At 44.4% G+C, this 461,373-nt stretch carries 472 protein-coding genes, 4 tRNA genes, 21 pseudogenes, 4 riboswitches and 3 other annotated features (2 of these 504 only partly in view); of the genes and pseudogenes, 339 read left to right on the top strand and 158 right to left on the bottom strand.

All coding sequences use genetic code 11. The features are described from left to right. The 11 genes from G4P54_RS21050 to G4P54_RS21000 form a co-directional block, all read left to right on the top strand. Window positions 1–569, top strand: the 3' portion of a protein-coding gene (locus G4P54_RS21050) for a YkvI family membrane protein (RefSeq protein WP_032681643.1). 448 nt of this gene lie to the left of the window's left edge; the window shows 569 of its 1,017 coding nt (coding positions 449–1,017); its start codon lies beyond the left edge, outside the window; its stop codon occupies window positions 567–569. 93 nt (window positions 570–662) lie between these two features. Beyond that, complete coding sequence (locus G4P54_RS21045) at window positions 663–869, top strand: DUF951 domain-containing protein (RefSeq protein WP_024713381.1); 207 nt, start codon at window positions 663–665, stop codon at window positions 867–869. Window positions 870–919: 50 nt separating this feature from the next. Further along, complete coding sequence (locus tag G4P54_RS21040; protein WP_167873783.1) at window positions 920–2,923, top strand: molybdopterin-dependent oxidoreductase; 2,004 nt, start codon at window positions 920–922, stop codon at window positions 2,921–2,923. A 126-nt stretch (window positions 2,924–3,049) separates the two neighbouring features. Further along, window positions 3,050–4,150, top strand: a complete 1,101-nt coding sequence (gene ychF, locus G4P54_RS21035; RefSeq protein WP_167873782.1) for a redox-regulated ATPase YchF — start codon at window positions 3,050–3,052, stop codon at window positions 4,148–4,150. A 110-nt stretch (window positions 4,151–4,260) separates the two neighbouring features. Then, entirely contained in the window at window positions 4,261–4,548 is a 288-nt protein-coding gene (gene rpsF / locus G4P54_RS21030) for a 30S ribosomal protein S6 (protein ID WP_014115888.1), read from the top strand. Between the two features lie 39 nt (window positions 4,549–4,587). Then, window positions 4,588–5,106: a single-stranded DNA-binding protein SsbA gene (ssbA, locus tag G4P54_RS21025; protein WP_014115887.1), complete on the top strand. Its 519-nt coding sequence runs from the start codon at window positions 4,588–4,590 to the stop codon at window positions 5,104–5,106. 43 nt (window positions 5,107–5,149) lie between these two features. Beyond that, window positions 5,150–5,389 carry a 30S ribosomal protein S18 gene (gene rpsR, locus G4P54_RS21020; protein ID WP_024713378.1) on the top strand — a complete coding sequence of 80 codons (240 nt, stop codon included), beginning with the start codon at window positions 5,150–5,152 and terminating at the stop codon, window positions 5,387–5,389. 60 nt (window positions 5,390–5,449) lie between these two features. Continuing rightward, window positions 5,450–6,208, top strand: coding sequence for an exodeoxyribonuclease III (gene xth / locus G4P54_RS21015; RefSeq protein ID WP_167873781.1), 759 nt, complete (start codon window positions 5,450–5,452; stop codon window positions 6,206–6,208). A gap of 58 nt (window positions 6,209–6,266) precedes the next feature. Beyond that, window positions 6,267–7,202, top strand: coding sequence for a transcriptional regulator CcpB (gene ccpB, locus G4P54_RS21010; protein ID WP_167873780.1), 936 nt, complete (start codon window positions 6,267–6,269; stop codon window positions 7,200–7,202). A 49-nt stretch (window positions 7,203–7,251) separates the two neighbouring features. Continuing rightward, on the top strand, window positions 7,252–7,632 hold the full coding sequence (locus tag G4P54_RS21005) for a VOC family protein (protein WP_167873779.1): 381 nt from the start codon (window positions 7,252–7,254) through the stop codon (window positions 7,630–7,632). A gap of 16 nt (window positions 7,633–7,648) precedes the next feature. Continuing rightward, entirely contained in the window at window positions 7,649–8,203 is a 555-nt protein-coding gene (locus G4P54_RS21000) for a sugar O-acetyltransferase (protein WP_167873778.1), read from the top strand. Between the two features lie 33 nt (window positions 8,204–8,236). Here the strand turns inward: G4P54_RS21000 and G4P54_RS20995 are convergent, their stop codons facing one another. Continuing rightward, complete coding sequence (locus G4P54_RS20995; protein ID WP_167873777.1) at window positions 8,237–9,592, bottom strand: MFS transporter; 1,356 nt, start codon at window positions 9,590–9,592, stop codon at window positions 8,237–8,239. Window positions 9,593–9,819: 227 nt separating this feature from the next. Between G4P54_RS20995 and G4P54_RS20990 the strand changes: the two genes are divergently transcribed. Continuing rightward, window positions 9,820–10,719, top strand: a complete 900-nt coding sequence (locus G4P54_RS20990) for a CPBP family intramembrane glutamic endopeptidase (protein ID WP_167873776.1) — start codon at window positions 9,820–9,822, stop codon at window positions 10,717–10,719. Here G4P54_RS20990 and G4P54_RS20985 read toward each other — a convergent pair. Together G4P54_RS20985 and G4P54_RS21515 are read right to left on the bottom strand one after the other, a co-directional pair. Then, complete coding sequence (locus G4P54_RS20985; protein WP_167873775.1) at window positions 10,716–12,605, bottom strand: thioredoxin domain-containing protein; 1,890 nt, start codon at window positions 12,603–12,605, stop codon at window positions 10,716–10,718. The two genes, G4P54_RS20990 and G4P54_RS20985, sit on opposite strands and share 4 nt — an antisense overlap. 38 nt (window positions 12,606–12,643) lie before the next feature. Then, window positions 12,644–12,805, bottom strand: a complete 162-nt coding sequence (locus tag G4P54_RS21515; protein WP_081719754.1) for a DUF255 domain-containing protein — start codon at window positions 12,803–12,805, stop codon at window positions 12,644–12,646. Window positions 12,806–13,229: 424 nt separating this feature from the next. Here G4P54_RS21515 and G4P54_RS20975 point away from each other — a divergent pair, with 424 nt between their 5' ends. The 4 genes from G4P54_RS20975 to G4P54_RS20960 all read left to right on the top strand — a co-directional run bounded on the left by G4P54_RS20975 (window position 13,230) and on the right by G4P54_RS20960 (window position 16,335). Continuing rightward, window positions 13,230–13,820: a class I SAM-dependent methyltransferase gene (locus G4P54_RS20975; protein WP_167873774.1), complete on the top strand. Its 591-nt coding sequence runs from the start codon at window positions 13,230–13,232 to the stop codon at window positions 13,818–13,820. Further along, the gene (locus tag G4P54_RS20970; RefSeq protein ID WP_167873773.1) at window positions 13,810–14,496 is read left to right on the top strand and encodes a response regulator transcription factor; all 687 of its coding nucleotides are present in this window, start codon (window positions 13,810–13,812) and stop codon (window positions 14,494–14,496) included. The genes G4P54_RS20975 and G4P54_RS20970 overlap by 11 nt, the downstream gene beginning before the upstream one ends. Next, a complete protein-coding gene (locus tag G4P54_RS20965) occupies window positions 14,493–15,569 on the top strand; it encodes a sensor histidine kinase (RefSeq protein WP_167873772.1) in 1,077 nt (358 codons plus the stop codon). Before G4P54_RS20970 ends, G4P54_RS20965 begins: the two co-directional genes overlap by 4 nt. A gap of 133 nt (window positions 15,570–15,702) precedes the next feature. Beyond that, the gene (locus G4P54_RS20960) at window positions 15,703–16,335 is read left to right on the top strand and encodes a TVP38/TMEM64 family protein (RefSeq protein WP_024713368.1); all 633 of its coding nucleotides are present in this window, start codon (window positions 15,703–15,705) and stop codon (window positions 16,333–16,335) included. Between the two features lie 139 nt (window positions 16,336–16,474). Here the strand turns inward: G4P54_RS20960 and G4P54_RS20955 are convergent. Further along, window positions 16,475–16,642 (bottom strand): annotated as a pseudogene (locus G4P54_RS20955) (DUF255 domain-containing protein); the annotation flags it as partial. 127 nt (window positions 16,643–16,769) lie between these two features. Here G4P54_RS20955 and G4P54_RS20950 point away from each other — a divergent pair. From G4P54_RS20950 to G4P54_RS20935, 4 genes and pseudogenes are all read left to right on the top strand, one after another. Continuing rightward, the gene (locus G4P54_RS20950) at window positions 16,770–17,336 is read left to right on the top strand and encodes a hypothetical protein (protein WP_167873770.1); all 567 of its coding nucleotides are present in this window, start codon (window positions 16,770–16,772) and stop codon (window positions 17,334–17,336) included. 228 nt (window positions 17,337–17,564) lie between these two features. Further along, a complete protein-coding gene (locus tag G4P54_RS20945) occupies window positions 17,565–17,729 on the top strand; it encodes a response regulator aspartate phosphatase (RefSeq protein ID WP_240939707.1) in 165 nt (54 codons plus the stop codon). Window positions 17,730–17,783: 54 nt separating this feature from the next. Then, window positions 17,784–18,071 (top strand): annotated as a pseudogene (locus G4P54_RS21760) (DUF4944 domain-containing protein); the annotation flags it as partial. Window positions 18,072–18,328: 257 nt separating this feature from the next. Further along, complete coding sequence (locus G4P54_RS20935; RefSeq protein ID WP_024713367.1) at window positions 18,329–18,529, top strand: hypothetical protein; 201 nt, start codon at window positions 18,329–18,331, stop codon at window positions 18,527–18,529. 1,150 nt (window positions 18,530–19,679) lie between these two features. On the opposite strand, the gene G4P54_RS20930 is transcribed toward G4P54_RS20935, so the two are convergent. The 3 genes and pseudogenes from G4P54_RS20930 to fabF all read right to left on the bottom strand — a co-directional run bounded on the left by G4P54_RS20930 (window position 19,680) and on the right by fabF (window position 23,047). Further along, a complete protein-coding gene (locus tag G4P54_RS20930) occupies window positions 19,680–21,104 on the bottom strand; it encodes a serine hydrolase domain-containing protein (RefSeq protein ID WP_167873769.1) in 1,425 nt (474 codons plus the stop codon). A 361-nt stretch (window positions 21,105–21,465) separates the two neighbouring features. Beyond that, window positions 21,466–21,647, bottom strand: a pseudogene (locus G4P54_RS20925) (DUF255 domain-containing protein). A 167-nt stretch (window positions 21,648–21,814) separates the two neighbouring features. Next, window positions 21,815–23,047: a beta-ketoacyl-ACP synthase II gene (gene fabF, locus G4P54_RS20920; protein ID WP_167873768.1), complete on the bottom strand. Its 1,233-nt coding sequence runs from the start codon at window positions 23,045–23,047 to the stop codon at window positions 21,815–21,817. 104 nt (window positions 23,048–23,151) lie between these two features. Here fabF and G4P54_RS20915 point away from each other — a divergent pair, with 104 nt between their 5' ends. After that, on the top strand, window positions 23,152–23,988 hold the full coding sequence (locus G4P54_RS20915) for a helix-turn-helix transcriptional regulator (RefSeq protein ID WP_167873767.1): 837 nt from the start codon (window positions 23,152–23,154) through the stop codon (window positions 23,986–23,988). Between the two features lie 218 nt (window positions 23,989–24,206). On the opposite strand, the pseudogene G4P54_RS20910 reads toward G4P54_RS20915, so the two are convergent. Then, window positions 24,207–24,283, bottom strand: a pseudogene (locus tag G4P54_RS20910) (hypothetical protein); the annotation flags it as partial. Between the two features lie 75 nt (window positions 24,284–24,358). On the opposite strand from G4P54_RS20910, the gene G4P54_RS21755 reads away from it, so the two are divergent. Both G4P54_RS21755 and tet read left to right on the top strand, forming a co-directional pair. Further along, window positions 24,359–24,439, top strand: a complete 81-nt coding sequence (locus G4P54_RS21755) for a tetracycline resistance efflux system leader peptide (RefSeq protein ID WP_420809533.1) — start codon at window positions 24,359–24,361, stop codon at window positions 24,437–24,439. Between the two features lie 33 nt (window positions 24,440–24,472). Beyond that, window positions 24,473–25,849, top strand: a complete 1,377-nt coding sequence (gene tet / locus G4P54_RS20900) for a Tet(L)/Tet(K)/Tet(45) family tetracycline efflux MFS transporter (RefSeq protein WP_167873765.1) — start codon at window positions 24,473–24,475, stop codon at window positions 25,847–25,849. Window positions 25,850–25,909: 60 nt separating this feature from the next. Here the strand turns inward: tet and G4P54_RS20895 are convergent, their stop codons facing one another. Beyond that, complete coding sequence (locus G4P54_RS20895) at window positions 25,910–26,500, bottom strand: YczE/YyaS/YitT family protein (RefSeq protein WP_167873934.1); 591 nt, start codon at window positions 26,498–26,500, stop codon at window positions 25,910–25,912. Window positions 26,501–26,511: 11 nt separating this feature from the next. Beyond that, the gene (locus tag G4P54_RS20890; protein ID WP_167873933.1) at window positions 26,512–26,940 is read right to left on the bottom strand and encodes a GNAT family N-acetyltransferase; all 429 of its coding nucleotides are present in this window, start codon (window positions 26,938–26,940) and stop codon (window positions 26,512–26,514) included. Between the two features lie 120 nt (window positions 26,941–27,060). On the opposite strand from G4P54_RS20890, the gene G4P54_RS20885 reads away from it, so the two are divergent. Further along, window positions 27,061–27,513 (top strand): MarR family transcriptional regulator, encoded by a 453-nt coding sequence (locus G4P54_RS20885; protein ID WP_024713360.1) that lies wholly within the window; start codon window positions 27,061–27,063, stop codon window positions 27,511–27,513. A 190-nt stretch (window positions 27,514–27,703) separates the two neighbouring features. Then, a complete protein-coding gene (locus G4P54_RS20880) occupies window positions 27,704–28,369 on the top strand; it encodes an MBL fold metallo-hydrolase (RefSeq protein ID WP_167873764.1) in 666 nt (221 codons plus the stop codon). Window positions 28,370–28,478: 109 nt separating this feature from the next. Here G4P54_RS20880 and G4P54_RS20875 read toward each other — a convergent pair whose 3' ends face one another. Next, entirely contained in the window at window positions 28,479–28,916 is a 438-nt protein-coding gene (locus G4P54_RS20875) for a GNAT family N-acetyltransferase (RefSeq protein ID WP_167873763.1), read from the bottom strand. Window positions 28,917–28,930: 14 nt separating this feature from the next. Then, window positions 28,931–29,809 (bottom strand): LysR family transcriptional regulator, encoded by an 879-nt coding sequence (locus G4P54_RS20870; protein WP_167873762.1) that lies wholly within the window; start codon window positions 29,807–29,809, stop codon window positions 28,931–28,933. Window positions 29,810–29,996: 187 nt separating this feature from the next. Here G4P54_RS20870 and G4P54_RS20865 point away from each other — a divergent pair. After that, window positions 29,997–31,213: pseudogene (locus tag G4P54_RS20865) on the top strand (MFS transporter). Between the two features lie 34 nt (window positions 31,214–31,247). On the opposite strand, the gene G4P54_RS20860 reads toward G4P54_RS20865, so the two are convergent. Further along, a complete protein-coding gene (locus G4P54_RS20860) occupies window positions 31,248–32,087 on the bottom strand; it encodes a pentapeptide repeat-containing protein (RefSeq protein WP_024713355.1) in 840 nt (279 codons plus the stop codon). Window positions 32,088–32,232: 145 nt separating this feature from the next. Here G4P54_RS20860 and G4P54_RS20855 point away from each other — a divergent pair, with 145 nt between their 5' ends. The 7 genes from G4P54_RS20855 (at window position 32,233) to G4P54_RS20825 (ending at window position 34,873) form a co-directional block, all read left to right on the top strand. Continuing rightward, on the top strand, window positions 32,233–32,622 hold the full coding sequence (locus G4P54_RS20855) for a YybH family protein (RefSeq protein ID WP_167873761.1): 390 nt from the start codon (window positions 32,233–32,235) through the stop codon (window positions 32,620–32,622). Window positions 32,623–32,736: 114 nt separating this feature from the next. Next, a complete protein-coding gene (locus tag G4P54_RS20850) occupies window positions 32,737–33,207 on the top strand; it encodes a hypothetical protein (RefSeq protein ID WP_142675256.1) in 471 nt (156 codons plus the stop codon). Window positions 33,208–33,242: 35 nt separating this feature from the next. Next, complete coding sequence (locus G4P54_RS20845) at window positions 33,243–33,488, top strand: hypothetical protein (protein WP_024713352.1); 246 nt, start codon at window positions 33,243–33,245, stop codon at window positions 33,486–33,488. Window positions 33,489–33,586: 98 nt separating this feature from the next. After that, window positions 33,587–33,982, top strand: a complete 396-nt coding sequence (locus tag G4P54_RS20840) for an Hsp20/alpha crystallin family protein (protein WP_024713351.1) — start codon at window positions 33,587–33,589, stop codon at window positions 33,980–33,982. Further along, the gene (locus tag G4P54_RS20835; protein WP_024713350.1) at window positions 33,979–34,164 is read left to right on the top strand and encodes a hypothetical protein; all 186 of its coding nucleotides are present in this window, start codon (window positions 33,979–33,981) and stop codon (window positions 34,162–34,164) included. The genes G4P54_RS20840 and G4P54_RS20835 overlap by 4 nt, the downstream gene beginning before the upstream one ends. A 15-nt stretch (window positions 34,165–34,179) precedes the next feature. Beyond that, window positions 34,180–34,524: a hypothetical protein gene (locus G4P54_RS20830; RefSeq protein ID WP_167873760.1), complete on the top strand. Its 345-nt coding sequence runs from the start codon at window positions 34,180–34,182 to the stop codon at window positions 34,522–34,524. Window position 34,525: 1 nt separating this feature from the next. Further along, the gene (locus G4P54_RS20825) at window positions 34,526–34,873 is read left to right on the top strand and encodes a hypothetical protein (protein WP_240939705.1); all 348 of its coding nucleotides are present in this window, start codon (window positions 34,526–34,528) and stop codon (window positions 34,871–34,873) included. Between the two features lie 36 nt (window positions 34,874–34,909). On the opposite strand, the gene G4P54_RS20820 is transcribed toward G4P54_RS20825, so the two are convergent. Continuing rightward, the gene (locus G4P54_RS20820; RefSeq protein ID WP_167873759.1) at window positions 34,910–36,217 is read right to left on the bottom strand and encodes an MFS transporter; all 1,308 of its coding nucleotides are present in this window, start codon (window positions 36,215–36,217) and stop codon (window positions 34,910–34,912) included. A 283-nt stretch (window positions 36,218–36,500) separates the two neighbouring features. On the opposite strand from G4P54_RS20820, the pseudogene G4P54_RS21750 reads away from it, so the two are divergent. Then, a pseudogene (locus G4P54_RS21750) lies at window positions 36,501–36,599 on the top strand (DUF6376 family protein); the annotation flags it as partial. Between the two features lie 31 nt (window positions 36,600–36,630). Here the strand turns inward: G4P54_RS21750 and G4P54_RS20815 are convergent. Then, a complete protein-coding gene (locus G4P54_RS20815) occupies window positions 36,631–37,560 on the bottom strand; it encodes a manganese-dependent inorganic pyrophosphatase (RefSeq protein ID WP_024713346.1) in 930 nt (309 codons plus the stop codon). 204 nt (window positions 37,561–37,764) lie between these two features. On the opposite strand from G4P54_RS20815, the gene hypR reads away from it, so the two are divergent. After that, window positions 37,765–38,142, top strand: coding sequence for a transcriptional regulator HypR (gene hypR, locus G4P54_RS20810; RefSeq protein ID WP_024713345.1), 378 nt, complete (start codon window positions 37,765–37,767; stop codon window positions 38,140–38,142). Window positions 38,143–38,171: 29 nt separating this feature from the next. Here the strand turns inward: hypR and G4P54_RS20805 are convergent, their stop codons facing one another. Next, window positions 38,172–38,654: a spore coat protein gene (locus G4P54_RS20805; RefSeq protein WP_167873758.1), complete on the bottom strand. Its 483-nt coding sequence runs from the start codon at window positions 38,652–38,654 to the stop codon at window positions 38,172–38,174. A gap of 145 nt (window positions 38,655–38,799) precedes the next feature. Between G4P54_RS20805 and G4P54_RS20800 the strand changes: the two genes are divergently transcribed. The 4 genes from G4P54_RS20800 to rplI all read left to right on the top strand — a co-directional run bounded on the left by G4P54_RS20800 (window position 38,800) and on the right by rplI (window position 42,567). Further along, complete coding sequence (locus tag G4P54_RS20800; protein ID WP_024713343.1) at window positions 38,800–38,949, top strand: hypothetical protein; 150 nt, start codon at window positions 38,800–38,802, stop codon at window positions 38,947–38,949. Between the two features lie 225 nt (window positions 38,950–39,174). Further along, the gene (locus tag G4P54_RS20795; protein ID WP_024713342.1) at window positions 39,175–40,104 is read left to right on the top strand and encodes a YybS family protein; all 930 of its coding nucleotides are present in this window, start codon (window positions 39,175–39,177) and stop codon (window positions 40,102–40,104) included. Window positions 40,105–40,141: 37 nt separating this feature from the next. Further along, complete coding sequence (gdpP, locus tag G4P54_RS20790; protein WP_167873757.1) at window positions 40,142–42,121, top strand: cyclic-di-AMP phosphodiesterase GdpP; 1,980 nt, start codon at window positions 40,142–40,144, stop codon at window positions 42,119–42,121. Continuing rightward, entirely contained in the window at window positions 42,118–42,567 is a 450-nt protein-coding gene (gene rplI / locus G4P54_RS20785; RefSeq protein WP_024713340.1) for a 50S ribosomal protein L9, read from the top strand. Before gdpP ends, rplI begins: the two co-directional genes overlap by 4 nt. Window positions 42,568–42,625: 58 nt before the next feature. Here rplI and G4P54_RS20780 read toward each other — a convergent pair whose 3' ends face one another. Together G4P54_RS20780 and G4P54_RS20775 are read right to left on the bottom strand one after the other, a co-directional pair. Then, window positions 42,626–43,828 (bottom strand): CynX/NimT family MFS transporter, encoded by a 1,203-nt coding sequence (locus tag G4P54_RS20780; RefSeq protein ID WP_167873756.1) that lies wholly within the window; start codon window positions 43,826–43,828, stop codon window positions 42,626–42,628. 72 nt (window positions 43,829–43,900) lie between these two features. Beyond that, window positions 43,901–44,044 carry a YycC family protein gene (locus tag G4P54_RS20775; protein ID WP_032681630.1) on the bottom strand — a complete coding sequence of 48 codons (144 nt, stop codon included), beginning with the start codon at window positions 44,042–44,044 and terminating at the stop codon, window positions 43,901–43,903. A 120-nt stretch (window positions 44,045–44,164) separates the two neighbouring features. Here G4P54_RS20775 and G4P54_RS20770 point away from each other — a divergent pair, with 120 nt between their 5' ends. Beyond that, window positions 44,165–44,368: a hypothetical protein gene (locus tag G4P54_RS20770; protein WP_024713338.1), complete on the top strand. Its 204-nt coding sequence runs from the start codon at window positions 44,165–44,167 to the stop codon at window positions 44,366–44,368. Between the two features lie 45 nt (window positions 44,369–44,413). Here G4P54_RS20770 and G4P54_RS20765 read toward each other — a convergent pair whose 3' ends face one another. Then, complete coding sequence (locus G4P54_RS20765) at window positions 44,414–44,614, bottom strand: DUF2188 domain-containing protein (protein ID WP_024713337.1); 201 nt, start codon at window positions 44,612–44,614, stop codon at window positions 44,414–44,416. A 169-nt stretch (window positions 44,615–44,783) separates the two neighbouring features. On the opposite strand from G4P54_RS20765, the gene dnaB reads away from it, so the two are divergent. The 13 genes from dnaB to htrC all read left to right on the top strand — a co-directional run bounded on the left by dnaB (window position 44,784) and on the right by htrC (window position 56,043). Beyond that, complete coding sequence (dnaB, locus tag G4P54_RS20760) at window positions 44,784–46,148, top strand: replicative DNA helicase (protein WP_003226923.1); 1,365 nt, start codon at window positions 44,784–44,786, stop codon at window positions 46,146–46,148. Window positions 46,149–46,265: 117 nt separating this feature from the next. Continuing rightward, window positions 46,266–46,685: a VOC family protein gene (locus G4P54_RS20755; RefSeq protein ID WP_167873755.1), complete on the top strand. Its 420-nt coding sequence runs from the start codon at window positions 46,266–46,268 to the stop codon at window positions 46,683–46,685. A 205-nt stretch (window positions 46,686–46,890) separates the two neighbouring features. Beyond that, window positions 46,891–48,183 (top strand): adenylosuccinate synthase, encoded by a 1,293-nt coding sequence (gene purA, locus G4P54_RS20750; RefSeq protein WP_167873754.1) that lies wholly within the window; start codon window positions 46,891–46,893, stop codon window positions 48,181–48,183. A 222-nt stretch (window positions 48,184–48,405) separates the two neighbouring features. Next, a tRNA-Lys gene (locus G4P54_RS20745) sits at window positions 48,406–48,481 on the top strand. A 9-nt stretch (window positions 48,482–48,490) separates the two neighbouring features. After that, window positions 48,491–48,562, top strand: a tRNA-Glu gene (locus tag G4P54_RS20740). 82 nt (window positions 48,563–48,644) lie between these two features. Then, window positions 48,645–48,721: transfer RNA gene (locus tag G4P54_RS20735), tRNA-Asp, on the top strand. Between the two features lie 35 nt (window positions 48,722–48,756). Next, window positions 48,757–48,829 (top strand) — tRNA-Phe (locus tag G4P54_RS20730). Between the two features lie 385 nt (window positions 48,830–49,214). Beyond that, window positions 49,215–49,922: a cell wall metabolism DNA-binding response regulator WalR gene (gene walR / locus G4P54_RS20725; RefSeq protein WP_024713334.1), complete on the top strand. Its 708-nt coding sequence runs from the start codon at window positions 49,215–49,217 to the stop codon at window positions 49,920–49,922. Between the two features lie 7 nt (window positions 49,923–49,929). After that, on the top strand, window positions 49,930–51,765 hold the full coding sequence (gene walK / locus G4P54_RS20720) for a cell wall metabolism sensor histidine kinase WalK (RefSeq protein ID WP_167873753.1): 1,836 nt from the start codon (window positions 49,930–49,932) through the stop codon (window positions 51,763–51,765). Then, the gene (gene walH / locus G4P54_RS20715) at window positions 51,755–53,119 is read left to right on the top strand and encodes a WalRK two-component regulatory system regulator WalH (protein WP_167873752.1); all 1,365 of its coding nucleotides are present in this window, start codon (window positions 51,755–51,757) and stop codon (window positions 53,117–53,119) included. The genes walK and walH overlap by 11 nt, the downstream gene beginning before the upstream one ends. After that, complete coding sequence (gene walI, locus G4P54_RS20710; RefSeq protein WP_024713331.1) at window positions 53,106–53,948, top strand: WalRK two-component regulatory system regulator WalI; 843 nt, start codon at window positions 53,106–53,108, stop codon at window positions 53,946–53,948. The genes walH and walI overlap by 14 nt, the downstream gene beginning before the upstream one ends. Before the next feature lie 19 nt (window positions 53,949–53,967). Beyond that, entirely contained in the window at window positions 53,968–54,762 is a 795-nt protein-coding gene (locus G4P54_RS20705) for an MBL fold metallo-hydrolase (protein WP_167873751.1), read from the top strand. Window positions 54,763–54,843: 81 nt separating this feature from the next. Continuing rightward, on the top strand, window positions 54,844–56,043 hold the full coding sequence (gene htrC / locus G4P54_RS20700; RefSeq protein WP_167873750.1) for a serine protease HtrC: 1,200 nt from the start codon (window positions 54,844–54,846) through the stop codon (window positions 56,041–56,043). A 465-nt stretch (window positions 56,044–56,508) separates the two neighbouring features. Here the strand turns inward: htrC and rocR are convergent, their stop codons facing one another. Next, window positions 56,509–57,894, bottom strand: a complete 1,386-nt coding sequence (gene rocR, locus G4P54_RS20690) for an arginine utilization regulatory protein RocR (RefSeq protein ID WP_167873749.1) — start codon at window positions 57,892–57,894, stop codon at window positions 56,509–56,511. Between the two features lie 241 nt (window positions 57,895–58,135). Here rocR and rocD point away from each other — a divergent pair, with 241 nt between their 5' ends. The 3 genes from rocD (at window position 58,136) to rocF (ending at window position 61,932) form a co-directional block, all read left to right on the top strand. Next, complete coding sequence (gene rocD / locus G4P54_RS20685) at window positions 58,136–59,341, top strand: ornithine aminotransferase (protein ID WP_167873748.1); 1,206 nt, start codon at window positions 58,136–58,138, stop codon at window positions 59,339–59,341. A 223-nt stretch (window positions 59,342–59,564) separates the two neighbouring features. Then, window positions 59,565–60,968 carry an amino acid permease gene (locus G4P54_RS20680; RefSeq protein ID WP_167873747.1) on the top strand — a complete coding sequence of 468 codons (1,404 nt, stop codon included), beginning with the start codon at window positions 59,565–59,567 and terminating at the stop codon, window positions 60,966–60,968. Between the two features lie 73 nt (window positions 60,969–61,041). Beyond that, window positions 61,042–61,932: an arginase gene (rocF, locus tag G4P54_RS20675; RefSeq protein ID WP_167873746.1), complete on the top strand. Its 891-nt coding sequence runs from the start codon at window positions 61,042–61,044 to the stop codon at window positions 61,930–61,932. A gap of 36 nt (window positions 61,933–61,968) precedes the next feature. Here rocF and G4P54_RS20670 read toward each other — a convergent pair whose 3' ends face one another. Together G4P54_RS20670 and rapG are read right to left on the bottom strand one after the other, a co-directional pair. Then, window positions 61,969–62,085 (bottom strand): Phr family secreted Rap phosphatase inhibitor, encoded by a 117-nt coding sequence (locus G4P54_RS20670; protein ID WP_024713324.1) that lies wholly within the window; start codon window positions 62,083–62,085, stop codon window positions 61,969–61,971. Further along, entirely contained in the window at window positions 62,086–63,183 is a 1,098-nt protein-coding gene (rapG, locus tag G4P54_RS20665; RefSeq protein ID WP_167873745.1) for a response regulator aspartate phosphatase RapG, read from the bottom strand. 110 nt (window positions 63,184–63,293) lie between these two features. Between rapG and G4P54_RS20660 the strand changes: the two genes are divergently transcribed. The 3 genes from G4P54_RS20660 to G4P54_RS20650 all read left to right on the top strand — a co-directional run bounded on the left by G4P54_RS20660 (window position 63,294) and on the right by G4P54_RS20650 (window position 65,813). Then, window positions 63,294–63,764, top strand: a complete 471-nt coding sequence (locus G4P54_RS20660) for a GNAT family N-acetyltransferase (protein WP_167873744.1) — start codon at window positions 63,294–63,296, stop codon at window positions 63,762–63,764. Window positions 63,765–63,901: 137 nt separating this feature from the next. Beyond that, on the top strand, window positions 63,902–64,639 hold the full coding sequence (locus G4P54_RS20655; protein ID WP_167873743.1) for a YiiX/YebB-like N1pC/P60 family cysteine hydrolase: 738 nt from the start codon (window positions 63,902–63,904) through the stop codon (window positions 64,637–64,639). A gap of 10 nt (window positions 64,640–64,649) precedes the next feature. After that, entirely contained in the window at window positions 64,650–65,813 is a 1,164-nt protein-coding gene (locus tag G4P54_RS20650; RefSeq protein ID WP_167873742.1) for a YycP family beta-propeller protein, read from the top strand. A 73-nt stretch (window positions 65,814–65,886) separates the two neighbouring features. Here the strand turns inward: G4P54_RS20650 and G4P54_RS20645 are convergent, their stop codons facing one another. Next, window positions 65,887–66,183: a hypothetical protein gene (locus G4P54_RS20645; RefSeq protein WP_167873741.1), complete on the bottom strand. Its 297-nt coding sequence runs from the start codon at window positions 66,181–66,183 to the stop codon at window positions 65,887–65,889. A 147-nt stretch (window positions 66,184–66,330) separates the two neighbouring features. Here G4P54_RS20645 and G4P54_RS20640 point away from each other — a divergent pair, with 147 nt between their 5' ends. Together G4P54_RS20640 and fdhA are read left to right on the top strand one after the other, a co-directional pair. Beyond that, the gene (locus G4P54_RS20640; protein WP_167873740.1) at window positions 66,331–66,501 is read left to right on the top strand and encodes a hypothetical protein; all 171 of its coding nucleotides are present in this window, start codon (window positions 66,331–66,333) and stop codon (window positions 66,499–66,501) included. A gap of 62 nt (window positions 66,502–66,563) precedes the next feature. Continuing rightward, the gene (gene fdhA / locus G4P54_RS20635) at window positions 66,564–67,790 is read left to right on the top strand and encodes a formaldehyde dehydrogenase, glutathione-independent (RefSeq protein ID WP_167873739.1); all 1,227 of its coding nucleotides are present in this window, start codon (window positions 66,564–66,566) and stop codon (window positions 67,788–67,790) included. 34 nt (window positions 67,791–67,824) lie between these two features. Here fdhA and G4P54_RS20630 read toward each other — a convergent pair whose 3' ends face one another. Next, window positions 67,825–68,235, bottom strand: a complete 411-nt coding sequence (locus tag G4P54_RS20630) for a hypothetical protein (protein WP_167873738.1) — start codon at window positions 68,233–68,235, stop codon at window positions 67,825–67,827. Window positions 68,236–68,419: 184 nt separating this feature from the next. Here G4P54_RS20630 and G4P54_RS20625 point away from each other — a divergent pair, with 184 nt between their 5' ends. The 3 genes from G4P54_RS20625 to G4P54_RS20615 all read left to right on the top strand — a co-directional run bounded on the left by G4P54_RS20625 (window position 68,420) and on the right by G4P54_RS20615 (window position 70,893). After that, window positions 68,420–68,590, top strand: coding sequence for a CxxH/CxxC protein (locus tag G4P54_RS20625; RefSeq protein WP_081719750.1), 171 nt, complete (start codon window positions 68,420–68,422; stop codon window positions 68,588–68,590). Window positions 68,591–68,670: 80 nt separating this feature from the next. Then, window positions 68,671–69,150, top strand: a complete 480-nt coding sequence (gene rlmH, locus G4P54_RS20620) for a 23S rRNA (pseudouridine(1915)-N(3))-methyltransferase RlmH (protein ID WP_167873737.1) — start codon at window positions 68,671–68,673, stop codon at window positions 69,148–69,150. A 636-nt stretch (window positions 69,151–69,786) separates the two neighbouring features. After that, complete coding sequence (locus tag G4P54_RS20615) at window positions 69,787–70,893, top strand: hypothetical protein (RefSeq protein WP_167873736.1); 1,107 nt, start codon at window positions 69,787–69,789, stop codon at window positions 70,891–70,893. Window positions 70,894–71,605: 712 nt separating this feature from the next. Here G4P54_RS20615 and fbp read toward each other — a convergent pair. The 9 genes and pseudogenes from fbp to G4P54_RS20575 form a co-directional block, all read right to left on the bottom strand. Continuing rightward, window positions 71,606–73,531 (bottom strand): fructose-1,6-bisphosphatase, encoded by a 1,926-nt coding sequence (fbp, locus tag G4P54_RS20610; RefSeq protein ID WP_167873735.1) that lies wholly within the window; start codon window positions 73,529–73,531, stop codon window positions 71,606–71,608. Window positions 73,532–73,779: 248 nt separating this feature from the next. Then, on the bottom strand, window positions 73,780–73,941 hold the full coding sequence (locus tag G4P54_RS20605) for a hypothetical protein (RefSeq protein ID WP_167873734.1): 162 nt from the start codon (window positions 73,939–73,941) through the stop codon (window positions 73,780–73,782). 40 nt (window positions 73,942–73,981) lie between these two features. Continuing rightward, window positions 73,982–74,375 (bottom strand): annotated as a pseudogene (locus G4P54_RS21745) (Pathogenicity island protein). A 386-nt stretch (window positions 74,376–74,761) separates the two neighbouring features. Continuing rightward, on the bottom strand, window positions 74,762–76,291 hold the full coding sequence (ahpF, locus tag G4P54_RS20600; protein ID WP_024713306.1) for an alkyl hydroperoxide reductase subunit F: 1,530 nt from the start codon (window positions 76,289–76,291) through the stop codon (window positions 74,762–74,764). A 13-nt stretch (window positions 76,292–76,304) separates the two neighbouring features. Next, window positions 76,305–76,868 (bottom strand): alkyl hydroperoxide reductase subunit C, encoded by a 564-nt coding sequence (gene ahpC, locus G4P54_RS20595; RefSeq protein ID WP_024713305.1) that lies wholly within the window; start codon window positions 76,866–76,868, stop codon window positions 76,305–76,307. 452 nt (window positions 76,869–77,320) lie between these two features. Continuing rightward, window positions 77,321–78,727: a decarboxylating NADP(+)-dependent phosphogluconate dehydrogenase gene (gene gnd / locus G4P54_RS20590; RefSeq protein ID WP_167873733.1), complete on the bottom strand. Its 1,407-nt coding sequence runs from the start codon at window positions 78,725–78,727 to the stop codon at window positions 77,321–77,323. A 23-nt stretch (window positions 78,728–78,750) separates the two neighbouring features. Continuing rightward, entirely contained in the window at window positions 78,751–80,097 is a 1,347-nt protein-coding gene (gene gntP / locus G4P54_RS20585; RefSeq protein WP_024713303.1) for a gluconate permease GntP, read from the bottom strand. 28 nt (window positions 80,098–80,125) lie between these two features. Beyond that, window positions 80,126–81,667, bottom strand: coding sequence for a gluconokinase (gene gntK / locus G4P54_RS20580; protein WP_167873732.1), 1,542 nt, complete (start codon window positions 81,665–81,667; stop codon window positions 80,126–80,128). Next, entirely contained in the window at window positions 81,660–82,391 is a 732-nt protein-coding gene (locus G4P54_RS20575; protein ID WP_024713301.1) for a GntR family transcriptional regulator, read from the bottom strand. The genes gntK and G4P54_RS20575 overlap by 8 nt, the downstream gene beginning before the upstream one ends. 194 nt (window positions 82,392–82,585) lie before the next feature. Here G4P54_RS20575 and G4P54_RS20570 point away from each other — a divergent pair, with 194 nt between their 5' ends. Then, the gene (locus tag G4P54_RS20570; RefSeq protein ID WP_167873731.1) at window positions 82,586–83,734 is read left to right on the top strand and encodes a glycerate kinase; all 1,149 of its coding nucleotides are present in this window, start codon (window positions 82,586–82,588) and stop codon (window positions 83,732–83,734) included. A 93-nt stretch (window positions 83,735–83,827) separates the two neighbouring features. Continuing rightward, a complete protein-coding gene (locus G4P54_RS20565) occupies window positions 83,828–84,859 on the top strand; it encodes a polysaccharide pyruvyl transferase family protein (protein ID WP_024713299.1) in 1,032 nt (343 codons plus the stop codon). A gap of 44 nt (window positions 84,860–84,903) precedes the next feature. On the opposite strand, the gene G4P54_RS20560 is transcribed toward G4P54_RS20565, so the two are convergent. Together G4P54_RS20560 and G4P54_RS20555 are read right to left on the bottom strand one after the other, a co-directional pair. Continuing rightward, the gene (locus G4P54_RS20560) at window positions 84,904–85,314 is read right to left on the bottom strand and encodes a hypothetical protein (protein WP_167873730.1); all 411 of its coding nucleotides are present in this window, start codon (window positions 85,312–85,314) and stop codon (window positions 84,904–84,906) included. 14 nt (window positions 85,315–85,328) lie between these two features. Beyond that, window positions 85,329–86,795: a DUF2974 domain-containing protein gene (locus G4P54_RS20555; RefSeq protein ID WP_167873729.1), complete on the bottom strand. Its 1,467-nt coding sequence runs from the start codon at window positions 86,793–86,795 to the stop codon at window positions 85,329–85,331. A gap of 60 nt (window positions 86,796–86,855) precedes the next feature. Between G4P54_RS20555 and G4P54_RS20550 the strand changes: the two genes are divergently transcribed. Beyond that, window positions 86,856–87,368 carry a DUF1433 domain-containing protein gene (locus G4P54_RS20550; RefSeq protein ID WP_167873728.1) on the top strand — a complete coding sequence of 171 codons (513 nt, stop codon included), beginning with the start codon at window positions 86,856–86,858 and terminating at the stop codon, window positions 87,366–87,368. Between the two features lie 16 nt (window positions 87,369–87,384). Beyond that, window positions 87,385–87,855 carry a DUF1433 domain-containing protein gene (locus G4P54_RS20545; protein ID WP_167873932.1) on the top strand — a complete coding sequence of 157 codons (471 nt, stop codon included), beginning with the start codon at window positions 87,385–87,387 and terminating at the stop codon, window positions 87,853–87,855. Window positions 87,856–87,920: 65 nt separating this feature from the next. Here G4P54_RS20545 and G4P54_RS20540 read toward each other — a convergent pair whose 3' ends face one another. After that, a complete protein-coding gene (locus tag G4P54_RS20540; protein WP_024713294.1) occupies window positions 87,921–88,613 on the bottom strand; it encodes an LrgB family protein in 693 nt (230 codons plus the stop codon). Continuing rightward, window positions 88,589–88,987 (bottom strand): CidA/LrgA family holin-like protein, encoded by a 399-nt coding sequence (locus G4P54_RS20535; RefSeq protein WP_167873727.1) that lies wholly within the window; start codon window positions 88,985–88,987, stop codon window positions 88,589–88,591. The genes G4P54_RS20540 and G4P54_RS20535 overlap by 25 nt, the downstream gene beginning before the upstream one ends. A 223-nt stretch (window positions 88,988–89,210) precedes the next feature. On the opposite strand from G4P54_RS20535, the gene G4P54_RS20530 reads away from it, so the two are divergent. Further along, window positions 89,211–89,642: a MarR family winged helix-turn-helix transcriptional regulator gene (locus G4P54_RS20530; RefSeq protein WP_167873726.1), complete on the top strand. Its 432-nt coding sequence runs from the start codon at window positions 89,211–89,213 to the stop codon at window positions 89,640–89,642. A 54-nt stretch (window positions 89,643–89,696) separates the two neighbouring features. Here the strand turns inward: G4P54_RS20530 and G4P54_RS20525 are convergent, their stop codons facing one another. After that, window positions 89,697–90,767, bottom strand: coding sequence for an SDR family oxidoreductase (locus G4P54_RS20525; RefSeq protein WP_167873725.1), 1,071 nt, complete (start codon window positions 90,765–90,767; stop codon window positions 89,697–89,699). Between the two features lie 130 nt (window positions 90,768–90,897). Between G4P54_RS20525 and G4P54_RS21740 the strand changes: the two are divergent. Then, window positions 90,898–90,982, top strand: a pseudogene (locus G4P54_RS21740) (TetR/AcrR family transcriptional regulator); the annotation flags it as partial. A 131-nt stretch (window positions 90,983–91,113) separates the two neighbouring features. After that, window positions 91,114–92,322: a DUF418 domain-containing protein gene (locus G4P54_RS20520; protein WP_167873724.1), complete on the top strand. Its 1,209-nt coding sequence runs from the start codon at window positions 91,114–91,116 to the stop codon at window positions 92,320–92,322. A gap of 28 nt (window positions 92,323–92,350) precedes the next feature. Here G4P54_RS20520 and G4P54_RS20515 read toward each other — a convergent pair whose 3' ends face one another. Continuing rightward, window positions 92,351–92,806, bottom strand: coding sequence for an RDD family protein (locus G4P54_RS20515; RefSeq protein ID WP_167873723.1), 456 nt, complete (start codon window positions 92,804–92,806; stop codon window positions 92,351–92,353). A 254-nt stretch (window positions 92,807–93,060) separates the two neighbouring features. On the opposite strand from G4P54_RS20515, the gene G4P54_RS20510 reads away from it, so the two are divergent. Together G4P54_RS20510 and G4P54_RS20505 are read left to right on the top strand one after the other, a co-directional pair. Beyond that, window positions 93,061–93,486, top strand: a complete 426-nt coding sequence (locus G4P54_RS20510) for a DUF5391 family protein (protein ID WP_167873722.1) — start codon at window positions 93,061–93,063, stop codon at window positions 93,484–93,486. Between the two features lie 99 nt (window positions 93,487–93,585). Continuing rightward, window positions 93,586–94,818 carry an outer membrane protein assembly factor BamB family protein gene (locus G4P54_RS20505; RefSeq protein ID WP_167873931.1) on the top strand — a complete coding sequence of 411 codons (1,233 nt, stop codon included), beginning with the start codon at window positions 93,586–93,588 and terminating at the stop codon, window positions 94,816–94,818. A gap of 40 nt (window positions 94,819–94,858) precedes the next feature. Here G4P54_RS20505 and G4P54_RS20500 read toward each other — a convergent pair whose 3' ends face one another. Together G4P54_RS20500 and G4P54_RS20495 are read right to left on the bottom strand one after the other, a co-directional pair. Beyond that, window positions 94,859–95,326 (bottom strand): RDD family protein, encoded by a 468-nt coding sequence (locus tag G4P54_RS20500; RefSeq protein WP_087961415.1) that lies wholly within the window; start codon window positions 95,324–95,326, stop codon window positions 94,859–94,861. Between the two features lie 203 nt (window positions 95,327–95,529). Beyond that, on the bottom strand, window positions 95,530–96,867 hold the full coding sequence (locus G4P54_RS20495; protein WP_167873721.1) for an aldehyde dehydrogenase family protein: 1,338 nt from the start codon (window positions 96,865–96,867) through the stop codon (window positions 95,530–95,532). Between the two features lie 140 nt (window positions 96,868–97,007). On the opposite strand from G4P54_RS20495, the gene G4P54_RS20490 reads away from it, so the two are divergent. After that, the gene (locus G4P54_RS20490) at window positions 97,008–98,150 is read left to right on the top strand and encodes a TetR/AcrR family transcriptional regulator (protein WP_167873720.1); all 1,143 of its coding nucleotides are present in this window, start codon (window positions 97,008–97,010) and stop codon (window positions 98,148–98,150) included. A gap of 686 nt (window positions 98,151–98,836) precedes the next feature. Here the strand turns inward: G4P54_RS20490 and G4P54_RS20485 are convergent. Next, on the bottom strand, window positions 98,837–99,658 hold the full coding sequence (locus tag G4P54_RS20485; protein WP_167873719.1) for an SDR family oxidoreductase: 822 nt from the start codon (window positions 99,656–99,658) through the stop codon (window positions 98,837–98,839). Between the two features lie 115 nt (window positions 99,659–99,773). Here G4P54_RS20485 and G4P54_RS20480 point away from each other — a divergent pair, with 115 nt between their 5' ends. Next, a complete protein-coding gene (locus tag G4P54_RS20480) occupies window positions 99,774–100,025 on the top strand; it encodes a hypothetical protein (protein ID WP_167873718.1) in 252 nt (83 codons plus the stop codon). A gap of 168 nt (window positions 100,026–100,193) precedes the next feature. Then, a complete protein-coding gene (gene htpG, locus G4P54_RS20475) occupies window positions 100,194–102,074 on the top strand; it encodes a molecular chaperone HtpG (protein WP_167873717.1) in 1,881 nt (626 codons plus the stop codon). Window positions 102,075–102,111: 37 nt separating this feature from the next. Here htpG and G4P54_RS20470 read toward each other — a convergent pair whose 3' ends face one another. The 7 genes from G4P54_RS20470 to iolR all read right to left on the bottom strand — a co-directional run bounded on the left by G4P54_RS20470 (window position 102,112) and on the right by iolR (window position 107,953). Then, a complete protein-coding gene (locus tag G4P54_RS20470; protein WP_024713281.1) occupies window positions 102,112–103,497 on the bottom strand; it encodes a sugar porter family MFS transporter in 1,386 nt (461 codons plus the stop codon). Window positions 103,498–103,606: 109 nt separating this feature from the next. Beyond that, window positions 103,607–104,119: an HPP family protein gene (locus tag G4P54_RS20465; RefSeq protein ID WP_167873716.1), complete on the bottom strand. Its 513-nt coding sequence runs from the start codon at window positions 104,117–104,119 to the stop codon at window positions 103,607–103,609. A gap of 111 nt (window positions 104,120–104,230) precedes the next feature. Continuing rightward, entirely contained in the window at window positions 104,231–104,797 is a 567-nt protein-coding gene (locus G4P54_RS20460; protein WP_240939701.1) for a CGNR zinc finger domain-containing protein, read from the bottom strand. A gap of 147 nt (window positions 104,798–104,944) precedes the next feature. Further along, window positions 104,945–105,250, bottom strand: coding sequence for a DUF2653 family protein (locus tag G4P54_RS20455; protein WP_024713278.1), 306 nt, complete (start codon window positions 105,248–105,250; stop codon window positions 104,945–104,947). A gap of 3 nt (window positions 105,251–105,253) precedes the next feature. After that, window positions 105,254–105,904, bottom strand: coding sequence for a hypothetical protein (locus G4P54_RS20450; protein ID WP_167873715.1), 651 nt, complete (start codon window positions 105,902–105,904; stop codon window positions 105,254–105,256). 307 nt (window positions 105,905–106,211) lie between these two features. Further along, entirely contained in the window at window positions 106,212–107,144 is a 933-nt protein-coding gene (locus G4P54_RS20445; RefSeq protein WP_024713276.1) for an aldo/keto reductase, read from the bottom strand. 53 nt (window positions 107,145–107,197) lie between these two features. Next, a complete protein-coding gene (iolR, locus tag G4P54_RS20440; protein ID WP_167873714.1) occupies window positions 107,198–107,953 on the bottom strand; it encodes a myo-inositol utilization transcriptional regulator IolR in 756 nt (251 codons plus the stop codon). Between the two features lie 378 nt (window positions 107,954–108,331). On the opposite strand from iolR, the gene iolA reads away from it, so the two are divergent. Both iolA and G4P54_RS20430 read left to right on the top strand, forming a co-directional pair. Further along, window positions 108,332–109,795: a methylmalonate-semialdehyde dehydrogenase gene (iolA, locus tag G4P54_RS20435; protein ID WP_167873713.1), complete on the top strand. Its 1,464-nt coding sequence runs from the start codon at window positions 108,332–108,334 to the stop codon at window positions 109,793–109,795. Between the two features lie 23 nt (window positions 109,796–109,818). Then, window positions 109,819–109,983, top strand: a pseudogene (locus tag G4P54_RS20430) (YxeA family protein); the annotation flags it as partial. A gap of 33 nt (window positions 109,984–110,016) precedes the next feature. Here G4P54_RS20430 and G4P54_RS20425 read toward each other — a convergent pair. Continuing rightward, window positions 110,017–110,982 carry an iron-hydroxamate ABC transporter substrate-binding protein gene (locus G4P54_RS20425; protein ID WP_167873712.1) on the bottom strand — a complete coding sequence of 322 codons (966 nt, stop codon included), beginning with the start codon at window positions 110,980–110,982 and terminating at the stop codon, window positions 110,017–110,019. Window positions 110,983–111,158: 176 nt separating this feature from the next. Here G4P54_RS20425 and G4P54_RS20420 point away from each other — a divergent pair, with 176 nt between their 5' ends. After that, on the top strand, window positions 111,159–111,557 hold the full coding sequence (locus G4P54_RS20420) for a hypothetical protein (RefSeq protein ID WP_167873711.1): 399 nt from the start codon (window positions 111,159–111,161) through the stop codon (window positions 111,555–111,557). Window positions 111,558–111,599: 42 nt separating this feature from the next. On the opposite strand, the gene G4P54_RS20415 is transcribed toward G4P54_RS20420, so the two are convergent. Together G4P54_RS20415 and cotNE are read right to left on the bottom strand one after the other, a co-directional pair. After that, on the bottom strand, window positions 111,600–111,953 hold the full coding sequence (locus G4P54_RS20415; RefSeq protein WP_167873710.1) for a hypothetical protein: 354 nt from the start codon (window positions 111,951–111,953) through the stop codon (window positions 111,600–111,602). A gap of 248 nt (window positions 111,954–112,201) precedes the next feature. Continuing rightward, entirely contained in the window at window positions 112,202–112,570 is a 369-nt protein-coding gene (gene cotNE, locus G4P54_RS20410) for an inner spore coat protein CotNE (RefSeq protein ID WP_167873709.1), read from the bottom strand. A 100-nt stretch (window positions 112,571–112,670) separates the two neighbouring features. Between cotNE and G4P54_RS20405 the strand changes: the two genes are divergently transcribed. The 27 genes and pseudogenes from G4P54_RS20405 (at window position 112,671) to G4P54_RS20270 (ending at window position 137,738) form a co-directional block, all read left to right on the top strand. Then, complete coding sequence (locus G4P54_RS20405; protein WP_167873708.1) at window positions 112,671–113,108, top strand: DUF3255 family protein; 438 nt, start codon at window positions 112,671–112,673, stop codon at window positions 113,106–113,108. After that, window positions 113,089–113,649, top strand: coding sequence for a hypothetical protein (locus G4P54_RS20400; protein WP_167873707.1), 561 nt, complete (start codon window positions 113,089–113,091; stop codon window positions 113,647–113,649). Before G4P54_RS20405 ends, G4P54_RS20400 begins: the two co-directional genes overlap by 20 nt. 39 nt (window positions 113,650–113,688) lie before the next feature. After that, window positions 113,689–114,501, top strand: a complete 813-nt coding sequence (gene yidA, locus G4P54_RS20395) for a sugar-phosphatase (RefSeq protein WP_167873706.1) — start codon at window positions 113,689–113,691, stop codon at window positions 114,499–114,501. A 203-nt stretch (window positions 114,502–114,704) separates the two neighbouring features. Further along, a complete protein-coding gene (locus G4P54_RS20390) occupies window positions 114,705–116,030 on the top strand; it encodes an LLM class flavin-dependent oxidoreductase (RefSeq protein WP_167873705.1) in 1,326 nt (441 codons plus the stop codon). Window positions 116,031–116,043: 13 nt separating this feature from the next. Beyond that, entirely contained in the window at window positions 116,044–116,541 is a 498-nt protein-coding gene (locus tag G4P54_RS20385; protein WP_167873704.1) for a GNAT family N-acetyltransferase, read from the top strand. Between the two features lie 25 nt (window positions 116,542–116,566). Next, entirely contained in the window at window positions 116,567–117,361 is a 795-nt protein-coding gene (locus tag G4P54_RS20380) for an amino acid ABC transporter substrate-binding protein (RefSeq protein ID WP_167873703.1), read from the top strand. Between the two features lie 22 nt (window positions 117,362–117,383). Next, window positions 117,384–118,058, top strand: coding sequence for an amino acid ABC transporter permease (locus G4P54_RS20375; protein WP_024713263.1), 675 nt, complete (start codon window positions 117,384–117,386; stop codon window positions 118,056–118,058). A gap of 12 nt (window positions 118,059–118,070) precedes the next feature. Then, window positions 118,071–118,820: an amino acid ABC transporter ATP-binding protein gene (locus G4P54_RS20370; protein ID WP_024713262.1), complete on the top strand. Its 750-nt coding sequence runs from the start codon at window positions 118,071–118,073 to the stop codon at window positions 118,818–118,820. Between the two features lie 16 nt (window positions 118,821–118,836). Beyond that, window positions 118,837–119,979 carry an N-acetyl-sulfur-metabolite deacetylase SndB gene (gene sndB / locus G4P54_RS20365; protein WP_024713261.1) on the top strand — a complete coding sequence of 381 codons (1,143 nt, stop codon included), beginning with the start codon at window positions 118,837–118,839 and terminating at the stop codon, window positions 119,977–119,979. Then, complete coding sequence (locus G4P54_RS20360; protein ID WP_167873702.1) at window positions 119,976–121,313, top strand: MmgE/PrpD family protein; 1,338 nt, start codon at window positions 119,976–119,978, stop codon at window positions 121,311–121,313. Before sndB ends, G4P54_RS20360 begins: the two co-directional genes overlap by 4 nt. Before the next feature lie 232 nt (window positions 121,314–121,545). Then, a complete protein-coding gene (locus tag G4P54_RS20355; RefSeq protein WP_167873701.1) occupies window positions 121,546–122,373 on the top strand; it encodes a DUF1206 domain-containing protein in 828 nt (275 codons plus the stop codon). Between the two features lie 136 nt (window positions 122,374–122,509). Further along, window positions 122,510–123,451 (top strand): DNA-binding transcriptional repressor DeoR, encoded by a 942-nt coding sequence (gene deoR, locus G4P54_RS20350; RefSeq protein ID WP_167873700.1) that lies wholly within the window; start codon window positions 122,510–122,512, stop codon window positions 123,449–123,451. Window positions 123,452–123,556: 105 nt separating this feature from the next. Continuing rightward, window positions 123,557–124,228, top strand: coding sequence for a deoxyribose-phosphate aldolase (deoC, locus tag G4P54_RS20345; RefSeq protein WP_167873699.1), 672 nt, complete (start codon window positions 123,557–123,559; stop codon window positions 124,226–124,228). 80 nt (window positions 124,229–124,308) lie between these two features. After that, window positions 124,309–125,490 carry a nucleoside permease NupC gene (nupC, locus tag G4P54_RS20340; protein ID WP_167873698.1) on the top strand — a complete coding sequence of 394 codons (1,182 nt, stop codon included), beginning with the start codon at window positions 124,309–124,311 and terminating at the stop codon, window positions 125,488–125,490. 29 nt (window positions 125,491–125,519) lie between these two features. After that, complete coding sequence (locus G4P54_RS20335) at window positions 125,520–126,821, top strand: pyrimidine-nucleoside phosphorylase (protein ID WP_167873697.1); 1,302 nt, start codon at window positions 125,520–125,522, stop codon at window positions 126,819–126,821. A gap of 37 nt (window positions 126,822–126,858) precedes the next feature. Continuing rightward, window positions 126,859–127,059 (top strand): hypothetical protein, encoded by a 201-nt coding sequence (locus G4P54_RS20330; RefSeq protein ID WP_167873696.1) that lies wholly within the window; start codon window positions 126,859–126,861, stop codon window positions 127,057–127,059. Between the two features lie 20 nt (window positions 127,060–127,079). Further along, the gene (locus G4P54_RS20325; protein ID WP_167873695.1) at window positions 127,080–127,328 is read left to right on the top strand and encodes a hypothetical protein; all 249 of its coding nucleotides are present in this window, start codon (window positions 127,080–127,082) and stop codon (window positions 127,326–127,328) included. 513 nt (window positions 127,329–127,841) lie between these two features. Continuing rightward, window positions 127,842–128,018, top strand: a complete 177-nt coding sequence (locus G4P54_RS20320; protein WP_167873694.1) for a hypothetical protein — start codon at window positions 127,842–127,844, stop codon at window positions 128,016–128,018. Between the two features lie 106 nt (window positions 128,019–128,124). Then, window positions 128,125–129,453: a tetratricopeptide repeat protein gene (locus tag G4P54_RS20315; RefSeq protein ID WP_167873693.1), complete on the top strand. Its 1,329-nt coding sequence runs from the start codon at window positions 128,125–128,127 to the stop codon at window positions 129,451–129,453. A gap of 272 nt (window positions 129,454–129,725) precedes the next feature. Next, window positions 129,726–130,808: a serine hydrolase gene (locus tag G4P54_RS20310; protein ID WP_167873692.1), complete on the top strand. Its 1,083-nt coding sequence runs from the start codon at window positions 129,726–129,728 to the stop codon at window positions 130,806–130,808. Between the two features lie 365 nt (window positions 130,809–131,173). Further along, on the top strand, window positions 131,174–131,830 hold the full coding sequence (locus G4P54_RS20305; protein WP_167873691.1) for a DUF5819 family protein: 657 nt from the start codon (window positions 131,174–131,176) through the stop codon (window positions 131,828–131,830). Window positions 131,831–131,843: 13 nt separating this feature from the next. Beyond that, on the top strand, window positions 131,844–133,211 hold the full coding sequence (locus G4P54_RS20300; RefSeq protein WP_167873690.1) for a DCC1-like thiol-disulfide oxidoreductase family protein: 1,368 nt from the start codon (window positions 131,844–131,846) through the stop codon (window positions 133,209–133,211). Window positions 133,212–133,225: 14 nt separating this feature from the next. Continuing rightward, window positions 133,226–133,513, top strand: coding sequence for a hypothetical protein (locus tag G4P54_RS20295; protein WP_167873689.1), 288 nt, complete (start codon window positions 133,226–133,228; stop codon window positions 133,511–133,513). A gap of 61 nt (window positions 133,514–133,574) precedes the next feature. Further along, window positions 133,575–134,645, top strand: a complete 1,071-nt coding sequence (locus G4P54_RS20290; protein ID WP_167873688.1) for a serine hydrolase — start codon at window positions 133,575–133,577, stop codon at window positions 134,643–134,645. Between the two features lie 119 nt (window positions 134,646–134,764). Continuing rightward, window positions 134,765–135,088, top strand: coding sequence for a hypothetical protein (locus G4P54_RS20285; RefSeq protein ID WP_167873687.1), 324 nt, complete (start codon window positions 134,765–134,767; stop codon window positions 135,086–135,088). Window positions 135,089–135,897: 809 nt separating this feature from the next. Further along, a pseudogene (locus G4P54_RS21775) lies at window positions 135,898–137,239 on the top strand (glycoside hydrolase family 43 protein). 109 nt (window positions 137,240–137,348) lie between these two features. Next, the gene (locus G4P54_RS20270) at window positions 137,349–137,738 is read left to right on the top strand and encodes a (deoxy)nucleoside triphosphate pyrophosphohydrolase (RefSeq protein ID WP_167873686.1); all 390 of its coding nucleotides are present in this window, start codon (window positions 137,349–137,351) and stop codon (window positions 137,736–137,738) included. Here G4P54_RS20270 and G4P54_RS20265 read toward each other — a convergent pair. Continuing rightward, complete coding sequence (locus G4P54_RS20265; protein WP_167873685.1) at window positions 137,727–140,861, bottom strand: DUF3427 domain-containing protein; 3,135 nt, start codon at window positions 140,859–140,861, stop codon at window positions 137,727–137,729. The two genes, G4P54_RS20270 and G4P54_RS20265, sit on opposite strands and share 12 nt — an antisense overlap. 307 nt (window positions 140,862–141,168) lie before the next feature. Between G4P54_RS20265 and G4P54_RS20260 the strand changes: the two genes are divergently transcribed. From G4P54_RS20260 to G4P54_RS20230, 7 genes are all read left to right on the top strand, one after another. After that, entirely contained in the window at window positions 141,169–141,534 is a 366-nt protein-coding gene (locus G4P54_RS20260; RefSeq protein WP_024713251.1) for a YwqH-like family protein, read from the top strand. A gap of 11 nt (window positions 141,535–141,545) precedes the next feature. After that, entirely contained in the window at window positions 141,546–141,815 is a 270-nt protein-coding gene (locus G4P54_RS20255; protein WP_167873684.1) for a YwqI/YxiC family protein, read from the top strand. Between the two features lie 19 nt (window positions 141,816–141,834). After that, window positions 141,835–143,451 (top strand): T7SS effector LXG polymorphic toxin, encoded by a 1,617-nt coding sequence (locus G4P54_RS20250; RefSeq protein ID WP_167873683.1) that lies wholly within the window; start codon window positions 141,835–141,837, stop codon window positions 143,449–143,451. A 16-nt stretch (window positions 143,452–143,467) separates the two neighbouring features. Then, window positions 143,468–143,800: a hypothetical protein gene (locus G4P54_RS20245; RefSeq protein WP_167873682.1), complete on the top strand. Its 333-nt coding sequence runs from the start codon at window positions 143,468–143,470 to the stop codon at window positions 143,798–143,800. A gap of 415 nt (window positions 143,801–144,215) precedes the next feature. Continuing rightward, window positions 144,216–146,045: a PTS beta-glucoside transporter subunit IIABC gene (gene bglP / locus G4P54_RS20240; RefSeq protein WP_167873681.1), complete on the top strand. Its 1,830-nt coding sequence runs from the start codon at window positions 144,216–144,218 to the stop codon at window positions 146,043–146,045. A 22-nt stretch (window positions 146,046–146,067) separates the two neighbouring features. Beyond that, window positions 146,068–147,477: an aryl-phospho-beta-d-glucosidase gene (gene bglH / locus G4P54_RS20235; protein WP_167873680.1), complete on the top strand. Its 1,410-nt coding sequence runs from the start codon at window positions 146,068–146,070 to the stop codon at window positions 147,475–147,477. A gap of 102 nt (window positions 147,478–147,579) precedes the next feature. Next, window positions 147,580–148,026 (top strand): universal stress protein, encoded by a 447-nt coding sequence (locus G4P54_RS20230; protein WP_167873679.1) that lies wholly within the window; start codon window positions 147,580–147,582, stop codon window positions 148,024–148,026. Window positions 148,027–148,061: 35 nt separating this feature from the next. On the opposite strand, the gene G4P54_RS20225 is transcribed toward G4P54_RS20230, so the two are convergent. After that, a complete protein-coding gene (locus G4P54_RS20225; protein ID WP_167873678.1) occupies window positions 148,062–148,793 on the bottom strand; it encodes a 2OG-Fe dioxygenase family protein in 732 nt (243 codons plus the stop codon). Window positions 148,794–148,961: 168 nt separating this feature from the next. On the opposite strand from G4P54_RS20225, the gene G4P54_RS21445 reads away from it, so the two are divergent. The 10 genes and pseudogenes from G4P54_RS21445 to G4P54_RS21435 form a co-directional block, all read left to right on the top strand. Then, window positions 148,962–149,705: an SDR family NAD(P)-dependent oxidoreductase gene (locus G4P54_RS21445; RefSeq protein WP_240939699.1), complete on the top strand. Its 744-nt coding sequence runs from the start codon at window positions 148,962–148,964 to the stop codon at window positions 149,703–149,705. Window positions 149,706–149,774: 69 nt separating this feature from the next. After that, the gene (locus G4P54_RS21440; RefSeq protein WP_240939794.1) at window positions 149,775–150,710 is read left to right on the top strand and encodes a DMT family transporter; all 936 of its coding nucleotides are present in this window, start codon (window positions 149,775–149,777) and stop codon (window positions 150,708–150,710) included. Window positions 150,711–150,888: 178 nt separating this feature from the next. After that, on the top strand, window positions 150,889–157,884 hold the full coding sequence (wapA, locus tag G4P54_RS20215) for a tRNA nuclease WapA (protein ID WP_167873677.1): 6,996 nt from the start codon (window positions 150,889–150,891) through the stop codon (window positions 157,882–157,884). A 17-nt stretch (window positions 157,885–157,901) separates the two neighbouring features. Next, entirely contained in the window at window positions 157,902–158,657 is a 756-nt protein-coding gene (locus G4P54_RS20210; RefSeq protein ID WP_167873676.1) for a hypothetical protein, read from the top strand. A gap of 216 nt (window positions 158,658–158,873) precedes the next feature. After that, window positions 158,874–159,110, top strand: coding sequence for a hypothetical protein (locus G4P54_RS20205; protein ID WP_240939698.1), 237 nt, complete (start codon window positions 158,874–158,876; stop codon window positions 159,108–159,110). A 28-nt stretch (window positions 159,111–159,138) separates the two neighbouring features. Further along, window positions 159,139–159,549: a hypothetical protein gene (locus tag G4P54_RS20200; protein WP_240939697.1), complete on the top strand. Its 411-nt coding sequence runs from the start codon at window positions 159,139–159,141 to the stop codon at window positions 159,547–159,549. A 100-nt stretch (window positions 159,550–159,649) separates the two neighbouring features. Continuing rightward, window positions 159,650–159,952, top strand: a complete 303-nt coding sequence (locus tag G4P54_RS20195) for a hypothetical protein (RefSeq protein ID WP_240939696.1) — start codon at window positions 159,650–159,652, stop codon at window positions 159,950–159,952. Between the two features lie 32 nt (window positions 159,953–159,984). Continuing rightward, a complete protein-coding gene (locus tag G4P54_RS20190; RefSeq protein ID WP_167873675.1) occupies window positions 159,985–160,281 on the top strand; it encodes a YxiJ family protein in 297 nt (98 codons plus the stop codon). 15 nt (window positions 160,282–160,296) lie between these two features. After that, the gene (locus G4P54_RS20185) at window positions 160,297–160,749 is read left to right on the top strand and encodes a hypothetical protein (protein ID WP_167873674.1); all 453 of its coding nucleotides are present in this window, start codon (window positions 160,297–160,299) and stop codon (window positions 160,747–160,749) included. Between the two features lie 17 nt (window positions 160,750–160,766). Further along, window positions 160,767–160,895: pseudogene (locus G4P54_RS21435) on the top strand (hypothetical protein); the annotation flags it as partial. A gap of 213 nt (window positions 160,896–161,108) precedes the next feature. Here the strand turns inward: G4P54_RS21435 and G4P54_RS20175 are convergent. Continuing rightward, a complete protein-coding gene (locus tag G4P54_RS20175) occupies window positions 161,109–161,630 on the bottom strand; it encodes a DUF2812 domain-containing protein (protein WP_167873672.1) in 522 nt (173 codons plus the stop codon). Continuing rightward, window positions 161,627–161,968: a PadR family transcriptional regulator gene (locus tag G4P54_RS20170; RefSeq protein ID WP_167873671.1), complete on the bottom strand. Its 342-nt coding sequence runs from the start codon at window positions 161,966–161,968 to the stop codon at window positions 161,627–161,629. The genes G4P54_RS20175 and G4P54_RS20170 overlap by 4 nt, the downstream gene beginning before the upstream one ends. Window positions 161,969–162,363: 395 nt before the next feature. Between G4P54_RS20170 and dbpA the strand changes: the two genes are divergently transcribed. After that, window positions 162,364–163,803 (top strand): ATP-dependent RNA helicase DbpA, encoded by a 1,440-nt coding sequence (dbpA, locus tag G4P54_RS20165; protein ID WP_167873670.1) that lies wholly within the window; start codon window positions 162,364–162,366, stop codon window positions 163,801–163,803. Between the two features lie 19 nt (window positions 163,804–163,822). Here dbpA and G4P54_RS20160 read toward each other — a convergent pair whose 3' ends face one another. After that, entirely contained in the window at window positions 163,823–165,109 is a 1,287-nt protein-coding gene (locus G4P54_RS20160) for an MFS transporter (RefSeq protein WP_167873669.1), read from the bottom strand. 209 nt (window positions 165,110–165,318) lie between these two features. Between G4P54_RS20160 and G4P54_RS20155 the strand changes: the two are divergent. The 4 genes and pseudogenes from G4P54_RS20155 to G4P54_RS20140 all read left to right on the top strand — a co-directional run bounded on the left by G4P54_RS20155 (window position 165,319) and on the right by G4P54_RS20140 (window position 168,546). Next, window positions 165,319–165,992 (top strand): annotated as a pseudogene (locus G4P54_RS20155) (hypothetical protein). Window positions 165,993–166,086: 94 nt separating this feature from the next. After that, window positions 166,087–166,920 carry a transcriptional antiterminator LicT gene (licT, locus tag G4P54_RS20150; RefSeq protein ID WP_167873668.1) on the top strand — a complete coding sequence of 278 codons (834 nt, stop codon included), beginning with the start codon at window positions 166,087–166,089 and terminating at the stop codon, window positions 166,918–166,920. 310 nt (window positions 166,921–167,230) lie between these two features. After that, complete coding sequence (locus tag G4P54_RS21715; RefSeq protein WP_373683397.1) at window positions 167,231–167,287, top strand: hypothetical protein; 57 nt, start codon at window positions 167,231–167,233, stop codon at window positions 167,285–167,287. Window positions 167,288–167,439: 152 nt separating this feature from the next. Next, window positions 167,440–168,546, top strand: a complete 1,107-nt coding sequence (locus tag G4P54_RS20140) for a hypothetical protein (protein WP_167873667.1) — start codon at window positions 167,440–167,442, stop codon at window positions 168,544–168,546. A gap of 57 nt (window positions 168,547–168,603) precedes the next feature. On the opposite strand, the gene citH is transcribed toward G4P54_RS20140, so the two are convergent. Further along, window positions 168,604–169,884 (bottom strand): citrate transporter CitH, encoded by a 1,281-nt coding sequence (gene citH, locus G4P54_RS20135; protein WP_167873666.1) that lies wholly within the window; start codon window positions 169,882–169,884, stop codon window positions 168,604–168,606. Between the two features lie 196 nt (window positions 169,885–170,080). Here citH and G4P54_RS20130 point away from each other — a divergent pair, with 196 nt between their 5' ends. The 3 genes from G4P54_RS20130 (at window position 170,081) to G4P54_RS20120 (ending at window position 173,295) form a co-directional block, all read left to right on the top strand. Further along, a complete protein-coding gene (locus G4P54_RS20130; protein ID WP_167873665.1) occupies window positions 170,081–172,141 on the top strand; it encodes a catalase in 2,061 nt (686 codons plus the stop codon). 49 nt (window positions 172,142–172,190) lie between these two features. Continuing rightward, window positions 172,191–172,493 carry a protein YxiS gene (locus tag G4P54_RS20125; RefSeq protein ID WP_024713224.1) on the top strand — a complete coding sequence of 101 codons (303 nt, stop codon included), beginning with the start codon at window positions 172,191–172,193 and terminating at the stop codon, window positions 172,491–172,493. Between the two features lie 130 nt (window positions 172,494–172,623). Next, window positions 172,624–173,295: a DUF3298 and DUF4163 domain-containing protein gene (locus G4P54_RS20120; protein ID WP_167873664.1), complete on the top strand. Its 672-nt coding sequence runs from the start codon at window positions 172,624–172,626 to the stop codon at window positions 173,293–173,295. 42 nt (window positions 173,296–173,337) lie between these two features. Here G4P54_RS20120 and G4P54_RS20115 read toward each other — a convergent pair whose 3' ends face one another. Further along, window positions 173,338–174,531, bottom strand: coding sequence for a NupC/NupG family nucleoside CNT transporter (locus tag G4P54_RS20115; protein WP_167873663.1), 1,194 nt, complete (start codon window positions 174,529–174,531; stop codon window positions 173,338–173,340). Window positions 174,532–174,657: 126 nt separating this feature from the next. Continuing rightward, a riboswitch (purine riboswitch) is annotated at window positions 174,658–174,759 on the bottom strand. A gap of 391 nt (window positions 174,760–175,150) precedes the next feature. Here G4P54_RS20115 and G4P54_RS20110 point away from each other — a divergent pair. The 5 genes from G4P54_RS20110 (at window position 175,151) to G4P54_RS20090 (ending at window position 179,763) form a co-directional block, all read left to right on the top strand. Next, window positions 175,151–176,011, top strand: a complete 861-nt coding sequence (locus tag G4P54_RS20110) for a putative RNA methyltransferase (RefSeq protein ID WP_167873662.1) — start codon at window positions 175,151–175,153, stop codon at window positions 176,009–176,011. 151 nt (window positions 176,012–176,162) lie between these two features. Then, window positions 176,163–177,581, top strand: coding sequence for a GntP family permease (locus G4P54_RS20105; protein ID WP_167873661.1), 1,419 nt, complete (start codon window positions 176,163–176,165; stop codon window positions 177,579–177,581). 22 nt (window positions 177,582–177,603) lie between these two features. Next, window positions 177,604–178,320, top strand: a complete 717-nt coding sequence (locus G4P54_RS20100) for a CoA transferase subunit A (protein WP_024713219.1) — start codon at window positions 177,604–177,606, stop codon at window positions 178,318–178,320. Beyond that, the gene (locus tag G4P54_RS20095) at window positions 178,317–178,973 is read left to right on the top strand and encodes a CoA transferase subunit B (RefSeq protein ID WP_167873660.1); all 657 of its coding nucleotides are present in this window, start codon (window positions 178,317–178,319) and stop codon (window positions 178,971–178,973) included. Before G4P54_RS20100 ends, G4P54_RS20095 begins: the two co-directional genes overlap by 4 nt. A 16-nt stretch (window positions 178,974–178,989) precedes the next feature. After that, window positions 178,990–179,763 (top strand): 3-hydroxybutyrate dehydrogenase, encoded by a 774-nt coding sequence (locus tag G4P54_RS20090; protein ID WP_167873659.1) that lies wholly within the window; start codon window positions 178,990–178,992, stop codon window positions 179,761–179,763. Between the two features lie 51 nt (window positions 179,764–179,814). On the opposite strand, the gene G4P54_RS20085 is transcribed toward G4P54_RS20090, so the two are convergent. The 9 genes and pseudogenes from G4P54_RS20085 to G4P54_RS20050 all read right to left on the bottom strand — a co-directional run bounded on the left by G4P54_RS20085 (window position 179,815) and on the right by G4P54_RS20050 (window position 187,619). Next, on the bottom strand, window positions 179,815–180,951 hold the full coding sequence (locus G4P54_RS20085) for a 5-methyltetrahydropteroyltriglutamate--homocysteine S-methyltransferase (RefSeq protein ID WP_167873658.1): 1,137 nt from the start codon (window positions 180,949–180,951) through the stop codon (window positions 179,815–179,817). 77 nt (window positions 180,952–181,028) lie between these two features. Then, window positions 181,029–181,135: riboswitch (SAM riboswitch) on the bottom strand. Between the two features lie 69 nt (window positions 181,136–181,204). Then, on the bottom strand, window positions 181,205–182,338 hold the full coding sequence (locus G4P54_RS20080) for a 5-methyltetrahydropteroyltriglutamate--homocysteine S-methyltransferase (protein ID WP_167873928.1): 1,134 nt from the start codon (window positions 182,336–182,338) through the stop codon (window positions 181,205–181,207). An 82-nt stretch (window positions 182,339–182,420) separates the two neighbouring features. Next, window positions 182,421–182,509: riboswitch (SAM riboswitch) on the bottom strand. A 66-nt stretch (window positions 182,510–182,575) separates the two neighbouring features. Continuing rightward, window positions 182,576–183,064 carry an LURP-one-related/scramblase family protein gene (locus tag G4P54_RS20075; protein WP_167873657.1) on the bottom strand — a complete coding sequence of 163 codons (489 nt, stop codon included), beginning with the start codon at window positions 183,062–183,064 and terminating at the stop codon, window positions 182,576–182,578. A 133-nt stretch (window positions 183,065–183,197) separates the two neighbouring features. Next, window positions 183,198–183,476, bottom strand: a pseudogene (locus G4P54_RS21430) (hypothetical protein). A 274-nt stretch (window positions 183,477–183,750) separates the two neighbouring features. Further along, entirely contained in the window at window positions 183,751–183,879 is a 129-nt protein-coding gene (locus G4P54_RS21510; protein WP_277348577.1) for a hypothetical protein, read from the bottom strand. 103 nt (window positions 183,880–183,982) lie between these two features. Further along, on the bottom strand, window positions 183,983–185,215 hold the full coding sequence (gene pepT, locus G4P54_RS20065; RefSeq protein WP_167873656.1) for a peptidase T: 1,233 nt from the start codon (window positions 185,213–185,215) through the stop codon (window positions 183,983–183,985). A 49-nt stretch (window positions 185,216–185,264) separates the two neighbouring features. Next, a complete protein-coding gene (locus G4P54_RS20060) occupies window positions 185,265–185,921 on the bottom strand; it encodes a response regulator transcription factor (RefSeq protein WP_167873655.1) in 657 nt (218 codons plus the stop codon). After that, entirely contained in the window at window positions 185,908–187,128 is a 1,221-nt protein-coding gene (locus G4P54_RS20055; RefSeq protein WP_167873654.1) for a sensor histidine kinase, read from the bottom strand. The genes G4P54_RS20060 and G4P54_RS20055 overlap by 14 nt, the downstream gene beginning before the upstream one ends. Window positions 187,129–187,145: 17 nt before the next feature. Beyond that, complete coding sequence (locus tag G4P54_RS20050) at window positions 187,146–187,619, bottom strand: CcdC protein domain-containing protein (protein WP_167873653.1); 474 nt, start codon at window positions 187,617–187,619, stop codon at window positions 187,146–187,148. A 188-nt stretch (window positions 187,620–187,807) separates the two neighbouring features. On the opposite strand from G4P54_RS20050, the gene galE reads away from it, so the two are divergent. Then, window positions 187,808–188,830, top strand: a complete 1,023-nt coding sequence (gene galE, locus G4P54_RS20045) for a UDP-glucose 4-epimerase GalE (protein WP_167873652.1) — start codon at window positions 187,808–187,810, stop codon at window positions 188,828–188,830. Between the two features lie 35 nt (window positions 188,831–188,865). Here the strand turns inward: galE and G4P54_RS21710 are convergent, their stop codons facing one another. Next, window positions 188,866–189,795 (bottom strand): zinc ribbon domain-containing protein, encoded by a 930-nt coding sequence (locus tag G4P54_RS21710; protein WP_167873651.1) that lies wholly within the window; start codon window positions 189,793–189,795, stop codon window positions 188,866–188,868. A 275-nt stretch (window positions 189,796–190,070) separates the two neighbouring features. Beyond that, a riboswitch (guanidine-I (ykkC/yxkD leader) is annotated at window positions 190,071–190,173 on the top strand. Between the two features lie 72 nt (window positions 190,174–190,245). On the opposite strand from G4P54_RS21710, the gene G4P54_RS20035 reads away from it, so the two are divergent. Continuing rightward, window positions 190,246–191,082, top strand: coding sequence for a YitT family protein (locus G4P54_RS20035; protein ID WP_024713206.1), 837 nt, complete (start codon window positions 190,246–190,248; stop codon window positions 191,080–191,082). A 39-nt stretch (window positions 191,083–191,121) separates the two neighbouring features. Here G4P54_RS20035 and G4P54_RS20030 read toward each other — a convergent pair whose 3' ends face one another. After that, window positions 191,122–192,579 carry an aldehyde dehydrogenase family protein gene (locus G4P54_RS20030; protein ID WP_167873650.1) on the bottom strand — a complete coding sequence of 486 codons (1,458 nt, stop codon included), beginning with the start codon at window positions 192,577–192,579 and terminating at the stop codon, window positions 191,122–191,124. Window positions 192,580–192,740: 161 nt separating this feature from the next. Between G4P54_RS20030 and G4P54_RS20025 the strand changes: the two genes are divergently transcribed. From G4P54_RS20025 to G4P54_RS20015, 3 genes are all read left to right on the top strand, one after another. Continuing rightward, on the top strand, window positions 192,741–193,634 hold the full coding sequence (locus G4P54_RS20025) for a PucR family transcriptional regulator (RefSeq protein ID WP_167873649.1): 894 nt from the start codon (window positions 192,741–192,743) through the stop codon (window positions 193,632–193,634). Window positions 193,635–193,752: 118 nt separating this feature from the next. Next, window positions 193,753–194,850, top strand: a complete 1,098-nt coding sequence (msmX, locus tag G4P54_RS20020) for a maltodextrin ABC transporter ATP-binding protein MsmX (RefSeq protein ID WP_024713203.1) — start codon at window positions 193,753–193,755, stop codon at window positions 194,848–194,850. Between the two features lie 103 nt (window positions 194,851–194,953). Beyond that, window positions 194,954–195,793 (top strand): polysaccharide deacetylase family protein, encoded by an 840-nt coding sequence (locus G4P54_RS20015; RefSeq protein ID WP_167873648.1) that lies wholly within the window; start codon window positions 194,954–194,956, stop codon window positions 195,791–195,793. 12 nt (window positions 195,794–195,805) lie between these two features. On the opposite strand, the gene G4P54_RS20010 is transcribed toward G4P54_RS20015, so the two are convergent. The 3 genes from G4P54_RS20010 to cimH form a co-directional block, all read right to left on the bottom strand. After that, window positions 195,806–195,991, bottom strand: a complete 186-nt coding sequence (locus G4P54_RS20010; protein WP_024713201.1) for a hypothetical protein — start codon at window positions 195,989–195,991, stop codon at window positions 195,806–195,808. Between the two features lie 58 nt (window positions 195,992–196,049). After that, window positions 196,050–197,738, bottom strand: a complete 1,689-nt coding sequence (locus G4P54_RS20005) for a M56 family metallopeptidase (RefSeq protein WP_167873647.1) — start codon at window positions 197,736–197,738, stop codon at window positions 196,050–196,052. A gap of 120 nt (window positions 197,739–197,858) precedes the next feature. Beyond that, window positions 197,859–199,211 (bottom strand): citrate/malate transporter CimH, encoded by a 1,353-nt coding sequence (cimH, locus tag G4P54_RS20000; protein WP_167873646.1) that lies wholly within the window; start codon window positions 199,209–199,211, stop codon window positions 197,859–197,861. Between the two features lie 554 nt (window positions 199,212–199,765). Between cimH and cydA the strand changes: the two genes are divergently transcribed. The 5 genes from cydA (at window position 199,766) to G4P54_RS19975 (ending at window position 206,517) form a co-directional block, all read left to right on the top strand. Further along, complete coding sequence (cydA, locus tag G4P54_RS19995; protein ID WP_167873645.1) at window positions 199,766–201,172, top strand: cytochrome ubiquinol oxidase subunit I; 1,407 nt, start codon at window positions 199,766–199,768, stop codon at window positions 201,170–201,172. Further along, window positions 201,156–202,172: a cytochrome d ubiquinol oxidase subunit II gene (gene cydB / locus G4P54_RS19990; RefSeq protein ID WP_024713197.1), complete on the top strand. Its 1,017-nt coding sequence runs from the start codon at window positions 201,156–201,158 to the stop codon at window positions 202,170–202,172. The genes cydA and cydB overlap by 17 nt, the downstream gene beginning before the upstream one ends. Next, window positions 202,172–203,875, top strand: a complete 1,704-nt coding sequence (gene cydD, locus G4P54_RS19985; RefSeq protein WP_167873644.1) for a thiol reductant ABC exporter subunit CydD — start codon at window positions 202,172–202,174, stop codon at window positions 203,873–203,875. Before cydB ends, cydD begins: the two co-directional genes overlap by 1 nt. Then, complete coding sequence (cydC, locus tag G4P54_RS19980; RefSeq protein ID WP_167873643.1) at window positions 203,872–205,602, top strand: thiol reductant ABC exporter subunit CydC; 1,731 nt, start codon at window positions 203,872–203,874, stop codon at window positions 205,600–205,602. The genes cydD and cydC overlap by 4 nt, the downstream gene beginning before the upstream one ends. Before the next feature lie 84 nt (window positions 205,603–205,686). Continuing rightward, window positions 205,687–206,517, top strand: coding sequence for an NAD(P)H-hydrate dehydratase (locus G4P54_RS19975; RefSeq protein WP_167873642.1), 831 nt, complete (start codon window positions 205,687–205,689; stop codon window positions 206,515–206,517). A 13-nt stretch (window positions 206,518–206,530) separates the two neighbouring features. Here the strand turns inward: G4P54_RS19975 and G4P54_RS19970 are convergent, their stop codons facing one another. After that, window positions 206,531–207,904, bottom strand: coding sequence for a cytosine permease (locus G4P54_RS19970; protein ID WP_167873641.1), 1,374 nt, complete (start codon window positions 207,902–207,904; stop codon window positions 206,531–206,533). 211 nt (window positions 207,905–208,115) lie between these two features. Between G4P54_RS19970 and sigY the strand changes: the two genes are divergently transcribed. Genes sigY through G4P54_RS19940 form a run of 6 tightly spaced genes read left to right on the top strand, consistent with a single transcriptional unit; the run spans window position 208,116 to window position 211,020 of the window. Beyond that, window positions 208,116–208,652: an RNA polymerase sigma factor SigY gene (gene sigY / locus G4P54_RS19965; RefSeq protein WP_024713192.1), complete on the top strand. Its 537-nt coding sequence runs from the start codon at window positions 208,116–208,118 to the stop codon at window positions 208,650–208,652. Further along, window positions 208,645–208,965, top strand: a complete 321-nt coding sequence (locus G4P54_RS19960) for a YxlC family protein (protein WP_167873640.1) — start codon at window positions 208,645–208,647, stop codon at window positions 208,963–208,965. Before sigY ends, G4P54_RS19960 begins: the two co-directional genes overlap by 8 nt. After that, complete coding sequence (gene yxlD / locus G4P54_RS19955) at window positions 208,962–209,165, top strand: sigma Y negative regulator YxlD (protein ID WP_167873639.1); 204 nt, start codon at window positions 208,962–208,964, stop codon at window positions 209,163–209,165. Before G4P54_RS19960 ends, yxlD begins: the two co-directional genes overlap by 4 nt. Next, window positions 209,165–209,353, top strand: a complete 189-nt coding sequence (yxlE, locus tag G4P54_RS19950) for a sigma Y negative regulator YxlE (RefSeq protein ID WP_167873638.1) — start codon at window positions 209,165–209,167, stop codon at window positions 209,351–209,353. The genes yxlD and yxlE overlap by 1 nt, the downstream gene beginning before the upstream one ends. Window positions 209,354–209,359: 6 nt before the next feature. Beyond that, the gene (locus tag G4P54_RS19945) at window positions 209,360–210,247 is read left to right on the top strand and encodes an ABC transporter ATP-binding protein (protein ID WP_167873637.1); all 888 of its coding nucleotides are present in this window, start codon (window positions 209,360–209,362) and stop codon (window positions 210,245–210,247) included. Further along, window positions 210,244–211,020: an ABC transporter permease gene (locus G4P54_RS19940; protein ID WP_167873636.1), complete on the top strand. Its 777-nt coding sequence runs from the start codon at window positions 210,244–210,246 to the stop codon at window positions 211,018–211,020. The genes G4P54_RS19945 and G4P54_RS19940 overlap by 4 nt, the downstream gene beginning before the upstream one ends. 46 nt (window positions 211,021–211,066) lie before the next feature. Here the strand turns inward: G4P54_RS19940 and G4P54_RS21705 are convergent. Together G4P54_RS21705 and katX are read right to left on the bottom strand one after the other, a co-directional pair. Then, window positions 211,067–211,159 (bottom strand): annotated as a pseudogene (locus tag G4P54_RS21705) (hypothetical protein); the annotation flags it as partial. A gap of 90 nt (window positions 211,160–211,249) precedes the next feature. Further along, window positions 211,250–212,893 carry a catalase KatX gene (gene katX, locus G4P54_RS19935; RefSeq protein WP_167873635.1) on the bottom strand — a complete coding sequence of 548 codons (1,644 nt, stop codon included), beginning with the start codon at window positions 212,891–212,893 and terminating at the stop codon, window positions 211,250–211,252. Between the two features lie 128 nt (window positions 212,894–213,021). On the opposite strand from katX, the gene G4P54_RS19930 reads away from it, so the two are divergent. The 7 genes from G4P54_RS19930 (at window position 213,022) to licH (ending at window position 219,371) form a co-directional block, all read left to right on the top strand. Then, complete coding sequence (locus G4P54_RS19930) at window positions 213,022–213,612, top strand: DNA-3-methyladenine glycosylase (RefSeq protein WP_167873634.1); 591 nt, start codon at window positions 213,022–213,024, stop codon at window positions 213,610–213,612. Window positions 213,613–213,639: 27 nt separating this feature from the next. Beyond that, complete coding sequence (locus tag G4P54_RS19925; RefSeq protein ID WP_032681651.1) at window positions 213,640–213,798, top strand: hypothetical protein; 159 nt, start codon at window positions 213,640–213,642, stop codon at window positions 213,796–213,798. A gap of 161 nt (window positions 213,799–213,959) precedes the next feature. After that, window positions 213,960–215,885 carry a transcriptional regulator LicR gene (licR, locus tag G4P54_RS19920; protein ID WP_167873633.1) on the top strand — a complete coding sequence of 642 codons (1,926 nt, stop codon included), beginning with the start codon at window positions 213,960–213,962 and terminating at the stop codon, window positions 215,883–215,885. Between the two features lie 127 nt (window positions 215,886–216,012). Beyond that, complete coding sequence (gene licB, locus G4P54_RS19915) at window positions 216,013–216,321, top strand: PTS lichenan transporter subunit IIB (protein ID WP_024713184.1); 309 nt, start codon at window positions 216,013–216,015, stop codon at window positions 216,319–216,321. Between the two features lie 15 nt (window positions 216,322–216,336). Next, the gene (licC, locus tag G4P54_RS19910) at window positions 216,337–217,695 is read left to right on the top strand and encodes a PTS lichenan transporter subunit IIC (protein WP_024713183.1); all 1,359 of its coding nucleotides are present in this window, start codon (window positions 216,337–216,339) and stop codon (window positions 217,693–217,695) included. 18 nt (window positions 217,696–217,713) lie between these two features. Further along, window positions 217,714–218,046 (top strand): PTS lichenan transporter subunit IIA, encoded by a 333-nt coding sequence (licA, locus tag G4P54_RS19905; protein ID WP_167873632.1) that lies wholly within the window; start codon window positions 217,714–217,716, stop codon window positions 218,044–218,046. Then, a complete protein-coding gene (licH, locus tag G4P54_RS19900) occupies window positions 218,043–219,371 on the top strand; it encodes a 6-phospho-beta-glucosidase LicH (protein WP_167873631.1) in 1,329 nt (442 codons plus the stop codon). Before licA ends, licH begins: the two co-directional genes overlap by 4 nt. A gap of 32 nt (window positions 219,372–219,403) precedes the next feature. On the opposite strand, the gene G4P54_RS19895 is transcribed toward licH, so the two are convergent. From G4P54_RS19895 to G4P54_RS19865, 7 genes are all read right to left on the bottom strand, one after another. Next, window positions 219,404–220,495, bottom strand: coding sequence for a branched-chain amino acid aminotransferase (locus G4P54_RS19895; RefSeq protein ID WP_167873630.1), 1,092 nt, complete (start codon window positions 220,493–220,495; stop codon window positions 219,404–219,406). Window positions 220,496–220,636: 141 nt separating this feature from the next. Next, complete coding sequence (locus G4P54_RS19890) at window positions 220,637–221,395, bottom strand: SDR family oxidoreductase (protein WP_167873629.1); 759 nt, start codon at window positions 221,393–221,395, stop codon at window positions 220,637–220,639. A gap of 89 nt (window positions 221,396–221,484) precedes the next feature. After that, the gene (gene dltD, locus G4P54_RS19885; RefSeq protein ID WP_167873628.1) at window positions 221,485–222,663 is read right to left on the bottom strand and encodes a D-alanyl-lipoteichoic acid biosynthesis protein DltD; all 1,179 of its coding nucleotides are present in this window, start codon (window positions 222,661–222,663) and stop codon (window positions 221,485–221,487) included. Next, the gene (gene dltC, locus G4P54_RS19880; RefSeq protein WP_003227325.1) at window positions 222,663–222,899 is read right to left on the bottom strand and encodes a D-alanine--poly(phosphoribitol) ligase subunit 2; all 237 of its coding nucleotides are present in this window, start codon (window positions 222,897–222,899) and stop codon (window positions 222,663–222,665) included. The genes dltD and dltC overlap by 1 nt, the downstream gene beginning before the upstream one ends. A 16-nt stretch (window positions 222,900–222,915) precedes the next feature. Next, a complete protein-coding gene (gene dltB / locus G4P54_RS19875; protein ID WP_024713177.1) occupies window positions 222,916–224,100 on the bottom strand; it encodes a D-alanyl-lipoteichoic acid biosynthesis protein DltB in 1,185 nt (394 codons plus the stop codon). Beyond that, a complete protein-coding gene (gene dltA, locus G4P54_RS19870) occupies window positions 224,097–225,608 on the bottom strand; it encodes a D-alanine--poly(phosphoribitol) ligase subunit DltA (RefSeq protein ID WP_024713176.1) in 1,512 nt (503 codons plus the stop codon). The genes dltB and dltA overlap by 4 nt, the downstream gene beginning before the upstream one ends. A 17-nt stretch (window positions 225,609–225,625) precedes the next feature. Next, complete coding sequence (locus tag G4P54_RS19865; RefSeq protein WP_024713175.1) at window positions 225,626–225,775, bottom strand: teichoic acid D-Ala incorporation-associated protein DltX; 150 nt, start codon at window positions 225,773–225,775, stop codon at window positions 225,626–225,628. 438 nt (window positions 225,776–226,213) lie between these two features. Between G4P54_RS19865 and G4P54_RS19860 the strand changes: the two genes are divergently transcribed. The 5 genes from G4P54_RS19860 (at window position 226,214) to G4P54_RS19840 (ending at window position 230,555) form a co-directional block, all read left to right on the top strand. Next, on the top strand, window positions 226,214–227,149 hold the full coding sequence (locus G4P54_RS19860; RefSeq protein WP_167873627.1) for a 1,4-dihydroxy-2-naphthoate polyprenyltransferase: 936 nt from the start codon (window positions 226,214–226,216) through the stop codon (window positions 227,147–227,149). Window positions 227,150–227,291: 142 nt separating this feature from the next. Further along, the gene (gene ywaC / locus G4P54_RS19855; protein ID WP_003244564.1) at window positions 227,292–227,924 is read left to right on the top strand and encodes a GTP pyrophosphokinase YwaC; all 633 of its coding nucleotides are present in this window, start codon (window positions 227,292–227,294) and stop codon (window positions 227,922–227,924) included. A gap of 138 nt (window positions 227,925–228,062) precedes the next feature. Next, window positions 228,063–229,277: an MFS transporter gene (locus G4P54_RS19850; RefSeq protein WP_167873626.1), complete on the top strand. Its 1,215-nt coding sequence runs from the start codon at window positions 228,063–228,065 to the stop codon at window positions 229,275–229,277. Further along, window positions 229,264–229,647, top strand: coding sequence for a carboxymuconolactone decarboxylase family protein (locus tag G4P54_RS19845; protein WP_019259841.1), 384 nt, complete (start codon window positions 229,264–229,266; stop codon window positions 229,645–229,647). The genes G4P54_RS19850 and G4P54_RS19845 overlap by 14 nt, the downstream gene beginning before the upstream one ends. Before the next feature lie 68 nt (window positions 229,648–229,715). Next, window positions 229,716–230,555 carry a helix-turn-helix transcriptional regulator gene (locus G4P54_RS19840; protein ID WP_167873625.1) on the top strand — a complete coding sequence of 280 codons (840 nt, stop codon included), beginning with the start codon at window positions 229,716–229,718 and terminating at the stop codon, window positions 230,553–230,555. 45 nt (window positions 230,556–230,600) lie between these two features. Here G4P54_RS19840 and G4P54_RS19835 read toward each other — a convergent pair whose 3' ends face one another. Next, entirely contained in the window at window positions 230,601–231,968 is a 1,368-nt protein-coding gene (locus G4P54_RS19835; RefSeq protein WP_167873927.1) for a M28 family metallopeptidase, read from the bottom strand. Window positions 231,969–232,155: 187 nt separating this feature from the next. Between G4P54_RS19835 and G4P54_RS19830 the strand changes: the two genes are divergently transcribed. Both G4P54_RS19830 and G4P54_RS19825 read left to right on the top strand, forming a co-directional pair. Beyond that, window positions 232,156–232,869: a YwaF family protein gene (locus tag G4P54_RS19830; RefSeq protein ID WP_167873624.1), complete on the top strand. Its 714-nt coding sequence runs from the start codon at window positions 232,156–232,158 to the stop codon at window positions 232,867–232,869. A 110-nt stretch (window positions 232,870–232,979) separates the two neighbouring features. Continuing rightward, on the top strand, window positions 232,980–233,840 hold the full coding sequence (locus G4P54_RS19825) for a glycosyltransferase family 8 protein (RefSeq protein WP_024713168.1): 861 nt from the start codon (window positions 232,980–232,982) through the stop codon (window positions 233,838–233,840). A 53-nt stretch (window positions 233,841–233,893) separates the two neighbouring features. On the opposite strand, the gene sacY is transcribed toward G4P54_RS19825, so the two are convergent. From sacY to epr, 3 genes are all read right to left on the bottom strand, one after another. Then, window positions 233,894–234,736: a transcription antiterminator SacY gene (sacY, locus tag G4P54_RS19820; protein WP_167873623.1), complete on the bottom strand. Its 843-nt coding sequence runs from the start codon at window positions 234,734–234,736 to the stop codon at window positions 233,894–233,896. A gap of 53 nt (window positions 234,737–234,789) precedes the next feature. Beyond that, window positions 234,790–236,172 (bottom strand): sucrose-specific PTS transporter subunit IIBC, encoded by a 1,383-nt coding sequence (locus G4P54_RS19815; RefSeq protein ID WP_167873622.1) that lies wholly within the window; start codon window positions 236,170–236,172, stop codon window positions 234,790–234,792. A 444-nt stretch (window positions 236,173–236,616) separates the two neighbouring features. Continuing rightward, entirely contained in the window at window positions 236,617–238,554 is a 1,938-nt protein-coding gene (epr, locus tag G4P54_RS19810) for a minor protease Epr (protein WP_167873621.1), read from the bottom strand. Between the two features lie 225 nt (window positions 238,555–238,779). On the opposite strand from epr, the gene celB reads away from it, so the two are divergent. After that, window positions 238,780–240,114: a PTS cellobiose transporter subunit IIC gene (gene celB, locus G4P54_RS19805; protein ID WP_167873620.1), complete on the top strand. Its 1,335-nt coding sequence runs from the start codon at window positions 238,780–238,782 to the stop codon at window positions 240,112–240,114. 75 nt (window positions 240,115–240,189) lie between these two features. Next, window positions 240,190–240,867, top strand: a complete 678-nt coding sequence (locus G4P54_RS19800) for a DUF2711 family protein (RefSeq protein ID WP_167873619.1) — start codon at window positions 240,190–240,192, stop codon at window positions 240,865–240,867. A 38-nt stretch (window positions 240,868–240,905) separates the two neighbouring features. On the opposite strand, the gene glxA is transcribed toward G4P54_RS19800, so the two are convergent. After that, window positions 240,906–241,286: a glyoxalase GlxA gene (gene glxA / locus G4P54_RS19795; protein WP_003236077.1), complete on the bottom strand. Its 381-nt coding sequence runs from the start codon at window positions 241,284–241,286 to the stop codon at window positions 240,906–240,908. 122 nt (window positions 241,287–241,408) lie between these two features. Between glxA and G4P54_RS19790 the strand changes: the two genes are divergently transcribed. Then, entirely contained in the window at window positions 241,409–242,596 is a 1,188-nt protein-coding gene (locus G4P54_RS19790; RefSeq protein ID WP_167873618.1) for a class I SAM-dependent rRNA methyltransferase, read from the top strand. 34 nt (window positions 242,597–242,630) lie between these two features. Here G4P54_RS19790 and G4P54_RS19785 read toward each other — a convergent pair whose 3' ends face one another. From G4P54_RS19785 to G4P54_RS19770, 4 genes are all read right to left on the bottom strand, one after another. After that, window positions 242,631–242,828, bottom strand: a complete 198-nt coding sequence (locus G4P54_RS19785) for a YwbE family protein (RefSeq protein WP_014481283.1) — start codon at window positions 242,826–242,828, stop codon at window positions 242,631–242,633. 34 nt (window positions 242,829–242,862) lie between these two features. Next, window positions 242,863–244,065 carry an MFS transporter gene (locus tag G4P54_RS19780; protein ID WP_167873617.1) on the bottom strand — a complete coding sequence of 401 codons (1,203 nt, stop codon included), beginning with the start codon at window positions 244,063–244,065 and terminating at the stop codon, window positions 242,863–242,865. A gap of 102 nt (window positions 244,066–244,167) precedes the next feature. Continuing rightward, window positions 244,168–244,845: a CidB/LrgB family autolysis modulator gene (locus G4P54_RS19775; RefSeq protein WP_024713160.1), complete on the bottom strand. Its 678-nt coding sequence runs from the start codon at window positions 244,843–244,845 to the stop codon at window positions 244,168–244,170. Next, window positions 244,827–245,213 carry a CidA/LrgA family holin-like protein gene (locus G4P54_RS19770; protein WP_003222205.1) on the bottom strand — a complete coding sequence of 129 codons (387 nt, stop codon included), beginning with the start codon at window positions 245,211–245,213 and terminating at the stop codon, window positions 244,827–244,829. The genes G4P54_RS19775 and G4P54_RS19770 overlap by 19 nt, the downstream gene beginning before the upstream one ends. Before the next feature lie 105 nt (window positions 245,214–245,318). On the opposite strand from G4P54_RS19770, the gene cidR reads away from it, so the two are divergent. The 7 genes from cidR (at window position 245,319) to G4P54_RS19735 (ending at window position 252,433) form a co-directional block, all read left to right on the top strand. Beyond that, on the top strand, window positions 245,319–246,227 hold the full coding sequence (gene cidR / locus G4P54_RS19765; protein ID WP_024713159.1) for a cidABC operon transcriptional activator CidR: 909 nt from the start codon (window positions 245,319–245,321) through the stop codon (window positions 246,225–246,227). 7 nt (window positions 246,228–246,234) lie between these two features. Continuing rightward, the gene (thiM, locus tag G4P54_RS19760) at window positions 246,235–247,053 is read left to right on the top strand and encodes a hydroxyethylthiazole kinase (protein WP_167873616.1); all 819 of its coding nucleotides are present in this window, start codon (window positions 246,235–246,237) and stop codon (window positions 247,051–247,053) included. Next, window positions 247,050–247,718 (top strand): thiamine phosphate synthase, encoded by a 669-nt coding sequence (gene thiE / locus G4P54_RS19755; protein WP_167873615.1) that lies wholly within the window; start codon window positions 247,050–247,052, stop codon window positions 247,716–247,718. Before thiM ends, thiE begins: the two co-directional genes overlap by 4 nt. Before the next feature lie 155 nt (window positions 247,719–247,873). Next, entirely contained in the window at window positions 247,874–249,319 is a 1,446-nt protein-coding gene (gene efeU, locus G4P54_RS19750) for a ferrous ion permease EfeU (RefSeq protein ID WP_167873926.1), read from the top strand. Next, a complete protein-coding gene (efeO, locus tag G4P54_RS19745; protein ID WP_167873614.1) occupies window positions 249,316–250,473 on the top strand; it encodes an iron uptake system protein EfeO in 1,158 nt (385 codons plus the stop codon). The genes efeU and efeO overlap by 4 nt, the downstream gene beginning before the upstream one ends. Before the next feature lie 18 nt (window positions 250,474–250,491). Continuing rightward, window positions 250,492–251,742: an iron uptake transporter deferrochelatase/peroxidase subunit gene (gene efeB, locus G4P54_RS19740; protein WP_167873613.1), complete on the top strand. Its 1,251-nt coding sequence runs from the start codon at window positions 250,492–250,494 to the stop codon at window positions 251,740–251,742. 88 nt (window positions 251,743–251,830) lie between these two features. After that, entirely contained in the window at window positions 251,831–252,433 is a 603-nt protein-coding gene (locus tag G4P54_RS19735) for a DsbA family oxidoreductase (RefSeq protein ID WP_167873612.1), read from the top strand. 31 nt (window positions 252,434–252,464) lie between these two features. Here G4P54_RS19735 and G4P54_RS19730 read toward each other — a convergent pair whose 3' ends face one another. From G4P54_RS19730 to slrA, 3 genes are all read right to left on the bottom strand, one after another. Next, entirely contained in the window at window positions 252,465–254,006 is a 1,542-nt protein-coding gene (locus G4P54_RS19730; protein WP_167873611.1) for a solute symporter family protein, read from the bottom strand. Next, the gene (locus G4P54_RS19725) at window positions 254,003–254,311 is read right to left on the bottom strand and encodes a DUF485 domain-containing protein (protein WP_167873610.1); all 309 of its coding nucleotides are present in this window, start codon (window positions 254,309–254,311) and stop codon (window positions 254,003–254,005) included. The genes G4P54_RS19730 and G4P54_RS19725 overlap by 4 nt, the downstream gene beginning before the upstream one ends. Window positions 254,312–254,743: 432 nt before the next feature. Beyond that, window positions 254,744–254,902 (bottom strand): transcriptional regulator SlrA, encoded by a 159-nt coding sequence (slrA, locus tag G4P54_RS19720; protein ID WP_024713150.1) that lies wholly within the window; start codon window positions 254,900–254,902, stop codon window positions 254,744–254,746. A gap of 350 nt (window positions 254,903–255,252) precedes the next feature. Between slrA and G4P54_RS19715 the strand changes: the two genes are divergently transcribed. The 4 genes from G4P54_RS19715 to galT all read left to right on the top strand — a co-directional run bounded on the left by G4P54_RS19715 (window position 255,253) and on the right by galT (window position 259,126). Beyond that, window positions 255,253–255,924, top strand: a complete 672-nt coding sequence (locus G4P54_RS19715) for a TetR/AcrR family transcriptional regulator (protein WP_167873609.1) — start codon at window positions 255,253–255,255, stop codon at window positions 255,922–255,924. A 17-nt stretch (window positions 255,925–255,941) separates the two neighbouring features. After that, a complete protein-coding gene (locus tag G4P54_RS19710; protein WP_024713148.1) occupies window positions 255,942–256,325 on the top strand; it encodes a GtrA family protein in 384 nt (127 codons plus the stop codon). A gap of 83 nt (window positions 256,326–256,408) precedes the next feature. Then, window positions 256,409–257,581 carry a galactokinase gene (locus G4P54_RS19705; RefSeq protein WP_167873608.1) on the top strand — a complete coding sequence of 391 codons (1,173 nt, stop codon included), beginning with the start codon at window positions 256,409–256,411 and terminating at the stop codon, window positions 257,579–257,581. A gap of 3 nt (window positions 257,582–257,584) precedes the next feature. Next, window positions 257,585–259,126, top strand: a complete 1,542-nt coding sequence (gene galT, locus G4P54_RS19700) for a UDP-glucose--hexose-1-phosphate uridylyltransferase (RefSeq protein ID WP_167873607.1) — start codon at window positions 257,585–257,587, stop codon at window positions 259,124–259,126. Between the two features lie 68 nt (window positions 259,127–259,194). Here the strand turns inward: galT and G4P54_RS19695 are convergent, their stop codons facing one another. Next, complete coding sequence (locus G4P54_RS19695; RefSeq protein WP_024713145.1) at window positions 259,195–259,440, bottom strand: GlsB/YeaQ/YmgE family stress response membrane protein; 246 nt, start codon at window positions 259,438–259,440, stop codon at window positions 259,195–259,197. A gap of 513 nt (window positions 259,441–259,953) precedes the next feature. Here G4P54_RS19695 and qoxA point away from each other — a divergent pair. The 4 genes from qoxA to qoxD are packed head-to-tail and all read left to right on the top strand — an operon-like array spanning window position 259,954 to window position 263,900. Continuing rightward, window positions 259,954–260,919: a cytochrome aa3 quinol oxidase subunit II gene (qoxA, locus tag G4P54_RS19690; RefSeq protein ID WP_167873925.1), complete on the top strand. Its 966-nt coding sequence runs from the start codon at window positions 259,954–259,956 to the stop codon at window positions 260,917–260,919. A gap of 27 nt (window positions 260,920–260,946) precedes the next feature. After that, complete coding sequence (qoxB, locus tag G4P54_RS19685) at window positions 260,947–262,896, top strand: cytochrome aa3 quinol oxidase subunit I (RefSeq protein WP_024713143.1); 1,950 nt, start codon at window positions 260,947–260,949, stop codon at window positions 262,894–262,896. A gap of 13 nt (window positions 262,897–262,909) precedes the next feature. Then, on the top strand, window positions 262,910–263,524 hold the full coding sequence (gene qoxC / locus G4P54_RS19680) for a cytochrome aa3 quinol oxidase subunit III (RefSeq protein WP_024713142.1): 615 nt from the start codon (window positions 262,910–262,912) through the stop codon (window positions 263,522–263,524). A gap of 1 nt (window position 263,525) precedes the next feature. Beyond that, a complete protein-coding gene (gene qoxD, locus G4P54_RS19675) occupies window positions 263,526–263,900 on the top strand; it encodes a cytochrome aa3 quinol oxidase subunit IV (RefSeq protein ID WP_024713141.1) in 375 nt (124 codons plus the stop codon). Window positions 263,901–263,942: 42 nt separating this feature from the next. Here the strand turns inward: qoxD and ywcE are convergent, their stop codons facing one another. Continuing rightward, entirely contained in the window at window positions 263,943–264,206 is a 264-nt protein-coding gene (ywcE, locus tag G4P54_RS19670) for a spore morphogenesis/germination protein YwcE (protein ID WP_167873606.1), read from the bottom strand. Window positions 264,207–264,654: 448 nt separating this feature from the next. On the opposite strand from ywcE, the gene G4P54_RS19665 reads away from it, so the two are divergent. From G4P54_RS19665 to G4P54_RS19655, 3 genes are all read left to right on the top strand, one after another. Beyond that, window positions 264,655–265,833 carry an FtsW/RodA/SpoVE family cell cycle protein gene (locus G4P54_RS19665; protein ID WP_167873605.1) on the top strand — a complete coding sequence of 393 codons (1,179 nt, stop codon included), beginning with the start codon at window positions 264,655–264,657 and terminating at the stop codon, window positions 265,831–265,833. Window positions 265,834–265,939: 106 nt separating this feature from the next. Further along, window positions 265,940–266,689 carry an oxygen-insensitive NADPH nitroreductase gene (nfsA, locus tag G4P54_RS19660; protein ID WP_167873604.1) on the top strand — a complete coding sequence of 250 codons (750 nt, stop codon included), beginning with the start codon at window positions 265,940–265,942 and terminating at the stop codon, window positions 266,687–266,689. Between the two features lie 174 nt (window positions 266,690–266,863). Then, window positions 266,864–267,865, top strand: coding sequence for an LLM class flavin-dependent oxidoreductase (locus tag G4P54_RS19655; protein WP_024713137.1), 1,002 nt, complete (start codon window positions 266,864–266,866; stop codon window positions 267,863–267,865). A gap of 35 nt (window positions 267,866–267,900) precedes the next feature. Here G4P54_RS19655 and vpr read toward each other — a convergent pair whose 3' ends face one another. Then, window positions 267,901–270,321, bottom strand: coding sequence for a serine protease Vpr (gene vpr / locus G4P54_RS19650; RefSeq protein ID WP_167873603.1), 2,421 nt, complete (start codon window positions 270,319–270,321; stop codon window positions 267,901–267,903). 527 nt (window positions 270,322–270,848) lie between these two features. Between vpr and G4P54_RS19645 the strand changes: the two genes are divergently transcribed. Both G4P54_RS19645 and sacT read left to right on the top strand, forming a co-directional pair. Further along, window positions 270,849–271,151, top strand: a complete 303-nt coding sequence (locus G4P54_RS19645; protein WP_167873602.1) for a hypothetical protein — start codon at window positions 270,849–270,851, stop codon at window positions 271,149–271,151. 39 nt (window positions 271,152–271,190) lie between these two features. Further along, window positions 271,191–272,021, top strand: a complete 831-nt coding sequence (sacT, locus tag G4P54_RS19640; RefSeq protein ID WP_167873601.1) for a sac operon transcriptional antiterminator SacT — start codon at window positions 271,191–271,193, stop codon at window positions 272,019–272,021. A 38-nt stretch (window positions 272,022–272,059) separates the two neighbouring features. Here sacT and G4P54_RS19635 read toward each other — a convergent pair. After that, window positions 272,060–272,149, bottom strand: a pseudogene (locus G4P54_RS19635) (formate/nitrite transporter family protein); the annotation flags it as partial. 228 nt (window positions 272,150–272,377) lie between these two features. Between G4P54_RS19635 and scrA the strand changes: the two are divergent. From scrA to G4P54_RS19620, 3 genes are all read left to right on the top strand, one after another. After that, window positions 272,378–273,763 (top strand): PTS system sucrose transporter subunit IIBC, encoded by a 1,386-nt coding sequence (scrA, locus tag G4P54_RS19630; protein WP_167873600.1) that lies wholly within the window; start codon window positions 272,378–272,380, stop codon window positions 273,761–273,763. Continuing rightward, the gene (sacA, locus tag G4P54_RS19625) at window positions 273,760–275,199 is read left to right on the top strand and encodes a sucrose-6-phosphate hydrolase (protein WP_167873599.1); all 1,440 of its coding nucleotides are present in this window, start codon (window positions 273,760–273,762) and stop codon (window positions 275,197–275,199) included. Before scrA ends, sacA begins: the two co-directional genes overlap by 4 nt. Window positions 275,200–275,292: 93 nt before the next feature. Continuing rightward, on the top strand, window positions 275,293–275,541 hold the full coding sequence (locus G4P54_RS19620; RefSeq protein ID WP_024713131.1) for a hypothetical protein: 249 nt from the start codon (window positions 275,293–275,295) through the stop codon (window positions 275,539–275,541). Window positions 275,542–275,631: 90 nt separating this feature from the next. Here G4P54_RS19620 and G4P54_RS19615 read toward each other — a convergent pair whose 3' ends face one another. Further along, complete coding sequence (locus G4P54_RS19615) at window positions 275,632–276,447, bottom strand: bifunctional hydroxymethylpyrimidine kinase/phosphomethylpyrimidine kinase (RefSeq protein WP_024713130.1); 816 nt, start codon at window positions 276,445–276,447, stop codon at window positions 275,632–275,634. 143 nt (window positions 276,448–276,590) lie between these two features. Between G4P54_RS19615 and G4P54_RS19610 the strand changes: the two genes are divergently transcribed. The 5 genes from G4P54_RS19610 (at window position 276,591) to G4P54_RS19590 (ending at window position 279,726) form a co-directional block, all read left to right on the top strand. Next, window positions 276,591–276,929: a PadR family transcriptional regulator gene (locus G4P54_RS19610; RefSeq protein ID WP_167873598.1), complete on the top strand. Its 339-nt coding sequence runs from the start codon at window positions 276,591–276,593 to the stop codon at window positions 276,927–276,929. Continuing rightward, window positions 276,922–277,557, top strand: a complete 636-nt coding sequence (locus tag G4P54_RS19605; protein ID WP_167873597.1) for a permease prefix domain 1-containing protein — start codon at window positions 276,922–276,924, stop codon at window positions 277,555–277,557. The genes G4P54_RS19610 and G4P54_RS19605 overlap by 8 nt, the downstream gene beginning before the upstream one ends. A gap of 47 nt (window positions 277,558–277,604) precedes the next feature. Beyond that, complete coding sequence (locus G4P54_RS19600) at window positions 277,605–278,138, top strand: hypothetical protein (protein WP_167873596.1); 534 nt, start codon at window positions 277,605–277,607, stop codon at window positions 278,136–278,138. 89 nt (window positions 278,139–278,227) lie between these two features. After that, window positions 278,228–279,034 (top strand): glycosyltransferase family 2 protein, encoded by an 807-nt coding sequence (locus G4P54_RS19595; protein WP_167873595.1) that lies wholly within the window; start codon window positions 278,228–278,230, stop codon window positions 279,032–279,034. Window positions 279,035–279,048: 14 nt separating this feature from the next. Next, the gene (locus tag G4P54_RS19590) at window positions 279,049–279,726 is read left to right on the top strand and encodes a uracil-DNA glycosylase (protein ID WP_167873594.1); all 678 of its coding nucleotides are present in this window, start codon (window positions 279,049–279,051) and stop codon (window positions 279,724–279,726) included. Window positions 279,727–279,750: 24 nt separating this feature from the next. Here G4P54_RS19590 and G4P54_RS19585 read toward each other — a convergent pair whose 3' ends face one another. After that, on the bottom strand, window positions 279,751–281,121 hold the full coding sequence (locus G4P54_RS19585; protein WP_167873593.1) for an aldehyde dehydrogenase: 1,371 nt from the start codon (window positions 281,119–281,121) through the stop codon (window positions 279,751–279,753). Window positions 281,122–281,289: 168 nt separating this feature from the next. Between G4P54_RS19585 and G4P54_RS19580 the strand changes: the two genes are divergently transcribed. The 3 genes and pseudogenes from G4P54_RS19580 (at window position 281,290) to G4P54_RS19570 (ending at window position 283,383) form a co-directional block, all read left to right on the top strand. Beyond that, complete coding sequence (locus G4P54_RS19580) at window positions 281,290–281,607, top strand: YwdI family protein (protein ID WP_167873592.1); 318 nt, start codon at window positions 281,290–281,292, stop codon at window positions 281,605–281,607. 19 nt (window positions 281,608–281,626) lie between these two features. Then, window positions 281,627–282,950: pseudogene (locus G4P54_RS19575) on the top strand (purine/pyrimidine permease). A 61-nt stretch (window positions 282,951–283,011) separates the two neighbouring features. Further along, a complete protein-coding gene (locus tag G4P54_RS19570; protein WP_024713121.1) occupies window positions 283,012–283,383 on the top strand; it encodes a DUF423 domain-containing protein in 372 nt (123 codons plus the stop codon). A 45-nt stretch (window positions 283,384–283,428) separates the two neighbouring features. On the opposite strand, the gene gerQ is transcribed toward G4P54_RS19570, so the two are convergent. Then, window positions 283,429–283,971, bottom strand: coding sequence for a spore coat protein GerQ (gene gerQ / locus G4P54_RS19565; RefSeq protein ID WP_167873591.1), 543 nt, complete (start codon window positions 283,969–283,971; stop codon window positions 283,429–283,431). 319 nt (window positions 283,972–284,290) lie between these two features. On the opposite strand from gerQ, the gene G4P54_RS19560 reads away from it, so the two are divergent. The 16 genes and pseudogenes from G4P54_RS19560 to bacF all read left to right on the top strand — a co-directional run bounded on the left by G4P54_RS19560 (window position 284,291) and on the right by bacF (window position 298,608). Next, window positions 284,291–285,061: a glycosyltransferase family 2 protein gene (locus G4P54_RS19560; protein WP_167873590.1), complete on the top strand. Its 771-nt coding sequence runs from the start codon at window positions 284,291–284,293 to the stop codon at window positions 285,059–285,061. A gap of 4 nt (window positions 285,062–285,065) precedes the next feature. Next, on the top strand, window positions 285,066–286,490 hold the full coding sequence (locus tag G4P54_RS19555) for a CDP-glycerol glycerophosphotransferase family protein (protein WP_167873589.1): 1,425 nt from the start codon (window positions 285,066–285,068) through the stop codon (window positions 286,488–286,490). A gap of 21 nt (window positions 286,491–286,511) precedes the next feature. Next, window positions 286,512–286,608 (top strand): annotated as a pseudogene (locus tag G4P54_RS21700) (hypothetical protein); the annotation flags it as partial. Continuing rightward, window positions 286,601–286,977, top strand: a pseudogene (locus tag G4P54_RS19550) (PseG/SpsG family protein); the annotation flags it as partial. The pseudogenes G4P54_RS21700 and G4P54_RS19550, both read left to right, overlap by 8 nt. Before the next feature lie 24 nt (window positions 286,978–287,001). Then, window positions 287,002–287,742 carry a sugar phosphate nucleotidyltransferase gene (locus G4P54_RS19545; protein WP_024713116.1) on the top strand — a complete coding sequence of 247 codons (741 nt, stop codon included), beginning with the start codon at window positions 287,002–287,004 and terminating at the stop codon, window positions 287,740–287,742. Next, a complete protein-coding gene (gene rfbB / locus G4P54_RS19540) occupies window positions 287,742–288,689 on the top strand; it encodes a dTDP-glucose 4,6-dehydratase (RefSeq protein ID WP_167873588.1) in 948 nt (315 codons plus the stop codon). Before G4P54_RS19545 ends, rfbB begins: the two co-directional genes overlap by 1 nt. A 13-nt stretch (window positions 288,690–288,702) precedes the next feature. Further along, window positions 288,703–289,554, top strand: a complete 852-nt coding sequence (gene rfbD, locus G4P54_RS19535; protein WP_024713114.1) for a dTDP-4-dehydrorhamnose reductase — start codon at window positions 288,703–288,705, stop codon at window positions 289,552–289,554. Further along, on the top strand, window positions 289,547–290,002 hold the full coding sequence (locus G4P54_RS19530) for a dTDP-4-dehydrorhamnose 3,5-epimerase family protein (protein WP_167873587.1): 456 nt from the start codon (window positions 289,547–289,549) through the stop codon (window positions 290,000–290,002). The genes rfbD and G4P54_RS19530 overlap by 8 nt, the downstream gene beginning before the upstream one ends. 314 nt (window positions 290,003–290,316) lie before the next feature. After that, window positions 290,317–290,781, top strand: coding sequence for a biofilm surface layer hydrophobin BslB (bslB, locus tag G4P54_RS19525; RefSeq protein ID WP_024713112.1), 465 nt, complete (start codon window positions 290,317–290,319; stop codon window positions 290,779–290,781). Window positions 290,782–291,324: 543 nt separating this feature from the next. Continuing rightward, complete coding sequence (locus tag G4P54_RS19520; RefSeq protein ID WP_167873586.1) at window positions 291,325–292,563, top strand: MFS transporter; 1,239 nt, start codon at window positions 291,325–291,327, stop codon at window positions 292,561–292,563. A gap of 151 nt (window positions 292,564–292,714) precedes the next feature. Then, a complete protein-coding gene (gene bacA, locus G4P54_RS19515; RefSeq protein ID WP_024713110.1) occupies window positions 292,715–293,329 on the top strand; it encodes a prephenate decarboxylase in 615 nt (204 codons plus the stop codon). Next, a complete protein-coding gene (gene bacB, locus G4P54_RS19510; protein ID WP_167873585.1) occupies window positions 293,319–294,026 on the top strand; it encodes a 3-((4R)-4-hydroxycyclohexa-1,5-dien-1-yl)-2-oxopropanoate isomerase in 708 nt (235 codons plus the stop codon). The genes bacA and bacB overlap by 11 nt, the downstream gene beginning before the upstream one ends. A 2-nt stretch (window positions 294,027–294,028) precedes the next feature. Continuing rightward, the gene (gene bacC / locus G4P54_RS19505) at window positions 294,029–294,790 is read left to right on the top strand and encodes a dihydroanticapsin 7-dehydrogenase (RefSeq protein WP_167873584.1); all 762 of its coding nucleotides are present in this window, start codon (window positions 294,029–294,031) and stop codon (window positions 294,788–294,790) included. Window positions 294,791–294,808: 18 nt separating this feature from the next. Next, window positions 294,809–296,227, top strand: coding sequence for an alanine--anticapsin ligase (gene bacD / locus G4P54_RS19500; protein ID WP_167873583.1), 1,419 nt, complete (start codon window positions 294,809–294,811; stop codon window positions 296,225–296,227). Next, on the top strand, window positions 296,224–297,408 hold the full coding sequence (bacE, locus tag G4P54_RS19495) for a bacilysin exporter BacE (RefSeq protein WP_167873582.1): 1,185 nt from the start codon (window positions 296,224–296,226) through the stop codon (window positions 297,406–297,408). Before bacD ends, bacE begins: the two co-directional genes overlap by 4 nt. Continuing rightward, complete coding sequence (gene bacF / locus G4P54_RS19490; RefSeq protein WP_024713105.1) at window positions 297,409–298,608, top strand: transaminase BacF; 1,200 nt, start codon at window positions 297,409–297,411, stop codon at window positions 298,606–298,608. It begins immediately after the preceding gene. Window positions 298,609–298,621: 13 nt separating this feature from the next. Here the strand turns inward: bacF and bacG are convergent, their stop codons facing one another. Both bacG and hemQ read right to left on the bottom strand, forming a co-directional pair. Beyond that, on the bottom strand, window positions 298,622–299,401 hold the full coding sequence (gene bacG, locus G4P54_RS19485) for an NADPH-dependent reductase BacG (RefSeq protein ID WP_167873581.1): 780 nt from the start codon (window positions 299,399–299,401) through the stop codon (window positions 298,622–298,624). Between the two features lie 131 nt (window positions 299,402–299,532). Continuing rightward, entirely contained in the window at window positions 299,533–300,297 is a 765-nt protein-coding gene (gene hemQ / locus G4P54_RS19480) for a hydrogen peroxide-dependent heme synthase (RefSeq protein ID WP_003235942.1), read from the bottom strand. A 270-nt stretch (window positions 300,298–300,567) separates the two neighbouring features. Here hemQ and pta point away from each other — a divergent pair, with 270 nt between their 5' ends. The 4 genes from pta to G4P54_RS19460 all read left to right on the top strand — a co-directional run bounded on the left by pta (window position 300,568) and on the right by G4P54_RS19460 (window position 304,537). Beyond that, window positions 300,568–301,539, top strand: coding sequence for a phosphate acetyltransferase (gene pta, locus G4P54_RS19475; RefSeq protein ID WP_024713103.1), 972 nt, complete (start codon window positions 300,568–300,570; stop codon window positions 301,537–301,539). A gap of 144 nt (window positions 301,540–301,683) precedes the next feature. Then, on the top strand, window positions 301,684–302,583 hold the full coding sequence (gene cysL / locus G4P54_RS19470) for a cysJI operon transcriptional regulator CysL (protein ID WP_024713102.1): 900 nt from the start codon (window positions 301,684–301,686) through the stop codon (window positions 302,581–302,583). Between the two features lie 47 nt (window positions 302,584–302,630). Then, the gene (gene lipL / locus G4P54_RS19465) at window positions 302,631–303,476 is read left to right on the top strand and encodes an octanoyl-[GcvH]:protein N-octanoyltransferase (protein ID WP_024713101.1); all 846 of its coding nucleotides are present in this window, start codon (window positions 302,631–302,633) and stop codon (window positions 303,474–303,476) included. A gap of 170 nt (window positions 303,477–303,646) precedes the next feature. Continuing rightward, window positions 303,647–304,537 carry a carboxylate/amino acid/amine transporter gene (locus G4P54_RS19460; protein WP_167873580.1) on the top strand — a complete coding sequence of 297 codons (891 nt, stop codon included), beginning with the start codon at window positions 303,647–303,649 and terminating at the stop codon, window positions 304,535–304,537. Window positions 304,538–304,679: 142 nt separating this feature from the next. On the opposite strand, the gene rsfA is transcribed toward G4P54_RS19460, so the two are convergent. After that, the gene (gene rsfA, locus G4P54_RS19455; RefSeq protein WP_167873579.1) at window positions 304,680–305,459 is read right to left on the bottom strand and encodes a prespore-specific transcription regulator RsfA; all 780 of its coding nucleotides are present in this window, start codon (window positions 305,457–305,459) and stop codon (window positions 304,680–304,682) included. Window positions 305,460–305,671: 212 nt separating this feature from the next. Between rsfA and G4P54_RS19450 the strand changes: the two genes are divergently transcribed. From G4P54_RS19450 to G4P54_RS19420, 7 genes are all read left to right on the top strand, one after another. After that, the gene (locus G4P54_RS19450; protein ID WP_003222050.1) at window positions 305,672–305,896 is read left to right on the top strand and encodes a YuzB family protein; all 225 of its coding nucleotides are present in this window, start codon (window positions 305,672–305,674) and stop codon (window positions 305,894–305,896) included. A 161-nt stretch (window positions 305,897–306,057) separates the two neighbouring features. Further along, window positions 306,058–307,359: an HD domain-containing protein gene (locus G4P54_RS19445; RefSeq protein WP_167873578.1), complete on the top strand. Its 1,302-nt coding sequence runs from the start codon at window positions 306,058–306,060 to the stop codon at window positions 307,357–307,359. Between the two features lie 35 nt (window positions 307,360–307,394). Continuing rightward, window positions 307,395–307,895: a YwgA family protein gene (locus G4P54_RS19440; protein ID WP_167873577.1), complete on the top strand. Its 501-nt coding sequence runs from the start codon at window positions 307,395–307,397 to the stop codon at window positions 307,893–307,895. 114 nt (window positions 307,896–308,009) lie between these two features. Next, window positions 308,010–308,483, top strand: coding sequence for an Rrf2 family transcriptional regulator (locus G4P54_RS19435; RefSeq protein ID WP_024713095.1), 474 nt, complete (start codon window positions 308,010–308,012; stop codon window positions 308,481–308,483). Further along, window positions 308,480–309,889, top strand: coding sequence for an MFS transporter (locus tag G4P54_RS19430; RefSeq protein ID WP_167873576.1), 1,410 nt, complete (start codon window positions 308,480–308,482; stop codon window positions 309,887–309,889). Before G4P54_RS19435 ends, G4P54_RS19430 begins: the two co-directional genes overlap by 4 nt. Before the next feature lie 42 nt (window positions 309,890–309,931). After that, window positions 309,932–310,158 (top strand) — a binding site (T-box leader). 32 nt (window positions 310,159–310,190) lie between these two features. Then, window positions 310,191–310,413: a binding site (T-box leader), on the top strand. Between the two features lie 30 nt (window positions 310,414–310,443). Further along, window positions 310,444–310,666 (top strand) — a binding site (T-box leader). 52 nt (window positions 310,667–310,718) lie between these two features. Continuing rightward, window positions 310,719–312,635 carry a threonine--tRNA ligase gene (gene thrS / locus G4P54_RS19425; protein ID WP_167873575.1) on the top strand — a complete coding sequence of 639 codons (1,917 nt, stop codon included), beginning with the start codon at window positions 310,719–310,721 and terminating at the stop codon, window positions 312,633–312,635. A 119-nt stretch (window positions 312,636–312,754) separates the two neighbouring features. Continuing rightward, window positions 312,755–313,174 (top strand): MarR family transcriptional regulator, encoded by a 420-nt coding sequence (locus tag G4P54_RS19420; protein WP_167873574.1) that lies wholly within the window; start codon window positions 312,755–312,757, stop codon window positions 313,172–313,174. Between the two features lie 43 nt (window positions 313,175–313,217). Here G4P54_RS19420 and thmT read toward each other — a convergent pair whose 3' ends face one another. Continuing rightward, a complete protein-coding gene (thmT, locus tag G4P54_RS19415) occupies window positions 313,218–313,406 on the bottom strand; it encodes a 2-hydroxymuconate tautomerase (protein WP_003222038.1) in 189 nt (62 codons plus the stop codon). Between the two features lie 109 nt (window positions 313,407–313,515). Here thmT and G4P54_RS19410 point away from each other — a divergent pair, with 109 nt between their 5' ends. The 3 genes from G4P54_RS19410 (at window position 313,516) to G4P54_RS19400 (ending at window position 315,267) form a co-directional block, all read left to right on the top strand. Then, complete coding sequence (locus G4P54_RS19410) at window positions 313,516–314,175, top strand: site-2 protease family protein (protein WP_024713872.1); 660 nt, start codon at window positions 313,516–313,518, stop codon at window positions 314,173–314,175. 12 nt (window positions 314,176–314,187) lie between these two features. Beyond that, on the top strand, window positions 314,188–314,706 hold the full coding sequence (locus G4P54_RS19405) for a YwhD family protein (RefSeq protein WP_024713871.1): 519 nt from the start codon (window positions 314,188–314,190) through the stop codon (window positions 314,704–314,706). Between the two features lie 135 nt (window positions 314,707–314,841). Beyond that, window positions 314,842–315,267, top strand: a complete 426-nt coding sequence (locus G4P54_RS19400; RefSeq protein ID WP_240939694.1) for a hypothetical protein — start codon at window positions 314,842–314,844, stop codon at window positions 315,265–315,267. Window positions 315,268–315,294: 27 nt separating this feature from the next. Here the strand turns inward: G4P54_RS19400 and G4P54_RS19395 are convergent, their stop codons facing one another. Continuing rightward, window positions 315,295–317,370, bottom strand: coding sequence for a transglycosylase domain-containing protein (locus G4P54_RS19395; protein WP_167873573.1), 2,076 nt, complete (start codon window positions 317,368–317,370; stop codon window positions 315,295–315,297). 201 nt (window positions 317,371–317,571) lie between these two features. Here G4P54_RS19395 and speE point away from each other — a divergent pair, with 201 nt between their 5' ends. Both speE and speB read left to right on the top strand, forming a co-directional pair. Continuing rightward, window positions 317,572–318,402, top strand: coding sequence for a spermidine synthase (gene speE / locus G4P54_RS19390; protein WP_024713868.1), 831 nt, complete (start codon window positions 317,572–317,574; stop codon window positions 318,400–318,402). Window positions 318,403–318,462: 60 nt separating this feature from the next. Continuing rightward, on the top strand, window positions 318,463–319,335 hold the full coding sequence (speB, locus tag G4P54_RS19385; RefSeq protein WP_024713867.1) for an agmatinase: 873 nt from the start codon (window positions 318,463–318,465) through the stop codon (window positions 319,333–319,335). Window positions 319,336–319,380: 45 nt separating this feature from the next. On the opposite strand, the gene G4P54_RS19380 is transcribed toward speB, so the two are convergent. The 7 genes from G4P54_RS19380 to rapF all read right to left on the bottom strand — a co-directional run bounded on the left by G4P54_RS19380 (window position 319,381) and on the right by rapF (window position 324,618). Next, a complete protein-coding gene (locus tag G4P54_RS19380; protein ID WP_167873572.1) occupies window positions 319,381–319,941 on the bottom strand; it encodes a hypothetical protein in 561 nt (186 codons plus the stop codon). Further along, a complete protein-coding gene (locus tag G4P54_RS19375) occupies window positions 319,934–320,581 on the bottom strand; it encodes an ABC transporter ATP-binding protein (RefSeq protein WP_167873571.1) in 648 nt (215 codons plus the stop codon). Before G4P54_RS19375 ends, G4P54_RS19380 begins: the two co-directional genes overlap by 8 nt. A 2-nt stretch (window positions 320,582–320,583) precedes the next feature. Then, window positions 320,584–321,381, bottom strand: a complete 798-nt coding sequence (locus G4P54_RS19370; protein WP_240939792.1) for a hypothetical protein — start codon at window positions 321,379–321,381, stop codon at window positions 320,584–320,586. A gap of 9 nt (window positions 321,382–321,390) precedes the next feature. Then, window positions 321,391–322,065 (bottom strand): hypothetical protein, encoded by a 675-nt coding sequence (locus G4P54_RS19365; protein ID WP_167873569.1) that lies wholly within the window; start codon window positions 322,063–322,065, stop codon window positions 321,391–321,393. After that, window positions 322,052–322,840, bottom strand: a complete 789-nt coding sequence (locus tag G4P54_RS19360; protein ID WP_167873568.1) for a hypothetical protein — start codon at window positions 322,838–322,840, stop codon at window positions 322,052–322,054. The genes G4P54_RS19365 and G4P54_RS19360 overlap by 14 nt, the downstream gene beginning before the upstream one ends. Window positions 322,841–323,369: 529 nt before the next feature. Beyond that, the gene (locus G4P54_RS19355; RefSeq protein WP_024713860.1) at window positions 323,370–323,489 is read right to left on the bottom strand and encodes a phosphatase RapF inhibitor PhrF; all 120 of its coding nucleotides are present in this window, start codon (window positions 323,487–323,489) and stop codon (window positions 323,370–323,372) included. Then, window positions 323,473–324,618 carry a response regulator aspartate phosphatase RapF gene (rapF, locus tag G4P54_RS19350; RefSeq protein WP_024713859.1) on the bottom strand — a complete coding sequence of 382 codons (1,146 nt, stop codon included), beginning with the start codon at window positions 324,616–324,618 and terminating at the stop codon, window positions 323,473–323,475. The genes G4P54_RS19355 and rapF overlap by 17 nt, the downstream gene beginning before the upstream one ends. Before the next feature lie 229 nt (window positions 324,619–324,847). Here rapF and G4P54_RS19340 point away from each other — a divergent pair, with 229 nt between their 5' ends. Next, window positions 324,848–326,242 (top strand): YncE family protein, encoded by a 1,395-nt coding sequence (locus G4P54_RS19340; RefSeq protein WP_167873567.1) that lies wholly within the window; start codon window positions 324,848–324,850, stop codon window positions 326,240–326,242. Between the two features lie 5 nt (window positions 326,243–326,247). On the opposite strand, the gene G4P54_RS19335 is transcribed toward G4P54_RS19340, so the two are convergent. From G4P54_RS19335 to G4P54_RS19300, 8 genes are all read right to left on the bottom strand, one after another. Next, window positions 326,248–326,949 (bottom strand): bacteriocin biosynthesis protein AlbG, encoded by a 702-nt coding sequence (locus tag G4P54_RS19335; RefSeq protein WP_167873566.1) that lies wholly within the window; start codon window positions 326,947–326,949, stop codon window positions 326,248–326,250. Then, on the bottom strand, window positions 326,946–328,229 hold the full coding sequence (locus G4P54_RS19330) for a M16 family metallopeptidase (RefSeq protein ID WP_167873565.1): 1,284 nt from the start codon (window positions 328,227–328,229) through the stop codon (window positions 326,946–326,948). Before G4P54_RS19330 ends, G4P54_RS19335 begins: the two co-directional genes overlap by 4 nt. Before the next feature lie 4 nt (window positions 328,230–328,233). Beyond that, window positions 328,234–329,394, bottom strand: coding sequence for an insulinase family protein (locus G4P54_RS19325; RefSeq protein ID WP_167873923.1), 1,161 nt, complete (start codon window positions 329,392–329,394; stop codon window positions 328,234–328,236). Beyond that, window positions 329,384–330,694, bottom strand: a complete 1,311-nt coding sequence (locus tag G4P54_RS19320) for a bacteriocin biosynthesis protein AlbD (protein ID WP_167873564.1) — start codon at window positions 330,692–330,694, stop codon at window positions 329,384–329,386. Before G4P54_RS19320 ends, G4P54_RS19325 begins: the two co-directional genes overlap by 11 nt. Next, window positions 330,687–331,406 (bottom strand): ABC transporter ATP-binding protein, encoded by a 720-nt coding sequence (locus G4P54_RS19315; RefSeq protein WP_167873563.1) that lies wholly within the window; start codon window positions 331,404–331,406, stop codon window positions 330,687–330,689. Before G4P54_RS19315 ends, G4P54_RS19320 begins: the two co-directional genes overlap by 8 nt. Then, window positions 331,403–331,564: an antilisterial bacteriocin subtilosin biosynthesis protein AlbB gene (gene albB, locus G4P54_RS19310; protein ID WP_024713851.1), complete on the bottom strand. Its 162-nt coding sequence runs from the start codon at window positions 331,562–331,564 to the stop codon at window positions 331,403–331,405. Before albB ends, G4P54_RS19315 begins: the two co-directional genes overlap by 4 nt. Before the next feature lie 12 nt (window positions 331,565–331,576). After that, window positions 331,577–332,923, bottom strand: coding sequence for a subtilosin maturase AlbA (albA, locus tag G4P54_RS19305; RefSeq protein WP_167873562.1), 1,347 nt, complete (start codon window positions 332,921–332,923; stop codon window positions 331,577–331,579). Between the two features lie 133 nt (window positions 332,924–333,056). Further along, the gene (locus tag G4P54_RS19300; protein ID WP_024713849.1) at window positions 333,057–333,188 is read right to left on the bottom strand and encodes a subtilosin A family bacteriocin; all 132 of its coding nucleotides are present in this window, start codon (window positions 333,186–333,188) and stop codon (window positions 333,057–333,059) included. 311 nt (window positions 333,189–333,499) lie between these two features. Here G4P54_RS19300 and G4P54_RS19295 point away from each other — a divergent pair, with 311 nt between their 5' ends. The 4 genes from G4P54_RS19295 to fnr all read left to right on the top strand — a co-directional run bounded on the left by G4P54_RS19295 (window position 333,500) and on the right by fnr (window position 337,733). Beyond that, a complete protein-coding gene (locus G4P54_RS19295; protein ID WP_167873561.1) occupies window positions 333,500–333,928 on the top strand; it encodes a YwiB family protein in 429 nt (142 codons plus the stop codon). Continuing rightward, window positions 333,925–335,595 (top strand): arginine--tRNA ligase, encoded by a 1,671-nt coding sequence (gene argS, locus G4P54_RS19290; protein ID WP_167873560.1) that lies wholly within the window; start codon window positions 333,925–333,927, stop codon window positions 335,593–335,595. The genes G4P54_RS19295 and argS overlap by 4 nt, the downstream gene beginning before the upstream one ends. 133 nt (window positions 335,596–335,728) lie before the next feature. Further along, entirely contained in the window at window positions 335,729–336,919 is a 1,191-nt protein-coding gene (narK, locus tag G4P54_RS19285; RefSeq protein ID WP_167873922.1) for a nitrate transporter NarK, read from the top strand. A 97-nt stretch (window positions 336,920–337,016) separates the two neighbouring features. Continuing rightward, a complete protein-coding gene (gene fnr, locus G4P54_RS19280; protein WP_024713845.1) occupies window positions 337,017–337,733 on the top strand; it encodes a fumarate/nitrate reduction transcriptional regulator Fnr in 717 nt (238 codons plus the stop codon). A 29-nt stretch (window positions 337,734–337,762) separates the two neighbouring features. Here the strand turns inward: fnr and G4P54_RS19275 are convergent, their stop codons facing one another. Continuing rightward, on the bottom strand, window positions 337,763–338,482 hold the full coding sequence (locus G4P54_RS19275) for a YwiC-like family protein (protein ID WP_167873559.1): 720 nt from the start codon (window positions 338,480–338,482) through the stop codon (window positions 337,763–337,765). Between the two features lie 143 nt (window positions 338,483–338,625). On the opposite strand from G4P54_RS19275, the gene arfM reads away from it, so the two are divergent. From arfM to cls (G4P54_RS19240), 7 genes are all read left to right on the top strand, one after another. Beyond that, a complete protein-coding gene (gene arfM, locus G4P54_RS19270; RefSeq protein WP_167873558.1) occupies window positions 338,626–339,102 on the top strand; it encodes a Crp/Fnr family transcriptional regulator ArfM in 477 nt (158 codons plus the stop codon). A 182-nt stretch (window positions 339,103–339,284) separates the two neighbouring features. Further along, window positions 339,285–342,971: a nitrate reductase subunit alpha gene (locus tag G4P54_RS19265; RefSeq protein ID WP_167873557.1), complete on the top strand. Its 3,687-nt coding sequence runs from the start codon at window positions 339,285–339,287 to the stop codon at window positions 342,969–342,971. Further along, window positions 342,961–344,424 carry a nitrate reductase subunit beta gene (narH, locus tag G4P54_RS19260; RefSeq protein WP_167873556.1) on the top strand — a complete coding sequence of 488 codons (1,464 nt, stop codon included), beginning with the start codon at window positions 342,961–342,963 and terminating at the stop codon, window positions 344,422–344,424. The genes G4P54_RS19265 and narH overlap by 11 nt, the downstream gene beginning before the upstream one ends. A gap of 24 nt (window positions 344,425–344,448) precedes the next feature. Next, on the top strand, window positions 344,449–345,006 hold the full coding sequence (narJ, locus tag G4P54_RS19255) for a nitrate reductase molybdenum cofactor assembly chaperone (protein WP_167873555.1): 558 nt from the start codon (window positions 344,449–344,451) through the stop codon (window positions 345,004–345,006). Then, window positions 345,003–345,674, top strand: a complete 672-nt coding sequence (gene narI, locus G4P54_RS19250; RefSeq protein ID WP_167873554.1) for a respiratory nitrate reductase subunit gamma — start codon at window positions 345,003–345,005, stop codon at window positions 345,672–345,674. The genes narJ and narI overlap by 4 nt, the downstream gene beginning before the upstream one ends. Before the next feature lie 127 nt (window positions 345,675–345,801). Further along, a complete protein-coding gene (locus G4P54_RS19245; RefSeq protein ID WP_167873553.1) occupies window positions 345,802–346,431 on the top strand; it encodes a YitT family protein in 630 nt (209 codons plus the stop codon). Window positions 346,432–346,531: 100 nt separating this feature from the next. Continuing rightward, window positions 346,532–348,034, top strand: a complete 1,503-nt coding sequence (gene cls, locus G4P54_RS19240) for a cardiolipin synthase (RefSeq protein WP_167873552.1) — start codon at window positions 346,532–346,534, stop codon at window positions 348,032–348,034. A gap of 406 nt (window positions 348,035–348,440) precedes the next feature. Here the strand turns inward: cls (G4P54_RS19240) and G4P54_RS19235 are convergent, their stop codons facing one another. The 3 genes from G4P54_RS19235 to cls (G4P54_RS19225) form a co-directional block, all read right to left on the bottom strand. Beyond that, entirely contained in the window at window positions 348,441–348,713 is a 273-nt protein-coding gene (locus G4P54_RS19235) for a hypothetical protein (RefSeq protein WP_024713836.1), read from the bottom strand. Window positions 348,714–348,793: 80 nt separating this feature from the next. Beyond that, complete coding sequence (gene uvsE, locus G4P54_RS19230) at window positions 348,794–349,756, bottom strand: UV DNA damage repair endonuclease UvsE (RefSeq protein WP_024713835.1); 963 nt, start codon at window positions 349,754–349,756, stop codon at window positions 348,794–348,796. Window positions 349,757–349,768: 12 nt separating this feature from the next. Continuing rightward, window positions 349,769–350,965 (bottom strand): cardiolipin synthase, encoded by a 1,197-nt coding sequence (cls, locus tag G4P54_RS19225; protein ID WP_167873551.1) that lies wholly within the window; start codon window positions 350,963–350,965, stop codon window positions 349,769–349,771. Window positions 350,966–351,120: 155 nt separating this feature from the next. Here cls (G4P54_RS19225) and G4P54_RS19220 point away from each other — a divergent pair, with 155 nt between their 5' ends. The 4 genes from G4P54_RS19220 (at window position 351,121) to pyrG (ending at window position 356,938) form a co-directional block, all read left to right on the top strand. After that, on the top strand, window positions 351,121–353,238 hold the full coding sequence (locus G4P54_RS19220) for a heterodisulfide reductase-related iron-sulfur binding cluster (protein WP_167873550.1): 2,118 nt from the start codon (window positions 351,121–351,123) through the stop codon (window positions 353,236–353,238). Next, window positions 353,235–354,374, top strand: coding sequence for an acyl-CoA dehydrogenase AcdA (acdA, locus tag G4P54_RS19215; protein WP_167873549.1), 1,140 nt, complete (start codon window positions 353,235–353,237; stop codon window positions 354,372–354,374). Before G4P54_RS19220 ends, acdA begins: the two co-directional genes overlap by 4 nt. Window positions 354,375–354,556: 182 nt before the next feature. Beyond that, entirely contained in the window at window positions 354,557–355,090 is a 534-nt protein-coding gene (gene rpoE / locus G4P54_RS19210; RefSeq protein WP_167873548.1) for a DNA-directed RNA polymerase subunit delta, read from the top strand. A 240-nt stretch (window positions 355,091–355,330) separates the two neighbouring features. Continuing rightward, window positions 355,331–356,938, top strand: coding sequence for a glutamine hydrolyzing CTP synthase (gene pyrG, locus G4P54_RS19205; RefSeq protein WP_024713830.1), 1,608 nt, complete (start codon window positions 355,331–355,333; stop codon window positions 356,936–356,938). Window positions 356,939–357,020: 82 nt separating this feature from the next. Here pyrG and G4P54_RS19200 read toward each other — a convergent pair whose 3' ends face one another. Then, on the bottom strand, window positions 357,021–357,542 hold the full coding sequence (locus tag G4P54_RS19200) for a DUF2529 domain-containing protein (RefSeq protein WP_167873547.1): 522 nt from the start codon (window positions 357,540–357,542) through the stop codon (window positions 357,021–357,023). Window positions 357,543–357,707: 165 nt separating this feature from the next. On the opposite strand from G4P54_RS19200, the gene spo0F reads away from it, so the two are divergent. The 11 genes and pseudogenes from spo0F to G4P54_RS19145 all read left to right on the top strand — a co-directional run bounded on the left by spo0F (window position 357,708) and on the right by G4P54_RS19145 (window position 368,238). Continuing rightward, window positions 357,708–358,082 carry a sporulation initiation phosphotransferase Spo0F gene (gene spo0F, locus G4P54_RS19195; RefSeq protein WP_081719782.1) on the top strand — a complete coding sequence of 125 codons (375 nt, stop codon included), beginning with the start codon at window positions 357,708–357,710 and terminating at the stop codon, window positions 358,080–358,082. A gap of 179 nt (window positions 358,083–358,261) precedes the next feature. After that, window positions 358,262–359,119 carry a class II fructose-bisphosphate aldolase gene (locus G4P54_RS19190; RefSeq protein ID WP_024713827.1) on the top strand — a complete coding sequence of 286 codons (858 nt, stop codon included), beginning with the start codon at window positions 358,262–358,264 and terminating at the stop codon, window positions 359,117–359,119. A 117-nt stretch (window positions 359,120–359,236) separates the two neighbouring features. Next, window positions 359,237–359,875, top strand: a complete 639-nt coding sequence (gene fsa / locus G4P54_RS19185) for a fructose-6-phosphate aldolase (protein ID WP_024713826.1) — start codon at window positions 359,237–359,239, stop codon at window positions 359,873–359,875. Between the two features lie 366 nt (window positions 359,876–360,241). Then, window positions 360,242–361,531: a UDP-N-acetylglucosamine 1-carboxyvinyltransferase gene (gene murA / locus G4P54_RS19180; protein ID WP_024713824.1), complete on the top strand. Its 1,290-nt coding sequence runs from the start codon at window positions 360,242–360,244 to the stop codon at window positions 361,529–361,531. 30 nt (window positions 361,532–361,561) lie between these two features. Beyond that, window positions 361,562–362,527 carry a class II fructose-bisphosphatase gene (gene glpX, locus G4P54_RS19175; protein ID WP_167873546.1) on the top strand — a complete coding sequence of 322 codons (966 nt, stop codon included), beginning with the start codon at window positions 361,562–361,564 and terminating at the stop codon, window positions 362,525–362,527. Between the two features lie 213 nt (window positions 362,528–362,740). Next, a pseudogene (locus G4P54_RS19170) lies at window positions 362,741–362,903 on the top strand (hypothetical protein). Window positions 362,904–362,933: 30 nt separating this feature from the next. After that, window positions 362,934–364,217 (top strand): transcription termination factor Rho, encoded by a 1,284-nt coding sequence (gene rho / locus G4P54_RS19165; RefSeq protein WP_024713823.1) that lies wholly within the window; start codon window positions 362,934–362,936, stop codon window positions 364,215–364,217. Window positions 364,218–364,335: 118 nt separating this feature from the next. Next, entirely contained in the window at window positions 364,336–364,536 is a 201-nt protein-coding gene (rpmE, locus tag G4P54_RS19160) for a 50S ribosomal protein L31 (protein ID WP_003151132.1), read from the top strand. An 88-nt stretch (window positions 364,537–364,624) separates the two neighbouring features. Then, window positions 364,625–365,212 carry a thymidine kinase gene (locus G4P54_RS19155; protein WP_167873545.1) on the top strand — a complete coding sequence of 196 codons (588 nt, stop codon included), beginning with the start codon at window positions 364,625–364,627 and terminating at the stop codon, window positions 365,210–365,212. A gap of 287 nt (window positions 365,213–365,499) precedes the next feature. Beyond that, window positions 365,500–367,197, top strand: coding sequence for an oxaloacetate-decarboxylating malate dehydrogenase (malS, locus tag G4P54_RS19150; RefSeq protein ID WP_024713821.1), 1,698 nt, complete (start codon window positions 365,500–365,502; stop codon window positions 367,195–367,197). Between the two features lie 81 nt (window positions 367,198–367,278). Then, the gene (locus G4P54_RS19145) at window positions 367,279–368,238 is read left to right on the top strand and encodes an AEC family transporter (protein ID WP_024713820.1); all 960 of its coding nucleotides are present in this window, start codon (window positions 367,279–367,281) and stop codon (window positions 368,236–368,238) included. Between the two features lie 34 nt (window positions 368,239–368,272). Here the strand turns inward: G4P54_RS19145 and racA are convergent, their stop codons facing one another. Beyond that, a complete protein-coding gene (gene racA, locus G4P54_RS19140) occupies window positions 368,273–368,827 on the bottom strand; it encodes a chromosome-anchoring protein RacA (protein WP_167873544.1) in 555 nt (184 codons plus the stop codon). A 121-nt stretch (window positions 368,828–368,948) separates the two neighbouring features. Further along, complete coding sequence (gene gloA2 / locus G4P54_RS19135) at window positions 368,949–369,338, bottom strand: SMU1112c/YaeR family gloxylase I-like metalloprotein (RefSeq protein ID WP_081719780.1); 390 nt, start codon at window positions 369,336–369,338, stop codon at window positions 368,949–368,951. Between the two features lie 122 nt (window positions 369,339–369,460). Here gloA2 and prfA point away from each other — a divergent pair, with 122 nt between their 5' ends. The 3 genes from prfA (at window position 369,461) to G4P54_RS19120 (ending at window position 371,748) form a co-directional block, all read left to right on the top strand. After that, window positions 369,461–370,531, top strand: coding sequence for a peptide chain release factor 1 (gene prfA, locus G4P54_RS19130; protein WP_024713817.1), 1,071 nt, complete (start codon window positions 369,461–369,463; stop codon window positions 370,529–370,531). A 1-nt stretch (window position 370,532) separates the two neighbouring features. Next, a complete protein-coding gene (gene prmC / locus G4P54_RS19125; RefSeq protein ID WP_167873543.1) occupies window positions 370,533–371,399 on the top strand; it encodes a peptide chain release factor N(5)-glutamine methyltransferase in 867 nt (288 codons plus the stop codon). 61 nt (window positions 371,400–371,460) lie between these two features. Further along, entirely contained in the window at window positions 371,461–371,748 is a 288-nt protein-coding gene (locus tag G4P54_RS19120) for a DUF5316 family protein (protein ID WP_167873542.1), read from the top strand. A gap of 16 nt (window positions 371,749–371,764) precedes the next feature. Here the strand turns inward: G4P54_RS19120 and G4P54_RS19115 are convergent, their stop codons facing one another. Then, window positions 371,765–372,127, bottom strand: a complete 363-nt coding sequence (locus G4P54_RS19115; protein WP_024713814.1) for a UPF0715 family protein — start codon at window positions 372,125–372,127, stop codon at window positions 371,765–371,767. Between the two features lie 140 nt (window positions 372,128–372,267). Here G4P54_RS19115 and spoIIR point away from each other — a divergent pair, with 140 nt between their 5' ends. The 18 genes from spoIIR to G4P54_RS19025 all read left to right on the top strand — a co-directional run bounded on the left by spoIIR (window position 372,268) and on the right by G4P54_RS19025 (window position 386,548). Further along, complete coding sequence (gene spoIIR, locus G4P54_RS19110; RefSeq protein WP_024713813.1) at window positions 372,268–372,942, top strand: stage II sporulation protein R; 675 nt, start codon at window positions 372,268–372,270, stop codon at window positions 372,940–372,942. Window positions 372,943–373,008: 66 nt separating this feature from the next. Then, entirely contained in the window at window positions 373,009–373,452 is a 444-nt protein-coding gene (locus tag G4P54_RS19105; RefSeq protein ID WP_167873541.1) for a GNAT family N-acetyltransferase, read from the top strand. A gap of 155 nt (window positions 373,453–373,607) precedes the next feature. After that, the gene (locus tag G4P54_RS19100) at window positions 373,608–374,648 is read left to right on the top strand and encodes an L-threonylcarbamoyladenylate synthase (RefSeq protein ID WP_167873540.1); all 1,041 of its coding nucleotides are present in this window, start codon (window positions 373,608–373,610) and stop codon (window positions 374,646–374,648) included. Window positions 374,649–374,726: 78 nt separating this feature from the next. Then, on the top strand, window positions 374,727–375,284 hold the full coding sequence (locus G4P54_RS19095) for a manganese efflux pump MntP (protein ID WP_167873539.1): 558 nt from the start codon (window positions 374,727–374,729) through the stop codon (window positions 375,282–375,284). Window positions 375,285–375,359: 75 nt separating this feature from the next. After that, window positions 375,360–375,812 (top strand): low molecular weight protein arginine phosphatase, encoded by a 453-nt coding sequence (locus tag G4P54_RS19090; protein ID WP_167873538.1) that lies wholly within the window; start codon window positions 375,360–375,362, stop codon window positions 375,810–375,812. A gap of 161 nt (window positions 375,813–375,973) precedes the next feature. Then, window positions 375,974–376,423 (top strand): ribose 5-phosphate isomerase B, encoded by a 450-nt coding sequence (gene rpiB, locus G4P54_RS19085; RefSeq protein WP_003221910.1) that lies wholly within the window; start codon window positions 375,974–375,976, stop codon window positions 376,421–376,423. Between the two features lie 12 nt (window positions 376,424–376,435). Further along, window positions 376,436–376,978: a TIGR01440 family protein gene (locus G4P54_RS19080; RefSeq protein ID WP_167873537.1), complete on the top strand. Its 543-nt coding sequence runs from the start codon at window positions 376,436–376,438 to the stop codon at window positions 376,976–376,978. A 206-nt stretch (window positions 376,979–377,184) separates the two neighbouring features. Then, the gene (gene glyA / locus G4P54_RS19075; RefSeq protein ID WP_167873536.1) at window positions 377,185–378,432 is read left to right on the top strand and encodes a serine hydroxymethyltransferase; all 1,248 of its coding nucleotides are present in this window, start codon (window positions 377,185–377,187) and stop codon (window positions 378,430–378,432) included. Between the two features lie 133 nt (window positions 378,433–378,565). Continuing rightward, complete coding sequence (gene upp / locus G4P54_RS19070; RefSeq protein ID WP_024713806.1) at window positions 378,566–379,195, top strand: uracil phosphoribosyltransferase; 630 nt, start codon at window positions 378,566–378,568, stop codon at window positions 379,193–379,195. A 420-nt stretch (window positions 379,196–379,615) separates the two neighbouring features. Next, window positions 379,616–379,999, top strand: a complete 384-nt coding sequence (atpI, locus tag G4P54_RS19065; RefSeq protein WP_024713805.1) for an ATP synthase subunit I — start codon at window positions 379,616–379,618, stop codon at window positions 379,997–379,999. Window positions 380,000–380,006: 7 nt separating this feature from the next. Continuing rightward, complete coding sequence (gene atpB, locus G4P54_RS19060; RefSeq protein WP_024713804.1) at window positions 380,007–380,741, top strand: F0F1 ATP synthase subunit A; 735 nt, start codon at window positions 380,007–380,009, stop codon at window positions 380,739–380,741. A 45-nt stretch (window positions 380,742–380,786) separates the two neighbouring features. Then, a complete protein-coding gene (atpE, locus tag G4P54_RS19055; RefSeq protein WP_003151167.1) occupies window positions 380,787–380,999 on the top strand; it encodes a F0F1 ATP synthase subunit C in 213 nt (70 codons plus the stop codon). Between the two features lie 162 nt (window positions 381,000–381,161). Then, the gene (gene atpF, locus G4P54_RS19050; RefSeq protein ID WP_024713803.1) at window positions 381,162–381,674 is read left to right on the top strand and encodes a F0F1 ATP synthase subunit B; all 513 of its coding nucleotides are present in this window, start codon (window positions 381,162–381,164) and stop codon (window positions 381,672–381,674) included. Further along, window positions 381,671–382,216, top strand: a complete 546-nt coding sequence (locus G4P54_RS19045) for a F0F1 ATP synthase subunit delta (RefSeq protein WP_024713802.1) — start codon at window positions 381,671–381,673, stop codon at window positions 382,214–382,216. The genes atpF and G4P54_RS19045 overlap by 4 nt, the downstream gene beginning before the upstream one ends. 16 nt (window positions 382,217–382,232) lie before the next feature. After that, window positions 382,233–383,741: a F0F1 ATP synthase subunit alpha gene (atpA, locus tag G4P54_RS19040; RefSeq protein WP_024713801.1), complete on the top strand. Its 1,509-nt coding sequence runs from the start codon at window positions 382,233–382,235 to the stop codon at window positions 383,739–383,741. Between the two features lie 76 nt (window positions 383,742–383,817). Then, window positions 383,818–384,681: an ATP synthase F1 subunit gamma gene (gene atpG, locus G4P54_RS19035; protein ID WP_024713800.1), complete on the top strand. Its 864-nt coding sequence runs from the start codon at window positions 383,818–383,820 to the stop codon at window positions 384,679–384,681. Between the two features lie 26 nt (window positions 384,682–384,707). Next, on the top strand, window positions 384,708–386,126 hold the full coding sequence (gene atpD, locus G4P54_RS19030) for a F0F1 ATP synthase subunit beta (protein WP_024713799.1): 1,419 nt from the start codon (window positions 384,708–384,710) through the stop codon (window positions 386,124–386,126). Window positions 386,127–386,149: 23 nt separating this feature from the next. Beyond that, on the top strand, window positions 386,150–386,548 hold the full coding sequence (locus G4P54_RS19025) for a F0F1 ATP synthase subunit epsilon (protein WP_024713798.1): 399 nt from the start codon (window positions 386,150–386,152) through the stop codon (window positions 386,546–386,548). A gap of 33 nt (window positions 386,549–386,581) precedes the next feature. Here the strand turns inward: G4P54_RS19025 and G4P54_RS19020 are convergent, their stop codons facing one another. After that, entirely contained in the window at window positions 386,582–387,055 is a 474-nt protein-coding gene (locus G4P54_RS19020; protein ID WP_167873535.1) for a hypothetical protein, read from the bottom strand. 169 nt (window positions 387,056–387,224) lie between these two features. On the opposite strand from G4P54_RS19020, the gene G4P54_RS19015 reads away from it, so the two are divergent. The 22 genes from G4P54_RS19015 to G4P54_RS18910 all read left to right on the top strand — a co-directional run bounded on the left by G4P54_RS19015 (window position 387,225) and on the right by G4P54_RS18910 (window position 406,127). After that, entirely contained in the window at window positions 387,225–387,455 is a 231-nt protein-coding gene (locus G4P54_RS19015) for a DUF1146 family protein (protein WP_024713796.1), read from the top strand. Between the two features lie 124 nt (window positions 387,456–387,579). Further along, window positions 387,580–388,320, top strand: coding sequence for a YwmB family TATA-box binding protein (locus G4P54_RS19010; RefSeq protein WP_167873534.1), 741 nt, complete (start codon window positions 387,580–387,582; stop codon window positions 388,318–388,320). 33 nt (window positions 388,321–388,353) lie between these two features. Beyond that, window positions 388,354–389,664 (top strand): UDP-N-acetylglucosamine 1-carboxyvinyltransferase, encoded by a 1,311-nt coding sequence (murA, locus tag G4P54_RS19005; protein ID WP_003221875.1) that lies wholly within the window; start codon window positions 388,354–388,356, stop codon window positions 389,662–389,664. A 195-nt stretch (window positions 389,665–389,859) separates the two neighbouring features. Continuing rightward, window positions 389,860–390,891: a stage II sporulation protein D gene (gene spoIID / locus G4P54_RS19000; protein ID WP_167873533.1), complete on the top strand. Its 1,032-nt coding sequence runs from the start codon at window positions 389,860–389,862 to the stop codon at window positions 390,889–390,891. Between the two features lie 376 nt (window positions 390,892–391,267). Further along, window positions 391,268–391,951 (top strand): vWA domain-containing protein, encoded by a 684-nt coding sequence (locus tag G4P54_RS18995; RefSeq protein WP_024713793.1) that lies wholly within the window; start codon window positions 391,268–391,270, stop codon window positions 391,949–391,951. Window positions 391,952–392,271: 320 nt separating this feature from the next. Continuing rightward, complete coding sequence (locus tag G4P54_RS18990) at window positions 392,272–392,946, top strand: vWA domain-containing protein (RefSeq protein ID WP_167873532.1); 675 nt, start codon at window positions 392,272–392,274, stop codon at window positions 392,944–392,946. Window positions 392,947–393,042: 96 nt separating this feature from the next. Then, entirely contained in the window at window positions 393,043–393,204 is a 162-nt protein-coding gene (locus G4P54_RS18985) for a hypothetical protein (RefSeq protein ID WP_032681785.1), read from the top strand. 238 nt (window positions 393,205–393,442) lie between these two features. After that, complete coding sequence (gene fdhD / locus G4P54_RS18980; RefSeq protein ID WP_167873531.1) at window positions 393,443–394,231, top strand: formate dehydrogenase accessory sulfurtransferase FdhD; 789 nt, start codon at window positions 393,443–393,445, stop codon at window positions 394,229–394,231. A gap of 15 nt (window positions 394,232–394,246) precedes the next feature. Then, entirely contained in the window at window positions 394,247–395,272 is a 1,026-nt protein-coding gene (gene moaA / locus G4P54_RS18975) for a GTP 3',8-cyclase MoaA (RefSeq protein WP_024713790.1), read from the top strand. Between the two features lie 192 nt (window positions 395,273–395,464). Beyond that, complete coding sequence (locus tag G4P54_RS18970) at window positions 395,465–396,598, top strand: response regulator aspartate phosphatase (protein ID WP_167873530.1); 1,134 nt, start codon at window positions 395,465–395,467, stop codon at window positions 396,596–396,598. Window positions 396,599–396,753: 155 nt separating this feature from the next. Next, the gene (locus G4P54_RS18965; RefSeq protein ID WP_024713788.1) at window positions 396,754–397,233 is read left to right on the top strand and encodes a hypothetical protein; all 480 of its coding nucleotides are present in this window, start codon (window positions 396,754–396,756) and stop codon (window positions 397,231–397,233) included. Between the two features lie 71 nt (window positions 397,234–397,304). Then, window positions 397,305–397,493: a stress response protein CsbD gene (gene csbD / locus G4P54_RS18960; RefSeq protein WP_024713787.1), complete on the top strand. Its 189-nt coding sequence runs from the start codon at window positions 397,305–397,307 to the stop codon at window positions 397,491–397,493. Window positions 397,494–397,694: 201 nt separating this feature from the next. Further along, the gene (gene urtA, locus G4P54_RS18955; RefSeq protein ID WP_167873529.1) at window positions 397,695–398,951 is read left to right on the top strand and encodes an urea ABC transporter substrate-binding protein; all 1,257 of its coding nucleotides are present in this window, start codon (window positions 397,695–397,697) and stop codon (window positions 398,949–398,951) included. Between the two features lie 32 nt (window positions 398,952–398,983). Continuing rightward, complete coding sequence (gene urtB, locus G4P54_RS18950) at window positions 398,984–399,886, top strand: urea ABC transporter permease subunit UrtB (protein ID WP_167873528.1); 903 nt, start codon at window positions 398,984–398,986, stop codon at window positions 399,884–399,886. Between the two features lie 11 nt (window positions 399,887–399,897). Beyond that, a complete protein-coding gene (gene urtC, locus G4P54_RS18945; protein ID WP_167873527.1) occupies window positions 399,898–400,968 on the top strand; it encodes an urea ABC transporter permease subunit UrtC in 1,071 nt (356 codons plus the stop codon). Then, on the top strand, window positions 400,943–401,692 hold the full coding sequence (gene urtD, locus G4P54_RS18940) for an urea ABC transporter ATP-binding protein UrtD (RefSeq protein WP_167873526.1): 750 nt from the start codon (window positions 400,943–400,945) through the stop codon (window positions 401,690–401,692). Before urtC ends, urtD begins: the two co-directional genes overlap by 26 nt. Beyond that, the gene (gene urtE, locus G4P54_RS18935; protein WP_167873525.1) at window positions 401,689–402,390 is read left to right on the top strand and encodes an urea ABC transporter ATP-binding subunit UrtE; all 702 of its coding nucleotides are present in this window, start codon (window positions 401,689–401,691) and stop codon (window positions 402,388–402,390) included. The genes urtD and urtE overlap by 4 nt, the downstream gene beginning before the upstream one ends. 100 nt (window positions 402,391–402,490) lie before the next feature. Continuing rightward, window positions 402,491–402,808, top strand: a complete 318-nt coding sequence (gene ureA / locus G4P54_RS18930) for an urease subunit gamma (RefSeq protein ID WP_003227724.1) — start codon at window positions 402,491–402,493, stop codon at window positions 402,806–402,808. Then, window positions 402,805–403,179, top strand: coding sequence for an urease subunit beta (gene ureB, locus G4P54_RS18925; protein ID WP_024713781.1), 375 nt, complete (start codon window positions 402,805–402,807; stop codon window positions 403,177–403,179). Before ureA ends, ureB begins: the two co-directional genes overlap by 4 nt. Further along, window positions 403,176–404,885, top strand: coding sequence for an urease subunit alpha (ureC, locus tag G4P54_RS18920; RefSeq protein WP_024713780.1), 1,710 nt, complete (start codon window positions 403,176–403,178; stop codon window positions 404,883–404,885). The genes ureB and ureC overlap by 4 nt, the downstream gene beginning before the upstream one ends. Before the next feature lie 131 nt (window positions 404,886–405,016). Then, window positions 405,017–405,418, top strand: coding sequence for an Rrf2 family transcriptional regulator (locus tag G4P54_RS18915; protein WP_024713779.1), 402 nt, complete (start codon window positions 405,017–405,019; stop codon window positions 405,416–405,418). 67 nt (window positions 405,419–405,485) lie between these two features. Beyond that, entirely contained in the window at window positions 405,486–406,127 is a 642-nt protein-coding gene (locus G4P54_RS18910) for an NAD(P)-dependent oxidoreductase (RefSeq protein ID WP_024713778.1), read from the top strand. A 34-nt stretch (window positions 406,128–406,161) separates the two neighbouring features. On the opposite strand, the gene G4P54_RS18905 is transcribed toward G4P54_RS18910, so the two are convergent. Continuing rightward, window positions 406,162–406,551 carry a DUF5362 family protein gene (locus G4P54_RS18905; protein WP_167873524.1) on the bottom strand — a complete coding sequence of 130 codons (390 nt, stop codon included), beginning with the start codon at window positions 406,549–406,551 and terminating at the stop codon, window positions 406,162–406,164. Between the two features lie 144 nt (window positions 406,552–406,695). On the opposite strand from G4P54_RS18905, the gene G4P54_RS18900 reads away from it, so the two are divergent. Beyond that, complete coding sequence (locus G4P54_RS18900; RefSeq protein WP_167873523.1) at window positions 406,696–407,469, top strand: MerR family transcriptional regulator; 774 nt, start codon at window positions 406,696–406,698, stop codon at window positions 407,467–407,469. 21 nt (window positions 407,470–407,490) lie between these two features. Here G4P54_RS18900 and cls (G4P54_RS18895) read toward each other — a convergent pair whose 3' ends face one another. Continuing rightward, complete coding sequence (cls, locus tag G4P54_RS18895) at window positions 407,491–408,939, bottom strand: cardiolipin synthase (RefSeq protein ID WP_167873522.1); 1,449 nt, start codon at window positions 408,937–408,939, stop codon at window positions 407,491–407,493. A gap of 242 nt (window positions 408,940–409,181) precedes the next feature. Between cls (G4P54_RS18895) and G4P54_RS18890 the strand changes: the two genes are divergently transcribed. After that, a complete protein-coding gene (locus G4P54_RS18890) occupies window positions 409,182–409,613 on the top strand; it encodes a DUF5392 family protein (RefSeq protein ID WP_024713774.1) in 432 nt (143 codons plus the stop codon). A gap of 125 nt (window positions 409,614–409,738) precedes the next feature. Here the strand turns inward: G4P54_RS18890 and pseI are convergent, their stop codons facing one another. The 9 genes from pseI to G4P54_RS18845 form a co-directional block, all read right to left on the bottom strand. Then, window positions 409,739–410,788 carry a pseudaminic acid synthase gene (gene pseI / locus G4P54_RS18885; RefSeq protein WP_167873521.1) on the bottom strand — a complete coding sequence of 350 codons (1,050 nt, stop codon included), beginning with the start codon at window positions 410,786–410,788 and terminating at the stop codon, window positions 409,739–409,741. A 63-nt stretch (window positions 410,789–410,851) separates the two neighbouring features. After that, window positions 410,852–411,439 carry a UDP-4-amino-4,6-dideoxy-N-acetyl-beta-L-altrosamine N-acetyltransferase gene (gene pseH, locus G4P54_RS18880; RefSeq protein ID WP_167873520.1) on the bottom strand — a complete coding sequence of 196 codons (588 nt, stop codon included), beginning with the start codon at window positions 411,437–411,439 and terminating at the stop codon, window positions 410,852–410,854. A 15-nt stretch (window positions 411,440–411,454) separates the two neighbouring features. Beyond that, complete coding sequence (gene pseG / locus G4P54_RS18875; protein ID WP_167873519.1) at window positions 411,455–412,546, bottom strand: UDP-2,4-diacetamido-2,4,6-trideoxy-beta-L-altropyranose hydrolase; 1,092 nt, start codon at window positions 412,544–412,546, stop codon at window positions 411,455–411,457. A gap of 24 nt (window positions 412,547–412,570) precedes the next feature. Beyond that, window positions 412,571–413,320, bottom strand: a complete 750-nt coding sequence (locus tag G4P54_RS18870) for a cytidylyltransferase domain-containing protein (RefSeq protein WP_167873518.1) — start codon at window positions 413,318–413,320, stop codon at window positions 412,571–412,573. An 11-nt stretch (window positions 413,321–413,331) separates the two neighbouring features. Continuing rightward, complete coding sequence (pseC, locus tag G4P54_RS18865) at window positions 413,332–414,528, bottom strand: UDP-4-amino-4,6-dideoxy-N-acetyl-beta-L-altrosamine transaminase (RefSeq protein ID WP_024713770.1); 1,197 nt, start codon at window positions 414,526–414,528, stop codon at window positions 413,332–413,334. Between the two features lie 14 nt (window positions 414,529–414,542). Then, complete coding sequence (locus G4P54_RS18860; RefSeq protein ID WP_167873517.1) at window positions 414,543–415,487, bottom strand: dTDP-glucose 4,6-dehydratase; 945 nt, start codon at window positions 415,485–415,487, stop codon at window positions 414,543–414,545. A gap of 19 nt (window positions 415,488–415,506) precedes the next feature. Beyond that, a complete protein-coding gene (locus G4P54_RS18855) occupies window positions 415,507–416,511 on the bottom strand; it encodes an SDR family NAD(P)-dependent oxidoreductase (protein WP_024713768.1) in 1,005 nt (334 codons plus the stop codon). Between the two features lie 260 nt (window positions 416,512–416,771). Then, a complete protein-coding gene (locus tag G4P54_RS18850; protein WP_024713767.1) occupies window positions 416,772–417,290 on the bottom strand; it encodes a DUF5362 family protein in 519 nt (172 codons plus the stop codon). Further along, complete coding sequence (locus tag G4P54_RS18845; protein WP_167873921.1) at window positions 417,287–417,778, bottom strand: GNAT family N-acetyltransferase; 492 nt, start codon at window positions 417,776–417,778, stop codon at window positions 417,287–417,289. The genes G4P54_RS18850 and G4P54_RS18845 overlap by 4 nt, the downstream gene beginning before the upstream one ends. Before the next feature lie 140 nt (window positions 417,779–417,918). Between G4P54_RS18845 and spoIIQ the strand changes: the two genes are divergently transcribed. Together spoIIQ and G4P54_RS18835 are read left to right on the top strand one after the other, a co-directional pair. Then, window positions 417,919–418,794, top strand: coding sequence for a stage II sporulation protein SpoIIQ (gene spoIIQ / locus G4P54_RS18840; protein ID WP_167873516.1), 876 nt, complete (start codon window positions 417,919–417,921; stop codon window positions 418,792–418,794). Window positions 418,795–418,881: 87 nt separating this feature from the next. Continuing rightward, window positions 418,882–419,303, top strand: a pseudogene (locus tag G4P54_RS18835) (VanZ family protein). A 40-nt stretch (window positions 419,304–419,343) separates the two neighbouring features. Here G4P54_RS18835 and G4P54_RS18830 read toward each other — a convergent pair. The 3 genes from G4P54_RS18830 to amtB form a co-directional block, all read right to left on the bottom strand. Further along, on the bottom strand, window positions 419,344–419,925 hold the full coding sequence (locus tag G4P54_RS18830) for an undecaprenyl-diphosphatase (RefSeq protein ID WP_024713763.1): 582 nt from the start codon (window positions 419,923–419,925) through the stop codon (window positions 419,344–419,346). Window positions 419,926–420,102: 177 nt separating this feature from the next. Further along, the gene (locus G4P54_RS18825; protein ID WP_010332189.1) at window positions 420,103–420,453 is read right to left on the bottom strand and encodes a P-II family nitrogen regulator; all 351 of its coding nucleotides are present in this window, start codon (window positions 420,451–420,453) and stop codon (window positions 420,103–420,105) included. Window positions 420,454–420,464: 11 nt separating this feature from the next. Next, window positions 420,465–421,679, bottom strand: a complete 1,215-nt coding sequence (gene amtB, locus G4P54_RS18820; protein WP_024713761.1) for an ammonium transporter AmtB — start codon at window positions 421,677–421,679, stop codon at window positions 420,465–420,467. Window positions 421,680–421,960: 281 nt separating this feature from the next. Between amtB and G4P54_RS18815 the strand changes: the two genes are divergently transcribed. The 5 genes from G4P54_RS18815 to G4P54_RS18795 all read left to right on the top strand — a co-directional run bounded on the left by G4P54_RS18815 (window position 421,961) and on the right by G4P54_RS18795 (window position 427,687). After that, window positions 421,961–422,425 carry a hypothetical protein gene (locus G4P54_RS18815; protein ID WP_167873515.1) on the top strand — a complete coding sequence of 155 codons (465 nt, stop codon included), beginning with the start codon at window positions 421,961–421,963 and terminating at the stop codon, window positions 422,423–422,425. 184 nt (window positions 422,426–422,609) lie between these two features. Beyond that, window positions 422,610–423,179 (top strand): isochorismatase family protein, encoded by a 570-nt coding sequence (locus tag G4P54_RS18810; protein ID WP_024713759.1) that lies wholly within the window; start codon window positions 422,610–422,612, stop codon window positions 423,177–423,179. After that, a complete protein-coding gene (locus G4P54_RS18805; RefSeq protein WP_167873920.1) occupies window positions 423,179–424,537 on the top strand; it encodes an MFS transporter in 1,359 nt (452 codons plus the stop codon). The genes G4P54_RS18810 and G4P54_RS18805 overlap by 1 nt, the downstream gene beginning before the upstream one ends. A gap of 169 nt (window positions 424,538–424,706) precedes the next feature. Continuing rightward, complete coding sequence (gene pucI, locus G4P54_RS18800) at window positions 424,707–426,179, top strand: allantoin permease (protein ID WP_167873514.1); 1,473 nt, start codon at window positions 424,707–424,709, stop codon at window positions 426,177–426,179. 101 nt (window positions 426,180–426,280) lie between these two features. Beyond that, window positions 426,281–427,687 (top strand): right-handed parallel beta-helix repeat-containing protein, encoded by a 1,407-nt coding sequence (locus tag G4P54_RS18795; protein WP_167873513.1) that lies wholly within the window; start codon window positions 426,281–426,283, stop codon window positions 427,685–427,687. 245 nt (window positions 427,688–427,932) lie between these two features. On the opposite strand, the gene G4P54_RS18790 is transcribed toward G4P54_RS18795, so the two are convergent. The 3 genes from G4P54_RS18790 to G4P54_RS18780 all read right to left on the bottom strand — a co-directional run bounded on the left by G4P54_RS18790 (window position 427,933) and on the right by G4P54_RS18780 (window position 430,240). After that, window positions 427,933–428,217, bottom strand: coding sequence for an LCI fold-containing protein (locus tag G4P54_RS18790; protein ID WP_167873512.1), 285 nt, complete (start codon window positions 428,215–428,217; stop codon window positions 427,933–427,935). Between the two features lie 397 nt (window positions 428,218–428,614). Then, complete coding sequence (locus G4P54_RS18785; protein WP_167873511.1) at window positions 428,615–429,805, bottom strand: MFS transporter; 1,191 nt, start codon at window positions 429,803–429,805, stop codon at window positions 428,615–428,617. A 21-nt stretch (window positions 429,806–429,826) separates the two neighbouring features. Next, the gene (locus G4P54_RS18780) at window positions 429,827–430,240 is read right to left on the bottom strand and encodes a MarR family winged helix-turn-helix transcriptional regulator (RefSeq protein WP_167873510.1); all 414 of its coding nucleotides are present in this window, start codon (window positions 430,238–430,240) and stop codon (window positions 429,827–429,829) included. Between the two features lie 224 nt (window positions 430,241–430,464). On the opposite strand from G4P54_RS18780, the gene G4P54_RS18775 reads away from it, so the two are divergent. The 5 genes from G4P54_RS18775 (at window position 430,465) to flhP (ending at window position 433,866) form a co-directional block, all read left to right on the top strand. Beyond that, complete coding sequence (locus tag G4P54_RS18775; RefSeq protein ID WP_010886628.1) at window positions 430,465–430,575, top strand: protein usd; 111 nt, start codon at window positions 430,465–430,467, stop codon at window positions 430,573–430,575. Window positions 430,576–430,589: 14 nt separating this feature from the next. Next, window positions 430,590–430,871 carry a sporulation transcriptional regulator SpoIIID gene (spoIIID, locus tag G4P54_RS18770; RefSeq protein WP_003221804.1) on the top strand — a complete coding sequence of 94 codons (282 nt, stop codon included), beginning with the start codon at window positions 430,590–430,592 and terminating at the stop codon, window positions 430,869–430,871. A 179-nt stretch (window positions 430,872–431,050) separates the two neighbouring features. Further along, window positions 431,051–432,052 (top strand): cell shape-determining protein Mbl, encoded by a 1,002-nt coding sequence (gene mbl / locus G4P54_RS18765; protein ID WP_003227776.1) that lies wholly within the window; start codon window positions 431,051–431,053, stop codon window positions 432,050–432,052. Window positions 432,053–432,211: 159 nt separating this feature from the next. Next, complete coding sequence (gene flhO, locus G4P54_RS18760; protein WP_167873509.1) at window positions 432,212–433,024, top strand: flagellar hook-basal body complex protein FlhO; 813 nt, start codon at window positions 432,212–432,214, stop codon at window positions 433,022–433,024. A 32-nt stretch (window positions 433,025–433,056) separates the two neighbouring features. Next, on the top strand, window positions 433,057–433,866 hold the full coding sequence (gene flhP / locus G4P54_RS18755; RefSeq protein WP_024713752.1) for a flagellar hook-basal body complex protein FlhP: 810 nt from the start codon (window positions 433,057–433,059) through the stop codon (window positions 433,864–433,866). 20 nt (window positions 433,867–433,886) lie between these two features. Here the strand turns inward: flhP and rapD are convergent, their stop codons facing one another. Further along, a complete protein-coding gene (gene rapD, locus G4P54_RS18750; protein WP_167873508.1) occupies window positions 433,887–434,951 on the bottom strand; it encodes an aspartate phosphatase RapD in 1,065 nt (354 codons plus the stop codon). A gap of 191 nt (window positions 434,952–435,142) precedes the next feature. On the opposite strand from rapD, the gene fabZ reads away from it, so the two are divergent. Both fabZ and mscL read left to right on the top strand, forming a co-directional pair. Next, complete coding sequence (gene fabZ, locus G4P54_RS18745; protein ID WP_024713750.1) at window positions 435,143–435,568, top strand: 3-hydroxyacyl-ACP dehydratase FabZ; 426 nt, start codon at window positions 435,143–435,145, stop codon at window positions 435,566–435,568. 74 nt (window positions 435,569–435,642) lie between these two features. Next, complete coding sequence (gene mscL / locus G4P54_RS18740) at window positions 435,643–436,038, top strand: large conductance mechanosensitive channel protein MscL (RefSeq protein ID WP_024713749.1); 396 nt, start codon at window positions 435,643–435,645, stop codon at window positions 436,036–436,038. Between the two features lie 451 nt (window positions 436,039–436,489). Here mscL and G4P54_RS18735 read toward each other — a convergent pair whose 3' ends face one another. Then, window positions 436,490–436,900 carry a YwpF-like family protein gene (locus G4P54_RS18735; RefSeq protein ID WP_003227794.1) on the bottom strand — a complete coding sequence of 137 codons (411 nt, stop codon included), beginning with the start codon at window positions 436,898–436,900 and terminating at the stop codon, window positions 436,490–436,492. Between the two features lie 173 nt (window positions 436,901–437,073). Between G4P54_RS18735 and G4P54_RS18730 the strand changes: the two genes are divergently transcribed. From G4P54_RS18730 to G4P54_RS18715, 4 genes are all read left to right on the top strand, one after another. Continuing rightward, window positions 437,074–437,457, top strand: a complete 384-nt coding sequence (locus G4P54_RS18730; RefSeq protein WP_024713747.1) for a hypothetical protein — start codon at window positions 437,074–437,076, stop codon at window positions 437,455–437,457. Window positions 437,458–437,533: 76 nt separating this feature from the next. Further along, complete coding sequence (gene ssbB / locus G4P54_RS18725; protein WP_167873507.1) at window positions 437,534–437,875, top strand: single-stranded DNA-binding protein SsbB; 342 nt, start codon at window positions 437,534–437,536, stop codon at window positions 437,873–437,875. Window positions 437,876–438,092: 217 nt separating this feature from the next. Beyond that, complete coding sequence (gene glcR, locus G4P54_RS18720) at window positions 438,093–438,866, top strand: transcriptional regulator GlcR (RefSeq protein WP_024713745.1); 774 nt, start codon at window positions 438,093–438,095, stop codon at window positions 438,864–438,866. 5 nt (window positions 438,867–438,871) lie between these two features. Beyond that, the gene (locus tag G4P54_RS18715; protein WP_167873506.1) at window positions 438,872–439,729 is read left to right on the top strand and encodes a Cof-type HAD-IIB family hydrolase; all 858 of its coding nucleotides are present in this window, start codon (window positions 438,872–438,874) and stop codon (window positions 439,727–439,729) included. Between the two features lie 124 nt (window positions 439,730–439,853). Here the strand turns inward: G4P54_RS18715 and G4P54_RS18710 are convergent, their stop codons facing one another. Both G4P54_RS18710 and G4P54_RS18705 read right to left on the bottom strand, forming a co-directional pair. After that, entirely contained in the window at window positions 439,854–442,622 is a 2,769-nt protein-coding gene (locus G4P54_RS18710) for a DEAD/DEAH box helicase (protein WP_167873505.1), read from the bottom strand. Then, the gene (locus G4P54_RS18705) at window positions 442,609–444,219 is read right to left on the bottom strand and encodes an SWIM zinc finger family protein (protein ID WP_167873504.1); all 1,611 of its coding nucleotides are present in this window, start codon (window positions 444,217–444,219) and stop codon (window positions 442,609–442,611) included. The genes G4P54_RS18710 and G4P54_RS18705 overlap by 14 nt, the downstream gene beginning before the upstream one ends. Before the next feature lie 203 nt (window positions 444,220–444,422). Here G4P54_RS18705 and G4P54_RS18700 point away from each other — a divergent pair, with 203 nt between their 5' ends. The 6 genes and pseudogenes from G4P54_RS18700 to G4P54_RS18675 all read left to right on the top strand — a co-directional run. Continuing rightward, complete coding sequence (locus G4P54_RS18700) at window positions 444,423–444,566, top strand: YwzD family small protein (RefSeq protein WP_003242876.1); 144 nt, start codon at window positions 444,423–444,425, stop codon at window positions 444,564–444,566. A 230-nt stretch (window positions 444,567–444,796) separates the two neighbouring features. Then, the gene (gene tkmA / locus G4P54_RS18695) at window positions 444,797–445,543 is read left to right on the top strand and encodes a protein-tyrosine kinase activator TkmA (protein WP_167873503.1); all 747 of its coding nucleotides are present in this window, start codon (window positions 444,797–444,799) and stop codon (window positions 445,541–445,543) included. Beyond that, window positions 445,533–446,249 carry a CpsD/CapB family tyrosine-protein kinase gene (locus G4P54_RS18690; RefSeq protein ID WP_167873502.1) on the top strand — a complete coding sequence of 239 codons (717 nt, stop codon included), beginning with the start codon at window positions 445,533–445,535 and terminating at the stop codon, window positions 446,247–446,249. Before tkmA ends, G4P54_RS18690 begins: the two co-directional genes overlap by 11 nt. A gap of 49 nt (window positions 446,250–446,298) precedes the next feature. Continuing rightward, window positions 446,299–447,063, top strand: coding sequence for a tyrosine-protein phosphatase (locus G4P54_RS18685; protein ID WP_167873501.1), 765 nt, complete (start codon window positions 446,299–446,301; stop codon window positions 447,061–447,063). 196 nt (window positions 447,064–447,259) lie between these two features. After that, window positions 447,260–448,579, top strand: coding sequence for a UDP-glucose 6-dehydrogenase UglF (gene uglF / locus G4P54_RS18680; protein ID WP_167873500.1), 1,320 nt, complete (start codon window positions 447,260–447,262; stop codon window positions 448,577–448,579). Between the two features lie 52 nt (window positions 448,580–448,631). Beyond that, window positions 448,632–448,845 (top strand): annotated as a pseudogene (locus G4P54_RS18675) (DUF1963 domain-containing protein); the annotation flags it as partial. Here G4P54_RS18675 and G4P54_RS18670 read toward each other — a convergent pair. Further along, window positions 448,842–449,099, bottom strand: a complete 258-nt coding sequence (locus G4P54_RS18670) for a DUF2651 family protein (protein ID WP_167871454.1) — start codon at window positions 449,097–449,099, stop codon at window positions 448,842–448,844. The pseudogene G4P54_RS18675 and the gene G4P54_RS18670 sit on opposite strands and share 4 nt — an antisense overlap. A 322-nt stretch (window positions 449,100–449,421) precedes the next feature. Here G4P54_RS18670 and G4P54_RS18665 point away from each other — a divergent pair, with 322 nt between their 5' ends. The 8 genes from G4P54_RS18665 (at window position 449,422) to G4P54_RS18630 (ending at window position 455,213) form a co-directional block, all read left to right on the top strand. Next, window positions 449,422–449,844, top strand: a complete 423-nt coding sequence (locus G4P54_RS18665) for a YwqH-like family protein (protein WP_167873499.1) — start codon at window positions 449,422–449,424, stop codon at window positions 449,842–449,844. Between the two features lie 9 nt (window positions 449,845–449,853). Next, the gene (locus G4P54_RS18660; RefSeq protein ID WP_003227825.1) at window positions 449,854–450,114 is read left to right on the top strand and encodes a YwqI/YxiC family protein; all 261 of its coding nucleotides are present in this window, start codon (window positions 449,854–449,856) and stop codon (window positions 450,112–450,114) included. An 18-nt stretch (window positions 450,115–450,132) separates the two neighbouring features. Further along, complete coding sequence (locus G4P54_RS18655) at window positions 450,133–452,109, top strand: T7SS effector LXG polymorphic toxin (protein WP_167873498.1); 1,977 nt, start codon at window positions 450,133–450,135, stop codon at window positions 452,107–452,109. Further along, window positions 452,106–452,618, top strand: coding sequence for a hypothetical protein (locus tag G4P54_RS18650; RefSeq protein ID WP_016937701.1), 513 nt, complete (start codon window positions 452,106–452,108; stop codon window positions 452,616–452,618). Before G4P54_RS18655 ends, G4P54_RS18650 begins: the two co-directional genes overlap by 4 nt. Window positions 452,619–452,721: 103 nt before the next feature. Then, entirely contained in the window at window positions 452,722–453,087 is a 366-nt protein-coding gene (locus G4P54_RS18645) for a hypothetical protein (RefSeq protein WP_167873497.1), read from the top strand. A 29-nt stretch (window positions 453,088–453,116) separates the two neighbouring features. After that, entirely contained in the window at window positions 453,117–453,668 is a 552-nt protein-coding gene (locus G4P54_RS18640) for a hypothetical protein (RefSeq protein ID WP_167873496.1), read from the top strand. A gap of 76 nt (window positions 453,669–453,744) precedes the next feature. After that, on the top strand, window positions 453,745–454,404 hold the full coding sequence (locus G4P54_RS18635; RefSeq protein ID WP_167873495.1) for a hypothetical protein: 660 nt from the start codon (window positions 453,745–453,747) through the stop codon (window positions 454,402–454,404). 92 nt (window positions 454,405–454,496) lie between these two features. Beyond that, window positions 454,497–455,213 carry an endonuclease V gene (locus tag G4P54_RS18630; RefSeq protein WP_167873494.1) on the top strand — a complete coding sequence of 239 codons (717 nt, stop codon included), beginning with the start codon at window positions 454,497–454,499 and terminating at the stop codon, window positions 455,211–455,213. Window positions 455,214–455,300: 87 nt separating this feature from the next. Here the strand turns inward: G4P54_RS18630 and G4P54_RS18625 are convergent, their stop codons facing one another. Next, window positions 455,301–456,182 (bottom strand): LysR family transcriptional regulator, encoded by an 882-nt coding sequence (locus G4P54_RS18625; protein WP_167873493.1) that lies wholly within the window; start codon window positions 456,180–456,182, stop codon window positions 455,301–455,303. Between the two features lie 122 nt (window positions 456,183–456,304). On the opposite strand from G4P54_RS18625, the gene G4P54_RS18620 reads away from it, so the two are divergent. Both G4P54_RS18620 and G4P54_RS18615 read left to right on the top strand, forming a co-directional pair. Beyond that, entirely contained in the window at window positions 456,305–456,850 is a 546-nt protein-coding gene (locus G4P54_RS18620; RefSeq protein WP_167873492.1) for a flavodoxin family protein, read from the top strand. Further along, window positions 456,847–457,068 (top strand): hypothetical protein, encoded by a 222-nt coding sequence (locus tag G4P54_RS18615; RefSeq protein ID WP_167873491.1) that lies wholly within the window; start codon window positions 456,847–456,849, stop codon window positions 457,066–457,068. The genes G4P54_RS18620 and G4P54_RS18615 overlap by 4 nt, the downstream gene beginning before the upstream one ends. Before the next feature lie 26 nt (window positions 457,069–457,094). Here G4P54_RS18615 and chrA read toward each other — a convergent pair whose 3' ends face one another. The 3 genes from chrA to chrS are packed head-to-tail and all read right to left on the bottom strand — an operon-like array spanning window position 457,095 to window position 458,711. Next, the gene (gene chrA, locus G4P54_RS18610; RefSeq protein WP_024713729.1) at window positions 457,095–457,631 is read right to left on the bottom strand and encodes a chromate resistance efflux protein ChrA; all 537 of its coding nucleotides are present in this window, start codon (window positions 457,629–457,631) and stop codon (window positions 457,095–457,097) included. Next, window positions 457,628–458,221, bottom strand: coding sequence for a chromate efflux transporter subunit ChrB (chrB, locus tag G4P54_RS18605; RefSeq protein WP_024713728.1), 594 nt, complete (start codon window positions 458,219–458,221; stop codon window positions 457,628–457,630). Before chrB ends, chrA begins: the two co-directional genes overlap by 4 nt. A gap of 13 nt (window positions 458,222–458,234) precedes the next feature. After that, the gene (gene chrS / locus G4P54_RS18600) at window positions 458,235–458,711 is read right to left on the bottom strand and encodes a chromate efflux transcriptional regulator ChrS (RefSeq protein WP_024713727.1); all 477 of its coding nucleotides are present in this window, start codon (window positions 458,709–458,711) and stop codon (window positions 458,235–458,237) included. 213 nt (window positions 458,712–458,924) lie between these two features. Between chrS and ggt the strand changes: the two genes are divergently transcribed. Then, on the top strand, window positions 458,925–460,502 hold the full coding sequence (gene ggt / locus G4P54_RS18595; protein ID WP_167873490.1) for a gamma-glutamyltransferase: 1,578 nt from the start codon (window positions 458,925–458,927) through the stop codon (window positions 460,500–460,502). A 324-nt stretch (window positions 460,503–460,826) separates the two neighbouring features. Here the strand turns inward: ggt and G4P54_RS18590 are convergent, their stop codons facing one another. After that, a protein-coding gene (locus tag G4P54_RS18590; RefSeq protein WP_024713725.1) for a flavin reductase family protein crosses the window boundary here: on the bottom strand, window positions 460,827–461,373 show its 3' portion. The gene runs 71 nt beyond the window's last position; 547 of the gene's 618 nt are visible here — the last part of the coding sequence; the start codon falls outside the window, past its right edge; its stop codon occupies window positions 460,827–460,829.

The raw sequence follows: 461,373 nt of genomic DNA, 5'->3' as shown, positions 1-461,373 counted from the left end.
TGTATGCGCTGATCTCTTTTCAGAGCACTCACCATCATACGTGGATGATTGATTTGACGCGGCAGTATAACTGGCCTGCGAGCATCACGTTTACCTCTTTAAACATCCTTTCAGTAGTCGCGATTTTATCTTCCGTCGGGAAAGAAATGAAAGGACTCGGAGAAGCGAAAATCGCCAGTGTGGCAAGCGGCCTTATTTTTGGCGTGATCTCCTTTGTTTATAATGAAACGTTAGTGGAACTGGCTGGTTCCCTCTCACAGTTTGAAATACCGCTGTTTGCCATTTTGGAGGGTGCACCTTATTTCTTTTTTTTATGTATGACGGCAGTGCTGTGCCTTGCGATTTACACGACAACGGTAGCTGGTTTGCTGGGGCTGTCCAGCCGGCTGATGGCGTTTGTTCATATGCCGAGATGGACGATTGTGTTGATTCTGTTAGTGTTGATGGTGCCTTTTACTTCTTTCGGATTTTCTGATTTGATCGCGTTCTTGTATCCAATATACGGGATGCTGAATTTGTATTTGTTGGTTTGTCTGCTGTTATATCCACTTTTGAGTAAATGGAAATAAAAGGATGTATTTCTTTTCGGATATCTTGATTGCTCTTATGATCAGTTTTTTTGTACAATAGATACAGCAGTTTATGAAAAGAGGTGAAGGGTCTTGGCAGATAAAGACTTTGGCCTGAATGATGTTGTGGAAATGAAAAAACAGCATCCATGCGGAGCGAACAGCTGGAAAATTATTCGCATGGGAATGGATATTCGAATTAAGTGTGAGGGATGCTCTCACAGTGTTATGATTCCGAGAAAAGAATTTGAAAGAAAACTAAAAAAAGTACTAATCAAGCATGAGGAGCCTACTTCGTAAAAAGGCTGGCACTCATGCTTTTTCATATAGAAGGTAAGGAGAAGACGGCGATGAGCAATGTGCATCAGTCAGCATGTCCGCTGAATTGCTGGGACAGCTGCGGCTTTTTGGTGACTGTTGAAGACGGAAAGGTAACAAAAGTGGACGGCGATCCAAACCATCCGATTACGGAAGGCAAAATCTGCGGCCGCGGCAGAATGCTCGAGACAAAGACAAATTCGCCTGAGCGGCTTCGCTATCCGATGAAAAAACAAAATGGCGAGTTTGTTCGGATATCCTGGGAGCAGGCGCTTGATGAAATTGCCGATAAACTTCGGGAGATTAAGAAAACGTCGGAGACGACTGCTGTTTTGCACAGCCATGATTATGCGAATAATGGTTTGTTAAAAGCGCTTGATCAGCGCTTTTTTAATGGATATGGCGGCGTGACGGAAATTGTCGGAAGCATATGCTGGGGCTCCGGAATTGAAGCGCAAAGCTGGGATTTCGGCCGTTCGTACGGGCACGGCCCGCTTGATATTTACAACAGCAAACATGTTGTTGTGTGGGGAAGAAATGTATCCAGAACGAATATGCACTTGTACCATCACCTGCAGCAGGTGAAGAAAAAGGGCGTCACCATAACGGTGATTGATCCGATCTTCAACCCGACTGCCAAGCTTGCAGACCGCTACATTTCTGTAAAGCCTGGAATGGATGGCTGGCTTGCGGCAGCCATTTTAAAGGTTCTGATTGAGACGGGAAAAACGAATGAGACGTTTATTTCTGAGCACTCTGTCGGCTTTGATGATGTGAAAGCGCTTTTGAAAACCGTTTCCCTAGAAGAGTTTATTGTGAAAACAGAAACTTCTATGGAGGAGCTGGAGTATCTGGCCGGTTTGTATGCTGATGGCCCGGTGTCTACCTTTATGGGTCTTGGCATGCAGCGTTATAAAAACGGCGGCGAAACGATTCGCTGGATCGATGCACTCGTTGCAGCAAGCGGAAATGTCGGAATAAAAGGCGGCGGCGCCAATTTCGGCAACGTCCAAATTGGTGAGAGCTTTGCAAAAACGAAGCTGACGCTGCCGGAATTAAAAACAGCATCACGTTCGTTTTCAATGATGACGCAGGCTGAAGAGGTGTTAACGGCTGCCGATCCCGCGATTGAGATGATCATTGTGACGTGCGGAAACCCGCTGACTCAGGTGCCGAATACAAATAAAGTAAGACAAGCTTTTGAAAAGGTTCCGATGTCTGTGGCAATTGATTCAATCATGACGGATACGGCAAAACTGTGTGACTATGTTTTGCCGACAGCCACTGTTTTCGAAGAAGAGGATATCTACTATTCCAGTATGTATCATCATTACGTTCAGTACGGGAAAAAGCTTGTGGAGCCGCAGGGCGAAGCAAAGTCGGACAGCTGGATCTGGTCAGAGCTTGCAAAACGCCTTGGCTTTGGCGAGTTGTTTGAATATAGTACTGAAGAATTTTTGGAGATGGGGCTTTCTTCATTGGAAGCAGAGGATGTGACGCTTGAGCGTTTGAAAGAAAAAGGCCACCTTCCTCTTCCGGTTAAGCAGGTTCCGTGGGATGATTATCAGTTTTTGACGCCGAGCGGAAAATTTGAGTTTACTTCATCGTTAGCTGAGGAAAAAGGATTTAGCGGTTTGCTTCAATTAAACGTGCCCGAAGAATCTATTTTCCATAATGAGGCGTTAGCTGGAAAGTATCCTTACACGCTGTTGTCCATTCATCCGCAGCGTTCTAATCATTCTCAGCATGTGCCGTTTATTGAAAAGTTACAGCACGTTCAGGTAGATATCTCTCCAGATATAGCGGCGGAGCAGAATCTTCAGGACGGAGATGAGGTTGTCGTTTTTAATGACCGCGGGCGCTTGACGGGCAAGGTGAAAGTGATGAAGCACGCTCATCCGAAGACGATTAATATAGATGAAGGCATGTGGGCGGCTTTTGGAGGTTCAGTCAATGCACTGACAAATGATACAAATTCCGATAATGGAATGGGAAGCACGCTTTTTGACTGTTTAGTAAGCTTGAAAAAAGCATAATCGAAGGGATTGGCAGGCAGAAAATGCTTTTTTGTCAGCTTGTCTTTTCCAGGGAACCTCCTTATAATTGCTCTAGGTTCAAAATACGTTTATACAATGACGGTTTTATATAGAGGAGATGAAAGAATGGCTTTAACAGCTGGAATTGTTGGTTTGCCAAACGTCGGGAAATCAACACTATTTAACGCAATAACACAGGCCGGTGCCGAATCAGCGAACTACCCGTTCTGTACGATTGATCCGAACGTGGGGATTGTAGAAGTACCTGATGATCGTCTGCAAAAGCTGACTGAGCTGGTCAAACCGAAGAAGACTGTACCGACTGCCTTTGAATTCACTGATATTGCAGGGATCGTAAAAGGCGCATCTAAAGGAGAAGGACTCGGTAACAAATTCCTTTCCCACATTCGCCAGGTTGATGCGATTTGCCACGTTGTCCGTGCTTTTTCTGATGACAACATTACACACGTTTCCGGAAAAGTTGATCCGATTGATGACATTGAAACGATCAACCTTGAGCTGATCCTTGCTGATATGGAAACAGTTGAAAAGCGTATTACACGCGTCAGCAAACTTGCGAAGCAAAAAGATAAAGACGCTGTAATTGAGTTTGAGATTCTGTCCAAACTGAAAGAAGCGTTTGAAAGCGAAAAGCCTGCTCGTTCTGTTGAATTCACTGAAGAGCAGCAAAAGCTTGTGAAGCAGCTTCATTTACTGACTTCAAAGCCAATTTTGTATGTGGCAAACGTAAGTGAAGATGAAGTGGCAGATCCATCTGGCAATGAATATGTAGCGAAGATTCGCGAATACGCTGCCGGCGAAAATGCGGAGGTTATCGTTGTTTGTGCGAAAATCGAATCCGAGATCGCTGAGCTTGAAGGCGATGAGAAACAAATGTTCCTTGAAGAGCTCGGCATTGAAGAATCAGGCCTTGATCAACTGATCAAAGCGTCTTACTCTCTTCTTGGCCTTGCAACATACTTCACAGCCGGAGAACAGGAAGTCAGAGCTTGGACATTTAAAAAAGGCATGAAAGCCCCTGAGTGTGCAGGAGTTATTCATAGTGACTTTGAGCGCGGCTTCATTCGTGCTGAAACGGTTGCTTACGAGGATCTTCTTGCGGGCGGCGGTATGGCTGGAGCGAAAGAGGCAGGAAAAGTCCGTCTCGAAGGAAAAGAGTACGTCGTTCAAGACGGAGATGTTATTCATTTCCGATTTAATGTATAGGATGCAGTTGTAAAGGGACAAGAGCTTTGGTATAATATAAAATTGTGAGTAATAGAATTATTGCTCCTTGCCCATTATGGGCCGCTTAGTCCAAAAGGAGGTGCAAACAGATGAGAAAGTACGAAGTTATGTACATTATCCGCCCAAACATTGACGATGAGTCTAAAAAAGCAGTTATCGAGCGTTTCAACAACGTTCTGACTTCTAACGGTGCGGAGATCACTGGAACAAAGGATTGGGGTAAACGTCGTCTTGCTTACGAAATCAACGATTTCCGTGACGGTTTCTACCAAATCTTAAACGTTCAAGCTGACGCTGCGGCAGTTCAAGAATTTGACCGTCTAGCTAAGATCAGTGACGATATCATTCGCCACATTGTTGTTAAAGAAGAAGAATAAGCAATTTTGAAATATATAATGTAAAAGGTGGTCTTTCTTATGCTTAACCGAGTTGTATTAGTCGGAAGACTGACAAAAGACCCAGAGCTTCGTTATACGCCAAACGGTGCGGCTGTTGCTACGTTTACTCTTGCTGTGAATCGTACATTTACGAACCAGTCTGGAGAACGCGAGGCCGATTTCATTAATTGTGTCACTTGGAGAAGACAAGCCGAAAACGTTGCAAACTTCCTGAAAAAAGGAAGCCTTGCAGGCGTAGATGGCCGTTTACAAACAAGAAACTATGAAAACCAGCAAGGACAGCGTGTCTTCGTGACTGAGGTCCAAGCTGAAAGTGTTCAATTTCTTGAGCCGAAAAACGGCGGCGGTTCTGGTTCAGGTGGATACAACGAAGGAAACAGCGGCGGAGGCCAGTACTTTGGCGGAGGCCAAAACGATAATCCATTCGGAGGAAATCAAAACAACCAGAAACGCAATCAAGGGAACAGCTTTAATGATGACCCATTTGCCAACGACGGCAAACCGATTGACATCTCGGATGACGATCTTCCATTCTAATGAGATTATCGCCTAAATTGACAAAGAAAGGAGGGAAATGACAATGGCAGGAGGACGCAGAGGCGGTCGTGCGAAACGCCGTAAAGTGTGTTATTTCACTTCTAACGGCATCACGCACATCGACTACAAAGATATAGATCTTCTTAAAAAGTTTGTTTCTGAGCGCGGTAAAATTTTACCACGTCGTGTAACTGGAACAAACGCTAAATACCAACGTAAATTGACTGCAGCGATCAAACGCGCACGTCAAATGGCTTTACTTCCGTACGTAAGCGGTGAGTAAGCTGATACGTAAAGAGCAAGGGCCTTCGGGTTCTTGCTCTTTTTTATAGGGGGATGAAACATGAAGCTGATTTCTTGGAATGTAAATGGCCTGCGGGCTGTCATGAGAAAGATGGATTTCCTTTCTTATTTGAAAAAAGAGGATGCAGATATCATATGTCTTCAAGAAACAAAGATACAGGACGGCCAGGTTGATCTCCGGCCTGAAGGCTATCATGTGTATTGGAATTATGCAGTGAAAAAAGGGTATTCCGGGACGGCTGTTTTTTCAAAACAAGAGCCGCTGCGTGTCATGTACGGAATCGGAATAGAAGAGCATGACCAAGAAGGCAGAGTGATTACGCTGGAATTTGAAAACGTGTTTGTGATGACCGTTTACACGCCTAATGCCAAAAGAGGGTTGGAGCGGATCGAATACCGCATGCAATGGGAAGAGGCTTTATTAGCTTATATTCTTGAATTGGATAAGAAAAAACCGGTCATTTTATGCGGCGATTTGAATGTGGCTCATCAGGAGATCGATTTAAAAAATCCAAAAGCGAATCGGAATAACGCTGGATTTTCTGATCAAGAAAGAGGGGCCTTCACTCGCTTCTTAGAAGCTGGCTTTGTTGACTCCTTCCGCCACGTTTATCCTGATCTTGCAGGCGCTTATTCCTGGTGGTCGTATCGCGCAGGTGCCCGGGACAGAAATATCGGATGGCGCATTGATTATGTTGTTGTTTCTGAAAGGCTTAAGGAACGAATTGAGGATGCCAGCATATCAGCGGATGTCATGGGGTCCGACCATTGTCCTGTTGAACTTATGATCAATATATGATGAGATAGCAGTAAGGAATTTACACTTACTGCTTTTTTATATGAAAAAGGAGAAAGAGATGGCAAACATAAAAGAGATTGCAAGACTGGCAAATGTATCTGTTTCGACTGTTTCTCGTGTATTGAATCATCATCCGTATGTGTCTGAAGAAAAAAGGAAGCTTGTTCATCAAGTCATGAAGAAATTAGATTACACACCAAATCGAACCGCAATCGACCTCATTCGCGGGAAAACCTATACGGTCGGTGTGATTCTGCCTTATAGCGATCATCCTTGCTTTGATAAAATTGTAAACGGGATCACTAAGGCGGCTTTTCAGCATGAGTATGCAACGGCCCTCCTCCCCACCAATTATAACTCCGCTATCGAAATCAAATATTTAGAGCTGTTAAGAACGAAGAAAATAGATGGTCTTATCATTACATCCCGCGCTAATGACTGGGACAGCATTATCGCTTATCGGGAGTATGGGCCGATCATCGCTTGTGAGAATACCGGAGACATTGATGTCCCGTGTGCGTATAACGACAGAAAAGCTGCTTATGCAGAAAGCTTTCGCTATTTAAAGAGCCGCAGACATGAGAATATCGCTTTTACATGCGTCAGAGAAGCCGACAGAAGTCCGAGCACGGCTGATAAAGCTGCGGCCTATAAAGCAGTTTACGGGAGGCTGGAAGACCGTCATATCCTGTCTGGATGCAATGATATGAATGACGGTGAGCGGGCTGCTGAGCATTTTTATATGAGCGAACGGGTTCCAACGGCTATTTATGCAAATAGTGATGAAGTGGCAGCCGGAATTCATGTATTTGCCCAGAAGAATAATTGGGATGTTGACATCATCGGCGAGGGGAATTCTTCTATCAGCCGTGTTCTCGGTTTTCCGTCTCTTGATTTGAATCTTGAGCAGCTCGGTATTGCAGCATTTTCTTTATTTTTGCAGGATGAACCCGTTGATATTAAAATTGAGCATCAATTCGCGAAAAAAGCTTGAACTGAAATGCATTTCATACCTTATAACTTCATTGAAGGAGGAGGAAGAAATGCGGATAGAACATATAGCGATCTGGGTCAAAGATTTAGAGCGAGCGAAGGCTTTTTATGAAATGTATTTTAATGGGGAATCGAATGATCTGTATCACAATGAGAAAAAAGATTTTAAGTCTTATTTTATGACGTTTGATTCCGGGGCAAGGCTGGAAATTATGAAAAAAGGTCATGTAACCGATCCGCCTTCACAAACAATGACAGGCTGGGCGCATATTGCCTTTTCGGTTGGAAGCCGGGAGAAGGTTGATGAACTGACTGATCGATTGAAGAAGGATGGTTTCGCCGTAGTAAACGGCCCAAGGACGACAGGAGACGGCTACTATGAAAGTGTAATTGAAGATGATGAAGGAAATTTGATCGAGATAACAATCTGACATCGGAGTGACTTGAATGCTGAGGACAGAAAAAGAAAAAATGGCAGCCGGAGAATTATATAACTCTGAGGACCAACAACTATTATTAGATCGCAAGCATGCGAGACAGCTGATTCGACAATATAACGAAACACCGGAAGATGAGGCGATGCGGACAGAGCTTTTGAAGGAGCTGCTCGGTTCGGTTGGCGATCAAGTCACGATTTTGCCGGCATTTCGCTGTGATTATGGCTATCACATTCATATCGGAGACCATACATTTGTTAATTTTGACTGTATCATTTTAGATGTTTGCCAGGTTCGGATTGGTCGTCATGGTTTAATTGGGCCAGGGGTACATATCTATACGGCCGGCCATCCTCTTGATCCGATTGAAAGGAAGTCCGGCCAAGAGTTCGGTAAGCCTGTGACAATTGGAGATCATGTTTGGATCGGGGGCCGTGCCGTGATTAACCCTGGAGTGACGATCGGTGATAACGCGGTGATTGCTTCAGGATCTGTTGTCACTAAGGATGTACCCGCTAATACCGTTGTAGGCGGAAACCCTGCGAGGATGTTGAAGGAATTGTAATGAGATCAGTGCGGCAGATCCGCACTGACTTTTTTAAATCTGTTTCGCGTTCGTATTAGGGCCGAAACAGATTAACAGCAGGGAGCATGCGAGCCAGCAGCCCCCAATAAATAAGAAGACGCTGACATAGCCGAGCTGCACTGCGATGAATCCGACAAGCAATGATCCGAAAATATTTGAAAAGCGTCCGAGGCCATAGGCTAAGCCGCTGCCAGACGAGCGGTATTCAGTCGGATAAGGTTCAGACGTATAAGCGTATAAGTTCGAGGTGAATACCCGTTCCGTGATATTGACGATAAAACCAAACACGATGATCATGATTGGAATAAAAGTCATGCCGTATAAGAGACCGGCGATGGCTGTCAGAAACGCGCTGGCGGCTAAAATCCATTTTCTTTGAAATCTTTCAGAAATCATGGAACCGAGCAGTGCGCCAAGCGGAGCGCCGACGGAATGCAGTACGTTATACCATAATGTATTTTCCATAGAGATGCCATTGCTTTTTAAGAGGCTTGGAACCCATGAGGCAAAACCATAAAATCCAAACGTTTCAAAAATCCATACAGCAGATAACACGATGGTGATTTTGAGGTTTCTTCCTTTCAATAACCCTGCGTAACCTGCATGCTGCTGAACGGTACGGTTTGCTTTAGGCTGAGCGGGTGCGGGAAGCGGGCCTTTCTCCTGTTCAACCTGTTTCTCAATTCTGTTGAGGATCGCATCGGCTTTCGCGTATTCCCCGCGATTTTCATGCCAGCGCGGTGACTCTTCCAGACGGCGGATGAAGAAAAAATAAATAAGACCAACGGCACCCCATACAAATACAAGCCGCCATCCCCATGAACCGAGCGGAATGACAAAGGCAGACACAATATTAGTGATCGGAACGCCGATCAATCCAATCATGGCACAGAAAGAAATATATTTTCCACGGACACTGGAAGGGAAAAATTCTGCCAGATAGCTATTGGTAATGACCATGGCTGCAGCGACGCCAAATCCAGTGAGAAAACGGAATGCCATTAAAGACGGGATGTCCCAAGCGGCGGCATTGCACAGCGATGCGATTGAGAATACGAATACAAATAGGTTTAAGGACTTTTTGCGGCCGATTCGATCGGCCAGTCTTCCACCCAGTGATGCGCCTAAAAACATGCCTAGAAACGAGGCCGCCGTTACGTTGGCAATGGTTGAAAGCGGGATGCCCCAATGCTCGATCAGTGCCGGCGCTACATTGCTGAGAGTAAATAAATCTGCGAGATCAAAAAAATACACAATGCCGAGAGCGGTTAATACTTGAAAGTGGACACGTGAAATCGGAAGGCGGTCTAAACGATTCGCTGCGTTTGAGAAAGGGTGTGTATTCTTCTGTCTGAAGACTGTATTCATATAAAACCCCCCTAATGAGTAGTAAGAAAAGACTGAAAACTCCTCTCTTGGGAATATTATAAGTATCTTGATTCATTGGCGACAGAGTTCAAATCACTAGATAAAAGAACTAAATTCACACTTTATATGTTCATTTTGCTTAAAAGATTTCCAAATCAGTAGATTCATAGACCAATTTATGCAAATATATAGGGATATTCTCATTGAAAGGAAGAGACATAAAAGGAATGAATTCATTTATCCGTCCTGTAGAAGGAAACAATACGTTGTGGAGATATTTTTTCGCCTTTTTGGTGATGGTAGGATTGTATGTATTCGGGAATATTGCTTACCTTTTCGCGATACTGCTCACTGTTATTCTGAATCCCGATATCACCTTTGATTTGGATGAGGCTGTGCTGAGTGATCCTCTGGTAGATCTTTATTTGTCTCATGTCATTTATTTATTTGCGATTCCGGGAGTATGGCTGGCCGTGCGCTTTATTTTGAAACGGCCTTTCCGAACTGTGGTTACACCGAATGCAACAATCAATTGGCGGAGGATTTTCTTTGGCTTTATTGCTTATTTCCTGCTGATGATCGCCGTACAATTGATTGATTTTGCGATTCATCCTGACAGCTATTCAATGCAAGATTTTGATGCTTCACGGTTTATATGGCTGTTGGCGGCAGCCCTGATTTTGGTTCCGTTTCAAACATCAGCTGAGGAACTGTTTTTCAGAGGATTTTTGCTTCAAGCTTTCGGGAGAATAACGAAAAATCCTCTTATTTTGACGTTGATTGTCGGAGGTTTGTTTGGCGTATTGCATTTTGCGAATCCAGAAATGAACAATGGCGCTGTCTGGGCAGGAATTGAGTACGTAACATTTGGTTTTGTGTGGACCTATTACACGATTAAAACAGGCAGTATTGAAATCTCACTTGGCGCCCACGCCGCGAATAATATGTTTTTGTGTATATTTATCACAGAAAAAAACAGTGTGTATGGCGGGATTCCGTCCTTATTTACAGTTACGCAGGGGAACCCGATGTGGGAGGCTTTGTTTACGATAGCGGTCAATCTTGTTTTTGCGGGAATCGCTTTATGGTACCATAAGAAATCACAAAGTAAGCAGCAAGGGTCTTAATCCCTGCTGCTTATTAACGTTTGGATGGCTTCTTCAATATTTGTTGTCGGCTGCTGGCAGGCGAAGTTTTCGCAAATATACACGGTTGTTTTGCCGTCTATAATGCGGTAGTCTGCTGCGAATGGCGCAATGTCTTTGCATTGCTCGGGATGCTCTGCCACCAGAATGGAGTCGTTGGGCTTAAAGGCTTTTTGCAGTGCTGCTATGATTTGTTTTCTGGCTGGATCGTCTGCGCTCCCAAAAATAACGATTTCCTTTTTAGGCGTCACATGCTGTAACACACTTTGCATAAAGAAAGCATGGCCGCTCGGATATGCGTCGATCTCCGGCTTGAATACGGAAAACATCGTTTCCGCCTTTTCGATCAGTGATAAGTCGCCTGTAACCTGTCCAAGACGGAGAAGCTGAACGGCTGCCACGCTGTTTCCGGATGGCACAGCACCGTCGTACACTTCTTTTTCCCGGACGATTAAGGCTTCTGCATCGTGTCCGGTAAAATAGAATCCGCCATGCTCTTCATCCCAAAATAAGCCGATCATATCGTTTGTCAGTTTCTTCGCTTTTTGTAAATAAGAAAGATCAAACGAAGCTTCATAGAGATCGAGATAAGCCCATAGGAGAAAAGCGTAATCGTCGATAAAGCCTTTGTTTTTCACTTCACCGTCTCGATACCGGACCATCACACGGCCGTCGATGATTAATCGGTTTTCAATAAATGAGATGGCGTCTTCCGCTAAGCTGAGATATTTCGGTTCCTCGTATACCTTTGCAGCTTTGGCCAGGCCCGCGGTCATCAGCGCGTTCCATGACGTCAGCACTTTATCATCGACATGAGGATAGGTTCTTTTTTGGCGAGTCTTCAAGAGCTGCTGTCTTGCGTCCTCAAGCTTGAGATTGAGCTCTTCCTCGGTTAACCCGGCATCCGCTTTGATTTGGTCCCGCTTTGTATGAATGAGGTTTGGAATATTTTTGCCTTCAAAGTTTCCTTCTTCAGTGATGTCATACACTTGGCCATACAGCGTTCCGAGATCGTCTCCGAGAGTTTTCAAAATCTCGTCCTTTGACCACACGTAGTACTTTCCTTCTTCTCCTTCTGTGTCCGCATCTAAAGCGGAGAAAAAGCTTCCGTCTTCATGGGTCATTTCCCGTTGAACAAACGTAATGATCTGCTCACAAATCTCTTTATAGCGGCTGTTTTTCGTGACCTGATAGGCTTCTGTATAAGCGGTCAGCAGCAGCGCATTGTCGTACAGCATTTTTTCAAAATGGGGTACGAGCCACTCGTCATCGGTTGAATAGCGGGCAAACCCATAGCCGATATGATCGTAAATGCCGCCATTCGCCATGCTGTCCAGCGTTTTTGTCACGTTGTATAAAGCATTCTCCTGCCCTGTGTTGTGATAATAACGAAGCAAATACATCAGCATATGAGGCATCGGAAATTTCGGGGCCTGCCCGAAACCGCCGTAGATCGTGTCAAACCCATTGGCGAGCTGCTGGAATGTCCGGTGGATCGCTGATTCGCTAAGGCTCTCACCTGATTTTGCCGCTGTTTTGGTCTTCAAGTGTTTAGCGGCATTCTCCGCAATATCCTCAACATGCTCGCGATCGTTCGCAAAAGTCTCAGACAGATGCTCAAGCACATCAACAAAACCGGGACGATTGAATTTACTCGTCTTTGGAAAATATGTACCCGCGTAAAACGGCTTCTGATCAGGCGTAATAAACACATTCAACGGCCAGCCGCCCTGTCCGGTCATTAGCTGGCAGATTCTCATATATACAGAATCCACGTCCGGCCGCTCTTCCCGGTCAACTTTAATGGATACAAACCGTTCATTGAGAAGGCGAGCGATTTCTTCGTCCTCGAAGCTTTCGTGGGCCATGACATGGCACCAATGACATGTGCGTATAGCTACCCGAGCTAGCTATACCCAATAGATACGAGAACAGGCTTGTTTTCGCGTTTCGCTTTATCAAATGCTTCATCTCCCCAAGGGAACCAATCCACAGGGTTATGAGCATGTTGAAGTAAATATGGAGACTTCTCAGCGATTAATCTATTGGGTTTATTGTTAGTGGGCATGGGATCACCTTCTTTCATCTTGGTTTATTCCTACTTACTGTACCACAATTATTTAATTGCATACCTTCATATATGCAATCCAAACTATTAAATCCAATAGTGATGAAAACGTAGAGAGTAAAAATGATGAGTGGTGAACAAAATAACATAAATTAAAAATTCTTCCCTGTTGAGTCAGTAATGGTTCAGATATATAGAAAGAGAATGCTCGATCATCTCATGCAAAGGTTAATGCTTCTCTTTTTTATTTGTCATTTTTAATATAGATAGCGGCAGGAAAATTGATCCCCAATGCTAAGGACCGACTGTTATGGAAAAGAGTTTCGTCAAAATTTAAGAATTCTTAAGAACTTTTGCCCCTTTTTCTTTAGGTTTTGAATTTAAAGTGAAATTATAAATTTAAAACAAATGGAGAGATTAAGATATGAAACGTCTGCTATTCTTATTTCAATATATAGGTAATCCAAGAACTGTCGGTGCCATCCTTCCCAGTTCAAGGTTTCTTGGGGATAAAATGATGGAGGGAATTGATTTTAAGAAAGCCAAATACATTGTCGAATATGGACCAGGTACAGGTGTATTCACCAAAAAACTGCTTGAAAAACGAAATCCAGAGACGATTATTTTATTAGTCGAACAAAATAAAGAATTTTATTCATTGCTGAAAGAAAAATTTAAAGATGAGAGGAATTTATTCATTGTATACGGATCTGCAGAAAATATCATCGAGCATTTAAGAGAGTATGGTATACCTTATATAGACTATGTCATTTCCGGTCTTCCATTTGCAAGCTTGCCAAAAGGTGTTTCAAATAAAATTTTATTAGAAACCTCCAAGATTTTAAAAAAAGATGGGGAATTCATTACTTTTCAATATACTTTGTTTAAAAAAACGTTTTTTGAACAGTTTTTTACCAAAATAGATGTAAAAAGAGAATTTAGAAATGTGCCGCCGGCTTATGTCTTCAGTTGTTCGATGCCGCAAAATGATATGGGGGAATTATATGGAGTCTAACATTCTTATTGTTGACGATGACAAAGATATCAGAAATCTTATTTCTGTTTACTTAGAAAATGAAGGTCTCAGCACACAAAAGGCTAAAGATGCAATCGAAGCTTTAAAACTGTTGGAACAAAAAGAGTTTGACCTCATGATCTTGGATATTATGATGCCCAGCATGGATGGAATTGAAGCATGCATGAAGATCAGACAAGAACGAAATTTGCCCATCATTATGCTTTCTGCAAAATCGGAGGATATTGATAAAATTCAAGGGCTTGCCGCAGGGGCTGATGATTATTTATCGAAACCGTTTAATCCATTAGAATTAATCGCAAGGGTCAAATCCCAATTAAGGAGATATAAAAAATACAATACGGATACGAACAGCACGAAGAATATCATTGAAATTGGTGACCTGACCGTCAATACAGATACACGGCAAGTATGGGTGCGGGGGCGGGAAGTGCGTCTGACACCAAAAGAATTCGATATCCTTGAACTGCTTTGCATGAACAAAGGGATAGTTCTAAGTGTTGAGAAGATATATGAAGCAGTATGGAAGGAAGACTTTTTTAAATCAGACAACACTGTCATGGTACACATTACAAAAATCAGAGATAAGATTGAAGAGGATTCCAAACACCCCATTTACATCAAAACGGTTTGGGGAACAGGATATAAAATATGAGCAAATTTGGAAATAAGCTAATGGTAAAGCTTTTTGGTGCGATCGCAATTAGTTTTCTTATTTCATTAGGTGTGATGATACTTATTATATTCTCTAACATTTACTTGCAAAAGGTGAATTATCTAGAAAAGCTTAGCGTCCGAAACAGTTATTTTTTCATACTGCTTCAGTATTCGGCAGCTATTCTTACTTTTATCACAGCTTTTTTTATCATGGCACGGAAAAAAATATTATATGTGAAGCTTATTACTGAAAGTGTTCATCAGATTGCCAACGGAAAACTTGGCTTGACCATTAGGATTGAAAGCAGGGATGAATTGACCGAGCTTGCACAAAACATTAATCATATGTCCGAAGAGTTAGAAAAGAAGTTTGAACACGAAAGACAATTAGAAAGATCGAAAAACGAACTGATTTCAAATGTATCCCATGATTTAAGAACACCATTAACATCAATAATAGGATATTTGGATTTATTAAAAAAAGGCCAATATGACAGTAAAGCTCAATTTCAGGAATATCTCGAAACGATTGATTCAAAATCACAAAGGCTGAAATTCCTGATTGATGAACTGTTTGAGTATACTCATTTATCAAGCCCGGACGTTAAGTTAACCTGTAGAGAAACAGATTTGTCGGGTTTAATGGAACAGATAATCGGAGAATACATTCCGATTTTTGAAAAGGAACAGCTAAGTGTTCAAAAATCAATTGCAGAAGACCATATTCCTGTTTTAATGGATATCGATAAGATGGTTCGTGTTTATGATAATCTCTTTATGAATGCAATAAAATACAGCAAAAAACCATCTGAATTAGTCATCAGCCTTAAGGTCATTGGTGACAAAGCAATCTTAAAAATTTCTAATCAAGTTGAGGGTTTTTCGGTTGACAATATAAACAGATTGTTTGAACGGTTTTTCAGGGGTGATAAGGCAAGAACAGATCAACAAGGAAGCGGCCTCGGGCTTGCCATTTCAAAAAGAATTGTTGAGCTTCATAATGGCAACATCCATGCGGAATATAGAGAAGGCTGGATGAGTTTTATTGTCGAACATCCAATGCATAGATAAAGGCTTATGGAAGTGAATGTCCATAAGCTGTTTTCTTGTAAATAAAACTTAAGGATCCTTAAGACTTTTACGGAGTGTTTCTTCATTTTCATTGCTTATCATGTATGTATGGAAAGCGAGGAGAGTGTGGAAATTGAAAAATAAATTTCTTATTTTAGCTTTATGGCTTTTAGCTATTTATATCCTAAAGGAATATCATGTCCTGTCGCTCGATATGAGTGATTTGCAGGAATTTATATCAACAAATACAAAATACGCAATGCTGCTGTTTATTGGTCTATGGATCATCAGGCTTCTCTTTTTTATTCCTGGTGTAACTCTCATGTTTTTAGGGGGGATATGCTTCGATCCGATTATTAGTTTTATATTGTCAATGGCCGGCATTTTTTTGAGCGAGACCTTGGTTTATCTTTTCTCTAGAATGTTTTCAAGCGGAGAAATGATGAAGGATTTAGAGCGTAAACATCCAGAATTAAAAAAATTATTGGAGGCTTATAATTATAAGTTTTTGGCATTAGGGATGATTTGTCCGATAGCCCCAACAGATGTCGTGTGTTTCTTATCAGCTGCAGTGGGATTAAAATATCGTGTTTACATTTTAACTGTCGTTATTACGAATATCCCTCTATTGGTTTTTTCCAGCTTTATTGTCATTAACTTTAGCGAGTCTTTAGCAGGCACTGCCTTGGTTCTCGTATCATTTGTTTTGATTTCTGTTGTATCCATTAAAATGTGGAACAGTCTTAAGCAGAAGCAAAGTGCATAGATACCAGATATAGTTGTTTAGCTAATATGAAATTGAATCTATCTATAGAGAACTCAATCATAGATACCAGATGATTTTGGTATCTTTTTTGTTTTTCCTATATATACAACTTTTTTAGAAGACATATGACTTGTAATCAATGACATGTTGAATAGCCCATGCTGACAAGAATCGGCTTGTTTTCGCGTTTTGCTTTTTCGAAGGCTTCTTCTCCCCAAGGGTGCCAGTCAACAGGGTTGTGAGCATGTTGAAGTAAAAAAGGAGACTTCTCAGCGATTAATCTAGTGGGTTTATTGTTAGTTGGCATGGGATCACCTTCTTTCACTTTTCATTATTTGTTTCTATGTTTACTGTACCATAGTGGAGTTTAGTTTATACCTTTGAATTATATATGAATGGTATAATCAGTTAAAAAACAATAAGGGGATATTTTTATGGAGATCGTAGTAACAATTTTACAGGGGATTTTAATATTCAGTGTATGGTTTGTATATTCATATCTGAAAAAACTTCCTGAACAGGTACATGCCAAAAATTTAAAAGCTTTTGAACTTGATTTGAATAAGCAATTGGAAACTTTTAAAAGTGATTTAACTACTGACCTGGAGTTATTAAAAATTAATGAATCCCAGTTACATATTCATAAAACCCAAGAATTCACTAATCTTATAGAGATATTTATTTTGAGTTTATCAGATCCAGACTATACAAACCGTTTAAATGTTGATCCAGAACTTAGGAAAGAACATCATAGAAAAATGACTGATTTAGGTACGAAGTTATTTCTCTTTGCTTCCGATGAAACAGTTAAGAAGTTTGTTGAATGGCGTAAATTTTCGCTTAGTGAATCTCCTGATCCTATAAAACTCGTAGAGATGCTGGCGGAATTATTAGTCTTAATAAGAAAAGATTTAGGATATATGCACACTGAATGTACCAAAGATGATTTTTTACATATTTTACTGAAAGACTGGAACGAAAATAGAGCAACTCAAGGATGACAATTCAGTTATCCTTTTTTTGTTGAGATAAATTGCTTTATCGTTCTAAATAGATGTCAAGACACGAAAGTATTGCTACTGCTGCAAAAAAAAAACGCAATCATATTGCTTGCGTGTAGCCCAAATGTACCGTGTTATATTAAGAATTGTAAATGGCTTTTTGATCTGACACAATACAATTAATGTTATTATTCTAATAATTTTGTAAATCTGTGGGGTGAGATTTTCTTGGATCATACATCTATTAAAAAAGAAAGGATTTCATATGAAGTTTTAATTTCTAAGTTAAATTCATGGTATACAACCATAAAGAAAAATATGATTGAAGAAGCCCAAAAGAAGAAGTTGGAAATTACAGTAGTGATTTTATTGGAAATATTTGTTGTCTTGTAATCGATATATGATCAACAGGATCTTTATAAAGGGAGAAGTTAAGACAATGAATGGAAAGTTTCCATTGAAAAGTCAAGTAAAACATCAATTGGGCCAAATTATTTTCTAAGCTTATACTGGCAGGGTAATAAAAATAAAGAAAATAAAATCACTATTAAACAAATTGAATTGATGGTCGACGGAAAAGTTTATCAAGGGAATTGTCCTTACTCTCTATCTGAATATAATGGTGAAAGCTTAAAAGAAGGTGGAGAAAGACCTGACCACATTTCAACATTTGATTATATGCCCGAGGAGGATATTAAGGGTCATAGATTTAGAGGTCAGAGTAACATGGAATGAATCCAAAGAAAAGACAACAGTCTTTAAATTAGAAGAGAAAAAGTTTTCAAACTTCGATTTCTAAAAAATGCTATAACATCATTAAAAAGGCAGCCGAAACTGGTTGCCTTTATTGGTTATTCTAAGAGTATGCCACCAAACGCAGGTATAATTCACTTCTTTTTTTGAGGATTCCTTATTTTGAAACCTTTTTCGGTCGATAACGTAGACTTTTTATAACATAAGGTTTTGTTATTGATTCTGGAAGGAGAATTAAAATGGATTACATCTATAAGGAAAAGAAAAATGGCAATCGTATAATATCAATCAGAGATAAGTGGGAGAATGCTCTTATTGAATTTGAGCAAAAAGGTAATCAAATTGATATAGTAATCAATTATCGTAACGAGAAAACAACTAAGTTTTCGCTACCAATTGAGACTTTTGAGAAAGTGTATCAGGATATTAAAAATAAATAGGAGAGACAGATAATGATAATAATTCGGTTTGAAAATTTTACTCGCACGTCATAAGAGATACCAAAACAGAAGCAATCGTTAAATATAATTGCGTTGCAAATGAATTTGTTTATTTTTAACGACTTTGCTCATCTTTGTTCTGTAGTTAATTTTAAGGTGAGCGTTGTCAATAGAACAATAATGAAAAGGAAGGTAATATAAATTATGAAGTTAAGAATAAACTATGTAGTATTATTCATTATGTTATCTGAAGGGTTCTTTATAGCAGGTTTTGCATTAGAGAATGTCCTTGATTATTCATTGGTGATTGGAATCACCTTACAGATCATATTTGTTATTTTTGCTTCAATTTTAGCAATAAAAAAACAAAAGAATACAAACAGGACAAAGTAAGTAATGGCCGTGTTATTTAGTTAAGAGATGAATTAAGTTACGCGGCATCTATTGCAATCGAGTTAGGTTATTATGGGTGGCAATGTCGAAGGTAAATGGTAAGGAGGTAAGAATGTCTTTTATTACAATAATTGAAATTATCTTAGTGATAACAGTATTGGGGTTATTTGCATGTACTTTTAAAAGGCAAAAAAGTGTTAATGATGATGTTGTTTTTAGTTATGCTAGATATATGATTTATTTGCTTGTAGCTGAAGTTGCAATATATGTCATATTTCAATTGTTTTAGTAAAGTTAGACCTTTTAAGGTCTAACTTTTAAACCTTTTCAACTAACCTGTATCTTTTGCAATTTACACGCTTATAATAGATGAATAACCTATATCATCGGGGGGAGACCCATTGAACGTACAAGCGTTTTCTGTGTTTAGTCGAAGAGTCCTAATTGTTCAGCAAACGGGCCAGATTGTTGAACAACAGTCTTTTAAGAAATGTTATCTAACGACGCTTGTGCAAAAATAATATTGTTGTTTAATTTACAATAAAGTCATTTGAAAAATAATATTAGTTGTTTAAAAATCCTTATTCCACGAACGGAGCAGGTTAGTGGAAGCAATAGTAATTTAGGTTTGACTGGGAAAATTGTCGATGATATTAAAAAAGACACCGAAGTGTCTTATGTTTTTCAAATTAAGCATACCGATAAATTGAAATTTAATTACTTAACATTATGCTTATCTTGGGAGCGAGGTATTTTATCAGTGAGTGTATACAAACCATGTAATGCTTGCTGTTAATAATGCTGACGAAATCAAAGCTGTAAGAACACTATATGTTTGCCAAATAAGTATCGTTGACCAATCGAAAGCACAGCACAGTATACCCAGGGCAATCGTAGCGATCAGGAAAATAACTGTTACGATTATTCTCTTTTTTGTCATTGGCTGCCGCTCATTCGTTTTCCTTCTGCGTAATCCTAAGAGAAATAGGAGAACGGCCAATAGGCAAAGAATAATAGTGATAGACGACAAAATGATATCCAAAAGCTGTGTGCCGCTTATTTCATATGACTGAGTTAGATTACCGTCTAATATATCTTTAACTTTTAGTACCAGGTTTATATTGGTATTTGCGCCGTTGCTCAGCAAGCAGACGGCTGTTCGTTCATTTGGCAGTATGACTACTTCGGTTCTGAAATTTGGATTGCCCCCAGTGTGTTCTATAATCGTTTGGTCAGCGTTTACCGACCAGCCTGCCGCATAATACATATCGTTGACAGCCGAAACAGACATATCACCCCTATGTGATTTTTCGATAACCGTGTGAAATATTTCGGGTATGTCCTGCACAATACCCATCTGTATGCCCATCCAACGCGCCATATCTTTTGTATTAGAAATGATGTAGCCTGCGGGCTTATTCCCAGCATAATCCGGAGCTTTAAATGGAGTTGTCATAAAAAAGGAAGAACGGTAGCCCTGTGCCAACTGTCCAGTGGCTTGAGCATCTTCTTTATAAACATACGTCTGGTGAAGACCTAACCGCTGAAATACCTGTTCCCTCATAAAGTCTTCATAGCTTTGTCGCGACACAATCTCAATAACCAAGCCCAATACGTCATAATTAACGGTTCCATAGTTATACTGTTCACCGGGAGGGAACGCCAATTCAGCATCTACGAGCATTTCCACAGTCTTTTGCAACATATCCGGTGTATTGCCTTGTGGAATACTTTGAGTATGCCTAATATTTGTTAGACCACTGGTATGGTGAAGAAAGTTATTTAGTGTAAGGCTTTGCATATCAACAGGTTTCCCTTGATACTTTAACGTAAACCAAGGTAAATATTTTTGGACAGGGTCAGTCATTGAGAGCAGCCCTTGCTCTTCCAACAGCATAATACCCATACCGGTAAAAGCTTTACTGACCGAGGCTAACTCATAGAGTGTATTTTCACTTGCAGACAACCCCTTTTCACGGTCAGCATACCCTGAAGAAAAGTAGAACACTTCATCATCAGCAAGTATTGAGATTGACATTCCCGGCACACCTGATATACGAGAGGCATCATCTAGCAACGCTTGTATTGCCGCAGATTTCGAATCAGACAACGCATAACTTTGTGTTGCGAATCCTGAGAATAATATAAATATCGTTAATACAAAAACAATAATCTTTTTCATGAACTCTCCTTTTCGAAAAATTATAATAGAATAATATAAATAACCTGCTTTTACAACTATTAATTTTAATTTATCTTTCTATTCACCTATATAATATCAAGTAATTAGGAAGAGTTACACTTAACGAACAGATGCGTTAGTTCAATAAGAAAAACGATCTTCAACAATCGGGCGCGATTGTTGAAAAAGAATTACAAGGGTGATACATATTACACATGACTAATATGTATCACCCTTTATTTTTTATGATTTTTTGCGTTTTAGGTATTGATAATGTAAATCAGGGGATATAATTTTTTAGTTTGCTATGATATGTAAGATTAAAATGAAATGATTTAACATGAATTGTTTATTGGTTATTTTAAGAGTCATGGCACCAATGGCAAGTCGTATAGCCGATGCTGATCAGAATCGGCTTGTTTCGTGTTTCGCTTTTTCGAAGGCTTCTTCTCCCCACGGGAACCAGTCAACGGGGTTGTCGTGTTGAAGTAAATATGGATACTTCTCAGCGATTAATCTATTGGGCTTATTGTTAGTGGGCATGGGATCACCTTCTTTCTGAATGTTTTTATTAAGTATTCTCTTTTCTCTATTTAATATACCAGAAGTTAAGACTCGTAATTTGTCTGTTAGGTACTCCATAATGAAAACCATGATCTATAAGCTTTGATAGATCCATTATTTCGTTTTTGAACTATAAAGATGGGCCCTCAATCGTACTTCTTTAACACGATTGCTGAATTATGTCCGCCGAAACCGAAAGAATTTGATAGCCCAAATTTCAATGGAAGATCTCTAGGTTCTGATACAACATCTAAGTCGCAATCTGGATCTTGATTCTCTACATTAATAGTTGGCGGAATCATTCCTCGTCTCAAACTTTCCACTAAAGCAATTGCTTCTGCTCCGCCAGCAGCACCAAGCATGTGTCCAGTCATTGACTTGTTTGCAGTTGTTGGAATTTTACGTGAATGTTCACCAAATAATTTCTTAATAGCTAGAACTTCAGAACGATCACCTACTTGTGTACTTGTTGCATGAGCACTAATCACATCAATTTCATCTGGTGATATGTTTGCACTTCTCAATGCTTTCTTCATTGCTAAGTAAGCACCTTTCCCTTCTGGGTGTGATGCCACCATATGATGAGCGTCTGAACTAGCTCCGTATCCTACTATTTCACATAAAATGGGAGCATTTCTAAGAATAGCGTTTTCTAATGATTCTAATACTAAGATGCCAGCGCCTTCACTCATAACAAAACCATCTCTATCTGTATCGAACGGACGGCTGGCTCGACTTGGATCTTGGTTTCTTGTAGATAGTGCATGTGCATTTCCGAAACTGGCTAAAGACAACTGCGTGATCGCAGCCTCTGCTCCGCCGGCAAATATGATATCTGCTTCATCATTACGGATAGCGTTGAAGGCTTCACCGATGGAGGTGTTCCCGATTGAACAGGCCGTGACTGGTGATAATGACGGGCCTTGTGCTCCTAATCTAATACTGATTTGAGCCGCAGCTGCATTTGAAATCATCATTGGGACAAGGCTTGGACTTACTCTCCCGGGACCTCGTTTATTTAATACATTCACATTATCAACAAGTGATTGTATGCCGCCGATTCCTGAACCAACGTATACCCCTAAGCGTTCAAGATCAACCTTATCTAACTGTAATTGTGAATGTTCTAATGCTTGTGCGGCTGCTGCTAAGGCAAACTGACTAAAACGATCTAATCGTTTTGCTTCTTTCCTCCCCAATATTCCATCTGCATCGAAATCACGAACGATTCCAGCTATCTTTGTTTTATACTCAGCGGTATCAAAAGAATCAATTAGAGATATTCCCGATTTTCCATTAACCAGCTGATGCCAAAAATGATGTATATCATTCCCCAGTGGAGAAATAATTCCCATTCCAGTAATGACAACTCTTTTCATGATCATTCCTCCTTGTTTTTTTATTCACTTTACCTTCTGTGTTATCCTATTACAAGTTGTTGTTTATCCTAGTATAATTAACACTATTTTAAAAGGAGACCTTAATGAAACCCGAAACAAGACTTCAAGCTTTATCAGAATTTCTAAAGAACCAACGTTCGAAAATTACTCCTCAAATGGTTGGTTTGCCTGTAGGAACCCGCAGAAGAACACCAGGGCTAAGAAGAGAGGAAGTGGCTCAGCTAGCCGGTGTAAGTCTTACATGGTATACATGGCTAGAACAAGGAAGAGATATAAAAGTGTCTACCTCGGTATTAGATGCTATTTCTCGAGCACTGCAATTAAATAACGATGAAAGAAGATATTTGTATGCCCTAGCGTTAGAGGAAGGAGTGAAACAACCCTTTATAAGTGAGAAAGAGAAGGAAATCAGTCCGGCTTTAGTGAAAATTTTACAGGAACTTCGTTATTGCCCAACGATTATATCAGATAGAAGAAGTCAGATTGTTGGTTGGAATCAAGCAGCGGCTAATGTATTTTTGGATTTTGATCAAATCATCCCGGCAGAAAGGAATATCATACGCTTACTATTCGCAAGAAAGGAGTTCAAAAGTTTAGCAGTGAATTGGGAGCACTTTGTTAGAGGATATATTGCCATATTTAGAACGTATTATGGGCAGTATGTGGCTGATGATTGGTATGAGCAATTTATACAAGAAATGGAACAGGCATATCCTGAGTTTCGTAAAATTTGGAATGAAAATGAGATAAGCTCTGCACCTGAAGTATTAATTGAATTTCGCCATGCTAAGGCAGGTAAAATGTTGTTTAATCTTACGTCCTTACAAGTGCATGGAGATACTGATTTAAGATGCAGCGTCTATACTCCAGTTGAGAATACTGAAACGGAGCTTAAGTTAAAACGTTTAATGGAAGGCTAGCTATCGTTTGGAGAGTAGAAGTTATTTTACGAAAAATACTAGCTATACTTTGTCTAGCAAAAACGGACTGGTATACAGTTCCTATTCGTTTTTCGTATATGGGTAGTTGTTGTGTACATTTAATATAAAAAACCCTATACCTCAGAGGCATGTGGAATAACCGCTACTGACCACGGCTTGTTTTCGCGTTTTGCTTTTTCGAAGGCTCCTTCTCCTCAAGGGAACCAGTCACGGGATTGATAGCGTGTTGAAGTAAGTATGGAGACTTCTCAGCGATTATATTCCTGCTTATAATGTTTCCCTTGTTTCGTAATCTGAAAAGAGTAAAAGTTTGCACCTTATTTTGTATATAATAAGATCATATCAATCAATGCAGGGGGGAATTATGATGAAGGGCAATAAAATGAACAGGGTACATGTAAAAGAGGGAAGCGTATCAATGGCCCTATAAACTGCGTCTGCCCTCATTAATGGAGGAGAAATTGTGAATACGTCTTATTCACAGTCAGCTTTACGACACAACCAAATATTAATTTGGCTTTGTGTCCTGTCATTTTTCAGCGTATTAAATGAAATGGTTTTGAACGTCTCATTGCCTGATATCGCCAACGATTTTAATAAAATGCCAGCGAGTGTGAACTGGGTAAACACTGCCTTTATGTTAACCTTTTCCATCGGAACAGCTCTATATGGGAAGTTATCGGATCAGCTGGGCATCAAAAATCTGCTCCTATTTGGGATTATCGTAAATGGCTTCGGATCGATCATTGGATTTGTTGGTCACTCTTTCTTTCCTATACTCATTTTAGGTCGGTTTATTCAAGGGTCTGGTGCAGCCGCATTCCCGGCTCTTGTGATGGTTGTAGTTGCGCGCTATGTTCCAAAAGAAAACAGAGGGAAAGCATTTGGTCTGATCGGGTCACTCGTAGCCATGGGGGAAGGTGTTGGACCAGCTATTGGAGGAGTGATTGCCCATTATATTCATTGGTCATATTTGCTGCTTATTCCAGTTGCAACAATGATCACGGTTCCATTCCTTATAAAACTGTTGAAAAAGGAAGAAAGAAGAAGAGGCCGCTTTGATATGGCAGGGATTCTATTGATGTCTGTGGGTATCGTATTTTTTATGCTGTTTACAACATCATTTCACATTTCTTTTCTGCTGATTAGCATTCTCACCTTCCTGAGTTTTGTAAAACATATTAGGAGAGCTCAAGAGCCTTTTATTGACCCTGCTCTGGGGAAAAATGTCTTATTTGTGGTTGGCGTCCTTTGCGGGGGACTGATCTTTGGCACTGCAGCAGGATTTGTCTCTATGGTTCCTTATATGATGAAAGATGTTCATCATTTCAATACTGCAGCAATTGGAAGCGGGATTATGTTTCCCGGAACAATGAGCGTCATCATGTTCGGTTACATTGGAGGAGTGCTTGTCGATCGGAAAGGTTCTTTGTATGTCCTGACGATTGGGATTGCATTGATGGCTTCCAGTTTTTTAATCGCTGCCTTTTTTATAAATGCGACGCCATGGCTTATGACTTTTATATTCGTTTTTGTTTTTGGGGGGCTTTCTTTCACAAAAACAGCTATATCTACAATTGTGTCGAGCAGTTTGAAAGAAAAGGAAGCTGGTGCCGGAATGAGCTTGCTTAGTTTCACGAGCTTTTTATCAGAGGGAACGGGTATGGCGATTACAGGCGGTTTATTATCCATACGCTTGCTGGATCGCAGGCTGCTGCCTATTGACGTAGATCACTCCGCTTATTTGTACAGTAATTTGCTATTACTTTTTGCAGGAATGATTGTTATTAGCTGGCTAGTAACTTTGAATGTGTATCATCGTTCGCGGAGACATGACTAACAGGGTGAAAGGATCAATTTTGATTATTCAAGATTGATCCTATTTTTCCAAACAATCAATTCACATTTTTAAAAAATACCGTTCAACAAAAGGCATCAACAGGTGAAGAATCATCCCTCCTAAACAAACAGTTAAAAGAGTTCCGATGCCGATAGGGCCTTTAAAGATAATAGCCAATACGAAGAAAAGAGCATATACCAATGTTCTTGAAAACAAGATCGTTCTTTTGGAGAGATCTCGGATAATGAGTGTTAAATGATCGATAGGTGTTGATGCAAATGTGGTCTGAAGATAGATGGCTGTTCCAAGACCGATGAGCACCAAACCAATTCCGAAACAAATCAGTTTGCTTAATAACGTGTTTAGAAATATGGTGTTTCTTACAACAAACAGCCATAGGTCAATGCCTATCCCGGTAAGGAATGCTGTAACCAAGCCGAGCAGCATAGGCTTTTTTCTCGTTAAGATAGCGTTACAGACTAAGAGGATCACAGAAATCAGGACCTCCCAGCTTCCTACGGTAAGGCCGACTTCTTCTGACAGACCAACCAAAAGGGCATCGAAGGGGGATGTGCCTAGTCCTGATTGTATTGTTAAAGAAATGCCTAAACTTAATACGAGGATACCTAATCCGTCATACATATATTTCATTTTATTAGCGATCATTCTTTTGTCATCAAGACGTGGGGGATGCCGTCTTCCATAAATTCTTGTGAGGAAATCTGGTAGCCCAGTTTTTGATAAAAGCCTGCTGCTTGTGTTTGTCCATGCAGCTTACATGCAGTAATGCCTTTTTCTTTCATGATGTTTTCTAACTCGCTTATGATAAGTTTGCCCAATCCGTACTTACGGTACGGTTTTAGGATGCAGATTCTCTCCAGCTTACCTGTATGATCAAGAATGCGCACACGGCCTGTGCCGACAGGCTGTTTTTCGTGATATACCAAGATATGCTGACACTGTTCTTGGAGCGTATCAAATTCATCGAACTCATCGGATTCACATATATTTTGTTCCTCAATGAATACAGTTCTTCTAATATCTAAAGCAGCACGTAAGTCATTTTCAGTAGTTATTCTTTTTATATTCATCATAAATCAATCCTTTTCTGATATTAGTCTGGACTGCGCCGCATGCATGTGGTCTTATAATAGTAAGGTTAAAATAATTTTGTTGTAATTGCAATAAAAATAACGCGAGGAGTTTTAGGGATGAATGACATTTTGCGTGAGATCGGCATGATAGCAAGAGCGTTGGATTCCATAAGCAATATTGAATTTAAAGATTTGGACTTAACAAGAGGGCAGTATCTTTATCTTGTACGTATATACGAAAATCCGGGAATTATTCAAGAAAAATTGGCGGAAATGATAAAAGTGGACCGAACAACGGCCGCGCGGGCCATTAAGAAATTGGAAATGCAGGGATTTATTCAAAAACAGCCGGATGAACAAAACAAAAAAATAAAAAAACTGTTCCCGACTGAGAAAGGAAAAAAGGTGTATCCATTGTTAAAAAGAGAAGGAGAACATTCCATGGAAGTGGCCTTGTCCGGTTTTACACCTGAGGAAAAGGAAACTATGTTTAAACTCGTTCACAGAGTGAGGAAAAATGTAGAACGTGATTGGGAGTATGTGAAGAAGGGGAACAAGAGGGATTATTAATGGATCAAATGTAACCGTTAAAAAACACATTAATGGTATTGCCCTTCGGTATCTGCAGAACCAAATATGAGTCCGCAAAAGACCAATTTCCCGTCTCACAATGCAAGTTGCAAAAATGTGCGCCGTTACATATTTAATTGATTTGTAATACAGTAGTGATATCAAAAAATTTCCAAAGGGAGTGGCTTGGATGAACTTGAGACAGCTATCAGAACATGTCTTTCAATGTGAATTTGAACTTGATGTGCCTCTTCGTATTCCGGTTCATACTTGGTTTATTAAAGATCGTGATGATGTTTATATCATTGATACTGGAATAGAGCGGTTTGCTGATGTTCAAATTAGGGCAGCGTTAGCGATCGGCAATCCAAAAGCCATTTTGCTTACCCATGGCCACAGCGATCATATCGGCGGTGCATCAAAGTGGCTAGAGCGATTTGATATTCCGATTTTTGCGCATCAAAAAGAACTAAAGTATATCAATGGAGAAGTGCCTTATCCGAACAAAAATGAAGTGGAAAACACAGGAGTTGCCTATGTTGTCAAGCCGCTGACGGAGCAAACGCTGGCTCATTTGCCTTTGCAATATGATTTAACACCCGGCCATTCCCCGGGGCACGTCGTGTATCATCATGAAATGGATCATACCCTTTTAACAGGAGATCTTTTTATCACAAGTAAGAAGGATTTACACCCGCCTATCAGAAGATTCAGCGTGGATATGAATGAGAACATCGACAGCGGCGCAATCATAGATCAAATCAAACCAGCGCTCATTTGCTCTTCACATGGTGAAGAAATTCTTTATAACGAAGAGTTGTATAAAAACTATGTGTTAAAGTATAGGGACCAATAGAAGTATGACAGAATAAGGAATGAAAACTTCGCTGGCATACAAGCAATCCTTCACTCATCGTTGATTCGTATACCAATCAACTGCTTACGGTCATACATTTGTGAACGATTTACCGGCTATCTTCCTTTGTCATCAGCACGTGGGGAATGCCATCCAGCATAAATTCATCTGATGCTGTCTGATAGCCGAGCTTTTCATAAAAGCCTGCCGCCTGTGTCTGGCCGTACAGTTTGAAGGCAGAAATGCTTTGTTCTTTCACAATGCGTTCTAACGAATCGACTATTACTTTGCCCAGCCCGAACTTGCGATAAGGCTTCAGAATGCAGATTCTTTCCAATTTACCCACGTGATCAACGATACGGACACGGGCTGTGCCAACGGGTTCATTCTCATAATAAACCAAGATGTGCCGGCAATCTCCGCAGAGTGTATCGAACTCATCGAATTCATCGGAAACGGGACAGCCTTGTTCCTCAACAAACACAGCCTTTCTGATTTCAAATGCGATATGTAAATCATGTTCTGACGTTATTCTTTTCACATTCACGATATGATCCTCCCTTACTCAGAAAAATGGCTGATGACATACTGTTTAAAGGTCTCGGCAACCGGCGATAAAAAACGGCCTTTTATCCAGGCGATGCCGATGACACGCTGACATTCCGGCCAGGTGACACGAATTTTCGTGATTTTGCTTTGGTCTAAGCCTTTTAGATCAGGCAAAATGGATATGCCCAGTCCGGCCGCCACAAAACCTGCCGCAGTGGCGGCTTCTTCCCCTTCAAACATAATGTTTGGCTGTATATCGGCTTTCTCAAACAGCCCATCGACCGTCATTCGAAGCGCGTAGCCTTTTTTCAATAAAATAAAACGCTCATCGGCAATCTCACTCAGGGTAATGCTTTCACGATTGGCAAACGGGTGATCGTTTGGCACAAATACAAATAGTTCTTCACTCCACAGCTTGATCCATTGAATCGTTTTTTCAGGCTTGATGGAAGCGAGGAGACAGAGGTCCAGATCTCCGGACTTTAATCGTTCGAGCAGCCAATAAGAATGGTTTTGCTTCAGCTGGAAGGCAATGTTGGGATAATCCTGCTGAAAGGAGCCGATGAGGTCGGGCACGAGCGTTGTCCCTAATGTATGTAAAAAACCGAGAGACACCTCCCCTTGGTCTGGCTTTAATAATGCTTGGATTTCCTCTTTTCCTTCGGTGTACTCCTTCATCATCGCCTGAACCCGCCGCAAAAAGATGTAACCATATTTATTTAAGGTAATGGATCGTCCCTGCCTGTCGAATAGCGGGACGCCTAAGTGTTTTTCCAGTCTGGAGATTGAGCGTGAAAGCGCGGGCTGAGTGATGGAGAGGCTTTTTGCCGCTTTTGTCACGTGCTGCATCCGGGCCAGTGTTTGAAAATATTCAAGCTGCTCCCATTCCAAGCATCATCCCTCCTTTATTACATATAAGCATGAAAATCATATTTTATATGCATTATACAACATATATTAACGATGCTAAGATAAAAGTATAAACAGACTCGAGAATGTTTGAATTCGTAGGAAATAAAGGATGGTTGTTTATGAATCGCAGTGCTCAACAACATGCGGAGGGGCCGATGAAGTCCCGATGACATACATTCAAAAAGGCACACCGGTTTTTCGTAAAATTACGTTTGCTTTCTTTGCCGCGGGTTTTAATACATTTGCAATTCTTTATTGCGTGCAGCCGCTCATGGAGGAATTCACGCGGGAATTTCATGTGACACCTACTGCGGCGAGTCTTTCTTTATCTGTTACCACAATGCTGTTAGCTGTCAGCATGCTCGTTTTTGGTTCGTTGTCAGAGGTATGGGGGCGCAAGCCGATTATGGCTATATCGATGCTGGCCGCATCCGTTCTCTGTCTGGCGTCGGCTTTCAGCCCGAACTTTCATACGCTGCTCGTATTAAGAACCATTCAAGGCATTGCGCTCGCTGGCCTTCCTTCGATTGCGATGGCTTATCTCGGAGAAGAAATTGAACCTGGAAGCCTTGGGTCAGCGATGGGGCTGTATATCAGCGGAAACGCGATTGGCGCCGTTTTTGGAAGGATCGTGTCAGGACTTCTGAGTGAATACTTTACTTGGCATATGGCGATGGGGTCAATTGGTGTGATTAGTTTGATCGCAAGCATGATCTTTTTTATGAATTTGCCTCCATCCAGGCATTTCACGCCGAGAAAATTGGAGTTCGGACAATTGGGATTGTCTCTCATCAGCCACTTGAAGGATCGGAAACTATTAAGCTTGTTCCTCATTGGTTTTTTGCTGCTCGGAAGCAATGTGGCATTGTTTAACTACATTGCGTATGTGCTGTTGGGACCGCCGTATTCGTTTAATAAAGCGTTTGCCAGTTGGATTTTTATTGTGATGATTGTAGGGATTTTCAGTTCGTCCTTCATTGGAAGAATGGTTGACCAATATGGCTACCCGAAAATACTGGTGATGAATATATGCATTGTTGTCACGGGTGCTTTATTAACGATAAACAGTATATTAGCAGTGAAAATTCTGGGGATTGCGCTCTTTACATTCGGCTTCTTCGGCGGCCACTCAGTCGCCAGCAGCTGGGTGGGAAGGAGAGCTCTGCACAACAAAGCGCAGGCGTCGTCGCTGTATTTGTTCTTTTATTATGCCGGTTCAAGTGTTTGCGGAACGGTCGGCGGGCTTTTCTGGTCTGCTTTTCACTGGCTGGGTGTCGTCGGCATGATCACCTTCATGCTGCTGGTTGCGTTATGGCTGTCGGGATACTTGGCAAGTAGAAGTGCGAAAGTGCCGGAAAAAGGAACGAAAAAGGATTCAATTGATGACTGCAAAAAAGGACCGTAAGCGGGTCCTTTTTTATTTCCAATGGGCAGGGATTCGTAAAGACGGCGGCAGCTTTGTGTTCGAATCGCCGTTAGCGGCGTTCACCTGTGCCTGTGTCAGAAAGATGCTCCCGGTTAGGTCGGCGCCGCTGAGATCAGCGTCTCTCATATCTGCACCGATAAAGTCTGTCATTCTCAAATCGGCATTTCTCAGATCGGCGGCTATGAGCAGCGCCCCTCTTAGATTTGCTCCCCGCAGATCAAGCCCTTTCAGTTTCGCGCCGATCAGGACACTTCCCCGGCTGACCTTTTTCGGGAGTTTTGGATGGCGGGCTTGGGCACGCACCAGTTCACTCGTTTTTAACAGCCATTCATTGACCTCAGCTCGATGCTCGTCCACCTGCAGTGTCAGCAGGCGTTCTTTGCTGAGTCTGGTGAGCCTTTCTATTTTTTCGAAACTGGTTCTCAGTTCAGGATGAATCGGCTTGGCTATATCTATAGAAAGAGCTTCATGTAAATACCAGAGCATTTCGTGCAGCTGCTGCATGATAGGAAAAACGCCAAACATCTCGTTGGCCGTTTCCGGGCTGTTTCGCCAATCCTTTCCCCCATAAGTGATTTGGGATACTTTCTGTCCGGCGCCAAAGCATTCATATGCAGAGCAGCCTCGAAATCCTTTTTCTCTGAGATTTTTATGGATCGAACATTGATAGTTTGATTGTAAGTTGCGGCAAGGCGTGCCCCCGTCTTTGTCAAAAGCAAAATCTGCCGACTTCGCATAAGGCAAGGCGACACAGCACAGGCCAAAACAATGCTGGCAATCCGCGCTTAAATCATGATGTATATGGTCATGTAACGTTACTTTCGCAGACAAAATTGTCCACCCCTTCACTTTTTACTTTGTTAAATATATCTATTTGATTATATAGGAAACAGGAATCCTTTTCCTTTTATTTTTACGATTTCAGCGTGTCAAACATTGTATAATATATCCAATCATGATGATTGGGGGAATTCATTTGGAACAGCAACTGAAAGACATCATCTCTGCGTGTGATTTGGCCATTCAAAATGAAGATTTTGATAGACTGATAAATTATTACACGCAAGATGCCATTTTAGTAGTGAAGCCGGGCATGATTGCGCGAGGCAAAGAAGAAATCAAAAAAGCGTTTATCGCGATCGCGAACTATTTCGATCATCATATTGCCCCAACACAAGGGGAAATGATTCTTTTGGAATCAGGTGACACTGTACTCGTCCTTTATCAGACACTGCTTGATTCGGATAAAAAGGACTCTGAGTATGCGATGGAAAGAAGGGCGACCTATGTGTTTAGAAAGAACGCGCAGGGGCAGTGGCTTTGTGCAGTCGATAATTCATATGGTACGGATTTGATTGATGTTTAGCGTCCAGGCAATTTCTAAGGCTGATACAGCTTGTAAAAGAACCCGAACCATTAACCGAGTCAGAACATATTGTAAAGCAATGGACTGAAAAGACATATCAAGGACTGAATAAGATTGAATCATCGACAAGCAGTAAACCAGGTTCAAGTGAACAATATTAGTGTGATTTCAATTGATACCTCCTCAGGAATATTTATCGGAACCAATTATGCGCATAGTTGGTCTTCGCACCGGAAAAACAATTACGGACTCGGATCAATGACTAACTCCCAGGTGTCTCATAATTTTAGCTATGTGACAGATAACGATGAGGTAGACACGCCGATTCATCATGAAAACAGGATTTCATTTGAAGGGAACTCGGGAGAAAATCAGAATGATATTGATGTTGGGGAAATTAATATTAACGTTCTGGATACATGTGCCGCCATTTCAGTTGGCGAAAACGAACTTACCGGCTGGAGTGCACATAGTAAGAGAACGTCCGGCCAGGGAAGGTTATTAGGCACCATTCAAAACACGCAAAACTCGTCTTTCGTGATTGATAACGACGAAAATGACTGTCAAATAAATGATTATTTTTAAAGGGCTGCCTTGGTTTGAAAAGGAGGAGGATTTGTTTGGCTATCGGTTTTACACTCGGTGCAATCAATGTGAATTCCCAGCAGACAAATACAGCCATCGCGATTGGAGAAAATCAGCTCCCAGGCTGGGCTGCGCATCGTAAAGTAAATAACGGAATCGGCTTCTTCGCAGGAAATGTGCTGAATCAAGGGAACGTTTCCACGGTTATTGACCCTGATGGCATAGACGGCAACATGAATAACCAAAATATATCGCCAAGTGTACAAAATCAAACACTTTAAAAGGGAATATTTTTCTTTTAGCATACCTCCATAAAAAGCACATAAGCATAATTATAGATTCTAAACATGTATGGCTATGTGCAGGGGGTTTTTTATTTATGCCAAAATCTCAATTTTATCCCCATGTAAAAGAAATGATGGGAAAGGATTTCGCTGAGCTGCTGCGCGAAATTGCTCCCTTTGTCGAACCGAGAGCCGATATCATAAAAACAAACCGCAGATTGGACATAACCATTGATGCGGCTGGTGCAAGTGCAGAGGATATGTCAATTAATCAAAAGAATCGCACACTCATAATCGAAGGAAAGATTCGACCCCAGCCGCCGGAAGAAGAACAAGAGCTGATCGCCAGCGAACGGTTTTATGGCCCCTTCAAACGGGAGATATTCATTCCCGAAGAGTATGATCTGCATCGGATTCATGCAGAATTGAAAAGCGGAATCTTAACGGTCACCATTCCGTTCCGCACGTATGAAAAAGGAGAAGAGCAATGACCTCAATTAAATACGGATCTTTGCGAGTGAACCATCTGCAAAATTCTTCGGGTCTTTTTGTCGGAACAAATGTTCAAAAAGGCAGAAAAAGTGAAACCTTTATCAATGAAGGCTTTGGTGCCATAAAGGGAAAGCAGAATAAAATCAAAGGAAATGTGGGAGCTGTAGAGAAGAGTTTTTAAAAAGGGATGGCGTATATGAACATAGAAGAGATCCTAAAAAAGCTTGAAAAATTAGCGCGAAAAGTGGATATGCTTGAACAATCTTCCCAGGAAGAACGCCGCCCTCCTATTTTTGTGAAAATGGATGTACAGGATTTGAATGTAGAGAAGTTACATTTAGACGATCTAGCCTTTCATCTCGATCACCTGGATATACAGGAGCTAAGCGGGATGCTGAATCTTGGCAACGTATTCTCTCCTCATGTTCGGCCGAAAGCGGAATCACAGTCACGAGGTGAGAAAACAAAAAAGGATGATATAGAGGTTAAAATAGATGGAAAGCCAGTGCCGTATACCATCAATCAGGGAAAGGGTGTTTGACGTGAAACGGTTTTCTCCCTCTTTTTTTATTGGCTCCATCTCTATTGGGACGGTTGAAGGCGCATCGTGTGTGAATCTCGGAAACAACCTCCCCAGCGGTTTTGTGAATTATAAAAAACAAAACCAAGGATTCGGCTCCATTTCAGGAGACCATAATGATATCCACGATATTTTAGCGACCATAGAGGAAAACGGCATTCAGGATGCTTTTCATTATGAAGGCGTTCTTCAAGGAAAAAACGATCAGGTGCTGGAAAACATAGAGCAAGAAATGCTTGCTTCGGGGATTGATATTGAGGAACAGGGTGAAGAGGAGATACACGGGGACGGGCCCGATTCTTTGATGTAATGGGAGAGCTGCCATTTGGCAGCTCTTTTTCAAGTTCTATAGCTTAATCCGTTTGACTTCCCCCAATACAAACACGTAAAAAACCAATCCAAGCAGCAGCACAAAACCGGCTACCAGAAAGCTGAGTGTAAAGGAGCCTGTCACATCAAACAAATACCCCGTCAGTGAAGCGGCAATAATGCCTCCGAACAGATTGTTTGCTAAGTTTACCATGGAACTCAGCATGGATACGGAACCGATCGGCGCGAGCTCTGCGGAGATGGACCAGCCGACTGGAGCCGTTGCGGAAATACCGGCAAGGCCGATTGAAATACAGATAATTGCAACGGTGATATTATTCGTCAGAATGGAGCCTAAAAAGAAAAAGCCGAAGCTCATTCCGACAATGATCACGGTTCGGTACACCTTGGTGTTGGAATAGCCTTTCTTAATAAAGTAATCAACGAGCCAGCCGCCGACCGCGATTCCGGAAATGGTTGAGATCAGCCATGGCACGGCTGTAAATAAACCGGACGACATGAGATCCATTCCATATGTATGTTTAAAGAAAGTCGGAAGCCAGGTCAGCAGCAGGTTGAATGTATAGCCGTATCCTGTAAATCCGATCATTAAGCCCCATACTTTCCGGTTGGTGAAAAGCTTCTTTAAAAGCGGCCCTGTTTTGTAAGGGATTTGCTCTGTTGTGATCGCATTGTGCTTTTGAATATAGTTTAGTTCACTTTTGGAAATGCGTTTATGCCGTTCAGGCTGCTCATAATACTGCCAGAAAAAGATCGTAAACAGCACATTGATGCATCCAATCGTCAAAAAAGCGACGCGCCAGTCAAAAGTAGTGACAAGAAAGGCGACCAATGGAGCACCGAGCACGTTTGAAAACTTGGCGGCTGAGTCAAACAGTGAGTTTGCCAATCCCCGCTCACTTGGAGGAAACCATTGAGCGGTTGCCTTAGAGGCGGCAGGGAACGCTGAGGCGCTCGACAGTCCAATGAGAAAACGGAACAGATACAACAGTAATTTCCCTTGCAAAAAAGCAAGAAGAATGGTTAAAAAGCTCCATATTGTCATTCCGACCCTCGTGACCCAGGCCACGCCAAACCGATCCAGCAAACTTCCGACTGGCAGCTGCATCACTGTATAGGAATACGTGTAAATGGAAAACACGATACCCAGTTCGGTTGCTGTAAGGTGAAACGAATCTTGTATCGCAGGGGCGGCCACTGAGATGGCGACACGGTCAAAATAATTAAGAACAATAATGCCGCTGAGTAATGAAGAGATGTACCATCTCGTATGTCCAGGCCGTTTCACCCGCTCTTGACTCATAATGAAAACCTCCTCTTTCATAGCATGATCTCCTGATGGAAATACCATTCAAATTTTACATACCACAGTGTACTTTAGCGTAAACGGAAGGCAGGAATCTGACCGGAAAAGCACGGTGTTTTAGAACAAAAGGGATACTCCAAAGGGGAGCAGCTTTCACAGTAAAGTTGTCATTACGGCACAAGAAGCCCTCGGCTTTGCTGGCAATGTAAATGGTTAGCGAGACCTTTGCCAAATCGGTGGCGTTTTTTCGTTTTTATCAAACGATGCCTAAGCTGAAAAAGTGGCTGAAGCGTGAATTTGTGAGGAAAAGGTATCACGTGAAGAATGGGAGCAGTCAGACCTTGTTCAAAACACAAAGCTTACTGATGTGATGGGACAGATTGAAAAGCGGAGTGAATAAGAAAAAGCATCCCGCACAGGGATGCTTTTTCTTATTCAGCCATTGCGTCTGTCAGGACAGGAACGACTTGTTTTTTACGAGAAACAACACCTTTTAAGAGGGCTGTGTTGTTTTCTAATGTAACGTTGAATGCTTTTTCCACTTTCGCTGCTTCGTTGCCGATTGCAAGGGCAAGTGAATCATTTTCTAAAATGTCTGTGATGACAAGAAGGAACAGGTCTAGGTTCTTCTTAGCCACAACGTTAGAAATCGCAGCTTCTAATTCAGCTTGGCGTTTTTTTACATCTTCAATGTCTACTGTATTCACTTGTGCGATTTCCACTTTTTTGCTGCCGAGTGTGAATTCCTTCGCATCAAGAGAAATCAGCTCTTCCACTGTTTTTTTGCTTAAATCAGCGCCAGCCTTCAGCATGTTCAAGCCGTACTCTTCAGCATTTACGCCTGCGATTTCAGCAAGCTCTTTTGCTGCCGCTACGTCTTGGTCTGTGCAAGTTGGAGATTTGAATAACAGTGAGTCTGAAATGATTGCAGACAGCATTAGGCCAGCAATTTCTTTCTCGATTTTCACATTATTTTCTTTGTACATTTTGTTTAAGATTGTAGCCGTACAGCCTACAGGCTCAGCACGGTAATAGAGCGGCTCAGCTGTTTCAAAGTTAGCGATGCGGTGGTGGTCGATTACTTCAAGAACCTGAACATCTTCAATGTCCTTGATGCTCTGCTGGCGTTCGTTATGGTCAACGAGGATAACGCCGTTTACTTCGTTTGCAGCTGTTTCAACAAGACGCGGGCTTTCTTGTTTGAAATAGTCAAGCGCGTATTGTGTTTCGCCGTTGACTTGTCCAAGACGGACCGGCTCAGCATTGAAGCCGAGTTTGTTTTTCAAATCAGCATAAGCAATCGCAGAACAAATCGTATCTGTGTCTGGGTTTTGGTGTCCGAAAATAAGTATCTTTTCCATGATAGCTCCTTATCTTTTTTAAGTAGTTTAATCTTTATATAGTTTAACACGTCTTGCTGCGGGTGTAATCATACAAACCCTTAAAAATTGATGTGAATAAGAAGCATTTTCTTTGAGCTGAGGAGAAAAGGTGTGTAAAATATTGGCTAGCTTAGTTGCGAAATGTGATGTAGTGTCAAAAAAGGTACTATTGGAGGGGTAAGCATGAGTGGAAAAAACAATATATACCCGAATAAAGAAGGCTGTCCAGTTGAATTTACACTAGACGTCATTGGCGGAAAGTGGAAAGGAATTCTTTTTTATCACATGATAGATGGCAAGAAACGATTTAATGAGTTTCGCCGAATCTGCCCGAGTATCACTCAAAGAATGCTCACTCTTCAGCTGCGGGAGCTGGAAGCGGACGGCATCGTGCATCGTGAGGTTTACCACCAGGTGCCGCCAAAGGTTGAGTACTCTCTGACGGAATTTGGGCGAACGCTTGAACCGATTGTGTTGCAAATGAAAGAATGGGGAGAATCCAACAGAGATGTCCTGGAATCTTATCGTTCGAGCGGCTTGCTGAAGGATCAGCAAAAATAGCAGCAAAGGGAATTCCTTTGCTGCTTGTTTTATTGCATTGAAAGGGCTCTGTTGGCATTTCTGACATCATTTCTTAGCAGTTCAGAAAGGTTGTATGCTGGATAGTATCCATGCTCATACATGTATTGGAAAATTTGTGCGTGCCACCTGATCGCTGCATTCAGCTGTTTGACCAGCACGTTTCGCAATTGAGGTGTCGCTGTTTCTGTAATTGCAATGGCATAGCTGCGGACTGATGTTTTGGCAAATCCGAGCAAATCGCCGCTGTAAAATGGGTTATCCGCGCGTTCTTCTTCCTCCTCATCTCTGTGCGGCGCCTGAGGAAAGAATGGAAGAAGCTCCCTTAGATTTTGTTCAATGGCTTGAATGGACACACCGTAAAGGTTTCTGAGCTGAGGGTCTCTTACTTCCCGAATCATTTTCTTCAGCTTTATCAGTCCATTTGATTGAAAAGCAACCAGCTCGTGCATTTCTAATGTTTCATGCCAAGCCAATGTTCTGCGTTCATCCATGTAGCAATTCTCCTTTAACAATCAGATTCCTTATCAGCATATGCCCAACGCTCAATGTTGTTCATGATGTTTTGAAGTTTTTAAAAAGGGAAATTCACCTTATATAGGATACGGGTTGAGAACATGTAAAAAGAGGTGAAGCACGATGTGGGATATGATAAAGAACTTTTTCTTGTTTAGCAGCGGTGTACTGCAAGCAACAACCCTTTTATTGGTCATCTTAGTCTTTATGTATGTCAGAAAAACGAAAAAGAAAAACAAGGAATCTTCTGGCTTTATGGATGATAAACATTAATGGTGATAGACATTCTTTTCAAAGAATGTCTTTTCATTTGCAATGTTTCACATGAAACATCAGCGTTATTTTACTTGCGATTTGGACTTATGTTAAAATATTAAAGTAAAATGTAGAGATGATATAAAAACATTCGGTGCAAAGTATGTTGCAGCGATGAAAAAAGAGCAGTCGTTTATGCTGCTCTTTTCTATTCGTATGTTCGGGATGATACGAGGTGAATAAGTGAAACAAACGAGAGCATTAATGGAAGGCGCTATTTTAATTAGTTTGTTTGCAATCATTGTGCTTTTGGTCGTTTATGTTCCTTTGGTTGGAACAATTCTGTTATTTGCACTGCCGCTTCCCATGATCCTATATACGATCAGGCATGGATTGAAGTTAGGGATATGGATGGGCACTGTCAGTCTTCCAGTTGTTTTTATTGTCGGGTCCTTTAACGGACTCATTGTCGCTTTTATGTCAGCCTGCGCTGGTATTGCCATGGGGCACTACTTCAAAAAGAAAGAACCCGGGCATGCTGTAATATCGGGCGCTCTTATTTATATGCTTTGTATGGTCTTCTATATTGTGATAAGCATTCAGTTTTTGGGTACCAATATCATTGATGAAGCGATGACACAATCTCGGCAATCTCTTGATATTGTAGAAACTGTTGGGAAGCAGACGGGCAATGCTGGACAGTTTGAGAAGCAATTGAAACTGATGAAAGAACAATTGGGTACCGCTCAATATCTTTTTCCAACAGCTATTGTGGTGTTAGGAGCTGTTTTTTCTTTCCTCAGTTATCTTGTCGCTAAGCCGCTCATAAGGCGATTTTCCCCCGATATTCCTAATCTAAAGCCTTTTAGAGAGTTGAAGTTTCCGCAAAGCGTTGCAGTGCTGTATGTAATGATTGTCATGCTATCATTTTTGCCTTTAGAAAAAGGTCAAATGCTGTACTCTATCGCTTTAAACGGGGAGTTTATACTTGGGTTTCTGATTTTTATCCAAGGTGTATCATTTATCTTTTTCTATTGCCATAAGAAACAATATCCAAAGGCTGCGGCTGTCATTGCAGTTATTCTTGGATTTGTGGATCCGATGTTTATGGCGGCCATTCGCATTTTAGGCGTTTTAGATATGGGCTTTCAAATAAGGAATAAGGTGAAGTGAACATGAGGTTTTACTCACATGGTGGGGAGTGATAGAAATGCCAAGCTTTTATGAAAAACCGCTGTTTAGGTATCCCATCTATGCATTGATTGCTCTGTCAATCATTACTATCCTCATCAGCTTTTATTTTAACTGGATATTAGGAACCGTCGAAGTGCTGCTGCTCGCAGTTATTTTGTTTTTTATTAAACGCGCTGATTCTCTTATTCGACAAGAGATTGATGCTTATATTTCTACGTTATCCTACAGGTTGAAAAAAGTCGGTGAAGAGGCATTGATGGAAATGCCGATCGGCATCATGCTTTTTAATGACCAATATTATATAGAATGGGCAAATCCGTTTCTTTCTTCTTGCTTTAATGAAAGCACATTAGTGGGGAGATCACTTTACGATACTTGTGAGTCGGTTGTGCCGCTCATCAAACAAGAGGTGGAGTCGGAAACGGTTTCATTGAATGACCGCAAGTTTAAGGTTGTCATCAAACGAGATGAGCGTCTGCTGTATTTCTTTGATGTAACGGAACAAACTCAGATTGAAAAGCTATATGAAAACGAAAGAACCGTGCTGGCGTACATATTCCTTGATAACTATGATGATGTGACACAAGGACTGGATGATCAGACGAGAAGCACGATGAACAGCCAGGTGACATCTTTGCTGAACGCTTGGGCACAGGAGTACGGGATCTTCCTGAAAAGAACGTCTTCAGAACGGTTTATCGCGGTGCTTAATGAACACATCTTAACTGAACTCGAAAATTCGAAGTTTTCGATTCTTGATGAGGTGCGGGAAAAAACCTCATTTGACGGTGTAGCGCTGACGTTAAGTATCGGTGTCGGGGCTTCAGTTTCCTCGCTGAAAGAACTTGGCGATTTGGCGCAATCCAGCTTGGACTTGGCACTGGGGCGCGGCGGCGACCAAGTAGCCATTAAGCTGCCGAACGGCAAGGTGAAGTTTTACGGCGGTAAAACAAATCCGATGGAGAAACGAACAAGGGTGCGGGCCCGCGTCATTTCTCATGCCTTAAAGGAAATCGTCTCCGAAAGCAGCAATGTGATTATCATGGGGCATAAATTCCCCGACATGGATTCTATCGGCGCGGCGATCGGAATTTTAAAGGTGGCGCAGGCAAATAACAAAGATGGTTTTATCGTGATTGATCCCAATCAAATCGGATCAAGTGTGCAGCGTTTAATCGAGGAAATCAAAAAATACGAAGAGCTGTGGTCAAGGTTTATTACGCCTGAAGAAGCGATGGAAATTTCCAATGATGACACGCTGCTTGTGATCGTTGATACACATAAGCCATCACTTGTCATGGAGGAACGGCTGGTCAATAAAATTGAGCATATCGTGGTCATCGACCATCACCGCAGGGGTGAGGAGTTTATCAGAGACCCGCTGCTCGTTTATATGGAGCCGTACGCTTCTTCTACAGCAGAATTGGTGACAGAACTGCTTGAATACCAGCCAAAACGCTTAAAAATCAATATGATTGAAGCAACAGCCCTATTAGCTGGTATAATAGTGGATACAAAGAGCTTTTCTCTCCGCACGGGCTCGCGGACTTTCGATGCGGCTTCTTATTTAAGGGCAAAAGGCGCCGACACGGTGCTTGTGCAGAAGTTCCTGAAAGAAACCGTTGATTCCTATATTAAACGGGCGAAGCTGATCCAGCATACGGCCCTCTATAAAGAGAACATTGCGATTGCCTCTCTTCCTGAAAATGAGGAGGAATACTTCGATCAGGTACTGATTGCGCAGGCGGCTGATTCGCTGCTTTCGATGAGTGAGGTTGAGGCTTCATTTGCGGTGGCGAGGCGGGATGAACAAACTGTTTGTATCAGTGCGCGGTCACTTGGCGAGGTAAATGTTCAGATCATCATGGAGGCGCTGGAAGGCGGAGGACATTTAACAAATGCGGCGACTCAGTTGTACGGCATTTCAGTAACGGAAGCGCTGGAACGGCTGAAGAACGCCATAGATGAGTATTTTGAGGGAGGCGTACAGAGATGAAGGTTATTTTCTTGAAAGATGTAAAAGGAAAAGGAAAAAAAGGCGAAGTCAAAAACGTAGCAGACGGTTACGCGCATAATTTTCTGATTAAAAAAGGCCTCGCGGTTGAAGCGAACCCGACAAACATCAGCGCATTGAACGGACAAAAGCAGAAAGAGAAAAAAGAAGCGATTGCCGAGCTTGAGCAGGCAAAGAGCTTAAAAGAGACATTAGAAAAACTGACGGTTGAGCTCAGTGCGAAATCAGGTGAAGGCGGCCGTTTATTCGGTTCTGTGACAAGCAAGCAAATCACTGAACAGCTCCAAAAAGACCATAACATAAAAGTAGATAAGCGGAAGCTTGACCTGCCAGACGGCATTCGCGCGTTAGGGTATACAAACGTGCCTGTGAAGCTGCATCCTGAGGTTCAGGCTGTGTTGAAGGTACACGTGAAAGAAGAAGATTAATAGAAAAGAGGCTTGGATCAATCCAAGCCTCTTTTTTTATTTCACGAGATCAAGAGTTTTATGCTGACTGTTTTTGTTTCTCTTTCTGAAAAATGTATTGATCCCTTCCGGCTCCCACTCCGGCTGCTCCCATGCCGATTAAGGCCGCAATAAGGAGCACAATCGGCATTGTCCATGAATGTGTTTGGTCAAAGAGATAGCCGACAAAGATGGGTCCGACGGCTGCAAGCAGGTAGCCGAATGACTGAGACATGCCTGACAGCGCTGCGGCCTGTTGGGCATTTTCACTGCGGAGACCAATCAACGTAAGCGCCAGACTAATACTGGAGCCTTGTCCGACACCGATGATGATCATCCAGACGGCGAGCAGGATATGGCTGCCGCCCGCCAGCAATCCGCACAGCCCGATGAGATAAACGGCGGTCAGTCCCGCAGCGATCCCGCGCTGGTGTTTCATGCGATCGGCTAAAACAGGTGTCAGAAAAGTGAAAGGAAGACTTGCAAATTGCATCAGTGATACCATCCATCCGGCTGTAGACGTATCCATGCCGTGCGAACGGAGAATTTCAGGAAACCAGGCAATGCTGCTGTAAAATAAAAATGATTGCAGTCCCATAAAGATGGTGACATGCCATGCCGTTTTGGAAGCCCAAATGGAACTGGTTTGAAGCTTCACCGCATTGTTTGCCGTATCCCGGTGTCGCAGCTGAGGTATCCAGATCAGCAATGCAAGTAATGCCAGCCCGCCCCATAAGAGAAAGGCCTGCTTCCATCCGCCTCCCATTTGTGCCGCCAGAGGTACGCTGATACCTGATGCTAAAGCCGCGAATATACACATTGAGGTCGTATATAAGCTGATCATGATTCCTGATTTTTCAGGGTATTTATGCTTGATTAAGCTTGGAAGCAGAACGTTTCCGATGGCAATGCCGATACCGATTAAAGCCGTTCCGGCAAATAAGGCCCAAGTTAAACCGGCAGAACGAAGCAAAATCCCGATCAATAACATCAGAAGGCCGAGCCATAATGTCCGTTCATTTCCAAGCCGCTGTCCAAACTTTGGCGCGAGCAGAGAAAGAACCGCAAACGAAAGCAGTGGCAGCGCAGTTAAAAATCCGGCTGTCCCATTAGACATATGCAGGTCTGCCCTGATAGAGCTGATGACCGGACCAACTGAAGTGATCGCCGGTCTCAAGTTAAAGGCGATAAAGATAATGCCGGTGATCAGCCAAAAAGATTGGATATTTTTATGTTTTGGCAAAGCAGTTACTCCTTCTTTCTAACATATACTAAATATAATTCGTTAAGATGTAGGCAAGTATGCGAACGAATGCTACGATTGTTTTTCTTCTTTCTGCAATTCAGCCAATTTGGCAATCAGAATATGCTGAGGCATATGCATGATCTGTTCAAGCGGCAGGTTCAAGGACTCTGCAAGCTTTTGGGCAGTTTCAGCAGAAATTTGCAAAGGTCTCACAAATGATCCCTCCTCTCTTCAGTCCATTGTACAAGAATCACATACGAAACGTAAGAAGATGTCACAAAGGAATGGAGCAATCCATAAATACCAGTTATAAAAGAGGAAAGGAGGGTTTTTATGCAGGCACCGTTGTCATTATTAAAACAAATGCTGAATGAACACCAAAAAGTCATTGAGAAAGCTGACACCTTTGAAGAATATATGGCGGTGAGGCTAAGACTTCAGGAGCTGATGGGGAAATTTGCTTCGTTTGAGGAGTGGGATCTGTATCAAAAAGCGGCGGACCTGATGATGCACACAGGCTTCCAGTGGATGAAATAAGCCGATCCATGAAAAAAACCCCCGCTGCAGCGAAGGGGTTTTTCATTAAAATGAGTGCTCTTCTTCCACATTGTTAAACTGATCATAAATCACAAGCTTTGACGGACTGTTGTCTTTTGCCACCTGTTTGGCTTTTTCAATTGCGGCGTCTTTAGATGTATACAAAGCTGTCGGCGCCACATTCTCCACCGTAATAAACCAGCCGTCTGCATCAACATTGGGTGTAACCGCATATTCTTTCCTCATTTTTTATACCTCCCTCACGTTTTATTCCATTTTTCCCGCCTTGTTACTGTCCGAAACGAATCAATCGGCTAGCTGAAAAAAATAGGAAACCGACATTTTTTCTATTTTTTTTCTGTAGAAATGGTAGAATGGAATTTGGAGATTTTTTAATGAGAGGACGGTGCTTAGCATGACAGACCTTTTGAATGATCGGCTTCCCCCGCAAAATATAGAAGCCGAACAAGCCGTGTTAGGCGCTATTTTTTTACAGCCGTCTGCTTTAACACTGGCTTCAGAAGTATTGATTCCAGATGATTTCTATAGAATGTCCCACCAAAAAATCTATAATGCGATGCTGGTGCTCGGTGACCGCGGTGAACCGGTTGATCTGGTTACGGTAACGTCAGAGCTTGCGAACACAGACCTGCTGGAAGAAGTGGGCGGCATATCGTATCTGACAGATATCGCAAACTCGGTGCCGACAGCGGCTAACATAGAATATTACGCGAAAATTGTTGAGGAAAAATCGATTCTTCGCAGGTTAATCAGAACAGCGACAACCATTGCTCAAGACGGGTATACCCGTGAGGATGAGGTCGAGGATTTACTCAGTGAAGCGGAAAAAACGATTATGGAAGTAGCGCAGCGCAAAAATACGAGCGCCTTCCAAAATATTAAGGACGTCCTAGTTCAGACCTATGACAATATCGAACAGCTTCACAATCGAAAAGGCGATATTACGGGAATTCCGACAGGGTTTACTGAGCTTGACCGGATGACTGCGGGGTTCCAGCGCAATGACTTAATCATTGTGGCTGCCCGTCCGTCAGTGGGGAAAACAGCCTTTGCCCTGAACATCGCACAAAATGTGGCGACCAAGACCGACGAGAGCGTAGCGATTTTCAGTCTTGAGATGGGGGCAGAGCAGCTCGTCATGCGTATGCTCTGTGCTGAAGGAAACATTAATGCCCAAAATCTTCGTACCGGTAACTTGACGGAAGAGGATTGGGGCAAGCTGACGATGGCGATGGGAAGCCTGTCGAACAGCGGGATTTACATCGATGATACACCGGGTATCCGCGTGAGTGAAATCCGTGCCAAATGCCGCCGTTTGAAGCAGGAAAGCGGACTTGGCATGATTTTGATCGACTATCTGCAATTGATTCAGGGAAGCGGGCGTTCAAAGGACAACCGACAGCAGGAAGTATCAGAAATTTCCCGTGAACTCAAGTCGATCGCCAGGGAGCTGCAAGTTCCTGTTATCGCGCTTTCTCAGCTCTCTCGGGGCGTTGAGCAGCGTCAGGATAAACGTCCGATGATGTCTGATATCCGGGAATCAGGAAGTATCGAGCAGGATGCTGATATTGTCGCGTTCCTTTACCGTGATGACTACTATGACAAAGAAACCGAGAATAAAAACATTATCGAAATCATTATTGCCAAACAGCGTAACGGCCCGGTAGGAACCGTGTCTCTTGCGTTCGTAAAAGAATATAACAAATTCGTCAACCTGGAACGGCGTTTTGATGACGCAGGTGTTCCGCCCGGCGCATAAACCCCAAGAGCTGATCTTGGGGTTTTTTTCGTTCATCAGATAGAAGAAATACCGTCCCCTCAGCCGATGTGGATTTGGAAACGTTTTAATAAAATAAAGAAAAAAGGAGATGGTAACATGGGAAATCGGTTTTCATCTTTTCGCGCAGCGCAAATACGGATTGCGCGTCCTACAGGCCAGCTTCAAGAAATCGTTCGGTTCTATGAAGAGGGGCTGGGCTTGAAACGAATAGGAGAATTTTCTCAGCATAACGGATATGACGGTGTGATGTTCGGCCTTCCACATGCCGATTATCATTTGGAATTCACCCAGTATGAGGGGGAAAGCACTGCTCCCGTCCCCCATCCTGACAGCCTCCTTGTCTTTTATGTTCCGGATTCAGATGAACTGACAGCGATCACTTCAAAGCTGAAGCACATGGGCTATCAAGAGGTTGAAGCAGAGAACCCTTACTGGAGCCATGGCGGCGTGACGATAGAGGATCCGGACGGCTGGCGAGTCGTTTTTATGAATACAAAAGGGCTGTCAGGCAAATGATTCTTTTTTGTGCTAAAGGACAAAAGTTTCACAAGCTTTTTGTGACAAATCAGTGAGAAAACGCTTATAAAACGAATGAAAGCGAACGAATATAGATTTACAATAATTTAATGTTCGGATTTACAATTGACTTTCTGTTTCTTCACTGATAAACTTGATTTGTTTGAATAGAATCGTTTTGAAAGGTTAACGGAGGTGCACGGACATGTCTTCAGTAGTTGTAGTAGGTACGCAATGGGGCGATGAAGGAAAAGGCAAAATTACAGATTTCCTTTCAGAAAATGCAGAAGTGATCGCCCGTTATCAAGGCGGAAATAACGCAGGACATACAATCAAGTTTGACGGAGTCACATACAAGCTTCACTTAATTCCATCTGGAATTTTCTACAAGAATAAAACGTGTGTGATCGGAAACGGAATGGTAGTAGATCCGAAAGCATTGGTCACAGAGCTTGCGTATCTTCATGAGCGCAACGTCAGTACAGACAACCTGAGAATCAGCAACAGAGCTCACGTGATTCTGCCGTATCATTTGAAATTGGATGAAGTGGAAGAAGAGCGAAAAGGGGCTAACAAGATCGGCACAACGAAAAAAGGAATCGGCCCTGCTTACATGGATAAAGCAGCCCGCATCGGAATTCGCATCGCGGATCTGTTAGACCGTGACGCGTTTGCGGAGAAGCTTGAACGCAACCTTGAAGAAAAAAACCGTCTGCTTGAGAAAATGTACGAGACAGAAGGGTTTAAAATTGAGGATATTTTAGACGAATATTATGAGTACGGCCAGCAGATTAAAAAATACGTCTGCGATACATCTGTTGTCTTAAATGATGCTCTTGATGAAGGGCGCCGTGTGTTGTTTGAAGGCGCGCAAGGGGTTATGCTTGATATCGACCAGGGAACATACCCATTTGTCACATCGTCCAACCCGGTTGCCGGCGGTGTCACGATCGGTTCTGGTGTCGGTCCGACCAAAATTCAGCACGTTGTCGGTGTATCAAAAGCATATACGACTCGTGTCGGTGACGGTCCTTTCCCGACTGAGCTGAAAGATGAAATCGGTGATCAAATCCGTGAAGTCGGACGCGAGTATGGAACAACAACAGGCCGTCCGCGCCGTGTCGGCTGGTTTGACAGCGTCGTAGTCCGCCACGCCCGCCGTGTGAGCGGAATTACGGACCTTTCTCTGAACTCAATCGACGTGTTAACAGGAATTGAAACGCTGAAAATCTGTGTGGCGTACCGCTACAAAGGTGAAATCATTGAAGAATTCCCGGCAAGCCTTAAAGCACTTGCTGAATGTGAGCCGGTATATGAAGAAATGCCGGGCTGGACGGAAGATATTACAGGCGCGAAAAGCTTGAGCGAGCTTCCGGAAAACGCGCGCCACTATCTTGAACGCGTGTCTCAGCTGACAGGCATTCCGCTTTCTATTTTCTCTGTCGGCCCAGACCGTTCACAGACAAATGTTCTTCGCAGCGTGTACCGTGCGAACTAAATAGATTTTGCTTGCAAGCCCCTCATTCAGGGGCTTTTTTTGTTTGAAAGCCGCATATAAGTTGCCTTGAGAAAAAAATATGAAAAAAAACCAAAAAAGTTATTGCCACTTCTATTTGTTCGTGATATTATAAATCTCGTTGTTACGGAAACTGCTTCAATAGAGTACAAGATGAGAATATTTTCTAAGTCGTTTGCTCTATAGAAACTCCGACATCTTTAAGAGCCATTAGCTCAGTTGGTAGAGCATCTGACTTTTAATCAGAGGGTCGAAGGTTCGAGTCCTTCATGGCTCACCATTTTGTGAAGGCCCGTTGGTCAAGCGGTTAAGACACCGCCCTTTCACGGCGGTAACACGGGTTCGAATCCCGTACGGGTCATTGATTTACTTTAGCGTTATTGCTAAATTCCTTATTTGTCTGTGAGAGCTGACACGACAGCTCTCCGGGCAAATTACTGTAAGGTCCGGTAGTTCAGTTGGTTAGAATGCCTGCCTGTCACGCAGGAGGTCGCGGGTTCGAGTCCCGTCCGGACCGCCATTTTACTTTACTCAGTAGAGAAAAATAAAACATTTGGCTCGGTAGCTCAGTTGGTAGAGCAACGGACTGAAAATCCGTGTGTCGGCGGTTCGATTCCGTCCCGAGCCACTTACCAAACGCATCTGCAATCGTAGGTGCGTTTTTTCTTTTGGGAAAAAGGCAAACATGAGGAGTGTTATAATAGAAGAAAAAGGGAGAACCAGCCCTGCGGCCGGTTCTAAAGAAGAAGACGTCTTTGATAAAGACGCACTCCGGTGAGGGGAGGTTTCAGTAAAGTTATCAATTTTAAAAAAAGGTGACCAGCATGACAAAAGATAAACAAGTGGCGGATAAAGGTGAAACATGTGTATTTTTTCTAAACCTTTATTTTTTTTATCTTTTGACCTTAAACCGTTATAATAGACAAGTGCCCATTCTTTACATGGGCCATAAGTGATGAAACGATTGTTATATAGATGAAATGAAGTTATTCGGCAGGAGGAAAATCAAAATGATGGATAAAAAGATCCTTGTAGTAGATGATGAAAAACCGATTGCAGATATATTGGAATTTAACTTAAGAAAAGAAGGCTATGAAGTGCACTGTGCCTACGATGGAAATGAAGCCGTTGAAATGGTGGAAGAGCTTCAGCCTGATTTAATTCTTTTAGATATTATGCTTCCTAATAGAGACGGCGTTGAAGTATGCCGTGAAGTCAGAAAGAAATACGATATGCCGATCATTATGCTGACGGCGAAGGATTCAGAAATTGACAAGGTCATCGGGCTTGAAATCGGTGCTGATGACTATGTCACAAAACCATTCAGCACACGCGAGCTCCTGGCACGTGTAAAAGCGAACTTGCGCCGCCAGCTGACAACAGCGCCTGCGGAGGAAGAGCCGTCCTCTAACGATATTCATATCGGCTCTCTCGTCATCTTCCCTGACGCGTACGTCGTATCAAAACGAGATGAAACAATCGAATTGACTCATCGTGAGTTCGAATTGCTTCATTATTTAGCAAAACATATCGGACAAGTGATGACCCGTGAGCATTTGCTTCAAACCGTTTGGGGCTATGATTACTTCGGCGATGTCAGAACGGTTGACGTAACAGTCCGCCGGCTTCGTGAAAAAATCGAGGACAATCCGAGCCATCCGAATTGGATTGTCACACGCCGCGGCGTCGGTTATTACTTGAGAAACCCAGAACAGGACTAATGCCCCTATGAATAAGGTTGGTTTTTTTCGCTCGATCCAATTTAAGATTACCTTGATTTATGTGCTTTTGATTATCATTGCCATGCAAATCATTGGTGTGTATTTTGTCAATCAGGTAGAGAAATCGCTGATTAACTCTTATGAACAATCGCTTAATCAGCGAATCGACAACCTTTCTTACTATATCGAACAAGAATATAAAAGCGATAATGACAGCTCTGTCATCAAGGATGACGTCAGCCGTATTTTGAATGACTTCACGAAAAGTGATGAAGTGCGGGAAATTAGTTTTGTAGATAAAAGCTATGAAGTGGTTGGTTCTTCGAAGCCGTATGGCGAAGAAGTGGCAGGGAAACAAACGACCGATCTGATCTTTAAAAGAATTTTTTCTACTAAACAATCGTATTTAAGAAAGTACTATGACCCGAAAAGCAAAATCAGAGTTCTCATTTCCGCGAAGCCCGTTATGACCGAAAACCAAGAGGTTGTCGGCGCGATCTATGTTGTCGCCAGTATGGAAGATGTCTTTAATCAAATGAAGACGATCAACACGATTCTGGCGTCCGGCACTGGTTTGGCACTCGTTTTGACGGCTCTTCTCGGTATTTTTCTGGCAAGGACCATTACCCATCCGCTTTCGGATATGAGAAAGCAGGCGATGGAGCTTGCGAAAGGGAATTTCTCGAGGAAGGTTAAAAAGTACGGGCATGATGAAATTGGTCAGCTCGCCACTACGTTTAATCACTTAACGAGAGAGCTTGAAGATGCCCAAGCGATGACGGAAGGAGAACGCAGAAAGCTTGCCTCTGTTATTGCCTATATGACAGACGGCGTTATCGCCACAAACCGAAACGGAGCGATTATTCTCTTAAACAGCCCGGCACTGGAGCTGTTGAACGTTTCACGTGAAACAGCCTTAGAAATGCCGATTACGAGCTTGCTGGGGCTTCAAGAGAATTATACGTTTGAAGATTTAGTGGAGCAGCAGGATTCGATGCTGCTTGAAATTGAGCGCGATGATCAATTAACGGTGCTTCGCGTGAATTTCTCTGTGATTCAAAGGGAGCATGGCAAAATTGATGGTTTAATTGCTGTCATTTACGATGTAACCGAACAGGAGAAAATAGATCAGGAACGCAGAGAATTCGTCGCGAACGTATCACACGAGCTGCGCACGCCGCTCACGACAATGCGCAGTTATTTAGAGGCGTTAGCTGAAGGGGCGTGGGAAAATAAAGACATTGCTCCGCGCTTCTTAATGGTGACGCAAAATGAAACCGAGCGTATGATCCGGCTTGTCAATGACCTGCTTCAGCTTTCGAAATTTGACAGCAAGGATTATCAATTTAACCGGGAATGGATTCAGATTGTCCGGTTTATGTCGCTTATTATTGACCGTTTCGAAATGACAAAAGAACAGCATGTGGAATTTATCCGTAATCTGCCGGACAGAGAGCTGTATGTCGAGATTGACCAGGATAAAATTACCCAAGTGCTCGATAATATTATTTCCAACGCTTTAAAATACTCACCGGAAGGCGGACATGTCACGTTCTCCATTGATGTTAACGAAGAGGAAGAACTCCTTTACATCAGCGTCAAGGATGAAGGGATCGGCATTCCGAAAAAAGATGTCGAAAAGGTTTTTGACCGTTTCTACAGGGTGGATAAAGCAAGAACGAGAAAGCTCGGCGGCACCGGTCTGGGACTGGCGATTGCAAAAGAAATGGTTCAGGCGCACGGCGGAGATATTTGGGCGGACAGCATAGAAGGAAAAGGCACGACGATTACATTTACTCTTCCATATAAAGAGGAACAAGAGGATGATTGGGATGAAGCGTGAAAATATAAAAACGGTATTACTAACGGTACTTGTCATCATCAGTCTTGTGTTTACATGGGGGATATGGACGTTCCAGCCAAACTTCTCTGAAAGCTCTTCATCAACAGAGTCTACGGTGCGTGAGAAACATAAAATCGAAAAAACCACCCAAAAGCTGTCTGAAACGGTAAGGCCGAGGGACATGTTTATCCATGATGACGGCGCTCATTATAAAGTGGATAACGATCTCTATGAAGAAGTGTGGTCTGACTTGCCGAACTGGGATGTAAAAGGCATTAAGGATATTTCAGATCAGTATGACAAGACTGGATTCAAGAGCTGGTTTTATGGAATAGGCGGTTCTGAAGCGAAGCTTGATTTGCAATTCAATGACACGATTCCAATTGATGTTTTCCAAACGCTGTTTAAATGGTCCAATCAGTCGTTTGAGTACAGTTCGTTTGATCATATACTGATTCCATTTAATGAAACGAAAGCGAACAAGAAGATCTATTTGGTGTCTTTCAGCAAACAGCTCATTCTGGAAGTGACCGTTGAATCGGCGAACTACAGGAACATCATGAATGACTTGCGAAACAGCCAGCTAAACATGCCGGCGTTCAGTTTGTTCTCTATCGGCTCAAAGAAAGAGTTTTTGCTGTCGAACAAACCGCTTACGATGAACAAGAAAGAATTTGTCACAGAATCGATTAAAACAAACACCTTTAAGCAGGCGTTGTTCAGCGATCCGAGCATTGTAAGGGAAGATTCCAATTACAACAACAGAAATGTGCTGACAGATGGGATCAGCCGTTTAGATGTGAATCTAAGCCAGCGTCAGGTGCAATTCCAGCAGCGCAATTTAGTGCAGAGCTCATCTTATCAAACAGGTGAATTAATCAAAAAGAGCCAAAAATACCTTGAGGATACGGGAAGCTGGACGGATCACTATCAATTTTTCAATATCGATGACAGTCAGCAGCTGAGTTTCTATATCTTTATGGATCAGATGCCGGTCATTAACAGCACTGCCAAACCGTTCGGAGCCACATCGGCGATTATGGTTCAATGGGCGAACGATGATATTCTCAGCTATAAGCGGCCGAATTACAGTCTCGGAACGAATCCGATCAAAACAAGCGAGACAGAGCTGATGAGCGGCAGCGAAGTGAAGATGCTGCTTTCTAAACAAACCAAATACGATACGGACAAGATTGATCAGATCTTCCTTGCTTATCAATTGGTGTCAACATCAACTAATGATGATCCTCTCGTTGAACTAGAACCGGTTTGGGCGATGAAAATAAATGGGAAAATTGTGCCGATCACAAAGGATTTATTGATGAAGGAGGGGGCAAACAGTGGAGTGGAATAAGACAAAATCAATCTTCATCGTTGCCTTCCTCATTTTAGATATTTTCTTAGGATATCAGTTTTTTCAAAAATGGCAGGCTACCAGCAAAGAATATGAGGTCATTAAAAATGATGTCGAGCATGATATGAAGGCCGACCATATCACGTATGAAGCCTTGAATAAGGAAGCAACAGAAGGCTATCGGATCACAGCAAATCAAAAGGCCTTCACCAAGGAAGACATTGAGGCGCTGAAGGATCAAAAACCTCTGATGGACATGCCTAGTGATGACCATAAAGTAACGAACCTCAAAATGAAGTTCACAAATCCGATCGCCCTATCAAAGAAAAATATAGAGGACGATGCTCAGGCACTTGTGTCTTCGAACATCCAAGACGGCGAAAAATATAAGCTTTGGAAGGTTGATAAATCGAAGAAAGAGATTATTTTCTTCCAAACGTATGAAGGCAATTATATTTACCAGAAGACCGACAACTCCTCTAATATGATCGGGCAAGTGGTGCTGCACGTAAACGATAAAAACGAGGCTGTGTCGTACGACCAAACGACGCTTGAGACCTTCAAGCAAATTCAGAAAGAAAGCTTGATTACGGAAATGGATGCGGTTGAGCTATTGTACTATCAAAATCAGCTAAAAGAATACTGCACGATAAAGAGCGTCAAATTTGGCTACGTCGCGCAATATCCGCTGACAAGTACGCAGGTGCTGGCGCCGGTATGGAGAGTTACGGTCGAGTACGATAAAAAAGTGAACGGCGAGAAAAAGACAGTGCAAGAGTATTTTACTGTGAATGCTTTGGAAAGTACGATTTTAGATACAGATCAATGAAAATAATGGAGTGAGACACATGGGCTTGCAATTTAGCGTACTTGCGAGCGGGAGTACGGGAAATGCGTTTTACCTCGAAACAGAGGATCACGCATTTTTAGTGGACGCCGGTTTGAGCGGGAAAGCCATGGATGGGCTGATGGCGCAAATCGGGCGTAAACTGGATCAGGTAGACGGCATTTTTGTCACGCATGAGCATAGTGACCATATCAAGGGGCTCGGCGTGGTCGCCAGAAAGTACAAGCTTCCGATCTATGCAAATGAGAAAACATGGAAAGCGATGGAGAACCAGATCGGCAAAATAGACACCGATCAAAAGTTTGTGTTTCCGATGGAGGCGGTCAAGTCGTTCGGCGGACTTGATGTCGAATCATTTGGCGTTTCCCACGACGCGGCGGAGCCGATGTTTTATGTGTTCCATTATAATGGCCGAAAGCTCGCATTAATGACAGATACGGGATACGTCAGCGACCGGATGAAAGGGATTATCCGCTCCGCGAATGTGTTTGTGTTTGAAAGCAATCACGATGTCGGCATGCTGCAAATGGGAAGATACCCATGGAGCATTAAGCGGCGGATTTTAAGTGACGTCGGGCACGTTTCAAATGAAGATGCCGCCTTGGCGATGACAGATGTCATTGGCGACGAGACGTCACGTATTTACCTTGCGCATTTGAGCCAGGACAACAACATGAAGGAGCTGGCGAGAATGTCTGTACAGCAGACATTGGCGTCTAAAGGATTTGTGACGGGTGAGACATTTGAGCTGTATGACACCGATCCGAAGAAGGCCACTCCGCTTTGCGCTGTATAATTTTTCTATATAAATGATGACTATTATAGGAGCTTCTAACCCACAATATAACCATATTAACGTTCTTGGAAAGGATGGAATATGGTGGATTACGATCGTGAGGAAGAGCATACTGCTCCTGAACAGCCAAAGAGAAGCAAAAAAGGATATTTTCTTTCTAGTCTGATTGGCGTGATTGTCGGTGCCATATTAATGGCGTTTATCATGCCGTACCTTTCAAATGAGGGGTTAGATACGGGCGCTCTGGATCAGCGGCAGAACAATGGCCGGGAATCAATCCGGACGGTGAATGTCAGTGTCAATAATGCAGTCACCAAGATTGTCAGCAATGTCTCGCCGGCCGTTGTCGGTGTTGTGAACATCCAAAAAACAGATATTTGGGGAGAGAGCGGCGAGGCTGGGAGCGGCTCCGGCGTCATTTATAAGAAAAATGGCAACTCCGCTTATGTCGTGACCAACCATCATGTCATTGAGGGTGCTTCGCAAATTGAAATCAGCCTAAAAGACGGCTCACGTGTATCGGCTAAACTTGTCGGCAGCGACCAGCTGATGGACCTTGCCGTTTTACGTGTGAAAAGCGACAAGATAAAAGCCGTCGCAGACTTTGGAAATTCAGATAAAGTCAAATCCGGTGAGCCGGTTATCGCAATCGGAAACCCGTTAGGCCTAGAGTTTGCGGGCTCTGTCACACAGGGCGTCATCTCGGGTACGGAGAGGGCAATTCCGGTCGATTCGAACGACGATGGGCAGCCTGACTGGAACGCAGAGGTTCTCCAAACAGATGCGGCCATTAACCCTGGAAACAGCGGCGGCGCTTTGTTGAATTTGGACGGGAAAGTCATAGGCATTAATTCAATGAAAATTGCCGAGTCGGCGGTTGAAGGAATTGGCCTGTCCATTCCGTCTAAGCTTGTGATCCCTGTGATAGAGGATTTAGAGAAATACGGCAGAGTCAAACGCCCGTTCCTTGGCATTGAGATGAAATCGCTAAGCGACATTGCAAGCTACCATTGGGATGAAACATTGAAGCTTCCTAAGAATGTCACCAATGGAGCGGTTGTGATGGGCGTAGACGCCTTTTCACCTGCCGGAAAAGCAGGGCTGAAGGAACTGGATGTCATCACGGAGTTTGACGGGCACAAAGTAAATGATATTGTTGATCTGCGGAAACGGCTTTATCAGAAAAAAGTCGGTGACCGGGTGAAGGTGAAGTTTTACCGCGGCGGAAAAGAAAAATCCGCTACCATCAAGCTATCCTCCGCAGACCAGTTAGGAAGTTAACAAAAACAGTCTGGCACCGTTGCCAGACTGTTTTTTCATGCGAAAAAACTGAACGAGGGTTCTGCGCGTTCATGTTGGAATATGAAGAAAAACACAAGCTGAGTGTTACACGTGAAACAGCCGGCAAATTTGTATCGGACGCCTCGAATAGGCCGAGTACGCCTTTAACCCCCATAAACGGCTTTATAGAAGGTTAGCCGGAGTATGTATGAAGAATCAAAGAGAGCCGTTTTCAATTCGCTTATAAGGGAAATGGAGCCACAACTGAGTTTGCTTGAGGATTTGTGTGACCGGGATAAAATGAAACAGGCTACGAGAAAAATGTGGCGCCACCACCATCCCGCTCCTGAAAATATAGAATTTTGGGTTTGCCATTACAAAATCGATTATTAACAGCGACAATCAGACGGTTGAAGTGAAATCTGGCAGAGGAACTGTGTTTTTGATCAGGCTTCCTGCACCAGATTATTCGTCAGACGAGTGAAAAAATTTCTTCAGCCGATATTGAAGGCTTTGTCTGCTGATGCCAAGCTCCTGAGCGGCTTTTGAGATGTTATGGCTGTATTTTCTTAACACATTCTCAATCACATATTTTTCGAAACTCTCCATTTTTTCTTTTAAGTCCGTGGCTGGCTGGTGTCTTGGTGCTTCAGGCTCTGGGATGTCAGCCGGCTTGATTTTCATGCGATATTGGTAGGGCAGGTGGGAAACTGTCATCGTTTGCTCGTCCGTCATGAAATTCATGGCGCCTTCGATCGTATGTTCAAGCTCACGTATATTTCCCGGCCAGTCGTAGGATAGGAAAAATTGCTTCACGTCTTCGCTGATGTGTTCGACATTCATTTGAAACAGATGGTTATTTTTCTGGATAAACTCGGACGCGAGAAGCAAAATGTCTTCCTTTCGCTCCCGTAGCGGCGGGATGATCAGTGTCACGACGCTCAGCCTGTAATACAAGTCTTTCCGCATCCGTTCGCCCGCAATCGCATCAATCGGGTCTTCGTTCATCGTCGCAATAATCCGCACGTCAATCGGTGTATCTTTTGTCGAACCGATGCGCCTGATTTTCCGTTCTTGAAGGGCGCGCAGCAGCTTCGCCTGAAGGCTGAGATTCAGCGAGTTGATTTCATCTAACAGCAGTGTGCCGCCATGGGCTTGCTCGAACAGGCCTGGCTGGTCAACAGCGCCGGTAAACGCGCCTTTTTTCGTTCCGAACAAAATGCTTTCCACAAGGCTGTCTGGCAGCGCCGCGCAGTTTTGCGAGATGAACGGGCCGCCTGAGCGGTCGCTGCCATTATGAATACTTTGTGCGAACAGCTCTTTTCCTGTGCCCGTTTCGCCTGCGAGAAGGACAGACGATGACGTACGGGTTGCCCGCTTGGCGTTTTCGATGACATCTTGAATGATCGGGCTGGTGCCGAGAATGCTGTCAAACGTATAGGTTGTGCTGCCTTTTTTGTTCATATTTTCTCTGATCAGCCGTTCGAGCTTGGTCACATCATTGGCAATTTCAACCGCACCCCTGATTTTGCCGTTTTGGACGATGGGATATGTATGATTGACCGTCGTAATTTCCTGGCCTTTATTATTGAAGTAGCTCTGCTTCACATTTTTAATCGTTTTACCTTCCTGGAGGGCCTGTACCAGGGTGCTGTCCTGCTGTTTAGAAAACATAAACACATCCATCAGGTTTTTATTCAGGACGTCATGCTTCTCCATATCTTCAATCTGCATCATTTTATTGTTATAAACGATCGTGTTTCCATGCTCGTCTACCACGTGCAGGCCAACATCGATTTCGTCTAAAATGCTCTGAAAAACCAATGTGAGGAATTCGCTGTCCTTGATCACTGTATAAACCTCCTTCAATTATTTTCTTAATATTGCCTCTATTTTATAAAAGAAGGGAGAGGATATGCAAAAAAATTTTGCGCTCTCACTAAAATTCTTGCATGAAATATCAGAATATTTTTGCACATTGTCCTCGAAATTTGTAGAAAACACACGAAATCTTGATTTGGCACAGAACTTGCATTTATAAAAGGGAAAGCAGGATAACATGTTGAAACAGAATACAAGGGGGAATTTAAATATGCCAGCTTTATCGAAATCCGAAAAAATTATTGATCAGACGTCGCAATATGGAGCCAATAATTATCATCCGCTCCCGATTGTTATTTCTGAAGCACTGGGTGCTTGGGTAAAGGACCCGGAAGGCAATGAATATATGGATATGCTGAGTGCTTATTCTGCGGTAAACCAAGGTCACAGACACCCGAAAATCATTCAGGCATTGAAGAATCAGGCTGATAAAATCACCCTCACGTCACGTGCGTTTCACAACGATCAGCTTGGACCGTTTTACGAAAAAACAGCTAAGCTCACAGGCAAAGAGATGGTTCTGCCAATGAATACAGGTGCAGAAGCGGTGGAATCCGCGGTGAAAGCGGCAAGACGCTGGGCTTATGAAGTGAAGGGCGTAGCAGAAAACCAAGCGGAAATCATTGCATGTGTCGGGAATTTCCACGGACGGACGATGCTGGCAGTATCGCTTTCTTCTGAAGAGGAATATAAACGGGGGTTCGGCCCGATGCTGCCGGGAATCAAATTAATCCCATACGGAGATGCGGAAGCGCTTCGTCAGGCCATTACGCCGAACACAGCGGCATTCTTGTTTGAACCAATTCAAGGGGAAGCTGGTATTGTGATTCCGCCTGAAGGGTTTTTGCAGGAAGCGGCGGCCATTTGTAAGAAAGAGAATGTCCTGTTTATTGCGGATGAAATTCAGACGGGTCTTGGACGTACAGGCAAGACGTTCGCCTGTGACTGGGACGGCATTGTTCCGGATATGTATATTTTGGGCAAAGCGCTTGGCGGCGGTGTGTTCCCGATCTCATGCATTGCGGCGGACCGCGAGATCTTAGGTGTGTTTAACCCGGGATCACACGGCTCCACATTTGGCGGAAATCCGCTTGCGTGTGCAGTGTCTATCGCCTCATTGGAAGTGCTGGAGGATGAAAAGCTGGCGGATCGTTCTCTTGAGCTTGGTGAATACTTTAAAAGCGAGCTTGAGAGCATTGATAACCCTGTCATTAAAGAAGTCCGCGGCAGAGGGCTGTTTATCGGTGTGGAATTGACGGAAGCCGCGCGTCCGTATTGTGAGCGCTTGAAGGAAGAAGGGCTTTTATGCAAGGAAACGCATGATACAGTCATTCGTTTTGCACCGCCATTAATCATTTCCAAAAAGGATTTGGATTGGGCGATAGAGAAAATTAAGCAGGTGCTGCAAAACGCCTAAACCCCCACCATGGCGGGATATTCACTTTGTTTGTATAAATTTACAACAAAAAAATCAGCACTCCCTATTTGCTCAGCTACAGTATTTTAGTATAATGTATCTTTATGAGAAGAAATGAATTTTATATTAAATAGATAGAGACTCTTTGGACAGCAAACTGGGATACGCACCATGCAGATGTTCCAGCTTAGATCCAATACAAGTTGCTGAAGGGGTGCAGAATGTGAATACAAACCAAGATAACGAAAATCAGCTCCAGCGGACAATGAAATCACGTCATTTGTTTATGATTTCATTGGGCGGAGTGATCGGAACCGGTTTCTTCCTTGGAACCGGATTTACTATAAACCAAGCGGGACCGCTCGGAGCGGTTCTGTCTTATTTAGTGGGCGGCTTTATCATGTTTTTGACGATGCTCTGTTTAGGAGAGCTGGCAGTCGCCTTTCCTGTGTCGGGGTCCTTCCAGACCTATGCGACAAAATTTGTAAGTCCAGCCTTCGGGTTTGCGTTTGGCTGGCTGTACTGGCTTGGCTGGGCGGTTACATGCGCCATTGAATTTTTATCAGCAGGACAGCTGATGCAGCGCTGGTTTCCGCACGTAGACGTGTGGATTTGGTGTCTGGTATTTGCGGCACTGATGTTTATGCTAAATGCGCTCACCACAAAAGCCTTTGCAGAATCCGAATTCTGGTTTTCCGGCATTAAAATTTTGATTATCCTTTTATTTATTATTCTCGGCGGAGCCGCTATGTTTGGCCTGATTAACCTGAAAGGCGGAGAGCATGCGCCGTTTCTGACACATTTTTATGAAGATGGGTTATTTCCAAACGGTATAAAGGCAATGCTGATTACGATGATTACCGTGAACTTTGCGTTCCAGGGAACTGAGCTGATCGGGGTTGCAGCGGGAGAAAGTGAAGATCCTGAAAAAACGATTCCGCGGTCCATCAAACAAACGGTATGGAGAACGCTTGTCTTCTTTGTTCTTTCCATCATTGTCATTGCCGGCATGATCCCGTGGAAACAAGCGGGTGTCGTGAAAAGTCCGTTTGTTGCCGTATTTGAGCAAATTGGAATCCCGTATGCCGGAGATATCATGAACTTTGTCATTTTAATTGCGCTGTTATCCGTTGCGAATTCAGGCTTATACGCATCGACACGTATCCTGTACGCGATGGCAAAGGAAGGCCAGGCCTTCAAAGCACTCGGCAAAACCAATCAACGGGGTGTGCCGATGAACGCGTTAATCATAACGATGGCAGTCGCCTGCCTGTCGCTTCTATCAAAAGTGGCAGCGGAAGAAACCGTATATATGGTGCTGTTATCATTGGCGGGCATGAGCGCGCAGGTCGGCTGGATTACGATTTCGCTTTCCCAAATCATGTTCAGACGCAAATATATCCGTGAAGGCGGCAAGATAGAAGATTTGAAATTCAAAACACCTCTGTATCCGGTGCTTCCGGTTCTCGGCCTGACATTAAATACAGTGGTTCTCGTCAGCCTTGCGTTCGATCCGAAGCAGCGTATCGCGCTGTATTGCGGCATACCGTTTATGGTCATTTGCTACATTATTTATCATGTTGTCATTAAAAAACGCCAGCAGACAAATCGTCAGCTAGAGCTTTAAAAACGCTGTCCGCAAGTCATCTTTGTTATAACCCGCATAGGACATTATCTTATATGTTGAGGTGGAATCACAGATGGATAAAACGATTTCGGTTATTGGAATGCCAATGGATTTAGGACAAGCACGACGCGGAGTGGACATGGGACCGAGTGCCATCCGGTACGCCCATCTGATCGAGAGGCTGTCAGATATGGGGTATACGGTTGAAGATCTCGGTGACATTCCGATTAACCGCGAAAAGATCAACAATGACGAGGAACTGAAAAACCTGAATTCCGTTTTGTCAGGAAATGAAAAACTCGCTCAAAAGGTCAACAAAGTCATCGAAGAGAAAAAATTCCCGCTTGTTCTGGGCGGTGACCACAGTATTGCGATCGGCACGCTGGCAGGCACAGCGAAGCATTACGATAATCTCGGCGTCATCTGGTATGATGCGCATGGCGACTTGAATACACTTGAAACCTCGCCATCAGGCAATATCCACGGCATGCCGCTTGCCGTCAGCCTCGGCATTGGCCACGAGTCATTGGTGAACCTTGAAGGCTATGCGCCTAAAATCAAGCCGGAAAACGTCGTCATCATCGGCGCCCGGTCTCTTGATGAAGGGGAGCGCAAGTACATTAAGGAAAGCGGCATGAAGGTGTACACGATGCACGAAATCGACCGTCTCGGCATGACAAAAGTGATGGAAGAAACCCTTGATTATTTATCAGCATGTGACGGGGTCCATCTGAGCCTTGATTTAGACGGACTTGATCCGAACGACGCACCGGGTGTCGGAACTCCTGTCGTCGGCGGCATCAGCTACCGGGAGAGCCATCTGGCTATGGAAATGCTGTATGACGCAGGCATCATCACCTCAGCTGAATTCGTTGAGGTCAACCCGATCCTTGATCACAAAAACAAAACCGGAAAAACAGCCGTAGAGCTCGTGGAATCCCTGCTAGGGAAAAAATTGCTTTAATCAGAAAACCCCCGCGTCCCGCGGGGGTTTTTCCGTTTATCCAATCATTTTCTCAGCGACTTTCATATCCTGTGAATGGGCTTGATGGTCTGCAATAAACCACCCAGATAAAATCACCGCTGCAACGCCTGCGCCAATCAGAAATTTTTTCATTTAGATAACCTCCGTTCGTTTGATGAGTTCTTCAATTTGTAAGGCTTCATAAAAAAAGTGGGCCGCTTCTTTGTAAAGCTCATACTCCCTATACCTTTCGCCAGCCAAAATGGAAAGTTCTCTTACACTGTCATACTCTTTCTCGGACAACAAGTCATCCATATGTTGTTTGCATAAGTGAAACGTTTCCGCATGACCTCCTTTTGCATAAAGGGCATATAAAATGTCTATTTTAGCCTCGCATACTCTATTCGGCTTTGCAGTCAATTTTTCCTTCACTTCGTGGTAATAAGTGAGCGCCTGTTCTTTCTTGTTGACCTTAAACAGCTCTCGTATCAGCAAGTAGACAGAATGATAGTAATAGGCGGAGCGGGCGTAGTCTTCGTTCTGCAGGGCCGCTTCTAAAGTGGAGATCGCTTCTTCTGACTTGCCGCTTTGTGCATGGAGAAGTCCGAAGTTATGCAAAAGCTGGGCTTCAAAGAAATGATCCTCTAATTCTTTCGTGATCCGAATCGCTTCCTCCAAGTGCGTTTCGGCTTCTTCAAACTGGCCCATCTCGGTAAAATTGCCTGACATGGTGATCAGTGCCGAGGCCAGTTTCTTTTTATAATCGCTCTCTTCCCTGAACGTTTTGACCGCCAGCCGTGTATGATTGAGGGACACAATATTTTGTCCCAGCTTATAATAGAGCTTTCCGACCTTCAGGTGAAATTCGGCTTTCTCAATCGGATCGGGAATGTTGCTGAGATACTGCTCAGCCTCTTTATACAGCCCAATGGCAATGTCGTAATTATTGTTATAGGCTTCATACATGCCCTCAAACAGAAAAAAGTAATATTTCAGCAAGTCTGACGTAGCATTCATATGAGAAGGCTCCTCATGCTGAAAACCTTGTCCTCTCGCTTCGTGAAGCAAAACCTTGTGTCGCAGTTCCAATAAGGAGAAGTAAGCAAGAATCTCCTGGTCCTCTTCCATGTCACCCAATAAAGGCTTCACTTCTTCAAATAAACGGGCAGACTCTTCAGCTTCATGTTTCCTGATCGCAAGGTACCAATCGTTGAGCATGTTAGCGATTTCTGCGGGTGCAATTTTATTCATGTGAAACTCCCTTCTCTAGTGACTTATTAGTCTAAGTTGTTTATTCTGATAGTAACACCTCTTTCTATTTTATGTAAGATCCTCTAGTCAATATATAAAGGAGAGATGATATGACAATAATGCTGACTCCCATGCAAACAGAAGAATTCCGGTCTTATCTTACGTACACAGCCAAGCATTACGCGGAAGAAAAGGTAAAGGCGGGGACATGGCTGCCTGAAGATGCACCGCTTTTATCTAAGCAGACTTTTTCAAATCTGCTTCCGCAAGGGCTGGAAACACCCGACCATCATTTATGGAGCCTCACACTGAATGAAAAGGACATCGTGGGCTGGCTCTGGATTCATGCTGAACCGGAGCATCAGCAGCAGGAAGCGTTTATTTATGATTTCGGGTTATACGAACCATACCGCGGCAAAGGCTACGCAAAGCAGGCATTGGCGGCATTAGAACAAACGGCACGCAGCATGGGAATCCAGAAGATCTCCCTTCACGTCTTTGCCCATAATCAGACGGCGCGGAAGCTATATGAGCGAACCGGATTTCAAGAGACGGACGTGGTGATGAGCAAGAAGCTTTAGAAAAGGACCTGTAAGGTTTTTTTCTGTAAATGATTTCTAAAAATTCTGTAAATAACCTAGTTACTTTCCTCACTTTCCTAATATAATGTGGGTGAGGAAATCACCTTTCCTACATTTACAGGAAAAGAGGAGATGTCATGAAGTTGAAGAAAAAGGTGTCGATATTTATGGTAGCGCTTACAATTTGCGGCGGCCTGTTTGTTTCTCCCGTCAAAGCCGTAAAGACCACAAACGAAGCTGAAGAAATTGCCGCGCTGCAGCCAGGCACGACGCCGGAAGAAATCATGAAATCCGCCAGCCAGATTGCCAAACAGCAGCACGTAAAGCAAGACGTCATTTTAAAGCAGTTCTATAAGGAAATCACAGCTGATAAGGCGGAGGGAGACCGACTCGCTAAGGAAAACGGCATGTCCGTCATGGGCGGCTCGTCCGGCACGAAAAAACTCCCGACAAGCGCGAAAGGGAATATCTATTACACCAACTCCTACACAGCCTACTACAACCACGGCCATGTCGGCATGTACTCCGCCTCTGACAAAATTGTTGAATCTGTCCCAAGCGACGGCGTCAGACAGATCGCTTATAATGCCAGAGAGGTAGAAGACAACTCCCTTGTGCAGACAGTTAACGTTACTTCATCTCAAAAAACATCTGCTGCCGACTGGGCGGTATCAAAGGTCGGCGACCCTTACTCGTTTAACTTTGTTAATAACAGAAATACCGGCCATGACGGTGCCAAAAACTGTTCAAAGCTCCTGTGGTCCGCCTTTTTGCTGAAAGCCGGCATTGATATCGACAGCAACGGGGGATTAGGCGTGTATCCGCGCGACATCACCAGCTCATCCTATACAGCAACCATTATGACCATCAACTAAGGAGAAGGACATGAAGAAGCGGATGATCATCATCGTCATGCTGATTCTCGCAGGTATCGCGCTATTTATCTTCGTTTCTCCCACCCCAAGCCATAAAGCCGTAAGTCAGCAGGATCTCAGAGACCCTGATTTTCTCAATGACAAAGAAGTCCTGCTGTATTTCTCATCCTCTGCGGATCAAGATGCATTTGGCGGCGGGAAAAGCTGCGCCCTGTTTATCAGCCAGGACCGGTCGCTGTCTTCCTTTAAGATGAAGGGCCTTGAGCTGGGCTCAGCCAAGGTTCACGGCGACAGTGTGCTGCTGGAGGACAAAAACACGATTTACACAATCAAAAACGGCCTGCACTCTCATAAAAGAGCCTATCAGCACACAGGAGACAGCGCGGGCTTTCTGCAAAACACGGACGGCTTTTACACCTTATACAACTCAGGCTACGACAAAAGGGGAGACGGATATCGCTCAGAGCTGTACCGCCAGATGGATGGTGAGTGGAAAAAAGACGCCATCCCATACTATATCCGCGCCTCAGGTTTTCATGACGGCGCCATTTACGCACTTGTCCCGACAGCTGACGAAAAAGGCTATCAGCTCCTTCAAGTTCAAGCCGATCAGAAGAAGCTCACCTATCACAAAGTAACGGAATGGAAGCACCGAGAAGGGGCATCAGTCGAATCCCAGCTTGCTGTCGACGACAAAGCTGTGTATTTCATGGTTCGCGGCCAAAAAGCGGGCAATCTTTATCAAATGGTCAAAATCGACAAGAAAAGCGGCAAAACAGAGCTGCACGACGTCGCCGAATACAAAAACGACGAACAAACGATATACAGCTCCATGCCTTTCAGCTTTAAAAACAGCTTTTTCCCTTATCACGGGAATCTGTACTTCATTGACGGCTTCGGAAAGGTGTACAAAATTGATGCCAAGACAGGAAAAACAAGCATCGACTTCGCCCTTTCATCCGAAAAAATGAAAGCCGATTTCAAAGAAATTACCCAAAAAGGCAGCAGCCTCTATTTCTTCACATACACATACAACAAGCCTGCAACCATTGAACAGTACAGCCTGAAAACCGGAAAGAAAGTGAAGGAAAAAGAGATCGGGAAGGTAAAGGACGTCGTGACGCCGAAGAGTCATTTGAAGCTGTATGATTTTGAGGTGATGAAGGGGTTTTAAGCGACTATTATTGTCACATTATTTCTCAGGAAATATGAAAAAGAGACTTGCAAGAAGTCTCTTTTTCTGTTGCTTAATTTGATACATATCCTTGATAGAAAGCCGTCCAGCCGCCGTCATAACGTGGTTCAAAATTATACAGCTCCAATGTTCCTTTATAGCCGCCAATTGAATAGTTGTAATAGTCAGGAATATCGTTGTAATCAGAAAGCCCCCAGTAAGTCACTTTATAACCCGTGACATATTTGATATCCTGTGCTTTGACTTCCTGTGTAGAAAGTTCAGCCGCAGAAGCCGGACTAGCAAAAGTGCTCCCAACACCTAGTGTAATTCCCAAAGCTAATGTACCAATCACAATTTTTTTAAACATTTTCTTCCCTCCCATTTTTTTGAATCAAATATAAAATTCTACAAATTTCCTGAGATTTCCTACTATTTTAAATAAATTTTGTGTAAAATTTGTGAATTGTTGTAAAATAGACGTATGAATTGAATGGTGGGTAAAGGAGGAATTCGCATGCTTACGAAACGAGTCATTCTTCTGGCAGTTATCATCAGCCTGACTTCGGCGGCTACGATGTTTCTGTTAAACGGAGGGAAAGCAGATTGGCTGGACATCCTCGGAACCATTATCGGCTGCTTTCTTGGCGTATTTGTTGTCGTCAGGATGCAGAAAAAACAGTCGTGAAAAAAGGAAAGAGTCACGACGAACCGAAGTCATGTTCAAGGACACAAAGTCCAAACACATGAATGGGAGGAATGGCGTTGACTGGAAACGAAGCGGTTGTGTACAAAGGCAAAGGAACTGTGGCGGTGGAGGATATCGGGTATCCGGAGTTAATCTTGAGGGACGGGCCCGGCGTTCCGAAGGCGAATGTGAATCGAAAATGTGAGCATGGGGTTATTCTCAAAGTGATTACAACTAACATTTGCGGGAGCGACCAGCATATGGTCAGAGGCCGCACGACGGCGCCTGAAGGCTTGGTGCTCGGTCATGAAATCACCGGAGAGGTCATTGAAACGGGGCGTGATGTCGAATTTATTAAAAAAGGCGACATCGTATCCGTTCCATTCAATATTGCCTGCGGACGCTGTGTGATGTGCAGAACGCAGAAAACGCATGTGTGCCTGAATGTTAACCCGGACCGGCCGGGATCGGCTTACGGCTACGTCGATATGGGCGGCTGGGTCGGCGGCCAGTCGGAATATGTCATGGTTCCGTACGCTGATTTTCAGCTTTTGGTATTCCCTGATAAAGAACAGGCGTTAGAAAAGATTCTCGATTTGACGATGCTGTCCGATATTTTTCCGACCGGCTTTCACGGGGCGTACACAGCGGGCGTGCAAACAGGCTCAACCGTCTATATCGCGGGAGCGGGGCCTGTCGGATTAGCAGCCGCCCATTCCGCCCAGCTCCTCGGCGCCTCCACCGTGATCGTTGGCGATCTGAACGAAGACAGACTGGCACAGGCGAGAAGCTTTGGCTGTGAAACGGTCAACGTGCAAAAACACGACCGCCTCGGCGAGCAAATTGAACAAATACTAGGTGAACCGACCGTTGATGCCGCAGTGGATTGTGTTGGCTTTGAAGCCTCTGGGCATGGCAATCAAGGAGAAGCGCCAGCCGCCGTGCTGAACTCGATCATGGACGTCACCCAGGTCGGAGGAAGCCTCGGCATTCCGGGCTTATATGTAACCGAAGATCCCGGTGCAAAGGATGCGGACGCTAAAACAGGCTCACTAAAAATCCGATTCGGACTTGGCTGGGCCAAAGCCCACACCTTCGTCACCGGACAAACACCAGCCATGACATACAACCGCAATTTGATGAAAGCGATCCTGAGCGGCAGAGCGCAAATCGCAAAAGCCGTTAACGCCACCGTGATTTCTCTGAACGACGCGCCAAACGGCTACAGCGACTTCGACAAAGGCGCAGCCAAAAAATTCGTCATCGACCCGCATGGGACATTGAAGTAAAAGAAAAAGCCGGACGTTCCTTGGAACGCCGGCTTTATTGCTGATAATCTGTTTCTTCAAATCGATCTCCTGTTTCGTCTTGGACAATTAAATCCCCTTCGATTTTGTCCAGTCCAATCAAAATATAAGGGTTTTTCTCATTTGCTTTAGGAGCAGGTTTTCGCTTCACAGTTACAACCGTTTCTTTAGATGAGAATTTGACGTCTGACATCTCAAGCTGTTTGTCGTTCTCGCTGCTTCCGAGAGAAACGACGACCATTTTTTTGCCTTCTGAAATGGTGAAGACTTGATATCCTTTTACGTCATCATGCATTTGAAGATCATTTACGTACATTTTAATATCTGTCACTTCATCAAGTCGATCCTTCTCTAACACCCAATAAGACGGCTGACAACCAGCAAGCAGCAACATGATCACAAAAAGCCAAACCCATTTGAGCCGCAAAAGACAGACCTCCCCACACATCGTTTACATCCAAACTAACATACGAACGAAATAGAGTCATCAACAGCTTGTTTGTCGAATTGTGGATAAAACTCAGCCCGAAGCACTACTAACATGTGAATAAATAGGTTATATTGGGAGGAGAATATTTGCAAAATGCAAGAAACCATCGGAGGATTTGAACATGAAACAAACGTATTATTCCTGTGAAGAACACATCGAAACCGTGCTGGATATGTACATAGACGACCACGAGCTGCCGCCCGAAATCAGAAAACTCGAACATACTAACAGTTTATCCACAGCCTGTGAATTATGTGGGGAACCCGCAGTATATATAGTGGGGAACGAATGATCTTACACAAAATACAGAAAAGATATCCACAAATGTGGACAACATATATGAATAACTTGTTTCTAAAGTGGGGATGACCTGTGAATATCAATATTGTGACAATCGGAAAACTAAAAGAAAAATACCTCAAGCAAGGCATTGAAGAATACACAAAACGACTTTCAGCCTACGCAAAAATCGACATTATCGAACTCCCGGACGAAAAAGCGCCGGAAAACCTAAGCGACCAGGACATGAAAATCATAAAAGACAAAGAAGGCGACCGCATCCTATCAAAAATCAGCCCCGACGCCCACGTCATCGCCCTCGCCATCGAAGGAAAAATGAAAACATCCGAAGAACTAGCCGATACAATAGATAAGCTGGCTACATATGGAAAAAGCAAAGTCGCCTTCGTCATCGGCGGATCACTTGGATTGAGCGACGCGGTGATGAAGCGAGCGGATGAGAAGCTGTCGTTCTCAAAAATGACGTTTCCTCATCAGTTGATGCGACTCATACTGGTCGAGCAGGTTTATAGGGCTTTTCGGATTAATCGTGGGGAGCCTTATCATAAATAGAGGCAGTTCTGTAGTTTATTTTTATTTTCTTCTTATAAGAGCCAGTTCATTAATGTGGTTCTAGAGCGGAATATGAGGCCTTACTGTTATGAAGTAAGACCTAAAATATAAGGGTAGTTTTTACAATTCAATCATCGTGTTCTAATTACGCTGTTTTTCGATAAAGATGTATTTCCACGTCTAACATGCGGAGATAAACAGTACAGACACTCAGAATTTAACATGGCTACACGTTTACTCATCGAGTCTTATCACGTTTTTCTCCAGCTTTAACCTTATAAACTGTTGATGACGTAAAATAAAATTATTGAAAATTGGTGTTCTTCATAGAAAAAATCCATTCCCTTATTGATCAAATAACTCATAGAACGCAAGTCCACGATTCGTTTTTGCAGGCTCGTCTAAATAAAGTTATTTTCCAACTTTGAGGTGACATTTGTTTCATCAGCTATATCCCTTCAATTCAAATACTAACAAAAATGTTAGGTTACAAAGATGGAGAAATAATCATCGTAAATGTGTTTACCAGTCAAAAAGCGGTTGAGTATATATTACTGATTCTTTATTACTAAAGTTGATCGTTTACAATAGATAGATCAAGAGCTATACTTGGTACTATATGGAGGAAAAGTGAGGATGAAAGATTTGGAAATAAATTTTTTTGAAAAACCGTCTGAAATGTATAATGAGTTAATGAGTAATTCTGAAACTATCATTGATAGGATAAATGTAATTGTGAGCGATAATTTGTCTAATATCTTAGATACCCATTGGGAAAATCTATTATACAAGAGATTCATAGACAGAAAAATTCTTGATGTAGTGGTGGATAAAGAGTTATCTGACGACTCTAATTATTCAAGGTGTGGGATTTTAGCAATTAACCATTTTGATCAGAAGAAAATAAAAGGTGTAAAAAATGATGCACTGAGAAAAGCAAAAGGATCAGCAGCATTACTGGCATTTGATACAAAATGGTTGAGAGACCGAAGAAAAGTTGAATTAGAGCAAGTTAACCAGAGTGTGTTTGTTGATGGGGAAATCAAGCAAAAATACGGGTTTGTTAAAAACAATGCGAAGAAGTTGATTGTAGTTTTTCAGAGTTCGTGGGCTAATATAAATCTAATACATGATAATGAGGGAAAAGTTACTCATGATTTGCTGAATGATGTTTTTAAATATAAAAAATACCAATTTTTTCAGTTTGCGAAAAGAAACAAAGAGTATGACTTTGTATTTTTGGAAGATGAGTTTAACTATATTTATGGTTGGTTCACAACCAATTATGGGACTATGATTGTAGAAAATATTCAACGATTCATGAAAGAATTATCCAAGGAATATCAAGAAACCCATTTTGTTGGTGCTTCAAAAGGCGGTTATGGAGCGTACCATATTGGAAAGGATTTGGAATTTGTAGATTCAATCAATTTGATTGCGCCAATTATGGATGTGGAATCTTATGCGAAACGTGTAAATAATCAAATGATGTTAAAAGAAATATCATCTAACGATGATAATTTACTATTAGAAATAATAGAGCGCCAAAAAGTGAGACCCATAAAGCCAGAGAGAATTCATCTTTCCACAGGAAAATCAGATTATAACTATAAACATATTATGGATTTAACAAATGAGTTTCCAGAAATACAAGTGACTGAAACAAAAGAAGAATATGATCACAATGACATTATTCTTCATACTTACAAAGAGGTTTTGAAAAAAACATTGAATCTAGAATAGTAAAAAGTCATTTAAATTTAAGTTGTGTTTTAAATTGAGCTAATGACTATTGACTCCTACTCCAATTAACAGAGTTTCTACATAGGCTTAATTTAAAAAGGTATAACCCTCCATATTAAGGGTTATACCTTTTTGTTGTATAATTATTTTTTACTAAAACTTAACGAATTAGATGATTACTCCTTTGTTTATGACACTATTAAGGAAAAAGATTGTCGTGGCAATGATCGAAACGTTTTTTTATTTGCTCAATCGAACTTTGATAACAAGAGAAGCAAATATTGTTTATTTTGTTTTAAAGTCCCCCTTAAACATGACTTTGAATAGGTCAGTTATAAATCTAAGGTTGAATTATCATCTAAAGCCAACGAGGTAACAGGCATATGGGTAAACATCAGAAGGGAGTGTATCGTCACCCCTAATGCAGAAATGAGCTCTACTATCAAAATATATGTTCTTTACCGGCTCCCATTCTTATTTTTCATGTTTATAGATTTCGTCATGGTAACCTTCTTCAAGGAATAGTTCGATGGTGGATTTTTACAATTTATGGTAATGCAAAATAACAACTTTCTATACTTGTATTGGAGTATTTTCTTGTTTTGAACGAGCAACTAATCAGACTTGTTGGGTAATTCAAGATTAATACTAAATGGTATTGAACAACTGCAGAAAAGAGCCCAGAGAATATAATCTCTGAACCCCACATCCCTCACTTCATATACCGATACTCCCGCAAACTCTCCAAAATCGCAACTTCCTGCAACAGTTCCTCACCCACATTCGTTTCCTTCACTTTCTTCCGCTCAAGCTCTTTGTCCACTAATCGTTTCACTGTTAAGACATCGGTGCCGGTGCTTAGAACTTCTGCCTTGGAGTTAAAGTGTTTATGGGCGACGAGCTGCATGCCGTAGGAGTTGTATAGCAGCGTGTAGCCGGCGATGCCTGTTGTGGATTGGTAGGCTTTGGAGAAGCCGCCGTCGATGACGATCATTTTCCCGTTTGCTTTGATTGGGTCTTCTCCTTCGATTTCTTTTACTGGCGTATGGCCGTTGATGATATGGCCGTGATCTGGATTGAGGCCGAATTCTGCCAGGATGTTTCGGCAGGTTGCCTCGTCTTCGCGTAAATAGTAATACGGGTTTTTCTTCTCTTTATGCGTTTCCTTTTCTTTGATGAAATAACGCTCAAATGTCGTCATGGCGCGTTTTCCGAAGAGGGAGGAGTGCTCGCCTGTCCATAAATACCAGGTCATATCTGTCGCCAGATCGTCGGTTTCTTCCGGGTGGGCAAATGCTTCCCGTAAGAACCGTTCAAACACATCGAGCAGCTCACGGCCCGCATACGGTTTATCCTCAATCATCATCGTTTCCATATTGCCGTTTTCATCGACAGGAATACAGCCGTGAATCAACAGGTTTCCGTTGTATTTTAAATAAAGGCTGCCTTTTTTCATCATAAAATTCATATGGCGGCCCAGCTTTTCGGAATGCTGGACAGAGAATAGCAGTTTGTCTATGACTTCTGCTTCTTCTTCTAATAGCTGATCTGGCTGTTCCGGATTCACCGTCGCAAAGCAGGTGTTTTCCAGTTGATATGTTTTTCCGTTCAGCGTGATTTCGTTTTTGTCATAATCTATTTTCTCGAGTAACAGACGTTCCTCCATATTAAAGTTCGGCCGTCTTTTGATAATCGGGCTCTCAAGCTTGAATTGGATCATCGCAATCGCTTGATGGATTTTTGTGATTTGCTTAATCTCATGCTCTGGTCTGTTGTCGTTTGCTTTTGGACGGAACGCTGGATTATCATCGTAATATTTTTCGGCCAGGTTCAGCAGCGGTCTCAGGTTGATGCCGTATACGTCTTCAATAATGTCCAGATTGTCATAGCGGGCACAGATACGGATAATATTGGCCAGACATACTTTGGAACCGGAATAGGCGCCGATCCAAAGGACATCGTGATTTCCCCATTGAATATCGACAGAATGATAGTTGATCAGTTCTTCCATAATCCTATCCGGCTGCGGGCCGCGGTCGTAAATATCGCCGACAACATGCAGATGGTCGACCACTAGCCGCTGAACGCTGTAAGCAAGGCCGGTGATCAGCTTATCGGCTTGGCCAAGCTCAATGATCTGATCAATGATTTCGGAGTAATATTGCTCCTTGTTGCCAGCTTGTTCTGTTTTGTATAGCAGCTCCTCCGTAATATAAGCAAACTGGGCAGGCAGTGCTTTGCGCAGTTTGGAGCGGGTATACTTGGAGGAGCAATAAGAAACGAGCTTAATCATTCGGTTAATCGTTTCTTTATACCACTCGTTTAATGCTTCTTTCGCATCAAAGTCATGTTTGATTAACTTCAGCTTGTCTTCCGGATAATAGACCAATGCCGCTAATTCATCAATTTCTCTATCGTAAATAACGCCGCTGAAGATGTCGCGTATCTTCTCCTTGACTCGTCCTGACCCATTGCGCAGCACGTGCTGGAAGGCCTGATACTCCCCATGCAAATCACTGACAAAATGCTCGGTGCCTTTTGGCAGGTTCAGTATCGCTTTCAAATTGATGATTTCCGTTACCACTTTTTCTTCACAATCGTATTTTTGTGCGAGTAGATCTAAGTACTTGCTTTCCAAAATCGTCCATCCCCTTTTTAGAATAAACCCCTATTTATGAGCATGTGCATGATAAGGTGAATTTAAAAGTATGGCATTATTTTTAAACATTGGACCTTTATATGATAGTACCTCATAATTGCTTTTTGTGACAATTGAAATGAGGGAAAGAGATGCCGAAATGAGTGTGTTTAAAATAGGTGAATAAATGAAACACAAAAAACCAGATTTCAATATAAATCTGGTTTCCTATAGCCATTCGAGGTAAACTATTGTTCTTTTTCTTTCACCATCTTTATAAAGAGAAAAAAGATAATGAATACAATAAAGTAGTTCATTGGATTCTTAACGATGCTCATCTCCAGTGAAATCTGTAAGAGTATCCAGAGCGCAAAGATCGCTAGTATGGCAGGAATGATGATTTTGTACATGTCGGCCGCCTTCCATAATTAATGTTAGAAGAGTTCTATATTAGAAGCAAGATGCAGCAGCGCCTGTCATTGGCAATGCCGGGTATTGTGACTGTTCCTACGGTAGCTCCTGCAAAACCCAGTGTACCTACACCAGTCAGAGTTTTGGTTTACTGCTTTGATCAAAGCACCATGATCAATTCTTTTGTATCGTAGTGTAACAAGATCACCATTTTTGTCAATTGAGCTTTTGGGTAGAATTTGCTCTTTCTGGTTACATGATCTTTTAGAGTTGCATTTCCATCTATCAATATGAACATCTGCATGCTCGAACGTCATCATCAGCTCACTATTGTTGAGGTTTTCGACTTTGTATGCAGCTTGGGATTCTGCAGCATTAGAGGTGAAACTGGGAGGGCTAAGGCACCTGCTAGCTTTGGTTGCCATACTAACAGAAACGTTTCGCCTGTTAAACCCTTATATTAAGAAATGACTGAAATTTCATCATATCGAACTTTCTATATTTACATTTTCAATTGATGAGACTTATCATTCTAGTACATCACTAATAGCTTTCTGCTTACGAATACTACTTTTTTACTGAAGGATTAGTAAAAGAAAAAGGATTACTCATGTAAAATAGTTCACAACAAATGCATGATCTATGTTGTTCGAGACAATGAAGGAAACGGATTGATGAAGTATATTGATTAGTATAAAAACGTCATTCAAACGAGGGCGAGGAACTATAAATATTGGCTCGAATCGTGTGCTTTTATCAGAGTTAATAAAAGAAAAAGCCGCAATGCTGCCAATCTGGCAATATTGCGGCTTTCTTTTATTAGTTGCGGATAAGGTAATCAAACGCGCCGAGAGCGGCGGTTGCACCTGATCCCATTGAAATAATGATTTGGTTGTACGCACTGTCTGTACAGTCGCCGGCAGCGAATAAGCCTGGAACGCTTGTTGCGCCGTGTTTGTCGACGATGATTTCGCCGATGCGGTTGCGTTCAACCGTTTCGTCTAACCATTCTGTGTTTGGCACGAGACCGATTTGGACGAATACACCTTGGAGTTCAACGTGTTTTTCTTCGCCTGTTTCGCGGTCTACGTATGTGATGCCGTTTACGCTCTGGTCGCCTGTGATTTCTTTTGTTTGTGCATTTTTGTGCACAGTGACGTTTGGCAGGCTGTAAAGACGTTTTTGCAGCACTTCGTCTGCTTTCAGCTCCGCCGCGAACTCGAGCACAGTAACGTGATTGACAATACCTGCAAGGTCAATTGCTGCTTCGATTCCAGAGTTTCCGCCGCCGATAACCGCTACGTCTTTGCCTTCAAACAATGGCCCATCACAGTGCGGGCAGTATGCGACACCTTTGTTTTTGAACTCTTGTTCACCAGGTACGTTGACATTGCGCCAGCGGGCACCCGTTGAAAGGATCACTGTTTTACTTTTCAGGACAGCGCCGTTTTCAAGTTCAAGCTCGAAAAGGTCTTTCTTCTCAAGGCGTTTTGCGCGCTGAAGGTTCATGATATCAATATCATATTCCTTTACGTGCTCTTCAAGGCTTGCAGCAAGCTTTGGCCCTTCAGTCGCTTTGACGCTGATGAAGTTTTCGATGCTCATGGTGTCGAGAACCTGTCCGCCGAAGCGTTCAGCGACTACACCAGTGCGGATGCCTTTACGCGCAGTGTAGATTGCTGCACTTGCGCCAGCAGGTCCGCCTCCGACAACAAGAACGTCAAACGGCTCTTTGTCAGCAAACTCAGATGCGTCTGCACCGCTGCCCATTTTTGCTAGAATTTCTTCAAGCGTCATCCGGCCGCTGCCAAAGGATTCCCCATTCAGGTAAACTGTCGGCACCGCCATGATGTTTTTGCTTTCAACTTCTGATTTGTATGCCGCACCGTCAATCATCGTGTGCGTAATGTTCGGGTTCAGCACGCTCATCATGTTTAAAGCTTGTACAACGTCAGGACAGTTGTGGCATGTCAGGCTGATATAAGATTCAAAGTGGTATTCACCGCTGATCTTCTTCACCTGATCAATGACTTTTTGGTCTACCTTAGGCGGTCTGCCGCTCACTTGGAGCAATGCCAAAACTAATGATGTAAATTCGTGGCCCAGAGGGATACCGGCGAATGTAACGCCAGTGTCTTCTCCGACACGATTGACACTGAAGCTTGGCGTTCTGTTTAATTCAGCTTTTTCAACTGAAATTTTAGATGACATGGAAGCCAGCTCATCAACGAGAGCCAGCATGTCCTTAGAAGTGTCATCTTCGCCTGCGCTAACTTTGAGAACAATGTCATTCTCAATTAGCTGCATGTATTGATTTAATTGTGCTTTGATATTTGCATCAAGTCCCAATGGAATGCACTCCTTAGATTTTACCTACTAGATCAAGGCTAGGTGTAAGCGTTTCGCCGCCTTCTTCCCATTTCGCCGGGCAAACTTCACCTGGGTTTTGACGGACGTATTGTGCTGCTTTTACTTTGCTGATTAGGTTGCTTGCGTCACGGCCGATACCGCCTGCATTGATTTCAACAGTTTGGATGACGCCGTCTGGATCGATGATGAATGTTCCGCGGTCAGCAAGACCAGATTCTTCGTCAAGAACATCGAAGTTGCGAGAGATCGTTTGAGATGGGTCACCGATCATTGCGTAAGTGATTTTGCCGATTTTTTCAGAGCTGTCATGCCAGCCTTTGTGTACGAAGTGAGTATCTGTAGAAACAGAGTATACTTCAACACCTAATTCTTTAAGTGCAGCGTATTGGTTTTGAAGATCTTCAAGCTCAGTTGGGCATACGAAAGAGAAATCCGCTGGGTAGAAGCAGAATACGCTCCATTGGCCTTTCAAATCTTCGTTTGTTACATCGATGAATTCACCGTTTTTGAATGCTTTTGCTTCGAATGGAAGTACTTCTTTACCGATTAAAGACATAATGTATATTCCTCCTAAAAATGTATTAGAAAGCATATGCGCTTTCAATAATAATTCTAATTATATACCAATTATTAATTAATATATATTTTTTGTCAAGCCAAAACCCCGCTAATACATGACTTTTTTTCATTTTGTATAGGGTGTGACAGGAAGGATTTTGGCATTTCTGTGATGGCAGCTGAGAATGTAAAAAGGGACTGATTCTCAATTAGACAAGGTTTTTCGGGACTTTTGTGCATCAGAGCTGTTAGGCATTTGAACATTTTATGACACAATGAGCAAGCGGTAACTTTTACTTTATTGGGGATTGTTTCTAGCTATTATTGTATCACTGTTTATGATATTTATAACACGACTTATGTTTTCAGAGGAATATTGCTGATTCTCTTTGTTAGATGAGATGAAAAAAACACGGTTCAGTTGAAACTGACCGTGTTTTTTTATGATCGTTATTCAGACCAATTCGTATGGAAAACGCCGTCCATATCTGTCCGTTCGTACGTATGGGCGCCGAAGTAATCGCGCTGCGCCTGCAAGAGGTTCGCATTGGAACGACCTGCGCGGTAGCCGTCGTAATAAGAGAGCGCTGTTGTTAAGCATGGGAATGAGCTTCCGGTGCTGATGCCCTCACAAACGACTTTGCGCATGCCTGTTTGATAAGACTGGAGCTTATCTGAGAAATAAGGCGCAATCATCAGGTTTGACAGGTTTGGCTGCTCGCTGAATGCTTCGCTGATGACATTTAGGAAATCTGCGCGGATGATGCAGCCGCCTCGGAAAATCAAGGCGATGTCTTTGAGCGGCAGATTCCATCCGTAAAGCTCAGATGACATTTTGTATTGAGCAAAGCCTTGTGCGTAGGCACATACTTTCCCCATGTAAAGAGCCTGTCTGACGTATTCAATCCACGTGTCTTTATCAAAATGTTTTCCTTCCGTTTCCGGACCTGCTAACACATCTTGAGCCGCTACGCGTTCTTCTTTTAAGGATGACAGGTAGCGGGCGAACAAGGACTCTGTGATGATCGTGGACGGGATGCCATTATCAATCGCCTGCATGCTCGTCCATTTTCCGGTGCCTTTTTGGCCGGTTTTATCAAGGATGACATCGATCAAAGGCTGTCCTGTTTGGTCATCTTTTTTGCGTAAAATCTCAGCTGTAATCTCTATTAAATAGCTTTTCAGCTCACCTTGGTTCCATGTTTCAAAAATAGAGGCAATCTCACCGAGCGGCAGACGCAGCGTTTCTCTCAGAAACGTATACGCTTCTGCAATCAGCTGCATGTCGGCATACTCAATGCCGTTGTGCACCATTTTTGTAAAATGCCCGGCCCCTTTTGGTCCGATGTAGACACAGCACGGATCTTCTCCGACTTGAGCTGCGATTTTTGTCAGGATGGGAGCGGCTTTGTCATAGACGTCGCGATCTCCGCCCGGCATGATAGAAGGCCCTGTTAATGCGCCGACTTCGCCTCCGGAAATGCCGACACCCAGGTAGCCGATGCCTTTTTCCTTCAGCTCGTCATATCTTCTTTCTGTGTCTTCATAGTGGGAGTTTCCTCCGTCCATGATGACGTCGCCTTCTTCAAGCAAAGGCTTTAATGATTGGATGACGGAATCTACGGGTTTCCCCGCTGTGACCATTAAAAAGATTTTTCTTGGTTTCTCTAACGATTGAACAAAATCCTGAAGCTCGTAGTACGGGCTGAGAGATTGTCCATCCAGCTTTTGGATAAGCTGGTCCGTTAAATCTCTGGTGTAATTATAGACGGCGACGTTTTCACCTTTGTTTGCCATGTTTAAGGCGATGTTGCTTCCCATTACGCCTAGTCCTATGACACCAATCGTATTGAACATGTGTTACAGCTCCTTCATCAATTTCATACAACTAAACTTAACAATAATATGAATCCCAGTCCAGCAACGGAAATAATCGTTTCCAGCAACGTCCATGTGGCAAATGTTTCTTTCATGCTTAATCCGAAGTACTCCTTGAACATCCAGAAGCCGGCGTCATTGACGTGTGAGGCAATGACACTTCCGGCGCCAGTTGCGAGCACGACTAATGCCAGGTTAACATCAGAATGCCCCAATAGCGGAATGACTAGTCCTGTTGTGCTTAGCGCGGCAACAGTGGCTGACCCTAAAGAAATGCGCAGGATCGCCGCGATGAGCCAAGCAAGAATAATTGGCGATAATGCCGTTCCTTTGAACAGGTCTGCTACATAATCGCCGACACCGCCGTTGATCAGCACTTGTTTGAAGGCGCCGCCTCCCCCGATGATCAGAAGCATCATGCCGATTTGTGAAATGGCAGTTGAACAAGAGTCCATCACGGTTTTGACTGGAATGTTGCGTTTGATGCCCATTGTATAGACTGCAACCAATAACGAGATAATCATAGCAGTCGATGCGTTTCCAATCAATCGGATAAATGCTAAAACTCCGTTATCCGCAAATCCGATTGTTTCCTGAAGGAGGTTGATAATGGTTGCGACCGACATGATGATAATCGGGAGCATTGCAGTAAAAACGCTGATTCCGAAGCCGGGTGTCTCCTCAAGCTTGAACGTTTTTTGTGTGCCGAGTGATGTAATATTGCCGTTTTTCGCAAATGATGCAGGAACGATTTTTTTCGCAAACTTTGTAAATAAAGGCCCTGCGATGAACACTGTCGGAACAGCAACGATAAAGCCGTACAGCAGGACTTCCCCAATGTTTGCGCCGTACTCGCCGGCAATCGCCGTAGGCCCCGGATGCGGAGGCAGGTAACCGTGCGTGACGGACAGCGCTGCGACCATTGGAATTCCGAGATATAAAATAGAAATCTTCAATTCTCGTGAAATCGCAAATACAATCGGAATTAATAGAACCAAGCCTACTTCAAAAAATAACGCAATACCGATAATGAATGAGGCTATGACAACGGCCCATTGAATGTTTTTCTCGCCGAATTTATTGACGAGCGTCATCGCAATGCGCTGTGCGCCTCCAGAATCCGCGATCAGCTTGCCCAGCATCGCACCGAGTCCGAAGATAAGCGCGATGTGGCCAAGAGTTCCCCCTATTCCTTCTTCAATGGAGCTGACAACTTTATCGAACGGCATCCCGAGTGCCAATGCCACGCCGAACGATACGATCAGCAAGGAAATAAATGTGTTTAATTTTAAGCCCATAATCAAAAGCAGTAAAGCTAAGATCCCAAGTGCAACAATGATTAATGGCATGGTAGTGCCCTCCCCTTCATGTCATGTGCTAGTTGGGTGTGATTAAGCCCCTTTGATAGTCTGCAATTTGTGTATATTGATTTTCTAATAATCTTGATAGGTTAATGAAAATCGGCATTAATTGTCTGTACTCTTTGGCTGAGTCTTCGATCGGCGTGTGTCTGTGCGTGCTGCCGACCATGTCGGACACGGCATCGAATGAATCAATTTTTCCTGTCGCATACAGGCCTAAAATGCAGGCACCGAGACACGAGCTTTCGTAGCTTTCCGGTACGACAACCTCTGATTCGAAGATATCCGCCATCATTTGGCGCCAAACCTCTGACCTCGCAAATCCCCCTGTTGCCTGAATACGGGTTACCGGGCCGTCCATGCATTCTGTTAACGCCAGGAACACCGTGTACAGGTTGTAAATGACACCCTCTAATGCCGCGCGTATCATATGTTCTTTCTTATGCGACATGGTCAGGCCGAAAAATGAGCCGCGCACATCGGAATTCCACAACGGAGCGCGTTCTCCGGCGAGGTATGGGTGGAACAGCAGACCGTCAGAACCCGGTCTGACGCGTTGGGCAATTTTCGTCAGCACATCATATGGATCAATGCCCAATCGTGTCGCTGTTTCGATTTCGGAAGAGGCAAACTCGTCTCTGATCCAGCGAAGGACGATGCCGCCATTGTTTACAGGTCCGCCGATAACCCAATGCTTGTCCGTCAAGGCGTAGCAGAAAACTCGTCCCTTTTCATCGGTTTGCGGCTGGTCAATAATTGTGCGGATGGCACCGCTTGTCCCGATGGTCACGGCAATCTCGCCCTTCTTAATGGCGTTGACGCCGAGATTGGACAGCACGCCGTCGCTGGCGCCGATGACAAAAGGTGTTTCCGGATCGATTCCCATTTGGATGGCTAATTCCGGACGGCAGTTCTGAAAGATCTGGGTTGTCGGCACGAGTTTGGACAAGTGATCCGGCGTGATGCCTGCGATGCGCAGTGCCTCTTCATCCCAATCTAAGTTTTTCAGGTTCATCATGCCTGTCGCTGAGGCCAAAGAATAATCGATGACATACTCATTGAATAACTGTTTAAAAATGTACTCTTTGATGCCGATATATTTTTTTGCTTTGGAAGCAATGTCTTTTCGTTCATTCGTGATCCAAGCAATTTTACTTAACGGCGACATCGGATGGATCGGTGTTCCTGTAAGTCTGTACACCTCATGCCCGTTCCATTCATCTTTGATCTTATGTGTCCAGCCTTCGCTCCGGTTATCGGCCCATGTAATGCAAGGCGTCAGCGGCTTGTCATTTTCGTCGATTGCAATCACGCTGTGCATGGCGCTGCTGAACGAAATGAATGAGATTTGTTTTTCCGGATGCTGTTTCGTAATTCTCACTGTTGTGTGGATCACTGCCTGAAAAATCTCCTCCGGATTTTGTTCAGCTGTTGAGATATCCGGCGTATAGAGCGGATAGCCGATGCTTTCCTTCTGTAGCACGTCTCCGTTTTCACTGAATAACACAGCTTTTGTGCTTGTCGTGCCGATGTCGATTCCTAACATATAACTAGTCATTGTTGCTTTCAGCTCCTTTTGCCAGCATTTGTTGTGAGAGCCACAGGTCTTCTACCTTTTCTTGTACGTCGTCAAAGTTTTGATGAAGAGACTGAATCATCAGCGCCCTGTCCTTTGCTTTAATGGCCTGAATATAAAGCTCATGGTTATCTAAAATCCTTGTGAAGTCTTCATGTTTTTCCTTTAACCGTACCCGCATAGATAACAGAATAAAGCTTTCCATAACAGGTTTTAGATTGTTCCAGATCATCTGAATATATGAATGATCGATGGCCCGGATAATCGTTTCATGGAATAGCACATCTTGAAATGAAAATTCGTCTGCGTCCTCGTATTTGATGGAGACTTTCATCATTTCAAGTATTTTGCTGAGATCCTTAACTAAAGGCTCAATGTCAATTTTGACAAGCTGTTCAAAGACAAACGTTTCTAATAGTAAACGCACATCATAAATTTCCGCGATTTCTTTCTCAGTTAACCCAATGACAACCGCTCCCATTCGTTCTAAGCGGATGATTTTTTCGGATGCGAGTATTTTTAACGCATCGCGAACCGGCGAACGGCTTACTGAAAAATCGGAGGCAATCGTATTTTCTGATAAAATGGTACCGCTTTCAATAACACCTGAAATGATCCGCATTCTCAGCTCGCATGCGATACGAACACCGGTTGACGCTTTTGCGAGCCATTTTGCAGGATACAACAGGTCCTTGGCGTCTAGCATACACTCACCTTCCTCACTAAAGGAGTATACTTGTATACAAGTATGATAACGCGAATATGTCATTTGTGCAAACACTTTCATTTCTAATTTTCAATAAAATTTTCTCTGAATAAATGGTATGTATTTCCAAAGGAGATATGATACATTGGAGATAAATAGATTACGTGAATCATGTTTTGAAAGAGGTGATTGGGATGAAAATTATCATTGCACCTGATTCTTTTAAGGAAAGTTTGTCGGCTCTGGAGGCTGCCGACGCGATAGAAAGAGGTTTTACATCGGTTTTCCCTGACGCGGATTGCAGAAAACTGCCGATGGCGGACGGCGGCGGGGGCACCGTTCGCTCTCTGGTTGATGCTACTAACGGTTGGATCACAGAGCAGGTTGTTACAGGGCCGCTGGGGGAATCGGTGAAAGCGTTTTTTGGCATGATGGGAGATGGGAAAACAGCTGTAATTGAAATGGCGGCCGCCTCAGGACTGCATCTCGTACCTGTTGAAAAGCGCAATCCGCTCGTCACCACAACAAGGGGGACGGGAGAATTGATCGCGGCGGCTCTTGATGCTGGTGCGGAGCGGTTGGTCATCGGGATCGGCGGAAGCGCAACGAACGACGGAGGAGCCGGAATGATTCAAGCGTTGGGCGGAAGGCTTCTTGATGAATCAGGCCGTGAGATCGGCCCCGGGGGCGGCGCGTTGTCTCAGCTTGCATCCATAGATGTAAGCGGGCTTGATCCCAGAATTTATCATGTCAAACTGGAGGTCGCCTGCGACGTGGACAATCCATTAACAGGTCCAAGAGGTGCTTCATCTGTTTTCGGGCCGCAAAAAGGTGCGACAGCCGACATGGTTAATGCCTTGGATCAGCACTTGACCCATTTCGCGGATGTGGCAGAAAAAGCGCTCGGAACAACCTTCAGAGAAACAGAGGGCGCCGGCGCAGCGGGCGGCCTTGGGTGGAGTCTGCTGGCTTTTCTTCAGGCTGAGCTGAAAAGAGGCATTGATATTGTTCTAGAAGCGGTTGATTTTGAAAATGAAGTGCAGGATGCCGATCTTGTGATTACCGGTGAGGGACGGATTGACAGCCAAACCATTTATGGAAAAACGCCGATCGGCGTGGCCAAGGCGGCTAAATCCTATGATGTGCCCGTTATTGGCATTGCAGGATCAATATCAAGAGACAGTGGTGCGGTCTATCAACACGGAATCGACGCGCTTTTCAGCATCGTTCCCGGAGCTGTGCCGCTTGAAGACGCGTTTGAGCATGCCGCGGAATATATGGAAAGAACGGCTCGGGACATTGCGGCATCCATCAAGTTGGCGAGAACGATGTTTCTGATCTAGCAGGCACACACGCCGATGCATAGCCATCCTCCTTTTTGGGTAGAGATAGTTAACCGCACAATGAGACATTCATCCCAGAAGGAGGACAAAGACATGACAGTACAGGAAATTAAAGGTAAAAAACTCGTAAAAGGCATAGCGCCAAACGTAGAACCAGAAGCCTTGTTAAATGATAAACGAAAAGTATTTTTGTTTGGTTCCCCGAGTTACACAAATATCGGTGACCAGGCGATTGCGTATGCGGAAGAGAAGTTTATCAAAAACCGTTTTCCGTATTATGAATACATTGAGATTATGGATTATGCGACGGATGAGGGCATTGAACTGGTGAAGGAGATTATTCGTGAAGACGATATTGTCTGCTTTACAGGCGGAGGGAATTTAGGAAACCTTTATCTCGATATTGAGGAAGACAGAAGAAAGGTTTTCTCGGCGTTTAAGGACTACAAATCGATTTCTCTCCCGCAGTCCGTTTATTTTGAAGATACGGAGGAAGGCAATCAAGAAAAGAAGAAAACGCAGGACGCGTACCATCAAAATCCAAACTTAACGATTGCCGCGCGCGAGACGCAGACGCTTGATGTTGTAAACCAGACCTTCAACTCCAATGTGATCTTTACGCCGGATATGGTGCTCTCCTTGGATATTGTGCCGAAAGAGCTCGAGCGGGACGGCGTTCTCTTTATTTTAAGAGCCGATAAGGAGAAAGTGACCGACGAAGATTTTATTTCACAGATGAAGAAATGGGCAGAACAAACGACTTACACGGAGCGTACCGATACGGTGCTGGATACGGTCGACACCATCGATTACGCCGACCGTGAAAAGCATTTTATGGAGATGCTGGACCGCATCGGTTCAAGTAAATTGGTCATCACTGACCGCCTACACGCAATGATTTTCTCCATTATCACCAAAACACCTTGCCTCGTCTTTGGCAACAGCTACGGCAAAGCCAAACATTCGTACCGGGATTGGCTCGAAAGCTTAAACTTCATTGAGTATACGGATCAAAACGATGTTGAGGAGCTGGAGCGCATGATCGGCCGCCTGCTTCAAGCCGAGCCGAATGACGTTGATTTGTCTAAGGATTTTCAGCCGTTGGTTGAATTTTTTAAATCATAGAAGAAAAAGCAGACTGATGGCAGTCTGCTTTTTCTAATGAACCATTATAATCCGATCGAATTTATCAAACTCGAGACGTCGGAACGAACTTTATCAAATGAAAGCTGATCTTTCATTTTATCAGTGACACTGTCTATCGCTTTTCCTGACATATAATGGTCCAGGAGTTCCCGTTTCGCCTTAACTGCCTGCTCGGCGTCTGTAAGGTCATCATAGATGGAGGACAAGTTCTTACGGTCTTCCTGAAAAGCATAGCTTAGTTGTTTTTTGATAGAATTCATCAGAGCCAATTTTTGTTCTTGTCTTTTCTTCTCTTTGAACGCCGCCAATTGTTCTGGTGTCATTTCAGATGTAGCCATATGGGCATTTGAAAAAAGCGAAGTGCTTGAATGCTGGCTCGTCACTTTTTGCAGAAAACGGTCAGCATCTGTTGGTTTTTTATTCATAAAATCCATGTCTCTTTCTCTCCTTATGAAATCCCCATCCGGCTTGCTGCTGCCAGATCTGCATCATGGTAAGCATGTCCCATATGGCCAAGGTCATCTGCCACCATCTGAAGCAAGTGCTGTAAATGAAGCGCTGCATCTACTGCCTGATCATATTTTTCTTTTGAGTAAAAAAGGTGATGGGGTTTATTCATTTTGATCTTATTGATCAAATCATCGACATCAGAAATTGATAATTCATCATATGTGCCAAAGCCAACCATTCGTGTATGCATATTTCTGACATCCTCAATTGAATCCTTTACGTTGTCATCAATTCTTTCAATTTGGCGTATAATCTTAGACCATTCTGATTCAGCGATATGTTTTAACTGCGTGCTTGTATTCATCAATACATGTGACTTAATGAGGATCGAAACACCTGTATTGGCTTTCACATTCGTTGATTTCATTTGCTTAAGCATCGCTGCCGCAAGCTCTGGATTGTTTTTTAACACATCATCTACAGTTTGGGCAGAGCCATCTGAATTGAAGGTATATCGGTCCAGACCGTGACTTCCCATCAAGGCTTCGGCAAATAGTGTGACATCAAGAGATTGATTGTTGTAATGTTTAAATGCCAGGCCCAACATCTTCACTACATCAGGGAGGCGATTATGTTGTACACCGTTTGGCAAAGCCTCGTCATACATCACCTTCACTTTACCTACTTCAGCGGCATCCCGATTCAGCAAAGATAATCCATCATTTAAATTGATATATTCTGTTAAGCGGCTGCGGAAATCTCCTTTTAACGCCCGAGCCTTGACATCCTCAGGCAGGTTTTCATATATGTTGGGATTTTCGAAAGTAACACCGCGTTTGATAAAGTCATTCATCACGACTGCATAGCTTGCATTAGAACCGCCTAATGAGTGACCGGTGACTTGAATGTCAGCATTTTTAAAGTCTTTATGTATTTTTTTTGCATACTGGTCTGCCTGAATCGCCTGGTTCTCTGTCCCGTCATCAAACGGTTTTTTGCCAACCAAATAACTAGTGTCCATATGGAGCCAATCTTGCAGTATCTCATTTGAGTATTCAGAAAGCCCTTTTGCTGAGTCATAAAAGGAACCATCTTCATCTTCAGGAATGTTGATCCCCTTCTTCTCTACTTCTTTAATAAGCTGTTCCCGCTTATCACGATATTGTTTTATTGTATCTTGGAATTGGCCGAGACTGATAGGTTCTGATCCACGGTATGCGATGATGGCGTTTTGGATTTTTTCTTTGTCTTTTCCATTGTTTGAAAGTGTATAATCTCTTTCATTAACAAAGGTCAATGCGTCAAGACCCTTTTCAGTTTTTTTATAATCAACAACATACAGCTTTTGGCCGTTGCTAATTTTTATTGTTTGACCAATATGGTATTTTTTAAGGTTATATGCTGAACTGGAAATTTCATTATAATCTTCATCACTAATTTTAAAAGTGTTTTTTCTTATTGCCATTTCACTATTCCCCCAAACTTTACCTATCTTGTATAATAAAATAAAAAAGGATGAAATACCATGATAAATCCCAAAAAAATACTAATTGCAGGGGCTGTTTTATTAATCTCACTAACATGTGTTTTTTATATTAATCATCAACTGAATAAACCAGAAAAATCAGAGGTCACCGGAGGTAAAAAAAATATGAATAATAAAGAAAAAAGTGAACAAGAAAAAGCTGAATCATACGTTGAGGAAATGAAGCCGAAAATAGAAGAAGAGCTAAGAAAAGAGGATATTCATCATTTTATAAAGTCTGTAACTTTTGAGGATAAAGTTAATATAAATCCGATGGGAAGAATTGTAGTGAATGGTTATATAAATGACAATCCAGATAAATTTGATTTTTCCGCAGATTTAATATACGACTCCAATAAAGTAGATGGAATAAGCTATTCCCAAGATGTATCAGATCGTTTCAGAGATTGGAGCGAGTACAGCAAAGAGGTAAAAGATAAATATATCAAAACCGCATATCCCGATAAAAAAGAGCGTGAACAATATTTAAAAGACATAGGTGAAATGAAATAAAAATATGAAAAAACAAATGCGATTCAAATTACTAGCTTATGTGATTGTTTTGTTCATTGTAATGGGTGGCTTCACTTATAAAATAGTAAAAATGTCAGACGTTACTAATAAAGAAAAAAGTGAGCAAGAAAAAGCTGAAGAGTACGCTGTAAAGATGAAGCCGAAAATTAAAGAACATCTTAAGGAAGAAGATATTCACAACTTTATTAAAACAATTACTTTCGAGGATAAAATTGAAATAAACCCAATGGGAAGAATAATTGTAAATGGATATATAAATGACAATCCAGATAAGTTTTACTTCTCAGCAGATTTAATTTATGATTCCAATAAAGTGGACGGAATGAGTTACCCTGAGGATGTAGGTAACCGTTTTACAGACTGGAGCGAATACAGCAAGAAAGAAAAAGAAGAATACATCAAAACCGCATACCCTGATAAAAAAGAGCGTGAACAATATTTAAGAGATATCGGAGAACTAAAATAAACAGGCAAAAAGGCCGGTTTGTATCCCCAAAAAAGACTGCCCTCCTCCGGGGCAGTCTTTCTTAATTATATATGAAACAGCCAGACGACGAGCGGCCCAAAAAATGAGCCAAGGACCGCACAAAGCGTCATGGAGACGGAACTCATGGAGACGGCCAGTTCTCCGTATTCGAATGCTTTTGAGGTGCCCAGTGCGTGGGAGGCGCTTCCTAATGCGATGCCTTGGCCAAGTGAACTGCGTATGCGAAGCCATTTTAGGACAAGCGGCCCGAGGATGACGCCTGAAAAGCCCGCAATCATGACAAAGACGACTGTCATGGAAGGGACACCGCCAAGACCGGCGGCGATTTGAATGGCGACAGGGGTTGTGATCGATTTCGGCAGAATGGATAATAAGAGATCATGATCAATCCCGAGTGCTTCCGCGAAGATCAGCCCGCTGATCATTCCCATGCCTAGTCCGACCAGTACGCCGCCTATGATGGGAACACAATGTTTGACAATGATATGCCATTGTTTATAAAGCGGATAGGCGAGTGCCACAACAGCCGGCCCAAGCAAAGAATTGATCCATTTTCCCCCGATCATATAGTCCTGATACGAAACATGGAATAGAATCAAAACCGTGACAATCAATATTGTCGTTGTCAGAACAGGGATAAGGAATGGAAGCGGGAATCGCTTATAGAGTTTGACCATCGCTACATAAGCGGCAACTGTTAAAAGAATGATAATCATTGCGATACATGCTTGCTGCATTTCTCTTTCTCCTCACGTTTTTTTGCTTTTTTCTCCAATAACTGGCTGGCGAATCCAGCCGCGCTGATCGTGACGATGGTGCTGAGAACGACTGTAATCAGCAGCATCAAACCACTTAATGACAGAAGGGACGGGTATTTCATCACTCCTGTCATAGCAGGTATGAACAATAATGGAAGAAAGGACAATAAAAATCCTGCTCCGTCTTCAATAATGGAAACAGGAACAATACGGAGACCAAGGCAGATCAGCAGCAATACTAACCCGACTATGCTTCCTGACACCGGTAAATGAAGCAGATGCTGAATGGCTTCCCCGATCATAAAAAATACATATAATATCAATACTTGCAAAATAATCCGTATGGTTTTCACATCAAGGCTGCTCTAAAAATCGAACAGCTTCCTCCTTTCTGATGACTTGCTTTGACGCGGGTTCTGAGGAATCACTTTACTTTCTTTTTATATGATTGTACTATACAAGTATAATAATGAAATGAGTAATATGCATTTAGTTTATTCAGTTGATATACATTTGTATTATACAAGTATATGTGATGTTGTCAATATCGGAGATTGGAATGGGGAGCGAGAGCGAGTGGAAAAACAGAATTCAGTTGAACGAATTGAATATGAGCTGACGACTTTTATCAGGAGAGCAGTGTATCTGGATCAATCAGAGAAAAGAACAGGGAATTTGGAGAGATCTTCGTACTTATTGCTGAGGCAATTGGATGAGTTTGGGCCTGCCCGCGTAAAGGAATTGGCCGATTCGTTTAAACTGGATATCTCTACTCTTTCAAGACAAGCGGCGGCACTAGAGGCGAAGGAGCTCATCTATCGTTTCTCAGACCCATCCGATGGCAGAGTCAGCCTGTTTACCATTACAAAGCTCGGGAAACAAACATTAAAAGCGGATAAGCAAAAGCGCCTTGAACGTTATGAACAAATGCTGAAAGAATGGTCAGCGCAGGAAAAAGAGATGTTCGGCGAGCTTTTGCAGCGTATGAACAAAGCCTTTATTGATTAATGAAAAAACCCATGTGCTCGATGAAACAGCATGGGTTTTTCTTATGGTCAGAGATTATCTGCTTCGTTTGACGGCAGCCCAAGCCAACAGTCCGGCCACTGCAGCCGCAGATAAAATCGGGCGTTTTGTCGCTTTCGTATAATAGCTCCTTGACCGCATCCATCCTTTATTCGTACCTCTGTCATGCATGCCGTACCCCGCTTCATAAAGCGCGCTTTCTTCCCGCGATTTGGAAGGTCTTTCGGCATGCTGGCTGCGGTACATGATTTTTTCCATCAGTCTGTCAGTCAGCCGGGGGAAAAGAGCGCCCAGTATGGCGAATGCTTTTGCCTGTGAGCCGATGTACATGTCGCGCTTCGGATGTTCGGCGGCAAACAGGATGGCTTCAGCGACTGCTTCGGGCGGGTAGATCATGGAGCGGTAATGCGCCGGCTGTTTGTCGAGGCAGCTGTGCGCGTGTTCGTTGTAAGGCGTGTCAATTCTGCCCGGATGGATGAGCGTAACCGAGACGGGCGCCTGTTCCTTTTCGAGCTCCATTCGGATGCTTTCCGTCCAGCCGTGAAGCGCGAATTTGGCTGAGGCGTATGTGGATTGAATGACGGTTCCCCTGTCGCCGAACAGGCTTCCCACATTGATGAGTGCACCCGGCACGCCTCTGCTTGTGTAGTGTTTGACGGCTGCTCTTGTTCCGTAAACAGGTCCCCAGAAATCTGTGTCGAACATGCGCTTCATGTCATCAACGGTGACGTCCATGGCGTGTCCAAAGATCGAGACAGCGGCATTGTTGACCCATGTGTCAAAGCGGCCGAATGTGCTGATTGCGGTTTCTGCGATGCGGTTGACGTCTTCTTCTTTTCCGACATCCGCTTGCACCCATATGGCGTCGTGCCCTTTTTCCTTAAGTTCATCAGTGAGCTCCTTCAGCGCGTCTTCATTTCGCGCTGCTGCCACGACCTTGGCGCCTTTTTCAGCTGCCATACGTGCCGTGACAAGTCCGATACCGCTTGAAGCGCCGGTAATGACGATCACTTGATCTTTGAGTTTTTTCAGCTTGAGTCTCGTGTTCATGCCAGGGTTCTGCTGTTCAAGCTGTTCTGTATGTGTGACTGCATCATCGTTTGCCATTAAGAATCCCTCCTGAACGCTGTTTTTGTACCTTTACCCCATTCAGAAGGTTCTTAGCCTTTTTGACATTCACAGGGTTCTTTTTTTATTGATATAAGTCGCTCCGCCGTACCTAGGAGGGAATGTTCACGTGCTTCACACAGCGTCACGTCTGTTCCAGCTGCAAGGGTGGTATCACTCCGAATGGCAAAGAAGAATTAGCAATTGAAGCGGTTTATAGGTAAATTGATTGCACATTAAGATGACAGGATTGTAAGGTTGCCATGCCAGCCTGACACCTAAATCGATGTTTCTGCGCTCCTTTTTTTCATACCATTAAGGTACAGAAAAAAGGAGCGTGATGGCAATGTCTTCATTACAGCCGACTTTGGCAAATGAGCGGATTGGCGTTCTGGATGTGCTGAGGGGAATGGCGATTTTCGGCATCTTATTTGTCAATCTGGCACACTTCAGTTATCCGGATATGTATTTGTCTATGCTTGGAAAAGAGAATTTTTTTACGGAAAAGTGGTCTGAGGCTGATTTTGCGGCAGCCGACATTTTGACATTTTTCATTCAAACAAAATGTATTTTATTGTTTTCCTTTTTATTTGGATTCGGCATGATTGTCATGATGGAGAGGGCCGCAAGCAAAGGGAAGCGGTTTGCTCCGCTATATGCGAGAAGGTTAGCGGCGCTCCTCTTATTTGGAACGGTTCACGCCTTTTTGATTTGGGACGGGGATATTTTAACGGAATACGCCTTGCTCGGCTTTGTCCTGCTCTTATTTCGAAAAGCAAAGCCGAAAACGCTGCTGATATGGGCGGTTTCTTTGTATCTCCTGTTTTCGCTTCCGTTCATGTTGACCAGCTTTGATCAATCAAACGGACAGGAATGGGCACAAGCGGTAATCCAGCAGGCAAAACAAGCGCTCCATGTTTACGGAAGCGGCAGCTTGAAGGACATTGCGGAACAGCGGATCCATGATCGTCTTGTTTACATGTCTTCGAATGGCATGCTGACGTATAACCCGCTCAACTTCTTCTTTGCATCTATTCCTTATTTCAGCATGTTTTTGCTGGGGGCTGCTGCGGCGAAGTCACGATATTTGCATGAACCCGGAAAGCATCGTAAAGGCTTAAAAAGAATGTGGCTGGCTGGGCTAGTCATCGGCATCGGCGCTCAAGCGCTGTACAGTATAACGGATAAGGAAATATTCTTCCTGATTGGCGCGCCTTTCCTCATGTTTTTCTATGCCACAACGGTTGTTTTTGTTTATCATAAAACAAGAGTGGGAACAGTGCTGCAATCATTCTCCGCTGTTGGGCGGATGGCATTTACCAATTATCTGATGCAGTCTATCGTGTGTACGTGGATATTCTATCATTACGGCTTGGGGTTATACGGGAAAGTGTACCCTGCCGCCGGCGTGCTCATTACGATTGCTGTTTGTGCCGTTCAAATGGTCTTCAGCCACCTTTGGCTTCGGATATTTCGGATGGGGCCGCTTGAGTGGCTGTGGAGAAGCACTACATATCTGTCGTGGCAGCCTATTGTAAAGAAAACAAAAGTCTAGATGCCTATTGGCTCTAGACTTTTTTCTATTATTTATACACGACACGAGTTTTGCAAATGATGTCATGCAGGCCTTTTTTCTCGCCAAAGGCGATCATGATAAAACCGATATAAAAGATGATTCCAGATAAAATGTACGCAAAGTAACGGCCGATTGCCTGTCCGACAGAAACCCGTCCGCCTTGTTCATTGACCACTTTCAGGCCAAGAATTTTTTTGCCGAGTGTGCCCTGCATTTTAGAAGCTGTGAGCAGACCATAATATAATACACAGATGACAAGCATGATCAGCATGGTAGGGAAAAATGCAAGCGTCATGTATTTCACCATATACTCCTCTTCCGTCATGTAAGGGTTTGTTGCCACAGATCCAGCTACAAACACAGTATTGATCATAAATAGAATAATATAACTAGGAACAGATATAATAATGCCATCAATAAAATAAGCTAAAAAACGAATCCAAAATCCTGCTGTTTTTTCCATGTATTTTTCTCTCTCCTTTGAATTAATCTGGAATAGTATACTTTGAAAGAAAAGTATGTGCAATATGATATGGTGATAAAATCCTGATATGCCTGAAAAATGAGTCTTTTCTCCTTTGTTTTTACTATATGAATATACTAGTAATATCCATATGATTTACGTATCATTTCTGGGATTTTTTAAAATATAATGAATTTCCCACCCGGCTTCATTATAATAAAAAGGTTAATATTTCTATTCGGAGGAGGAGTTTGATGTCCAGAAAAAACAGCGTGGCGATCATGACAGCCATTTCTGCGTTTCTATTTTGCACAGTGATTGTGGCAGCTTCACTTTCGCCACTGGCCGGGACGGGAGGAGCGGCCAATCAGTTTAATTCAGTTGGCATGTGGTCAGCTGTCGGTATGATTCTTGTACTGTATTTCATTCCTTTTCTCATGTACATGCTTGGAGTAGAGGCAATGAGGTTTGTCATGGCGGTGCTTTGCGGCTTTGGGGTGCTGATCCATTTGTCTTCGGCCGGTTTTATCTTAATGTTTAGCCTCTTTAGTGACCATCAGCTTTCCGAGGTAATCTTTGTGATGGGGGTTAGTCTCGCTGCTGCGGCTGCCAACGTCATTTGGTTTGTGGCTGCATTTCGTTCAACTGCCGAAAAAACATCAGCAAACCATCTTACATAGTTTTCTAGTTGTGTTGTTTTTGTGAAAGGAAATGAAAAAATGGATGAATATGTTATGATGGTCACATATTAGAAAATACATAAAATGGGGGTCTCAATGATGGTTAAGTCATTTCGTATGAAAACTTTGATAGCGGGAGCTGCGGTGGCGGCGGCTGTTTCGGCCGGTGCTGTTTCTGATATGCCCGCTGCAAAGGTTCTTCAGCCGACAGCTGCTTATGCGGCGGAAACGGTGTTTTCTCAAAATAATGGAGCATCCGGCTTTTTGACAGGAAGGTATGATGTACAAGCTATGGCGCCTGCCATGTTTAACTGGTCACGCGAGAGCCGATTCGCTGGCGATACAGACGGGACGCTGAAATGGCAAAACGATATCAGAACGACTCCGCAAAATGGTGCTGGGGCTGTAGTTGATGGAGACGGCACGATATATCTTCATTCCAGAGACGGGGAAATGAAGGCCTTTAATCCGGACGGCTCAGTCAAATGGGTGACGGGCAATTTGGGGAAAACATACACGCAATCTCCAGTACTCGGAACCAATGGCGTTATCTATCTGGCATCCTATGACAAAAAGATTTATTTTATAGATAAGGAAACAGGCGAAATCCTGACAACGGTTCCGTTAAGCGGCGGGCCAAGCTCTGAAACGGTGATCGGTTCAGACGGGACGTTGTACTTCTCAACACTTGATAACTATATTCATGCGATTAAACCGACGTCTAAATCAACTTGGACGGAGCGCTGGAAGTTGAAAACAAATGGTGTCGTCAGCTCTGTGCCGGTGCTTGCTAAAAACGGCACCGTGTATGTCGGCACATACAATAACGTGTTTTATGCGATTAATTCCGGAACCGGACAGGTGAAATGGTCCAGAACGACGTCAAATGCGTTTAAAGGATATCCGGTGATTGATAAGGATGGCACCGTTTATGCCGGCAACCAAGACGGACAGCTGTATGCGTATACGTCAACAGGCAGCTTAAAATGGACATTCCCGCTTAACGGGTTCGCCAGTTCATCGCCTGCGATCGACCATAACGGCAACATCTATATCGGCTCAGGAAGCGGCGAGCTGTTTTCCGTCAGCAAAAACGGGGAAATGAATTGGTCATTCTACACAGAAGGCCCTGTCAGAACGGCACCGCTGATTGACGCGAAGGGAACCGTTTATTTTGGATCTGATGATATGAAGATTTATGCGGCGGACGCAAACGGCAATGAGCTATGGAGCTATCAAACCGACAGCAACGTCGTGTCTTCTCCTCAGCTCGCTGAGGACGGAACGCTTTATATTGGAAGCTATACGAAGCTGATGGCTTTTGGGAAATAATAAAAAGGCTGGCGAGGTGAACTCGGCAGCCTTTTTTTCATCAATCAAGATTTTTATTTTTATAGACAACCTTTGTCCCGCAAATATAATCGTGTAATGCCAGTTTTGAGGGGAAAGCCGCCATGATGTAACCGATATACAAAATTCCTGATGGTATGTAAGCGAAGAAACGGCCGAAGCTGTGCCAAAATGAAATTCGCTCGCCATACTGATTGACAACGATGATGCCCATGAGTTTTTTGCCCAGTGTTGCCTGCATTTTTGAAGAAGTCAGCAAGCTATAATAAAGAATGCCGAAGATATATATGATGGCGATAACAGGGATTGTCCCGAATATCAGCATAAAAAATTTATATTGATCTTCTGTCATATAGGAGCTCCCTGCATCAATGAGAGGCAGGACAATGAAGGTATTAATTTGGATCATAATAAAAGCAAAAAAATAGATAATCAAATCATCAATAATTGAGGCAACTGCCCGAATCCAAAATCCAGCTGGTTTTTCCATGTATAAAATTCTCTCCTTTGAAGTTTCCTGGAATATTATACGTTAGCAGCTGTACGGTTTCAATGAAATTCACTAGAGGAATTTGGTCTTGTAGTAAAATAGTATTTTACTACTATTTACTTCTTTATTTCCCCTTTTTTATTCAGGTTAATAGAATGATAAAAAAGAGAACCTGCAAGATCATGCAGATTCCCTTCACATGTTTATTTAACGGCTTGAATGAATACACCCTTCTCATGAGAAAACTCTTTAAATCCGTATACCCCATGATAGGAGCCGATTCCGCTTGTGTTGACGCCGCCGAATGGCAGGTTGACGTCACTGAAATGGACGACGACATCATTGATGGCGGCATTTCCCGAAGTCGTATGCTGAAGGACGTTGCCGATCAGGTCTTGGTTATGGCTGAATACATAAAGCGCAAGCGGTTTGTCGCGGTCATTTACGTAATCGATAACCTGGTCGATGTCTTCATAGTTCATCATCGGCAGGATCGGTGCAAAGATTTCCTCCTGCATGATTTTCATGTCAGGCGTGACGTTTTTCAAAACGGTTGGAGAGATCGTGCGGTCGCTGGCATCAAATACGCCGCCAAACACGACTTCCGCCCCTTTTTCGATAGCGTCGTCGAACAGGTCTTTGACGCGGTTGAAGTTGCGGTCATTGACGATCTGCGTGAATTGGCTGCGGTCTGGGTTGTGATCATCCTGCATAAATCCCGCGTTGACGATTGTTTGTAAAATGCCCGCGAACTGGTCTTGCACATCTTTTTTGATGAAAAGATAATCAGGTGCGATGCAGGTTTGGCCGGCGTTTACGAATTTGCCGACGGCGATCTTTTTCGCTGCGTCCATGAGATCGTATTCACTGTCAATGATTGTCGGGCTCTTGCCGCCAAGCTCAAGTGTGACAGATGCCAAGTGTTTGGCAGCCGCTGTCATGACGATTTTTCCGACATTTGTGCTTCCGGTGAAGAAAATGTGGTCGAACGGCTGGTCCAGAAGCTCGGTTGCCACCTCAACCTCTCCTTCAAAAATCGCGACTTCTTTTTCATCAAAAGCATCTCGGATTACTTTTGCGGCAATGTTGCTTGTATTCATCGTAAAATCGGATAGCTTCACAATCGCGCTGTTTCCGGCTGCGAGAGAAGCAGCAAGCGGCGCCATCGTCAGCATAAACGGATAGTTCCACGGGCCAAGGATAAGTGTGACGCCTTTTGGCTCGTACATGAGAATCCCGTTCGCGTCGGGGCTTAACGATGAACCCACTTCTTTAGGCGCCATCCATTTTTCCAGGTTGTTCATATTATCTCTAATCGCTTTTTTTGTTCCTTCGATTTCCGCTTTTTTGACCTCGTGATATGGTTTGCGGACATCTTTGCGGATCGCTTCGATGATTTCTTCTTCATGGGCGATGACGGAATCTAAAAAGCGCTGAAGCTTTTCTCTGCGCTGTTCCGCTGTTGAAGCGCGCAATGCTTTTTGCTGTTTTTTCTGAAGCTGAAAGACACGCTGGATGTCGTCTTTTATTTGCTGTTCCATTGTAAATCCCCCTCATTTGCTTTCTTCTTTTCTCGGACCTATTATAAAGTGGTACCTTTTCTGTAAGAAAGACAACGGTGAACCATCTATACGTTACCGTACATATATCGAACATTTGTCTAAGATTGGAGGTGTCTTTTATGCCGGAATCGGCTGAAGCTCATGTGAAAGAGGCACTGCTGGCCTTATTGGAAGAAAGAGATATTCAACACATCACAATGAAGGAAATTGCTGAAAAGGCGAAAGTGAGCCGCGGGACGCTCTACCTTTATTATGAAGACAAGTTTTCCATCATTGAGGATGTGATTGAAGACATGAAGGAAGGGCTGGGAAAAGCGCTCTATGACGCCTTTAAGCATATGGATACCCTCCATTTAAATCAAAAACGGCAAACGGTGCATCCGACTCTGTCCTTTGTTCATGAGCATCGATCCTTCTTTGGCACGATGATGAATAGAGGAAATGCCCATCGTTTTTTTAAGGATGTATTTCAGCAGGATGTGTTGCTGGCACCGATGAATGTGAATCTGACGTCGATCGAACAGGAGATTTACGGACATTACCGAGCCTTGTACACGTACGCGATTATCCTGTATTGGCTGAATGAGGATGCGGACGCGTCTCCGGAAGCCATCAGCCAAAAGGTATGGGAGCTTGTTTCTCAAAAGCGGTTTTATTGGCTGTTTGGACAGGCTGTGTCAGGAGAGCGGCGGGAGGACAGGCAAATCGACAGACGTGTGATTCGGACGAGAGAGGGGCTGCAGAAGGCCTTTCTGGATGTGTTAGCGGAGAAAAAAGACTACGCGGCCATCACGATTTCTGACATGACCCGGAAAAGCAATATCCGCCGCGCAACCTTTTATGATCACTATGCCAGCAAAGAGGAATTGCTGCAGGCCATGATTCAGCAATCGTGTGCGGAGATCATTGATCACCTGACGATTGCTTCAAGTCCAAATAGGCTTTCTTTGGACGAAGCGGAGGAGTCACTCGCCAGCCTGCTTTCTGCTTTAGACCGCATGCCTATTGTCCATTTGCTCAATCGGGACTGGGGTGTTCCTCATGTCGTGCCTGAGATGCTCAAAACACTGGAATCGTTTTACCTGCACCAGCAGACTGACATGCCTGCCGAGAAAAAGCTTTACGCCTATTATGTATCCGCGATGATAATCGGCCTGATTTCATATCGGCTTGATGAAGGGAAGGAGCATAAACCGGAAGTGCTGGCGAGGGAGTTTTTGCAGTTTTTGGATGTGAAGAAGTATAAGGTGGTATTGCTGTAAACGAAAGAAATCAGCGGTACTTCATTTTAGTTTGAAATGAATATACATTTGCCCGGATACTCAGTCCGGGCTCTGTGTCGTTGCGTCACTTGGTCTGTTGAATTTCTTTCTTTTCTTTCAAGGTGAGCTTTAAAAATAGAAGGGCTATAAGCATTAGAGCAATGTTCATCGACCAAGCTTTCCAGCTTGAAGTGGGGGCTAAAATCGTATTGAAGAGCAAGTGAATGATGGAAGAAAATGAGAAAATGAAAAATAGCAGTTTGTTTTGAGACATCAATTACGTACCTTTCTGGACCAAGAGTATTATAATAAGGGCGTTTCTATTGATTCGTTTTCTCCATTATGCTTTCTGTGTATGGAGATTGATTTAGATTCGTTACACTTTTACACTTTTAGCTCGTTTATATAAAAAAAGTGCATAGTTAAAATAGATAAGATATAAAGCAACATTAAAAATGCCTAACTGAAAAAAATAAGAAAGAGATATGCTAATGAGACCTCCAAAAATGATATAGGTATAAAACAATTTCATTCTGTCAACTCCTAATAAATGCTAAATTCATTGTAAGATATGATGAACAATATGTAAAAGACATTTCCTGTCAGAAAACTAAAAAAGGGAGCTTAACCTGTATTATTAGGTTAAGCTCCCTTTTTTGCTATTCATTATATTAGTGAGACGATGTTTATTTCGTCTCTTCCTTCCATTTCTCATCAATCAGCATTTTCCCAGGCCAAGTATACGCCATGATGCCGCCGTCTGCGGTGATGTCTTCTCCTGTGACGTATGAGCTGTCGTCTGACGCGAGGAACAGTGCTACTGTCGCCATTTCCTTCGGCTTACCGAGGCGTCCGAGCGGCGTGATCCACTTGTTGGCTTCGCGGAACTTTTCGCCCATTTCCTGTTCTTTGGTGCCTGCAAGTTTATCAATCAGCGGGGTTTCGATCGTACCCGGAGAGATGGAATTAACTCGGATGCCATCTCGTGCATAGTCGATTGCCATCGCTTTTGTCAGGTTGGTGATACCGCCTTTTGCTGCGTTGTAGCCGGAGCGGTCAAGGTCCGCGGCCCGGCCTGACATGGAGGAGGTGTTGATGATGGAGCCTCCTTTTTCGAGCATGAGCGGAATCAGATATTTGCTGCAAAGGAATGTGCCGCGCAAGTCGACGGAGATAATGCGGTCAAACAGATCAACGGGATATTCGTGAACTTTTCCGCCTTCCTGATCAACCCCGGCGTTATTAAACAAAATATCAATCGTTCCGCACGCCTCCTGGATTTGATCAGCAAAAGCTTTCACACTGTTTTCATCTGACACATCGAGGTGAAAGGCGTCCGCCTGTCCTCCGTTTTGTCTGATTGCTTCAACTGTTTCTTTCATTTGGTCTTCATTGATGTCCCCAATCATCACACGCGCGCCTTCATTGGCAAAAACCTCTGCCGTCGCTTGTCCAATGCCTGTCGCGGCGCCTGTGATCACTGCGGTTTTGTTTTCAAGTCTTCCCATGACAAGACCTCCTTTTTCTATTTGTCTTCCCGCTCTGTGCAGTGATAAACATGCAGGAACAGAACTGCCAACATATGTTAAGATTGATTAGAAATTGTTAGGAGGTTTGTATATTTTGAAAGTACAGCATAAGAAGGAACTTAAGTTTTATTGCTTTGTCACGATTCCATCGGCGTTTGTTGTGCTGACTGTTATCTCTTTTATCTTGCAGGAGATTACATTTCCGGTTACTGCACACGCATTTCTAAATGCTTCATGGCATAATCTATTATTTTTAATACCGTTCAGTTTGTTTTTCTACCCGGTGCATATTTGGATGAAGAAAGAGTTTGGCCGTTGGAATGACGCGGAAAGAAAGAGAGGGTGATCAATCGTCTTTCTTTCAAGAATAATTAGTGAAAGCGCATCTCAATCATGTTAAATTTACATATATATGCATCTATCAATCTGATTGACAATTGTCACCGGATGTGATAAATAGATGCTGAAAAGAGTTTACATAACCTAACAACATACCAAAAAGGGGCGATCTACAGTGGCAAAAAAAGAGTTTAAAGCAGAGTCCAAACGACTGCTGGATATGATGATTAACTCCATTTATACTCAAAAAGAAATTTTCCTGCGTGAGTTAATCTCCAATTCGAGTGATGCGATTGACAAAATCTATTACAAAGCGCTGACGGACGATGCGCTTACGTTTGATAAAGACAGTTACTACATAAAGGTCGCAGCTGATAAAGATGCGAGAACATTAACGATCTCCGATACAGGAATCGGGATGACAAAGGACGAGCTTGAACAGCATCTCGGAACAATTGCGAAAAGCGGTTCCCTCGCGTTTAAAAAGGAAAACGAGCTGAAAAACGGACACGACATCATCGGCCAATTCGGTGTCGGTTTTTACGCGGCGTTTATGGTTGCCGATGTTGTGACGGTCATCAGTAAGGCGCTAGGCAGTGAAGAGGCATATAAATGGGAGTCCGCGGGTGCGGACGGCTATACGATTGAGCCTTGCGAAAAGGATGCTGTCGGTACAGATATTATCCTGAAAATCAAAGAAAACACAGAAGACGACAACTACGACGAATTCTTAGAAGAATATCGCTTAAAATCGATCATCAAGAAGTACTCCGATTTCATTCGCTACCCGATCAAAATGGATACCACCATTAATAAGCCGAAGGAAGGCAGCGAGAATGAATTTGAAGAGGTGCAGGAAGAACAGACGGTCAACAGCATGGTGCCGATCTGGAGAAAAAACAAAAGTGAGCTGACAGATGAGGACTATGAAGCGTTCTACGCTGAAAAGCATTACGGATTTGATAAACCGCTCACACATGTTCATATCAGCGTGGATGGAGCCGTTCGCTACAATGCGATTCTATTCGTCCCTGAAAACATGCCGTTTGACTATTATTCCAAGGAATATGAGAAAGGCTTGGAGCTCTATTCCAATGGCGTGCTGATCATGAACAAATGCGCCGATCTGCTTCCGGACCACTTCAGCTTTGTGAAGGGCATGGTCGATTCCGAGGATCTGTCGCTGAACATCTCCAGAGAAATGCTGCAGCATGACCGCCAGCTGAAGCTGATCGCGAAAAACATCAGCAAAAAAATCAAAAGCGAGCTGCAAAGCCTGCTGAAAAAAGACCGAGAGAAATACGAGACGTTCTACAAGTCGTTCGGCAGACAGCTGAAATTCGGTGTGTACAATGATTTTGGCGCGAATAAGGATCAATTGAAGGACCTCTTGTTATTCTACTCTTCCAAAGAGAAAAAACTGGTCAGCTTAGACGAGTACGTATCCAGAATGCCTGAGGAGCAGAAATACATTTATTACGCGACCGGTGATTCCTACGACCGCATTGAGAAATTGCCGCAAACGGAAATGGTCGCGGACAAAGGCTATGAAATTCTCTACTTCACTGAAGATATCGATGAGTTTGCGATTAAAATGCTGGCATCTTATCAGGAAAAAGAATTCAAATCCGTATCAAGCGGAGACCTTGGCATAGACACGGATGAGGACCAAAAGCAGTCCGAGGAAGAGGAAAGCAAGTACAAGGATCTGTTTGAGGAAATGAAAAACATTCTGTCAGACAAAGTGAAAAACGTCAGAATCTCAAAACGCCTTAAATCACATCCTGTCTGTCTTGCCGCTGACGGCGAAGTGACAATCGAGATGGAAAAAATCTTAAACGCGATGCCTGACAGCCAAAATGTACAGGCGGAAAAAGTGCTGGAAATCAACCCGAATCATGCGGTGTTCCAAACGCTGCAGGACGCGTTTGAACAAGATAAAGAGAAGCTGAGCCTGTACACAAACCTTCTGTACAATCAGGCGCTTCTCATCGAAGGCCTGCCGATTCAGGACCCTGTGGAATTTACGAACAATATTTGCAAGGTTATGGTGTAATAAAAAAAGGAATCGTCCCGGAGACGATTCCTTTTTTTTATAATGTACGCTCATTCAGTACTTTGCTTTGGCTGTTTTTTTTCCTTTTAAAACGATTTTTCAGGCTCGCTTCAATTTCTTCCAAGCTTTTCCCCTTGGTTTCCGGAACCATGTAGAAAGCGAAGAAAAAGGAGAGAAGACAAATAACTGAGAAAATCATAAAGACCCATGCGATGCCCATGGCGCTGAGCATCAGCGGGAAGACGAGCGACACGATCAGGTTGGCTGCCGATAGCACCAAAGTGGTGAATCCTGTCGCGGCTCCGCGCGCTTTGGACGGGAAGAGTTCAGGCATGAGCACCCAAACCACCGGACCCCATGTCGCCTGGTAAAAGACGATATAAACACCGAGAAAGACAACTGTCATCCATGCCGTTGATGAGGAGAGTCCCAGTGTCAGGAGCACGCCTGATAATGCGGCAAGGCTCAATGTGATGCCGACGCTTCCCCAGATCAGAAGCTTTTTGCGGCCGACACGGTCAATCAAGATCATGGCGGTGATACACATGATGACGTTGAGGACGCCGATCCCCAATGTGCCGAGTGCGGAAGCTGACGTGCCAAGGCCGGCCTTCGTAAAAATGGTCGGCGCGTAGTAGATCACCGTGTTAATGCCGACGGCCTGCTGGAAAATGGCAAGGCCAACGCCAATCAAAAGCATGGGGCGAATCCATTTGGATTTCAGCACGCCGAGTGTCGTTTCTTTTTTCTCCGCTTCCCCTTGCTTCATCTCTGCCAATTCCATTTCAATATCTTCGGGATCGTGCGTGATGTTCATGATTCGTTTTGCTTCTTCTTCACGGCCGCGCTTGACGAGCCATCTTGGCGATTCCGGCATGAACGCGATGCCGATTAATAAAAGCACGGCAGGCACCGCGGCAAGACCGACCATCCAGCGCCACGCCTCAAACGGTGTGAACAGGTAGTTAACGATATAGGCGAGCAAAATTCCTGTGACAATCATTAAGTTGTTCATCGTGCCGAGTGTCCCGCGGATTTTCGTCGGTGCCATTTCTGACAGGTATACGGGTACAAGCGCTGTTGAACCGCCGACGGCCAACCCGAGAATCACCCGAGACGCAATCAGCATGCCGATTGTTTGAGATAACGCGCAGGAGAGCGCGCCGATAATAAATATGATGGAAAGGACAAATACAACTTTTCTCCTGCCCCAGCGATCGGAGCATGTGCCGCTCAGGGCAGAACCGAAAATCGCGCCAAGAAGCAGCATGCTGACAACCAATCCTTCTGTCAATGTCGTTAAAGGAATATCGTTGTTGATAAACAGCAGCGCTCCAGAGATGACGCCGGTATCGTATCCGTAAAGCAGCCCTCCTAAAGCGCCGAAAAAGTAGATCATATATTTCTTTGTGCTTGTCTTCACAAATGTTCCTCCTCAGTTGTTGAGCCAATGAGTATGTATAACAAAGTTAATAGAGTAGTACCCATTTCCTATCTGATTTGAAACATTTGTTTTGAAAAAAGGAAAAACATTAAAGCCAAAATGCGGGGTATTGGCGATTTTTGCGTAAGTTATTGATAACTAGAGCAATGACCACGATGATGACAGATCCAATGAGTACGGGAAATACTAAATAACTCCAAGCATATGCCCCTTGAATGACGACAATCGGGTCAGCGCCGGCAGGAGGATGAGTGGTTTTGGTCAGCATCATCAAACAAATGGCAAGCCCTGTCCCCAATGCAAAGGTCCATGGGTGGGCGCCGAATATGTGAAGGACAACAATCCCGGTAAGCGCGGAAATAAAGTGGCCGCCAATCACATTTCTCGGCTGTGATAAGGGGGCGTTCCAAGCGCTGAATACGAGCACACAGCTTGCTCCAAAAGGCGCCATTAACCATAGGCTTGATGTATAAGCGGTCAGCGATGCGAGTGCCAGTATGGTGATAAATCCTCCTATGAGCCCTGTAACCGCGTCTTTGCCGTTTACCCGTAAAGGCGTTTTTCCTGTTCCTTTCATTTTCAAAAAGAAATTGTTTTCCATATTTATCCCTCCAGTATGTATAGAATAATAGGTGAAAACTAACCTGTCAATTTTATTTTTGGAGGTTAGTTTTTGATTCGATAAAAAAACCGTTCGCTGGGGAACGGATTCTTACTCAAGATTCATTTTTTTCTGATGGCGTGAGACCTTATGTCTGTTGCCGCAAATCTTCATGGAGCACCATTTTCGCCTTCCTGTTTTATCAAGAAAAAGCAAAATGCACTTTTCATTTGCGCACCGTTTCAGCTGTTTGATTTCTTTCGTATGAATCAGCCATAACGCATCGTAAGCGATAAGCGATAAAACGGAATCATCCGGTTTTCCATTCGGAATGCGGGCAAGTTTATCATCTATGATTTGATAAGAAAAGGGAGCGGCGGCGATTTGATCTTGCAGGAAAGAGATAAAAGCTTGAGAAGGTTCACTGCCTTCAGCGATACGTTCAAAGTGTTTTCTCAGCTCAGCGCGGAATTGATGAATCGACTGCAACTGTTCTTGGACTTGCTGCAGTGTCAAAGAATTGAGAAAAGGAGCCGTTTCTCCCATTATGGCTAACCATGCCATCATATCTTTTCCTGACTGGATGAGATCGTGCCGTTTATCATAGCTTATGATTTCAGTATTTACGAGATCGAGAGAAAGGTAATGTGTGATAAGAGGGAATTGAGCATTTGTCATTGTGATCATTCCTTTCAAAATTATTGTAAGCGCCAAAACCTTTTTTGCGCAAGGATATGCGGTGTGCTCTTCTTGTTTTGCCGGAAAAGTGCCGTTGAGGGGAAAATATCAAAAAAACCTTACTCGCGCGGAGTAAGGTTATGGTTTTTATTCTTCCTCGTTGACAAAAACCAAGGCGGAAAATCCTTTTTTCTTATCAAATTGCAATTCAACGACGGTCACGTCTGGATTGAAATTGTGGTATTCCTCTAGGAACTGGATAATGCCTTCTGAAATGTCATCTGACATAAGCTTCTTGTAGTGCGGGCCGTATTTGGCTTCTGCGAAGAATCCTGTTCGTTTGTTGTAGGACAGTTCTTTTACTTCAACGTCCTCCGGGTAGATATCTTCTTCATTGGAAATATACACGCAAATGCCGTCCACAATTTCTTGTTCATTTAATACTAATCTCATGACCTAAAATCTCCTTCTGTACGTCTGCGGTGTTTTAAATGCGCGAATCAGCGCGATCACAATGATTAAAATCACGATCAACCCGATGATATCAACGATCCAGGCGATGGGCGAAGCACCGTAAGAAACATAACCCGGACCCCCGACTGGATGATAGGTGTAGCCCCACGGGTGCATCATGCTGATCATAAACATACCCATTGTGAACCCGCTATAATAGCCAAACCAGCCTGATGGCGCAAATCCTGCATGGTAGTAATGGTTGACTGAAACATAGCGTCCGCCCACATAGGCTTTAGACGTTTTTCCGCTGTATGTCTTCCCGCTTACTTTTGATGTAGCGCCGGAAAAGGTGCCTGACGACTTTTTAGAGCTTGATGAGCTCGATTTTTCGGAAGGTTTCTTTTTCAGCGAAATCGATGATGATGAATCATCAGACGTCTTGGATTTTTTGCTAGAAGAGCTTGATCCTGAGCTGTAGCTTGATTTCGGACTGGATTTATAGCCCCCGCTGTAGGACGAGCTTGAGCTTCGGCTGCTGTAACTGGACGATGAGCGGCCGCTAAAACTTTTGGCATGAGAAATGGTAGATGGCAGCAGTACACCTAAAGCAACGGTTGCTGCGACTAAGGCCTTTACATATTTAAGTTTCATTCTGTTTCCTCCATAGACCGCCGAAACGGCCCGTATTCTGAACAGCAAATCATAGAAATTGGGTGGGATTTTCATATCATTCTCTTATTTCTAGACGTTCCCTCTCTTGTTTTGCTTTTTCAATCATTTCTTTCTGATATATTACCTTTATTTTATCGGTTTTATGGCTCTTTTTGTAAGATTTTGCTTCAAAATCGTTATTCATTCGGATCTATTAAGGGACTTTCTCACCATACAACAAAGAATGACAGATCGATTTTGCACAAAAAAACAGCCTCTCCATCGGGAGAAGGCTGTTTTATTCTTCTTATGAGAACAGCTGATCAATAAATGAAATATCCTCTTGAGAAAGCGTCACGTCGGCTGTTTTGATGTTATCAACCAGCTGATCGGCACGTTTTGCTCCAGGGATTAAAATATCAATTTCCGGTCTTGCCAAATACCAAGCCAATACGATATGAGGGATGTCCACGTTGTGCTTTTCGGCAATCGGCGCAAGCTTGTTGACCTTTCTGATATTTTCCTTGAAACGCTCGCCCTTGAAGTGTTCCTGTTCGTTTCGGAGGTCGCCTTCTGGGAACGTTGTATCTTCTGTATACTTTCCTGCCAATAATCCTGATACAAGCGGGAAGTAAGGGATAAATGAAATATTGTGCTCCTTCGTATACGGGAAGAAAGTCTTTTCCGCTTCACGGTTTAGCAGGTTGTATTCGCCCTGCAATACATCTACCAACCCGTCTCTGTTTGCTTCTTTCAATTGCTCTAAAGAGAAGTTGGAGACACCGATAGAGCGGATTTTGCCAGCTTTCTTCATTTCATTCAGAGCGTTGACTGCTTCATCCTTCGGCGTATGTTCGTCCGGGAAGTGAATGTAGAATAAATCGATATAATCTGTGTTCAAACGCTTCAGGCTTTCATCAACTGATTTCTTAAGGAATTCCGGTGAATTATCAAAGACAAAGTCATTTCCTTGTTTTCTGTGTGCGGCTTTCGTCGCGATGACAACATCTTCACGATTGAATTCGCGCAGCACTTCACCAATTAATTCTTCGGAACGGCCGATCCCGTAAATGTAGGCGGTATCTAACATCGTCACGCCATTGCGGATCGCCTCGCGCACCAATTCTTTTCCGGTTTCTTCATTGAGGTTTGGGTAGAGGTTGTGTCCTCCTACCGCATTTGTTCCTAAGCCGATAGGGAATACCTGCAAGTCTGATTTTCCGAGCGTAGCTTTTTTCATGATCTGCCTCCTAGAATAAAGTGGATGAAAGACTCTCAACACTATTGTAAACGTTAGGCCAGATGAATGCCGATTTGGTGCTCATTGCAATACTGTGTGTACTCGTCATCTAAAGGCTGAGAGGTCACGATGCAATGCAGCCTGTCAAACGGCGCATACGTCAAAAGCGTTGATTTTCCGAATTTAGAATGGTCAGCTAATAAATACACTTCTTTTGCTTTTTCCGAAATCCTCTTTTTAATTTCGTACTTCAGCAGATCGGAGTTGGTCAATCCGTGTGTCAGCGTCGTTCCGGCAGCAGACATAAAGGCTTTGTTGATATTGTACTTATCAAGCATAGCCGGGTCCTCCATGCCGATAAAGGAGCGCGTTTTTCTCTTATAGCTGTTTCCGATAATGATTAAGTTGATATTCTGCAAAGGTGCCGCCGCATTGATAATGTCTAAACTGTTGGTTAAAATGGTGACATTTTTGGCCGGATCAAGCGTATCGAGAATAGACTTTGTCGTCGTTCCTGAATCAATGAAGACCAAATCGTGATCTTCAATAAAACGGGAAGCGTAATGGGCGATTTTTGTTTTTTCATCTTGATGCTGAATGGTGTGATTCTCAAAAGGATCCAATGTGTTTTTATCAATCGATGTTACGCCGCCGTATACTTTTTCAATCGCACCTTTTTCTGTTAGCCTATTGATATCGCGTCTGACTGTGTTTTTGGAGACATTGAACACTTGGCACAGCTCATCTAAGGAAACCGTGCCATGCGATAAAATGTACTCCTCCATTTCCTGAATCCGCATCAGTTTCATATAAAAAACTCCTTCTTACATCTTGTATAATAAAAACCGAAAGTTAATCAAAAGTTGATTCAAAATGATAACACCGGTGTATATCTTTTGCAAGATTCGGCGGACATCTTGTTATCCGCTTCATTGGTTAAAAGATTAATCTAATAAAATAATGAAAATATGCAGTGTTTATGACTGACTTACGGGTATCACGCGATTAAAACACAACCAATAAATGACCAAAAAGTAACCTGGTTTGCTAGAAAAGGTTGTTTGTATTAAAATGGCAACACCATTTCTTTTTTTTGAAAGCGTTTAATTCTTAGCTTGCTGAAAAGTGGATATTGATACGAATCTATGTACAAGTGTATGTGTTTACTAATGAAGGAGGCAATAAGAATGACAGAAATCAGAAAATTAAAAAACTATATGAATGGTGAATGGGTTGAAAGCAAAACAGACCGATATGAAGACGTTGTCAATCCGGCGACGAAAGAAGTATTGTGCCAAGTGCCGATTTCCACAAAAGAGGATATTGATTACGCAGCGCAAACAGCGGCTGAGGCCTTTCAAACATGGTCAAAGGTGGCGGTTCCGCGGCGTGCCAGAATTCTATTCAACTTCCAGCAGCTGCTGTCTCAGCATAAAGAAGAGCTTGCTCATCTGATTACCATTGAAAATGGAAAAAATACAAAAGAAGCGCTTGGTGAAGTGGGACGCGGAATTGAAAACGTGGAATTCGCGGCCGGGGCACCTTCCCTGATGATGGGTGACTCACTTGCTTCCATCGCAACAGATGTTGAAGCGGCAAACTACCGCTACCCAATTGGAGTTGTCGGCGGAATCGCGCCCTTCAACTTTCCGATGATGGTTCCTTGCTGGATGTTTCCGATGGCAATCGCGCTCGGCAACACCTTTATTTTAAAACCATCTGAGCGGACACCGCTGTTAACAGAGAAATTGGTTGAGCTTTTTGAAAAAGCGGGCCTTCCGAAAGGGGTATTCAATGTCGTATACGGCGCGCATGATGTTGTGAATGGCATCCTCGAACACCCAGAAATTAAAGCGATTTCATTCGTAGGCTCCAAGCCGGTTGGCGAATATGTCTACAAAAAAGGAAGCGAAAACTTAAAACGCGTTCAATCTCTGACTGGCGCGAAAAACCATACGATTGTCCTGAACGATGCGCACCTCGAAGACACGATCACAAACATTATCGGAGCAGCCTTTGGTTCTGCCGGTGAGCGCTGCATGGCGTGTGCGGTTGTGACGGTTGAAGAAGGAATCGCTGATGAGTTTATGGCGAAGCTGGAGGAAAAAGCGGCTGACATTAAAATCGGCAACGGCCTGGATGACGGTGTGTTCTTAGGGCCGGTTATTCGCGAGGACAACAAGAAGCGCACGCTCAACTACATCGAAAAAGGGCTTGAAGAAGGCGCGAGGCTCGTATGTGATGGACGTGAAAATATGTCTGACGACGGCTATTTTGTCGGCCCGACGATCTTTGACAATGTCACAACAGAGATGACGATCTGGAAGGATGAAATTTTTGCGCCGGTTTTATCTGTCATCCGTGTGAAAAACCTGAAAGAAGCGATTGAAATTGCCAATAAGTCTGAGTTTGCGAACGGCGCCTGCCTGTTCACATCCAACTCAAACGCAATCCGCTACTTTCGTGAAAACATTGATGCGGGAATGCTTGGCATCAACCTTGGTGTGCCGGCCCCGATGGCGTTCTTCCCATTCTCAGGCTGGAAGTCTTCATTCTTTGGAACGCTGCATGCGAACGGAAAAGACAGCGTCGACTTCTATACGCGTAAAAAAGTGGTGACGGCAAGATATCCGGCACCTGATTTCAGCTAAACGACGTCTGTGTGAGGCCTCACGGATACAATGCATCCGGAAAAAAAGAAGAAGTGACCTTTTTCGCCGGGAAAGACCTGCGGAAGAACGCGTATTTGAAGGTGAAGGCGAAAGGCAAGTATGTCGAGACTTGGGAGGAAGTCAGGTTTAAAGATATGCCGGACTCTGTACAGACAAAATTAAAGTGAAACTGCGGCACAGCGTTATGCTGTGCCGTTTTCTTATTTTTTATTTTCTTCGGCCCGTTTGATCAGCATGTCGGTGATGATATCGATCTGTTTGCTGACGGCAATCGGGTCATACGGATAGAAGGTGTTGAAGTCGTTGATAAAGACCCGATTGTTCTTTACGGCGTCGAGGTTACTCCAAATGGATGAATCTTTCAGACGCTCAAATGTTTTGCTTTCGCCTTTCGGATTGTAGTCCGTAATGAACATATAATCTGCGGCATACTCGGGAATAACCTCTTGAGAGAGCTGTTTCATCTCTCCTTTTTTGATAACATCTTGTTCAATTTTTTCAGGCGCTTTTAACCCCAGCGCATTGTATACGGCTTGGCCGCCGCGTCCGCCGTTGTCATTGAACACCCAGAATTCGCCCTTGTCCGTGTTTTCATAAATGCCGAAGGTTGCATCTTTGTCGATGACGCCGGCAATTTTCTTTTTAGCTGCTTCTGCTTTTTTGTTAAAGTCAGTCATAAATGATTTCGCTTCGTCTTTCGCTCCGGCGATATCCCCGAACATGCTGACCGTATCCCGCACGTTTTTCGATGTGTTATAAGGAACGACTACAGTTGGAGCGATTTTCTTTAATTGATCGACATTCTTTTCATTCATGACAACAATTAAGTCAGGCTGAAGCTCCATCACTTTTTCAACGCTGATCGGATCACCGACGTCCTTCACATCTTTCAGCTTTGATTTCAAAAACGGATTATCAAATGACCATGAGCCTGAGCCGACCACATTTGCCCCGACAGACAGCAATTCTCCAGCATAAAAATCAGTGACGATGCGTTTCGGGTGCGCAGGAATGTTGACGTTCCCTTTTGTTGATTGGTATGTTCTCATTTCTGTCTTATCTGAAGCTGAATCACCTGAGCTTCCTTTCGAAGCCGTACCGCTGCAAGCGTTGACAAACATGAGAAGCAGCACGAGCATGCCTATGAGCATTGTGTTCTTTTTCAACAAGAAAACCCCCTAATATGTACGTTGAATAATTAGTAATGATTATCATTATCAACTAATAATATAGCAGGAAACCTGTGCCCCGTCTATCACTATTTAAGGAGAGAACGTTTTGTTGTTTACAGGTGACGCGGTTTGCTTAATCGATTATTATAGGTAAATAGGAGGAGGTAAATATGGGAATTACGAAAAGAGGTGCCGCGTGGGAATGGCTTCATAGCTGGTGGATGCTGTTTATTTTCATGCCTTTTGCCATTACCAGTTTTTTTGCCTTTTTATTCATTGGCATCAAGGTGAGAAATAGAAAGTGGATCATGTACGGAATCATTTATTTTTTCATTGCTGCGTTTGGTTTTGTGTTGCCCGTTCCGCCCGGCGTTTTTATTGTGGTCCCGTTATGGGCGGTGACCATTATTCACGGATTTAAAGTGCGCCCGCTGTTTTTGATTCAGCTGGATGTCTATAAAGATCATGTGGAAGCAAGGACCTTTGCCGAGGCGAGAAGTGAAGCTGAAAGCAGATTTCATGCGCCGAAACAGTCTATTCAAGATATACATATTCGCAAAGAACGGTAAGAAAAAAGCTCAACACTGGCATTGTGTTGAGCTTTTTCTATGCTATTGCTGAAAGGTATGCTGCTGGAATGGCGTGTTTTGGCCGAATGGGAGTGCTGACACATTCGAATTCATGACGCCGGATTGTCCAGTGAGCTCCTGCTGCATTTGGTTGCACATGTTGACTACCTGCTGGCATTTTTGAATTGCCATGTCATGTCCGTGCAGCGCTTGTTGAATCGTGTGTGCAGCTTGTTGTTCGTGGTTTAGAATCTGCTGCAGCATTTGAATGTTTTGCTGCTCCTGATGAAGCATTTGGCGGTATTGCTGGCTGCTTTGCTGTGTTTGCTGAATGAGCTGCTGAGCAGTCTGTCGGCATTGGTTCAGCTGCTGCAGGCTGTGTTGTGTTGTATGCATACATAATTCCTCCATGTGGTCGATTGATTTGAATCGGTATTATCATGCAACCTGAATGAAAAGAAATTCTGCAAATGAGGAACTGCATTTATTTTCCTTACCCCTTCTATCTTTGAACGAAATCAATAAAGATTGTATACTGGTACAAACCCTTTTTATGTAAAACCTCCGTTTTAATACCATAAGAAAGGCGGAAAACGAAACCCAGAATTCGGGAAAATCGCATTCCGCTTTTTTCTTTGCCTGCTTCAGAAACCGCCTTCGCCTGCGGTAAATGGGATATTCAGCCTGTTTTCTACTGTGCGGAGACGCTGATTGAGCCGGTTTAAGCGGCGTGTATGGCGTTCAACAATCTGGCTTAGCTGATTGACTTGTTCGGCCATCCGCGCAATTTCCCGATTTTGACGGCGGTCTTCATTCGTGAGGCGTGTTAACTCTCGTGTTTGCTGTTCGTTTTGCCGTTCAAGTGCAGCCACTCTTCTTTCTAATGCCGGCGTCTGTCTGTCCGCCTGGTAGGAATCATAATAATCCTGCTGCGGATAGGGGTTGTATTCATATTGGCTATAGTAAGGCTCCTGCTGAGGCAGCTGCGGACTGTAATATTGGTATGGATTCATGTCATCAATCTCCTTAAAAATAATGTGGGTGATTTCCTTATAACTTATGTAGTCATTGGCACAGTGCCACGGCACTTGCCTAATAGGGTGAGAAAGGACGGTGATCTTATTGGGCAGCAAAGGGGTGATCGCTTTGTTGCTGGCCGCTGTATGCATCGTAGTCTCGGGCTGCCAACAGCAAAAAGAGGAGACGCCGTTTTATTACGGAACGTGGGACGAGGGGCTTGCTCCCGGACCAACGTACGGCGTGAAATCAGCAACGGTTACTTTTACGAAAGACGAGGTTGCGGAAACGGAAGTGATTGAAGGAAGAGGAGAGGTGCAGCTGCCTTTTATGGCATACAAGGTGATTTCACAAGATGCTGACGGGTCCATCGAGATTCAGTATCTCGGGCCTTATTATTCGGTCAAAAGCAAGCTGAAAAGAGGAGAAAACGGAACGCTGATATGGGAGCAAAATGGCCAGACAAAAACAATGACAAGGATTAAACCATCAACGACCGGCAAGGAGGAGAAAGATGAGAAACAAAAAAGCTGAAAAACTGGTGCTAACAGGACTTATTTTACATATCATTCAGTGGGTATTTTTATTATGGGCCTTTCTCAAGGTCAAACATTTATTTAGTGACTATACGATCTATAACCCAAATGTCATCGGAGGATCGATGCAGTCCTTATCGTTTATACAAATGCTGCGTGCCATGGTGTACTCAGGGGCACTCGTGAATTACGTGTTGTTTTTTGCGCTAGTATTGCTGATTTATTGTGTAGTGCTTCATGCCATCTTGATTGTTCTTGAAATGGCGGCGTACGTCATGATCAGACGGAATCCGGCATCTTCATGGAGATACTTTTTGACAGCGGCAGGTGTGAAGCTTGCTATCTTGAATATCATCGGCATTCCTTTTTTAGCCGCCGGCTTCCTTCTGATGAAGCAGGAAAAAGCAGAAAACGGCGGCACAGGGACAGAAAAAAAGCGAACATCTCGCATACGCATCCGAAGACAAGGCCGGCGCCAAAACAGAATCCGGAGAAAATCATCTCTTTCGGTTGAATATCAAAAAGAAAAAACGATATGATGGGACTATAGCCTGAAAACGACACGAAGGAGATGCGGAATGTACAAACTAATTGCAATTGATATGGATGGAACACTTTTAAATGATCGTCATGAAGTCACAGAGGAAGTCCGCAACGCGCTTCACGCGGCAAAAGCGGAAGGCGTCAACATTGTGCTTTGCACCGGCCGGCCTATCGGGGGCGTGCGGAGATATTTAGATGAACTGAATTTAATAGAAGAAGGCGACTATGTCATCGCGTATAACGGAGCGCTTGTTCAAAATACGCATACAAATGAAGTGGTCACGGAGCTGTCTCTCGGTTATGAGGATTTGACTTCATTATATGACCTGAGCTTAGAGCTGAAGACGCCGATGCATTTCTTTGATTCATCTAACCTGTATACGCCTAACCGGGATATCAGCGAATTTACCGTATATGAATCGTATGTGACACAGGTGCCGCTTCATTATCGCAAAATTGATGAGGTTCCAAAAGATATCCTCATTCCGAAAGTTATGTTTATTGATCAACCGGAGAACTTAAGCCGCGTCATTACTTCGATTCCAAACGACGTGAGAGAAAAATACACGATGGTCAGAAGCGCGCCTTTCTTTTATGAAATTCTGCATCCTGAAGCAAGCAAAGGAAACGCCGTACGCCAGCTGTCACAGCTGCTTGGAATTGAACAGGCGGAAGTCATGTGCATAGGCGATAACGGTAACGACCTGACAATGATTGAATGGGCAGGCTGCGGCGTTGCGATGGCAAACGCCATCCCGGAAGTATTGGAAGCCGCAAACTTTCAAACACGTTCCAATAATGAACATGGTGTGGCGCACGCGATTCACGAGCTTGTTTTGACGAAATAATGAAACCCAGCCTTTTAAAAGGCTGGGTTTTTTTGTGATTTCCATGTGGTCTTTTCAGCTGGAAAAAGAAAAACTTGATCTTAACTCATTGACAAACTCTCGAGACAAAGGTACATTTTGATTTATTCATATTAAACAACTAGGAATATAGGAGTTTATTTTTCGGATTTTTCAGCCTAAAACATGATAAAAGGAGCAGCGTCATGACAAGCAAAAAGAAACAAATCAAATTAGGGGTTTTTCTAGCAGGTACAGGACATCATGTGGCGTCTTGGCGGCATCCTGACGCGCCTTCGGATGCAAGCATGAATTTGGATTATTTTAAAGAACTTGCGAAAACAGCGGAGCGAGGCAAGCTGGATATGCTGTTTTTAGCGGATAGCCTTTCAATCGACATCAAGTCTCATCCAAATGTGTTAACAAGGTTTGAGCCATTCACCTTGCTTTCTGCTTTGGCGCAGGTCACATCAAGAATCGGACTGACAGCAACAGCTTCCACTACATACAGCGAGCCGTTTCACATTGCCAGACAATTCGCGTCACTGGATCACTTGTCCAACGGCCGTGCCGGATGGAATGTCGTCACATCATCTATTGAATCAACAGCGCTGAATTTCAGCGGTGAAAAGCACCTTGAACACCATTTGCGCTATCAGCGGGCAGAGGAATTCGTCGAGGTTGTAAAAGGTCTTTGGGATTCATGGGAAGAGGACGCCTTTATCCGCAATAAAGAAACAGGTGAATTCTTTGAAAAAGAAAAAATGCACGAGCTGAACCACAAAGGAGAATATTTTTCGGTTCGCGGTCCGCTGAACGTTTCCAGAACGCCGCAGGGCCGGCCGGTCATTATCCAGGCGGGATCATCAGGAGACGGAAAAGCACTGGCTGCCAGAACAGCAGAAGTAATCTTCACAGCGCAAAATCATCTGGAATCCGCTCAAGAATTTTATCAATCCATTAAAGAGCAGGCTGCGGAATTCGGGCGTGATCCAGAGAAAATCGCCATCATGCCAGGTATTTTTCCGATCATTGCCGATACTGAAGAGGCAGCGCAAGCTAAATACAAGGAGCTTCAAGATCTGATTATTCCATCCGTCGGCCTGCAAATTCTTCAAAATTATTTAGGCGGAATTGATTTGTCTGCGTATCCGCTTGACGGGCCGCTGCCAAAGCTTGACGCGGATGCTTCCAATGCGGTGAAGAGCCGATTCAAGCTTGTTCAAGAAATGGCTGAACGAGACAATATGACGATACGCGAGCTTTACAAATACGTTGCAGGCTCCAGAGGCCACCATATCTTCGTCGGCACGCCCGAGCAGCTAGCTGACAAGATGCAGGAATGGGTGGATCAGAAAGCGTGTGACGGGTTTAACATCATGCCTCCGCTTCTTCCGGAAGGAATTGACATTTTCGTTGAGAAAGTGGTTCCGATTTTACAGGAGCGCGGCGTGTTCAGAAAAGAATATGAAGGCACAACCTTGAGAGACCACTTCGGTTTGGAAAAGCCGGTAAACCGTTATGCAAAGTAAGGAGGAACGCTGGATGGAGGCACAATATCGTCTTGCAGTTGAACGTGATGCCGAACAGATTCTAGAGCTGACACTGCGGGCTTATGAACCGATTCGAAAGCTAGGCATTCGATTTGCAGCCGCTCATGCCGATTTGGAGTTAGTGTTGCAAAACATCCGGAAAAACGCCTGCTACATCATGGAAGAAGACGGGCGGATTATCGCGACCATCTCCTTACGAATGCCATGGGGACGGCAGCCGGGACCGTTTGGCGTACCGCATATCTGGTGGTTCGCCGTAGACCCTGACACCGGTAAAAAAGGAATCGGCACAAAGCTGCTTCAATGGCTGGAGGAAACAATCCTCCGAGATACGTTAAAGGTTCCGTTTGTCTCACTCGGAACAGCCGATAAGCACCCTTGGCTGATTGAGATGTACGAACGAAAAGGATATGTCCGCGCGGGTGAACAGGACCTTGGCAAAGGGCATGTGACAGTCTATATGAAAAAACAATTGCGAAATGACCTATAAAAAAGAGAAAAGGCGGGAAATCAAAATGAAAATGAAAAAGTGGACTGTGCTGTTCGTCGCTGCATTATTAGTGGTGTTATCAGCTTGTGGCAACGGGAACAGCAGCAGTAAAGAAGATGACAACGTACTTCATGTCGGCGCGACAGGACAGAGTTACCCATTTGCTTATAAAGAAAACGGAAAATTGACAGGTTTTGATGTGGAAGTGATGGAAGCGGTCGCTAAGAAAATTGGCATGAAGCTGGACTGGAAGCTGCTTGAATTCAGCGGGCTGATGGGAGAGCTTCAAACAGGCAAGCTTGACACGATTTCCAACCAGGTAGCGGTGACAGATGAACGTAAGGAAACGTATCACTTTACTGAACCATACGCTTATGCGGGAACACAGATTGTCGTCAAAAAAGACAATCATGACATCAAATCAGTGGACGATTTAAAAGGGAAGACAGTCGCAGCCGTTCTTGGTTCAAATCACGCAAAAAACCTTGAAAGCAAAGATCCTGATAAAAAAATCAATATCAAAACATACGAAACACAAGAAGGCACGCTGAAGGATGTGGCTTACGGCCGTGTAGACGCCTATGTCAACAGCCGCACTGTGCTGATCGCGCAAATCAAGAAGACTGGTTTGCCGTTAAAGCTTGCCGGAGATCCGATTGTTTACGAACAAGTTGCATTCCCATTTGCCAAGGACGACGCGCACGACAAGCTCCGCAAAAAAGTCAATAAAGCGCTTGATGAATTGCGTAAAGACGGAACACTGAAAAAGCTTTCCGAAAAATATTTTAATGAAGATATCACAGTAGAACAGAAGCATTAAGAAACGGCGGTGAATCACCAGAATGAACACGATTGATTGGGAATTCATGATATCAGCGTTCCCGACTTTAATTCAGGCCCTTCCGATTACCTTGTTTATGGCTGTAGCGGCTATGATTTTTGCCATTATCGGAGGACTTATTCTCGCACTCATCACGAAGAACAAAATTCCAGTGCTTCATCAGCTGTCAAAGCTGTATATATCCTTTTTCCGGGGTGTGCCGACACTTGTGCAGCTGTTCTTAATCTACTACGGGCTGCCGCAGCTATTTCCGGAGATGAGCAAAATGACTGCTCTCACAGCTGCCATCATCGGGTTAAGCTTAAAAAACGCCGCTTATTTGGCAGAAATCTTCCGTGCCGCCCTCAATTCTGTTGATGACGGGCAGCTGGAGGCGTGCCTGTCTGTCGGCATGACAAAACTTCAGGCATACAGACGGATTATCCTTCCGCAAGCGATCCGAAATGCGATTCCGGCAACGGGCAATACATTTATCGGACTGCTCAAAGAAACGTCACTGGCCTTTACATTAGGGGTCATGGAGATGTTCGCCCAAGGGAAGATGTACGCCTCAGGAAACCTCAAGTATTTTGAAACGTACTTGGCGGTTGCGATTGTCTATTGGGTTCTTACCATTATCTACAGCATTTTGCAGGACTTGTTTGAACGCGCCATGAGCAAGCCATACCGGACTTAGAGGTGAAATCAGTTGATAACAGTAAAAAATATTCGCAAAGCGTTTAAAGATCTCGTCGTGCTCGACGGAATCGATCTAGAAGTGAAACGCGGAGAAGTAGTGGCGATCATCGGTCCGTCCGGTTCCGGAAAATCAACGCTTCTCCGGTGCTTGAATCTATTAGAACGTCCGGATCAAGGCCTCATTGAAATCGGGGAAGCCAAACTGAATGCAGAAAAGTTTACACGCAAGGATGCACACCGGCTTCGCCAGCAAACGGCAATGGTCTTTCAAAACTACAATCTGTTTAAAAATAAAACCGCTCTGCAAAACATTACAGAAGCTTTAATCGTGGCCCAGCACAAATCACGAGATGAGGCGAAGCGCATTGGAATGGATATTCTGAAACAAGTCGGTCTGGAGCATAAGGCTGACAGCTATCCGGTCACAATGTCCGGCGGCCAGCAGCAGCGAATCGGTATCGCCCGGGCGCTTGCGGTCAATCCGCATGCGATTTTGCTGGATGAACCAACTTCAGCGCTTGACCCTGAGCTCGTCACAGGGGTGCTTCAAGTCATCAAATCCATCGCGGAAAAACAAACAACGATGATCATTGTGACACACGAAATGGCGTTTGCAAAAGAGGTCGCTGATCAAGTGATTTTTATGGCAGACGGCCATATTATCGAGCAGGGAACACCGGAAGAACTGTTTGACCATCCGAAAAACGAACGGACGAAACGATTTATCAAGCAGGTGGGAGAGCCTGCAGAGCTTATATAAGAAAGGGAGAAGAACAATGGCCGACAAAACGTTTCATAACCGTTTAATCAGTATGCGGCGTGATCTTCATGAACATCCTGAACTGTCATTTCAAGAGGTTGAAACGACGAAAAAAATCCGCCGCTGGCTTGAGGAAGAGCATATCGAGATTCTTGACGTGCCTCAATTGGAAACAGGCGTGATTGCGGAAATCAAAGGGCAGGAAGACGGACCCGTGATTGCGATACGAGCGGACATTGATGCGCTCCCGATCCAAGAACAGACCAATCTGCCGTTTGCATCTAAGGCTGACGGTACAATGCATGCGTGCGGACACGATTTTCATACAGCATCCATTATTGGCACGGCCATTTTGCTGAACCAAAGACGGGCCGAGCTGAAAGGTACAGTCCGCTTGATCTTTCAGCCGGCTGAAGAAATTGCCGCGGGAGCAAGAAAGGTCATAGAAGCCGGTGTGCTTGATGGTGTTTCCGCCATTTTCGGTATGCACAATAAGCCGGATCTGCCTGTCGGGACCATTGGTGTCAAGGAAGGTCCGCTCATGGCAAGTGTTGACCGGTTTGAGATCGTCGTCAAAGGGAAAGGCGGACATGCCGGCATCCCGAATAACAGTATTGATCCCATCGCTGCCGCAGGTCAAATCGTCAGCGGCCTGCAATCTGTGGTCAGCCGCAATATCAGCTCACTGCAAAACGCAGTTGTCAGTATTACAAGGGTTCAAGCAGGCACTTCATGGAACGTGATTCCAGATCAGGCTGAAATGGAAGGCACCGTTCGAACCTTTCAAAAAGAAGCGAGGCAGGCTGTTCCGGAACATATGAAACGAGTGGCTGAAGGAATTGCCGCGGGCTACGGGGCGCAAGCGGAATTCAAGTGGTTTCCTTATTTGCCTTCCGTTCAGAATGACGGTGCGTTTTTGAACACGGCATCAGAAGCTGCGGCGCGGCTTGGCTATCAAACTGTTCACGCTGAGCAGTCTCCGGGCGGCGAAGACTTCGCTCTGTATCAGGAGAAGATCCCTGGATTTTTTGTCTGGATGGGAACGAACGGCACAGAGGAGTGGCATCATCCGGCTTTTACATTGGATGAAGATGCCCTGACGGTTGCCTCTCAATATTTTGCTGAGCTGGCTGTTCTAGTCTTGGAGACCATCAAATGAGCAGGCAAGGGCTGACAGAAGGTCTTGCAGAGGCAGTGAGAATGTCACAGCCGGAGCATTCAATTGATGCGATGCGTGAAGCGAAAAAAGGATTGCTCGACTTTACTGCCGCTTCATTCGCTGGAAGAGAAGATAAAGGCATTCAAAAGCTCCTCCGCCTGATAAAGGATGAAGGAGGCGCGCCTCTTGTCCCTGTCATCGGGCAAGGAACAAAGGCTGCGCCATTACAATCCGCGATGCTCAACGGATTTATCGCCCATGCATTGGATTTTGATGATGTCCATTCCGATGTGAGAGGGCATCCCAGTGCCGTCCTCATGCCGGCACTGATGGCTTCAGCCGCTTGCAGACATGGCGAGCGGCTTCTTGGCGCTTATGTTGTCGGTGTTGAAGTGATGGCAAGGCTGGGCGAATCAATTGGCAGCCGCCACTATGAAAAGGGCTGGCATAATACGGGGACGCTTGGTGCGATCGCAGCCGCCTGCGCCGCAGGTTATGCTGAGGGGCTGACTCAGGAAGAGCTGGAGAAAGCGATTGGTTTTGCAGCTACGCAATCTGCCGGAATGAGGGTGCAATTTGGAACAGAAATGAAACCGCTGCACGCCGGTCTGGCAGCTCAGGCTGGTTTGCTGGCCGTTAAGCTGGCCCAATCAGAATTCGGAGGGACCCGCACGGCACTTGATGGAGAAACTGGTTTCTTCGGCCTGTACGGCGATTTGGAAAAAGCACAACACACTTTGCTAAACCGTTGGGGCGCCCCATGGCGAATTGTGAAGCCGGGCCTATGGTTTAAAATCTATCCATTTTGTTCCGCGGCACACCACGCCGCGGACGCGATTCGAAAACTTGTCTCCGAGCAAGCCATTTCTGCCGCCAATACCGAGAGGATTGAAGTGGTTTTTCCGCCAGGCGGAGATGCGGCATTGACGGAAAGATCGCCGAAGACGGGAGAAGAAGGCCGTTTCAGCGTTGAATATGTGATTGCTTTGGCTTTACATGGACACGAGCTGACCGTTGAACATTTCAATAGCCAGCCGATCCCTGGCAACATTCAAACAACTATGGGGCAAATTCAGCGAGTATATGACAATACTATTCAGCCGGCTCCCCATGCCGTTCCAAAAGGTCGTTTCACGATTGTCCGGGCCTATTTATCAGACGGCCGCATGCACGAAGCGCGTGTTGATTGTCCAAAAGGGGCCCCCGGCAATGAGCTGTCAGAAGAGGACATTAAAGAAAAATTGAAGTTAACGGTTCCGCATGAAAAAGCGCAGGACATCATTACTTCCATTGAGCGAGCCGATATGAAAGATTTTTTGGCGTATATTGAATAAAATTCAGCTCAATTAACCGATTTCAGACGATATGATTAAACCAATCATATTTGAAAAAGGGGAAACCATGACGGTGAATGAATGACGCGGCAGCTGGCGGAATCACAGCGGCCGCACAATCAGCGGATCAGGCAACACATGCTTCAGCCGGCCATAGCTGAGGCAGAAGCTGTTTCAACTTTGTCCAATCGGGAATGTAACAGTAAGGATTCTGTGAAAGAGGGTTGGACACATGGCAGTGAAAGACCAGTACTTGTCAAAAATCAAACAGGAAACCAAGCCTTGGGTCAAGCGATTCGGGAGGCTTGGTTATTTTGCATTCGGCGGCGTTTTTATCCTGCTCGGGATTTTAGCCTTTATGACGGCAGCAGGGGCGGGCAGCGCGAAAGATTCGAGCGGAGCGCTCCAAACCTTATCACGCATGCCTTATGGGTCATTCTTGCTTTTTTTCATTGGCGTCGGTCTCATTGGTTATGTGATCTGGATGGTGCTGAGTGCGTTCAAGGATACGGAGGGCCACGGAAGAAGCAGGCGCGGCCTGTCGCGGAGAGCGGGAAACTTTTTCAGCGCCGCCGTTTACGCATCCATCGCTTGGAAAGCTTTGCAATTTGTGTTTGGCCAAGGAGAGGGGAGCACTTCGGAAAAGACGTGGTCAGCTTACGTATTGGCGCAGCCATTTGGCCAATGGCTCACAGGGCTTACGGGTGCGATTTTTATCCTATTTGCGATTGTTCAATTTGTGAAGGGCATCCGGGCGGCATTTATGAAAGAATTCGATACATCAAAAATGAACAAACAGATGATATGCATCGCGAAAAACACCGGGCGCGCAGGCAATATCGCCCGCGCCATTATTTTCTCAGCCATCGGCTATTTTCTCATCAAGACAGCCATGACAGCTGATCCTGACGACACAAGAGGCTTTGACGGCGCGCTCGCCGAGCTCGCGCAGCAGCCGCATGGCAAAATGATTCTATCTTTTTTAGCGTGCGGGCTGATCTTATATGGAATGTACGCTATGATGAAAGGCTTTTATCAGCATATGACATGGGAAAAGTGAGCTCTGGGCGCAGATTCGCGTTCAGAGCGTTTTTCAGTTTCTTAGAAATCAGGTGGATGAAAGCCTGCGCCAGCCTGTATAATAAAAGCAAATCAAAAGCAGTTTCATCGTGAACTGATCCAAGGGGAGGTGCGGAATGGATCGGGAAAAACAACAACTAAGTATAGAAGCGGCAAGGCTTTACTATCAGTCTGACTACAGTCAGCAGCAAATTGCCGAGCTGCTCAACATTTCAAGGCCGACCGTTTCCCGGCTGCTGCAATACGCAAAGGAAAAAGGGTATGTCCAGATTCGCGTCATGGACCCTTTTGAGGATTTAGATGCGCTCGGTTCCATGCTTGAAGAGAAATATGGGCTTCTCGAGGCACATGTTGTATTTTCCCCGACACCCGATTATGCAGGAATTACACATGACCTAAGCCGCTATGGTGCAGAATATATGCATGAAACAGTCAAAGACGGCGACATTGTCGGTGTCAGCTGGGGAACCACGGTGTATCAAATCGCGCAAAACATGCGGCAAAAGCGGGTAAAAGGCGTCGAGGTCGTCCAGCTGAAAGGCGGCGTCAGCCATTCCCGGGTAAACACCTATTCCGCTGAAACGATTCAGCTGTTTGCAGAGGCTTTTCAAACGGTGCCGCGCTATCTCCCGCTTCCCGTCGTGTTTGATCATGCGGATGTGAAGCGAATGGTAGAGAAAGATCGTCATATTGAGAGGATCATTGAGATGGGCAAGCAGGCGAATATCGCTCTCTTGACGGTGGGCACTGTCCGTGACGAAGCGCTGTTATTCCGGCTCGGGTATTTTAACGAAGAAGAGAAAGCCCTGCTCAAAAAACAGGCCGTCGGCGATATCTGTTCACGTTTTTTCGATGCGAAAGGGAATATTTGCAGCAGCGCCATCAATGACCGGACCATCGGCATCGAGCTTGAAGACCTCAGGCTGAAGGAACGCTCCATTTTAGTGGCTGGCGGAAGCAGAAAAGTGTCATCCATACACGGCGCATTGACCGGAAAATACGCCAACGTTTTAATCATTGACCAGCATACGGCAAGGGCGCTTATTAATGATTTGTGACACGCTTATACGGTTTGCTGAACAAAATTTCAATTCCTAATTTACATATGTTCAAAAGTCAGTTATGCTAAAAAATATCTTAATAAAAAAGGAAGTGTGCGAAGGATGTCATTAGCTCACATAATTGATCATACAGCATTGAAACCGCATACACAAAAAGCGGACATTCTAACATTAATCGAAGAAGCGAAAACATACAAATTTGCTTCAGTATGTGTTAATCCGACATGGGTGGAGCTTGCTGCAAAAGAGCTTGAGGGAACTGGAGTTGACGTTTGCACGGTCATCGGCTTCCCGCTCGGTGCCAACACAACTGAAACAAAAGCGTTCGAAACAAAAGACGCCATTTCAAAAGGCGCCACTGAAGTGGACATGGTTATTAACATTGCAGCTTTGAAAGACAAAGAAGACGATATGGTTGAAGCGGATATCCGCGGGGTAGTCGAAGCCGCAGCCGGAAAAGCGCTTGTCAAAGTCATTATCGAAACCTGCCTTCTGACTGATGAGGAAAAAGAACGCGCGTGCCGTTTAGCGGTTTCTGCCGGAGCGGATTTCGTGAAAACATCAACGGGCTTCTCTACAGGCGGCGCAACGAAGGAAGATATCGCCTTAATGCGCAAAACGGTAGGTCCTGATATCGGCGTGAAAGCATCTGGCGGCGTCAGAACGAAAGAAGATGTAGACACAATGGTCGAGGCGGGAGCGAACCGAATCGGCGCAAGTGCGGGCGTTTCCATTGTAAAGGGAGAAAACGCATCAGGCGGAGACAACTATTAAGAAGCTGACGGAAGGCAGACTGCTTTCCGTTTTCTGAGGAAACAATGGTTGTAAGCGAATACAAATAAAGGAGAACACATATGAAGTATTTGATTGGGATTATCGGTTTAATCGTGTTTTTAGGCCTTGCGTGGATCGCAAGCAGCGGGAAAAAAAGAATTAAGATCCGCCCAATTGTTGTTATGCTCATTTTGCAATTTATTCTCGGCTATATTCTCCTCAATACCGGAATAGGAAATTTCCTCGTAGGAGGCTTTGCGAAAGGATTCAATTACCTGCTTGGATACGCGGCAGAAGGAATCAACTTTGTGTTCGGGGGTCTGGTGAATGCGGACCAAACGACATTCTTTATGAACGTGCTCCTGCCAATCGTGTTTATTTCCGCTCTGATTGGGATTTTGCAAAAATGGAAAATACTCCCGTTTATTATTCGGTATATCGGCCTTGCCCTAAGCAAGGTAAACGGTATGGGAAGACTCGAATCGTATAACGCAGTCGCTTCTGCTATTTTAGGACAGTCGGAAGTATTTATCTCCTTGAAGAAAGAACTTGGCCTTTTAAATCAGCAGCGCTTGTACACGCTTTGCGCTTCTGCGATGTCAACCGTATCAATGTCAATCGTCGGCGCGTATATGACGATGCTCAAACCGGAATATGTGGTAACGGCGCTGGTCTTGAACTTATTTGGCGGTTTCATTATCGCTTCCATTATTAATCCTTACGAGGTTGCAAAAGACGAGGATATGCTTCGTGTTGAAGAAGAAGAAAAACAATCCTTTTTCGAGGTGCTCGGGGAATACATCCTTGACGGCTTCAAAGTAGCGGTTGTCGTTGCGGCGATGCTGATTGGATTTGTCGCGATTATCGCTTTGATTAACGGTATTTTTAACGCAGTATTCGGTATTTCCTTCCAAGGCCTTCTTGGATATGTGTTTGCTCCATTCGCTTTTCTTGTGGGTATCCCATGGAATGAAGCCGTTAATGCGGGAAGCATTATGGCAACAAAAATGGTATCGAATGAATTTGTCGCCATGACGTCGCTGACGCAAAACGGTTTCCATTTCAGCGGCCGTACAACAGCGATCGTATCGGTATTCCTTGTATCATTTGCGAACTTTTCCTCAATCGGAATCATTGCCGGCGCGGTGAAAGGACTGAATGAAAAGCAAGGAAATGTCGTCGCTCGTTTCGGTCTGAAATTATTATACGGCGCTACGCTTGTCAGCTTTTTATCAGCGGCAATTGTGGGCTTGATTTATTGAACTTAATCGTAAAGGATCGGTGACTATACATGAGAATGGTAGATATCATCATCAAAAAACAAAACGGAAAAGAACTCACCACAGAAGAAATTCAATTTTTCGTGAATGGCTATACGGACGGAAGCATACCTGATTATCAGGCAAGCGCGCTTGCCATGGCGATTTTCTTTCAGGATATGAGTGACCGTGAACGTGCGGACTTGACGATGGCTATGGTGAACTCCGGTGAAACGATTGATCTTTCTGCCATTGAAGGAATTAAAGTTGATAAGCACTCTACCGGCGGCGTGGGCGACACGACAACGCTCGTTCTCGCTCCGCTAGTCGCGGCTCTTGATGTGCCAGTTGCCAAAATGTCAGGCCGCGGCCTTGGCCATACGGGCGGAACGATTGATAAATTAGAGGCAATCGACGGCTTCCACGTGGAACTGTCGAAGGACGAATTTATTAAGCTTGTGAACCGTGACAAAGTCGCCGTCATCGGCCAAAGCGGCAACTTAACGCCGGCTGATAAAAAGCTGTACGCGCTTCGTGATGTAACGGGAACGGTTAATTCCATCCCGCTCATTGCAAGCTCCATTATGAGTAAAAAAATCGCTGCCGGCGCGGATGCTATTGTACTCGATGTCAAAACGGGAGCAGGCGCCTTCATGAAAACGGAAGAAGACGCAGCTGAACTCGCCAAAGCGATGGTGCGCATCGGAAATAACGTCGGCCGCCAAACAATGGCTGTCATTTCAGACATGTCCCAGCCGCTCGGCTTTGCGATCGGAAATGCGCTTGAAGTGAAAGAAGCGATCGACACGCTCAAAGGCGAAGGTCCTGAGGATCTTCATGAGCTTGTCTTAACGCTCGGAAGCCAGATGGTTGTGCTTGCGAAAAAGGCCGCTACTTTGGACGAAGCGAGAGCAAAGCTGGAAGAAGTCATGAAAAACGGCAAAGCGCTGGAGAAATTCAAAGACTTCCTGAAAAACCAAGGCGGCGACAGCTCGATCGTTGACGATCCATCTAAGCTTCCGCAAGCTGCATATCAAATTGATGTGCCTGCCAAAGAAGCGGGGGTCGTCTCCGAAATCGTCGCGGACGAAATCGGCGTCGCTGCGATGCTGCTGGGTGCCGGACGCGCCACAAAAGAAGACGAAATCGATTTAGCCGTCGGCATCATGCTTCGCAAAAAGGTCGGCGACAAGGTAGAAAAAGGAGACCCGCTCGTGACCCTTTACGCCAACCGCGAAAACGTCGATGAAGTCATCGCGAAAGTCTATGACAACATCCGCATCGCAGCGGAAGCAAAGGCGCCGAAGCTGATTCATACGGTGATTACGGAATAACAAGAAAGCACACCCCATCCTGAACGGGGTGTGCTTTTTGATTAAAGGATATGATATTCCACTTGGCCAATTTTTGATGACCATCTGCCATATGCCGCTGTACAAAAAATTCCGTGAGATCGTAAACGAGGGGCGCATCGGGCCTCTTAAAATGGTTCAAATTCCCTTCGGAACGCGCAAGCCATATGACGTCACAAAGCGATTTTTAATAAAGAACTGGCTGGCGGCGCACTCTTAGACACGGGAGCCTATGCGCTCGTGTTCGCAAGGTATTTTCTCACGAGCCAGCCGAATGAGATCCTTAGCACCGCCAAACCGGCTGACACAGGTGTTGACGAGCCGTCAGGCATCATCTACACCGACAATGAAATGGCTGTCATATTGCTGACAGTGAGGGCGAAAATGGCAAGAAGAGGCGTGGTTGCCGGAGAAAATGGCTTTATCACAGTAGAAGACTTCACAAGGCCGGACAAAGAGCTCATTACGTACGAAGATGGAAAAACATAGGTGATTGAAGAAGGAGAAACGGCAAAAGGGTTGAACTATGAAGTAGAGGACATGCAAGCAGCAGTCCTGCACCAAACAGGCAGCCAGACCATCAGCCTCCTGTGGATGTCATGAGAATCATGGACAATGTATGGGAACAGTGGGGAATCATATCCGTTTGAATATGAAAATATCCGCCCTTCATAACGGGCCAGTGTTTCTTCATATCAAGGTTATTATAAATATTACATTTTAGGGATGAGTGAAGTACTAAACATGAATATCCGATTGTTATATTTATGTTTCTTAATGTCATTTTGAAAACAGAGATTTTTCTTGGGAACCTTCCATAAGTATAAATCGTACCTAAATTATGAAACTTTATACAAAGTAACAAAAAACAGCAGCTGAAAATTTTGCAGAAGTGAAAAAGGCATTGCATAGTACGTGGATTTTTCACATTTAATATCTAGATTAAGGTTGATCGTTAGAAAAACTTGTTTCGTTCAGTTGAAAAAGAGGAGGTGAGAGTTTGTGTCGAGGAAATTACTGGGGAAAGTAATGATGATTCTTGGTGCAATTACTATGGCAATAAATGTAATGTTCTTTAAATCGGGTGAGTATTATGATGTGGTACGTGGAGCCTCTTTTGTGATGTTTATACTGGGCATTATTTTGGTCCCTACTTACTCAAAATCTCAGAAAGACTAATATCGTCGTACGAAACTAGGATATAGAGGTATTAATTGACGTTTTTTTGAATTATAGTTATTATTTGTTAATGAACAGTGAGGTATTCTTTAATGGATTTGTATGATTGATAGCGATTAGTAAAACTAAATTTATGCTTAAAGAGGCTGGAGAAATGAAAATTACTATACCACCTATAAACTTAGGACGACTGATTTTCTTAAATAGAATTGAAAAGGGAATGACTCAAGATCAGCTTTCAAAATCTATTTGCTCTGTTCCCTATTTAAGCAAGTTGGAAAATAATAAAATTAACCCAAGTGAGGATATTCTCTATCACTTAATAAAAAGACTTGATATTGAAATTGAGAAGGTACAAAACGAGTACAAGGAACTGATCTACGTTCTTGAACAGTGGTATGAGTCTATTAATATCAAAGATAACCATCTAATTGATTATTACAAAAAGAGAGCGAGAAATTACCAGAAGAAAAAACTGCCACCAGATCTTTCTAATTTTGTTCAGTTGTTAGAGATTAGATGTGCTTTATATGTCAAAGATATAGACATTGCTTCGAAGTATATAGTGAGTTTACAAAAAGTTCAAAAAAAAATGTCGACTATGGTCTGGAACTATTTCACATATTTTAAAGGGATTTTTTATTGTATGAAGTCTAATTATTTTAGGGCGAAAAATCTTTTTTTAGAGGCCGAACAGGGATTTATATCAGAAAAAGCGGAACAAATTCCCGAGCTTTATTACCATCTGGCTTTTGTTAATAGCCAGCTTTATGATATCTCGATGGCTATTTATTATGCAGAAAATGCAAAGCATTTGTTTACCCAGCAATTAAAATATAATCGTATTATTGAATGTGATTTAATTATAGGTATTAATCTGACAAGACAAGAACGACATATTGAAGCAAGAGAAAAATTTGAAACAATTATTAATATGTGCAAATTAAACAAATGTCATCATCTGTGTGCGAAAGGTTTACACAACTTAGCATACCTTGAATCACAAATTGGAAACAATCGAGATGCTATTAAACTTTATGAAGAAAGCCTTTTATTTAAAGAGGAGAATGAAAATTCCTATTTAAATACACTGCTACATCTATCAGAGGAACATCTGAAGCTTAATGAAAAAGAAAAAGCCTATAAAATTTATAATAAAGTTATTGCGTATTATTCTACATATAATCTATCAAAAGAATACTACTATAAGGCAAAAGTAGAAAAACTGAAATTTGATGGAAGAATCGAAGAACTGTTTACACTACTTGAAGAAGAAGTCATTCCTTATTTTGAAGAGATAAATAATGTTATCTATTTGAGCAAAATACTTTATGTTATAGCTGACATGTTTGAAAAAGAAAGAAAGTATAAAAAAAGCTGTGAATATTATCAAAAAGCTTATAGGTTGTTGTCCTTGAAGAAAGGGGTGATATAGATGAGTTTTAAGAGAAATTGTCTACAGGCTGTTTTAACTAGAGATATATTTACAAGTGCGGAGTTTCTAGTATTAAATGAGGTAATTAGTGACTATTCTAGATTATTGGTAGATCATCCAGACCCAAACTAATTGTTATGTCAACTTTAAAACATCTCATTGGTAAAGATTATTTAAACCAGTCTAATTATTTTATTTTGATTTAACATTGCTTTAAAGTGAGAAAAATATGTATGTCTTATATATTAGAATTAAAGGGAGGACTTTCATATTTGTTTGAATTTATCATTATTACTGCAGCCTTTATTTTAACCATTGGAGCAGCAATAGTCCTTTATTTTAAGAAGATAAACAATAATCCTTTTATAGCGATAGACTATGCAAAAAAAAGGAGAGAGAAGAAGGATGTTTCTCTAATCATTACAAGAAATCAAACTGAGTTGGTCTCTATTAATCCTGATATCACCATGCCTTTAGCCAGTACAGTAAAAATAATAGTGGCAATCGAATTTGCGAGGCAGGCAAGTAAAAACATAATTGATGTAAATACTTCCATATCTAATGAACAGCTTCTTAAGTATTATCTAGAGGGAACTGATGGAGGAGCACACAAGCTATGGATCAAAAAGTTTAATAATAAGCCTTCCTATACTCTTAAAGAGATTGCTATCGGTATGATAGCCTTCAGTTCAAATGCTAATACAGAGTTTCTTATGGACTATTTAGGTTTGAATACCATTAATAAAGTGCTAGAAACTTTAAATCTTAGTCACCATACAATGATATTTCCAATCGTATCTTCTTTGTATATACCTTCCTATATTAGTCAAAAAGAGCAGATTAAAAAGAAAGATCAGTTATTAAAACGTTTGACCGAGATGCCTGAAAAAGAATACATAGATTATTCTCTTACCATTCATCAGCATCTTAAAAATAAGGAAAAGCATGAATATATGGAAAAAGTTTATCTTGAATATGAGTTCCAGAAAATCTGGTCTGAGCGCTTGCCGGCAGGATCAGCATCTGATTATCTAAAGGTTATGAGAATGATCAATTGTAGGGAACAATTCAATCAAGATATGCAAACTCATTTAGAAAAACTGCTAGGCTATGCTCTGTTTTCTAATGAAAACAATAGGAAATGGATAGAGAGAGGCGGCTTTAAAGGAGGTTCCACTTTATTTGTATTCACTTATGCTTCTTTTTCAACAGATAAGGATGGAAATCAGACAGAGCTTGTTTTCTTCTCTAATAATCTAAATGCATTTACAGCCAAACGATTACAGCTTAATTTTAATCAATTTGTCCTTAACACTTTAAAAGACGAATCTTTTAGAAAAAAAATAGTAAACTAATATCCGAAAGCATAATATATTCCTATCATGCCAGATTAAATAGAAAGTGGGGGTTTTTAAAGACTTAGTGTCAGAAAAACCCTCATTTTTCAATTCCTGACGTTTAAGACGCGATATTCGGTGTCTATTTCTAGCGATCAATCCATATATTGTGTGATTGAATTTAAAGGACTGCCGGGATTTTATCTTAGCCTGAACATAATATGTTTCTATTATGCTTTATTCGCAGTCAACTTTTTTAGAAAGCTGCTCGGAAATTCAGCAAAGAAAGGCTAAAATCATATAAGTTTTATCAATACCATATTTTCCTATTAATGATAAAATAAGATATATAATATATGAATGAAAGAAGGTAGCCGTTTGCCTTGAAAAAAGTTATGTTCCTTGTTCCTATACTGCTATCCTGTACACTTATATTCCACTTCATGATTGTTATCTTAAATGTCATGCCAATGAATCCAATCTCCAACAAATATAAGAAAGAAATCAGTGAGTATATGGAACCTATTTTCGTTCAAAACTGGCACTTGTTTGCTCCAGATCCGGTTTCACATAATGAAACCATTCAAGTTAAGATCGGATTTGAGAGTGATAGTAAATCTGATTGGATTGATATTACCAATCCCATGATTGAAGAAATGCATAAAAATTACTTTAGTCCTCTGAACAGAATGGCCCGGATATCTAGTGGGATTATTTCAGAACTTACTTCAGAAGATGATTTAGTCATCGATTACAGAAAAAAGTTGGAAGAATCCGAGAGAGTGAAAGAAAAAATTAAGAAGTTAGATAAGGAACGAGACGAAAGGTTTCAGCAGAATGAGGCAATACTCTATCGCTTTGGTAGTTCATATGCAAAATACCTGTTTCCTGATAAAAGAATAGCTAACATTGAACTGCGAATTTTAAGGCAGAAGAACACGCCTTTTTCGAAGCGTGACAACAGAGTGGAAAATCCTTGGTATGTGGTAAAGCAATATAAAGAGAAAGAAATTATTGAAAATGTAGTACCGATTTTATAAGGGAGTGAGGGAGTTGTCTGCCTTTCAAATAAAAGCATTGCCGGAAAGATTCTTTGATTTTTCAAGCAGAGAGAATTACTTAAAAGGGGCTAGTCTTTTAAGAATAGGATTTGGAATTGTAATTTTGTACAATTATATGCTGCACTACTCCCAGCGTTATTTTTTATGGAGCAGCGAAGGTTTGCTTGGTTCGAACAGAGGAATTTATAGTCTCTATGCACTGAACGATTCACGAATATATTTTGATTTACTCTTTCATCTAGGGGCAATAATCGCTTTCCTATATACCATTGGTTTTATGGGAAGAATAATCGGAGTCTTTAATTACGTTTTTACGTATTCCCTTATTCAGTGTAGCCACTTCCTGTCAGATGGTGGAGATAACCTGATGTATTTATTTTTATTTTATCTTCTTTTTGCAAACACTACTGCTTATTTTTCATTAGATGCAGCGAAGTTTAAAGCTAGTTATCTCAAAAAGAAGGATACGGCCTTCTTTAAAATGAAAATGGTCTTTCACAACTTTGCAGTTCTTGCTTGTGTTATTCAAATTAGCATCTTGTATATGGCTTCAGGTTTATATCAAGTTATGGGGGAGATGTGGAACAGCGGAACAGCTATTTTTTATATCCTTCAAGTAGATCTCTTTTCCAACCCACAGTTACGTGAACTTTTCTTAAATAACGATTTACTTTTAGTGTTTACAGCGTATACTGCTATTATGGTTAAATTAGCATTTCCTTTTCTATTATTCAATCCAAAAACCAAATACATTGCTGTATTCTTGATGGTATCTTTCCATGTAGGTATAGGCATTGCCATGGGTCTGGTTACCTTTTCACTAATCATGATCATAGCTGAGCTCCTCATGATATCCGATCGAGAATATACTCAATTCTACACGTTTATTAAGCAAAAGTACCATCGTTTACGTATATTTTTGAGGTTTATCATGCGAAAAAAAATTGGAAAATCAACTACAGTCCAATCCTTTAAAATCACTGTTTTTTATGACGGATGGTGTCCTTTCTGTATTAACAGTGTAAATCGCTTAAAACGAATGGATTATTTTGGTTTATTAGACTGCCTATCGTTTAGAGAAGAAGGGGTGAGGGACGAATATAAATTGGATTTAAACCAACTTGAAAAACGAATGCATAGCAAAAGTTCAAAAAGTTCAGTAAAGGAAGGAATCTTTGCCTTTATTCAAATTGCAACGAGACTGTTACCAATGTGGCCTATTCTCCCAGTGCTTTATTTAGGCAAGATATTTGGCTTGGGTCAACGAGTATATGATTATATTGCTTCTAATCGAAGTATTGTCCCAGCTGGCAAATGTAATAATGATTGCTTTATCAACAATAAAAACCAAAAAGTATAGGAGTGCTGTTCATAATGAAACAAAAATTTTTAGGTGCGACCCTAGGAGCTGTTTTAGTCGCTACCGTTTTCTACAGCTCAACTTCTGCTTCTGCTGCAGCAAGCTTTAATAACAAAAAAGTTGTGAATGATCAGAAAGAAGAAGTGAGACCTCAGGCAGTGGGAAAATGGGTGCTTGCAGGAGGGAAATTTGTTGCAAAACAATTTACAAGCGCATGGGCTGCTGATCAGTGGGGCACTGCAAGCTCCAAGAAAGAATATGTTTTGAATAAAGATGAACTGGAAGTGCTGTTCGACCAATAATAAATCAGATAATCTTGAGGCGAATGCGTATAGCGGACGCTTCTTTATCTTCGGAGGAGACATGGGCAAGAGCAAAAATGTCAAGTGTGTTCTGGTTGTGATCAACAGTATTCTTGTTGTTTTTCTTATACTAGCTGGATGTGCATTCTACTATTTTAAAGCCAGTGATGTTCAGTATATAGTAAATTTCATAAATGAAAATCCAGAGAAAGTGAGTTTTATTCTAGTTGAAAACGGAGAAGAAGTTATCAGCATTTCAGAAAATAATAGCATGCCATTAGCAAGTGTATATAAGATTATGATTGCTATAGAGTTCATTAAACAGGTGGAAAAAGGGATAATCAACCCAAAGGAACAGATACCCTTAAAAAAATTAGAAGATTATGTGCTCATTAAAAGAGATAATGATAACCATAAAAAGTGGTTAAATAAAATTAAAACCATTAAAGGAGAACAAGCAAAGACTATTCAATTGGAGGAAATTGTAAGAAGTCTCTTTACTCATAGTTCAAACCCAAATGCTGACTACCTGCTGGACAAACTTGGATTGGAAAATGTTAACAATACTATATCTAAAAACTATAAACCTCATGATAAACTCTATCCCATTAGTTTAAGCGAACTGACCCACCACTATATAAAGTGGAAGTATAAGGACTTCACTTCTAAAGAGACAAATGACAGAATCACAAAACTTAATTATGAGGAATATACCAACCTCATAACCTCTATTCAAAAACTGATTGAGCAAGGTAAATATCCGAATTACAAAAATTATCAGCCTACATTAGAGGAACAAGAAACTATGACGAGATACCTTCCCAAAGCAAGCGCAAAAGTATATTCAGATTTATTGGGTCATATTAATGAAGATAAATTTAAATATAAAAAGGAACTTTTAAGACTATTAGCTATTAAAACAAACAAAGAAATATACATTGGTGGAAAAGACGGAAGAACGCTGAATATAATTAATAAAACAATATTCGCTAAAGATAAAGAAGGCAACACGACGGAGATTGTGTTCTTTACAAAAGATTTAGACTATGAGGAATATCAGAAGATTGACCGTAATATTGATGAATTTATACAAAAGCTTTTAGACAAGGAATTGCACCTGAATGCCGAGTAGGGAAAACTTAATAAAAATAAGGTTTAAACACTTATTATGTTTTGTAATATTCATCATATTTCTCAATACCCTATTATTATATTTAATGGTAATATATTACTTGAAAGGAGGTGATTCAAGTGAAATTGAATAAAAAAGCAATGGGTATCGTACTTGGAACTGCAATTCTTATATCGGCAGGTACATATTCATCTGCTAATGCTGCTGCAAATAATACTGACTATCAAAAAACGATCGTGGTAGCAAACGAACAAGGAACTGTTGAGCCATATAGACTGAAGGCATTATGGAAAGGTGTCAAAGCTGTTGGATCGGCTGCAAAATCAGCTTATGATGCCGGGATAAGTGCAGCTGATAAAGTTGGAATGTGGTTAGTAGGAGGAGCAGTGGAGCAAACTGACTCGTCTACTCCTGAAGAGATGGAAGTCATATTTGACCGCTAGGCAAGATAATAGCTCCTAATGACTTTTAATTTCCTTCTCAAAAAGAGTTTAAATAGACGTCTCACATATCGAATCCACGAAGATTAAATTAGAAACTGAAACAAACAAGAAAGTGGGTATCCACCCCAAAAAAAAGCAAAATACAAAAAGAGGCAGGGGATATAATATTCCAGTCTCTTTTTGTATTTTACTTTTTTTAAAAGTCGGTGGTTCTGCTAATTTTAGTTAATCAGCCTGATTTGTACTGAAGCAGTTTTCGATGATTTTGCTATGTGCAACTATTGACCAGTGGACAAAGTCAGAGGCATAAATGTAATAACTGCTGTTTATCGTACCCATAAGTTAAAAGGTGTTCTTTCGGACTTGATATAATTTATAAGTGTTCATCTAAATAGACTCGTACTTTTTGAAACTTTTTTTTTTGATTAAGGATGGTTTTATCATAATCAACAACTTTAAAGATCAAATAAGCGGATTCATAACATCCGTACATGGAAAAACAGAGTTGATTGAAAAAGGAGAAACGGCAAAAGGGTCGAACTATGAAGTAGAGGATATGCAAGCAGCAGTCCTGCGCCAAACAGGCAGCCAGACCATCAGCCTCCTCTGGGTGTCATGAGAATCATGGACAATGTAAGAGAACAGTGGGGAATCACCTATCCGTTTGAATATGAAAATATCCTGCCTTCATAACGGGCCGATGTTTCTTCATAGAGAAATGTAAGCTCTTAAAAATGTAATGAAAAAGTGAGGCGAATTGGTTAAATGTTCATTGATTGTTCCGTGTATGTTTTCTTGCAGCCCTTATCATGCCTTCACCCTGCCGAACTCTGTCTATGCACAAAAGGCAGAAAAACCAGTATTTAAAGAAGTCAGCGTCCATGACCCTTCCATCATTGAAATAAATGGCACCTTTTATGTTTTTGTATCTCATCTCGCTTCAGCTAAAACGAAAGACCTCATGCAATGGCAGCAGCTGACCACCAGTGTAAGCAACAACAATCCTCGATTACCAATGTCTACGAATAATTAAAAGATACCTTCGAATGGGCGCAATCCGATACCCTTTGGGCGGCTGACGCCACGCAGCTGGCGGACGGCAAATACTACATGTACTACAACGCCTGCCGCGGCGATTCGCCAAGGTCCGCCATGGGTATTGCCGTCGCTGACAACATTGAAGGGCCATACAAAAACAAAGGCATCTTTTTGAAATCAGGAATGGAAGGCACAAGCAGCGATGGACACCGTATGACGCAACTAAAAACCCGAATTTTGTAGACCCGCATACCTTCTATGATAAAGACGGCAAGCTGTGGATGGTGTACGAGTCATACTCAGGCGGCATGTTCATTTGTGAAATGAATCCGAAAACAGGCTTCCTGGGCAGGGAAACGGGAAAAAACTGCTTGGCGGAAACCACAGGAAGGCCCGTATGTTCTCTATAATCCAGACACCAAGTACTACTACTTGTACCTATCATATGGCGGTCTCGACGCAACAGGCGGCTACAACATCCGTGTCGCCCGCTCCAAGAAACCGGACGGCTTTTACTATGACGCAGAAGGCAACCCGGTACTTGACGTTCGCGGCAAAGAAGGCACCTTCTTTGATGACCGCTCCATCGAACCATACGGCGTCAAACTCATGGGCAGTTATTCATTTGAAACAGAACAAGAAAAAGGAACTGGCTACGTTTCACCAGGACATAACTTCGCATACTATATGAAAAACCGGGCGATTCTATTTAATCTTCCACACCCGCTTCCCGGGCAGAGGTGAGGAACACGAAGTCAGAGTCCACCAAATGTTCATGAGCAAAGACGGTTGGCCATCGTTATGCGGGCGAAACACTGAAAAAAGTAAAACAAAAAGACATCACAGGAACCTACAAACTCTCATCCAGCACGGAAAAGACATCTCAGCAGACATCAAAAAAACCATCAACATTCAGCTCAAAAAGGCCGCACCATTTCCGGGGAAATGAACGGAACATGGAAGAAAACAGGAAAAAACATAGCCGGTATCACGTTAGCTGGCAAGAAGTATGATGGGGTATTTATACGTCAACGGTATTCGGTGAGAGAGAAGAACGTCATGACGTTTAGTATGTTGAATGGCAGCGGTGAGGCTGTTTGGGGCTCGAAATAAGATGGAGAAGTGCCTTCGTGGGAAGGCGTTTTTTTATTGCTTCTTTACTTTAGAATCCATAGTATTAATATGAGGCGAGAAAAATATTTATCAGAAAGGGAGAAATCTATTGAAAAAAACAATTAAAGTTGCTGCAGCAGTGATTCAAAACGATAGAGATATGATTTTATGTGCACTTCGTTCGCCAACCATGTCTTTGGCTAATCTATGGGAATTTCCAGGAGGGAAACTTGAAGAGGGAGAGAATGCTCGAGAAGCTCTTGTCAGAGAAATTCATGAGGAGCTTGGTTGTAAAATTGAAGCCGATGAAATTATCGCTGACATTCATCACGAATATGAGAAAATCGTTGTTAATTTGATTTCTATTCAAGCGAAAATTGTTGAGGGTGAACCTGTTGCTAAAGAACATGCTGAACTCAGATGGGTGCCCGTGAGTGAACTTGTTTCACTTGAATGGGCACCTGCTGATATACCAACTGTAAATGCACTAATTAATTAAATCAACATACAAGTTTTCTGGGACAGGCTGATGGAGCTTCCATATTACATTCATAGGTTTGTCCCCATTGCTTGATACGTAATCTACTTTACCTAGATAAATGAAAGGTAAGGTAATATCATGCATTTCGTTAAATTTACGTACGAATAGATGTATATTATATTCTCTTTGTCTATGGTTAATAAAATTCTGACCGACATTAGAATGATGTGATGTTTGATTTGGACTTTGCCAATGAAAATGGTAGGGATCAATAAAGTAATCTTTATATAACAAATGGTCCTCTACTTTTTCAGATTTATTTAATGTAATAAAAATTAAGTAATTATTGTTAACTCTCTTTACACCTTCTCGCCACGTTCCCTCTTGATCAGTAGATTGAAATAAATGTATGAGTTCATTTCTAGTATATGTTTGAAATAAAGTGAGTTGTAGTTCACTAGATAAAAGTGCTTCTATATTATTCAAACGTCTAAATTCAGTTAATCCATATTGAATACGCTCCTTAATATAAGGACCAAACTGAGGATGGCATAAGCGTTCAATAATATCTGATTGTAGGATGAACGTACTTTCCTCCACTGTACCAAAACTCCATTGCTGTTTTTTAAGTGGTTTGGCTAAACGCTCCATAGATCGTTTAATTAAATTGTCGTGTATATTAGTGTTTTTGATTTGTAAATGAAATGTATCCTCTAAAGACTTTTTAACATCATCGACAGTGATTCTTTTTGTATTATATCCACATTGCAACACTAATAAATCATAAGGCCACTTGATAGGAAACTGTTGTTCTAACCAGGATACCATTTTTAAAACTAACGAATCATTTAATATTATTTTATCCAAAGAATGAAGGTCATCCATTCTGCGTTTCGTTTCGACCCAAGACTTATATTTCTTTATAAAAAAGGTAAGGCCTGGAGCTTGATCTGAATAAAGAAAATCTAGTAGCTCAGGAGAGCGTCCAATATCTCGTTTGAATTGATAATATAAAGTTTTCAACATGGCAACTGAATTTAGTTTAATACTATCAATTTTGTGTAAAATCTCTTTTTTCGTTACAGATGAAAGGTCTACATAAGACCCACCTGGTAAGTCTGCAAACTCATGGGTCACGGCAACTCTTAATGAATCTTTATCAAAGGATTTTTGACTCGTTTGTCCGGAAAGGGCTAGCGGTATGACAAACGATTTTTGATAATTCCCTATAAAATCCAGAACCGTCACAAACTCTTTATCATCAGTCTTTCTTAATCCTCTTCCTAACTGTTGAATAAATATGGTTGGTGATTCAGTTGGTCTCAAAAAAAGCAGTAAGTTTAATTTTGGTATATCAATACCTTCATTAAAAATATCTACTGTGAAAATTAGCTCTAAACTGTGATGCGGGTCTTCAAGTTCTCTGATGACTTTCTGACGTTGAGCTGAAGAATCTTGCCCTGTTAAATATGTTGTATGGAATCCTAATTGATTAAATTCTTGACTCATATATTGGGCATGTTCAATGTTAGTACAGAAGCCCAACCCACACATTTTTTCTCCATGGAAACCGTACATATTTATCATCTTTATTACATAATCGACTCGCTCATGGTTTTTTAAGTGGCTGACCAGAGAGCGTTCATCATAAACCCCGTTTGTTATTTTTACTTTATCGTAATCAATAGTATGATCCGGAATACCAAAGTAATGAAACGGGGCGAGCAATTCAGCTTCTAACGCATCTCGTAGGCGAATTTCATAGACAACATTATGATTACAGATTTCAAGTACATCTTTACCGTCTAAACGTTCTGGAGTTGCCGTTAATCCTAATAAGAATTTAGGTTTAAAGTAATTCAACACTGATTGATAGGTAGAGGCTTCTGCATGATGAAATTCGTCAATGACAATGTAATCAAATTCATCTGATGCAAACCGTTTTAATGTTTCTTCTTTATACAATGTTTGAACTGTGCTAAATAAAAATCTTTTATTCCATTCTTTTTTCGATCCAGTTAACAATCCAAAGTTATCATGATCATTAGTGACTTTTTTAAATGTTTCAATGGCTTTAGTTAGTAACTCCTCGCGATGAGCGATAAAAAGATATTTTTTTGGTTGATATTCGGAAAAATCAAATGCTGCAAGATATGTTTTTCCTGTACCAGTTGCAGCGATAATAACAGCCCTTTCCTCACCTTGTTCTCTCGTTTTCTTAAGGTTTTTAAGCGCTATTTCTTGCATGGCATTAGGTTGTATTTTTGTTTGGTAAAGAGAGTTTTGAGAGACGAGAGACGCACTAATTTTGTGATTAGCTGTTTGAAATTCTTCATAAGCTTTTAAGAACTGGTCATCGACCGGTTGTGTTTTTTCAAGCCATACTTTATTAAAGACATCTTTTGTTTGTTGAAAAATAGGAAGATATTTTGTATCAGGTATTCTCGCATTTAGCTCATACCCAGTGGTCAGAGCGGATTGCGAAAGGTTTGATGATCCAATAATGACGCTATGTTGCCCTGACTGACGTTCAAATAAGTAAGCTTTTGTGTGAAAAGATTGACGATAATCATTTACAATTCTTAAGGTAACATTTTGAAATTGCATGAGTTGTTTAAGGGCTTTAGGTTCAGTAATTCCCATATATGTGGATGTAATAATACGTACTGGTACATTGCGTTTATTGAGCTCTTGTAATGGCGGAATAAGAAGTTGGACGCCAGACCATCTTGTAAAACTGACCATAAAATCCACACGATCAGCAGTTAACATTTCATTCTTTAATGTTTTAAAAAAATTATCATCCGCTCTATGGTTTCCGAGTAGATTCAATCGTGATAGCGAAAAGTGCTCAGATACAGGAAGATCCAAGTCACCTAAATGATAAAGAACTGAAGAAAGTGGTGTTGCAAAGGCAGTATCATTACCAAGATCAGAAGATACTTTTTGGGTTAATTCAACCGCCTGATGATATTCTCCATGATGAACAAGCGTTTTGATTTTTTCACCAAATTGTTTTGCTATATGTAAAGTTAAAATTTCTGTGTATTCTTTCGGTAAAACAGGCTGAAATCGATGTTCAACCGGATAAAGCTTGTGCTTTTCTTGCAATTCTTCATGAAAACCACTGTTTTTTGTCATTTTTTCTCTCTCCATATTTAAATAGATATCCTGATTTTATCATTATTATTGACTATAGGTAACAGAGATTTGCAAAGGCACCTCGAACAAATGAGGATAATTGTACCTGCACTTATAGTCCTGTGCAAGCTGAATTTCACTCGCGAGAAAGTGAAATGAAAAGGATAATAGTTAAATATACTTATCTTATCCCTCTTCAAGACAAACCCTTTTGCCTGTTTATCCAATATGACCCATCATGTAATATGAAAATAGTCTGTATTGTAAAGAATTGACACAGTTTGATAGAAACACGAGGTGTTGCGGCATGCATAGTGAAATGTTGTTACATTCGGTAAAAGCCGACTTACATGAAAAACAGGAACAGATCCATCAGTTAAAACGAGTGCTGCACGAAATCAGGCAAATCAAACACGAATTTTCCGAGGCCAAGCATCTCATTCACCGGCCGCATCTTAACCGAGAGGCATGGAGAGGAACACATGCGGAGCGATTCGAAGATATTCGTGAAGGAATGAACAAAGCATATCAGCAAATTAAAAGCGATCAAGTCAGCGGAATCATCGAAAGCATCGAAGGAAAAATCCACTCCTTAGAGGGCGATGTCTATTCCATCAGACGCCAAATCACAAGAATAGAGCATGAAATAGAGAAGGAAAAACACAAAAAGTGAGGTGAGCACAAATGGCACAGGAAATTAAAATGGTGTATGGCACAGTGAAGCAAGGGCTCTCACAGCTCAAGAATTCAGCTGAACTCAAATCCTCCTTGCCCGGCCACATCTCAGGCCGAAACCATTTAAACGTTGCGAAGTCCATTGAGCAATTAAATGAGGACATCAAAGAGCTCACCGAAGCCTATGCGTCCGTTCTGGCCAAGCATATCGCACAAACGGAAAGCGCGGTAAACGCCATGAAGGAAACCGATGAAAATATATCATCTTCCATGAAATAAAGCGCGGGAGGACAAGGGATTGAAAACATTAGATGTCCACGCTCTTCACGAGGGCATTCAGCATACGATTGAGAAACTGGACAAGCAAAAACAGCAGCTGGAGAAGCTGGAAAAAAGCGTTGGGCACCTGGCAAGCATGAAGGACGCGCTAAAAGGAAAGGGAGGAGATGCCATCCGGACCTTCTACGAGGAGTGCCACAAGCCTTTTCTCCTCTTCTTTGGCATGTTTATCGACGAATACAAAAAAGTGCTGAAACAAACGCAGCATGCGATTTCCTCTGTAGAATCTGACTCCCATGGCATGATCGCAGAGGCTTTTCTCTCACACGATGCAAGACACGGAGTAAAGCATGCACGAGAAGTGACAGAACAGCTCACAGACGCAGTCAACCGCCAAACATCAGCCATCGGCCACATCGTCAGCCTGCCGACAGTCAATGACTCCTTCTTTCGAGTGGAAACAGAACAGGCTGAACGGCTGATCACAGACACCCTGCATAAGCTCTTTCAATTTGACGGCCAGCAAACCCAAGCACTGGAAACAGCAAAATCAGATTTTCAAACGATGAAAAAGTATATCGATCAGCTCGAAACGATGTACACCGGTCCAAAAATTGAAATCACAGGCTACAAAAGCGGCTCCATCCTGAAATCACAGGAAGAAGAAAACATCAACCAAACCTTCGGCGCCATTAACCCGCAAATGAAGCAGGCGGATGACTCACCGATGGAGATGATGTTGAAAAAGCTGGACGAGAAAGAAAAGTCTAAAGTCGATACAGTTGTCAAAACGGATCATTCTAAAAAGGTAAATAAAAATATCATTGTTATTAATGGTAAAGTATATAATACGAGTGAACATGTAGAACATGTAAAAACTGATTTCTCAAATGCAGAGGTTAAGCAAGTTGTTTTTAATGATACACTTTATAATGTGTATATATCAGGTAATCATATGAAACTTGAACCTGTCGTCTCGCTTTCGGACATTAAAGTGGATGAGAGCGGATATGTGAAATTGTTAGAGACAGCTGTAGATCTTACCGGCGTGAATGATCTTTTTAAGGCAGCCACGGGCAGAGATCCGGTATCAGGCGAAAAAGTCACAGGGAAAGACCGTATTGTTGCCTCCATACACTCACTACCATTAGCCAAAATAGCCAAATTAGAAAAATTAATAAATATTAATAAACTTATTGATGATGGGAAACAGGCAAAGAAGGCTAAGGAAATTAAAAACGTTGCTAAGGGTAAGGATAATAGTGTACCTTCTTATGGAAAGAAATCAGTACCTAAAGGGCCGTATCGTGAAGTAAATGGATATCCTGTTAAAGTAAAGCCGGGTGCCCAAGAGAAACATATTCCCAATACTCCTAACTACAAGCAAGAAATAGCAAATGGGAAAAACAAAAGTATTTTTTATGGAGATAATAAAAAAGCGCAGGAATTGCTTGATAAGTATGCAGGGAAAGGTCAACTACTACCAAACGGTAAAAAAGAAAGAGTAGACTTTGGTAAACCAATTGGAAAATACTATGATCGTGATACTGGTGAATACCTTGAAACTACTAGAGGAATGATTCATTACGGAAAAGACGGAGCGCATATAGTGCCTTCAGAACCATTAAAGAAGTAATAAAAGGAGGATATAAATGGAATATGATCCTTTAGTAAAAGCGTTAAAAGAGTATAAAGATAGTGACTTGATAATAGAGTGGGATAGTGGATTAAAGATTATTGGTGAACCAGATACACTCTTTGAAACAGACAATGGGTTGGATGATGATGATGTGAATTATACTGAATATTATGCAGTTGCATTTCAAGTAAATGGGATTTTAGCGCATCCTACTAGTGAAGAAAGTAGTTTATATAACTGGTTAATACAAAAGAAAGGTTCATTGGTTGAAATTTCACTTTATGATGATCCGCCAAGTGCAGTTTTTTTAACTGACGGAGAAAGTGTATGGAAAAGGGATAATTAAAAATAAAAATGTTACTTTAAAGATATACCTTGAGGGGCTAAATTTCCTTTCAAGGTTTTTTCATTAATTTATTTTAAGTCAACCGATATTTGCGAGAATTTTTAGTGAAAGAAAAACAAAATAGTCCTTAATAAGTAAATCCCTTAGTCAATACCAAAAATGAAAGCGTTGACATCCTATAAATCTAGTGCTAAAGTATACCTATAAACAAATAAAACGGCCCGTCAGGATTGTTACTGCGAAAGCAGGCAAAACCTAAATGGTGCAGGTGCAGGAGGAGACTCTCGCAATCTGCGTCATTTAGGTTTTTTTTATTCTCATTGAGGAGGTGATGCGGCATTGTGATACAAAAAAAGCTGGTGAAAGGCGGCAACCTTTCATCCAGCGGGTTCCCCCATAAAAAGGAGGTATACACATGGATTATGATAAATTATCGAAAGAGATATTACAACTGGTGGGCGGTGAAGACAATGTTCAGCGCGTCATTCACTGCATGACGAGGCTGCGTTTTAATCTTCATGACAACGCGAAGGCGGATCGCAGTCAATTGGAGCAGCTGCCGGGTGTGATGGGCACCAATATCAGCGGCGAGCAGTTTCAAATTATCATTGGAAACGATGTGCCGAAGGTGTATCAGGCGATGCTGCGGCACAGCAATCTCAGCGATGAGAAGAGCGCTGGTTCATCTTCTCAGAAAACGAATGTGCTGAGTGCGGTGTTTGATGTGATTTCCGGTGTGTTTACCCCGATTCTGCCTGCGATTGCGGGAGCGGGAATGATCAAAGGGCTTGTTGCGCTAGCGGTCACGTTTGGCTGGATCGCGGAGAAGAGCCAGGTTCATGTCATTTTGACGGCTGTTGGTGACGGTGCGTTCTACTTCCTGCCGCTCCTGCTTGCGATGAGTGCGGCGAGAAAGTTCGGCAGCAATCCGTACGTAGCGGCGGCCATTGCGGCGGCGATTCTGCATCCAGATTTGACGGCACTGCTTGGTTCGGGGAAACCGATTTCCTTTATTGGGCTTCCTGTAACCGCTGCCACTTATTCGTCAACAGTCATTCCGATTTTGCTGGCGATTTGGATCGCTTCGTACGTGGAAAAGTGGATCGACCGTTTTACACACTCGTCTCTCAAATTGATTGTGGTTCCGACGTTGACATTATTGATTGTCGTGCCGCTGACATTGATTACAGTCGGTCCGCTTGGCGCTATTTTAGGAGAATACTTGTCTGCCGGCGTGAATTATTTGTTTGATCATGCAGGGCTTGTGGCGATGATTTTGCTGGCGGGAACGTTCTCTCTCATCATTATGACGGGCATGCATTATGCCTTTGTGCCGATCATGATCAACAACATTGCCCAAAACGGCCATGATTATTTACTGCCGGCGATGTTTTTGGCGAATATGGGGCAGGCAGGGGCATCATTTGCCGTCTTCCTTCGCTCCAGAAACAAAAAGTTTAAATCACTTGCGCTGACGACGAGCATCACGGCGCTGATGGGGATTACAGAACCTGCGATGTACGGCGTGAATATGCGTCTGAAGAAACCGTTTGCGGCCGCTTTGATTGGCGGTGCGGCCGGCGGCGCGTTTTACGGTATGACAGGTGTTGCTTCCTATATCGTCGGAGGGAATGCGGGTCTGCCGAGTATCCCTGTGTTTATCGGCCCGACGTTTATGTACGCGATGATTGGTCTTGTGATTGCTTTTGCGGCGGGAACAGCGGCAGCTTATCTGATCGGATTCGAGGATGTACCGTCTGAAAGCGTCCAGCAGCCGTCTGTGCATGAAGGCAGCGGAGAAATCATTCACAGTCCAATTAAAGGAGAAGTGAGAGCATTAAGCGAAGTGAAAGATGGGGTGTTTTCTGCCGGAATCATGGGAAAAGGATTTGCCATTGAGCCTGAAGAAGGAGAAGTCGTTTCACCTGTACACGGAAGCGTTACCGCCATTTTTAAAACAAAACACGCAATTGGCATTACGAGTGATCAGGGAGCTGAAATCCTCATACACATTGGATTGGAGACGGTGAAGCTGGAGGGGCAATGGTTCACGGCTCACGTCAAAGAAGGCGACAAGGTTGCACCGGGAGATCCGCTCGTGTCCTTTGACCTCGAGGAAATCAAAGCCGCGGGATATGACGTCATTACCCCGGTGATCGTGACCAACACAGACCAATATTCGTTTTCGCCGGTGAAAGAAATCGGCAAAGTGCAGACAAAAGAAGCATTGCTTGCTTTATCTTAAAAAAACTGATGGGGTGATCAATATGAGTTCAAATGCAAAACGATTTCCAGAAGGATTTTTATGGGGCGGCGCGGTTGCTGCCAACCAGGTGGAGGGTGCTTATAACGAGGGCGGCAAGGGGCTTTCGACCGCTGACGTATCGCCGAACGGCATCATGTCTCCATTTGATGAATCAATGACTTCCTTAAATCTGTATCATACCGGAATTGATTTTTACCACCGTTATAAAGAGGACATCGCCTTGTTTGCGGAAATGGGGTTCAAGGCGTTCCGCACATCGATTGCGTGGACAAGAATCTTTCCGAATGGCGATGAAGAGGAGCCGAATGAAGAAGGGCTCGCATTCTATGATGATCTGTTTGATGAATTGTTAAAGCATCAGATTGAGCCTGTCGTCACCATCTCTCATTATGAAATGCCGCTCGGTTTAGTGAAGAATTATGGCGGCTGGAAGAACCGCAAAGTCATCGAGTTCTATGAACGCTATGCCAAAACCGTTTTCAAACGCTATCAACACAAAGTGAAGTATTGGATGACCTTCAACGAAATTAACGTGGTGCTCCATGCGCCGTTTACCGGCGGCGGTCTTGTCTTTGAAGAAGGAGAAAACAAATTCAACGCCATGTACCAGGCGGCACACCACCAATTTGTGGCCAGTGCTCTTGCTGTCAAAGCGGGTCACGACATCATTCCTGATTCGAAAATCGGCTGTATGATAGCGGCAACCACAACCTATCCGATGACATCTAGGCCAGAGGACGTCTTCGCGGCCATGGAAAATGAGCGCAAAACTCTTTTCTTCTCAGATGTTCAGGCACGGGGCGCGTACCCGGGATATATGAAACGCTATCTGGCAGAAAACAATATTGAAATTGAAATGGCTGAAGGCGATGAAGAGATTTTGAAAGAACATACGGTGGATTACATTGGATTCAGCTATTACATGTCGATGGCGGCGAGCACTGATCCAAAAGAGCTTGCAAAATCAGGGGGCAACCTGCTTGGCGGAGTCAAAAACCCTTACTTGAAATCATCAGAATGGGGCTGGCAAATTGACCCGAAAGGTTTGCGCATCACGCTCAACACCTTATATGATCGCTATCAGAAGCCACTTTTCATCGTGGAAAACGGCCTTGGCGCTGTAGACAAAGTTGAAAAGGACGGCACCATTGAGGACGATTACAGAATCAACTATCTGCGTGATCATTTAATTGAAGCGCGCGAGGCCATTGCGGATGGCGTTGACTTAATCGGCTACACATCATGGGGGCCAATTGACCTTGTCAGCGCATCCACTGCGGAAATGAAAAAACGCTACGGCTTTATTTATGTGGATCGGGACAATGAAGGAAACGGAACGTTAAAGCGCATCAAGAAAAAAAGCTTCAGCTGGTATCAGCAAGTCATCGCCACAAACGGAGAGAGTCTCTGACAACTTTTTGAAAACTCACGCACTTCAATTGACAATAACCGGCAGCAGGCGGACAATAAAAGAGAAAGATGAACCACCCACAGTCCGAAAGGCGGGATGAACATGTTTAACAAAATGTTAGTTGCGATTGACGGATCAGACATGAGTGAAAAAGCGCTTAATGCCGCAGTGCATTTGGCTAAAGAACAGCAGGCGGAACTAAGCATCCTTCATGTGGGGAGAGAGGCAGTCGTCGCGACTTCTTCTCTGACGGGAATTGTCTATGTGCCCGAACATTTTATTGACGAAATTAGGGACCAGGTTAAAAAAGAAGGCCTGAAAATCCTTGAGGACGCAAAAGAAAAAGCAGCCGAGAACGGTGTGCAAGCTGATATCATTTATGCGAATGGCGAGCCGGCGCATGAGATACTAAATCAAGCAAAAGAGAAAGGCGTCAGCCTGATCGTCGTCGGAAGCCGGGGCATCAGCGGCCTGAAAGAAATGATGCTTGGAAGCGTCAGCCATAAAGTGTCGCAATTATCGTCTTGCCCGGTTTTGATTGTTCGATAGATTTGTTAAAAAAAGCGCCCTCGGGCGCTTTTTTTTTATCTGTTAGAAAAGGTAACTAATAAGATATCTCGATGTGCGCCATCTGCATTGACAGTGCCGACCGGTGTTACCGCATGAAAGACCTTTTGCCCGAGAGCAAGTGTTTCAAGCGGGTCTGTCAGCCGCAGCACTTTATCAATTTGCTTAACAGACGGAGCGATTAAGTTATCTCCTCCGATAGCATCCTCGCTCAGCTGAAATAGATGGACGAAAACAAGCGGTTCGTCGTCACGATGCAGCCAAATAGGTGAGCTGTATGAAGGTGCGTCAGGTGTCACTTGATATCTGACTTGGTGGAGCCCGACGATCACTTCTTTCTCCCAATCTACAAAATCGGTTTGGCGGGCCATTTCTACATTTGAATGTATCATGCGCTGCGTTACAGGGTGCTGTAGAAACTCATCTGATATTTTATCGAATTCTCTGACAATACCGCCATCATCATAATTATACTCTTTTGATTGGAAGTATCCATTATCCGGATCTAATTCAAGGGTGTCGGAGTGAGGAGACAGAATATAGCGGGAGTGCGCTCTGTAACGGCCGCCTCCTTTAGGATCAGCTTTCAAAGCATCATATGTAAGCTGTAATTCGCGGACTTCGGCGTCTGTGGTTTTTTGCTGGTAGAACTCTGCTGGAATATACGAATAACCGTTTTCCTTTAAATAAGAAGCATAGTTAGCGATATCGGATGTTGAATTTTTTTTTGTTTTTGAAACTTGAACCATATAGATCTCCCCTTAAAAAGTAGATGATTTTTTTGGCAGCTTCCTGTATGATAGAAAATGTGGAAAATAGAGGATGCAAGGACAATGCTAAATTATTTGTAATATATTGTCAAACTTTAATATTCATATTATTGGAAATTACCAAAATGAAAAAAGGCAGAATGTAAAATGATGAAAAAAAAGAATATAATGATCACTGGGGCAAATAGCGGAATCGGCTTCGCGGCGGTAAAGCAATTTCTAGCTGACGGTTTTCGGGTCGTTGGAGTGGATATTCAAACGAATAAAATGTCAGAATTTATAGTAAACAATGACTTTTACATGGAAGAAGCTGACTTGTCTGATGTTCAGCAGGCGGAATCATTGATGCCAAAGCTTGAACAACGCCAATTGATTCCGGACATCTTAATCAATGCAGCAGGAATAAGGGAAATCACTCCTGTCCTTGAATTATCAGCAGAATCATTCAAAAAGGTCATAGACATTAATCTCACGGCAGTTTTTATTCTTTCCAGAGACACGGCAAGGCTGTGGTCTAAGCTGGGGAAACGAGGCTGTATGATCAATATCGCCTCTGTGTCCGGGCTGATGGCAGAGCCTGCGCGGGCAGCCTACGTGTCTTCCAAGCATGCGGTCATCGGACTGACGAAGCAGCTTGCTATGGAATTCGGGTCAAAGGGCATCAGGGTGAATAGCATTTCACCGGGCGTGATCCGAACAGAATTAACGGAAGAGTATTTTCAAGACGATGAAATGGTTCAGCTGATCAAAGATAACCACGCCCTTCATACGTGGGGGCAGCCGGATGATATCGTTTCCTGTATGAAGTATTTAGCTTCGGATGAGGCGCAATTTATTACAGGCTCAAACTTTGTCATAGACGGCGGCTGGACAGCCGGCAAGAAACTATAATAAAAGAGAAAAGCACCTTGCAGCTGGGGTGCTTTTCCCCTATACATAATTGGAGGTAGAATACGCTTGATGCAGCAAGATCTCTCAATCACACCAAAACAAAAATCAACAGCCGTGCTGAAAATGGTCATCTCCATGGTGATTTTCGGTTCCATCGGCTTTTTCTCAGAGCATACTAATTTGCAGTCATTTGAATTGGTCTTTGTCCGCTGCCTTTGCGCGACGTTATTTTTAAGCCTTTGCTGGCTGGCATCAGGACAGTATAAAACCGAAAAGTGGAGCAAGAGAGATGTGCTGCAAACATTGGCGTGCGGTTTCTTTCTCGTATTCAACTGGGTCTTCTTATTTAAGTCTTTTGAAGAAACGTCTGTCACGATCGCCATCTCGGTTTATCACCTTGCACCAGTGCTTGTTCTTCTCCTGGGCAGCATCATCTACAGAGAGAAATTAAATGTCATTTCCGTCAGTTCCATTATCATCTGTTTTCTGGGAACTGTGCTGATTTCCGGGATTAACGGCAGCACTTCATTGACACAGCTGATGGGGTCTGGCATCATTTGGGCAGTTCTCGCCGCACTATTTTATGCGTTCACCACTTTAGTGGGAAAAGGCATTCAAAACCTCAGCCCTTACACGACAACCTTCCTGCAAACCGGTTTAGGGGTCATCATCCTGATTCCGTTTATTCACTTCGGCGCTTTTGCCAACCTGTCTCAAGGAAACTGGATCATGGTGGTATCGACCGGTATCATCCATACAGGTATTGTGTATTTGCTGTTTTTTGACAGTTTGCGATTTTTATCAACGAAATTTATCTCAATCATTGTCTTCCTCGATCCGGCTGTCGCAATCGTGCTGGATACCGTCTTCACAGGCTTCCGCCCAGACCTCTATCAAACATTGGGCATCGTCATGATCTTTGCAGGCATGGCTTTGACGCTTGCCAGAAGGCGGGGAAAGGCGGATGTGGTTGCTGAGGATAAGGATATTGAGCAAATTCAATAATGACAGAAAGATAGAAATAGTGTAAAAAAGGCCTAATTGGCCTTTTTATTTTTGGGTCAATTTACTCTGGTTGATTCTTAAAATAAGATAAACTTTCCAGAAAGATATTGAAATAACATTTCATTATCATTAAGATTATTTGTTGAATATTACTTTTGTTACAAAAAGGAGAGAAGAAATGAAAAAAAGAAAGAGGCGGAACTTTAAAAGGTTCATAGCAGCATTTTTAGCATTGGCTTTAATGATTTCATTATTGCCAGTGGATGTACTAGCAAAAACCACAGAAGAAGAGGAGGGAAATGGTGTTACTGCTCCTGATCCAGAAGAAACTCTTCAGGATGAACAAACAGAGCAAGCGATACCTTTCAATCAAAAAGATATAAACAAAGAGGGAGAGATCACCTCAGAAAGAACAGAAAATACAAAGCTCTATTATGAAGGAGACGGTGTTTATAAACAGGAAGTATACCTTGATCCCATTCATACAAAGGAAACACCGAATGCTGATTGGGAAGACATTTCTCCTGAGTTAAAAGAATCGACGAGCAAACAAGTCGAGACAGAGAATGCTATTTTGAATTCGGATTTTCAAAAGCAAATGAAGAACGGGCTTTATGCGACTTTTGAGCATAATGACCATAAGATTGCGTATTCACTTGTAGAAGCGAAAGGCCCAAATAAAACTTCATTTACTCCGAAAGATACCTCAGCGGATTATAAGACTGATAGTAATGAGATTGTTTATCCGGATGTTTTTCCGAACATTGATCTTCAAACTTTCACATTCAATGAAAACATAAAAGAAGATTTAGTCCTTCATCAATATGATGGCTACAACACATTTACATTTCAATTGAAAACCGATTTGCAGGCTAAAGAACAAGAGGATGGATCCATTGATTTTTCTGATAAAAAAGGAAAAGTTGTCTTTTCTGTGCCTAAGCCTTTTATGACGGATTCAAAACTAGATGAGCTTTCCGGCGAGGTTGAACGGTCCGACAAAGTCAGCTATAAGCTGGAAAAGAATGAAGAAGGGTATTTGCTTCATCTGACGGCAGATGAGAACTGGCTGAAGGATCCTAAACGTGTATATCCAGTATCTATCGACCCGTCAACATCTTTATCTATTTCTTCAGACACGTTTGTCATGAGTGCCTATCCGACGACAAACTATTCGGCGGCCTCTCAAAAATGGGATGCTAATTTAAAGTCTTATGTGCTGAAAACAGGCTATTATGACAAAACAACAGGCACAAACTACGCGTTCATGAAATTTAACAACCTAAAACCGATTCAAAATATGACTGTCAGCAAAGCAACATTAAAAACATACGTCGCCCATTCCTATTATGGAACAAAGGCAACCGGTCTTTGGCTGGATACAGTTAACAGCAATTACGATAATGGAAAAGTGACATGGAACACCAAACCAGCATCGAAAAATATCGGCAAAGCTGAGGTCCATAAAGGACAGTGGGCAAGTTACGATGTGACAGCTGCTGTAAAGTCATGGAACTCTGGCGGGGCCAACTATGGATTTAAGCTTCATACAAACGGAAACGGCAAGGAATACTGGAAAAAACTGATTTCTTCAGCGAACTCCTCTAATAAACCGTATATTGAAGTGACATATACCATACCAAAGGGAAGCACCCCTTCTATTAAAGCCTATAACAACGGTGACTCCACTGGTTATTTTGATATCAGCTGGAAAAAGGTTCAAGGTGCAAAAGGATATAAAGTATGGATTTATAATGGTAAAGAGTATCAAGCGATTTCTGCAGGCAACGTCACGTCATGGAGCACAAAAGGAAAAAAAATCTGGCCTACGAGTGCAGAAATTGCTTCCAAGAAATATAAACTGCATGTGGACGGTAAGAATGGAGCTGAATTGGCGCTAGATCCATCCCCAGTTTATAAAAATTCCGGCGGAAGCTATGCCACAAGCAAAAACTATTGGATTGGCGTCAGTGCGATATTTGATCAAGGCGAAGGAGCGATGTCTACACCTGCAAAACCTGTTATTCCTAATGTAGGAAAAGCGCAAGCGCCGTCAACAAAGGGATTTAATAATGGGAATGCCACAGGATACTTCGATCTTTCTTGGAAAGCCGTATCGGGTGCAACCGGCTATAAAGTTCAGGTGTTCAATGGGAAAGGCTTTGAGACACTTGATCTCGGAAATCAGACGTCTTGGACCACCAAGGGGAAAAAGATCTGGCCGACCAGTGCTGAAATCAAAGCGGGAAAATATGCTCTTCATCTAAAGGATGGAAAGGGAGCAGAGCTGCCGATCAATCCCGGCCCAACCTATAAAAACGCCGGAGGAGACGGAGCCAAAAAAAATTACTCGTTTAAATTGATCGCATATAACAAAGACGGCGAAGCCATTGCATCACCGGCTGCTAACCCGACACTTCCTGATATCGCTAAGCCGAAAAATTTAACTGGCTATTTGTATACAAACACAAAATCAAGTCAAACAGGCTATGTGAATTTAATTTGGGAAAAGGTTCAAAATGCGAAAGGCTATAAAGTTAACATCTATAACGGCAAAGAATACCAGTCCTATGATGTTGGTGACGCGGATCATTGGACAACTCAAAATAAAAACATCTGGCCGACGTCGGAGGAAATTAAAGCAGGGAAATACAAGCTGCATACAGACGGAAAAGGCCGGGAATTAGCTCTTGATCCGTCACCTGTCTATAACAATGCAAATGGAAATTACAAAGGGAAGAAGAATTATTCTTTCACTCTTGTCGCTTATGATGCGAATGGTGAAACGATTCCAACAGCGCCCTTTAACCCAACGTTCCATGAAGGCGCTGAGTTCCTTGGAACAGAAGAATACTGGTCTATCATTGATATCCCAAGCGGTCAGTTAAATGGCGCGACAGGCAACGTCATTGTAAATGAAGAAGATTTGTCAATTGACGGACGAGGGCCGGGACTTGGCTTGTCGAGAACCTACAACAGTCTTGACAGCTCCGATCATTTATTTGGGAAAGGCTGGTATGCTGATGCTGAAACATCTGTCATCTCAACGGATGGCGGAGCAATGTATATCGATGAAGACGCTACGACACATCGATTCACTAAAAAAGCCGATGGCACGTATCAGCCGCCGACCGGTGTATATCTTGAATTAACAGAAACAGCGGATCAGTTCATATTAAAAACAAAAGATCAAACGAACGCTTATTTCAATAAAAAAGGCGGTAAGCTTCAAAAGGTAGTGGATGGTCACAACAATGCAACTGTCTACACTTACAATGACAAAAATCAACTGACATCTATTACTGATGCATCAGGCCGCAAGCTTACATTCACATATGATGAAAACGGCCATGTGACTTCTATCACCGGACCTAAAAATAAGAAAGTCACCTACTCATATGAGAATGATTTGCTGAAGAAAGTGACGGATACAGACGGGACGGTCACAAGCTACGACTATGATGGCGAAGGGCGTCTTGTCAAACAGTATTCAGCCAATAGCACCGAAGCAAAGCCTGTCTTTACCGAATATCAGTATAGCGGACACCGTCTCGAAAAAGCGATCAACGCTAAAAAAGAAACATATGTCTACAGCTATGATGCTGATAAAAAGACGCTTCTTATGACACAGCCGAATGGCCGGAAGGTACAGTATGGCTATAATGAAGCGGGAAATCCGATTCAGGTTATTGATGATGCCGAAGGGTTAAAGATTACAACGAATACAAAATATGAAGGCAATAATGTTGTAGAAGATGTAGATCCAAACGACGTCGGCACCGGAAAAGCAACAGAAAGCTATCAATATGACAAAGACGGCAACGTGACATCGGTTAAAGACGCATATGGAACGGAGACATACGAATACAACAAAAACAACGATGTCACAAAGACGAAGGATACCGAGGGTAATGTCACGGATATTGCTTATGACGGACTGGATGCCGTATCCGAAACCGATCAGAGCGGAAAATCATCATCAGCTGCTGTTTATGATAAATATGGAAATCAGATTCAATCGAGCAAAGATTTATCAGCTTCAACTAATATTTTGAAAGATGGAAGCTTTGAAGCGCAAAAATCCGGCTGGAATCTGACTGCCTCTAAAGACAGCGGCAAAATTTCAGTGATCGCCGATAAGAGTGGGGTTCTTTCCGGATCAAAGGTATTGGAAGTCTTGAGCCAATCAACGTCTGCCGGAACAGATCATGGGTATTCGTCAGCGACTCAAACAGTTGTACTGGAGCCGAATACAACCTATACATTAAGCGGGAAAATCAAAACAGATTTAGCGAAATCAAGAGCCTATTTTAACATTGATTTGCGGGACAAAGATCAAAAGCGGATTCAATGGATTCACAATGAATACAGTGCATTAGCGGGAAAAAATGACTGGACAAAACGGCAAATCACTTTTACGACTCCGGCAAATGCAGGAAAAGCCGTTGTGTATATGGAAGTGGATCATAAAGATAAAGATGGCAAAGGAAAAGCATGGTTTGATGAAGTCCAGCTGGAAAAAGGCGAAGTATCGTCAAGCTATAATCCAGTTCAAAACAGCAGTTTCACATCAGCAGCGGAAAACTGGAATGTAAGCGGGGCATCCGTTGATTCTAAAGAAGGCTTTAATGATGACGTATCATTAAAAGCTGCCCGGACCAGTGCGTCCCAAGCCGGATCAGTAACAAAACAAACCGTTGTCTTAGGGCAAAGCGCAAGCGACAAACCGGTTTATCTCACACTGACAGGGATGTCGAAAGCCAGCAGTGTCAAATTTACAGATGAAAAAGACTATTCTCTGCAAGCGAATGTCACTTATGCGGACGGCAGCACAGGTGTATACAATGCCAAATTCCCTTCTGGAACACAGGAATGGAACCGGGCTGCAGTTGTCATACCAAAAACAAAACCGATCAATAAAGTCAATATCAGCATTCTGTTCCAAAAGAGTGCGACAGGAACAGTTTGGTTTGATGATATCCGTCTGATTGAAGGAAGCCTTCTGACAAAAAGCACGTATGACAGTAAGGGCAACTATGTGACCAAGGAAGAGGACGAACTAGGTTTCTCCACTTCAACGGATTACGATGAAACTGGTAAGAAAACGGCTGATACAGACGCAAAAGGTGAAAAAACAACCTATACGTATGATCAGGCAGACCAATTGACAAACATGGCGCTCTCTAACGGCACGTCTATCCTTCACAGTTACGATAAGGAAGGCAATGAGGTAAGCAAAACCATCCGGGCGGGAGCAGATCAAACCTATAAATACGAATATGATGTCATGGGCAAGCTTGTCAAAACAACTGACCCTCTGGGCAATGTGTTAGCAAGCGAATATGATGCCAACAGCAACCTGACCAAAACCATTTCGCCGAATGGCAACGAAGTGTCTCTTTCTTATGATGGAACAGACCGGGTGAAATCAAAGTCGTATAACGGTACAGAAAAGTACAATTTCACGTATGACAAAAATGGAAATGAAACATCGGTCGTCAATAAAGAGCAGAACACCACAAAGAAACGGACATTTGACAACAAAAACCGTTTAACCGAATTGACTGACCGCGGCGGCAGCCAAACTTGGACATATCCTAGTGACTCCGATAAGCTGAAAACCTTCTCGTGGAGCCATGGGGATCAAAAAGGAACGAATCAATTTACGTATAACAAACTGGATCAAATGGTTGAGATGAAAGACAGTACATCTTCCTATTCATTTGATTATGATGAAAATGGCAACGTCCAAACCTTTATTACGGGCAACGGCGGTGGAACAAGTTTTTCATATGACGAAAGAAACCTTGTAAGCTCGCTGCATATCGGTGACAAAAACGGCGGAAGCATTCTGACGGAAAGCTATGAATATGATGCCAACGGCAATCGTACAACGATAAACAGCTCAGCAAGCGGAAAAGTGAAGTATGAGTATGGAAAGCTGAATCAGCTTGTCAAAGAAACCCATGAAGATGGTACTGTTATTGAATACACATATGATGGATTCGGGAACCGGAAAACCGTTACAACTGTAAAAGACGGTTCAAGCAAAACGGTGAACGCTTCCTTCAACATCATGAACCAGCTGACAAAAGTAAATGATGAAAGCATCTCTTACGATAAAAACGGCAACCGTACATCTGACGGCAAATTCACATATACGTGGGACGCAGAAGACAACCTGACCGCCGTTACGAAAAAAGGCGAAGACAAGCCGTTCGCAACATACAAATACGATGAAAAAGGAAACAGAATCCAAAAAACCGTCAACGGAAACGTCACGAACTACTTCTATGACGGAGACAGCTTGAACGTCTTGTATGAAACAGACGCGGACAATAACGTCACAAAATCATACACGTACGGGGACAGCGGCCAGCTGTTATCCTATACAGAGAACGGCAAGAAATATTTCTATCACTACAACGCACACGGTGACGTCATCGCGATCTCAGACAGCACCGGAAAAACCGTTGCCAAATATCAGTACGATGCGTGGGGAAATCCGACAAAAACCGAAGCAAGCGACGAAGTGAAAGACAACCGCTACCGCTACGCAGGCTACCAATACGACGAAGAAACCGGCCTGTACTATCTCATGGCCCGCTACTACGAGCCAAGAAACGGCGTGTTCCTATCACTCGACCCAGACCCGGGCAGTGAGGGCGATTCATTGGATCAGAATGGGTATGCTTATGGAAATAATAACCCGGTGATGAATGTTGATCCGGACGGGCATCTAGTCTGGTTAGCTATAAACGCTGGCTTTGCGGCTTATGACGGATATAAGGCGTACAAGTCAGGAAAGGGCTGGAAACATGTAGTAGGTGCTGCTGCTCTAGGTTTTGTTGGTGGAGCAAGAATAAAAGCAGCAAGTCGATTGTATAAAGCGGCACATTCTGTTTATGTATTAAAAAAAGGAAAAAAAGTTGTGTATGTCGGAAGAACAAAAAATATGAAAAGAAGAGCTGCCGCCCATAAAAAAAACCACCCAGATGCGCGAATGGTAAAAAAAAGAGGAGGATTAACATATGCGCAAGCAAGAGGATTAGAGCATCGATATTATTTAAAATATGGCGGTAAGAAAAAGCTTAGAAATAAAATTAGACCAATAAGTCGTAAAAATAAGAAATATAAATATTATATGAGTTCCTCAAGAAGATTTTATAGGTAGAGAAAGGAGAACATTCTATGGGATTTTGGGAAGAAGATCATAAAAATAAGAAAATCTTAGTTAGTGATGAAGGATTAGATATTTGTTTCGAATCGGTTGAAAAATTTCACAGTATGTATAAAGAGCATTTAGACAGAGGACCGACTCTAGAAGAATTTCTTAAAACATTACTCATTGTAATGAATACAAACGGAGATTCTTATTTTCCGGAATTAAATGATAAACAAGTAGTGGATCTAAAGACAATTACTAAAAAAGTCAAATCAACAGCTAAAGTCATACCGGGAGCCATTATTCAAATACCTTTAAAGAAAATCGACAAGTATACGTATGCTTGGGTAATTAAGGGGGATCTATCAAAGAATAAAGACGATGATATTCTTATACAGTATTATGATATTTTTACTGACAAAGAATTAAGCAGAGGAGAAGTCATTAGTTCAATGAAAGAAGAAAGGAAACTTTTTGTGGCTAATACTGGATATACTGGCCTGTTACAAGGCGATTGGAATGTAATTTCCAAAATGCCTCGAAACATAATAGAGAAAACTGATAGTTCTCAAATAAAATTTATTATTTTTGAAGAAGGAAAATATCTCATGAGTGAAGGAGATTCTTTTGCATCAGAAGATCAATTAATAGAATTAGATGAGAAAACTGGAAGAAAAATCGTTAATCCGTTGGGGATTTTCGGACATTTAAGTATAGAATCCATTCTCTATAAATACTATAAGGGAATCACAATGGAGGAAATGATAAAAAATGAATTATGAAAATGTTGAAAGTAAAGGGCTTCTTATAAATATGGATTGTTTTAAAATTTAGTTGGTACAACACTGTCCAAAAATGTAATTGATTAAAATATATACTAGCCATACAAACTATTTTGTATGGCTAGTATTTTTAAAAGGAACCAATGCATGGAGAAACGCGACAAAACAGAAGTAAGCGATGAAGTAATAGACGATAGCTACGCAGGCTATCAATAGATGAAGAAATCGGTCGATACTACCAAATGGTTTGTTATTTCGAGCCAAGAAATCAATTATCTCATTAGCCAAGACGATTCATTAGCGGCAGAGAGTGATCTAATAGAGGTTGATGAAAAACGGGGGAAGACCTTTAGCAATCCGATTGGGCTATTTGGTCATTTGAGTATTGAGGATATTCTTTATCAATATTTCAAAGGAACCTCGATGGAGGAATTGATCAAGTGTGAGTTGTAAAAAGGGTTTTATTGGTGGGGAGGTACATATGAGCAGGTATTGTCTGGAATATGCAAATTCAGAACTTTTTCTTTTAAATGATTTTTTCAAACAATTCCCCCTCCGTATCACTGAGTATCATTGGGTCATTGGCGATATTTTGAATATGATGGATTTATCCGAGGATAAGGATCATTGGAACGATATCATCGGCGAGCGTAAAGACTATCTTTTTATCACAGGTGAGGAATTTCATCGTATATTAAATGAATTTAAGATTTATGTGATTTTTTCTACTTTAACAGCTGTACCTAAAGAGACATTACCCTATAATCTAACAGATGTGCCGTTTGTCGATGGGAATGCTGACTATTATGTAGATGATTATGTTTCTCCTGTAAAAGAATGTATTTTCGAAGTCGGTTTTTTTGATTCAACAGATCTTATATTTTTACAGTGACTGATGAAAATATAGAAAGAATGTTGAAGGATGCTTTTCCTGATTTGATGCCTTACTGTGAGTATAGAGTGTAGGAAAGCCATCAACGGAGGAATCGAAATTGGCAGATGAGTTGAGTAATTCAGGAGCTTCTCCTATTTTATTTCAGCATATCAAGAAATGGCGTTTTTATCGGGAAACAGATCAAGTTCTTGGTGCCATTTATACAATTGAGTTAGCAGCTGTTTATCGTTTACGTACGATTGTTGTCATATTCAAAGACGTTTCAGCCGTTACGATACGAGAAATCGAAACCCTATCGGATCTTTCTGATGGAATTCTCCATATTGAAGCGCTACCACAAGGCACGTGGAAGAATGGGAAGAGCAGACATTCCGCTTTTATTGCCGGCAATATGAGATAACGGAAGCTGAATAGGGAGAGGAGAACACCAGCATGTTTGAAAAACTGAGAAAAAGACAGCAAGAGCTTGAAGAAAAGGCATACCCTGATGAACTGTACGAATTTGAAGCGGAAATCTATGAGTTTTTTATGCTTGTTGATGGCAGTTTGGATTATGTGCTGGCGAATAAAAGGATGCCCCGGCATCAACGGCGTTCGTTGGAGAAAAGCTTTTTTGAGCTGTATCCCGACATATTGCCGGATGTGGTCAAAAACGATAAAGATTTGTATCAGCACATTCTCTTGTATGAACAAGTCAGACAAGAGATTTGCGTTGTGCTATCCAATTGATAAGGGGAAGGTTTTATGGAAAGAACCTCTATAAGCAGTATCGGCAATTTGGACATGGTCGTTCTTAAGCCTCACCAAGTTGTTATGTCATGTGAGCTTGAAGATGCAGAGTCATTTTATCGTATTTGGCAAGGGCTTGACTATGAGCGAATCATGATACAGGTGATAACGACTGGTTCATTTATAGAAGACCTGTCTAAGTACTTTGAAGGTCATGCTTACAAGGTGACGAAGCTGGCGAAACGAGAATTCCATTTCCAATGCGTATTACATGATGCAGACCGTGACATTGCAGGCTTTCTCTTTCTGTTAGCTTCTATCAATGACGATGTTTTTCTGATCACTGATCCTCAACCGGATAAAAGCTATTTTTCCGATGGGAAGCTCCAATGCCTAACGGACTCAGGCGAACGGATCATGTGGTTTGAATATGATGCTGCGGACATTTATATGGTTGGCGGTAACTAAAAATAGGAGGAATCCATTTGAATATCACACAATACGAGAAATTGAAAAAGCATCTTTCTGATGCGGATACAGGTCCATTTACATTAAACGAGTTTTCGTTCTATATGAAAGAAGATGATCGTTATATACATATTCCTGTGTTTGAATTAAAACTATCAGCTCAAACCTGTGACATTCATTTACGGTTTGAAGACATTAGTGCATCGAGGCTGGATGATCTTGAATCCGTCGATTCGGTTGAATTGGAGATTGTACCGACTGACGATCAATGGGAAAGACTTCGTTATTATGTGTATGACGAAGAAGACCAAATAAGCTTCTATTGCGGAGGTTGGGATGTGATCAAGTGTGACAAGAAGTCACACTGATTTTCCCCACTTTCCAAGCGTTCTTGCTTTTGTTGCAGCATATGTCATGAGAAACGGGAAAGTCACAATCAAGAAAACCAAAGGCACCCAATTTGATAATCCCGTTACATAATGGAGGGTAAATGACAGGAGAGTCAGGAAACTCAAGGTGCAGGTGGCGTTTCGAACGTCTTTTTCGCTTCTTTTATATTTCTCACTCATGGTGAATTGATCACTGTATATCGGCGAGGTCCCGGGATCAGCCGAAAAGATATGCATACCTTGTGAAGAGCAAACATGCTCCCATCCGGCCGCTTCAAATATCTCGATGTATTCTGCAAAGCTTTCTTCCCCGACATCATGATAATCAATACTATAGATCAGTTTTTGAGGCTCAGCTTTTTTAAGTGTATACCCCATAAACGCAAATGATTCAAGCACCCAGCCTTTTCTGGTCAAATCGCTAAGTCTCTTCATATCCTTTTCCTCTGAAAAGGCCAATCCTTCAGACATCATATATTTTTTCTGTTTCATGACGAATCCCCTTTCAATTGTTGAAAAGCGCGTTCCCCGTGTTCAGCCATCACTTTTCTGCGCTGAATTTCTTTTTTGAGTAATTCTTGCCCGTTTCGTGTCGTTTGGTACACTTTGCGGCGTGGGTTGTCATTGTTGACGAGCTCAATGATCCCTTCTTGCAGTAACTTCTTTAACAATGTATATAAGGTAGCCGGGCCGATGGTGAAGGAGTCGTCGGTCATGTCTTCAATCTCCTGCATGATCGAATATCCGTGTTTTGGTTCCAGCAATGTTAAGACAATATAATAGGCTGGATCGGTAAGCTGATCCATTTCCTGCGGACGTTGCTTTGGCAAGTGTTCACCTCATTTTCTATATCAACGATTGATATATCATTTATTGATATAATAAAATTTCCCTTTCTGTTTGTCAATGTCATTTTGTTCTGCCTTCAGTTGTTATAAAAAGAAAACTGCCGGGTATGCATTTTTCATAGGATGGTGCGCTTGACTTTAGCCAAGAGAAAAAAACACACCACATTAACTTGAGTGTTTTCAGCTCGGTATCCTTTACATTGAACGCTCCGGACAATCCCTCGCGTTATATGGCCAGAGATACGCTGTATCAAAACCGCGCGGGAATCGCACTAATGCGGCATTGCTGGTTTTACTGCATCATTTTTCGACAAAACACATATGCCTTCACCAATTAGAGTATAATGAGAACATCTGCAAGAGACAGGAGTTTATACATGAGTCATTTTAAAAACTATCAAATCAGTCATGACATTTTACGAGCATTAGAAGGATTGGGATATACAGAACCGACCAAGGTGCAAGAGAGCGTGATTCCCGCTGCTCTTGAACGAAAGGACCTTGTCGTCAAATCACAGACGGGAAGCGGGAAAACGGCTTCGTTTGGAATTCCTCTCTGTGAGCTGGCGGATTGGGATGAAAACAAACCGCAGGCGCTGATCCTGACACCGACCCGTGAGCTGGCTGTACAAGTAAAAGAGGATATCACGAACATCGGGAGATTCAAACGAATCAAAGCGACCCCCGTGTTTGGAAAATCACCCTTTGACAAACAGAAAGCTGAGCTTAAGCAAAAAAGCCACATTGTTGTCGGCACGCCTGGACGTGTTTTGGATCATATCGAAAAAGGCACACTGCCGTTAGACCGTCTTTCCTATTTGGTCATTGATGAAGCGGATGAAATGCTGAATATGGGCTTCATCGAGCAGGTAGAGGCGATTATCAAGCATCTGCCGACTGAGCGCACGACGATGCTGTTTTCGGCGACGCTGCCGGAGGATATTGAGAAGCTGAGCCGTCAATATATGCAAAATCCGGAGCATATCGAAATCAAAGCGGCCGGACTAACCACAAAGAATATTGAACATGCGGTGATCCAAGTAAGAGAAGAGAATAAGCTTGCTTTGCTGAAAGATGTGCTGATGACCGAAAATCCCGACAGCTGCATCATTTTCTGCCGGACAAAAGAGCACGTCAATCAGCTGACCGATGAATTGGATGACTTAGGATATCCATGCGATAAAATTCACGGCGGAATGATTCAGGAAGACCGGTTTGACGTCATGAATGAATTTAAACGGGGCGATTACCGGTACCTAGTCGCGACAGACGTCGCCGCGCGCGGGATTGATATTGAAAATATCTCCCTTGTCATCAACTATGACCTGCCGCTCGAAAAGGAAAGCTACGTGCACCGCACGGGCCGGACGGGGCGCGCAGGGAACAAAGGAAAGGCGATTTCGTTTGTCACTGCCTTCGAAAAACGGTTTTTAGCTGACATTGAAGAATATATCGGGTTTGAGATTCAAAATATAAAAGCCCCTTCTCAAGAGGAAGTGGCTGAGAAAAAGCCTGAATTTCTAGCTAAATTGAATGACCGTCCGGAAGTGAAAAGAGACAAAAGCGAAGAGCTGAATAAAGACATTATGAAGCTGTATTTTAACGGCGGAAAGAAAAAGAAAATCAGAGCCGTTGATTTTGTAGGAACGATCGCCAAAATTGACGGTGTGTCAGCTGATGACATCGGCATTATCACAATCATGGACAACGCCTCTTACGTGGAGATTTTAAACGGAAAAGGCCCTCAAGTTCTCAAAGTGATGAAAAACACAACCGTCAAAGGGAAAAAGCTCAAGGTGAATAAAGCGAATAAATGATGAAATGACCTGCTCCCTGTTAAAGGGGCAGGTCATTTTTCTGCTGGCTGACAGCGGCACTGTTCTCTTCCGGCACAAAGGCGAGGATGACGATTCCGATTACAAATAAAATGATCAGGCTGAACACCGCAGTCGAGGATTTCCCGGTCAGCTGGGCGGTAACGGCGATGAGCAGCGGCCCCATAATCGAGGCGAATTTTCCGAAAATGTTGTAGAAGCCGAAGAATTCATTGGCGTGGCGCTTTGGCACGAGCTTGGCGAAATAGGAACGGCTGAGGGCTTGAATGCCGCCCTGCGAGGTAGCGACAAGCATAGCCAGTATCCAGAAATCCAGTGTTGTCTCAAGGAAATAGGCGTACACGCAAACGGCCATATAAATGACGATCCCGACATACAGCATTGTCTTCCCCGTGAAGCGTTCTGCCAGTTTTCCATATACAATCGAAAACGGCGCGGCGACCACCTGGGTGACAAACAGGATGATCAGGAGGCTTGAGGGGCTGATCCCTAAATCAGATCCATAGGATGTCGACATCGTAATAATGGTGCCGACTCCGTCGATATAAAAGAAATAAGCGAGCAAGAAGAGGAAAAGTGTCCGGTATTGCCTGATCCGCTTCATCGTTTGGCCGAGCCGCTTAAAGCTGTTGATGACGATATGGGGTTCTCTTTTGATGTAATAGCGCTGATGGACATGCTTCAGCATCGGAATGGTAAACAGCCCCCACCAGACAGCTGTTATGAAAAAGGAGAACTGGCTCGCGGCAGACACAGTCACCGGAATGGTCTCTGCTTGTGCGAGCAGGATGATTGCAATGCTGATGATAAATGGAATCGTGCTGCCAATGTATCCTAATCCAAACCCCCGTGCCGACACGAGATTCATGCGTTTTTCTGATGTGACGTCAACGAGGAAGGCATCATAAAACACGTTGGCACCGGAAAAACCGATAGCCGATATCGTATAAAACAGCAATAAAAGCAGCCAATGTTCACTCGGAATAAAGGCAAGCATCGCAGTGCTGGCGACACCGGCAGACACAAAGAAACGGAAGAACCGTTTTTTGCATCCTTCGTAATCGGCGATCGTGCCTAAAATCGGCCCGAGCATCGCAAGAATAAACGTTGAAATCGCAATGGTATAGCCCAAATAGGCAGTCGATTGAGCGGCCCCAACACCGCTTTCCGCTGCTGCTGATTTATAAAATAACGGAAACACCGCGGTGGTCACGACAATCGAGTAGGCGGAATTTGCCCAGTCATATAACACCCAGCTGTTTTCTTGTTTCGTAAAACGTTTCATCATCAGAGCCCCTCTCCGGTAACGATACTTCTATTGTACGAGAAATAAGCCTGAAAAGAATGGAACAAACGTAAATTTTTACAAAACGTTTATGTTTTTGCCCTTTGAATCATACTTTTGATTGATTGCTGGGTGCAGGTCTATCTGGTACCATTTAACTATATTTTGCCGTGTTTTCCAGAAGAGTTTCAGCAGAGAGGAGACAGAGCAGCATGAGGCGAATAGGCTTGTGTATAAGCCTGCTGGTCACAGTTCTTGCAATGAGCGCATGCGAAAGTGAAGCGCAGACATTTGCAGATTGTGATCAAAAGACGGTGAAACAGACCGCAGCCAAACCAATAAGCAATAAGAAAAAGCAGGACTTTCGACCCTCCCGCGAGATATGCAGCTGGCCATTGTATTCAGTTCCATGATACACGTAAGCGAGGCATTTGATTATGGAATCGGCAACCCTGAATACTTCGTGCGCAGCAGCATGACTAAAAAAGACGCAGACAGTGCGAAGGAGAACCTTGAATCGATTCAGCTCGAAAACAAACCGCTCCAAAAACAAAACAGCGAGGCATTCGCTCTGCTTCAAAAAACCAGCAATCAAGAAATGAGCCGCAGTGAGATGCAGCAGCTGAAAGAAAATCGAGCCGCTTTTTTTGAGATCGCAGACAGTATGATCAAGCTCATCAGCCAAGTCACACCGAAAAATGCGAAAAAGACAAGATTGCAGCTGGATCAGCTGAAAAAACAATATACGCAATACAGCGCCGAAAGCGTCAAAATCATGAACAGCATTGTCAAGAAGCAGGGAGCTGACAAGGCATCATTTGATCGTCATCTGGAGGCGCTGCTTCAAAAACAGCCCGGACAGCCGGTGCTGAGTGAGTTGAATTGACCAGTTCCCGTCTTTCTCTGATGATATTGACCTAGTACAAAAAGAATGTACAATCAAGGTGTAGTCTGTTCTTAGTTGATTGGAGGGATATGCCATGAAAATTGCGAAGGTGATCAACAATAATGTGATCAGCGTGGTCAATGAACAGGGAAAAGAATTGGTCATCATGGGCAGGGGGCTCGCGTTCCAGAAAAAGTCCGGCGATGATGTCGAAGAGGCCCGCATTGAGAAGGTATTCACACTCGACAACAAGGATGTATCAGAAAAATTCAAAACTCTTTTGTATGATATCCCGATCGAGTGTATGGAAGTATCCGAAGAGATTATCAGCTATGCGAAACTTCAGTTCGGCAAAAAGCTCAACGACAGCATCTACGTGTCGCTGACCGATCATATTAACTTTGCCATCCAGCGCAGCCAGAAAGGGCTTGATATCAAAAACGCCTTGCTGTGGGAAACAAAGCGGCTGTACAAAGACGAATTTGCGATCGGAAAAGAAGCGCTGGAAATGGTAAAAAACAAGACTGGTGTGTCGCTGCCGGAGGATGAAGCCGGCTTTATTGCCCTGCATATCGTAAATGCCGAACTCAATGAAGAGATGCCCAATATCATCAACATTACAAAAGTCATGCAAGAGATTTTGAGTATCGTAAAATACCATTTTAAGATTGAATTCAACGAAGAATCCCTTCACTATTATCGGTTTATCACCCACTTAAAGTTTTTTGCGCAGCGTCTGTTTAATGGCACACATATAGAAAGCCAGGACGATTTTTTGCTGGAGACAGTGAAAGAAAAGTACCATCGCGCGTATAAGTGCACGAAGAAAATCCAAACCTATATTGAGCGGGAGTATGAACACAAGCTCACCAGTGACGAGCTGCTGTATATAACGATTCACATAGAAAGGGTCGTCAGACAAGTATAATGAAAACGTTGACATTTTTGTTTTGGTTTTTTCCTGCATTCACGTATGATGATCTTAGGATTGTTACTGATAAGCAGGCAAAACCTACATTACAATGAGTGCGGAGGATCTATGTCTGTGCTGATGGTAATTTAGGTTTTTATTTTTTCAGAGGGATGGTGGCGTTTTACAGAAAAAATGAATGAGGCAAAACCTAAACAGCTTGTTCCTATTGCAATTAGGATAGTTTAGGTTTTTAACTTTTTAGCAGAAAAATGGGGATTCAAGCAGTTGCAAAAACATACTGTTGCTGGACAGAGAGGAAGAAAATGTGCGTTCTTTTGTACATTGTGCGACACGCCTGCGGCTTCATGTACGTGAAGAATAGCTTTTATTGGTATAAAGAGCTGATTGCCTCAAGCGGTGAAACGCAGAAGGGTTAGTTAAAAATATACAAATTATGAACATTGAGTAATAAATGTAAACGATTTAAAGTATCCTGCCGATATATAACGTATAAAATCTGGAAGGAGTTTGTATATGAAAAACAAAAAAATATTTTCATTACCCTTTTTGTGTATTGTTTTGATTGTGGGCTTTAGCTTTTGTCTGAACTCAAATGCTGCTGCAGCGCAAAATGTGCCAAAAGAGAAAGCGATTATGAAGCAGCAGGAAACGTTGAAAAATCATAAGGAAATTGAGGATCCTTCTTTAAAGCAAGCGGATGCGGGAAGCCTTAAAAAGGATAAAAAAGCAAAAACAATAAAAGTGAAAAAGCCTGCCAATGAGAATGTTTTTAAAACCACTTCCACGTACAACTCCGAAGACCAAGTATTTGAAACTTCATCTGCCCTTAACGAAAATAACCCTGACGATATGTATTTCTTCAGCACTTCGTCAGATCGAACTCTGATCACACGGATTTTGTCTGGCAACAGTCAGTACTATTTAAAGCTGTATGTTGTCAATTGGGATACGGGTGAAGCGCAGCCGACTAATATTACAATGGATGCGGGGAACTTAGTGCTTTTAAAAGAGCTTCCTGCCGGTGATTATATGATTCGGGTTTATTCTGAAGGAACGATGGGTGATTCATACAACATTCAGTTAAATGCAAAAAACCCTTCAAATTACACAAATGTAAAGTCGATCACCTCTAATCTGCAATCCTTTGTTGCTGAGTACGCAGACGGCTCTGTCTATGCAAACGGGACATTGTTGTACAATACCAGCACAAAAACATCTTCATTAAGTTGGGAAAGAGTATATTATTTTTCATATGGCGACGGATATAATCAGCGCACCCATTCTATTTCTTCTGTGAAAGTGAAAAGCGTTTCTGATCCTGTGACTTATCGTTCAAGTTATGCGAGTTCAAATTCGGCAGTGATGGTTTATTTAGATACAGGGACTCTGTTTATGCATCATGTATCAGCGTATCGAACAGGGGTAGGTTACAATGACTCTTTTCTAGATACGTTAGGCAAAAAAACACCTAGAAGACTCGATGCAGATGATCAAAACTATGGTGATCATATTTTAATCGTTGATGTAAAAACCGGCAAAGCAATCGACTTTTTCAGCGTTTTGAATTATTACTATGCATCAGGCGTTGAAAGCTTGCCAGTCATTTCGTATATTCAATAAAATATTTTAAAAGGATACAGCACAAAAGGATTTCCGCCAGCGGAAATCCTTTTCTCATTAGAATGATATAATCCCAATCAACAGCGCCGCAATTGTCATGACAATCGTTGTCCCCACGGCCCATTTGATGGTGAATTTTTGATGGTCGCCAAAGCTGACACCCGCCATTCCGACCAATAGATAGGTGGAAGGCACAAGCGGGCTGAGCAGATGCACCGGCTGGCCCAGCAGAGAGGCTCTTCCGATTTCAGCGGCGTCTATTCCGTAAGCGGAGGCGGCTTCTGCGATGATGGGAAGGACACCGAAGTAAAAGGCGTCATTCGACATGAAAAAGGTGAACGGCATACTGACGATGGCGGTGATTAGCGGCAGATGCGGGCCCATGGCATCAGGAATGAGTGAAACGAGAGAATGCGCCATGGCATCCACCATTTTTGTGCCGGAGAGAATGCCTGTGAATATGCCTGCCGCAAATACCATGGACACAACGTTTAACGCGTTTCCCGCATGCGCCGAGATCCGTTTCTGCTGCTCTTTGACATTTGGATAGTTGACCATCAAGGCGATGGCGAACGCGGTCATAAAAAGAACAGGAAGCGGGAGCAGGCTGGTGATCAGCGCGGCCATCAGAGCGACAGTGAGCAGCAGGTTAAACCATTGGAGAGCGGGACGCTTGAGCGGCGCTGCATCCGGATCAGAGGACGGCGCGTGATCAAGCGAAATGACACCGAGCCGCTTCCGCTCTTTTTTTCCGAGGATATAAGCAACGGCGATTACCCAGAAAACACCCGCAACCATGGCGGGAATCAGCGGTGTGAAGACCTCCGACGTGTCCAATTTTAAGGAAGCTAAAACCCTTGCCGTCGGCCCGCCCCACGGAATAATATTCATGACGCCCGAACCGAGCATCGCAATTCCTGCTAATACCAAACGGTTCATGCCGAGCCGTTTGTAAAGAGGCAGCATCGCCGCGATGGTCATCATATAGGTTGTTGTCCCATCTCCGTCCAGCGAAATGGTCATCGTCAGAACCGCTGTGCCGACAGCGATTTTTAACGGGTCTCCTTTGACAAGTGATAGGATTTTGGCGATGAGAGGATCAAACAAACCTGAGTCAATCATAATGCCGAAATAAAGGATGGCGAATAACAGCATGATCCCGGTAGGAGCGAGGTCTGTAACGCCCTGAATCATCATCTCGCCGAGACCTTTGCCAAAGCCGCTGATCAGGGCAAACACAACAGGAACGACAATCAAAGCAATAAGAGCGGAAAGCCGGTTAGACATAATAAGGTACATAAAAACAATGATCATCACAAAACCGAGTATGGCAAGCACGATATGACCTCCCCCATTCAACATTTTAAGTAAGCGCTTCCAATATTTATTTCTGAGAAGAAGGCTTATTTCAAATATGTATGACCTCATCCTGATTTGTAGACCTAAAATCCTATTGAGCGGATTCGCGGTTTATATGAAGCATGCTGCGGGTAAAGGTCTGTAGAATGTTTCGTTTTAAAAAGGGGGAACAGACATGAGTAATGATGAAAACAAACGTGTAAATGAACACTCAAAGGACGAGCAGCTTGAGCAGTACAGGGTGGATAACAGCGGGAAGAAAATGACGACAAACCAAGGCTTGAGGGTGTCAGAGGATGAGCACTCGTTAAAAGCCGGGGTTCGCGGCCCGACACTGATGGAGGATTTTCACTTCCGGGAGAAAATGACGCACTTTGACCATGAGCGGATTCCGGAGCGTGTTGTGCATGCGCGCGGGTACGGCGTGCATGGCTTTTTTCAGGTTTACGAGCCGATGACCGAGTATACACGAGCCAAATTTCTGCAGGACCCTTCTGTGAAGACGCCGGTATTTGTCCGCTTTTCGACGGTCGCGGGCTCTAAAGGCTCCGCCGACACGGTGCGGGACGCCAGAGGCTTTGCGACGAAATTTTATACGGAAGAAGGAAACTATGATCTAGTGGGAAATAACATTCCAGTATTTTTCATTCAGGACGCGATTAAATTCCCTGATTTGGTTCACGCGTTTAAGCCTGAACCACACAATGAAATGCCGCAGGCCGCAACCGCCCACGATACGTTTTGGGATTTTGTCGCCAATAATCCTGAGTCCGCTCACATGGTGATGTGGACGATGTCCGACAGAGGCATCCCTCGCAGCTACAGAATGATGGAAGGCTTCGGCGTTCATACCTTCCGTTTTGTCAATGAACAAGGAAAGGCGCGTTTCGTGAAATTCCACTGGAAGCCGGTTCTCGGCGTGCATTCTCTCGTATGGGATGAAGCGCAGAAAATTGCCGGGAAAGATCCCGACTTCCACCGCCGCGACCTGTGGGAAACGATTGAAAACGGCGGCACGGTTGAATATGAGCTTGGTGTGCAAATGATAGATGAAGAAGATGAGTTCAAATTCGATTTTGATATTCTTGACCCAACCAAGCTGTGGCCAGAAGAGCTTGTACCGGTGAAAATCATTGGGAAAATGACGCTGAACCGCAATCAAGATAATGTGTTTGCGGAAACAGAACAAGTCGCATTCCACCCGGGAAATGTCGTGCCGGGCATCGATTTTACAAATGACCCGCTCCTGCAGGGACGCCTTTTCTCTTATACGGATACACAGCTGATTCGTCTTGGCGGACCGAACTTCCATGAGCTTCCGATTAACCGGCCGGTATGCCCGTTTCATAACAACCAGTATGACGGCTATCACCGGATGACGATCAATAAGGGACCGGTCGCTTATCATAAGAACTCTTTACAAAACAATGATCCGTCGCCTGCGACAGCCGAAGAAGGCGGCTATGTCCACTATCAGGAAAAAGTGGAGGGCAAAAAAATCCGCCAGCGGAGTGACAGCTTCAACGATTATTACTCACAGGCGAAGCTGTTCTGGAACAGCATGTCTCCTGTGGAGAAGCAGCACATTATTTCTGCTTTCTGCTTCGAGGTCGGGAAGGTCAAAAGTAAGGACGTGCAGCGGCAGGTCGTTGACGTCTTCAGTAATGTCGATGCAGGCTTATCAGAAGAAATCGCCAAAGGGGTAGGCGTGGCGCCGCCGGCAAAACGGAAAGAATCTAAAGAAATTCTCACCTCTCCTGCGTTAAGCCAAGCCCGCACAGTGAATTCCGCGGCAACGAGAAAAGTCGCCGTTCTCGCAGGAAATGGATTTGATGAAAAAGAGCTGCAAACCGTGCTGGACGCCTTAAAGCAGGAAGGGGTCACAGCGGATATCATCAGCCAAACCCTGGGGTACATCACAAGCGGCACCGGACAGCAGCTTGAAGCCGGCGGCACGTTCCTGACGGCTGATTCTGTTCTGTATGATGCCGTCTATGTCGCAGGAGGACCAGAGTTAAAAGACAACAAACAAGCGATGGCGTTTATCAGTGAAGCCTACAATCACTATAAGGCGGTCGGCGCGGCAAATGAAGGCGTTGACCTTCTTCAAACCGCTGTCGGGACAACAGAGGGACCGGGAATCGTAACTGCGAAAGGTGAAGCGGACTACACCGCCTTCAGCAAGTCGTTTATCGAGGCGGTCGCCGCTCACCGCCATTGGGATAGACGAATTTGATCAGCTCCTGTATCTTAAAGAAAGATACTTTTCATAAGGAGCATGACAAATGAACGAAAAACAGCTCGCTGAAGCTTACGAACGCGATGAAAATATGATGATTTTGGTGTTTGCCCAATGGTGCGTGAACCATGATCTTGATCCGCTGGAGCTGTACGGCAAAGCGTATCCGCAGCAAAAGCTCAATGAAAGCTTGAAAAAAACCATGGACGATCTGGTGGTGCCGAAACACGAAGCAGAACATATTCCAGACCAGGCTGTCATTGGGGTGTTGGAGATGTTCGGAAATACAGATTTGGCTCAAGCGGTTCACGAAGCGATTTCTGAACGTAATCAGCAAAAGAGACATTAATTGTCTCTTTTTTTTTGAAAAAAATTGAGCTGTTAGACCTAGCAACATCTTTTTGATTTGGCCAGTCTATAAAAGTGTACCTTGCTTAAAAAAGGGAATGATAAACAACGACATCAAAGGAGGAGATCGTATGAAATGGAATCACATGCTGAAAGCCGCGGGGATTGCGGTTTTGCTTTTTTCTGTATTTGCATATGCGGCCCCTTTCACTAAAGCGGTTCAGGCGAAAACACCGACTGTCAGCAGCCATACGTACAAAAAGATCAAGGAATTAAAGTATCCACAGGTGCACCACATCGGGAACGCCGCGTTTGAAAAGAACATCAATCAAGAGCTGACAGCCTACATTGAACAATCGTATCAGGAATACCTGAAAAACAAAAAAGCAGGCGAACAGCAGGGCTTCAAAACGGAATATCAAACCTCCTACAGCGTCAAATACAATGCGGCGGGCAAGCTCAGCATTCAAACACTCAATTATGTCTATTCAGGCGGCGCCCACGGTTTAACGTCTGTTCAGTCTTTCAACTATGACTTGAAAGCACAAAAGCGGGTGACGCTGAATCAGATTCTGAACACCAAAACAAAAGTCAGCAAAACGAAAGACTATCTGTACAGCTATATCAAAAAACACGATGAGCTGTTTTTCCCTGATGTAAAGAAAGAGGATATCGTCCTTAACAAAGACACAATGTTTTCCTTTACGAAAAACGGGATCGCCATCGTTTTCGGCCAGTATGATTTGGGACCCTATGTAGCCGGAATCCGGGATGTACAAGTGCCTTCCTCTATCTATCAATAACGAAAAGAGCCATATCCCTTTTAAGGATATGGCTCAATATGTCTACCACACAAACAGGCCGACAATCGCAGCACTTAGTAAAGATACCGCAATTCCGCTGACGAGGAGCTTCCATACGTTTTTCCCGATGACCGTTGACTTTTCGCCGTCAAGGATCGAGTTGTATGTTCCGTAAATCATGCCGACCGTACTGAAGTTGGCAAATGACGTCAGGAATGTCGTCGCAACCGCAACTGTGTGAGGCTGAAGTGATGTAAGATTGTTTTTCAAGTCAAGCATTGCGACAAACTCGTTCGTCGCCAATTTCATTCCCATCAGCTGAGCGACATACATCGCATCATGTACCGGCAGCCCGAGCAGGAAGGCGAACGGACTGAAGAGGTAAGCAAAAATCGTCTGGATGGTCAGACCGTGCATGAAAATGCCAAGAATGCCGTTGACCGCTGATGTTAATGCTACATATCCGATCACCATGGCCAAAATAACGATAACCATGTTCATGCCGACAAGCATACTGTTAGAAATCGTAGAGAAAAAGTCTTTCTTCTCTTCTTTAGGCGGTGTATAGATGATATCTTCATCCTCCGGCACGTGAACAGGGTTCAGCAGGTTTGCGATAATCAGCGCGTTTAAGCAGTTCAAAGGAATCGCTGTAAACACGTATGTCGCCGGCACCATTGACAGGTAAGATCCAATAATGGAACCGCTGATGCTGCTCATGCTCATTAAGCCGAATGTAAGCAGGCGGTTGTTGTTTAAGACCGTAAGCTGCTGACGGATGACCGCAAGCGCTTCTGTGTTTCCAAGGAACATCATTTGAATAGAGAAAAAGCTTTCTAATTTCGGCAGGCGGGAAGCCTTTGAAATCACCCAACCGATTTTATCAATCAGCCAAGGCAAAATACCGAAATAGGTTAAAATATCAAAAAATGTGACGATAAAGATAATTGGAAGAAGTGCACTAAAGAAAAAGTCTACTGTTTCATTCGCCATGACAGACGGGAAGGCAAACGCGATACCGTCACTGGCGCAAGCAATCAGCCAAGTGAAGAAATCACCGATTTTTCCGATGGCCCAGCTCCCGACTTTTGTTCCCAGCATAAACCAAGTAATCAGCAATTCCAGAACAATTAACGTCATGATCGGGCGCCACTTGATTTTCTTTTTCTGCGGAGAACATAGGAATACTACTGCCATAATCACAATGAGACCGACAAGGTTTAATAAAAAATACATGATAGCAACTCCTATGATATTTATTTTGGAAACAAAAAAGCTCTTATTTTTCACAAATTCTGGAAGTTCAGAAAGTGTGAAAAATAAGAGCAAACAGAAAAGAACTTGTCCTTTTCAACTCGTTCAAATTTATTCAAACTTTCTTGTAGTCTAGTTTTTTACGGTTACTAGGTAGAAACAATCAGACCATATTACTGATCATATACAAGAATGTCATTTTTCTAAGATGATAGCAGTATTTTATCCTTTCACTTTTTGAAAATCAACCTTTTTAACTATTTTCACAATAATAAAATTTATATTTTGAAATCAGAAACTAAAGAGAAAACATGCTGGATAGCTATGTTGATATGATGTTGAAGAGGCTAACAGCATTGCAGTGCTGTTAGCCTCTTCAATATTTGGTTTCAGCTCCCTGAAGTTTGTTGTATCATGAAAATGGGGAAACCCCATACAACAAAAAAGGGAGCTATTTTCATGATTATCCAATTCATTCGTTTTAGATAATGACAGGTATAGACAATCTGCCAGACCTGGCCAATTTTTGTGAAAGGCCCAGGTTTATTTGTCTATGCCTTTTTCATTTATCTAAAAATGAGTGAATGAGGTGTTTTTTATCATGAAACGAACAACTGATGTCAGCCAATTCGCGTCCATGTTTCGATGCCCGCTTTGCGGTTCTTCCATGGATGCGGATTCAGGAAAAAGCTTGATTTGTACAGAACGAGGGCACACATTTGATAGATCTCGGCACGGATACGTGAATTTCCTGACAAAGCCGGTCAAAACGGGTTACGATGCCGGGCTTTTTGAAGCGAGAAGCAGGCTGATTGGCGAATGTGAATTTTTTGATCCGCTCCATCATGCGATTGCAGATCTCATCAGTCCCCCCAAATCTGGCCAAGAGACATTCACGATCTTGGATAGCGGATGCGGTGAGGGTTCTCATTTGAACGCGCTTTGCGGCTTTGATTATGCAGGGAAAACAGCCGCAGGAGCCGGCATCGATCTTTCGAAGGATGGGATTGTAAAAGCTTCTAAGACATACAAAGATCAAATGTGGGCGGTTGCCGATGTGGCGCGTGCTCCCTTTCTTGACCATCAATTTGATGTTGTCCTGTCAATTTTTTCGCCGTCCAATTACGCAGAGTTTCATAGGCTGCTGAAGGATGATGGCATGCTCGTAAAAGTAGTGCCCCGAAGAGATTACTTAATAGAATTAAGGCAATTTTTATATACTGATTCACCAAGGCGCACGTATTCCAATGCGGCAGCTGTTGAGCGTTTTACAGCGAATGTGGGAAACAGCCGCCGTGTGAGGGTGCGCTATGCCAAAATGCTTAACCGGCAAGCGATCCATTGGCTGCTGAAGATGACGCCGCTCGCCTGGTCGGCGCCGGAAGAAAGAGTCAGCTTGCTGAAAGAGATGACATCAGCCGAAATGACGGTTGATGTTGATATCCTGATGGGCATGAGATGAATGACAGAGGAAAGCTCCGAAAAAAGGAGCTTTCCTTTTTTTATCGGAATAGTTGGCCCCCTTTTTCCGTACATATGAAAAGGGGACGGAAAAAGCCGATGCGGACAGGTTTTTGCAAACGCTTTCTAGTTCGCGGGAACGGGGGTTGTATGTGGAACTGATCATCATTCTATTAGCGTTAGGCCTGCTGATGTTTACAGCGTATCGGGGTTTTTCTGTCATTTTGTTTGCGCCGCTGTGCGCGTTGTTCGCGGTGCTGCTGACAGATCCAAGCCATGTGCTTCCTTTTTTCTCCTCAATTTTTATGGAGAAGATGGCGGGGTTTATTAAGCTGTATTTTCCGGTATTTTTGCTTGGGGCGATTTTTGGAAAGGTTGTTGAAATGTCCGGTCTTGCGGCATCGATTGCGAAAACGATTGTCAAGCTTGTCGGGGCGAAAAGAGCGATACTCGCCATTGTGCTGATGGGCGCGATCTTGACGTACAGCGGCGTCAGCCTGTTTGTTGTCGTGTTTGCTGTATATCCTTTTGCGAAAAATCTGTTCCGAGAAGCAAATATACCGAAACGCCTTATCCCGGGAACGATTGCTTTAGGGGCTTTTACGTTTACGATGGATGCACTTCCGGGGACGCCGCAAATTCAAAATGTCATCCCGACGGCGTTTTTCAAAACAGACATTTATGCCGCTCCTTGGCTCGGCTTGATCGGCGCAGTGATCGTGCTGGCAGCAGGCATGCTTTATTTGGAATCGAGGCGAAAAAAAGCGCAGTCATCCGGCGAAGGCAACGGCGGTTTTGATTCGGAGCGTCCGGCCACTCGTGAGACGTCCGAGTTCGCGGCCGAACCTGACAAAAGCCCGCTTCAGCATGCGCTTGCCTTTGGCCCGCTAATACTCGTAGGTGCAATGAATAAATGTTTCACTATATACCTTCCTAAGTGGTATCCGAATGGATTTGATTTTTCGTCGATCGGTTTAAAGGAGCTTGGCAAGCTTGATCTTTCTGCGGCGGCTGCCATTTGGTCGGTGGAGCTGGCTTTGATCATTGGCATCATCACAACAATTTTATTTGATTGGAGAAGAGTGTTTGCCCAAATGAAGGAGGGGCTGAATGAAGGGATCGGCGGCGCCTTGCTGGCATCCATGAATACCGGTGCAGAATACGGTTTCGGCGGCGTTATCGCCGCGCTGCCGGGATTTCAAAAGCTAAGCAGCGGCATTTCGCACACCTTTACCGACCCGCTTGTAAACGGGGCCGTCACGACAACGGCGCTGGCTGGAATCACCGGGTCGGCTTCAGGGGGGATGGGCATTGCGTTAAGCGCGATGTCGGATCAATTCTTGCAGGCGATTCAGGCTTACAACATTCCGCCGGAAGTCATGCATCGGGTCATTTCGATGGCATCGGGCGGCATGGATACGCTGCCGCACAATGGAGCTGTCATCACGCTTCTGGCTGTGACGGGACTGACTCACCGGCAATCATATCGGGATATTTTTGCGATCACACTCATTAAAACGGCTGCCGTATTTGCTGTGATCGCAGTTTACAGTCTGACGGGTCTTGTATAAAAGAAAACGAAGGGGCGTTAATATGGGAAAAGTGCTGTCATCAAGTAAGGAAGCTGCGGAACTGATTCACGACGGGGATACGCTGATTGCCGGAGGATTCGGGTTGTGCGGCATTCCTGACCAGCTCATTTTGGCGATAAGAGATCAGGGAGCAAAGGATTTAACCGTTGTCAGCAACAATTGCGGAGTCGATGACTGGGGGCTTGGTTTGCTTTTGGCTAATAAGCAAATCAAGAAAATGATCGCATCCTATGTCGGTGAAAATAAAATTTTTGAACGGCAGTTTTTAAGCGGAGAGCTTGAAGTCGAGCTTGTTCCCCAAGGAACGCTCGCCGAGAGGATTCGTGCCGGCGGCGCGGGCATACCCGGGTTTTACACGGCGACAGGGGTCGGCACCTCAATAGCCAAGGGAAAAGAACACAAGACGTTCGAAGGCCGGCCATATGTGCTGGAGCGAGGCATCATCGGCGACGTGGCGATCGTCAAAGCGTGGAAAGCGGACACCATGGGAAATTTGGTTTTTCGTAAAACGGCGAGAAATTTCAATCCCGTTGCCGCCATGGCAGGCAAGATCACCATTGCCGAAGCGGAAGAAATTGTGGAAGCGGGAGAGCTCGATCCAGATCACATCCATACGCCGGGAATTTACGTACAGCATGTCGTGCTTGGCGCGAGCCATGAAAAGCGGATTGAAAAACGGACAGTTCGGCAAGCTTCGGGAAAGGGTGAGGCGAAATGAAGGAAGCGAGAAAACGAATGGTGAAACGGGCCGTACAAGAAATCAAGGATGGCATGAACGTCAATCTTGGGATTGGAATGCCGACGCTTGTCGCAAATGAAATACCCGATGGCGTTCACGTCATGCTTCAATCAGAAAACGGTTTGCTCGGAATCGGCCCGTATCCTGTGGAGGGGACGGAAGACGCGGATTTGATCAACGCGGGAAAGGAAACGATCACTGAAGTGACGGGCGCTTCTTATTTTGACAGCGCTGAATCATTCGCAATGATAAGAGGCGGGCATATCGATTTGGCTATCCTTGGCGGCATGGAGGTTTCTGAGCAGGGTGATTTGGCCAATTGGATGATCCCCGGCAAAATGGTCAAAGGGATGGGCGGTGCCATGGATCTCGTCAATGGAGCGAAACGGATTGTTGTCATCATGGAGCATGTCAATAAGCATGGCGAGTCAAAGGTGAAGAAAACATGCTCCCTTCCGCTGACAGGCCAGAAAGTGGTGCACAGGCTGATTACAGATTTGGCAGTGTTTGATTTTGATAACGGCCGCATGACACTGACAGAGCTTCAGGAAGGCGTCACAATTGAAGAGGTTTATGAAAAAACAGAGGCTGATTTCGCTGTAAACCAGTCTGTGCTCAAGCAAAATTCTTAATGGGGAGGTGTTTGACATGAAAAACAAGGTCGCCTTGGTCACTGGGGCAGCCGGCGGAATCGGATTCGAAATCGCAAGAGAATTCGCCCGAGAAGGCGCCAGCGTCATCGTTTCGGATCTTCACCAGAAAGCATGTGAAGAGGCCGCTTCCAAGCTTGCCGAAGAAGGTTTTGACGCAGCCGCCATTCCGTGTGATGTAACAAAGGAAGCGCAAGTCGCTGAGACGGTGGATGGCATCCGGAAACGATACGGCCGCTTGGATACTTTGGTGAACAATGCCGGTATTCAGCACGTCGCCCCAATAGAAGAGTTTCCGACAGAAACCTTTGAACAGCTGATCAAGGTCATGCTGACGGCTCCATTTATCGCGATGAAGCATGTCTTTCCAATCATGAAAAAACAGCAGTTTGGCAGAATCATCAATATCGCGTCTGTTAATGGCTTAGTCGGCTTTGCGGGGAAATCCGCTTATAATAGCGCCAAGCACGGCGTCATCGGGCTGACAAAGGTCGGGGCGCTGGAAGGCGCGCCCCACGGCATTACAGTCAACGCGCTCTGTCCGGGTTATGTCGATACACAGCTTGTCCGCAATCAGCTGAGCGATCTTTCGAAAACGAGAAATGTCCCGTACGACGCGGTACTTGAACAGGTCATTTTTCCGCTTGTGCCGCAAAAACGGCTGCTTTCCATCAAGGAAATCGCAGATTATGCGGTGTTTTTGGCAAGCGAAAAAGCGAAGGGCGTTACCGGGCAGGCTGTCGTTCTAGATGGCGGCTACACCGCTCAGTGACAAAAAAACACACCTCCTCCGCCAGGGAGTCCAGTGTGTTTTTTTCTTTGCTTATTTCCAAACATCGTTAGCGATCTCAACCACATGGCGGAGTTTCGCCCATTGCTGTTCTTCCGTCAGCTTGTTGCCTTCCTCAGTTGAAGCGAATCCGCATTGAGGGCTGAGGCAAAGCTGATCTAAGTTCACATAACGGGACGCTTCTTCGATACGGCGTTTGACGTCGTCCGGATGTTCAAGCTCGCCGAATTTAGATGTCACTAAGCCAAGGACAAGCTGAAGATCAGAGCGCTTCACATAACGGAGCGGTTCAAATCCGCCTGAGCGTGAATCATCATACTCCAGGAAAAGCCCGTCCAGATTCAAGCCGTCAAAAATGGTTTCAGCAGCTGCGTCATAGCCGCCTTCCGCTGTCCAAGTGGACTGGAAGTTGCCGCGGCAAATATGCATGGTTACCGTCAAGTCATCCGGACGGTCTGCAATCGCGTCGTTAATTGATTTCGCAAACAGCTGTCGAAGCTCGTCAGGCGTTGTTCCGAACGCTTCGATTTGTTTTAAGCCTTTTTCTGATAAGAAAACAGCCCATGCCGTATCATCAAGCTGGAGGTAGCGGCAGCCTCTGTCATAAAACGCTTGAATCGCTTTTTTATATGCTTTGGATACGTCATGCTGGAAAAGCTGATAGTCGTTTTTGTACGCATCCTTTTCCAGTTTTCCACGGAAAAACAGCATATTCGGGCTTGGGATCGTCATTTTTGGCGTCGCGTCACCGGCAATGCTATGGAGAAATGAGTAATCTTCAAGCATTGGGTGAGTTGAAAAGTCAATATCACCTGTGACTTTAATGCCGCGTGCTTTTGTTTGTACGTTGTGGAATTGAATGCCCTGCTCGGGAATAAACGGCTCAACGCCATCCAGGTTTTCCAGAAAATCAAAGTGCCACCACGCTCTGCGGAATTCACCGTCTGTTACGACGTTCAGGCCGGTTTCCTTCTGTTTTTCCACAATGCGGATGATTTCATCGTTTTCGATTTGGCGAAGCTGTTCAGCTGTCATTTCGCCGGCCGCTTTTTGCTGCCGCGCTTTTTTGACGGGCTCAGATCTCAGCAAGCTTCCGACTTGATCCGCGCGAAACGGCGGTTTTTTTCTTTGAAGTGATTTTTGTTCTGCGGGTGTTGTTTGTTGTGACATGTTGTCCATTCCTTCTTTCCATTCAAATATAAAAAAGCTCTTCCTTTGGATAAGGAAGAGCTTGCGTGACAATCTCAACCTTATCTTCAAGAGCAATCATTGCTCTAAAGGATTTAGCACCATTCTGTTAAACAGCGGTTGCCGGGTATCGCAGGGCCAGTCCCTCCACCTCTCTTGATAAGGAAAACCTTTTTTATGAAATTTTCTGATAGTATCTATTATTCACACATTTTATCTATCTGTCAATGATAGATTATCTCCACACGTCGCTGGCGATGTCGATGACATGGCGGAGCTTCGCCCATTGCTGCTCCTCTGTCAAAAGATTTCCTTCTTCTGTAGAGGCGAAACCGCACTGCGGGCTGAGGCAAAGCTGATCAAGGCTGACAAAGCGCGCCGCTTCATTGATTCGGCGTTTCACATCTTCTGGATCTTCAAGCTCGCCGTATTTTGATGTAATTAAGCCGAGAACAATTTGCAGATCCTTGCGTTTTACGAAACGAAGCGGATCAAAATTTCCTGAGCGGTCATCATCGTATTCCAAGAACAGGCCGTCCAGGTCTAAGCCGTCCAAAATCGTTTCCGCTACAGCGTCGTAGCCTCCTGATGCCGCCCAAGTTGAACGGAAGTTGCCGCGGCAAATATGCATTGTGATTGCTAAATCATCAGGCCGGTCTGCCACTGCATCGTTAATCGTTTTGGCGAACAAGGCAGGCAATGTTTCTGGATCGCCGCCGAGCGCCTGAACAACCTCTCTGCCTTTTTCCTCAAAGAAGAGAGACCATGACGTATCATCAAGCTGAAGATAGCGGCATCCGGCGTCATAAAAGGCTTTGATTGCTTTTTTGTACGCTTGGGCCAGATCATGAAAGTATTCCTCTTGGTCGTCATAAATCGCTTTATCAGCCTTTTTACCGAAAAACAGCATATTCGGGCTCGGAATTGTCAGCTTTGGTGTCGCATCGCCGGCAATCTCATGTAAAAATTGAAAATCAGCAAGCGCAGGGTGGTTCGTAAAATCAAGTTTTCCCGTCACTTTGATGCTTCGTGCTTTTGTTTTCGCGTTATGGAACTGAATCCCTTCAGCCGGAATGAACGGTTCCACTCCGTCTAGCCCTTCCAAAAAGTCATAATGCCACCAAGAGCGGCGGAATTCCCCATCTGTTACCACCTCGAGACCGATTTCTTTTTGTTTTTCCACAATGCGGCTGATTTCTTGATTTTCGACCTCACGAAGCTGTTCCGCAGTGATCTCGCCGGCCGCTTGCTTCTGCCGGGCTTCTTTCACCGGAGCGGAGCGCAGTAAACTGCCGACATGATCAGCGCGGAAAGGAGCTTTGTGTTGTTTTTCTGTTTTGTGTCCTGTAAGACTTGTTTGTTCAGCCATGTCATTCGCCTCTTTTCTCAAATGTGTAAGCATAAAAAAGCTCTCCCTTTATGTAAGGAAGAGCTTGAACGATCAAATCTCCGCCTCATCTGCAGGATTTAGCACCATTCTGTTTGAAACAGCGGTTGCCGGGTATCATAGGGCCAGTCCCTCCACCTCTCTTGATAAGGTACATCTTCATATTCAGATTTCAATTATCTTAATATTATTACTTTTTGATCAATTGTCAACTCTTTTTTAGAAAAGACTCTCATCATCATCGTCATATAAGACCATATCCAGCACGATAGCGATGGCTGTGCAAATCAGCACATCTTCTTTGTTTGCAATCTGCAGATGATAAGAATCACCCCAGCTGAGCCATTTCTTGCTCACCGACATCCGGACATTTTCCCCGTCAGTCAGCTGGAATTCATTCTTCCACAGGTCCCCGTCAATTTCCCAGTTAAGCCCGGAAATCTCAAATTTCGGTTTGAAAAACGCTAATTTCTTCGTCACCTCACAAACCGTTTTCCCGTCAATTGAAATCACATATCGCGGCAGAAATGACATCACTTTTTGTTCAATGGAAACGAGCGTTTTCCCCGATGAATCTGTCAATTGTAATGAGTCCCCTAACGAAAAGAACCGCCCTTCGACTTTGAAGTGCTCTTGTTCATCCCGGTCATAAATATGAAATGTATCTTTAAATGAGAACATTTTTTGTTTCATAAATAAATCGATCATGGCTGAAGTCTCCTTTTGAATTTGCCCTTATAAAAGATTACGAATAGGGGGCAAAAAGGTTTCAAGTTCCAAATCTAAGTTTTCAAAATGAAAAGGCTGCGTTATTCAGCAGCCTTTTCGTTTGATATATGAACTAGGATAGATGCATCCGGCGTTTTTGGCGGATGGCGTCAAGGTCGATTAGGTTGTTGTGATGAGGTGCGGCTGCTGGCAGAGGGCTTGTCTTTTGCGGTTTGCGGCGATTATCCTTGCTGAAAGAAAAAAGAAGATAGCCGCATAATGCGATGATAATAAATAGGATCATTTTACATACCTCCCAAAAAAAGTTTTGGTATTCTCTATTGTACGGTTAAGTTATCGAAAAGTATTCAAAAAATTCGAAATCAATAAAAAATAAATAACTGCCCCTCAAAAACAGTCTAACCTGTTGACCTGAAAATAGTCTTGCATTATGGTGATTATTCTTGTTGATGATTGGTTCTATAGTTACTATCGACGATAAAATAAATTCCTTTATATAACTTTTAACCTAAATTATCGTAATTCGAATTTCCTGTTTTTAGGTTTCGTTTTCTTTCTTGTTTGGTTTATACCCTATTTTGCGGAATTGAACACAAAAAACCCAAATTACGGAGCATTTGGGCGGTACAAGAGAATGCGGGCTATGTTTTGAGGATTTGAATGTTTTATCTGAAGATGCGTTTGAACATTTTTCTGATTTTTTGAAATGGGCTCGATTTCTTTTGCATTCTAAGTGGCCTGGTGATGATCCATTTTTTCAATAGACTTTTTGCAGCTATCGCATGTTTTGTCATTGTTTTTCCTCCTTATCCGTTGATACTTGTTTTACGGAGGAGGTGTTCAAAATGTTTCGTTTTCACACAAAAAAGCCAGTCCTTTTTGGACTGGCTTTCGGCATTACGCCTGTTCTTCAAACAGCTTTGCGATCTCAACGATAACATTTACGGCTTTGACCATGTTATCGGCGGAGATGTATTCAAATTTGCCGTGGAAGTTTTCCCCGCCTGTAAAGATGTTTGGCGTCGGGAGTCCCATGTAGGACAGCTGAGACCCGTCCGTGCCGCCGCGGATTGGAGAAATCTTCGCTTCGATGCCGAGGTTTTCCATCGCTTGCTTGGCAATATTGACGATTTCGATGACAGGTTCGATTTTCTCTCTCATGTTGTAGTATTGATCGTTCATATCAAGCTGAATCCGGTCTTGCCCGTATTCGTTTTGAAGCTCTTCAACGACGCGCTTCATTGTTTCTTTTCTGTTTTGGAAGTTTTCTTTGTCAAAGTCTCTGATAATATAGTGCAGTTTTGTTTCCTCTACATCGCCTTGAATTGACAGCAGGTGGTAGAAGCCTTCGTAGCCTTCTGTATATTCGGGTGCTTCGTCTGCCGGCAGCAGGCTGTTCAGCTTCATTGCGATTTTCGCAGAGTTGATCATTTTGCCTTTTGCTGTGCCGGGATGTACGTTGTTGCCTTTGATCGTGATTTTTGCGGCAGCTGCATTGAAGCTTTCGTACTCAAGCTCGCCGAGCGGGCCGCCATCAACTGTGTAGGCAAAGGACGCATTGAACCGTTTTACATCAAATTTGTGCGGCCCTCTACCGATTTCTTCATCAGGCGTAAAGGCGACTCTGATCGTGCCGTGCTTGATTTCAGGGTGTTTGATGAGGTAATCCATGGCTGTCATGATTTCAGCAATACCGGCTTTATTATCTGCGCCGAGAAGGGTGGTGCCGTCTGTGGTGATGAGTGTGTGGCCTTTATAGCCGGACAGCTCAGGGAACTGATCAGGCGACAGGATAACCTGCAGCTGTTCATTGAGAACGATGTCTTTACCATTGTAGCTTTCAACGATTTGCGGATTCACGTTTTTGCCGGTAAAGTCTGTGGCGGTGTCGACGTGGGCGAGAAAGCCGATTGTCGGCACGTCTTTTTCAGTATTGGAGGGAAGAGTCGCCATGACATAGCCGTTTTCATCAATGGCTGCGTCCTGCATGCCGATTGATTTCAATTCATCAACGAGCATGTTTCCTAACGTCAATTGGCCGGGTGTGGAAGGGCAGGTGTCAACGGATTCATCGGACTGCGTGTCGACTTTTACGTATGTAGTAAACCGTTCAATGATTTTTTCTTTCATTTCCAATCATCTCCTTTGTCTTATTTTATCATGGCGGGTTGAGAGATTTCTATTGCACAATACCGTTTCGGATGGCAAAAACGACTGCCTGTGTCCGGTCTTGGGCATTGCATTTTTGCAGGATGCGGTGCACGTGGGTTTTCACGGTGCTTTCGCTGACGAAAAGTTTTTCAGCAATGTCTTCATTTCTTAGCCCATAGGCCATTTGCTGAAGAACTTCAAGTTCTCTTTTAGTAAACGGATCTGCCGGTTCTTCGGCTTGAGTTTGCTGCTTCGAGCGAAATGTCTCGCTGATAATTTTAGCCGCTGTGGCTGTACGGAAAATCGCTTCGCCTCTGGCCGCGGCGCGGATGGCGTCTATTAATTCTTCAGGAAGTGTGTCCTTCAGCAGATAGCCGACTGCACCCGCGCGGATGCCTTCAAACACATATTCTTCCGTATCAAAGGTCGTTAAAATGACAATTTTTGTATCTGGAAGTGCGTTTATAATGTCTTTCGCCGCTTCGATGCCTGAGCAATGCGGCATTTGGACATCCATTAGGATGACGTCAGGTGTTGTTTGCTTTGCCAGTGCAATGATGCCGTGACCGTCGCCGGCCTCACCGGAAACCATCATATCCGGCTGTGCATTGATGATATAGCGAAAGCCTTCGCGCACAAGCGGCTGATCATCGGCAAGTGCGACGAGTATTTTATCTTTGTTCATCTTTTTGCTCCTTATTCGTTGTGGCGAGCGGCAATACCAGCTCAATTTGCAGGCCGCTCGGCTGTACGGCGCTGAGAGACAGGGAACCGCCTGCTTTTTCAGCGCGCTCTTTCATTCCTGTCAGGCCAAATCCATAAGTCAGATTACCGGTGAATTGCCCGTTGTCGGTGATTGTGACATAGAGATAGGTCTCGTCGTTAGATATAACGGCAGCCGCATGAGAAGCGTGAGCGTGACGAATGATATTGGTCAGCGCTTCCTGTAAGATGCGGTAGATCGTTTCGCTTACATTTTGAGGCCAATACTCTTCGGACAGGCCGGCAGTGTCTAAAGAAACGTGCAAACCGCTCCGTTCCTCCACTTGATGAATAAGCCCCCGCAAAGCGGTAAGACCGACCATCGATTCGCTTCTGCCCATTTGGTGAACGACAGACCGTACTTCTTGAAGGCATTCTCTGGCGACATTCAGTACATTTTGAATGACTTTTTCTGAATCCTCCTTGCTGCTTTTCAGAATATAGGGGAGAGATTGAAGCTGAACAATCACAGAAGTCAGCTCATGGCCGATGCTGTCATGAATGTCGCGGGCAATTCTTGTGCGCTCCTCAAGGACTGCGTACCTTAACGAAAGAACAGAAGCCTCCTGCAGCTCTGCGTGCGCTTTCTGGAGTTCTTCATGCGCCTGCTCCAGCTTCACGTGCATTTTCGCCAATTCAGCATGATTCCGTTCAGCCTCTCTTCTTGCTTCTCGCCTAAAACGCATGGAGGAGAAAAAGACGTACAGTCCGATCATGATTGAGATGTTGCTAACGATATCGTCCCAGCTGCTGGCAAAAATGAAGTGCAGAAAGAAAACGTTGCCGCCAATTAGGAACACCGTACAGATCAAGGACAGGCGTGCTGGAAGCTTTATAGCCGCATAAACCATTAAAAATATAATTAAGAAAAAGGCGGCTCCCTGCTCTTGGCCGGAAACAGCCCAAAGGAAAACGGTCAGGAGCCAAAGCCCGGTAAATATGCACAGATTGACAGCAACGGATGCCACATAGGGAATGATCCAAATAAATGCTAAGTATACCGCAAACACAAACGCTAACAAAATGGGATCAGCTTTAGCTGGGTGAGATAAAAATTGTATGCAATTCAAAATGAGAATAAGGCTCGGCACAAGCTTCTTGTAGTGCCGAGCCGGAGATTGTCGGTTCATGCTGGCCCTTCTTTCAGTTATTGAATCGATACTTTGCCAGCGGTCAGCCGTCTGTATTCTTTGTAAAGCATGATGTTGCGGGCTGTGATGGTGCCGAGGGGAATGAAGAACATAGAATGAATAATGGAAATAAAAATCTCGTTGCTCTCAGGCAGCCATACTCTCGCAGCCATCCGCAAAGAAAGTATCACTAGAATGAGGATAACACTTCCAAGGGAGCCGCGTGAAGTGACCTTTCCGGTTTCCGGGTGAAGCCGCACGTTTACCATCTTTCCGACGCCAAACCCGCAGGCCAGCCCGATCAGTAATAAAAGGCCGCTGACCGCAACGTGTAAAGCTGAATGAAAATACGCCGGCTGAAATGATGCTGATACGCCCCATAACAGCAACAGCGGAATGATCAGCAATTTCCCGGGTCTCACGGTTCTTTCCCGGTACATCGAGAAAATAATAAGAATAAAGACAATAAAAATATATGGGCTCATCGCCATGTCATCAAATCCTTTCTGCATTAAGCATAGCGAATATCACGATAGAAAACGTCAACCGGCAGATTGATTTTTCTGGTCTGGAATATGAAAAAACTATTAATAAACGATTAAACTTCTTAAAAATGGATGTAGGAAGGTTCTAAACACTATATAATAATATCAGGTCATTTTTTAGGAGGTTTTACATCATGGCAATACTTGTTACTGGCGGAGCCGGATACATCGGAAGCCACACATGTGTTGAATTATTAAATAGCGGCTATGAAATTGTCGTTCTTGATAATCTATCCAACAGTTCGGCTGAGGCACTGAACCGCGTCAAAGAGATTACGGGAAAAGATGTAACATTCTACGAAGCCGATTTATTGGACAAGGAAGCGGTAGATTCCGTGTTTGCGGAAAATGAAATCGAAGCTGTGATTCATTTTGCGGGGTTAAAAGCTGTCGGTGAATCTGTTGCGATTCCGCTCAAATATTATCATAACAACCTGACGGGAACGTTTATTTTATGTGAGGTCATGGAGAAATACGGCGTCAAGAAAATCGTGTTCAGTTCATCCGCGACTGTATACGGCGTTCCGGAAACATCACCAATTACAGAGGACTTTCCATTAGGCGCGACAAATCCTTATGGGCAGACAAAGCTCATGCTGGAACAAATATTACGTGATTTACATACAGCCGATAATGAGTGGAGCGTCGCGCTGCTTCGTTACTTTAATCCGTTCGGCGCGCATCCAAGCGGACGGATCGGTGAAGATCCGAACGGCATTCCGAATAACCTCATGCCGTATGTGGCGCAGGTCGCTGTCGGCAAGCTTGAGCAATTAAGCGTATTCGGCAATGATTATCCGACAAAAGACGGGACAGGTGTACGCGATTATATTCACGTCGTTGATCTCGCGGAAGGCCACGTCAAAGCGCTGGAAAAAGTATTGAACGCTACAGGAGCCGACGCCTACAACCTCGGAACAGGCACAGGCTACAGCGTGCTTGAAATGGTCAAAGCCTTTGAAAAAGTGTCAGGGAAAGAGGTGCCGTACAAATTTGCGGACCGTCGCCCGGGAGACATCGCTACCTGCTTCGCCGACCCTGCAAAAGCCAAGCGGGAACTGGGCTGGGAAGCGAAACGAGGCCTGGAGGAAATGTGTGCTGATTCCTGGAGATGGCAGTCTTCTAATGTGAATGGGTATAAGAGTGTAAAATCATAAAAAGAAGAGCTAGGGGTTTTCCCCAGCTCTTCTTTTTATTTATCTAAGTTTACTTCAAATGTAAATGGATTGATTGTAATATCGTAGTTTTCAGAAGATCCTTCTAAAATAACCTTTGCTGTTTTGCTTTCGATTTTAGGGAAAACAATAATCCCTTCTGTTTTAACTCCCGGTAAAATTTCACTTTGAATTTTAGGATACTCTGAAAGGTCGGATTTGGGCTCGATCTGTTTATTATCTGCTGTAATTTTAGCATTGAAATCATAAAAGTTAATTTCATCTTTTGATTTGTTTTCTATCTTTACATACAGACGAGTCTCTTTTTCAGCAAGTTCAACTTTTTGAAGCGTGAGTGCAAATCCATGCTGGTTTTGTGTTTTATCCACGTTAATTGTTTTTTGAGCTTGGGCGAAAGCTGTTGCATAGTCGCTTTTTTCGATGGAATCGGCAATGATTCTTGGAGCTGAAACGGAACCGCCTAATGCGTTTTCACCATCATATTTGTCTTTCACCGTACCGACTACATGAATAATGTCGTCATCTTTAATATCTAAATTAGAGTCGTCGCTCATAATAAGTGTATTTTTGCTTAACTTTTCTGGATTATTATAACCTTGAAGATATGTACCATCCTCGTCTTGTTCAACGTCAAAAACCTTTACATACAGATCAACTTTATAATTTTTAAATTGGTCTGCGTTGGTATATAGTTTTTCCATATCGGCCTTTTGTACTGTTTTTGTTGCTTTTTTAGAGTGGGAGCTGGCTGATGTTTTAGAAGCTTGAGAATCTCCGCTGTTTCCGAGATTTGCAATAATGAAAATGACTACTATCGCTAGAATGATCGTAATGATTTTATGTCTCATAAAAAAGTTACGTTGATCTTTACCGCAGTTCGGACATTTTTTAACACCCTTTGCAATCTCTTGACCGCAAGTTTTACAGTGTTGCATCTTTTCTGGCATTATATTTCCTCCTATGTAATTAAATGTTTTAAATATATGTTCTATTTTGCCTATATATTTTCGTATAGTCAATGATAAATTGATAATGAGTTTTAATTAATATTCTTTATAAAAGGCACTTTATATCATATCGGTCAAATTTTTCATTTATTAACAGCTGATACTTCTTTCTTTTTTCTCTTAATTTACTGGTTACATCTCCGCAAATACCCCTTGAACCAATTCCAACCGTCCCTTATAATGCTAATATTGAAAGTGAAAATGATATGGTAAAAACAGTGGTTTTCTAGGGTTCCGCAATGCAAATTGGACTGTGACCGAGAGAAAACACATAGCAGCCCGGCTGTTATGACACGGTGGGATAAAAGCCCAGGAGTTTCTGCTCTTTTTGAGAGAGCGTCCTCCTGGGTTTTTTTATTTGAGAGAACAATGGAGAAGGAGTGTTTTGTGATGAAAAAGAGAATACTGGATGTGCTTACGCTTGTGGTTGGCGCTTTTTTCTTCGCGCTTGCGGTTAATTTGTTTGCCATTCCCAATGACCTTGGGGAGGGCGGGGTCACTGGGGTTACGCTCATTTTGTATTATGTGTTTCAGTGGTCTCCCGGTGTGACGAACTTTATCTTAAATGCGTTTCTGCTTTTAATCGGATACAAGTTTCTGGACGGAAAAACAACGGTCTATACGATGATTGCTGTGGCGGCGAATTCGCTTTTTCTTCATCTGACACACGGCTGGAGCATTCCGTCTGATCAATTGATCATCAATACGATTTTCGCTGGTGTATTTGCGGGAGTCGGGATTGGGATGATTATCCGGGTTGGCGGCACGACAGCCGGTTCTGCGATTTTGGCCAGAATCGCTAATAAATATTTAGATTGGAATATCAGCTACGCGTTATTGTTTTTTGATTTAATTGTGGTATTCAGCTCTTATTTTATTATTGGTGCGGAAAGAATGATGTTTACGATTGTAATGCTGTATATTGGAACGAAAGTGATGGACTTCATTATTGAAGGCTTGAATACGAAAAAAGCGATTACGGTCATTTCGGAAAATAAGAGTGAGATTGCAGAGCAGGTGAATACCTTGATGGATCGGGGCGTGACGATTTTATCAGGAAAGGGAAACTATACGGGCCAGGCGAAAGAGATTTTGTATATCGTCATTAACAAACAAGAGCTGTCCATGCTGAAGAAAATTATCAGAAGCTGCGACAAAAGAGCGTTTGTGATCGTTCATGATGTACGCGATGTATTTGGCGAAGGATTTGTTGATATATCTAAATAAAAAAATCCCTCTGCACGTCAAGCAGAGGGATTCGTTCGTTTAAAAAGGATATTTGCGGTATTGCTTCTGTATCGAAATCCATTTCGTCACGGTAAATTCCTCGACCACCCACGGATTGCCGAAGCGGCCGACTCCGCTTGCTTTGTTTCCGCCAAAGGCGATATTCGGCGAATCATTGACGGACTGGTCGTTGACATGGGTCATGCCGCTGTCAATTTGCAAGGCGAACGTTTCGCCTTTTTCTAAATCAGAGGTAAAAACCGCCGAACTGAGACCGTATTCCGTATCATTAGCCATGTCGATCGCTTCCTGATCACTGGAGGCTTTGATAATGGTGGCAATCGGGGCAAACAGCTCCGTTTGGGCAATCTTGCTGTCGTTATCAGCACCGACAAAGACATACGGTGTGAGGACGTTTCCGACACGTTTTCCTTCAACCGCAAGTTCAATGCCGTCCGCCTTTGCCTGCTCAATGATCTCCAGCGCCTTCTCGATTTGGCGCTCGTTGATCAGCGGACCGACAACGGTTTTCGGATCGGTTTGATCGCCGTAGGGAAGCTGTTTGACACGGGCGGTGAATTTATCAACAAACTCATCGTACACATCTTGGTGAACAATGATCCTGTTGATAATCATGCAGATTTGCCCCTGATGAATAAATTTCCCGAAAATCGCGGCGTCTACAGCACGATCGACATCCGCGTCTGAAAGGACGGCAAACGGGTTGTTGCCGCCGAGCTCAAGGGCCATCCGCTTGAAGTCACGCCCGGCGATTTCGCCGATACGGCGCCCGACAGCGGTAGATCCTGTAAAGCTGATTAATCTCGGGATCGGATTGGTCAGCATGCTCTCTCCGATTTCCTTTAGATCCGTCAGCATGACGTTGAGGACACCCTCAGGGAGACCGGCGTGTTCAAACGCTTTTGCAATGATGGTTCCGCCGGACAGTGCGGTTTGGATATCGGGTTTGTGAACAATGCTGTTTCCCAGCGCAATCGCCGGCGCAATCGTTCTCATCGATAAATTCATCGGAAAATTAAATGGAGAAATCGATGAAATGACACCGAGCGGAAGACGGTAAATCTTATTGATTTTCCCTTCAATATCAGATGGAACCTCTTTGACGCCGCCTAATTCGCCGGTATATGTCATCGCTTCATCTAATATCGCAATTGTTTGTTCGAGCTCAATCGTTGATTTAATGATCGTTCCACCGGTTTCGCGGGAGATCATCTTGATGATCTCATCACGATTTTCCTGTAGATAGCCTCGCGCTTTTTTCAGGACTGCTTTTCGGTCTTCTGCTGTGCTCTTAGCCCACTCTTTTTGCGCCTGCTGTGCAATGTCAAAAGCATCCTCCAGCTGTTTGCCCGTTGCTAAAGATGCTGTTGTAATGACAGACTGGTCATACGGATTCAAAATGTCCTCCGTACGCCCGCTTTCCCCCTCGGTCCATTTGCCGTTGATATAACTTTTGTTTAACGCTTCTAAACCCATTGAAGATCAGCCTCCTTTGGTCCCGCATATTCCTTACTGTTTCCGCTGAAACCAATAAATAAACGAACTCTTTCAGTTTATCATCCGCCTTTTTTATTGGAGAACATGTGCAATTCGTCTTATACTGGATATACAGATCCTTACATAAGAGAGGAGACATTATGAAATCGCTGCTGGCTATTTATCCCGGTTCGGTTATGTCTGAGGAGCTTTGCGTAAAGGAAAACTGTCTATGCTTTTTTGATGAGAACAGTCAGAGATATATCTCCATACCGAAAACGGAGATCAGCAAAAAAGAGACATTGCTGCTGCAGTCATTTTTGACGGCTGCGGATGAGGCAAATCAAATGTCTTTGAAATCACCGGAAGAAATCAAGTGGTTTGCGTTTCTTTTTTCCAGAGGGGAAGTGCCGGCGAACATAAAAAAGCGGACGAGATTTGTTCATTTTCATTTGCTCGGTAAGATAGAGCGGACGTCATTTGCAGAAGCGGTTCGCCATTTTTGGCCGGTGCCTTTTGTGATAGTGTGGAAGCATGAGGACAGAGGCGTGATTGTCGAGCAGGAAAGTGAAGCGGCGGCGGGGAAAGACGAACTTGAATCACTCGCTAAAGTTCTTGAAAGTGATTTCTATTTCAGTGTCCGTTTTTACGCCGGGAGATTTTATGAACCGGATGAGAGTTTGCGCAGCCATTACGCCCGTGAACAGACGTATTTCCTGTTTGCTGAAAAACGGCTGCCCCAGATGCAGAGTGTGACCTTTGAGATGATATTTCCTTTTTTATTATTAGAAGCAGAAAAAGAAAAGCTTGAAATATTGCTTTCTGAAGAAGCTGAGCTTTTATTTAGAAGTGAATCTGAGCTGAGGAAAACGATCAAGCTGTTTATCGAAAATAACTCAAACGCCACATTAACGGCGAAAAAGCTGCATCTTCATCGCAACACCCTGCAATATCGAATTGATAAATTTATTGAGCGGTCAGGGGTAGACATTAAAACGTATAAAGGCGCGTTGCTCGCCTATTTTATCTGCCTGCAAAGCGAAGGTTCAGAATAAATTGGAAATATGCACGAAAAATGGCTGGTGGATTTTATGAATGCTGCCCATTCCAGCGATAGGGGATTGCTGTTACACTCAATTTAAGAAAGCGTTTACAAACAAAGGGGGATGTTACATGGCTGAATTGCGGATGGAGCACATTTATAAATATTATGATCAGAAGGAAGCAGCTGTTGATGACTTTAACCTTCACATTGATGATAAGGAATTTATCGTATTCGTCGGCCCGTCAGGCTGTGGGAAATCAACGACGCTGCGGATGGTCGCAGGGCTTGAGGAAATTTCGAAAGGTGATTTTTATATTGAAGGCAAACGGGTCAATGATGTAGCGCCAAAGGACAGGGATATCGCAATGGTATTTCAAAACTACGCGCTCTATCCGCATATGACGGTCTATGATAATATCGCATTCGGGCTGAAGCTTCGAAAAATGCCGAAGCCTGAAATCAAAAAAAGGGTAGAAGAAGCTGCCAAAATTCTCGGTCTTGAGGAATATTTGCACCGTAAACCGAAAGCGCTGTCAGGCGGGCAGAGACAGCGGGTCGCGCTTGGACGGGCAATCGTGCGGGACGCAAAGGTGTTCCTGATGGATGAGCCTTTATCGAACCTGGACGCGAAGCTGAGAGTGCAAATGCGGGCGGAAATCATTAAGCTCCACCAGCGACTGCAAACCACAACGATTTATGTGACGCATGACCAGACAGAAGCACTGACGATGGCGACACGGATCGTCGTCATGAAAGACGGAAAAATTCAGCAGATCGGGACGCCAAAGGATGTATACGAATTCCCTGAAAACATGTTTGTCGGCGGTTTTATCGGCTCACCCGCGATGAACTTTTTCAAAGGAAAGCTGACGGACGGCGTCATCAAAATCGGATCTGCGGCATTAACGGTGCCGGAAGGGAAAATGAAGGTGCTTCGTGAAAAAGGCTACATCGGTAAAGAAGTCATCTTCGGCATCCGTCCTGAGGATATTCATGATGAATTGATTGTCGTGGAATCGTATAAGAACTCTTCGATAAAAGCCAAGATCAATGTCGCAGAGCTGCTCGGTTCTGAAATCATGATTTATTCGCAGATTGACAACCAAGACTTTATCGCGCGGATCGACGCCCGTCTCGATATTCAATCAGGTGACGAGCTGACGGTTGCGTTTGATATGAATAAAGGCCATTTCTTTGACAGTGAGACAGAAGTGAGAATTCGCTAAATTCAAAACCGAACATGGAGACATGTCCGGTTTTTTGCACTTGAAAATCCCACAAACAAACCGATGAAAAAGGAGGAAGAAATAGACAGAAAGCAGGAGAACGATGAAACAATTGATTTTAAGCATTTTTCTTTTAGGAAGCTGCTTGGCTCTAGCGGCTTGCGCTGATCAAGAGGCGAACGCGGAGCAGCAGATGCCGAAAGCGGAACAAAAGAAACCGGAAGAAAAGACAGTACATATTCAGAAGAAAGAAAACGATACATCCGAATGGATCAAAACAGGGAAACCGGCAAAACTGTCGATTTTGATGTACCATAGCATTTCCTCAGGAAACAGCCTCCGTGTCCCGAAGGAAGAATTTGAAGCGCATATGAAATGGCTGCATGATAACGGCTATCAGACATTGACTCCAAAAGAGGCGTATCTCATGCTGACGCAGGATAAAAAGCCGAGTGAGAAATGCGTGCTGATCACCTTTGATGACGGATATACAGACAATTATCAAGATGCGTATCCGGTGCTGAAAAAGTACGGGATGAAGGCGACGATTTTTATGATCGGCAAATCGATCGGGCATAAAAATCATCTGACAGAGGACCAAATGAAAGAAATGGCGAAGCATGGCGTATCGATTGAAAGCCATACGATTGACCACCTTGAGCTGAACGGGTTAACGCCTGAACAGCAGCACAGTGAGATGGCTGATTCGAAAAAGCTGTTTGACGGCATGTTTCATCAGCAAACCTCTATCATCAGCTATCCGGTCGGGCGATACAATGAAGAGACGCTGAAGACTGCCAAATCGACGGGTTATCAAATGGGCGTGACGACAGAGCCGGGCGCGGCGTCGAGAGACCAGGGAATGTATGGCCTCCATCGTGTGCGCGTGTCGCCGGGCATGTCAGGCGCGGCTTTTGGTGCGTACATCGAATCAATGAAATAAAAAAGGCGGCGATTAATCGCCGCCTCCACAGCCGGAATCACTGCTGTCACTACCGCATCCATCATGGTGCGAGCCATTGTCTGAAAAACCGAAAAACCCGCTGTCCGCCTGCTGGCGGCTTTTGTTTTTCGAGGGCTGCGGCTGAATGACTGAAAGAAAAACAATAATAGAGATAATCAATAAAATGACCACAATCACTTCTCGTCACTCCCTTTTTTTCACCATACCTGTTATACGGATGAAACGCTGAGCGGTTTCATTTCAAAGAGATTGACTCTTTCAGGCGGTCTCTGAGCCAGCGCTTCAGCACCCCATGTCCTTTATTCGACAATAACGTGCTGACACGCCAGTACATAGGAGGATGAGGAGAGAACTGAAAATCAATTAATCTGAAAAACCAGCTTTTATCGCGTGTGAGAGAGTCGATGGTAAGCTTGTCCTCGACTTCTTCAGAGCTGTAAGCGCTTCGTTTCTGTGTATCTTCATCCTGCCGAACCGCCAAGATCCTCAAGGCTTCGGCCATTTGTTTATACCCGCCTTCCAGCAGTGATGCGCCAAGGTTGTCAGCACGAACCTCCATCCATTGTGAACAAAAGGATTGATAGAGCTGATACAAAATGATGATTGCCATAATGAAAACCCAAAGCACGATTTTATGGGTCTCAGGATGGGTGATATGATGCTCAAATAAAAGGATGATTCCCACCATGGCGCCAAGATAAAGAAAACGTAAAAGCTGTGATGACAGAACATCACGTTTTTTAATATGAATGGCCTCATGAGCCAAAATGCCTTCGATGACATGCTGCGGCAGGGTTAGTGTGGCGCTTGTCAGAATGACCATTGACCTTCCGACATTCATGCCGACTGCCATTCCATTGTAATCATCGCTCTCCGTTTCGTATAGGCGGACATGGGCAATGCCGGCCTTGCGGAAAATCTTGTCGGCCGCTGCCTGTACATGCGGATGATGACAAGGCTTGGCATCCATCGCCGCCCGTAAAACACGATCTGACAGATACATGTTGAATACCCAGTACAGCACCACGGCACCCCCCATGATCCACGGGGAGGCATGTAAGGCGTATAACGCGAGCACCAATAAGGCGTAAGCTGATATGCCTTTTACGCTGGCGGCAAAATAAAGCTTCCCAAGCAGCCGCTTCACATTTTTTCTATGATAAAACGGCAAAACTGATATCACAGTGTCCTCGTTGTTTTCCGAATCTGTGTATTCCTGGAGGATCGCTTTCCATCTTTGCGGTTCCTTCACCGTCAGAAACAGCGTTTCACCGGGAAGAGACAGTTTGATGACTTGCTGAAAGCTTGTTGTCAGATCTAAACGTGATGAATACATCGTCAGAAGCGGATGGAGCTTTAAGAGATCAGCTGTTGATTCAAGCTGAATGTCTTTCAAATCGGAAAGCGGGTATGTTCGGTTTTCATAACGTGAGCTGATGTGCAATTTGTTTAAGGATGCTGAATACAAAACGGTTACACTGAAAACATTCAGTATTCGCTTCACCAGTGCCCCTCCGCCGGAGATCATGCCGAACAGGATCACATATTTAAGGGGGCTTGGGTCAGGCCCAAAGATGAAAAAAATGACGGCGCCCGCAAACACAATGGCGGTCAGCGTGATGTCTGACAGGAGACGGGTGTTGTTTCTGGCAAGTTCGATTTCCTGCCAATCTCCCGAAGGTTTTTCCGCGCGCTCTGAAACAGTGAGATCCATTGCGGTCCAGTAGCAGTAGAACATTGTCGCGATCGAGACAATGCCATCCATGAATGATTGATGAGAGAAGATATAAGCAGCAGCGCCAACCCAAAGAACGATATCAATCCAGAAATCTACGGCCGGAATGAGTTTTGCTGCCAGGGCTGATAAAAAGTAAAGTCCCAGCCCGAGAATTACAAAGAGAAATAGATTTGTTCCCATAGGCATGCCAGAGTCCTTTCTATCTATATTTCCAACTATTACTATAGCATGGGATGGGAACTTACAAAAACATGGACACGCAAAAAGCAAGCTCTTTCGTTTTACGAAGAACTTGCTTGCGGTGTATCAATAAAATTGGTGCAGCAGCAATAAAGTTAAGGTCACTGTAATTGCTCCTCCGATGCGGGTAGAGACTTGGGCGAACGGCATCAGCTCAAGTCTTTCAGCGGCGCTTAAAATGGCGACATCCCCGGTGCCCCCTTGCCCTGAATGGCACGCATTGATAATGGCGGTTTCAATCGGATACATGTTCAGCCATTTTCCTGTAAAAAAGCCGACAGCCATCATGGTCACAACAACAGCCAAAATCGTAATGATATTGCTGAAGTTGAATGCGGCGATAAGCTTGTCCCACGGCGTCATGGACACCCCGATCGCAAATAGCAGCGGGTAGGTCACTGCTGTTGAAAAGAAGCGAGAGACCCCAAACGCGCCATTTTCAATTGAGGCAGGCGCCAATCTGAACAGCTTCATCAGAACAGCAAGTAACAGCATGGCAACAGGTGCGGGGAAACCGAAAAAGTCGTGAGCGAGCATGCCGACTAAATATAAGGAGACTGCAAGAATTCCGCCTGACGCAAATAAAGAAAGGTTGAACATTTGCTGACCGCTTTGCGATTCCTGCAGCGCAGGGGACTCTTGTTCTGACCGGTCCACTTTGCCGTTGCCTGTCCATTCCGGCTTTTTCTTTCCAATTCTATTCAGCAAGCCCGCTAGAATAATCGCGCACAGGCTGCCCAGCATGATCGACGGCAGAACAAGTGCAAACGCTTCTCCTTGAGAAATGGGCATGATGTCAGAATAACCGATGGACAGCGGGATGGCGCCTTCTCCGACCCCTCCGGCCATGATAGGAATGACGATATACAGCAATGTATGCTGAAATCCGAGCCCGAGCAACGTGCCGACAGCCAGTCCGACAATAGCGGCCGCGGCAGAACCGGCAATAAGCGGAATAAAGATTTTCATAAATGCTTTTACGAGTGTTTCTCTTTTCATGCCGAGGATGCTTCCGACGACAATCCCGGCAATAAATAAATATAGAAAGTTTGAGTTTTCTGTAAATTCTGTGGTGGATTTGACGATATCATTAGGCAGCAGGTGATAGTAGACGACAGCGGATGGAATAAAAGTAGCCAGGATGGCCGGGCCGCCGATAGAACGAACAATCGGTATCGATTTGCCGATTTGGGCAAAGGTAAACCCGAAAAACGCCATGACGGCAATGGATGTTAAGATGTCACTTTTTACATTGTGGTGCATAACAAAAACAGTGATTAATATAAACAGCAGGGCATACACAGGAAGCGGTATGATGCCTACTTTTATATTCATGGCTCTTGCAAACAAATTCTCTTTTCTAACCCCTTCATGAATTGTATCCGTTTGCAATCGCACTTGAGTTTGAAGCTCTCCCATTGAAAAACCTCCCCTAATCTTGATGCAGTGAAATTGTTCACTACATTAAGTATACTAAAAAATTGAAATTGTTAATATATTAAAAATTTACTATTCAACTTGTCTCTACTTCCCGGTTTAAATGGAAAGAGGCATTCTGACTAAAGTGGGACTATGACGGAGTGCTGAGAAATGAGTGCTGATGCCGGACAAGCATTTTGTTCGCAAGGATTGATGCGTTGATGTACGATAAAAAAGGGTCATTTATCCTAGAGGCCGTCATAAATCAGCAACAAAATAGACAATAATCCGTCACATAGTTTGGGACTTTTTAGGTGTTTCGGGCTTTATTTTTGAAATGATACGTTGTAAAGTACTTAATATGAACCAGTTAGAAATTGTGTCATTTGGTCAGTCTAGCATTCTAGCATCATATTGAATGGCTTTTTGACACATTTGTGAAATATTGAGCAATATTTTTTTCGTCTGTATTGTGAATTACTGATCAAAGTTTCGGTTCTGTTTGTGAAGTAATGAGCAAATTAACAGTTTTAACCGGAAATGGAGGAGAAAGCATGAGTGAATTGGTACTAGCCCGCATACAATTTGCATCAACAACGTTATTTCACTTCTTGTTTGTGCCGATGTCTATCGGGCTTGTGTTTATGGTTGCGTTGATGGAGACTCTTTATCTTGTGAAGAAAAATGAGCTGTACCTCAAAATGGCAAAGTTTTGGGGTCACTTATTCTTAATAAATTTCGCAGTCGGTGTTGTGACGGGGATTTTGCAAGAATTTCAGTTTGGATTGAACTGGTCTGATTATTCCCGTTTTGTCGGAGATGTATTTGGCGCTCCGCTTGCGATTGAAGCATTATTAGCGTTTTTCATGGAATCTATTTTTATCGGATTATGGATTTTCGGCTGGGACCGCCTGCCGAAAAAAATTCACGCTCTCTGCATCTGGCTCGTGTCATTCGGAACGATTATGTCGTCTTTCTGGATTTTAACAGCGAACTCCTTTATGCAGGAGCCGGTCGGCTTTACGATCAAAAACGGCCGCGCGGAAATGAACGACTTTGGCGCGCTGATTACAAACCCTCAGCTTTGGGTTGAATTCCCGCACGTTATTTTTGGCGCGCTTGCCACTGGGGCTTTCTTTATCGCCGGAGTGAGTGCTTTTAAACTATTGAAGAAAAAAGAAGTGCCGTTCTTTAAACAATCTTTTAAAATCGCAATGATCGTCGGCCTTTGTGCAGGTCTTGGTGTCGGTCTTAGCGGGCATATGCAGGCTGAGCACTTGATGGAATCACAGCCGATGAAAATGGCTGCCAGTGAAGGCCTTTGGGAAAACAGCGGTGACCCTGCTGCATGGACGGCTTTTGCTACGATCGATACAAAAAATGAAAAAAGCTCAAATGAAATCAAAGTGCCTTACGCTCTGAGCTACTTGGCTTATCAGAAATTCAGCGGAAGTGTCAAAGGGATGAAAACACTTCAGGCTGAGTATGAAAAAATGTATGGAAAAGGCGATTACATTCCGCCTGTAAAAACAACATTCTGGAGCTTCCGCATCATGGTTGGCGCAGGTGTTGTCATGATTCTTGCTGCGTTAGTCGGCCTTTGGTTAAACCGCCGCAAAAAGCTTGAAAACAGCAAATGGTATTTGCGCATCATGATCGCGTTGATTTCCTTCCCGTTTATCGCAAACTCTGCGGGCTGGATTATGACAGAAATCGGACGTCAGCCTTGGACGGTTATGGGCTTAATGACCACCGCTCAATCCGTGTCGCCTAACGTAACAGCGGGTTCCCTGTTATTCTCAATCATCGCATTCGGTGTGATGTATTTAATTCTGGGCGCACTGCTTGTCTTCTTGTTCATCCGTGAGATTAAAAAAGGTGCGGAGCATAGTGATCATCATGATGTTCCTGTATCAACAGATCCATTTAGTCAGGAGGTATACCATGGCATCTCTTCATGATCTCTGGTTTATACTCGTTGCCGTATTGTTTGTAGGTTTCTTCTTTTTGGAAGGCTTTGATTTCGGGGTCGGCATGGCGACTCGTTTTCTTGGCCATAATGAATTAGAACGCAGAGTGCTGATCAACACGATCGGGCCGTTTTGGGACGCGAATGAAGTATGGCTTTTGACTGGTGCGGGAGCCATATTCGCGGCATTCCCGAACTGGTATGCAACGATGCTGAGCGGTTATTACATTCCGTTTGTTATTGTGCTGCTTGCGTTAATGGGCCGCGGTGTCGCCTTTGAGTTCCGCGGCAAGGTTGAGCATTTGAAATGGGTTAAGGTTTGGGACTGGGTCGTTTTCTTCGGCAGTCTGATTCCTCCGTTTGTGCTTGGTGTGCTGTTCACGACATTATTCCGCGGGATGCCGATTGATGCCGATATGAACATTCACGCGCATCTAGCCGATTATATAAATGTATACTCTGTACTTGGCGGTGTGACTGTAACACTTCTTTGCTTCCAGCATGGATTAATGTTCATTACGCTGCGTACGATTGGTGATTTGCAAAAACGCGCCCGGAAAATGGCGCAAAACATAATGGGTGTTGTGTTTGTTGCGGTTCTCGCTTTCGCGGCTCTTTCTGCGTATCAGACAGATATGTTTACACGCCGCGGCGAGATTACCATTCCGCTCGTTGTTTTGATTGTCATCTGCTTTATGCTTGCGGCTGTATTTATCCGTAAGAAAAAAGACGGCTGGACATTTGGAATGACAGGCGCGGGACTTGCGCTGACTGTAGGAATGATCTTTATTTCCTTATTCCCTCGGGTAATGGTCAGCTCGCTTCACAGCGCGTACGATTTAACAGTAGCTAACGCTTCTTCCGGTGATTATTCGCTTAAAGTCATGTCAATTGCAGCATTAACGTTATTGCCGTTTGTGATCGGCAGCCAGATCTGGAGCTATTATGTCTTCCGGAAGCGCGTCAGCCATAAGGAGCCTATGACTTATTAATGGGAAAAGACCTGTTTCGATATAAAGGAATGAAGCGGATTCTCATCGTGATTACTTGTTTAACGCTGATTCAGACAGCCGCTATTATTATGCAGGCAGAGTGGCTGAGTGAAGCCGTAACCGGACTGTTCAATGGGGGGAGTATTGCCTCCCTGTTTCCGGTGATCGGCTTTTTCCTGATCGCTTTTGTCGCACGGCACGGGGTGACGATGGCACGCCAGAAAATCGTCTATCAATATGCCGCCCGGACAGGGGCAGACCTGAGAAAGAGTTTTCTCGATCAGCTGTTCCGTTTAGGCCCCCGCTTTGCAAAGAAAGAGGGGACGGGGCAAATGGTGACGCTGGCGATGGAAGGCATCAGCCAGTTCCGCCGCTACCTGGAGCTGTTTCTGCCGAAAATGGTCAGCATGGCAATTGTGCCTGCGGCGGTTGTCATTTATGTGTTCTTTCAGGACCGGACATCAGCTGTCATCTTAGTCGCTGCTTTGCCGATTCTGATAATCTTTATGATTCTCCTCGGCCTTGTCGCACAGAGAAAAGCGGATCGCCAGTGGAAATCCTATCAGAGACTTTCCAATCATTTTGTTGATTCTCTTCGCGGGCTGGAGACATTGCGTTTCCTGGGTTTGAGCAAGTCGCACAGCAAAAATATTTTCTACGTGAGCGAGCGGTATCGCAAAGCAACGATGAGCACGCTTCGGGTGGCGTTTTTATCATCATTCGCCCTCGACTTTTTCACGATGCTGTCGGTAGCGACAGTCGCGGTATTTTTGGGACTGCGTCTGATTGATGGTGATATTTTGCTTGGTCCCGCTTTAACGGCGCTTATTCTCGCACCTGAGTATTTTCTGCCGGTTCGGGAAGTGGGGAATGATTATCACGCAACGCTGAACGGACAGGAAGCAGGCAAGACCATTCAAGAGATTTTGTCGCAGCCCGGTTTTAAAGAGGAGGCGCCGCTTCAGCTTGGGACGTGGTCCGATCAGGATGAGCTGAAGCTGTCAGGCGTGTCAGTCGGCCGCTCGGTGTCGGAAATTGATCTGTCATTCAAAGGAAAGAAAAAAATCGGCATCATCGGTGCAAGCGGCGCCGGAAAATCAACATTAATTGATATTCTTGGCGGATTTTTAGAGCCTGATGGCGGGATGATCGAGATTAATGGTTCAGGCCGGTCCCATTTGCAGGACGGCAGCTGGCAGAAAAACCTCCTCTATATCCCGCAGCATCCGTACATTTTTGATGATACGCTGGCAAACAACATTCGCTTCTATCATCCAAACGCTTCTGCTGAGGATACAGCCCGCGCCGCTGCCGCGGCGGGGCTGACAGAGATGATGGACAACCTTCCGGATGGATTAGAGGGACGAATCGGAGAAGGCGGCCGGGCGCTCAGCGGCGGCCAAGCGCAGCGTGTCGCGCTGGCCCGCGCCTTTTTGGGAAACCGTCCGATCCTGCTGCTGGATGAGCCGACCGCCCATCTTGATATCGAAACAGAATATGAAATAAAAGAAACAATGCTGGATTTATTTGAGGATAAGCTCGTCTTTCTCGCGACGCACCGTCTTCACTGGATGCTCGATATGGACGACATTATCGTGCTGGACGGGGGCAAGGTTGCGGAAATCGGGACTCATGATGAACTGCTGAAGAAAAACGGTGTGTACACCAAACTCGTGGAGGCACAACTGGGGGAAAGAGCATGAAGAAAGAAGAATGGATTCTGCCGTATATCAAGCAAAATGCCCGCCTGTTCGTTCTGGTCATCTTTTTGGGTGCGGTAACGATTTTTTCTGCTGCTTTTCTCATGTTCACCTCAGGGTTTTTGATCTCTAAGGCAGCGACAAGACCGGAAAACATCCTGCTCATTTATGTGCCGATTGTCGCTGTGCGCACCTTTGGGATTGCGCGGTCTGTGTCACGATATGTGGAACGCCTTGTCGGGCATCACATCATTTTGAAAATCGTGTCCGACATGCGTGTCCGTCTTTACAACATGCTTGAGCCGGGTGCTCTGATGCTGCGTTCTCGTTTTCGCACGGGGGATATGCTCGGTATTTTGTCTGAGGATATTGAGCACTTGCAGGATGCTTTCTTAAAAACAATTTTCCCCGCGATCTCTGCCTTGCTTTTGTATGCTGTTTCAGTGATTGCGCTCGGCTTCTTCTCTGTGCCGTTTGCCATATTGCTTGCGCTTTATTTGTTTGTTCTTGTTGTGCTGTTTCCGGTTGTGTCATTGCTCGTGACAAGAGCGAAGAATGCGAAGCTGAAAAGCGGGCGGAATGTGCTGTACAGCCGTCTGACAGATGCCGTGATGGGTGTCAGCGACTGGATGTTCAGCGGACGCCGGCATGCATTTATTGATTCGTATGAAAAAGAGGAACACGATTGGTTTGAGCTTGAACGGAAAAAGCAGCGCTTTACGAGATGGCGGGACTTTGCTGCGCAATGCTTTGTCGCCGGCCTTATTTTGCTGATGCTGTTTTGGACGGCGGGGCAGCATGCAAACGGTGAACTCGCCAAAACAATGATTGCGGCTTTTGTTCTTGTGGTATTCCCGCTGACGGAAGCCTTTCTGCCGCTTTCGGATGCCTTGGGCGAAGTGCCCGGCTATCAGGATTCTATGAAACGCATGAACAAGGTGGCTCCTCAGCCGGAGGCGCCGCTAACAAAATCAGCTTCTGAGCCGACGCTCGATCTTCAAGATGTCACACTATCCTTTCGCGATGTGGTGTTTTCGTATGACAATAGCAGCCAAGTGCTGAACCGCTTTTCCTTCACACTGCGCCAAGGAGAAAAAATGGCGCTGCTCGGCCGGAGCGGGTCTGGGAAGTCAACGTCGCTCGCCTTAATCGAGGGCGCTTTAAAACCGGACTCAGGGTCTGTGACGTTAAACGGAGTGGAGACAGCGCTGTTAAAGGCTCGGGTTGCTGATGCGGTGGCGGTGTTAAATCAAAAACCGCACCTGTTTGATACAAGCATTTTGAACAACATCAGGCTTGGGAACGGGGAAGCAAGTGACGAGGATGTGCGCCGCGCCGCAAAACAGGTCAAACTGCACGACTACATTGAGTCGCTGCCTGACGGATATCACACATCTGTACAGGAAACCGGCATCCGCTTTTCCGGTGGAGAGCGCCAGCGAATTGCACTTGCCCGGATTTTGCTGCAGGATACGCCGATCATCATCCTCGATGAGCCGACAGTCGGTCTCGACCCCATCACTGAGCGTGAATTGATGGAAACGGTGTTTGAAGTGCTGAAAGGAAAAACGATTCTATGGATTACACACCACCTCGCAGGAGTGGAAGCGGCCGATAAAATCGTATTTCTCGAAAACGGCAAAACAGAAATGGAAGGAACACATGAGGAGCTTCTTGCGGCAAACGAACGGTATCGCCGCCTGTATCACCTTGATGTTCCTGTAAAATAGAAGGCAGCCATCCAGGCTGTCTTTTTTGTTTGAAATAGAAAAGGGGAAGGAAAAATAAGAGGAGTAAGCAGAGGAGGGATAGAGATGAATGTTCCATTTTGGACGGAAGAGCATGTGAGGGCCTCGCTCCCTGAAAGAGATGCGGAGAGCCATAAAGGTACGTACGGTACGGCTTTGCTGCTGGCGGGAAGCGACGACATGCCGGGCGCGGCGCTTCTTGCGGGTCTCGGGGCGATGCGGAGCGGTCTCGGAAAGCTTGTCATTGGGACGTCTGAAAGCGTGATGCCGCTGATTGTTCCTGTTCTGCCAGAGGCGACCTATTGGCGTGACGGCTGGAAAAAAGCGGCGGACGCTAAGCTTGAAGAGGCGTACAGGGCGATTGCCATCGGGTCAGGTCTTCCGCAAACAGAAAATGTACAGCAGGCAGTTGATCATGTGCTTGCGGCGGATTTTCCTGTTATTCTGGATGCCGGAGCATTGACGAAACGAACGTATCCGAAACGGGAGTCACCCGTCATCCTCACGCCGCACCCAGGGGAGTTTTCCCGTATAACAGGGGTGTCCGTGAAAGAATTACAAAACAAACGAACGGAATATGCAAAGGAATGGGCGGTTCAGCTGCAGACTGTCATTGTATTAAAAGGAAATCAAACGGTCATCGCGTTTCCCGATGGTGAATGCTGGCGTAACCCAACCGGAAACGGGGCGCTCGCCAAAGGCGGAACCGGTGATACGCTGACGGGCATGATTTTAGGCATGCTCTGCTGCCACGATGACCCGAAGCATGCCATATTAAACGCGGTCTTTCTGCATGGTGTGTGCGCTGAGCTTTGGACGGATGAGCATTCCGCTCATACGCTGCTTGCACACGAGCTTTCTGACATGCTGCCACGCGTATGGAAACGATTTGAATGATAAAAAGCTGTCTTCATAGAGAAGACAGCTTTTCTTGGTAACCCGCCCGTTTTTTCAGACGAGGTTTCATTAATACATAGTAAAGCACAGAAGGCACGGCCAAGCCGACAATCCATGCGATATCTCCGCCGCCAAACATTTTGGCCAGCGGACCGATGTAAAAGGATGTATTGATAAACGGAATTTCCAGCAGGATGGACAAAACGAACGCAATCGTTGTGATCCAATTGACTTTTCCGTACGGCCCGTTCACATCGAACATGGCTTTGACTTGATACTTTCCGTGGCGGACGAAGTAGTAATCGACTAAATTGATTGCCGTCCACGGAATTAAGAAATAACTGATGAAAAAGATAAAACTCAAAAACAGCTCCATAAAATTGCTTTGCCCGAGAAGGCTTAAGACAGTGCCGACAAGCGTGACGCCGAGGATCATGATGATTCTGACTTTAGGCGTGACCTTTAACTTCAGAAACGGCTCGAGCGTGGTCGTTGTGGACATGAAAGCCCCATACAGGTTAAAGACATTGATCGCCATTTGCCCGAATAACACAATGATCAGCATAATGAACGAGAAGGGGCCGAACAATTGGACAATCTGGCTGCCCGAGTTTGTCGTAAAGTCAGGAAGTGCTGTCGTCAACAAAGCGCCGAGCAGCATCATCCAGATGGAGCTGACAGATGTGCCAGCATAGCTGTACCAAAACGTTTTGGACGCCGGTGTTTGAACGGGCAGATATCTTGAATAATCGGCCACATACGGCGCGTAGGCAAGCTGCCACGTCGCGACTGCGCTGACCGCCAATAAGAAAATGGGCAGATCAACCGCTCCGGGAATCCAGCTGCCTGCCGGAATCGGCAATTGAAAAATGAGTATCGTCGCAGCAAAAAATACGGCAAAAGAGGTCCAGGAAAGGATTTTTTGCATTTTGTGAATCAAATCATGGCCGAAAATGGTGAGCAAAAAACATACGGCGCTTAAGCCTATAATGCTCCATGATCCCGGGATGGGAACAAAGCTGCTTAAGGTTCCAGCCGCCAGAATCGTGCTGCTTGCGAAGAAACCAAGGTAGATAAACATAACTAAGAAGAGGGGAAGAATCGCTCCGATTACGCCGAATTGGGCACGGCTTTGAATCATTTGCGGGATGCCAAGTTGAGGGCCTTGCGCGGAATGAGACGCCATAAATATGGCACCGATTAATGTTCCGCAAATAATAGCGGCAACACTCCAAAATAGATTAAGTCCCATTGCAACGGGAATCGTGCCGGTCACTAACGTGGTGATATGCATATTAGCCCCGAACCATACGGGAAATAAATCTTTCGCTTTTCCATGTCTTTCTTCTTTCGGAATGTATTCAATCGTTCGCCTTTCTACTTTCAATGCATCGTCCTCCATATTGGATCTTTATTTAAAATCGACATAAAGTCATAGCTTAACAGACTGGGCGGGGGTTTACAAATGCGGATATGCAGCCAAACGGCCGGGAAGCCTGATCTGTCAATGGCTGAAAAGAATTGTAAAAAAAGATGAACGCTTTTAAATCCGGTGTCGTCTCATAAGGCAGAAAAACAAAAAGGGGGGATCGCGGCTATTGGATACACACGAAGAACAGCAGCTGATTCAACAGGCGAAAGAGGGAAACGACGAAGCGTTTACAGCTCTTTTCCACTATCATTATTCTTTTTTATATAAATATTTGCTGAAGCTTTCCCTTCGACCTGACCTCAGCGAGGAGCTTGTTCAGGAAACCTTTCTGAAAGGGTACATTCATTTAAGAAGCTTCCAAGGCCGTTCCAAGTTCTCCACGTGGCTGATTTCTATCGCATCCAGGCTTTATCTCGATCACCAGAAAAAGAGAAAGAGAGAATGGAAACGGAATCAGGCGGTGACCGAGGAAACAATCCGCAAGATCAAGTGGGACGTGTCAGTGAAAGGGGGAGAATGGAGCGAAACGCTTGATCTGTTTTCAAAGCTGGATCCTAAACTGCGCACGCCAGTTTTATTAAGGCATTACTACGGCTATACTTACGCTGAAATCGGGCTGATGCTGCAGATCAAGGAAGGCACAGTGAAGTCGAGAGTCCATAAAGGGCTCCAGCAAATCAGAAAGGAGTGGAACGATGGATAAAGAAAAGCTATCTATTCATATCAAATCAGAATTGCAGAAAATTGATCAAACAGCCAATCCCTCTATACCGGATCAAAAAGAACTGCTTCACCAGCTGTCGAACATGAAAGCTGAACGCAGAAGAAAACTGCTAAAAGAGATCATCTTATTTGTGTTCTGCGCGCTGATGGTTGTGAGTGCGGCGTTCCTGGCATTCACTCAAGCTCCCGCTGTGTTTATTGTACTTCAGGTTTGTGTGCTTGCGGTATTGCCGATTTTGATTGTGACCGAGAAAAAAAGACAGCTCGGGGAATACGAGGTGGAGCGTCGATGACACAAACAGAAATGATCATAACGGCTGCGGCTTATCTCATCGTATTGGCGCAGGGAATCTTTTTATTTATTGATGCGAAAAAACGAAATCGCATGGCATGGGTTTGGGGGATTGTGGGATTGATTACAGCCCCGATGCCTCTGATTTGCTATTACTTTTTTGTTATTAAGCCGGACCGGGAGAAAAGGGGGGGCAAGTAATGAATATTTCTTGGGAAATGATTTTGCCGCTGATTGCTTTGCAGCTTGTGCTTGCGGTGTTCGCTCTTATCAGCTGTATAAAAGAAGAGCGGACGAACGGGCCAAAGTGGATGTGGGCCGCAATCATTGTATGTATCAATATTATCGGGCCGATTTTATTTTTTACCGTTGGCAGAAAGCAAAGGTGAGCGGGCATGCTGTCTATTGAATCATTATGCAAATCGTACCGGCATCATCAAGCGGTAAATAATGTCAGTTTTCACGTGAATGAAAACGAGTGTGTCGCATTATTAGGCCCTAATGGAGCCGGTAAAACCACAACGCTGCAAATGCTGGCCGGGCTGCTCTCGCCAACCTCTGGAACGATCAAGCTGTTAGGGGAGAAAAAGCCGGACCGGCGTTTGATCGGGTACCTCCCGCAGTATCCTGCTTTTTATTCGTGGATGACTGCATACGAGTTTTTAACATTTGCCGGGAGACTGTCTGGTCTTTCAAAGAAAAAATGCCAAGAAGAAATAGGCGAGATGCTGAAATTTGTCGGCTTGCAGGAATCCGCGCACAAAAGAATCGGCGGCTATTCAGGCGGCATGAAGCAAAGACTCGGACTGGCACAGGCGCTGCTCCATAAACCGAAGCTGCTCATATTGGATGAACCGGTATCTGCTCTTGATCCGTCGGGACGAGTCGAGGTGCTGGACATGATGCAGGAGCTGAAGAAGCATATGGCTGTCCTGTTTTCTACACACGTATTGCACGATGCGGAGCAGGTGTGTGATCAGGTGGTTATCATGAAAAACGGGGAGATTTCCTGGAAAGGCGAATTACAGCAGCTTAAGAAACAGCATCAAACGAACGTTTTTACCCTTTCAGTGAAAGAGAAATTGAAGGGCTGGCTTGAAGAGAAGCCTTACGTCTCAGACATTGTCTATATGAATCCGTCTCAAGCTGTTTTCGAGCTTCCTGATACACTCGCCGGCAGAACGTTGCTGAGTGACTGTATCCGAACGGGCTTGACTGTCACCCATTTTGAACAGAAAACGGAGTCGCTTGAAGACGTCTATTTAAAGGTGGTGCACGCATGAAGGTGATGCTCACGCTATTGCAGAAGGAATGGCTGGAAGGATGGAAAAGCGGCAAACTGATCTGGCTGCCGATTGCGATGATGATCGTGGGGCTTACACAGCCGCTGACGATTTATTATATGCCTGAAATCATCGAACACGGAGGAAACCTTCCTGACGGCATGAAAATCAGTTTTACGGTGCCTTCCGGGTCTGAAGTGATGGTCAGCACGCTTTCTCAATTCAACACGCTTGGCATGGCTCTTATTATCTTCAGTGTGATGGGCAGCGTAGCGAATGAACGAAATCAAGGTGTAACATCGCTGATCATGTCGCGGCCCGTGACGTCTGCCCATTATATCGTGAGCAAATGGCTCACCCAAAGTGTGATCGGAATCGGGGCATTTGCAGCTGGATACGGACTTGCTTATTATTACGTCCGGTTGCTGTTTGAGCACACATCATTCAGCCGTTTTGCCGCAAGTCTTGGCCTCTACGCTCTATGGATCATGTTTATTGTGACTGCCGGTCTGGCCGGGAGCACGATGTTTCGGTCTCTCGGAGCAGCCGCGGCATTCGGAATTGGGCTGACAGCTACTGTTTCCTTTGCTGTATCGCTTTTTCCCGATGGTGCAAAGTGGCTTCCGGCTGAGCTTTGCAAGCAGGCGGAGCACATCCTTACTCATGGCGAGAGGGCGGATTTCTTCGGGTGGTCGCTTACATTTTCCATTTTGTGCATCGTGCTTCTGGCCGTGTTTTCTGTGTGGAGGTTCCGGCGGTATGAAAGCTATTAATTGATCATGTTGCACTTTTGTGCGAGCATCACACAAAGGCAGCGGGAAATTCAGATCCGGAAATGAACAATTGCTTACGCAGAGAAAAGAGCATGTCTGGCAGAAGACCAAGCGGAAATCTCAGAAGAATGGAGCTGACAATTTTCCTTTCAGTACAGTACAACTTCTGAAAGCGTTTCAATATCAAACATATAAAAACAGGACTCCAAAAAAGTCCTGTTTGCTATTTTTAATACGGATCAGACGGATGACTTTCCTGTTCAGCCTGCTTTGCGGCCTGTTCAGTGTCAGTTGTGCCGATCGGTCCGTTACTGCTGTTTTCGGCAACTTTTTTCAATCCGTCCGCCACGCGTTTTCCGTAGTCCGGATCAGCTTTTGTGAAATTCTCAATCATTTGGTCCTGAATTTCTTTTCGGCAGGTGGAAAGCGTATTAACGAGATTCGTAATCAATTCGTTCCGTTCAAACTCAGTGAATCTTCGGTACGTTTCTCCGGCCTGTCCGAAGTTGTTCGCTCTGTCGATCGCTTCACGCTTTACATCACCTTCGACATGCGGCGTATGATCTTTTCCATCCTGCTTTGCTTCTTTTAGTCCGCCCATAATGGATGGCTCATAGTTGACGTGCGGATTTTGTCCTTCTGCCCGATCGACCCGATATTGCATTTGCCCGCCTTCCTGGTTGGTGGCGACATGCTTTTTCGGCGAGTTGATCGGAAGCTGCAGGTAGTTCGCGCCTACCCGGTAGCGCTGCGTATCAGAGTAGGCAAACGTCCGTCCCTGAAGCAGTTTGTCATCTGAAAAATCAAGCCCGTCAACGAGCACGCCCGTTCCGAATGAAGCTTGTTCCACTTCCGTATGGTAGTTTTCTGGGTTTTTATTGAGCACCAATTTGCCGATCGGCTTCCATGGGAAATCGTCTTTATACCATAGCTTTGTCGGATCAAGGGGATCAAAATCCAGTTCAGGATGCTCATCATCGCTCATGATTTGGGCATACACTTCCCACTCCGGATAATCGCCATTTTCAATCGCGTCATACAAATCCTGTGTGGCATGGTTAAAGTTTTTCCCTTGAATCTCTTCCGCTTCCTTCTGTGTCAGGTTACGGATGCCCTGCTTCGGTTCAAAATGATATTTCACAAGAACGGCCTTGCCTTCCTCATTCACCCATTTATAGGCGTGTACGCCAGAGCCCTGCATGTGCCTGTAGTTGGCTGGAATGCCCCAAGGTGAGAATAGGAAGGTGATCATATGTGTCGCTTCAGGAGACTGAGAGATGAAGTCGAAAATACGTTCACCATCTTGGATGTTGGTCACTGGATCAGGCTGAAATGCGTGCACAAGATCCGGAAATTTCAGCGGGTCGCGGATAAAAAAGATTTTCAGGTTGTTCCCGACCAAATCCCAGTTCCCGTCCTCGGTATAAAGTTTAACGGCAAAGCCGCGTGGGTCTCTCAATGTTTCAGGTGAGTGTTTTCCATGATTCACCGTAGAAAAACGGACAAAAGCCGGTGTTTTCTTGCCTTTTTCCTGAAAGAGCTTGGCCCGGGTGTATGTTGAAATCGGTTCGTCTCCAAAGCTTCCGTACGCTTCAAAATACCCGTGTGCACCGGCTCCTCGGGCATGGACCACCCGCTCCGGGATACGTTCGCGGTCAAAGTGGCTGATTTTTTCAAGAAAATCATAGTTCTCAAGCGTTGTAGGCCCTCTGTTTCCGACAGTTCTCACATTTTGGTTGTCAGTGACAGGGTGCCCTTGTCTGTTCGTTAAGGTCTCCTCTGACTCGTTTTTTCCTGATGTCTTGTGAGAAAGCGCCTCCTCGCTGCTCTGTGCATTTGTTCCGTGATGTTTTTTCTGGTGATCATCTTTCATTCGTTGACCCTCCTTTTTTGAACGGTAACAATATGCCCTGAATGGAAAGATTTTAAAACCGCCGTTTTTTTTATGCTGCTTCGGGAATGGTACAATGTACAAAAATCGGTAAAAGGAGAGGTCGATTCGTGACGAGAGACAAAAACCCGCTTCCCATCACGTTTTACCAAAAAACTGCTCTTGAGCTTGCCCCGTCGCTTCTCGGCTGCCTTCTGGTCAAAGAAACAGACGAAGGCACAGCGTCCGGCTTTATTGTGGAAACAGAGGCCTATATGGGTGCCGAAGACAGAGCGGCCCACAGCTTTAATAACCGCCGGACGAAGCGGACTGAGATTATGTTTGCGGAAGCTGGGCGGGTGTATACATACGTGATGCACACCCATACATTGCTGAATGTCGTTGCCGCAGAAGAGGGTGTCCCGCAAGCGGTATTAATCAGGGCGATTGAGCCGCATGAAGGCCAGCTGTTAATGGAGGAGAGAAGGGCGGGCCGGCGCCCGAGGGAATGGACAAACGGGCCCGGAAAGCTGACGAAAGCGCTTGGCGTCACGATGAATGACTACGGACGCTGGATCACGGAACAGCCGCTTTACATTGAAAGCGGGTATACACCGGAAGAGATTTCAACAGGCCCCCGCATCGGCATTGACAATAGCGGAGAGGCCCGCGATTATCCGTGGCGTTTCTGGGTAACGGGAAACAGGTACGTGTCCCGTTAGATGTTTAAGCAAACGGCAATCAGGGGAATGATTGAGAAAAAAGAAGGGAGAATCCGAGCTTTGAAAAAGATGATCAAAACCGTTATCAAATGGGCGCCGGTCATTTACCCAATTGTTCGCAAAATCATGAAGGATCGCAAGGCGTCTAAACGAAAGAATATGTCCGCATCCCGAACAGCCGGCTGACCCGGCTGTTTTTTTATAGGTCAGTTTTCCCTCTCGTCCCTCCGATGTTCATTGACTTGAAATGCTCCCCATTATAGAATTTATATACATTTCGCAATCTTTCATCATTCTTTCTGCCTATTCACTTTATTCCTGTATCTATTTGATAGGAGGTTTTTCACATGCTTCATGGGCGACTTCGTGATATTCTGCGCTTGCTGATGGCGGCTGAAGCCCCGGTGACAAGCTCGTTTTTTGCTGCGCAATTACACGTGACGACGCGGACGGTCCGCAATGACATAAAGGAACTGCAAAGCGAGCTGAGCGGCCATGGCGCTCTTGTCCAATCAGTAAGAGGCGCCGGTTACAAACTCCGCATTCATGACGAGCCGGCATTCAGAACGCTCCTGCAAGATGTCTTTCAGCAAAATAAGGGCCTGCCGGTATTGCCGGAGGAGAGAATCGCTTACCTCATGAAACGGCTGCTGCTGGCGGATCATTACCTCAAGCTCGATGAACTGGCTGAAGAACTATTTATCTCAAAATCGACACTCCAAACGGATTTAAAAGAAGTGAAAAAACGGCTGCTGCCGTACCGCATCGTCATGGAAACACGCCCGAATTACGGCTTCAAGCTGCGCGGGGACGAGGTGCAGATGAGGTATTGCATGGCGGAGTACATTGTCGATGAAAGAGAAACGGAGATTGATATTTTGAATGAAACGGCTGATATATTGCCAAATGAAGAAATCGAGATCATCCGTTCCGCCATTCTGACAAAAATGAAAAACGACGGCATCCCGCTGTCCAACTTGGGGCTGAATAACCTCATCATCCATATCGCGATCGCCTGTAAACGGATCAGAACAGAAAACTACGTATCTCTTTTCCCGGAAGATATGGATCATATCCTGGACCAAAAGGAATATCAGGCCGCTGAAGAGATCGTAAATGAACTGGAATCAGCACTAGCCGTTACGTTTCCGAAAGACGAGACAGCCTATATCGCCATGCATCTCCTCGGTACAAAGCGAATGACACAGCCGCATTGCGGGGAGGACACATTTTCGATTGACGAAGAAACCGATCAGCTTATATTTGCGATGATAAAAGCAGTTGATCGTGAACTGAAGCTCGGCATCGAGCATGACAAAGAGCTGAAAATCGGCTTGGCGCTGCATGTGAAGCCGGCAATCAGCCGCAACCGATACGGGATGAACCTTCGAAATCCGATGCTGGCAGCGATCAAGGAACATTATCCTCTCGCTTTTGAAGCCGGAATTATTGCGGGGATGGTGATAAAGGAACAAACAGGCATCGACATTCATGAAAACGAAATCGGGTATCTGGCCCTTCACTTTGGCGCCGCGATTGAACGAAAAAAAACAAAAAGTCCGCCGAAACGCTGTATCATTGTTTGCGCATCAGGTGCCGGAAGCGCCCAGCTTCTGCGCGAAAAACTCCGCTCCCATTTCGGCAAGCGGATCGATATTGTGGGAACTGCCGAGTATTACAGTCTTGACCACATCTCCTATGAATCCATCGATTTTGTCATCAGCACCATCTCGATCAAAAAAGAGCTCCCTGTGCCAGTGCTGAAGGTCAACACGCTTTTAGGCGGAACGGACTTTACAAAAATCGAATCCATTCTGAGTGATGAAAAAGAAAAAGCAGCTCGCTACCTAAAAAAAGAACTCATTTTTCTTCAGAAAGATATATGCTCAAAAGAAGAAGTGATTCAATTTCTAGGGCAGAAAACGGTTGATTTCGGCTATGCCGATGAAAAAATCATAGATTCCATTTTTGAAAGAGAAAACATGTCGCCAACATGCTTTGGCAATCTTGTGGCCATCCCGCATCCGCTCGTACCGCAGACAAAAACCACGTTTTGGGCCATTTGCACGTTAAAAAAACCGATAGATTGGGAGAACCAGCGTGTTCAATTTGTCTGTCTGCTTTGTGTCGAAAAGGAGAACAAATCCGATTTGCAAAGCATGTATAAACTGCTTGGCGGCATTTTGGATGACCCGGCGGCGGTGAATCAGCTGCTCAAATGCCGTTCGTATCAAGAGCTTTCGGATGTGTTTGACCAAAAAATGCTGAGCTGACAGCCTGTATATACCTTTTTTCCGTTTTCTGCGGAAAAACCTTGAGTGTTTATGAAAGCGATTTCATAATATAATGATTGCAACAGCAGGACATTACAAATCAATTAAACTCTAGGGGGTCTTTTACATGAATATATTACTCGTTTGTGCAGCAGGCATGTCTACAAGCTTACTGGTGAGCAAAATGGAAAAAAGTGCGCAGGAGCAAGGAAAAGACTATACCATTTGGGCAGTCTCAGGCGATTCTGTACAGAATCATATTGATAAAGCGGATGTACTGCTTCTCGGCCCGCAAGTCCGTTACATGCTTCCGCAGCTGAAAAAATTAGGAGAGTCAAAGGGGGTTCCGGTAGAAGTCATTAATACCGTCCATTATGGCACGTGCAACGGGGCGGAAGTGCTGAAATCAGCTGAACAGCTTGGACATGTGTCATAGAGAGGAGCGGGCTATGTGAATAAAGTCAATCAGATCTTAGAAGAAAAGGTCATGCCTATAGCGGGAAGAATTGCGGGGCAGCGTCATTTGCAGGCGCTGCGTGACGGTATCATCCTTACGATGCCGCTGATTATCATCGGTTCCTTTTTCCTCATCATCGGCAACCTCCCCATCCCGGGATACGCTGAGTTTATGGCAAAAACGTTTGGGAGCTCCTGGTCTGAAAAACTGGCCTATCCAGTCGACGCGACCTTTGAAATTATGGGGCTTGTCGCCGCGTTCGGCATCGCCTACCGGCTCGCTGAGAAATACGGCGTTGATGCCTTGTCGGCCGGAGCCATTTCACTAGCGGCATTTTTGCTAGCGACACCGTATCAAGTGCCGTTTATACCGGACGGTTCGACGAAAGAAATCATGGTTGGCGGCGGGATTCCGCTCTCACTGATGGGAAGCAAAGGTCTGTTTGTCGCCATGATTATCGCAATGGTGTCGACAGAGATTTACCGCCTGATTATTCAGCGCAATTTGGTCTTCAAAATGCCGGACGGCGTGCCCCCGGCGGTCAGCAAGTCATTTGTCGCGTTAATTCCCGGCTTTGCTGTCATCTTCCTAATTTGGGCAGCCCGGCTGATTGTTGAAGCGACACCGTTTGAAAGCCTTCATAATATTGTAAGCGTTCTATTGGGAACACCGCTTTCCATTCTTGGCGGAAGCCTGGGGGGCAGCCTCGTCGCGGAAGCCGTCAAAATGCTTTTATGGGCCTGCGGCCTTCACGGGGCCAACATTGTAGGCGGCGTAATGGCACCGATTTGGTACGGCGCCATGGATGTCAACCGGATCGCCTTCCAAGCAGGTGAGGAGCTGCCTAAGATTTTCACCCAGCAGTTTTTCGATATCTGGGTCAATATTGGCGGAAGCGGCGCTACGTTGGCACTGGTTGTCACGATGTTCCTGCGTGCCCGAAGCAAACAAATGAAGCAGCTCGGAAAGCTTGCGGTCGGTCCGGCCATCTTCAATATTAACGAACCGATTATTTTCGGTATGCCGATCGTCATGAATCCGATGCTTTTACTGCCGTTTATCATCACGCCGCTTGTCACAGTAACACTCACATACATCGGAATGAGCACCGGGCTTGTCGCCAAACCGGCGGGTATCGCAGTCCCGTGGACCATGCCGCCGATCTTTTCGGGTTACCTGGCGACAGGCGGAAAAGTCTCAGGTGCAGTCATGCAAGCCATTAACATCGCCGTATCCTTTGTTGTCTACTACCCGTTTTTCAGAATGTGGGATAAACAGAAGCTGAAAGAAGAAAACGATCTGGAGCTGGTCCAAACGCCTGGTGCATTAGATGACAAAGAAGCGGCTCTGTAGAGAAAGGAAGTGAATTGCGTGAATGAGAAAATGGAGCAAATCATTTTTCAAATTATCCTTCACGGAGGAAACGGAAGAAGCTCGGCAATGGAGGCCATTGCCGCTGCGAAAAGCGGTGACGCAGAAGAAGCGCGGAAAAAGCTTCAAGACGCCGCAGAAGAATTAACAAAAGCCCATCATTACCAGACCGAGCTGATCCAAAATGAAGCGGGCGGAGAAAAAACGGAAATGACGCTTCTGATGGTGCATGCGCAGGATCACTTAATGAATGCGATGACAGTGAAGGATTTGGCTGCGGAGTTCATTGAGTTATATGAAAAAATCACTGAACAAAGGGGAGCAAGCATATGACAAAAGGATTGAAGATTGTAACGATTGGCGGGGGTTCAAGCTACACGCCTGAGCTGGTGGAAGGGCTGATTAAACGGTATGAGGAGCTGCCTGTCCGCGAATTATGGCTTGTCGATATCCCTGAGGGCGAAGAAAAGCTGAATATTGTCGGCACGCTCGCAAAACGGATGGTTGAAAAAGCCGGCGTCCCGATCGACATTCATCTTACGCTCGATCGGAGAAAAGCGCTGAAGGACGCAGACTTTGTCACGACCCAATTCCGCGTCGGACTTCTGCAGGCAAGGGCCAAGGATGAACGCATTCCATTAAAATACGGCGTCATCGGCCAGGAAACGAACGGCCCGGGAGGCCTGTTTAAAGGGTTACGCACGATTCCGGTTATCCTAGAGATCGCGAAGGACATTGAAGAGCTTTGCCCGAACGCATGGCTCGTCAATTTCACAAACCCGGCCGGCATGGTGACAGAAGCTTTGCTTCGCTACTCTAACCTGAAGAAAGTCGTCGGTCTCTGTAACGTTCCAATCGGCATCAAAATGGGTGTAGCCAAAGCGCTTGATGTAGATGTGGATCGCGTAGAAGTTCAATTCGCCGGACTGAATCATATGGTGTTCGGGCTGGATGTGTTCCTGGACGGCATCAGTGTGAAGGATCGAGTCATCGAAGCGATGGGTGACCCGAAAAACGCGATGACGATGAAAAACATCTCAGGCGCAGAGTGGGAGCCGGAATTTTTAAAAGCGCTCAACATCATTCCTTGCGGCTACCACCGTTACTATTTCAAAACGAAAGAGATGCTGGAGCACGAACTGGAAGCTTCACAAACGGAAGGCACCCGCGCTGAAGTCGTGCAAAAGGTCGAAAAAGAGCTGTTCGAGCTCTATAAAGATCCAAACCTTGCGATCAAGCCGCCGCAGCTGGAAAAACGGGGCGGCGCTTACTACAGCGATGCTGCTTGTAATTTAATCAGCTCCATTTACAATGATAAACACGACATTCAGCCGGTGAACACGAAGAATAACGGAGCAATCGCCAGCATCCCGGACGATTCCGCGGTCGAAGTGAACTGTGTCATGACGAAAAACGGTCCTCAGCCAATTGCTGTCGGCGACTTGCCGGTTTCTGTCCGGGGCCTCGTCCAGCAAATCAAATCATTTGAACGTGTCGCGGCAGAAGCGGCGGTCACAGGCGACTATCAAACCGCGCTCCTCGCCATGACGATTAATCCGCTCGTCCCGTCCGACACTGTCGCGAAACAGATTTTAGACGATATGCTGGAGGCGCACAAAGCGTACTTGCCGCAGTTCTTTAACAAAATTGAAGCGTAAAAAAAGCCGGCCCTCAGTGGCCGGCCTTTTTCTTATTTGCTTTCAGTCAGCGATGCGACTTCGGTCGTCCATCCGAATTCGTCTGTGACAGCACCTTTTTGAATGCCTGTAATCGTGTCATATAGTTTTTTCGCGATCTCTCCTGTTTCACCGTTGTTGATCGACAGTGTTTCCTCCTGCCAGATCAGCTCGCCGACTGGAGAAATAACAGCTGCTGTACCTGTTCCGAATGCTTCTTCAAGGAGGCCGTCTTTATGTGCTTGGATGACCTCATCGATTGTGATTTTCCGTTCTGAAACGGGCAGGCCCCAATGCTTAAGCAAGGCGATGACGGAATTGCGTGTAATGCCTTCCAGGATGCTTCCGTTCAGCATCGGCGTTACAATTTCACCGTTAATTTTGAAGAAGATATTCATGCTTCCAACTTCCTCAATGTATTTCTTCTCAATGCCGTCCAGCCACAGCACTTGAGAAAATCCTTTCTCTTCAGCTACCTGCTGCGCCTTTAAGCTTGAAGCATAGTTCCCAGCGGTTTTGGCATTTCCCGTTCCGCCTTTTACCGCACGGACAAACTCACTTTCAACAGCGATTTTGACAGGCTTAATGCCTTCTTTGTAATAAGAGCCGACTGGAGAAAGAATGATCAAGAGCTTATACGTATGAGATGCCGCAACACCGAGGAAAGGCTCGGTTGCGATGATGAACGGACGGATGTAAAGGGACGTGCCCTCCGCTTTCGGAATCCAGTCTTTATCAATCGCGACAAGCTGTTTTAAGCCTTCAAGAACCAGTTCTTCATTGATCTGCGGGATGCAGAGGCGATCGTTTGATTGATTCAAGCGCTCCATATTTTTTTGAGGTCTGAAAAGCAGGACATGGTCATTCTCTGACACGTAAGCCTTTAACCCTTCAAATACAGTTTGGCCGTAGTGATATACCATTGCGGCCGGGTCCATTGAAAAGGGTTGATAAGGAATGATTCTTGGGTCGTACCATCCTTTATCCGCCGCATAGTCCATTACAAACATGTGGTCTGTAAACACTCTTCCGAACGAAAGCTGATTTGGATCTGGTTTTGGTTTTTTTGTTGATGTCAATTCAACGCGAATCGTTTGTTTAGTCATGGTCAATCTCCCTGCTGTTAAATTGTTTATATTATCAAACTTATTTGAAAATAATTTATATTCTATTGTATACCTTCAACAAATATTCGCAATAGGTTTGCTCAAATTTGCAAGAAATTCATAAGAAAAAAGCAGGAGAAATTAATTCTCCTGCGTGTTCATTTGCTCGAACACCCTGTCATAATCATCCCGAGTGGCATTTCGAAGGCCTTCAACACGTTCATTCGTAATCTCTTGTTTGCCTTGCTTTAAGCCGTCCAAGAAATACTGAACATATTCTTCAGTTGAAATGCCGCGGTACGTCAGGCCTTGTTTATCTCGTGATTTTTGGTTTAAGCCCGTGTCTACCATAGGAGGCGCCATTTCAATCACTTCCACGCTTGTATCGCGGAGCTGGTGTCTCAGCGTAAGCGAGAATGAGTGTAGCGCCGCTTTCGTTGCGCAGTACACCGGATAAACAGCTAACGGGTTAAATGCAAGCCCGGACGTGACCTGAATGATTGCCGCGTCGGGCTGCTTCATTAAATGAGGCGTGAACAGAGCTGATAAATGGACAGGGGCTTGGAAATTGAGTTCAATTTCATCTCCGTCCACAAAAAGCTCCTCTGTCCCTTTTTTGAAGTCGATTTCCTTTTGAATGCCGGCGTTGTTGACAAGAACATTCACGTTCGGAAATGCCTTTAAAGCCCATTCATACAATGCTTCCCGCTGCGAACGGTCTGCAACATCACATTGCTTTGTGTGGATGTTTGGCAGCTGCTGTTTCGCTTCTGTAAGACGCGCTTCGCTGCGTCCGCAAATGATAACCTCATTGCCGAGTTCAAGCAGCCGCTTGGCCAGCTCGAGCCCGATGCCAGCTGAACCGCCTGTGATTAAAACCGTATTGCCTGTCATCTTCATGGATGTAACACCTCTTATTTCAGTTGGCTGTGATTCCTTTACTATTTCAAATCTTAGCAGGAAATATGCAGCCGCGTCCTATGAGATGCTCAGGATGAAGTGACTTTTCCGGTTTTATAAAAATCGTCAATTGCTTTATCGACGTACACCCAGCCTTTCCAGCCGATGTGGATCGTGTCTTTCATGAAATACGGGTCATATTCATGTCCCGAGAAATCAGCAACCTGGAAGCCTTTGGCTCTGATCTGTTTATTCACCTTTTTGTAATAGTCAGTGCGTCCTTTTTTCGGGAAGCCTGTGTAGTCGTACCACTTTCCGTTAACAGGAATGGTGACAAACATAGGCTCTGCACCAGCATCCTTCAGGATATCAAGCATCATCTCAAAATCCCTGTATTCCGGTGACACTGCATACGATTTTCCTTTGTTTTTCCCTTTCAGCTTAGGCACTTTCGGCTTTAGCTTTTTATAAATGGGGTTGTCAATGTGAAAATCGTTAGATCCGGAGTGGCGTTTGCCTGATTGATCTGCGAGTTTATTTAATTCAGACCATGACTTGTCTTTTACCGACTGCGAGATGTAACGCTTTGGCCCGGATGATTCCATCGTTGAATAATACATGTCTTTCTTTTCCAGCATGCTGTAATAGACCTTTGCCGCCGGTTTCAGCGCGTTCACTTTCCATGTCTGGCCGTTAACCATTGCTTTATACAGCTCGGAAAGAACCGCGTCGTTTTTCACGACCTTAAAGCGCAGCATGCGTTTCATCATGTACTTTTTCACATCAGGATCGATCTGCTCGTTAAATGCCAAATCAAGCCCTTGCAGCGCGGAAAAGTTCGGTGCGAAATGCTGTTCATCAGACCCGCGCTTAATAAACCATTGCGGAGACACGATGAATACGATTTTTTTGCCCTTCAGCTGATCCATATGGGCAGCGAAGTTTAAAGAATGAATCAATGACTGGGATCCGCCTTTCCCGACAAGGTATGGCGTGAATCCTTCATTGTTTACTTGAAAATAATTAGATGGGTGGAACTCGTCCAGCCGGGAAAGCTCAGAAGACCCGTAAACCGGAAGATATTCCGGATCTTTGAGCATTTGATCTTGTAAATAAAGCCCTTGAAACATACTTGGATTCAAGGCTGTTGCTGACTCTTTCACCCGCTTATCAGTGATGAAGCCTGTCAGCCATGAAGATGGAATTGCGATGGCGCCTGCGAATAGAATAAACGCCAAAATAATTGGACCGAAAAAACGCTTTTTCATTATTTCAACTCAGACAGCTGATTTACAATGTTATTAGGCGTATTCCAAACGTCCCGGTCAAATTCAGTGATCGGCACTAAAATATCAAAACGGTTTTCAATCGCAAGCAGCAATTCTACTGTTCCAAAAGAATCAAGCAAACCTTCTTCAAAAATTTCAATATCAGGATTTTCTTTTACGATGTCATCCTGGCAAACCTCTGCTAAAACGTCTAATACCTCTTGTTTAAAATCCATAGTCTTCTAATCTCCTTTAATGGTGATGAAATAGTTTTCCAGAGAAAATATAAAATCCGAAGCAAACGAAGTGGAATGTGATCACAATCGCGAGAATAGTTGTCCAGCGGTTGGACGGTAGCCATTTATATTTCTTATTCCACTTCTCGAAAAAGTTGTAGCATGTCATCAGCACGGCGTGATAGAGGCCGTAGATGATATATTGCGGCGCAAGCCCGTGCCAAACACCCATCAGCATAAACAGCAGGAAATACCCGATGTTTGAGATGGCCATACGGTTTTTGATCCACTTTTTCTTTGTCATCCAAAAGACGAATCTCATAAACACATAATCTCTGAACCAAAATGACAGAGACATATGCCAGCGATTCCAGAAATCTTTAATATTTTTACTGATAAACGGTTTATTAAAGTTTTCCGGGGATTTAATTCCCATAATATAGCTGACCCCGACGGCAAACATCGTGTATCCGGCGAAATCAAAGAATAAATACATGCTGTAGCCGTACATGTACAGCAGATTTCCAAGAATCTTATTGTGCGTGATCGCGGGAAGATTCATGATGAAGTACGTATTGATTGCATAGCCGATTATAAACTTATACAGGAAACCGATAAAGATTTTATGTATTCCTGTATACAATAGGTCGGCGTATTCTTCTTTTGTCCAAGCCTTCTGCTCATCCTTGACGAATCGGCGATATCTGTCGATCGGACCGGATGAAATCGTCGGGAAAAACAGGATGAAATACAGCAGGCGGTGCAGCGGCAGCTGTTCCTTCAGCAGACCGTCTCTTGCTTCCATAATCAGCTGAACGCCTTTAAAGGTTAAATACGAAATCCCTAAAAAGCTGATCAGGTTAAGCGTCGGATGATGCGGCTGCGGGTGTGAAAGAAACGGCCATATTTTTGACAAGAATAAAGGCAGAATCGACGCGATAACAGCTGCGCAAAAGACAAAGCCGCTGTTCGCTTTCTGCCGGTACGCCAGATAGCCGCTGATCAAAAGCACCTGCCATATCGTAAACAGGCATAGCGCGATGGCCCCGTGTAAGTCGTGCGAAAAAATTAAAGCCAATATAATGATGGATATGAACATGTTGTATGCTTGAAATCTTTTTCCGTTTAAGCCGAGAATGATCGTCGGCAGAAGAAGAATGCCAAGCAGTATAAAGAATAAAAACGAGCTGTAAGGCGTCATACAAGAACCTCTTCGCCAATGCGTTTTCGGTCAATTTTGCCGTTAGCCGTCATTTGAATGTGATCCTGATAGATAAATTTTCTCGGGATCATATATGCTGGAAGCGAAGCGGCAAGCTCTTTTTTAATCGCGCTTGTCAGCTGGAATTCCTTCTGGAACTCATGCTCCTCAGGGACAATAGCAGCGATCAGGTACTCAACTGTACCGTTTGGCTGATACGGGATCACGACAGCAGTGCGAACGTACTGAGACTGTCTGACATGGACCTCAATTTCCTCAAGCTCCATTCGGTAGCCGTGAAGCTTAATTTGAAAATCCAAACGCCCTTGGCAGAAGATCTGGCCATCTTCGATATAGCCGGCATCGCCAGTCCGGTATGCCCACTCGCCTTTATAAGAGAAAAACGCTTTATCCGTCAGCTCGGGCTCACCAAGATATCCTCGGCTCACACTCGGACCCGCAATCACGATTTCTCCTTTTTCTCCATCAGGAAGCGGCTGTCCCTGTTCATCCATAATGAAAATGTTCATATCCGGCTTGGCGAAGCCCACTGGAAGCGATTCGCTGCGGCTGATGATGTCATCTGTAATTTCGACGGATGTGACAGCCACCGTCGCTTCAGTCGGACCGTACGTATTAAAGATTTTTGCTTTCGGAAAACGCTCATGCAGCGCTTTTGCCACAGAAACAGGAAGAACCTCTCCGCAAAACATAAATGTATCCGCATCAGGCAGCAGCTCCTGAGAAAAACCTGGGTCCATCAGGCACATCTGCACAAAGGAAGGTGTAGATGTCCACACATTCAGCCCGGACTTCTTCAGCTCTTCGAATAAGACTTTCGGCTTATTCACAGCATCCTTTGTCACGCAGTGTAAAGTCCCGCCTGATTGAAGGCATGGATAAAGATCCATGACAGATAAATCAAATGAAAACGGAGCTTGGTTTAAAAATATTTTTCCGCCGTTGACTGGGAAGTCAGCACAAATCCAGTCTGTGAAGCTTTGAAGGTTCGAAGCGGAAATCTGTACGCCTTTAGGATTTCCGGTGCTTCCGGAAGTGTAAATGATATAAAACGTCTCGTGTTCCTTGACCCATTGATCTTGGCTGACAGAAGCGTCTTTGTTTTCCAGCAGTGCTTCTGCTGAAATGGTCTGAATCTGCTGACCGAGTGTGTCAATTGGAAGTCCGGCTGCATGGATCAGCAATTCTGCTCCAGAGCTTTCGATAATTTTCGCAATCCGCTCGGACGGAATGGACAGATCAACCGGAATATAAGGGTGTCCCGCTTTAACGCTTCCTAAGAAGGAAACGATCATGTGCGGCTCCATATGGCCGTACACAAGGACAGGAGATTTCTTTTCCCCGGAAATGCGTTGTTGGATCGCGGCAGCCGCGCGGTCAGACTGCTCCCATAATTCCTGATACGTGAGCGACTGGCCTTGAGAGCGGAAGGCATCGGTTTGCGGATGAGTTTCCGCATGTGTTTGAATAGCATGTAAAAGTTTCATAGTTATTCTCTCTCCAATTAGAAATCGTTATAAATATAAGAACCGGTATTCGCGGTGTGAAAACCATACATAAAAAACAAAACAAGCAGTATCATCAAATAAAAGCTTGTATGACATGTCCACTTGACAGCGGGCTTTTCATACAGCTGTTTCATTAATTGCAGCATATCAAAAATTCCCTTCCCGTTTTTTCGACAATCACATGAGTATTTGACGTTTAAATGCTCGAAAAGTTTCATTTTTTCCCTAATCTCCCTCAAATTAATATATCGGCATCTGCTTTTGAAAATGAACCTTTATACCTGCAAGGCAAGAATGGAAAGTCTCGAGCTGATTAATAATAAAGGAAAATGTAAATGGAGTCAAAAGGTCTTTTTAATTTTTCAAAAGCGTAAAGCACTTAAAAAAATTTTTCTCTGCCTGTTCGTTCAAGTGAAAGCAGAACCCTAATGAAATCAGGGCAGTAAGCGTATAATAAGAAAGAAAACGTCTTCTTGCAGTATCTTGTGAAATGGGGGAGAAGTCATTATGATAGATAAGGAAGCAAAAGGAGTTTTATTAAGCTGCCGGCTGAAAAAAGCCTTTTAATAGAAAGGAAGAGGAAGATGAACCAAACAAATAAGGGTGAGGGTCAGACAGCGCCTCAAAAAGAAAGCATGGGCCAGATCCTTTGGCAGTTAACCCGTCCTCATACGTTAACCGCATCGTTTGTGCCTGTGCTGCTCGGAACGGTTTTAGCGATGTTTTATGTGAAGGTTGATCTGCTGCTGTTTCTGGCTATGCTGTTTTCTTGCTTATGGATCCAGATCGCGACGAACTTATTTAATGAATACTATGATTTTAAACGCGGGTTGGATACAGCAGAATCTGTCGGAATCGGAGGGGCAATTGTACGCCACGGAATGAAACCTAAGACGATTTTGCAATTAGCTCTCGCGTCATACGGGATTGCCATCCTGCTCGGCGTTTATATTTGCGCGAGCAGCAGCTGGTGGCTCGCTGTGATCGGCCTTGTCGGCATGGCGATCGGCTACCTGTATACAGGCGGGCCGCTGCCGATTGCTTACACGCCGTTCGGTGAGTTATTCTCAGGCATTTGCATGGGTTCGATGTTTGTGCTGATTTCGTTTTTCATTCAGACTGATAAGATTTATATGCAAAGCATTTTGATTTCAATACCAATTGCAATTCTTGTCGGTGCGATTAACCTGTCGAACAACATTCGCGATATTGAAGAGGACAAAAAAGGCGGGCGCAAAACATTGGCGATTTTGATGGGGCATAAGGGAGCTGTCACTCTCTTGGCTGCGTCGTTTGCTGTTGCTTATATTTGGATTGTCGGCTTAGTCATCACCGGTGCCGCAAGCCCATGGCTGTTTGTCGTCTTTTTGAGCGTGCCTAAGCCGATTCAGGCTGTGAAGGGCTTCATCCAAAAAGAAATGCCGATGAACATGATGATCGCAATGAAATCAACAGCCCAGACGAATACATTTTTCGGATTCCTGCTCTCGATCGGATTATTGATCAGCTACTTCCGATAAAAAGAAAGACCGCATGGTTTCGTGCGGTCTTTTTTTGTTACATTCGACAGTATTTTGTAAAAAAATTCGTAGAACTTCTCAGGAGGCAGGCACGTCTAGTACATGGACAGCGGATAAAGATCCGTTAAAGGAGATGACGAAAATGGATTTATCTGTAACGCATATGGACGATTTAAAAACAGTAATGGAAGATTGGAAAAATGAATTATTAGTTTATAAATTTGCGCTTGATGCCTTGGATACAAAGTTCTCTATTATCAGTCAGGAATATAACCTCATTCACGGACACAACCCGATTGAACATACGAAATCCCGTGTCAAAAGCTTTGAAAGCATCGTGAATAAGTTAATGAGAAAGGGCTGCGAGATTACGACGAAGGAGATGAAAGAGCATATCCACGACATTGCCGGCGTGCGCATCATTTGTTCCTTTATTTCTGATATTTATAATGTTGTTAACGTCTTAAAGCAGCATGAAGACCTGCGGATCGTGAAGGTGAAGGATTATATCCAGACGCCGAAACCGAACGGCTACCGAAGCCTGCACTTAATCATTGAGATGCCTGTGAATTTAACGAATCGTGTGGAATACGTCAAAGCAGAAATTCAAATCCGGACGATCGCGATGGATTTCTGGGCGAGCCTTGAACATAAGATTTACTATAAATTGAACAATGACGTTCCTAAGCAATTAACAGATGAGCTGAAGGAAGCTGCGGAGATCGCCCATTATTTAGATGAGAAAATGCTGGGGATTAAGAAAGAAGTGGATTAATAAACGTTATGTTTTACAAAAGCGAAGCCTGACAAGGTTTCGCTTTTTTGCTTTGCTAGTACTTTCAATACCAGTATAAACTCACTTCTGTTTCTATGATTGCACCTGCTTTATCATGCATGTAGAAAGGAGGCAAACATGAAACATTCCATTTCATTATCGAGAGGTTTGATCTTTCTGATGGCGGTGACTAGCGGGTTTTCTGTCGCCAATGTCTATATCAATCAAACATTGCTTGTCAGCATGGCAGGCACGTTTCATGTGACAGCAGCACAAGCTGGGATGATTGCTACATTGGTGCAGATCGGCTATGCCGCGGGGAACTTGCTGCTTGTTCCATTAGGAGATCTATTTGAACGCCGCCGCTTAATTGTGAGTCTGCTGTTCTTAGTGGGAGTTTGCTCGGCCGCTTCAGCGTTAGCTGTAAGCTTTTCATGGCTGGTCATCACAAATTTGTTGCTGGGGTTCTTCACAATTATTCCTCAAATCCTTGTGCCATTTGCGGCAGGTTTAGCAAATGACAAGAACAGAGGAAAAGTACTCGGAAACGTAGCCATCGGCTTGGTTTGCGGAATATTAGGCGCGAGAGTGGTCAGCGGGGCGATAGATGCCCACTATGGCTGGCGCGTGATGTATTGGATTGCCTGTGCAGCGGCCGTCATCATTATGCTGATCATTCGCTTCTGCTTTCCGAAAAGCAAAGGGACACCTGCCGTTCATTACGGAAAACTCATTTCTTCATTATTTCCGCTTTTGATCAAGGAGAAAGCGTTAAGAAAAGCATGTGTAAACCAAGGGTTCATGTTCGGCGCCTTCAGTTTATTTTGGACGACGTTAGTGTTTGTGGTGAGTGAACCGCCATTCTCGTTTGGCAGCCAGACCGCCGGAACAATTGGTTTAGTGGGGATTGGCGGAGCTTTTGCAACTCCGCTGATCGGCAGGATTATTGATCAAAAAGGAGCGGCTTTTGCCAACAAACTTTGTATGTCTTTTACCTTATTGTCATTTGTTTTGTTAATGGCGGGCCGGACCTCATTGATTGTGATTGTGCTGGGCGCTTTATTCATCACTATGGGCATTCAGGCGAATCAGGTGGCATGTCAGACGGAGATTTTCCAATTGTCCGCTGAAATGAGAAGCAGATTGAATGGCATTTTTATGGTCAGCACGTTTTTAGGCGGCGCCTTTGGATCGTATGCAGGCGGAGCAGTCTGGACGCTGTTTCATTGGAACGGCGTTTGTATCCTGGGTATGATCATGATCGGCATTGCCTTTAGTTCAAGGATTACCATAAATCGAGCAACGAAACAAAACGATATCGGAAGGAAGATAGAAGCTGGTGCAAACAAGTGAACATTATAAAAAAGGGTTAGATATTCTGAAGCAAATAGATGAGGAGAACTATGAAGCGATCGTAGACAGTTTTAAACAATCCATCGCTCCGGACCTTGGTGTGCTCGCCGTGGAGTTTAATTACGGACAAATTTTTTCAAGACCGGGTCTTGATCTGAAATCCAGATTATTAGCAACGGTTGCCGGATTGACTGCATTGGGCAATACGCAGCAGTTAAAATTCTATATTAACGGAGCCTTGAATGTCGGATGGACACAAGAAGAACTCATAGAAGTGATGATGCAGATGATCATTTACTCAGGATTCCCGAATGCGCTGAATACCATTTTGCCTGTGGCTGCAGAAGTATTTGCAGAACGAAACAAATAATATAAAAATCTTCTCCTTTTTTATGTAGAATACAAATAGGAAATTCTATGCGGGAGGAGAGTGGGTATGTGGGCGGTATGGCAGAAAAACGGAAAGAGCTTGGTGAGTTTTTAAAATTAAAAAGGGCGCAGCTTTCTCCGCAAGAATTTGGATTGCCTTTAGGCACCAGAAGGAAAACGACAGGCTTGAGAAGAGAGGAAATGGCCCAGCTGTCCGGTATCGGTGTCACATGGTACACATGGCTGGAGCAGGGAAGGGATATTCGGGTATCAACACAGGTACTGGAAAGCATATCAAGAGTGCTCAAATTGAATTACGAGGAAAAACGCCATGTCTTTCTGTTGGCAGGCCATCATGTTCTTTTAGATGATCAGGATGAGGAAAACAAGAGCCTTCCCCTGGCTGTGCGGCACTTTATTGATCATTTAACCAATTGCCCTGTTTATGTGACTGACGAAAAGTGGGACGTTATTGCTTGGAACACGGCGGCTTGTGCGGTGTTCGGCGATTTTGGCCACATGGGCAGAAAGGAAAGGAACGCTATATGGCGATGTTTTACGTCGAAAGAATACCGGGATCTGCTGGACGACTGGGAAAGCCACGCCAAAAAACTCATCGCGCAATTTCGATCGACAGCCAGCCGGTTTCTCGGGGAAGCATGGATAAAAGAGCTGATCGATGAGTTAACTGAGGTAAGCCCGGAATTTAAAAAATGGTGGAACCACCACGAAGTGTTAGGCACACACGCAGGAGAAAAAGTGCTTCATCATCCGACAGCGGGCACAATGGTAATGGAGCATATGACATTGCAAGTTTATGACTCACCAGATTTGAAACTGACCATTTATCGGCCGCTAGAGAAAGAAAATACGGCAGATAAATTGAAAGCTTTACTTATAGACGGTTAAATAGTTAATTATTATAAAAAAGACGGCACCCAAGTGCCGTCTTTTTTATTTGATCTCTTCATAAATGTCTGAGGCTTTTGCCTTCATTTGTTTCTTGATGGTTTTCGGTTTCTTCTCTATTTTCACTGCCTGATAGACAGCGTTTGTCACTAGGTCGCCTGCCTGCTGGAGGCGCTCTTTGCTGATATGCTCGATTGAGTCTTCAGGGGTGTGATACCAAGGTTCTACTGCTTCAGTTTCCGGGTCTCCCCAAATAAAGTTGGCGGAATCAATGCCGGCTTCGTGAAACGGCACATGATCTGATGACCCTCCCTGTGTCAGAGACAGACTGTCAAATCCAATTTTCTCAGCGGCCGTATGGCTGGATTCCCAAACCTCGTTCGACTGGCCATCCAATGTGTTGACATACAGCTCAGACGCCTTCTCCCAGCTTGTGCCCACCATGTCTAAGTTGAAGTTCACTTCGCTCCGCTTCAGCTCTTTTTCCGATAGATGATCTACGTAATGAGAGGAGCCGAGCAGGCCAAGCTCTTCAGCGCCGAAAGCGATAAAGCGGATTTCTTTATCAGATGGGACGCTTTTTAAAACACGCGCCATCTCCAGCATGACAGAGGTTCCTGAGCCGTTGTCATTTGCTCCGGGCGAAAAAGGCACACTGTCGTAATGGGCCGTCACGTACACAATGTCTGGATGTTTGATGTTTTTGGGCTTTTTGATTCCGATGATGTTCTGGGAGGTTTGGTTAGTGATTGCTTTTAGTTGTAAGGTGGCTTCTTTTTGCTGGATGAGGGCTTCTCCATCTTCTTTTTTAATGCCGACGACAGGAATGCCGATTTTATTTCCTGACAGATTTGGCGTCACAGGCACGAGGCTTTCTCTGTTGTTATAAATGATGACAGCCTTCGCTCCGGCGTCCTCGGCATTTTTGGCTTTCTCGTAATATGTCAGGTCTCCTCTGGAAATTAAGGCGATCTTGCCCTTAGCGTCAGCGGTGAAGTCCTTTGGATTGCCCAAGCCGGCATTGTAAAGCGGAGCCGTCAGTCCTTGTTTCTCAGTCGGGGCTGAGCCGGATGCCGCCCTGAGAAGAATGTCGCGTCCTTCGGAAGACAGAGTGCCCTCAATCCGATCAGGAATATCGAATCGTTGAACCTTCACATCAAGCTTTAATCTTCTCAAGGATGAAGCGATCAATAGAGCACTCTTTTTTTCAGCGGCAGTTCCGGCTATTCTGGGACCGATTGCTTCACTTAGCTGAGAAATGGTGGAATACGCACGCTTTGCTTTAAACGGAAGCTCTCGCTCGCTATCTGAGAGCTGAACGGCATGCGCGGCAGGGGTGACACTCTGTGCCGGCAAGAGCAGCATCCCGGCAGTGAAAACAGCCATCGTCATTACAGTCAAAAGCTTTTTCATCAAAAATAAACCTCCCCTAATGTATGGATGGGGAATATTTCGAGATGCTAAGGGAATTTCCTGCAAAATGGAGAGCGCTTTTGAAAAGACAGTGCTTTATACCTGCAAAGAACGCTGAGGAGGAGTCTTGCTTGATTGAATAAAAAAAGCCCGAACAACACCAAACTAAACAAACGGGGGTGGAATCTTGCAAAAATATGTTCAATCGGTCTATAAACACGATCCGTTTCACCTTTTTTCAGCGGAGCATGTGGTGACGTTAGCGATTATTGTTTTTTTGGCCATTTTATTATTTCTTTTCCGGCGGGAGGTCAAGCGGCCTAAGGCCAGCCGGTTTTGGCGTTATTTGTTTGTGTTTCTGCTGCTTGGTTCGCAAATCGGTTATCACATATGGATGATCGCCGCGGGCAGGTGGTCTGTGCGAACTTCATTACCTCTCCAGCTTAGTGACCTGTCAGTGTATTTGTCGGCGATTATGCTGCTGACAAAAAGCCGAAAGCTGTTTGTGTTGATATATTTCGCCGGCATCGGCAGCTCGATTCAGGCGCTTGCCACTCCTGACCTCGGTATGTTTTCATTTCCGCATATCCGATATATCCTCTTTTTTATTTCACATGGGTCCGTGTTTTTATCCTGTCTGCTGATGGCGGTAATTGGGACGTACAGACTCAGACAGCGTTCTTTATGGGTGACCTTCCTGGTTGTCAATGTGTACGGAGGCTGTATTTACCTGCTTGATCGCTGGCTTGGCGCGAATTATATGTATTTGATGAAAAAACCGGGCGGATCTTCTCTCCTGGATGTTCTCGGGCCGTGGCCATGGTATATCGCTTCGGCTGAAGCGATTACGATCGCCAGCTTTTACATTCTTTATTGGCTTTATCGCATGTTCAAAACATGACACCTTTTTTGTTGTATAACACATTCTATTAAAAAAATTGTCGGAGGATCGTGTTTAATTTTCTGAAAAAGGGTATGTAACTGGTACAACACAAAGGGAGATGAATACCATTGAAGAAAGATGAAATTATGCATATCGTGTCATGCGCAGATGATAATTATGCTCGTCATTTAGGTGGGATGTTCGTTTCTTTATTGACAAATATGGACCAGGACAGAAAGATCAAATTATACGTCATTGATGGCGGAATTGAGCCTGATAACAAAAAAAGACTCGAAGAAACCACTTTGAAGTTCGGTGTGCCGATTGAGTTTTTAGAAGTGGATCCCAACATGTATGAACATGCGGTGGAGAGCAGCCATATTACAAAAGCGGCGTATTACCGCATTTCGATTCCTGATTTAATTAAGGATGAGAGCATCAAACGAATGATTTATATCGACTGTGATGCGCTGATTCTTGAGGATATTTCAAAACTGTGGGACTTGGATATTGCGCCGTATACAGTTGCTGCTGTTGAGGATGCGGGGCAGCATGAACGCTTAAAAGAAATGAACGTCAGTGATACAGGGAAGTATTTTAACTCCGGTATCATGATTATTGATTTTGAGCCTTGGAGAAAGCAAAACATCACAGAAAAAGTCATCAACTTTATCAATGAACACCCAGAGGAAGACTTCCTTGTGCTGCATGACCAAGATGCGCTGAATGCGATTTTATATGATCAGTGGTATGAACTTCATCCGCGCTGGAACGCTCAAACTTATATTATATTGAAAATGAAAACGCCTGCGACGCTGTCAGGCCAGAAGCTTTATAGAGAAACGAGAGAAAACCCGGCCATTGTCCACTTCTGCGGCGGAGAAAAGCCTTGGAATTCAAATACAAAACACCCGTATCGCGATCAATATTTCCATTACATGTCGTATACAAAGTGGAACACGATCAGCAATCCGGCGATGAACCAATAAACCAGATATAAAAAACGCTTTTGACCATCTCAAAAGCGTTTTTTTTCTTTGCCTCAGCGTGCGACTGAACGTTGGTAAAACCGCTGAATATGCATGGCGATATAGCACAATTCCTTTTCGGGAAACTCAAAGCCATATTCCTTTTTCACAAATGTGCCGATGCTTAGTGCGCACAGGAAGGCATCCTTAAACCTCTCTTTAATAATATCGATCATTTCCATGTCCAGCTCGTAAATCGATTCACCCGCTTTGATATGCTGAATGGCAAAGCGGAGATGAGTCACAAGCCGTTCATAGGAGATGGTATCTTCCACGATATTAATTGACAGCTGGATTTCAATAATCTCGATAATGTCACGGATCATTGTTGTAATATCAAGCGTCTGTGTCATATCACCGGCATTGTTTCTTGCTGTATGGATGTGCATGGCGATATTGCCGATTTCATCATCGGGAATGTGAATCCCCAGTTTATCTTTAATCAGCGCTCTGGCCCACAAGCCGATCTGGAATTCCTTCGGATAAAGAACTTTGATCTCATTCAACAGCGGGTTTTTGATGACCATCCCGTTGCTCAGGCGTTCAATCGCAAAGGAAAGATGGTCAGAAAAAGCAACGTGAATGCGCTCGTTGATTTTAATGTTCAGTTCTTTTTCGGCATGGGAAATAATTTGCTCGGAAATCTGAATATGGTCTTCCGGCAATGTTTCTAAAATCTCTTCAAACTGCTTATAGTCAGCTGTATCTTTTCTGACAAACGTTTTTTCTATTTTTGACTGGTCGACAATATCATTCTTCTTCTTGTCGAACGCAATTCCTGCACCTAAGAGAATCTTCTCTTCATGTTGATCCTTTACGACGATAGCATTATGATTTAAGATTCTTTTAATTTTCATAGCTTTTTTGTCCTTTCATCCCCCGTTTTATGAATGAAAACGAATAAATCCTGTTATTCTGTCTCTTCTTTAAACCCGAGAAACAATGTAGCTATAAAAGCAGAGACGGCCGCGATCAAAAAACCGATCATATAATGAACAAAATTGGCAGTGCCGAACGGCAGCACGATTGAAATCATCGGAATGCCCGTCAGTCCGTAGGAATTCGACACGACATGCGCCGCAACCACGTATGCGCCGCCAATAGCGCCGCCGATGGCAGCCCCGATAAAGGGACGGATCAGTTTGACATTTACCCCGAATACAATCGGCTCTACAATGCCTAAAAACGCGGTCAGGGAAGCGGGGAGCGCAATTTTCTTCAGACTTGATTGTTTCGTTTTGAAGAAAACCGCAAGCCCCGCTCCGCCTTGGGCCACATTTGCCATCGACCATATCGGCACTAAAAAGTTCACACCGACATGCGGATCAGCAAGCAGCGTTGCTTCAATCGCATAAAAGCTATGATGCAAGCCAGATAGAACGATAGTGGAGTAGATGCCGCCGAAAAGGGCCCCGGCAGCAATGCCGGCGTGATCATAAATATAGACAATCGACTGTGTCATGATCTGGCCGATGATAGACGCGGCGGGATTCATCACAATCAGCGCGAGGCACCCAGTCGCCATGACCGTAATAAAAGGAATGATGACGACATCAAGTGACTTCGGTACAATCGATTTTAATAGCTTTTCGATTTTGCTCATGACATAAACGGAGAGAAGAATCGGTATAATGGCACCCTGATAGCCCATCATTGGAACATGCAGCCCCCAGATGTCTAAGGAAGCGGGGGTTTTGCTGCCGAGCATAGACGGGTCCAGCAGATCAGGGTGCGTCAGGAAACCTGCGATCACTGCCCCTAAATAGGGGTTGTTGCCAAATTGCCGTGCTGCACTGAAGCCGACCAAAATCGGCAGCAAAATAAAGGCTGTGCTGGACACGAGGTCGAGCATTTTGATCCACGGACTGTCGGCTGTGAACCAGTGAAACACCTTAATCATTCCGATCAGCCCCATGAGCAGGCCGCTTGCTGTTATTGCCGGGATAATCGGCACAAAAATATCGGACAGTGTTTTCGCAAATGCTGCGACAGGGTTCAGCTTCCGGCTGGCCTTTTTCTGTTGAACAGCAGGTTCTTCAGAAGGCGAGTTCTCCCACACGTGAATGACTTCTTTATATATTTTGTTGACGACGCCTGCTCCAAAGATAATCTGGAACAGCCCATATCGGAAAAAGGTGCCCTGCACGCCTTGCAGGCCTTCAATGGTATGTATATCGATTTTCGTCTCGTCTTTTACCTCAAAGCGAAGACGGGTCGTACAATGGCTGATGTTGATAATATTGCTTTTTCCTCCTGCAAGGAGCAATAAATCTTTTGCAATCTCTTTTTGCAAGCAATCAAAACCTCCTTTACTGAAGAAAAGTCGGCTTGTTCATCGTATCAAATGAAAAGTTGACAATCAAAATGAAAAAAGTGAGAAAAACTGCTGAAAATGACAAAATGTGCAGCGACAACAAAAATGCCCGCGTCGGTGACGGAGCATTAGAATAGTGGGTGTCTATGGCGCCGTTCTGATCCCAACACGAAAAGAAGGGTTAAAATGCCCTGTTTTTTAGGCACTAATACTCCTTTTGCATCATTGGGTCTTGCCTGCCTGACAGTCACAATCCCTCCATATGTGGTGATAACTGTAATAACGTTCATTTTATGCTGTTCATTGCTGGATAGCAATAGTATGAAAAGCCCGTGCGTTGAATGGGAAAAAGGTTGTGTCGGGGGGTTGGGGCATGCAAAAAAGCCTGTAAGACCTAGAATGCAGGTCCTGCAGGCTTTTTGGTTACTTTTTCGGTTTGACGGCATTCAGCCGTTTTTGCAGCTTTGTTTTATCAGTTGATGCTTTTAATTGATTCACTGCGGCCTGAGCGGATGTCTTTGCTTTTTTTGTTTTGTCTTTTTCCGCTTTCTTTACTTTGTTTTTCGCAGCTTCGACTTTTTTCGCTTCGGCTGCCGCCACTTTTTTCTTCACTTTATCTAACCGTTTTTGCAATGATGTTTTGTCTTTGCTTGACTGAAGCTGATTGACTGCTGATTGTGCTTTTGTTGCATTTGCATCAGTTGATTTCTTTTCTGCTGCAGATACGGATTGCTGCGCCGTTTTCAAATTATTGCTTTTCACTTTGTTCAGGCGTTTTTGCAGGACCGTTTTTTCTGAACCATCCGGAAGCTTGCTGACTGCTGATTGTGCGCTGTCAACATCTGTTTTCTTTTTGCTTTTTTCCGCTTTCGCCACTTTCTCTTTCGCTTGCTTTGATGCGATGTAGCGTTTTACTTGATCTAAGCGTTTTTGCAGATTCGCTTTATCAGTTCCGTTTGGAAGCTTATTTATGGCAGCTTGTGCTGTATCAACGGTCTGCTGTGTTTTATATTTTTCTGCTTTTACGACTTTGTCTTTCGCATCTTTTACACTTCTGTATGACTGTACGTTATCCAGTCTTTTTTGCAGGGCTGTTTTTGCGGCGGGATCCGGGAGCTGGCTGACGAGTTCTCTCGCTTTGTCGATATCGGTTTGTACTTTTGTTTGTTCCGCTTTTTTTACCGCTTGCTCTGCGGACGTGTACGCTGCATCTGATTCCTGCGCTTTATACTGGATTAAGCCGTAGCCAAATTGCTGATCGCGGCCCGCGGCTCCTAGATCAACGATATTTTTCTGCATATCCGCGCGAAGCTGCACATTTGTCTCGGCAGGATCACGCTGTTTTAACAAAGCAAACATGGCAGCAACGTGAGGTGTCGCTTGGGATGTTCCGCTTCCAGTCGCATAATATTGGTGTAAATAAGTGCTCGTGATGTTTGTTCCCGGCGCTGAAAATTCAACTTCATTCCCAGTCGTTGAGAAGGAGGCAAGCTGATTATTTTCGTTTGTTGCTGAAACGGCAACGACACTGCTGTACGCCGCCGGATAGTCCACTGGCTTGCCGTTCCCGTCATTTCCGCTTGCGGCAACGAGCAGAACGCCTTGCTCATATGCTTTGTCCACGGCGTCATGGAGGATTTGGCTGTCTGCCGTCGTGCCAAGGCTCATATTGATAATGTCCATCCGGTTTGTGATCGACCAGTCGATTCCTTGGAGAAGGCTTTGAAGATTCCCCGAACCGTTCTGATCAAGTGCTTTAACCGCGTATATTTGTGCTTCCGGTGCGATGCCGTCAATTCCGTAGCCGTTATGCTTGGCTCCGATAATCCCTGCGACATGTGTTCCGTGGCCGTTATCATCTTTGTAAGAAGAGGTGTAACTGACAGCTGAATACCCGCCGGCAATCGACAGGTCATCATGGGGGGAGATGCCGCTGTCAATGACTGCAATTTTCACATCCTTGCCTGTCAGTCCCGCTTTCCAAGCCTGTTTCACTTGAATTGGCTCAAGGTTCCACTGCTTGAAGTTGTCAGAGGTCTCATTGCTGTCTGACAGCACTTTGACATCCGTGCCGCCTGCTGCGGCAAATGAGACATTGTTTTCAACATATAAAATATCAGGGTCTTGTTTTAATTCTTTCACTGTCTCCTGATCTGCTGTGACTGCTACAGCCGGAAGATGCTTATACTGCTGTTCAACCTCAGCATCGCTCTCAAGGACGGTATCCTTGCCGGCTTTGTTTTTATAAACCACAATGACTTCTTTTTCGCTGCTTGTTTGCGCGTGGGCGAGAGGGCCTGTGGCGAGAAAACTGAAAAACAGAGTGGCTGATACAACAAGTTTGCAAGACATGTTTTTCATGATGAATCTCCTTTTTCTATGATGTTTGATATATATATCGGAGAAAAAACAGAGTTTAATAGTAAGGCGAAAATTTTTTTATGAACAAGATTGAGCTGGCAGCATGCAGATTTTTTCCGCAGGAAGAGGAAATTTTCCAGATGAATTTGTAAGCGTTTTCAAAATAAGATAAAGAAAACATTGCGGAGGTTGTTCACAAAGCAATGAGAAAAGGGGGCTTTTCAGATGAGCGCATTCACTCGGGTGATGGAAGAAAAAATAATGCCTGTCGCTGGGAAAATTGCCGGACAGCGGCATCTCAGCGCATTGCGTGACGGAATTATCCTGACCATGCCGCTGATTATTATCGGGTCTGTCTTTTTGATTTTAACGAGCCTGCCGATTCCCGGTTATGCTGATTTCATGACGAGTGTGTTTGGGAAAGAGTGGGCAGTTAAGCTCGGATATCCTGTTAATGCTTCGTTTGATATTATGGCCATGATCGCCGCTTTTGGAATTGCCTACCGGCTGGCAGAAAGCTATGGTGTCGATGCCCTTTCGGCCGGGGCGATATCCATTGCCGCATTTTTATTGGCAACGCCGTTTGAGGTGCCGTTTACGCCGGATGGCTCGACGGAATCCATCATGGTTGGAGGCGGAATCCCTATTACATTGCTTGGCAGCAAGGGGTTATTTGTCGCCATGCTGATCGCCTTGTTTTCAACTGAAATATATCGGTACATTATTCAAAAAAACATCGTTTTCAAAATGCCAGACGGCGTGCCGCCGGCGGTAAGCAAATCATTTGTCGCGCTGATACCCGGCTTTATCATTGTGTTTCTCGTGTGGCTGGCGCGTCTTCTGATTGAAATGACGCCTTTTCAGAGCCTGCACAATGTCGTAGGAGACCTGCTGGGCACACCGCTTTCCATTCTTGGCGGCAGTCTCGGCGGAAGTCTGATCGCTGAATTCGTGCAGATGCTGCTTTGGGCGTGCGGGATTCACGGGGCTTCCATCATTGGCGGCATTATGTCGCCGATTTGGTACGGTGCGATGGATGTCAACCGTCTCGCGTTTCAGGCAGGCGAGGCGCTGCCGAGTATTTTTACGACTCAGTTTTTTCAAATTTGGATCAATGTCGGCGGAAGCGGAGCGACGCTGGCGCTTGTCCTGACAATGCTTGTGCGGTCCCGTAGCAAACAAATGAAACAGCTTGGCCGATTGGGGATTGGCCCCGCGCTATTTAATATCAACGAGCCGATTATTTTCGGCATGCCGATTGTCATGAACCCGCTGCTCATCGTCCCATTCATCATCGCGCCCCTCCTCACCATTACCGCGACTTATATCGGTATGAGCACCGGACTGGTGGCGAGGCCGGCCGGAATCGCCGTGCCATGGACGATGCCGCCGCTCATATCAGGCTACCTGGCAACAGGCGGAAAGGTGTCGGGCGCCGTTATGCAGCTGGTGAATCTGCTGATCACCTGCGCCATCTACTATCCGTTTTTCAGAATATGGGATCATCAAAAATGGAAGGAAGAGAGTGCGGTTGAAGCCGGAGATAAAAATGGGTTGTAATAGATAATCAGCCTGTCATAGGGCTGATTACCTTCTTTTAATCGAAAAATGTTAGAATATGTAAAGGGGGTGCGCATGCTAGAATACATATGGTTAGATGACGAAACACCAATCTTACAACAAGTACCAGTTGAATACTCATCAGCTGCTATTATTTTTTCTCCTTTTATCCAAATGCCTGAAGGATGGGAAAAGGCAAAGAGAAAAAATGATTACGAGCATATTTACCCAAACGATGATGACATCAGAGGAAAAGGCAAGGCTGTTTCCTGGAAGAAGGTTATGTCCTCTTGCGGCTTTAAAACACATGCTGAGCTGGCGCTTGCTTTAATGACGTCAATAGGCGCCTTAAGGGATGAGTACGCGAGAGAGGATTTAGCGGATCTTTTACATGTAAATATAAAAGGAGATCTCTTTTATCCCAGTGAGGATCATATTTCTCCTTTTCATATTCCCAGTTTGGTAAAGGTATTAGGTGCGAACGGATCCAATCGGTTTTATTACGCAGAACCAATTGTGGAAAACAGCGGCTTTCTGGATATAACAGAGGCTAACTTGCGTACGGTCCTTGATGATGCCGCCGCAGAGCTCATTTTGATGGATGACAAAATGGACTTTGTGTTTATGAGTGTATACGATTCATTCATTAATGTATTTTTAGCCAAAGATGAAAGCATCAATGAATGGGTTCGGCTTATGGACTGGGAGGCCAGGATTTGCGATGAGTCCACGCATATCAGTTGGTATACATAAACAAAGAACGTACATCTCAACATGTACGTTCTTTGCTTTTAACGCTGGAAGAACTCAATCCACTCACCGTCAGGACCTTCGATATAAAAATAACGGTATCCGTTTGGAAGTGTCGTGATCTCTTCGTCGATAAATTTCGCGTTCATTCTTTCCGCTTTTGTATATTCAGCCGCGATGTCATCCGTCAGCAGGGCAATGTGGTGCACTTTTCCTTCGACAGGCAGCTCGCTGCTGTAGCCTTGAATCAGTTCGATTTCTGTTTCCGGGCCATCTTCAAAGCCGAGAAAAGCAAGCTCAATCACACCGTTCGTGTGTGTGATGCGATCCTTCAATTTCATGCCGAGAACCTCTTCATAAAATGTGATGGACGCGTTGATATCCCTTACCATAATGCCTGTATGATCAATTCGTTTTGCCATGCTGATCCTCCTCGTAATTGTTATTTGTCTATCGTAGAAAAACCTTTCCTTTCTGTCAATGCAGACATCTTGGCGTTTTGTGGTACGATAAGGGAAAGCAAACAGAAAGAGGACGAATAGATATGAAGCTACTCACCTTAAAGAACGCACATGCTGCAAAAATCAAAAAAGGCTATCCGCTTATCGATAAGGAAGCTCTCGCAGGGAGTGCGGGGCACGTAAAAGAAGGAGACCTCGTGGATATCGTGTCAGAGAGCGGCGAGTTTCTCGCGCGGGGCTATTACGGTCTGCAAAACAAAGGGGTCGGCTGGACGCTTACCCGCAATAAACAAGAACAGATTGACCAAGTGTTTTTTCTCAGTAAACTAACAAAAGCGGTTCAAGCGCGCGCCAAACTTTTCGCAGCTCAAGATACAACGGCTTTCCGTATGTTCAATGGTGAGGGCGACGGCATTGGCGGCGTCACGATCGACTATTATGACGGTTACCTGCTGGTTCAATGGTACAGCAAAGGCATTTACACCTTTAAAGACATGCTGGTTTCCGCTTTGGATGAGCTGGACCTTGATTATAAAGCGATTTACGAGAAGAAACGCTTCGACACGGCCGGACAATACGTCGAAGATGATGACTTCGTCAAGGGGGAAAGAGGCGAGTTCCCGATCATCATTCAGGAAAATGGCATTCAATACGCAGTCGATTTGAATGAAGGCGCCATGACGGGCATCTTTTTGGATCAGAGACATGTGCGCAAGGCGATCAGAGACCGGTATGCAAAAGGGAAAACAGTGTTAAATACGTTTTCTTATACGGGTGCATTCTCCGTGGCAGCGGCGCTTGGCGGAGCGGAGAAAACAACAAGCGTTGACGTGGCGAACCGGAGCCTGGCCAAAACGATCGAGCAATTCAGCGTGAACAAGCTGGACTATGAGGCACACGACATTAAAGTGATGGACGTGTTTAACTATTTTTCGTACGCGGCGAAAAAAAATCTGCGCTTTGATCTGATTATTCTCGACCCGCCTTCGTTTGCGCGTACAAAAAAACGCACCTTCAGCGCGGCCAAGGATTATAAAAACCTGCTGAAGGAAACGATCGCTATTACAGCTGACAAAGGCATCATTGTTGCTTCCACAAACAGCAGCGCCTTCGGGATGAAGAAATTTAAAGGCTTCATCGATGCCGCCTTTAAAGAAACAAATGAACGCTACACCATTATTGAGGAATTCACACTGCCGGACGATTTCAAAACGATTTCGGCGTTTCCTGAGGGCAACTACCTAAAAGTGGTTTTTCTTCAGAAAAAATAAAGCAAAAAGCTGCCCTGTTCAGGAGCAGCTTTTTTTATGTAGAAATGATCTGCTGGACGCGGCCGATGCGCCCATCTTCAAGCCGCACTTTAATGCCGTGCGGATGAAAGCTTGACTTCGTCAAAATATCCTTCACTGTCCCTCGTGTCAGTTTTCCTGTTTTTTGATCTTCTTTCAAGACAATATCCACCTGTAACCCTTTCGAAATGCTGTTTCTCTCTTGCCCGTTCATCGCGCTCATCCTTTCTTTTTGTTCATTATAGTCATTATGGTTTAAAAGTAACAGCTGTCTGATGAAGTGTATGTTTATTTTTTTCCGCCTTCATTAAATATAATGTCAGCCCAAAGCCTGCGATGCTCAAAATGCCAAACAGCAAGTAGACTGCGAAAATCGAGACGTAGTCAAAAATGTACCCGCCTGCAAATGTGCAGAACCAGTTGCCGAATCCATTGCCGATAGCGGCGTACATGGTCAGAGCCGTCGCTTCAATGTGGCTCGGCGTAATCTTTTTCACGTATTGGAGCGCCGCGGGGATAAATAAACCGATGGCCACTCCTTGTAGAAAGACCGTCGTATAAATGATCCATAATGAAGGCGCTGTGAAATAGAGCGCCCACCTGAATAATGAAACCCCGCCTGACAGCATAATGACGTTGAGCAGCCCCATTTTATTTATAAATGTTTGGGCGAATCTCATAAATGGAATTTCTGAAATGACGCCGATGAAAAATAAAATGCCGATGGCGGAAAGCGATGCGCCGCTTTTGTCCAGAAAAAGACTGAAATACGTATTGTTCGCTAAGTTTGGAGCAAATGTCGTAAAGGTGATGATCATAAAGATGAGGAACGTTTTGTTGCTGATAAGCTCTCGGAACCCTTTGCGGATATTGACCTTTGTTTTCACTTTCTGCTGGCCCGGCATTTGAGAAGCCAATATGGCGGCAATGCACAGAAAGATACAGCCGAAGATAAAGATCACATGAATGGGATACAGCTGATTCGTTACCTGTCCCATGACAAACACCGCGACACCGAAGCCGAGAGAACCAAACAGGCGAATTCCCCCGTAGTTGCCGTTTGTTTCTAGTGTGTACCTTAATGAAATGCTGTCCGATAATGGGATAATCGTACTTTGAAAGGCTGCAAAACAGGCCGCAATCAAAATAAACAGAGGAAAGCCGTCAAATGCAATATAGCCTAATCCAATGATACCTGTGATTGAGGTGCAAACCGCCAGCAGGCTTTTCGTTTTTTGCGTATAGTCGCTCAGCATGCCCCAAAACGGCTGAAAGAAAATCATCACAATCGGGCCGAGTGACATGATCAAGCCGACCTGTGATCCGCTTAAATGCTGTTCTTTCGTTAAAAACATACTGAGTAAGGGGATGATGCTGCCCGTGCCGAGAAAAGCAAACAAATAAAACCCTTTTAACGCGGCATAATGCCGTCTCACCTGCAAGTTGTGCATGGGGGTGCCTCCTTTGGTATCCACAAATACATTATATTGGAATTCTCCAGCTTTTCAATAAGGAGGACCACATAAAAAAACTGCCCTCGAGAGGACAGTTTTTTACATAAATGAAAGTAAAAACGGCGCCGCGCAAAGCGTCATGATCGCAGCTAAGATCATCGACACACTGGAAATCGTGCCGGACACAGAGCTGAGCTCAAATGCTTTAGACGTCCCGGCTCCGTGTGCGCTTGTGCCAAGCAGCACGCCCCGCGCGATTTCGTTATCGATGCGGAAGTATCGGATGACCATCGGGCCGATCACTGTGCCGAGCAACGCGGTTAAAATCACAAACACGGCAGTGACGGCAGGCATGCCCCCGATCATTTCAGATACGTTCATGGCGATCGGCGTTGTCACTGATCTGGGGACGAGGCTGTCAATTAAGCCTGTGCCGAGGTGAAGCCATTTCGCAATAAGAGCGGTTGAAATAATCGCGATGCACGAACCGACGGCCACGTTCAAAATAATTTCCACTGCGTATTTCTTTAAAACAGGGAAATATTTATATAGCGGGATCGCGAATGCCACGGTGGCCGGCTGAAGCATATCGGTCAGAAATCCGCCGCCGAGATTATAGGACTCGTACGGTACATTCACCAGCAGCAGCAGACCGACTAACACAGCAGGCGTCACCAATAACGGCGACGTATAAACACGCGGAAAGCGTTGATATACCTTTTTTGCTCCTAAATACACCAAAACCGTTAAAAATAAACTTACAATTCCGATGAACACGTATGCTTTTTCTCCTTTCTTTTTGCAATGATTTGTGTAAGCGTTCCTGTAGACACCATCACGACAAACGTGCTGATGATGACAACAAGCAGAATGCTGACACCGAATTTCGACATAATGTCTCCGTATTCAATCACTCCGACGGCAGACGGGATAAAAAATAAAAGCAGCTCCCCGAGAAGCCACGCCGCGCCAAGCTCTATCCATTCAAGCTTGATAATCTTAAAGTGTAATAATGTGAAAAGAATCACAATCCCAATTATACTGCCGGGAATATTTATATGAAGAAGGGCTGTCACCCAATTAATCAGCCGAGCAAATATAAATAACAGAGCGATTTGAATAACGGTTAGCAACAGTTTTTTCATATTGATGCCTCCCTTATATTCATATTGTACATAAGCTAACGCTATAGGTAAAATATATATAAAGAATAATAAGTATTCCTTTTGTCTATAGAAAGGGTGAAGCACATGGATATCCGCCATTTAACATATTTTCTGGAAGTCGCCCGATTAAAAAGCTTTACGAAGGCTTCCCAATCCCTTTATGTTTCTCAGCCGACGATATCAAAAATGATCAAGAACTTAGAAGAGGAGCTCGGCATCGAACTGTTTTACCGAAACGGCAGGCGGGTGGAATTGACTGACGCCGGCCAGAGCATGTATGTGCAGGCGCAGGAAATTATTAAATCATTTCAAAACCTGACGTCAGAATTAAATGATATTATGGAGGTCAAGAAAGGGCACGTGCGGATCGGACTGCCTCCGATGATTGGATCGGGATTTTTCCCGCGAGTGCTCGGAAATTTCCGTGAAAATTATCCGAATATCACCTTTCAGCTTGTCGAAGACGGTTCTATAAAAGTCCAAGAAGGTGTCGGGGACGGCTCTCTTGATATCGGTGTTGTCGTTCTTCCCGCAAATGAAGATATGTTTCATTCTTTTACAATTGTAAAAGAAACCCTGATGCTTGTCGTTCACCCTTCCCACCGGCTGGCAGACGAAAAAGAGTGCAGGCTGCTTGAGTTGAAGGATGAGCCTTTTATTTTCTTCAGGGAGGATTTTGTCCTGCACAATCGAATTATGACGGAATGTATCAAGGCTGGATTCCGGCCTCATATCATTTACGAAACCTCCCAATGGGATTTTATCAGTGAGATGGTGTCGGCCAACCTTGGAATCGGGCTTTTGCCGGAACGGATATGCCGCGGACTTGACCCGGAAAAAGTGAAAGTCATTCCACTTGTCGATCCGGTCATCCCTTGGCACCTCGCCATTATTTGGAGAAAAGACCGCTACTTGCCCTTTGCGGCCAGAGCTTGGCTCGAACATACGAAATCGTATTTATGGGACCCGAAAAAAGATAGTAAAAAAGGATGATGCGAACATGGATGCACAATCAGCAGCACAATGCCTTACAGCTGTCCGCCGGCATAGCCCTCTGGTGCACAGCATAACCAACAATGTCGTAACGAATTTTACAGCAAACGGCCTGCTCGCCCTCGGCGCATCACCCGTTATGGCGTACGCGAAAGAGGAAGTCGCAGACATGGCAAAGATCGCGGGTGCGCTCGTTTTAAATATCGGAACGCTGAGCAAGGAATCAGTCGAAGCGATGATCATCGCGGGAAAATCAGCCAATGAACATGGCGTCCCCGTCATTCTTGATCCTGTCGGCGCCGGAGCAACACCGTTCCGCACGGAATCGGCGCGTCACATCATTCGTGAGGTGCGCCTCTCTGCGATCAGAGGAAACGCGGCGGAAATTGCCCATACTGTTGGCGTGACAGATTGGCTGATTAAAGGTGTTGATGCGGGAGAAGGCGGAGGCGACATCATCCGGCTGGCCCAGCAGGCGGCGCAAAAGCTCAACACGGTCATTGCGATCACTGGCGAAGTCGATGTCATAGCCGGCACGTCGAACGTATATACCGTCCATAACGGCCACAAGCTCCTGACGAAAGTGACAGGCGCCGGATGCCTGCTGACGTCTGTTGTCGGTGCGTTTAGCGTTGTGGAAGAAAATCCATTGTTTGCTGCTATCGCCGCTATTTCTTCGTATGGGGTTGCAGCTCAGCTTGCCGCCCGGCAGACTGCTGATAAAGGTCCGGGAAGCTTTCAGATTGAATTGCTGAACAAGCTTTCATCTGTTACTGAACAAGATGTACAAGAACTGGCGACAATAGAAAGGGTGGCTGTATCATGACACGTATTTCTCGGGAAATGATGAAAGAGTTATTATCTGTTTACTTCATTATGGGGTCGAACAATACGAAAGCCGACCCTGTCACTGTGGTACAAAAAGCGTTAAAAGGCGGTGCCACTCTGTACCAATTTCGTGAAAAAGGCAGGGATGCGCTCACTGGAGAAGCGCGGGTTGAATTCGCTAAAAACGTGCAGGAAGCCTGTCGTGAAGCCGATGTTCCTTTTATTGTCAATGATGACGTAGAGCTGGCTTTGAAACTAAAGGCTGACGGTATTCACATCGGACAGGAAGATGCAAATGCAAAAGAGGTGAGAGACGCCATAGGCGATATGATTCTTGGTGTTTCCGCCCATACAATGTCTGAAGTGAAGCAAGCCGAAGAAGATGGCGCCGATTATGTCGGGCTCGGGCCAATCTATCCGACAGAAACGAAAAAGGATACGAGAGCCGTACAGGGTGTATCTCTCATCGAAGCGGTCCGCCGCCAAGGCATCAGCATTCCGATTGTCGGCATCGGCGGCATCACAATCAAAAATGCCGCACCTGTTATCCAAGCGGGGGCCGATGGTGTCAGCATGATTAGCGCGATCAGTCAATCGGAGAACCCAGAGGCTGCCGCACGCAAATTTTATCAAGAGATTCAAACGTATAAAACAGGAGGATAAACGTTCCTCTTCTTTCAAAAGGCTGTCCTGTAAAGGGCGGCCTTTTTGCTGTGGCATCAAGGTTTTTAATTTTCAAATTTTAATTGACAAAGAACAGGAACTGGCTATGATTATGATATATAATGATAATCATTTTCAGTTAGAGGAGGAACATGATGACTCGGGGGCTGGCACTTATTTTATTCACCTTGTTGATGGTTTTCGGTTCTGCGGCGCATGCGGAAGACGATCCGGTCGATGCGCTGGTTCAATTAAACAAGCAAATGATCAAATCCGTAAAAGATGGAGATATGGACTCGGCACAACAAACGTTTGAAACCTTCAAAGCAAAGTGGAAAAAAGAAGCACCTTCTATTAAGAAGGAAAATCTTTCTTCTTACAGCAAAATGAACTCGAATATCGCGATGATTTCTCTTTCTTTTCTCAATCAAGACGCGGCTAAGCTGAAAACACAGCTTGAAGAACTGTCTTCTCATTTAGAAGCCTATCAGCAGGCTGTCGTGCTCAAAAAGACCTCCTCGGGTCAATCAAGGGCGTCCTTAACAGCCTATATACAAAGCTTGAAAGACACAAAACAGTTAATAGAAAAAACACAGCTGAATGAAGCGTCATCCGCAATCGACAATTTAATTACATCCTGGCTCGCTGTTGAGGGAGACGTCGTTTCTCAATCGAAAGAAGCCTATACGACGTCAGAGGAACATCTGGCGCTGATGAAGGCTGAGATCGGCAGCCATCCCGAAAAGGTATCGAAGCAAATAGATGAAATGATTCAATTGCTTGAGCCGATCGCCTCAAGCAGCTACAGCTGGTGGGATGCGGCGCTGATCCCGATTCGGGAAGGGATGGAGGCCCTTCTTGTCATCGGGGCGCTTTTAACCATGACAAAAAAAGCCCGTGTCACTCGTTCCTCGGCATGGATCTGGGGCGGGGCGTCCGCCGGCATGGCAGTTTCCCTGGCTGCCGGCATCGGTGTCACGCTTCTGTTTTCCTCCAGCGTATTCGGAGAAAACAATTTCTTGCTCGGCGGAATCACCGGCGTACTGTCAGCTGTCATGCTGCTATATGTCGGAGTTTGGCTGCACAGAAACGCCTCAATGGATAAATGGAGAGAAAAAATCAATATCCAGCAGTCACAAGTTCTGAAAAAACGAAGCCTGCTTTCCTTTGCCCTCATTGCATTTCTGGCCGTTGTAAGAGAAGGACTGGAAACGGTCATCTTTTTCATCGGGCTTGTCGGAAAGCTTCCGCTCACTGAGCTGATCGGCGGAACTGCCGCGGGGCTTATCGTTCTCGTCATCGTCGGTGTTCTGATGATTAAGCTCGGCATGCGTATCCCATTGAAGCCGTTTTTCCTGCTGTCCATGGCAGTCGTCCTGTATATGTGCGTGAAATTTCTCGGAACAGGCGTTCACAGCCTGCAGCTGGCGGGCATTCTTCCGTCTGAAGCAGAAAGCTGGCTGCCGTCTGTATCGGTGTTGGGGATTTATCCCTCCGTGTACAGCGCAATTCCGCAAATGCTGGTTTTACTTTTTTTACTGATTGCACTTGTTTCAGAAGCGGCAAAACATTTTACAAATGGAAAGGAACTGACAAAATGAATGTTATAAAAATCGCTGTATCAGCCGGATGCATCCTTGCGCTGTGCGCGGGCTGCGGAGCCAATGACACATCCTCAACCAAAGAAAAAGCTCCATCTGAAAAAAGCGGGGTCACGAACGAGATCGCTGCATCCGTAGATAAAATGGAAACCATCATTTCCAAGCTGAATGATTCAGCGGAAAAAGGCGACCAAAAAGAGATTGAAAAGAAAGGAAAAGAGTTAAACAGCTACTGGCTTTCCTTTGAAAATGACATTCGCGGCGACTATCCGTTTGAATATACCGAAATCGAAAAGCACCTTCAGCCAATCTACACAGAAGCGCAGAAAGACAAGCCGGATACCGACAAAATCAAGACAGAATCCGAGTCACTGAAAGCGTCCTTAGAAGACCTGACAGATGCGAAAAAGAGCAGCAAAAAGGCAAGTGATCAGCTGGCGAAAGCAGCGGACGAATATAAAGACTATGTCAAAGAACAGAGCGATCAGCTTGTCAAAGCGACTGAAACATTTACAAACGCCGTGAAGTCCGGCGATATCGAAAAATCTAAAACATTATATGCAAAGGCGCGTGTTTATTACGAGCGAATCGAACCGATCGCTGAAAGCCTCGGAGATCTTGATCCGAAAATTGATGCCCGTGAAAACGATGTTGAAGAAGGGGGCAAATGGACAGGTTTCCATAAGCTTGAGAAAGCCATCTGGAAGGATCAAGATATTTCTGGAGAAAAGGCAGCAGCTGACCAGCTTCTCAAGGATGTAAAAGAGCTTGACGGTTCAATTGAAGCACTGAAATTAACACCTGAACAAATGGTAGCAGGCGCGATGGAGCTTCTAAACGAAGCCGGCATTTCGAAAATCACGGGGGAAGAAGAGCGTTACTCACGAATTGATTTAGTCGACCTTATGGCGAATGTGGAAGGCTCCGAGGCTGTTTATCAAACAGTAAAAAGCGCGCTTGTGAAAGATCGCTCTGACTTGACGGAAAAACTGGATAAAGAGTTCAGTGAATTTGAAGTTTTAATGGCAAAATACAAAACAAATGATCAGTCCTACACGTCTTATGATAAATTAAGTGAAGATCAAATCAGAGAGCTGAGCACAAAGCTGACGACTCTTTCTGAAACCATGTCGAAGATTGCGAATGTGCTATAAAAGGAGTTTAGTAACAGCATGAGCGATGAACAAAAAAAGCCAGAACAAATTCATAGACGGGACATCCTAAAATGGGGAGCGATGGCAGGCGCGGCCGTTGCGATCGGTGCCAGCGGCCTCGGGGGCCTCGCTCCGCTGGTTCAGACCGCTGCTAAGTCATCGAAAAAGGATGAAAAAGAGGATGAGCAGGTTGTTTCGTTTTACGGAAAGCATCAGGCCGGAATCACCACTGCCCATCAGACGTATGTCTATTTTGCGGCGCTGGATGTAACCGCAAAAGAGAAGAGCGACATCATTACATTATTCAGAAACTGGACAAGTTTGACACAGATGCTGACGTCTGGAAAGAAAATGTCGGCTGAGCAGAAAAATCAATATCTGCCGCCGCAGGACACAGGTGAATCCGTTGATTTATCCCCTTCAAATTTAACGGTCACGTTCGGATTCGGGGCTGGCTTTTTTGAAAAAGACGGAAAGGACCGCTTCGGGCTGAAAAACAAAAAACCGAAGCACCTTGCCGCGCTTCCAGCGATGCCGAATGACAATCTGGATGAAAAGCAGGGAGGCGGAGACATCTGCATTCAAGTATGCGCAGACGAGGAACAAGTGGCGTTTCACGCCCTGCGGAACCTGCTGAATCAGGCAGTCGGCACCTGTGAGGTTCGCTTTGTGAACAAAGGCTTTTTAAGCGGAGGGAAAAATGGTGAAACGCCGCGCAATCTCTTCGGATTTAAAGATGGAACGGGCAACCAGAGCACGAAGGATGACACCTTGATGAACTCGATCGTATGGATTCAGTCTGGAGAGCCTGACTGGATGACAGGCGGCACCTATATGGCATTTCGGAAAATCAAAATGTTCCTTGAGATTTGGGATCGTTCTTCCCTCAAGGATCAAGAGGATACCTTCGGCCGCAGAAAAAGCTCGGGGGCTCCTTTCGGACAGAAAAAGGAAACAGACCCCGTGAAGCTGAATCAAATCCCGTCAAATTCACACGTCAGCGTTGCGAAATCTACGGGAAAACAAATTTTGCGAAGAGCTTTCTCATACACAGATGGACTTGATCCGAAAACTGGCTATATGGATGCGGGCCTCCTGTTTATCAGCTTTCAAAAAAATCCCGATAATCAGTTCATTCCCATGCTGAAGGCTCTTTCAGCAAAGGATGCATTAAATGAATACACACAAACAATCGGTTCTGCTTTATATGCATGCCCGGGCGGCTGCAAAAATGGAGAATATATTGCCCAGCGTTTGCTGGAATCATAAAAGAAGCCTTTATCGGCTTCTTTTTAAAAAAACAGTTGTAACTTTTTTTGTTACATTTTAAAATCAACCTATACGAAAGGAGAATACGATGACAGTACACATCAAAGTTTATTCAGATTACGTCTGCCCATTTTGCTTCATTGGAAAAGCCGCTCTTGAAGAAGCGATAAAAGAAAAGGATGTTGAAGTCGAATGGATGCCGTTTGAACTGCGCCCAAGCCCATCTCCTCAGCTTGATCCGGTCAATGATCCTTCCAAACAGTACATGTGGAAGACATCTATTGAGCCAATGGCAAAGAAATTAGGGGTCGAGATCAATTTTCCAAATGTCTCGCCTCATCCATATACAGATTTGGCGTTTGAAGGCTTTCATTTTGCAAGGGAATCCAATAAAGGACATGAATACAACACACGTGTCTTTCAAGCCTTTTTCCAAGAGGGCCAAAATATCGGCAACATTGACGTCTTGACGAAGCTTGCCGAGGAAGTGGGATTGGACGGAGCCTCCTTCAAGTCTGCGCTGGAATCAAGAACATATCAGGACGTGCAGCGCCAGGCTTTGAAGCATGCCTATGAGGAGGCTGATATCACAGCCGTTCCAACCTTTATCATTGGTGACACTGTCATTCCGGGTGTTGCCGGCAAGGATGTATTTGAAAAAGCGATTTCTGAAGAACAGCAGAAAAAGTAAGGAAAAGCTCTCTGTAAAAAAGAGAGCTTTTTTACTCTTGCTCCATATGAATGCCGGTATGCGCCTTCACCTGTATTTCCGCAAACGTATCTTCATCAACTGTTTTTTCAGAAGACAGCATCGTCCCGAGCCACGCGCCGAGGAAGCCGAGCGGGATGGAAATAATGCCCGGATTGGAAAGCGGAATGAGCGGGTCTCCTGTAAAAATAGCTGCTCCGGAAGGGTCCCACACACTAGGGCTCATCGACACAAGCACAAGAGCACTGATCAGTCCTGTCAGGCTTCCCCATAAGGCGCCTGAGGCATTGAACCGTTTCCAGAAGACCGTAAACACAATCAGCGGGAGGTTTGCGCTTGCCGCTACGGCAAACGCAAGTGCGACAAGGAACGCTACATTTAAGGACTGTGCAAAAATCGCAAGCAGAATTGAGAGCACTGACACGGCGACAGAAGCCCATCTGGCCGCTTTCATTTGTTCTTTTTCAGTTGCTTCTCCCTTTCTGATGATCTGGCTGTAAATATCATGGGCAAATGCTGAGGCGGCCGACAGCACCAATCCTGTCACGACAGCTAAAATGGTTGCAAAGGCGATGGCTGACACGAACGCGAACAGAAAATCTCCCCCGAGCGCTTTTGCCAAAAGCGGCGCCGCCATATTTCCCGCTTGATCTGCCGCCGTAATCGCGTCAAAACCGACAAACGAAGCGGCGCCAAAGCCGAGAAACACTGTCATAATATAAAACACACCGATAATCCAGGTGGCTGACACAACAGATGTCCGGGCGGTCTTGGCATCCTTAACGGTATAAAATCGGATTAAAATATGCGGAAGCCCGGCAGTTCCCAGTACGAGTGCCAAGTTTAATGACAGGGTTTCAAGCGGCACCTTGTATTTATTTCCGGGGTTTAAGAAATCAGCGCCAAGCGGAGTAGCCGTTTTCATTTGCTCAAACATGGTATTGAGATTAAAATCGAATTTCGAAAACACGATGATTGAAATCACGAGTGTGCCGGCCATCAGCAAAACGGCTTTTATAATTTGAACCCAGCTTGTCGCGATCATGCCGCCAAATACGACATAAATGGTCATCAGCACTCCGACAATGAGGACCGCCGCAGTATAATCAAGCCCTAGGAGCAGTTTGATCAGCGCGCCCGCTCCCACGAGCTGGGCGATCATATAGAAGGTAGAGATGGCTATGGTATTGAGAGCAGCGACACCGCGGATTTTCTTTTCTTTAAAACGAGCCGCAATCATGTCAGCCATTGTATACTTTCCAAGATTCCGAAGCGGTTCCGCTACGATGTACAAAACGACGAGGTAAGCCACCAGAAAACCGATGCTGTAAAAAAATCCATCAAATCCATATAGCGCAATCATTCCGGCAATCCCGAGAAACGAGGCAGCAGACATGTAGTCACCGGCAATTGCCAGTCCATTCTGAACACCGGTGAGCCCGCCGCCAGCCGTATAAAACTCACTTGTCGTTTTTGTCTTTTTTGCGGCAAAATACGTGATGATAAGCGTCAGTCCGACAATGGCTAAAAACAATAGAAAAGCCATCATATTCATGTCTGTTCACCCTTTAGATCAACTTTTAAAGCGCTTACATATTGATCGAAGTGAGCCGCCCTTCGGGTATACACCGTACTCAGTACCCAGGTCATCATGAATTGGGCGATCGCAAACAGCCAAGCCCATGAAACAGCCCCAATTGCCGGCTTATTCAAAAAGGTGAAATAAGATGTCAAAACAGGAAGTGAAAAATAAAAGACAAAAAAGAAAATCGCAGAAGGAACAATAAAAGCGCGCTTCTGTTTTAAAAAAGCTTGAAACGACGGAGTTGCAGCAATCTGTTTGTAATCAGCTTTGTACATGGATTTCCTCCTTTTATTCACTAAACGTAAGCAAAAAGGTACACCAATAGGTATGTACTGAAAGTCTGATTTATGCGTTGAAGAACATCTGGTGAATGAAAAAAGAAGGAAGTCATGGAGATAAGAACGCAGAAGTATAAAAAAGAGAGGCGAAGGTTTTCCAGCTCGGCAGCGTATAAACGATTTTGCTTTCCAAACCTCACCGAATGCAGCTTATGCTCAGTAAAGCTGGCCCGGTTATCAATGTTCGCATCACCTCTTTAAGACAATACATGGCCAAGAGGTGACCGCATAACCGGCTGTCTGTCGTATGGTAGCTGACACACCGTTTGTCCTCAAGCTCGGCGTTGCAATCGCTTTCGAAAAGAGGATAGGGTGAAAACTCAGATCAGATGATAGAAAAGCCAGAGGTAATAGATCCGCCTGCTCGGATTAGTCTTGGCGGCCGGTTTTTTTGTGGTTATTCTTTCTCGATGCTGTCTCAGATTCTAAAAACTGCCTCACATCATGAATGCCTAACCCAATGGATCTAGCTTCTTGTATTAACATATGCCAATCTTTGTCCAAATCTTTTTTAACATGAGTTTTCATAGTAACCTCCAATTGTATAAAATGTTTCCTGCAACATGCGGGCAATAAGGCGAGCCGTCGCGATGATGAGGCGAGTACAACAAATTTCACACATAGTTGCTCGGTGTTCACAAACTGAAGGAAAAACCACCTACCTATTCCCTAAAAAAATGACTAATATAACCAATGAATCTTATTTATAATAATAAACAATTAAATACTGACTGGATAGTATGTAATTGAAAATAAATCCATTAGCCTATTAAAAATAATTTCAAGAAAACCGAATAGCATAGGCATTCAAAGAAATAAATACCGCTAAAGATTGATCCAGTGTAAGATAAGGGTAATCATATCGCCTGGAGAAAAATATGAAAAAAAACAAATTTCAAATGAAAAGAGAAGCAACCTTTGAACGTTTTATAGATGCTGGCTTGAATTTGTTGATTGACCGAGCGTATGATCCGGTTTCTGTAGAGGATATCAGCAGAGCGGCCGGGTACAGCAAAGGAGCGTTTTATGTTCATTTTGTCAGCAAGGAGGATTTTCTGAATCTTCTTCTCGAAAAACGCCAGATGAAGAAAAAGATTATCATAGGGTATCTTGATCAAAAAGAGCAAATGGCAGTGAAACCGCTGACATTGGACGAGGCTGCGAAACATGCTGCGGAGCTGCTTTATACCTATTACTTAAATAAGCCGTCATGGGAGATTGCCTCGTTTGCCATGAATATGCCGACGTATAAAGTCCTGCAGAAATGCAAGACCTATGTCCGGCTGTACGAATTGTGGGTAGAAGAAAATGCGTTATATATTAAGTGGCTGAAGGAGAGGAAGCTGATTGACGCCTGTATTGATCCGGAATATACGGCTAAAATAATATGTGCAGTGCTTGATGGAATCATCAAACAATCGTATGTATTGGGCCAGCCTGTCACATTCCGCAGCTTTTTAGACGCACTCTCGGTTTTCATTACTCCAGAAAGAGAGCCCGCGGGGCCAAGAATTTTGAAAAGTTTTTCAGAAAGCGAGGAACATCAGTGAAATATAGAGAACTGATTATGTATATCATAATGGGGGTGTTTACAACCATTGTGAACATCGCCAGCTTTTATATATTGGTAGAGATCATAAATATGGATTATAAAGCAGCTACTGTCGCGGCTTGGATTTTGTCCGTGCTGTTTGCTTACATCACGAATAAATTATATGTGTTTCAGCAAAAAACACATGACCTGCAGAGCCTGCTGAAAGAGCTCACTGCTTTTTTCAGCGTTCGGGTCCTGTCTCTCGGCATAGATTTGGGCATGATGATCATTCTTGTCGGGCAGTTCAATACAAATGAAACATTGGCCAAAATACTCGACAACGCGGTCATTGTTGTCGTCAACTATGCTGCAAGCAAATGGCTCGTCTTTAAAAAGACAAAAGAAGAAGGGGCATGACAGGGGACAGCAGAATTGATCTATCGTTTTCGCTGGAGAAAAAGGGGAAATAAAAAATGAAAAACCACGAAAGGTGATTGCACATGCGGGAAGAGCTAAAGGGGATATTTGCAAGTGTATTCGGAGAAAAAGAGGGATTACGGTTTTTTTTCGCACCTGGAAGAGTGAATCTGATTGGGGAACATACAGACTATAACGGCGGACACGTGTTTCCGTGCGCGCTCACAATGGGTACATATGCTGCTGTTGCATTAAGAAACGACGGACTTGTCAGGATGTATTCAGACAACTTTAAAGACAAAGGCATCAAGGAATGCAGCCTTGAAGACATTCGTTATCAAAAAGAAGACGACTGGGCGAACTATCCGAAAGGCGTCATTTATGAATTTCAGCAAAGGGGCTGCTCAATTCCCCATGGCTTTGACATTGTATTTTCAGGGAATATTCCAAACGGGGCTGGGCTCTCGTCCTCCGCGTCTATTGAACTGCTGATGGGAGTTGTGCTCCAAAGCTATTTTCACCCTGAAGTGGATGCGCTTGAGCTTGTCAAAATGGCACAGCATGCGGAAAACGATTTTATCGGCGTTAATTGCGGGATTATGGATCAATTCGCAATCGGAATGGGGAAAAAACATCATGCGATGCTGCTGAACTGCGACACGCTCGATTATGAATATAGCAAACTCGATGTCTCGGGCCTCGCGCTGGTTATCGCGAATACGAACAAAAAACGGACATTGGCTGATTCAAGCTATAATGCGAGACGCCAAGAATGCCATGATGCATTGCTTGATCTGCAAAAAGCACTCGATATTGTTTCGCTGGGAGACATCAAGCCCTCTGATTTCGACGCCCATTCCAGCCTGATCCAAAATGAAACGAACAGGCGCAGGGCAAAGCACGCTGTATACGAAAATCACCGTGCCATCAAAACGGCCCGCATGTTCAAAGAAAACAATGTAGATGAAATCGGGCGGTTAATGAAGGAATCCCACCTTTCACTGAAGGATGATTATGAAGTGACATGCCCTGAACTTGATGAGCTTGTGTTTGCGGCATGGGGCCATGAAGGTGTGATCGGATCCAGAATGACCGGAGCGGGCTTCGGAGGCTGCACGATCAGCATTGTAAAAGATGCGTTTGTTGATGATTTTATCCAAAAGGTTGGAGACAGATATCAACAAAAGACAGGGCTCAAAGCGGATTTTTATGCCGCAGATATCGGAGAGGGAGCGAGAGAGCTAAAGGGGGAGTAACACATGAGTATTGTTGAACATCTGGAACAGCTGCTGGAGTATGGCTTGGAACGAAAGCTGATTTCGATCTGGGATCGGGAATATACGAGAAACCGTCTTTATGAAGCATTGGACATCAAACATCCAGAGCCGGTCTCCCGCACATCCGTCAAGCAGGCACAAAGCCTGCCGGACTTGCTTGCCCCTATTTACAAATGGGCTGCGGAAACCGGCCGAATGGAAGCGGATACAGACACATACCGTGACCTGCTCAGCGCAAAGCTCATGGGATGTTTCGTACCTGCTCCGTCTGAGGTGATTCGCAAATTTGAAGAGACAAAAGCAATATACGGCCCAAAACAGGCGACAAAGGAATTCTATCAATATGCAGAGGATGTCTATTATATCCGCTCTGACAGGATCGCCAAAAATGTTCATTGGACGGTTCCGACCGAATATGGCGAGCTGGAAATGACGATTAATCTATCAAAGCCTGAAAAGGACCCGAAAGCGATTGCGGCTGCAAAAGAGCAGGCGGAGACAAATTACCCAATGTGTTTGCTGTGTAAAGAAAATGTCGGGTTTGAGGGAAGCGTGAATCATCCAGCCCGCCAAAATCACAGAATCATTCCGGTCATTCTTAAAGACGAAGAATGGTATCTGCAGTTCTCGCCATATGTCTATTATCCAGAGCACTGCATCGTCTTAAAGGGTGAGCATGAACCGATGGAGATCAGCAGAAAAACATTTGAAAGGCTGCTGTCATTTCTCGGGCAATACCCGCATTATTTTATCGGCTCAAACGCCGATTTGCCGATCGTCGGCGGCAGCATCCTAAGCCATGATCATTTTCAAGGCGGGGCGCACGATTTTCCGATGGCGCGGGCAGAGGCGGAAGACGTTTACGAATTAAATGATCATCCCGGCGTGTCGCTGGGTTTAGTGAAGTGGCCGATGTCCGTGCTCAGGCTCCAAGGATGCAAGCCGGACGACGTCGCCGAAGCTGCTGATCATATATACCGCACGTGGCAAACGTATTCTGATAAAAAAGCAGACATAGCCGCGTATACAGGTGATACGCCTCATAATACAGTCACTCCCATTGCGCGGCGCAGGGGAAACTTGTATGAACTCGATATCGTGCTGAGAAACAATCGAACGGATGAGGAGCATCCATTAGGAATATTTCATCCTCATCAGGAAGTCCACCATATAAAAAAAGAAAATATCGGGCTGATAGAGGTCATGGGACTTGCGATATTGCCGGGGCGTTTACAGGAAGAAATGAAAGAAACCGCCGCTGTGCTATGTTCTGTTGATCCGAAAACAGCTTTAGAACGAAATCCGCTCACAGCAAAACACAAGGAGTGGGCTCTTCGGATGATGGAAAAAAGAACGATAACAAAAGAGAACGCAGATCTCGTCATAAAGGAAGAGCTTGGCTATGTATTCGCGCGCATTCTTGAACACGCCGGGGTATTTAAGCAGACACTTGAAGGCAAACAGGCTTTCAGGAGGTTTATCGATCATTTAGGCGTCAAACCAGTCAAAAGCCTCAACCGCTAGGGTTGAGGCTTTTTTGATCTTATAGTAAAACAAACGCCCAAAGCGATACGCTTCGGGCTCTGTCATTCTTATCCTCTTTTTCTGGTTAACAGGCTTACTAAAAATACAACAATCGCTGCCCCGATCACCGCTGGAATAATGGCAAATCCCCCAAGGTGCGGCCCCCAAGTTCCCAGCAGCCCGTGACCGATCCATGCACCAATAAGACCTGCGATCATAGACCCAATAATTCCGCCGGGCATATCGCCTTTAACAAACAGGCTTCCAAGCCATCCAATAATAATAGCAACGATAAGTGAAATAATGAAACTCATTATGCAACACATCCTATTTTATATTTATTTGCTTATATCTTTCCTCATTTTTGTATAAGATAAACAATTGAATGCTCTCCTGAAAAACAGGAGCAGTTCAGAGCACATTGCCGCTTTATTAAGCCTTTTTTTAAAAAAATAGTTGCGTTAAAATGGTAACCGTGTGAAAAGATGCTAGACAAGGAAAAAATAATTCCTCTCTAGAAAGTTTAACAAAATGAAATTTTTGATTGACCTAAGTTTTTTATTGTGGTAAACCTTTATTTGTCAGAACTAGTTCTTCACTATCTTTCTTTACTTATATGCGGAAATATCTAGAAACTTTTCATCTTAAGCGATAGATGTGAATAAAGTTGGAGCAATTTTTGTCGATTTTATGACATTTTAGCGAAAAAGGGATGAAGTTTAGAAAAAAATAAAGCTAATATGTGAACTTTTTGATAGCATAACAAAGTAGAGAAAAGATTTTGAGGAAGTATGCACTTCAGATTTATTACATCAATAGGAAGGATGGTGATCTTCTTGTTCAGAGCATTAAAACCGTTGCTTGTATTAGCGCTGTTAACTGTGGTTTTCGTCCTAGGGGGATGCAGCAATGCTTCAGTACTAGATCCGAAAGGACCTGTAGCTGAACAGCAAAGTGATTTAATCCTGTTATCTATCGGATTTATGCTGTTTATCGTCGGGGTCGTCTTTGTTCTATTTACCATTATTTTAGTAAAATACCGCGACCGTAAAGGCAAAGATAATGGATCTTATAACCCAGAAATTCACGGTAACACGTTTTTAGAAGTAGTCTGGACAGTGATCCCAATTTTAATCGTCATCGCACTTTCTGTGCCAACCGTACAGACGATATATTCATTAGAAAAAGCTCCTGAAGCAACAAAGGACAAAGAGCCGCTTGTTGTTTATGCTACTTCGGTAGACTGGAAATGGGTATTCAGCTACCCTGAGCAAGATATTGAAACGGTCAACTACTTAAACATTCCTGTCGACCGCCCGATCTTGTTCAAAATCTCATCTGCAGATTCAATGGCTTCGCTATGGATTCCTCAGCTTGGAGGACAAAAATACGCGATGGCAGGAATGCTGATGGATCAATACTTACAGGCTGATAAAGTGGGAACTTACGAAGGACGCAACGCGAACTTCACAGGTGAACATTTTGCAGACCAAGAGTTTGATGTGAATGCAGTCACAGCAAAAGACTTTAACAGCTGGGTGAAAAAGACTCAGAAAGAGTCTCCTAAGCTGACAAAAGAGAAGTATGATGAATTGATGCTTCCTGAAAATGTGGACGAATTAACGTTCTCTTCTACTCACTTAAAATACGTTGATCACGGACAAGACGCTGAGTATGCGATGGAGGCGCGCAAACGCCTTGGCTATCAAGCCGTTTCTCCGCACTCTAAAACAGATCCGTTTGAAAACGTAAAGAAAAATGAATTTAAGAAGTCTGATGATACAGAAGAATGATATTGATCAGGAAAGGAGGAAGCCCGCATGAAAATGAAATGGGACGAATTTTTCGTAACTGGTGACCCATTAATTCTGGGCGCACAAGTTTCCATTGCGCTTTCAACCATTGCCATCATTGTAGTACTGACTTACTTCAAGAAGTGGAAATGGCTCTGGTCTGAATGGATAACTACCGTTGACCATAAAAAACTCGGAATCATGTATATTATATCTGCTGTAATTATGTTATTCCGCGGCGGTGTCGACGGTCTGATGATGCGTGCCCAGCTAGCGCTTCCGAATAACAGTTTTTTAGACTCAAATCACTATAATGAAATTTTTACAACTCACGGTACGATCATGATCATCTTCATGGCGATGCCGTTCTTAATCGGTCTTATCAACGTTGTTGTACCTCTTCAAATCGGTGCACGTGACGTTGCGTTCCCTTACTTGAACAACCTGAGCTTCTGGACGTTCTTCGTAGGGGCGATGCTTTTCAATATTTCTTTCGTTATCGGAGGTTCTCCGAACGCAGGCTGGACGAGTTACATGCCGCTTGCAAGTAACGACATGAGCCCTGGGCCGGGTGAGAACTACTACCTCCTCGGACTTCAGATAGCCGGTATCGGTACCCTGATGACAGGGATCAACTTTATGGTAACAATTTTAAAAATGAGAACAAAAGGCATGACATTAATGCGTATGCCAATGTTCACATGGACAACACTGATCACAATGGTTATTATCGTGTTTGCGTTCCCTGTACTTACAGTGGCTTTAGCACTTTTATCATTTGATCGTTTGTTTGGCGCTCACTTTTTCACACTGGAAGCAGGCGGTATGCCGATGCTTTGGGCGAACTTGTTCTGGATTTGGGGACATCCTGAAGTATATATCGTTATTCTTCCGGCGTTCGGTATTTTCTCAGAGATCATCTCAAGCTTTGCAAGAAAACAATTGTTTGGCTACAAAGCGATGGTTGGTTCTATTATCGCCATCTCCGTATTGAGTTTCTTAGTTTGGACTCACCACTTCTTCACAATGGGGAACAGTGCGTCCGTTAACTCATTCTTCTCAATTACGACAATGGCAATTTCAATCCCGACCGGGGTTAAAATCTTTAACTGGCTCTTTACAATGTATAAAGGCCGAATCAGCTTTACAACGCCAATGCTGTGGGCGCTTGCGTTCATTCCTAACTTCGTTATCGGCGGGGTTACAGGGGTTATGCTTGCGATGGCAGCAGCGGATTATCAATACCATAATACGTACTTCCTTGTATCTCACTTCCACTATGTGCTGATCGCGGGTACTGTATTTGCTTGTTTCGCCGGATTTATTTTCTGGTATCCAAAAATGTTCGGCCACAAGCTGAACGAAAAAATTGGAAAATGGTTCTTCTGGATCTTTATGATCGGTTTCAATGTATGTTTCTTCCCTCAATATTTCTTGGGGCTGCAAGGCATGCCTCGCCGTATTTACACATACGGACCGAATGACGGCTGGACAACATTGAACTTTATCTCAACTGTCGGAGCTTTCATGATGGGTGTAGGATTCTTAATCCTTTGCTATAACATCTACTACAGCTTCCGTTACTCTACTCGTGAAATCAGCGGAGATTCATGGGGTGTGGGACGCACGCTTGATTGGGCGACTTCTTCTGCGATTCCGCCGCATTACAACTTTGCGGTGCTTCCTGAAGTCAAATCTCAAGATGCATTCCTGCATATGAAAGAAGAAAAAACTGAATTATACCCTGAAAGCAAATTCAAGAAAATTCATATGCCAAGCAACTCAGGCAGACCGTTCTTTATGTCTGTTGCCTTCGGTTTCGCCGGCTTTGGACTTGTCTTTGAATGGTACTGGATGGGCGTAGTCGGATTGATCGGAGTCCTGCTCTGTATGGTTCTGCGTTCATTCGAATACGACAACGGCTACTACGTTAGTGTTGATGAAATAAAAGAGACGGAAAGAAAGATTTCCGAATAAGGAGGCGTGAGTTATGGAACATGCAGAACACGGCAATTCTAACGCGCCTATGGAATATCAATCTGAAACCGGCAGACTTAATATTCTCGGGTTTTGGATCTTTTTAGGGGCAGAAATTGTGTTGTTCTCAACACTATTTGCAACCTTCTTCGTTCTTAAAAACAGAACAGCTGGAGGTGTCTTGCCAGACGAACTATTTGAAGTCAATCTGGTAATGATTATGACGTTCTTGCTGCTTATCAGCAGCTTTACCTGCGGGATCGCTGTTCATGAAATGCGCCGCGGAAGTTTAAAAGGCGTAGTCATTTGGACAATTATCACTCTTCTTCTCGGTGCCGGCTTCGTCGGATGCGAGATCAACGAGTTTGCTCACTATGTGCATGAAGGAGCGGCTCTCAGCACAAGTGCGTTCTGGTCTGGATTCTTTGTTTTACTTGGAACTCACGGAACTCACGTAACAATCGGTATTTTCTGGATTACAGGAATTCTGATTCAGTTGAAGAAACGCGGCTTAACTCCGCAAACTTCATCTAAAATCTTTATCTCAAGCTTATACTGGCACTTCTTAGATGTTGTATGGATTTTCATCTTTACAGGTGTCTATCTCATGGGATTGGGGGGTCTGTAAAATGGCAAACAAATCTGCTGAACACAGTCACTTTCCATGGAAGCACGTTGTAGGTTTTGCACTGTCTATCGTTTTGACCCTGCTGGCTCTATGGGTTGCAGTGTACACTGAATTGAGCCCATCAGCAAAACTTTGGATTATCTTTGGCTTCGCCTTCATTCAGGCGGCGCTTCAGCTTCTCATGTTCATGCACATGAGAGAGAGCGAAAACGGCACGATCCAAGTCGGAAACACGCTGTTCGGATTCTTCGGTGCGATCGTTATCGTACTTGGATCCGTCTGGATTTTCGCGGCTCACTATAATCATGGTGACCATATGGACGGAAATCCTCCTGGAGGCGCTGAACACTCAGAGCACTCAGGCCACAACGAATAATACAAAAAACCCTCTTCAAATGAAGAGGGTTTTTTGCTGTCTTCAGCTGCTTCTCTTTTTGCGGAGAAGCGGAAGGCCATAAATGATAAACGCGGCGATATGAGCGACAATAACGTTAACGGCAAACAAGATAATCATGAGAGTGTGTCCTAGTGGAGAAAGGCTTTCTGTTGCGTAAAAGAAGAAGAATACCCACATTAAGATGATTGGCGGAATAGCTGAGAGTGCGACTTTTTTGTTATCAAGCCAAATAAAGAGAGGCGTTGCGCTGGCAACCAATAAATAAGCAAAAAACATGTCCATCATACCCGTCTCCTTTCATTTTATGATAACGTTTACAAAAATGAAATAGAGGAACTGAGTTGTGTCTGTTTTGTGTTTGTTTTTTGAACATTCTGTTACAATTATTATACCATGTTTTCCAGAAATTGATACACGTTTTTGCGGAAATGGTCTGGACCTAACGCCTTATTTTTAAAGATTTTTTTGATAGGAGAATGTGTATACACGGAAGCTTTACTGTTTTTTCTTATTTTTTATCCCGTTACCGTTTATAATGGGTTTTTTCTTATTTGAAAAGTTTTGTGTCAATCGAAACATTTCGGTTTATGATACGTCATATTTCGTGTAGCTGAAAAAGTGCTGCAAATGCGCAAAAAACATAAAAGGAAACGAGCTTCACGTGTCATCTTGATCGAGGTTCATGTATAATAAACATTAGTGATTTTCCGATGAAAATGTAAGGCGGGATAGAATGGGTCGATATAATAAGCAGCAAAGCCCCTTTTACCAGGGGGATTTGATTTTTATATTTGGTGTGTTTTTTATTATAAGTGTAGTATCAATTTATGCTGCTGGTCAATTTGGACAGTATGGGAGCAAAGATTGGATACAGCAACTTGTGTTTTATCTTTTGGGCGCTATTACCATCACAGTGCTTTTGTACTTTGATTTAGAACAGCTTGAAAAATTAAGTTTGTATATTTTTATCCTCGGTATTTTATCTTTGATTATCCTGAAAATCAGTCCTGAGTCTATTGCACCTGTCATTAAAGGAGCAAAAAGTTGGTTTAGGTTTGGGTCTATAACCATACAGCCGTCAGAGTTCATGAAGGTTGGTTTAATCATGATGCTAGCATCAGTCATCGGAAAAGCCAATCCTAAAGGCGTACGGACGCTTAGAGATGATATTTACCTTTTATTAAAGATTGCGGGTGTCGCAGCTGTTCCTGTTGGTCTTATTCTGATGCAAGACGCTGGGACCGCGGGAATATGTATGTTTATCGTGCTTGTAATGGTTTTTATGTCAGGGATTAATTGGAAATTGATCACAATCATTGCAGGCTCAGGTATCTTACTCATATCATTAATTTTATTAATAATGATAAACTTTCCTGACGCTGCTAAATCGGTGGGAATACAAGATTATCAAATTAAGAGGGTTACTTCTTGGGTTTCTAATTCAAATGAACCACAGAATGACGATAGCGGGTGGCAAGTTGATCAAGCTATTATGGCTATAGGATCTGGTGGCATTTTAGGAAATGGCATTTCTCATTTAAAGGTTTATGTTCCAGAAAGCACGACTGACTTCATCTTTTCTATAATAGGTGAATCCTTTGGATTTATAGGCTGTGCCTTTGTCGTCATCATGTTCTTCTTCTTAATTTACAGGCTTGTCGTTCTGATTGACAAAATACATCCGTTTAACCGGTTCGCTTCTTTCTTTTGCGTGGGCTACACAGCGTTAATCGTGATTCACACATTCCAGAATATCGGAATGAACATCGGCATTATGCCTGTTACCGGGATTCCGTTGCTGTTTGTGAGTTACGGGGGAAGCTCGACACTTTCCACGCTGATCGGCTTTGGCATTGTGTATAATGCGAGTGTGCAGCTGACGAAATACAGAAGTTATCTCTTTAATTCTTAATACGCAGACAGCCTTTACAGAGGCTGTCTTTTTGTGTGTGCAGAGCATTTCGCTTTTGAGTTTTGTTTTTTTCGGATATGATAAAAGAGATAAGGAGGTTTTTGTGATGAATAACACAATTGAAACCATTTTAAATCATCGGTCGATCCGATCTTTTACTGATCAGCTTTTGACTGCTGATGAAATTGATATATTAGTGAAAAGTGCGCAGGCTGCGTCAACATCCAGCTACGTGCAGGCATATTCGATTATCGGGGTTTCCGATCCTGAAAAAAAACGTGAGCTGTCTGTGCTTGCCGGAAATCAGCCTTACGTTGAGAACAACGGACACTTTTTTGTATTTTGTGCGGACTTACACCGCCATCAAAAATTGGCTGAGGAAAAAGGCGTAAACATTTCTGAGCTGCTTGAAAATACGGAAATGTTTATGGTCGGCCTGATTGATGCGGCGCTGGCAGCGCAAAATATGAGCATTGCGGCTGAATCTATGGGGCTTGGCATTTGCTATATCGGCGGCATTCGGAACGAGCTGGACAAGGTGACAGAGGTACTGCAAACGCCTGACCATGTTCTTCCGCTTTTCGGTCTGGCAGTAGGACATCCAGCGAACCTATCCGGTAAAAAGCCGAGATTGCCAAAACAGGCTGTCTATCATGAGAATACGTATAATGGGAACGCAGACGATTTCCGTGAAACGATGAATGCGTATGACCAAACCATTTCTGATTATTATAGAGAAAGAACAAACGGAAAGCGGGAAGAAACGTGGTCAGAACAAATTCTGAACTTTATGAAGCAAAAGCCGCGTACGTATTTAAATGACTATGTGAAAGAAAAAGGCTTTAATAAAAACTAAAGAAAACCTCTCCGAAACGGAGAGGTTTTTATGTTTCACGTGTAACATATTCCGACAAATAGAGACAGGCTGTCACAAATAAATGGCGAATGATCGGGAGAAACTGAAAGCAGTGTGAGCGGCTTTGGAGAAAAAATAAGGGATCAGTGATACGATGAGGAGGAGGTGGTAGGGATGATTTCATTAAGTATATTAGATCAATCTCCTGTATCAGAGGGCAGCAGTGCAGAAACGGCCTTACAGCAAACCGTTGCACTTGCGCAAACTGCTGAGGAGCTAGGATATAAGAGATTTTGGGTGTCTGAGCATCACTTCTCAAAGCGGCTGGCAGGGTCAAGCCCAGAGGTGCTGATCAGTCATATCGCAGCGAAAACGAAGCGAATTCGTGTTGGATCAGGGGGAGTCATGCTGCCGCATTACAGTGCTTATAAAGTAGCTGAAAATTTCCGTGTGCTGGAGGGGCTGACACCAGGAAGAATTGATCTGGGGCTTGGCAGAGCACCAGGGGGAATGCCGATTGCGTCATGGGCGCTGAATGACGGCGGAAAGCGCAATGCCGATCAGTATCCGAAGCAAATCAAGGAGCTGACCATGTATTTGCATGATTTGGCGGATGACAAACACCGTTTTCCGAATCTGAGCGCCGCGCCGCATATTTCAACCGCGCCGGATGTGTGGCTGCTCGGATCATCTGGAGAAAGCGCGCTGCTTGCCGCTGATTCAGGCGCTGGCTATATGTTCGCCCACTTTATCAATGGAGAGGGCGGAGAGGATACGGTCAGACAGTATAAGAGACGATTCAAACCGTCTGTGTTAGGAGACAAGCCTCGCGCGGCAGTCGCTGTTTTTGTTCTTTGCGCCGACACGGAGGAGAAGGCAGAGGAGCTGGCTGCCGTGCTAGATTTTACGCTATTGGCAGGAGAGCAGGGCATACCTTTAGAAGGCGTTCCTTCGTTCGAAGCTGTTCGGGACAATACATACTCCCCGTATGAACAGAGACGAATTGCTGATAATCGAAATCGAATGATTGTCGGCACGAAAGAACAGGTTAAGGATCAGCTGTTAGCTTTGAGTAAGGCGTATGGAACAGAAGAAATCATGGCGGTGACCATTACGCATCATTTTGAAGATAAGCTCCAATCTTACCGCTTGCTGCAGGAGGCATTTGCGAATTAATACAAAAATCCCTGCCGATTCGGCAGGGATTTTTCTTATTCAACGGTAAAAGGCTCTTCAGTCAGCACCTGGCTTGATTTTCCTTTGTTCGCGGCATAGGCGAGCAAGTAATATTCACCGGGCTGAAGCTTGGTTCCGCCATTGATCGTGCCGTCCCAGTCAAAGTACCGATAGCCCTTATCTTGATTCTTATAAATGCCGGCTTGGCCTGCAAAATCAAGATTGCTGTCATAGATGAGGAATGCCAGCTCTTCCGCTCCCGCAGGAAGGTAGGTTTCAATTTGATAGGTGCCTTGTACAGATCCTTCGCTGACGGAGAGGGATGTGACTCTCGGATAGTCCGGCTCTTTGACGATCAGCAATGTAGGTACCTTGGCGACGACTTTTCCGCCTTCTCTGACGATAACCGTTCCTTCATAGGTACCGGCTTTTGTTTTCTTTGTATTGACCTTTACTTTTGCAGTGGCTTTTCCGGTTTGATGTGCCGGTATCACAACACGGCCTGTGCCGGATGTGGAGATGCCGCTGCCGTTATATGTGTATTCAAGTGTGTATGACTTTCTAATGGAAGATTGGTTTTCAATCGTAAACGTTTCTTTTTTCGTATCGTTTCCGTTTTCCTTCAAGAATGTGCCGTAGGAATAGCTTCCAGGCGAGACGAGGGAGTCAGCTTTGATCGCGTTCATGATTCTCGCGCTGCCCGCACCTTGGGCGTTATGCGGGTACACTTCTCCGTCTCCATCTTTTAAGGCGACAGCGGTATTCATGATGGCGGCTTTGATCTGTTCAACGCTCCATTTTGGTTTGGCTTGTTTAATAACGGCTACCGCTCCGGCAATATGAGGAGATGCCATGCTCGTTCCTTGTTTTGATCCGTAGCCATATGGGTTTTGAGGATCGTGTGTCGGAATCGTGCTGACGATATTGACGCCTGGCGCGGAAATATCAGGCTTGATCATCCACGTATCCATAACAGGTCCGCGGGATGAGAAATCAGCCACTTGCTCACCGAGCGCTTTTGAGACTGTTAAACCGAATGTTGTTTTTGTCTCGCCGGCTTTTATGGAGCTGATGAGTTTTTCGCCGTCTTCTAATGAAAGCTTAATCGTTGGCACAGACATGCCAGGCACATTGGCTTCAATTTCCCCAGAGAGGTTGTTATACACAACCATGCCGATGGCGCCGGCTTTTTTAGCATTCTCGGCTTTATCCACAAACGCAATGCTGCCCCGTTTGACAACGGCGACTTTGCCTGTCAGATTTTTTCCTTCAAAGTCCTTTGCTTCGCCAAGTCCGGCTTCAACAAGCTCAACATTCTTGTTATTGAGCGCTTTGACATCGTCCTCTTTGTTATACCCCATTACTTTTGCGGAAGAGTAAGCGCCGAAAGTGACGGCGTATTCGTTGAGCGGCAGCTGAGTCGCACCGACAGAAATCGCTTCTCTTGATGTGCCTGGCGATCCGACTGTCCAGCCGTTCGGGCCGCTGTTGCCGTTTGACGTTACCGCGACAACGCCTTCTGACATGGCCCAGTCAAGCGCTGTGCTCGTCGCCCAGTCCGGGTTGTTTAAAGAGTTTCCGAGAGACAGGTTCATCACATCTGCTCCGTCCTGTACAGCGCGTTCCACGCCGGCAATGACGTTTTCCGTTGTGCCGCTTCCGCCGGGGCCCAGTACGCGGTAAGCAAGAAGCGTGGCATCTGGCGCTACGCCTTTAATCGTTCCATTTGCAGCAACCGTTCCGGCTACGTGTGTGCCGTGGTCAGTTGCTGCACCTCTCGGATCGCCAGTTGGGGTTTCTTTCGGGTCGTAATCATTGTCTACAAAATCGTATCCTTTATATTGTCCGAAGTTTTTCTTTAAGTCCGGGTGATGATATTCAACACCAGTATCAATAATCGCCACCTTGACGCCTTTTCCTGTGTAGCCTAAATCCCATGCGTCGTTTGCTCCGATATAAGGCGCGCTATCATCCATTTGCGGAGATACGGCGTCTTCAGAAATGGTGACATCTTTATCCTTTACATTGTCTGTTTTATAGGTGACGTTCGGGTATACAGCTTTTACGTCTTTTACCGCAAGAAGTTTTGGAATCTCATTAGCTGGGAGCTTCATAGAAAAGCCTGAGAACACTTGCTCATATTCCCGGTTCACTTTTCCGTTTTTCACCGCTTTGACGGCTTTGTTTTTTACTTTAGTGCGAGCGGTTTTCAGCTTGCTTTTCGTTTGGCTTTCTCCCGCTTCCTTCGCCTCTGCCAAGGATTTTTCTTTTAATTCCACAATAACGGTTGTTTTTTTGCTTGTTGTCATGTCGATATCACCGAATACCTCGGCTTTTTCCAGGCCAGCCGACGATTTTGAAGAAACCGGAGCTGCTTGTACACCTGTTATACCTGTGGATAACGCAAAAAATAAAACAAAACTTAGAAGCAGAAAGCGAATGATTCCATGTTTCAATGTGTTTCCCCCTTTTGTTTAGAAAAAATATGAAAGATCTAGTATATATTTCTTGAAAATTCAAAAAAACCCTTGTGTCAATTGGATCATTTATGGGATTTTGTTTGTGTATAAGGAAGGAGTTATACACAGAACCCTGTGCATAAGTGAATAAATCTGTGTATATATATAGTTGGGAATATATGTTCCTATACAAAATATAGATAGAGATTGTGGACATGTGGATATCTATTGTGATTAAGCTGTTCTTATCTTTGGGATAACTTGTGTATAAATTTTTTAAAGCGGTTCTCCAATTTTCATTTCATTTCTTTCAGCTTTCAACAAAACTTCTAAAAACTAGTTCGTTTTTTCACTCATATTGTGACAAAGAATTCTCTTTCCACGGTCTATCATAGAGTCATGAGTTTTGCTAGAGCCGCTAGTTTGCGAGAAAAGAAATCGGCCGTCTTTTCCCGCAGGCTCGGCTGAGAAAACGGGCTGCTAAAAAGGCTGCCTGCCAAAAAGAAGCGGAGGGATGTTTTTCTATGAAACGTTTGCTTGTAACTTTACGGGTGTGGATGGTCTTTTTGATGAATTGGGTGACGCCTGACAGAAAAACTGCGGCTGCTGCGATTTATACAGCTCAGCGTACATATCAAAGAAAAGCGGCGGGGCAGGCCGCGGGGCTTGCTTCGTTTTATGAATGGCGGATGGCTGTGAATGAGGAAGAAAAGCAGAAAGCGAAAGCCGCCGCGCTTTATAAAAGAAGGTGTCTGCAAGCCTTCAAGGAATCGCCAAAGCAGGAGAGAGCTGGCCCGCATCTTTACATGGCGATCAAAAGGAGGTAAAATCCCAGTCAAAAGCAAATTGGCGGGAGAGATAGCCTCTTGAAAATCTATAAAGTACTAAACAACAATGCGGCTTTAATAAAAGAGGATGATCAGGAAAAAATCGTAATGGGTCCGGGAATCGCTTTTCAAAAAAAGAAAAATGATCTCATCCCTATAAATAAAGTGGAAAAGATCTTTGTCGTGCACGGCGAGAATGAAAAGTTCAAACAGATTCTGCAAATGCTGCCGGAGGAGCATATTGAAATAGCTGAAGATATCATCAGCTATGCGGAAGGGGAGCTCGCGGCGCCGCTGAGCGACCACATTCATATCGCGCTTTCTGACCATTTGTCCTTTGCGATCGAAAGGATTCAAAATGGGCTGCTTGTCCAGAATAAATTGCTGCACGAGATAAAGGCGCTCTATAAAAAAGAATTTGAGATCGGCTTGTGGGCGATCGGACACGTAAAAGAGACATTGGGCGTGTCTCTGCCTGAAGATGAAGCGGGTTATATTGCCCTTCATGTCCATACGGCGAAGATGGATGCGGAGAGCATGTATTCAGCGCTGAAGCATACGACCATGATCAAAGAAATGATAGAAAAGATAGAACAATACTTTAATCGAAAGGTGGATGAAAATAGCATTTCCTATCAACGCCTTGTCACGCATTTGCGATACGCGGTCAGCCGGTTGGAATCAAATGAAGCGCTCCATCATATGGACGAGGAGATGCTTTATTTCATCCAAAAAAAGTATTCATTTGCCTATCAATGTGCGCTGGAGCTGGCGGAGTTTTTGAAAAATGAATATCAATTACATTTGCCGGAGTCCGAGGCCGGCTATATCACGCTGCATGTCCAGCGTCTTCAAGATCTCTCGGAATAACCGCTTTGACTTGCAGGGAGTGATCTCTGGAAGTTTTTTTATTGATCGGGATACAACCAGCCCATCATTACGATTCCGGCGGTCAGATTTCCGAGCGTAACGGGAATTAAGTTTCTGACGGCTCCCATTTACGAATTTTTGTCTGCGTGTTTTATCAAACTTATTAACTAAAAAACCGTTGACGAAAGCGCTGTCATGATTTATGATGAAAGCGTATTCTTAAATCTAAATAAGCGGGATTGTGACTGGTAAAGCAGGCAAGACCTAAAATTTGTGTAAACGAGTAGGATCGCTGTGTCCTTTATTCGTTGGCGAATTTTAGGTCTTTTTTGTTTAAATAAAAGGGGGAAAAACAGATGGATTACAAAGAGACTGCAAAACGACTTATTGAGCTTCTCGGGGGGAAAGAAAACATTATCAGCGCGGCTCATTGTGCAACAAGACTGCGTTTAGTCATAAAAAATGAATCAAAGATAGATCAAGAGCAAGTAGAAGAGCTTGATGGCGTCAAAGGCGCTTTCAGCAGCTCTGGCCAGTATCAGATCATTTTCGGAACAGGCCTTGTGAATAAGGTATACGACGCTTTTTCAAAGGAAGCCGACATTGAGCGTGAAGATCACGTCAATCACCAGGATGCGGCAAAAGAAAAATTGAATCCCGCGGCAAGGTTTGCGAAAACGCTTTCTAATATTTTTGTTCCCATCATTCCGGCGATTGTGGCCAGCGGCCTGTTAATGGGATTACTCGGTATGGTCAATGCGTTTCATTGGATGAGCAAGGATTCTGCGCTGCTGCAGCTGCTTGATATGTTCTCAAGTGCGGCATTTATTTTCTTGCCGATTCTCATCGGAGTAAGCGCTTCAAAAGAATTTGGCAGCAATCCTTATTTGGGAGCGGTCATCGGGGGAATCATGATTCATCCGAATCTTTTGAATCCATGGGGGTTGGCGGAAGCGACACCTGATTATATGCATCTTTTCGGATTTGATATCGCACTTCTGGGCTACCAGGGAACTGTCATCCCAGTACTGCTGGCGGTTTATGTAATGAGCAAGGTAGAGAAATGGACAAGAAAAGTGGTTCCGCATGCGGTAGATTTGCTTGTTACACCTTTTGTCACAGTGATTGTCACCGGGTTTGTCGCTTTTATCGCGATTGGTCCTCTGGGCAGAGCACTTGGCTCCGGCATTACGGTTGCTTTAACCTATGTATATGACCATGCCGGTTTTGTTGCGGGTCTGATTTTCGGAGGCACGTATTCACTTATCGTGCTGACAGGCGTTCATCACAGCTTCCATGCAATTGAGGCGGGGCTTATTGCAGATATCGGCAAAAACTACTTGCTGCCGATCTGGTCAATGGCGAATGTTGCACAGGGCGGGGCCGGCCTTGCCGTCTTCTTTATGGCGAAAAAAGCAAAAACAAAAGAAATTGCGCTTCCGGCTGCATTTTCTGCTTTTCTCGGCATCACTGAGCCCGTCATATTCGGAGTCAATCTTCGCTACCGTAAGCCATTTATCGCCGCGATGATCGGAGGCGCGCTGGGCGGTGCATATGTCGTCTTTACACATGTGGCAGCAAACGCTTACGGATTAACGGGTATTCCGATGATCGCCATTGCCGCGCCATTTGGCATGGGCAACTTGATCAACTATCTGATTGGGATGGCCATTGCGGGAGTGTCAGCGTTCATTGCAGCGTTTATCATGAAAATTAATGAGGATGAGGGGAGAAAAAAATGACAGCATATGATCAGGAGCTTCGTCGCCGGGCTTATGAAGAAGTGGAGAAAAAAGAGACTATCGCTAACAGCGATCCGCACCGTCAGCATTTTCACATTATGCCGCCGGTTGGGCTGCTGAATGACCCGAATGGCGTGATGTATTGGAAGGGCAGCTATCATGTGTTTTTTCAGTGGCAGCCATTTCAGACGGGACACGGCGCGAAATTTTGGGGGCATTATACGACACAGGATGCTGTGAATTGGAAGCGAGAAGACATTGCGCTCGCTCCGAGTGATTGGTTCGATAAAAACGGCTGCTACTCGGGCAGCGCTGTCACGAAAGACGATCGGCTCTATCTTTTTTATACAGGAAATGTCAGGGATCAGGATGGGAATCGGGAAACGTATCAATGCCTGGCAGTATCTGACGATGGACTGTCCTTTGAGAAAAAGGGTGTCGTCGCCCGCCTCCCAAAGGGATACACGCCGCATTTTCGTGATCCGAAGGTATGGGAGCATGAAGGCATATGGTATATGGTGATCGGTGCGCAAACGGAAAATTTGAAAGGGCAGGCCGTGCTGTTTGCTTCTGATAACCTGACAGAGTGGAGGTTCCTAGGTCCGATAACCGGCGCGGGCTTCAACGGTCTGGACGATTTCGGGTACATGTGGGAGTGCCCTGATTTGTTTTCCCTTCAAGGATCAGATGTGCTGATTGTCTCGCCTCAAGGGCTTGAGGCAGATGATTTTCGCTTTCAGAACGTGTATCAATCAGGTTATTTTGTCGGGCGTCTCGATTATAACAAGCCTGAACTGAAGCATGGTGATTTTACGGAGCTTGATCAAGGTTTTGATTTTTACGCGCCGCAAACACTTGAAGATGATAAGGGAAGGCGGATTTTGTTTGCATGGATGGCTGTGCCCGATCAGGATGAAGGAGCTCATCCGACGATTGACTATCACTGGATTCATTGTATGACGCTGCCAAGACAGCTGACGCTATCAGGCCGGAAACTGATTCAGCAGCCGCTGCCCGAGCTGAAAGCCATGCGCAGGAATGAGAAGAACATACAAATCAGCATGCATGGATCATCTGGCTTACTTCCGGTTGAGAACCCTGAAAGAGCTGAGATCCTGATTGAAGACATTCAGACGGAGTCTGGATTTTCAATCAGTATCCGAGGTACGGCTGTGTTTTCCTTTCATAAGGACGAAGGGGTTGTTAAGCTGGAGAGAACGAGCTTCGATGGAAAAAGAACAGAAGCGAGACATTGCCGAATGAATGATTTGCATACCTTGCATATGTTTATCGACGCGTCATCTTTAGAAGTTTTCGTCAATAACGGAGAAGAGGTCTTCAGCGCGAGATATTTTCCTTTCCCGGGAAATGATGAAGTAACAGTCAGCTCGACAGGAAAATCTGCGATGAGCGTCGGGATTTGGACACTTATGTAGAAAATCCTCCTATTTTCTTATGTGAAATCTGAGTCATCTGTGCTATTCTTCAACGATAACCTACTATTTTTTTCTGTAAAAGGAGTTGTTTTCTTGAATATACATGAACAGAAGATAACGCCGGAATGTTTGGAAGCTGCTGCGGACCAAGTTGAAGATAAGCGGGAAGAATATAAGGATGTGCTGCTTCAAGTGAAAGAAATGCTTGGCGGGACAGCGCCGCACAGTGAAACGGCGGAAATTCTTTCACGGGCATATGAGCAAATGAAGGAATATGCACTTTTTGTTCAGTCGATAGAAGCATTCTTGCGGAAATCTGCGAACAATTTAAAAATCAAATAAACAGGCTGCCAATGGAATCGGCAGTTTTTTCTGTGAAAACTCTTCGCTCATATAAAAAAGGCTGCCTCTCTGGAAGGCAGCCTTTTTTATTTATGATTGTTTATTCAGGCGCTGTGCAGAATGCTTAGTAGGTCCGACATACTGGTTAAGCGGGAAGGATTCTTTAATGGCAGCGGTAATGAATTCTTTCGCCGCGTAAATGGCTTCTTTGACTTCCGCACCTTTGGCAAGCTCTGCTGTCACGGCTGCTGAGAACGTACAGCCTGCGCCATGTGTATAAGGCGTATCGATCATTTCGCTTTCAAGAACTTCCGCTGTTTCTCCGTCATAAAGAACATCAACGGCTTTTTCGTGTTTGAGTTTGCCTCCGCCTGTAATCACAACATATTGAGCGCCGAGTGCGTGAATTTTTTTCGCAGCTTCGATCATATCGTCAATTGTTTTTAATTCATCCATGCCGCTGAGCTGGCTGGCTTCAAAGAGATTCGGCGTAATGACAGTGGCTAGCGGTGCTAATTGCTCACGCAGGGCTTGGGCATGCTCCGGATAAAGGACTTCATTTGCTCCTTTACAAACCATGACCGGGTCGATCACCACATTTTTTAATTGTTTTTCTTTGATCGTTTTTGCTGCAAGCTCGATAATGTCAACGGTTGGCAGCATTCCTGTTTTCATGGCGTCCACACCGATGCCGTCCGTAATGGTTGCAAGCTGGGCGCGGATTGTATCAGTATCGATCGGGAAGACTTGATGGTCCCAGCTGTTGTTCGGGTCCATGGCAACGATCACCGTTAAGGCGGTCATCCCGTATACGTTTTTTTCTTGAAATGTTTTTAAATCAGCTTGAATCCCAGCACCGCCGCTGGAATCTGAGCCGGCAATGGTGAGTGCTTTATGCATAGACATGTCTTGAACCTCCATCGTGTTTTATCTTTCATTATAGTTAGATTTTCTCTGTATCACAATATAGAAGATCGATAGGAATCATTTGACAATACCAAAGGGCTTTCGTAAAATGCTACATAAGAAAACTAGGTAGGGGTTTTGTGATGTTAAATCGTGAGCTGGTTAAGGGCAGCACTGTTATATTGGTATTGACGCTTCTGGACGAGCGGCCGATGTACGGTTATGAGCTTGTCAAAGAAATGGGAACACGCAGCAGTAATGAACTTCAGATGAAAGAAGGCACCTTGTATCCTTCTCTTCACAAGCTTGAACGCCAAGGATTTATTTCGTCATATTGGGAGAAGCAGGAGAAAGGGCCGGACCGCAAATACTACCGGATTACAGATGAAGGCAAAGAGGTGCTGGCGGAACGCAAGAAGGAATGGAACGTATTTTCCGCTATGATGGACCGAATGTTGAAGCGGGGCGGGCAGAATGAATAAAAAAACGTATCTATCCGAAATCAAAAACGGGCTTAAGGGGCTTCCAGAAGATGAGGCAGTGATTGATGAAATTGAGAGCCATATTGAACATCATTTGTTCCACTCTTTTCAGGAAGGGATGAGTGAAGAGGAAGCTATGCAGACTTTAATGCAGGCGTTTGGAACGCCAGCTGACATCGTTTCTTCGTTTAAGAAAGAACAGCCTGTCACGTTCCGAGCGTTTTTAATGTTCCATCTTTTCTTTAACAGCGCACTTTTCGCTGGCGGTATCATCATTACGATGATGCATGCCTGGCTTGAATCACCCATTGTTCATGCTGTATGGAAAGGCATTTCTGTTTCTGTGTGGCTGATCTTAGCTGCATATATGATCTACTGGGTGCTGATTGGGTATCAAGGGGTGAGGGAGTTTGGGAAACATGGAGAGCAGCTTGTTTTGCATACGATTCTGATCTGCATGGTGCCAAACGTCATTTTTATGCTTGTTTTTCTATTTCATTTAATTCCTGTTGTGCTGTTTCAATCCTTGCTTTCATCTTGGTTTGTCGAAACTTGTGCTTGTGCAACGCTGCTATTTCCGTTATTCGGCCGAATGGGCTGTTATATTGGCAGGCGTCAGCTTGCCTGATTTTTTATTTATGTACATAGAATTTCTATGTAAGGAAGGTGCAGATTGTGAAGATTAGCTCTTGTTTATATGGTTTTGTAGCTCATGGAGCAGTATTTTTGTTTACGGGCGGCTGTATGCTCTTGGCTATGCTGACCAGCTTGCCTTTTGTCTTTCTGCTAGATCTGCTGCCTGACGTCGTATATACGGCCGGAGCCATTCTTATGCTGTTATGTTCATATGCTTACGTTTGGTTTTGGGCGGTCCGGTTTGCATATAACCAGAAAATGCGCCTGTTCGAGGTTCAACTGGGATCCTTTGTGTTGCTGGCCATCATGATATCTTTGTTTTTATTAGATGGATCAAGTGTGAAAGACATCGTGAGGAATTGGGAGGATACAGGCTGTGCTTTTGTTCCGCCGGCTTTTACGTTTTTGTGTCTTGCTTATGCGCTTGTGTTGCTTCCGGTCTATCAATCTAAGCTCTGGCACCTTATCCTTCCGAATGGCGTCCGCCTAAAAGATCTCTTTCATGTTTTTGGAGATCTGACAATAATCATGGCGCTCCTGATCAGTGCAACACTGCTGTTTCTCTCAATTTAGTTTCTCGTTTCGGTAGGATATTCCCACTGATCTCCCGTCCAATATATGTTTTAATAGTACATGACTATGAAAATGAGAAGGAGAGCAACATGAAGATTTCTATCGTAATTGTGACCTATAATCGGATTCCGGCTTTGTGTGAGCTGCTGGAATCGATTTCTGAGCAGACCTTGAAACCGTATGAAATTATTATTGTGAATGATGCCGGGGAATCGGTCTTGCCAGTTAAAGCATTGTATCCGGAGCTGCCGATTGCTGTCATCAATTTAGAAAAGAACTCGGGGCATGTGGCGGCGAGAAATGCCGGTGTGAAAGAGGCGTCTGGCGATTGCATCATGCTTTGTGATGACGATGATTTCTTTACGCCAGGGCACGTGGAGAGAATGGCGAAGGAAATAGAAACGGCAGATTTCGTTCATTCTGATGCGGAAATTGTCTCGTTTGAAGAGAAAAACGGAACAAGGTATCCTATTTCACGGAAGCTGTTTGCTTACACCGCTGACTATGAGGATATGAGAGTGTTCTCTACATATGTGCCGTCGGGCAGCATGTACAGACGTTTTCTGCATAATGAAATCGGGTATTTCGATGCTGATGTGCACAATTATTGGGACTGGGATTTTTATTTGCGCGCGGCGAAGGAGCACCGGGTGAAGCGTGTCCCTTGCGCCAGTGTGATTTATGCCTTTAGTGACGCGGGAGACAATCAGTCTGCGGACCTTGGCGACAAGCGGAAACAGTATTTGGATCGTTTAAGTGAAAAGCACGGACTCGGGGAACTGCCGACGAAAAACTTTGCCGTCCTGCTTGAAGAGCCTGAGATGAAAAGACGGGAAGCACAAAGTGAAATCGTTTGGGATGGCAAGCCTGTCTATTCCAGACTTCATCGTTCGTAAGGGAGGCCTGAATCTTGAAACAGCTACTACAGGACAGCTGGTGGAATCAGCTGAAGGAAGAGTTTGAGAAACCGTATTATCAAGAGCTCAGAGAGATGCTGAAGCGGGAATACGCGGAGCAAACGATTTATCCGGACAGCCGAGATATCTTTAATGCGCTGCATTATACCTCATACGATGATGTCAAGGTCGTCATTCTCGGTCAAGACCCGTATCACGGTCCGGGACAGGCTCAAGGCTTAAGCTTCTCCGTAAAGCCGGGTGTGAAGCAGCCGCCTTCATTAAGGAATATTTTTCTTGAGCTGCAGCAGGATATCGGATGCAGCATCCCGAATCACGGGTCGCTTGTCAGCTGGGCAAAGCAAGGGGTTCTGTTGCTGAATACGGTGCTGACAGTAAGGCGCGGACAGGCGAATTCCCATAAGGGTAAAGGCTGGGAGCGTCTGACGGACCGGGTGATTGACGTCTTGAATGAAAGAGAGCGTCCGGTTGTCTTTATTTTATGGGGCCGGCATGCCCAAATGAAAAAAGAACGGATCGACACGTCCAAGCATTTTATCATTGAGTCGACGCATCCCAGCCCGTTTTCGGCAAGAAACGGATTTTTCGGGAGCAGGCCGTTTTCCCGGGCGAATGCGTGCTTGGAGAAAATGGGAGAAGCGCCGATTAATTGGTGTATAGAGGATTTATAAAAAGCGCAGATACTCTGCGCTTTTTTATTTAAGTATTTTTCGAATCATTCGCAGCCCGTTTTTGGATGAAGGATAACGGAAAGCGAAGTCGAAGCGGTTCGTTTGTTTGACGACGCTTTTTTTGTGCGTGAAGGTGTTAAAGCTGTCAAATCCGTGATAGCTGCCGATGCCGCTTTCTCCGACGCCGCCGAATGGCAAATATGGCGTTGCGACGTGCATTAACGTATCATTGACACAGCCGCCGCCAAACGACAGATTCTCTAAAACAGCCCGCTCGATGTCTTTGTTTGTGGTGAAGATATACAGAGCGAGCGGCTTTGGGCGCGATTGGACTTTCTCAATGACTTCCTCGATATCGCTGTATGTAAACAGCGGAAGAATCGGCCCGAAAATCTCCTCCTGCATCACTGGAGAGTCATCCTTTACTTGATCAAGAATCGTCGGCGCTAGTTTGTGGTGATCAGGATCAGATTGCCCGCCTGTAAGCGGGACGCCATCTTTGAGAAAGCTGAGCAGCCGCTGATAGTGGCGTTCACTGACGATTTTGCCGTACTGCGGATTTTGTTCAGGCTGAGGGCCGTAAAACTCACTGATCACACGCTTCATTTCTTCTGTGAGTTTTGTTTTGATATCTTCGTGGACAAATAAATAATCCGGTGCGATGCAGGTTTGTCCTGCATTAGTAAATTTTCCAAAGATGATTCGTTTGGCGGCGAGCTGTATATCAGCATCCTTGTGGACAATGCAGGGGCTTTTGCCGCCGAGCTCCAAGGTAATGGGAATTAATTGTTTGGCGGCGGCCTCCATGACGATTTTACCGACGGCAACGCTGCCGGTGAAGAAAATATAGTCAAAGGGCTGCTGTAATAACGCTGTGCTGACGTCGGGCCCGCCCTCCGCCATAGCGACATAATCACTCGGAAAAACGCTTGTGATGAGGCTAGAAAGAACAGCGGAAACAGCCGGCGTATATTCTGACGGCTTGAGAACGACCGTGTTTCCGGCTGCAATGGCTCCGATCAAGGGAGAAAGAGCCAGCTGCAAGGGATAGTTCCAAGGAGCAATCACCAAAACGGTCCCATACGGCTCAGGGATAATGATGCTTTTCGAGCCTAGATGGGTCAGCGGTGTTTTGACTCGTTTCGGATTGATCCATTTTCTCAGCCGTTTCATCACAAAGCTGATTTCCTCCAATACGATTCCAACTTCTGTCGTGTATGCCTCTTGTTCGGATTTGTGGAGATCCTGATAGAGAGCGGCTGTTATATCGGCTTCATGTGTTTTGATGGCTTGTTTCAGCTTCTGCAGCATGTCCAGTCTCGATTCTAGCGGTCTCGTATGCCCCGCCGCAAAATAGGCCTTATGCTTGCTGACGATAGAGGGGATGCTGTTCATTCCGTCGCTCCTTTTTTGTAAGATATGGTGATTTATTATGTGAAAAATTTGTTCTGCTTGTCAAATGCGCAAGGTTTGTCAGAAAAAATAACAAACTCATATCTGCGTTTACCGCATGAATTTGATAAAATGCAGGAAGACGACATTTATTTTTTTGGAGGGTTCTTGATGAACATTCATATATCTGCTTTGATTCAAAAGATGGAAGAGGAGCTGAAAAAAGCAAAGACTGCTGAACGGGATGAGGAGCTGAAGCGTTATGTAGCGGTTGTCCGATCTTTGTGTGACGTCGTGCTGGATCAGCCGGAGACTGCGAGCGCGCCCCGCATACAGCCAAGCAGCACACCGAGCTCTGCCGCGCCGCCATCGACAGACCAGCTGATGATGGAAAAAATGATGGGAAGCGCGGGATTAAATAAATATCGAAAGCAGGAAAAAGAGAAGCAGGAAGAGGACGGAAACGGAGAGTCTTTATTTGATTTTTAATGAGAGAGGTTGAGCTCACGTGAAATTGGTTCTTGGCGCACTACAATGGACAGCGTTTATCATTGCTGCGGCAATTGTTGTACCGGTGGCGGTTGCCCAGTCGTTTCATCTGGATCACTCTGATTCTGCGAGATTGATCCAAAGCACCTTTTTTGTACTGGGAATTGCCGCGGTTATTCAGTGTTTGAAAGGCCATAGACTGCCGATCAATGAAAGCCCCGCCGGCTTGTGGTGGGGAGTGTATACGATCTATGCCGGGCTGACGGGAACTGTGTTTGTGACATATGGGGACACATTGCGCGGTTTGCAGGGGGGCGCTTCTTGTAAGCGCTGTATGTTTCTTTTTGTTAAGTGTCTTCAAGGTTATAGACCGGCTTGCCGCCTTGTTTACTCCGGTTGTAACGGGCGTCTATTTATTGCTGCTCGTCATGCAGCTGAGTCAGCCTATTATAAAAGGAATTCTCGGAATCGGCTATCGAAAGGACGGGGTGGACGGTCTTGTATTTGGCCTGGCGCTTGTTGTGATCGCTGCCGCCTTTTTGATGACAAATTCGAACATTATGTTTTTTAAGCAATATTCGATTCTATTGGCCTTGTTCGGCGGGTGGGTGCTGTTTGCCGCTGCCGGAGCCGCAAAGCCGATGGAAATGCCGGACCGGCTGTTTCAGCTGCCTTCCCTGTTTCCTTTTGGCACCCCGCTATTTAACAGCGGATTGATCATCACTTCCATTTTTGTTACCATCCTGCTGATCGTGAATATGCTGGCGAGCATGAAGGTGGTGGATATCGCTGTGAAAAAATTCGGTAAACAGCCGGATGGACAGCATCATGAACGCCATGCCGGTTTTGCCGCTTCGTTCAGCCATCTGCTCAGCGGTTTGACGGGAGCTATTGCACCGGTTCCGATTTCTGGAGCCGCGGGTTTTATTGAGACGACCAAAATGTCTTCTAAAAAACCGTTTATGCTCGGCAGTATTCTGGTTGTCGTGATCAGTGTGATCCCGTTTTTTATGAATGCGTTTGCGAGCCTGCCGTCACCCGTTGGATTTGCGGTGAACTTTGTTGTGTTCTCCGCAATGGGCGGTCTGGCCTTTGCTGAATTTGATTCATACGAGAAAGCGGAACTGAAAAGGGTGCGGTCTGTGATCGGTATTTCTCTGCTGACAGGGGTCGGTATCATGTTTGTTCCTGAAACGGCATTAAAGGGATTGCATCCGGTATTTATTTCTCTTTTAAGCAACGGGCTCGTATTAGGGACGCTTGCGGCAATATCGGCAGACCAGTTTCAGCTTTGGCGCAGGAGAAAATCCGACAATCTCGTGTCATCGGAGAACAAACATTGAATTTTGGTGCAGGTGCGATAAGATAAATGATATGAGTTTAACGAAAAGGCGGGAGAGATAGATGAAAGTTTTTATCATATTAGGAGCCATAAACGCCCTCCTTGCTGTGGGTCTCGGCGCTTTTGGCGCTCACGGATTAGAAGGGAAAATCCCTGATAAATATCTTCAAGTTTGGCACACAGGCGTGCAGTATCATATGTATCACGCCCTGGGGCTTTTCGTAGTCGCATTTCTGGCCGATAAATTATCCGGCACCGGCAGTGTCACGACAGCCGGCTGGCTGATGTTTGCGGGAATTGTGCTGTTTTCCGGAAGCTTATATATACTCAGTGTGACGCAAGTCTCCATTCTTGGGGCTATTACTCCGCTCGGCGGCGTGGCGTTTATTATTTCTTGGATTATGATCGTTGTCGCAGCCGTCAAATATCTATAAACAAAAAAAGCCAATCCCTCATTATAAGAGTGATTGGCTTTTTCTTTATCTTGGCGAATAGGACGACATGGAATATGGATACGTATAGGCAATTTCTTCATCAAATGTAATGTAATCGAGGTAGATTGTCAGGAGCAGGTAGCGTGTTCCTGATTTCGGATCGCTGATAATAATGTGATCCCGGCCCGCGGCCTCGATGACACCGCGAAAGATTTTCGAGGGCCATTCCTTGCTGTTTTCAAACGTCATGTAAATGGTAGCTGTTTTTCCACGGTTTAAACGCAAAATGTTTTCGATATAAGATTCTTCAACAGGCAGCATGCCGGGAACGCTTTGGCCCGGCGCTGACGGTGTCGGCCCCGATGGAATTTGAAAACCGCCGCCTTGCTGCTGGCTCGGGAATCCGAAGCCCTGCTGTCCTTGCTGCTGCCCCTGCTGCATTGTTGGCATCATTGGCTGCATCCCCATCATCTGCATTTGTCCGCCTTGGCCTTGCTGCGGGTAAGGATTGGGGCCATACTGAGGCTGAAACCCCTGCATATTATCAAATCCCTGCATTTGCTGATATTGATTTTTTTTCGGTTTCATATCGTTCCTCCTTTTTATGAAAACCATTCAAAACATGTTCAGGATGTATAGGTGAACGCTCCGCGATAACTCACCCCCGATGGAAAACGATCTTAGTCGCTGGTGCGAGTTTTATCTCTTTCACCTTATGAGGCTGATGCTTGGAATATGCGCAAAAAGGATAGCGGACGGATCAAATTTTGATCAGGACAGCCGCTGTTTTTTAAAGATATACACAAACTTTTCGCATATTGGTTTGTATCCCTGGCGCAACTTGCGCGTAAGCAACATAAGATAACGATAGTTTCAGGTGTGAAGTTCCAAGAAGGAGGTGTAGGATTTGCCGAAAGTGTCAGTCATTATGACGAGCTATAACAAAAGCGATTATGTGGCAAAATCCATTTCTAGCATACTCTCACAAACGTTTTCAGATTTTGAATTGTTTATTATGGATGACAACTCCAATGAAGAGACGCTGAATGTAATCCGTCCTTTTTTGAATGATAACCGAGTGCGTTTTTATCAAAGTAATGTATCTGGAGTAAAGGAAAGAACGGAAAAGACGAGGTACGCGGCGCTGATCAATCAGGCGATTGAGATGGCGGAAGGTGAATATATCACCTATGCAACGGATGACAACATTTATATGCCGGATCGGCTCCGGAAAATGGTGCAGGAGCTCGATGCCCACCCTGAAAAGGATGTGATTTACTCAGCCTCCAAAACCCTTCATTTAAACGAGCATCGCGACATTGTAAAAGAGACGGTCAGACCTGCAGCTCAAATGACTTGGAACGCGCCGTGCGCCATCGATCATTGCTCGGTGATGCACAGGTATTCCGTGCTTGAAAAGGTAAAGGAGACATTTGGCTCCTATTGGGATGAAAACCCGGCGTTTTATCGGATCGGCGATGCCAGGTTCTTTTGGAGAGTCAACCACTTTTATCCGTTTTACCCGCTGGCTGAGGAGCTGGATCTGAATTATATTACCGACCAATCGATTCACTTTCAGCTGTTTGAATCCGAAAAAAATGAATTCGTCAGGAATCTTCCTCCGCAGAGCAATTGCCGTGATCTGCGTGAATCATTAAGAAAGCTTGGGATGGGGTGAGAGCTTGTCGGCCTATTTAAGCAATTATTGGGTGCTGTACCGGAAGTATGTAGAGCTTTTTGACAAACTTCGCTATAAGGGGATTCCGCTTGGGCTTATCAGCAATTTTTATCAATATATCAGCCCTGAGCTGCGAGTGATGATGGAAGAAGAACCAGAGTTATTTGGACCGGCGGATCAGCATATCGATGAAGGGCAGATTCAGCCGTTTTTTGAAGAAAACATACAGAATATAGTCAAAATAAACGACGAGCCTGTTGAAGGGAAAGTCATTTTGCACTTTGATTACCTGCGTTTTACAAACGAAAATTACTATCAGTTTGATCCTGAAAAAACATCTGTTTTGGCCAGATGGAGTTTGCCGCATTATTGTGATCTGCCAGTGATCAGTAAGCGTGAGATTGCGGAATCATGCCAAAAGGGCGACCCGAAGCCGTATCTCGAAACAGCCTGTTCGATTCTTGCCTCTTTCAACGATCACCCGGCATTCGGTGATCAAGCGTTTCGCGACCGGCTTTATAAAGATATTCCTTTATTTATGGAAGCCATTGATACGGTTGATACGCTGTTTGAGAAAGAGAAGATTTCGGCCGTTGTCGTCGGAACGGCTGAAGATGTTTACAGCAGGGTGCTCGCTCTCATGTGCCGAAGGAGAGGTGCCGTCAGCATTTGTCTTCAGCATGGCGCATTGATGGGAGATGAAGCCTTCATTCCTGTTTTTACAGCCTATCAAGCTGTTTTTGGCGCGTATGAAGCAGAGTGGTTCATACGAAAAGGCTGTAAACCCGAGCAGATTCTCGTCACGGGACATCCCCGCTTCGATGAGATTTTTAACAGAACCCCTATGGATATGTCCGTCTTCTATCGAAAACTTGCTTTTCATCCGTCTAAAAAAATTGTGCTCATTGCCACTCAGCCCTTTTCAGAAGATTTTTATTCCGGTGTGCTGGAAGGGCTTTCTGATCAGAATCAGCTGCAAATCATCATCAAACCCCACCCGTGGGAAATCGGGAAAAACAAGCTGGATCTGTATCACGAGGCGGCGAAAAAACATAAAGCATGCCGAGTCCTCAAAAAGGAGCCGGGGCTTTATGATGTGCTGCCATATGTTGACGCAGCAGTGACGCAAACCTCAACAGTCGGACTTGAAGCCATGCTGTTTCAAAAGCCTGTGCTGATCGGGAAATCAACCGGAAACCGCTCTTATCCGTATTATGAATCTCTAGGCGATTTTATGTTTGACCAGCCGGATGAACTGGCCCGCACTTTGATTGAGGTTCTTCAAAGTCCCGCTGTGCAGGAAAAAGCAGAAGAGTCGCGTCTGGCATTCACAGCTGCTAATTATCCGGTGACAGAATCAACAAACGCTTTATTAGCGGAACTGAAAGCCAAAACAGGGGTTGATTACAGGCGGGAAGATACTGAATAAAATGGTAGGAGCGCAAAGGAAATGGTGCAAAAGAGAGATCATTTTCTTCCTAATTCATTTCCGTTAATCGGCAAGGAAGAACTCGCTTAAAGCGGGATGGCTCTCCAAAGGTCCGAAGGCGGATCCGAAAAAAAGCCGAAGTACACGATGATGGCAGAGAAATGATATGGCAACAAGCTGATGCAGCTATTGCCGCCGGCGACATCTCTCTGTATGAAGCTATTTGTATCGGCGTGCCTTGCCTTGTTCTTTCCCGGGTTGAACGTCAAACCGCAACAGCCAAACTATTCGCTGAACAAGGCGCCGTCCTTGATCTTAGTCTGGGAGAGCGTGTATCGGGTGAAACGATTATCCATCAGATGTCGCGGCTCATCAGCAGCTATCCTCTGCGCCTTTCTTTGCACAAGAAGGAAGGCCGCTCTTGGATGGAAAAGGAATCAAGCGGGTAACAGCTATTCTTCAAGATATGTATGATCGAGAGGTATAAAAATGCATGTAAGGAAGTGTTAATGTGAAAGGTGTTATTTTAGCCGGAGGAAACGGCTCACGCCTTATGCCCTTAACGAAAGCCGTCAACAAGCATTTGCTTCCTGTAGGCCCGTATCCGATGATTTACTGGTCGATTATGAAGCTTGAGGAAGCCGGAATAAAAGACATTTTACTCATCAGCCAAAAAGAGCATATGCCGCAATTTTATAAGCTGCTTGGGAACGGGGAAGAGCTTGGCGTCACCATCACTTATCAGGTACAGCCGGCCGCATCGGGCATTTCGGATGGACTGTCTTATGCAAAACGCTTTACGAAAAAAGAGCCTTTCCTTTTATTATTAGGTGATAATATATTCGAAGATTCATTAAAGCCTTATACGGAGCGCTTTGAACAGCAGGGAAAAGGAGCAAAGGTGCTGCTCAAAGAAGTTGATGATCCGGAACGCTTCGGGATTGCTGAGATTGATGAGAAAAACAAGCGGATCCGCTCCATTATCGAAAAGCCCGCGCATCCGCCGACCAATCTTTGTGTAACCGGCATTTATATGTATGATGCGGAGGTATTTTCATATATTGAACAAATATCACCGTCAAAGCGCGGCGAGCTGGAAATCACCGATGTGAATAATCTATACATCGAAAACAGCCAGCTTACGTATGATGTGTTATCAGGATGGTGGGTTGATGCCGGAACTCATGAATCGCTGCATCTCGCCTCCCGGCTTGTACACAAGGCTTTACAGAAAGGACAGGACGAAAAGTGATGGCAAAATCATATTTAATTACGGGCGGGGCCGGCTTCATCGGGCTCACGTTTACAAAGCTCATGCTGAAGGAAACGGATGCGCGCATTACCGTTTTAGATAAACTGACGTACGCCAGCCACCCGGAGGAAATCGACATATTAAAGGAAAACAGCCGATTTCGTTTTGTAAAAGGGGATATCAGTATTCAGGAGGATATCGATCGCGCGTTTGATCAGACCTATGACGGTGTGATTCACTTCGCGGCGGAATCGCATGTGGACAGAAGCATTTCCCAAGCGGAGCCGTTTATCACTACGAATGTGATGGGGACATACCGATTGGCGGAAGCGGTTTTACAAGGGAAGGCAAAAAAGCTGATTCATATTTCAACAGATGAGGTCTACGGGGATTTAGAACCGGATGATCCCGCGTTTACTGAAACGACGCCGCTTTCCCCTAACAACCCATACTCAGCCAGCAAAGCAAGCTCTGATTTGCTCGTGTTGTCTTATGTGAAAACCCATAAGCTTCCGGCCATCATTACAAGATGCAGCAACAATTACGGCCCCTATCAGCACAGCGAAAAAATGATTCCGACGATTATCCGCCATGCAAAGCAAGGGCTTCCGGTTCCGCTGTATGGCGATGGGCTGCAGATTCGAGATTGGCTGTTTGCGGAGGATCATTGCCGCGCCATCAAGCTGATTTTAGAAAAAGGAACAGACGGCGAGGTGTATAACATCGGCGGCGGAAATGAACGCACGAATAAAGAGCTGGCGAGCATCATCATGAAGCATCTGGGCTGTGAGGAATTGTTCGCCCATGTGGAAGACCGAAAAGGGCATGATCGGCGCTATGCGATCAACGCGTCAAAGCTGAAAAACGAACTGGGCTGGCGGCAGGAAGTGCCGTTTGAAGACGGCATCGCGCGTACGATTCGCTGGTATACAAACAATGACCGATGAGAAGGTGATTCGATTGACGAAGGTATTGGTGACTGGTGCGGGAGGCCAGCTTGGCCTGGAACTGTGCCGCCAGCTGAAGCAAGCCGGATATGAGGTCATTGCCTTAACAAAGAAGATGATGGACATTTCTGATCAGCGCTCAGTACGGCATTCGTTTGGATATTATCGGCCGGATATCGTGGTCAATACGGCCGCATTTACGTCGGTTGACAAATGCGAGACAGAACTTGATAAAGCGTACTTGATTAACGGAATCGGCGCTTATTATACCGCCCTTGAGGCAGCCGGCATCGGCGCTCAATATATTCATATCAGCACGGACTATGTATTTGACGGAAAAGGAACGCAGCCATACAAGGAAGATGATCCCCTCGAACCGAACACCATCTACGGCAAAAGCAAAAAGCTCGGAGAAGAATTGATTCGATTAGCAACGAAAGACAGTACGATCATCAGAACATCGTGGGTGTACGGACATGGCGGCAGCAATTTCGTCCATACCATGCTGAAACTTGCCGAAACGAAACAAGAGCTGAGGGTTGTAAACGATCAAATAGGTTCGCCGACATATACGAAGGATTTAGCAGAAGCGGTCATCAAGCTGTTCAGCCATCCGCCGGGCATCTATCATGTCAGCAATTCAGGCATATGCAGCTGGTATGAATTCGCGAAGGCGATTATGGAAGAAAGCGGGCTGGCGACAGTCATTTTGCCTGTCACGACAGGAGAATACGGGAACAAAACGCCCCGTCCGGCTTACTCTGTACTGAGCCATCGGGCCATTGAAGAAGCCGGCATCCGCCCCCGCCATTGGCGGGAAGCGTTACGGGAGTATTTGCAGGAGAGGAGCAGTGCGCGTGATTGAAGGAGTCAAGGTGAAAAAACTGACAAAGCATAATGACGACAGGGGCTTTTTTGCCGAGCTGGTTCGGGATGATGAGAACCTTCTTGAGCGTTTTGGGCAGGCGTCTTGGTCGAAAAGCTATCCGGGTGTCATTAAAGCATTTCACTATCATGAAAAGCAGGATGACCTATGGTTCTTTCCGACCGGCCACGCTCAGGTTGTCCTTTACGATCTTCGAGAGGGTTCAAAGACAAAAGGAGAAACTGACGTCTATTATATGGGTGAAGACAACCCAATGCTGTTATTGATTCCAAAAGGGGTCGCTCACGGATACAGGGTGCTGGGAGAAACGCCGCTGACGATTATCTACTTTACCACCATGTCGTATAACCCTGATCAGCCTGATGAAAAAAGGATTCCATGGGATGATGAGACGATCGGTTTTAACTGGAACACCGAATGTAGATAAAGATAGATCATGATCAATCGAAGAGCGAAAGCGTCTTCGACTTTTTTGTGAAAATAGGAAAATAGATACAAAACGACAGGCGGATGCGGCTGAAAAAAAGAGAAAAAACATGTTTTAGAACCTTGTAAAAACAGAATAAGACTATCAAAATAATCCTAAGTGTGAATATTCCTAAAAAAGCATTTACTTCCATGGAAAATGATGATAGATTAATTTTTAAGGAAAAAGAAGGATCATTCGCGAATTACAAAAAAACACTTTTTCTGCAGAGGACGCTCTGGCCAATCCCAACAGTGATTTAAGGAGATAATGTCATGCTAAAAAGAACTTCATTCGTATCTTCATTATTCATCAGTTCAGCTGTCTTACTATCAATCTTGCTTCCTTCAGGCCACGCGCATGCAAAGTCTGCATCAATCGGGGCAAAAACAATCAACAGCACAACAGAGTGGACTACTTCTGATATTGAAGTGACATATAAACCAAAAGCGGTGTTTTCTCTCGGAGCGGTAGAATTTCGTTTTCCTGACGGGTTTCATGCCACGACAAGAGATTCAGTGAATGGAAGAACACTGAAAGAAACACAAATTTTAAACGATGGCAAGACAGTCAGACTCCCGCTTACGCTTGATTTGTTAGGCAGGTCTGAATTTGACCTCGTCATGGTGCGCAAAACCCTTCCGCGCGCAGGCACTTACACGATTAAAGGGAACGTTGTAAACGGTTTTGGAATCGGCAGTTTTTATGCAGAAACACAGCTGGTGATTGACCCTCGTTAATGAATAGAGTGATGAGAGACTGAGATCATGTCAGTCTCTTTTTTGTGCTTAAAAAACTGTATGAATCTGGCCGGCTGATTTTATAAAGCATTCACAATTACGGCCGCCCAAAAAACAATGAGGTGAAAAAGATGTCAGCAAAGCACGTGATTTCGATCGCTTGAAATTGGCCAATAATACAGAACACGGCCTTACCAACAGGATCGCCAAACGGCTGATAGCCGGCAATTGTCCCAGTGCAGCCTCAAAAGCAGGCGGCTGCAACCCAAAACAATGTCCGAAGCATGTGGATTTGAGAGAAATCGAATCGTGCGATTTCAACAGGCGAGGCGCAGCAGAAAAAGTTCTCCGGAAACCGGTTAACTTTTTCACATGCTGTTATATGGTATTTTTAAAATGAAATGAAGAAATTTATATTAATATGTAAATGAAAATAATAAAAATGATAAAGATTCTATACGTATTGTAAATTATGAAAAAACAATGCTAAACTATATTACAACTTTATGATATGAAGATTATGGAAGAGGTGTTTGAGAAAGAATGAACAGCAATCAAAACAACGACATCAAAACAAAACATCATTTTCCGCTATTGTTAGCACTGGCTTTAACGATGGGGGTATTTGCGGCCGGATCTGAAGAGCTTGTGATCTCACCGCTGCTGCCGGATTTAGCAAAAGCCTTCAGCTCAGATGTCAGTGTCCTTGCGTTATCTATCAGTATTTACGGCATTATGATTTTTATTGGTGCGCCGCTTTTGGTTCCATTAGGTGATAAATACTCCAGGGAAATAAGTTTAATGGCCGGGCTTATGATCTTTATTATAGGGACCGTGATGTGCGCTTTAGCTCAAAATATCTTCTTCTTCTTTTTAGGCAGGGCGCTTTCAGGATTGGCTGCGGGAGCGTTTGTGCCGACCGCTTACGCAGTTGTCGGGGATCGTGTTCCTTATACATACAGGGGCAGGGTGATGGGACTGATCGTCTCAAGCTGGTCGCTGGCACTGATCTTCGGTGTGCCGCTCGGCTCATTCATCGGCGGCGTCCTGCATTGGAGATGGACATTTTGGATTTTCGCCTTGATGGGTGTTTTGGTTGTTCTGCTGATCCTGCTTGAAATGCGCCGCCATGCCGAGCATAAAAACAGCGGCGGGGAAGGAAAAGAAGAGCCGGCTGGAACATTCCGAGATGCGGTGAAAGTCCCGCGCGTACCCGTTTATATCATGATTACCTTTTGTAATATGATTGGTTTTTACGGTATGTATTCATTCCTGGGCACCTATCTTCAGCACATTTTTACCGGTGGAAATACTGCCGCAGGCTTATTTATCATGATTTACGGCATCGGGTTTTCCATGAGTGTGGTGACAGGAAAGATGGCCGACCGTATCGGAAAAATGCGTTCCCTTTTGATAGCGCTGGGGGGCATCAGCGTGCTGCTGGCGTGTTTGCCATATGCGTCGACGTCAATGTTTCTGTTAATCGTCAGTCTATTTATTTGGGGATTAATGCAAAGCTTGACGGTGACACTGCTCAGCACCATTTTAAGTGACTGCTCAGAGCGTCATCGCGGAAAAATCATGGTATTTTACAGCCTCGCCTCGAATCTGGCCGTGACATTAGGCTCTGCGTTGATGGGACCTGTATATGTGGCATACGGCTATGCAGCCGTCGGATTGATTTGTGCCGCCATCACAGTGCTCGGGTTTGTGCTCAGTGTTTTCGCATATAAAAAGTACGGCAAGCATGAGAAGAAGGCCAATCAGTCCTTATCCCAATAAACAAAGTTTCTAAATTCCTATAATTAAAAACCCTTTTTTAAGGGTTTTTTTGTTTGTATGGGAATAATTATCAATATTTTCTAAAAACATTGACAGTTTGATTACCGCTGGATAAAATTTACTTAAAATTTTAAAAGATTGGTTGGTGCTCATGATTATATTGGATAATAGCATTCAGATAAAAAACAGAACTGATTCACTATCCAAACTCATTACAGTCAACACGCTCGGCCCTGAGGGGACAAGCAGTGAGTACGCAGCAAAGCATTTCATTTCCAATTTTACTCTTCTCCAAGGGCTGAACAGTAAATTGTCCTTGCATGATACGTTTGAATCATGCATCGAAAGGACGCTCCAATGCCCGCTGGAATATACCATCGTCCCACACGCTTACGACGGCATTAAGCATTTCTACATGAGGCCGGATTTGCAGCTTTTGCAAATTTTCAGATGCGATACACCAATGTACGGCCTGGCTGTTCGACCTGATTTTGAATTCAGGGAGGATATGCTTGATACATCTGTTGTTGCTTCACATCCATCGCCTATTAATTTAATCAAATATTTTACCCGCAAAGATGTACGTTTCAAACTGGTCAATTCAACCAGCCAAGCCGCAAGAAAAGTAAAAGAAGGCTTGTATGACATTGCCTTAACCAATGAGATTGCCCGGCAAAAGTACGGGCTTACATTTGTGAAAACATTTAAAAGCATTCCTATGAGCTGGTCATTATTTGGAAAAGGAGACGTTGATAATGAAAACTAAAGAAGATATGCAGGAGCTTTATTTCCCGACACCTAAATTAATTGAATGGGAAAACGGAGTGAGACAGTATTCATCCGTGCGCGGTGATACTGAAGTATTAATGTCTTACGTCCCGCCGCATACCAATGTCGAACCCCATCAGCATAAAGAAGTTCAAATCGGCATGGTCATTTCTGGCGAGCTGATGATGAATGTCGGAAATGTGACGAGAAAAATGACGGCCTTGGAATCTGCGTATATCGCGCCGCCGAATGTGCCTCACGGGGCAAGAAACGATACAGACCAAGAAGTCATCGCTATTGATATCAAACGGCTGAAAGCTGATGAAATCTATACAAGTCCCGAGGATTATTTTTTGAATATTTTCAAAACGAGAGACCTGTTGCCAGGCATGGAAGTCACGTTCTTTGTTGAAGATTGGGTGGAGATCATGCTGGCCAAAATCCCTGGAAATGGCGGAGAAATGCCTTTCCATAAACATAAGAATGAACAAATTGGCATCTGCATTGGCGGCGGATACGACATGACGGTCGAAGGCTGCACAGTCGATATGAAATTCGGCACAGCCTATTTCTGTGAGCCCCGGGAAGATCACGGCGCCATCAACCGTTCCGAAAAAGAATCAAGATCGATTAATATCTTCTTCCCGCCGCGTTACAACAGGGCAAAAGCAAAAAAAATAAAGGCGGATGAGTGATCATGAACCTCACCGATAAAACCGTCCTCATCACAGGAGGCGCATCCGGCATTGGTTATGCGGCGGTTCAGGCTTTTTTAAACCAGCAGGCCAATGTGGTTGTGGCGGATATTGATGAGGAGCAGGGAGAAGCAATGGTCCGAAAAGAAAATAGTGACAGGCTGCATTTTGTGCAAACCGACATTACAGACGAAGCTGCCTGTCAGCAAGCCGTTCAATCGGCTGTTGATACATTTGGAGGGCTGGATGTATTGATTAATAACGCGGGCATCGAAATCGTGTCCCCCATTCACGAGATGGAGCTCAGCGATTGGAACAAGGTGCTGGAAGTCAATTTGACCGGCACATTTTTAATGAGCAAGCACGCACTCAAGCATATGCTGGCTGCCGGCAAGGGCAACATCATTAACACATGCTCAGTCGGCGGACTCGTGGCATGGCCTGATATCCCTGCCTATAACGCCAGCAAAGGAGGCGTTTTGCAGCTGACGCGGTCGATGGCCGTTGATTATGCGAAACATCAAATTCGCGTCAACTGCGTATGCCCGGGGATTATCGACACACCGCTAAATGAAAAATCATTCCTTGAAAATAATGAAGGCACACTTGAAGAGATCAAAAAAGAAAAGGCAAAGGTAAATCCGCTGCTGAGGCTTGGAAAACCCGAAGAAATCGCAAACGTGATGCTGTTTTTAGCCTCAGATTTATCGAGCTATATGACCGGAAGCGCCATCACCGCAGACGGAGGATACACCGCACAATAGAGAAGGAGTGTTTTACATATGGAGAGAAAAACAGTATTGGTCATCGCTGATCTTGGAGGCTGCCCGCCGCATATGTTCTATAAAAGCGCTGCAGAAAAATATAACCTGGTCAGCTTTATTCCAAGGCCTTTTGCAATTACAGCCTCCCATGCAGCACTAATTGAAAAATACTCGGTCGCGGTCATAAAAGATAAAGACTATTTTCAGAGCTTAGCAGATTTTGAGCATCCCGATTCTATTTATTGGGCGCATGAGGATCACGACAAGCCTGAAGAAGAGGTCGTCGAGCAAATCGTCAAGGTTGCCAACATGTTTGAGGCGGACGCCATCACGACAAACAATGAATTATTCATTGCTCCGATGGCGAAAGCCTGTGAACGCCTGGGCCTCAGGGGCGCCGGGGTGCAGGCTGCCGAAAATGCCAGAGATAAAAATAAAATGAGGGACGCTTTTAATCAAGCGGGAGTCAAATCGATCAAAAACAAACGAGTCACAACACTTGAGGATTTCCGAGCCGCACTTAAAGAGATCGGCACACCTTTGATCTTAAAGCCTACATATTTAGCAAGTTCAATCGGTGTCACGCTCATTACGGATACTGAGACGGCAGAAGCTGAATTTAACAGAGTCAATGACTATCTCAAATCGATTAACGTGCCAAAGGCGGTCACATTTGAAGCGCCGTTTATTGCTGAAGAATTTTTACAGGGTGAGTACGGAGACTGGTATCAAACTGAAGGCTACTCGGATTATATCAGCATAGAAGGCATCATGGCGGACGGTGAGTATTTCCCGATCGCCATTCATGACAAAACACCGCAAATTGGATTTACAGAAACATCCCATATTACGCCGTCCATTCTGGATGAAGAGGCGAAAAAGAAAATTGTTGAAGCCGCCAAAAAGGCAAATGAAGGGCTTGGCCTGCAAAATTGCGCAACACATACAGAGATCAAGCTGATGAAAAACAGAGAACCGGGTTTAATCGAGTCAGCAGCCAGATTCGCCGGCTGGAATATGATCCCTAACATTAAAAAGGTCTTCGGCCTTGATATGGCGCAATTATTATTAGATGTCCTCTGTTTCGGAAAAGACGCAGATCTTCCGGACGGATTACTGGATCAAGAGCCTTGCTATGTCGCTGACTGCCATTTGTACCCAGAGCATTTCAAACAAAATGGCCAGATTCCTGAAACGGCTGCGGACTTGGTCATCGAAGCCATTGATCTTCCGGACGGGCTATTGAAGGGTGATACCGAACTCGTTTCTTTTTCGGCTGCAGCACCAGGCACATCAGTTGATTTGACACTGTTTGAAGCCTTCAATTCCATAGCTGCATTTGAATTGAGAGGCAGCAATTCTCAGGATGTGGCTGAATCAATCAGACACATTCAGCAGCATGCGAAGCTGACGGCGAAGTATGTGCTGCCGGTATGAAACAGTTAAAACCCAACTCTAAATACTTGCTTTACGGGCAGGCGCTTTCATTTATGGGAGACTATTGTGTTCTCCCTGCCCTGCTCATTTTGTCTACATATTATCATGATTACTGGGTGACGTCGGGAGTCATCGTGGTCAGAAGCATTCCGATGGTGTTCCAGCCGTTCTTGGGAGTTCTGGTCGACCGGTTGGACAGGATAAAGATCATGCTGTGGACGGATATCATCAGGGGCATCATCTTTTTGGGGCTCACATTTCTTCCAAAAGGCGAGTATCCGCTGATTTTTTTGGCTTTACTGTTTATTTCCTATGGAAGCGGCGTGTTTTTTAACCCTGCCCGTCTCGCTGTCATGTCATCTTTGGAGTCTGATATTAAAAGCATCAACACGTTATTCGCGAAAGCGACGACCATCTCCATTATCGTCGGAGCGGCTGCCGGAGGGCTTTTTCTGTTAGGCGGATCTGTAGAACTGGCTGTTGCTTTCAACGGTGTAACCTACCTAGTTTCGGCCTTTTTTATCAGCCGCATTAAGCTGCAATTCGTGCCGATTCAATCTGAAAATATAAAAGAGGCCTTTCAGTCTTTTAAAGAAGGACTCAAGGAAATCAAAACCAATGCTTTCGTATTAAACGCCATGTTTACAATGATTACGATGGCTTTGCTGTGGGGAATTGTGTACAGCTATTTTCCGATTGTCAGCCGCTTTCTGGGTGACGGGGAAATCGGCAACTTTATTCTCACGTTCTGCATCGGCTTCGGGGGCTTTATCGGAGCGGCACTTGTCAGCAAATGGGGCTTTAACAACAATAGAGGCCTGACGTACTTTGCCGTTTTGTCCATTGTCTCGCTGGCGCTGTTTTTATTCACGCCGATTTTCGCTGTCTCTGTCATCGCCGCTATCCTCTTTTTCATCGCGATGGAATATGGGGAAGTGCTTGCAAAGGTGAAGGTTCAGGAAAACGCGGCGAACCAGATTCAAGGGCGTATTTTTTCGGTGGCGGAAGCGTCCATCGGATTATGCATTTCTGTTGGTTCGATGTTAATCAATGTTTTGAACGCTCCGGTCATTATGGGGCTGATTGTCGTGGTCGTAAGCGGATTGTTTCTGCATACGAAGCTCGTCAACAAATCATTTTTGGAACGGGATAACAAAACGGAGCAAAAAGGAGTCTTTTAGATGGAAATAACACCGTCCGATGTCATCAAGACACTTCCAAGGCAAGAGTTTTCACTCGTTTTTCAAAAGGTAAAAGAGTTGGAAAAAACGGGGGCCCGCATCATTAATCTCGGACAGGGAAACCCTGATCTTCCCACTCCGCCGCATATTGTCGAGGCTTTGCGGGAGGCTTCGCTGAATCCTTCGTTTCACGGATACGGCCCATTTAGAGGCTATCCGTTTTTGAAGGAAGCGATCGCTGCTTTTTATAAAAGAGAATACGGGGTGTCGATCAACCCAGAAACGGAAGTTGCACTTTTCGGCGGCGGGAAAGCCGGCTTGTACGTGCTGACGCAATGCCTGCTCAATCCGGGCGACATCGCTTTGGTCCCGAATCCAGGCTATCCTGAATACTTGTCAGGAATTACGATGGCGCGAGCCGAGCTGTACGAAATGCCATTGTATGAAGAAAATGGCTATCTGCCGGATTTTGAAAAAATTGATCCCGCCGTGCTGGACAGGGCGAAGCTGATGTTTTTGAACTATCCGAATAACCCGACGGGAGCTGTAGCCGATGCGGCTTTTTATGCAAAAGCGGCTGCATATGCGAAAGAGCACAACATTCATTTGATTCATGATTTTGCATACGGCGCGTTTGAATTTGATAAAAAGCCGGCCAGCTTTCTTGAGGCAGCGGATGCCAAAGCTGTCGGGGCGGAGCTTTATTCATTTTCAAAAACATTTAACATGGCTGGCTGGAGAATGGCATTTGCCGTTGGGAATGAAAAGATCATTCAGGCCGTCAATGAGTTCCAGGATCATGTATTTGTCGGCATGTTCGGAGGCCTGCAGCAGGCGGCGAGTGCGGCGCTTTCAGGAGACCCGGAGCAGACGGAATCTTTAAAACGAATCTACAAGGAACGAATTGACTTTTTTACGGAGCTGTGTGAAAAGGAATTGGGCTGGAAGATAGAAAAGCCAAAGGGAACATTTTACGTATGGGCTGAAATTCCGAAAACGTTTGAAACCTCTCACCAATTCTCTGATTACCTTCTGGAGCATGCCCATGTCGTTGTCACACCGGGTGAAATATTCGGAAGCCACGGAAAAAGGCATGTCAGAATATCAATGGTGTCGAAGCAGGAGGATCTGCGGGAATTTGTCATGCGGATTCAAAAGCTGAACCTGCCGTTTGCATCATTACAAAAGGTATCCCGCTAGAAAGCGGGATTTTTTATATGCTTTTCATACTGCCGCCGTCAGCGGAAATTTGCTGTCCAGTGATGTAGGAGGCTTCCTCTGAGGCGAGAAACGCGGCGAGCGCTGCGGTTTCTTCGGCTGATCCGACCCGTTTCATCGGTATTCCGGAAGCGATTTGTTCTTCTGCTTCACGTTTGGATATGCTGTTCTTTTTCATTACATTTTCCACAAATTGATGGTAACGGTCTGTAGCGATAAAACCAGGATTCAGGCAGTTGACAGTAATGTTGTGTGGAGCAAGCTGGATGGAAATATTTTTACTGGCGTTAATTAAAGCGGCATTCATCATGCTGTTTGTGAACATATTGGCGCCGGGCTCTTTCCACAGATTTCCGACAATGTTGATGATTCTGCCAAACTCGTTTTGTTTCATCAGTGAGGCTGCACGCTTGATCGCGTCAATATAGGCAACTGTTTTCTGTGTGAACGTGGCCGTCATATCTTCTATATTACAGTTATCAAATGTGTCAGGCGCGCCGCCCGGGATATTATTAATCAGAACATCAAGCCGTCCGCATTGAGATTCGATTTCTTTAAAAATGTCGGCTCTCGTGCCTTGATCAGACATATCACCCGGAAGGACAACGACCTTGGCATCAGGATGCTTGGCCAAAATGTCTTCTTTGACAGATTCAATATGATCCAGGTTTCGCGAATTAATGACGACGGAAAAATGCTTGTCCGCCAGCTTCAAAGCGATTGCTTTTCCGATCCCTTGACTGGCTCCCATAATAAATGCGGTTCGTTTTGACAAATAACTGCACCCCTTTGAAAAAATTGGATTGTTAACTCCATCGTAAGAAAAAACGGATAAAATAGCAAATTTTATTTAAATTCTGATAAATGGGATCAGAAAAACTCCCGTCGTTAGGACGGGAGGGGATCTTATACATATAGGAATTGAGGAAGTGTATCAAGCGAAAGCCGGTTGCCGACAAAGAATGAACCGAATTCGCCGTAACGGGCGCTGACTTCGTCAAAACGCATTTCATACACAAGCTTTTTGAATTGAAGCACATCATCACTGAATAATGTAACGCCCCACTCGTAATCGTCAAAGCCGACGGAGCCGGTGATGATCTGTTTGACTTTGCCGGCATAGCTGCGGCCGATTAAGCCGTGGCTTCTCATCAAGTTTCTGCGTTCTTCCATTGAAAGCATGTACCAGTTGTCGTTACCGGATCTTCTCTTATCCATAGGATAGAAGCACACATATTTTGATTCAGGCAGTTCAGGATAAAGGCGGGCACGCACATGCGGATTTTCGTAAGGGTCGCCATCGCCGCTTGCCAAGTAGTTGCTCAGCTCTACCACTGATACGTAGGAGTAAGCCGGAATGGTGAACTCAGCAAGTCTTGATTTGTTGAATTCGAGCTCAATTTCATTTAATTCTTCCATTGTAGGGCGAAGAATCATCAGCATAAAATCAGCCTTTTGACCGACGATGCTGTAAAGGGTCTGTGATCCTTTTCCTTCTTTTTGGGCCACGCCCCACTTTTCTAGCAATCCTGTGAATTCATGGATGATAGATTGGCGCTCATCACTGGACAGCAGCTTCCAGGAAGTCCAGTCCATTGTGCGGAAATCATGAAGCGCATACCAGCCGTCAAGTGTTTTCGCAGCTTCATTTGTCATTTGCTGTTCACTCATTTATCTTCACTCCTATTATCTTTTCATAATTGCCTCCACTATACCATAGTTTATCCGATTCTACAGTTGAGAAACCTTGAACATCTCTTCCGTATAACTTCATAAAAATAAGAGAAGATATAAGGAAAGATTGAGTCACTTAAATTAATTAAAAAAAGTAGATTTCTTCATGAAAGCGCTATAATAAAAGTTGGCTGTTTGAATTTGATTGGAAGAAGAGTATGCTAGTAAAAGAAAGCGTTTTTGTAACTTTTTGAGGAGGTTTTATTTGTGGCAGATTTATTTTCAACAGTGCAAGAAAAAGTAGCTGGAAAAGACGTTAAAATTGTATTTCCTGAAGGCTTAGACGAGCGTATTCTAGAAGCGGTCAGCAAGCTTGCAGGGAACAAAGTGCTGAATCCGATTGTGATCGGCAATGAAAATGATATCCAAGCAAAAGCAAAAGAACTAAACCTGACGCTTGAAGGCGTTAAGATTTATGATCCTCATACATATGAAGGCATGGAAGACCTTGTGCAAGCATTTGTAGAACGCCGTAAAGGCAAAGCGACAGAAGAACAGGCTCGCAAAGCGTTATTAGACGAGAACTACTTCGGTACAATGCTGGTGTACAAAGGCCTTGCAGACGGACTTGTAAGCGGTGCGGCTCACTCAACAGCCGACACTGTCCGCCCGGCTCTTCAAATCATCAAAACAAAAGAAGGCGTGAAAAAGACTTCCGGCGTATTCATCATGGCTCGAGGAGAAGAGCAATACGTATTCGCGGATTGCGCGATCAACATTGCGCCTGACAGCCAAGATCTTGCCGAGATTGCGATCGAAAGTGCCAATACGGCAAAAATGTTCGACATTGAGCCTCGCGTGGCAATGCTCAGCTTCTCTACAAAAGGCTCTGCAAAATCTGATGAAACAGAAAAAGTAGCAGATGCTGTGAACATCGCGAAAGAAAAAGCGCCTGAACTGACACTTGACGGCGAGTTCCAATTCGATGCTGCATTTGTCCCTTCTGTAGCGGAGAAAAAAGCGCCGGATTCCGAAATCAAAGGAGACGCTAACGTATTCGTATTCCCAAGCCTTGAAGCAGGGAACATCGGTTATAAAATCGCTCAGCGTTTGGGCAACTTTGAAGCAGTAGGACCAATCCTGCAAGGCTTAAATATGCCTGTAAACGACCTTTCAAGAGGATGTAACGCTGAAGATGTTTACAATCTCGCATTAATTACAGCTGCACAAGCACTGTAATCAAAATGAAGACTGGCAGCTCTCTTCCGGGAGGCTGCCTTTTTTGCGTCTCCGTACACCCTTCTTTACCAAGGCAGATGATATGAGTACAATAAAGAAAACTGATGATAACTATATCATTTATTAATGACAGGGGTGGGGTTTTTGTATTACGACGTGCTGAAAACGTTTATAGCGGTGGTAGAAGAAAAAAACTTCACAAAAGCGGCGGAAAAGCTGATGATCTCCCAGCCCAGCGTCAGTCTGCATATCAAAAATCTTGAGAAAGAATTTCAAACGGCTCTCCTGAACCGGTCGCCAAAACACTTTACGACAACACCGACAGGAGACATTTTGTATCAAAGAGCAAAGCAAATGGTGTTTCTCTACGAACAAGCCAAGGCTGAAATCTATGCGCATCACCACTATGTGAAGGGTGAATTGAAAATAGCCGCCAGCTTTACGATCGGAGAGTATATTCTTCCGCCGTTACTGGCCCAGCTGCAAAAGCTGTATCCAGAACTGAACCTCGATGTCATGATTGGCAATACAGAGGAGGTCAGCGAGCGTGTGCGGATGCTTCAGGCTGATATCGGGCTGATTGAAGGACATACAAACGAGAATGAGCTGGAAATTGAACCGTTCATGGAGGATGAAATGTGCATTGCCGCGCCGAATCAGCATCCACTGGCTGGACGGAGAGATATTTCGATCAGCGATTTGCAAAACGAAGCGTGGGTGACAAGAGAGAAAGGCTCCGGGACGAGAGAATTTCTCGATCATGTGCTTAGTTCAAACGGACTGCGGCCGAAGTCGATGTTCACCATCAGCAGCAACCAAGGCGTAAAAGAAGCGGTCATCAGCGGCATGGGACTGTCGGTTCTATCCAGAAGCGTGCTGCATAAGGATTTGATCCACCGTGACATTTCAATTCTTCATATAAAAGATTTCTCATTAAAGCGCAAGCTATCTTACATTCATTCTCCGCTCATGGAGAATACGAAAAATAAAGAAATTTTTATTACGATGCTGAGAAGCAATTATCAATCACAGCGGCTGAAATGATATAATAGTTTTCGTTCATAAGCCTAACATGAAAGGGTTTTACATAGATGGCAAACCAACCGATTGATTTACTGATGCAGCCGACATGGAGAGTCATTGACCAATCCAGTCTCGGCCCTTTATTTGATGCAAAGCAATCCTTCGCAATGGATGATACGCTGTGCATGTCCGTCGGAAAAGGTGTGTCACCGGCGACAGCGCGCTCATGGGTGCACCACGACACAATTGTCCTTGGCATACAGGATACCCGTCTCCCATTTTTACAGGATGGCATATCCTTTCTGGAAAATGAGGGATACCGTGTGATCGTACGCAATTCCGGCGGTCTTGCCGTCGTGTTGGATGAGGGCGTGTTAAATCTCTCTCTCATATTCGAGGACGAAAAGAAGGGCATCGACATAGACAAAGGATATGAAGCGATGGCTGAACTGATGAAAAGGATGCTCAAGCCGTACAACGCAAAGATCGAAGCCTATGAAATTGAAGGATCTTATTGTCCCGGCAGCTATGACCTCAGTATAGACGGCAAAAAATTCGCGGGTATCTCTCAAAGACGCGTTCGCGGCGGAGTCGCTGTGCAGATTTATCTTTGCGCGGATAAAAGCGGCAGTGAAAGGGCAGACTTAATCAGACGATTCTACCAAGCGGCGCTGAAGGACAAACGAAACGATAAAAAAGGCGTCTATCCGGAGATACGTCCGGAAACGATGGCGTCCTTAAGTGAGCTTCTGCAAACAGATATCTCCGTACAAGACTTAATGTTCGCTTTATTGACGGAATTAAAAGCGTTAAGCACCCATCTTTATTCAGCAGGACTGTCCACTGATGAGGAAATGGAATTTGAGAAAAACCTCGTCCGGATGGCTGAGCGGAATGCAAAGATATTTGGGTGAGCGTCCCCTCGCATGCCAGCCGTAACCGGCCGGCATGCATTTTTTATTTCAAACGCATTTTATCCTCAACCATCTTATTTTCAGATAAATCCTTCTTCCATTCGGATAACAATGACAAAGTGAAAAACGATAAAATGACATCAGCATCCATATACAAAGGGGAGAGGCGGATGAAAGGGAATGTTTACAGCCTGTTTGTGCTGATCGCGGCTATTTTCTGGGGAACCACGGGAACCGTCCAGACGATGGCTCCAGAAAGCTCCACACCGCTGGCATTCGGGGCGTTCAGATTATTAATAGGGGGAAGCGCCATGCTGCTTACGGTTTGGATCAGCCGGGAGCTTCACGTGAAAAATGGGTCATGGCCGCTCGTATTATCGGCAGCAGTGTGTATGGCGTGTTACCAGCCGCTGTTTTTCACAGCCGTTAAAGAAACCGGAATCGCGGTGGGGACTGTGATTGCGATCGGCAGCGCGCCTATCATTGCCGGGAGCCTTGAGTGGGCCGTATTGAAAAAACGCCCGCGAAACGCCTGGTGGATCGCCACTTTATTGGCGCTATCTGGTTGCTGGCTTCTGTTTTCCGATGGTTCAAATGTTCGGATTGATGTTTCTGGTGTTCTCATGGCGCTTGGAGCGGGTGCTTCTTTTGCGGGCTATACGCTCATCAGTAAAGCGATAATGAAAACCCAGCCTCCGCGAGCGACTACCGCTGTTGTCTTTATGATCAGTGCCATTCTGCTGACGCCGCTTTTATGGCAGTCAGATATCTCGTGGGTGCTGACCCCTAGAGGGCTGGGAACGAGCCTTTACATCGGGTTAATTGCAACATGCGCCGCATACTTTCTGTTTGCGAAAGGACTTACAGGGATCCCGGCCTCGGCGGCGGTCACGCTCTCCTTAGCTGAACCGCTGACGGCCTCGTTGCTGGGCGTGTTTTTCATAGGAGAAATGCTGTCATTTTTCTCGTGGCTTGGCATTGGCCTTATGATGCTGGGGCTTCTGGTTATTTCCGCTGCGCCTCGTAAACAAAAAACGGGCGAGGCGGCTCACATGTCTTAATAGATTCACATAAGCTTGGCCTCATTTTACAAGAATAGCGGAGCCGGCTGCAAAATGATAAAATCCTCTTTTCTCAATAGAAAAGGGGGTTTTACGCATGGTGAAAATCCCAAAACAGCAATTCGTTTTGGGATTTTTTAACTTACTCTGCCATTTTTTCTAAATTGCCGTTCCGGTCCATTTTGAAGGATGGAGAAGCATGTTCATCTTCTTCAAATAAAACTAGCTTTCTGGCTCTATTCATAATTTTCACCAAGGTTTCATAATCTTCTTGGATTGTTTTTTGGTCTTTTTCAAGCTTTTGTACTTCCGCCTCAAGCTGTTCTGTTTTGCTCTGTAATTCCAGATTTTCTTTCTTTAAACGCTCATTTTCCATTTTTAATGCCGATGACTGCTCGTTATTGCCTTCATAATTTTGCAGGAAGCGGATCACATCATCCATCGTCATCTCCGGTGCAGCTGCAGGCGTTTGAGGAGACAATAAGTGTGATAGACTAGCTAACTCTTCCTTAAAGCTTTCATCCACAAAAGGCATGTGTTCGCCTGACAGTAAAGGCTGCTGCTCATGTTCGACAGAAGGTGCATCCGTTTTAACCGGTTCCTCTGCAACGGTTTCTTGAATGATTTCAGGATCAACCGCAGGAGGCTGATATAATAGCCTTTTTTTCGCTGGCTGTCCGTTTCCGAGCGCTCTCATCCGCTGTTTTCGCTGTTTTTTCGCAAGCTGAAGCGCTTTTTCATATTGATGGCGGACCACTGCGTTCCATCTAAATCCGCAGGCTGCGGATGTCCGGTTTAATTTATCGCCGACCTCTTCAAAGGCGTTCAGCTGAGTGCTGCCCTCCCTCACATGCCGAAGCACTGTTTCGGCTAAAAGCAGATCGTTTTCCTCTGACCAAGCGTCTTGTCGCTGTTTTGTCATTTATCTCAACTCCCATTTTTCTTTTCGTGGTATTAGAATGTCCAGTTTGGAAAACATTTATACAAGTTGCTGAAAGAATAGGAGATACGAAGGATGGAGCGGCTTGCAGGAACAGTCGAATCCTTGTAAAATAAAGAGTGATGTGATTTTTTTGAAAAGCGATTCTACGTTATTCACATAGATGAACATAGAAATGAAGGGAAGCGTACGTCATGGCTAATGAATTTCGAGTGTGTGATGATTGCCAAGCCACTAATATCAAAACATTGCTGCCACGTTTAAAAGAAGTGGACCCGGACGCAAAGGTTGAGGTCGGATGCCAATCTTATTGCGGGCCCGGACGGAAAAAATCATTTGCATTTGTGAACAATCGCCCGCTGTCAGCTCCGACAGAGGATGAGCTGATCGACAAAGTAAAAAAGAAAATAAAAAAATAAAAACATATTTTTTCATAGCCTCGGCCCTCAGGTCAGGCTTTTTTGCTTCGCATCATGCGTTTTTCGCCAATATGGAACAAATCGCCGGGCAAATTCAAGGATGTTTTCAAAGAATAGAGTCGATATAATAGAAACACGGCTAAAAAAAAGAGGGAATGACGATGGCGTATCCAAATGGAAAATTAACAGAAGAAAAAGTGTTTAAAGATCCGGTGCACCGTTATGTTCATGTTCGGGACAAGCTGATATGGGATTTGATCGGAACCCGCGAATTTCAGCGCCTCCGCAGAATTAAGCAGCTCGGCACGACGTATTTGACGTTCCATGGCGCCGAGCACAGCCGGTTCAACCATTCTCTCGGTGTCTATGAAATTGTCAGGAGAATGGTTGATGATGTCTTTAAAGGTCGCCCTGAATGGGATGACAGCGAGCGCGAACTCTGTTTGGCCGCGGCGCTGCTTCATGATCTTGGGCACGGGCCGTTCTCGCATTCATTTGAAAAAGTCTTTCACCTTGACCACGAAGATTTTACAAGAGATATCATCTTGGGAGACACAGAGGTCAATCAGGTGCTCAGAAAAGTGAGCCCCGGTTTCCCGCAGGATGTTGCTGAAGTTATTGCCAAAACATATAAAAACAAGCAAGTGGTCAGCCTGATCTCGAGTCAGATAGACGCAGACCGCATGGATTACCTGCAGCGCGACGCTTATTATACGGGCGTCAGCTACGGCCATTTTGATATGGAGCGGATTCTTCGGGTGATGCGCCCGCGCGAGGATCAGATCGTCATTAAAGAAAGCGGGATGCACGCTGTCGAAGACTATATCATGAGCCGCTACCAAATGTACTGGCAGGTATATTTCCATCCTGTGACAAGAAGCGCGGAGGTTATTTTAACGAAGATTCTTCACAGGGCAAAACAGTTGCACGATGAAGGCTATATCTTCACTCACGCTCCGGTTCATTTCTATTCTATTTTTGAAGGGAAATTGACACTGGAGGATTATGTAAAGCTGGATGAATCTATTATTTTGTATTACTTCCAGGCCTGGGAGGATGAAGAAGACGCGATTTTATCCGATTTGTGCCGCAGATTCATTAACCGCCAGCTGTTCCAATACGTTGAATTCAATCCGAACGAAGAAATGGCGGCATATTTTGAGCTGACTTCATTGTTCAAAGAAGTGGGAATCGATCCGAATTATTATTTGGTCGTCGATTCTTCTTCAGATCTGCCATACGATTTTTACCGTCCGGGAGAGGAAGAGGAGCGTCTGCCGATCCATCTCTTGACGCAAACCGGCCAAATTAAAGAGCTGTCCAGACAGTCGGCTATTGTGGAATCAATCTCCGGAAAGCGGCGGACTGACCACAAGCTGTACTATCCGAAGGACCTGATTTGTGACAGCTCTGAACATCCGGCAGCGAAAATGAAAATCCGGCAGCTGCTGGGACTGACATAGAAATTGGAAAGAAGGAAAAAGGAGATGTCGGGAATTTGTTGAAAGAACATGCAAAACTGATGAAGGTGTTCTCGGATTCTGGAGAAATCATTGGACGGAAAAAGCTGCAGAAAATGATTTATATCGCGAAAAAAATGCAGTTTCCTTTCTATGAGAAATATGATTTTCACTTTTACGGACCGTATTCAGAGGAACTGACGCTCCAGATTGAAGAGCTGTGCAACCTTGGATTTCTGCATGAGGTGAAGGAAAAAAAGGGCGGCTACTTTCAATATCGTTACTCGCTGACTGAGACAGGCTCTGCGTTTTTAGACCATGCTGATCTGGATATGCCGGATATGAAAGGCTATATCGACAGTGTTAACAGCCGTTCATCGCGGTTTTTAGAGCTGGTTTCCACGATCCTTTATTTTGACGGACTTGAGGCCGAGGAAAAGAAGGAAAAAGTCTTTACCATCAAAAGCAAGCAAAAATATACAAATGAAGAATATGACGAAGCGCTTCGATACATAGAGGAACTGAAGCAGTTTTGTTAATAACCCTAGTAAGCAAAAGAAATGAACCGTTTCTTTTGCTTTTTTTATTGACAAAAGCTGATAAGAGATCTATTGTGGATAATAGTTATCTATAATAAATCAGGAGTGAATAGGATGAAAATGAAATCAGGGATGGAGCAGGCGGTTTCTGTGCTGCTGTTATTGTCACGGCTGCCCGTACAGTCTTCTTTAACGTCAGAGGCAATCAGCCAGCGGTTGCGCGTGTCTCCTTCTTATTTGAAGAAGCTGATGAGGACGTTGGTTCAGGCTGGTTTGGCAGAATCTATACCGGGGACGAAGGGCGGCTTTACCCTTACGAAGCCTTTGACAGACATTACGCTCTATGATGTTTATCAGGCGGTCGAAGGCAGAGGTTCGATGTATCAGGGGAAAGGCCTGCTGCAATCCGTATTCGAAGGAGAAAGCAGCTGTGTGCTGGAGACAGTCATGGGGGAAATCGAGGATAAATGGGCCAATCTCATGAGAGAAGAATCCTTGCAGCATGTCATGGACAGAGTCGGGGAATTGTACGATCTTGAAAAAATAGATGATTGGGTAAACGAGCAAATGAAAGGGCAATTGCAATGAAAAACAGCGGATCTTTACAAAAATCAGATTCATCACCAGGCATATCCGTACTGATCGTGCTCGCTCTTGGTTTTCTTATGGCTACTCTTGATGTAACCGTTGTGAATGTGGCGATGGCTGATATGAAAAGCGCTCTTTCGATGTCAATTTCAGGTGTGACGTGGGTGGTGGACGGTTACATCCTTACGTTTGCGTCGCTTCTGCTGGCAGGCGGAGCCTTGGCAGACCGTTTCGGCTCAAAGGCAGTATATATGCTGGGCTTGGCCGTTTTTGTCCTGGCCTCCTGTCTATGCGCCGCATCCATTAACGGCCAGATGCTAATTACCGGACGTCTCATGCAGGGAATTGGCGCGGCTTTGTTTATGCCAAGCTCACTCAGCCTTTTGGCGGCCTCTTACCCAGATGAACGGGTGCGGGCGCGAATGTTTGGACTGTGGGCCGCGCTTGTTTCCGCCGCTTCAGGCCTTGGACCCTTTATCGGCGGTGTGCTGGTACAGGTTGCAGGCTGGCAAAGTATTTTTCTGCTCAACGTGCCGTTAGGGGCTGCTGCACTCATTTCAGCTTATCGAATCCTCGACTGCGTGCCGGGAAAAAACAGCCGCGTAAATATGACAGGTCATCTGCTCGGAGTGGCGGCTCTCGGGTTTCTTTCCTTTGCCTTGATACAGGGACCTGCTGCGGGATGGCGCTCGCCTGTGATTCTTGGTGCATTCGCGGCGGCGGTTTTGGCATTTGTACTGTTTTTGCTGCGGGAAATTTCTGGGGAAACATCGATTCTGCCGGCGTCCTTATATAAAAACGGGCGATTCTCAGCTGCTCAATTCGTCGGGTTTTTGCTGAATTTTGCCCTTTTCGGCGGCATGTTTATGCTGAGCCTTTTTTTGCAGGAAGCAAGAGGCGCAAGCTCCTTTATGGCCGGTGTTGAGCTGCTGCCAATGATGGCGGTCTTTGTAATTGGCAATCTGCTGTTTGCCCGTCTGGCCAATCGATTTGAGGCCGGACAGCTTATGTTTGTGTCAATGGCGGTCAGCTGTATCATTGCATTGCTATTGTTTGTGCTTGTTTCTCCTGATTTTCCTTATTGGCAGCTGGCGGTCTTGATGTCTGTTATGAACCTTGGCACCGGCATAACAGTTCCTGCCATGACAACTGTCATCATGCAGGCTGCCGGACAAAAGCATGCGAATATCGCCGGCGCGGCCTTGAATGCCAACAGGCAAATCGGAGCCTTGGTCGGTGTAGCGGTTTCCGGGGTGATCATTCATCTGTCCGCCACTTGGTACGCCGGCGCAGGATTTACATTTTTGATGATGGGAGCGGCGTACAGCCTTGCCGCACTGCTTGTATGGCTGTTTTTGGCTGCCCATAACGGGACTGGCGCGCCAGAAAAAAATATAAATCACTGATTGCGCTTTGTGGGAATATATAGTAAGATATAAAAAATTATTGAACAGGCACTGATAAGGACACGAGATGCTTTTTACGGTTTCCAGAGAGGGAAGAACAGCTGAGATCTTCCTAACGCAGGGAAAGCAGCTTACCGCCTTTGAGCCGTATCGGGGAACTAAAGTATCTGATACCGTCATGCTGCGTTACAGCACCTTAAAGCCGACATACATAGCGTTTGTCGGGAATTTGGGTGGAACCACGGATGATAAACACATTCGTCCCTTTTAGAGGGATGGATGTGTTTTTTTTATGAATTGAATACATGCGAAGAAAAGGACATGAATGATCGTTACGGTTTTCAGAGAGGGAAGAAAAGGTGAGAGCTTCCCAGCTTAGGATGATTGTTTACCGCCTTGGAGCAGCATTGGGGAACTGAAGTATCCAATGCCGTCTATGCTGCGTTACAGCACCAAGCCGACATACATGGCGTTTGTCGGGAATTTGGGTGGAACCACGGGTAAATGACACACTCGTCCCTTTTAGAGGGATGGGTGTGTTTTTTTATATTTGAATACATGCGAAGAAAAGGACATGAATGATCGTTACGGTTTTCAGAGAGGGAAGAAAAGGTGAGAGCTTCCCAGCTTAGGATGGTCGTTTACCGCCTTGGAGCAGCATTGGGGAACTAAAGTATCCAATGCCGTCTATGCTGCGTTACAGCACCAAGCCGACATACATAGTGTTTGTCGGGAATTTGGGTGGAACCACGGGTAAATGACACACTCGTCCCTTTCAGCGGGACGGGTGTGTTTTTTTATATAAACAATTACGAAGGAGTGTTTAAAAATGAGTAAACATGTACACATTCAGCTTCCGGATGGACAGATCAAAGAATTTCGGAAAGGCGTCACAATCAAGGAAGCGGCTGGTGCTATCAGTTCCAGCCTGGAAAGGAAGGCGGCCGCGGGACGGGTCAACGGCAGGCTCGTTGATCTCAGCTTCAGGCTGGAGGAGGATGCCGAGCTTTCGATTGTCACACTTGATTCACAAGAAGGCTTACAGGTGCTTCGCCACACAACGGCGCACGTGCTGGCTCAAGCGGTGAAACGGCTTTACGGCGAAGTGTCATTGGGGGTGGGGCCTGTGATAGAAGACGGCTTCTACTATGACATGAAGCTGGAGCAAAGCTTGACATCAGGAGACTTAGAGGCCATCGAAAAAGAAATGAAGAACATTATAGCTGAGAATCTGGAAATCAAGCGAATTGAGGTTTCCTACGAAGAGGCAAAAGAGCTGTTTGCTGAAAATGGCGAGCCGTTTAAGCTGGAGATTTTGAACGATATTCCGCGCGGGGAGGATCTCACGCTGTACCAGCAGGGAGAATTCGTTGACCTGTGCCGCGGGCCGCATCTTCCTTCTACAGGAATGATCAAGGCCTTCAAACTGACAAGAGTATCAGGCGCGTATTGGCGCGGAAACAGCGAAAATGAAGTCCTCCAGCGGGTGTACGGGGCGGCGTTTCAAAAGAAAAAAGATCTCGATGCGCACCTGCATATGCTGGAAGAAGCGGCAAAACGAGACCATCGCAAGCTGGGCAAACAATTAGAGCTGTTTATGTTTTCTGAGGAAGCGCCGGGGATGCCGTTTTATTTGCCGAAAGGCCAGATTGTCCGCAATGAGCTGGAACGCTTCTCGCGCGAGCTGCAAACAAAGGCCGGCTACGATGAGGTGCGTACGCCGTTTATGATGAATCAGCGGTTATGGGAGCAGTCAGGGCACTGGGATCATTATCGCGACAATATGTACTTTTCAGAAGTGGATGATGCAAGATTCGCAATGAAGCCGATGAATTGTCCCGGCCATATGCTCATCTTTAAAAACAGTCTGTATTCTTATCGGGATCTGCCGATTCGGATGGCGGAGTTCGGCCAGGTGCATCGCCACGAATACAGCGGCGCTTTAAACGGAATGCTTCGCGTACGGACATTCTGCCAGGATGACGCCCATATCTTCGTTCGGGAGGAACAGATTGAGAGTGAGATTAAAGAAGCGATTCGGCTGATTGATGAGGTATATCGTACATTCAACTTCGACTATTCAGTTGAGCTTTCGACTCGTCCGGAGGACTCATTAGGCGATGACAGCCTTTGGGAAGCGTCGGAACGTTCCTTGGCACACGTTCTTGAGGAGCTTGGCCTGCCTTTTGAGGTGAATGAAGGTGATGGAGCGTTTTACGGGCCGAAAATTGATTTTCACATAAAAGATGCCTTGAAACGGAGCCATCAATGCGCGACAATTCAGCTTGATTTTCAAATGCCGGAAAAATTTGATTTAACATATATCAATGAACTCAATGAAAAGGTCCGTCCCGTCGTCATCCACAGAGCGGTTTTCGGCTCAATCGATCGTTTCTTCGGCATTTTGATCGAGCATTTCGGCGGGGCTTTCCCAGCCTGGCTCGCACCGGTTCAGGTTCAAGTCATACCGGTTTCACACGTTCATTTGGACTATTGCAGAAAGGTGCAGGCAGAGTTGAAACAGCTGGGGATAAGAGCAGGCGTTGATGAGCGCAATGAGAAGCTCGGCTATAAAATCAGAGAGTCGCAGGTGCAGAAAATCCCGTACGTGCTGGTGCTTGGAGATCATGAAGAGCAGGAGGGTGCGGTAAACGTCCGGCAATTCGGAAATCAGCAGAGTGAACACGTTCCTTTCCAGATTTTTAAAGATCAACTTGTCAAACAGGTGAAAAATCGAAGTATCTAGGAGAAAAGCGGTGAATTCTCATTTTGCTTTTTTGACTTTCCCTATACGTAATCAGTAAAATAATAAGTAAATCATATCGTTCGTATGTTATGAATGCATCTCGAAATGGGGAAATTGACATGGACCATGACAAACTGGAAGCAAATTTGCTGGATCACGCACTTACAAAATATTTGAAAAGCACGAAGCAATTAGATGAAGCCACCGTTCCGAAACACGTGAATAATGTAAGAGGATTTATTCTGCGGATCATATACAGACATGGGAGCTGCACGATTAAGGATATTCTGAAGGAGGTCACACTGTCTCCCTCAGCCACAACCACCGCTCTGAATCATTTAGAGCAGGAGGGATTTATTGAGAGATCCAGAAATAACAATGACCGCCGCACTGTATGGATTACGCTTTCTGATTCGGGCCGGGGAGTGGCTGAGCAAATGATCGAAAACCGCCAGCAGCTGATTGACGGCATGTTTGAGCAGTTGACATCCGAAGAGAAAAAATCGTTATTAACGATTTTTAAGAAGCTGACCCAATAGAGATTGAAAAAGCCGGTGCGCGAAGCGCCGGCTTTATGAGAGATTATTCCATGTCGCTCAGGCGCTTGCCTGCGACGGCATAATGGTCTTTTCTCATTTCTTCTATAAATACAACAATTTTTTCTTCAGAAGCACCGGTTGTTTCCTTTACGGCTTCTGTTACTTTCTCGACCAGATTGCGTTTTTGCTCGTCTGTACGGCCTTCCAGCATTTTGACGGTTACGTATGGCATGGGTGCTGAATCCTCCTTTATCTCGTTTCCTCTCTTTAGAAAAAGAGGCTTCTTATAGTATACTGAATAAAGTAAATTCTTGCATTTTTAGAAAGAGGGATCATCTCACTTGGACAGTTTTTTATATTACCCATTATCTTTAATGCCATATCTCGTCATCACGTTAATTGTGTCGTTCACGATACACGAGCTTGCCCATGCTTATGTCGCATACAAATTCGGTGACGATACGGCCAAAAAACAAGGAAGGCTGACGCTGAATCCCATTAAACACCTAGATCCGTTCGGAACCATTTTGATTCTGGTGGCAGGCTTCGGATGGGCGCGTCCGATTCCTGTGAATCGCCGCTTCTTTAAGAAACCGCGGCTTGCCGGCGTGCTCGTATCCATCGCCGGGCCTGTCAGTAACCTGATTCTTGCGTTTATCGGTTTCTTTTTGTTAGTGTTGATGCATGCATACGGAATGGAGATGCTTGCGGCGTTCAGCACGGGGCTGGATCAGTTTTTTTCCATTTGGATACAGCTGAATCTTGTCTTGTTTTTATTTAATCTGCTGCCGCTTCCTCCGCTCGATGGTTATCGGATTATTGAAGATCTCGTTCCGCCGGGAGTGCGTGCCAAGATGACGCAGGCGGAGAGCTACGGCATTATCGTCTTTTTGGTTTTGTTTGTGACACCGCTCGGATCTTATGTGCTTTGGCCGATGCTCAATGCTGGAAGAGATCAGATTTTAAAGCTGTTTTCAGCGATATTTCAACCGCTTTTGTAGGAGGTAGAACTTATGGAAGAAAAAAAGAAAAAATCAATCGGGTTTAATATTATCAAAAGTGATCCGACAGACGGACACGGCGGTTTCGGCGTAGGGGCGCTCAGCCTCGATAATATTTCTCCTGTATTCGTCGATGTAGAGGAAAAAGAAGCGTTCGTTGACATCGGCGCCATGCACGCCCGCAGCACCGTTGAAAAAGGAATTAAATTTCTGCCGAATAAAGAGGAAGTTCCGAACGGAAAACCATACTGGCTTGTGTGGGTAACGATTGACAGAAGAGAAGAGGGGCCTTATTACGCTGGTGTGACAGCCTGTGAAATGACGGTCGACAGAAGCATCAGAAGAGGCTACAAATCGCTGCCTGAGCATGTGAATCTGATGGATAAATCCATGAAGCGGAACATTATCATCGATAAAATGGACGACAGCTCGAAGCGTGTGCTCGGCGAGTTTTTGAAAAAACATGATCAGGGCCTATGGGACCGTTCCTCAGATGAATTAAAAGCAGGCCTGCTTCCAGAAGACAATTGATTTGTGAATTTTCTGTGAACTTTTAGAATATTTGAACTATTTTTCGCGCACTTTGAGTAAACTGGTGATACAGAAATAGGACATGGAAAATCCCGAGCCGAAACAAGACTCGGGGTTTTTCATTTTTAGGGGGATATGATGTACGAAACCATTCGAGTCGGTGACTGGGTAATAAAAGCCGACGTAGAAGAAACGAGAAAGCAGTATGAGAAAGAAATTGATAGGTGCGGATGTCTTCTCTGTGAAAATTATAGGGAAGTGATGAAAACACTGCCGCCTGATAAGGTGCGGATTTTTGAAGATTTAGGTCTTCAGCCGTCTGTTTGTCCGGATATTAATGAATTTGGCCCTGAGGGTGACCGGCATCTTTATGTGGCCAGCTATTTTATTGTCGGACGTATGATAGAAGGGAAAAAAGAATGGGACCCGGACCGTAACTGGACGATATCATTTGAATTGCCGAGAGATGACCACTTTATCCCCGAAGGATTCTCGAAACCGATTGTTCAGCTTAATTGCATTACATTGCTTCCATGGATTATGAAGGAACCATATGAATAACCCGGCCTCCGAGGAGCCGGGTTATTTTCAATGATTCCGCCCGAGCCATTTGTCCCACCATTTTTTCTCGGAAGCGGGCTTTTCTTTGACTGGCGGCCGGTCTTTTGTTTGTTTTGCAGGTTCCGCCCCATAGCACACGTTTGCCGGCTCTGTGCCTTTCACAAAATACGTGTAATGCTTGGCTGCGCATCCAGGTCCGGATGAGTATCCTGTTTTCGGATCAATGTATACACCGGTTACGCCTTTTGGCGGTTTGAACGCCATTTCTGGTTCACCTTTGAGCGCATCTTCCATGAAGTCCGCCCAAATTGTTTTGGCGTAGCTTTTTTCTTCGACCGAGTCGATCGTGCTGTTTTTGTCATAGCCCGTCCAAACACCTGCGGCCAGCTTCGGATTGAAGCCGATCATCCAGCTGTCTGCGCTGGTGGTTCCTGATTTTCCCGCGTACGTTCTTGTCAGACGATTGGCGATAGTCCGTCCGGTTACCGACGTATAGCCGTTTAAATCCGTATCAAACATGCCCGTCATCATACTCGCCGTGACAAAGGCGGCTTTTTCATCAAGCACTTGTTTATGCTGATTCGGGTTTTCGTACAGCACATGTCCCGCCGCGTCCGTAACTCTTGAAATAAAAGTTGGTTCGATTTGTTTCCCGCCATTTGCGAGCATGGCGTAGGCGTTGACCATCTCAATCGGGCGCACGGGTTCGGTGCCAAGCGCCAGGGACGGCAGCGCTTGCAGATGGGCGGTGATGCCGAATTCCTTTGCCGCTTGAACGAGTTTGTTCGTGCCCAGAAAAAGATGTGTTTTTACAGCGTAAATGTTATCGGAAAGCGCCAGCGCCTGCAGAAGCGTTATCGGTTTGTTGGCGTAGTATCCGTTATAGTTGCTTGGAGAATAGGTTTCTCCCTTTGCATCAATTTGAAACTCGGTTTCTTCGCTTTTCATCAAAGTGACAGGCGTAAATCCGCTCTGAATCGCTTTATAGTACAGCAGCGGCTTGATCGTCGAAGCAGGCTGGCGCTTCGCCTGTGTCGTCCGGTCAAACGGGCTTTTTTGATAATCCCTGCCGCCGACAAGAGCGAGAACGTTTCCTGTGCGGGGATCAATGGCTGAAAACCCGACTTGGATGTCAGAGCCGGCGTTAACCGTTTCGGTAATGGCCTCCTCGGCGATGCGCTGCATCCGTTTATCTACTGTTGTGTAGACATTTAAGCCGCTCGTTTCAATTTGCTCCCGCGTCATGCCGAGCTTTTTCTCAAGCTCTCTCATCGCATTGTCATAGAAATAAGGGGCCTTTCTTTTGGAAACTTGTTTATTCAAGGGCTGATAGGAAAGAGATTCTTTGATGAGTTCATCCGCTTTCTTTTGGCTGATCATCCGTTGCTTTTCCATCATCCGCACAATCGTTTTCTGACGTTCCTTGGCTTTCGTTTCATTGACATACGGCGAATAGCCGGAAGGGCCTTTCGGGATACCCGCCAAAAGCGCCGCCTCAGCATCCGTCAGGTTTTTCGCATGCTTGCCGAAATACAGGCGGGAAGCGGCCTCAATGCCGTAAGCGCCGTGTCCGTAATAAATCGTATTTAAATAGCCTTCTAATATCTCGTCCTTGGAATAGTTTTGCTCCAGACGGATCGTGTAGAACGCCTCATTCCATTTCCGTTTCCACGTTTTATCGTGTTCAAGGTATAAGTTCCTCGCGTATTGCTGTGTGATGGTGCTGGCGCCCTGAACCTTGGCAAATGCCTTTAGGTCAGCAAGCGCCGCGCCGGCCATGCGTTTATAGTCAAAGCCATGGTGATCGTAGAAATTCTGGTCTTCAACCGCCACTGTCGCTTTTACAATCGTTGGATTCATGTCCTTTAAGGGGACCCAATAGCGCTTTTCGCCGTAGTTCGTTTCCCCGAGCTTTGAGCCGTCACTCGCATACAAAATCGTGGATTGCGGCACTTGCACCGAGGGAGCGCCTTGGTATTTGGCTATTAAAATGACAGTCATAAACACAGCAGCTGCCGCCAAAGCCGCCAAAGCTCCTAAAAAGATAAAGGCGCGAACGGTTTTCAGCGTCAGTCTCAGCCGTTTATTTGTCATGGCATCCACAACGGGTTCCCCCTTTTTTTATGTTTCTACTATTATGAGAAAAAAAGATCGTTTTTAAACATCGCAAAACAGGACGCATCTTTACTTTTTCCCCGCCATCCTCTATACTTTTTCCTTAGGTGAAAATGAGATTTCAACCGGGAATAAAAGCTGATAAGACGCTTACAATAAATGAATACAGCCTTGAAAGGGAGATGACAATTGAGCGAACTTTGGTACACTGAGAAGCAAACAAAAAACTTTGGCATTACATTGAAGGTTAATAAAACGTTACATACAGAACAAACGGAGTTTCAGCATTTAGAAATGGTAGAAACAGAAGAGTTCGGCAACATGCTGTTTTTGGATGGCATGGTTATGACATCTGAAAAAGACGAATTTGTTTATCACGAAATGGTGGCGCATGTCCCATTATTCACGCACCCGAATCCAGAGCACGTGCTTGTGGTCGGCGGCGGTGACGGCGGCGTCATCAGAGAAATTCTGAAGCATCCGAGCGTGAAAAAAGCGACGCTTGTTGATATTGATGGCAAGGTTATCGAATACTCTAAAAAATTCCTTCCTTCAATCGCAGGCAAATTGGATGACCCGCGCGTTGACGTGCAGGTGGATGACGGATTTATGCACATTGCGAAATCTGAAAATCAATACGACGTGATTATGGTTGATTCAACTGAACCAGTCGGACCGGCTGTAAACCTGTTTACAAAAGGATTTTACGCAGGAATCGCGAAGGCGCTGAAAGAAGACGGCATTTTCGTCGCTCAGACGGACAACCCATGGTTTACGCCTGAATTAATCACAAATGTACAGCGCGATGTGAAGGAAATCTTCCCGATTACGAAGCTGTATACGGCGAACATTCCGACATATCCAAGCGGTTTGTGGACGTTTACAATCGGTTCGAAAAAATATGATCCGCTTGCAGTGGAAGACAGCCGTTTCTTCGATATTGAAACAAAATATTACACAAAAGACATTCATAAAGCGGCATTTGTTCTGCCGAAATTTGTGAGTGACCTGATTAAATAATGACGATATAGCGCAGGAGCGAATCTTGCGCTTTTTTACAGGAAAGCGAGGGTATTATAGATGAGATTTGATGAAGCTTATTCAGGAAAAGTATTTATCGCGAGCCGTCCCGAGTGGGAAGAGGCGGACGCCATCCTTTACGGCATGCCGATGGACTGGACGGTTAGCTATCGCCCGGGCTCACGCTTTGGCCCAAACAGAATTCGCGAGGTGTCAATCGGCCTTGAGGAATACAGCCCGTACTTAGACCGTGATCTGGCCGATCTGAACTTCTTTGACGCCGGAGACATTCCGCTCCCGTTCGGCAATCCGCAAAGAAGCCTTGATATGATTGAAGAATACGTGGACAGTATTTTAGAAAAAGGGAAATTCCCAATGGGCATGGGTGGGGAGCATCTTGTGTCCTGGCCTGTCATAAAAGCGATGTACAAGAAATATCCAGACCTTGCGATTATCCATTTTGACGCACATACAGATCTTCGTGTTGATTATGAGGGAGAGCCGCTTTCTCACTCCACGCCGATCCGCAAAGCGGCAGAATTAATCGGACCGCAAAATGTATATTCATTCGGAATCCGTTCCGGCATGAAGGAAGAGTTTGAATGGGCGAAGGAAAACGGCATGCACATCTCAAAATTTGAAGTGCTTGAACCGCTGAAGGAAGTCCTTCCGAAGCTGGCAGGCCGTCCAGTTTATGTCACAATCGACATTGACGTCTTAGACCCTGCACACGCACCGGGAACAGGAACGGTTGACGCCGGCGGCATCACATCTAAAGAGCTGCTTGCATCCGTCCATGAAATCGCACGCTCTGAGGTAAACGTAAAGGGCGCCGACTTAGTGGAAGTCGCACCGGTGTACGACCACTCAGAACAAACGGCAAACACAGCCAGCAAAATCATCCGTGAGATGCTGCTTGGGTTTGTGAAATAGTTTTTAAAAAAGGGACTGAATATAATTCAGGTCCCTTTTTTATTTTTAATTGTTTAAAGTCATTTTATAAGAAATTCTTTTATTAGATTTTTCGTCTATAATAGTATAATAAGCAGATACTTTTGATGATTCAGGGTTGAAATTTTTATAATTTATTTTTTCATCGGGATACAAACTTAGTCCTACGTATCCTTGGACTGTTTTCCCTGATGGAATCTCTGTATTGAACTGATACTTATCCGGCAAATCGTAATTATAAGGCATCAATTGTTTATTATATTGATACTGACCAAAAAACAAAAAGTTTTTTCCGTCCGGTGAAAGATCCTCTAGAGTAATTTTATGATTAGAAGTATTTTCAGCATTAAAAGGCAAAATGTATATATATTTTATGGAATTTGTTTCTTTATCAAATGATTTGACCGGCTTTAATGGCTTTAAAAGGTGGAATTTTATTCCTTTCCCTGTATCGATCGTTTGGTTTGCAGAAATATTAATATTTTTTGGAGTGTATTTATCATTTTGGGCGTTCACTGTATAGATACGAACACAGCTGAATGCTACTATTATTAATAAAACAATAAAGAAAATCCAACGCTTATTCATCTGCATCCTCCAGTTTACCTTCACTAATATCAATAATTCTGTCGACAACACTATTTTCACATAGTGTATCATCATGACTAGCCACTACAATTGTTGTGCCGTTTTCTTTTTCGGTTTTTAGAATATCCAATATAAGATTAATCCCTTTTTTATCTAAGGCATTTGTCGGTTCATCTAAAAGAAGTAATTTGGGTTTTTCCATTATTGCCTGAGCAATTCCTAAGCGTTGCTTCATTCCTAATGAGTATCGTTTGACTTTACGCTTATCTTCAGGGTCTAACCCAACTTTTCGTATTACTTCTTTTATTTCTTCTTCAGATACTTTTTTCTTGATTGAAGCAAGAAATTTCAGGTTTTGAAATCCTGAATAGACAGGGATAAAGCTTGGGTATTCAATTAACAGACCTGTATGTTCGGAGAAGTCGATATCTTTTCCGATCACGAGGCCGTTAACTGAAACTTCGCCTTTTGTTAATGTTAACAGTCCGGCGATGGCTCTTAAAATCATTGTCTTTCCGGATCCATTATGGCCTCTTAACACGACAAATTCATTTTCTTTTATTGAAAAACTGATATCATCTAGTACATGATTTCCTTTCAATTTTTTAACCATATTTTTACACTCAATATACGATGTCATAATTATTCTCCTAAAATATCTGTTTTTTTAATAAAAAATAGGCTGATTAAAGTACAAGCTGCACAGAAAATAAGTGCAATTAATAAAAAGTCGGAGGCATGAAAAAAACGACCATCTGAGTAGTTAACGTTCATGCGCGAATAATCAATAAAAGCCCACTTTCCAGCCATAGCAAATGAAGCGATGAATAAAGAGCTGTGAAAAAAAATAGATATTACAACATAAGCAACAATAATAATAAATGCTGATATAAAAGGTATCATGAAAGTTAAAGTCTCCAGCAAAACTGCGTACAAAAACGAAACTACTATTTGTATGAGCATAAATAATATGACCTTGCTGTTCAGTTCTGCTGTAAAGCCTTTAAATGAGATAAATAACATAATGTATATAAAAAGCCATACACACCATATAGATACAATCAGAACAAACAGTGATAAAAGTTTGCTGAATACAAATACTCCTTTTTTGGGGAGTTTCGGAAGGATATAAGCTCCAGAAATTTGAATGTCCCGAAACATAAAATTACCCACAATCATCAAAGGCAGCACTTGAAAACTAATCCATTGTAGAGGGATAGATAGTCTATTCTGTGTATATAAGATATGTAGATCAAAGAAGTTCATCGAATGAAATAGTGTGGTAAGGCTGTCGGAAAAACTTTGATGGCTTAGCTGTCCCGTCCTATTGCAATCCCAGAGGAAGCATAAAAGAAGGAGGGCAATAGCTAAGCTAATGACAAAGTATGCAACCTTACTTTCAGTGAAACGCATGAGAATATCACGTTTCAGCATATTCATAAAAGACAATCAGTTTGCTCCTTTCTCCTCAACCTGCTGTAAATAATTGCGTCGTTTTATAGATTCTATAGAAATCCCAAATAATAACAGCATAATCCCTAATCTAATCAATAATAATTTAGCCAAATCATTAAATTCCAGCACAAAACCATTTAAAAAGAGCATTCCATTACATGCAAGGTAATCAATCAAAAATAAAGGAATGAATAAAAAAACTACAATGATTTGATTCAAATACAGCAAAGTAAATGAAACAACATAACAAATGAAAATAAAGGCAAACACATGAGTGATAAAAGATATAGGGGTCAGAGACAATAGTCCCGTATTATTGAACACACATAAAGTATACAATTCACCCATAATGATAATCCCGTATACTGCTGAAAATAAAAGTGTTTTGAACAGGTATATCAATGTTAGATAAGGTGCATTGTTTACTCGGATGACAGTATAAATTGAAAAGTAATCTGATGAAATCAAAACAGAAAATATCACGGCAGCAGGGCATAAAATAGAAACGAGATGCCAATAGGAAAAAATATTTTCCAGTACAAAATCATCGCCACTACCATTTTCTTGATAAAAGAAGAAATAAACAGCAATTAACTGCAGCAGTAAAGCGGCGATGATACCCAGCCACTTCATTCTTAATGTTGATTTTAAAGTATTATAATAAAACACGGCGTTTTTTTCCCCACATATAAAGTAAGATAGTTGCAATGAATACTCCAAGGTTCAAATAAATAAACTTATCTAAACTCAAAAATCCTCCATCATTAATGATATATTTCAGTGGATTGTAATGGTTGTTGAGTAAAGTAAAGCCTATTAAATTGATCAAGAAAGGTATGATATAAACAAAATATTTCTTTTTAATAAAAAATGATAAAGCCAATCCAATGGAAGAAAGAACAGCTCCATACATCCCATTTAATGCAAAAAGAATAAGAGTATATATTAATGAGTGTTCGTAATACAGGTTTGCTAAGTCTGTTCCGCCTGTAACGATGGGGTCCATGTAATTGACGATCCCGTCTGGGTTTACCGAAGGATATGTCATCGATAGCAAATAAAGATTTAATAATAATGGTAAAATAATGACGAAAAATGAAATGACAAAGTTTAACCCGAATAATACTGTGAAGTATTTCTTTTTAGTTGTTTTTGTTATGACATTCATAAAAAACCCAGTATTTTTATCTTCACGGTACATACCAGAAATTGGAAGTGATGCTAATAACGGAAGAATGAGAATCCAGATAAGCTGAGCTGAGGTTGTGTTTCCTTCTGCAATATTCGATAAAAAAGGTGAGTTATGAATTTCATAAGGAAGATTGATCTTCTTATGAAAGAAGAGAATACCTAGATAACTGACGATCATAAGAACGAAACTAATGAATAAAGAGAAATAAATCTCTTTATTTTTTAATACACGCTTTAAAAAGAAAGAAATCATGTGCGATGCTCCTATTTTTTATTAAAACTCTGTGTGAGTTTTGGATATTTTTTATTTTAATAAAAAATCTTGAAGAGTGAATATTATTTTCACCTTAAAAAGCGATCTTACATTGTGCAATGTAAGATCGCTTGGTTTTGAGAAAGGTATTAATAGACTGTGTAATTTCCCTTAGGATTTACGCTGTCAGGACTCCAATCACTTGGAAAGATACCACCACTATAGCTGTAGTTGCCAAACCTTACGGGCACATCTCTTTTCAGCAGCAGTGTTGGAAAATAAGTACGTATGGATATCCGTTTTTTACCTTCAATTGAAGATGTACTGAACTTAAGTCTTATATATAATAGTTCAATAAAAAGGAAAAGTAAACAGGTTTTTCATTAGTGAAATTGTCTCATTTACTATGTTTATTGATTAGAAAACCAATTTAAAATAATTTGGTAATTAAATTTAAAATTTTTAAAATAAAACTCTTGTATTGGCTTCTATATTAAAAAAACAACCGGTTTTTTACCGGTTGTTAACATTAAATCATTCCTCGCTGTGCAACTTCAATTTGGTGTGCAGGTGCATTTGCAATATTCGTTGCGATGAAAACAGTGCTTAGGGCCAGACAAGAGAGTAATAGTTTAGACTTCAATTTCATACAATCTCACTCCTCCTTGAATAAGTTGCCTTACTTGTTCCACCTTCAGGAAATAAGCAGAAGCTTTTTGAAAATTTTCACGTTCATGATAATATTTTGCCACATCGAGAGCGAAATCCTCAAGATCGGCATACAGCATTTTACTTTCGAGGAAATCAAAGAACCTTTGAATTGCTTCTTCATCAGGGCCTGATAAGTATAAAGATTTCAAAAATTCAAACTCCGATAAATAGATTGAATCTCCGGCCTTTTGAGAATAAGCCGTTCCCTTACTATGATATGCGTGTGCTTTATCCATTTTTCCTAATTTATAATGTATTTGTGTAATTAAAAAATAGGCTTGGGGCAGGGAAGGAAGAATATTAGATTCCTCAAAAACAGCTATTGCTCTTTTGAAATATGCTACGGCATCCTCATATTGGCTTTGGCTGTTTTTGCAAAGCCCGATGTTGTACAAAGTTCTCCCCATTAATTGGGGCTGATTCTCAGCTTCCGCCATAGAGTAAGCTTTTTTAAAATGTGAGATGGCATCCTCATATTGTTTCAGGTCTAAGAAATTGGTAGCAAATAAAGAGTGACACTGAAGCAATCTTATATTATACGCTTCATGTTCTTTGTATATTTCATACGCCTGCCGTGCATAGTCCATTGAAAAATACGTTTGTTTCATATAGTAATAAGATTCAGACATCTTAAAGAAAAACTCAGCCTTTTCTATCCGATCCTTCACGAATATCAACTTGCTTTCGGCCTTTTTGAAAAATTTGATAGCCGACAGGTATTCCCGCTGATCCAATTCGTACATTCCTCTGAAAAAATTAAAGTAATAATCAAGGACTCCAGTTAAACGAGCCTGTTTTTTATCAATCTCAAGCAGCAGGTCAGACAATCTCGGCTGTTCCTCAATCCGCATTTTTTCCAGCGGTTCAAGATACTCAAGCATCAGGTTGTGCCGGAATTCCATCAGTGAATAGTACAAATGAAGATCTTGGTCTTCTTCCATTTGATCCAGCTCTTGTTTGATTTCTCTTCGCAAATATTCTGCATCGGGTATGCTGAATCGGCGTATGTACATATACCATTCGTTAATCTTTTCTCCGACGGAAGAAGAAGATATGACACCTGTCACGTTTGCAAATCCCTCCCTTCATTATTCAATATATGTCATATTTTATCATCATCATTCATGTGAGAAGCGCAAAAAAACCGCAATGTTTTCTTTCGTTACACCGCATGTCTGCGGATATCATTTCAAAAATCCACTATTATCCCCGACAATTTGTACAAGCAAACAAATATACCTTCCATATTCTGTTGTATCTGCGTGAGCAGTGTATGTCTGAAAAGGAAGTGAAGATATGAGAAATAACAAGCTTTCCTTTAAAGAAAAAGCAGGAGCCGCACAAGAAGAATGTTTATGTTTTTGCGAGGAAGAAGCAAGCCGTGAAGCGATGTTTCAAGCGCCGATTGAATTGCCTGAGGGGTTTGTCGTTGATCCGGCTGAAGCTGTTGCAAACGTGACGTGGAATGCAGACAGCCTTTCTTGTGTCATTGAACGCTGTTTCATTGAGACGGGGCCTGAGCCTGATGAAATCGGTGTTCAATTCGCAGTGCGCCTGCAGGGAACTGTTACGCTTCTCGTCAGCGTCTCACCAGTGCGAAATCAATATGGACAAGGGAACGGGTCTGTTTCTGTCATCCGCAATGCAGAGATTGACCAAGTCGTCTATTATTCCGATGAGCCCGATGATTGCCCGGATGTCAGTGACATTACGATCGAGAACCTTGTTGTCGTTCCGCCGTTCTATGGCAGTCCTTTATCGGTGACGGGCACGATTGTGCTTGTGCCCGAACCGGATCAGCGATCTTACGTGTTTACTGTAAACACTGGAGACAGCACGGTTTCGGTCATTGATGCTGACGTGAATACTCTTGTAAGTACCATTTCTTTATCTGATATCCCGACTGATTTGGGTGTTACCTTGAATAAAGCGTATACGTATGTTCTCCATAGGAATGCGAATCTTGTATCGATCATTAACAACGAAACATTAACGGTTACACAAACCATCCCTCTTGCAGGAGCCCCAAGAAAAATCCAGTTTGAAACTGGGGGAGAATTTGCTTATATTCTCGCAGGGGGCAGCTCCATTTATGAAATTAATATTTCCTCGCAAACCATTACCAATACAATCACGGTGTCACCCGCTGCGGACGATTTTGCCCTAGACCCTAACGGACAGTTTTTCTATACGACCAACTCTGTAATTTGGGTCGTTAATAAATATGACCTAAACACCGGACAGCTGATCGAAAGTTTAAGTAACTTTGAAACACCAAATTTAATTGTCACCCCGATAATAGGGGATTTTGCTTATCTGGAAAATGGTGAGCTAAGGCCGAATGGCGTTTCTGTGATAGATTTGACAACATTTAGCGAATCTTCACGAATTAACAGACTGTTTGACGGTTTAATTACAATTGTTTTTTCTGCTGACGGGACTCGTGCGTTTTTCCTTGAGCCCTATTTTGAGGCATTCCCGGAGAATCTCACTGTCGTAGATACAGCGCAGCATACCTTTATAACAACTGCCTCTCTCCCCGGTGTCTCTGATCTCGCCGTAACACCTGATAATCAGTACATTTATGCAGCGCAGCCCGACGACAATACCGTGACCGTGTACCGCACGAGCGATTATACAGCTGTGACGGTGATCCCGGTTGGCGCGGGTCCGTCTGCGATTGCAATGTAGCGATTTCATAGATCGAGAGAAGCGGTGCTGCGATAAGAAAATCGTTTATAAATAAATGAGCCGATCTGCTGGATGGCAGCCAGGATGATCAAAAACAGCAGTTCACTTATGGTGAAACTGAGCATCCACCAGACCCCGGCTCCTGTCAGCGCTCCCGCAAGCACTTTTTTGAACAGGCTGCCATGCTGGAAAAGCTGCAGCAAGTACGTCCGCATAAAATACAATAAATACAAAATCAGTAACACCGCGAGGCCCATTGATACGGAAAGGGGCGTGTGAAAGCGGAAAGGGACGGCCTTGACGATTTCGAACATGCATCCGAATATGATGACTTGGCATAATACAGCAGCCATCACGTATGTTTGGCGGACGTTTTTATAGCTGTTACGCAGCGCTTTGACATCGTTGGCATAGCTGCTGCACAATCTATGTTGCTGGAAGTCGCAGCAGCTTTGATGAGACTGTGTGAGTTTCTGAAAAGCTGCTGTCATGTTTTTCACGGATTGGGTGACATAGTGAAGATAGAGAAAAGCGGGCAGCATCAGGACGGAAGCGATACAAGCCAGCAGACCGAGCCGCACAGCATCGTTATCAATCATTTGTACATATTGGGCAGCGGCTTCGGCGACGGCCTGAACCCAGCCGAAGGAATATGCCGCCATACCTGCAAGCATCAATAACATGGTAAAGACAGTGCCTTTTTTCATTGTCCGATCGCCTCTTTCTGAGAAACGTGAATGACCGCTTTGTTGGAGGATGCCAACGCATCAATGAGAAATAAGAAATCCCGGGTATCCATTTCGTGAATGATGCCGTACATGTCGAGAAATGAACACTTGCACCGGTCACACTCGGCTGCCCATTCGAAGCACTTACGCACATAATCGCTGTCATAGATGATGGCGTCCGTCAAAGAATCCTTGCCGTATTGAAGCCAGTCCGCAATCTGTTCTTTCCGCTGTTTGACGTAGTAGGAAGCAACATCGATATAAGCTGAAGAATGCGCTCCTTGACTGTGTAGGATCAAAAAACCGCCATCCTCATAAAGGTGAGCCTCGGCTGACAAGCGATCGATTTCCAGACGGTATGTTTGCTGAATCTCCTGAAAAAACGGTGAATCTAATTGAAATAAAATTCGAGACGCAATGTCCCAATAAAGCTTTGCCGTCAACAGATCGTTTTGCCCGGGAAGTGCGCCGATCTGCATCCCGGTCCATGTGTTTTCCATCTGCTCCTCATCACCCAGCACTATATTTTGTGAAAGAGCTGGTGGAGGGCATGCGGAGATGATTGTTCTATTTGCTATATGATCTGGACGCTTTTCTATTCGAAAGCGGGGAGGCAAAAGGTCTTCCGTGTCTTCTGAGCCTCCGAGCAAAAACAGGGTCATCCGCTGGGGCTGATAGGCGGCCTTGTAGGCTTTCTGTAAATCGCGAATGTCCAGCGCCTCAATGTCCTCGGTTCTGCCCGCGGGGAAGACGGCGGCAGGTGAGGCGGGAGAAAGCATGCTGATCAGCTGATAATGGTAAGAGAGCTGATGATTGAGGAGTGCTGTTTGAATTTCGCTTGTAATCACAGCTTTTTCCTGAGTGATCATTTTCTTATCAAATGAGTGGTTCCATAACGCATCCAGCAGGATGGGGATCGTCTGTCTGAGCCGATCCGGCAATGAGGTAAACATGAAATTGGTATCGGTGTAGGTGGTGAACGCGTTTAAAAGCGCACCGTGCGCAAAAAAATCACTGTACAGATTGCGGCCGTTATGCCAGAAGAGAAGATGCTCCAAAAAATGCGCTGTGCCATACGGGAGCAGCGTGTCACCGCACTCTGACCGTACGCAGACATCACGGCTTCCAAAATCAATTTTCACATTACACAGCCGCAGATGGGAGCGGGGGAATTTCAATCTGAATATTTTCAGCCCGCTGTCTGTGTATTTGATATCGGTTCGTTCATCCAGATGCTGAAAAAAAGCTTTCTTGTCCATCTCTTCATCCCCTTACTACATGAGCTCCGATATAATGGATAGTCGCTATGAATTGCATTACATCACGGCATGTCACCACCGAGATGCCGTCCAGCAAGTCTTCTTTCGTGCAGGAGAAGCGGCGCAGGATCCCCATATAGGACAAAAGCCCTTCGGGAGAATCAAACTGCAGCAGCATTTCATTGCGTAAAAATTGCTTGGCTTGTTCTAGTTCCCGCTCATTCACTTGAAAATGTGAGACAGCTTCCAAAACGCGCGGGGGAATCTCCTTTTCATGAAGCTGATCCGTACATATAGAAACAAGCAGCAGATTGTTCATGACGTCATAACGGGTGATGACGTGATAGACTGCCAGGTCCTTCTCGCGGAAATGCTTGAATAAAGCGGAATGTCCATACTTTCCGAGTAATCCGTCTATCAGCTGGATTTTGATATAATCGCTGGCATTTTTCATCTCCCCGCAGTCGAATCCGAGTGTCAAGACAGAAGGGCCTGCTGCACTGCGTGTCTCTGTTTCAAAAAACTGCCGGTTCACGAGGATCCTTCCGGCTGTCACAGAGGTCGCTTGTGCTGTTTGCTTCGGGATATCACATGCTTGTATCTGTCCCAATATGTTCAGCTGTTTATGCTGCGACAATAAATCAACGATGAAGTCAGCTGCATCTAAAAACCGGTGAGGGTGGATTGCTTGTATCCTGTCTTTTCGCCCAAACATGGCAGTGCCGTACATCGGGTTTCCGAAGGCCTCTTCCGCCAAGCGTGCTGCTGAGTAAGAGAAGGGGTCAGTGAATTTCTTTTCGATTTTGAGCAGCAGTTCATCCTTTGCCTTTTCAACAGCATCGGCTGCAAGAGAAGAAGGGAAGGACATGTCTGCAAATGTTTTTATCAGGGCATCAACATGAAGATTCTTGTCATATAACGGGTGAATCAAACGGGTTCCGCAAGTTTTCAGCTGCTGGTCAAAAAAGAGATTCGCTGAATACATGAAGCGGCTGCCGGCCGCATAACCGAAAGCGTCGATGATTTGCTGCTTCAGATGTGCGGCCGCGCCGTAAAAATAGATTGTTTCTTCTTCAGGCTCCGCCGCGCTTTCGATTGGCTTCAGAAAGCTCGCGGCGATTGAGATTGTTGAAAATTGATGAGTCTTCAGCAGGTTAACTTCCAAGCCGTTCTCTTTTGCTTGTATCAAAGAAACCACCATCCTGTTTTTGCAGGTAATAGACTATGATCAGCCCGGCAATCGGAATAACCGCCAAGGAGACAGCGGCGCCGGCTAACGTGGCTATGAATAGGGGAAGACAAAACAGATAAGACCGATATTTTGAAAAACCGCTCCAGAGCTGCTGCTCCGTCTGCCAGCTGAAGGACGGCCTTTTTTCATCCGCGGTTAACCGGATAAACGCTCCCCCCAGCAGCAATTCCATGCACTGCACAAAAGTGAGGGCCGAAATCGGCCGGCCGCTGATAAAGCCCACAATGACAGCGACAAGGAGAAATCCGCCTGCCAACAGGCCAGAATAAAAGCGATATTTCGCCCAAAACATCGTTCTCGGTTTAATCGGAAGTGTGATGAGCAGCATCCGGTCGTTTTTTTCAATCGAGTACAAAAGAGCGATCGGCGAGCAGATCAGCAAAAGGGCGGAAACCACAATATAAATCACTTGCTGATTGAAGATGCCGGTCTTCATCATCTGAAACGAAAAGAAGCCGCTGAACGCCGCCATCACCACGTAATTTAACAGCATCGCTTTAGAGGAGATGAATCGGTTCCATTCTCTTTTATAAAACGAAAATTCAGATCTTCGCAAAAAAGAATGCATCTTACTCTGCTGCGGAGGCGCCTGCAGAAAGACAGGAAAGTCAATCATCACCGCCCACAGCATGTGCACAGCGCATAGCGGGATCGTGATCGCCGGCGCAAAAGCGGCGCTGAGGCATACACAGGCGAATATTGCCGCATGCAGCAGAAACATCCAGTTCTTCTTTTTGACGATATGGTTGCTTAGCACAACTCCGAAAATAATTGAGTAAACGGTAAAAAACGAAAACCTGCCGAGCCAAACCAATGTTTGCGCCCCAGACAGCGTTCCGTTTCCAAATAAGAACAGCGGTAAAATAAAAAAGAATAACGTTCTTCTCAAACAGGTGTCGACAAACAGAACGACACTCTGAGCGAGCCAAAAGCGCCGTGAAGAAATCGGCAGCTGGCAGCTCAGCTTCATATAAGATTCCTTCCATTGTGATGTCACGGAAAGAAACACCATATACGCGTTCATCAAAAGAAGTGCAAGTATGATATACGTTTTTCCCAGCACCGATTCGTCAATGTCGGCTTGGCGGATCAGCCCAATTTCAAATACGGCCAGAATCGTAAGCCCTGCGGCAATGCGGATGACGTCCTTTTTCCCTTGCCGGCTGTACAGCTGTTTGAACAGCAGAGACATGGTGGGAAATAGGTTACTCATGGCCGATCACCTCGAAAAATTCCCGCCGCAAATCGGTGTCCTCTCCAATCGGAATGACTTTTTGGATCTGTTTGTTGTGAAGGATGGCCGCATAATCACAAAATCGCTGCACGACATCAAGCAGATGGGAAGAAAACAAAATGGTTCCGCCTGCCTCGCAGTACTCGCGCATTTTCTGATAAAAGACCTCTATCGATTCCACATCCAAACCGACGAGCGGCTCATCCAAAATAAACAGGGGAGCGCGCAGCAATAAGCCTGTCATCAACACAACCTTTTGCCTGTTCCCCAAGGACAGCTCTGAAATTCTTCTATTGATGTATGTTGAAAAATGAAAGGCCTCGGCCAAACTGGCAAACTGCTGCTCTGAAAAGTCCTTTTGATAAAGCGAATGGACGAAAGACACATAGTCCTTCGCCGTAATTTCTGTAAACAACAACGGATAATCGGCGGCGAAGTATCGTTGAGTCTTCAGCTGATCTGATGTTTTCTGCGGCATGCCGGCATTAGCCTCAATGCCGCACAGTGTAAAGCGCCCGCTGAAATTACGGTTGACCCCTGTCAGCGTATTAATCAAGGTCGTTTTTCCGGCGCCGTTCACCCCAAGCAATCCGTAAACAGCGCCTTTTTCTAACTGTAAATCCACATGTTCTAAGATGACGTTGTCCCGTTCATACCAAACGGATACATCGTGTATATCCAAAATGCTCATCGCGAGTCAGCCTTCCGCGCGCGCATCCCGAAAAGAATGGCAATGGCAATGAAAATCAGCGTAAATAAATAATCGCTTTTGACAAAATAGACGACTGCGCCGATGACAAAAATAAATGAAAGGATATACAGTAAAATTCTTCTTTGTGATGGTGACAAAGCGTTTCCCTCCTAAATAAGCTGGACCACGTCTTCTAATTGTTCATTTTTCGCCCAGGAGCAAATATTTTTCCGGTGATATTTGTTAGAGTTCAGCCCTTTTAAGTAACAGCCTCCGCAATAGCCGCTGAACGGGCATTTGTCTTTCATGCAATGCTCGCTGAACCGCGGCGCCTGCGCTTGCCACAGTTTATGGACGAGAGGGGAGTTAAAGATGCTCTCATAGGAATCATGAAAAATATTTCCCAATGAAAATTCCTTCGGAAAGAGCGCGCACGGACGTACTTCTCCAAACGGGCTGATAACGATAGACTTCCAGCCGGCGCCGCAATTGGCCGCGCGTTTTCTCTCATAAGGGATAATCGGAATCAGATCGCTAAACTCATCAATGACATGTTGCTCGTATGCCATAAACTTGCGGTGCTGCTCGGCATCTTTTGTGGGGTGGATGATATCTCTGCCTCTTCCGAAATCGTCAACCCAATTGTAAGAGAACGCCTTCGCCCCGAGATCCCGAACCTTCCGGGCCATATCATGGATTTCCCACATGTTTTTTTCGAAAACGGACATAGCGACTCTGACAAATATACCGTGGTCACTCAACAATTTTATCGTTTTACAAGTTTGGGCAAAAGAGCCTTTTCTCCCTCTAAAGGAGTCGTGGACTTCGGAATTCACACTATCGAGAGAAATGCCGACGATGATTTTTTGCTTGTACGCTTTCAAAAGCTCCAGGCTCTCTTTTCGCATGAGTGTTCCGTTCGTTAAGACAGCGACCTTTTTGAATTTTTTACACACATAGTCAAGAATCTCATTTGCATTCGGATGGACAAAGATTTCACCGCCCGTGATTTCGCAAGTCAATACACCGTTGTCAAACAGCATATCAGCCGTTTTCTTGAACTGCTCAATCGGCACGGTGCCGAGCGCTTCCGGTGAGCTTTCCAAATAACAGTGGGCGCATTTCAAATTGCAGCGGTGTGTCAGCTCAAAGGTGGCGTGCAGCGGCATCGGAAACTCATTGCTTCCGCTCGTGGTGATGGTGTGGCGGCCGGCCTGATTTCCAAGCTGGATGACCTGTTTGTTGAGGAGCATGTTGAGCATGTCGTAATACCAGTCCTTGTGGTCTTCCGGTGATTCATCGTACACCGCGCATTGCTCCGCTAAAATTTGCTCAGCCGTTTTTTGCCCATCCATTCGCATGCAAAGCTCGTAAGCCGTTTTGTTAAGATCCAAGTACTCAAAGTCTGAAATGGAGACATTATCGCGCAAGTAGTCGATTTCTAACACGCCGCCCTCAGGAAGCTGGTGAACTCTTACACTTTCATTAATAAATGGAAACATCTGCTCTATAAACAAAATACCATCCCCTATACATGTGATTCAAATGAAAAACAATTGTGTATGTATAACCAAGAGGTAGATTTTAGTTAAAAATTGTAATTTACTTAAAAGGGCATAGTAGAAATAACTATGCCCTTGTTGGAGAACCTTATCCCCAAAGACCGAATAGACCTGTTGCACCGGCAACTTCAAAATCAGGGATAGGACCGTCCACTAGACAAACAGCTCCGATCGAGCATGTTGCACAACCTTTGTTTTCTACAATAATAGCTTTTTTCATAATTGAATCCTCCCTTTTTTGTTTTTTCTAGCAGATCTACGTTGTGCTTTTATCATAAAACTATTAAATTACCATTTCAATACATATATTTTGAAGAAAATGTGAATTCAAAAAGATAGATTTCAGAAAAATGTAACATTTATTCTGGGCAATTAGTGATATGATTTTCTCTTCTCATAAGGAACTGCTTTTTATGAGGTTTATCTTCAAATCTAATGAGCAATGATGGTAAGATAGAAGCAGTTGAAGTTTACAAACTGAATGATTATACTATTCAAGTCAAAGTGGAATGATGAAAAGGACGTGTCAAAATGAAGCAAGAGACACCGATAACACTCCATGTGAAGTCTGTGATCGAAGATGACGGAAATGAGGAAGTCATCGAATTCCGCACTACCGGATTTTACCATGTAAAACAACAAAAAGTGTATCTATCTTATTATGAAGAACACGACCTAGGCAAAGTAAAAACGATTGTGAAGGTGAGCGAAGGCGAAGTCCTGATCATGAGGTCAGGCGCTGTTAAAATGAATCAGCGTTTCATAACGGGAGCTTCCACAATTGCGAAATATAAAATGTCATTTGGTGAGCTTGAGCTGGAAACAAGCACAAAATCAATTCAATCTGATCTCGGTGAAGAAAAAGGCCGAATCAGCATCGCATATGACATGCATGTCGGAGACGAGCAGCAGCATTTACATAATATGACGATCACGTATGAGGGAGGAACTCACGCATGAACATTGCGGAACAAATGAAGGACGTGCTGAAAGAAGAAATCAAAGCGGCCGTTCTGAAAGCGGGACTGGCTGAAGAAAGCCAGATTCCTAATGTCGTTTTAGAAACACCGAAAGATAAAACACACGGAGATTATTCAACAAATATGGCGATGCAGCTTGCCAGAATCGCAAAAAAAGCGCCGCGCCAAATTGCTGAAGAGATTGTCGCTTCCTTTGATAAAGGAAAGGCTTCAATCGAAAAGCTCGATATCGCCGGCCCGGGTTTTATCAATTTCTATATGAATAATCAATATTTAACGAAGCTGATTCCATCTGTATTGGAAGCTGGGGAAGCATATGGGGAAACGAACATCGGAAACGGTGAACGCGTTCAAGTGGAATTCGTATCAGCAAATCCGACGGGAGACCTTCACCTTGGCCATGCCCGCGGTGCGGCTGTCGGTGATTCTCTGTGCAATGTGCTGTCAAAAGCGGGTTACGATGTGAGCCGCGAATACTACATTAACGATGCCGGAAACCAAATCAACAACTTGGCGCTTTCTGTCGAAGTTCGTTACTTTGAAGCGCTCGGCTTGGAAAAACCGATGCCGGAGGACGGCTACCGCGGCGAGGATATCATTGCGATCGGAAAGCGTCTCGCTGAGGAATACGGCGACCGATTCGTCAACGAAGAGGAAAGCGAACGCCTCGCATTCTTCCGTGAATACGGCCTGAAATACGAGCTGGAAAAGCTGCGCAAGGACTTGGAAAACTTCCGTGTGCCATTTGATGTGTGGTATTCCGAAACGTCACTGTACCAAAACGGCAAAATCGACACGGCGCTTGAAGCACTTCGAGAAACAGGCCATGTCTATGAAGAAGACGGTGCGACTTGGTTCCGCTCCACGACGTTCGGCGATGATAAAGACCGCGTATTGATCAAGAAGGACGGCACGTACACGTACCTGCTTCCTGATATCGCGTACCATAAGGACAAGCTTGACCGCGGCTTTGATAAGCTGATCAACGTATGGGGCGCCGATCACCACGGCTATATCCCGCGTATGAAAGCGGCAATCGAAGCGCTTGGTTATGAAAAAGGAACGCTTGAAGTGGAAATCATTCAGCTCGTTCACCTTTACAAAAACGGCGAGAAAATGAAAATGAGCAAACGGACGGGTAAAGCGGTAACGATGCGCGATCTGATTGAAGAAGTCGGCTTGGATGCCGTGCGTTACTTCTTCGCGATGCGCAGTGCTGATACGCATATGGATTTTGACTTAGATCTTGCTGTATCAACATCTAACGACAACCCTGTGTATTATGCACAATACGCACATGCCCGTATTTGCAGCATGCTTCGCCAAGGAGAAGAGCAGGGGCTTAAGCCGGCGGCGGATCTTGATTTCAGCCCTATTCAATCAGAAAAAGAATATGACCTGCTGAAAACGATCGGCGGCTTCCCTGAGGCAGTGGCGGAAGCGGCGGAAAAACGAATTCCGCACCGTGTCACAAACTATATTTATGATCTGGCTTCTGCTCTGCACAGCTTCTACAACGCGGAGAAAGTCATCGATCCAGAAAATGAAGAGAAAAGCCGCGCGCGCCTCGCTTTAATGAAGGCAACGCAAATTACGCTGAACAATGCGCTTCAGCTGATCGGCGTATCGGCTCCGGAAAAAATGTAATGATGACGAAAGGACAAAGTCTTCGGGCTTTGTCCTTTTTTTATGGGTAGAACGTGTGATGTATTTCACAATCCTGTTTGCCGGGTTTTTGTATGATAAGACTGATATTGAATCATTGAAAGGGGCAAGCCGAATGATCAACCGTCAACACATTCAATTATCGTTACAGTCATTAAGCTTAGTGGCAGGATTTATGGTGTGGGTGCTGATTTCATCACTCATTTCTCAAATCACATTAGATATTCATTTGAGCAAAGGCGAGATCTCTTTGGTGACGGCGATTCCCGTTATCCTCGGGTCGCTTCTCCGCATTCCTTTAGGGTATTTAACGAACAGGTTTGGCGCGCGGCTGATGTTTATGATCAGTTTCATCTTGCTTTTGTTTCCTGTGTTTTGGATCAGTATCGCAAACTCACTATTTGATTTAATCGCAGGCGGTTTTTTCTTAGGGATCGGGGGAGCGGTGTTCTCCATTGGGGTGACATCCCTTCCGAAATATTACCCGAAAGAAAAGCACGGTGTCGTCAACGGGATTTACGGAGCCGGAAACATTGGAACCGCGATTACCACATTTGCCGCGCCGGTAATCGCTCAAGCTGCGGGATGGAAAGCAACTGTCCAGATGTATCTGGTTTTGCTGGCGGTTTTCGCGTTGCTGCACGTTTTGTTCGGTGATCGGCATGAGAAGAAAGTAAATGTTTCCGTGAAAACTCAAATCAAGGCCGTTTACCGAAATCATGTGCTGTGGTTTTTGAGCCTGTTTTATTTTATTACGTTTGGCGCTTTTGTCGCCTTCACTATCTATCTGCCGAACTTTCTGGCAGAGCATTTTGGACTGAGTCCGGCGGATGCCGGTTTGCGGACGGCTGGCTTTATTGCCGTATCAACGCTGCTCAGGCCTGCAGGCGGATTTCTGGCTGATAAAATAAGCCCGCTTCGCATCCTGATGGTCGTTTTTGCTGGACTTACATTATCAGGCATTATCTTATCGTTCTCACCGACGATCGGCCTTTATACGTTTGGAACATTAACGGTGGCGGTCTGCTCAGGTATAGGAAACGGGACCGTTTTTAAACTCGTGCCTTTCTATTTTTCGAAGCAAGCGGGTATTGCAAATGGTATTGTGTCTGCCATGGGCGGATTAGGAGGATTTTTCCCTCCGCTGATTTTGGCGAGTGTATTTCAGGCAACAGGCCAATACGCGATCGGTTTTATGGCGCTTTCTGAAGTAGCGTTAGCCAGCTTTGTCCTTGTCATATGGATGTATTGGCAGGAAAAAATGAAAACGCACACGGAGAGAAACAGTCAGAGTCTTGATTCATAATAATCCATTCACAAGATTGTTAGTTTTTTCTGGGTGAGTGCAAATCAAGTCACGTTACAATAAACATACGCAACGTGACTTTCTTCGAGGTGAGCTCATGAATTTTCTCTCTGTTCGACCATCTGATAGTGATTTGATCTCCAGCGATCTCCATGAATTGCTGGAATCAATCAGCACGAAAAGAAAAATGGAAAAACACACGTATTTGTTTCGGGAAGGAATGGATGCAGAGGAGCTTTATCTGATCCAATCAGGACTCATTGAAATCGGCAAGCTGACATCTGACGGAAAAGACCTGACGCTTAGAATCTGCCAAAAGCATGATATTGTCGGTGAATTAACACTTTTCACCGAGGAGCCAAGGTATATGCTCAGTGCAAAAGTGCTGGAGGATGGCGAGGTGCTCGTCATTAATAAGAACAAGCTGGAAAAGGAATTAATCCAAAACGGTGCTTTGACATTTGAATTTATGAAATGGATGAGCTCCCACCTCCGGAAAATCCAGTCCAAAATCAGGGATCTGCTTCTTCACGGCAAAAAGGGAGCGCTCTACTCCACCCTTATCCGCTTATCAAACAGCTATGGGGTGGAGCGAAGCGACGGTATTCTGATTAACATTGTGCTGACAAATCAGGATTTGGCAAAGTTTTGCGCGGCGGCAAGAGAAAGTGTAAACCGTATGCTGGGAGATCTCCGAAAACAAGGGGTCATTTCAATAGACGAATCCGGAAAAATTATTTTGCACAAGCTGGACTATTTGCGATGCGAGATCGAGTGTGAAAATTGTCCGCTGGAGATTTGTAATATTGACTAAAAAACAAGGACACCGCTGTCCTTGTTTTTTTATCTTGTGATGAATATGCACATGACGGCAAAAAAGAAGCCGGCATTCACGATTTCCAGTATGCCGATCGTTTTCGCGGGCCAATCTCTTCCATGAAAAAACCATGCCCGCAAGCTGCTTGGGATAAAAGCAAGAAATGCCCATCCTGCTCCGAGAAGAGCGGATAAAAAAGGGAGCAGCAGGTGATAGCCCCATGACCAGTATGCAAATCCTCTGTTTCTTTTCTCCCGGATGACCGACTTCACATAAAAGGAACTCCCGATAAAAAATAAAGCAGATTGAGAGAGAATAAACCAAGCCCAGCCGTCAAGAATTCCCGTCCCCAGCCAGCAGCTCGCAAGCCCGCCCGAACAAAAAAACAAGACTCCCGCAATATCATTCATCAGTGCTCGTTCGTTTTTTCGGCGGGCAAAATACATATGGATGAGGAACAGCGGCACTAAAGTAACGCCGATCCAGATGAGCGGCGGCTTATGAAAGACAGAAATCATCAAAAAGCAGCAAGCCGGAAAACCGTAAGCATATATCCACTTTTGATAGGGCTTGAGTTGTTTCCTTTTCAAGGCGAGCGTAATGGGATAAACCGCCAAGTAAAGGAAAAGCCAGCCTAGGAAGAGCGGAATATGCCAGAGAACGGGACCGCCCTTGACCATCCCGAGTAAAAATGGAATCAGCAGCATGGCCCATGCGCCGTGCTGCTTCGGAACAAGCACCTTCATCGAAACCCTCCTTTTTTATTTCATTATAAATGCAGTCATCCTTCCGGTAAGTGACATTCATCATACAAGCTGTGAAATATATCACTGCTGTACAGGCTCAATCGAGCTACACTAAAGCTATCCTTAGCACAGGAGGCTTTCCTATGAAACGGTGTGACTATTTATTATTTCTGAAACAACTTCCTATGTTTAAAGAAGTGCCTCTATCGATTGTGGAAACCTTGCTGAAAAACGGAACGTTTATCCGCGGCTCATCTGATCAGTCTCCATCCTTTCTTTATTCTCAATCCGTTTATATTGTATTAAAAGGCAGTGTGCGTTTTATGGACAGCAGGCTCCCTGAAGGCTCGAAAACCGTTGCGCTGTGGGAAAAAGGCGATGTGTTTCCGATAGATGAAAAAGGCGGGCTGTATTTATCGCCTTTTATCAAAGTCAATGCCACTTCAGACATTCTAATTCTTAATATCCCTTATTGCATATTTAAAAAAATGATGTCTTATCATCCCCAGCTGCAAATGAATTTTTTGGCTATGCTTCAGCAAAACGTCTTTTGTTCCTATCAATTATTTTTGCGGTATTTGCATACATCACAAGATGAAAATGCCGAGTCCGGTTCTTAAATAGAGCCGGGTTTTTTGATCGTTAAATGAACGCAGCCTTCTCATCCTGTAAAAGTCCTTCCTTCTCCCTTATGTGAATATTTTGTGAAAAAAGCAGAGTGTGTGACATAGTTCACAAGAAAATACACTGTCTCTGTTTATAGTGAACTTAGCATCACCTGACTCGGAAGGAGTGAACTTTCATGAAGAAAAAGAAAATGAGTCCGTTGTTTAGGAGATTGAATTATTTCTCTCCTATCGAACACCATTCAAATAAACATAGCCAAACCACCCGCGAAGATCGCGATTGGGAGAATGTATACAGAAACAGATGGCAGCACGACAAAGTCGTTCGCTCCACCCACGGCGTCAACTGCACGGGGTCTTGCAGCTGGAATATTTATGTAAAAAACGGAATTGTCACGTGGGAAGGTCAAAACTTGAATTATCCATCAACAGGCCCGGATATGCCTGATTTCGAACCGAGAGGCTGTCCGCGGGGGGCCAGTTTTTCATGGTATATCTACAGCCCGCTCCGTGTGAAATACCCATACGTACGGAGTGTACTGATCAATTTGTGGCGGGAAGCATTGCAGGCGCATCAAAATCCGCTTGATGCTTGGAAATCAATCGTTGAAAACCCTGAAAAAGCGAAGTCCTATAAACAGGCAAGAGGGAAAGGCGGTTTTGTGCGTGCTGAATGGCCGGAGGTGCTGAAGCTGATTTCAGCCTCTCTGCTGTATACAGTCATGAAATACGGACCTGACCGGAATGTCGGCTTTTCTCCGATTCCAGCTATGTCCATGATCAGCCACGCGTCAGGCTCTCGATTTATGTCGTTAATCGGCGGCCCTATGCTCAGTTTTTATGACTGGTATGCGGATCTTCCGCCAGCGTCCCCGCAAATTTGGGGTGACCAGACGGACGTTCCGGAAAGCAGTGATTGGTACAATTCAGGCTATATCATCACATGGGGTTCCAACGTTCCGTTAACGAGAACGCCTGACGCGCACTTTTTGGCGGAGGCCCGCTATAAAGGCGCCAAGGTGATTTCAATCAGTCCCGATTTTGCGGAATCCTCTAAATTCGCGGATGACTGGCTCAGTATCCGCCAAGGGACTGACGGTGCGCTTGCGATGGCCATGGGTCACGTCATTTTGCAGGAATTTTACGTGAATCAAGAGACGGAACGTTTCATGGAATACGCGAAGCAATACACGGATTTTCCATCCCTCGTCACCCTGTCAAAAGAAAATGGCGTATACACAGCGGGGCGGTTTCTGCATGCGAAGGATATCGGGCGGCAGACAAAGCATGATCAATGGAAGCCTGCGGTCTGGAATGAACAGACAAACGAATTTGCTATACCGCAAGGAACAATGGGCTCCCGCTGGGACGGGCAGCAAAAATGGAACCTGCATATGATCGATGAAGACACCGGGGAACCGATTGAACCCCGTCTCTCTGTACTTGGAATAGAGGATGAAATCAGTGCAGTGCGCATTCCGTATTTTTCAAATGACGGAAACAAAGTGCTGGAGCGGGACCTTCCTATTAAAAAACTGGACCTGAACGGCGAAGAGGTGTGTGTCACGACCGTGTTTGACTTGATATTGGCCAACTACGGGGTGAACCGGGGCATCGGTCAGCAATCAGCTGTCTCTTATGATGATCCTGAGCCGTTTACACCTGGCTGGCAGGAACAGATGACGGGAATCAAAAAAGAGGCCGTCATTAAGATTGCGAGAGAGTTTGCTCAAAATGCGATCGATACAGACGGCCGGTCCATGATTATCGTAGGAGCGGGGATTAACCACTGGTTCAATTCCGACACAATCTACCGCGCGGTGTTAAATCTTGTTTTATTGGTAGGCGCCCAAGGCGTAAACGGCGGAGGCTGGGCTCATTATGTCGGTCAGGAAAAGCTCCGTCCCGCTGAAGGGTGGCAAACGATCGCAAATGCAAAGGACTGGGAGGGTGTGCCCAAGCTGCAAAACGGAACCTCGTTTTTCTACTTTGCGACAGACCAGTGGCGTTACGAAGACCAGCCGATCAGTGACTTGGCTTCACCGATCGCTTCTTCATCCCGCTACAAGCATCACGCCGATTACAATGTGCTGGCGGCCCGATTAGGATGGCTGCCGTCCTACCCGACTTTTGATAAAAACGGCATTGACCTATACAAAGAGGCTGAAAAAGCGGGGGCGGAGACACCTGAAGACGTTGGGGCGTATGTAGCCTCACAGCTTCAAGAGAAAAAGCTGAAATTTGCGATTGAAGATCCAGACAATGAAGCCAATTTCCCGAGAAATCTCTTCGTATGGCGGGCGAATCTGATCTCCAGCTCAGGAAAAGGGCATGAATATTTTCTCAAGCATCTGCTGGGAACGACGAACGGTTTGATGAATGACGACAGCGACAGCATCCGCCCTGAAGAAATCAAATGGAGGGAGCAGGCACCCGAAGGCAAGCTCGACTTATTAATCAATCTTGATTTTCGAATGGCTGGTACGGCGCTGTATTCCGATATCGTGCTGCCGGCGGCGACATGGTATGAAAAACACGATCTCAGCAGCACGGATATGCATCCGTTCATTCATCCTTTTGCTCCGGCGATCTCGGCTCCGTGGGAATCGAAGTCAGACTGGGATATTTTCAAGGCACTGTCAAAAGCCGTTTCCGATCTGGCGGAAGAAGTCGAGATGGAGCCGGTGAAAGAAGTGGTCGCTACGCCGCTCCTCCACGACACGATGCAGGAGCTGGCCCAGCCGTTCGGCAAAATCAATGACTGGAGCAAAGGCGAATGTGAAGCCATTCCGGGAAAAACGATGCCGAACATCCAAGTCGTTGAACGGGATTACAAGCATATTTTTCATAAAATGACCGCGCTCGGACCTTACACCGGTTTAAAACCGAGCGGCACAAAAGGGATGAGCTGGTCGATAGCCGAAGAATATGAATCACTCAAAAAGAGACTTGGAGAAATCACCTCGGACAGCGTCGCAAAGGGATGTCCGGATATAAGTGAAGCGAAGCAGGCGGCGGAAGCGATTTTAACCCTATCGTCTACCTCAAATGGGAAAGTCGCCGTGAAAGCCTGGGAATCACTTGAAAACATCACAAATCTGGAGCTGAAAGACCTGGCGGAAGAACGGGAGGAAGAATGCTTTACGTTCGAACAAATTACAGCCCAGCCGAAAACGGTCATCACCTCTCCGGCCTTTACCGGCTCAGAAAAAGGAGGGCGCAGGTACTCTCCGTTTACGACGAATGTAGAAAAATTAATTCCGTGGCGGACACTGACGGGCAGACAATCTTATTATGTCGATCATGAACTGATGATGGAATTCGGTGAAACGATGGCGACATTTAAACCGATCCTCCAGCATCGTCCGTTCCTAAGCAAACGGCCCGATCAAGAGGGCAAAGAAATCGTTCTTAATTATTTGACGCCGCATAATAAATGGTCCGTCCACAGCATGTATTTTGATTCCCTGCCGATGCTGACGCTGTTCCGCGGCGGGCCGACCGTGTGGATGAATAAAGATGACGCCGCGGATACGGATATCAAAGACAACGATTGGATTGAATGCTTCAACCGAAACGGCGTTGTCGTCGCGAGGGCGGTTTTGTCTCACCGGATTCCTAAAGGAATGGCGTTTATGCACCATGCCCAGGACCGTCACATCAATGTGCCCGGCACAAAACTGACAAATAACCGCGGAGGCACCCATAACAGCCCGACAAGGATTCACGTCAAGCCGACACAGATGATCGGGGGCTATGCCCAGCTCAGCTACGGCTTTAACTATTACGGTCCAACAGGGAACCAGCGCGACCTGAATGTCGTCATCCGCAAGCTGAAGGAGGTCGATTGGCTTGAAGATTAAAGCGCAAATCGGTATGGTCATGAACTTGGATAAATGCATCGGCTGCCACACGTGCAGCGTCACCTGCAAAAACACGTGGACAAACCGTTCCGGTGCGGAATATATGTATTTTAATAATGTGGAAACAAAGCCGGGCATCGGCTACCCGAAGCAATGGGAGGACCAGGACAAATATAAAGGCGGCTGGACATTGAAAAAAGGGAAGCTTGAACTGAAATCGGGCTCGAAAACAAACCGGCTCGCAGGCCTTTTCTATAACCCGAACCAGCCGACGATTGATGATTACTATGAACCTTGGAACTATGATTATGAAACATTAACAAACAGTCCGCAGAAAAAGCACCAGCCAGTGGCACGGCCGAAATCGTCCTTGACGGGTGATTTTATGAATATCGAATGGGGCCCGAACTGGGAGGATGATCTCGCTGGCGGCCACATTACAGGGCTTGAAGATCCAAACGTGCAAAAGATGGAGGAATCGATCAAAACAGAATTCGATGAAGTTTTTATGATGTATCTGCCGCGTATTTGTGAGCACTGCATCAATCCGGCGTGCGTTTCCTCCTGCCCGTCCGGCGCTATGTACAAACGCGAGGAGGACGGCATTGTGCTTGTGGATCAAAACGCGTGCCGTTCATGGAGGTATTGCGTCTCTTCCTGCCCTTATAAAAAAGTCTATTTTAACTGGCAGACGAACAAAGCGGAAAAATGCACACTCTGTTTTCCGCGCTTGGAGGCGGGGCTGCCGACCATCTGCTCCGAGACGTGTGTAGGGAGAATCCGCTATCTTGGTGTCATGCTGTATGACGCGGACAAAGTGGAGGAAGCGGCATCTGTTGAAAATGAAAAGGATCTCTACCATTCCCAATTAGACGTTTTTCTTGATCCGAATGATCCTGAGGTTGCCAAACTGGCAAAAGAACAAGGCATCCCGGCTGAATGGATAGAGGCCGCGCAGCAATCGCCAATCTATAAAATGATCATCGACTGGAAGATTGCACTGCCGCTTCATCCTGAGTACCGCACCCTGCCGATGGTTTGGTACATTCCGCCGCTGAGCCCGATTATGAATCTCTTTGAAGGAAAAGGCAGCCAGCAAACGGCGGAAAATATTTTCCCGGCTATCGACCAAATGAGAATTCCGATTGACTATTTGGCGCAGCTATTAACAGCTGGTGATACGGATCATATTCGGTCCACGTTAAAGAAAATGTCTGTCATGCGCCAGTATATGAGAGCAGTCCAGACGAATAAATCCATCGACCCGGCCCTGATCTCCAGTGTCGGCTTAACAGAAAAGCAAATTGAAGACATGTATCGGCTGCTTGCGATCGCCAAATATGATGACCGCTTTGTGATCCCGAGCAGCCATCGAGAAGAAGTGTCTGATTTATACGCTGAACAAGGAAGCTGCGGTTTGTCATTTTCAGGCGGCCCCGGCTCTTGTTTCTAACTTTTGAAAATGAGGTGGAACAAGATGAACACCACAGACCGGCAAATCACATTCTCCGCTCTTTCCTGTCTCCTGTCTTATCCGGATGGAGAGTGGAGAGCCGAGCTTCCCGATTGGAAGGCTCTTATCCATGAAATCGGCAATCAGCAAATCCGTGAGAAACTGCTGCACTTTTTCGAGGTGTCAGCCAGGTTTTCTCAAGAAGCGCTGATTGAACACTATGTCTACACGTTCGACTTCGGGAAAAAAACGAATATGTACGTCACGTACTTTAACTCAGGCGAGCAAAGGGAGCGCGGAATTGAACTGCTGCATTTAAAAAACACCTACCAGCAATCCGGTTTCCTGCCGACAGAGAAAGAGCTGCCTGATTATCTGCCGCTTATGCTGGAATTCGCCGCGGTCGCAGAAATTGAAGCAGTGAGAAGCGTGTTTGAGAAATATTTGTCCAATGTGAGGGAGCTGGCATCCCGCCTCGAAAAAAATGACAGCCTCTATGCTGAGCTGCTGCACGTGCTGCAGGCCGCGCTGGAAAGCATCGGTGTCCGTGAATACATTGAAGAAGGGGCTGTTCAGGCATGAGCGAGCGGATCCTGTGGGGGATTATGCCGTACATTGTATTGACGATCTTTATCGGCGGGCATATTTACCGCTATCAGCATGATCAGTTTGGCTGGACGGCGAAATCAAGCGAGCTGTTAGAAAAGAAAAAACTTGCGGCGGGCAGCACACTTTTTCATTGGGGACTGCTGTTCGTTGTCGGCGGACATGTCATGGGAATTCTGATCCCGGAAGGCGTGTATACTGCACTTGGCATTTCAGAGCATACGTATCACAAAATGGCGATCGGTGCTGGCCTGCCGGCGGGGATTGCGGCATGTACCGGACTAGTGATCCTGACGTACAGAAGGCTGTTTGACAAAAGAGTCCGCAAAACCAGCTCGCCATCGGATATCCTTACGCTCATCCTGCTTCTGTTCATGATGCTGTCAGGTGTTGCGGCCACGTTTCTCAACATTGATTCGAAAGGATTTGATTACAGGGCAACGGTGGGGCCGTGGTTCAGGGAAATTGTTTTGTTCCGGCCTGACGCTTCTTTGATGGATAGTGTCCCGCTATGGTTTAAGTTTCATATCATGATCGGATACGTCGTTTTTATCCTTTGGCCGTTTACAAGATTGGTTCACGTATTCAGCCTGCCGCTCAAGTATTTGATCCGCAGCTATGTCGTGTATCGGAAACGCTCGTGAAAATCCCCCTTGCAAGAGGGGGATTTTTTTATAAACGTGAGATATTTTCTGCCAATGAAATGGCTGGGCGGCCGCGATTCCTGTTATGTTTGATGTGGAAATAACATCAACAAAAGGAGCGTGAAAAATGAAGCGGATTTTACTCATTTTAACAGCTTGCCTGATGACAAGCGCCGGGATTCTGACGCTCAGACATTCTCATGTGTTAACCGGCGGCACGGCTGGACTGTCACTAAGCCTGACATATTTGTTTCATTCCCCGTTTGCCATTATCTTCTTTCTGATCAATATCCCGTTTTATGTGTTTTCTTTCGTCAGAATGGGCATCAAATTCACCCTATCCACCGTTTTTGCAGTCACAGCGCTGACTTTGTTTACAAGCGCGGATCACTGGCTGCCGTCTGTCTCTTTTTCACCGCTTGCCGGGTCGATTTGCGGCGGCGCGCTGATCGGGTTCGGCCTGTCGCTCATGTTTTATCATCAAGCATCGCTCGGCGGCGCCAATATCCTCGCTTTATTTCTGCAAAAGCGCTGCGGATGGAATCCGGGCGCGGTTAATTTTCTCTTCGATTTTGGGGTAGTGCTGGCGGGCATTTTCTCCGTCGGATTGCTGAGAGGGATCTTCTCCTTAGTGTCGATTGCGGTCACAGGCCTGATCGTCGGCTTCTTCAAAAATAAAATCAAAGGCAGCTACTCCCTCAAGCCGGCTTTGCTTCAGAACATCGCAAACAGCCAATCTCATGAAGCCTCATCATAAGCCTTTCCGTGTTTTGCGGAGAGGCTTTTTATGTAGAAGGTTTACAGATTAGAAAAAAGAGGTATACGGAGGTAATCGAATCAGATTGGAGAGAATCAGGATGCTGAAAAGGAGACTGGAATTTTTCTTTTTATATATCATGCTCATCGGGGCATATGTCATATGGTTTTTTCCGGTTTCCAGGCTTGAGTTTTACGGAGGATTGCTTTGCTATGTAAGCATTATTTTGTTCAGCATCTATTCGTTAATTCTTGAAAACCGCACCTCGCAGCACACGCTGTTATGGATTCACATTCTTGTCTTTTTTCCGATCGCCGGCTACATGTTTTACCTGTTTTCCGGACAGCTTTATGTGAAGGGAAAGCTGTTTAAGACAAAACGAATGTACAACAGGGAAAAGCTCAGGAAGCTGTTTCAAATGGAGGAAACGCCGAAAGTGACAGGCCTGAAGGACAATCAAGAAAGGTTTTTTACATATTCCAGCAGGGCAGCCCACATGAACATCAATACGAAAAGCAATATCAAAGTGCTGAAAAACGGTGAAGAAACCTTTCCGGATATCTTCAAGGCAATGAGAGAAGCGGAATCTTATATACATATTGAATACTACATGTTTAAATCAGACATGCTCGGCCGCGGAATGATGGACATTATGATGGAGAAAGCGCGCCAGGGTATCGAAGTGCGGTTTTTATATGATGCCGCAGGGAGCATCAAGCTGGCTGGAAGAGATATCATGCAAATGAAACAAGCGGGAGTGGACATCGTTCCGTTTTCTCCGCTGAAATATGGTTTTTTCAACCAGAAGCTTAATTTCAGAAATCACCGGAAAATCGTGATCATCGATGGGAAAATCGGTTTTGTGGGCGGATTAAACGTCGGGAAGGAATATATCAGCAGAGATCCGTACATCGGGTTTTGGAGAGACACGCACCTGCGGCTGGAAGGAGAAATTGTGCAAACGCTTCACGCCATCTTTATGCTGGATTGGGAATACGTCTCCAATGAAGTGTTAATTGATCAAAAGGTGTACAATGCTCCGGTTCCCGTGGAGGGAGAGGGCATTTACCAAGTTGTCGCGACAGGTCCTGACATGAAAGAAAGCATGAGCGACCTTTATTATGAAATGATTTCTTCAGCGCAGAAATCAATATGGATCGCCACGCCCTATTTTGTCCCGAATGAGTCCATTCGCACGGCGCTGAAAGCAGCGGCGACAAAAGGCGTGGAGGTAAGGGTCATGGTGCCGGAAAAGAACGACAGCTTTTTGACGCAATACGCGTCTAGATCGTATTTTCCAGAGCTGCTTCTTGAGGGGATTGAGGTGTATTCTTATCAAAAAGGCTTTATGCATCAAAAAGTCATGATCGTTGACGGAGACCTCGCCTCTGTCGGCACCGCGAATATGGACATGCGCAGCTTCCAGCTCAACTTCGAAGTGAACGTGTTCTTCACGGATGCCGAAGCGATCCGCACTCTTGAAGCCCAATTCGAAGAAGATATGCTGGACAGTGAAAAACTCAGCCCTGTCGGCTTTTATAAAAGGGGAATGGTTGATCGGACAAAAGAATCCTTTGCCCGTCTGTTTTCAGGTGTTCTGTAAGAAAGGGATTATGATGGGCGACTTTGCTGATGTACATAATCATTCGTCAGCTTTGGCGTTCATGTTCCCATTTTGTTGTGGTCATTGAAACAAAGCTGAAATAAAAAGGGATGAATTCATTCGGACAGCGGTTCAGCTCCATTATGTAAAACCATAAGAAAAAGGATAGACGAGATGTCTATCCTTTCAGCGTGTCGGCAAACCCTTGCATTCGTTGTCAAGCCTGTGCGTTGGTCCTCACGAATTAGGACATTCGCTCCGCTCCAATGCTCGCCTTTCCTAGACTTCAAGGGTTTTCAATCACGCTGAAAAGATGACAAAATCCTAAAACTAAACCGTTTTAGGATTTTGTCAACAATCTGAAAGGATAGACGAGATGTCTATCCTTTCAGCTTTATATGTAAGTTTAAAGCGCTTCTTTTTCAGCGGGCTCAATGATCGTTTGGAATTTTTCAATCAGCTGCGGCGCTTTTGTGCCTTCTACGACAATCAAATATTCCTTTTCATTGTGAGCCATTCGGAACGTTTCAAGCTCAATTAAGTTTTTGATTTTGCACATCGTTTTCTTTGAATAGATGTAAACCTCATGGCTTCCGGAATGGCACATTTTATAAAGATGAATCAAATTTCTTAAAGTAAAGGCCTGTGCGGCTACTTTCAGAGACTTGATGTTTTTCATGATCTTTCTCCTCCATCGGTTGTTGTCTTATATAGGCTATGTTCCCAGAGCGGGCGAGCCGTAAACCTAATTTTGCACATTTATGATTTCCATTGCAGTGTGCCGCCGCCAATGCGTTTGACACCGCGTATGGAGCCTAATTCATCCATCAGTCGCAGAAGCGCCTTGTCTTTTTGCTTTGCTTCAATCATGAAATCAATATTTGTTCCCCATTGCCTGAAGCGTTCCAGCAGCGGCAGCAAAAAGTTCGCGTCAACATAATCGGCATGGCTGCGCAGGGCTTGCTCCGATTTTGGAGAAGACAGGTGAACCTTCGGCTGCAGGCCGATCCGCTCCCACGTTTTGATCATCCGGGGCAGTGCTTCATTTAGGTCTGCGTCGTCATCTGGATTGGCATAAAAATGATGAAAATCAAAGACAAACGGTACATCCTCTCGCTCACAAACTTGAAGCGTTTCCTCGGTCGTATATGTTTTATCATCGTTTTCCAGCGTCATCCGCTGTTTGATCTCCTGTGGCAGCTTCTTCATATTTTGATGAAATTGTGCAGTGGCGGTATCTTTATCTCCGTAAGCGCCGCCAATATGAATGTTGATAACCGAGCGGTCAGCAATGCCCATGGCTTCAAGCATGCGATAGTGATACGCCATATCGGTTACCGCATTTTTTGTGACGTTTTCCTTCGGGCTCGTAAACAGAGTGAATTGGTTGGGATGAAAGCTTGTTCTCAGGTGATGTGTTTTCACAAGCTCTCCGATCTCCCGAAACTCCTTTTGAAACGGCGTCACAAAATCCCACATCACATCGGGATGCGTGGCCAGCGGCACAATCGAACTGGAAAAACGGTACAAAGGAATGCCGTGGCCGATAATATAGTGAAGGGTTCTCATCGTATTGCGCAAATTGGCTTTTGTCACAGTCAGCAGGGCTTCTTTTCTTTCATCCTTTGATAGCTTTGAATAACGCGCAAATGTTAATGTTTTAGCGGGGGACGCATCCCAAAGGCTCATCGCATTTGAAACGAACCCGAATCTGAAAATCATAGGTACTCTCCTTTATAAAAAATAAGATAATGCTCTGCCAAGCCATTCCGCCGGGCGCTGTCTGAATGTGCGTTTGCTGAAAGCCGTCTTTGTCAGCAGCTCCGACTTTTTGATATCTTCCTCAATCGTGGCATAGACTTCACGTGTAAAAGCCTCATCATCAATTTCGACATTGACCTCTTCATTTAAAAACAGGCTTCGCTTATCGAAGTTGGCTGTTCCGATGATGCTGAGATGGTCGTCTATGATGACGGCTTTTACATGATAAAACCCTTGATAGTAGCGATAAATCAGACAGCCGGCATCCAAGAGCTCCGAATAATACGTAAAAGCTGCTTCTCGTACCAGCGGATGGTCTGATTTCATCGGTACAATGATTCTCACGGATACGCCGTTTTTTCTCGCATTAAGCAGAGCTTCTTGAAGCGGTTTTGACGGAATATAATAAGGCGTGCAAATGGTAAGGCGATTCTTGGCCAGCGCGATATTGGCCAAATACTTTTTTTCAAGTGAATAGCCGTCGGTCGCATAAATCTTATGAGAGGTATTCCCTTGCGGAAGCTTTGGAAAAACATCCGAACCTAGTGCGATTCCGGTATTTCTCTTGAGATCGGAAGCAAATAGCGTTTGAAGATCGTGCACGCCTTCTCCCTTCATACGTAAGTGATAGTCCTCCCAATTTCCGAATTTCGCCTTCTTTCCAAGGTATTCCTCAGCGATGTTAAACCCGCCGATATAACCGATTTTTCCATCTATCACAGCTATTTTTCGGTGATTTCGTTTTTGCATGTGAAAAAAGAAATAAGGAAAACGAGGCTGGTTCATCACATGAACATGAACGCCGGCATTTTTCATCGTCTTGAGCGCAGTTTTTTTAATTGTCCGGCAGCCCGCCCAATCTAGAAGCAAATAAACGGAAACGCCAGCCTCGGCTTTTGTCTTCAGCAGGGTATACATCTTGTGGCTGACCTCATCGTTTTTCATAATAAAAAACATCATGTGGACAGAAGAGGCGGCCTGGCTGATATCTTTCATCATCCGTTCAACGAGGTCGGTGCCGCAGTGGATCAATTCGATGTCACTCTTCTTTTTTGAAAAAACAGGCTCGTACGCATTCTTTTTGTATCCTGCGCGGCCCATGAAGATATCAAGCAAAATCAAAGCAAAAAGAATAACCACAATGATTATTATCACAAACAATACCTTCATCCCGGCACTCCTTTCCGTAGTAAAGGTAGTGTGCCCGAACAACAGGAATTTAATTATTGACTGAACACTCATTCATTATTTATCATAAAGATAATCTTATACGGATTCGAGAGTAGGGGGATTGCGGTCTTTATCAGTAAAAAGGGGGAATTGGAATGAGCGGCTTTCTCATCGCAAATGCATTGTTATTTCTGATTGTAACCGCTTACGCTGTCTATTTGTTTGTCTACTTGGTCAAAACGAGACTGGCCTACATTAGACTCGGCCAGAAGGAAGAGTTTGATCAACGGTTCAAGGAACGGCTTCACGCCATATGGGTGAATGTATTCGGGCAGAAAAAACTGCTTAAGGACAAGAAAAGCGGAATCATTCACGTCATATTTTTCTACGGATTTATATTGGTTCAATTCGGAGCCATCGACTTTATCATCAAAGGACTGGCTCCTGACAGGAATCTGCCGCTTGGACCCGTCTATCCCGCTTTCACCTTTTTTCAGGAAATTGTAACATTTCTTATTTTAATCGCTGTAGGCTGGGCATTCTACAGACGGTATATCGAAAAGCTTGTCAGGCTGAAACGCGGTTTTAAAGCAGGGCTCGTTCTCATTTTTATCGGAGGATTAATGCTGACTGTTCTGCTTGGGAACGGGATGAATCTGATCTGGCATGAGCATGGACTTTCTTGGAGTGAGCCGATCGCATCGGGCATCGCGTTTTTACTAGGCGGTGTCGGGAAAACGGGTGCGGCGGTGATTTTCTATATCGCATGGTGGGTGCATCTTCTGTTTTTGCTAAGCTTTTTAGTGTACGTGCCTCAATCAAAGCACGCGCACTTAATCGCCGGTCCTGCCAATGTCTTCTTCAATAGAATGGAATCTGCCGGAAAGCTTGAAAAAATCGATTTTACCGACGAAACGAAAGAAAGCTACGGAGCAGGTAAAATTGAAGATTTCAGGCAGTCTCAGCTGCTTGATCTGTACGCGTGTGTCGAGTGCGGCCGCTGCACCAATATGTGCCCAGCAACAGGCACCGGAAAAATGCTGTCGCCGATGGACTTAATAGTGCGTCTAAGAGACCATTTGACGGAAAAAGGCGCCGCCGTCACTTCGCGCTCGCCATGGGTGCCCGCGGCAGCGTTCCGGCATACGAGAGGCAATCAGCTGGCGGCAGCGTCAGCGGGAAGCGGGTCCCGGGAAGCCGCCGCCGCGCTGGATTACAACCCAAGCTTGATCGGCGACGTCATCACAGAGGAAGAAATTTGGGCGTGCACCACCTGCCGGAACTGTGAGGATCAATGCCCCGTGATGAACGAGCATGTCGATAAAATCATTGACCTCCGCCGCTACCTTGTACTGACAGAAGGAAAAATGGACAGTGACGCACAGCGCGCTATGACCAGCATTGAACGGCAGGGAAATCCGTGGGGCCTTAACCGCAAGGAACGTGAAAATTGGCGTGACGCCGCACCGGATGCCGAGATTCCGACTGTAAAAGAAATGAAAAAAGAAGGAAAAGAGTTTGAGTACCTTTTCTGGGTCGGTTCCATGGGGTCTTACGACAACAGAAGCCAGAAAATCGCGATTTCTTTCGCCAGGCTGCTCAACCACGCGGGTGTGTCCTTCGCGATCCTCGGCAATAAAGAAAAAAATTCAGGAGACACGCCGCGCCGCCTCGGAAATGAATTTTTATTCCAAGAGCTGGCTGAGAAGAATATTTCCGAATTTGAAAAAAATGATGTTGAAAAAATCGTTACCATCGATCCTCATGCATACAATTTATTTAAAAATGAATATCCAGATTTCGGCTTCGAAGGCGAGGTTTATCACCATACAGAGGTGCTGGCAGAGCTGGTGAAGAACGGGAAATTAAAACCGCAGCACCCGCTTCATGAGACGATTACCTTCCATGATTCGTGCTATTTGGGCCGGTACAACGAGGTCTATGATCCGCCGAGGGAGATATTGAGAGCCATTCCGGGCGTGCAGCTGATTGAGATGGAGAGAAACCGGGAAACCGGCATGTGCTGCGGCGCCGGCGGGGGATTAATGTGGATGGAGGAAGAAACGGGCAATAGGATTAACGTCGCCAGAACAGAGCAAGCGCTCGCAGTCAGCCCATCAGTGATCAGCTCAGGCTGTCCGTACTGTCTCACGATGCTTGGGGACGGCACAAAGGCGAAGGAAGCCGAAGACCAGGTTAAAACATATGACGTCGCTGAGCTTCTGTCTCAATCCGTCTTAGGTGCTGATATGAAAATGGAGGAGAAGTCATGAATTTCTCATTATCAGAAGAACACGAAATGATACGGAAATTGGTACGGGACTTTGCCAAACATGAGGTGGGCCCGACAGCGGCAGAACGCGACGAGCAAGAACGCTTCGACCGCGAGCTTTTTCGGGAAATGGCGAATCTGGGGCTGACTGGAATTCCGTGGCCTGAAGAATACGGAGGAATCGGAAGTGACTATCTGGCCTACGTCATCGCGGTGGAGGAGCTGTCAAAAGTGTGCGCCTCCACCGGTGTGACGCTTTCCGCCCATATCTCTCTTTGCAGCTGGCCGCTGTTTGCCTACGGGACGGAAGAACAGAAGACAGAGTATTTAACAAAGCTGGCCCTCGGAGAGAAAATCGGCGCTTTCGCTTTGACAGAAGCAGGGTCCGGTTCTGACGCCGGCGGCATGAAAACAACCGCTGAACGAATCGGCGATGACTATGTGTTAAATGGGGCAAAGGTGTTTATCACAAACGGCGGGATCGCGGATATTTACATTGTTTTTGCAGTTACCGATCCCGAGAAAAAGAAAAAAGGGATTTCCGCTTTTATAGTAGAAAAGGATTTCGAAGGATTTTTGACAGGCAAGAAAGAAAAGAAGCTGGGCATCCGTTCGTCTCCAACTACGGAAATCATGTTCGAAGATTGTGTTGTGCCCGCAGCAAACCGTCTCGGAGAAGAGGGAGACGGTTTCAAAATCGCGATGAAGACACTTGATGGCGGCAGAAATGGCATTGCTGCTCAAGCCGTTGGCATCGCTCAAGGGGCGCTTGATGCCGCGCTTCAATACGCAAAAGAGAGAAAACAATTCGGAAAATCAATCGCCAAGCAGCAGGGCATCGCATTTAAACTCGCGGATATGGCTACAATGATAGAAGCTTCTAGGCTATTGACCTATCAGGCGGCGTGGCTTGAATTATCAGGCCTTCCATATGGAAAAGCCTCCGCCATGTCCAAACTGCTGGCGGGAGATACGGCGATGAAGGTGACGACCGAAGCCGTGCAGATCTTCGGCGGCTACGGCTATACAAAAGACTATCCGGTTGAACGGTATATGCGTGATGCAAAAATCACGCAAATCTATGAAGGCACCCAAGAAATTCAAAGACTTGTCATCTCCAGAATGCTCGCGGATTGATGCAAAACATCTATCAGTCGGATCACTCTTGTAAAATTATTTAAATTAACGCTGTTAAGGGTAGCATATTCTGTTTTATTTTGTTTATAATGAGAGGTATGGTTTGTATAAGAACGATACAAAATCGCTTTCATTATTGATAAAACAGATACATATAAGTAATAGAAAGGGAGTGTCCGACCTTGGGTATCAAACAATATTCACAGGAAGAGCTAAAGGAAATGGCTTTAGTTGAAATCGCTCACGAATTATTTGAAGAACATAAAAAACCAGTTCCATTTCAGGAGCTTTTAAATGAAATTGCGTCTTTGCTTGGCGTGACAAAAGAATCGCTTGGAGACCGCATCGTTCAATTTTATACCGATTTAAATATTGACGGCCGCTTCCTGGCGCTTTCTGACCAGACGTGGGGGCTTCGCAGCTGGTATCCGTATGATCAGCTTGATGAAGAAACTCAGCCTACAGTCAAGGCGAAAAAGAAAAAAGCGAAGAAAGCAGTCGAGGAAGATCTTGATCTTGACGAGTTTGAAGAAATTGACGAAGACGACATTGATTTAGATGAAGTTGAGGAAGAACTCGATCTTGACGCCGGCAATTTTGACGATGAAGAAGATCTTGATGAAGACGACGATGGTCTTGAAATCGAAGAAGATATTATCGATGAAGATGAAGAAGATGAAGAAGACTATGATGAGGACGAAGAGGAAATCAAATAGTCAAAGAATTCATCTTCAAACGATCTTGACTTTCATAGTCGAACTATGTAGTATGTATTTTGGGCTCTTCAAAAACGAAGAGAGAACATAGTATGTTATGCTCCCTTTCAAGAAATTGAAAGGGAGCTTTCTTATTTTCACCCCTCATTTTTCTTATAAATCATTTAAAAGGCTAAATGATTTTTTATAAAACAGTACATTTTAAAAATGTAGCTAAGAGCGAAGAGAGGAGCAAACGAAATGACGAAATATATTTTTGTAACCGGGGGAGTTGTATCCTCACTTGGAAAGGGTATTGTAGCAGCTTCATTAGGACGTTTGCTGAAAAACCGCGGAATGAACGTGACGATTCAAAAATTCGATCCATACATCAACGTTGACCCGGGAACAATGAGCCCATATCAGCACGGTGAAGTATTTGTAACGGATGACGGCGCTGAAACTGATTTGGACCTTGGTCACTATGAGCGTTTTATCGACATCAACTTGAATAAATTCAGCAACGTGACAACAGGTAAAATTTATTCAACAGTTCTTAAAAAAGAACGACGCGGAGACTACCTTGGCGGAACCGTACAGGTCATTCCGCATATCACAAACGAATTGAAAGACCGTGTGTACCGCGCGGGGAAAGAAACAAACGCAGATGTTGTCATTACAGAAATCGGCGGTACTGTCGGAGATATCGAATCACTGCCATTCCTTGAAGCGATCCGCCAAATGAAGAGCGACATCGGCCGTGAAAACGTCATGTACATCCACTGTACGCTTGTACCTTACATCAAAGCTGCTGGCGAATTGAAAACAAAACCGACACAGCACAGCGTAAAAGAATTGCGCAGCTTGGGCATTCAGCCAAACATCATCGTCGTTCGTACAGAAATGCCGATTTCTCAAGATATGAAAGATAAAATCGCGCTGTTCTGCGACATCGATACAAAAGCGGTTATCGAGTGTGAAGATGCGGACAACCTATACTCCATTCCGCTTGAGCTTCAAAAACAAGGGCTTGATAAACTGGTTTGCGATCACATGAAGTTAGAATGCAAAGAGGCGGAAATGTCCGAGTGGAAAGAGCTTGTGAACAAAGTCAGCAACCTGTCTCAAACGATCACAATCGGCCTTGTCGGTAAATACGTTGAGCTTCCTGACGCATATATTTCTGTCGTTGAATCACTCCGCCATGCGGGCTATGCGTTTGACACAGATGTAAAAGTGAAATGGATCAACGCTGAAGAAGTGACCGAAAGCAACATCGAAGAGCTGACAAACGGAACGGACGGCATCATCGTGCCGGGCGGATTTGGAGACCGCGGTGTTGAAGGCAAGATCGTCGCAACAAAATACGCGCGTGAAAACAACATTCCATTCTTGGGCATTTGCTTAGGTATGCAGGTTGCATCAATTGAATACGCACGACATGTATTGGGCTTAAAAGGCGCTCACTCAGCGGAAATTGACCCGTCAACTCAATACCCGATCATTGACCTTCTTCCTGAACAGAAGGATGTTGAGGACCTCGGAGGAACGCTGCGACTCGGCCTATATCCTTGTAAGCTTGAAGAAGGCACGAAAGCCTTTGAAGTATATCAGGATGAAGTGGTGTACGAGCGTCACCGCCACCGCTATGAATTCAACAACGAATTCAGACAGCAAATGGAAGACAAAGGCTTCGTATTCTCAGGAACAAGCCCTGACGGACGCCTAGTTGAAATCATCGAGCTGAAAGACCACCCTTGGTTCGTGGCTTCTCAGTTCCACCCAGAGTTCAAGTCAAGACCGACAAGACCTCAGCCTCTATTCAAAGGCTTCATCGGAGCGTCTGTCGAAGCTGCAAATCAGAAGTAATAAAAAAAGACTTGCCGTTTGTCAATAGCGGGCAAGTCTTTTTTATTTGTTTCCGGCAAGATACAGCATGTACAATAAGATATTATGCATACTCTTGCAGAATTTCTTTTAATGTAAACGATAAAGCATGGTAGACATACAGTGCTGTCATTAAAGAGGGAAACCCGTAACGGGTGCCGTCTTCATCGGGAACAAGCGGCATTTTTAATTTAGAATCAATATGCACATCACAATATTGTTCAACTCCAGCACTCTCTTTGGCAGCTGGCGATACGCATACGACTCCCGCGCCTTTTTCATAGAGCTCTTTCGCGAGCGCCTGCTCCTCGGCTGTGCCTGTCCCCGAGCAAAACATCAGCACTCTGTCGCTTTCTGTCACTTCCTCAGCGCTTTCGGGAAAGGCTTTAACGGATGGGAAGGGCTCTCTGCTTTCGGTTGCCTCATAAAAGACGCCCTGAAGCTCATTTGCTCCGTATAAATAAATGGAATGCCCGCTGATCACCGCTTGAGCAAGCAGCCGCGCCCCATCTTCAATCGCGTCAGATTCCTTATCCTGAATGCGGGAAAAAATACCTGTTAACTGCGTCGTAAATATTTTCAACATAAGTGAATCCTCCTTTATAACGTACAATATCAGTATACAACAAAAGAGAAAATGCTCAGAAAATGTCGTAAAGTAGACTATTATAATTAAAGGAAATAGGAAAATCAAACAGAATACATACACTACTGCTTACTTTTGACGAAAATCATAATATTGGGGTGTAAAATGATGAATGAAAAAATTTTAATCGTGGATGATCAATACGGCATACGTATTTTGCTTAACGAAGTGTTCAATAAAGAAGGCTACCAGACGTTTCAGGCTGCAAACGGCCTTCAGGCGCTTGACATCGTGACAAAAGAACGGCCAGACCTTGTGCTGCTGGACATGAAAATTCCCGGCATGGACGGAATCGAAATTCTAAAACGGATGAAGGTCATTGACGAAAACATCCGGGTGATCATCATGACGGCATACGGAGAACTCGACATGATCCAGGAATCAAAGGAGCTGGGCGCTTTGACGCACTTTGCGAAGCCGTTTGATATCGACGAAATCAGAGAAGCTGTCAAAAAATATCTGCCCCTGAAGTCTAATTGACAAAAGGAAGAAACAAATGAATCATGTCATTATGTTGCCGATTTGTCGAAAAGTTGGTATTCTAGTTATGGAGAAAAAGCGATCTGGTATTTACATATGACAGCATTTAATGGGTCATGCTAGGATGGAGAGCTTTTTTCGCTAGAAGACAATCAGGCTACATAAGGAGGACGTTCGACATGCCTTTAGTTTCAATGACAGAAATGTTGAATACAGCTAAAGAAAAAGGTTATGCAGTAGGACAATTCAACTTAAACAACCTTGAGTTTACTCAAGCGATTTTACAAGCAGCTGAAGAAGAAAAATCTCCAGTGATCCTTGGTGTTTCCGAAGGTGCGGGACGCTACATGGGCGGCTTCAAAACAGTCGTAGCTATGGTAAAAGCACTTATGGAAGAGTACAAAGTGACAGTTCCTGTTGCGATCCACTTAGACCACGGTTCAAGCTTTGAATCTTGTGCGAAAGCGATTCATGCAGGTTTCACATCTGTTATGATCGACGCTTCTCACCATCCATTTGAAGAAAACGTAGCAACAACTTCTAAAGTTGTTGAGCTTGCTCATTTCCACGGAGTATCTGTAGAAGCTGAGCTTGGAACAGTAGGCGGACAAGAGGATGACGTTATCGCTGAAGGCGTAATCTACGCTGATCCTAAAGAGTGCCAAGAGCTTGTTGAGCGCACTGGCATTGACTGCCTTGCACCTGCATTAGGTTCTGTTCACGGCCCTTACAAAGGCGAACCAAACCTTGGTTTCAAAGAAATGGAAGAGATCGGAAAGTCAACTGGTCTTCCGCTAGTTCTTCACGGCGGTACTGGAATTCCGACTGATGACATCAAAAAATCAATCTCACTTGGTACAGCTAAAATCAACGTGAATACTGAAAACCAAATTTCTTCTGCGAAAGCTGTTCGCGATACATTGGCAGCTAAGCCTGACGAGTACGATCCTCGTAAATACCTTGGACCAGCTCGCGAAGCAATCAAAGAAACAGTTATCGGTAAAATGCGTGAATTTGGTTCTTCAAACCAAGCTTAATTCAATTGGAATGATATAACCGCCTGACAGCTTGACAGGCGGTTTTCTGTCTATCTTTAGAAAGCGCAATCATATTCACAGTTCAGAAAATTTCTTACTCAAGGAGGCTTTTTGTAAATGTTATTTTTTGTTGATACAGCTAATATCGATGAAATCAGAGAAGCGAATGAATTAGGAATTCTCGCCGGTGTAACGACGAATCCTAGTTTAGTAGCAAAAGAAGCTAACGTATCATTCCACGACCGCCTTCGCGAGATCACAGACGTTGTGAAAGGATCTGTAAGCGCAGAGGTTATTTCTTTGAAAGCTGAGGAAATGATCGAGGAAGGAAAAGAACTGGCGAAAATCGCTCCAAACATTACGGTGAAAATCCCGATGACGCCTGACGGTTTAAAAGCAGTAAGAGCACTTACTGATTTAGGCATCAAAACAAACGTCACATTGATTTTTAATGCTAACCAGGCGCTGCTCGCTGCCAGAGCAGGGGCAACGTACGTATCACCTTTCTTGGGACGTTTAGATGACATTGGCCACAACGGACTTGACCTGATTTCAGATATCAGACGGATTTTTGACATTCATGGTCTTGATACACAAATCATTGCAGCGTCAATCCGCCATCCGCAGCACGTGACAGAAGCTGCTTTAAGAGGGGCTCATATCGGCACAATGCCGCTGAAAGTTATTCATGCGCTCACGAAACACCCGTTAACAGACAAAGGAATCGAACAATTCCTGGCAGACTGGAATAAATAATGGCAAAGGGCGGCAGACAGTTTTTGCCTGTTTGCCGCGGCTTTTGTTTTTCACAGCGGACCTGCAGATGCTGACGCCGCTTTACAGAGAAGGAATCATTGGGCTGCAGAAGCTATATCGGAATGAAGGGTTTGCGTACTGCTTTTGCCAGATGACGACGATGTCTCTTGAGCCGGCGGGGCTCTGTGCAACTTTCGAAACCTGTACCCCGCAAAGCTTCGCTATTTTCTTCCTGATATTTTACATTGTATTGTATTCTTTCTCTGCGAATTGGCTAGATTTTGGACATGAGCTTTATTTGCTGAGACAGAATAAAATGACATTTTATTTAGCTCCGCAGCTATCTTCTTATGGAAGGAGACTATCATGGAAAAGTTGAATATTGCCGGCGGTGACTCGTTAAACGGTACAGTACATATCAGCGGCGCTAAAAACAGTGCTGTGGCATTAATACCTGCAACCATTTTGGCAAATTCCGAGGTGACAATTGAAGGGCTTCCAGAGATTTCAGATATCGAAACGCTGCGTGACCTGTTAAAGGAAATCGGCGGCAACGTGCATTTTGAGAATGGGGAAATGGTTGTTGACCCCGCGTCTATGATCAGCATGCCGCTTCCTAACGGGAAAGTGAAAAAGCTTCGCGCATCGTATTATTTAATGGGGGCGATGCTCGGCCGCTTCAAGCAGGCCGTCATCGGATTGCCCGGCGGCTGTCACTTAGGGCCCCGGCCGATTGACCAGCATATCAAAGGCTTTGAAGCGCTCGGGGCTGAAGTGACCAATGAACAGGGCGCCATTTATTTGCGTGCTGAAAGGCTGAGAGGCGCACGGATTTATTTAGATGTCGTAAGCGTAGGGGCAACCATTAACATTATGCTTGCCGCTGTTTTGGCAGAAGGGAAAACGATTATCGAAAATGCTGCCAAGGAGCCAGAGATCATTGATGTCGCGACTTTGCTTACCAGCATGGGCGCCAAAATCAAAGGTGCGGGAACCAATGTGATCCGAATCGACGGTGTGAAGGAACTGCACGGCTGCAAGCATACGATCATTCCGGACAGAATTGAGGCCGGGACATTTATGATTGCAGGGGCTGCGATGGGCAAGGAAGTCATTATCGATAACGTCATTCCCACTCATCTTGAATCGTTAACCGCAAAGCTGAGAGAAATGGGCTATCACATCGAAACGAGCGACGACCAGCTTCTTATCGTCAGCGGGCAGAAGGATTTAAAGCCGGTTGATGTCAAAACTCTTGTATACCCGGGCTTTCCGACTGATTTGCAGCAGCCGATGACGGCGCTCCTGACAAGGGCAAAGGGAACAAGCGTCGTCACAGACACCATTTACTCGGCAAGATTCAAGCACATTGATGAGCTGAGACGAATGGGTGCCAATATGAAAGTAGAAGGCAGATCTGCCATCATCACAGGTCCTGTCGAGCTTCAAGGAGCAAAAGTGAAGGCGAGCGATCTGCGTGCCGGGGCCTGTCTGGTGGTAGCCGGCCTGATGGCTGACGGCGTCACGGAAATTACCGGTCTGGAGCATATCGACCGCGGATACAGCAACCTTGAGAAGAAGCTTGAGGGGCTTGGAGCGACAATCTGGCGTGAACGAATGACTGACGAAGAAATAGAACAGCTTCAAAATTCATAATGGTTTCTTGTGAGAGGAGATCGTATTGAAATGGAAAGAAGTTTATCTATGGAATTGGTACGTGTGACTGAAGCTGCGGCATTGGCATCTGCAAGATGGATGGGCCGGGGAAAAAAAGACGAGGCTGATGAAGCGGCGACAAGCGCAATGAGAGACGTTTTTGATACAGTGCCGATGAAAGGAACCGTTGTGATCGGTGAAGGCGAAATGGACGAAGCGCCGATGCTGTATATCGGGGAAAAACTCGGAAACGGGTACGGCCCGCGCGTCGATGTCGCAGTTGATCCTCTTGAAGGCACAAACATTCTGGCAAGCGGCGGCTGGAACGCGCTGACGGTGATCGCGGTCGCAGACCATGGCACGCTTCTTAACGCTCCTGACATGTATATGGACAAAATCGCAGTCGGTCCGGAGGCGGTGGGCTGCATTGACATTGAAGCACCTGTCATTGATAACCTTAAAGCGGTGGCAAAAGCGAAAAACAAGGACATTGAGGACGTTGTTGCCACAATCTTAAACCGTGAAAGACACGCAAAAATTATTTCTGAGCTTCGTGAGGCAGGCGCCAGAATCAAATTGATCAATGATGGCGATGTCGCAGGCGCCATCAACACGGCTTTCGATCACACGGGCGTTGACATTCTGTTCGGGTCAGGCGGAGCGCCTGAGGGGGTGCTTTCCGCTGTTGCGTTAAAAGCGCTGGGCGGAGAAATTATCGGTAAACTTCTTCCGCAAAGCGAAGAAGAAATCATACGCTGTCATAACATGGGCGTTGATGTAAGCAAAGTTCTTCGTATGGAAGACCTTGTGAAGGGTGAAGACGCGATTTTTGCAGCTACAGGTGTAACTGACGGCGAGCTGCTAAAAGGGGTTCAATTCAAAGGTTCTGTCGGTACAACTGAAAGCTTAGTGATTCGTGCAAAATCAGGTACTGTCCGCTTCGTTGACGGCAGACACAGCCTCAAAAAGAAGCCGAACCTTGTCATCCGTCCATAACAAACAGAAAAAGCGGGTATGAGCCCGTTTTTCTTTTGCAGAAAAGCGTCAACTCTATCAATTCCGTGTCAAAACCTTATTTCAGTTGAATAATTTTTTGAAATAAGGTAAAAATAAAGAGTGCTGCGAAATTTACTGCGTAATTCCTTCTTTTAAGCACTAGGAAAATTTCAATTTCTACCGCATACAGACGATATAAGTATTGTTCTTCTCATGTTTTTGTCCTCGCTTCCTTCAAAACTCATTAAGACAATCCTTTTAACAAAAGCGCCGATCATGGGTGGAAGTGTTACCGATAGAAGTTCCTTTATGTTGAAAAAAGAATGTGCTTTGGCGGATGATGTGCAAAAGCAGCAGATTTACATGTGCAGAGTAAGATATTGACTATGAAAAGCGTGGTGTTTTTATGAAAGACGTATCAATTTCCTCTTTGGAAAATATGAAATTGAAAGAGCTTTATGAACTTGCAAGACATTATAAAATCTCCTATTACAGCAAACTGACAAAAAAAGAGCTCATTTTCGCCATTCTGAAAGCGAATGCAGAACAGGAAGATCTGCTGTTTATGGAAGGCGTTCTTGAGATCATCCAATCTGAAGGTTTCGGCTTCCTGAGACCGATCAACTATTCTCCAAGCTCAGAAGACATTTATATTTCAGCTTCACAAATTCGCCGTTTCGATTTACGGAACGGAGACAAAGTCTCAGGCAAGGTTCGCCCGCCAAAAGAAAATGAGCGCTACTACGGACTTTTGCACGTTGAAGCAGTAAACGGGGATGATCCCGAATCTGCAAAAGAGCGTGTGCATTTCCCGGCTCTTACGCCTCTTTATCCAGACCGCCAAATGGTGCTTGAAACAAAGCCGAACTTCTTGTCTACAAGAATTATGGACATGATAGCACCAGTCGGATTTGGACAGCGCGGATTGATTGTTGCACCGCCGAAAGCAGGAAAAACGATGCTGCTGAAGGAAATTGCCAACAGTATTACAGCAAACCAGCCTGAAGCAGAGCTTATCGTGCTTCTGATCGACGAAAGACCGGAGGAAGTGACTGATATTGAGCGTTCTGTAGCTGGGGATGTCGTCAGCTCAACGTTTGATGAAGTGCCGGAAAACCATATCAAAGTGGCCGAGCTTGTCCTTGAGCGCGCGATGCGTCTTGTAGAGCACAAAAAAGACGTCATCATTCTGATGGACAGCATTACACGTCTTGCGCGTGCCTACAACTTAGTAATTCCGCCGAGCGGAAGAACGCTTTCCGGCGGGATTGACCCGGCGGCGTTCCACCGTCCGAAACGCTTCTTCGGGGCTGCGAGAAATATCGAAGAGGGCGGCAGCTTAACGATTCTTGCTACGGCTCTTGTCGATACAGGATCACGTATGGATGATGTGATTTATGAGGAATTCAAGGGAACGGGCAACATGGAGCTTCACCTTGACCGCTCTCTGGCAGAGCGCCGTATTTTCCCGGCCATCGATATCCGCCGTTCAGGAACGCGCAAGGAGGAGCTGCTTGTGCCTAAAGAGCATCTTGATCGTTTATGGTCGATCCGCAAAACAATGTCTGATTCACCTGATTTCGCAGAAAAATTCATGAGAAAGATGAAAAAAACCAAAACAAATCAGGAATTTTTTGATATTCTCAATCAAGAATGGAAACAGGCAAATCTATCATCAGCAAGACGATAAATTACATTTGCAAAAGAAGTAAATTACTGATATAATTTTTTTATATGCATTTCGGACAACGATCCGGAATAATAACTCTGTTTCCACACGGGATTCAGGGCGGAAGGAGATGGATACAATGAAAGCAGGAATTCATCCTAATTTCAAAAAAGCAACAGTTAAATGCGCTTGCGGAAATGAATTTGAAACAGGCTCAGTAAAAGAAGAGGTACGCGTTGAGATTTGCTCTGAATGCCACCCATTCTACACTGGCCGTCAAAAATTCGCTTCTGCTGATGGTCGTGTTGATCGCTTTAACAAAAAATACGGTCTTAAGTAATAATAGATTTTTCAACAGGCAGGAAGCAGTCTTGCCTGTTTTTTATATTGTCTAAAACACAGCTGGCAGAGAGAGGGGAGCGGAGCCTATGTACATAATGAAACAAAGCGGGTGGCTTGAGCTGATTTGCGGAAGCATGTTCTCAGGGAAATCTGAAGAGCTGATCAGAAGAGTAAAGAGAGCAACTTACGCCAAGCAGGAAGTCAGGGTATTTAAGCCTGTGATTGATAATCGCTACAGCGAAGATGCCGTTGTCTCCCATAATGGAACATCCATGACGAGCTATGCCATTTCTTCTGCTGAGGACATCTGGGATCACATCAGTGAGAGTACCGATGTGATTGCGGTTGATGAAGTACAGTTTTTTGATCAGGAAATTGTTGAGGTTTTATCATCTCTTGCCGATAAAGGCTATCGCGTGATTGCTGCGGGTCTTGATATGGATTTCAGGGGAGAGCCGTTTGGCGTCGTGCCGGATATTATGGCGATTGCGGAGAGTGTGACGAAGCTGCAAGCCGTCTGTTCCGTCTGCGGATCACCGGCGAGCAGAACACAGCGCCTGATTGACGGCAAGCCGGCTTCTTACGATGATCCGGTCATCATGGTCGGTGCATCCGAATCGTATGAAGCAAGATGCAGGCATCATCATGAAGTCCCGGGAAAATCCAAAAAATAGTCCAAAACATGGGTATATAGATAGAAAACACCGGCCGAAACACCGGTGTTTTTTTTATATTCTGACAATACTTAATTAAAAAATTTAATTAAGTCTATTAAAAAATTAAATAATTTTCTTCTCTTGAATTTTGATTTTGACAGGAATACAATAGCTTACGTAATGTAAATAGTTTTGAGACATTGTTCGAACAATTGTCACAAAGTCGTATAAAGAACATGATCGGTCATTTTTTAGAGGGTTATTACTTAACTTGGTTAACTATTTCAAGAAAGAAGGAGATTTGCTTGAATAACATAAAAAAAACAAAAGAAGGCCACTTAGAAACAACTCTTAGAGGAAAAGAAGTTTTATCAATTCCAACCTTAAATAAAGGCGTTGCTTTTTCAGTAGAAGAAAGACAAGAGCTTGGCTTAGAAGGACTTCTGCCGCCAACTGTACTTTCTCTTGATCAACAAGCACAACGCGCGTACGAGCAATTCCAAGCGCAGCCTGATCGCCTTCGTCAAAATGTTTACTTAAGTGATCTTGCAAACCGTAATGAAGTTCTTTTCTATAAATTGCTGAAAAACCATCTTCGCGAAATGCTTCCTGTTGTGTACACACCGACAGTTGGTGAAGCGATTCAGGAATACAGCCATGAATATAGAAGACCTCAAGGTATCTACTTGTCAATCGACAACATTGACGGGATTGAAAAAGCTTTTGAAAACCTTCATGCGACAGCAGGAGATATTGATCTTATTGTTGCTACTGACTCTGAAAGCATTCTCGGTATCGGTGACTGGGGTGTAGGCGGTATTAACATCGCAATCGGTAAATTGGCTGTTTACACTGCTGCAGCTGGTATTGACCCTAGCCGTGTTATCCCGGTTGTGCTTGATGTCGGTACGAACAACGAAAAACTTCTGAATGATCCTTTATATATTGGTAACAAGCATGAACGTGTTCAAGGTGAACGCTACGAAGCTTTCATTGACGCTTATGTGAAAGCGGCATTGAAATTCTTCCCTAAAGCGCTTCTTCACTGGGAAGACCTTGGTAACAAAAATGCACGCAATATCATGAAAAAATACAACCATGAAATTCTTACATTTAATGATGATATCCAAGGTACAGGCGCGATTACACTTGCTGGTGTGCTTGCAGCGATGAAGAAAACTGGCGCTTCTATTAAAGATCAGCGTGTTGTTGTCTTCGGTGCTGGTTCTGCCGGTATCGGTATTGCTGACCAAATCCGCGACACAATGGTGCTTGCTGGATTATCTGAAGAAGAAGCTAACAAACGCTTCTATACAATTGATTACAGAGGCTTGCTGACTGAAGAAATCGAAGGCATCCTTGATTTCCAAAAACCTTACCTTCGCAATGCGGATGAAGTAAAAGGCTGGAAACGCGATGAAAAAGGCCAAATTCCATTCGATGAAGTGGTTCGCCAAGCGAAACCAACAATCTTGATTGGTACTTCAGGAGTTTCAGGTGCGTTCACAGAGGAAATTGTAAAAGAAATGGCTTCTCACGTGGACCGTCCGGTTATCATGCCGATGTCTAACCCGACTCACCTTGCTGAAGCTGTTCCAGAAGATTTGTTCAAATGGACTGACGGAAAAGTGCTTATCGCAACAGGAAGCCCATTTGACAATGTAGAATACAATGGTGTTTCTTATGAAATCGGACAATCTAACAACGCATTCGCGTTCCCTGGTCTTGGACTTGGTTCAATTGTAGCTGAAGCTCGTATCATCACGCCTGCGATGTTTGCTGCAACTGCTGATGCGATTGCTGAAATGGTTGACTTTGAAACACCTGGAGCAGGATTGCTTCCAAGCATCGATAAGCTTCAAGAAGTTTCTATTAAAGTGGCGATTGCTGTTGCTGAAGCAGCTATTAAAGAAGGCGTAGCAAATCGTCAGCCTGAAGATGTAAAACAAGCAGTTCTTGATGCAATGTGGACACCTGAATACAAAAAAGTCATCGCAAAATAATTAGCGAGTAAATTTTTTCGTCCGAGGGAAAGCTTTGTATAAAGCTAAAGTATACGGACATAGGATTTGGAGGAGAATATTTTGAGCATCTTAGATATCTTAATCCTCCTGGCACCGATCTTCTTTGTTATCGTGCTGGGTTGGTTTGCAGGACATTTCGGAAGTTATGATGCCAAGTCGGCAAAAGGGGTAAGTACGTTAGTAACGAAATACGCACTTCCAGCTCACTTTATTGCTGGTATTTTGACAACTTCCAGAAGTGAATTTTTATCACAAGTTCCATTGATGGTTTCTTTACTTATTGGGATTGTTGGTTTCTATATCATTATCCTTTTGGTTTGCAGATTTATCTTCAAGTATGATTTAACGAACTCATCTGTTTTCTCATTGAACTCTGCACAGCCAACATTTGCTTTTATGGGTATTCCGGTATTAGGAAGCTTGTTCGGAGCGAATGAAGTTGCGATTCCGATCGCGGTTACAGGTATCGTGGTAAACGCGATTCTTGATCCGCTCGCGATCATTATTGCTACTGTCGGTGAGTCTTCTAAGAAAAACGAAGAGAACGGAGACAGCTTCTGGAAGATGACAGGGAAATCAATTCTGCATGGTCTTTGTGAGCCGCTTGCTGCTGCTCCATTAATCAGTATGGTTTTAGTGTTGGTTTTCAACTTCACTCTTCCTGAGCTGGCTGTTAAAATGCTTGATCAGCTTGGAAGCACAACATCTGGTGTTGCTCTCTTTGCTGTCGGTGTTACCGTTGGTATTCGTAAAATTAAACTCAGTATGCCGGCTATCGGTATTGCGTTACTAAAAGTTGCGGTTCAGCCTGCGTTAATGTTCCTGATTGCTCTTGCAGTCGGCCTTCCAGCTGACCAAATGACAAAAGCGATCCTTCTTGTAGCATTCCCTGGTTCTGCCGTAGCAGCCATGATTGCGACTCGATTCGAGAAACAAGAAGAAGAAACTGCAACAGCGTTTGTGATCAGTGCGATTCTGTCATTGATTTCACTTCCGATTATTATCGCGCTTACTGCGTAATCAAAAAAGCTCCCTTTACGGGGAGCTTTTTGCTTTAGGTTTGAAATTTGAACAGCGACATGAGCGGTTTTTTTCTTGTTTTGGTTTTTTCGGCAGCAGCAGCGGTCTCGGGAATCGCCTGAGCGGTGAATTCTTTCATTTGTGTGGTCAGTAATTGCAGGTCTGCAAGGATGTCATCAATTTCTCTGCGATGCTGAAGCAGCTGATATGATACACCTTCATCGGCCTTGTGCTTCAGCTGGCGTTCCAGTTCCCCGATCCTTGCCAGCAGTTCGTTTTCGTCCTGCTTTTGCTGTAAAAGGGTGTCGAGTTTCTGTTCGAGCTGTTCCATTCTTCGCTCTGTGTTGCCATTTGTTTTTTGGACAAGAAAGCCCGTGCGCTTTTTAGCGCTTGGCGGCACATGAATATCCTGAATCGCTGTGCCTTCAGAGATTTGTTTTTGAACAGATTTTAGAACCTTCACGTCTTCTGCCGTAAACGAGTAGTGCCCGAGCTCATTGCGTTCGGCCGGGAGGTTCAGCTGCTTCACCCACCGCTGTACCGTTTTTGCGGAGACGCCGAGTTCACTTGCCACCATATTTGTATTCATGATCCCATACCTCCTTTTTAGCTAGGTATTCGACCGTAGAATGCAGTTCCCTTCCTGTTAGACAAAACAAGAAAGGATTCGGCAAAGAAAGTGTGTATCTCCTTTTTTTCTTCAAAAACCGTTATTGTTCATAGAGCTCTAAAGGAAGCTGGTCAGGGTCAAAAAAGAAGGTGAAACGCTTGCCGGTCAGCGGATCTGTTCTGATCGGCTCTGTTTCGATTCCTTCTTCATGAAGCCTCTGAACCGCCTCATCCAAGCTGCTGACTGTAAAGGCGAGGTGGCGCAGGCCTGCCGCTTCAGGCCGGGTTAGGCGTTGGGGCGGATCGGGAAACGAGAACAGCTCAATGATATACGAGCCGTTTAGCGACAAATCGAGCTTATAGGAGCCGCGCTCTTCACGGTACGTTTCTTGAATCACCTGAAAACCAAGCTTATGTACGTAAAAAGCTTTCGACTTTTCATAATCTGAACATATGATTGCAATATGATGTATGGATTTCAGCAACTTCATCCCTCCTCGCTTCCCAGTATAGCAGAGGAGGCATTTCCGGCAGGGATTGAAATGCTTTTGACTGGGGTTCATCACTATACTATAATGAGAATGTTACGCACAGGAAAACAGAGGTGAAGACCGTGTTAGACCGTTTAAAGTCAATCGAAGAACGATACGAAAAATTAAATGAGCTTTTAAGTGATCCAGAAGTAGTCAACGATCCGAAAAAGCTAAGAGAATATTCAAAAGAGCAATCTGATATACAAGAAACAGTTGACGTATATAGACAATACAGAGATGCGTCAGAACAGCTGGCTGATGCAAAAGCGATGCTTGAAGAGAAGCTGGACGCTGAGATGCGCGATATGGTGAAGGAAGAGATTTCCGAACTTCAGAAGGAAACGGAAACACTGTCAGAACGTCTCAAGGTGCTCCTGATCCCGAAAGACCCTAATGACGACAAAAACGTTATCATGGAGATCCGCGGAGCTGCAGGAGGCGAGGAAGCCGCTTTATTTGCGGGCAACCTGTATAGAATGTATTCCCGCTATGCCGAGCTTCAAGGCTGGAAAACAGAGGTCATGGAAGCGAGTGTAACCGGAACGGGCGGCTACAAAGAGATCATCTTTATGATTACGGGAAGCGGTGCATATTCGAAACTCAAATACGAAAACGGCGCCCACCGCGTACAGCGTGTGCCTGAAACAGAATCAGGCGGCCGTATTCATACCTCTACTGCAACAGTGGCATGTCTTCCTGAGGCGGAAGAGGTAGAGGTTGACATTCATGAGAAGGATATCCGCGTCGATACGTTTGCATCAAGCGGACCGGGCGGACAAAGCGTTAATACAACGATGTCTGCCGTTCGTCTGACACATTTGCCGACAGGTGTTGTTGTATCATGTCAGGATGAAAAATCTCAAATCAAGAACAAAGAAAAAGCAATGAAGGTTCTCCGTGCCAGAATCTATGATAAATTTCAGCGGGAAGCCCAAGCTGAATATGATCAAACACGGAAATCAGCAGTTGGATCAGGTGACCGCTCTGAGCGTATCCGCACATACAACTTCCCGCAAAACCGTGTGACGGATCACAGAATCGGCCTGACGATTCAAAAACTTGACCAGATCCTTGAAGGAAAACTTGATGAAGTGGTTGAAGCGCTGATCGTTGAAGATCAGGCAAGCAAGCTTCAGCAGTCGGAAGGCTAAGATGAAGACGATATTTGAAGCCCTGAAATGGGCTTCTTCTTATTTAACCGAAGCGGGAAGAGAAGAAAACGCGGCTGAGCTTCTTTTGCTTTATGATACCGAAATGGACAGAAGCAAGCTGCTCGCCAGCTTACAGGAACCGATTGGCGAAGATGAGCTGTATCGCTTTAAGCGCCATGTTGAGATGCATAAAGAAGGCGTGCCGGTTCAGTACATTATCGGCAAAGAGTTTTTTTACGGACGGGAATTTATGGTGAATGATGACGTGCTGATCCCGCGTCCGGAAACAGAAGAGGTTGTCTATCATCTGCTTGACAAATATCGGCGTGTCTTTTCTGAAGACGGCAAGCTGGAAGTCGTTGACGTCGGTACAGGGAGCGGCGCGATAGCCGTCACGCTTGCGCTTGAAAACCAAAACTTTTCTGTGTCTGCTGTGGATATTTCGAAAGAGGCGCTGCAAGTCGCCTCCGCCAATGCGGAAAAGCTCGGAGCGGATGTGCGCTTTTATCAGGGCGATCTGCTTGAGCCTTTTATTAAGGCGGGAAAAAAAGCGGATATTGTTGTCTCCAACCCTCCTTATATTTCAGAAGAAGAAATGGCAGAACTATCAGAGATTGTCCGTTTTCATGAACCGCTGCACGCTCTTACCGATGGCGGAGACGGGCTGAAATTTTATAAGCGGTTTATGGAAGACATTCCGCTGGTCATGAAGGATAAAGTGTTTGTCGTTTTTGAAATCGGCTGGAAACAGGGGGATGCGGTCAAAGACCTGATGCTCAAGGCGTTTAAGAGTGCGGAAGTGGAAGTGCTGAAAGATATTAACGGTAAAGACAGAACCATATGCGCTGTGATTCATAAAAATAAATAAGCAGCTTGCCGGCGAGTTGATGAATCAAGCTGTTTTAACACCAGCAAAGGGGATGTTAAGGATGAAAAAGGCCCTGACAGCAGGAATTTTGCTCATTGCGGTTGAGAGCATGGTTGGCACCATTTTTCCGGAGGCATTTTCATATGAAACGATGTTTGGCGTTGGGTCTCTCGTTTTAATTGGGCTTGCGATCATCACATCGGGTTTGGCTGTAAGCGGAAGTGATCAGCGGGCGAACTACCATTCAGAAACCAAAGAAGGCCGTACAGCCCGCTTAAAAATAGCGGCTGCTTTCTTTGTTGCAGCGATACCTTCTATTCTATGTTATTTGCTGACGGTTTTGTTCTAGTAAAAAAGGAAGCCCCTTAGGCTTCCTTTTTTTGCAATAAAACAGAATCCCATATCCAATAGACAAGCGCCGTTAATACAGCGAAAAGATAGAAAGCTGTATTTTGAAACAGAGCTTGTCCTGAAGGCTGAAGCACGCCGAAAATGACCGCGTTGGCTATAAAAGCCGCAGCAAGGTAATACAGCAGGTACAAAGGGCTGAACCGTTTCGGTTTTTTATTCATCATGAATTGAAGCGGCAGCGCGAATATCAAATAAGGAAACAGAAAATAAAATGCCATCGTGATGAGAGCGGCAATGATAAATGAATGAATATAAATAATTGAATAAAAAACCGACATCGTGAAGGCTGATAACAGCACTGTATAATTATATTTCATCTTAAACCTCCTAAAACACTATCGTACCATAAATAAGATTAACAGCTTGCTAGATTTTTTTCACCCCGTACGTTTACCGCCGGCTCTCCTTGTCCATAATAGGGCTAGAAACAAAGCACGGAGAGGAACGGTGGGGACCGATGAAAAAAACAGTAATCATTTGTATATATATCTTTCTTTTATTATCCGGAGCGCTTGTAGGGCTGGCTAAAGAAGAGACGGCACAGCAATCGGAGAATCAGCCGGTGGTCATACCGGATCAGGCGATTCGTTTGAGAATATTGGCAAACAGTGATAGTGACCAGGATCAGCAATTAAAACGTCATATCAGAGACGCTGTGAATAAAGAAATCACAACTTGGGTAAAGGATATTACTTCTATAGAAGAAGCTCGTCGTGTGATTCGCTCAAAGCTGTCTGAAATCAAAGAAATTGCTAAGGAAACGATGAAGGAAGAAGGAGCCAGCCAATCGATATCCGTTGATTTTGACAAAATCTCATTTCCGACAAAGCTTTACGGCAACATGGTTTATCCAGCCGGCGAGTATGAAGCGATTCTGATTACGCTTGGAAACGGCGAAGGGGCCAACTGGTGGTGTGTGCTGTTCCCGCCGCTCTGCTTTCTCGATTTTTCCAACGGGGAAGCCGTCAAAGAACAAGAAGATAAAGAAGCTTCAAAAAAGCAAACAGAAAAAGTGCTTGAGGATGTAACCGCTAAAGCAGAAAAAGCCAAAAACGAAGAGAAAGAAGAAAAGGAAGACGGCACAGAAGTGAAATTCTTCTTAGTCGAATGGATTTCCGACCTTTTTTCCTAATCATCTGGTCTAAAAATAGATTTGCCTCATAGATTTGAAGAAAGAATGCAAAAACGGGGTGAACGGATGTTTTATCAACTGCGGGTGGCAAGGGAAAAGGACAGAGGCGTGCTTGAGGAATTTTTAAAACAGGCGAAAACCAATCATGAAGGCGTGAAGGAAGACTTTGCCCAATTTCTTATGCTGGAGGACGGCGAGAAAAACATTGCCGGATGTCTCGGAATTGAAAAAATAGGCTGTGATCAAGGACTGCTGCGATCACTCGTGATATCGGACAAGCTTCACCAAGGCCACATTGTGACGCTCTTTCAAAGCATGGAACTGCTGTGCGAAAAGCACCAGATCAAAACGGTATATTTAATAGCGAATCAGCATTCCTCGGCTGATTTCCTGAAGGCTATGGGATTTGAACCAGCTGAAAGCATACCGGAAGAGCTGTTTACCTCTCATCACTTCCGTGAATCGCGGCAAACGGAAGGGGCCGTCTTGATGAAAAAAGCATCTGGATAAGTGGGGTTATACACATACTTATCCACTTCTTCATTAGCGTTGTCCACAATTTGTGGATAACGCTTGTTTTATTACAGGACATCTTTTATACTTTCAAAAGGATTACACGCGTAAAACAGACGTTTTATTGTTGTGAATAAGGAGTTTGGTCAAAAATGAAAACGAAAAGATGGTTTGTGGATGTCATTGGCGAGTTATCCACAAATGATCCACAAATTGCACAAGCAGCTGCTTTGCTCCGGGAAAATGAGGTCGTTGCGTTCCCGACAGAAACGGTATACGGACTCGGTGCAAACGCGAAAAACACAGATGCCGTCAAAAAGATATACGAGGCAAAAGGCCGTCCGAGCGATAATCCCTTGATTGTCCACATTGCGGATATCAGCCAGCTTGACGGTTTAACGGGTCCGGCGCCTGAACAGGCGAAAACATTGATGAAACGGTTTTGGCCGGGAGCTCTTACGCTCATTCTGCCTTGCAAGCCTGGTGCGCTCTCACCTCGTGTAACGGCAGGACTTGAAACGGTTGCCGTTAGAATGCCGGATCATCCGCTTGCCCTTGCGTTGATTCGTGAGTCGGGGTTGCCGATTGCCGCACCGAGCGCCAATCTATCAGGCAAGCCAAGTCCCACAAAAGCGGAACATGTCGCTCACGATCTGGACGGCCGCATAGCCGGTATTATGGACGGAGGCCCGACCGGGATCGGGGTTGAATCAACCGTGCTTTCATGTGCCGGCGACATTCCTGTTCTCCTGCGTCCGGGCGGCATTACGAAAGAACAAATTGAAGCGGAGATCGGGCCGATCCTTGTGGATAAAGGGCTCAGCGATCAAAATGAGAAGCCGATTTCTCCGGGCATGAAATATACACATTATGCGCCGACAGCGCCGCTTGCCATTTGCGAAGACGGCCCGGAGCGCATTCAGCACCTCATTCAGGAATATCAACAAGGCGGCAGACGGGTCGGTGTTCTGACGACAGAAGAAAACGCGAGTGTGTATTCCGCTGATTATGTGAAGAGCTGCGGCAGACGGACTCAGCTTGAGACGGTTGCGGCAGGACTGTATGATGCCTTGCGCAGCTTTGATGAGAAGAAGGTGGATGTTATTATCTCGGAATCCTTTCCGGACACAGGTGTCGGTCTCGCCATTATGAACAGACTGATGAAAGCCGCCGGAGGAAGAGTGATCCGCTGAATACAGTCAGATGTTCTAACCCTTTTTGGACACGCATAGGCTAAAAAAGCGGGGCGTGTCCAAGGGGGTTATTTATGTATGTCGGATTTGTTTTTAGGCGAACTGATGACATTAAGCATCATGGCGTTTGCTTTAGGGATGGATGCTTTTTCTGTCGGTCTTGGAATGGGCATGGTCAAACTCAGAAAGAAGCAAATATTCAATATTGGTTTCATCATCGGCCTCTTTCACGTCATCATGCCGCTTGCAGGGATGGCAGCCGGTAACATGCTGTCAGGTCTCCTCGGCGTGTTAGCGGTTTATATCGGGGGTTCGCTGCTTCTTGTTCTTGGAGTTCAAATGCTTATGGCTTCTTTCAAACAGTCAGAAGATCGACTCATGTCGCCGGCAGGGCCGGGCTTATTGCTGTTTGCCGTCGGCGTCAGCCTTGACAGTTTTTCCGTCGGTTTGAGCTTGGGGATCTACGGATCGCATCCGCTCCTCACCATTACCCTGTTCGGGCTGTTCAGCATGATGCTGACGTGGCTGGGCCTGCTGATCGGAAAACAAGTGCAGTCGTGGCTTGGCACATACAGCGAAGCGCTCGGGGGCATCATATTAATCGCATTCGGCCTCAAGCTGCTTTTGCCAATTTAATATACCAATAAAAGAAACGAAGTCGCCGTTTCTTTTTTCTTCATATATAATAGAGAAAAATAAGGGGTGACTGACATGAATATTATTTTTGTCTGTACTGGAAATACGTGTCGCAGCCCAATGGCTGAGGCGCTTTTTAAATCAATTGCGGAAACGGAAGGGCTGAAAGTCAGTGTCCGTTCGGCGGGCGTGTTTGCTTCGCCTAATGGAAGAGCGACGCCTCAAGCTGTCGAAGCGCTGTTTGAAAAACACATTGCCTTGAATCATGCGTCTTCTCCGCTAACTGAAGAGCATATGGAGTCGGCTGATTTGGTTCTGACTATGACTCATCAGCATAAGCAGCTTATTGCCAGCCAATTTGCACGTTATCGTGATAAAGTGTTTACGCTGAAAGAATACGTCACAGGCAGCCATGGGGACGTCATCGATCCGTTCGGCGGCTCAATTGACATTTATAAACAAACAAGAGATGAGCTTGAAGAGCTTCTTCGGCAGCTGGCAAAACAGCTGAAAAAAGACGGCATGTAAGTTGTCAGAAAATCTGCAAACAGGCCATTTGCAAATCCTCCGTGAAGGAGTAGAATATAGTGAAAAGCACATCACATGGTGTGAATGAAAGAGCGGACAGACTGCGCGGTCAACATAGAACATAGCGGGCGCCGCATCACACACGCTGGGAGGAAAAGCTGATGAAAGTAGCCATAGCATCGGATCATGGCGGCGTTCACATTCGAAATGAAATCAAAGAGTTAATGGACGAATTGCAAATTGAATATATTGATATGGGCTGTGACTGCGGCAGCGGATCTGTAGATTATCCGGACTATGCTTTTCCGGTGGCCGAAAAAGTGGTAAGCGGCGAAGTTGACAGAGGCATTTTAATTTGCGGGACAGGCATCGGCATGAGCATTTCCGCTAATAAAGTCAAAGGCATCCGCTGTGCGCTGGCGCACGATACATTCAGCGCCAAAGCGACGAGAGAGCATAATGACACAAATATCCTCGCGATGGGTGAACGGGTGATCGGCCCCGGCTTGGCTCGTGAAATTGCAAAAATCTGGCTGACCACTGAGTTTACCGGGGGAAGACATCAAACGCGTATTGGAAAAATCTCAGATTATGAAGAGAAAAACCTATAGGGGTGCAGTTCAATGGATGAGATCAAACAAACGTGGAGTACGATGCTGTCTGAATTTCAGGAGCAAGCGGGATTGAAACAAGATCAGCTCTTCGTCCTTGGATGCAGCACAAGCGAAGTGGCCGGCAGCCGGATCGGCACATCGGGCAGTGTAGACATCGCTGAAAGCATCTACAGCGGACTTGCTGATCTTCGGGAAAAAACGGGAATCCATCTCGCGTTTCAATGCTGCGAGCATTTGAACAGAGCGCTTGTCATAGAGGAAGAAACGGCTAAGCTGTTTATGCTTTCAACTGTTTCTGCCGTACCCGTTCCAAAAGCGGGCGGGGCGATGGCCTCTTATGCATTTAAGCAGATGAAGTCTCCCGTTCTTGTCGAAACCATTCAGGCTGATGCTGGAATAGATATAGGCGATACGTTTATCGGCATGCATCTGAAGCCGGTGGCTGTCCCTGTGCGCGTCTCTCAAAACAGTCTTGGAGCAGCGCATGTGACATTAGCGCGTACGCGGCCGAAACTGATCGGCGGAGTACGGGCGGTTTATGGGTGTGAATGAAAGGACTGCATGGCCAGTCTTTTCTTTTATTTTAAAGCGGCGGAATAAATTCCGAACTTTACTTTAAATTTAAGTCATCAATATTCGTTTTTACCAATAAAAATTTTGATTTTTTTAAAATAATCTTTTACATCGGTCTTAAAAACCATGTACAATAGTGGTGGTAAAAACAAAGAACAGGATACGGATAGGAGAGGATCTCGCTGATGAAACATTTACCTGCGCAAGACGAACAAGTGTTTAACGCCATTAAAAATGAGCGTGAACGCCAACAGACAAAGATCGAGTTGATTGCTTCTGAGAACTTTGTAAGTGAAGCGGTGATGGAAGCACAAGGATCTGTTTTGACAAATAAATACGCTGAAGGATATCCGGGCAAACGTTACTATGGCGGATGTGAGTACGTCGATGTCGTTGAAGATATCGCTCGTGACCGCGCGAAGGAAATCTTTGGAGCGGAATATGTAAACGTTCAGCCGCATTCAGGCGCGCAAGCAAACATGGCAGTGTACTTCACGATTTTGGAACAAGGCGATACTGTACTTGGGATGAACCTCTCCCACGGCGGTCATTTAACACACGGAAGCCCAGTCAACTTCAGCGGTGTTCAATATAACTTTGTTGAGTACGGTGTAGATAAAGAAACTCAATATATTGATTACGATGACGTGCGTGAAAAAGCCCTCGCTCATAAGCCGAAGCTTATCGTAGCAGGAGCAAGTGCGTATCCTCGTGAAATCGACTTTAAGAAATTCCGTGAAATTGCTGATGAAGTCGGCGCTTACTTCATGGTGGATATGGCGCATATCGCAGGACTTGTTGCGGCAGGCCTTCATCCAAACCCTGTTCCTTACGCTGATTTCGTAACAACAACAACACATAAAACACTTCGCGGACCTCGCGGCGGTATGATCCTTTGCCGTGAAGAGTTCGGCAAGAAAATTGATAAATCCATCTTCCCAGGCATTCAAGGCGGCCCGCTAATGCACGTTATTGCCGCAAAAGCAGTTTCATTTGGTGAAGTATTGCAGGACGATTTCAAAACATATGCGCAAAACGTCATTTCCAATGCAAAACGCCTGGCTGAAGCATTAACGAAAGAGGGCATCCAGCTCGTTTCTGGCGGAACTGACAACCACCTTATCCTTGTTGACCTGCGTTCTCTCGGATTGACAGGTAAGGTTGCTGAGCACGTGCTTGATGAAATCGGTATTACGTCTAACAAAAACGCGATTCCATACGATCCGGAAAAACCTTTCGTAACAAGCGGCATCCGTCTTGGTACAGCTGCTGTGACAAGCCGCGGTTTTGACGGAGACGCATTGGACGAAGTCGGAGCCATCATTGCGCTTGCGTTGAAAAACCACGAAGATGAAGGAAAACTTGAGGAAGCAAGACAGCGTGTAGCTGCTCTTACTGATAAGTTTCCTTTATATAAAGAATTAGACTACTAAAATCCAAAAACCCGCTCGGCTTATGGCCGGCGGGTTTTTTGACGATGTTCTTGAAACTCCATGTCTTTTTTTGTAGAATCAATAGAAGTGTGTATTTGTTGATGGGACAATAAAAAAGGAGCTGAAACACTGTATGGGAAAGGTTTATGTATTTGATCATCCTTTAATTCAGCACAAGCTGACATATATACGGAATGAAAATACAGGTACGAAGGATTTTAGAGAGCTTGTAGACGAAGTTGCAACACTCATGGCATTTGAAATCACCCGCGATCTTCCCCTGGAAGAGGTGGATATCAAAACACCGGTTCAGGCTGCGAAATCGAAAGTCATCTCAGGGAAAAAACTTGGAGTCGTTCCTATTCTCAGAGCTGGATTGGGAATGGTTGACGGCATCTTAAAGCTGATCCCTGCGGCAAAAGTGGGACATGTCGGTCTGTATCGTGATCCTGAAACCTTAAAACCCGTGGAATACTATGTCAAGCTTCCGTCCGACGTAGAAGAGCGTGAATTCATCGTGGTTGACCCGATGCTGGCCACAGGCGGTTCCGCAGTTGAAGCCATTCACAGCCTCAAAAAACGCGGTGCGAAACATATTCGTTTCATGTGTCTTGTAGCGGCTCCTGAGGGTGTTGAAGAATTGCAGAAGCATCATTCTGACGTGGATATTTACATTGCGGCACTTGATGAAAAACTAAACGAAAAAGGTTATATTGTTCCGGGGCTTGGAGATGCGGGAGACCGTATGTTTGGAACAAAATAAAAAAAGAAAACCCCTTAAAAGGGTTTTCTTTTTTATCCAGTTATTTGATATTCGGCCAGTTTGTATACAATTATAGGTGAAAATGTGAACATTCTGTGGAGGCGTACAGTATAAAAAGTTTTTTAACTTTAAACAGATTGACACTTGTTGGGGGCTATTGTATGCTAAACGAGGGTATTATGAGAAGGTTTTCATAGCTTTCAATATAGTCCTCATCCTCAATGTGAATCCTCTCAGAAAACCCGTATTATGAGGATTTATTTAAGCGAATGAAACAGCATCCCTGCAAGGCTTGCGGATGAATGATTTTTTCGAACAGGCCCGTTTTGCCGGTCAAAAAAGGTCTTCTACTAGGGTTAACCGCTGATTTTTGCCGTATCCAAGATAGACATTATTTTTTCATCAGGAGACAGATAATTGATGGACGATCCCAAGCTTACATTTAGCAGACAACGCAAATATTTATTGTTCATTTTGGCAGTGTATGTACTGGGTTATGGTTTAACAGCGTATAAACCCGTTTTTTTAGGCCTTATTCTGGGAACTGTTTTCAGTTTGTTTAATTTTTTGCTGCTCGTCAGGAGGATGAACGCTTTTGACAGAGCTGTTGAGAAAGGCAAGTCCATACGATCTCTTGGGAGCGCAGCGCGGTGGTGCAATGCGATTCTTGCTGCGGCTATCGCCTATAAAAATCCAGAGCATTTTCATATGGCAAGTACAGTTATTGGATTAATGACAATATATCCTGTCATTATGATAGATTCCTTTATCCAGCTTAAACGCTCATCAATGGAAGAGAGGTGAAAACCCTTTGAATCATGAATACAAAACTATTGAATTTCTAGGTCTTACTTTTAATCTGACAAACATTCTGATGATTACTGTGGCGAGTGTGATTGTTTTATTGATTGCTATATTGACGACAAGAACGCTTTCGATCCGTCCCGGAAAAGCCCAGAATTTTATGGAATGGGTTGTTGATTTCGTCCGTAATATTATCGGCAGTACAATGGATTTAAAAACAGGGGCTAACTTCTTGGCACTTGGTGTCACATTGCTGATGTACATATTTGTGTCGAATATGCTGGGGCTGCCGTTTTCTATTACAATCGGACATGAGCTCTGGTGGAAATCTCCGACAGCCGATCCTGCCATTACATTAACGCTAGCCGTGATGGTTGTTGCTTTAACCCATTACTATGGCGTGAAGATGAAAGGGCTCAAGGAATATTCAAAAGACTATTTAAGACCTGTTCCCTTCATGCTCCCGATGAAAATCATCGAAGAGTTTGCGAATACGCTGACTCTCGGTTTGCGGCTTTATGGTAACATTTTCGCCGGCGAGATTCTTCTCGGCCTGCTTGCGGGTCTGGCGACAAACCATTATTCGCATAGCTTCGCTCTCGGTCTTGTCGGTACAATCGGCGCCATTCTGCCGATGCTGGCATGGCAAGCGTTCAGTTTATTTATAGGTGCCATCCAAGCGTTTATCTTTACAATGCTGACGATGGTGTACATGTCTCATAAAATAAGTCATGATCATTAAAACATTATATCCAAACGGATAACATCTTAAAGGAGGAACTTTTTCATGAATTTAATAGCAGCTGCGATTGCAATTGGTTTAGGCGCACTTGGTGCAGGTATTGGTAACGGTTTGATTGTTTCACGTACGGTAGAGGGGATTGCCCGTCAGCCGGAAGCAGGTAAGGAACTTAGAACTCTTATGTTCATGGGTATCGCATTAGTTGAAGCCCTTCCTATTATCGCTGTCGTTATCGCATTCTTAGCGTTCTTTGGCTAAGCATAAAAGCCTTATATGAACTAAAAATGGCGAAGATCATTCCAAGAGAACCTTCGCCATTGCTTTATGTCTGATAAGCAACCCGCCTTGCCGGCTGAAAAGAGACAAGTGCGGCTGCTGGATCAGCAAAGAAAAACCTGCAGAAGGGAGTTGCCGTAGTAGATGTCTCAATTACCACTTGAACTAGGATTGTCGTTTAACGGCGGAGATATCCTGTTCCAACTGTTAGCTATGTTAATCTTATTAGCGCTTCTAAAGAGATACGCTTTAGGGCCGCTATTAAACATAATGAAACAGCGTGAAGACCACATCGCTGGAGAAATTACGTCTGCTGAAGAAAAAAATAAAGAAGCGCAGCAGCTGATTGAAGAGCAGCGCGTTCTTTTAAAAGAAGCAAGACAGGAATCCCAAACTCTTATCGAAAACGCAAAGAAACTGGGAGAGAAGCAAAAAGAAGAGATTGTTCAGGCTGCGCGTGCAGAATCTGAACGTCTGAAAGAAGCAGCTAGAACTGAAATCGTGAAGGAAAAAGAACAGGCGGTTTCTGCTCTCCGTGAGCAAGTAGCGTCTCTTTCTGTCATGATTGCGTCGAAAGTGATCGAAAAAGAACTGGATGAACAAGCTCAAGAGAAATTGATCCAGGACTATCTTAAAGAGGTAGGAGAGAGCCGATGAGTGGATCAGCTGTCTCGAAACGATATGCGTTAGCTCTTTTTGATATCGCCAATGAGTCCGCTCAGCTGAATCAAGTAGAAGAAGAGCTAACTGTTGTAAAACAAGTATTTCAAAATGAAAAAGCGCTTAATGATGTGTTAAACCATCCGAAGGTGCCGGCTGCGAAGAAAAAAGAGCTGATTCAGAATACATTTGGCTCTTTGTCACAGTCTGTACTCAATACGATTTTTCTTTTGATTGACCGCCATCGTGCCGCGATTGTACCTGAGCTCACAGATGAGTTCATCAAACTCGCAAATGAGGCTCGTCAAATAGAAGACGCGACCGTATATTCAGTGAAACCGCTGACGGAAGCGGAAATTTTATCATTATCACAAGTGTTTGCAACAAAAGCCGGAGTCGCTTCACTGAGAATCAGAAATGAAGTGCAGACGGATTTAATAGGCGGCATTAAAGTCCGCATTGGAAACCGGATTTTTGACGGCAGCGTAAGCGGAAAGCTTCAGCGCATTGAACGTCAGCTAGCCGGGGAAAATCGATAGAAGGGGTGAAACCTAAGTGAGCATCAAAGCTGAAGAGATTAGCACGCTGATAAAACAGCAAATACAAAATTATCAATCTGATATTGAAGTTCAAGACGTAGGTACAGTCATCCAAGTCGGTGACGGTATTGCTCGTGTACACGGCCTTGACAACTGTATGGCCGGTGAACTTGTCGAATTTTCAAACGGTGTTTTGGGTATGGCTCAAAACCTTGAAGAATCAAACGTAGGTATCGTCATCTTAGGACCTTTCAGTGAGATCCGCGAGGGAGACGAAGTAAAAAGAACAGGCCGCATCATGGAGGTTCCTGTCGGCGAAGAATTAATCGGCCGTATTGTGAACCCATTGGGACAGCCGGTAGACGGACTTGGCCCGATCCTCACAAGCAAAACACGTCCGATCGAAAGCCCTGCACCAGGCGTTATGGACCGTAAATCCGTTCATGAACCGCTTCAAACGGGTATTAAAGCGATCGATGCACTGATTCCAATCGGCCGCGGCCAGCGTGAGCTGATCATCGGTGACCGTCAAACAGGTAAAACTTCTGTTGCGATCGATTCGATCTTGAACCAAAAAGACCAAGACATGATCTGCGTATACGTTGCGATCGGTCAAAAAGAATCAACAGTCCGCGGCGTAGTAGAAACATTGCGTAAGCACGGCGCGCTTGACTATACAATCGTTGTAACGGCGTCTGCGTCACAGCCGGCACCGCTTCTGTACCTGGCTCCGTATGCTGGGGTTACAATGGCAGAAGAATTTATGTACAACGGCAAGCACGTTCTTGTTGTATACGATGATCTTTCTAAACAAGCGGCTGCTTATCGTGAGCTGTCCTTGCTTCTTCGCCGTCCGCCGGGCCGTGAAGCGTTCCCTGGGGATGTATTCTATCTTCATTCCCGTCTGCTTGAGCGTGCAGCAAAGCTTAGCGACGCGAAAGGCGCAGGATCAATTACAGCTCTGCCGTTCGTAGAAACACAAGCCGGAGATATCTCTGCTTATATTCCGACGAACGTTATTTCCATCACCGACGGACAGATCTTCCTGCAATCTGATTTGTTCTTCTCAGGCGTACGTCCAGCGATCAACGCCGGATTGTCTGTATCCCGTGTCGGCGGTTCAGCGCAAATCAAAGCGATGAAAAAAGTATCAGGAACTTTGCGTCTTGACCTTGCGTCATACCGTGAGCTGGAAGCATTCGCTCAATTCGGATCTGACCTCGACCAAGCGACTCAGGCGAAACTGAACCGCGGTGCGCGTACAGTTGAAGTGCTGAAGCAGGATCTGAACAAGCCGCTTCCGGTTGAAAAGCAAGTAGCCATTCTTTATGCGCTGACAAAAGGACATCTTGATGATATTCCTGTAGCGGATATCAGACGTTTTGAAGAAGAGTACTACATGTACCTTGACCAAAACCATAAAGACCTGCTTGACGGAATTGCGAAAACAGGAAACCTTCCTGCTGATGAAGACTTCAATGCTGCAATCGAAGGCTTCAAACGCACATTTGCACCAAGCAACTAACTCGAATGCTGATGAGAGAAAAAGGTTCTCTTTTTCTCTCTTTTTACGCAGATGAAGAGAAAAGGTGGTGAAATCTTTGGCCTCATTACGCGATATTAAGTCAAGGATCACGTCAACGAAAAAAACGAGCCAGATTACAAAAGCCATGCAGATGGTATCTGCGGCTAAGCTGAATCGTGCAGAAAATAATGCAAAATCATTTGTGCCATATATGGATAAGATTCAAGAGGTTGTGTCTAACGTCGGGAGAGTTTCCGGCAACGTGAAGCATCCGATGCTTCTCAGCAGAGAAGTGAAAAAGACGGCATATCTTGTCATTACGTCTGACCGCGGGCTTGCCGGCGCTTTTAACAGTTCGGTTTTACGAAATGCTTATCAGGCCATGCAAGAACGTCATCAATCGAAGGATGAGTATGCGGTGATCGTCATCGGAAGAGTGGGCCGTGATTTCTTTAAAAAACGTGAGATTCCGATCATTTCCGAGTTAACAGGACTTGGAGATGAAGTAACGTTTACAGAAATCAAGGATCTTGCCCGTCAAACGATTCAAATGTTTATAGACGGTGCGTTTGACGAATTGCACCTTGTTTATAACCATTTTGTCAGCGCCATTTCTCAAGAAGTGACGGAGAAAAAGCTTCTGCCGTTATCTGATTTAGGAAGCGGCGCAGGAAAGAGAACGGCATCTTACGAATTTGAACCGTCTGAAGAGGAGGTTCTGGAGGTTTTGCTTCCTCAATATGCAGAAAGCTTAATCTTCGGCGCGCTTCTTGACAGTAAAGCAAGTGAGCACGCTGCAAGAATGACGGCGATGAAAAACGCGACAGACAACGCGAAGGAACTTATCGATTCACTTTCGCTTTCTTATAACCGCGCTCGCCAAGCAGCCATCACACAAGAAATTACGGAAATTGTCGGCGGAGCAGCCGCTTTAGAATAGAAAGATTTTTGTCAGGAGGGATAGCGATGAAGAAAGGACGCGTTAGCCAGGTATTAGGACCAGTCGTCGACGTGCGTTTTGAAGACGGTCATTTGCCTGAAATTTATAATGCGATTAAAATTTCACAGCCAGCTAGTGAAAACGAAGTAGGTATTGAATTAACGCTTGAGGTCGCTCTTCATTTGGGTGATGATACAGTCCGTACAATCGCAATGGCATCTACGGATGGCGTTCAGCGCGGAATGGAAGCTGTTGATACAGGAGCGCCAATTTCTGTACCGGTTGGTAATGTAACACTCGGCCGTGTATTTAACGTACTTGGAGAAAATATTGATTTGAATGAGCCGCTTCCTGCGGATGCGAAAAAGGATCCGATTCACAGACAGGCGCCTTCATTTGATCAGCTGTCAACAGAAGTTGAAATTCTTGAAACAGGTATTAAAGTTGTTGACTTGCTTGCTCCGTACATCAAGGGCGGTAAGATCGGATTGTTCGGCGGTGCCGGTGTAGGTAAAACCGTATTAATCCAGGAATTAATCAACAACATCGCGCAAGAGCACGGCGGTATCTCTGTATTCGCCGGTGTAGGGGAGCGTACTCGTGAAGGGAACGACCTTTTCTACGAAATGAGTGACTCTGGCGTAATCAACAAAACAGCCATGGTATTCGGACAAATGAACGAGCCGCCGGGCGCACGTATGCGTGTTGCTTTGACAGGCCTTACAATGGCTGAGCACTTCCGTGATGAACAAGGACAGGATGTATTGTTCTTCATCGATAACATTTTCCGTTTCACGCAAGCGGGTTCAGAGGTTTCTGCCCTTCTTGGCCGTATGCCTTCAGCGGTTGGTTATCAGCCGACGCTTGCAACTGAAATGGGTCAGCTTCAAGAGCGTATCACATCTACAAACGTTGGATCAGTTACATCTATCCAGGCGATCTACGTGCCTGCCGATGACTACACTGACCCGGCGCCGGCAACAACGTTCGCTCACTTGGATGCGACTACAAACCTTGAGCGTAAATTAACTGAGATGGGTATTTACCCAGCGGTTGATCCGTTGGCATCTACATCACGCGCTCTCGCTCCTGAAATTGTGGGAGAAGAGCATTATGCAGTTGCCCGTGAAGTACAGTCAACGCTTCAGCGTTACAAAGAGCTTCAAGATATCATTGCGATTCTCGGTATGGATGAATTGAGTGATGAAGACAAACTTGTCGTTCAACGTGCACGCCGCATTCAGTTCTTCCTTTCTCAAAACTTCCACGTGGCTGAACAGTTCACTGGACAAAAAGGTTCTTACGTGCCTGTAAAAGAAACGGTTCAAGGTTTCAAAGAGATCTTAGCCGGCAAATACGACCATCTTCCTGAAGATGCGTTCCGTCTTGTAGGCCGTATTGAAGAAGTTATTGAGAAAGCAAAAGAAATGGGTGTAGAAGTTTAATCTGGTCCTAGGAGGGTAAAAGCATGAAGACCGTTAAAGTCAATATCGTTACTCCCGACGGCCCAGTATACGATGCGGATATTGAAATGGTGAGTGTGAGAGCCGAAAGCGGCGATCTCGGTATTTTGCCAGGTCATATTCCAACCGTGGCTCCTCTTAAAATCGGCGCTGTCCGTCTCAAAAAAGACGGACAGACTGAATTGGTTGCTGTCAGCGGCGGATTTGTAGAAGTCCGTCCTGATCATGTTACCATCCTTGCCCAGACTGCTGAGACAGCAGAAGGCATCGATAAAGAGCGCGCAGAAGCTGCACGTCAGCGGGCGCAGGAGCGTTTGAATTCTCAATCAGATGATACTGACATTCGTCGGGCTGAGCTTGCGTTACAGCGGGCTTTGAACAGATTGGATGTAGCAGGGAAATAAGAAAAAATCCTTCTCTTTACGAGAAGGATTTTTTTATGAACGCACAAGAGAGTCAAACAGAGACAGCAGCGGCTGCTCCTCTTTTTGGCGCAAGTATAAACCGTCGCAGGTATTCATTGTGTGCCATGATTTGCGGTGTCTTCTGAAGCCCATTGTATATGCGCCGTCTGTATACGGATAAGGTTTTACAACCCATTCAGCATCTTCATGGTGGGCAATCACGCAATCTATAAGATAAACACTGATCATTTTCTCGAATTCTTCAATAGGAAGATTCCAATCAGCTAGTAAAAGCTCTTGTATACTTTGAAAATAAAGGTTTTCAAGCTCTTCAAGGCTTTCTCTCGTATAGGTAAGAGAAATGTTATAAAACTGACACAATTCATTCAGTTCTTCAATCTGTGACTGTCTATAATCATAATAGAATGCAATAGCTTCCCATTCCTGTTCAAAAATTGGCAGGTCCTCACCGTATTGCTTTTCAGGCTGAAAAAAAGAATGATCCATATTTGCCAGCTCCTTTCCAGTAAAGTATACCATGTAAAAGAATCGTACTTTAAGCGGGGATTAGCCCTAGATTTAGATGATTATTCCATTCTGTATAAAATGTATCATCTTTATCTGTGCTTCTTATATAATAAGAAAGGGTATGAACGCGGAGAAAGGAGTGTAATAGATGAGTGTATTGGGACAGCAGGCTGCAATCGGCATTGTCGTTCACCTGATTTTTATAGCAGTGACTTGGTGGGCGCTTCAAGCCGTCAATATAGATCCGTTAATCAAAAAAGGCAAAGTCATTCAGGCGAGACTCCTGATGATTTTACTGACAATCGCCATTGGAACGACCGCTGCGAATTTCTTTTTAGATTACCTCAATTATTCACAGCAGCTTCCCTATCTATTTTAATAGGTTTTAACTCCCATAATCACGGGAATGGTTGGGGAAGCGAATAGCTCGAGTTTTGACGAAGATTTTTACGTATGGCGCCTCTTGCCCCCGGCAAAACTGGGGATAAGGGGGAGAGATGAATATGAAGAAAAAACAAGTAAGTCACGCCATTATCATATCCGTCATGTTAAGCTTCGTCATTGCGGTTTTCCATACAATCCATGCGAGTGAGTTAACGCCGTTAGCCCAAATGGCAGAGGGGATGGAGCGCCAAGATGTGTCAATAGATAAGTGGACATTGCATGCAAAACAAAACATGTCGCTGACCAAGAAAGAATTTTATCAAAAAGTGCAACGTTTAAAACTAGAGTATCGTCAATATCATTGGGTAATTGCACAGGAAGATAAAATCGTAAAGGCAATCGGCACATATACTGACAAAAAAAATCACACTTCTTTTAGACTGCAACTTGTCACAACCCTCAAAAAACATAACCCAACTTCGTATTTATTATATGAGCAAATGAGTCTTGAGACACCGGATAGCTGGAATGATACATATGAACAGTTTGAACGGGACACACTCGGGATATTCCAAGAAAAAGTAGTTATTTTTACTTGTCTAAATGGTCATGTAGATGATAATATGAATATTGTTTTGCAAAAAAAAGCAAATCAGTTATTAAACGAATTTCAAGCAAGATCTGTAGAACATGTAGTTGAGCCAAGTTTCGTTTCTATTTCTGCGTTTACAGATGAGTGGGAAGAGTCCATCATGACCTCGAAACACAGAATGAATTTGCAAATTGCACTTAGAAGTGCAGGAATGGGCGGAAAACATACCGTTACGGTTGGCACACCAATCGTTACGACTGAATATTAATATAGAGAATTTAGGGACGCGGAGGGGAATACCTTGGAAAAAATCATCGTCCGCGGCGGTCAAAAGTTAAACGGCACAGTCAAAGTTGAAGGCGCTAAAAATGCCGTTTTACCTGTTATCGCTGCATCTTTGTTAGCAAGTGAAGAAAAAAGCGTAATTTGTGATGTACCTACGCTCTCCGATGTATATACAATTAATGAAGTGTTGCGTCATTTAGGAGCAGATGTGCATTTTGAAAATAATGAAGTGACTGTGAATGCTTCATACGCTTTGCAAACTGAAGCACCTTTTGAATATGTACGTAAAATGCGTGCGTCCGTGCTTGTCATGGGGCCGCTTCTTGCGCGTACAGGTCATGCAAGAGTTGCGCTTCCGGGCGGATGCGCAATTGGTTCCAGACCGATCGATCAACATCTAAAAGGTTTTGAAGCGATGGGCGCAGAAATCAAAGTCGGCAACGGCTTCATCGAAGCTGAAGTAAAAGGCCGTCTGCAAGGCGCAAAAATCTATCTGGACTTCCCAAGTGTAGGAGCTACAGAGAACCTGATTATGGCAGCCGCTCTAGCTGAAGGAACAACAACGCTGGAGAACGTGGCGAAAGAACCTGAAATCGTTGATTTAGCAAACTATATCAACGGCATGGGCGGAAAAATCCGCGGAGCGGGTACCGGCACCATCAAAATCGAAGGAGTCGAAAAGCTTCACGGTGTAAAACATCATATTATTCCAGACCGTATTGAAGCGGGCACATTTATGGTTGCCGCTGCAATCACTGAAGGAAACGTACTAGTTAAAGGAGCGGTTCCTGAACACCTCACCTCTTTAATTGCTAAAATGGAAGAGATGGGTGTAACGATTAAGGATGAAGGTGAAGGCCTGCGTGTCATCGGTCCGAAAGAACTCAAACCGATCGACATTAAAACAATGCCTCACCCGGGCTTCCCGACTGATATGCAGTCACAAATGATGGCGCTTCTGCTTCGTGCAAGCGGCACAAGCATGATTACAGAAACTGTTTTTGAAAACCGTTTTATGCATGCGGAAGAATTCCGCCGGATGAATGGTGATATCAAGATTGAAGGACGTTCTGTCATCATTAACGGCCCTGTACAACTTCAGGGAGCAGAAGTTGCAGCGACGGACTTGCGTGCGGGTGCAGCGCTGATTCTTGCGGGGTTAGTGGCTGAAGGTCATACACGTGTTACTGAACTGAAGCACTTAGACCGCGGTTACGTTGATTTCCATAAGAAGCTTGCGGCTATCGGCGCAGACATCGAACGTGTAAATGATGAGTCTGCTTCTGAGCAAGAGAACAAAGAAGTCGTTTCTGACTTAAACGCATAAACTTACTTGAAAATCAGTATGTCACTCTGGCATACTGGTTTTTTATTTTTCGTGTATTATCATCATTATGCGCAAAATAGCAAAAAAGAATACGTAAATAACAAATTAAGTTTCTGTCCAAAACGAGAGTCATATTAGCTTGTCTCTGCCCATAGATTAGACTAGAGTCGAATTCCGAGCAGGAGGCAGCTGAATATGAAACAATTCGTAATCACACTATCTGTACTATGTGCATTAATTCTTTTGATTCCCACACTTTTGGTCATCCCGTTCCAGCATAACAAAGAAGCGGGCATCAGTGCAGAATCAGGAAAGACAGCAGTCAGGACGAAACCAGCATCAAAAGGAGCGGAAACCTTGAAGGCATCACCTGTTTCTATTCCCGTCTATCGAACCGCGAATCAATCCGTAGAAAACATTCCGCTTGAAGAGTATGTGATTGGGGTCGTCGCCTCCGAAATGCCGGCCACCTTTGAATCTGAAGCGCTGAAATCCCAGGCTCTCGCCGCCAGAACGTTTATTGTCAGGCTGATGGTCTCAAATTCAGCGGTAGCGGCTCCTAAAGGCTCGCTGGTAGATGATACACAGATGTTCCAAGTGTATAAAAGCAAAGCGGAGCTGAAAAAGCAGTGGGGCGCGCGGTATGAAGCGAAGCTGAAAAAAATCACTGATGCGGTCGCCAGCACGCAAGGCAAAATCTTAACGTACAACAACAAGCCGATTGAAGCCTCTTTTTTCTCCACAAGCAACGGCTACACTGAAAATGCAGAAGCCTATTGGACAAGTGCCATCCCTTATCTAAAAAGCGTCAAAAGCGCCTGGGATAAAAAGTCGCCGAAATACTTGGCAACGAAAACCTTTACAGCGGCGGAATTTGAGCAAAAGCTTGGCGTCAATCTGGATGGATCCTCCGGCGTCGGGAAAATTACCGGAGAGACACCGGGCCGCCAGGTCGCAACGGCCGTTATTAACGGCAAGACGCTGAAAGGAAGAGACATACGCGAAAAGCTGGGCCTCAATTCAGCAGATTTTGAATGGAAGCGAAACGGAGACACGATCACCGTCACGACAAAAGGATTTGGACACGGTGTCGGGATGAGCCAATATGGGGCGAATTTTATGGCGAAAGAAGGCAAAACAGTTGATCAAATTGTGAAGTACTATTACAAAGGCACACAAATTTCTGACGCAGACTCGTTTTTGAATAAATATATGGCGAAAAAGTAATCAAGGACGCTCAATGGAGCGTCTTTTTCTGTTTTGAATATCTTTGGTCTAAGAACAGTTGAAAACGCCCAGATAGGCTCCTGGCAGTCTTTATGATACAAAGGGAATAGATCCCTTTTTCCTGTGGTAAAGTAATCCACATTTATCAACAGACTTCGGCAGACTCATATAACGAAAGCCGAAAGGCCGGCAATCTTCTTTTTTTATAGCGGGGTTAGGTGGAAATCACTAATAAAAACAAAGGTTTCTATGCAAAAGTAAACAACGGCAATGAGGAAGCCCGCCCTATTTATTTCTCTGTTTTTGTCGATTACGATAAGTTATGTTCAGCGTTGAACATCTGTACGCAGAAACCAAATTGTAAAGGGGTACGAACATGAAGAAACGATTTTCACTGATCATGATGACAGGCTTGCTATTTGGATTAACTTCACCTGCTTTTGCGGCTGAAAAGAAAGAAACAGAGTCTGAAGCTCCGGCAAACGTGGCAGTCTTGCTTGATGCCAGCGGAAGTATGGCGAAAAGAATAGACGGTGTCTCCAAATTTAATTCCGCTAAAAAAGAAATTTCTAAGTTTGCAAGCTCACTGCCGGAAGGAACTCAGGTGAAAATGAGTGTGTTTGGTTCAGAAGGAAACAATAAAAACTCCGGAAAAGTTCAGTCCTGTGAAGCTATCCGCAACGTATACGGCTTCCAAAGTTTTAACGAGCAAAGCTTCCTCAATTCTCTCAATACAATTGGGCCGACTGGCTGGACGCCAATTGCCAAAGCACTGAATGAGGCGAAGTCTTCTTTTGACCAGCTTGATGCAAAAGGAGAAAAAGTGGTGTATCTGCTGACAGACGGTGAGGAAACGTGCGGAGGAAATCCGATTAAAACAGCAAAAGAACTGCAAAAAGATAATATTACTGTGAATGTGATCGGTTTTGATTATAAAGAGGGATACAAAGGCCAGCTGAACGCGATTGCGAAAGTAGGCGGCGGTGAATACTTCCCGGCTTATACTCAAAAAGATGTTGAGAAAATTTTCACGCAGCAATCCCTGATGCTATCTAAATAAGAAAAAGAGGCTGCCAGCGGTCAGCCTCTTTTTTGTATGTAACAAAAACTTCAAAACCAATTAGCTGTCTGCCTGTCGCATAGTAGCAGATTTCCGCTTCCCTGTCATAATCAAGGCGAAAAAAGAATGAATGGCACACAATCTGTGTACGCTTTCTGGGCGGAAAAGTCTAAAAATCATCGGTATTTCAATCGATTTTGGACAGAGGGTGAAAGCGCACAAAAGGCAGCTTGCCCTATATCTTTTTGTCTTTTCATATTCTAGCATAGAGAAGAATCCAACGTATTGTTGGAAAATTTGATAAAGAAAGGAAGTAAGGTATGAAAAAATGTCTGGCTGTATGTATCATTGGATTGCTGACTGTCTCTTTTGCGTCCCCGTCTTTTGCTGCTGGGAAACAGGCTGATACAAATGTAGCTGTTTTGTTTGACGGAAGCGGTAGCATGGTTCAAAAAACAGGGGGAGAGCGCAAAATAGACATAGCCAAAAAATCAGTAAAGTCTTTTGCCGAGCTGCTTCCGAAGGATACAAATCTCATGCTTCGCGTTTTCGGGCATGCTGGAAACAATAAACTGTCCGGAAAGGCTCTTTCGTGCAGCACAACGGAAACCATTTACGCCCTTCATCCATATGAAGGATCGCTGTTTGACAATTCATTGAGTGATATCAAGCCGACCGGCTGGACACCGATTGCCAAAGCACTTGCAGATACAAGAAAAGAATTTGAAGCATTTGACGCAAACGGTAAAAACGTGGTGTATTTAATCACTGACGGTGAAGAAACGTGCGGCGGAGACCCTGCGGCGGAAATTGAAAAGCTCCGTGAATCGAATGTGGAGACCATTGTAAACATCATTGGCTTCAACTTTGATGTCAAAGGGAATGAAGAGATGAAACAAGCGGCTGTTGCTGGAGGCGGAGAATATATTTCAGTAAACAGCGCAGATGAGTTTGAACAGGCTTGGGAAAAAGAAGCACAAAAATTTGCCGAGTAAAGAATCTAAACGCTTTAGGCGCTCCCCAGGCGCCTTTTTTCATTGGTTTAAAATCAGCTTGGGCGGGAATGATACCCTTAAAAAGGGGTTGGATATATGAAATTATTAGGATTGATTTTTCTTATTGCCGCCGTGGCATTCATATTGCTCGGTGTTTTTCTAAAGCTGGCAGCCTTCTTTTTTGTCAGCATGCTCACTTTGATCGCAGCTATTGTCCTGTTTGTGATCCTGAAAAAAAATCAGCATAATCAAACATAGAGCCCTTTATACAGAGGGCTCTCAGCGTGTCGGCAATCCTCGCGCTCGCTGACAATGCATCTGTTATAAAAGGAAGGATTGCGGCTAAATGCTTAGGCGTTGTCCTGCCTAAACACCGCCGCTATCATGTCCTGTGAAAGCCCTTTAATAGAGGGGCTTTTTTATGTCTCAGAATTCGACAAAATCTGAGGAGTGTGAAAAAATATAAAGGTAGGAACATTGCGGAGGGGAAGAGACGTTGAACGATAAAGTAACTGCGGTCAGGGATGTATGGCGCTATGAAAAAGGGGAAGTCAGCAAAATAGAAGACCGGATGGTGACGGAATACCCTTTGACAGTGATACTGAACGGGAGTGAATTTGTGACGCTTGTTTGTACGCCTGAGCATATCAAAGAGCTTGTCATCGGATTTCTCGCATCAGAGGGTGTTATACGATTTCAAAAAGAGATTAAAAGGTTTACAATAGATGAAAGTCTCGGTTTTGTTTATGTCGATCTCGTTCATCCTGAGACATTGGATCAAAAGGATTATACGAAACGGGTGATCGGTTCATGCTGCGGAAAGGGCCGTCATTTTTATTTTCAGCAGGATGTCAAAACCGCTAAAACGGCTGTCAGCCACATCAATATATCGCCTGAAGCGTGTATGTCGCTTATGAAAGAGATGCAACATAGGAGCGAGACGTTTCAGGATACGGGAGGCGTCCATAATGCGGCGCTTTGCGATACAGAGAAACTGCTGTTAATGCGAACAGATATCGGCCGGCACAACGCGCTTGATAAATTATACGGACACTGCCTTCTGAACGGAATGTCCGTCCGTGACAAACTGATTGTGTTCAGCGGCAGAATTTCATCAGAGGTCCTGTTAAAAGCGGCAAAAATCGGCGTGTCGATTGTGATTTCCAAATCGGCCCCGACGGAGCTTGCGATTCAAATGGCGGAAGAATTAAATATCACAGCGATCGGGTTTGTCCGAAACGAATCATTTAATGTATATACACACCCTGAGAGAATCGGGGGATAGGAAGGGGCTGTAGCTATGATTACAGAATCGCGTCAGATGTTGGATAAAAGGAACAGACCGCTGAGAGACCTTCGCATTTCTGTTACAGACCGCTGCAACTTCCGATGCACGTATTGTATGCCCGCTGAATTATTCGGTCCGGATTATCCTTTTTTAAAAAAAGAGGAGCTGCTTTCATTTGAGGAGCTGGAACGGCTTGCGACGCTGTTTGTCACAAGGTTCGGAGTTGAAAAAATCCGCTTAACCGGCGGAGAGCCCCTCATGAGAAAGGATATGCCCGAGTTAATCAAAAAACTGGCCCGCATTCCGGGGGTCCGAGATATTGCCATGACGACAAACGGATCACTGCTGCCTGTTTATGCGGAGAGACTCAAGGAAGCAGGGCTGAAAAGGGTTACGATCAGCCTTGATTCGTTAGAGGACGAGCGATTTAAAAAAATCAACGGGCGCGGGGTTTCTGTCAGCAAGGTGCTGGAAGGCATTGAGGCGGCGAAGCAAGCGGGGCTAGGTGTTAAAATCAACATGGTCGTCCAAAAGGGTCTCAACGAAAAAGATATTCTGCCTATGGCCCGTTATTTTAAAGAAAAAGGGCATATTCTGAGATTCATTGAATTTATGGACGTGGGCAATACCAACCAATGGGAAAAGAAGGATGTCATGACAAAGGCGGAAATCATTGATTTAATCAATGAACACATGCCGGTTGAACCGATAGCGCCAAATTATCACGGTGAAGTGGCTTCCCGATTCCGCTACTTGGACGGATCCGGGGAAATCGGCGTCATATCATCTGTATCCGATGCGTTCTGCGGATCGTGCAACAGAGCCCGTCTTTCCGCGAGAGGCGAGCTGTTCACCTGCTTATTCGCTTCAAGCGGATTTGACCTCAGAGGGCCGGTTCGGCAGGAATTAAGCGATGACGAATTGTCGGAGATGATCGGCACTGTATGGAAAAATCGGATCGATCAGTATTCAGTCGATCGCACTCTATCAAAAGCATCAGACAAAAAGAAAGTAGAAATGTCTTATATTGGCGGTTAATATGAAGTAAAAGGCTTATCGGCGCAGTCCGGTAAGCCTTTTTTATAGAAATCAATGTGCAAAAAATACTTGTAAATACCGAAATATATAAAGATAGGCATAAGGAAGGGATCATTGTAAGAAATTTTAATTCCAAAGCCATACATTATGATAAAATATAACCAATTAGAAAATAGAAAGGGTTGGAGGGGCATGGCCGCGTACGAGATCCCGTCATCTCAAGTAGGAGTGAAAATCAATAAGTGGTATAAGCACATTTTAGCATTTCAAGTGGCTGATGCCGTTAAGCTGAAGGAAGAGATTGATCGAGACATTGAACATATGGAAGAGGATCAGTTGCTTCTGCTGTACTATCAGCTAATCAGTTACCGGCACCAAATTATGCTGGATTATGTAAAGCCCGACCTGCATGAGGAATCTAAGCTTCAATATCGTGAATTGATCCAAACGCTGGAAAGCAATCAGGACAGTATCTCCGGGTTGTCTGAGTATTATTTTCATTTGTTCAGGGGAATGTACGAATTTGAACAGAACAATTACATCTTGGCCATATCCTTTTATCGGAAAGCTGAGAAGATGCTCGCGTTTGTAGAAGATGAAATTGAGAGAGCGGAATTTCATTTTAAAGTAGCGGAAGTCTTTTATATCATGAAGCAGACGCACTTTTCCATGAATCACGCCGTACAGGCGCTTGAGACGTACAAGGCTCACGATTTTTACAGAGTCAGAAGAATTCAAACCCATTTCGTTATATCAGGAAACTACATTGACTACAGAAATTATGAAAAAGCGCTTAAGCATTTGGATGAAGCGTATCATCTGTCTTTATTGGAAGGACAGCCCCGTTTGATTGGCTCAGCCCTCTACAATATGGGGAATTGCTTTGATGACAAAGGAGAGCTGGATCAAGCTGCGGAATACTTTGAAAAAGCGCTTCCTGTCTTTGAAGAGCATCAGCTGGAACAGCTTCCGAAAGCGCTCTTCAGTCTGACTCGCGTTCTTTTCAAAAAACAAGATGTCCAAGCTGCGATGCGATATTATGAAAAAGGGACGGCCATCGCTCAAACACGAAACGACCTCTTCAGTCTGGCAAAATATAAATTTTTGCAGGCGTTATATGTGGAATCTGTCAATCTGGATATGATTCAAGAAGTATTTGACTATATGGAAGAAAAAGCCCTTTACGTATACATTGAAGAATTCGCTTTGGATGCTGCCGCTTATTTCAGTCAGCGCGAATACTACAAAGAAGCGGTGTATTTTTATGAAAAAGTGGTCAGCACAAGAGAGAAAATTCAAAGGAACGATTGCCTATATCAAGTGTGAGGCGAAACCATCTGCTGCCAGATGGTTTTTTTATATGAGAAAAAAGAGAGCATCGAAACGTTTAATTTCGGGGAGAACAGGAAAAATCGCTACAGCGCTGTTTTTGAACACAAGCCGTGTTGGGATGCAGATATGCACGCATGAGGGGGAATTCGATGTTTGGTTTCAATGATATGGTGAAGTTTCTCTGGTCTTTCCTCATTGTTCTGCCGCTTGTACAGATTATACATGTTTCAGGGCACAGCTTTATGGCCTTGATTTTTGGCGGAAAAGGATCATTGGATATTGGAATGGGCAAAACGCTGTTCAAGATCGGGGTGATACGGGTCAGAGCGATCTATTTCATAGATTCCTTTTGCAGATTTGGTGAGCTGAAAACCGACAATCGGTTCTCGCGTGCACTCGTGTATGCCGGGGGCAGCCTGTTTAACCTTATCACGATTTTTGCGGTCAATTTTCTGATTACACACAGTGTATTAAAGCCGAATATGTTTTTTTATCAGTTTGTCTATTTTTCTACGTATTATGTATTTTTCGCCTTGCTGCCGGTTCGATATTCTGAGAAAAAGTCATCAGACGGACTTGCGATTTACAAGATGCTCCGCTACGGAGAGCGCTACGAAATCGATAAATAACATCCAAATGTTTACCGTCCCTCAGATCGGGAAGGTAACAAGTACACATAAACTGAAGGGAGAGAATCAACATGGGTAACGATAGTTTAAAAGATAAAATGAAAGGCGGCTTAAATAAAGCCAAAGGAGAAGCGAAGGATAAAGTCGGAGAGGTGACCGATAAAGCGGACATGCAGGCTGAAGGAAAAAAAGATAAGGCGAAAGGCGAAATCCAAAAGGATATTGGAAAAGCAAAGGATTCATTCACAAATAAAGAGTAATCATACGAAAGAGGCGGGAAACGATATGTTTCTTGCCTTTTTTGATGTAACCAAATATAACAAAAAGAATAAACGATTTGGTTAAAGTATCTAAATTTTTCAAATATTGTTTGAATCAGTGAACCTCTTCTATATAATAATGACATAAGTTGTCAACTTTTATAACATCACTTAGTGAAACCAGGAAAAGGGAGGTTCTGAATGAAAAACAAAGGGGTTGGAATACAGGCCGTTTTTTTATTGTTTCTGATCATGGTTTTGATGACGGGATGTACTGGGCCGAAAAAAGTGTCGGAAGCCAGCGGGAGTGCGAAAAAAACTGTTGATATCGACACAAGCGGGGATTCAGTGAAGATCGGGATTCTTCACTCGTTAAGCGGAACAATGGCGATCAGCGAGGTATCTGTCCATGATGCAGAGTTAATGGCGATTCAAGAAATCAACCAAAAAGGCGGAGTTCTCGGCAAAAGGCTTGAACCCATCGTGGAAGACGGCGCTTCAGACTGGCCTACATATGCGGAAAAAATGAGAAAGCTGCTTCAGCAAGACAAAGCGGCTGCCGTTTTTGGCGGATGGACATCAGCAAGCCGCAAAGCCATGCTTCCGGTTGTGGAGCAAAACAATGGGCTGCTCTTCTATCCGGTGCAGTACGAAGGAATGGAGTCATCACCAAACATTTTTTATACCGGAGCAACGACGAATCAGCAAATTGTGCCGGCTGTCGATTGGCTGCTGAAAAACAAAGGGAAAAAGTTCTTTCTGATTGGATCAGATTACGTGTTCCCGAGAACAGCTAACAACATCATTAAAGCGCAGGTGAAAGCGGCCGGAGGAGAAATTGCCGGAGAAGAGTATACGCCGCTCGGCCACACAAATTACAGTACGCTCGTCAGCAAAATCAAAGAAAAACAGCCTGATGTCATTTTTAACACATTAAACGGCGACAGCAACGTGGCGTTTTTCAAACAGCTGAAAGATGCTGGGATATCGGCTGACGATATGCCTGTCATGTCGGCAAGTGTCGCTGAAGAAGAAATTCGGGGCATCGGTCCTGATGTGCTAACAGGACATTATGCGGTGTGGAATTATTTTCAGACAACCGATACGAACGAGAATCAAACATTCGTGAAAAATTATAAAAAAATGAACGGTGAGAGCCGGGTGACGAGCGATCCGATTGAAGCTGGCTATAATGCGGTCTACCTTTGGGCGGCGGCTGTTAAAAAAGCGAAGTCTTTTGATGTCGATAAGGTGAAGAAAGCGGCTGACGGGATTGCATTCAAGGCCCCGGGCGGCACAGTGAAAATCGACGGGAATACACAGCATCTTTACAAAACGGTCAGAATCGGGCAAATCACGGGAAATGGGCAGTTTAAAGAAGTATGGAACTCAGGTGATCCCGTAAAACCTGATCCGTATTTGAAAACATACAACTGGGCAAAGGGGTTATCTAAATAAATCAAAGCCGTTTTCGGGGGAGGGGGCGAAACATGTCGGTCATCGTGACTCAATTATTTAACGGGATCAGCCTCGGCTCTATTTTGATTCTCATTGCGATTGGATTGGCTGTTACATTCGGTTTGATGAACATGATTAATATGGCGCACGGTGAGCTGATTATGGCCGGAGCCTACACGACGTATGTCGTTCAGCAGCTGTTTATAAGCTATTTGCCTGCTTCTCTGTTTTCTTACTACTTTTTCATTGCGATCATCATGGCGTTTGCGGTCGCGGCGCTTATTGGAATTGTCATTGAAAAAGTGATTGTCAGGCGGCTGTATGACCGTCCGCTTGACAGCCTTTTGGCGACGTGGGGGGTGAGCTTGATTCTGCAGCAGGCGGCCAGATCGATTTTTGGCGCGCCGAATGTTGCTGTCAAGTCACCTGAGTGGCTGACGGGAGGCGTGACGCTGTTTTCCGTTACCTTTCCGTATAAAAGGCTGTTTATTTTGGCGCTCGTTCTTTTTGCGCTGGCGCTGCTCGGTTTCTATCTATTTAAAACCTCTGCGGGACGGCGGATGCAGGCTGTTACGCTGAACCGGGGCATGGCATCGTGTCTCGGCGTATCTGTGAGAAAAACCGATACATTGGCTTTCGCTCTCGGAAGCGGACTGGCCGGTATCGCGGGTAGTTCACTCACATTGCTTGGTTCGATCGGGCCAACTCTCGGCTCGTCATACCTTGTCGATGCCTTCATGATCGTCATCTTAGGCGGAATCGGAAAATTAAGAGGAACCATAATCGGCGCGGTAACAGTCGGTTTGCTGAGCACATTCGTTGAGTATTCCACAAGCGCGACGATTGCAAAGGTTGTCGTGTTTGCATGTATTATTTTCTTTTTGCAATGGCGGCCTTCAGGTCTCGCGAGTGTCAGAACGAGATTACTTGATTAGGAGGGAACCGGATGAAGCGGTTTTCACAGTTTAGTCCGTATCTGGCGATGTTCGCCCTTTTTATCGCCGCTCCGTTCTTTCTGCAGGAGTTTCGATTAGGGCTGCTGGCAAAATTTTTATGCTTCGCGATTGTAGCGGTCGGCATTTGCCTGATTTGGGGATATACAGGCATTTTGAGCTTGGGGCATGGCGTCTTTTTCGGATTGGGTGCATACTGCATGGCGATGTATTTAAAAATAGAGGCCTCGCCGACAGGCATTCCCGATTTTATGGAATGGACCGGTGCCAATGAACTGCCATGGATCTGGGCGATATTCAGGAATCCTTTTGCAGCGATTGCCGCGGCTGTCATTGTTCCTGTCTTTTTGGCCTTTTTGCTTGGGTACTTTACATTCCGCAACAACATAAAGGGTGTTTATTTTTCGTTGATCTCTCAGGCGGTTGTTGTGGTGGTTGTCACATTGTTCATCGGCAGCCAGGACATCACCGGCGGCACAAATGGCCTCACGAATTTTTATACTATTTTTCAATATGCTCTCGACGATCCCGCAATGAAGCAGATTTTTTATTTTGCGACAGTTTTGTTTCTCGGTTTTTCTGTCGTGTTCGCTTTGTTTCTGACGAGAAGCCGTTTTGGGCGGCTATTGCAGGCGGTGCGTGATGGAGAAAACAGAGTCCGTTTTTTCGGGTATCATTCCACTGTTTTTAAAGTGTTCATTTACTGTGTATCCGCTGCGATGGCGGGGACTGCCGGGATGCTGTTTGTGCTTCAGGACGGAATGATCTCGCCGGAAATGATGGGCATCATCCCTTCGGTGGAAATGGTGCTGTGGGTGGCGATCGGCGGCAGGCACTCCATTATCGGAGCGGTGCTTGGCGCGCTGTTAACAAACGGCATGAAAAGCTATTTAAGCGAATATTATCCCGACATTTGGCTGTACTTCCTCGGCGCGTTGTTTATCATTGTCGTGCTTTATATGCCAAAAGGGATTGTCGGGCTGTTCGAGAAGCTTAAAACCCGGTTTTCTTCCTCAAAAAAGAAAGGAGCCGCTGCTTATGAAACCGATACTTACCTGCCGTGACGTAAAGGTTGAGTTTGACGGATTTTGGGCTTTGCGGGGCGCTGATATCAGTGTGCAGGAGTGCGATATCCATTTTCTGATCGGGCCGAACGGCGCGGGAAAAACGACGTTGCTGGACATCATTTGCGGAAAAACGAAGCCGCATTCTGGCGAGGTTCTGTTCCAGGAAACGATTGAACTGACAAAAGCGCGGGAGTATCAGATCGGCAAACTGGGGGTCGCCAGAAAGTTTCAGGCCCCAAGTGTTTTTTCGCAGCTGACGGTGTTTGAAAATCTCGAGCTTGCCATGAAACAGAAAAAAACAATCCTTTCATTGCTGACAGCGCGGATGACGAAACAGCAAAGGGACAGAATCATCGGCATCCTGCGGCTGATTGGGTTAGAGGAAAAGCGGGACATCGCAGCTGGCAGCCTGTCACATGGACAGAAGCAATGGCTTGAAATCGGCATGCAGCTGGCCATGGAGCCGAAGCTTTTGCTGCTGGATGAACCGATTGCCGGCATGACGGGAAAGGAGCGGGAAAAAACGGGAGCCCTGCTTGAGAAAATTGCGAAAACGTGCTCTGTTCTGATTGTCGAGCACGATATGGATTTTGTGCGTTCGTTTTCCAGAAAAGTCACGGTGATGCATGAAGGCAAAGTGCTTTGTGAAGGATCAATGGATGACATCACAAGCAATGAAGAAGTGGCAGCGGTGTATTTAGGGAGGAGCGATGTGTCATGATTGCCGTCAGGAATGTAACGTCCGGTTATGATCAATCCATGGTTTTGCACAGCCTCAGCATGGAGGCTCGCCCGGGGCAGGTTGTCGCTGTATTAGGCCGAAACGGAGTCGGCAAATCCACTTTGCTGAAAACCATCGTCGGCCTGCTTCCCGCTAAACAAGGGGATATTTGCTTTAATCAAACGTTTGTTCAAAATGAAAAGGCGGAAAAACGGGCAAGCGCGGGGATTGCGTACGTTCCGCAGGGAAGAGACATTTTTTCTTCCTTAACTGTTCGTGACAACCTTCTGCTAGGTGAAGAGCCGCTTCCAAAGAAGAGCCGGACAGGGCAGGTCAAGGAAGAGATTTTTCAGTGGTTTCCCGTTTTGAAGGAGATGCTTGACCGCAAAGGCGGCGATTTGAGCGGAGGGCAACAGCAGCAGCTTGCGATTGCCAGAGCGCTGATGGGAAATCCGAAAATGATTTTACTTGATGAACCAATGGAAGGAATTCAGCCGTCAATTGTCGAACTAATCAGACAAGTTATCATAGAAATTTCCAGAAAAAAAGACATTTCCGTTATCTTAGTCGAGCACAGTCTGGAAAACGCGTTAACCTGTGCTGACTATCTTTATGTGATCGACAGGGGAACGGTTGTTGACCATGGCAAGGCCGATGAAGAAACGGCACGCCGCTTTGAAAGGCATCTTACCGTATGATCCCCATTCTTGAGGAGAGGGAGGTGATGTCCCGCCTGCATGCTCCACAAATTCGCAGTAACCGAATCCGCTTTAAAAGACAAAAGAAGGAGGACTACAGATGAAACTGACACCGGTTGAACAAGAGAAATTACTCATTTTTGCGGCGGGGGAATTAGCCAAACAGCGAAAGGCGCGGGGCGTTCTGCTCAACTACCCTGAGGCTGCCGCTTATATCACCTGTTTTATCATGGAAGGCGCACGTGACGGAAAGGGAGTAGCAGAGCTGATGGAAGCCGGCCGCCATGTGTTAACGGAAAAAGATGTGATGGAGGGTGTGCCTGAGATGCTGGACAGCATTCAGGTGGAGGCCACATTTCCGGATGGAGTGAAGCTTGTTACGGTACATCAGCCGATTTCTGCGGAGGTGAAGTCATGAAGCCGGGAGCATTTCAAATTGCTGAGGGAACGATAACGATTAATGAAGGCCGTGAAACACGGGAGGTAACGGTAAAAAACACCGGATCACGCTCCATTCAAGTCGGCTCGCATTTTCATTTTGCGGAAGCAAACGGGGCTTTATTATTTGACCGTGAGCTGGCGATCGGCATGCGCCTTGATGTTCCATCTGGCACGTCGGTCCGTTTTGAGCCTGGAGAGCAGAAAACGGTCACGCTTGTGGAAATCGGAGGACGAAAGACAATTAGAGGCCTGAACGGAATGGCCGACACGTTTATCGATGAACGCGGCAAAGAAAAAACGTTAGCCAACCTTAAACAAGCCGGCTGGATGGAGGGTGTGATCCGATGAAAATGTCACGGAAGGAATATGCAGAGCTGTTTGGCCCGACAACGGGCGATAAAATCAGATTGGGTGACACCAATTTATGGATTGAAGTCGAAAAGGATTTCACTGTATACGGTGAAGAAATGATCTTTGGCGGCGGCAAAACAATCCGCGACGGCATGGGCCAAAATGGCAGAATCACAGGGAAAGACGGCGCTTTGGATTTGGTCATCACCAACGTCGTGCTATTGGACTACACAGGCATTGTCAAAGCGGATGTCGGTGTGAAAGACGGTCGGATTGTCGGCGTCGGAAAAAGCGGCAACCCTGATATCATGGACGGAGTTGATCCGCATATGGTCATCGGCGCGGGTACAGAGGTGATTTCCGGTGAAGGCAAAATCTTAACAGCCGGAGGAGTAGACACGCACATTCACTTTATTTGCCCTCAGCAGATGGAAGTTGCGCTTTCTTCAGGTGTGACGACACTTTTAGGAGGCGGGACAGGCCCGGCTACTGGAAGCAAAGCGACAACATGTACGTCTGGCGCGTGGTATATGGCAAGGATGCTGGAAGCGGCCGAGGAGTTTCCGATCAACGTCGGTTTCTTAGGAAAAGGGAATGCATCCGATAAAGCGCCGCTGATCGAGCAGGTGGAAGCGGGCGCCATCGGCCTTAAGCTTCATGAAGACTGGGGCACGACGCCAAGCGCCATTAAAACGTGTATGGAAGTTGTGGACGAGACTGATATTCAAGTCGCCATCCATACCGATACGATTAACGAAGCGGGTTTCCTGGAAAACACGCTCGATGCGATCGGGGACCGGGTCATTCACACCTATCACATTGAAGGAGCAGGCGGCGGCCACGCCCCGGATATTATGAAGCTCGCCTCTTACGCGAACATTCTGCCGTCATCCACAACGCCAACGATTCCTTACACCGTTAATACGATGGATGAGCATCTGGATATGATGATGGTCTGCCACCATTTAGATGCGAAAGTGCCTGAAGATGTGGCGTTCAGCCATTCCAGAATCAGGGCTGCGACCATTGCGGCAGAGGACATTCTCCATGATATCGGCGCGATCAGCATGACATCATCGGATTCCCAAGCGATGGGGCGTATCGGTGAAGTTATCATCCGAACATGGCAGGTAGCTGATAAAATGAAAAAGCAGCGCGGCGCTCTTGCAGGAGAAAACGGAAACGACAATGTGCGCGCAAAACGCTATGTTGCCAAATACACAATCAACCCGGCGATTACTCATGGGCTCAGCCATGAAGTCGGTTCGGTGGAAAAAGGAAAGCTCGCTGATCTCGTTCTGTGGGACCCGGTATTTTTCGGCGTAAAACCGGAACTGGTCTTAAAGGGCGGCATGATTGCACGTGCGCAAATGGGAGATCCGAATGCGTCCATCCCGACCCCTGAACCTGTATTTATGCGCCAGATGTATGCGTCTTACGGAAAAGCCAACCGCTCAACCTCTATTACATTTATGTCCCAGGCAAGCATTGAGCGGGGTGTGGCAGAAAGCTTAAGGCTGGAAAAAAGGATTTCTCCTGTAAAAAATATCAGAAAGCTGAGCAAGCTTGATATGAAATTGAACGCAGCTTTGCCGAAAATCGAGGTTGATCCAAAAACCTATCAGGTTTTCGCTGATGGAGAGGAATTGTCTTGCCAGCCCGTCGATTACGTTCCGCTTGGACAAAGATATTTCTTATTCTGATAAGAAGCGGCCGGAATGCATCCGGCCGTTTATTGACTAAAAACGTGCACAAGAACACCGTATTTAGTGTATATTAGATGTTGACAAACGAATTAAATGTAACTATTATGGTTACAACGGTGGTGAAAAACATGATTAACAGCCGTCTTGCTGTTGCCATTCATATTTTATCCCTCATTTCGATGGATGAAAAAGCATCTTCAGAAATCATCGCTGACAGCGTCAACACAAATCCGGTTGTCGTGCGAAGAATGATCAGCCTGCTGAAAAAAGCGGATATTCTTACATCACGCGCCGGGGTGGCGGGGGCAAGCCTTAAAAAAGATCCGGCTGATATTTCTCTTTTAGAAGTATATCGGGCTGTCCAAAAGCAAGAAGAACTCTTTGCGGTTCATGAAAACCCAAACCCGAAATGTCCGGTAGGGAAAAGAATTCAGAATGCCCTGGATGAAACGTTTGAAAGTGTCCAAAGAGCGATGGAAAATGAACTGGCAAGTAAGTCATTAAAAGATGTTATGAATCATCTCTTTTAATTAAAAAGAGATGACTTCTCACCACTGACATGTAACTAAAATCGTTACAAATAAGGAGGAAATGAAAATGAAAATTGGAATTATCGGTGCAAGCGGAAAAGCTGGAAAAGAGATTTTGAAAGAAGCGAAAACAAGAGGGCATGAAGTGACTGCCATTGTCCGAAACGCTTCAAAAGTGCAGGAGCAGGACATAGCGATTTTGGAGAAAGATGTGTTTGAACTGACTGCGGAAGATATCAAGCCTTTCGACGCGGTTGTAAACGCTTTTGGAGCAGCTCCTGGCCAGGAACATCTTCATGTTGAGGCAGGCAGGGCGCTAATCAGCATCTTAAAGGGCGCGAAAAACACAAGATTGCTTGTCGTCGGCGGAGCAGGAAGCCTGTTTGTCGATGAAGCCAAAACAACCCGTTTAATGGACACGCCGGAATTCCCGAAAGAATATTTGCCGACCGCATCAAATCAAGGGGAGAACCTGAAAGACTTGCAGCAGACAGACTCCATATCCTGGACGTTCCTCAGCCCTGCGGCATTTTTTGATCCGGCAGGAAAGCGGACTGGCTCTTACCAAAAAGGAAAAGACAATGTCATTGTAAACGCAAAAGGCGACAGCTATATCAGCTATGCTGATTATGCCATTGCCGTATTGGATGAGCTTGAACAGCCTGCACACAAAAACGAACGCTTCACAGTGGTAAGCGAAGCAGAATAATAAAAAACCCGGAGCCGGCTCCGGGTTTTTCTGATTAATAAGTGCTGTACGTATCATAATCGCTGAAAAGTCCGTCAGCAATCCCAAGCATGAAAAAGATGAAGACGGCGATAATCGCAAGAATGGATACAGCAATGCTGACGATTAAATAAATCCCTTGCATCTTCACAAATTTCGCGTAATTCTCCAGCATTAAGTCCTCAGACTGTCCGCTATTGTGTTCAGCCATTTGGCCTGCTTCTTTAGCTGACCGCATCAAAAAGATGCCGGCAATAATTTGCAGTACACCCGGAATGGCACCAATCAGAAAAAAGAACGCGCCTGAAAGCGCGGCAAATGCACCCATAATAATAAATAAAATACCTGTTGCTTTTCCCCATTTCGAAATGCTTATGAGGGTTTTGTTCATTGTTTCAGGATTCATGAAATTGGCTCCCCTTTACAAAAAAATACTCACTTTTCTTTTATACACTATTTGTGAGAGGTTTTGTATATGGAAATTAATATTTTGGGGATTGACCCTGACGCTGCGTGATTGTTTACGATAAAAGAAGAGGAGGTGTTATGTATGAAATATCAAGTTAAACAAGTGTCGGAAGTGGCGGGCGTCAGTATCCGGACGCTTCATCACTATGACGATATTCAGCTTTTGACCCCTTCAGCGCTTACTGACGCGGGGTATCGATTGTACAGTGATACAGATTTGGAAAGACTGCAGCAGATTTTGTTTTTTAAGGAAATAGGGTTTCGTCTGGATGAAATAAAAGAAATGCTGGATCATCCGAATTTTGACCGGAAAGCGGCACTTCAGTCGCAAAAGGATATGTTAATGAAGAAAAAACAAAGAGTGGAAGAGATGATACAGACGATTGACAGGACCCTTCAATCCATTGAGGGAGGAAAACTTATGAATAAGCGGGATTTATTTGCCGGATTAAGCATGAAAGACATTGAAGAGCACCAGCAGACATACGCTGATGAAGTCAGAAGACTGTATGGGAGAGAGGCCGCAGAAGAAACAGAGAAAAGGACATCTGCATATAGTGCGGACGACTGGCGTGCGATCATGGTCGAATTTGATTCGATTTACAGACGAATTGCGGCAAGGATGGAACACGGGCCGGGTGATGCAGAGGTTCAGGAGGCTGTGGGGGCGTTTCGCGATCATATTTGCCAATATCATTACGATTGCACACTCGACATTTTCAGAGGGCTTGGGGAAGTGTATATCACTGACGAACGATTTACAGACTCAATCAACCAATATGGGGAAGGCCTTGCCGCTTTTTTGCGGGAGGCGATCATTACTTACTGTGACCATCAGAAAAAACCCCGGCCGTAAAGGCCGGGGTTTTGGCACATCTTATAAAATCGGCGACAAGAGCCGCGAGACGGATTCTTTCATTCGAATCCGCAAGGGGCGCTGCAGATATTCCTCATAAGTGTATTTTCTGGATACGAGCAAATCTTCTTTAAATGTAGAAACCAATTTTTTCGCAATGGTGATATCGTAAATAAATGCATTCACCTCAAAATTCAGCCTGAAGCTTCGGACATCGATGTTCGCTGTGCCGACTGATGCGATTTCGTCATCCACTACAATGGTTTTCGCGTGAATAAAGCCATTATCGTAAATATAGACGGTGGCTCCGGCTTTCAGCAGATCGCCGATGTACGACAGTGTCGCCCAGTATACAAAGGCATGATCAGGCTTGTTCGGAATCATAATGTTGACGTCAATGCCCGACAGGCACGCGATTCTTAAAGCGTCCAGCAGGCTTGCGTCCGGAATAAAATACGGCGTCTGAATCAAAATAGAACGCTTGGCATTCGAAATCATTTTAATGTAGCCGTTTTTAATTTGTTCCCATTCCGAATCCGGTCCGCTCGTGACAATCTGCATTCCGACGTTGCCTTTCGGGCCGCAGTCAGGAAAGTGATTCGGAATATATGTCAGCGTATGATGATGGGAGGCTTGGTTCCAGTCAAGGATAAAACGTGTCTGGATGGCATGCACGGCTGTTCCCTGAAGCCGGATATGCGTATCGCGCCAATAACCGAATTTTGGATTAAGTCCGAGATACTCATCTCCGACGTTAAATCCTCCGACATACCCGGTCATTCCGTCTATGATGACAAGCTTGCGGTGGTTCCGGTAATTCAGCCGCAGATTAATCGGCCTGAGCTTTGAAGGAAAAAAGACCTCCACGTGCCCGCCAGCCTCGCGAAGCTCTTTAAAAAACTTTTTTCTCAGTGTTCTGGACCCTAGTTCATCATAGAGCACCCTGACCTGAACGCCTTCTTTCGCTTTTTGGATGAGAGCGTCCCGCAATTTTTTGCCTAATTCATCACCTTTATAAATATAATATTGTAAGTGGATATGATCCTTAGCCTTCGAAATGTCATTCAGCAGCCGCTGAAACTTATCCCGTCCGTCTGTGATTACGTCAACCGAATTATCCTCCGTAAACACGGCATGGTTATTCATGATCAGCATATAAATTAAATCTTTGTTATCAAAGGTTGCCCGGTTGTTGAACTGAAATTGCTTGTTTTCTAATTCTTCTAGCTGATGCTTCAGCAGTCTTTCAATTCCAATCTTTTTTCGGTCTTCCCATTGAAACAAATGCTTGCGCCTGAGATTATGGCCGAATAATAAGTATAAAATAAAGCCTAAAACGGGAATAAAGAAAAGAACAAGCAGCCACGCCCAAGATGCACTGGCATCGCGCCGTTCTTTAAAAATGACAATGATGGCTAAAAGAATATTTAAAATGAAAAAAAGTGATAAAAGGATGGAAAAAATACTCACTTTGTAACCCCGCTCATTCATATTTATCAAGAAGATTGCCATTAGTATTCCATGATTAACAGCATTCTGATTCCCATTACAAATTATAACACTCACATTTTAAAAGAATAAAGCGCGGAGATCCAGATTCTTCGTGAAAATACGGGCAGATTTCTTTTAAACCAGCTTGCACCTGCGTTAAAATAAGCACATATGATAACGTTCGTGAAGGCTTGCAACATCAAATAAAGGGGGAGGATTACATGAACTTTTACAGGGTCGAACAAATGCCGGGGTTCATTAAAAAAGAAATGCAAAAAATTCAAAAGGCCGTACAGCCTTTCATGAAAAAAACGGTCATTTACCGTTTTCTTGCTATTCCGCTTGCTGCATTCTCTCTCTTTCATTTGGCTGCTTTTCTATTTCACGCTTCAGCTGACAGGGAGTCTTTGATCAGCGCTGGCATATTCGCCCTTTTAGCGGCGCTTGGGCTGGCGCTTTTCAAAGAAGCAGGCTATCAGCATAAACAAATCCAAAAAACGGTGCACATCTATATGCTGAACAGGATCAAAAAGAGCGAAATCCTTTCAGAAGAGCGGAAAAATTCCTATACACGCCAGATTAAGGAAGAACCATTTGCGATGCGGAGTTTTGTGGAATTTTTAACTGAGGAAGACAGACGCAAGAAAATGTAGTTTGTAAAAAGAGCTGAACACTAGAACTGCACCCCGACTGCTGGATCAGGGTGCAGTTTTTTATGGCTATTTCTTCTGTAGTTCTGCAAAGCGCAGAGCGCATTCGCCAAGGGGCTATATATAAACTATATAGAATCCCATCTCAGCGGTGTTCCTGCTGAAATATGTTTCTTAGCTGTTCTGCCGATCATGACATCATAGAATTTTGGTTCCAAACCATAACCGGGACGAACGATCTTAATATTTTCTTTTGTGAAAGGCTCTCCGGCTTTTATATCTTTATTTACATAAATAGAACGACGGAATTTGAGCGAAGCTTTTTCCTCGTCAGTGGGTCCATACGTAATCTGTCCTACTGCTTGCCACGCCCTTTCAGTTTCAACGACAAGATCCCTTAGTTCGGATGGCTCCAGTGAAAAGGCGGAATCTACGCCGCCGTCAGCTCTTGATAAAGTGAAATGTTTTTCAATCACAGTTGCGCCTAGGGCGACACTAGCGACAGCCACTCCTGTTCCCATGGTGTGATCTGATAAACCGACTTGGCAGTTAAATAAGTTTTTCATATGAGGGATCGTGGCAATATTGGTGTTTTCCGGTGATGCCGGGTAGGTACTGGTGCATTTTAGAAGTATGACCTCTTTACAGCCGGCGTCTTTGGCGGCCCTTATGGATTCATCAATTTCTGCCACTGTGGCCATCCCAGTGGAAATGATAATAGGCTTACCAGTAGCAGCGACCTTTTTGATAAGAGGGATATCAGTATTTTCAAATGAAGCGATTTTATATATAGGAACACCCAAGTCCTCCAGAAAGTCGACAGATGATTCATCAAATGGCGTACTCAAAGGGATCATTCCAAGTTCCCGGCATTTATCGAAGATTGGCTTATGCCATTCCCATGGAGTGTACGCTTGCTGGTATAATGTATAGAGCGTTCTTCCGGACCAAAGACTATTTTTATCCTCAATTTTAAAATCTTTCGTATTCATATTTAATGTCATTGTGTCAGCGGTATATGTTTGTATTTTCAAAGCGTGTGCACCTGCTTTAGCCGCTTCTTCTATAATATGAAAGGCGCGCTCTAATGATTGATTATGGTTTCCAGACATTTCAGCAATAATAAACGGAGGATGATGCGGCCCGATTTTTCTTCCTTCTATATTGATTTCGTTCATTTTTGCACCTCCTTTTATTTAAAGGAATACCGACCATAAAAGCCAAAGGGCATAAAACACCATTCAAATCATGTTATGAAAATTTGTATCAATATCTTTTCCATCTATTCCTCTTGCAGCTAATTTCTTCATCACTTTCGGCTTTGCTTCTTCCCATTCTTCCTTTAAAAGACCGTATCGGATCACATCAAGATAGTTGTTATTCCTTACGATATGGTTTCGAAAGTGACCCTCTTTGCTAAAACCGAATGATTGGTGATAGGACAAACTTTTTTCGTTATTCGACAGGACTTCTCCATATACTTTCTCAATCTCCAGCTGTTGAAACGCCCATTCTAATGCTAAAAACCCCATGACAGAACCGGACCCTTTTGGACTCTGGGCCTCTCCAATATAAAAACCCCAATAGCAATGGCGATTTTTATGGTCAACATCTTTAAAACTGACAAAGCCGATGTCAGTATGATTCATTGTAAAGATAAAATAATGTTCTGTTTTCGAGGAATTCACTTTCTCGAACCATTGATGGTGCTGTTTTTCAGTAATGATTTGGTCATTATACATTGATTGTCTGATTCTATCATCGTTCCGCCAATGGAGGACTGTGTCTAAGTCTTTTTCTTTTAATGTCCTAAGGGAATATTTGAACACAGATTTATCCCTTCCTTACGTTAAAATTTCCAATAAAAGATTTTGGCGATTATCAATATTTCCTTCTAGCAGCATGCTGGCTTTTTGTGACATTTGTATTAATGATGAGGGATTATTTAGCATTTCGTTCAAAGCGGAGACGATATCTGATTCCTTGACGGATTCTTTAGGCCCCAGATATTGAATGGCGCCTAATTGATCAAGCGTTTCAGCAACCCGTTCTTGATTTTCAGCAACGGTGATTACGATGGCTGGAAGGCCGAGAAAACAACGCTCCCAAGCGGAAGTTCCGCCCGCACCTATTGCGAGGTCGGCATTGTACATCAATTCTGCAATATGATTCACTTGGCAATGAAAGCTGCAAAAGTCATGTTTTTTACAAATGGATTCAATCTCATTCTTATGGATATTGGTATTTCCAATGACGATATCCAGCTCAATATCATGGAGGTTAAGCTGCTTAAAGGCGTGAATAACCTTTTTCGTTTCATTGGTGGGATCAGTGCCCCCAAAAAAGACAAAAATCTTTTTTACACTGCCGTCATAGTTTTTGTTATTGGGGTGAAATGAATAAAATTCATCTCGCAATAAGACGTATTTCGGCCCTAAAAATTGTTTGCAGCTTTTGGGAACCAGGTTGGCATAACGATCTTTATAATGAGGATAAAGATTCTGGTCTAATAAAATATCACAATGATGTAAACGATCAGCAAGGTCATCAATCACCATCATTTTTTTCACATCTTTTTTTACCTCCATCTCCCAATTGATATCAATTGCGTAGTGATCAATGATAAGGAGGGAGATTTCCTTGTTCATGTCTTGAATGGCACGACTGGTTTCAGCTGAGTCAACATGCCAAGGGACACCGAGCCAATCAGAATGGAGAGTTGTTATAGGGATCAAAACATTCTTTTTAGGCGCTGGGAGCATAATGAGATCAAACTGCTGCTCGCGAATCACCTCAGCTAGATGGCCTTGTAAGCTTCGGCAAACAAATGTAATGTTAGCTCCCTTTTTACGCAATGCATGAGCAAGCGTAAGGCACCTCATGACATGACCTGTGCCTATTTCAATTGAAGCATCTGTTCTGAAAAGAATGTTCATAACAGCACCTCATCATCATTTGAACTAGTCATTGTTGTCTTGTAAGATTTCTTTTTGTTCTATTCGGGCGTTGAGTAAAGACCACTCCGGAAATGCGTTCAATAATGCTAATGTATCCTCTAAGCTAAAGTCAGGATTCGTTGGATATAGTTTTTCTATGATTTTTTTGATTAACAAAAAGTCCTCAGGTGTGTCCACAGTCCACCTATGCTGATTCTGATTTTCGTCATAGGTGATATTAGCCAACTTGAACCTGCCAGGATTCAGGAAAATAAAGGGTGTTACGTGTTCCCGTTCATGTTCAAGACTGGACTCGGCATGAGCCTTTTCTAATGCTGAAACTGAAAAAACCTCTATATCCATTCCGCGGGGATACGTTCTATTTAGAGTGTTAGATACATAATCATATTGGCCGTTTGAATCCAGATAAAATTTGACTACTTTGTCGATGACGCGATGATCGATAATAGGGCAGTCAGAGGTTAAGCGGACGATCGTTTCCGCTTTGTTGATTTTTGCTGCTTCGTAATATCGTGATAAGACATCGTTTTCTGACCCGCAATAATAAGTAAGAGACAATCTCTTACTTAATTCGACAATTGGTTTATCATTCTCATTTGTCGTTGTGGCTATCACAATATCATCAATAAGCGCAGCTCTTTTTATTCTTTCAATTTGATATTCCAGCAGAGGTTTATTCAAAACTTTTTTTAATACTTTGCCTGGCAATCTGCTGGACCCCATCCGTGCTTGGATTATAGCCGTTACTTTCAACTCATCACCTCCTACGAATAATAATCCACTACTTTTTTTAATGCTTTGATCACGTCGTCTGCATCTTTTTCGTTCATTGATTGAAACAGAGGTAAGGTGATGATTCCTTTATATAGATTTTCTGCATGTGGACATAGGCCCGCTGGATATCCTAAACGTTGATAGTAAGGGTGTAAATAAACGGGTATATAGTGAACGTTAACCCCTATATTTTCTTTTTGCATAGCGTTAAAAATATCATCGCGGTTTCCTTTTAGCTGATCCAGCTTTAATTGAATAATATAAAGGTGCCAGCTTGAAGTTGAGGCTGCATCTTGTATTGGCAGTTGAATGTGGGAGATGGTTTTTAGTTTTTCGTTATAAATCCCGGCAAGGTGGTGCCGTTTTTTAATAAAATCATCTAATTTTTGCAATTGGCTGATCCCTAATGAAGCTTGGATATCTGTCATCCGGTAATTGAAACCAAGGAAGTGCATTTCATAGTACCACGAGCCATGGTTTTGAGTTAACTTTTTAGGATCACGGGTTATTCCGTGACTGCGGAATTGAAGCAGCTTCTCATAATATGTTCTATTATTCGTTGTTATCATTCCGCCTTCGCCCGTTGTAATATGTTTTACGGGGTGAAAACTAAACATTGTCATATCACTGATTGAACCGACTTTTTTCCCTTTATATGAAGCGCCTAATGCATGTGCAGCATCTTCGATGACGATTAAGTTATTGTCTTTTGCGATTTTTTGAATCTGATCGTGATTCACTGGCTGTCCCGTGAAGTCTACTGGTATAATGGCCTTTGTTTTTGGAGTGATCAGCTTTTCGACAGAATCAGGGTCAATATTGTATGTGAGCGGGTCAATATCAGCGAAAACGGGTTTGGCGCCCATGTATAAAATACAATTGGCACTTGCCGCAAATGTGACGGGTGTAGTAATGACTTCGTCACCCTGTGAGATACCAGCAGCAAAGCAAGCTGCATGCAAAGCAGCTGTTCCGCTGGAAAAGGCAACGGCATAGCTGCTGCCAGCATATTCAGCGACTTTTTCTTCGAATAACGCAATTGTTGGTCCTGTCGTCAAATAGTCTCCTCTTAAAATATCGACTACGGATTGTATATCTTCTTCATCGAGCGATTGCCTGCCGTAAGGAAGATAAGAATCTCTGACAGGCTTGCCGCCTGTAATGGCCAATTTATTCTCACTTGTCATGTTCAATTCTCCTATTAAATAAGATTCGTGCCCTTAATCCATTCCTCTGTTTTTCTTATTCCTTCCTCCAAACTGACCTGCGGGCTCCAATTGAGGATTTTCTTTGCTTTTTCGTAGTTGCACAGCAATTTTGGAATTTCACTTTGAGGATGTATATGCTCTACATGGCGAATGCTTTGTTTATCGCCTGCAATTAATTCTGCCAAATCATTAATAGAGATATCTTTTCCGAGGCCTGCGTTTATAATTTCACCATTTGCTTTTTGGGAATACCCCGCCTGCACGACGAAATTAGCGCAATCCTCTACATATAAAAGATCACGGGTTTGAGTGCCATCCCCATATATATGCAGCTTTTTACCGTCCAATTTATTTTTTATAAAAATAGCGACTACTCCGCCTTCACCACCTGTTTTCTGGAAAGGCCCATACGTATTGAACGGACGGATAACCACCGCTGGCAGACCATACGCATGGTAATAGGAGAGCACCATGTTTTCAGCTGCGATCTTTGCTCCTGCATAAGGGGAAGCGGGTTTAATAGGATCTGTTTCTTTAATGCCTTCAGCAAATGCAGCTTTGTCGTACACCATACAGGTACTCATGAAAACAACTTTCACATTATGCTTTTTGCATAATTCTAAAATGTTAAAAGTACCGATTGTGTCGTTTTCAAATGTGGTTTTCGGATCATCAATGCTGTCTTGTACGTTTATGCTTGCGCCCAAATGATAGCAAATGTCAAATTGTTTCAGGAAAAGATTTTCTAATGTTTTTTGATCTTTTATATCTCCTTTCATAACCTCAATAAAACCTGGGGCGTTTTTCAATTCTTCTAGATTTTCTAAACGGCCGTTCGACAAATCATCCAGCACCCATACTTGATGACCGTCTTCTAATAGCTTTTTCACAACCCATCTGCCGATAAAACCTGCTCCACCGGTAACGAGAATATTCATGATCATCTTCCTTCTCAGATTAAATTAGGTTTTGCGATTTTAATAATGTAAGGACTTCTCCTTTTGAAATTTGCTCTTGATCATTTGAACTATAGGTTCCTTCAGCTGCTTTTTTTGCTTGAGCATAGTGATCTCTTTTCCCATATGTTGAAGGGATCACAAACATTTCAGGCAGATCAAAAGCCATTGTCGATTCATCATACGTCATAAGTTCTTCATACATTTTTTCTCCGGGGCGCAGCCCGATCTCTTGTATTTCAATTTCATCCACATTCAAATTGTGTTTTTTGCATGTTTCTTCAACAACAACTGTCACTAAGTCGCGCAGTGAAATAACCGGCATCTTTAATATGAAAATTTCGCCGCCTTGAGATTCTTTAAGCGCACTCATTAATAATGATGTTGCCTGATCCAGGGTCATCATAAAGCGGTTCATGTTTAAATCCGTAACAGTCACTTTTTTTTGCGTTAAGATTTGTTCTGTAAACAATGGAACCACGGAACCTCTTGACCCCATTACATTTCCAAACCGAACACAAGAAAAAACCGTCTCGGCTTTTCCTTTGCTGTATTCTGCTGCGGAAATTAATCTTTCAGCTGTGAGTTTTGTTGCTCCATATGCATTCGTTGGAGATATTGCCTTATCCGAACTTGTGAAAGCGACCTTTTTCACGTTTTGAGCAACTGCTGCTTTAATGACATTATTGGTTCCTATAATATTTGTCAGGACCGCTTCATAGGGATTGTATTCGCAAGCGGGCACATGCTTCATGGCAGCTGTATGGAAGACGTAGTCAATGCTGTCCATTGCATTTAACACCCGGTCATAATCTCGCACATCGCCTATTAAAAATCTAATATCCCTTCTGGGTCCGATTTCGTTTTCTAGCATAAATTGTTTATATTCATCCCTGCTGAATATTCGAACAACCTTTGGCTGATCTTTAAGGATTTGTTTTAGAAGGCTTTTTCCAATCGTGCCTGTTCCGCCAATGATGAGTATTTTTTTATCTTTGAAAAACACAAGTATACTCACTTCCTTCTTTCTTGAATTGATAAAATAATGTCGGTTATTGGAGTATATGCTTGTAAGAAAACTCTGTGTTTGCTCTAGCCTATCTGATTCACCTATAATTTTGTCCATTCATTGAAATAGGAGAGGCTGGCTGTAACAGTGGATCCTGCGGGGCGGGGGAGAGTAATAATGCAGAGAAGCATCATAAAAAGGCATGAGTCTGGTCAATGCCTAACTCATGCCTCTGCTATTTTGTCTATCTTTTTGATTTATTCAAACACCGGATCATCCTCATAATAATAGGAGTCGGGATCTTCATGCGTATCGGTGCTTTCATAGGCGGCAATGCCGATAATCACCAGCATAAAAACGACTATTATGATCCCAATCAGGCCAGTGACGATACTGGATGCGGCGTAAAACAGCTGCATCTTAATAAACTTCCCGTAATTCTCAAGCATACTTTCTCCGGCACTGCCGGCAAGATTTCCTTCGGCTTCCGCGGCAGCTTTTGCAGAACGCATCAGAAAGACGCCTGAAATAATGAGCAGGACGCCAGGGATAGCGCCGAGCACTGTCATCAAAGCAGACAGTGACACAAGCGATCCTGTAATGATCAGCAAAATGCCTGAAATTTTGCCCCACTTCGCAATGTCTGACAGTGACTTGACAGCAGAGGCGCTCAGCTGATGGCTCTCAGTTTCCGCAGGTGTGATCTCCTGTTCAGCGGGGCTATGTTCTTCATTATGATTTTCAATCTCTTTTTCATCCTTATCCAGACTAATCATGACAGCTCTCTCCCTAAAATTTTTAAATCGTATCTTTTGCCATCCATTTCGGCAATGCCCGGGAATCGTCCCCATTCTGAAAATCCGTGCTTTTCAAATAGCTTCAGGCTAGGTTTATTATGACCGAAAATGAAGGCCATTAGTGAGCGGATGCCAAGCTCCGGCGCAATGCGAAGCGCTTCCTGGAGCAAATACGATCCAACGCCTTTGCCGCGGCATGCTTCGTCAATGTATATGCTGACCTCCGCTGTTTTATTATAGGCCGGCCTTCCGTAAAATGTTTCAAAACTGACCCAGGCAGCGACGTTCCCATTTTCGTCCTCGGCCACATAGAGCGGACGTGATTCTGTATGTCCCAAAAACCACTCCATCCGGTCTTCGGGTGTTACCGGTTCTGTATCGGCTGTTACCATTCGAGAAGCAATCGTTGAATTGTAAATCGCAATAACAGCCTCAAGATCTTTATTTTCAGCAAGACGCAATGTCATGTTCATACGTTTGTGGCACTCCTCTCAAAAAAATGACATATTTTCGTATCAGTCTGCGCAAACTACATCTAAAAAGTTTTTTTGGTTAAGTGTATATATTTTCAGAAAAGTGTTCAGAATGTTGCTGAGGTGATGAAACAATGAGAGAGGAAGAAAAGAAAACTTCTCAAGTCAAAAAACTTCAGCAGTTTTTTCGTAAACGCTGGGTGTTCCCTGCAATCTACTTAGTCAGTGCGGCCGTCATTTTAACAGCTGTCCTTTGGTATCAATCTGTATCAAATGATGAGGTAAAGGATCAGTTGGCTGATAACGGCGGAAACTCCGCATATGACAACAACGACGATGCAGTTGAAGTAGGAAAGTCAATGGAAAATGTCGCAATGCCGGTTGTTGATTCTGAAAACGTTTCTGTTGTGAAAAAGTTCTATGAAACCGATGCCGCAAAAGAAGAAAAAGAAGCAGCACTCGTTACCTATAATAACACGTACAGCTTAAGCAAAGGAATTGACTTAGCTGAGAAAGAAGGAAAAGATTTCGATGTTTCTGCTTCTCTGAGCGGTACGGTTGTTAAAGCTGAAAAAGACCCAGTGCTAGGATATGTTGTGGAAGTAGAACATGCCGACGGATTATCGACTGTGTATCAATCTCTTTCTGAAGTGAGTGTTGAACAAGGCGACAAGGTAAAACAAAACCAAGTCATCGGGAAGTCTGGCAAGAACCTTTACAGCGAAGACAGCGGAAACCACGTGCATTTTGAAATCCGTAAAGACGGAGTCGCAATGAACCCGCTGAACTTTATGGACAAGCCGGTTTCTTCTATTGAAAAAGCAGCAGCTGCTGAAGAAAAAGCTGCCACTCAAGAAACAGAAGAATCCATTCAGCAATCTTCCGAGAAAAAGGGCGGAGGACCAACTGAAAAAGGAACAGAGGAAAAATCCGGTGAGAAAAAGGATGGTTCATCTGACAAATCTGGTTCTAAAGAAAGCAGCACAACAGAAGACACTGAGCAGTCTTAATCAAGAAAACGTCTATCCGTGTGATGGGCGTTTTTTTCTGTTACTGTAGTTATACATAGGCATGTTCGCTATAAAGGAGGTTATGTCATGAACCGTCTATTGCTCGCAGGCGGATCTTTTTTATTCTGCTTTCTGTCAGTACGGAAAGCTTCGGCGGCATGGTCGTATCGCAAACGGTAGCTTTTCATTTTCAGCCGCATCCTGACCTGTCTCAGTTTTTAGTGATGGATTTTACTGAGCTTACTGTACCTGAAGCGTTTATTCAAAAAATTGGGCACGCGTTTTCCTTCTTTGTGCTGACTTATTTGCTGTGGAAACAGCTGGACAGCATAAAATCGGCGGCAGCCGGCTCATTCGCGTTTGCTTTTTTCACAGAAGTTCTTCAGCTCTTCTTCAGCAGGAACGGCTGTATCCGGGATGTGCTGATCGATGCTGCTGGAATTGGATTGTTTTATGGTTTATTTGTGCTGGTGAAGCGAAGAAAACATGAGATGTATGAAAAATATTAAAGCCGGCTGTCTTGGTTTCAGACGCCGGCTTTTGTCTTTCTTAGAAGTTTTGATCGGTTGGTTTTTTTGTCAGTTTATGAATGATGCCTTCATAGATTCTCACAATCAAATCGACGAACGGGCGAAGCAAATTTGAAAATCTGAAGAAAACAAACCCGATAATGATGGCGACAACGAGGCTGCCCAATACATCAACCGGATAGTGATGCCCTACCCAAATTCTCGAAAAGCCTGTCAAAAGCCCGAAAATAACAAGCGGCCAGCCGATTTTGCGGTTTCTGAAAAGCATCGCAATCGAAATCGCTAACGCACCAGTCGTGTGGTCACTTGGAAATGAAGCATCCGCAGCATGCGGAATCAGTGTATGAACCGTGTGCTCAACAAATGGGCGCGGTTCGATATAAACTTTCGTAATCAAAAAGTTGATGACAAGACCGACAACGCCTGTAATCCCCGCGTAAAGCACATTTTTTCTGCTTTCCGTGTTTCCGAACACCCAGATTGCCAATAGGATAAGAGCGTAGGCGACAATCGCATATTCCGTTATGAAGACCATGATAGAATCGAGAACCGAATTGTGATGAGATAATCCATTGATTGCTTTAAAAATTTCGTAATTCAAATAATCACCTTTTACATTTTTATTATTAGACTCATTATACTCATAAAAAGTTTCAAATCAAAAAAAGAATTCAAAAATGCGGGGCGCTTGAAGAGAATTCGAAGGGATATAGTGTTTTTTGGGGTTTTTTATGCGCAAAAAAAAGAGATTCTAAAATTCCGAATCTCTTCAAAACGATTACAGTGCCTCAGGTCCTTCCTCACCGGTCCGGATGTTGATCGTATTGCCGATTTCATAGACAAATATTTTGCCGTCACCCGGTGATCCTGTTTTCAGAACCCTTTTAGCAGTCTCGGTCACTTGATCAACAGGAACCTTGCTGACCACGATTTCGATTTTTAAACGTTCATATACATTGCTTTCTATTTTTACCCCTCGATAAAGCTCCGTATGTGCTTTTTGAAGGCCGCAGCCGTGAACATTGGAAAAGGTCAGAGAGGTGACTCCGATTTTTCCGAGTTCCTGCTTCAGCTTTTCAAAATTTGCCGGACGCGTTACAATTTCTACCTTGAACATTTGACCGCTCATAGCGTCACTCCTCACATAGAATCTTGATATGCTTTTTCCCCGTGCATCGTTAAGTCAAGCCCAAGTGACTCTTCTTCTTCGGTTGCGCGAAGGGGAAGGAAGAGGCTTACAATTTTAATAATAACGAAAGTGACAATAAATACAAAAACATAAGTGGCGGCGATGGCAACGATTTGTTTCCAGATTAAGCTTGCATCGCCGTAGAATAATCCGTCCGCGCCTGCTGAGTTAACAGAGGTTGTCGCGAATAATCCTGTTGCGATGCCGCCCCATGTGCCGCCGATGCCGTGCAGGCCAAAGGCGTCGAGTGCGTCATCGTATCCGAATTTCTTTTTAAGCGAAAATACACCCCAGAAACAAACCGCTCCGCCTATGATGCCGATAATTATAGAAGCGAATGGTGTGACAAATCCGGCTCCCGGTGTGATTGCCACAAGCCCGGCGATCGCGCCGGATACTGCTCCGAGCATCGTCGGTTTTTTGTTAATGATCCACTCAACTAAGATCCAGCCGGCAATCCCGGCTGCTGCCGCGGTGTTTGTATTGATGAAGGCGTACATGGCCACACCATCTAAGGTCAAGGCGCTGCCGACATTAAAACCGAACCAGCCGAACCAAATCAAAGCCCCTCCCAGGAAGGTGTAAATGAGATTGTGCGGAGAAGACACTGTGCCGTCTTTCCGTTTGCCGAGCACAATAGCGAGAACAAGGCCTGCCACACCTGAGGAAATATGAACAACATTGCCGCCGGCGAAATCGAGCGCCCCAAGCTGGCCAATCCAGCCCCCGCCCCATACCCAGTGCGCAACCGGTGTGTAAACCAAGGAAGCCCATAAAACCGAGAATAAAAGAAAAGCGCCGAATCGCATCCGTTCTGCGAAAGCCCCGGAAATAATGGCTGTAGTCAGAACAGCGAACGTCATTTGGAACATCATAAATAATGAGTGGGGAATGGTATCACTGTAAGCGCCGGGATCAAATCCAACTCCTTTCAGACCGGCCCACTCCAGTCCGCCAATGATTGAATTGCCTGGTGCGAAGGCAAGCGTATATCCGAACAGCACCCAAATGATGGAAACGATAGCAATGGAAGAGAAACTGTGCATGGCAGTGCTCAGCACATTTTTGCTTTTTACCATTCCTCCATAAAATAACGCTAACCCCGGGGTCATCAGCCACACGAGTAAAGCGCAAAAGAACATAAAAACTGTATCGCCCATTTGCATGTCTCATTCCTCCGTATTTTTCAGAATAAAAAGTAATTATTATATTTCTTCATTATAGAGAAAAAAGAATGATAAAACATTTTCATGTGAGATTTGCTGACATGGTTTTTTTGGAATGTTACCGAGGGATGGAAAGAAAGGAGAAAAGCATTTTTTGTGATACAAGACTTTATATCTATAAAAGAATCTGTTCATATGAGCGGAAAAGGGAATTGACATTGATTAGAAAGCTCTATACTGTATTAAGTGTACTATATCAAATAATACACTGAGGGGGATGTATGATGAATAAAGGCGGCAGGTTGAGGAGAGCGGTACGCAAGTCGATTCCCGCGACGTTCCGATTGTTTTTAGCCTTTAATTTTTTCGTGTACGGTTTGGCGAAAGTGGTGATTGGCCAGTTTGGCGAGGTGACGCCTGAAATCGAGGCGGCTGCCGGGAAGGGGTTTACCATCGCGTGGACGTTTTTCGGTTATTCTCATGTCTATGAACTGTTTATAGGTTTTGGTGAAATTCTAGCAGCTGTTTTATTACTGATTCCGCGAACGGCTGCATTAGGAGCAGTTATTTTTATGCCCATTATAGTGAACATCGTCTTGATTAACTATTGTTTTGATATTGGCGTGCAGGATCTTAGCACGATATTAATGGTTATGTGTCTCATCTTGCTTTGGATAGATCGCCGAAAATTCATAGGCATTTTCAGGCAGGAACCGATAGACGGCAGGCAGGTGATGAAGCGATGACGTCTCTTATGATTACAGTGCTTGCCGGTTTGTTCGTATGCACAACCTGTTACTATTACATAAAAGAAAAATCATGAGAAAAGCGCTTATTCTGAGAGTTTCACAAGCATAATAAAAGAACTTAGTCAGAGTAAAGAGTAAAATATGCAATGTGAGAAACACTAACAGCATCAGGAGGAGACGTATAATGAACACACTTAACATTGATTTTCAAAAAACAGCATTGGTTATCATTGATTTGCAAAAAGGGATTGCGCCGTTAGATCAAAGCGGTCAGGTTGTCCCAAATGCGAAAAAACTGATCGATGAATTTCGGAAACATAACGGGTTTATCAGCTTTGTGAATGTAGCATTTCATGACGGAGCAGATGCGCTGAAGCCGCAAACAGATGAGCCTGAGCAGGGAGGTTCGCGGGAAATGCCGGCGGACTGGGCCGAATTTGTTCCGGAAATCGGTGTGCAGGATGGAGATTACACTGTAACAAAACGGCAGTGGGGGGCTTTTTTCGGCACGGATTTGGATTTGCAGCTGAGACGCCGCGGCATTGATACGATTGTCTTATGCGGCATCGCGACGAACATCGGGGTGGAAAGCACGGCTCGCGAGGCGTTCCAGCTTGGCTATCAGCAGATTTTCATTACAGACGCGATGTCCACGTTCAGCGAGGAAGAGCACGAAGCCACACTGCGCTTTATTTTCCCAAGAATCGGTAAATCGCGGACGACGGAAGAATTTCTGGCACAAATAAAATGATGATATCGAAAAAAAGCCGGGCTGTTTTTTTAACAGCGGTGGCTTCGGGAACGATGCTGAATCCGCTGAACTCGTCTATGATCTCTCTTGCGCTCCATAGCATCCAGCATGAGTTTCACCTGTCGTTTACAACGGTTTCCTGGCTGATTTCCTCGTTTTACCTGGCGAGTGCCGTGGCTCAGCCTGTAACGGGAAAGCTCGGTGATTTGATCGGGCGGAAACGCTTGTTTTTATTCGGGCTCATTCTTGTTGCAGTTTCTGCCATCGGGGCGCCGTTTGCGCCGACATTTATGACATTATTGGTCATGCGTCTGTTTCAATCGGTAGGGAGCAGCGCGATTTATCCATCAGGAGTCGGACTGATTCGTAATCATATTCATGAGCGGCAGGCGTCGGCCTTGGCGGTGCTCTCTATTTTTGCGTCTGCCATGACGGCGCTCGGACCGACAGTCGGCGGTTTTTTGATTGTGTGGGGCGGCTGGCCGGCGATTTTTATCGTCAATTTGCCGTTTATTATCCTCAGCTTCTTATTAGGCATGTATATGTTCCCGAAAGATCAGAAAAAAGGAGCCGGGATCAAAACGATCATTCGGCAGCTTGATATCCTTGGAATCGTTTTATTTGCCGGAGGAATCATTTTTCTCCTATCCTTCCTGCTGTCGTTCAGTTCGTCGCCGCATGCGGCTGAAGGTGTGCTTGGCGTGCTTCTGCTCGGTGCATTTGTATGGCGTGAGCTGAAAACGGATAAGCCGTTCATTGATGTCCGTCTGTTTAAAACGCAGCGAAACTTATCGGCCGTATATGTTCAGTTTATTTTGCTGAATGTTTTCTTCTATTGTTTATTTTTCGGGCTGCCAAGTTATTTTCAGGATGAAATGCATCTTTCTGTTCAAACGAGCGGTCTGTTTATGCTGTTTATGTCAGGGATGAGCATTGTTGTGTCACCTATTACGGGGAAATGGATCGACCGATCAGGCGTCGTCAAGCCGATCTTTGCGGGCGCGCTTCTGATGACGGTTGGAGCGGTCATCTTAACCCTCTTTTTTATCAATGTCCAGACCATCGGAAAGGGCTTCATTCTATCGCTCTTGGGTGTAGGCTACGGCCTTGGAAATGTCGCGCTTCAGGCGGCGATGCTGAAAACGAGTCCTTCCAATATGGTAGGTACCACTTCTGGTCTGTTTCAAACCTGCCGTTACTTAGGTTCGATTTTGTCTTCAGTGATCCTTGGTCTTCTTTTTGGGAAAGAAATCACGGCAGCCCACTTTGATATGATGGGAACCATCATGATCATAACGGGCGGAGCAAGCCTGTTAATGGCTGTGAGATTTGCGGCATTAATGAAAACTGCATCATGAAAAAAGGGACAGGCGCTGAGTCTGTCCCTTTTTCTTGTTTAGACTGTTCAAATAGAAACAAGAAAATTGTATACCATAGCCAATGTTATTGTCTGACTTTTCAGTTATATTAAGTGACATCCGATGTCAGAAAACTGAACATACGACAATAGTGAAAGGGGAGCCGGCTATGAAATTAAAAGAGAGCCAGCATCAATCCAACAGACTAAGCAATGAAGACCTGCTGCCTTTGGGGCAGGGAAAGCGGACGTGGAAGGCAATGAACTTTGCCTCCATTTGGATGGGGTGCATACATAATATACCGACCTACGCGACGGTGGGCGGGTTAATCGCGATCGGCCTTTCGCCTTGGCAGGTGCTGGCGATCATTATTACGGCATCCCTCATCTTGTTTGGCGCTCTTGCTTTAAACGGCCACGCGGGGACAAAATACGGGCTGCCGTTTCCGGTGATCATCAGGGCTTCTTACGGAATATACGGCGCTAATATCCCTGCGCTTCTAAGGGCTTTTACTGCCATCATGTGGCTCGGCATTCAAACCTTTGCAGGAAGCACGGCGCTGAACATCTTGCTTTTAAATATATGGCCTGGCTGGGGACAAGTTGGCGGCGGGTGGAATATTCTCGGCATTCACTTGCCCGGCTTGCTTTCTTTTGTGTTCTTTTGGGCCATTCATTTACTCGTATTGCACCACGGCATGGAGTCGATTAAGCGTTTTGAGGTGTGGGCGGGGCCTTTAGTGTATGTCGTCTTTGGCGGCATGGTATGGTGGGCCATCGATATTGCCGGAGGACTGGGGCCGATCTATTCTCAGCCAGGAAAATTTCATACGTTTTCAGAAACATTCTGGCCGTTTGCTGCCGGGGTTACCGGGATCATTGGCATCTGGGCGACTTTGATCTTAAATATCCCTGATTTCACACGGTTTGCTGAAACACAAAAAGAGCAAATCAAAGGGCAGTTTTACGGCTTGCCGGGAACCTTCGCGCTGTTTGCGTTCGCCAGTATTACCGTGACTTCCGGTTCGCAGGTTGCTTTCGGCGAGCCGATTTGGGACGTTGTCGATATTTTGGCGAGGTTTGATAACCCTTATGTTATCGCGTTGTCCGTGATTACACTTTGCATCGCCACGATCTCTGTAAACGTCGCAGCGAACATCGTATCCCCCGCTTATGATATTGCGAATGCCCTGCCGAAATATATTAATTTCAAACGAGGCAGTTTTATCACGGCATTGCTTGCTTTATTTACGGTTCCGTGGAAGCTGATGGAGAGTGCGACAAGCGTATATGCGTTTCTCGGATTAATAGGCGGCATGCTTGGTCCGGTGGCAGGCGTGATGATGGCTGATTACTTTATCATTCGCAAACGGGAGCTCTCGGTAGATGACCTGTATTCTGAAACAGGGCGTTATGTTTATTTTAAAGGCTACAATTACCGTGCGTTTGCAGCCACGAGTTTGGGTGCGCTCATTTCGCTGATTGGCATGTATGTTCCCGCATTGAAGAGCTTATACGACATTTCCTGGTTTGTCGGTGTGCTGATTTCATTTCTTTTCTATATTGTTCTGATGCGTGTTCACCCGCCGGCGTCATCGGCGATTGAAACATTTGAATCTGGACAGGTTCGTCAGGCTGAATAAGGTATATGCCGGTATATTTTCATATTTTTGAAATGGTTTTCCATAAATAGAACATTTATAATGGTTTTGAAATCTATTCTAAAACGAAATGGGAATCGAATATGAGAAAATGGTATTTTATTCTTTTGGCGGGTGTTTTAACGTCTGTCATCCTCGCTGTCGTTTATGACAAGACGAAAGCGAATGAAGAAGAGACTGGTGCTTACCTATATGTTTCGCCAAATGGCAGTGATCAAAACGAAGGGACAAAAGAAAAGCCGTTTCGTACACTGGCGCATGCTTCAGAGGAGGCTGCCGCCGGTACAACCGTCATGATTCGGGAAGGCACATATCATGAAATTCTTGAAGTGAAACACAGCGGTACGGACGGAAAGCCTATCACGTTCCGAAACTATGAAAATGAAAAAGTCGTGATTAGCGGAGAATCCGTTGCGGACGCAAAATATGAAACACCGCTCATTCATATTCACGATAAACATAACATTGTCATCAGCGGTTTAACGATTCAAGATCTTTCTGTTTCATCTGAGGGAGCAACTGCTATGGGAATTTATGTATCAGGCTCCAGCAGCCATATTGCCATCAAGAACAATCATGTCCGGGATATTAAGACAAAAGCAGATGACGGAAATGCCCACGGAATCGCAGTCTATGGGACTGGCAGCATGAAAGATATACAAATCGAGGACAATACGGTTGAGAATCTGACGCTTGGAGCGAGTGAAGCGGTTGTGCTAAACGGAAATATTGACGGCTTTACGATTGCGGGCAATGTGGTCCGCAACAATAACAACATCGGGATCGACCTTATCGGTTATGAGGGAACCGCGGACAAAAACGATTACGTGCGAAACGGAGTCGTAGAAAACAATACGGTTTATCAAAACTCGACTTATGGAAACCCTGCATATGGAGATGATTACTCAGCGGGCGGAATTTATGTCGACGGAGGACACAGTATCGAGATTAAGAAAAACACAGTTCACGATAACGATATTGGAATTGAAGCAACGTCTGAACACAAAGGCAAATATGCGAATGCTATTCAGATAACAGACAACAAAGTGTACAACAATGCGTACACCGGTATTTCAATCGGAGGATATGACAAAAAGCGGGGCGGCACCAGCAATTCTCTGATTTCCCGCAACATTATGTACCGGAATGACACAAAGGGCCTGTATGGCGGACAGCTGCTGCTGCAGTACGATACGAAAAACAATACAATCGAAAAGAATATTTTGACCGCTGGTGATTCCAGATTATTTATCGGAAACGATTTTACAGAAAATGAAGGCAATACGGTCAATCATAACGTGTATCATAAGGAAGCGGATCAAGACGGCGTATGGATGTGGAAAAAGAATGAATACGATTCATTTGCGTCATATCAAAAAGCAACAAATAACGATTCGAAATCCATTTATGCCGATCCGATGTATCGTGATGAAGATTCCTATGACTTTACGTTAGATCCAGATTCACCTGCGCGGCCTGTTATTGAATAATTGCGATAAGCGGCGTTCTCTAAGAGAGCGCCGTCAGATTGTAGAGAAACTCATGTTTTTCTACAATTTTTTTATTTTTAGCGTATGTATGATGAATGAACGTTTTCATGTTCTGACATGCAGATTCGAGAAGAACTTGCCACTTACGTTTTGTTTTCCCTCAACCAGCAGCGAAGCCCATGCTGCAAAGCTGCGATCTTGTCAAGATGTTCTCTCAGTATGAGGGGCTAAAAGCCCCCGTTATCTTATCTACTTGCACTTTCATAATATGCATAATTTCCAGCTTTGCCTTTAAAGAAAAATGTAGTACCAAAACGATCAAAACTATTTGCAAAAGCGCCATTATCTGAATACATACATAATCTATTACTTGCGCTTTTAAATGGAGTTACAGAACAATCTACAATTGAAGTAGCCTTCGTACGCATATCCCCATCCGTTGAATCACTTGTAGCAAGAGCTTGTCCAGAAACAGGTAAAAGCAATCCTAAAGATAAAGCAACTCCAGTAATTGTCCTTCTCAATTTCATGTGAATCATCTCCATTCCCAAATTTTGTAATGTATCTTAATTATAAGAGGAATCACTCTCTATTAAAAGGGCCTTAAATACTACATTTGTAATAAAAAGGAATTTAAATAAACTGACACTCACCGTTTCACTTATAAAATAATTTACAGGATTTCGTTTGGTTTGAACGTAAAATCATATTGTCACGATTCTGAAATGAAGTGATACGAAGGAGTCAGAAGTGTTTTCTCTCAAAAGTACATATGTTTCTAACAAGCTAATTTAGTGTTGAAGAATCCCAATTATTATGACATGAAAAAAGGGAGCACCATAGCTCCCTCAGGCTGGCGGCGTTCTCTAAGAGAGCGCCGCTTTTTAAATGAAAAAAAGACTGCCGGAAAATCCCGGCAGTCTTACATTATTCTGCAATAGACACTTTTCCTTCGGCCTCAGCAGGTTTTTTCTGGCTCCACGCGTAAAGAAGCAGAGCAATCAGAACGAACAGCCCGGCTGATAAATAAATGACAGAGAAGCCGGCAGACGCTACAAACAATCCGAATACATATGATCCTACAGCAATTCCGCTGTCAAAGAAGGTAAAGAACGTTGCCGTCGCAAAACCTGAGCGGTGTGCCGGAGATTTCTGGATCGCTAATGTTTGCATGCAAGGAACGATTGACCCGTATCCGAGCCCGATCACCGCTCCTGAAAGCAGAAGCATTAGGCCGCTGTGTGTGAAGGACAGCATGCAGAGCCCCACTGAGAAAATCAAGATTGACGGGTAAATGACAATGCCCGGTCCGACTTTGTCGAACAATTTCCCTGTGAACGGGCGCGCAACCATCATAGTCACCGCGAAGCAGACAAAGAAATATCCGCTGATATCTGAAAGGTCAACTGATTTGGCGAATACAGACAAATACGCTGTGACAGTTGAATAACAGAAAGAAATAAATAAACCGACCGTCGCAATCTTAAGTGCGCCTTTTTCAAACATATCCGAGAACGCAAAACGAAATACTGTCGTGCCGCTGTCTTGGTTTTGGGGCACCTTGATCAAGAACGAAACAAGCAAGCCTGCAACCATAAACAGCGCAAAGGCTGTAAAGAATACAGAGAAGCTGACGACCTTCATCAAATTCAGTCCAAGGAAAGGCCCGATTGCCATAGCGAGGTTCATAGACATGGCAAAATATCCAAGCCCTTCACCGCGGCGTTTGGACGGAATAATGTCGGCTGCAATTGCACCTGTAACAGTCGTTAAAATGCTGAACCAAATCCCTTGGAAGAACCGCAAGCCAAGCAGCAGGTAAAAGTTATGAATCGGCATATACAGAAAAGACGAAAGCGCAAATAACGCCATTGAGACAATCGCCATTCTTTTCTTGCCGAAACGCTCAACGATGGCTCCTGAGAAAGGCCGTGTAATAATCGCTGACAGAAGGAACAGGCTGATTAAAAGCCCGCCTTGTGATTCTGTGCCGCCAAGCTCTTGAAGCGTATAGATTGGCAGTACAGTTAAAAATGTATAAAAGAACACAAACACAAATAAATTGACAAGCAGGACCATAATAAAATCCTTGGTCCATATCGCATCCGATTTTTTCAAATGTATGTCACTTCCTTATTTTCATTGATGTAAAAACATGCGAAATAAATGAGAAAAAGCTTCCTTATCTTCATTACGAAAATCTGCAAGCAGTTCTTCCTCGAATTTGAGCATTTTTACATTGATTTCTTCGTATTTTTTCTCGGCTTCTTTTGTGAGGACAACAAGTTTTTCCCGTTTGTCTTCACCTTGCCGTCTCTGGACCCAGCCGTTCTCCTCCAGGCGTTTGATCGTCCGTGTTACAGTCGGCGCTTCCACATTTAAATAGGACCAAATCTCTTTTTGAGTCATTGGTCCGATCGTACGCAAACAATATAAAACTGACCATTGTGATGAATAAAGGCCGAATGGCTCCAGCTGTTCGTTGGCTTTCTTGGCAATCAGGCGGGCGCTTTGGTTGATTTGATGAATGAGGTGTCTGTTGACGTAGGTCATGTCGGTCTCCTTCTAAAAAACTTACCTAAGTAACTAATTGCTTTTTTTATTTTACAGGAGCGCTGAATCGATGTAAAGATAAAAGTTTAGTGACGCGAAATAGTTGGCCGAAGCTCAAAAAGTTCGTTTCACCCCTTGTCCTTATTGAGTTTTTAGCATATTCCCAAAAGAATGCTAATACACTGTTACAAACCTAACAAAGAGAGTGTTTGAGGTGAGGGATCGTGGGCATATTTCATAAACTTACTTTTAAAACCATACAACGAAGAAGCGGCATAATGAACGACTCTTTACAGAATACGGATCTCATTTCACACTTCTCACATCCATTTTAGGGAGGTCGAGTGGTGTGCACGATTACATCAAAGAGCGAACAATCAAGATAGGGAAGTACATCGTGGAGACAAAGAAAACCGTTCGTGTCATTGCGAAGGAATTTGGTGTTTCCAAAAGTACAGTACACAAGGATTTAACAGAGCGTCTGCCTGAAATAAATCCTGACTTGGCAAACGAAGTGAAAGAAATACTCGATTATCATAAATCAATCAGGCATTTAAGAGGGGGAGAAGCAACAAAACTGAAATATAAAAAAGATGAAATACTCGAAGGGGAGCCTGTTCAGCAGTCATAATGGCCTGCTGTCATCCGTTGGGGTTGTCTTCCATGAAATCGTTCATAAAACATCCGCAAAAATTTGTAAAGAACTTAATGCGCTGCCAACTTTTTTTCTATATTTTATGATAATATATATAATTAGGGCACAATGTGGATATTTACTGTGAAACAGATTTTCAAGGAGGATATAAATAGATGTTTGCAAGGGATATTGGTATTGACCTCGGTACTGCAAATGTACTGATCCATGTTAAAGGTAAAGGAATTGTTCTGAACGAACCTTCCGTAGTTGCACTTGATAAAAACAGCGGCAAAGTGCTGGCGGTTGGCGAAGAGGCAAGACGAATGGTTGGACGTACACCTGGGAATATTGTTGCGATTCGCCCGCTGAAAGACGGAGTTATCGCTGACTTTGAAGTAACAGAAGCAATGCTGAAGCATTTTATTAACAAGCTGAATGTAAAAGGCCTGTTCTCAAAACCGCGCATGCTCATTTGCTGCCCGACGAATATTACATCCGTTGAGCAAAAAGCAATCAAAGAAGCTGCAGAAAAAAGCGGCGGTAAACATGTGTATCTTGAAGAAGAACCTAAAGTTGCCGCTATCGGCGCGGGTATGGAAATATTCCAGCCAAGCGGTAACATGGTTGTAGACATCGGAGGCGGGACGACGGATATCGCGGTTATTTCAATGGGCGATATTGTCACCTCCTCTTCTATTAAAATGGCTGGGGACAAGTTTGATATGGAAATCTTAAATTATATCAAACGCGAGTACAAGCTGCTGATCGGCGAACGTACTGCGGAAGATATTAAGATTAAAGTCGCAACGGTTTTCCCAGACGCACGTCACGAAGAAATTTCCATTCGCGGACGGGACATGGTTTCCGGTCTTCCAAGAACAATTACAGTAAACAGTAAAGAAGTTGAAGAAGCCCTTCGTGAATCTGTAGCTGTTATTGTGCAGGCTGCGAAACAAGTGCTTGAAAGAACGCCGCCTGAGCTTTCCGCTGATATCATTGACCGCGGCGTTATCATTACCGGAGGAGGCGCGCTCTTAAACGGCCTCGACCAGCTGCTTGCTGAGGAGCTGAAGGTACCGGTTCTCGTCGCTGAAAATCCGATGGACTGCGTAGCCATTGGCACAGGTGTCATGCTTGACAATATGGACAAGCTTCCTAAACGCAAACTAAGCTGATTTCACAAACCTCATTCTGAAAAAGAATGGGGTTTTTTTATGAAAAGCCTTCACGAATGGATGATATATGACGATAATAGGATAAAATACTGATTTATATTATAGAACGAACGTTCCTATATGACAACTGGAAAAAATGCCATTTTAGAGGTGGGAAATTTGTTAAAAGGTTTATATACAGCAACATCCGCAATGATCGCCCAGCAGCGAAGAACGGAAATGCTCTCGAATAACATCGCAAACGCAAATACGTCCGGATATAAAGCAGATCAAGGCTCTTTGCGCGCGTTCCCTGAGATGCTGCTCAGCAGAATAGAATCAAAATCTCCGGCCGGAACATCAAGGACAGAGATTGGCTCCGTCAATACCGGTGTGTACATGCAGGAGCTTAAGCCTCTTTTCACACAGGGAAGCTTGAAGCCAACAGACCAGCCAACAGACATTACATTGGTTGAAAATCAAGTTCCGGTTAATACGGAAACCAAGGAAAACGCGGCACTTTTTTATCCGGTTCAGACAGCAGATGGAATCCGATATTCAAAAAGCAGCACTTTTTCACTAAATGAGAATAATCAGCTGACGATCAATGGACGCACGGTTTTATCAACGGGTGGCCAGCCAATCACTGTCGATAATGAGAATTTCAAAGTGTCTGAAAACGGTACTGTGACAACGAACGGGCGGACAGCCGGCCAAATTGATGTCAGAATGGCGGAGGATGTCCGCAATCTGAAACGGGACGGAAATGACTTGTACAGTACGGCGGACGGAAATGATCTGCCAAGCGTATCCGGAAATAATCAGGTTTCCTACTCATTAAAGCAAGGCGTTTCTGAGCTTTCAAACGTAGATGTGACAAGCGCCTATACAGAAATGACTGAAGCGTACAGATCGTTTGAGGCCAATCAGAAGGTTATTCAGGCTTACGATAAAAGTATGGATAAAGCAGCCAATGAAATTGGGAAGATCTAAGATAACGGAAGAAAAAACGGGGGACATCAACTATGCTCAGGTCAATGCTAACGGCATCAACAACCTTAAACCAGCTGCAGCAGCAGATTGATACAATCAGTAACAACCTTTCAAACAGCAACACAACCGGCTATAAGGCAAAAGATACGAATTTTTCTGAGCTAGTCAGACAGCAATTCGATCAGGTTGATGAAAAAAATGAGGAAGTGGCAAAAGCCCGCAAAACACCGCCCGGCTTGCGCCTTGGCGTTGGAGCAATGATGAATTCTCGCCTTGTGTCTGATCAAGGAAGCGTTCAGAAGACGGATCGCGATCTTGATATCGCGTTTACGTCTCCATACCAATATCTTCAGGTGAATGTAAATGGAAACCGCCAGTATACGAGAGACGGAGCATTATATGTAACGCCTTCAGCAAATAATGCCAACCAGCTTCAGCTCGTTACTGGAAATGGGTATCCGGTGCTTGATGAAAACGGTAATACAGTGAATATCGACAGCTCTATGAAGCATATCGCGATTAATAAAAACGGCACCTTAACTGCATCTGACGGAAACGCGGTTCAGCGGTTTGATCTCGGGGTTGTCGAAGTGAATAACCCTCAAGAGCTGAAATCTGAAGGGAATAACCTATTCTCAATTGGTAATGCGGCAGCTTTTGAAGAGCTGAATGGCGCGAATAGACAAAACATCGGCATGCAGCAGGGCTCGCTTGAAATGTCCAATGTCGACATTTCAGAACAAATGACAGATTTGATCACGTCCCAGCGTTCATATCAGCTGAACAGCAGAACGATTACAATGGGAGATCAAATGCTCGGTTTAATCAATTCAGTCAGATAATAAGAAATGGGCGTTTTCAATCAGCCGCGCATGATAAAAAAAGCGGCTTTTTCGAAATCGTCCTTTTTTTTGTAGTAGTCCGTGATGTCTTCTAACAGTACTTCTAAATCGACCCACGCTTCAATCTTTTCTAATTCAAGGACATATTCGAGCAGCTGATCATAGGGGTCTTCACTTGATGTGTAGAGCGCTTCAAGCGTTTTTAATTTTAAGTAAATGGTTTGAATGTCTACCTTTTCACATAACTCTTTTCCTTTTTCCAGAACGGCTTTTGCTTCCGTGATCTTTCCTGTTTTAAAAAGCGACCTGACAGACTCATACACACAGTGCAGATACGAGACTGGGGAATTCATTTCAAATTCTTGATTCTTTAATACTTTTTTAAAGTAAAGAAGCGCTTCCTGGTCTTTTTTTTCGGTCGCTTTTAAAAAGCCAAGATTATAATAAGCGTGGCACAGCAGGTTTTCGTCATGTAATTGCTGGGTTTTCGTAATGATTTCTTTGAAAAGCTGTTCAGCCTTTTCGTATTGCTGTTGATCAATGTAATTAACGGCGAGCAACAGTTTGCAGGTGATCACCTTTTTAATATAGCCGAATTGGTGCAAGTAGATGTGTAATGCTTTTTGGACGTATTGGATGGAAAGCGGCGGTGATTTCATCAAGTAATAGGCGCCGGCGGTTTGATAATATAAATCAGCGGCTTCAAACGTGTTTTGAATAGCGGCCAGATACTGTTCAGCTTTTTTAAAATGATTCACTGCATGTTTCGGAGCTGTTTTGACCATTTCGTATAATCCTGAGAAAAAATACAAATAATATTTCAATTCATCATCCATTTTGTCTTCCTGATCGTATAAATCATCGAAGATAGAATCAAGCCCGTTCTGGTTTTCAAAAAGCAGCTGATGGCGGGTCTGAAACAATTGATAACGCATCCAAAGTTTTGTGTTCTTTTTGAGCTTCGGAAGGTGCTGGTCAATTTTCTCTTTCAGTGTGCAAACGTGGTCCATCTTTCGTTTACTCATTACGGAATACCACTCGTCTAACATGTTTTGCATCCTTTTTTCAATAAACTTCGAAATCATTTTCCTACCTCTTTGCTATTGGTAAAATCTATAATTATCATATCATAAGTTTTGACGGCTCTCATTGACAGTAGGTTACATTTTAGCGCAGTTGAAAAAGAGATTAATTCATAATATACTTTTCAAATGTACAGATTTGATCTTTAATGATGACTATACATACTAATGCAGATGAAGGAGATGTCAAGAGAATGCTTGATACTCAGCAAATTAAAGAAATTATTCCTCACCGTTATCCATTTTTGCTTGTAGACCGGATTACGGAAGTTGAAGAGGGCAAACGTGCAAAAGGCTATAAAAATGTAACTGCAAATGAAGAGTTCTTTAACGGACATTTTCCTCAGTATCCGGTCATGCCCGGCGTATTAATCGTAGAAGCGCTTGCTCAAGTCGGAGCTGTTGCGATGCTGATTAAAGAAGAAAACCGCGGCAGACTGGCGTTTTTTGCAGGCATTGACAATTGCCGGTTTAAAAAACAAGTCAAGCCTGGTGACCAGCTTCATCTTGAGGTTGAAATCACTCGTGCGCGCGGCACAATCGGACGCGGAAAAGGCGTTGCCACAGTTGATGATGAAATCGTTTGCGAAGTTGAATTGACTTTTGCTCTCGGTGAATAATTGAAAAAAGGCAGATGGGCAACGGCACATTTGTCTTTTTTTCTTTCAAAATATGAAAAATAGCAGGTGATTGTATGTGGAAAGAATTTAAAGCCTTTGCCATGCGCGGAAATATCGTTGACCTTGCAATCGGTGTTGTAATTGGCGGGGCATTCGGCAAGATCGTCACATCTCTGGTTAATGATATCATCATGCCTTTGGTAGGTTTGCTGCTGGGAGGGCTTGATTTTTCAGGCCTGTCGTTTACGTTTGGTGATGCTGTAGTGAAGTACGGCAGCTTTATCCAGACGATCGTGAATTTTTTAATCATATCGTTTTCCATTTTTATCGTCATTCGGATATTGAATGGATTGAGACGCAAAAAAGAAGCAGAGGAAGAAGAGGCGGCGGAGGAAGCGGCGGATGCGCAAGAGGAGCTGCTGAAGGAAATCAGAGATCTGCTAAAGCAGCAGACAAAGTCACCGGAATAAAAAAAGACCGTCGTTCGGAAACGGCGGTCTTTTTTATTCAGAAAAATGTCTATGGCGGTGCTTTTCGCTTCTGTTTCGATTCCGTCAATGTTCGTGAAACTGTACGCCGCGTGCCCGGTTTTGATAATGCCGGCATACCAGCGGGATGCCGAAGCAAGCTTTTCCATCGTATTACGTTTTCATAAAAAATAGACATTTTTTTCTTTATATATAACGGAGAGATTTGGAGAGTGTAGTTTAGCCTTGACAATTTCGCCGCTGATGTCTTCGTTGGCGAAATGTTTATTAGATCCCGTAAGATAAAAGTGCTGTCATGACTGCTTTTTCGTATTTCCGTTTATTGACCTTCTGCAGGTGTCTGCAAATTAGAGTGTCTTGAGGAGAGCAGCGCCGATAAGTGATAAAAAGAATGCTCCGCCTCAGCATCTGAGAGGGAACATGCCCCTCATATTTATAATTTTTGCTTAAACGCCTCAATCAGTTTCGTTCCTGTATAACCCTCTTTTACAAGGGACTCGAGAATGGTTTCAGTGCCCTGCTGCTTTCTTGTGACCATTTGTCCGTAGAGTAAAACCTGTATGCTTTCTTCCAGCTTGACGATATTTTTCACTGCCGCTGTCAGCTGGGCGGGGCGATTGCTTTTTTTCGTGATCGTTACAAATACTTTGGCTTCAGATTGGCTGTTTTGAAGCTGTTCAAAAAAAGACAGATGTTCTTTCTGTACAAGCGCCTCAATCAGCCAATGATTTTCACCGTCTTCTTTATTTATAATCAGTCCGTCAATAAGGGGAAACTGTTCAATTGATTGTTCTTCCTTGTCCACTCGTTCCACATTCAGGTCAACCAGTTTAAAGGTTTTCATTTCTTCTCACCCCGATTACTTCCAAAGTTTTCTTGCCTTCCATTATAACATAAACGTTTTCGAGGAAAAAATGCTGCAATGCCGGGGATAAAGAATTTTGTATTGGTGAAATATTTAATAATTTCATTTTTTTCATTATACTGTAACTGACTATAGAATACGGAGAGATGTGTATGAATCAATTGCATTTAAAAGAAATTTATATTGACGGCACTCCTTCTGAAGACCGTTGGATCCAAAAGGATGAAGCATATATATTAAGCCGTAAAGACGTGTTTGAGGTCCATCTGAACAAAAAAGGGAGGATGAGTTTTTTATACGAAACACATGATGGCATGGAGCAGTATAAAATCGAGCTGTCTATGCCGGAAAAAAAACTGAGCTTTCAGTGGTTTGCATGGGATGGTTCTTCCTACGTGTGTATGAACACGCAGAATTGGCTGACAAAGCAAATATTTTTTCGGTTTTTAAAAAATACATATTTCTTTAAAGGGAAAAAACAAAAGATGTTTTTAGCTGAAGGAAAAATGAAAACGAGGGATAAAAACAGAGGCTGAAAATCATTTTTGAGCATTTTTCTTTTCTCATTGTATCATCTACAATACATATAACCGCAAGGAGAGGAGGAATCACATGTTCAATCAGGTCATGCTTGTCGGACGTCTAACAAAAGATCCTGAGCTTCGCTACACTTCCGCCGGTGGGGCAGTTGCGCACGTTACGCTTGCGGTAAACCGCAGCTTCAAAAATGCTTCAGGGGAAACCGAGGCCGATTACGTCAATTGCACGCTTTGGAGAAAAACAGCTGAAAACACGGCGTTGTATTGCCAAAAAGGTTCTCTCGTCGGCGTAAGCGGAAGAATTCAGACAAGGAGCTATGAAAATGCAGAAGGTGTTAACGTCTATGTAACAGAAGTGCTGGCTGACACTGTTCGTTTTATGGACCCTAAACCCCGGGAAAAAGCTGCCGATTGACATCCCCTTGATCCTCCCGTTTTCTATTCATTCACGATTATCAGAAGCTCCGCATCATCCCCTCAAAATTGACCAGTCGACCAGACTGGTTCTTTCTTTTTGTCATTTAATGGTTCTTATGATGCATTTTTGCTTAAAATCACTTAATAATGTTGAATAAAACTGAATTAAAACTTATAATTACTTAAAGATGATGGATAAGAAAAGGAATGAGAGCGTGTACCAAGAAGAAAGATTAGTAGCCATTTTGGATTTTTTAAAACAGCATAATCGAATTACAACAGAGCAGATCTGTACGCTCCTTCATGTATCAAGGGACACAGCGAGACGGGATCTTGTGAGGCTGGAGGAACAAAATGCCATCATCCGCACAAGAGGCGGTGCCATTTTGCCGACTGTGCATCAGAAAATTCAAAGCTATTCCGGCCGCTTGAAAACAGTGTCCGAGGAAAAAAACAAGATCGGCAGGCTTGCCGCATCGCTCATACATGATGGAGACCGGGTGATTTTAGACGCCTCTACAACCGTTCAGGCATGCGCAAAGCATTTGACTGCGGATTGTACGGTGATTACCAACTCGATTAATCTCGCGGAAGTGCTGTCCGATAAAGAGGGAATTGAAATCTATCTGCTCGGAGGCAAGCTGGAAAAGGAGCACCGGTTTCTGTACGGCGCCTCTGTGATTGAAAAGCTTTCAAGCTATCACGTCGATAAAGCGCTGATCGGTGTGGTTGGCATTTCCGAGCATGGCATTACGATTGCGCATGAAGAAGATGGCATGGTGAAGCGAAAAATGATTCAGCAGGCAAAGCAGGTAATCGCACTTGCAGATCATTCGAAACTCGGAAGCACTAGTTTTTATCAGTATGCGGAGCTGAGTGAAATCGATCTCTTGATCACAGACAGGCTGCCGAATCAGGCGTTTTGTGACTTGCTTGACCGCAATGGTGTGGAACTTCTTGTGACAGAGCAGAATGAAGGAAAGGGCTGACAAACGTGAAATTAATTGCGATTGACTTAGATGGAACCTTACTCAACAGTAAGCATCGGGTAAGCTTGGAAAATGAAAACGCTCTGCGGCAGGCCCAGCAAGACGGCATTGAAGTAGTCGTGTCTACCGGGCGCGCTTATTTTGATGTCGTGTCGATCTTTGAGCCGCTTGGAATCAAAACGTGGGTCATCAGCGCAAACGGCGCCGTTATTCACGATACTGACGGCAGGCTTTATCATCAGGAAACCATTGAGAAGCAACGGGCGTATGAGATTCTCTCATGGCTTGAGTCGGAAAACTATTACTACGAAGTATTCACGGGCTCAGCTATTTATACGCCTCAGCAAGGAAGAGAGCTGCTTGAGATTGAGCTGGATCGATTCAAAAGCGCGAATCCGGAAGCGGATCTTGCCGTCCTTAAGCAGGCAGCCGAGGTGCAATACACCCAATCCGGCTTCGCTTACATCGACTCGTTTCAAGAGCTGTTTGAGCCTGGCCGGCAGCTTGATTTTTATAACATTCTCGGTTTTTCTTTCTTCAAAGAGAAGCTTGAAGCAGGCTGGAAAAGATATGAGCATGCTGATGATTTAACGCTTGTCAGTTCGGCTGAGCATAACTTTGAGCTTACTGCCCGCAAAGCTTCCAAGGGGCAGGCGCTGAAGAAGCTTGCGGCACGGCTGAATATTCCGATCGAAGAAACCGCGGCTGTAGGTGACAGCTTAAACGACAAATCGATGCTGGAGGCTGCGGGAAAAGGTGTGGCGATGGGTAATGCGCGGGAAGATATCAAAGTAATGGCCGACGCCGTCACCTTGACCAATGATGAACACGGCGTTGCCCATATGATGAAGAACTTATTGTAGGTTTATAGACTAAACCAAAAGTGCATCCTGTTGATAACCGGCGTAACGGATTCTTTGGAAATTCGGCGTGACGGCTATGAACGGAAAAAGCTGGCTCCTGAAAGAGCCAGCTTTTTTATAGTCATCATCGCGCTGAAGCGCTTAATGTAAACAAATCCTCAAGTTCCTGTGTGGAAAGCTCGGTAATCCATTTTTCACTTTGGATAATTTGATCGTTTAACGTTTGCTTCGATTCGAGCATCATATCGATTTTTTCTTCAATTGTGCCCGTTGTAATCATTTTATGAACGTGGACAAAGCGCTCTTGACCTATGCGGTATGCCCGGTCAGTGGCTTGGTTTTCAACCGCCGGGTTCCACCATCTGTCATAATGGATGACGTGATTGGCGGCGGTCAAATTAAGTCCGGTGCCTCCGGCTTTGAGCGAAAGAATGAGTGTCGGGTATTCTTTTTTCTGAAACTTCTCCACGAGGGTATCCCGCTCTTGCTTCGTGAGACTCCCGTTTAGAAATTGCACAGGCTCACCGAATGTTTTTTCAAGCAGCCGCTTCATCATGTTCCCCATCTGAATGTATTGCGTGAAAATAAGGCAGCTTTCGTTTTGGGCGCGGATCGCTGTCATGAGCTCCAGCAATTTTTCGAGCTTGACTGATCTGCCAGCCAGCAGCTCGGATTGATCTTCTTTTAAATAGAGCGCGGGATGATCGCATATTTGCTTGAGCCGTCCGAGCATGCTGAGGATCAGCGCTTTTCGCTGCATGCCGGTCAGTGATGTCATATGGTCAAATGTGTCTTTGACAAGCTGCTCATAAAGTGACGCCTGTTCGGCTGACAGCGGGATAAACTCTTTTTCTTCGAGCTTCTCAGGAAGGTTAAGCGCGACCTCCTCATCCCGTTTTGTCCGCCGCAGAAGGAACGGCCGGATTAACTGCTGAAGCTGTCCGATTCTCTTTTCGTCCCGGTCTTTTTCGATCGGCAGCACATAGCGTTTATGGAAGCCCGTCAAACTGCCGAGGTAGCCTTTATTCATGAAGTCAAAAATCGACCACAGCTCAGTTAAACGATTTTCCATCGGAGTGCCGCTCAGCGCGATATGGTGAAGTCCTTTCAGCTTTCTGATGGCGCGTGATTGCTTCGTATGCGCGTTTTTAATATTTTGCGCTTCATCAAGGCAGATCGTACTCCATGTCACAGAAGACAGCTCTTCCGAATCAGCATGAGACAAACCGTATGAAGTGAGCACCACGTCTGCGTTTTCGTAATGCGCAGTGAAATCATCACCCTTTGGACGGCGCGGTCCATAATGCAGCGCGACAGACAGATCAGGGGCAAAGATTTGAAGTTCCCGCTGCCAGTTGCCGAGTACAGATGTCGGCGCGATAATCAAATGCGGCGTTTCTTGCCGTCCGCTTTCCTTCACATGAAGGAAATAAGCGATCATTTGAATCGTTTTCCCAAGCCCCATATCGTCAGCCAAACAGGCGCCAAAACCGCTTTCCCGCAGAAACAGCAGCCAGTTCATGCCGTATTTCTGATAGGGGCGGAGCGTTCCTTGGAAAGAAGGGCTGACGTTGTGCTCCGGCAGATTTTCCGCGGCCGTGAGCTTCCGAATCAGTGACCTGAGCTGTTTGGACAGATCAAATTGAATGCCGGCAAAAGCGGATGCATCAATCAGATCTGCATCCTCAAGCCCGCCTTCCCCCTGATCCATTAGTTCGCGCGCCAAAATGTCAGACATGTGGAGTCCTTCCGATTCCGCTTTTTCCATCAGACGTTTCATCTGTTTGATAAACTGCGGATCAATTTTCACCCATTGCCCGCGGATGTTCACAAGGCGTCTGTTGCTGGCGACCAGCTCATTAAATTCAGCTTCAGTCAGCTCAATGCCATTTGTCGCAAACCGCCAATTGAAATCAAGCAGCGCATTCATGCCGACAAACGATTCGCCGCGCGGGGCGGATGACACCTTTGCCTTCAGCATCATGTTGCTGTCTCTGACAATCTGCCACCAGGACGGCAAAAGAATTTCAACGCCCATATCGACAAGCGTCTCACTCGCCTCTGACAGGAAGATCCAAGCTTCTTCCTCTGATATCAGCGTTGTTCCGGAATCAAATGAGAGCCACGGCACTGTTCTGTGAAAGCGATCCTGCTCACGCGCGATTTTATCGCTGTGCGCCTGCCACGATTTCTTAAGACTCTTCAGCCCGTCAAAGAATTCTACAGCGCCGCTTTTTTTATCGCGTAGAAACATTTCGATTTTCCAATCGTCTCCGTCAAAATCCGGTTCATTTAAGCGCAGGCCGACTGTAAATGGTGATTGATCATCAATCCAGCCGATCCCTTCGAGAAAATCCTCTTCATCGAGAAAATGTCCGCGGAATGTCGTGACCGCAGGCGATTTCTCCTTGATGTGTTCCCATTTCTCCCGCAGGTCATCATCGTATTGGATGTAATCCTGCACGGCAGCGGAAAACCAATCCGAAGTAAAGCCCTCCAGTATATTGTCCCGGTCCTTCCAGCGAAAAACACCGTTTGTCCATGCTTCATAATCAGGCAGAAAATCGCCGTCTGCGATAAATTCATAGATGGTCGAAGCCGCTTCAATCAGCGGCTCCGTTTCTTCTGTAAGCTGCACGGAGCTGAATGAGTTGAACGAGTTTTTGCCGAGAAGCTCTACAGTCATCCATGGAGAAAGCAAGACAGCGGTTGTCCCGATGAAGCTGACATCCTCGAGAAAGGTTCCGTAAAATGAGGATTCGTGCCATTGGAACAAATGCTTTTTCATATGGCTGTAGGGAAGAGGCTGCTCATTCTCATCAAAGGCTGAGAGTGTAAATGATCCATCTTCCATTTGTTCAACGTGGATGAGAATTTCTTTAAGACTCGCCATCAATCAACTTTCCTTTCTGCAGTTCTTCTTGAAGTGCGCGCAGGCGCTTATAATGTGAGCTCAGCTGCTGAATATAACGCTCCCACACCTTCAGTTTCTTCGCTTTTCTGTATAGGGTGCGCAGTTTTTTCAAATACCGGGCGGCTTCCTTGTATGAGCTGCGGTTTTTCTGATCGATGAAAAAGGCCACTTCTCTGTGATAAGCCGGTATCAGCGCCTCAGGATCGCTCGCTGCAATCTCTTTCAGCATCATTTTATCCATTTCATAGATGGAAAAGCCGACAAGGCTGTGAATTTCGATCCATTCGGCATAGCGTTTTTTCTCATACAAATGATGGCTGTATTCTGTGAACGTATACGGCAGACAGCCCGCGGCATAGCGTTCAAACAGCGCTTGGTCATTGGTTTGCTTCACATAGGCATTCAGCAGAAGGAACAGCTCGCCGATCACGTCGCGAATCTCTTTAAACGGCTTATCCAGCTTCGTATAACCCATCGCAATCGGTTCAATCCGCTGATACCATGTTTTCAGCCGTTTCCAATCCTTTTTGGCAGTGATTTCACTCAGCCACTGAAACGTATACGGCAGTGCTTCCGGCGGAAATTGATCGGCTTCTGCAAAAATAACATCATCATTTTTTAGCAGGAATTCCAAATGCAGGCGCCCAAATTGCAATTCAGGAGAAAAACGCCGTCCTGCTTCTTTTTTTAAAATCTCCTGTTCGCGTGCCACCCATTTTGGCCGTGACAGCAGCGCGCTCCAAATTTCACCAAAGATGCGGATCCGTTCATATTGAAAAATATCTTCTTTCAACAGCAACTGTCGGATAACATCCGGTGTTTTTTCCAAAAACGGATCAAGCGCAAAAGACAAGGCGTATGTTTTCAATTTATCAATAGAGCTGTAGATCGTATCCATCAGCTGTTCAACATACGGATTGAGGGAATAAAAGTCTTTCTCAGGGTTCAGTTTGCCCGCTTCAATCAATGCGAACATCCGAAGCCACACGGCAATCGCGGAATGAATCTGATACAGGCTTTTCAGCTCTGGCTTATTCGGCGTGTGCTTTTTTAATGCGGACAGGTAGCCGTAATAAAGGCCTTGCATGTTTTGGCTGCCCTCCGGCGTGCGCGCCTGCCAGAGAGAAAACTCAGAATCAAAAAAAGCGAGCCAGCTTGAAAGCGATTCTTCATTAGGCAGCACCTTTTCCTGAAATTGGCGGCGGACGAGCTCCTTGCTTTCCTCAAGCTTTTCCCTCTCCAGCCAATACTCTGTAAAAGTACCCACTCGCCCGAACATTGCATATACATATAAAAAAACAGCCAGCATATGGCGGCAGATTCTTCCGGACGGACATGAACAGCCGCTTTTGACTATGACAAACAAGTTCAATGTGACCCGCACAGGCACAACATCCTGCACGTAAGCCGTAACTTCCGTCGGACTCACTGCTTGTAAACGATAGACTGAATCCTGCCGATATAAAATAAGGGCTTTTTTGATCAGCTGAACATTTTCCTCATTGTAAGGAAGAAGTTCTTTCAACTGTTCAGCAGATGCCAGCACATCGTCTTTGGAAATCATATTCTGAAGCATGATTATCGCTCCTAACCGAGTCACGTAATAAAAAGATCCAATTTCTCTATTATATCGCAACACATCGGCCTGAAAAAGTTTTTCCTAAAAAAGGACATAAAAAGTGGAATGTGTCGAATGATGTATTAGAGATTGCAAATTGATAACCGGCATCATATAATAATCGTGTTTTCAACTCAATGGAAGCTGAAAGGAACAAAAAGATGAGTGAAAAGAAATTAAATCAAGAGGAATTTCTGAAAATTTTGATGCATGCACATGAAATTGGTGAGCAGTCATCTGAGATGACGACGAAGGAAATGCTTGAAAATTTGATTTCTCATATTAAAAATGGATATGCAACATAAGAGTCCCGCACGCCTTTTGCGGGATTTTTTTATGTGCGGTGACATGACGGCCTGAATAGGGGAAAAGAGACGTCTGTGTCCAGATAATTAATAGAACGCTTACATAAATGGTCGCGCCACAGCGTTTTGTAGAAATGTCGAATGTTGTCACGTGAAAATCTGGAGAAATGTGGTTTCTGCGTTGTATAATCGTAAATGTAAAAGGATGCTTTAAGAGATTTGGAGGTATCATGAGGGAATCTACTAGTTTGAAAGAGATATTATCAACGTTAACAAAACGCTTACTTTTGATTGTGATTGTGACTGCAGCTGCCACTGCTGCCGGCGGACTCATCAGTTTCTTCGCACTTACACCCGTCTACGAAAATTCAACTCAGATTCTGGTCAATCAATCAAAAAATGATCGAAAAGAAGTCCAATTTAACGATGTCCAAACCAACCTTCAGTTAATCAATACGTACAACGTCATCATTAAGAGCCCTGCCATATTAGACGAAGTCATTAAAGAAATGGGCCTGCCGATGACATGGCAAGAACTGAATGACAAAATTTCCGTATCCAGCGAACAGGACTCCCAAGTGGTCAACATATCAGTCAGGGATGAAAACGCGGAAACAGCGGCTCATATTGCCAATACGATCGCATCTGTCTTTAAAACCAACATCACATCTATTATGAATGTTGACAATGTCAGTATTCTGTCAAAAGCCGAGGTTTTAGAACATCCGTCACCTGTATCACCAAAGCCGCTTCTTAACATTGCCATCGCGTTTGCGGCCGGATTGGCGGGAAGCATCGGACTGGCTTTCCTGCTTGAGCATTTAGATAATACGATCAAATCGGAAGAGCAGCTCGAATCATTGCTGGACATTCCGGTTTTAGGGACGGTTTCCACGATAGCGAATGATCGGAAAACAGGGAAGAGCCTGCACGGTATCCAATCTGAAAAGGCGGGAAGTGGACATTTTGGCGTTTAGGAAAAGCAGGGGCTCTTGGATGAGCGGGAATGTCATTGCGATGACAGAGCCGAAATCCTTGAACTCTGAACAATATAGGACGATTCGGACGAATATAGAATTTGCTTCAGTGGACAGGCCGATGAAATCAGTGATGATCACATCGGCCTGTCCCGGAGAAGGAAAATCAACGACGGCCGCCAATCTGGCTGTCGTATTTGCCCAGCAGGGAAAAAAAGTGCTCCTGATTGATGCTTATTTGCGAAAACCCACCGTACATACGGCCTTTCATCTTGAGAATATGAGTGGCTTAACATCTGTCTTATTAAAGAAAAGCTCACTGAGGCAGACTGTACAAGCCTCGAGTGAAAAACGTCTTGACGTGCTGACGAGCGGTCCGATCCCGCCAAACCCCGCTGAACTCCTCTCCTCGATGTGGATGAAGGAGCTTGCAGACGAAGCGTGTAAGGCATATGATATGGTCATTTTTGATACGCCGCCGATTCTCGCCGTAGCAGATGCGCAGATTGTAGGCAGTGTGGCAGACGGTTCTGTATTGGTCATTTCAAGCGGGAAAACAGAAAAAGAACAAGCCGCAAAAGCGAAAGAGGTGCTCGAATCATGCAGCAGCAAGCTCCTTGGGGCAATTATGAATGGCAAAAAGCTCTCGAAGCGCTCTGAATACAGATACTACGGAAACAAGGATAATTTCATACAAAATAAATAACGTGCGTCTTGCCCGTTATTTATTTTTGCGAAAAAAGGGAGGCTAAGACATGATTGATATTCACTGTCACATTCTTCCGGCAATGGATGACGGGGCAGGCGATTCAGCCGACAGCATAGAAATGGCAAGAGCCGCTGGCCGTCAGGGAATCAGGAGCATCATTGCGACACCGCATCATAAGAACGGTGTGTACGAAAACGAGCCAGCCGCAGTCAGAGAAGCGGCAGATCAGTTAAACAAACGTTTGATTAAAGAAAACATCCCGTTAACCGTGCTTCCGGGTCAGGAAATTCGAATCTACGGCGGTTTGGAACAGGACCTATCTGATCGGCAGCTGCTTTCGCTGAATGATACGAAATACATCCTGATTGAATTTCCATTTGATCACGTTCCCCGATATGCGGAGCAGCTTTTTTATGATTTGCAGCTGAAAGGATATATACCAGTTATCGCCCATCCAGAACGCAACAGGGAATTTCGCGAAAACCCGTCCTTGCTGTATCACCTTGTGGAAAAAGGCGCGGCATCTCAGATTACTTCAGGAAGTCTTGCAGGGATTTTCGGAAAACAGCTGAAAGCATTTTCTCTTCGGCTGACTGAAGCCCATTTGGTTCATTTCGTAGCCTCAGATGCTCATAATCTGAAAACAAGAGACTTTCATTACCAGAAAGCCCTTCATGTTCTTGAGAAAGAATTCGGTTCGGAATGCCCTTATATGCTGACGGAAAACGCCGAGCTTCTTCTGCAAAACCAGACGATCACTAGACGGCCTCCGCAGCGGGTCAAAAGAAGAAAATTATTTGGGCTCTTTTAAACACCCGGTTTTCATTTCACCACTTTCTTTATGAGAGCGATATAATAGTATATTGTATGATTGAATCACATTTCAGAAATTTGTACAGGCTGTACCCGACAGGCTGCGCGGGAGATCATCCGCATGCATGATAGGATGCTCTCATACGATAATACGAAAGCTGCAAAGCAGCAATTTAACTGTTGGAGGGAAACAGATGAATATAACAGTCATCGGAACAGGCTATGTCGGTCTTGTGACAGGTGTTTCTCTTTCTGAGATTGGACATCATGTAACCTGCATTGATATTGACGCTCACAAGATTGATGAGATGAGAAAGGGCATTTCCCCTATATTTGAACCGGGTCTTGAAGAGCTGATGAGAAAAAATACAGCTGATGGACGGCTGGACTTTGAAACGAGCTATGAGAAAGGCCTGACACAGGCAGACATTATTTTTATAGCGGTCGGCACGCCCCAGAAAAGCGACGGGCACGCGGATTTGGCGCATATTACAGATGTGGCCAAATGCATCGCTCAACATGTCAAAAAGGACACCATCGTGGTAACGAAAAGCACAGTGCCAGTCGGGACAAACGATTTGATTGATGGACTGATCACTGAACATCTATCGGAGCCTGTCAGCATTTCAGTGGCATCCAACCCGGAATTTTTACGTGAAGGGTCGGCGATCTATGACACCTTTCATGGCGACAGGATCGTGATCGGAACAGCGGATCAGAAAACCGCCAAGACGCTTGAGGAGCTTTTCAGCCCATTTCAAATCCCGATTTATCAAACGGATATCAGAAGCGCCGAGATGATCAAATATGCCTCGAATGCTTTTTTGGCCACTAAGATCAGTTTTATAAATGAAATTTCGAATATATGTGAAAAGGTCGGCGCCGATATTGAAGCAGTCGCGTACGGCATGGGACAGGATAAGCGGATCGGGAGCCAGTTTTTAAAAGCGGGCATAGGCTACGGCGGCTCCTGTTTTCCGAAGGACACAAACGCCCTCGTGCAAATTGCCGGCAATGTCGAGCATAATTTTGAACTGCTGAAATCGGTCATTAAGGTCAACAACAATCAGCAGGCGATGCTGGTCGATAAAGCGCTGAACAGGCTCGGCGGGGTGACGGGAAAAACAATTGCTCTTTTAGGACTGTCATTTAAACCGAATACAGATGATATGAGGGAAGCGCCGTCGATTGTCATTGCGGACCGTCTCGCTGCGCTCGACGCCCATATTAACGCATACGATCCCATTGCCGCCGGCCATGCGAAGCGTGTTTTGCCAGAAGCTGTTGAATACAAAGAGACGATCGAGGAAGCAGTCAAAGGGTCCGACGCCGTCATGATTTTAACCGACTGGGCCGACATTAAACAATTTCCGTTAACAGCTTATCAGGATTTAATGGAAACGCCGCTCATATTTGACGGCAGAAACTGCTATACATTGGATGAAGCTGCGGGCGCTGGGGTAGAGTATTATTCTGTGGGACGGAAGGCGGTTGTTCCTTCTGGCGCAATTTAATAGTTGTCAAAGCAAAGACTGGCTGAGCGCCAGTCTTTTTTTTCGTCTATTGCTGATGAATGAAGTGGCTGAAAACGGCTTCGGTCATAAAATCGGCGGATACGCTTCTTTTACTCAGTATGGTTCGCGGGAATACAACCCACCATCATTCTTTTGCAAATGGATTGAGACGATGATATTGATTCAATGTGGAGTGACGTTGGCATCGCCAATATTTAAGGGAAAAAGATTTTTCAAACGTTTTGTACAACTGGGACCGCAGCTAATACAAGCTTTTGATCCAAAGCGTCACTCCTGATGCCAATAGGGTCAGAAGCGGAAATAATATAAGCCAAATGACAAAATCAGACGTGGCTGAATCGATGCAGAACATAAACATAATCAATAAGCTCAGCACCGTAAGAGGCATTGACCAAAGACCATGTTTTGGAAACAGCAATGTGCCTGCAATACCGAAAACAAAGAAGGACAGAAAAGGAAAGACAACAAAAAATAACATCATCGGACTGAAAACACTCATTATCATCACCTTTATATCATTTTACAGTAATCACAACAAAACAAGTAGAGGCAGATCAACAGCATCTGTCGCTTTCAAGTGCCTTTTTAACTATGACTTTAGGTGTTTTCGTTTTGCGAAACGTTTTCATTAGCTGTATAACGAACAAAAACAAGCTCATAGACCTACCTTTCGAGAGCGTTATACACCTAAATTAAGCCGTTTACCCTATTTAAGCCGCCTTCTGGCTATTTTAAAATATAATATATGGAAATAAAGTATGGAAAAGTCTATCTTCATCAGCCCCTCCATACGACTTTTTGAGTATTAAGAGGTGATTCAGATGGGTTATGAAAGTATGCTGGCGGATATCAAAAGTTCGCTCAACGGAAAAATTTCCGACGTGGAAGACAAGATCGAAAAACTGAAAAAAGCAAAAAAAGACATAGACACACTGCAAGAAGAGGCAATCACTGAAATCAAAGAAATTGTGAAACCGGAATTGGGCAAGCACTGGACGGGAACAAAAGCGGATGATTTCGACAAAGGCAGAGAAGAGGCGAAATCGGAAGCATCTAAGATTGTGAATGAAAAATATAACCATTATATGTCTTCGATTCAAAGCAAAATACTTAGGCTTGAAGCAGAGAAATTTGAGCTGAATTTGACAAAAAGCGCAGCGAATACCGCAGGCGATCTTCTTGCTAAGGGAGAAGATTTCTTAGAAGAAGCAGGAAAACAAATTAGCAAACTAAAATGGTGGTGATCTTTTTTTATGTCAGAAATTAAGCTGAAGTACGACACAGTCATCAAAACATTGGATTCTGTCAAAGATGCGCTTGCTGATGTATCAATCGGCGCCGCCGGGTCTAATGGAAAAAACAAACTCGATTATACGAAAAAATATCATGAGCGTGAGGAGAACATCAAAACCATGCTCGGAGACTATAAAAAAGCGGTACAGAAAAATATCGAGGATACAAAGGATAACGTAGATTCACTCAAAGAACAGGACGAGGCGATAGCGGTAAAATAGAACAGAAAGGGCAGTGCGATGAGTAAAGTATTTGAATCAAAATCTTTAATCGAAGAAGCGAAGAGCAGAAAAAAGCAATATGAGACGCTGGAAGAGCAGCTGAACACGCTGAAAAAAGCGTTTCAGGAAGTGGCGGATTTAGGCGACAATTTTAAAGGAAAAGGCGCGGACAATATTAAAGATTTCTTTCAGGGGCAGGCGGAAATCGTCGAAAGCTGGCTGACGCTTGTCTCTGCTCAAATTGCGTTTTTAAATGGCATCTCGGGAGATATTAAAGATCAAGAACTCAGTGATTCATACGTGGAGACTTCATTTTTGGATCATGAGCTGCCCAACGGAGACTTGAAAGCCTCTGAGATTGTCTCCGCTCATAAAGAAGAAATCGATTCTATTTTGTCTGGCATCAGCGATATTATTGATCTCGACATGTACACGCTTGAAGACTATGCAGATAAGATGGGCGATGCCCAAAAAATCAGACGTGACACAATCACGGCAGTCGATAAGCTTGACGAATCCCTCACTACTGAATATCAAAATTTAGAATCTCTGGACAACGCGGTGCTCAGCAAATATTCCGTTCTCATGCAAGCCACCAGCAACGGGAAAAGCGCATCCCCTATGTATTACGACAAAAAAGCTTTCCAAAGCAATGAAATCTACAAAAGCGTCATTGAAGCAGAAAAACAGGGAACGACCTATATTGATGCAAAAACCCAGCAAGCAGAAGCAAGACGGCTCCAGGAAAAAGCCGAGGAAGAAGCGAACAAACCGTGGTACGAAAAAACATGGGATGGAGTTTGCAACTTTACTGGAGAAGTCACTGGCTATTATGATTATAAAAGGGCAACCGAAGGCGTTGATCCGGTTACCGGAGAAAAACTCTCCGCCGCAGAACGTGTGACAGCGGGAGCAATGGCCGCTGCCGGATTTATACCGGTCGTCGGCTGGGCAGGCCGCGCCTTCAAAGGCGGAAAAGCCATCTACAAAACCGGAAAAGCAGCTATCGCTGCTGAACACGCTTTAGACGCCTACAAAACAGGCAAATCCTTAGACATTCTCAAAATGACAGAAATGGGCGCATACGGCCTCGTTGCATCAAACGGATTCTCAGAAGCCGTCACGGGGAAAGATATGTTTGGAAACAAAGTGTCTGAGGAGAAGCGGAAGCAAGGGGCGCTGGAAGCGGCATTGAGTTTAGTTGGTGCTGGTGCATTGGCGAAACATATTGACAAAGGCATACCGCTTGCAAAATCGCCACAAGCAGCAAAAGTTGAAAAAGGGAAAAAGATTCTAGACCAAGTAAAAGAATTCAAAGTGCCGACGAATGTAAAAATTCGCGTCCACAAGACTGTCACACCGGATGGCGCAACTTTCCCAATTGTTCATGCTGATGTGAAAACCAAAGCTGTGAAAGATCTTGGAATTGTGAAGATGGCGGGTAGTGGTAAAGGCACTAAGGGACCGATGATAGAGCAGAAGAGGAAAATACCGGGACGACCGGGTCATACAACAAAAAGTGATTCAACTGAACTTGGGAAAAACTTGTTAGAATCTATGGGATTAACACGGTCATCAAAATGGACTGGATACCAAGCCCAACATATTATTCCTGGAGAACTATATAACCATCCTATAATTAAAAAAATTGGAATGGAAACAAATCATGCATCGAACGGTATTTTCTTACCAATCCCTGCAGAGGCAATAAGCACTTTGTCTAGACATAGAGGTTATCACAGTGTTTATAATAATGTTGTAAAAAAACAGTTAAATAAAATGGACATTAATGAAAATGTTGAAGTTTTAGAACAACAAGTCTATGAATTACAGCAAAAACTAAAATTAGGGGTGGAAAAAGGAATACCTCTTTATAAATCGAAAATCAAAAATGTAGAAAAATTTTATAAAAGGGGTCAAAACAAAAAGCTTCCTATTTGGCAAAGAGGTGGGGGAGCTACAGAGGAATTATGGGAAAGGTGGTTAAATAAATGAGTAGTTACGGTAAATATAGCGATTTAGTGGAAGAGGTAATTGACTTTATTAAGCACGGAGAATTATTTAAGAATAATAATCGGAATTTGTCTGATATTACACTTATAGAAGATTTTGAGATAGCGCAACAATTAGCATGGTCTCAAGATACTGATGAAGTTGAAGTAGTTTGGCAAGATGTAAAATCAAATGAAAGCGGACAGTTATTGGGTATAATTTTAAGTGATGATCACTTAAAAACATTAGATGAAGAATTGTCGAATATTTTCAATTCTGATGATAACTATTCTGAAGATTTCATTCCTATGGATTTTTGGGATATTGCTGAAGAAGTAGAGTCAGATCTGTATAAATGTGCAATCAATCGTCTAGTAAACGGTAATAAAGACAATCTTTTTGAGAAAATGTTTCAAGTGTATAAAACAGGCGGATGGCCTTGTGGATGGAAAGGTATATATCCTGAAGGTCAATTAGTCGCTTTTATACCCCCTAAAGATATGAATGATTAGTTTATTTGGGGTGTACCCAGAAGGAGATTGAACCGGAAGCTATAGCATTGAACCTTATAAAAAATAAAGCTTAGGAAATTAATAGTTACTATCAGAGGTTCTCATGGAAAGAAAACATATTAAATTAGATGTTCCAAAAGCTAATATACATCCTCTAAGAATAACACAAGGTTGGAAAGTAAATTATAATCATTTTGTTGAAATAGATCCAAGAACTTTAGAACCGAATGATGATTCCTGGTTTTTGTTCACAGACAGTTTGTTGCAGCTTTATCATGAACAATCCTCAATAACGCTTGATTTAGGCTGGGTTCCTGACATTTCTCCTGAAGGTAACTATCTGGTTTTAATAGTCAAAAATAATGATTGGAAAGATCCTATTAAAGAATTTTCATCAGATGATTATAAAAAAGTGATTTTATATATTGAATATCATTTAAAACAAGTAACAACTACTTGGTGGAAGTAGTTAAATAATAATGGATGGAATAGTTACAAATGGAACATGGAATCAGATTTATTAATGAATATCCTGAAATTGGTGAGTTGCTTCATCGTCTATTTGTGAATAGGGAATTAGACGAATGGTACAAGAACAAATGCGCAGAGAAAATAAAAGTACCTGATGAATGTAATCAAATAAAAGGTTTGAAAAAAATTGAAGTTAGAGATTTAAACAGTCCTTCAGGAGAAATCAATATTCACTTGCAAGATCTTTCTGGGGAAAATGGATTTCATTTAGAACAGCAAATCAATATGAAAGTATCTAAATTGGTTCCTGTTTATGTATTAGATTATAGTTATTCCCTAAGACACGATTTAATCGATGGGGCTTATGACATTGTTGGGACCGCTGAATCTTTAGAATTGATTCAGGGGACGAACTATATTAATAAAATAATGCATGAGAAAGGATTTATTGAACTCAGTTATTTGTATGATTACTACGATACTGTGTATGAGTGGAGTGAATTGCCACATATACAGCCTTTCAACAGGAGATTAACATTAGGAGATGCCTTGTTTACTGATGTATTAGAATTGCTATAGTTAAGAGCTTGCCGTGTTGTCAGCGGCAAGTTTTTTTATAGATAGTATAACAATGTGGAGTACAAGGAGAAGTAGGATGGACAGAGATCATATTTATCAATTGCAGCCATTAAAAATCTGTGATGGCTGGTCTGTAGTACTGAACAATTTAAGTTCAGAAAGAAGGATGCAAGAAAAATGTGAATTACTAATACTGCAAAATGAAAAACGAAAGGCCTTTATTAAGGTGCTTTATGAAAATGATCAATACCATCTCATAGTAGCGGGCTTAAAAAAAGATAAGATTTATAAAGAAAAATCTTCTGATGAAATAGAACATTTATTAAAAGAGTTAGAATATCAAATCTGGACTGTGGGAAGCGGGGTTTTAGAGGGTTTGCAGCCACTAAGCCAACAGATTCCCAATTTTTTAAGGCTAAAGATACCGGCTGGTTGGACTGTTGATTATATTACATTAAAAGATACTGATCCTAAGACGCTAGAGGCAAATGATGATGCTTGGTTATTTGACTTTAATCAAGATCTCCTGCAGGTTTCTCATAAGACAAAAAAATTGCTACTTGACGTAGGGTGGTACCCAGAAGGTGATCCCACTGGAAGTTATGTCATTGAACTGATAAAAAATGAAGATTGGGAAAATCCTTTAGAAGATATGATGTGTACTGAACTTAAAGAATTACTTAAACAATTGGAGTTTATTTTTAAGAAGGAAATGAAAAATAAAAATGAATTTTAATAAAAGATATAATTTGCTGAAGGAGTCTTCGCTAGATCGAAACACAGGACGATTGAGCGTGAAGACTATTTTAAGAGAGGAAAACAAGTGAAATGAAAATACATCAAATGCACGATTTTCATCTAAAAGATGAATCGGATTTTGTTCAAACACAACAATCCCTTAAACATAAAATTACCCTATCTCATTCTATCACCCCAAACTCCATCAACACCTGCGCAGGCGTCGACCTCGCCTATTGGGAACAGGACGGGGAACCATACGGGGTGTGCAGTATCATCGTCATTGACGCTGATACGAAAGAAGTCATTGAAAAGGTGCACAGCATGGGGAAAATCAGCGTGCCGTATGTGTCCGGTTTCCTCGCGTTTCGCGAGCTGCCGCTGATCATCGAAGCGGCCAAAAAGTTGGAGGCGGAGCCGGATGTGTTTTTGTTTGATGGCAACGGGTATCTGCATTACAATCATATGGGCGTCGCCACGCATGCGGCTTTTTTTCTCAATAAGCCGACGATAGGGATTGCGAAAACCTATCTCAAAATCAAAGGCTGCGATTTCGTGATGCCAGAAAATGAAGTCGGCGCATATACCGATATTATCATTGACGGCGAGGTATATGGCCGGGCGCTGCGTACGCGGCGGGACGTGAAGCCTATTTTCTTGTCTTGCGGCAATTATATTGATTTAGACAGCAGCTATCAGATCACGATGAGCTTGATCAATCAAGAAAGCAGGCTGCCGATCCCTGTACGCTTGGCTGATCTTGAAACGCACGTTTTGCGAACATTTTATCAGAAAAATCACGTGTGACACTTGGGGCTCTAAGCCATCAAGTGTTTTTTTGTATGCTTGGTGTCTGCTTTATCAAAAACCTTGTCGCCCTTGCAGATAAGATTTTTATTTGAGTGTTTTTCGCGTCAAATCGATAAAAGCCTTTAATGGCGCAGACATCCACTTGTCCTTATGCCATGCTAATTGAGTGAAAACGGGGCAATCGCTCTGCCAATTGAGTTCCTTCATCCGTCCTTCGGCAATATCGTCTTTTACTGTCATTTCAGGCAATAGCCCAATTCCAAGTCCGGCCATCACGCATTGTTTGATGGCTTCTATGCTGACAAATTCTAATTTATTAGGGTAGACTCCGGCGTCATGTAATGTGTTCTCAAAGAGCGTGCGGTATGAGCATCCATCCTCTGTCAGCAGAAGGGTTTCGTTTTGAAGATCCTTCAAGGTTGCTGGTGAGTCTGCTGGAAAAGGATGGTCATTGGCCGCTACCATTTTGATTTCATCCTGAATCAGAGATTCAACGTGCAGTGCGTCTTCCGTTCGGTTCACATCCAAAATAAAGGTGATATCAAGCTGGCCCTGCAAGAGCTGTTCTTTCGCTTGTTCGTTGGAAATATACGGTTTGAATATCAGCTTTACTTGAGGAAAAGTCTGTTTGAATTCTTTTATGATAGGCGGAAGGCGGTATGTGCATTGGCTTTCCGTCGCCCCGATTTTCAAGGTTCCGGTTGTTTCTTTTACTTGATTTGCGGCCATTTTTGCTTCTTCTGTTAACGCAATGATCTTCTCCGCGTAGGATTTGAACGTTTTGCCGGCTTCTGTCAGGATAAGCCGCTTGCCAAGCCGTTCAAACAAAGGAGTCCCAATTTCTTCTTCAAGTGATTTGATCTGAGAGGTAACGCTTGATTGTGCATAGTTAAGCATCTTGGCGGTTAAGGTGAAATTTACATGTTCTGCTGCGGTAATAAAGGTTATCAGCTGCTTCATTTCCATTTGTTCTCGCCCTTTCTAAATTGGTTTAATCGATTGAAATAATCGAAATAATCATCTGTATTGATTGATGAATCCATTATATGATGAAGAAAAACATTCGTAAACAAAGGAGCAGATGCATCATGAAAATTGCGGTTATTAATGGCGGAACTCGGTCTGGCGGAAATACGGATACTCTTGCGGAGAAGGCTGTTCAAGGATTCGATGCGGAGCACATTTATTTGCGGAAATATCGAATCCAGCCAATTGAAGATCTGCGTCACGCCCATGGCGGCTTTCGCCCTGTTCAAGATGACTACGATTCTATTATTGAGCGGATATTGCCGTGCGATATTCTTGTATTCGCCACCCCAATTTATTGGTTTGGCATGTCAGGGCCATTAAAGCTGTTTATTGATCGCTGGTCACAGACGTTAAGAGATCCGAGATTTCCTGATTTTAAACAGCAAATGTCAGCGAAGCAGGCATATGTAACAGCAGTGGGCGGAGATAATCCAAAAATAAAGGGGCTGCCGATGATTCAGCAATTTGAACATATTTTTGATTTTATAGGGATGCCCTTTAAAGGCTATGTGCTGGGAGAAGGCAATCGTCCAGGCGATATTCTTCATGATCATCAGGCGCTGTCCGCTGCGGGCTGCTTACTGAAAAGAAGCGATGCGATATGAAGTGTTTGCTGTCGGTCCTTGCAGGCATGCTGATTCTTGCATTCTTTTTATTTTGGAAGGTCCAGCCTCCTGTTTGGATACATGTTGAAACCAATTCGCGTCAGGTTCAGCAATCTGTGAGAATGGCAGGCACAACGCTGCAAGTCAAGCAAATCATCAAGCGTGATGCAGGAGAAGAAACAGTAGTCATATCAAACGGCATTTCCGGGCCAAAATAAAAAAGCACCTGTCCAGGTGCTTTTTTCTATAAATGAGGGATGACAAGGCCCCCATATAAAAACGCCGCGATAATCAGAAAGGCCGGATGCATCTTGAATTTTGTCATGGCGAGAAGAGCAATTCCCGCAATCACAATAGATTGGATCCAGCCGATTGCTTTGATGCCATCTGCGCCGATTTGCCAGGTAAGAATGAGCATCATGACCGCGATGACAGGCTGAACGGACAGCGTCATGCCTTTGATGATGGGGGATTGGCGGAAGCGCTGAATGATGCGCAGAAGGACGATCAAGGCGAGCGCTGACGGCACGATGGTTGCAATCAGCGCAATCAGGAAGCCAGGCCACCCGCCTGCGCTGTAGCCGACATACGCGGCGATTTTGGTTGCGATCGGGCCCGGCAATGCGTTCGCAAGGGCGAGCATGTTTGAGAATTGGTCGTTTGACAGCCAGCTGTATCTGTTGACGACTTCTTCAAACATTAACGGGATAGACGCAGGTCCGCCGCCATACCCGAGTACGTTTGCGATAAAAAACGCCATAAATAGATAAATCATAATCATGAGGCCGACATTCCTTTGTCTTTTGATTGTTTATTAGTGATTTTGTCCTTCAGTTTAAAATGAAACGCACCGTACGCTAAGAAAATGATAATGACAAGGCCTGGATTAATCTGTAACGTTTGCAGGCCGATAAAAGCGATGATAAAAAACAGGATGCCGGTGACCCAGCCGAAACCTTTTAGCGCTTTTTGGCCAAACTCGTACGCCATGATTCCGAGCATGACGGCGATCACCGGTGTTACGGCGCCAATCATGCCGGCAACAACTGCTGAGTGGCTTAAGACATTTACAGCGGCAAACAAGCCTACCATAGCAAGGCATGTAGGCAGAATGTGGGCGAGGGTTGCCACGATTGCGCCTAACGTGCCTTTTAGCTTAAAGCCCAGATACGCCGCCATTTTTGTGGCAATCGGTCCGGGAAGCGCATTAGCGATTGCTAATATTTCTCCGAATTCATCATCATCAATCCATTTATATTTATTGACCGCTTCATGGCGGATCAGCGGAATCACGGAAGGTCCCCCGCCGAACCCCAATATGCCGGTGCGCACCATTGCGGCCGTCATATCCCGATAAGGATGGTTTTTCATTCGTTTCTCTCCTTTACAGCTTCATTCCCATACGGCTTTTGTATCGTTTGATCAGCATCTGGCAATCAACACTGACGACGCCTTGCAGGGGATACAGCCGTTTTGTTAAAAACTCTTCCATTTCTTGATCGTTGGCAAAAATCCCATGCATATGCAGCTTGCTCGGGCCTGTCATGTGATAGAGGCTGGTGACCGCAGGCTCTTCTTCAAGCTTAAGAGCGACCTCTTCTAAAAACTGCGGTTCGACCTCTACATTGAAAAACACGGATACATGGATGCCGATTTTAGCGGGATTGATGACCGCAGTGAATTTTTCGATAACCCCGGCTTCGATTAATTGATTAATTCGAGCTTGGACAGCAACCCGCGACAAATCGACTCTTTTGCCAAGATCCGTATAAGATATCCTGCCTTCCTCGTGCAAAATGCTGAGAATTTGTTTGTCGATCTCATCAAGAACAAGGTTGGGGATTTGATAATCATGACTCAATTGCTCCACCTGCTTTCATTGCCTTTTAGAGATCATTTTATCACAAAAGTTACGTTTCGAAAGATCAATTTTATATTTGTTTTCAAAATGAATAAAATAATGTTTTGTTGTTTTCGAAAAGAATAAAGTTCGTCAGTTTTTCTGCCGTACCAGTAGATGTGGGAAATCAGGCTTCCTATACTGAAGAAAATTTCTAAAAAAAGGGGACTTGTGATGAACAAATCTGTGATCGGTACAAAGCAAATGGTCGTCAGCCCTCATTATCTCGCTTCTCAAGCCGGAAACCGCATACTGGATAAGGGAGGAAACGCGTTTGACGCCGCTGTTGCTGTGAGTGCATGTCTGGCTGTTGTGTATCCGCATATGACGGGGCTTGGCGGGGATTCCTTTTGGCTGGCCTTTCATCAGGAATCAAATGCAGTAAGAGTCTACAATGGCAGCGGCCGTTCTGGGAAAAATGTAACGAGAGATGTATATAAGGGAAAAAGCGCGATTCCGCTGCGGGGAATCGACAGTGCCATTACCGTGCCGGGGATGGTTGATAGCTGGGATGCCGTATTGAAGGAGTATGGGCGTATGTCTCTAGCAGACGTGTTGGAGCCCGCACGCGACTATGCCCAAAATGGGTTTCCAGTATCAGCCGATCAGTGCCGTCACACAGAAATGAATCTTGAACTGCTGGCCTCCACACCTTACACAGCCGACATCTTCACGAGAAGCGGCAAAGCGCCTGTCCCGGGAGAGCGCTTTGTGCAAAAAGAGCTTGCCGAGTGCTTGATCATGATTGCTGAAAAAGGAAGAAGCGCATTCTATGAAGGTGATATTGCTCAACGGATTGTCTCGTATTTACAGCACAACGGCAGCCACATGACACTTGATGATTTTAAAGCGCACCGGGGCGAATGGATGGAGCCTGTATTAAGTGATTACCGAGGATATAGTGTGTATCAAGCACCGCCGAATTCACAAGGTTTTACCGGTTTATTAACACTGAACATTCTGGAAAACTATCATTTCAACCAAATCGAACACGGTTCATTTGAGTATTATCATGTGCTTGTGGAGGCATTGAAAAAGAGTTTTCTGGATCGAAATGCCGTCTTGACTGATCCGGCGTTTGCGGACATTCCGCTTGAAAGGCTTTTAGACAAAAAATACGCGAAACAATTGGCGGAAGACATCGGCTATCTGGCAAAACCGGCAGAAAGCAGGCCGGTGGGAAGTGATACGGCATATGCGGCCGTCATTGATGCGGATGGCAACGCGGTGTCTTTCATTCAAAGCTTGTACTTTGAATTTGGCTCGGCTGTCACTGCTGGTGATACGGGCATATTACTGCAAAACCGCGGATCATTTTTCTCATTGGATCAAGATCATGTCAACACGCTTGAACCGAAAAAGCGCACCTTCCATACGCTTATGCCGGCTATGGTCTGCAAAGATGGAAAACCGAAAATCCTGTACGGAACACAAGGCGGCGAGGGCCAGCCGCAGACCCAGACGGCCATTATTACCCGAATGCTGGACTATGGAATGCATCCACAGCAGGCAATCAGCGAACCGCGCTGGGTATGGGGAAGAACATGGGGAGAGGAATATGAGGGGCTGAGAGTCGAGGGCAGATTCTCAGAGGAAATCATTGAAAAGCTGAAAGACAGCGGACATCTCGTGGAGATAGTCGGTGACTATGATCCGCTGATGGGACACGCAGCAGCAATCAAAGTGGATGATGAGGGCTTTCTCCAAGGCGGAGCCGACCCGCGGGGAGATGGGGCGGCTGTGGGGATTTGAATAACTAGAGGATACAAATATAAATCAAAAGCGCAAACATGAGACCTCAATGAAGTGGTACATATACTGTTTGCCTTCAGCCTATCATTCCGTTCCCTAAAATACGCAGTGAGTCAATCACAATCAGCCGGATTTACCAATACCGAATTTTTTCTTAATTAAAAAACGATCATCATTGAAATCCAAAAGCTTGTCATTCCAATCCACGCTGGAAAAGGATAAAAGAACACCCGGAGCTTTCTCCGGGTGTTCTTTTTTAAAGGCGGCAAGTTGTCATAACAAGGTCTTTTTGACTAGTTTCTTCTATTTAAATAGTCCTTTTGTTCAGCTGGGACGAATCAGTGTAAATTCTTCGCCGAGCTTCGCATAGTGGTTTCCTGCCAATCTTGAGACAGCCTGTAATTCATCTGTCAAAACATATCCTTTTTCTGCATCATACACCTTTTCATCGAGGTGGAAGCAGACGACTCTGCCGATGAGCAGATCCGCTGTGGTCACGCCCTGGTCATTGTCAAATGTGATATGCCGCTCTAACGTGCATTCAAACCGAATGCGGGCTTCCTTAATGCCGGGAACTGAAACAGATTTGCTTTCGACGGGATGAAGCGAGGTGCGTATGAGCTCGCTTTCCTCCGGCTCTAAGCTCGCTGCCGTTTCATTGATGTCTTCAATGATGGACTCATCACTGACATGAACGACAAATTCTCCGTTTTCCACTGTGTTTCGGGCTGTATCTTTTTGGCGTCCTTCGGTTCTGTTAACCGAAACACTGAGAAGCGGAGGGTCTGAACTGACAACGTTATAAAAACTGAAAGGCGCGGCATTTACCGCTCCGCTTGAAGAAAGTGTTGTTACAAATGCAATGGGACGG

The organism is Bacillus tequilensis (assembly GCF_012225885.1).
GTDB lineage: Bacteria > Bacillota > Bacilli > Bacillales > Bacillaceae > Bacillus > Bacillus tequilensis.
Note: the sequence above shows the minus strand (reverse complement) of the source record. Positions and strands in the feature narration are given on the sequence as shown.

What these genes read in the sequence shown, in the direction of transcription:
- G4P54_RS21040 (WP_167873783.1), top strand. Translation starts at nt 920, where the DNA reads ATGAGCAATGTGCATCAGTCAGCATGTCCGCTGAATTGCTGGGACAGC.
- ychF (WP_167873782.1), top strand. Translation starts at nt 3,050, where the DNA reads ATGGCTTTAACAGCTGGAATTGTTGGTTTGCCAAACGTCGGGAAATCA.
- rpsF (WP_014115888.1), top strand. Translation starts at nt 4,261, where the DNA reads ATGAGAAAGTACGAAGTTATGTACATTATCCGCCCAAACATTGACGAT.
- ssbA (WP_014115887.1), top strand. Translation starts at nt 4,588, where the DNA reads ATGCTTAACCGAGTTGTATTAGTCGGAAGACTGACAAAAGACCCAGAG.
- rpsR (WP_024713378.1), top strand. Translation starts at nt 5,150, where the DNA reads ATGGCAGGAGGACGCAGAGGCGGTCGTGCGAAACGCCGTAAAGTGTGT.
- xth (WP_167873781.1), top strand. Translation starts at nt 5,450, where the DNA reads ATGAAGCTGATTTCTTGGAATGTAAATGGCCTGCGGGCTGTCATGAGA.
- ccpB (WP_167873780.1), top strand. Translation starts at nt 6,267, where the DNA reads ATGGCAAACATAAAAGAGATTGCAAGACTGGCAAATGTATCTGTTTCG.
- G4P54_RS21005 (WP_167873779.1), top strand. Translation starts at nt 7,252, where the DNA reads ATGCGGATAGAACATATAGCGATCTGGGTCAAAGATTTAGAGCGAGCG.
- G4P54_RS21000 (WP_167873778.1), top strand. Translation starts at nt 7,649, where the DNA reads ATGCTGAGGACAGAAAAAGAAAAAATGGCAGCCGGAGAATTATATAAC.
- G4P54_RS20995 (WP_167873777.1), bottom strand. Translation starts at nt 9,592, where the DNA reads ATGAATACAGTCTTCAGACAGAAGAATACACACCCTTTCTCAAACGCA.
- G4P54_RS20990 (WP_167873776.1), top strand. Translation starts at nt 9,820, where the DNA reads ATGAATTCATTTATCCGTCCTGTAGAAGGAAACAATACGTTGTGGAGA.
- G4P54_RS20985 (WP_167873775.1), bottom strand. Translation starts at nt 12,605, where the DNA reads ATGGCCCACGAAAGCTTCGAGGACGAAGAAATCGCTCGCCTTCTCAAT.
- G4P54_RS21515 (WP_081719754.1), bottom strand. Translation starts at nt 12,805, where the DNA reads ATGCCCACTAACAATAAACCCAATAGATTAATCGCTGAGAAGTCTCCA.
- G4P54_RS20975 (WP_167873774.1), top strand. Translation starts at nt 13,230, where the DNA reads ATGAAACGTCTGCTATTCTTATTTCAATATATAGGTAATCCAAGAACT.
- G4P54_RS20970 (WP_167873773.1), top strand. Translation starts at nt 13,810, where the DNA reads ATGGAGTCTAACATTCTTATTGTTGACGATGACAAAGATATCAGAAAT.
- G4P54_RS20965 (WP_167873772.1), top strand. Translation starts at nt 14,493, where the DNA reads ATGAGCAAATTTGGAAATAAGCTAATGGTAAAGCTTTTTGGTGCGATC.
- G4P54_RS20950 (WP_167873770.1), top strand. Translation starts at nt 16,770, where the DNA reads ATGGAGATCGTAGTAACAATTTTACAGGGGATTTTAATATTCAGTGTA.
- G4P54_RS20935 (WP_024713367.1), top strand. Translation starts at nt 18,329, where the DNA reads ATGGATTACATCTATAAGGAAAAGAAAAATGGCAATCGTATAATATCA.
- G4P54_RS20930 (WP_167873769.1), bottom strand. Translation starts at nt 21,104, where the DNA reads ATGAAAAAGATTATTGTTTTTGTATTAACGATATTTATATTATTCTCA.
- fabF (WP_167873768.1), bottom strand. Translation starts at nt 23,047, where the DNA reads ATGAAAAGAGTTGTCATTACTGGAATGGGAATTATTTCTCCACTGGGG.
- G4P54_RS20915 (WP_167873767.1), top strand. Translation starts at nt 23,152, where the DNA reads ATGAAACCCGAAACAAGACTTCAAGCTTTATCAGAATTTCTAAAGAAC.
- G4P54_RS21755 (WP_420809533.1), top strand. Translation starts at nt 24,359, where the DNA reads ATGCAGGGGGGAATTATGATGAAGGGCAATAAAATGAACAGGGTACAT.
- G4P54_RS20895 (WP_167873934.1), bottom strand. Translation starts at nt 26,500, where the DNA reads ATGAAATATATGTATGACGGATTAGGTATCCTCGTATTAAGTTTAGGC.
- G4P54_RS20890 (WP_167873933.1), bottom strand. Translation starts at nt 26,940, where the DNA reads ATGAATATAAAAAGAATAACTACTGAAAATGACTTACGTGCTGCTTTA.
- G4P54_RS20885 (WP_024713360.1), top strand. Translation starts at nt 27,061, where the DNA reads ATGAATGACATTTTGCGTGAGATCGGCATGATAGCAAGAGCGTTGGAT.
- G4P54_RS20880 (WP_167873764.1), top strand. Translation starts at nt 27,704, where the DNA reads ATGAACTTGAGACAGCTATCAGAACATGTCTTTCAATGTGAATTTGAA.
- G4P54_RS20840 (WP_024713351.1), top strand. Translation starts at nt 33,587, where the DNA reads ATGCCAAAATCTCAATTTTATCCCCATGTAAAAGAAATGATGGGAAAG.
- G4P54_RS20835 (WP_024713350.1), top strand. Translation starts at nt 33,979, where the DNA reads ATGACCTCAATTAAATACGGATCTTTGCGAGTGAACCATCTGCAAAAT.
- G4P54_RS20830 (WP_167873760.1), top strand. Translation starts at nt 34,180, where the DNA reads ATGAACATAGAAGAGATCCTAAAAAAGCTTGAAAAATTAGCGCGAAAA.
- G4P54_RS20820 (WP_167873759.1), bottom strand. Translation starts at nt 36,217, where the DNA reads ATGAAAGAGGAGGTTTTCATTATGAGTCAAGAGCGGGTGAAACGGCCT.
- G4P54_RS20815 (WP_024713346.1), bottom strand. Translation starts at nt 37,560, where the DNA reads ATGGAAAAGATACTTATTTTCGGACACCAAAACCCAGACACAGATACG.
- hypR (WP_024713345.1), top strand. Translation starts at nt 37,765, where the DNA reads ATGAGTGGAAAAAACAATATATACCCGAATAAAGAAGGCTGTCCAGTT.
- G4P54_RS20805 (WP_167873758.1), bottom strand. Translation starts at nt 38,654, where the DNA reads ATGGATGAACGCAGAACATTGGCTTGGCATGAAACATTAGAAATGCAC.
- G4P54_RS20800 (WP_024713343.1), top strand. Translation starts at nt 38,800, where the DNA reads ATGTGGGATATGATAAAGAACTTTTTCTTGTTTAGCAGCGGTGTACTG.
- gdpP (WP_167873757.1), top strand. Translation starts at nt 40,142, where the DNA reads ATGCCAAGCTTTTATGAAAAACCGCTGTTTAGGTATCCCATCTATGCA.
- rplI (WP_024713340.1), top strand. Translation starts at nt 42,118, where the DNA reads ATGAAGGTTATTTTCTTGAAAGATGTAAAAGGAAAAGGAAAAAAAGGC.
- G4P54_RS20770 (WP_024713338.1), top strand. Translation starts at nt 44,165, where the DNA reads ATGCAGGCACCGTTGTCATTATTAAAACAAATGCTGAATGAACACCAA.
- G4P54_RS20765 (WP_024713337.1), bottom strand. Translation starts at nt 44,614, where the DNA reads ATGAGGAAAGAATATGCGGTTACACCCAATGTTGATGCAGACGGCTGG.
- dnaB (WP_003226923.1), top strand. Translation starts at nt 44,784, where the DNA reads ATGACAGACCTTTTGAATGATCGGCTTCCCCCGCAAAATATAGAAGCC.
- G4P54_RS20755 (WP_167873755.1), top strand. Translation starts at nt 46,266, where the DNA reads ATGGGAAATCGGTTTTCATCTTTTCGCGCAGCGCAAATACGGATTGCG.
- purA (WP_167873754.1), top strand. Translation starts at nt 46,891, where the DNA reads ATGTCTTCAGTAGTTGTAGTAGGTACGCAATGGGGCGATGAAGGAAAA.
- walR (WP_024713334.1), top strand. Translation starts at nt 49,215, where the DNA reads ATGGATAAAAAGATCCTTGTAGTAGATGATGAAAAACCGATTGCAGAT.
- walK (WP_167873753.1), top strand. Translation starts at nt 49,930, where the DNA reads ATGAATAAGGTTGGTTTTTTTCGCTCGATCCAATTTAAGATTACCTTG.
- walH (WP_167873752.1), top strand. Translation starts at nt 51,755, where the DNA reads ATGAAGCGTGAAAATATAAAAACGGTATTACTAACGGTACTTGTCATC.
- G4P54_RS20705 (WP_167873751.1), top strand. Translation starts at nt 53,968, where the DNA reads ATGGGCTTGCAATTTAGCGTACTTGCGAGCGGGAGTACGGGAAATGCG.
- htrC (WP_167873750.1), top strand. Translation starts at nt 54,844, where the DNA reads ATGGTGGATTACGATCGTGAGGAAGAGCATACTGCTCCTGAACAGCCA.
- rocD (WP_167873748.1), top strand. Translation starts at nt 58,136, where the DNA reads ATGCCAGCTTTATCGAAATCCGAAAAAATTATTGATCAGACGTCGCAA.
- rocF (WP_167873746.1), top strand. Translation starts at nt 61,042, where the DNA reads ATGGATAAAACGATTTCGGTTATTGGAATGCCAATGGATTTAGGACAA.
- G4P54_RS20670 (WP_024713324.1), bottom strand. Translation starts at nt 62,085, where the DNA reads ATGAAAAAATTTCTGATTGGCGCAGGCGTTGCAGCGGTGATTTTATCT.
- rapG (WP_167873745.1), bottom strand. Translation starts at nt 63,183, where the DNA reads ATGAATAAAATTGCACCCGCAGAAATCGCTAACATGCTCAACGATTGG.
- G4P54_RS20660 (WP_167873744.1), top strand. Translation starts at nt 63,294, where the DNA reads ATGACAATAATGCTGACTCCCATGCAAACAGAAGAATTCCGGTCTTAT.
- G4P54_RS20655 (WP_167873743.1), top strand. Translation starts at nt 63,902, where the DNA reads ATGAAGTTGAAGAAAAAGGTGTCGATATTTATGGTAGCGCTTACAATT.
- G4P54_RS20650 (WP_167873742.1), top strand. Translation starts at nt 64,650, where the DNA reads ATGAAGAAGCGGATGATCATCATCGTCATGCTGATTCTCGCAGGTATC.
- G4P54_RS20645 (WP_167873741.1), bottom strand. Translation starts at nt 66,183, where the DNA reads ATGTTTAAAAAAATTGTGATTGGTACATTAGCTTTGGGAATTACACTA.
- G4P54_RS20640 (WP_167873740.1), top strand. Translation starts at nt 66,331, where the DNA reads ATGCTTACGAAACGAGTCATTCTTCTGGCAGTTATCATCAGCCTGACT.
- fdhA (WP_167873739.1), top strand. Translation starts at nt 66,564, where the DNA reads ATGGGAGGAATGGCGTTGACTGGAAACGAAGCGGTTGTGTACAAAGGC.
- G4P54_RS20625 (WP_081719750.1), top strand. Translation starts at nt 68,420, where the DNA reads ATGAAACAAACGTATTATTCCTGTGAAGAACACATCGAAACCGTGCTG.
- G4P54_RS20615 (WP_167873736.1), top strand. Translation starts at nt 69,787, where the DNA reads ATGAAAGATTTGGAAATAAATTTTTTTGAAAAACCGTCTGAAATGTAT.
- G4P54_RS20605 (WP_167873734.1), bottom strand. Translation starts at nt 73,941, where the DNA reads ATGTACAAAATCATCATTCCTGCCATACTAGCGATCTTTGCGCTCTGG.
- ahpC (WP_024713305.1), bottom strand. Translation starts at nt 76,868, where the DNA reads ATGTCTTTAATCGGTAAAGAAGTACTTCCATTCGAAGCAAAAGCATTC.
- gnd (WP_167873733.1), bottom strand. Translation starts at nt 78,727, where the DNA reads ATGTTCAATACGATTGGTGTCATAGGACTAGGCGTAATGGGAAGCAAC.
- gntP (WP_024713303.1), bottom strand. Translation starts at nt 80,097, where the DNA reads ATGCCATTAATCATTGTTGCACTTGGGATCTTAGCTTTACTGCTTTTG.
- gntK (WP_167873732.1), bottom strand. Translation starts at nt 81,667, where the DNA reads ATGACTAGTTATATGTTAGGAATCGACATCGGCACGACAAGCACAAAA.
- G4P54_RS20575 (WP_024713301.1), bottom strand. Translation starts at nt 82,391, where the DNA reads ATGCTAGACGCCAAGGACCTGTTGTATCCTGCAAAATGGCTCGCAAAA.
- G4P54_RS20570 (WP_167873731.1), top strand. Translation starts at nt 82,586, where the DNA reads ATGAAAATTATCATTGCACCTGATTCTTTTAAGGAAAGTTTGTCGGCT.
- G4P54_RS20565 (WP_024713299.1), top strand. Translation starts at nt 83,828, where the DNA reads ATGACAGTACAGGAAATTAAAGGTAAAAAACTCGTAAAAGGCATAGCG.
- G4P54_RS20560 (WP_167873730.1), bottom strand. Translation starts at nt 85,314, where the DNA reads ATGGATTTTATGAATAAAAAACCAACAGATGCTGACCGTTTTCTGCAA.
- G4P54_RS20555 (WP_167873729.1), bottom strand. Translation starts at nt 86,795, where the DNA reads ATGGCAATAAGAAAAAACACTTTTAAAATTAGTGATGAAGATTATAAT.
- G4P54_RS20550 (WP_167873728.1), top strand. Translation starts at nt 86,856, where the DNA reads ATGATAAATCCCAAAAAAATACTAATTGCAGGGGCTGTTTTATTAATC.
- G4P54_RS20545 (WP_167873932.1), top strand. Translation starts at nt 87,385, where the DNA reads ATGCGATTCAAATTACTAGCTTATGTGATTGTTTTGTTCATTGTAATG.
- G4P54_RS20540 (WP_024713294.1), bottom strand. Translation starts at nt 88,613, where the DNA reads ATGCAGCAAGCATGTATCGCAATGATTATCATTCTTTTAACAGTTGCC.
- G4P54_RS20525 (WP_167873725.1), bottom strand. Translation starts at nt 90,767, where the DNA reads ATGGCAAACGATGATGCAGTCACACATACAGAACAGCTTGAACAGCAG.
- G4P54_RS20520 (WP_167873724.1), top strand. Translation starts at nt 91,114, where the DNA reads ATGTCTTCATTACAGCCGACTTTGGCAAATGAGCGGATTGGCGTTCTG.
- G4P54_RS20515 (WP_167873723.1), bottom strand. Translation starts at nt 92,806, where the DNA reads ATGGAAAAAACAGCAGGATTTTGGATTCGTTTTTTAGCTTATTTTATT.
- G4P54_RS20510 (WP_167873722.1), top strand. Translation starts at nt 93,061, where the DNA reads ATGTCCAGAAAAAACAGCGTGGCGATCATGACAGCCATTTCTGCGTTT.
- G4P54_RS20505 (WP_167873931.1), top strand. Translation starts at nt 93,586, where the DNA reads ATGGTTAAGTCATTTCGTATGAAAACTTTGATAGCGGGAGCTGCGGTG.
- G4P54_RS20500 (WP_087961415.1), bottom strand. Translation starts at nt 95,326, where the DNA reads ATGGAAAAACCAGCTGGATTTTGGATTCGGGCAGTTGCCTCAATTATT.
- G4P54_RS20495 (WP_167873721.1), bottom strand. Translation starts at nt 96,867, where the DNA reads ATGGAACAGCAAATAAAAGACGACATCCAGCGTGTCTTTCAGCTTCAG.
- G4P54_RS20490 (WP_167873720.1), top strand. Translation starts at nt 97,008, where the DNA reads ATGCCGGAATCGGCTGAAGCTCATGTGAAAGAGGCACTGCTGGCCTTA.
- G4P54_RS20485 (WP_167873719.1), bottom strand. Translation starts at nt 99,658, where the DNA reads ATGGGAAGACTTGAAAACAAAACCGCAGTGATCACAGGCGCCGCGACA.
- G4P54_RS20465 (WP_167873716.1), bottom strand. Translation starts at nt 104,119, where the DNA reads ATGGAAAACAATTTCTTTTTGAAAATGAAAGGAACAGGAAAAACGCCT.
- G4P54_RS20460 (WP_240939701.1), bottom strand. Translation starts at nt 104,797, where the DNA reads ATGACAAATGCTCAATTCCCTCTTATCACACATTACCTTTCTCTCGAT.
- G4P54_RS20455 (WP_024713278.1), bottom strand. Translation starts at nt 105,250, where the DNA reads ATGAGATTAGTATTAAATGAACAAGAAATTGTGGACGGCATTTGCGTG.
- G4P54_RS20450 (WP_167873715.1), bottom strand. Translation starts at nt 105,904, where the DNA reads ATGAAACTTAAATATGTAAAGGCCTTAGTCGCAGCAACCGTTGCTTTA.
- G4P54_RS20445 (WP_024713276.1), bottom strand. Translation starts at nt 107,144, where the DNA reads ATGAAAAAAGCTACGCTCGGAAAATCAGACTTGCAGGTATTCCCTATC.
- iolR (WP_167873714.1), bottom strand. Translation starts at nt 107,953, where the DNA reads ATGAAACTGATGCGGATTCAGGAAATGGAGGAGTACATTTTATCGCAT.
- iolA (WP_167873713.1), top strand. Translation starts at nt 108,332, where the DNA reads ATGACAGAAATCAGAAAATTAAAAAACTATATGAATGGTGAATGGGTT.
- G4P54_RS20420 (WP_167873711.1), top strand. Translation starts at nt 111,159, where the DNA reads ATGGGAATTACGAAAAGAGGTGCCGCGTGGGAATGGCTTCATAGCTGG.
- G4P54_RS20415 (WP_167873710.1), bottom strand. Translation starts at nt 111,953, where the DNA reads ATGCATACAACACAACACAGCCTGCAGCAGCTGAACCAATGCCGACAG.
- cotNE (WP_167873709.1), bottom strand. Translation starts at nt 112,570, where the DNA reads ATGAATCCATACCAATATTACAGTCCGCAGCTGCCTCAGCAGGAGCCT.
- G4P54_RS20400 (WP_167873707.1), top strand. Translation starts at nt 113,089, where the DNA reads ATGAGAAACAAAAAAGCTGAAAAACTGGTGCTAACAGGACTTATTTTA.
- yidA (WP_167873706.1), top strand. Translation starts at nt 113,689, where the DNA reads ATGTACAAACTAATTGCAATTGATATGGATGGAACACTTTTAAATGAT.
- G4P54_RS20390 (WP_167873705.1), top strand. Translation starts at nt 114,705, where the DNA reads ATGACAAGCAAAAAGAAACAAATCAAATTAGGGGTTTTTCTAGCAGGT.
- G4P54_RS20385 (WP_167873704.1), top strand. Translation starts at nt 116,044, where the DNA reads ATGGAGGCACAATATCGTCTTGCAGTTGAACGTGATGCCGAACAGATT.
- G4P54_RS20380 (WP_167873703.1), top strand. Translation starts at nt 116,567, where the DNA reads ATGAAAATGAAAAAGTGGACTGTGCTGTTCGTCGCTGCATTATTAGTG.
- G4P54_RS20375 (WP_024713263.1), top strand. Translation starts at nt 117,384, where the DNA reads ATGAACACGATTGATTGGGAATTCATGATATCAGCGTTCCCGACTTTA.
- sndB (WP_024713261.1), top strand. Translation starts at nt 118,837, where the DNA reads ATGGCCGACAAAACGTTTCATAACCGTTTAATCAGTATGCGGCGTGAT.
- G4P54_RS20360 (WP_167873702.1), top strand. Translation starts at nt 119,976, where the DNA reads ATGAGCAGGCAAGGGCTGACAGAAGGTCTTGCAGAGGCAGTGAGAATG.
- G4P54_RS20355 (WP_167873701.1), top strand. Translation starts at nt 121,546, where the DNA reads ATGGCAGTGAAAGACCAGTACTTGTCAAAAATCAAACAGGAAACCAAG.
- deoR (WP_167873700.1), top strand. Translation starts at nt 122,510, where the DNA reads ATGGATCGGGAAAAACAACAACTAAGTATAGAAGCGGCAAGGCTTTAC.
- deoC (WP_167873699.1), top strand. Translation starts at nt 123,557, where the DNA reads ATGTCATTAGCTCACATAATTGATCATACAGCATTGAAACCGCATACA.
- nupC (WP_167873698.1), top strand. Translation starts at nt 124,309, where the DNA reads ATGAAGTATTTGATTGGGATTATCGGTTTAATCGTGTTTTTAGGCCTT.
- G4P54_RS20335 (WP_167873697.1), top strand. Translation starts at nt 125,520, where the DNA reads ATGAGAATGGTAGATATCATCATCAAAAAACAAAACGGAAAAGAACTC.
- G4P54_RS20295 (WP_167873689.1), top strand. Translation starts at nt 133,226, where the DNA reads ATGAAACAAAAATTTTTAGGTGCGACCCTAGGAGCTGTTTTAGTCGCT.
- G4P54_RS20290 (WP_167873688.1), top strand. Translation starts at nt 133,575, where the DNA reads ATGGGCAAGAGCAAAAATGTCAAGTGTGTTCTGGTTGTGATCAACAGT.
- G4P54_RS20265 (WP_167873685.1), bottom strand. Translation starts at nt 140,861, where the DNA reads ATGACAAAAAACAGTGGTTTTCATGAAGAATTGCAAGAAAAGCACAAG.
- G4P54_RS20260 (WP_024713251.1), top strand. Translation starts at nt 141,169, where the DNA reads ATGCATAGTGAAATGTTGTTACATTCGGTAAAAGCCGACTTACATGAA.
- G4P54_RS20255 (WP_167873684.1), top strand. Translation starts at nt 141,546, where the DNA reads ATGGCACAGGAAATTAAAATGGTGTATGGCACAGTGAAGCAAGGGCTC.
- G4P54_RS20245 (WP_167873682.1), top strand. Translation starts at nt 143,468, where the DNA reads ATGGAATATGATCCTTTAGTAAAAGCGTTAAAAGAGTATAAAGATAGT.
- bglP (WP_167873681.1), top strand. Translation starts at nt 144,216, where the DNA reads ATGGATTATGATAAATTATCGAAAGAGATATTACAACTGGTGGGCGGT.
- bglH (WP_167873680.1), top strand. Translation starts at nt 146,068, where the DNA reads ATGAGTTCAAATGCAAAACGATTTCCAGAAGGATTTTTATGGGGCGGC.
- G4P54_RS20230 (WP_167873679.1), top strand. Translation starts at nt 147,580, where the DNA reads ATGTTTAACAAAATGTTAGTTGCGATTGACGGATCAGACATGAGTGAA.
- G4P54_RS20225 (WP_167873678.1), bottom strand. Translation starts at nt 148,793, where the DNA reads ATGGTTCAAGTTTCAAAAACAAAAAAAAATTCAACATCCGATATCGCT.
- G4P54_RS21445 (WP_240939699.1), top strand. Translation starts at nt 148,962, where the DNA reads ATGATGAAAAAAAAGAATATAATGATCACTGGGGCAAATAGCGGAATC.
- G4P54_RS21440 (WP_240939794.1), top strand. Translation starts at nt 149,775, where the DNA reads ATGCAGCAAGATCTCTCAATCACACCAAAACAAAAATCAACAGCCGTG.
- wapA (WP_167873677.1), top strand. Translation starts at nt 150,889, where the DNA reads ATGAAAAAAAGAAAGAGGCGGAACTTTAAAAGGTTCATAGCAGCATTT.
- G4P54_RS20210 (WP_167873676.1), top strand. Translation starts at nt 157,902, where the DNA reads ATGGGATTTTGGGAAGAAGATCATAAAAATAAGAAAATCTTAGTTAGT.
- G4P54_RS20205 (WP_240939698.1), top strand. Translation starts at nt 158,874, where the DNA reads ATGAAGAAATCGGTCGATACTACCAAATGGTTTGTTATTTCGAGCCAA.
- G4P54_RS20200 (WP_240939697.1), top strand. Translation starts at nt 159,139, where the DNA reads ATGAGCAGGTATTGTCTGGAATATGCAAATTCAGAACTTTTTCTTTTA.
- G4P54_RS20190 (WP_167873675.1), top strand. Translation starts at nt 159,985, where the DNA reads ATGTTTGAAAAACTGAGAAAAAGACAGCAAGAGCTTGAAGAAAAGGCA.
- G4P54_RS20185 (WP_167873674.1), top strand. Translation starts at nt 160,297, where the DNA reads ATGGAAAGAACCTCTATAAGCAGTATCGGCAATTTGGACATGGTCGTT.
- G4P54_RS20175 (WP_167873672.1), bottom strand. Translation starts at nt 161,630, where the DNA reads ATGAAACAGAAAAAATATATGATGTCTGAAGGATTGGCCTTTTCAGAG.
- dbpA (WP_167873670.1), top strand. Translation starts at nt 162,364, where the DNA reads ATGAGTCATTTTAAAAACTATCAAATCAGTCATGACATTTTACGAGCA.
- G4P54_RS20160 (WP_167873669.1), bottom strand. Translation starts at nt 165,109, where the DNA reads ATGATGAAACGTTTTACGAAACAAGAAAACAGCTGGGTGTTATATGAC.
- licT (WP_167873668.1), top strand. Translation starts at nt 166,087, where the DNA reads ATGAAAATTGCGAAGGTGATCAACAATAATGTGATCAGCGTGGTCAAT.
- G4P54_RS20140 (WP_167873667.1), top strand. Translation starts at nt 167,440, where the DNA reads ATGAAAAACAAAAAAATATTTTCATTACCCTTTTTGTGTATTGTTTTG.
- G4P54_RS20130 (WP_167873665.1), top strand. Translation starts at nt 170,081, where the DNA reads ATGAGTAATGATGAAAACAAACGTGTAAATGAACACTCAAAGGACGAG.
- G4P54_RS20125 (WP_024713224.1), top strand. Translation starts at nt 172,191, where the DNA reads ATGAACGAAAAACAGCTCGCTGAAGCTTACGAACGCGATGAAAATATG.
- G4P54_RS20120 (WP_167873664.1), top strand. Translation starts at nt 172,624, where the DNA reads ATGAAATGGAATCACATGCTGAAAGCCGCGGGGATTGCGGTTTTGCTT.
- G4P54_RS20115 (WP_167873663.1), bottom strand. Translation starts at nt 174,531, where the DNA reads ATGTATTTTTTATTAAACCTTGTCGGTCTCATTGTGATTATGGCAGTA.
- G4P54_RS20110 (WP_167873662.1), top strand. Translation starts at nt 175,151, where the DNA reads ATGAAACGAACAACTGATGTCAGCCAATTCGCGTCCATGTTTCGATGC.
- G4P54_RS20100 (WP_024713219.1), top strand. Translation starts at nt 177,604, where the DNA reads ATGGGAAAAGTGCTGTCATCAAGTAAGGAAGCTGCGGAACTGATTCAC.
- G4P54_RS20095 (WP_167873660.1), top strand. Translation starts at nt 178,317, where the DNA reads ATGAAGGAAGCGAGAAAACGAATGGTGAAACGGGCCGTACAAGAAATC.
- G4P54_RS20090 (WP_167873659.1), top strand. Translation starts at nt 178,990, where the DNA reads ATGAAAAACAAGGTCGCCTTGGTCACTGGGGCAGCCGGCGGAATCGGA.
- G4P54_RS20085 (WP_167873658.1), bottom strand. Translation starts at nt 180,951, where the DNA reads ATGTCACAACAAACAACACCCGCAGAACAAAAATCACTTCAAAGAAAA.
- G4P54_RS20080 (WP_167873928.1), bottom strand. Translation starts at nt 182,338, where the DNA reads ATGGCTGAACAAACAAGTCTTACAGGACACAAAACAGAAAAACAACAC.
- G4P54_RS20075 (WP_167873657.1), bottom strand. Translation starts at nt 183,064, where the DNA reads ATGATCGATTTATTTATGAAACAAAAAATGTTCTCATTTAAAGATACA.
- G4P54_RS21510 (WP_277348577.1), bottom strand. Translation starts at nt 183,879, where the DNA reads ATGACAAAACATGCGATAGCTGCAAAAAGTCTATTGAAAAAATGGATC.
- pepT (WP_167873656.1), bottom strand. Translation starts at nt 185,215, where the DNA reads ATGAAAGAAAAAATCATTGAACGGTTTACTACATACGTAAAAGTCGAC.
- G4P54_RS20060 (WP_167873655.1), bottom strand. Translation starts at nt 185,921, where the DNA reads ATGAACAAAGATAAAATACTCGTCGCACTTGCCGATGATCAGCCGCTT.
- G4P54_RS20055 (WP_167873654.1), bottom strand. Translation starts at nt 187,128, where the DNA reads ATGAACCGACAATCTCCGGCTCGGCACTACAAGAAGCTTGTGCCGAGC.
- G4P54_RS20050 (WP_167873653.1), bottom strand. Translation starts at nt 187,619, where the DNA reads ATGGCGATGAGCCCATATATTTTTATTGTCTTTATTCTTATTATTTTC.
- galE (WP_167873652.1), top strand. Translation starts at nt 187,808, where the DNA reads ATGGCAATACTTGTTACTGGCGGAGCCGGATACATCGGAAGCCACACA.
- G4P54_RS21710 (WP_167873651.1), bottom strand. Translation starts at nt 189,795, where the DNA reads ATGCCAGAAAAGATGCAACACTGTAAAACTTGCGGTCAAGAGATTGCA.
- G4P54_RS20035 (WP_024713206.1), top strand. Translation starts at nt 190,246, where the DNA reads ATGAAAAAGAGAATACTGGATGTGCTTACGCTTGTGGTTGGCGCTTTT.
- G4P54_RS20030 (WP_167873650.1), bottom strand. Translation starts at nt 192,579, where the DNA reads ATGGGTTTAGAAGCGTTAAACAAAAGTTATATCAACGGCAAATGGACC.
- G4P54_RS20025 (WP_167873649.1), top strand. Translation starts at nt 192,741, where the DNA reads ATGAAATCGCTGCTGGCTATTTATCCCGGTTCGGTTATGTCTGAGGAG.
- msmX (WP_024713203.1), top strand. Translation starts at nt 193,753, where the DNA reads ATGGCTGAATTGCGGATGGAGCACATTTATAAATATTATGATCAGAAG.
- G4P54_RS20015 (WP_167873648.1), top strand. Translation starts at nt 194,954, where the DNA reads ATGAAACAATTGATTTTAAGCATTTTTCTTTTAGGAAGCTGCTTGGCT.
- G4P54_RS20005 (WP_167873647.1), bottom strand. Translation starts at nt 197,738, where the DNA reads ATGCCTATGGGAACAAATCTATTTCTCTTTGTAATTCTCGGGCTGGGA.
- cimH (WP_167873646.1), bottom strand. Translation starts at nt 199,211, where the DNA reads ATGGGAGAGCTTCAAACTCAAGTGCGATTGCAAACGGATACAATTCAT.
- cydA (WP_167873645.1), top strand. Translation starts at nt 199,766, where the DNA reads ATGAGTGAATTGGTACTAGCCCGCATACAATTTGCATCAACAACGTTA.
- cydB (WP_024713197.1), top strand. Translation starts at nt 201,156, where the DNA reads ATGGCATCTCTTCATGATCTCTGGTTTATACTCGTTGCCGTATTGTTT.
- cydD (WP_167873644.1), top strand. Translation starts at nt 202,172, where the DNA reads ATGGGAAAAGACCTGTTTCGATATAAAGGAATGAAGCGGATTCTCATC.
- cydC (WP_167873643.1), top strand. Translation starts at nt 203,872, where the DNA reads ATGAAGAAAGAAGAATGGATTCTGCCGTATATCAAGCAAAATGCCCGC.
- G4P54_RS19975 (WP_167873642.1), top strand. Translation starts at nt 205,687, where the DNA reads ATGAATGTTCCATTTTGGACGGAAGAGCATGTGAGGGCCTCGCTCCCT.
- G4P54_RS19960 (WP_167873640.1), top strand. Translation starts at nt 208,645, where the DNA reads ATGGATAAAGAAAAGCTATCTATTCATATCAAATCAGAATTGCAGAAA.
- yxlD (WP_167873639.1), top strand. Translation starts at nt 208,962, where the DNA reads ATGACACAAACAGAAATGATCATAACGGCTGCGGCTTATCTCATCGTA.
- yxlE (WP_167873638.1), top strand. Translation starts at nt 209,165, where the DNA reads ATGAATATTTCTTGGGAAATGATTTTGCCGCTGATTGCTTTGCAGCTT.
- G4P54_RS19945 (WP_167873637.1), top strand. Translation starts at nt 209,360, where the DNA reads ATGCTGTCTATTGAATCATTATGCAAATCGTACCGGCATCATCAAGCG.
- G4P54_RS19940 (WP_167873636.1), top strand. Translation starts at nt 210,244, where the DNA reads ATGAAGGTGATGCTCACGCTATTGCAGAAGGAATGGCTGGAAGGATGG.
- katX (WP_167873635.1), bottom strand. Translation starts at nt 212,893, where the DNA reads ATGAAAGATGATCACCAGAAAAAACATCACGGAACAAATGCACAGAGC.
- G4P54_RS19925 (WP_032681651.1), top strand. Translation starts at nt 213,640, where the DNA reads ATGATTGAGAAAAAAGAAGGGAGAATCCGAGCTTTGAAAAAGATGATC.
- licR (WP_167873633.1), top strand. Translation starts at nt 213,960, where the DNA reads ATGCTTCATGGGCGACTTCGTGATATTCTGCGCTTGCTGATGGCGGCT.
- licB (WP_024713184.1), top strand. Translation starts at nt 216,013, where the DNA reads ATGAATATATTACTCGTTTGTGCAGCAGGCATGTCTACAAGCTTACTG.
- licH (WP_167873631.1), top strand. Translation starts at nt 218,043, where the DNA reads ATGACAAAAGGATTGAAGATTGTAACGATTGGCGGGGGTTCAAGCTAC.
- G4P54_RS19895 (WP_167873630.1), bottom strand. Translation starts at nt 220,495, where the DNA reads ATGACTAAACAAACGATTCGCGTTGAATTGACATCAACAAAAAAACCA.
- G4P54_RS19890 (WP_167873629.1), bottom strand. Translation starts at nt 221,395, where the DNA reads ATGAAGATGACAGGCAATACGGTTTTAATCACAGGCGGTTCAGCTGGC.
- dltD (WP_167873628.1), bottom strand. Translation starts at nt 222,663, where the DNA reads ATGAAAAAGCGTTTTTTCGGTCCAATTATTTTGGCGTTTATTCTATTC.
- dltC (WP_003227325.1), bottom strand. Translation starts at nt 222,899, where the DNA reads ATGGATTTTAAACAAGAGGTATTAGACGTTTTAGCAGAGGTTTGCCAG.
- dltB (WP_024713177.1), bottom strand. Translation starts at nt 224,100, where the DNA reads ATGACGCCTTACAGCTCGTTTTTATTCTTTATACTGCTTGGCATTCTT.
- dltA (WP_024713176.1), bottom strand. Translation starts at nt 225,608, where the DNA reads ATGAAACTTTTACATGCTATTCAAACACATGCGGAAACTCATCCGCAA.
- G4P54_RS19865 (WP_024713175.1), bottom strand. Translation starts at nt 225,775, where the DNA reads ATGCTGCAATTAATGAAACAGCTGTATGAAAAGCCCGCTGTCAAGTGG.
- G4P54_RS19860 (WP_167873627.1), top strand. Translation starts at nt 226,214, where the DNA reads ATGAACCAAACAAATAAGGGTGAGGGTCAGACAGCGCCTCAAAAAGAA.
- ywaC (WP_003244564.1), top strand. Translation starts at nt 227,292, where the DNA reads ATGGATTTATCTGTAACGCATATGGACGATTTAAAAACAGTAATGGAA.
- G4P54_RS19850 (WP_167873626.1), top strand. Translation starts at nt 228,063, where the DNA reads ATGAAACATTCCATTTCATTATCGAGAGGTTTGATCTTTCTGATGGCG.
- G4P54_RS19835 (WP_167873927.1), bottom strand. Translation starts at nt 231,968, where the DNA reads ATGAAAAAGCTTTTGACTGTAATGACGATGGCTGTTTTCACTGCCGGG.
- sacY (WP_167873623.1), bottom strand. Translation starts at nt 234,736, where the DNA reads ATGAAAATTAAAAGAATCTTAAATCATAATGCTATCGTCGTAAAGGAT.
- epr (WP_167873621.1), bottom strand. Translation starts at nt 238,554, where the DNA reads ATGAAAAACATGTCTTGCAAACTTGTTGTATCAGCCACTCTGTTTTTC.
- celB (WP_167873620.1), top strand. Translation starts at nt 238,780, where the DNA reads ATGAGCGCATTCACTCGGGTGATGGAAGAAAAAATAATGCCTGTCGCT.
- G4P54_RS19800 (WP_167873619.1), top strand. Translation starts at nt 240,190, where the DNA reads ATGCTAGAATACATATGGTTAGATGACGAAACACCAATCTTACAACAA.
- glxA (WP_003236077.1), bottom strand. Translation starts at nt 241,286, where the DNA reads ATGGCAAAACGAATTGATCATACAGGCATTATGGTAAGGGATATCAAC.
- G4P54_RS19790 (WP_167873618.1), top strand. Translation starts at nt 241,409, where the DNA reads ATGAAGCTACTCACCTTAAAGAACGCACATGCTGCAAAAATCAAAAAA.
- G4P54_RS19785 (WP_014481283.1), bottom strand. Translation starts at nt 242,828, where the DNA reads ATGAACGGGCAAGAGAGAAACAGCATTTCGAAAGGGTTACAGGTGGAT.
- G4P54_RS19780 (WP_167873617.1), bottom strand. Translation starts at nt 244,065, where the DNA reads ATGCACAACTTGCAGGTGAGACGGCATTATGCCGCGTTAAAAGGGTTT.
- G4P54_RS19770 (WP_003222205.1), bottom strand. Translation starts at nt 245,213, where the DNA reads ATGAAAAAACTGTTGCTAACCGTTATTCAAATCGCTCTGTTATTTATA.
- cidR (WP_024713159.1), top strand. Translation starts at nt 245,319, where the DNA reads ATGGATATCCGCCATTTAACATATTTTCTGGAAGTCGCCCGATTAAAA.
- thiM (WP_167873616.1), top strand. Translation starts at nt 246,235, where the DNA reads ATGGATGCACAATCAGCAGCACAATGCCTTACAGCTGTCCGCCGGCAT.
- thiE (WP_167873615.1), top strand. Translation starts at nt 247,050, where the DNA reads ATGACACGTATTTCTCGGGAAATGATGAAAGAGTTATTATCTGTTTAC.
- efeU (WP_167873926.1), top strand. Translation starts at nt 247,874, where the DNA reads ATGACTCGGGGGCTGGCACTTATTTTATTCACCTTGTTGATGGTTTTC.
- efeO (WP_167873614.1), top strand. Translation starts at nt 249,316, where the DNA reads ATGAATGTTATAAAAATCGCTGTATCAGCCGGATGCATCCTTGCGCTG.
- efeB (WP_167873613.1), top strand. Translation starts at nt 250,492, where the DNA reads ATGAGCGATGAACAAAAAAAGCCAGAACAAATTCATAGACGGGACATC.
- G4P54_RS19735 (WP_167873612.1), top strand. Translation starts at nt 251,831, where the DNA reads ATGACAGTACACATCAAAGTTTATTCAGATTACGTCTGCCCATTTTGC.
- G4P54_RS19730 (WP_167873611.1), bottom strand. Translation starts at nt 254,006, where the DNA reads ATGAATATGATGGCTTTTCTATTGTTTTTAGCCATTGTCGGACTGACG.
- G4P54_RS19725 (WP_167873610.1), bottom strand. Translation starts at nt 254,311, where the DNA reads ATGTACAAAGCTGATTACAAACAGATTGCTGCAACTCCGTCGTTTCAA.
- slrA (WP_024713150.1), bottom strand. Translation starts at nt 254,902, where the DNA reads ATGAAAACTCATGTTAAAAAAGATTTGGACAAAGATTGGCATATGTTA.
- G4P54_RS19715 (WP_167873609.1), top strand. Translation starts at nt 255,253, where the DNA reads ATGAAAAAAAACAAATTTCAAATGAAAAGAGAAGCAACCTTTGAACGT.
- G4P54_RS19710 (WP_024713148.1), top strand. Translation starts at nt 255,942, where the DNA reads ATGTATATCATAATGGGGGTGTTTACAACCATTGTGAACATCGCCAGC.
- G4P54_RS19705 (WP_167873608.1), top strand. Translation starts at nt 256,409, where the DNA reads ATGCGGGAAGAGCTAAAGGGGATATTTGCAAGTGTATTCGGAGAAAAA.
- galT (WP_167873607.1), top strand. Translation starts at nt 257,585, where the DNA reads ATGAGTATTGTTGAACATCTGGAACAGCTGCTGGAGTATGGCTTGGAA.
- G4P54_RS19695 (WP_024713145.1), bottom strand. Translation starts at nt 259,440, where the DNA reads ATGAGTTTCATTATTTCACTTATCGTTGCTATTATTATTGGATGGCTT.
- qoxB (WP_024713143.1), top strand. Translation starts at nt 260,947, where the DNA reads ATGAAAATGAAATGGGACGAATTTTTCGTAACTGGTGACCCATTAATT.
- qoxC (WP_024713142.1), top strand. Translation starts at nt 262,910, where the DNA reads ATGGAACATGCAGAACACGGCAATTCTAACGCGCCTATGGAATATCAA.
- qoxD (WP_024713141.1), top strand. Translation starts at nt 263,526, where the DNA reads ATGGCAAACAAATCTGCTGAACACAGTCACTTTCCATGGAAGCACGTT.
- ywcE (WP_167873606.1), bottom strand. Translation starts at nt 264,206, where the DNA reads ATGATGGACATGTTTTTTGCTTATTTATTGGTTGCCAGCGCAACGCCT.
- G4P54_RS19665 (WP_167873605.1), top strand. Translation starts at nt 264,655, where the DNA reads ATGGGTCGATATAATAAGCAGCAAAGCCCCTTTTACCAGGGGGATTTG.
- nfsA (WP_167873604.1), top strand. Translation starts at nt 265,940, where the DNA reads ATGAATAACACAATTGAAACCATTTTAAATCATCGGTCGATCCGATCT.
- G4P54_RS19655 (WP_024713137.1), top strand. Translation starts at nt 266,864, where the DNA reads ATGATTTCATTAAGTATATTAGATCAATCTCCTGTATCAGAGGGCAGC.
- G4P54_RS19645 (WP_167873602.1), top strand. Translation starts at nt 270,849, where the DNA reads ATGAAACGTTTGCTTGTAACTTTACGGGTGTGGATGGTCTTTTTGATG.
- scrA (WP_167873600.1), top strand. Translation starts at nt 272,378, where the DNA reads ATGGATTACAAAGAGACTGCAAAACGACTTATTGAGCTTCTCGGGGGG.
- sacA (WP_167873599.1), top strand. Translation starts at nt 273,760, where the DNA reads ATGACAGCATATGATCAGGAGCTTCGTCGCCGGGCTTATGAAGAAGTG.
- G4P54_RS19615 (WP_024713130.1), bottom strand. Translation starts at nt 276,447, where the DNA reads ATGTCTATGCATAAAGCACTCACCATTGCCGGCTCAGATTCCAGCGGC.
- G4P54_RS19610 (WP_167873598.1), top strand. Translation starts at nt 276,591, where the DNA reads ATGTTAAATCGTGAGCTGGTTAAGGGCAGCACTGTTATATTGGTATTG.
- G4P54_RS19605 (WP_167873597.1), top strand. Translation starts at nt 276,922, where the DNA reads ATGAATAAAAAAACGTATCTATCCGAAATCAAAAACGGGCTTAAGGGG.
- G4P54_RS19595 (WP_167873595.1), top strand. Translation starts at nt 278,228, where the DNA reads ATGAAGATTTCTATCGTAATTGTGACCTATAATCGGATTCCGGCTTTG.
- G4P54_RS19585 (WP_167873593.1), bottom strand. Translation starts at nt 281,121, where the DNA reads ATGAACAGCATCCCCTCTATCGTCAGCAAGCATAAGGCCTATTTTGCG.
- G4P54_RS19580 (WP_167873592.1), top strand. Translation starts at nt 281,290, where the DNA reads ATGAACATTCATATATCTGCTTTGATTCAAAAGATGGAAGAGGAGCTG.
- G4P54_RS19570 (WP_024713121.1), top strand. Translation starts at nt 283,012, where the DNA reads ATGAAAGTTTTTATCATATTAGGAGCCATAAACGCCCTCCTTGCTGTG.
- gerQ (WP_167873591.1), bottom strand. Translation starts at nt 283,971, where the DNA reads ATGAAACCGAAAAAAAATCAATATCAGCAAATGCAGGGATTTGATAAT.
- rfbB (WP_167873588.1), top strand. Translation starts at nt 287,742, where the DNA reads ATGGCAAAATCATATTTAATTACGGGCGGGGCCGGCTTCATCGGGCTC.
- bslB (WP_024713112.1), top strand. Translation starts at nt 290,317, where the DNA reads ATGCTAAAAAGAACTTCATTCGTATCTTCATTATTCATCAGTTCAGCT.
- G4P54_RS19520 (WP_167873586.1), top strand. Translation starts at nt 291,325, where the DNA reads ATGAACAGCAATCAAAACAACGACATCAAAACAAAACATCATTTTCCG.
- bacA (WP_024713110.1), top strand. Translation starts at nt 292,715, where the DNA reads ATGATTATATTGGATAATAGCATTCAGATAAAAAACAGAACTGATTCA.
- bacB (WP_167873585.1), top strand. Translation starts at nt 293,319, where the DNA reads ATGAAAACTAAAGAAGATATGCAGGAGCTTTATTTCCCGACACCTAAA.
- bacC (WP_167873584.1), top strand. Translation starts at nt 294,029, where the DNA reads ATGAACCTCACCGATAAAACCGTCCTCATCACAGGAGGCGCATCCGGC.
- bacD (WP_167873583.1), top strand. Translation starts at nt 294,809, where the DNA reads ATGGAGAGAAAAACAGTATTGGTCATCGCTGATCTTGGAGGCTGCCCG.
- bacE (WP_167873582.1), top strand. Translation starts at nt 296,224, where the DNA reads ATGAAACAGTTAAAACCCAACTCTAAATACTTGCTTTACGGGCAGGCG.
- bacF (WP_024713105.1), top strand. Translation starts at nt 297,409, where the DNA reads ATGGAAATAACACCGTCCGATGTCATCAAGACACTTCCAAGGCAAGAG.
- hemQ (WP_003235942.1), bottom strand. Translation starts at nt 300,297, where the DNA reads ATGAGTGAACAGCAAATGACAAATGAAGCTGCGAAAACACTTGACGGC.
- lipL (WP_024713101.1), top strand. Translation starts at nt 302,631, where the DNA reads ATGGCAAACCAACCGATTGATTTACTGATGCAGCCGACATGGAGAGTC.
- G4P54_RS19460 (WP_167873580.1), top strand. Translation starts at nt 303,647, where the DNA reads ATGAAAGGGAATGTTTACAGCCTGTTTGTGCTGATCGCGGCTATTTTC.
- rsfA (WP_167873579.1), bottom strand. Translation starts at nt 305,459, where the DNA reads ATGACAAAACAGCGACAAGACGCTTGGTCAGAGGAAAACGATCTGCTT.
- G4P54_RS19450 (WP_003222050.1), top strand. Translation starts at nt 305,672, where the DNA reads ATGGCTAATGAATTTCGAGTGTGTGATGATTGCCAAGCCACTAATATC.
- G4P54_RS19445 (WP_167873578.1), top strand. Translation starts at nt 306,058, where the DNA reads ATGGCGTATCCAAATGGAAAATTAACAGAAGAAAAAGTGTTTAAAGAT.
- G4P54_RS19435 (WP_024713095.1), top strand. Translation starts at nt 308,010, where the DNA reads ATGAAAATGAAATCAGGGATGGAGCAGGCGGTTTCTGTGCTGCTGTTA.
- G4P54_RS19430 (WP_167873576.1), top strand. Translation starts at nt 308,480, where the DNA reads ATGAAAAACAGCGGATCTTTACAAAAATCAGATTCATCACCAGGCATA.
- thrS (WP_167873575.1), top strand. Translation starts at nt 310,719, where the DNA reads ATGAGTAAACATGTACACATTCAGCTTCCGGATGGACAGATCAAAGAA.
- G4P54_RS19420 (WP_167873574.1), top strand. Translation starts at nt 312,755, where the DNA reads ATGGACCATGACAAACTGGAAGCAAATTTGCTGGATCACGCACTTACA.
- thmT (WP_003222038.1), bottom strand. Translation starts at nt 313,406, where the DNA reads ATGCCATACGTAACCGTCAAAATGCTGGAAGGCCGTACAGACGAGCAA.
- G4P54_RS19405 (WP_024713871.1), top strand. Translation starts at nt 314,188, where the DNA reads ATGGAAGAAAAAAAGAAAAAATCAATCGGGTTTAATATTATCAAAAGT.
- G4P54_RS19400 (WP_240939694.1), top strand. Translation starts at nt 314,842, where the DNA reads ATGATGTACGAAACCATTCGAGTCGGTGACTGGGTAATAAAAGCCGAC.
- speB (WP_024713867.1), top strand. Translation starts at nt 318,463, where the DNA reads ATGAGATTTGATGAAGCTTATTCAGGAAAAGTATTTATCGCGAGCCGT.
- G4P54_RS19380 (WP_167873572.1), bottom strand. Translation starts at nt 319,941, where the DNA reads ATGAATAAGCGTTGGATTTTCTTTATTGTTTTATTAATAATAGTAGCA.
- G4P54_RS19375 (WP_167873571.1), bottom strand. Translation starts at nt 320,581, where the DNA reads ATGACATCGTATATTGAGTGTAAAAATATGGTTAAAAAATTGAAAGGA.
- G4P54_RS19370 (WP_240939792.1), bottom strand. Translation starts at nt 321,381, where the DNA reads ATGAATATGCTGAAACGTGATATTCTCATGCGTTTCACTGAAAGTAAG.
- G4P54_RS19360 (WP_167873568.1), bottom strand. Translation starts at nt 322,840, where the DNA reads ATGATTTCTTTCTTTTTAAAGCGTGTATTAAAAAATAAAGAGATTTAT.
- G4P54_RS19355 (WP_024713860.1), bottom strand. Translation starts at nt 323,489, where the DNA reads ATGAAATTGAAGTCTAAACTATTACTCTCTTGTCTGGCCCTAAGCACT.
- G4P54_RS19340 (WP_167873567.1), top strand. Translation starts at nt 324,848, where the DNA reads ATGAGAAATAACAAGCTTTCCTTTAAAGAAAAAGCAGGAGCCGCACAA.
- G4P54_RS19335 (WP_167873566.1), bottom strand. Translation starts at nt 326,949, where the DNA reads ATGAAAAAAGGCACTGTCTTTACCATGTTATTGATGCTTGCAGGTATG.
- G4P54_RS19330 (WP_167873565.1), bottom strand. Translation starts at nt 328,229, where the DNA reads ATGGACAAGAAAGCTTTTTTTCAGCATCTGGATGAACGAACCGATATC.
- G4P54_RS19320 (WP_167873564.1), bottom strand. Translation starts at nt 330,694, where the DNA reads ATGAGTAACCTATTTCCCACCATGTCTCTGCTGTTCAAACAGCTGTAC.
- G4P54_RS19315 (WP_167873563.1), bottom strand. Translation starts at nt 331,406, where the DNA reads ATGAGCATTTTGGATATACACGATGTATCCGTTTGGTATGAACGGGAC.
- G4P54_RS19300 (WP_024713849.1), bottom strand. Translation starts at nt 333,188, where the DNA reads ATGAAAAAAGCTATTATTGTAGAAAACAAAGGTTGTGCAACATGCTCG.
- G4P54_RS19295 (WP_167873561.1), top strand. Translation starts at nt 333,500, where the DNA reads ATGAAGCAAGAGACACCGATAACACTCCATGTGAAGTCTGTGATCGAA.
- argS (WP_167873560.1), top strand. Translation starts at nt 333,925, where the DNA reads ATGAACATTGCGGAACAAATGAAGGACGTGCTGAAAGAAGAAATCAAA.
- narK (WP_167873922.1), top strand. Translation starts at nt 335,729, where the DNA reads ATGATCAACCGTCAACACATTCAATTATCGTTACAGTCATTAAGCTTA.
- fnr (WP_024713845.1), top strand. Translation starts at nt 337,017, where the DNA reads ATGAATTTTCTCTCTGTTCGACCATCTGATAGTGATTTGATCTCCAGC.
- G4P54_RS19275 (WP_167873559.1), bottom strand. Translation starts at nt 338,482, where the DNA reads ATGAAGGTGCTTGTTCCGAAGCAGCACGGCGCATGGGCCATGCTGCTG.
- arfM (WP_167873558.1), top strand. Translation starts at nt 338,626, where the DNA reads ATGAAACGGTGTGACTATTTATTATTTCTGAAACAACTTCCTATGTTT.
- G4P54_RS19265 (WP_167873557.1), top strand. Translation starts at nt 339,285, where the DNA reads ATGAAGAAAAAGAAAATGAGTCCGTTGTTTAGGAGATTGAATTATTTC.
- narJ (WP_167873555.1), top strand. Translation starts at nt 344,449, where the DNA reads ATGAACACCACAGACCGGCAAATCACATTCTCCGCTCTTTCCTGTCTC.
- narI (WP_167873554.1), top strand. Translation starts at nt 345,003, where the DNA reads ATGAGCGAGCGGATCCTGTGGGGGATTATGCCGTACATTGTATTGACG.
- G4P54_RS19245 (WP_167873553.1), top strand. Translation starts at nt 345,802, where the DNA reads ATGAAGCGGATTTTACTCATTTTAACAGCTTGCCTGATGACAAGCGCC.
- cls (WP_167873552.1), top strand. Translation starts at nt 346,532, where the DNA reads ATGCTGAAAAGGAGACTGGAATTTTTCTTTTTATATATCATGCTCATC.
- G4P54_RS19235 (WP_024713836.1), bottom strand. Translation starts at nt 348,713, where the DNA reads ATGAAAAACATCAAGTCTCTGAAAGTAGCCGCACAGGCCTTTACTTTA.
- uvsE (WP_024713835.1), bottom strand. Translation starts at nt 349,756, where the DNA reads ATGATTTTCAGATTCGGGTTCGTTTCAAATGCGATGAGCCTTTGGGAT.
- cls (WP_167873551.1), bottom strand. Translation starts at nt 350,965, where the DNA reads ATGAAGGTATTGTTTGTGATAATAATCATTGTGGTTATTCTTTTTGCT.
- G4P54_RS19220 (WP_167873550.1), top strand. Translation starts at nt 351,121, where the DNA reads ATGAGCGGCTTTCTCATCGCAAATGCATTGTTATTTCTGATTGTAACC.
- acdA (WP_167873549.1), top strand. Translation starts at nt 353,235, where the DNA reads ATGAATTTCTCATTATCAGAAGAACACGAAATGATACGGAAATTGGTA.
- pyrG (WP_024713830.1), top strand. Translation starts at nt 355,331, where the DNA reads ATGACGAAATATATTTTTGTAACCGGGGGAGTTGTATCCTCACTTGGA.
- G4P54_RS19200 (WP_167873547.1), bottom strand. Translation starts at nt 357,542, where the DNA reads ATGTTGAAAATATTTACGACGCAGTTAACAGGTATTTTTTCCCGCATT.
- spo0F (WP_081719782.1), top strand. Translation starts at nt 357,708, where the DNA reads ATGATGAATGAAAAAATTTTAATCGTGGATGATCAATACGGCATACGT.
- G4P54_RS19190 (WP_024713827.1), top strand. Translation starts at nt 358,262, where the DNA reads ATGCCTTTAGTTTCAATGACAGAAATGTTGAATACAGCTAAAGAAAAA.
- fsa (WP_024713826.1), top strand. Translation starts at nt 359,237, where the DNA reads ATGTTATTTTTTGTTGATACAGCTAATATCGATGAAATCAGAGAAGCG.
- murA (WP_024713824.1), top strand. Translation starts at nt 360,242, where the DNA reads ATGGAAAAGTTGAATATTGCCGGCGGTGACTCGTTAAACGGTACAGTA.
- glpX (WP_167873546.1), top strand. Translation starts at nt 361,562, where the DNA reads ATGGAAAGAAGTTTATCTATGGAATTGGTACGTGTGACTGAAGCTGCG.
- rho (WP_024713823.1), top strand. Translation starts at nt 362,934, where the DNA reads ATGAAAGACGTATCAATTTCCTCTTTGGAAAATATGAAATTGAAAGAG.
- rpmE (WP_003151132.1), top strand. Translation starts at nt 364,336, where the DNA reads ATGAAAGCAGGAATTCATCCTAATTTCAAAAAAGCAACAGTTAAATGC.
- G4P54_RS19155 (WP_167873545.1), top strand. Translation starts at nt 364,625, where the DNA reads ATGTACATAATGAAACAAAGCGGGTGGCTTGAGCTGATTTGCGGAAGC.
- racA (WP_167873544.1), bottom strand. Translation starts at nt 368,827, where the DNA reads ATGAATACAAATATGGTGGCAAGTGAACTCGGCGTCTCCGCAAAAACG.
- gloA2 (WP_081719780.1), bottom strand. Translation starts at nt 369,338, where the DNA reads ATGAAGTTGCTGAAATCCATACATCATATTGCAATCATATGTTCAGAT.
- prmC (WP_167873543.1), top strand. Translation starts at nt 370,533, where the DNA reads ATGAAGACGATATTTGAAGCCCTGAAATGGGCTTCTTCTTATTTAACC.
- G4P54_RS19120 (WP_167873542.1), top strand. Translation starts at nt 371,461, where the DNA reads ATGAAAAAGGCCCTGACAGCAGGAATTTTGCTCATTGCGGTTGAGAGC.
- G4P54_RS19115 (WP_024713814.1), bottom strand. Translation starts at nt 372,127, where the DNA reads ATGAAATATAATTATACAGTGCTGTTATCAGCCTTCACGATGTCGGTT.
- spoIIR (WP_024713813.1), top strand. Translation starts at nt 372,268, where the DNA reads ATGAAAAAAACAGTAATCATTTGTATATATATCTTTCTTTTATTATCC.
- G4P54_RS19105 (WP_167873541.1), top strand. Translation starts at nt 373,009, where the DNA reads ATGTTTTATCAACTGCGGGTGGCAAGGGAAAAGGACAGAGGCGTGCTT.
- G4P54_RS19100 (WP_167873540.1), top strand. Translation starts at nt 373,608, where the DNA reads ATGAAAACGAAAAGATGGTTTGTGGATGTCATTGGCGAGTTATCCACA.
- G4P54_RS19095 (WP_167873539.1), top strand. Translation starts at nt 374,727, where the DNA reads ATGTCGGATTTGTTTTTAGGCGAACTGATGACATTAAGCATCATGGCG.
- G4P54_RS19090 (WP_167873538.1), top strand. Translation starts at nt 375,360, where the DNA reads ATGAATATTATTTTTGTCTGTACTGGAAATACGTGTCGCAGCCCAATG.
- rpiB (WP_003221910.1), top strand. Translation starts at nt 375,974, where the DNA reads ATGAAAGTAGCCATAGCATCGGATCATGGCGGCGTTCACATTCGAAAT.
- G4P54_RS19080 (WP_167873537.1), top strand. Translation starts at nt 376,436, where the DNA reads ATGGATGAGATCAAACAAACGTGGAGTACGATGCTGTCTGAATTTCAG.
- glyA (WP_167873536.1), top strand. Translation starts at nt 377,185, where the DNA reads ATGAAACATTTACCTGCGCAAGACGAACAAGTGTTTAACGCCATTAAA.
- upp (WP_024713806.1), top strand. Translation starts at nt 378,566, where the DNA reads ATGGGAAAGGTTTATGTATTTGATCATCCTTTAATTCAGCACAAGCTG.
- atpI (WP_024713805.1), top strand. Translation starts at nt 379,616, where the DNA reads ATGGACGATCCCAAGCTTACATTTAGCAGACAACGCAAATATTTATTG.
- atpE (WP_003151167.1), top strand. Translation starts at nt 380,787, where the DNA reads ATGAATTTAATAGCAGCTGCGATTGCAATTGGTTTAGGCGCACTTGGT.
- atpF (WP_024713803.1), top strand. Translation starts at nt 381,162, where the DNA reads ATGTCTCAATTACCACTTGAACTAGGATTGTCGTTTAACGGCGGAGAT.
- G4P54_RS19045 (WP_024713802.1), top strand. Translation starts at nt 381,671, where the DNA reads ATGAGTGGATCAGCTGTCTCGAAACGATATGCGTTAGCTCTTTTTGAT.
- atpD (WP_024713799.1), top strand. Translation starts at nt 384,708, where the DNA reads ATGAAGAAAGGACGCGTTAGCCAGGTATTAGGACCAGTCGTCGACGTG.
- G4P54_RS19025 (WP_024713798.1), top strand. Translation starts at nt 386,150, where the DNA reads ATGAAGACCGTTAAAGTCAATATCGTTACTCCCGACGGCCCAGTATAC.
- G4P54_RS19020 (WP_167873535.1), bottom strand. Translation starts at nt 387,055, where the DNA reads ATGGATCATTCTTTTTTTCAGCCTGAAAAGCAATACGGTGAGGACCTG.
- G4P54_RS19015 (WP_024713796.1), top strand. Translation starts at nt 387,225, where the DNA reads ATGAGTGTATTGGGACAGCAGGCTGCAATCGGCATTGTCGTTCACCTG.
- G4P54_RS19010 (WP_167873534.1), top strand. Translation starts at nt 387,580, where the DNA reads ATGAAGAAAAAACAAGTAAGTCACGCCATTATCATATCCGTCATGTTA.
- spoIID (WP_167873533.1), top strand. Translation starts at nt 389,860, where the DNA reads ATGAAACAATTCGTAATCACACTATCTGTACTATGTGCATTAATTCTT.
- G4P54_RS18995 (WP_024713793.1), top strand. Translation starts at nt 391,268, where the DNA reads ATGAAGAAACGATTTTCACTGATCATGATGACAGGCTTGCTATTTGGA.
- G4P54_RS18990 (WP_167873532.1), top strand. Translation starts at nt 392,272, where the DNA reads ATGAAAAAATGTCTGGCTGTATGTATCATTGGATTGCTGACTGTCTCT.
- G4P54_RS18985 (WP_032681785.1), top strand. Translation starts at nt 393,043, where the DNA reads ATGAAATTATTAGGATTGATTTTTCTTATTGCCGCCGTGGCATTCATA.
- moaA (WP_024713790.1), top strand. Translation starts at nt 394,247, where the DNA reads ATGATTACAGAATCGCGTCAGATGTTGGATAAAAGGAACAGACCGCTG.
- G4P54_RS18970 (WP_167873530.1), top strand. Translation starts at nt 395,465, where the DNA reads ATGGCCGCGTACGAGATCCCGTCATCTCAAGTAGGAGTGAAAATCAAT.
- G4P54_RS18965 (WP_024713788.1), top strand. Translation starts at nt 396,754, where the DNA reads ATGTTTGGTTTCAATGATATGGTGAAGTTTCTCTGGTCTTTCCTCATT.
- csbD (WP_024713787.1), top strand. Translation starts at nt 397,305, where the DNA reads ATGGGTAACGATAGTTTAAAAGATAAAATGAAAGGCGGCTTAAATAAA.
- urtA (WP_167873529.1), top strand. Translation starts at nt 397,695, where the DNA reads ATGAAAAACAAAGGGGTTGGAATACAGGCCGTTTTTTTATTGTTTCTG.
- urtB (WP_167873528.1), top strand. Translation starts at nt 398,984, where the DNA reads ATGTCGGTCATCGTGACTCAATTATTTAACGGGATCAGCCTCGGCTCT.
- urtC (WP_167873527.1), top strand. Translation starts at nt 399,898, where the DNA reads ATGAAGCGGTTTTCACAGTTTAGTCCGTATCTGGCGATGTTCGCCCTT.
- urtD (WP_167873526.1), top strand. Translation starts at nt 400,943, where the DNA reads ATGAAACCGATACTTACCTGCCGTGACGTAAAGGTTGAGTTTGACGGA.
- urtE (WP_167873525.1), top strand. Translation starts at nt 401,689, where the DNA reads ATGATTGCCGTCAGGAATGTAACGTCCGGTTATGATCAATCCATGGTT.
- ureA (WP_003227724.1), top strand. Translation starts at nt 402,491, where the DNA reads ATGAAACTGACACCGGTTGAACAAGAGAAATTACTCATTTTTGCGGCG.
- ureB (WP_024713781.1), top strand. Translation starts at nt 402,805, where the DNA reads ATGAAGCCGGGAGCATTTCAAATTGCTGAGGGAACGATAACGATTAAT.
- ureC (WP_024713780.1), top strand. Translation starts at nt 403,176, where the DNA reads ATGAAAATGTCACGGAAGGAATATGCAGAGCTGTTTGGCCCGACAACG.
- G4P54_RS18915 (WP_024713779.1), top strand. Translation starts at nt 405,017, where the DNA reads ATGATTAACAGCCGTCTTGCTGTTGCCATTCATATTTTATCCCTCATT.
- G4P54_RS18910 (WP_024713778.1), top strand. Translation starts at nt 405,486, where the DNA reads ATGAAAATTGGAATTATCGGTGCAAGCGGAAAAGCTGGAAAAGAGATT.
- G4P54_RS18905 (WP_167873524.1), bottom strand. Translation starts at nt 406,551, where the DNA reads ATGAATCCTGAAACAATGAACAAAACCCTCATAAGCATTTCGAAATGG.
- G4P54_RS18900 (WP_167873523.1), top strand. Translation starts at nt 406,696, where the DNA reads ATGAAATATCAAGTTAAACAAGTGTCGGAAGTGGCGGGCGTCAGTATC.
- G4P54_RS18890 (WP_024713774.1), top strand. Translation starts at nt 409,182, where the DNA reads ATGAACTTTTACAGGGTCGAACAAATGCCGGGGTTCATTAAAAAAGAA.
- pseI (WP_167873521.1), bottom strand. Translation starts at nt 410,788, where the DNA reads ATGAACGAAATCAATATAGAAGGAAGAAAAATCGGGCCGCATCATCCT.
- pseG (WP_167873519.1), bottom strand. Translation starts at nt 412,546, where the DNA reads ATGAACATTCTTTTCAGAACAGATGCTTCAATTGAAATAGGCACAGGT.
- pseC (WP_024713770.1), bottom strand. Translation starts at nt 414,528, where the DNA reads ATGACAAGTGAGAATAAATTGGCCATTACAGGCGGCAAGCCTGTCAGA.
- G4P54_RS18860 (WP_167873517.1), bottom strand. Translation starts at nt 415,487, where the DNA reads ATGAATATTCTCGTTACCGGTGGAGCAGGTTTTATCGGCAGATGGGTT.
- G4P54_RS18850 (WP_024713767.1), bottom strand. Translation starts at nt 417,290, where the DNA reads ATGATTAGTCTGGATAAGGATGAAAAAGAGATTGAAAATCATAATGAA.
- G4P54_RS18845 (WP_167873921.1), bottom strand. Translation starts at nt 417,778, where the DNA reads ATGACATTGCGTCTTGCTGAAAATAAAGATCTTGAGGCTGTTATTGCG.
- spoIIQ (WP_167873516.1), top strand. Translation starts at nt 417,919, where the DNA reads ATGAGAGAGGAAGAAAAGAAAACTTCTCAAGTCAAAAAACTTCAGCAG.
- G4P54_RS18825 (WP_010332189.1), bottom strand. Translation starts at nt 420,453, where the DNA reads ATGAGCGGTCAAATGTTCAAGGTAGAAATTGTAACGCGTCCGGCAAAT.
- amtB (WP_024713761.1), bottom strand. Translation starts at nt 421,679, where the DNA reads ATGCAAATGGGCGATACAGTTTTTATGTTCTTTTGCGCTTTACTCGTG.
- G4P54_RS18815 (WP_167873515.1), top strand. Translation starts at nt 421,961, where the DNA reads ATGATGAATAAAGGCGGCAGGTTGAGGAGAGCGGTACGCAAGTCGATT.
- G4P54_RS18805 (WP_167873920.1), top strand. Translation starts at nt 423,179, where the DNA reads ATGATATCGAAAAAAAGCCGGGCTGTTTTTTTAACAGCGGTGGCTTCG.
- pucI (WP_167873514.1), top strand. Translation starts at nt 424,707, where the DNA reads ATGAAATTAAAAGAGAGCCAGCATCAATCCAACAGACTAAGCAATGAA.
- G4P54_RS18795 (WP_167873513.1), top strand. Translation starts at nt 426,281, where the DNA reads ATGAGAAAATGGTATTTTATTCTTTTGGCGGGTGTTTTAACGTCTGTC.
- G4P54_RS18790 (WP_167873512.1), bottom strand. Translation starts at nt 428,217, where the DNA reads ATGAAATTGAGAAGGACAATTACTGGAGTTGCTTTATCTTTAGGATTG.
- G4P54_RS18780 (WP_167873510.1), bottom strand. Translation starts at nt 430,240, where the DNA reads ATGACCTACGTCAACAGACACCTCATTCATCAAATCAACCAAAGCGCC.
- mbl (WP_003227776.1), top strand. Translation starts at nt 431,051, where the DNA reads ATGTTTGCAAGGGATATTGGTATTGACCTCGGTACTGCAAATGTACTG.
- flhP (WP_024713752.1), top strand. Translation starts at nt 433,057, where the DNA reads ATGCTCAGGTCAATGCTAACGGCATCAACAACCTTAAACCAGCTGCAG.
- rapD (WP_167873508.1), bottom strand. Translation starts at nt 434,951, where the DNA reads ATGATTTCGAAGTTTATTGAAAAAAGGATGCAAAACATGTTAGACGAG.
- fabZ (WP_024713750.1), top strand. Translation starts at nt 435,143, where the DNA reads ATGCTTGATACTCAGCAAATTAAAGAAATTATTCCTCACCGTTATCCA.
- mscL (WP_024713749.1), top strand. Translation starts at nt 435,643, where the DNA reads ATGTGGAAAGAATTTAAAGCCTTTGCCATGCGCGGAAATATCGTTGAC.
- G4P54_RS18735 (WP_003227794.1), bottom strand. Translation starts at nt 436,900, where the DNA reads ATGAAAACCTTTAAACTGGTTGACCTGAATGTGGAACGAGTGGACAAG.
- G4P54_RS18730 (WP_024713747.1), top strand. Translation starts at nt 437,074, where the DNA reads ATGAATCAATTGCATTTAAAAGAAATTTATATTGACGGCACTCCTTCT.
- ssbB (WP_167873507.1), top strand. Translation starts at nt 437,534, where the DNA reads ATGTTCAATCAGGTCATGCTTGTCGGACGTCTAACAAAAGATCCTGAG.
- G4P54_RS18710 (WP_167873505.1), bottom strand. Translation starts at nt 442,622, where the DNA reads ATGGCGAGTCTTAAAGAAATTCTCATCCACGTTGAACAAATGGAAGAT.
- G4P54_RS18705 (WP_167873504.1), bottom strand. Translation starts at nt 444,219, where the DNA reads ATGCTTCAGAATATGATTTCCAAAGACGATGTGCTGGCATCTGCTGAA.
- G4P54_RS18700 (WP_003242876.1), top strand. Translation starts at nt 444,423, where the DNA reads ATGAGTGAAAAGAAATTAAATCAAGAGGAATTTCTGAAAATTTTGATG.
- tkmA (WP_167873503.1), top strand. Translation starts at nt 444,797, where the DNA reads ATGAGGGAATCTACTAGTTTGAAAGAGATATTATCAACGTTAACAAAA.
- G4P54_RS18685 (WP_167873501.1), top strand. Translation starts at nt 446,299, where the DNA reads ATGATTGATATTCACTGTCACATTCTTCCGGCAATGGATGACGGGGCA.
- uglF (WP_167873500.1), top strand. Translation starts at nt 447,260, where the DNA reads ATGAATATAACAGTCATCGGAACAGGCTATGTCGGTCTTGTGACAGGT.
- G4P54_RS18670 (WP_167871454.1), bottom strand. Translation starts at nt 449,099, where the DNA reads ATGAGTGTTTTCAGTCCGATGATGTTATTTTTTGTTGTCTTTCCTTTT.
- G4P54_RS18665 (WP_167873499.1), top strand. Translation starts at nt 449,422, where the DNA reads ATGGGTTATGAAAGTATGCTGGCGGATATCAAAAGTTCGCTCAACGGA.
- G4P54_RS18660 (WP_003227825.1), top strand. Translation starts at nt 449,854, where the DNA reads ATGTCAGAAATTAAGCTGAAGTACGACACAGTCATCAAAACATTGGAT.
- G4P54_RS18655 (WP_167873498.1), top strand. Translation starts at nt 450,133, where the DNA reads ATGAGTAAAGTATTTGAATCAAAATCTTTAATCGAAGAAGCGAAGAGC.
- G4P54_RS18650 (WP_016937701.1), top strand. Translation starts at nt 452,106, where the DNA reads ATGAGTAGTTACGGTAAATATAGCGATTTAGTGGAAGAGGTAATTGAC.
- G4P54_RS18645 (WP_167873497.1), top strand. Translation starts at nt 452,722, where the DNA reads ATGGAAAGAAAACATATTAAATTAGATGTTCCAAAAGCTAATATACAT.
- G4P54_RS18640 (WP_167873496.1), top strand. Translation starts at nt 453,117, where the DNA reads ATGGAACATGGAATCAGATTTATTAATGAATATCCTGAAATTGGTGAG.
- G4P54_RS18635 (WP_167873495.1), top strand. Translation starts at nt 453,745, where the DNA reads ATGGACAGAGATCATATTTATCAATTGCAGCCATTAAAAATCTGTGAT.
- G4P54_RS18630 (WP_167873494.1), top strand. Translation starts at nt 454,497, where the DNA reads ATGAAAATACATCAAATGCACGATTTTCATCTAAAAGATGAATCGGAT.
- G4P54_RS18625 (WP_167873493.1), bottom strand. Translation starts at nt 456,182, where the DNA reads ATGGAAATGAAGCAGCTGATAACCTTTATTACCGCAGCAGAACATGTA.
- G4P54_RS18620 (WP_167873492.1), top strand. Translation starts at nt 456,305, where the DNA reads ATGAAAATTGCGGTTATTAATGGCGGAACTCGGTCTGGCGGAAATACG.
- G4P54_RS18615 (WP_167873491.1), top strand. Translation starts at nt 456,847, where the DNA reads ATGAAGTGTTTGCTGTCGGTCCTTGCAGGCATGCTGATTCTTGCATTC.
- chrA (WP_024713729.1), bottom strand. Translation starts at nt 457,631, where the DNA reads ATGATTATGATTTATCTATTTATGGCGTTTTTTATCGCAAACGTACTC.
- chrB (WP_024713728.1), bottom strand. Translation starts at nt 458,221, where the DNA reads ATGAAAAACCATCCTTATCGGGATATGACGGCCGCAATGGTGCGCACC.
- ggt (WP_167873490.1), top strand. Translation starts at nt 458,925, where the DNA reads ATGAACAAATCTGTGATCGGTACAAAGCAAATGGTCGTCAGCCCTCAT.